The following is a 461,373-nucleotide window of genomic DNA, read 5'->3' as shown; positions in this document are numbered from 1 at the left end:
TGACGATCTGCTGGACCTGGGCCGGGGTGCGCTCGAAGGTCATCGCCGGGAGCAGGGACTTCGCCCGGCGTACCGTGATCGCCTTGGCCCGGGCGAACTCACGCAGGCCGTCCTCGCCGTGGATCCGGCCGAACCCGGACTCGCCGACGCCGCCGAACGGCAGGTTGCCCATCCCGACGAAGGTGAGCGTGCCGTTCACCGCGACCATGCCGGAGCGCAGCCGCCGGGCGATCCGGACCGCGTTCTTCTTCCCGAACACCGAACCGCCCAGCCCGTACGCGGTGTCGTTCGCCTTCGCCACGGCCTCGTCGGCGTCCCGCACCTTGGTGATGGTCAGCGTCGGCCCGAACGTCTCCTCGCGGATCTCCGACGAGTCCGCCGGCACGTCCACCAGGACGGTCGGCGCGACGTAGGGCGGGTTCACCGCGTCGGCGCCGCCGAGCACCGCCCGGCCGCCCTTGGCCAGCGCGTCGTCGATGTGCTCGCGGATGATCTCCAGCTGTTTCGGCATGGTGATCGGGCCGATCTCCTCGCCGGTCCGCAGCTTCCCGGCCTTCTCCACCACGGCCGCGACGAACCTGTCGTAGACCGGGGCGACCGCGTAGACCCGCTCGATGCCGATGCAGGTCTGCCCGGCGTTGGTCATGGCGCCCCAGACGGCGGCCTCGGCGGCCGCCTTGACGTCCGCGTCGGCGTCCACGATCAGCGCGTCCTTGCCACCCGCCTCGATCACCACCGGCACCAGGTTCTCCGCGCAGGCGGCCATCACCTTCTTGCCGGTGGCGGTGGAGCCGGTGAAGCTGACCTTGCCGACGCCGGAGCGGCACAGCGCGCCGCCGACGTCGCCGAGGCCGTGCACCGCCTGCAGCACCGGGTGCTCCGGGACGACCTCGGCGAACGAGTCGACCAGCCACTGGCCGACCACCGGGGTGTACTCACTCGGCTTGAAGACCACCGCGTTGCCGGCCGCCAGGGCGCCGGAGATCGGGCCGATCGGGGTGACGATCGGATAGTTCCACGGGCCGATCACGCCGACCACGCCGTACGGCTGGTACTCCAGGTGGCCGACGTGCTCGGCGAGCAGCAGGCGGGTGCGCATCCGGCGCGGGCCGAGGACCCGCTTGGCGTGCCGGGCCGCCCAGTCCAGGTGCTCGACGGCGGCGGTGACCTCGATGATGCCGTCGTTGACCGGTTTGCCGCTCTCCAGCCGGGTGAGCTCGGCCAGCTCCTGGATGCGCTCGACCAGCAGGCTGCGCCAGCGCAGCAGCCGGACCTTGCGGCCCTCCCAGCCGAGCCCGTGCCACCAGGCGGCGGCCGCGTGCGCCCGCTCGACGGCGGCGGCCACCGCTTTGTCGTCGGCGGCGGGCACCCGGCCCGCTTCCGCGCCGGTGGCCGGGTTCGTGGAGATCAGCTGGCCGTCCGCGATCACGGGCAGGCCGGGAACGTGAGTCGCCGTCATGTCGGGAGTCTAGGCCGAATGTTACCGATGAGTCACTACGTACTCTTAACCTTGTGAGCCCCCGCCGTAACCGCCCCCACCGTCCCCCGGCCGACGAGGAGTCCCCCCGGGACCGTCCGGGCATCACCGAGCAACGCGTCCAGCAGTGGCAGGACGGCGACTGGATGGTGCGCAACATCTTCGGCGCGGCGGCGGCGAAAACCTATCGCTGCCCGGGCTGCATGCAGGACATCCGGCCCGGCGTGGCGCACGTGGTGGCCTGGCCGGCCGACGACTTCGGCGACGGCGCCGACCGGCGGCACTGGCACACCGGTTGCTGGCGCGCCCGTGACCGGCGCGGCCCCGCGGTCGAGCGCTCGCGCAACGCTCCCCGCTATGGGTGAACCCTTCCACCGCCCCGTCCGCCACCCTGAAACGGAATGAGAGCACCTTCCTCATGACCCACCCGATCCGTGCCAACTCGATCCTCCCCGCGAAACGGGAGGACATCGAGCTGCACACCGCCGACGGCGTCACCCTGGTCGGTGAGCTGGCCGTGCCGCTGGACCGCGAGCCGGTGGCCACCCTCGTCTGCCTGCACCCGCTGCCCACCCACGGCGGGATGATGGACAGCCACGTCTACCGCAAGGCGGCGTGGCGGCTGCCCGCCCTGGCCGGCCTCGCCGTGCTGCGCTTCAACACCCGCGGCACCAGCAGCGTCCGCGGCACCAGCGGCGGCAGCTTCTCGGCCGGCGTCGACGAGCGCTACGACGTGGCCGCCGCCATCGAGTACGCCGAGTTCGCCGACCTGCCGGACATCTGGCTGCTCGGCTGGTCCTTCGGCACCGACCTCACCCTGATGTACGGGCTGGACCCGGCGGTGACCGGCGCGATCCTGCTCTCCCCGCCGCTGCGCTTCTCCCGGCCGGAGCACCTGGCCGCCTGGGCCACCGACGGCAAGCCGGTGACCGCCCTGATCCCGGAGTTCGACGACTACCTGCGCCCGGCCGAGGCCGCCGAGCGGTTCGCCGCGATCCCGCAGGCCGAGGTGGTCCCGGTGCCGGGCGCCAAGCACCTCTGGGTCGGCGACGCGGAGAAGGTGCTCGACGAGGTGGTCCGCCGGGTGGCCCCGGGCGTGCCGACCCCGCTGCCGCGCACCTGGGACGGTCCGATGGAGACCGGCGACATGAACGCCTACGCCGACCGCACGGTAGCCGCCTTCGCCGACGTGGAAGTCCCCAAGCCCCTCAAGGAATGACCCCTCCCCGCCCACTTCCCACTCCCCGCCCACCCAGGGGGAGCCGCCCGAGAACAGTGTGGCGCGAAAGTGCGAGTTCACGGGCGGGGGCTGTGGACAACGCCCCGGTGTGGATTCCGCGGCACCCGCCGTTGCGTGCGGCAGCGGCCGTGCCCTGCAGCCCGGCCGGCACACCGGGGTGTCTCGGCTGCTCGGAACATTTCTGAGCCCCAGCCGGCACCCCGGGCCGCGGGCCTGGCGGTTTCCCCCAGCGGGCCCGCACGACACGCGCAGCGGCCGTGCGCGGGCCGCAGCCTCGCGGGCCGGCTCGCACAGAGCTCCCCGTCGTACCGGAAAAAGATCCGCAAGAATGCCGGCGGCATCGCGGCAGCGGGGATGGTCCTCGACGAGAGTCCCGGACCGAGGCTGCGGGCGTGTCGACGGGTCTAACGCTGATCCATGCTGGGGGCCAGGACCTCTCGCATGATCAGCTGGACGGCGGCCACCATCGGGATGGCGACCAGCGCGCCCACCACGCCGAACAGGGCGACGCCGAGCAGGGCGGCGACGACTGCGGCCACGTCGCTGACCTTGACCGAGCGGCGCATCACGTTCGGATAGATCAGGTAGTTCTCGATCTGCTGGTAGACGATGAAGAAGATGATGCAGACGATGCCGTCGGGGACCGAGGAGGCCAGGCCGACCAGGCTGACGATGACCGCGCCGATGGTGGCGCCGATCTGCGGGATCAGGTCGCAGACCGCGACCACCACGGCCAGGGCGAACGGGTACGGCAGGCCCAGCAGCACGGCCAGCACGAAGGTGCTCAGGCCGGCCAGGATGGCGATCGAGATGGCGCCCACCATGTACGCGCCGACCTTGGTCAGGATCTCGTCGGTGAGCAGTCGCACCCGGTCGCGGCGGGTGCCCGGGACCAGCGAGTAACCCGCCTCCTTGATCTTGTCGAAGGAGGCCATGAAGTAGATCGTCAGCACCAGCACGGTGAGGACGTTGAAGATCGTCCCGAAGATCAGCTTGGCGCCGCCGACCACCCCGCCCACCGCGCCGCCGATGGTGCCCGCGTTCACCGCGCTCTGCACCTTGTTCACGATGTCGTAGCGCTGGACCAGGTCGTTGACCGTCTCGCTGCGGCGCAGGGTCTCGATCGTCTCGGGCGCGTTGTTGATCAGCTCGGTGGTCTGGGTGACCAGCGGCGGGATCAGCGCGATGATCCCGCCGGCCAGCAGACCCACGACGGTCAGCGCGACGATCGTCACGGCCAGCCCGCGCGGCAGGCCCCAGCTGCGCAGCCGGACCACCGCCGGGTTCAGCCCGATCGCCAGGAACAGCGCGATGAAGATCAGGACCAGGATCGAGGTCGCGTTGCGGACGCCGAGGAACAGCGCGTACGCCACGATCACGCCCAGCCCGAACAGGAAGCCGAACAGGAACGGACTCCGCCGGTTCAGCGGGCGGCCGGGTGCCCCGAAGCGGCTGCCCTCATCCGGGCTGTCGTCCTCGGGAGCGGGTGCGTCCACCGGCTCCTCGACGGGTTCCGATGACATGCGTGACCTCCACAACGGACCGGGAGAGTCCGGAGGTTACCAACCGGCCGCCAGCCGGGTCACTACTCCGCGTCGGCCGGAACCCGGCTCGCCTGCGGGACGGTCACCTTGGCCGAGGCGGTCACCTTGGCGGGCGGCTCGGTCGTCACCGGCGGTGGGGGAACCACGGCAGTGGCGCTCGCCTTGCCGTCCGGCTCGGGCTCCTGGTCGTCCGGTGAGGCGGCGGCCGCCAGCACCGCGGCGGCGGCCAGCTCGGCCACCCGTTTCGCCTCCTGCTGCACCTGACGGCGGACGTCGGCGGCGTGCCGCTCGGCGGCCTCCCCGGCCCGCTGCGCCTCGCTCACCCGCTGCAACTCGGCCTCCAGCTGCTGGGTGGCCTCGGCCAGCCGCTGCTTGACCCGCTCGGTCTCCTGCTCGCCCGCTTTCGCCTCGTCCAGCGCGACGGCCAGGCGCCGCTCGGCCTCGCTCACCTTGGCCTGAGCGGCCTCCAGCTCCCGGCCGGCCTGGGCGATCTTCTCCTGCTGGGCGGCCATCTCCTTGCGGGTGGCGGTGGCCTGCTCGTCGGAGCGGCGGAGCACCTCCTCCGCATACTTGTCGGCCTCGCTGCGCAGGTCGGCGCACTGTTTCTCGACACCGGCCCGCATCTGCCCGAGCTCCTCGATCACCGCGTGCCGGCGCAGCGCCAGCTCGTGCTCGACGGCGGCCTTGAGGTCGGCGTGCTCGCGGTCGGCCTCGGTGCGCCGGGTGGTGATCTCCTGGTTGACCTTCTCCCGCAGCGCTTTCAGCTCCTGCTCGGCCTGCATCCGGGTGGACTGCACGTAACCGTCCACCTCGGCGCGGGCCCGCTGGGCGTCCTGCGCGGCGGTGTCGGCCAGGTGCTGCGCCTCGGCGCGGGTCCGGGCCAGCAGGGCCTCGCTCTCCCCGCGGATCTGCTCGGCGGTCTGCCGGGCGGCGGCCACGGCCTTCTCCCCGGCGGCCCGCTTGGCGGCGTCGGCCTTCTCCTCCTCGGCCCGGCGGGCGGCCAGCGCCACCTCGAAGTCCCGGACGGCGTCGTGAGCGTGCGCCTCGGCCTCGGCCCGGATCCGCTCCGCCTCGGCGAGCCGGCCGGCGATGTCGTCGGTGGCCGACGCCTTGATCGCCTCGGCCTGCTCCTCGGCGAGCGCCAGGATCTGCTCGACCCGTGGGCCGAGGTGCCGGAACGAGACCTCGCCGACGACGCCGGAGTTGCGCCGGGTCTGGGTGATCTCCTGCTGGAGCCGCTCGATCTGCGCCGCCATCGCCTGGATCTGCGAATACGCCTGCTCCCGCTCGGCGGCCAGCGCGGCGATCTCGTTCTCCGCGCGGGCGACGTATCGCTCGACCTGCTTGCGCTCATACCCCCGCAGGGCGGTCTCGAAGCTGGGCTCGGTGGCCGAGTCTCCGCCAAGGCCGAAGATTTCACCGCCGTGCGACATGCTTTCCATCCTCACATACGCACAGTCCCGCGGCGTGTCGATACACACCGGACTAGGCGGGACTGTGTGGGTAGTAGCGAATTGTCCGACCGGGCTCGTGTGGAACCCAGGCTACGCGCCCAAACGAGTCAGGCCGCGCCGGAGAAACTCCGGTACGGCCTGAGTCACAAAGCCAAACCGGCCCGATCCACGGTGGCGTACTCCTGCGGAGTGCGCAACCGGAGGGACCGGGCGGCGCGGTAACTACGAGTTGGTCTTGGCGGCCACCGGCTCCTCGCCGGCCTCGGCCTCCTCCGGCTCAGCCGGCTTCTCCGCCTGGGCCGGGGCGGCCGGCGCCTGGGCGGCCGCCGCCTGCGCCACGGCGGCCGGAGCGGCCCCGCCGACGCCGGGCACCAGACCGGACAGGCCGGACAGCATCTGCCCGAGCTGGTTGGTGACCGCGTCCTTCTGCCGGGTGAGGTCCTCGACCTCGCGGCGGGCCGCCTGGGTGGTCAGCTCGGCCTCGGTGCGCGCCTCGCTGAGCAGCCGGTTGGACTCGGAGCGGGCCTCCGAGACGGTCTTCTCGGCGAGAGCGCGGGCCTTCTCCACGGTCTCGGCGGAGGTGCGCTCGGACTCGACGCGGCGGCTCTCGGCGCGCTGCTCGATCTCCTTGGCGCGGTCCTCGGCGGCGCGGGCCCGCTCCTCGGCCTCGGCCACCATCTTCTGCGTGGCGGCGACCTGAGCGGCGTGCCGCTGCGACTCCTCGGCCTCCGCCTTCTCCCGGCGCTCGGCGATCTCCAGGGCCAGCGCCTGGAGGTCCTTGTCCCGCTTGTCCCGGGCGTCGGCGAGCATCTTGGTCGCCTCGGCGCGCTTCTCCTCGGCCTCCCGGCCGGCTTTCGCCCGGGCCTGGGTGATCTCCCGCTCGGCGGTGGCGCGCAGCGAGGAGACCTCGCGCTCGACCGTCGACTTGAGCTCGGCCACCTCGTGCGCGGTGACCGTGCGCAGCTGCTTGGTCTCGCGGTCGGCGTCCGACCGCAGTGTGTCGGCCTCGCGCCGGGCCTGCACCCGGGTCTCCGCGGCCTCCCGCTCGGCGTGCGTGCGCACCTGGCCGGCCTCACGCTCGGCGGTCGCCTTCATCGCGGCGGCCTCGGCGCGGGCCTTGTCGGTGATCTCGCGGGCCTCGAGGCGCGCGGCGGAGAGGATGCCCTCACTCTCCCGCTTGGCCTCGCTGCGGTGATCGTTGGCCTGTTCCTCGGCGAGCCGGAGGATCTGCTCGACCCGGGTGCCCAGCCCGGAGAGCGTCGGCCGGTTGTTCTCCTCCAGCAGCTTGTTGCTGTCGGCGAGTTTCTGCTCCAGCACGTTCAGCCGCTGCTCCGACTGGCGGAGCCGGCGCTGGGCGTCATTCATCCGCTGCTCGGCCTCACCGCGGGCCTGAACGGCCTGATTGAGGGCGGCGAGCAGGCGGCCGATGTGTCCGTCGACCTGCTGACGATCGTAACCACGAAGCACGACGGTGAAATCGTGCTGCGAATTCGCGGTGTCGAAGAAGTCCATGGACTGATCCTGCTGCTGGGGCATTGCGCCATCCTGGCGAGAAGGGGGCGGGGATGCAAGGGCCGTGTGGCTGTGGCACCCCAATGTAGATCAGCTTTGACCTGGAGCGGAGGCGGGTGCCGACCCGTTCGGGCGATGGCGGTCACTCACCGGCGGGCCGGGTGTCGTCCCGTCGCCACCTGCTGAGTCGGGGCTTCAGGTGATCGGCGCCCCGCCGATGGGGCGGTCGGCCCTGCTCAATGGCACTGATCCTGCCAGCCGCCCGGCCGTGCGTCAGGCTGATTCACCCGACCGGTGTACCGGTTCGGCGGGCTCCACCAACTCGACGAGCACCCCGCCGGCGTCCTTCGGATGAACGAAATTGATCCGGGAGCCCGCGGTGCCGCGTTTCGGGGTGTCGTAGAGCAGTCGCATGCCGCGCGCCCGCAACGCGTCGGCCGCCGCCTCGACGTCGGCCACCGTGTAGGCGAGTTGCTGAAGGCCGGGACCGCTGCGATCGAGGAACTTCGCGATCGCCGAGTCGGGCCGTGCCGGGGCGAGCAACTGGACCCGGGGACCGGCGCCGTCGCCCACGGCGAGCATCGCTTCCCGGACGCCCTGTTCGTCATTGGTCTCTTGGTGCACACAGCGCAAACCCAGATTCTCCTGGTAGAACCGGATTGCCTCGTCCAAGTCGGGCACCGCGATACCGACATGGTCGATCCGGAGCAATTCGACCCCGGAGAATGTGACATTCTCGGGATGGGTGGCACTCGATGTGTGGTCCGTCATGCCGTTAGTCTCTGACCTGACCCATCGTTAAGGCTGCCCGGGTACCCGCTCCGTACCCAGCCGTCGCAGATCGGACATACCGTGACCACCTCCGTGATCGTCAGTGGCGCCCGTACCCCGATGGGGCGCCTGCTGGGCAACCTCAAACATCTGCCCGCCACCGCCCTCGGCGGGCACGCCATCGCCGCCGCCCTGGCCCGCGGCGGTGTCGCCCCCGACCAGGTGCAGTACGTCATCATGGGCCAGGTGCTCCAGGCCGGCTGCGGGCAGATCCCGGCCCGCCAGGCGGCCGTGGCGGCCGGCATCCCGATGACCACCCCGGCGCTCACCATCAACAAGGTGTGCCTCTCCGGCCTCGACGCGATCGCGCTGGCGGACCAGCTGATCCGGGCCGGCGAGTGCGAGATCGTGGTGGCCGGCGGCATGGAGTCGATGACCAACTCCCCGCACCTGATCAACCAGCGGCAGGGCACCAAGTTCGGCGACGTCACCGTCCGCGACCACATGTCCCTCGACGGGCTGACCGACCCGTGGGCCGGCGTCTCGATGGGCGAGTCCACCGAGAACAGCGGCGTCCGGCTGAACATCACCCGTGCCGAGCAGGACAACTGGGCCGCGCTCAGCCACCGGCGGGCCGCCGCGGCGCAGGCCGAGGGCCGGTTCGCCGAGGAGATCGTCCCGCTGCCCTCCGGCGACAAGAAGGCCGAGGGGCCGATCGAGACCGACGAGGGCGTACGCCCCGGCACCACCGGCGCGTCGCTGGCCAAGCTGCGCCCCGCCTTCACCCCGGACGGCACGATCACCGCGGCCACCGCCTCGCCGATCTCCGACGGCGCCGCCGCGGTCGTGGTGATGAGCAAGGCCAAGGCCGAGGAGTTGGGGCTCAGCTGGCTCGCCGAGATCACCGCCCACGGCAACGTGGCCGGCCCGGACAGCTCGCTCCAGTCCCAGCCGGCCAACGCGATCAAGCACGCGCTGGAGAAGGCCCGGATGAGCGTCGAGGAGCTCGACCTGATCGAGATCAACGAGGCGTTCGCCCAGGTCGTCATCCAGTCGATGCGTGAGCTGAAGGTCGACGAGGACAAGGTCAACGTGAACGGTGGGGCGATCGCTCTCGGTCACCCGATCGGGATGTCCGGCGCCCGGCTGGTGCTGACCCTGGCGCTGGAGCTGAAACGGCGTGGCGGCGGGACCGGCGCGGCGGGTCTCTGCGGTGGTGGCGGTCAGGGCGACGCTCTGATCATTAAAGTACCGTCGTGAGCCGACTCCGCGATGTGCCCTCCCTGGTCAGCAAGGCCCGGGAGGGCGACCCGCGGTCGGTGGCCCGGCTGATCAGCCTGGTGGAGAACGGTGACCCGGCGCTGCCCGAGGTCGCCGCGGCGATGGCGCCCTACGCCGGCCGGGCCCAGGTGGTCGGGCTCACCGGCGCCCCCGGTGTCGGCAAGTCCACCACGACGAACGAGCTGGTCCGGGCGCTGCGTGCGGCCGGCCACCGGGTCGGGGTGTTGGCCGTGGACCCGTCCAGCCCGTTCACCGGCGGCGCGATCCTCGGTGACCGGGTGCGCATGCAGGAGCACACCGCCGACCCGGGCGTGTACATCCGCTCGATGTCCAGTCGCGGACAGCTCGGCGGGCTGTCCGCCGCCACCCCGCAGGCCGTCCGGGTGCTCGAGGGCGCCGGGTGCGACGTGGTGCTGGTCGAGACGGTCGGCGTCGGGCAGGCCGAGGTGGAGATCGCCTCGCTGGCCGACACCACGCTGGTGCTGCTCGCCCCCGGGATGGGTGACGCGATCCAGGCGGTCAAGGCCGGCGTGCTGGAGATCGCGGACGTCTTCGTGATCAACAAGGCGGACCGCCCCGGCGCGGACAACACCTACCGCGACATCCAGGGCATGCTGGCGCTCGGCGAGCGCGGCGCCGGCGAGTGGCGGCCGCAGGTGGTCCGCGCGGTCGCGGTCAAGGGCGAGGGCGTCGACGAGGTGGTCGCCGCGATCGAGAAACACCGCGCCTGGATGACCGAGAGCGGCGAGCTGCGCGTCCGCCGCGAACGCCGCGCCGAGGCGGAGATCTCCGCGCTGGCGCTGGGCACGCTGCGCGCCCGGATGGGCGACCTGCGCGGCGGCACGGCCCTGGCCGATCTGGCGGCGAAGGTCGCGGACGGCGCGCTCGACCCTTACGCCGCCGCCGACGAACTGCTCGCCGGCCTGTAACCGCGCCGGGACCTCCGGCGCTGGTCACGGTCGCCGCCCACGGCGGTCGCCACGCCCACCCGCTGCCGCCCCCCCGCCCGGCCCGGCCGCGCAAGCCAAGACCCCGGCTGGTGCCCATGGCCCTATTCCGAGTGGGTATCGGGCCATCAGGGCCAGCCGGGGTCGTGGGGCTGGTGTTCGTGGCCCTATTCGGGGTTGGGGCAGGGCCGTGGGGGCCAGCCGGGGGCGTCGGGCTGGTGTTCATGGCCCTATTCGGGGCTGGGGCAGGGCCGTGGGGGCCAGCCGGGGGCGTCGGGCTGGTGTTCATGGCCCTATCCGGGGCTGGGATAGGGCCATGGGGGCCAGCTGGACTGCATGCGGCCGGGCAGAGGCTCCTGGGTGACGGGAGCGTTCAGTCGGCGAACTGGGCCATGGTGGCCTGGATCATGGCCCAGTCCCAGGTCAGGGTGCCGTTGTCCAGGTCGGTGAGCACCCCCCGCAGCCAGGCCAACTCGGCCCGGAGCATCGCCGCGCGATATTCGTCCTCCAGCAGGAACAGCCTGGGCAGCCCGGGTGGGGCCTGGGCGTCGATCGCGGCGACCCGCTCCGCGACCGCCTCGGCGCGCCGGTGCAGCAGCTCGCGGGTCTCCGTGGGGCTGATCAGAGCCAGGAACGCCAGCGCGACCGGGAACTCGGGGAACTCGCGGGCCGGGGTCGGCAGCATCTCCAGCAGCCAGCGCCGGAGCGTCGCGCTGCCCTCCTCGGTGACCTCGTAGATCGTGCGCTCGGGGCGGCCGGCCTCCCGGGTGGTCTCGCCGGGGCGGGCCAGTCCCTCCCGGACCAGGCGGTCGAGTGCCTGGTAGACGCTGTTGCGCTGGGCCACGTTGACCAGTTGGTCCTGGCCGCGCTCCTTGATCACCTGCTGCATCCGGTACGGGTGCATCGGCGTCTCCACCAGCAGCGCCAGCAGCAGCATCGCAAGTGGGGAGCGCTTCATGCCAAGCAGCCTACGATCCCTTGACGGGCCATAGTCATTTTATGGATAGTCATTATATGACTAAGGAAGCTGCCGTGATCGGGGGTGGCATCGCCGGCACCGCGGCGGCCATCGCCCTGTGTCACGCCGGGTTCGACCCGGTGATCTACGAGCGTCACGAGCGCGGCGTCGCCGACGAGCGCGGCGCGTTCCTCACCGTCGCGGAGAACGGGCTGGCCGCGCTCCGCTCGCTCGGCCTGACGCCGGAGAAGGTGCTGGCCCGGGGCTTCGCGACGCCCGCCATGGCGCTGCGCGGCGCGTCCGGGCGGGTGCTCGCCGAGCTGTCGCTGGGGCGGGACACGCTGACCATCCGCCGCGCCGACCTCTACGCGGCGATGCGTGCGGAGGCTGAGGCCTGGGGCATCCCGGTCGTGCACGGCGCCGCGCTGACCCGGGCGGTGTCCGGGCCGGACGGGGTCGAGGCGGCGTTCGCCGACGGCGGGCGGGTGCGTGCCGAGTTGCTCGTCGGGGCGGACGGTCTGCGGTCGCGTACCCGGCAGTCGTTGAATGCGGCCGCGACCGCGCCGCACTACCTCGGCCTGCTCAATGCCGGCGGTTTCACCGCCGGGCCGGTGGAGCCGCGCCTGGCGCCGCCACCCGGGGTGATGCAGATGTCCTTCGGGCGGCGGGCCTTCTTCGGCTGGGCGACCGCGCCGGACGGCTCGGTCTGGTGGTTCGCGAACCCGCCGAGCAAGCGGCCGGTCGAGTCCGGCTCCTTCACCCCCGAGGCGTGGAAGGCGCACCTGATCGAGCTGTTCGAGGGGGATCCGTCGTCGCCGGCGGCGGAGCTGATCCGGCTCAGCGGCGAGGTGGTCGGGCCGTGGAACACCGAGGACATGGGCCCGGTCCGGGTCTGGCACGACGACCGGATCGTGCTGGTCGGCGACGCCGCGCACGCCCTGGCGCCGACCTCCGGGCAGGGCGCCTCGCAGGCCCTGGAGGACGCCGTCGTGCTCGGGCACAGCCTGCGCGGGCACGCGTCGATCGGCGACGCTCTGGCGGCGTACGAAAAAGTCCGTCGTCCGCGGGTGGAGAAGGTCGGCGCGCACGGGCGGCGCGGCAACAGCAACAAGGTGAAGGGGCCGGTCGGCGCGGTGATCCGGGACGCGATGCTGCCGGTGATCTTCCGGCTGCTGACCCGCAACGGCGACCCGCAGGCCTGGATCTTCGAATACCGGCTGCCGCCGCTGCCGGCGGCCTGAGACCGGCAACCCCGGCAGCGTGGCGGGCGCTGCCGGGGTCGGTGGGGTGGAAAGGGTTCCGTCCCGCACTCTTCCCGCTGCGGTTACCGCGCGGTAGTGGGGAAAACCCTTGTCCTGATGTCCATCGTGACCTTAGTAATCGTTCAGTTCTGCCTCTAGTATGGGGCGCATGGACGCAGCCGACATCGAGGCCGGGCGCGAGCGCTGGCAGCGCCGCTACGACGCCGCCCGCAAGCGGGACGCCGACTTCACCACGCTCTCCGGCAACCAGGTGGAGCCGGTCTACGGCCCACCCGCCGGGGCCACCCATCCCGGTTTCGAGCGGATCGGCTGGCCCGGCGAGTTTCCGTACACGCGCGGGCTGTACCCGACCGGTTACCGGGGGCGGACCTGGACGATCCGGCAGTTCGCCGGCTTCGGCAACGCCCGGCAGACCAACGAGCGGTACAAGATGATCCTGGCCGCCGGCGGTGGCGGGCTGAGCGTGGCGTTCGACATGCCGACGCTGATGGGCCGCGACTCCGACGACGCGCAGGCGCTCGGCGAGGTCGGCCACTGCGGCGTGGCGATCGACTCGGCGGCCGACATGGACGTGCTGTTCGAGGGCATCCCGCTGCAGGACGTCACCACCAGCATGACCATCTCCGGCCCGGCCGTCCCGATCTTCGTGATGTACCTGGTGGCCGCCGAGCGGCAGGGCGCCGATCTGAGCAAGCTGGACGGCACCCTGCAGACCGACATCTTCAAGGAGTACATCGCGCAGAAGGAGTGGCTCTTCGCACCGGAGCCGCACCTGCGCCTGATCGGCGACCTGATGGAGTACTGCGCCCGCGAGATCCCGAAGTACAAGCCGCTGTCGGTCAGCGGTTACCACATCCGGGAGGCCGGCGCGACCGCCGCGCAGGAGCTGGCGTACACCCTGGCCGACGGTTTCGGGTACGTCGAGCTCGGCCTCTCCCGCGGCCTGGACGTCAACCAGTTCGCCCCCGGCCTGAGCTTCTTCTTCGACTCGCACATCGACTTCTTCGAGGAGATCGCCAAGTTCCGCGCCGCCCGCCGGATCTGGGCCCGGCACCTGCGCGAGGAGTACGGCGCCACCAGCGAGAAAGCACTGTGGCTGAAGTTCCACACGCAGACCGCCGGTGTCTCGCTCACCGCCCAGCAGCCGGTGAACAACGTGGTGCGCACCGCTGTCGAGGCGCTCGCCGCGGTCCTCGGCGGGACGAACTCGCTGCACACCAACGCCCTGGACGAGACGCTCGCGCTGCCCACCGACGAGTCGGCCGAGATCGCCCTGCGCACCCAGCAGGTGCTGATGGAGGAGACCGGGGTGGTCAATGTGGCCGACCCGCTCGGCGGCTCGTGGTACGTGGAGGCGCTCACCGACCGGATCGAGGCCGAGGCCGAGGAGATCTTCGAGCGGATCCGCGGGCTCGGGCACGACGGCAGCATCACCGCCGGCATCCTGCGCGGCATCGAGGACGGCTGGTTCACCGCGCACATCGCCGAGGCCGCGTTCGCGTACCAGCAGGCGCTGGAGAAGAACGAGAAGCGGATCGTCGGGGTCAACGCGCACACCGGCACGGTCGCCAAGGAGCTGGAGATCCTCCGGGTCTCCCACGAGGTCGAGGTGGAGCAGCGGCGGGTGCTGGCCGCGCGCCGGGCGGAGCGTGACGAGGGCCGGGTGAAGAACGCCCTCGATGAGCTCGTCGCGGTCTCCCGGACCTCGGCGAACATGATCCCCGCGATGCTGGAGGCGGCTCGCGCCGAGGCGACTCTCGGCGAGATCTGTGACGCCCTGCGGGGCGAGTGGGGCGTCTATCGGGAGCCGGCCCGCTTCTAGGGGCGCAGGCCCCGCATCAGGATCTCCAGGTAGCGGTCGAGGGCGGCGGTCGCGTCCTCACCGCTGCCGCTGCTCACCGCGTACCGGATGCCGCAGGTCAGCCGGCGCAGATCGTCCGGCGCGAGATCGGCCCGGATCGCGCCCTGCGCGCGAGCCCGGGTGAGCACCTCCTGCGACGCCGTCATCAGGTGGCCCAGGAGCCCTCGGGTGTCCGCGCACTCCACGTCGCCGGAGGCCAGCACGAGGGCCAGGGCCGGATCGGTCAGCTGGCGGCGCAGCGTCTCCCGGATCAGAGCCGACAGCCCGGCGCCGGCATCCGGACTCGCCGCGGCGGCGTGTGCCTCCAGGACGAGCTCCTGGAGGCTCGGCGCGGCCAGCGCCTCGAGCAGCGCCTGCCGGGTCGCGAAATGCCGGTACATCGTGCCGACCCCGACGCCCGCCTCCTTGGCGACGGCGTTCATCGGCAGCTCCAGGTCGCCGGTGTCGACGCGGGCCCGGGCGGCGGCGAGCATCCGGGCGCGTACCCGGGCCGAGTCGGCGCGAAGAGTCACACGCAGAGGATAACTCATCCGTTCTCGTGCTACGGTCGGCGTCAGATCAGCGGATAAAAAATCCGCTAAGGCCGGAGGTGGCGGAAGTCATGGCTGTGACCTGGGGATTCGACGACATGCCCGACCAGAGCGGGCGGACCGTGGTGGTGACCGGCGCCAGCAGCGGGCTGGGCCTGATCCTGACCGAGCAGCTCGCCCGGCGCGGCGCCTCGGTGATCATGGCGGTGCGCGACGCCGCCAAGGCCGACCGGGTGCGGGCCGGGCTGACCGGGGCGATCGAGGTGCGTCAGGTGGACCTCGGCGACCTCGACTCGGTGCGGCGCTTCGCCGACCGGATGCACGCCGACGGCCGCGCGCTGGACGTGCTGGTCAACAGCGCGGGCATCGGTGCGCAGCGGCGGGAGATCGGGCCGCAGGGATACGAGCGGGTCTTCGCCACCAACCACCTCGGAGCGTTCGCGCTCACCGGGCTGCTGCTCGACCTGTTCCGGCCGGACCGCGATCCGCGGATCGTGGCGGTCACGTCCAACTTCTACAAGCGCATCAAGGTACGCGATCCGTTCACCGACCTGACCGCCTCGCGCCGCTTCTCGCCGGGCCGGGTGTACACCGAGAGCAAGCTGGCCAACATCCTCTTCGGAACCGAACTGGACCGTCGCCTGCGCGCGGCCGGCAGCCCGGTGCGTGCCTACGTCGCCCACCCGGGGATGGCGACCACGCCGATGCACGACACCGCGCGGGGATTCGCCCAGCGGGCGTTCCTGATGATCGCCACCGGCCTGCTGGCGCGCACCGCCGAGCAGGGCACCCTGCCGCTGGCGTTCGCCGCGACCGCGGCGCAGGCGCGGACCGGCGTCGCCCTCGGCCCGGGCGTCCGGAAAACGGATCTCCGGGTGCATTTCGACCCGGTGGCGGCGCCCGCCGACGACCCGGCGCTCGCCGCCGAGCTCTGGCGGATCTCCGAGGAGGCGACCGGCGTCCGCTATCTCAGCGAGCCGGTCCCGGCCGGCGGTCGGTGACCTCCGATATCGGCCGCCTGGTGGCGGCGCGAACAGGCGCGACTGCGTGCGAGACTAGGTAACCATGAGCGACCCACGGACCACTCCGTCGATCTTCACCCGCGGCGCGGTCGATCTCAGCGCGCTGCGTGCCCCGGCGCCGGCCAAGCCGGCCGCGCCGAGCCGTCCCGCCGCTTCCGACAGCGCCCCGGCCGGTGCCGTTCCCGGCACCCTGCCGGGCCTCGCGCCGGAGACGATCATCGACGTCACCGAGAGCAATTTCCAGAGCGAGGTGCTGGAGCGCTCGCTCTCCACCCCGGTGATCCTCGACTTCTGGGCCGACTGGTGCGGGCCGTGCAAGCAGCTCTCCCCGGTGCTGGAGAAACTGGCCGTCGAGGGCCAGGGCGCCTGGGTGCTCGGCAAGGTCGATGTGGACGCCAACCCCCGGCTCGCCCAGGCGTTCCGGGTGCAGGGCATCCCGATGGTGCTCGCGGTGATCGGCGGGCAGCCGGTCGAGGGCTTCACCGGCGTGCTGTCCGAGGCGCAGGTCAAGCAGTACATCGACGCGGTGCTCAAGGCCGCCGGGGTGAGCTCCGGCGCGGCCGCGCCGGAGGACCCGCGGCTGGACGCGGCCGACGACGCCCTGATGGTGGGCGACCTGGACGCGGCCGAGGCGGCGTACAAGAAGATTCTGGCCGAGTCGCCCGCCGACGCGGCCGCCGAGGCCGGCCTCGCGCAGGTCGGGCTGTATCGGCGGATCAACGGGCAGGACCCGGCGTCGATCCTGTCCCGGGCCGCCGCCGACCCGGACGACCTGGAGGCCCAGCGGCTGGCCGCCGACGTCGAGGTGCTCAGCGGGCAGGCGGAGGACGCGTACGCGCGGCTGGTCGCTCTGGTCAAGCGGACCTCCGGCGAGGATCGTGACGCCGTACGCAAGCACCTGCTGTCGCTGTTCGCCGTGGCCGGGCCGGACGACCCGGCGGTGGCGGGCGCGCGGCGCGCACTGGCCAGCGCACTCTTCTAGATCCCACAGTTCTCGAGGAAGCGGGAGGGCGTCGTGCGACGCATCGCCGTTCTGGACGCGCCGTCCAATCTCGGCCTGCGCCCGCCGACCGCGACGTCGGTGCCGGGCTGTGCCAAGGCGCCCGGCGCCCTCCGCGACCACGGCCTGCTGACCCGGCTCGCGGCCCGGGACGCCGGCTGCCTCACCCCGCCGCGGTACGACCCGGGTGACTGGCGCCCCGGCGACGGCGTCGCGCACGCCCCGGAGATCGCGGCGTACTCGCGGGCGCTCGCCGACCGGATCGGCGCGATCATCGACAACGGCGAGTTCCCGGTGATCCTCGGCGGGGACTGCTCGATCCTGATCGGCTCCGGGCTGGCCATGCACCGGCTCGGCGAGGCGGTCGGCGGCCGGATCGGGCTGGTCTTCGTGGACGGTCACTCCGATTTCCGGCACCCCGGCAACGCGTCCTATGTCGGCGCGGCCGCGGGGGAGGACCTGGCCCTGGTCACCGGCCGGGGGCAGGCCGACCTGGCGGCGATCGAGAGCCGCCGGCCCTATTTCCGGGACGTCGACGTGGTGGTGCTCGGCATCCGGGCCCAGGACGAGTACCGGCTGGACCTCCAGGCCGCCGGGATCGTCACCCGCCCGGTGCCGATGCTGCGGGCCGAGGGGGCGGCGCGCAGCGCGCAGTGGGCCCGCGATCAGCTGGTGGACTGCGCCGGTTACTGGGTGCATGTGGACGTCGACGTGCTCGACCCCGCGGTGATGCCGGCGGTGGACGCGCCGGATCCCGGTGGCATCGCCTTTCCGGAGCTGGAGCTGCTGCTCACCGGGCTGGTGGATTCGCCGCACTGCCTCGGGGTGGAGATCACCGTCTTCGACCCGGACTACGACCCGGACGGGCGGTATGCCGAGGAGATCACGTCGGCGGTGGTGAGTGGGCTGGCGCCGGTGCGGACGGTGACGCCGCGACCGGATCTGATCGCGGCTCGGCGGGATCTGGCGAACCAGCCGGCCGCCCGGTCCGTCCCGATCGCACCTGATATCGACCCGGTGGTGGACGAGCCGGTCGAGGTCGTGTCCTCGCCGAACGGCGTCGTCACGGAGCCGGACCCTGAGCCGGAGCCGGATCTCGACCCGGATCCGGAGCCGCATCTCGAACCCGAACCCGAGTCGCACCTCGACCCTGAGGCGCAACCGGAGCCTCAGCCCGAGGACGACCCGGTCGGCGAGTCATCGGTCGAGGAGGTCGTCGCGGTCGCCGATGAGCAGTTCGCGGAGGAGACCGGGGAGACCGGGGAGACCGAGGAGAGGACCGGGGAGACCGCGGAGGACGGACCGGAGCCGCCCGGGATACGGCTGCTCACCCGCCCGCTCGGCTCCGCTCCGCTGCTCGACTCGGAGCCGCTGCCGGCCACCCGGCCCGGGATGCTGCGCCCGCGGCCCCCGGCCGACCCGCCGGCCGCCGGGGCGCTCACGCTGCACACCCCGGGTCTGGGCCCGGCGGGCCCGGCGGGCGTCGTCTGACTACTTCGCCAGCGTGGTGAGGAAGTCCTTGACGATCGGGACGGCCGCCTCCGAGCCGGCCCCGCCCTTCTGCACCATCACGGCGAAGGCCACGTCACCCTGGTATCCGATGAACCACGAGTGCGTCTCGTCCGACCCGTTCGCGAACTCGGCGGTGCCGGTCTTGCCGTAGACCTCGCCGCCCGGGACGCCCTTCAGCGCGGTGCCGGTGCCGCCGGTGACCACCTCGCGCATCATCGACCGCAGCGCGGTCACCGCCTTCGCGTCGAGCGTGCCGGTGGCGCCGGCGGCGGCCGGCGCCGGGTCGAGCACCAGTTTGGGTGGCTGGAAGGCGCCCTTGGCCACCGCCGCGGTGGCGGCCGCCATCGCGATCGGGCTGACCGCGGTGCTGCCCTGCCCGAAGGTGGCGGCGGCCAGCTCGGTCGCGCTCGCGCCGTCGGAGACCTTTCCGGTGAAGACGTCGACCCCGATGTTCCACGTGCCGCCGATGCCGAGCGCCGTGGACGCCTGCTTCAGGCCGTCCGCGCCCAGCTGCGGCGCCAGGCCGACGAACGCGGTGTTGCAGGACTTGGCGAAGTCGACGTGGAACGGTGTCTTGCCGAGTTCCTCGTCGTGCGAGTTCTTGAAGGTACGCCCGTCCACCGTCCGCGTCTTCGGGCACTCCACCACGGTGTCCGCGGTGACCTTCCCGGACGACAGCAGCCCGTATGCGGACACCATCTTGTACGTCGAACCGGGCGGCACCTGCCCGGTCAGCGCGGTGTTCACCCCGCCCGGGTCCGGCCCGTTCGCCACCGCCAGCACCGCGCCGTCGCTGATCCGCAGCGCCACCAGCGAACTCGGCTGCTTCTGCTTGGCCAGCGCCTGGTCGGCGGCGTTCTGCGTGGCGGTGTCGATGGTGACCTTGACGTTCTTGCCGTCCACCGGCTTGGACGTGAAGATCGGCTTCTCCTCGGTCGACGCGTCGGCCGCCTCGGCGGAGACCACCACGGACACCCCGGCCGCGCCGCGCAGCTGCTGGTCGTACTTCTCCTGGAGGCCACCGTGCCCGACCACGTCGCCGACGGCCAGCTCGGCGGGACGTTTCTCCAGGTCGTCCTTGGTGGCGGCGTCCGCCGTGCCGAGCAGGGCGCGGGCGAACGCGCGGGTCGGGGCGAGCTGACGGGTCTCCTCCCGGAACACGGTGCCGGGCAGGGGGCGTACCGAAGATCTGATCTTGTCGTAGTCGGCCCGGCGCAGGCTGACCAGGTCGATGAAGTCCTCCGGGTCGGCCTTGGCGACCCGGTCCTTGAGATTCTTGAGATCGACGTCGACGCCGATCTTCGTGAAGGCGGCGGTCAGCGACTTCGTCAGCGACGGCAGGTCCTTGATCTTCTCGGGGTAGAGCCCGATGACGACCACCTCCTGCGGGCCGACCAGCGCCTTGCCGTTCGCGTCCACGATCGTGCCGCGCTGCGCGGCCACCCGGCGCAGCCGGAACTTCTCACCGGCCTCCAGCTCGGGCTGGAGCACGGCCGGCTCCCAGATCACCTGCCAGCCGTCGCTGTTCTGCTTGGTCATCCGGACGGTGGACTTGTAGTCCCAGGTCACGTTGCCGGGCAGGGTCCACTTCACGTCGATCGGGGTGGTCGCGAGGTCGCCGGAGACCGCCGGGTCACCGGCCACCGAGACGGCGAGCGGCTGGTCCTTGAGGTCGCCGTAGAACCCCTGGATGCCGGTCAGCACGTCGGCCGCGGCGATCTTCGCGCCGGCGGACGTGACGAAGCCCACTTTGCTCAGGTCGCCGCTCTTCCAGCCGTTGAGAAAGGCCACGACGGTGTCCTGGGGGTCGTCGTCCCCGGAGCACCCGGCCAGCCCCGCTGTGGTCAGCAGGAGCAGCGTGGTCATTCCGGCGGTGGCGCGGCGCATGAGGTTTCCCCCTGTGGGTACGTCTTGCTGGGCTGATCGCACGGTAGTCGCCGGAGGCCATTCGTGCCGCCCCGCACCGGTCGAAAGCTCGCATATCAGCCCACCTGTCGGGCTGGCACACCCTGGGTGTGAAGGTGCCGCGCCCGGGCGTTCTAGGCTGTGCCCGACACGTTCGAACCCACAGTGTCGTGGGTGAGGGGAGCGCCGGACCATGCCTGTCGCCGACGAGGCAGCGACCGATTCTGATCAGACCGTGCCCGACTCACCGGGGCCCGGACCCGGGCTTGCCCTCACCGGGCGGCTCGGTGCGTCCACCGACTCCGGAGAGCTCGACGAGCCGCTGCCGAATGCCGAGCGCCTGGTCGCTCAGGCGGTGGAGCGAGCCGGCGAGGACCACACCACCGCGTCGCTGGTCGACCGCTTCTGGCGGTTCGCCCCCGACGAGGAGCTGGTCGGGTACACCCCGGAGGAGATGTTCACGGCCGCGGTCGAGCACCGCGAGCTGGCCCGGAACAGGTTGCCGGGCGAGCTGAAACTGGACCTCACCGAGCCGCGCGGCCCGCAGGCGCACACCGTGCTCCAGATCGTCACCGACGACATGCCGTTCCTGGTCGACTCGGTGATCGCCCTGCTCACCGCGCACAACCTCCAGGTCTACCTGATGGTGCACCCGCTGATCGTGGTGCGCCGGGAGCCGCTGGGCGCGCTCAGCGAGCTGGAGGCGGACGTCGAGCCGGACGACGCCATCGAGGGTGACCTGGTGGAGAGCTGGATCCGGATCGAGATCGACCCGGTCCGCCGCAGCGACGCCCGCGACCAGCTGCTCAACGAGGTCCGCCGGGTGCTGACCGACGTGCGCGAGGCGGTCGAGGACTGGCCGCGGATGCGCCAGCGGGCCCTGGTCATCGCCGACGAGCTGGCCACCGCCCGCGGGTCGGACCGGCGGCTGCCGGTGCCGGAGAAGGACGTCACCGACTCGATCGAGCTGCTCAAGTGGCTCGCGCACGACCACTTCACCTTCCTGGGCTACCGCGAGTACCGGCTGGACGACGGGGTCCTGACCGCGGTGCACGGCACCGGCCTGGGCATCCTGCGGGGCGAGAGCCGGCCGCGGCGGCTGGACACCATGGCGCCCGAGGCGTACGAGCGGGCCATGGAGAAGCGGCTCCTGGTGATCACCAAGGCGAACTCGCGGGCCACCGTGCACCGCTCCGCCTACCTCGACTACATCAGCGTCAAGGTCTTCGACTCCGACGGCAACGTCACCGGCGAGCGGCGCTTCCTGGGCCTGTTCTCCAGCTCGGCGTACCGGACCAGCGTCCGGGAACTGCCGGTGGTCAAGCGCAAGGTCACCGAGGTGATGGACCGTTCCGGCCTGTCGCCGCGCGGCCACTCGGGCAAGGACCTGCTCCAGATCCTGGAGACGTACCCGCGCGACGAGCTCTTCCAGATCAAGACCGATGACCTGTACGAGGCGGTCATCGGCGTGCTGCGGATGGCCGGCCGCCGGCAGCTGCGCCTGTTCCTGCGCCGGGACGGGTACGGCCGGTTCATCTCGTGCCTGATCTACCTGCCCCGGGACCGGTTCACCACCGGCAACCGGCTGCGGATGCAGGAGATCCTGCTGCGCGAGCTGAACGGCGTCGGGGTGGACTACACCACCCGGGTGACCGAGCGGATGCTGGCCCGGGTGCACTTCATCGTGCGCACCGACCCGGCCGACCCGCCCGGGCAGCTCGACCCGAACACGCTGGCCGAGCTGCTGGCCGACGCCACCCGGATGTGGGACGACGACTTCTCCCTGGTCCTGGAGCGCAAGCTGGGCGACGAGCCGGCCAAGGACCTGTTCGCCCGGTATGCCCACGCGTACCCGGAGAGCTACAAGAACGGGCACACGCCGTACGAGGGCATGCAGGACCTGGCCAAGCTGGAGCTGCTGGAGGAGCCCGGCCAGCTGGAGATGCACCTGTACCGGCGGCGCAAGCTCGGCCCGGACGGGGCGCCGCAGCCGGACGACCACGACATCCGGTTCAAGGTGTACCGGTTCGGCGAGCCGATGATGCTCTCCGCCGTGCTGCCGGTGCTGCACTCGCTGGGCGTGCAGGTCAGCGACGAGCGGCCGTACGAGATCCGGCGCGAGGACGGGCTCATCTATCTGTACGACTTCGGGTTGCGCCCGCCGAAGGCGCACCGGGAGCTGGCCGAGGTGCGGCCGCAGGTGGAGAACGCGTTCGCGTCCACCTGGCGGGGCGAGGCCGAGGTGGACGGGTTCAACGAGCTGGTGCTGCGGGCCGGGCTGACCTGGCGGCAGGTGGTGGTGCTCCGGGCGTACGCGAAATATCTGCGGCAGGCCGGGAACGTCTTCTCGCAGCGGTACGTGGAGTCGACCTTCATCGCCTACCCGGAGATCGCGCGGCTGCTGCTGGAGCTCTTCGAGGTCCGCTTCTCACCGGCGCTGCAGATCGGCGAGTCGGAGCGGGACCGGCGCTCGGGCGAGGTGGCCGGGCGCATCACCGAGCTGCTCGACCAGGTGGACAGCCTCGACCAGGACCGGATCCTGCGGTCGTACCTGACGCTGATCGAGGCGACGCTGCGGACCAGCTTCTTCCAGCGTGGCGCGGACGGGCGGCCGAAGTCCTACGTCGCGTTCAAGCTGAACCCGGAGGCCATCCCGGACCTCCCGCAGCCCCGCCCGAAGTACGAGATCTTCGTCTACTCGCCGCGTTTCGAGGGCGTGCACCTGCGCTTCGGCGCGGTCGCCCGCGGTGGCCTGCGCTGGTCGGACCGGCGTGAGGACTTCCGCACCGAGGTGCTCGGCCTGGTCAAGGCACAGATGGTGAAGAACTCGGTGATCGTGCCGGTCGGCGCCAAGGGCGGCTTCGTGCTCAAGCAGAAGCCGGGCGACCGGGACGAGGCGGTGGAGTGCTACAAGCGCTTCGTCACCGCGCTGATGGACGTCACCGACAACATCCTGAGCGGCAAGATCGTGCCGCCGAAGGACGTGGTGCGGCACGACGGCGACGATCCCTACCTGGTGGTGGCCGCGGACAAGGGCACCGCGACGTTCAGCGACATCGCCAACGAGATCTCGGTCGGCAAGGAGTTCTGGCTCGGCGACGCGTTCGCCAGCGGCGGCTCGGCCGGCTACGACCACAAGAAGATGGGCATCACCGCGCGGGGCGCCTGGGAGTCGGTCAAGAAGCACTTCCGCGACCTGGGCACCGACTGCCAGACCGAGGACTTCACCGTGGTCGGCGTCGGTGACATGTCCGGCGACGTCTTCGGCAACGGCATGCTGCTGTCCGAGCACATCAAGCTGGTCGCCGCCTTCGACCACCGGCACATCTTCCTCGATCCGGATCCGGACCCCGCCCTTTCGTACGCCGAGCGCAGGCGCCTCTTCGATCTGCCGCGCTCGTCCTGGGCGGACTACGACGCGAAGCTGATCAGCGAGGGCGGCGGGGTGTACCCGCGTAGCGCCAAGTCGATCCCGGTCACCCCGCAGGTGCGCGCCGCCCTGGACCTGCCCGAGTCGGTCTCCGCGGTCAGCCCCGGCGAGCTGATGCGGGCGATCCTCAAGGCGCCGGTCGACCTGCTCTTCAACGGCGGCATCGGCACCTATGTGAAAGCGGCCTCCGAGTCGCACGCCGACGTCGGGGACAAGGGCAACGACGCGATCCGGGTGAACGGCGCCGAGTTGCGGGTCAAGGTGGTCGGCGAGGGCGGGAACCTGGGGCTCACCCAGCGCGGGCGGATCGAGTTCGCCCGCGCGGGCGGCCGGGTGTTCACCGACTTCATCGACAACTCGGCCGGGGTGGACTGCTCCGACCACGAGGTCAACATCAAGATCCTGCTCGGCGGGGCGGTCACCGACGGCGAGCTCGGGCTGCCCGAGCGGGACGAGCTGCTGGCGGCGATGACCGACGAGGTCGGCGCGCTGGTGCTGCGGGACAACTACGAGCAGGCGATGGCGCTGGGCAACGCGCGGGCGCAGGCCCACTCGCTGCTCCCGGTGCACCGGCGGATGCTCAAGGCGCTGGAGGAGCGCGGCGAGCTGAACCGGGAGCTGGAGGCCCTGCCGACGGACAAGGAGCTGGCTCTCCGGTACGAGAACGGGGAGGGGCTGAGCGCACCGGAGTTCGCGGTGCTGCTCGCGTACGTGAAGATCAGCCTGGAGCGGGAGGTGCTCGCCGACGAACTGGTCGACGAGGCATGGACCAACCAGGTGCTGCACCGGTACTTCCCGACCCCGCTGCGCGAGCGGTACGCCGCCCGGATGGCCGGGCACCGGCTGCGCCGGGAGATCATCTCGACCGCGCTGGTCAACGAGGTGGTCAACCGGGGTGGCACGTCGTTCGTCTTCCGGGCCATGGAGGAGAGCGGCGCGTCCGCGGCCGACGTGATCCGGGCGTTCGTCGTGGTCCGGGACGTGTACGGGCTCGGCGAGATCTGGAAGGCCGCCGAGTCGCTGGACAACAAGGTGCCCACGTCCGCGCAGACGCTGGCGCTGCTGGAGACCCGGCGGTTGCTCGACCGGGCGGTTCGCTGGCTGGTCAGCACCCGGCGCTCGCCGATCGACGTGGTCGGCGAGATCGCCAAGCTCCGTCCCGGCGTGGCCACCCTGCTGCCGCAGCTCTCCGAGGTGCTCGTCGGCGCCGAGCGGCGCTCGTTCGAGGAGCGGGTGGCGATGCTGGCCGGCAAGGGCGTCCCGGCCGAACTGGCCGACGCGGTGAGCCGGGTGTTCTACGGCTTCGGTCTGCTGGACATCCTGGAGACGGCGGCCGCCATCGACCGGGACGTGACCGAGGTGGCGCAGGTGTACTTCGTGCTGTCCGAGCGGTTCGGCGTGGACACGCTGCTGTCGCACATCTCCCGCCTCCCGCGCGGGGATCGGTGGCAGACGCTGGCCCGGATGGCGCTCCGCTACGACCTGTACGCGGCGCTGGCGGCGCTCACGGCGGAGGTGTTGCAGTCGACGCCGGAGTCGGCGGCCCCGGAGGACCGGGTCTCGCAGTGGGAGCAGGTCAACGCGGCGTCGATCGCCCGCGCGTCGAACGCGATGGGCGACGTCGACGAGTCGCCGGCTGATCTGGCGGCGTTGTCGGTGCTGCTGCGGCAGATCAGGACGCTGGTGAAGACCTCGTCGGCGGCCTGATCGCGATGGTCTTCCCGTGACGTGAAGGGTCGGCCGGGGCGTCATTGCCCCGGCCGACCGTGCCCGGGACTTGTCCCTGTCCCGGGCGGCCCGGCGCACGGAATACCGGGCCCGCCGGTTGCCGCCGGCAGTCCTTCTCGCTCCTTTCCCGAGACTTCCGGAACGGCCGCGGTACTTGTTGGGGGCGTATCAGCACCGCGGCGGCTTGCGCCTGCCGGTCACCGGCCGCTCCGACCGGAGCGGCCTCGCGCCGCCTTACGTCGACAGGCCGGTCACCGGGTCGGCGGCCATGACGGCAGCGGTGCGACGTGGCCATCGGCGGCGAGCCTGATCAGCGAACCAACCGCCTTGCGGCGGGGCAGGCGCGGGCGGGCCGCCAACGCCCGGGCCAGCCGCTCCGGGGTGGTCAGTTGGCGGGTGCAGGCGGTGGTGACCCAGCGCAGGGCGTCGGCCGGAACGCGGGCCGTCGCGGCGAGGTCCAGCACGGTCTCCTCGACGCGGGTCTGCGGAGGGAGCCGGAGCGGATCACGGCGGGCGGCGGCGTGCCGGGAGCGGTGCGTGACGATGCCGAGGATCGGGCTGATCCGCCGGAACTCCGGGATCAGCACGTGGATCGCGCCGCGGCCGGGTGCCGCCAGCCCGGCCTCCTCGGCGGCGGAGTGGCAGCACAGCATCGCCCCGGATCCGGCGTGCAGGACCGCGGCCCAGCGCCTCGCGCCTGGTGGCGGGCGGCCGGGGAAGGTCGCATAGATGCCGGGGATCATCCGCTGCCAGTGGCCGGACCGCAGGTGGCGGCGCACGGTCTCCGGACCGAGGCCGGCCTGGAGAGCCTGATCGCGGCTCACCACCCCGCGCTGGAGGTCGCTGATGTCGTCGAGCTGTGCCATGCCCGGAACTCTGCCGCCGCGAGGGGCCGGATGCCTCGGCCCCTGTGGACAGACGCGCAATGTGGATAACTCGTCCGCGGAAATTCGCGGGCGGAGACTCGGGGGTGTGCAGGAGATCGGTGCGCGAGCCGAGCGGCGCAAGAACGCGGACGGCCGGAGATGGTGGGGCGGAAGGCTGGTGGGCCGGGCTGCGGCGGACTGCTCCCGAAGTCCGCCGCGCCCGGCTCACCGTCTGCGTCGCGGGTCGCACACTTCCCTACGGCGAATCCCGCGACATCCCCAGATCCACCTGCGGACATGACGCTACGTGACTCACCCGGGGGCTGAGAAGTGCCGAGCGTGCGCTCTGCCCGTTCGTATGAGCCGATTTATCCACCGACTGCCCGATTTTTCCGGCATCGACTACACGGCGTGACTATGCCTCTGCGTTACGTTCGGTTACCAGGCCCAGGGCTTCGGCGGCGACCCGGCCGCTGGCCAGGCTCGCGCCGTGGGTGACCAGGAAGGCCTGGGCGCCCTCCGGCCGCCAGGACGAGGGCCAGCCCATCTCGACGACGGCGGCCGGCCAGGCGGCGGCCAGCTTCTCGGCGAGCTCGCGACTGGCGGCAGCCTGGTGGACCCGTCGCCCGACCAGCACGACGGGACGACCGGCGGCCCGCTCGATCAGCTCGTCGGCGGTGGTCTCGGCGGCCGGCACGTCGATCTGCTCGGCGCCGCCGAGGAACGGCCGCAGGCCCCACGGGACCTTGCCCTCGGCGATCGAGTACCCGCTGGAGAGTTGCACGACCAGCGGGCCGGCGACCGCGGCCGGGTCACCCTCGACGAGCAGCGCGCGCCGCGCCGCATGGATCCCGAGCTCGCCGGAGGCGACGGCGCCGTTCGCCGGGGCGGTGATCCGGGTGAGGGCGGCCCAGGAGGCGAGCTCGGCGTTGCGGGTGGCGGCCTGTTCCAGGCGGGTGGCGGCGAGGCGGCCGTCGTGGACCGCGGCGGCGATCTCGTCGGCGATGGCGAGGACCAGGTCCCGGTCCACGATCGCGCCGATGCACAGCAGGTCCGCGCCGGCGGCCAGGGCCAGGACGGCGGCCTGGGGGATGCCACCGGCCGCTCCCGCGGCGCCGCGCATCTCCAGGGCGTCGGTGACGATCACACCGGTGAATCCGTATTCGGCGCGGAGCAGGCCTTCGAGCGCGGCGCGGCTGAAGGTGGCCGGGCCGTCACCGGTCAGTTCGGGGACCCGGATGTGGGCGCTCATCACGGCCTTCGCGCCGGCCGCGACGGCGGCAGCGAACGGGGGCAGGTCGCGGGAGCGCAGCACCTCGACGGGGGCGTCGACGGTGGGCAGCTCCAGGTGGGAGTCGGTGACCGTGGCGCCGTGGCCGGGGAAGTGCTTGGCGCAGGCCGCCACGCCGGCCGACTGGAGGCCCTCGATCGCGGCGCCGGTGTGCCGGGCGACCAGGGCCGGGTCCGCGCCGAACGAGCGGGTGCCGATGATCGGGTTCTCGGCGGCGGTGTTCACGTCGACGGTCGGCGCCAGGTCCAGGTTGATGCCGGCGGCGGCCAGGTCGTGGCCCATCGCGGTGTACACCTGGCGGGTGAGATCCGGGTCGTCTACCGCCCCGAGAGCGGAATTTCCGGGGTACGGGCTGCCGGTGCGGTGACCCAGCCGGGTGACGTCGCCGCCCTCCTCGTCGATCGCGATCAGGGCGTCCGGGCGCGCGGATCGCAATTTCGCGGTCAAACGGGCCAGTTGCGCGGGATCCTCGACATTGGTGCCGAACAGGGTGTGCCCGGCCAGCCCGTCGGCGAGCAGGTCGAGTGCCCAGCCCGGCGCGGAGGCGCCGGGGAAGGCGGCGAGGAGGGTGCGCAGGGCGAGCCGGCGAAGCCCGGGGTCGATGGCCATGGTGTCCTCTCGATGACGCGGCTCTGGCCACCGGTGGCGGCGAGCTGCCATGATCGCTCGGAGTCGATAGCCACCGTACGGACGAGCAACATTGCCGACCGTTACGCTGCGGCTGCGTGTCGAGCGCCGACACTGTAACAGGAAAGAATCTTTAGTATTAGGGGAACGAGCCATGGCCGCCACTCGCCTTCCGGGCACACCCCGGTTGCTGCGTGCACTCAACGACCGCGCGGCGCTGGACCTGCTGCTCACCCGAGGTCCCCTGACCCGGGCCCAGCTCGGCGAGCTGACCGGCCTCAGCAAGGTCACCGCCTCCCAGCTGGTGGAGCGGCTGGAGGAGCGCGGCCTGGTCCGCCGGGTCGGTGAGCAGGCCGGCGGCCGTGGGCCGAACGCGCAGCTGTACGCGGTGACCCCGAGCAGCGCGCACGTGATCGGCGTCGAGGTCGGCCCGGACACCGTGGCCGCCGCCTGCGCGGACATCACCGGCGCCGTGATCGGCCGCGCCGAGCTGAGCACCAAGGACACCGACGACCCGGTCGGCGTGGTGCACCAGGCGGTGGTCCAGGCGGCGAGTGACGCCGGGACCGACATCACGTCGGTACGCCGGGTGGTGCTCGGTACCCCGGGTCTGGTCGACCCGCAGTCCGGTGAGATCTCGTTCGCCTGGGACCTGCCGCGCTGGCATCGTGGCCTGCTCGCCGACCTGCGCCGTGACCTGAGCACCCCGGTCGTCTTCGGCAACGACGTGAACCTGGCCGCCGTCGCCGAGCAGAGCACCGGTGCGGCCACCGGCGTGTCCGATTTCGCCCTGGTCTGGATCGGTCGTGGTGTCGGTCTGGCCAGCGTGATCAACGGCCGGCTGCACCAGGGCGCGACCGGCGCGGCCGGTGAGATCGGTTACCTCCCGGTGGGTGGCGCCGACGTGCCGCACAACGCCTCGAAACGGGGGGTGAAGGGCGCCTTCCAGACCCTGGCCGCGGCCGAGGCCGTCAAGGCGATCGGGAAGCAGTACGGGTTCCGGGGCGCCGAGGCCGCCGACGTGGTGCGCGCCGCAGTCGCCGCCGGTTCGGCCGGGGAGCCGGTCCTCGACGAACTGGCCCGCCGCCTCGCCCTCGGTGTCGCGGCCACCTGCCTGGTGCTCGACCCGCCGCTGGTGGTGCTGGCCGGCGAGGTGGGCCGGGCCGGTGGGCCGGCGCTGGCCGAGCGGGTGGAGCGCGAGGTCGCCGAGATCACCCTGGTCTCGCCGCGGGTCGTGGTGACCGGCGTGAACACCGATCCGGTGCTGTTCGGCGCCCTGCACACCGCCCTGGACGCGGTCCGCGACGAGGTCTTCGGGTCCACCACGGACTGACGGCGGCGCGCGCGGCGGGGTCGCCGGAGGCGCGGCGTGGACACGCCGGGTGAGCGGCGGCACGCCGACGGATCGGTGGAGTGGGTACATGGTTGGATGGACGGCGTGGTTGAGGCTGCCGTAACCGTTCCGCCCGACGAGGACACCGTCATCGCGTTCGACCGCGTCAGCGTCGTCCGTGGTGGGAATCACCTGATCAACAGTTTGTCCTGGCAGGTCGAGCTGGACGAGCGATGGGTGGTGCTGGGGCCGAACGGCGCCGGCAAGACCACCCTGCTCAACATCGCGTCCGGCCGGCTGCACCCGACCCGCGGTCAGGCGTGGGTGCTGGGTGAGCGGCTGGGCCGGGTCGACGTCAACGAGTTGCGGACCCGGGTCGGGATCACCACCGGACGGCTGGCCGACCGGATCCCGCCGGACGAGAAGGTGCTCGACGTCGTGGTCACCGCCGCCTGGTCGGTGGTCGGCCGGTGGCGCGAGGAGTACGACCCGCAGGACGTGGCCCGGGCCCGGCAGCTGCTCGCCCAACTGGGGATGAGCAACTTCCTGGACCGGGAGTTCGGCACGCTCTCCGAGGGTGAGCGCAAGCGCACCCAGATCGCCCGCGCGCTGATGACCGACCCGGAGCTGATGCTGCTCGACGAGCCGACGGCCGGACTCGACCTGGGCGGCCGGGAGGTGCTGATCGGGCACCTGACCGAGCTGGCCCTGGACCCGGACGCGCCGGCCATGGTGCTCGTCACGCACCACGTCGAGGAGATCCCGCCGGGCTTCACGCACGGGCTGCTGCTGCGTGAGGGCAGTGTGGTCGCGGCCGGTCTGCTCGGCGAGGTGATGACCGCGGAGAACCTGACGAAAACGTTCGGCCTGCCGCTGGTCGTGGACCGGTTCGGCGACCGGTACACGGCGCGGGCCGCCTGAGATGTCCGCTTCGGGACGCGCGAAGATCGCTGTCGTCGGCAGCGCCAACATGGACCTGGTCGGGCTGGCGGAGAAGCTGCCCCGGCCCGGGGAGACCGTGCTCGGCGACGACTTCGTGATGACCCCGGGCGGTAAGGGCGCCAATCAGGCGATCGCGGCGGCGCGGGCCGGTGGCGACACGACGTTCCTGGGCGCGATCGGGTCTGACGCGTTCGGGGTGACGCTCGGTTCCCGCCTGGCCGCCACCGGGGTGGACACCACCCACCTGCGGACCAGTTACGGGTCCTCGGGCGTTGCGGTGATCATGGTGGACCGGGCGGGGGAGAACTCGATCCTGGTCAGCCCGGGGGCCAACCGGAGTTTCCTCGACCTCACCGACGAGGAGCGGGCCTGCGTCGCCGGCGCCGACGTGCTGCTCTGCCAGCAGGAGATCCCGCTGGCCACGGTGGCGGCGGCGCTGACCGCGGGCCGGGCCGCGGGCACCCGTACGGTGCTGAACGCCGCGCCCGCCATGGACCTGCCGCCCGGCCTGCTCGACCAGGTCGACCTGCTGGTGGTGAACGAGACCGAGGCGCGGGCCATCACCGGAGGATCAGCTTCGGACATGGCGGCGCTGCTGGCCCTGGTGCCCCGGGTGGTGCTGACACTCAGCGGCGCGGGTTCCCGATACGCCGACCGCGAGGGCCGCGACGAGCAGGTCCCCGCCTATCGGGTCGAGGTCGCCGACACCACCGCCGCCGGCGACGCCTTCACCGGTGCGCTCGCCGTCGCCTGGGCCGAGGGCCGCGACCTCATCGAGGCCGTGCGCTGGGCAAACGCCGCCGGAGCTGCCTGCGTCCGCAAGGTCGGCGCCAGCAACGCCCTCCCGTCCCGCGACGAGATCGACGCGATCTTCCGGGGTTGATCCTCAGGATTGGCGGGCGGTCGTCAGGAAACGCGTCACCTCGGCGCGCAACACCTCGGCCAGCTGGGACAATCCGGTGGTGCCGGCGGCGCCGCCGCCGTCCACCGCGACCGCGATCCCGTCGATCAGGTTGTTGATCTCACGGAAGCTGCGGCTCACCGCCTCCAGCACGCCGACCGCGTCGGCCGCGGCCTGCTGCACCGTGTTGACCTGGCCCATGATCTCCTCACTGGACGCGCTGGTCTCGTTCGCGAGGGTCTTCACCTCGTTCGCCACCACGGTGAAGCCGCGGCCCGCCTCGCCGGCCCGCGCCGCCTCGATGGTCGCGTTGAGCGCCAGCAGCCGGGTCTGCGAGGCCACCTGGTTGATCAGGTCGACCGCGTGCCGGATCTCCTCGGACGCGGTGCGCAGCGAGGTGACCGTGCCGAGCCCGCGCTCGGCGTCGGCGACCGCGCCGCGGGCGAAGGTGGCCAGGCCGTTCGCCGACGCGCCCATCTCGGTGGCCGCGGTCGCCACCTGTTCGGAAACGGTCAGCACGGCGGACTCCAGCTCGTCGGCCAGCGCGTGCCGGGCCCGGGTCGCCTCGGCGATCTGGTCGGCGTTGCGGCGCATCGCGCTGACCGACTCGTTGATCTGCTCGGCGGCCAGCCGGAACGTGCCCTGCAACCCGGTGGTCAGGAAGCGCCGGTAGAAGCGGCCGTCGGCGGCCGCGGCGGAGGCGGCGCCGGCCTCCCGGGCGAACGCGTCCAGCCGGTCCAGCAGGCCGTTCAGCGCGGTCCGGGCGGCCTGCGCGGACTCGCTCTCGCCGATCGGGGCGAGCCGGGCCTCGAAGTCGCCGGCGGTCATCCGCCGGCAGGTCTCCGTGATCACGGCCAGCGGGTCGTCGGCCGCCCTCATCGACCACCGCCGTTGGTCAGCGACCAGACCAACTCGTCGTACTCCATGCCGCGCTCGGCGAGGATGTCCTGGAGCGCCTGGTGACCGGCCGCGACGGCGTCCGGGGTGTGATCGTGGCGAGACTCGGCGGCGCGGACCTTCGCGTACAGATCGCTGATCGCGGCGACCGCGGCCGGGGCCGGGCGACGCCGGTTGGAGTGGTAACCGACCACCCGGCCGCCGGCGTCGTAACTGGGCGTGACGTGCGCCAGGACCCAGTAGTGCGCGCCGTCGGCGGCCAGGTTCAGCACGTAGGCGAAGATCTCCCGCTGCTCCCCGAGCGCGTCCCAGAGCAGCTTGAACACGCCGCGGGGCATGTCCGGATGCCGGATCAGGTTGTGCGGCTGCCCGACCGCCTCGGCCTCGGTGAGCGCCGAGACGCGCAGGAAGACGTCGTTGGCGTAGGTGATCACGCCACGCGGATCGGTCTTGGTGACGATCATCTCGTGGTCACCGAAGGTGCGCTCGATCCCGGTGGGCCGTATCCGCGTCGCTCTCATGGTGATTCGATCGTGCCGAATGCGGACGGCCTTTTCGGTGGAATCAGCGAGATACCCGCAGGGCCCAGGCGATCAGCGGGGCCTGCAACGGGAGGCGGCCGAACGCGATCGCGCGCTTGGCGGGCGAGGCGTGCCGCCAGTCCCAGGCCATCTTGACGTTCGCCGGGAAGACGCCGGCGAACAGCGCGGCGGCGGCAAGACCGCCGATCCGCCGGGTGCGGGGATGCGCGACGGCCGCGGCCACTGCCAATTCGGCGACACCACTGAGGTACGTCCATTGCCGCGCCGACCCGGGCAACGACTTCGGCACGATCGCGTCGAACGGCTTCGGCGCCACGAAATGCAGTACGCCCGTGGTGGCGAGCAACCCGGCCAATGCCGCGGCATCCTTGTTCGAACGGGCACTGTTCATCCGGGCACTCTAACCAGTCAGCGGCGCACCGCCGGCTCCATGGCCCGTTGCAGCGCGCGGTAGATCCGGCCGAACCGCTGCGCGTTCGTGGTCCGCAGCAGCAGCACCTCGCCGCCGCGCACCCGGCCCCAGATCTCGATGGTCCGGCTGCCCTGGTCGTATGACCGGTCGACCCGCTCCAGCATCAGGTCGGCGACCGGCACCACGGCCAGCCCGATCAGCACCCCGCCGATCACCATCGCGATCGTGTGCGAGAGATCGATGCGTAGCGCCAGCGCCAGCCCGACGGCGAGCGCGCCGACCAGCAGCGGCAGCAGAATGGTGAGCCCGAAGGCACCCCGCTTGGCGATCACCGACCAGGACCGGGCGCCCTTGGTGTGCCACACCTGGATCAGCTCGGGCAGGCGGAAGTCGCGGCCGTTCATATGGATCCCGGACGAAGTGATCAGCACGTCCGGGTCCCGGTAGTACGTGGTCATCTGTCCTCCCCAGGGGACCCAATCTAGTCGGTACCCGTCGTAGGCTGGCTGCGAAACGGCAACCAACGGAGGTTCGGCGTGGGCGAGTTCGTACGGCTGGAGATCGCGGACGGGATCGGGACGATCCGGCTCGAACGACCCCCGATGAACGCGCTGAACACCCAGGTGCAGGAGGAGTTGCGGGCGGCGGCGACGGCCGCGGCCGGCGATCCCGCGGTGCGTGCCGTGGTGGTCTGGGGCGGGGCGAAGGTGTTCGCCGCCGGCGCCGACATCACCGAGTTCACGACAGTCAGCTATCAGCACATGGTGGGCCGGGCCGCGGCGCTCTCCGGGGCGTTCGACGCGGTCGCCCGGATCCCCAAGCCGGTGGTGGCCGCGATCACCGGGTTCGCCCTGGGCGGCGGCTGCGAGCTGGCCCTGGCCTGCGACTGGCGGGTGGTGGCCGAGGACGCCAAGCTCGGCCAGCCGGAGATCAAGCTGGGCATCATCCCGGGCGCCGGCGGCACCCAGCGGCTGGCCCGCCTGGTCGGCCCGGCCCGGGCCAAGGAGCTGATCTTCTCCGGCCGGATGGTGACCGCGGCCGAGGCGGAGCGGATCGGGCTCGCCGACCGGGTGGTCCCGGCCGACCGGGTGTACGAGACGGCTGTCGAGCTGGTCCAGCCCTACGTGACCGGGCCCGCCCTCGCGCTGCGCGCCGCCAAGCAGGCCATCGACGCCGGGCTCAGCATGGACCTGGCGGCCGGCCTGGCGCTGGAGTCGCACCTGTTCGCCGGACTGTTCGCCACCGACGATCGGGTGGAGGGCACCACCGCTTTCGTCGAGAAGCGGAAGCCGAAGTTCACCGGACAGTGACGGTGGCCCTACCTGTCACAGGCACCGCCTAGACTTCGCTCATGTCCATCGACCAGGGTGGTCCGAAGTACGCCCTCGGCATCGACTTCGGCACCTCCAACACCGTCGCCGTCGCGCGGTGGCCGGATGGGCGCGCGCGGCCGATCCTGGTCGACGGCTCGCCCCTGCTGCCGTCCGCCGTCTTCGCGGACGCCGCGGGCAGCCTGCTGGTCGGGCGGGACGCGGTGCACAGTGCCCGCCTGGAGCCCGCCCGTTTCGAGCCGAACCCGAAACGCCGGGTCGACGACGGCCTGGTCCTGCTCGGCGAGCGGGAGTTCGACGTCGTGGACCTGATCACCGCGGTGCTCGCCCGGGTGGTCGAGGAGTGGCATCGCGCCGTCGGGCCGTATCGGCCGGAGACCACGCTCACCTGCCCCGCGACCTGGGGCGCCACCCGGCGCACCCTGCTGGCCGAGGCGGCCGCCCGGGCCGGGCTGTCCGGCGCCCGGCTGGTCGCCGAGCCGGTCGCGGCGGCCACCTACTTCGCCGAGGTGCTCGGGCGGGACGTGCCGATCGGCTCGGTGCTGATGGTGCACGACTTCGGAGCCGGCACCTTCGACGCCAGCCTGGTCTCGCGGACCGCCACCGGCTTCGAGGTGCTCGCCGTCGACGGGCGGGACGACCTGGGCGGCCTGGACGTGGACGCGGCGCTGGTCGAGCACATGCAGTCGGACGCCTGGCAGCGGCTGCTGGAGCCGTCCACGGTCGAGGAGCGCCGCGCCCGCCGGCAGCTCTGGGACGACGTGCGGATCGCCAAGGAGCGGCTGTCCCGGGCGCAGTCCGCCGACTTCGTGGTGCCGCTGCTGGACACCGAGGTGCACCTGACCCGGGACGAGCTGGAGCAGGTCGCCCGGCCGGTGCTGGAGCAGACCGTCCGGATCACGCGGAACCTGCTGACGTTCGCGGACCTGCCGGCCGGGCGGCTGGCCGGGGTGTTCCTGGTCGGCGGGGCCAGCCGGATCCCGTTGGTGGCGACGCTGCTGCACCGGGAGCTGGGGGAGCCGCCGGTGGTGATCGAGCAGCCGGAGCTGGTGGTGGCCGAGGGGAGCATCCTGGCCGGGGCGGCGTTGCTGGCGTCGGAGCCGGCGGCGCCCGGACCGACGGCCGAGTTGCGGCTGCCGTCGCGGTCGTTGCCGGAGTTCGGTGGGCCGGCGATGCCGGTGGCGTCCGAGTTCAGCGAGCTCACGACGCCTGCGGTGCGGGACTTCAGCGGGCCGGCGCCGGTGGTGCGGGACTTCAGTGAGCCGACGACGCCGCCGCCGGTCGGCGCATCCGGCAGGTCCGATAAATCGGACCTTCCGATCATGACCCAGCCGGTTGAGGCGCAATCGATCCCGGAGGCGGCCGGCTCGGCGCTGACGGCCGGAGGCCAGGGGGCTGCTGCCGGCCCGCCGCCCGCACGGCTCCCGGGCACGTCTGCCCAGGCGTCCGGCGGGTCTGCCGGATCGCCGGCCGCGCAGGCGCCGGGTGCTGCTGCCGGGTCGCTGGCCGCACAGGCGCCGGGCGCTACTGCCGGGTTGCCGGCCGCGCAGGCGCCGGGTGCTGCTGCCGGGTCGTTGCCCGCCCAGGCGCCGAGGGCTGCTGGGGGGTCGTCGGCCGCGCAGGTATCAGGGGCTGCTGCCGGGGCGTCGGGCGCTATTGCCGGGTCACTGCCCGCCCAGGCGCCGGGTGGTGCCGGTTCGCTGCCTGCGCGGGTGCCGGGTGCCGCAGCCGGTTCGTTGCCGCCCCGCGTGCCGGGTGCGGCCGCCGGACCGCTGCCGGAGTCCGGGGACGAGCCGTCCGGCCGCCGCCCGCTCGATCGGGCCGCCGCCCCGGCGACATCGCAGGGCAAGACCGCCCGTGAGCCCGACGTGGACAACCGGGAGACCGAGATCCGTCCGGAGCTCGTGGTCCCCCCGCACATGCGCCCACCGGTCGACCCGTGGCCGGACGCCGAGCCCCCGCACTGGCGGCACGACCCGGACGCCACGATGCCGACCAGTCCGCCGCAGCACGAGGTGCGCACTCCCGGCGTACGCAAAAATCAACCCGCACCGAAAGCGGCCCCGTCGCGGCCGGCGAACCCGGTGGTGGCGCATGCCCGGCCGGTCTCTCCGGTGACCGGGCAGGCGCGCCCGGTGTCCGGGCGGGCCGTGGTCGCCGCGCCGCGCCCGCCGAGCGTGCCCCAGCAGCAGCCGAGGAAGGCTCCCAAGCCGGCCCGGCCGAAGCAAGCCGAGCAGAAGCGGCAGCCGGCGCCGAAGCCGAAGCGGCGCAAGAGCCGGCTGCTCCGCTTCTTCCAGGTGCTGCTCAGCCTGCTGACGATGATCTGTGTACCGATCGCCGCGCTGATCGTGGCCTACGGGTACGGGGATCCGGGCAAGAGCTGGAAACAGGACGCCGTCGAGGTGTTCAAGCAGATCGTGAGCCTGGTGCATCCGTAGACGGAGGGCGAGATGCCGATCGAGGGGCACGGCGGGGAGCTGGCGCTGGCGGCGCTCCGGGCGTTCGGGGTGACCGAGATGTTCACCCTCTCCGGCGGTCACGTCTTCCCGCTCTACGCGGCCGCCCACGAGTCCGGGTTCGGCCTCTACGACGTGCGGCACGAGCAGTCCGCGGTCTTCGCCGCCGAGGCGGTGGCCAAGCTGCGACGCCGGCCGGGCCTGGCCGTGCTCACCGCCGGTCCCGGGGTGACCAACGGCATCTCCGGCCTGACCAGCGCCCACTTCAACGGCTCGCCGGTGCTGGTGCTGGGCGGGCGGGCACCCGCCTTCCGCTGGGGCGCGGGCAGCCTCCAGGAGCTCGACCACGTCCCGCTGGTCGCCCCGGTCACCAAGTACGCCGCCACGGTCACCGACTGCGCCGAGATCCCCGGTCAGATCGGCGCGGCCCTGACCGCCGCGCTCACCCCGCACCGCGGCCCGGCCTTCCTGGATCTGCCGCTCGACGTGATCTTCTCCACCTCGGCGGCGGCCGACCCGGGCGTCCCGGCCGTGCCGGTCCTGGAGCCCGATCCGGACGAGGTGACCCGCGCGGCCGTGTTGCTGCGGGACGCGGATCGCCCGGTGATCGTGGCCGGCTCGGACGTCTGGACCGGTGACGCGATCGCCGAGCTGCGGGCCGCCGCGGAGGCGTTGCGGGTCCCGGTCTTCACCAACGGGATGGGTCGCGGCGCGCTCCCGCCCGGGCATCCGCTCGCCTTCGCCCGGGCCCGCCGGGTCGCCCTCGGCCAGGCCGACGTGGTCGCCGTGGTGGGCACCCCGCTGGACTTCCGGCTGGGCTTCGGCGACTTCGGGGCGGCCCGGGTGGTGCACGTCGTCGACTCGGCCGAGCAGCGTGCGACACATGTCACTCCGGCGGTCTCGCCGGTCGGCGACCTCCGGGTGATTCTGCGCGGGCTGGCCGCGACGACCGGTGATCACGAGGAGTGGATCGCCGGGTTGCGGGTGGCCGAGGACGCCGCCCGGTTCCGCGACGTCGAGCTGATGGCCGCCGAGAGCGACCCGATCAAGCCGGCCCGGATCTACGGCGAGCTGCGCAAGGTTCTCGCGCCGGACGCGGTGACGATCGGGGACGGCGGGGACTTCGTCTCGTACGCCGGGCGGTTCCTGGAGCCGGCCCAGCCCGGGACCTGGCTCGACCCGGGTCCGTACGGCTGCCTGGGCACCGGCCTGGGCTACGCGATGGGGGCCCGGGTCACCTACCCCGGCAGGCAGATCTGCGTGCTGCTGGGCGACGGCGCCGCCGGGTTCTCCCTGATGGACGTGGAGTCACTGGTCCGGCAGGGGCTGCCGGTGGTGCTGGTGGTCGGCAACAACGGGATGTGGGGGCTGGAGAAGCACCCGATGCGGGCCATGTACGGCTTCGACGTGGCGGCCGATCTCCAGCCGGGGATCCGGTACGACGAGGTGGTCCGGGCGCTGGGCGGCGCGGGGGAGACGGTGGCGAAGGCGTCCGAGGTCGGGCCGGCGCTGCGGCGGGCCTTCGACGCCGGGGTCCCCTATCTGGTCAACGTGCTGACCGATCCGGCCGACGCCTACCCGCGCAGCTCCGTGCTGGCCTGATCGCGCGATCTGCACAAAGTTACTGCTGTTGCTCGTCGTCGTGACGCAGCTCGCGCTCCCACTGGGCGAGCAGCTCCCGCTCCCGCCGGGACTGCTCGGTGTCCATCGAGCGTAGGAAGTCCGGGTCGTCGTCCGGCGAGGACGGCCGGGTGGCCGGGCGCCGGGCGGCCGGGCTCGCCGGGCGGCCCCACAGGAAATACGCGATCGGCCCGGCCAGCGGGATCAGCACGACGACCAGGACCCAGAGCAGCCGCGGCATGCCACGCACGCGATCCGCCGACAGGCAGGCGATGAGCGCCAGGATCAGCAGGACGAGCGCGACCGCGGCCAAGAAGATGAACAACCGGACCATGGGGCAATGATGCCCCGCCCGACGCCCTCCGGCGACGATCAGAGCATGACAACCAGCCCGCCGAGGACCGCGAGAGCCGCGGTGATCAGCGCGTAGGCCCTGATCGAGCGGGGCGCGGGCCGGGGTGGACGGGCTCGCAGGCCGGGTGCGCGGTGCAGGGCGAGGGCCGCCAGGGCCGCCCAGCCGCCCAGCGCGGCGCCGGCGATCAGCCACTCGGCCGGGCCGGCGCCGGGATGGACGGCCGGGCGGGCGGCGAGCAGGGCGACCGCGGCGGCGGACAGGCCGGTGCGCCGCCAGGCCAGGCGGGTGCGCTCCGGCGAGGCCCCGGGGTCGCGGGTGGTCACGCGACGACCCGGTACAGCACCGCGGCGACCAGCAGCACCGCTCCGATCGCCACGGTGATCGCCAGGACCGCCGGGAACCGGGAGCGGGGCAGGTCGATGCCGAGCCGCATGGCCCGCTCGGCCCGGGCCCAGTGATCCACCGCACGTAGCGCGACCACGCCGCCGAGCACCAGCAGCGCGATCGCGATGATCTCTCGTAACCGGGCGATCGGCAGCGGCGGCAGGAACTGGGCACAGGCCAGTCCGCCGGCGATCAGCGCGAGCCCGGTGCGGATCCAGGCCAGGAAGGTCCGTTCGTTGGCCAGCGAGAACCGATAGTCCGGTGTGGTGCCCTCGGTATGGGCGCTCTCCGGGTCGAACCACTGTCGCAGGCCACCGAACACTCGCCGATTATTGACCGGACGGGTCAAGAAGGTGGTGCCAGAGATTGCGTACTTCGTCACTCACGCAGGTCTCCCGTAGCTGGCCACAGCGGCACCACGGAGAGTCGGGATCGGATCGGCCGTGGGCGTGCGGCTCCGCTTCCCCTCGGTTTGCGAGAGGATGGGTGCCGGTCAGGTTAACCGTGCCGGACATGTCATGAAACCTCCTGCGGCAGATGCTAGTGAGGTGTGTCACTCTGGGTGGCCGGCAACAGCAAAGCTACTGGCGGGTAACCTTTCTGACATGTCCGCGGCCAGGCAAGGCCGGCCGACGGACCGGCTCGATCGCAACGGTGCGTTCAATACAGGAGGGTCAATAGCGCGATGAACATCGTCGTACTGGTGAAGCAGGTGCCCGACTCCGGTGCCGAGCGCACCCTGAGCGCGAGCGACAACACCGTCGAGCGTGGCTCGGCGAGCAACGTCATCAACGAGATGGACGAGTACGCCATCGAGGAGGCGTTGAAGATCAAGGAGGCGCACGGCGGCGAGGTGACCGTGCTGACGGTCGGCCCGTCCGGCGCGACCGAGTCGATCCGCAAGGCGCTCTCCATGGGCCCCGACAAGGCCGTCCACGTGCAGGACGACGCCCTGCACGGCTCCTGCGCGGTGGCCACCTCCAAGGTGCTCGCCGCCGCCCTCGGCCGGCTGAACGCCGACCTGATCCTGTGTGGCGCCGAGTCCACCGACGGCCGCGTGCAGGTCGTCCCGCACATGCTGGCCGAGCGCCTCGGCGTGGCCGCGCTGACCGGCGCGCGCAAGCTCACCGTGGACGGCGCGCAGCTGACCATCGAGCGGCAGACCGACGAGGGCTACGAGGTGGTCACCGCCGCGACCCCGGCGATCGTCAGCGTCTGGGACACCATCAACGAGCCGCGGTACCCGTCCTTCAAGGGCATCATGGCCGCCAAGAAGAAGCCGCTGGAGAGCCTGTCCCTGGCCGACCTCGGCGTCTCCGCCGACGAGGTCGGCTCGGCCGGCGCCACCAGCGCCGTGCTCGAGTGGTCGAAGCGTCCGGCCCGCTCCGGCGGCGCGAAGGTCACCGACGAGGGCACCGGCGGCGAGCAGCTCGTCGCGTACCTCGCCACCGAGAAGTTCGTCTGAGAAGGGGTCTCGTCATGGCTGAAGTACTCGTTGTCGTCGAGGCCGGCGTCAAGAAGGTCACGCTCGAGATGCTGACCATCGCTCGCGGGCTCGGCGAGGTGTCCGCCGTCGTGTTCGGCGAGGCCGACCAGGCCAAGCTCGCCGAGTTCGGTGCGGCGAAGATCTACACCGCGTCCGGCGCGGACGTGGAGGACCACGGGGCCGCCCCCAAGGCCACCGCGATCGCCGAGCTGGTCAAGAACGTGCAGCCCGCCGCCGTGCTGCTCGCCTCCACCCAGGAGGGCAAGGAGATCGCCGGTCGTCTGGCGGTCAAGCTGGACAACGGCCTGCTGACCGACGCGGTCGACCTGGCCGCCGACGGCACCGCCACCCAGGTCGTCTTCGCCGGCTCCACGATCGTCAAGTCCAAGGTCACCAAGGGCCTGCCGATCGTCACCATCCGGCCGAACTCGACCACCCCGGTCGCCGCGCCGGCCACTCCGGCCGTCGAGGCGCTCACCGTCGCGGTCAGCGACTCGGACAAGCTGGCCACCGTCACGCAGCGGGTCGCCGAGCAGAAGGGCTCGCGTCCCGAGCTCACCGAGGCCGGCATCGTCGTCTCCGGTGGCCGCGGCGTCGGCAACGCCGACAACTTCAAGCTGGTCGAGGAGCTCGCCGACCTGCTCGGCGGCGCGGTCGGCGCGTCCCGCGCGGCGGTCGACTCGGGCTACTACCCGCACCAGTTCCAGGTCGGCCAGACCGGCAAGACCGTCTCCCCGCAGCTCTACGTCGCGCTCGGCATCTCCGGCGCGATCCAGCACCGGGCCGGCATGCAGACCTCGAAGACGATCGTCGCGGTCAACAAGGACCCCGAGGCCCCGATCTTCGAGCTCGCCGACTTCGGCGTGGTCGGCGACCTGTTCAAGGTCGTCCCGCAGGCCGCGGACGAGATCCGCAAGCGCAAGTAAGGCAGTCCCTGGTCACGGCCCGGCGGTTCTCCGCCGGGCCGTTCGGCGTTTTTCGGTACGCCCGGGGCCGCGCGCGGGTTTCGGTGACCACCCGCGGAGAATGAAGGGTGCGGCGATCGTTATGGACGCGCCAGCGGCCAGATCGCCGTGCCCGGCCCGCGCGGGAGCGTGCGATCCGTACCCGAGCGGACGCGCGTAAATGAAGATCTTGATGGTGCTCGCGGGGTGGGCGTGGATGCTTGTTTCGAGCAGCACATTCTAGAGTGGGAAAAATGGCCTACCTCGATCACGCGGCGACCACGCCGATGCTCTCCGCCGCGCTGGACGCCTACGCGGCCGCGGCCCGGGAGATCGGCAACCCGTCCTCCCTGCACGCGGCCGGTCGTGGCGCCCGCCGGATGGTCGAGGAGTCCCGCGAGCGGATCGCCGCGGTGATCGGCGCCCGGCCCTCCGAGGTGGTCTTCACCGGCGGCGGGACCGAGGCGGACAACCTGGCCACCAAGGGCGTCTTCTGGGCCCGCCGGGACGCCGACCCGGCGCTGCGCCGGGTGGTGGCCTCGGCGGTGGAGCATCACGCGGTGCTGGACGCGGTCGACTGGCTGGGGCGGCACGAGGGCGCCGAGGTGGCGTATCTGCCGGTGGACGGCGCCGGCCGGGTCGATGCGGCCGGGTTCGCCGAGCTGGTGCGCGCGCACGGCGAGGAGATCGCCGTGGTCAGTGTGCAGTGGGCGAACAACGAGGTGGGCACGGTGCAGCCGGTCGCCGAGCTGGCCGCGATCGCGGCGGGCGCGGGCATCCCGTTCCACACCGACGCGGTGCAGGCGGTCGGGCAGGTGCCGGTCGACTTCGCGGACAGCGGCGTGGCCGCGCTCACCCTGACCGGGCACAAGCTGGGCGGCCCGGTCGGTGTCGGCGCGCTGGTGCTGGGCCGCGACGTGGCCTGCACCCCCCTGCTGCACGGCGGCGGGCAGGAGCGCGACGTGCGGTCCGGGACGCTGGACACCCCGGGCGTGGTGGCGTTCGCGGTCGCGGTCGAGACGACCGTGCGGGCCCGGCTGGAGTACGCGGACCGGGTCGCGGCGCTGCGCGACGAGCTGGTCCGGCGGGTGCTCGCGGCGATCCCGGACGCGATCTACAACGGTGATCCGGACCACCGGCTGCCCGGCAACGCGCACTTCTCCTTCCCCGGCTGCGAGGGTGACGCCCTGCTGCTGCTCCTGGACGCGCAGGGGATCTACTGCTCGACCGGCTCGGCCTGCTCGGCCGGGGTGGCGCAGCCCAGCCACGTGCTGCTGGCGATGGGCGCGGACGACGCCCGGGCGCGCTCGTCGCTGCGCTTCTCGCTCGGCCACGACAGCACCGAGGCGGACCTGGACGCGCTGCTCGGCGCGCTGCCCGGCGCGGTCGAGCGCGCCCGCCGGGCCGGTGCCTGGAAGACCCCCAGATAGGCTGGGGGCATGCGAGTTCTTGCGGCCATGTCCGGTGGTGTCGACTCCGCGGTCGCCGCCGCCCGGGCCAAGGAGGCCGGGCACGACGTCACCGGTGTGCACCTGGCGCTGGCCCGTAATCCACAGACCTACCGCACCGGCGCCCGCGGGTGCTGCACGCTGGAGGACTCGCGGGACGCGCGGCGCGCCGCCGACGTGATCGGCATCCCGTTCTACGTGTGGGACATGGCCGACGAGTTCCACGAGAGTGTGGTCGACGACTTCGTCGAGGAGTACGCGGCCGGCCGCACGCCGAACCCGTGCCTGCGCTGCAACGAGAAGATCAAGTTCGCCGCGGTGCTGGACCGGGCGGTGGCTCTCGGGTTCGACGCGGTGGTCACCGGGCACCACGCCCGGCTCGGCGCCGACGGGTTGCTGCGCCGCAGCGTCGACCTGGCCAAGGACCAGTCCTATGTGCTGGCCGTGCTGACCCGCGAGCAGCTGGACCGGGCGATGTTCCCGCTCGGCGACTGGACGAAGGAGCGGGTGCGCGCCGAGGCCGCCGCCCGGGGCCTGGCCGTCGCGGACAAGCCCGACTCGCACGACATCTGCTTCATCGCCGACGGTGACACCCGGGGGTTCCTCCAGGGGCGGCTCGGGTCGGCGCCCGGTGACATCGTGGACGGGCGGACCGGGGCGAAACTGGGGACCCACAACGGGGCCTACGGGTTCACCATCGGTCAGCGGAAGGGGCTTGACCTGCGAGTTCCGGCCGCCGACGGCCGTCCGCGCTACGTGCTTTCCATCACTCCCGTGACGAATACGGTGACGGTGGGCCCGCGCGAGGACCTCGAGGTGGACACGGTGGAGGCGGCTCGGCCGATCTGGCACGAGGATGCGGCAGATGTCCGTTGCGAGGTTCAGCTCCGGGCGCACGGCGAGGTGGTGCCGGCGTCCGTGACGGTGTCGTCCTCGGGCTTGACCGCGATCCTGGAGACTCCGGCCCGCGGCGTCGCTCCGGGGCAGGCCATCGTCGCCTACAAGCCGGATCCGGACGGCGACATCGTGCTCGGCTCGGCCACCATCACCGCCGGCACCCGGGCGTCGGCCCATGCCTGACTTCCCCTGGCCGGCCGGGGCGGCCAGCGGTATCGGCTCGCTGCCCGGCACCGACATCGCCGAGGCCCAGCGGATCGTCTTCGGCGAGCTGCCCGATCTGCCCCACCTCCCGGAGCTGCCGGAGCGCGGCCCGGGGGCGGACATCATCGGCCGCGGCGCCGGGTTCCTGGTCGAGCTGCCGGTTCAGCTCTACGCCGGCCGCTGGCAGGTGGCCGGTCGGCCGGGCAAGGACCTGCGGCGTACGGCCGACCTGCTGGAACGTGACCTCGACCAGCTCACCGAGCAGGGCGACGGCTTCACCGGCACCGTCAAGATCCAGGCGGCCGGGCCGTGGACCCTGGCGGCCTCGATCGACCTGCCGATCGGCGGGCGGCTGCTGCGCGACCCGGGCGCGGTCCGGGACCTCACCGACTCGCTCGCCGAGGGGCTGCACCGGCACGTCGCCGACGTGCGCAAACGGCTGCCCGGCGCGACCGTGCTGTTGCAGCTGGACGAGCCGTCGCTGCCGGCCGTGCTGGCCGGGCAGGTGCCGACCGAGAGCGGGCTGAGCGCGTACAAGGCGGTGGACGGGCCGGACGCCGCGGCCCGGCTGCGGACCGTGACCGAGGCGGTCGGCGCCCCGGTCGTGGTGCACTGCTGCGCGCCGGACCTGCCGCTCCAGGTGATCCGGGACGCCAAAGCCGCCGCCGCGGCCTTCGACCTCTCGCTGATCAAGGACCTGGACCCGATCGGCGAGGCGATCGAGGCGGACCTGGGCCTGTTCGTCGGCGCCGCGCCGACCCGGCCGGTGGGCGGCAAGCGGCCCGAGTCCAAGCAGATCGCGGAGCGGGTGCAGAAGCTCTGGCAGCGCCTCGGTTTCCCGGCCGCGCGGCTGCCCCGGCAGGTCGTCGTCACGCCGGCCTGTGGGCTCGCCGGGGCGACTCCGGGTTACGTGCGAGCGCTGCTGAAGGCGTGTCACGAGGCGGGTCGCCGGATCTCCGAGGTGTGAGCCCGAAATTGTCGGGGGTGGCGACTACCGTGCCTCGTAGGTTGTCGAGACACGGAGGTTGTGGTGACGTCACCGAGCGCCGAGGCCAGCGCCCGACACGCGGAGCTCGCCGAGGAGATCCGCGATCATCAGTATCACTACTACGTGCTCGACGCGCCGACCATCTCCGACGGTGAGTTCGACCGGCTCCTGCGCGAGTTGGAGGCGCTGGAGACCGAGTTCCCCGAGCTGCGGACGCCGGACTCCCCGACGCAGAACGTGGGCGGCACGTTCTCCACGGATTTCACCACGGTCCCGCACCTCGAGCGGATGATGTCGCTGGACAACGTCTTCAGCCTCGACGAGCTCGACGCGTGGGCCGAGCGGACGGTCCGGGACGCCGGCGGGCCGGTCCCGTTCCTGTGCGAGCTGAAGGTCGACGGCCTGGCGATCAACCTGCTCTATGAGAAAGGCAAGCTGGTCCGCGGCCTGACCCGCGGTGACGGGCGCAGCGGTGAGGACGTGACGCCCAACGTGCGGACGATCCGTGAGATCCCGGAGCGGCTGGCCGGCGACGACGTGCCCGACCTGATCGAGGTCCGCGGCGAGATCTACTTCCCGGCCGAGGCGTTCGCCGATCTCAACGCGACGCTCGTCGAGCAGGGCAAGGCCCCGTTCGCGAATCCGCGGAACGCCGCCGCCGGCAGCCTCCGGCAGAAGGATCCCCGGGTCACCGCGTCCCGGGGCCTGCGCATGGTGGTGCACGGCATCGGCGCCCGCGAGGGCTTCAGCCCGGCCTCGCAGTCGCACGCGTACGAGGCCCTGCGGTCCTGGGGCCTGCCCACCAGCACCCGGTGGAAACTGTTCGACGACATGGCCGGCGTCCGCGAGTTCATCGACTATTACGGCGAGCACCGGCACGACGTCGAGCACGAGATCGACGGCGTGGTGGTCAAGGTGGACGCCGTGGCGATCCAGGGCCGGCTCGGCTCGACCAGCCGGGCGCCGCGCTGGGCCATCGCGTTCAAGTATCCGCCCGAGGAGGTCACCACCAAGCTCCTCGACATCGCGGTGAACGTGGGGCGCACCGGCCGCGTCACGCCGTACGCGATCGTGGAGAAGGTGAAGGTCGCCGGTTCCGAGGTGTCGCAGGCGACCCTGCACAACGCGCAGGAGGTGGCCCGCAAAGGCGTGCTGATCGGCGACACCGTGGTGCTGCGCAAGGCCGGTGACGTGATCCCGGAGATCCTCGGGCCGGTGATCGACCTGCGGCCGGCCGACGCCCGGGCGTTCGTGATGCCGACCGAGTGCCCGTCCTGCGGCACGCCGCTGGCGCCGGCCAAGGAGGGCGACGTCGACATCCGCTGCCCGAACAGCGAGTCCTGCCCGGGTCAACTGCTCGAGCGCCTGGCCACGCTGGCCGGCCGGAGCGTGCTGGACATCGAGGTGCTGGGTTACAAGGCGGCGAAAGCGCTGCTCGACTCCGGGGTGCTGCACAACGAGGGCGACCTGTTCACGCTGACCGAGGAGGACCTGCAGCGGGTTCCGTTCTTCGTCAACAAGAGCGGGAAACTCAGCACCAACGCCGGCAAGATGCTCGCCTCGCTGGAGGAGGCGAAGACGCGCCCGTTCGCGCGGGTGCTGGTGGCGCTGTCGATCCGGCACGTGGGACCGACGGCGGCCGAGGCGCTGGCGCTGGAGTACGGGTCGATGGAGGCGCTGGAGGCGGAGCTGGCGCGCACGGCCGCTGACCCGGAGGCGGTGGCCGCCTCGGCGGAGGCCGCCCAGCTGGCGGAGGCGGCGGGGGACGACGAGGCGTCGGATGCGGAGGCCTTGGGGGACGGCGGCGAGGCGGCGGGTGCCGGGGACGGCGGCGAGGCGGCGGGTGCCGGGGACGGCGGGCCGGCTTCGGAGGCCGTGGTGGCGGCGAAGCGGAAGGCCAAGGCGGTCGATCCGATCGCGGCGGTGGACGGGGTCGGGCCGATCATCGCGGACAGCCTGCGGGAGTGGTTCACCGTGCCGTGGCACCGGGAGATCGTTCGCAAGTGGCGTGCGGCCGGCGTGCGGATGGCCGACGAGCGGGCGGAGAGCGGCCCGCGCCCGCTGGAGGGCCTGACCGTGGTGGTCACCGGCACCCTGGCCGGCTTCACCCGGGACCAGGCGGCCGAGGCGGTCACCTCCCGTGGTGGCAAGGTGAGCGGCTCGGTCTCGAAGAAGACCGGTTTCGTGGTGGTCGGCGACAACCCGGGCAGCAAGTACGACAAGGCGATCAGCCTCAAGGTGCCGGTCCTCGACGAGGCCGGCTTCACCGTCCTGCTCACCGAGGGCCCGGACGCGGCCCGGGCGGTCGCGGAGGTGGCGCCGGAAGGGTGACCTCCCCCGAATGGGTGAAATGGGGGGTTGGTATCTTATGCCGTTTCAATAACGGGTAAGCGGTTTCACGGCATTCGCACCATGTGGATCTATGGTGTAGGCGATCGGTGATCGAGGCCAGTCGTGGAGGTCGCATGGATGCCGTTCGCCCGCTTACGGCTGCCTCCGGGCCCCGGCGACGGCGTGCGCTGATCGTCACCACGGGTCTGACCGTGGCCGCCGACCTGGCGCTCTGGGCGGCCGCACCGGGGACGTTCCGTGCGCTGCCCCCGGCGTACTGGATCATGGCGGTCCTCGCCGTGGTCGCCGACGCCCGGCCGCAGCCGCTGCCCGGGCGGCGGGCCAGCCGGGTGATCCTGCCGTCCATCTGCTTCACCTTCGCGATCGCCCTCGCCTGGGGTTTCGTGCCGGCGCTGGCGGTGCAGCTGGTGGCCGTGACGGTCGCCGGGGTGCGGATGCGCCACCCGGTGCCCCGCACGATCCACCTGGCCGTGCAGCACGCCGCCGGGCTGGGCGCCGCGTCGATCGTGGCCGGGCTGATCGCCTGGCGGATGGATCCCCGCCCCGATCTCCGGGACGCGGCGCTGACCTGCGCCGCGGCGGCCGCCTGGATCGCGGCGCGCTACACGGTGGCGGCGGTGGTGGGGCGGTGGGCCTCGGAACGGCGTACCCGTCATCGGCGCCGCGCCCGCGCGGACCTGATGGCGACCGCGGCCCTGCTGCTGCTCGCCCCGGTCCTGCTGGTCGCCGCGCGGGTCAGCCCGGCCCTGCTGCCGATGGCCCTGCTGGCCCTGCACGCCGTGCACCGGATGGTCCGCTGGGCCGGCGAGTCCGAGCGGGCCACCCGGGTCGACCCGCTCACCGGCCTGCCCAACCGGCGCGCCCTGCAGTCCACCATGTCCGAACGCGGCCCGGACCGGCAGCGCGCCCTGCTCCTGCTCGACCTGGACCGGTTCCGCACGGTCAACGACGCGCTCGGCCACGGCGCCGGCGACCGCCTGCTGGCCCGGGTCGCCGACCGGCTGACCGCCGCGGTGCCCCGGCACGACCTGGTGGTCCGGCTCGGCGGCGACGAGTTCGCGGTGCTCGCCACCCGGGTCGAGGGCGCCGCCTCGGCCCGCCGGATCGCCGAGCACCTGTCCGAGGCGCTGAGCCGCCCGTTCCCGCTGGACGGCACCCCGGTCGAGCTGACCGCCTCGATCGGGATCGCGCTCCAGTCCGGCCGGCGCGACGGCGCCACCCTGCTGCGCGAGGCCGAGTCCGCGATGTACGAGGCGAAGCAGCGCGGCGACCAGGTCGCGGTGCACGGCCCGGATGCGCCGCACACCTCCCCGGACCGTCTCGCCCTGCTCGCCGACCTGCGCGCGGCGCTCCGGCGCGACCCGCCCGACGACGGGATAGTGCTCTACTACCAGCCGCAGATCGCCATCGCGACCGGCGAGGTGGTCGGGGTGGAGGCGCTGCTGCGCTGGCGGCACCCGAAACGCGGCCTGGTCGGGCCGGAGGAACTGCTCCGGGTGGCCGAGCCGACGCCGGTGATGCGGCTGCTCACGGCCCGGGTGCTGGACGAGGTGGTGGCCCAGCTGGCGGCTTGGCGTACCGGAGGAAGGCCGTTGCGGGCAGCGGTCAACGTGTCGGCCCGCGATCTGCACGCCGGAGACATCGCCGACCGGGTCGGCGAGTTGTTGCGGGAGTACGAGGTGCCCGCGGACCTGCTCCAGCTGGAGATCACCGAGAGCGCGCTGATGGCCGACCCGCACCGGGTGCTGGACACGATCACCCGGCTGGACCGGATGGGCGTGGCGATCTCGCTGGACGACTTCGGCACCGGGTACTCGTCGTTGCAGCACCTGCGCCGGCTGCCGCTCGCCGAGGTGAAGATCGACCGCTCGTTCGTGCTGGGCATGGCCGACGACCCGGGCGACGCCGCGATCGTCCGGTCGGTGATCGGGCTGGCCGAGTCGCTCGGCCTGCGCGCGGTCGCCGAGGGGGTGGAGGACGAGCTGACCTGGCGGCTGCTCGCGGCGGCCGGCTGCCACGCCGCGCAGGGCTGGTTCCACGCCCGGCCGATGCCCGCTCCGGAGCTCGCCGAGTGGCTTTCCCGGTACCGGCCGATCCGGCCCGGGGTTCTTCGCGGCCCGTGGATCCCGGCGAAATAGACTCTGGGTTTGCAGGCAGACGCACAAACAGAACGAGGGGGCAGGATGGCCGCCATCTCCCGCGAAGAGGTAGCGCACCTGGCGCGCCTGTCGCGGCTCGCCGTGACCGAAGAGGAGCTCGATCGATTCGCGGGGCAGCTCGACGTGATCCTGCAATCGGTCGCCCGGGTCGGTGAGGTGGCCGCGGAGGACATTCCGCCGACCTCGCACTCGGTGCCGCTGACCAACGTGTACCGCGACGACGTTCCCCAGCCGAGCCTCACGCAGGACGCCGCCCTCTCCGGGGCGCCGGATGCGTACGAGGGCCGGTTCCGGGTGCCGCGCATCCTGGACGAGGAGGACTGACCGTGAGCGACCTGACCAAGTTGAGCGCGGCCGCCCTGAGCGGGATGATCGCGAAGCGTGAGGTGTCGGCCGTCGAGGTCGCCACCGCCCACCTCGACCGGATCACGGCCGTCGAGGAGCGGGTGCACGCGTTCCTGCACGTGGACCGCGAGGGTGCGCTCGCCGCGGCGAAAAAGGTCGACGACGGTGAGATCACCGGCCCGCTGGCCGGGGTGCCGATCGCGGTGAAGGACGTGGTGACCACCAAGGGCATCCCGACCACCGCCGCGTCGAAGATCCTCGAGGGCTGGAAACCGCCGTACGACGCGACCATCGTCGAGCGGCTCAAGGCCGCCGGCATGCCGATCCTCGGCAAGACCAACATGGACGAGTTCGCGATGGGCTCGTCCACCGAGTACTCGGCGTACGGCCCGACGAACAACCCGTGGGACCTGGGCCGGATCCCGGGCGGATCCGGTGGCGGCTCGGCCGCGGCGCTCGCGGCCTACGAGGCCCCGCTCGCGATCGGCACCGACACCGGTGGCTCGATCCGCCAGCCCGGCGCGGTCACCGGCACGGTCGGCGCCAAGCCGACGTACGGCGGCACCTCCCGGTACGGCCTGATCGCCTTCTCGTCGTCCCTCGACACCCCGGGCCCGTGCGCCCGCACCGTCGAGGACACCGCCCTGCTGCACGCGGTGATCGCCGGCCACGACCCGCGCGACTCCACCTCGATCGCGCAGCCGGTGCCGGACGTGGTCGCCGCCGCCCGCCGCGGCCTGCAGGGCGACCTGACCGGCGTGAAGCTCGGCATCGTCAAGGAGTTCGCCGGTGACGGCTCCGAGCCGGGCGTCGTGGCCGCGTTCAAGGAGTCCCTGGAGGCGCTGGTCAAGCTGGGTGCCGAGGTCGTCGAGGTGTCCTGCCCGCACTTCCAGTACGCCCTCCCGGCCTACTACCTGATCGCCCCCAGCGAGTGCTCGTCCAACCTGGCCCGCTTCGACGGCGTGCGCTACGGCCTGCGCGCCGGCGACGACGGCCAGCACTCGCTCGAGGAGGTCATGTCGCTGACCCGCGAGGCCGGCTTCGGCCCGGAGGTCAAGCGCCGGATCATCATCGGCACGTACGCGCTGTCCAGCGGCTACTACGACGCCTACTACGGTCAGGCGCAGAAGGTCCGGACGCTGATCACCCGCGACTTCGAGGCCGCCTTCGAGAAGGTGGACGTGCTGGTCTCGCCGACCACGCCGTTCGTCGCGTTCCCGTTCGGCTCGCGGACCAGCGACCCGTACCAGATGTACCTGGCCGACCTGTTCACCATCCCGACGAACCTGTACGGCGGCCCGGCCATCTCGGTCCCGTGCGGTCTCTCCGAGGGGCTGCCGGTCGGCTTCCAGATCATGGCCCCGACCTTGGCCGACGACCGGATGTACCGGGTCGCCGGCGCCCTGGAGTCCGCGGTCGGCACGTTCACCCCGCCGGCGCTCTGAGTCCGGAGACCCCGGCGGCTCACGCCGGGGTCTTCGGGGAGTCCAGCCAGGCGTTGATGAGCTTGCTGAAGTCCTTGCCGGTGTTCGTCCTGACGAAGGCGATGAAGGCCGCCCGGTCCTGGTTGGTGCCCCGGTGCTCGGCCACCCAGGCCTGCATCAGCGCGAAGAACTTCTTGTCTCCGAGCGCGTCGTTCAGTTCCTTCAGCATCGCCGCCCCGCAGAGGTAGACGTTGCTCTCGGCGAAGTTGGCGGCCTTCGGCTTGCCGGGCGGGCCGACCTTCTTGCGCAGCTCGGCGTCCCGCTGGCGGAGGAAGACCTCCAGCTGGGCGTCGCTGAACTTCTGCACCTTCTGCTCGTACAGGAACTGGATGTACTGCGCGAAGCCCTCGTTGAGCCACAGGTCGGTCCAGGTGGCCGGGGTGACCGCGTCGCCGAACCACTGGTGGGCGTACTCGTGGGCCAGGGTCTCCTCGAAGAAGGCCGGATCCCACTTCAGCGACCGGCCCATGCTCAGCATCTGCTGGGTCTCCATCGCCGAGATCGAGCCGTTCATCAGGGCGCCGGCCGTCTCGAACGGGTACTTGCCGAGCTTCTGCTCCAGCCAGGTGAGGATCTCCGGCGACTTCTTCAGCGACGTCAGCAGCTTGTCGTCGGTCTTCGGCAGCACCCAGTAGGTCAGCGGCAGCCCGTGCGGGCCGGTCTGCGTCACCTTCTTGTACTTGTCCACGGCCAGCGTGGTCAGGTACGCGGCCACCGGCACCTTCGAGGTGTAGTGGTACGTGTTCCCCTCGACCGGCCCGGGCGTGCCGCTCGCCGCCGCGGCCCAGCCGGCCGGGACGGTCACCGCGATGTCGTACAGCGCCTTGTCGGAGACCAGTTCGTTGGCGGGGTACCAGGTCATCGCGCCCCACGGCTCCTGCATGGTCCAGATGCCGCCGTTCTTGGCCGGGCGCAGGCCCACGCCCTCCTTGGCGTCGTCGCGGTGCGACGGGAAGCTGACCTCCTTGGGCGTGCCGTGGTAGTCGACCACCAGGGTGACGGGCTGATCGGCGACGAGCGTGGCCGGCACGGTGAGCTTCTGCTCGGCAATGGTGAAAGACGCCGAGGAGTCGTCCACGGTCACCTTGTCGACGGTCAGGTTCGCGAAGTCGAGGCTGATCTCGGTGGCTGCGGCGACCGGGCGCAGGCGGATCGTCGCGGTGCCGGTGAGCAGCTTCTTCGGGGGCTGCCAGTCGAGCTTCAGGTCGTACCCGAGAATGTCGATCTTCGGGTTGCCGTGCTCGGGATAGAGCGTGTCGGCGACCGGGGTGGAGCGACCGGCCGCCCAGGCCGCGTAGTCGGCGGCGGGAGCGGCGGGCGGCGCGGACGACGGCTCGGTCGCCGGCGCGGGTTTCTCCGGGTCATCCGTGCACGCCGCGCACAGGACCGTCGCGGCGAGGGCCACTACGGCGAGAAATCGATGCATGACCAGACGCTATCGCGAAGATCCTTCGCCGTGGGGGGGGCGTGCGTAAACCCCCCGACGGAGCGTCATACCGGGCGACTAGGCTAGTCCGGTAGTCCGACAACCCGATGCCATGTCCGATGTTGCAGTGAGCCGGAGCCGAAGCACATGACCACGATCGCGCTGCCGTCCTACGACGACGCCCTGAGCCGTTACGAGCCGGTCATCGGCCTGGAGACGCACGTCGAGCTGGGCACCCAGACCAAGATGTTCTGTGGCTGCAAGACCGACTTCGGCGCCGAGCCGAACACTCAGGTCTGCCCGGTCTGCCTGGCCCTGCCCGGCGCGCTCCCGGTGATGAACCGGGCCGCCATCGAGGCCACGATCCGGATCGGCCTCGCGCTGAACTGTGACATCGCGCAGTGGTGCCGGATGGCCCGGAAGAACTACTTCTACCCGGACATGCCGAAGAACTTCCAGACGTCGCAGTACGACGAGCCGCTCTGCGTGGACGGTTACGTCGACGTCACCGTGGACGGCAAGGAGTACCGGATCGGCATCGAGCGGGTGCACATCGAGGAGGACACCGGCAAGACGCTGCACGTCGGCGGCGCCACCGGTCGCATCCACGGCGCCACCGAGTCGCTCGTCGACTACAACCGGGCCGGCATCCCGCTCGTCGAGATCGTCACCAAGCCGGTCCCCGGGCTCGGCGCGCTCGCTCCCGAGGTCGCCAAGGCCTACGTCGCCGAGCTGCGCGACATCATCCGCGCGCTGGGCGTCTCCGACGTCCGGATGGAGCAGGGCTCGATGCGCTGCGACGTCAACACCTCGCTGAACAGGCCGGGCGAGGAGTGGGGCACCCGCACCGAGACCAAGAACGTGAACTCGCTGCGCTCCGTCGAGCGCGCGGTCCGCTCCGAGGTCATCCGCCAGGCCGGGATCCTCGACGAGGGCGGCCGGATCTTCCAGGAGACCCGGCACTTCCACGAGGACCGGGGCGACACCAGCCCGGGCCGCTCCAAGGAGACCGCGACCGACTACCGCTACTTCCCCGAGCCCGACCTGGTCCCGATCGCGCCGGACCCGGCGTGGGTCGCCCAGCTCAAGGCCGAGCTGCCGGAGAAGCCGAGCGTCAAGCGGGCCCGTCTGCGCGAGGACTGGGGCATCTCCGAGGTCGAGATGCAGTCGGCGGTCAACGCCGGCGCCATCGAGCTGATCGAGGAGACCATCGCGGCCGGCGCCTCCCCGGCCGGCGCCCGCAAGTGGTGGCTGGGCGAGCTGGCCCGCCGCTCCAACGAGCTGGGCATCGAGCTGTCGTCCGTGGGCGCGACCCCGGCCCAGGTCGCCGAGCTGCAGAAACTGGTCGACGACGGCAAGCTCAACGACAAGCTCGCCCGGCAGGTGCTGGAGGGCGTGGTGGCCGGCGAGGGCTCGCCGACCGAGGTGATGGCCGCCCGCGGCCTCGAGGTGGTCTCCGACACCGGCGCGCTGCAGACCGCGGTCGACGAGGCCATCGCCGCGAACCCGGACATCGCCGCCAAGATCCGTGACGGCAAGGTCGCCGCGGCGGGTGCGCTGGTGGGCGCGGTCATGAAGACCACGCGAGGCCAGGCCGACGCCAAGACCGTCCGCGACTTGATCCTGTCCCGGCTCGGCGCTTCCTGATTTTTTTCGTACGTTCACCGCCCGGTCCCGTGGCTCCACGGGGCCGGGCGGTGCCGTTCCGGACAATCGTGGCGGTCGATTAGAGTCGGCGGTCGTTCGCCCATCTCGATGACCGGGAACCCGCCATGACCGACGTCCCACCGTCCAGCCCCGGCGCCACACCCGTTCCCGAGTCCTCCGCGCCACCCGCGGCGACCACACCTGTCCCGGTCACGCCTGTCTCGCCCTCGGCTGTCCCGCGGGCGCCTGGTTCGACGGCTTTGCCCGGGCCGATGGCAGGGCCGGCCCCGGAGGTCCCCGCGTGGCCCGCGCCCTCCGGCCTGCCCGCCGCACCGCCGGCCCCTTACGTCGCCGAGACGCCGGTCCTGCCGATGCCCTACGCGCCGCCGGAGCCGCACGCCGCGACCGTGCCCGACGCGGCCCACTGGCGGGCCGAAGGGGAGCAGCCGCTGGTCGCCGCCGCCCACGTCGCCGTGCACGAGGAACGATTCGCGGACGCGGTCCGCCTGCTGGAGGAGTTCCTGCGGGAGTACCCGGCGGATGCCCGGGCCTGGCACCGGCTCGCCGGGGCGCGGATCGGGCTCGGCCACCATGTGGCGGCGCTGGCAGCCGCCGACCAGTCCCTGGAACGGGAGCCCGACAGCGCCGCGGGGCACCGGATGCGTGCGCTCGCCCTCTACTACCTGCGCCGTATCGCCGAGGCGGAACAGTCCGCGACCCGATCGGCCGAGCTGGACCCGAGCAGCGCGGACGGTCACGCACTGCTCGCCGAGTTGCTGAACCAGCAGGGCCGTACCGAAGCCGCCGTGGCCGCCGCCCGGATCGCCTTGACCATTGCCCCCGGCCATCCGGCGGCCCTGCGCGTGATCGCCGCGGATACGTCGTCGCTCGTTCGCGTACTGCCGCTCGTCACGGCCGGCGCGTTCCCGGCCGCGCTGGTGCTCGGCGTCCTGGCGCTGGCGCTGGCCGGCTCGCCCCCGGCCGCGATCTACGGCGCCTTCGCCGCGGTGGCCGTCCTGCCCCTGTTCGCCGCGATCCTCCGCTGGGCGGTCGGCAGCCGCGGCCTGGTGCTCCGGCCCCTCCCGGGCGGCGCCTTCGTGGCCACACCCATCCTCGCGTCGGCCTTCGCCACCGTCCCCGTCCTCCTGGCCGGCACCCACCTGCCCGGCGCGATCTTCGTGCCGCTCCTGACCGCCGTCCTGTCCGCCGCCTTCACCGCCGGCCTCTACCAACGGCGCCCAAACCGCTGATCGTCCGCGCGCCCGGGTCGCTGACCGCCCCACGCCCGGACCATCCTGTGCCCGGACCATCCTGTGCCCGGACCGGTGACCGCTGGCGCGCCGGGGTCGCTGACCGCCCCACGCCTGGACCGTCCTGTGCCCGGACCATCCTGTGCCTGGACCGCTGACCGCCGGCCCGCCGGGGTCGCTGACCGCCGGCCCGCCGGGTCGCTGCCCGCCCGGCGCCCGGATCGTCGTGTGCCCGGATCATCCTGTGCCCGGACTGCTGACCGCTGGTGCGCCGGGGTCGCTGCCCGCCCCGCGCCCGGATCGTCCTGTGCCCGGACCATTCTGTGCCTGGACCGCTGACCGCTGGTGCGCCGGGGTCGCTGACCGCCCCACGCCTGGACCGTCCTGTGCCCGGACCGCTGACCGCCAGCGCGCCGGATCGCTGAGCGGCCACGCCGGGATTGCTGAGCGCCCTCACCCCGAGCTGCTGACCGCCCCACCCTGACCTGCTGACCGACCACCCACCGGCCGCGGTCAGCGGCTCGGCTGGCTCACCGGCGTCGAGGAAGCCCCGGAAGCCGGCGTAGGCGTAGGCGCCTCGTCCCCCAGCCCGATCACCTTCCGCTGCATCTCGACGTTGGACTGCCCGGTACCACCCAGCTGGATGTCGTCGTAGGCCTTCAACGTGTGGTTCTCGTCGAAGTACAGCACCGACAGCGACAGCGGCGTCGGCTCCTCGTGCTCCAGCCCGCGCAACCCGGCCCCGCCGGTGGAACCCTCGACCATCAACCGGGTCGGCATCGGCCCCTCCACCGCCCCGCTGGACGGCGACGGCGAGGGCGACGGCGAGGCCGACGCGTCCGGTGTCGGCGCCGCCGGGGCCGGCAGCATCGCGACCGAGCGGGCGTGTCTGTGCCCGGCCAGGACCAGCGGCACCACGCCGGACAGCGGTGGCGCCATCTCCGGGTCGTGGACCAGGGCGATGTCCACCTTCTTGCCGGAGTCGCGGATCGTGGTGGCCAGCCGCTCGCCGGTGGCGGTGAGCAGCTCGGTGCCGGAGTTGTCGCCGGCCTTGTTGGTCTCGCTCTTGTCCGGGGTGAACTGCGGGTCGCCGATCCCGGCGATGGTCACCCCGTCCACCGTGGTGATCTTGTCGTCCAGCACGATCGCGTTGCGCTGGCGGGCCACCGCGGACTGGATGCTGATCGAGTCGTGGTTGCCGCGCACATAGATGTACGGCACCTTGATCGACGGGATCGACGCGGCGAAGCCCGTCTCGGCGCTGCTGCCCCAGTCGACCATGTCGCCGGTGTCGATCACCGCGTCGATGTCGAAGGTCTCCACCACGGTGCGGATCAGGCCCCACGAGGCCGGGTTCAGATGCAGGTCGGACACGTGCAGGATGCGGGTGGTGTTGCCGGCCGGCTCGTAGACCGGCAGCGCCGACACGGTGGTGTAGATCCGGCTCACGTTGCTGACGATCTGCTGGAGCTGCTCGGCGTACCGCCCGTAGTTGTCCGCGATCCGCCGGGCGTCACCGACCACGGCCGGCGCGTTGACCAGCAAGCCCTCGTAACGTGGCTCGCTGATCGCGTCCGGCCGGACGGTGGCCGCGGCCAGGGCGATGCTGCCGGTGCTGGCGACCAGCGCGGTCAGCCCGGCCGCGGCGGTGCGCCGCACGTTGCGGAAGATCAGGGCGGCGGCCAGGATCGCGCTCAGCACGGCCAGCCCGACCATCCGCAGCGCCAGGCGGGTCACCCCGGCGGTGACCTCGTCGACCGCGCGGTCGCCGGCCGAGCTGATCGCCGTCGGGTTGTCGATCAGCTCCTCGGTGCGGCTCTGGTCGAGCGAGCCGAGCGCCACCTTCAGGTGCAGGGTGCCCCGATGGCTGTCCAGGTGCAGCGAGCCGAGCGGCGGGATGTCCACCTCGGTGCCGCCGGCCAGGCTGGGGCTGATCGACATCTCGGCGCGGAACGGTCCCACGTTGATCCCGGCGTGCGCGAACAGCATCACCCCGATCATCGCGGCGGTGAGGCTGACGACCCCGACCGCGGCGGCAACCCGGACGCGCCGGAACCAGCGGTGCCGCCACACCCGGGCGGACCGGGCGGCCAGGGCGTGCAGGCGTCCGGAGAGATCACTCATCGCGGCTCACCTGCCCCGCCCCGGCTCGCGTGAAACAGTCATGACCGTCTCAGCTCCGGCCGGCGCCGCCGTCCGAGAAGACGAGCCTGATCAGGCGGTCGTCCTCCGGATCCGGCTCGCCGGCGTCCTCCTGGTTGGAGGTGCTCACCCAGAGCGAGCCGTCCGGTGCGGCGACCAGCGCGCGCAGCCGGCCGTACTTGTCGGTGAGCAGCTCCTGCGCCTTGCCCAGGACGGTGCCGTTGCCGGTGACGTCGATCATGTAGATGCGTTTGCCGAGCAGGCAGGCGGTGGCCACCAGGGTGTCCAGGGTTGCCACCCCGCCGCACGAGGACTGGTCGGTCGGCCAGCTCATCAGCGGGTTGACGAATTTCTTGCCGGTGGCGGCGCCGTCGGCCTTCGGCCAGCCGTAGTTCTTACCCTTCTGCACCACGTTCAGCTCGCTGAACTTGGGCTGGGTGTTCTCGGTGGCGAACATCCGCTTGGTCTTGTCCCAGGTCAGGCCCTGCACGTTGCGGTGGCCGGAGGACCAGACCAGCGACGTCGGCACCGGGTTGCCCGGTGCGGGCTTGCCGGCCGTGGTCATCCGCAGGATCTTGCCGCCGAGGCTTTTCGGATCCTGCGCCTGGGCGCCGGCCGGGGTGCCGTCGCCGGTGCCGGCGTACAGAAAGCCGTCCGGGCCGAAGGCCAGGGCCCCGCCGTTCTGCTGGACGGAGCGGGGGATGCCGGTGACGATCGGCTGCACCGGCTTGCCCAGCACCAGCTTGCCGACGCGGTTGTCGGTGGCGGTGGAGTAGTAGACGAAGACGGTCTTGTCGGACGCGTATTTCGGCGAGACGGCGATGCCGAGCAGGCCGCCGTCGCCGGAGGCGCGCACCTCGGCGAGCCGGGCCGCCTCGCCGACCTGGAGGCCGTCGGCGTCCGACCCGGGGCCCACCTTCAGGATCCGGGCCGTGTCCCGCTCGGTGACCAGGGCCGACCCGTCCGGCAGGAAGGCGATGCCCCAGGGCACGTCGAGACCCTTGGCCAGCACGGTGACGGCGACCTCCTGCTCGCCACCGGGACTGGCGCTCGCGGTGGCGGCGATCGACGGCCCCGGCAGGTTCGGCGCGGTGCCGGCCTGGTCGGGCCCGGGTGGGCCGAAGCTGCACCCCGAGGTCAGCGCCAGCACGACGGCGCATGTCGCGACCGCGGCACGGCCCCGGCGGGAACGCACGGCTGAACCACCCCCTAGCTTGTCTGCCGACCAGGGTAACCGTGGCCCCTGACAGTTCCCGGGGAGCCGGTTACGACTCCGCGTCGGCGGCGTCGGCGGCGTCCTCGTCGGCCGGGGCCTTGCCCGCCGCGGCCAGCACCAGCGACAGGTTCTCCCGGGTGACGGCGGTCAGCCGGATCACATTGCCGTTGTCCAGCAGGGCGGACACCCGGCCGCGCTGGTCCGGGGCGAGCTCGACGATCCGGCTCCAGGGCACCACGTTGCCGCCGAACAGGGCGCGGACCCGCAGCCGGTCGGGGTAGACGTCGGTGCCGGCCCGCCAGGCCCAGGCGAACACGACGATCGGGATCAGCAGCACCGGAGCGAACGTCCAGGAAACGCCGGCCAGGGGCACGGCGCCGACGAACGCGATCACGGCGGCCACCAGAGCGGTGCCGGACTTGCGGACGCGGACTACGGGACGCTGGCTCACGTTCCCATCCTCCCACCCGACCGGTGCGGGTTTTCCACAGGCCCGAGTTGACCGGCGTCCGTCCATGGTCGACGATCCGGGAAGAGGCCGATTTCCTACCGACCCGTAACCTACCCCGCCCGCCGTCGTTGGGCGGGTGCAACGACCTCTTGTTCCGCCCCCGCCCGCCGGGAGCCGCCTTCCCCGGGCACGAACGCAGAGGACTTGTCGTGGCTGTGCCCCGGGACACCGGCCGGCTGGTGCTTCTCACCGTCGCACCGCTGGCAGCGCTGGTGCTGTTCGCCGGCGCCGCCGGCCTGCTGCCCGGCCCGGTCGCGCTGGCCCTCGCGGTCGGCGTCACCGGTCTCTGCGCCACGGCCTATCTGGTCGACACGGCGCTCGCCATCCACCACACCGAGCGGGCCTTCGCCGCCTGCCGGGGCGCCGGTTTCGTCGGGATGGGCGCGCTGGCCACCGCACTTACCGTGCTGGTCCCGTGGTGGTCCCCGGCCGGCACGGTCACCTGGGTGAGCGTGGGCCTGGGGGTCGCCGCCGGGTGCTACGTGGTGGGCGCCGCGCTGCTGCCCGGCGCCGCGCGGACCTGGCCGGTCCGGCTGCGCCGCGGGTTCGACGGCCTGGGGCTCGGCGTCAGCCTCGGCTTCGCGGCCTACCTGATTCCGCCCGACGGGCAGCCCCGCCCGGCCGCGCTGCCGGCCCTGCTGATCACCGCGGCCGGTGTCTCGATCGTGACCGTGGTGGTGCTGCGGGCCCGGCCCCGCCCCGTGCCCGCGGTCTGGTGCGGCCTCGGGGCGGCGGTGGTGCTGATCGCGCTCGCTGCGCTGGCCGAGGTGCTGGCGCTGGGCGTGACCGGACCGGCCGTGCCGTTGCTGGGTCTGCCGATGGTGGCCGGCCTGGCCGCGGCCGCCGCCGGTGGCTCCCGCCGCGACCTGCCGCCACCGCCCGCGACGCCGCGCAACCCGGATCAGTACCTGGCGAGTTATCCGCTGCTCGGCATCCCGGCCGCGGTCGGCGTGATCGCCGCGGCCTGGCACCTGCTGACCGGGCCGGGCTTCGACACCGAGGCGATCGTCTTCGGCCTGGTGATGGTCACCGTGCTGGTCCTGCGCGAGCTACTGGTGGTCCACGACATCCGGCGGTACGCGGGCCGGTTGCGGGTGGCCGAGGCGCACTTCCGTTCGCTGGTCGCCGGCGCCACCGACCTCACCCTGGTGCTCGACGAGCGGCTCACCGTGCAGTGGCAGTCGCCCGCCGCGGCCCGGTTGTTCGGGCTGCGCGACGCCGAGGTGGTCGGCCGGCCGTTCCCGGAGCTGATCCACCCGGAGGACACCGAGGACGCGCTCGCGGTGATCGGCTCGGTCCTCGCCGGTGAGCACGACGGCGGTCCGCCGGTGCTGGTCAACGCCCGGATGCGGGACGGCACCCGGCTCTGGCGGGACACCGAGTCGACCATCTCCGACCAGCGCGCGGTGCCCGAGGTGGCCGCGCTGGTGGTGCACGTGCGGGACGTCGGCGAGCGCCGGCACCTGGAGCGCACGCTGCACAAACTGGCGTTCCTGGACCAGCTCACCGGCCTGGCCAACCGGCGGGCGCTGATGCGGGACCTGCACACCTTCCACGAGCGGCCCGGCCGGCGCGGCACCCTGCTGGTGGTCGACCTGCACGGGCTGGCCGAGGTGAACGACACCCGCGGCCGCGAGGTCGGCGACGCGGTGCTGACCGAGGTGGCCCGCCGGCTGCGCGGGCTGACCGGCGGCGAGGACGTGCCGGCCCGGCTCGGCGGCGACGAGTTCGCGGTGCTCACCCCGGACTCGGCGGTGCAGGCTTACGCGCTGGCCACCCGGATCGTGGCCGTCCTCGGCGAGCCCTGCCGGCTGCCCGGTGCCGACGTCATCCTGCACACCACGGTGGGCCTGGCCGAGCTGGCCGACTCGGCCGACCCGGACGAGGTGCTGCGGCACGCCGACCTGGCCCGGCAGCGGGCCCGCCAGCTCGGCCGGGACCGGGTGGAGTGGTACGACCCGGACGTCGAGCTCCAGCTGCACCGCCGGATGGAGCTGGAACGGCAGCTGCTCGGCGCGGCCGGCCGGGGCGAGCTGGACCTGGTCTTCCAGCCGGTGACCGGGTTGCGGGACGGCCATCCGGCCGGGGTCGAGGCGCTGCTGCGCTGGCGGCACCCGGAGCTCGGCACGATCATGCCGGGCGAGTTCCTGCCGATCGCCGCGGCGCTGGGCGTCACCGCCGAGCTGGACGAGTGGGCGCTGGACGCGGCCTGCCGGCAACTGAGCGGCTGGGCCGGCGGCGACGAGGACTTCTGGCTGGCGGTCAACATTCGACCCAAGGAGTTGCTCACCGCCCGTTTCCCCGAGCAGGTGAGCACTACGCTGCGCCGGCACGGCATCGCCCCGGAGCGGCTGGTCGTCGAGGTCGCCGAGACCTGGATCGCCGAGGACGTGCCGGCCGTGGTGGCGGCGCTGACCGGGCTGCGGCGCCTCGGCGTGCGGGCCGCGCTGGACGACTTCGGCTCCGGCCAGACGTCGCTGGCACACCTGCGGCGGTTGCCGGTGGACATGCTGAAGCTGAACGCGTCGCTGGCCGGCGAGGCGTCCGAGGCGGGCGTGTTGCAGGTGGTGGTCGGGCTGGCCCGGCGGCTCGGGCTGGAGATCGTGGCGAAGGGACTGGAGACGCCGGAGCAGATCGAGCGGGCGCTCGCGGCGGGGTGCCGGCTCGGGCAGGGTTTCGCGCTGGCCAACCCGGCGCCGGCCGAGCGCATCGAGGCGTACCTGGAAAGCCATCGCGCGGACCGCGGCCGATGAGCGCGCCGCGCGCCCAAAAGATCAAAGACGCCGGATCAAATGCTTACGGTACGGCGGGGAGCCCCGTGAAACCCCGGCTCAGGAGCGCGGTGGGGCGGTGCTCCCGCGCGGCGTCAGGTGCGCCGTCTGCGCCTTGACGTTCCCCACCTTCTTGCCGTCGATCGCGTTCAGCAGCTCCCGCGCGGCCTGCGCGCCGTAACCCGAGACGTCCCGGCTGAGCGCGGTCAGCGACGGGTGCACCAGGCTGCACAGCGGCGAGTCGTCCCAGGCCACGATCGACAGGTCGCCCGGCACGGACAGCCCCATCTCCTGCGCCACGGCCAGCCCGGCCACCGCCATCACGTCGTTGTCATAGATGATCGCGGTCGGCCGGTCGCCGCCGATCAGCAGCCGCCGGGTGGCCCGGCTGCCCTCCTCGCCGGTGTAATCGGCCGGCACGGTCACCGCGTCGCCCAGCCCCAGCGACGCGCAGACGTCGTTGAACGCGCTCGTGCGGACCTGGGTATGCAGCAGGTCGGGCATGCCGCTGACCCGGGCGATCCGGGAGTGGCCGAGCGCCACCAGGTAGCGCACCGCCTCGGTGATCGCGCCGCCGTCGTCGGACCAGATCTGGGTCACCCCGCCGGCGTCGCCGGAGCCGCCGAGCACGACGGCGGGCAGCTGGAGCTGCTGGAGCACCGGCATGCGGATGTCGTGCTCGCGGAGGTCGGTGACGATCACGCCGTCGATCCGGCGCTCGCCCCACCAGCGGCGGTAGACCTCCACCTCCTGCTCCGGGGTGGCCACCACCTGGAGCGTCAGGGCGTAGGACTGTGCGCCGAGCTCGGCCTCGAAACCGCTGATCAGGCCCATGAACCAGGGCTCGATGCCGAGGATCCGGGCGGGCCGGCAGAGGGTCAGGCCGACGGCGCGGGCCCGTGCCCCGGAGAGCGCGCGGGCGGCGCTGTTGGCGTTGAAGCCGATCTCCTGCGCGATGGCGAGGATCCGTTTGCGGGTGGCCTCGGAGACACCGGGCTGCCCGTTCAAGGCGTAGGACACGGCGCCTTTGGACACGCCCGCTCGCCGGGCGATGTCGGCGATCGTGGGCCGTTTCAAACTCAGTCTCCTCAGGTCCCGCCGAGTTTAGCCAGCCGACGTGTGTAGTGAGTGTACTTGACCGGTTAAGTCGGCGGGAGATCAATCGAGAACCCTCTCGGGGGCGTCGTCGGGTAAGCCTTACGGATTTCCGGCCCCAAGGGATTTGCCAGAGAGGACTCAGGAATCACTCAGTTTTCCGAGAGCCGGTCCTCGGTCCGGCCCGTCAAGGTGGCGCACCTTGACAAAACCGAGGAGTCCGATGAAAAACCATCTGCTGCGATGGTCGATCACCGCCGGGGTGACGCTGGCGGTTGTCGCGCCGCTCGCGGGGAGCGCCAACGCCACCGTGGTCACTCCGCCGACCGCCCGCGACGGCCGGCTCACCCAGGTCGGCCCGATCGCCGAGCACGGCTTCCCCTCCTGGTACCGGGACAGCACCGGCGCCCGCCTGGAGGCCTGCACGACCCTGGACGACCCGCTCTGCGCCACCCTGCCGGACGAGGTGCCCAACCCCGACCTGCCGGTCTCCTACCCGGACAACTTCCCGGGCGAGTTCTTCTACCAGCTGGTCGACGCCACGCTGACCCTCAACGACGGTTCCAAGGCCGTGATCGGCCTGAACGTCGAGGGTGCCTGGGCCAACGACGCGGTCGTGCCGGGTGACCAGATGGTCTTCGGCCGGGTCCGCATCCGGTTCCCGGCCGCCGCCGGCAAGCGGTTCCGGATCACCCATCCGTACGGCATCGACGACCTCACCGCCGACGACAAGGGCGTCCGGATGACCGAGGACGCCGGCACCACGCCCGGCGCGTTCGGCCAGGTGCTGAACGGCCGGGTCGGCCCGTTCCTGAAGTGGGACCCGTCGGTCGGCCCGGCCGCCCCGGCCGGCTACACCGGCGACCCGGGCGTCGAGCACAAGGTGGTCGGCAGCCCGTACGGCACCAACTTCGTGCGGATCGAGGAGCTCGACCCGCGGACCGGCGCGACGCTCTCCCAGGTCGGCTTCACCGACACCTTCAGCGTCCAGGGCCGGTACGCCACCAACGCCGGCGTCGACGTCGACCAGGCCACCTACACCACCGGCTCGGACGGCAAGGGCGTGGTCGAGGTGTACGCCACCAGCGAGCCCGACCAGGTCATCGAGGTCGCCAACAACCCGGCGCTCGGCATTCGCGGCACCCGGCTGCGCGGCTCGGGCGACGGTCACTACTACGGCCGGTTCCCGCTGACCGGGTCGCTGCCGGCGAACCCCACCATCGAGGTGGTCAACGCCCAGGACCGCCCGATGGCCAAGAAGACCCGCAAGCTGGTCGACGTCGTGCAGGTCACCAAGGCCGAGTACGACGCCGACGCGGAGACCCTGACCGTGGCCGCGAGCAGCAGCGACCGGGACGACACCCCGGGCGTGCTGAGCGTGACCGGGTACGGCCCGATCACCGGTCAGCCGTTCACCGGCGTGAAGGCGCCCCCGGCCGCGATCACCGTGACCTCGTCGAGCGGCGGCGTCGCCACCGCGTCCCTGACCGGCTCGGGTGCCGTGTTCGGCCCGGGTGTTCCGGTCGCCGGGGCCACCGCGGACCGGACCTCGGTGGTCAACCAGGTCGTCAAGCTGGACGGCACCGGGTCGACCGGCGAGATCGACTCGTACCGGTGGACCCAGACCGCCGGCCCGGCGGTGACCCTGACCGGCGGCACCACGGCGTCGGCGTCGTTCGTGCCGACCGAGCCCGGTGACTACGCGTTCCAGCTGATCGTGACCGGTCCGGGCGGCGAGGGCCTGCCGGCCACGGTGTCCGTGACGGTGACCGCGGCCGCCACGCCGACCGCGGAGGCCGGAGCGGACCAGACCGTGGTCCGCGGCAAGGCGGTCACCCTGGACGGGTCCGCGTCGACCGGAGTCGAGACGTACGCCTGGAAGCAGGTGTCCGGCCCGGCCGTGACCCTCGTGGGCGCCGCCTCGGCGAAGCCGGGCTTCACCTTCCCGGTGCAGGCGCTGCCCGCGTCGCCCGGCCCGAACGCCACCTTCGTCTACAACAACGACCCGGTGGTGCTCGAGCTGACCGTGACCAACCCGAGCGGCGCCACCACCGACCGGGTCACCGTCCGGCCGGCGGCGGAGAGCTTCCCCGGTGGGATCACGACCCGTTACCGGACCGGGAACAACGAATGGCGGATCAGCGGCACCAGCAGCCTGATCGCCGGGCAGCGGATCACCGCGGTGCTGGGTGACACCCTCACCGGCCGGGTGATCGGGACCGGCCCGGTGGACGCCACCGGCGCGTTCAGCATCCGGGTCACCGGCCCGCAGCCGGGCGCGGTCCGGACGATCAGCCTGGTCACCTCGACCGGCGGGGTGGCGCTCGCCCAGGCGGTCACCGTCACCAACTAGGCACCCGGCACGGCAATACTGGCGGCGGTCTCCCTCAGGAGGCCGCCGCCAACTGTTTGCGCAGGTAGATCCCGGTCGCGGCGGAGACCTGAGCGGCCACGGCCTCGCGCACCAGCGTGCTCGCGTGCCCGACCTGCCCGTTCGGGCCCTCGCTCAGCAGGCACGCGTGCACGAGGGCGTCGACGGCGGCCAGCACGTCGGTGACCGGCTGCCCGGTGAGCGTCGCCAGCTCGGCGGCGCCCAGGTCGCCGAGCACCGCGGTGACCCGCAGCACCTCCCAGGCCAGCGACGGCATCCACTCGGTACGCCGGCGGGCGATCTGCATGGCCACCGCGCTCGCCACCTCGTGCGACCGCCGGGCCACCGCGACCAGGGCCGGGATCCCGCCGGTCAGCTCACGCAGGCCGGGGTCGCCGAGCGGCGCCAGTTCCTCGGCGGTGAGCGGGCTGAGCCGCAGCACCACCGGGGTGCCCAGCCCGGCGACCGGCCGCCCGGCGATCTGCGACGGGTACTCGTAGGCCAGCACCAGCCGCAGCGCCGGGCAGTGCCGGCTCAGCCAGGCCAGCTCCGCGACGCTGGCCGCGTCCAGGTCCCGGGCGTCGTCGACGGCCAGGTAGACCTGCTCGGCTCGGTCGAAGGTGGTCGCGATCAGTTCCAGGGCGGCCTGGTCCAGCGGCTGGTCGGGCTGCGCCCGCTCGACCGCCTCGATCGCCTCGGGCTTCGCGTCCAGGTCGGTCAGCGCGCTGCGCAGCCAGGCCAGGCGCAGCACGCCGACGGCCGGCCCGGCGTCCCCGATCCCGACCCGGCCCGGCGCGTGCCGGCCCAGCTCGGTCAGGAACGCCGACTTGCCGGTGCCGCTCGGCCCGACGATGTGCACCACCGGAGGCGTCTCCGGCTCCAGCATCAGACGGATCTCGGCGACCCGGCCCAGGAAACGCTCGCTGGGCACGACCGGGACGTGCGGCGCGGGGGCGGCGACCGGCGGCGGGGCCGGCGGTGGCGCCTCGGTCGACCGGCTGGCCAGCACCTCCCGCTTGATCTGGGCCAGCTCGGCCGAGGGCGCCACGCCCAGCTCGCTGTCCAGCACCTGCCGGCAGCGCTCGAAGATGCGCAGCGCGTCGTCCGGGCGGCCCATCGCCACCGCCGCGGTCATCGCGGCCTGATAGCTGGACTCCAGGAACGGGTTGAGCTCGATCGCCTCCTGGGCCAGCCGCAGCGAGCGCGGGGCGTCCTGGGCGAGGGCCGCGTCGGCCAGCTTGAGCAGGGCGTTCACCGCGGCGACGGAGACCTCGGCGCGGACCGGGTCGGCCCAGTCGGCGTACGGGTCCTCCGGGAACGGCAGCTCCCGGGCCAGCTCCAGGATCTGCTCGTGCACCGGCAGCCGCTGCTCGCCGGGCGGCAGCGAGTCCAGCTTGCGCAGCAGCTGCCGCAGGTCGGCCAGGTCGAGACAGGCGCGGCCGGTGTCGAACAGGTAGCCGCCGCTGCGGGTCACGATGAACCAGTTCGCCGGGGAGCCCTGCGGCTGAAGCCGGCGGCGGATCACCGAGACGTAGTGCTCCAGCGCGCCCGCGTGGTTGCCCGGCAGGTCCTCGCCCCACACCGCGTCGGCCAGCGCGTCCTTCGACTGGATCCGGTCGTGCCGGGCGGCCAGCACGGCCAGCACCTGACGGGCACGGCGCGGCAGCTCACCGGCGGGCAGCACAGCGCCCGCACCGTCGGTGACGGTGAGTTGTCCAAGAACGCTGACGCGCAGTCCCACGTTCTGGAGATCGCCCGATCCGCGCCGGACTTGAGAAGACGACCTCAGCATCGCCAACGGAACCCCTCAGTGCGTGTTTCTACGGTGCTGATCCCTGTGCAAGCCATGCGAAGAAGAGGTGACCGATGGCACGTGGGAGTCTGAGCCGGCGCGACCTGTTGAAGGGCGCGCTGGCGGTCGGTGGCGGTGGCTTGATCGTGATGACCGCCGGCGGCGAGGCGCTGGGGCTGTCCAGCAAGCTCTCGTCCAAGAACATGCCCACGCCGTACACGAACCTGTTCCGCCGGCCGCCGGTGCTGATGCCGGCCGAGGAGGGCGTGGACGAGAAGGGCCCGTTCCAGAAGTACCGGCTCACCCAGAAGCTCGGACGCGCGAGCATCCTCCCCGGCCTGACCACCACGATCGCCGGTTACAACGGCATCTTCCCGGGCCCGACCATCCGGGTGCAGCAGGGCACCCGGACCGAGGTCCGGATCTGCAACGCCCTGCCGAGCACGAACACGCTCAACGGCCGTCCGTTCAGCACCGTCACCCACCTGCACGGCTCCGCCTCTCTGCCGCAGTACGACGGGTACGCCAATGATCAGACAAAACCCGGTCAGGTGAAGCGATACAAGTACCCGAACTGGCAGCAGGGACGGACCCTTTGGTACCACGATCACAACCATGGGGACACCGCGCAGAACGTGTACGCCGGCCTGGCCGCCCAGTACCACCTGAAAGATCCCTACGAGACGGCGCAATTGCCGCAGGGTGAGTTCGACGTGCCGCTGATCGTCAGCGACATCTCGTTCAACGCCGACGGCTCGGCGTCCTTCGAGCCGGACGGCAACGCCGGCTACATGGGCGACGTCATTCTGGTCAACGGCGTGCCGTGGCCGAAGATGAAGGTCAAGCCGCGGGTGTACCGGTTCCGGGTGCTGGCGGCCACCATCTCCCGGTCCTTCCGGTTCGCGCTGAGCACCGGCGAGCCGTTCTACGTGGTGGGCAACGACGCCGGCATGACGCCGAAGGTGAACGCCGTGCAGTCCTGGCGGCAGGGCGGCGCCGAGCGCTACGAGGTGCTGATCGACTTCCGGAAGTACAAGGTCGGCCAGAAGATCGAGTTGCAGAACCTGAGCAACAAGAACAACGTCGACTTCGCCAACACCGGCAAGATCATGCAGTTCGAGGTGGTCGCCGACTCCGGTCCGGCCGACACCTACCAGATCCCCACGGCGCTGGACCTGGGCCCGCAGCCGTTCGCCAACCGGGGCGCGATCGAGGTCAACAAGCTGACCCCGGACATGGCCACCGCCCGGCGCCGGCTGCGCGTGCAGCGCAAGAACAGCGAGTGGACCGTCAACGGGGAGACCTGGGCGGACGTCGAGCGCTCCGAGTTCACCCGGGTCCTGGGCAACCCCAAGCCGTACGACGTGGAGATCTGGGACCTGGTCAACGAGTCCGGCGGCTGGTTCCACTCGTTCCACATCCACCTGATCGACGCGCAGATCATCGCGCGCAACACCACCTCCAACGGCAAGGCGCATCCGTGGGAGGGCGGCGGCAAGGACGTCTTCTACCTGGGCGAGAACGAGACGGTCACGGCGCTCATGCAGTTCACCACCGGCGACGGCAACGCCGGCGGCCGGTACATGACGCACTGTCACAACCTGGTCCACGAGGACAGCGACATGATGATCCAGTTCGCGGTCGGTGACCTGGAGACCAACAATCCGATCACCGCGGACCCGGCCTGGGACGAGACCGAGGTCGAGGTTCCGGTGACCTACGCGCCCAGCTACCCGCTGGGCACCTGATGCCGGGCAAGCTGCGCGGGATCGCGCTGACGCTGGCCATGGTGCTGGTCGCGGTCGGCGTGGCGGCCTGGTCGGGTGGGTGGTTCGCCACGCCCCCGGCCGGGACGCCGGCGCAGGCCGCCACGATCAGTGACGACGCCGGGGACGACTGGGCCACCACCACGTTCGACGGGCCGATGGTGCGCAAACGGGCGGCGATCGCCGTGCACCCGGCCCGGGACGCCGACCGCGAGCACGTCCGCGCCGAGCTGCGCGCCGCGGCGAAGGCGGACGGCATCGGCGAGCTGACCGACGTGTCGTTCGCGGTCTTCAGCAAGGAGATGCTCACCTACCTGGTGCCGGAGGTCGCGGTCGTGCTGCCGGAGGGCGTCCCGGTGCAGCGCGCCGAGGCCTTCATGCGCGACCGTCAGCCGGGTGACGTGGCCTTCTACATCACCCAGAACGTGCTGGTGCACGACGTCACGTTCGCGGTGATGACCACCGGCGTGACGCCGGAGCAGGCCAAGCAGCGCGAGGACGCCGAGGGCATCCTGAGCGACTCGCTCAACCACTACGTGACCACCGTGCAGCCGGCCGGGCTGACCGTCGGCTACTTCGGGCCACTGCTCAGCGACGGGGAGATCGGCAAGGTCCGGGAGGCGATGGCGCGGGCGGCCGGGACCTCGGCCGATCGGGTGACCGTCTCGGCCACGTCGCCGGGGGAGGGTGTCGACCTCTCCAACGGCGTCCCCGAGCTCAATGCCACCGGAGAACATCAAGGACATTGACCGCGTTTTTGCGTACGGAAGCAGCAAGCGGACCGTGCGTGAAGCGGACAGCAAGTGAAGAACGCACCGGAAACAGGCCATCTCGCGAAGCGGGGTGGCCTGCTTCAGTTCGGCTAAAGCTGGACCTCAGCCGCCCATCCCAACATGTACGAAATTCCCGTGCTAAACGGGCATCTCGCGTCGTCCTGGGAGGGCGTCCGTTGCCGAAGCTCCGTTCCGTCGTCGTCATGGTGGCCATGCTGGTCACCGCGGTCCTGGTGGCGCCCGCCGCGCAGGCCGCACCGATCGGTCAGGGATTCACCGTCACCGAGGCCGATCTGGCCTACATCCTCAAGCAGATCAAGATCGCTGAGGCGCATGTCGCCAATACGACCAGCGCCACCGGCCCGTGTGGCGCGCTGCTCGGCACCGGACCCCACCAGCTGGCCAGCCCGCTGCTCTCGATGGGCCTGCGGACCGTGGACGGCAGCTGCAACCACCTGACGGCCGGCCAGGAGAAGTACGGCTCGTCGGACCAGACCTTCCCGCGCCTGGTCAAGGCCCAGTACCGCGGCGGCTACACCGGCGCGAACGCGGCCGACCCGCAGCCCCGCGTGATCAGCAACCTGATCGCCGACCAGAGCGCGGCCAACCCGGCCGCGGTCGCGGCGGCGCACGGCGGCGACCCGGCCGGCGGCATCCCGAACGTCACCCCGGACGCCGGGCTCTCCGCGCCCTACAACTCCTGGTTCACGCTGTTCGGGCAGTTCTTCGACCACGGCGTCGACCAGACGGTCAAGGGCAGCACCGCGGTGATCATCCCGCTCGCCGCCGACGACCCGCTGGTGATCAGCGAGCACCTGCCGCCCTCGCTGCGGTTCATGGTGCTCAGCCGGGCGGCCGGCGGCAGCGACGCGAAGAACACCGACACCCCCTACGTCGACAACTCGCAGACCTACACCTCGCACGCCGCCCACCAGGTCTTCCTGCGCGAGTACGACACCACCGCGCACGCCACCGGCCGGCTGCTCGGCGGCGCCGCGGGCGGCCTGCCCACCTGGGCCGACGTCAAGAACCAGGCTCTTTCCACCCTGGGCCTGCGTCTCACCGACGCGGACGCCCTGAACGTGCCGACGGTGTTGGCCGACGCGTACGGAAACTTCGTCCCCGGCCCGGCCCGCGGCCTCCCGCAGTACGTCACCAGCACCGGCCTGGTCGAGGGCGACACCGCCGCGCCGGTCGCGGTCCCGGCGAACGTGCTGCACTTCGACACGCCGTTCCTGACCGACATCGCGCACGCCGCCGACCCGTCCAAGCCGGGATACGACGCCGCGCTGCTCGACCAGCACTACATCGCCGGCGACGGCCGGGTCAACGAGAACATCGGCCTCACCGCGGTGCATCAGATCTTCCACTCCGAGCACAACCGCCTGGTCGGCGACATCGAGCGCATCGTCGGTTCTTCTGCTGAGTGGACCGGCACCCGCGTTTTCCAGGCCGCCAAGTTCATCAACGAGATGGAATACCAGCACCTGGTCTTCGAGGAGTTCGCCCGCAAGATCCAGCCGGCGATCAACCCGTTCCAGCCGTTCGCGTTCACCCAGGCCGAGCTCAACCCGGCGATCTACGCGGAGTTCGCGCACGCCGTCTACCGGTTCGGGCACTCGATGCTGACCGAGACGATCTCCCGGACCGCCGCCGACGGGAGCGACGACTCGCTGCCGTTGCTGGACGGCTTCCTCAACCCGGCCGCGTTCACCGACAACGGCACGCTCAGCCCGGAACAGGCCGCCGGCGAGGTGGTCACCGGGATGTCCCAGCAGGTCGGCAACGACATCGACGAGTTCGTCACCGACACGCTGCGCAACAAGCTGCTCGGGCTGCCCACCGACCTGGCCGCGATCAACATCGCCCGGGGCCGGTCGGAGGGGGTGCCGCCGCTCAACGTGTTCCGGCGGGCGCTGCACGACCGGACCAACGACGGGCGGCTCGCGCCGTACGTCAGCTGGGTCGACTTCGGGGAGAACCTGAAGCACCCGGCGTCGCTGGTGAACTTCATCGCGGCCTACGGAACAGACCCGTCGATCCGCGCGGCCTCCACCGTCGCCGCCAAGCGTGCGGCGGCGCAGCAGCTGATCGACTCGCCCGCCGGCGCCGACTTCATGAACGCACCCGCCTCGGCCTCCGGCGTCGACGACATCGACCTGTGGATCGGCGGGCTCGCCGAGACCAACCAGCCGTTCGGCGGCCTGCTCGGCAGCACCTTCGACTACGTCTTCGAGACCCAGCTGACCGCGCTGCAGAACGGCGACCGGCTCTACTACCTGGCCCGCACGCCCGGGATGAACCTGCGCGCCCAGCTCGAAGGCAACACCTTCGCCGAGATGATCATGCGGAACACCGGCGTGCAGGGGCTGCGGGCCGACTCGTTCGCCACCGCCGACTGCACGTACGACCTGTCCCGCCTCACCTTCTCCGGCAACCGCGTCCTCGACGACCCGCTCTCCGAGTGCGACGAGTCGGCGCAGCTGATCCGTCTCGCCGACGGCACCGTCAAGCAGCGCAACCGCTCCGCCGTCAACCCGCAGACGGTCTGGCTCGGCACCGAGGGCACCGACCGGGTCAGCGCCGGCAACGACAACGACACCGTCTGGGGCGCCGAGGGCGACGACGTGCTGGAGGGCGGCCCCGGCAACGACGCGGTGGTCGGCGGCGAGGGCGACGACATCATGACCGACGCCGGCGGTGACGACCTGCCCCGCGGCGGTCCCGGCAACGACGCCATCGACGCCGGTCCGGGCCTGGACATCGTGCTGGCCGGCGACGGCAAGGACTTCACCGACGGCGGCGCGAACGCGAACGAGACGTTCGCCGGCGAGGGCGACGACTTCGTGATCGCCGGGGACGGCGAGGACAGCGTCTGGGGCGACGCCGGCGACGACTGGGAGGAGGGCGGCAACTCGCCCGACCTGCTCCAGGGCGACAGCGGCAACCTGTTCTTCCTCGACGACTCCAACAAGCCCGGCAACGACGTGCTGATCGGGCAGGGCGGCGACGACGACTACGACATGGAGGGCGGCGACGACATCGGCGTCCAGGGCCCCGGTATCGAGAAGAACGCCGGCGGCTCGGGCTACGACTGGTCGATCGCCGGTTCGGAAAAGATCGACTCGGACCTGGCGTTGCCGCTCGCGCCGCTGGACGGCCTGACCATCGGCCTTCGGGACCGCTACAACGAGGTGGAAGCCCTCTCCGGCGGCACCCAGGACGACACCCTGCGCGGCGACGACCTCACCCCGTCCTCCGTCGGTGGCGGCGGCTTCCTCGGCTGCGACGCCCTGGACGCGGCCGGCGTCGCCCGGATCCACGGCCTCGACCAGGTCGTCACGTCGCTGACCACGCCGGTCTCGGCGGTCGGCAACCAGACCGGCCGGCCCTGTGACCTGCACGGCAACGTCTGGGGCGCGGGCAACATCCTGCTCGGCGGGCCGGGCAACGACATCCTCCAGGGCCGCGGCGGCGACGACATCCTGGACGGCGACCGATACCTCACGGTCCGCCTCAGCGTCCGCGACGCGGACGGCACCGAGATCCGCTCGGCGCGGAGCATGTCCGAGCTCGAGGCCGACGTCTTCGCCGGCAAGATCAACCCCAAGGACATCTTTACGGTACGCGAGATCGCCACGTCCCCGGCCCGCGACGTCGACACCGCGGTCTTCGCCGGGAACCGGTCGGCCTACGCGATCACGCCGATCGCCGGCGGCGTCCAGGTCTCCGGGCCGGACGGCACCGACACGGTGCGCAACGTCGAGCTGCTCAAGTTCGACGACCAGACCGTGGACGTGACGGGGCTGTCCGCCTTCCTCGGTGTGTCGGCGTTCGCCGGCGACGGGTCGGCCACCCTGCTGATCACCGTGCCGGACGGCGCCGGACTGACCGGTCTGACCCTGCGGCGGACCAGCACGGCCGGGACCGTGGAGACGGCGCTGCCGGCCGGCACGCGGAACCTGGTGGTGGACGGGCTGAGCAACGGGGTGGCTTACACCTTCGCGGTGCGGGCCGAGACCGGGGCCGGGGCCGGGGCTTACAGCACGCCGTCGGCGGCGGTGACGCCGGTCGCCGGCACCGAGGGCGCCGACCCGGCGGAGCCCGCCGATCCCGCCGCCCCGGCGGAGCCCGCCGATCCCGCCGATCCCGCCGATCCCGCCGAGCCTGCCGGCCCGGCCGATCCCGCCGACCCGGCCGACCCGGCTGGCCCCGGCGGCGGCACCGAGCCTGGCGAAGGCACCGGGGTCGGCGAGGGGACCGAGACCGGTGACGGTGGTCCGGCCGTGACCGCAGACCCGACGACCGCGTCTCCCGTTATCACCACGCCCGCGCCGATCACTCCGCTTCCGACGATCCCCCTTCCGACGATCCCGCTTCCGACGATCCCGCTTCCGACGATCCCGCTTCCGACGATCCCGCTTCCGACCATTCCGGTTCCGGCCATCCCGGTTCCCACGATTCCGGTTCCGGCCATCCCCGTTCCGACGAATCCGGCTCCGAGGCGGCCCGTCACGCCGGTGGCTCCGGATGCTCCGGCCATCGGGGCGGCCACCGGTGGAGACGAGAGCGCCGTGGTGCGCTGGACCGCTCCGGCCAACGACGGCGGAACCCCGATCTACGGCTACGAGATCCAGGTCCTCGACGACGAGACCGGCATCGTGGTGGGCGTCGACGCGACCGGCCCGGACGCGACCGAACTGACCTTCACCGGCCTCACCAACGGCCTGCCCTACGCCTTCTGGGTCCGCGCGGTGAATGCCGCCGGCGCCAGCGAGTTCTCCGCCATCTCCAACCGCGTCATCCCGGCCCCGTCCACCACCAACCCCACCCCGTCCACCTCCTCCGGCACCGGCACCGGCACCGGCACCGGCACCGGCACCGGCTCCGGCACCGGCTCCGGTTCCGGCACTGGCTCCGGTTCCGGCACTGGCTCCGGTTCCGGCACTGGCTCCGGTTCCGGCACTGGCTCCGGCACCGGCTCCGGTAGCGGCACTGGCTCGGGCACTGGCTCCGGCACTGGCTCCGGCTCCGGTAGCGGCACTGGCTCCGGTAGCGGCACTGGCTCCGGCTCCGGTAGCGGCACCGGCTCCGGTAGCGGCACTGGGTCCGGCAGCGGCTCCGGCAATGGCGGCGGCACCGGCAACCCCGGCACGGGGCCCGGCCACCCGACCACGTCACCGACCCCGACCCCGACCGGTGGTCCAGTGACCACGCCCACCACCCCGACCACCCCGCCGACCACCGTCCGCACCGTCCCCGGCGCTGCCCGGATCGGCGTCCCGACCGCCGGCAAGTCCCTGACCGTGGTCCGCTGGACCGCCCCGGTCAGCAACGGCGGCTCCCCGATCCTGCGCTACGAGATCCGCGTCCTGGATGCCAAGAACCACCAGGTCGGCGCCCTCCGCACCGCCGCGGGCTCGGCATCCGCCCAGACCGTCACCCGCCTCACCAACGGCACCGCCTACCACTTCCAGGTCCGCGCCGTGAACCGCCTCGGCGCCGGCCCCTGGTCCGCCGTGACCAAGCCGGTCACCCCGCACACCACCCCGTCCGCCCCGCGCTCCCTGAAGGCCACCCCCGGCCGGCTCGGCGGCGCCGTCACGGCCACCCTCCGCTGGACCACCCCGTCCACCACCGGCGGCCTCTCGATCACCGGCTACCGCCTGACCGCCCAGCGCCTCACCGCCAAGGGCAAGCCCACCGGCGCCCCCGTGGTGATCACCTTCGCGGCCGCCACCCGGTCCACGACGTTCGTAGCCCCACCCGGCGTCCGCGCCACCACCCGCTACCGCTTCACCCTCCAGGCCGTCAACGCCGACGGCCCCAGCCCTTCCCGCTCCACCACCGCCCTGACCCGCTGACCGCTCTGGTCCGCTGACGACCGGCCCGAGCGCCGGTCACCCCGAACAGCGATGCCCGGCCTTCTCTCCGAAGGCCGGGCATCATCTGTTCCCACCACGAAGCCGCGTGCCAGGGCCACGGCCGCTGGTTGCAGTAAGCCGATGACCAGCCCAAACCCGTCCCTAACCTGATATTCCCAGTACCCCTCCGAACCCCTCGACCCACCCAGATCCGCCTCGCAGTTCCCAGCTGGCCCTCAAGGCCCTATCCGAACCAGGGATAGGGCCATGAGCGCCAGCCCGACAGTTACGGGCTGGTCCTGGTGGCCCTGTCGTGCGTCCGGGTAGGGCCGTGAGCGCCAGCCCGACAGTTACGGGCTGGTCCTGGTGGCCCCGTTATGCGTCCGGGTAGGGCCGTGAGCACCAGCCCGACAGTTACGGGCTGGTCCTGGTGGTCCTATCCGAACCGGGGATAGGGCTATGAGCGCCAGCCGGACAGTTGCGGGCTGGTCCTGGTGGCCCTATCCGAACCAGTGATAGGGCGGTGAGCGCCAGCCCGACGGTTGCGGGCTGGTCCTGGTGGCCCTATCCGGATCAGGGGTAGGGCCGTGAGCGCCAGCCCGACGGTTGCGGGCTGGTCCTGGTGGCCCTATCCGAACCAGGGGTAGGGCCGTGAGCGCCAGCCCGACAGTTGCGGGCTGGTCCTGGTGGCCCTGTCGTGCGTCCGGGTAGGGCCGTGAGCGCCAGCCGGACAGTTGCGGGCTGGTCCTGGTGGCCCTATCCGAACCCGGGGATAGGGCCGTGAGCGCCAGCCGGACAGTTACGGGCTGGTCCTGGTGGCCCTATCCGAACCAGGGATAGGGCCGTGAGCGCCAGCCCGACGGTTGCGGGCTGGTCCTGGTGGCCCTGTTATGCGGCCGGATAGGGCCACCAGGGCCAGCCCGGAGTTTCGGCTGGTGCGCGCCGCTTGGAAGGGGGAGCCGCGGCGGACGCCGAGATGGGCGCGAGCGCACTGCCGGAGGTGGGGCGGGCATCAGGCGGTCCGCGCGTACGTGACCTTCAGGTCGTACCGAAAGCAAAGAAGCGGCCGGTGACCGGGCAGCGGCGCGGGACCGGAATCCCGCCCCTGCCCGGCCGCCGGCCGCGACAGAAGAGCGAACCCTACTCAGGAACCCGCCGGTAAGCCCCGTCACTCGCGCTGGTCGCCATCGACGCGTAGGCGCGCAGCGCCGCCGACACCGGGCGCTCCCGGTCGACCGGCGTGTACGGCTTGGCCCGCCGCTCCTGCTCGTGCCGGCGCTGGGCCAGCACGTCGTCGTGCACGTTCAGCGTGATGCTGCGGCCCGGGATGTCGATGGTGATCTCGTCACCGGTCTCGACCAGGGCGATCAGGCCACCGCCGGCCGCCTCGGGGGAGACGTGGCCGATGGAGAGGCCGGACGTGCCGCCGGAGAACCGGCCGTCGGTGATCAGCGCGCACGCTTTGCCCAGGCCACGGCCCTTGAGGAAGGACGTCGGGTAGAGCATCTCCTGCATGCCGGGCCCGCCCCTGGGGCCCTCGTAGCGGATGATCACGACGTCGCCCTCGACGACCTCCTTGCCGAGGATGCCGGTGACCGCGTCGTCCTGGGACTCGTAGACCCGGGCCGGGCCGGTGAATTTCCAGATCGATTCGTCGACGCCGGCGGTCTTGACCACGCAGCCGTCGGGTGCGAGGTTCCCGAACAGGATGGCCAGGCCGCCGTCGACGGTGTACGCGTGCTCGACCGACCGGATGCAGCCCGCGGCCGCGTCGGTGTCGAGGGAGGCCCACCGGTTGGTGGTGCTGAACGGCTCGGTGGTGCGCACCCCGCCAGGCGCGGCGTGGAAGAGTTCCAGCGCCTCCTCAGCGGGCGAATCACCCCGGATGTCCCACTTGGAAAGCCAGGCGTCGAGCGAGGGGGAGTGCACGGCGCGGACATCCGTCTTCAGCGCTCCGCCCCGGTGCAGCTCACCGAGGAGAGCCGGAATGCCACCCGCCCGGTGCACGTCCTCCATGTGGTACTTCGGGCTGTTCGGAGCAACCTTGGACAAGCAGGGCACCCGGCGCGAGATTGCGTCGATGTCGGCCACGCTGAAGTCCAGGCCAGCCTCGCGAGCCGCGGCCAGCAGGTGCAGCACCGTGTTGGTGGAGCCGCCCATCGCCACGTCGAGAGCGACCGCGTTCTCGAACGCGTCGCGGCTGGCGATCGAGCGGGGGAGCACCGACTCGTCGTTCTTCTCGTAGTACTCCTTGGCGATCTCCACGATCAGCCGGCCGGCCTCGGTGAACAGCGCCTTGCGGGAGGCGTGCGTGGCCAGCGTCGACCCGTTGCCGGGCAGCGACAGGCCGATCGCCTCGGTCAGGCAGTTCATCGAGTTGGCGGTGAACATGCCGGAGCAGGAGCCGCAGGTCGGGCAGGCGGAGCGCTCGATGGTGTCCAGCTGGGCGTCGGTGACGTTGTCGTTCGCCGCGGCGCTCATCGCGTCGACCAGGTCCAGCTTCTCGTGGACGATGCCCTCGATGGCGACCGTCTTGCCGGCCTCCATCGGGCCGCCGGAGACGAAGACCGTCGGGATGTTCAGCCGCAGCGCGGCGATCAGCATGCCCGGAGTGATCTTGTCGCAGTTCGAGATGCAGACCAGGGCGTCGGCGCAGTGCGCGTTCACCATGTACTCCACCGCGTCGGCGATCAGCTCGCGGCTGGGCAGCGAGTAGAGCATGCCGCCGTGGCCCATCGCGATGCCGTCGTCGACCGCGATCGTGTTGAACTCGCGGCCGACGCCGCCGGCCGCGGCGATCGACTCGGCGACCAGGCCGCCGAGGTCCTTGAGGTGCACATGCCCGGGTACGAACTGGGTGTAGCTGTTGGCGATGGCGACGATCGGCTTGCCGAAGTCGTCGTCTGTCATGCCGGTGGCGCGCCACAGGGCGCGGGCACCGGCCATCGTTCGACCGTGGGTCGAGGTCCGGGAGCGCAGCTCAGGCATTTCCCCATAGTGCCACCGACCAGGACCGGGATCGCCAGGGACGTCCACAGCGCGGGACGCAAAGGGTTTCGCGATCGAGAGAGATCCGGCAAAGTGTGTCCGTGCACTCACCGTCCGGTATGGAGCTGGCGGGCCTCGCCGGCCTGCTCGCCGCCGTCCCGGCGGTCGCCCTGCTCGGGCAGTCGGGCCGCCGGCACACCGGTGACGCCCGGCGGGCCCACCTGCTGCTGGCCGTCGGCGGCGCGCTGGTCACCGCGGCGGCGCTGGCCGGCCTGGCCACCGCCCTGCTCACGGTGCATCACCACCACGACGGCGGGCCACCCGGCACCCGGACGCTGGCCACCGCGATGGCGATCGGTATGGCGATCGGCACACTCACCCTGCTGGCCGGGACGGTGGCGCTGCCCGGCGCGGCCCGCGGGCCGGCCGCCGCGCTCCGGCACGTGCTGGACGGGCTGGTGATCGCCGCGGCGATCTGGTTCGTCGGCTGGGTGCTGCTGGCCCGCCCGACCCGGATCCTCGGCTCGGCCACGCCCTATCAGTGCGTGGCGGTGATCCTGCCGGCCCTGCTGGCGGTGCTCGGGCTGGGCCTGACCGGGGTGCTGGCGCTGCACGCGCACCGGCCGCGGCGGCACACCGTGCGGATCGGCGCCGGGGTGAGCCTCACCGCGATCGCCTCGGCCGGGGTGTCCAGCGGCATCTGCCGCAAGGGCGACGAGCTGGTGCTCACCTCGGTGCTGCTGCTCAGCGCCGGGCTGATCCTGGTGGCCTGGGCGGTGCGGGCCGCCGACAAGCCGGTCCAGGTGACCGGCGACGTGCTGGAGCGCGGCGGGGCGTACGCGGTGATCCCGATGCTCGGCGTGGTGGCGGCGCTCGGCTGGCACCTGGGCCAGGGCGGCACGGTCGACGCGTACGGATATTTCGGGATCAGTGTCGTCGGTCTGGCCCTGGTCGCCCGCCAGTTCCTCGCCCTGGACGACGTCCGCCGTTACACGGTCCAGCTGCGCCAGCGCGAGAAGCATTTCCGCGACCTGGCCCACACCGACCCGCTGACCGGTCTGGCGAATCGGCGTGGCCTGCGGCTGGCTCTCCTCGGAGACGCCGAGAAAAAGGCCCTGATCGGCATCGACATGGACGGCTTCAAGACCGTCAACGACCTGCGCGGCCACGACGTCGGCGACGCGGTCCTGGCCGAGGTCGGCGCCCGGCTCAAGCGCAACCTGCTGGACGGCGACGTGGCGGCCCGGCTGGGCGGCGACGAGTTCGCGGTGCTGATGCACGGCGACGCCGACGAGGCGATGCTGGCCGCGCACCGGCTGCTCGCCGTGCTCGGCGAGCCTTACGAGGTGGACGGCGGCCAGATCTTCCTCTCCGCCAGCGTCGGCGTGGCCTCCACCGGCGAGCTGCTGCACGACGCCGACCTGGCGCTGCGTTACGCGAAACAGCGCGGCAAGAATCGGGTCGAGCAGTACCAGGCCGGATACGACGAGCTGCTGCGCCGCCGCGGCACGCTGACCGGCGAGCTGCGCCACGCGATCGACCGTGGCGAGCTGCGCCTGGTCTTCCAGCCGGTGGTGGCGCTGCCGTCGATGCGCCCGGTCGGCTGCGAGGCGCTGCTCCGCTGGACGCACCCGGAGCTGGGCCCGGTCCGCCCCGACGAGTTCATCCCGGTGGCCGAGGAGTCCGGCCTGATCAACCGGATCGGCGCCTGGGTGCTGGAGAACGCGTGCCGCCAGCTGGCCGACTGGCTGGCGGCCGGCCACGACATCTGGATGTCGGTGAACCTGTCGCCCAAGGAGCTGCACAACGCCGACTACGCCGCGCAGGTCGCCGACATTCTGACCGAGCTGGGCGTCCCGCCGCAGCGGCTGGTGCTGGAGGTGACCGAGCACGCGGTCGCCACCGACATGGAGGAGCTGGTCCGCCGGCTGGCCGAGCTGCGCGAGACCGGGGTGCGGATCGCCCTCGACGACTTCGGCGCGGGCTACTCGTCGCTCACCCAGCTGCGCACCCTGCCGGTCGACATCCTGAAGATCGACCACGCGCTGGTGGCCGAGCCGGAGTCGCGGACCGGCACCGCCGCCCCGCTGGTCGACGTGGTGGTCCGGCTCGGGCACCGGCTCGGGCTGGAGGTGCTGGCCGAGGGGATCGGCACGCCGGCCCAGCGCGAGGTGGTCGAGGAGGCGGGCTGCCGGCTCGGCCAGGGCTCGCTGTTCGGCTGGGGCGTCCCGGCCGAGCACCTCGAGTCCCGCCTGCAGACGCTGCGCCCGAGCGGCCCGCGCCCGCTGCCGGCGCCGCGTCCGGCCCCGTCGGCGAATGCACCGGCCCGCAGCCAGATGGTCCGCCTCGGCCCCGGAATGCGGCAGCTCAGAGCGTTGCTGCCGACCGATCCGGAATTCTCCGCGTCGCTTGGTGATCAAAATGTGGGATCAGTTGACTCGGACCGTGAGATGAGGCAAGGTTAGCCGCATGTGCTTCGCGTCCCGAGTACTTATCTAAAGCGCACCGCTCCTGACCACCAGGAGGGTGCGCTAGGTCCCGTGCTTCTGCACGTGGGCCTTTTTTGTTGCTCAAGTGCTGGACGCCAAACCGAAAAGGTCTGAACTGCCATGACGAGACCCACGCCTGAAACCCTCGCCCACCGAGTCACTCCGGCCACCGTCGCGGCGGCCGTGAACACCGCTCCGGCCGTCACCTCGCCGGTAGCCACCACGGGCGCCGGCGCGCTCGTCCGGTCGCTCGAGGCGCTCGGCGTCGAGGTCGCGTTCGGCATTCCGGGCGGGGCGATCCTGCCGGCCTACGACCCGCTGTTCGACTCGAAGGTCCGGCACATCCTGGTCCGGCACGAGCAGGGCGCGGGACACGCCGCCACCGGTTACGCGCAGGCCACCGGCAAGGTCGGGGTCTGCATCGCGACCAGCGGCCCGGGCGCGACGAACCTGGTGACGCCGATCGCGGACGCGTACATGGACTCGGTCCCGATCGTCGCGATCACCGGCCAGGTGGCTCGCCCGGCGATCGGCACGGACGCCTTCCAGGAGGCGGACATCCAGGGCATCACGCTGCCGATCACCAAGCACAACTTCCTGGTCCAGACGGCCGAGGAGCTGCCCCGGATCGTCGCCGAGGCGTTCCACCTGGCGGCCACCGGCCGGCCCGGCCCGGTCCTGGTCGACATCCCCAAGGACGTGCTCCAGGCGCAGACCACGTTCACCTGGCCGCCGGCCCTGGACCTGCCCGGCTACCGGCCGACCCTGCACCCGCACGGCAAGCAGATCCGCGAGGCGGCCCGGCTGATCGCCCAGGCCAAGCGCCCGGTGCTGTACGTCGGCGGCGGCGTCCTCAAGGCCGGCGCCACCGACGGCCTGCGCAAACTGGCCGAGCTGACCGGCATGCCGGTGGTCACCACCCTGATGGCCCTCGGCGCGTTCCCCGACTCGCACCCGCAGCACCTGGGCATGCCCGGCATGCACGGCACCGTCCCCGCGGTCTACGCGCTCCAGAAGGCGGACCTGCTGGTCACCCTGGGCGCCCGCTTCGACGACCGGGTCACCGGCAAGCTCGATTCGTTCGCCCCGGACGCCAAGGTCGTGCACGCCGACATCGACCCCGCCGAGATCGGCAAGAACCGGCACGCCGACGTCCCGATCGTCGGTGACGCCCGGCACGTGATCGACGAGCTGATCGCCGCGGTCTCGGCCACCGCCGGCGGCGTCGAGCAGTACCCGAACTGGTGGAACACGCTCAACGACATCCGCGAGCGCTACCCGCTGGGCTACGACGAGCCCACCGACGGCACCCTGGCCCCGCAGTACGTGATCGAGCGGATCGGCGCGCTGGTCGGCCCGGACGCGATCTACTGCGCCGGCGTCGGGCAGCACCAGATGTGGGCGTCCCAGTTCATCAAGTACGAGAAGCCGGGCACCTGGCTCAACTCGGGCGGCGCCGGCACCATGGGCTACGCCGTCCCGGCCGCGATGGGCGCCAAGGTGGCCCAGCCCGACACCCAGGTCTGGGCGATCGACGGCGACGGCTGCTTCCAGATGACCAACCAGGAGCTGGCCACCTGCGCCCTGGAGGGCATCCCGATCAAGGTCGCTGTGATCAACAACGGCAACCTGGGCATGGTCCGGCAGTGGCAGACCCTGTTCTACGACGGCCGCTACTCCAACACCGAGCTCGGCACGCACAAGCACCGGATCCCGGACTTCGTGAAGCTGGCCGAGGCGCTCGGCTGCATCGGCCTGCGCTGCGAGTCGAAGGCGGACGTCGACAAGGTCATCAAGCAGGCCATGGAGATCAACGACGCGCCGGTGGTCATCGACTTCACGGTCGGCAAGGACGCCATGGTGTGGCCGATGGTCGCGGCCGGCACCAGCAACGACGAGATCATGTTCGCCCGGGACGTGCGTCCCACCTTCGATGAGGACGACCTCTGATGTCCAACAAGCACACGCTCAGCGTGCTGGTCGAGAACAAGCCCGGTGTGCTGGCCCGGGTCAGCGGGCTGTTCTCCCGGCGCAGCTTCAACATCGACTCCCTGGCGGTCGGCGAGACGGAGAACCCGGACGTCAGCCGCATCACGATCGTGGTCGACGCCGAGTCGTCCCCGCTGGAGCAGGTCACCAAACAGCTCAACAAGCTGGTGAACGTCCTGAAGATCGTGGAGCTGGACCCGGCGCAGTCGGTCCAGCGTGAGCTCCTGCTGGTCAAGGTGCGTGCCGACCGGGCGCAGCGTGGCCAGGTGCTGGAGACCGTCGAGCTGTTCCGCGCGCGAGTGATCGACGTCGCTCCGGACACCCTGACGATCGAGGCCACCGGCAACCCCGACAAACTGGATGCGCTGCTGCGCGACCTCGAGCCGTACGGCATCAAAGAGATGGTCCAGTCGGGCCTCGTGGCCATCGGCCGAGGTTCTCGTTCCATCACCACGGGCCCAGCCCTGCGTGCCGCCTGATTTTTCAAGACCAGAGAAGAAGGAAGTCATGACCGCCGAAGTTTTCTACGACGACGACGCCGACCTGTCGATCATCCAGGGCAAGAAGGTCGCCGTCATCGGCTACGGCAGCCAGGGCCACGCCCACTCGCTGTCGCTGCGTGACTCGGGTGTCGAGGTCGTGGTCGGTCTCCAGGAGGGCTCGAAGAGCCGCCCGAAGGCCGAGGAGCAGGGCCTGACCGTGAAGACCCCGGCCGAGGCGTCCGCCTGGGCCGACGTGATCATGGTGCTGGCGCCGGACACCGCGCAGCGCAAGATCTACGCCGAGTCGATCGCGCCGAACCTGTCCGCGGGCAAGGCGCTCTTCTTCGGCCACGGCCTGAACATCCGCTTCGAGCTGATCAAGCCGCCGGCCGACGTGACCGTCGCCATGGTCGCCCCGAAGGGCCCCGGCCACCTGGTCCGCCGCCAGTACGTGGACGGCAAGGGCGTCCCGGCGCTGATCGCGGTCGAGCAGGACCCGACCGGTGAGGGCCAGGCGCTCGCCCTGTCCTACGCGAAGGCGATCGGTGGCACCCGCGCCGGCGTCATCAAGACCACCTTCACCGAGGAGACCGAGACCGACCTGTTCGGCGAGCAGGCCGTGCTCTGCGGCGGCACCGCCGCCCTGGTCCAGACCGGTTTCGAGGTGCTCACCGAGGCGGGCTACGCCCCGGAGATCGCGTACTTCGAGTGCCTGCACGAGCTCAAGCTGATCGTCGACCTCATGTACGAGGGCGGCATCTCCCGGATGCGCTACAGCGTCTCGGACACCGCCGAGTTCGGCGACTACGTCTCCGGCCCCCGCGTGATCAACGCGGAGACCAAGAAGGAGATGAAGGCGATCCTGGCCGACATCCAGTCCGGCGAGTTCACCCGCCGCCTGATCGCCGACGACGAGAACGGCGGCGCCGAGCTCAAGAAGTACCGCGAGCAGGGCGAGGCGCACCCGATCGAGGTCACCGGCAAGAAGCTGCGCGGCATGATGAGCTGGGTCGACCGCCCGATCACCGAGACGGCGTAGTTTGCGGAACAGCGCCTGGTCGATGTCGGCCAGGCGCTTTTCTCTGCCCAAAATCAAGGTCAATTTCTTCATGTACGCGGGCCCGGCCGGGTGCGGATCGCATGCTCCCGCGCGGGCCGAGGCCGGCGATCTGGCCGCTGGCGCGTCCAGAGCGATCGCCGCCCTCTTCACTGTCCGCGGGTGGTTCCGGAAACCCTCGATCGCGTGAATGAACTGAACCGGCGTCCGGGAAGCTCCGTACCATTTGGGTCCGTCAATACCGACGCACCTGGATGGAGAGTCGATGACTGCCATCGTCCTGGTAACCGAGGAATTGGCGCCCGCCGCGATCGACGTGCTCACCACGGACTTCGAGGTCCGGACGGTGGACGGCACGGACCGGCCCGCGCTGCTGAACGCCCTGCACGAGGCCGAGGCGGTGATCGTCCGGAGCGCCACCCGGATCGACGCCGAGGCCCTGGCGGCCGCACCACACCTGCGCGTCGTGGCGCGGGCCGGGGTGGGGCTGGACAACGTCGACATCCCGGCCGCGACCGCCCGGGGCGTGCTGGTGGTGAACGCGCCGACCAGCAACATCATCTCCGCGGCCGAGCAGGCGGTGGCGCTGCTGCTGACCACGGCCCGGCACACCGCGAGCGCCAGCGCCGCCCTCAAGACCGGCACGTGGAAACGCTCCGCCTACACCGGCGTCGAGATCTACGGCAAGACCGTCGGCGTGGTCGGGCTGGGCCGGATCGGGGTACTGGTGGCCCAGCGGATGGCCGCGTTCGGCGCCCACCTGATCGCCTACGACCCGTACGTGCAGCCGGCCCGGGCCGCCCAGCTCGGCGTCCGCCTGGTGACCCTGGCCGAGCTGATCCGCGAGAGCGACTTCATCTCGGTGCACCTGCCACGCACCCCGGAGACCGTCGGCCTGATCGGCGAGAAGGAGCTGGCCGAGGTCAAGCCCGGGGTGCGGATCGTGAACGCGGCCCGCGGCGGCCTGGTCGACGAGCGCGCGCTGGCCGAGGCGATCGCCGACGGCCGGGTGGCCGGCGCCGGGCTGGACGTCTTCGAGACCGAGCCGCTCACCGAGTCCCCGCTGTTCGCCTTCGACAGCGTGACGGTCACCCCGCACCTGGGCGCGTCCACCGTCGAGGCGCAGGACAAGGCAGGGCTCGCGGTGGCCCGCAGCGTCCGGCTGGCGCTGCGCGGTGAGTTCGTCCCGGAGGCGGTGAACGTCCGGGCCGGCGGGGCGGTCGACGAGGAGGTCACGCCGCTGCTGCCGCTCGCCGAGAAGCTCGGCCGGGTGTTCACCGCGGTCGCCGGTGGCATCGCCGCCGGGGTGACCGTCGAGGTGGCCGGGGAGGTCACCGCGCACGACGTCACGGTGCTGCGGCTGGCCACCACGAAAGGGTTGTTCTCCTCGGTGGTGGAGGAGCGGGTGACGTACGTGAACGCGCCCCAGCTCGCCGCCGACCGGGGCGTCGAGGTGGCGCTGGCGACGTCGGAGGACGCCGGTGAGCACTCCAGCCTGATCACCGTACGCGGCGCCCTGCCGGACGGCCGCCCGGTCGCGGTGGCCGGCGCCGCCGGCAAACTGGTCGAGGTGGACGGGTTCGAGCTGGACCTGCCGGCCGACGGCGTACTGCTGCTGTTCCGCTACCGGGACCACCCGGGGGTGGTCGGCCGGATCGGCACCACGCTCGGCCGGGCCGGGGTCAACATCGCCGCGATGCAGGTGGCCCGGCGGGCGGCCGGCGGCGAGGCGCTGATGACGCTCACCGTCGACGGCTCGGTCGACCCGGACCTGCTCGCGACGGTGGCCGCCGAGATCGGCTCCTCGGCCTTCGCGGCCGCCGACCTCCGGGCCGACTGACCCGACTAACGAGCGCGGACCGGTGGGGGATACACCGTGCCGTCCTGGAGATCCAGCAGGTCGAGGTTCAGCTCGGCGGCCAGCCGCTCGATCGTCTCCAGCACCAGGTCCGGGCAGTTCTCGTCCAGCCGCATCTGGATGTGGTCCGCCGCGGCGTGCAGCGGCGCGCTCGCCCACGGCGAGCCGGGCGCCGTCGCGCGCGGACCGCGATCCGGATAGTTGCTGGTCAGGGCGTCATAGAAGGCGACGACGCGGGGGTCGGCCGGGCGCTGCGCGTGGATGCCCTCGGCACACCGCGCATTGGCGGCGCGCACCTGATCCGGCGCCGACGCGGGGTCCATCGCCCACACCACTAGGTCGAAACTCACCGGCGCATGGTGCCATCACCGCCGCCCCAGGGTGAGAACCCGTGGGCCGACACGCGGGGATGCGTCTTGCGCGTCTTTAGTCCGCATCGCTAGCGTTGTCCCCAGCCGCGCGTTCCGGGTGGGCACGTCTTCGGGTGACGGAGTCCGTCGCGGGACCGTGCGCTTCCGGCGGGACCGAGCCACGCGTACTCGTCGCATCAGCCCCCGTGACCGTTTGCCGCGGTCCGGGGGTTGTTCGCGTCCGGAGGAAGTCCGGGAAAGCCCCTGTCCGCCCGGAGATCATCCAGCGAAAACGCCGCGGGCGCTCAAAAGCTGGGACCGACGTTCCGGGCTTCGGGATCAAGGGTTACCGTGAGTGCTGATTATCCGGACGTGTGCAGGGGAGTCAGACGTGAGCGTGGCGCGGATCGCGGTGGTCGCCGGCGACGGCATCGGTACCGAGGTGACCGCGCAGGCCCGCAAGGTCATTGACGCCGTCCTCCCCGGCGTCGACTACAACGAGTACGACCTCGGCGCCCGCCTCTACAACCGCACCGGCGAGGTCCTGCCCGCCTCGATCCAGACCGAGCTGGCCGGCCACGACGCCATCCTGCTCGGCGCGATCGGCGACCCGAGCGTCCCGCCGGGCATCCTGGAGCGCGGCCTGCTGCTGAAGCTGCGCTTCGACTTCGATCAGTATGTGAACCTGCGCCCCTCCAAGCTCTGGCCCGGCACCACCAGCCCGCTCGCCGGCGTCAAGGCGGGCGAGATCGACATGGTCGTGGTCCGCGAGGGCACCGAGGGTCTCTACGTCGGTGCCGGCGGCGTCCTGCACAAGGACACCCACGCCGAGATCGCCACCGAGGAGAGCCTGAACACCCGGCACGGCGTCGAGCGGGTCATCCGGGACGCGTTCGAGCGCGCCCAGCGCCGCGACCGCCGTCACCTCACCTGGGTGCACAAGACCAACGTGCTCACCCACGCCGGCAACCTGTGGTCCCGCACCTTCGCCGCGGTCGCCGCGGAGTACCCCGAGGTCACCACGGAGTACCAGCACATCGACGCGGCCAGCATGTTCATGGTCAGCAACCCGCAGCGCTACGACGTGATCGTCACCGACAACCTGTTCGGCGACATCCTCACCGACATCGCCGCCGCCGTCACCGGTGGCATCGGCATGGCCGCCAGCGGCTCGGTCAACCCGGAGCGCAAGTACCCGTCGACCTTCGAGCCGGTGCACGGCTCCGCCCCGGACATCGCCGGCAAGGGCATCGCCGACCCGGCCGCCGCGATCCTCTCCGCCGCGCTGCTGCTGGAGCACCTGGGCAAGCACGCCGAGGCCGCGCGAGTAACCGAGGCGGTCGCGGCCGAGGTCGCGTCCCGCACGCCGGGCGCGCCGCTGCGGACCGCCGAGGTCGGCGACCGGGTCGCCGCCGCGCTCTGACGCCGTCTCTCCTGGAACGCCCGGGTCTCTGGTTACTCGGGCGTCAACCTCGCCGCCGTTGTGTTAACGACCGTTCGGGGTACATTCATGGGCGCACTACGGGTGCCCCTCTTTGGTCTTTCCGCAGAAAGCAGGTCGCGTTGTCATGAGCGGTGGTGACAGCCTCGAATTCGAGATCCGTCCGAACCCGGCGCCCGTATCGGACGCCGAGCGCGCCGCGATGCTGGCCAACCCGGGCTTCGGCCGGATCTTCACCGACCACATGGTCACCGTGCGCTACGCCGACGGCAAGGGGTGGTACGAGCCCCGCGTCGAGGCGCGCGCGCCGATCCCGATGGACCCGGCCAGCGCGGTCCTGCACTACGCCCAGGAGATCTTCGAGGGGCTGAAGGCGTACACGCTGCCCGACGGTGGCGTCGCCATGTTCCGCCCGGAGGCGAACGCGGCCCGCTTCGCCCTCTCCGCCCAGCGGATGGCCATGCCGGCGCTGCCCGAGGAGATCTTCCTCAAGTCGCTGCACGAGATCATCGCGATCGACCGCAAGTGGCTCCCGGAGGACGAGGACGGCAGCCTCTACCTGCGCCCGTTCGCCTACGCCAGCGAGGTCTTCCTCGGCGTGCGCCCCGCCCTCGAGTACCTCTTCTTGGTCATCGCCTCCCCGGTCGGGCCGTACTTCTCCGGCGGCGTCAAGCCGGTGTCGGTCTGGGTCACCCCGGACTACACCCGCGCGGCCCCCGGCGGCACCGGCGCGGCCAAGTGCGGCGGCAACTACGCGGCCGGCCTCTCCGCCCAGGCCGAGGCCATCGAGCACGGCTGCGACCAGGTCGTCTACTTGGACGCGGTGCAGCGCAAGTACATCGACGAGCTCGGCGGCATGAACGTGTTCCTGGTGCTCGACGACGGCACCCTGGTCACCCCGCCGCTGACCGGCACCATCCTCCCCGGCATCACCCGCGACTCGGTCATCAAGCTCGCCGAGCGAGCCGGCCGCCGCGTCGAGGAGCGAGCCATCAGCCTCGAGGAGTGGCGCGACGGCGCCGCCTCCGGCCGAGTCCGCGAAGCCTTCGCCTGCGGCACCGCCGCCGTCATCACCCCGATCGGCACCGTCAAGAGCCTCGACGGCGACTTCACCGTCGCCGACGGCGGCCCCGGCGCCGTCACCATGGGCCTCCGCAAGGAGCTCGTCGACATCCAGCGAGGCCGCGCCGAAGACACCTTCGGCTGGGTCCACCGCGTCGCCTGACCCTTTTCGCATTACCAAGATCAATTCACGATACTGACTCGGGCCGCGCTGATCACCGATCGTCGCTCCCGCCAGGGACCCTTCCGGGGTTCGCAAGGGCGCTGCGCGCCCAGAACACGAACCCCGAAAGGGCGACGTCCGCGGGTGGTTGCGAAAATCCAACTTCGGCCGACCCCCCACGGTGGTTCGAGTCTGTCTGCCCCCGGCCGCCGTGTGCGGTCTGCGACTGGGTGCGCTCACCGCCCTGGCTTGCCTTGAGAGCCCGAAAGCCGGACGAGTAACGGCTCCCACCGCAAGCTCAGATCCGGGCTGGTGCTCAGCGCCCTATCCCGGGTCGGGATAGGGCCTTGACGGCCAGCCGGGGACTGGTGGCTGGTCCTCAGGGCCCTGTTCGAGAGCGCGATAGGGCGCTCAGGACCAGCTGGGTTTTGATCTCCGGAACCACCCGCGGACAGTGAAGAGGCCGGCGATCGCTATGGACGCGTAGCGGCCAGATCGCCGGCCTCGGCCCGCGCGGGAGCATGCGGTCCGTACCCGCGCGGACCTGCGCAAATGAAGATCTTGAAGTTGATCTTCGGAGGTTGCTCAATCCAGCAGGTGGTGGCGCATCGAGGTGATCTCGGCGTCGGTGAGGCCGATCTCGCGGACGTATTCCTCGACGGAGCCGTGGAGGGCTCGGAGGTCGTCCAGGAACATCAGCATGGCGGCTGGGGGCGAGTCGAACATGTGCTCGTTGCCCTTGACGGACTCCGGGCTCGTCTTCATCAGATAGGCGGTGAGCGGGGCCATCGCGTCCGTGGTCAGGGCGTAATCGGCGGCGATGTCCTCGTCGGAGACGCCGAGCAGGGAGAGCGTCAGGGCGCAGATGGTGCCGGTGCGGTCCTTGCCGGCCATGCAGTGCACCACGACCGGCGCGGCAGCCGGGTCGGCGATGAGGCGGAGCGAGTCGAGGATGCCCTCGTGGCCGTCCTCGGCGAAGTTCAGGTAGCGGTCGGCCAGCCAGCGCTCGTGCACCATCCCCTCCGGGTGCTCGACCTCTTCCCAGTCGATGTGCTTGAGCACCAGGTTGCGATAGTCGAGGCCGTACCGCTCGTGGACGCGGCCGAAGCGTTCCACCTCGGTCGGGCGGCGCAGGTCGATCACGGTCCGGACGCCGAGGGCGGTGAACGCCGCCGCGTCGGCGTCCCCGATCCGGTGCAGCGAGTCGGCGCGGAACAGACGCCGCCAGCGCACGGTGCGGCCGTCCATCCCTCGATATCCGCCGACGTCGCGGAAGTTGTAGGTGGCGGAGAACCCCAGGTTTCGCGAGTACGATTCGGCAACCACGGCAATGAACCTAGTCTCGATACGTGGAACACCGCCTCCCTCACGCCGGGATAGTGGCATGCTTCATCTCGTGACCCACCTCGTGCTGATTATTCGCACCTAGCGCGCCGGCTGACTCTCGCCGACGCGCAGACCTCCCGCATCCGCGGGGGGTCTTTTTGTTGTTGTGTGGGTGACCGACTGAAAGGACCTCCCCGATGGACTACCAGGTGTTCGACACGACGCTGCGCGACGGTGGGCAGCGCGAGGGAATCAGCTACACGGTCGCCGACAAGCTCGCGGTCGCCCGGCTGCTGGACGAGTTCGGCGTGGGCTTCATCGAGGGTGGCTGGCCGGGCGCCATGCCCAAGGACACCGAGTTCTTCGAACGCGCGAAGACCGAGCTGAACCTGAAGCACGCGGTCCTGGTCGCGTTCGGCGCGACCCGCAAGGCCGGTGTGGACGTGGCCGCCGACCCGCAGGTCCAGGCCCTGCTGGACGCCGGCACCCCGGTGGTCTGCGTGGTGGCCAAGTCGGACATCCGGCACGTGGAGCGGGCACTGCGCACCACCGGCGAGGAGAACCTGGCGATGGTCCGGGACACCGTCCGGCACCTGGTCGCGAGCGGCCGCCGGGCGTTCGTGGACTGCGAGCACTTCTTCGACGGCTTCCGCCACGACCCGGAGTACACCGCGAGCGTGGTGAAGACCGCGATCGACGCCGGCGCCGAGCGCGTGGTCATGTGCGACACCAACGGCGGCATGCTCCCCTCGATGGTCACCAAGGCGGTCACCGAGGTCGTCGAGCGCACCGGGGTGAGCGCCGACCGGCTCGGCATCCACTGTCAGAACGACACCGCCTGCGCCGTCGCGAACACGGTCGCCGCGGTCGAGGCCGGGGTGCGCCACTTCCAGTGCACCGCGAACGGGTACGGCGAGCGCCCCGGCAACGCCGACCTGTTCGCCACGGTCAGCAACCTGCAACTCAAGCTCGGGCTGAAGGTCCTACCGGACGGATGCCTGGAGAAGGCGACGCGGGTGTCCACCGCGCTCGCCGAGATCGCCAACATCGCCCCCGACACCCACCAGGCCTATGTCGGGGCCGCGGCGTTCGCCCACAAGGCGGGCCTGCACGCGAGCGCGATCAAGGTGGATCCGCTGCTGTACAACCACGTCGACCCGGCGGTTGTCGGCAACGACATGCGGATCCTGGTGACCGAGATGGCCGGCCGGGCCAGCATCGAGCTCAAGAGTCGCGAGCTCGGCATCGACCTGGCCGGCCATCCGGACACCCTCTCCACCGTCACCCAGAAGGTGAAGGACCTGGAGGCCGGCGGCTGGTCCTTCGAGGCCGCCGACGCCTCGTTCGAGCTGCTGGTCCGCGGCGAGCTGCCGGGCGCCGACGTCAGCCGCCCGTTCACCCTGGAGTCGTACCGGGTGCTGGTCGAGCACCGGGAGGACGGCAAGGTGATCTCCGAGGCCACCGTGAAGGTGCGGGTCAAGGGCGAGCGGGTGATCGCCACCGCCGAGGGCAACGGCCCGGTCAACGCCCTCGACGAGGCGCTGCGGGTGGCGCTCTCCAACCACTACCCGGCGCTGAAGTCGTTCGAGCTGACCGACTTCAAGGTACGGATCCTGGAGGGCACCCACGGCACCAACGCGATCACCCGCGTCCTGCTGGGGACCGGCGACCACCAGCGCGAGTGGACCACGGTCGGCGTGCACGAGAACATCGTCGAGGCCAGCTGGACCGCCCTCGTCGACGCCTTGACCTACGGTCTCGCCAAGAGCTGAGGTGACCGGGCGGCGGCGGCCGCGCTGATCAGTGCGATCGCCTCCGCCCCCGGCATCGGGTCGAGCTGCCGCCCACCCCGCAGCCGGAGCGAGACCAGTCCCGCCGCAGCCTCTCGCTCACCGATCACCGCGATGTACGGCACCTTCGACGCCGCCCGGATCCGCGCCCCGAGCGATCCGTCGTGGTGGACCGAGGCTCGCAGCCCGGCGGCGACGGCATCCTGAGCGAACGACGAGACGACGCCGTCCAGCGGCAGCACGGCCACCTGGACGGGGGCGTACCAGACCGGGAACGCCCCCTCGTGCTCCTCGATCAGCTGCCCGAACAACCGCTCCATCGACCCGGCCAGGCTCCGGTGCACCATCACCGGCCGGGACCTGCCGCCGGAGGCGTCGACGTAGGAGAGGCCGAACCGCTCCGGCTGGTGGTGATCGATCTGGATGGTGGCGATGGTCCACTCCCGGCCGGCCGCGTCGCTCACCTGCACATCGATCTTCGGACCGTAGAACGCGGCTTCACCGTGCTTCACCGCGTACGCGAATCCCTCGTCGGCAAGCGCGCCCCGCAGCAACCGTTCCGATTCCGCCCACCCCTGTTCCGAACCGCCGTATCTCTTTCCCGGCCCGCGCAGCGACAGCTGGAAGGAGGCCGGCCGCAGGCCGAGCGCCGCGTGCGACTCCCGCATCAGCCGCAGCACCCCGGCGACCTCCGCCGCGGCCTGCTCCGGCGCGCAGAAGATGTGCGAGTCGTTGAGCGCGATCGAGCGCACCCGGGACAGGCCGCCGAGCACGCCGGAGCGCTCCTGCCGGTACATCTGGCCCAGCTCGGCGATCCGCAGCGGCAGCTCCCGGTACGACCGCTGCCGCGCCTTGAAGATCAGCGCGTGATGCGGGCACAGGCTCGGCCGCAGCACCAGCTCGTCCTCGCCGACCGGCATCGGCGGGAACATGTCGTCGGCGAAGTTCGCCCAGTGGCCGGACAACTCGTACATCTGCCGTTTGCCCATGACGGGGGAGTACACGTGCTGGTATCCGTTGCGGCGTTCCAGCTCGTACAGATAGGACTCCACCTCGTGGCGCGCGGCCGCGCCGGCCGGCAGCCAGAACGGCAACCCGGCGCCGATCAGCGGATCGGAGTCGAACAGGTCCAGCTCGCGGCCGAGTTTGCGATGGTCGATCATCAGGGTCTCCTAGGGTGGCCCCCACGCGATCGACCCAGAAAAAAACCCCGAGCGGATCGCCCGGGGTCGTGAAGTCAGCGCGACTCGACGCCGGGATGTCCCGGCGTGGTCGTGATCGCGCTGACAAACATGCCGCAGAGCCTAGGAGGCCGGGGAGGCGGCGGCCAACCAGTTTTCCGCGACGATCTGGAACAGGTGGTGGTCCTGCCACTCGCCGGCGATCTTGAGGTAGCGCGGGGCCGTCCCGAACCGCTGGAACCCGTTCTTCAGCAGCACCCGCTGCGACCGCACGTTGTGCAGCAGCGTGCCGGCCTCGACCCGGTGCAGCTCGTAGTCGGTGAACGCCAGCCGCAGCACCTCGGCCACCGCGAACGAGGCCAGCCCGCGCCCGGCGTGCCGCTCGGCCACCCAGTAGCCCAGGCTGGCCGACTGGAACGGGCCGCGGACGACGCTGTTCAGGTTCACCCGGCCGGCCAGCCTGCCGTCGTCGAGGATGACGTGCGGCAGCGCGTTGCCGGAGCGCAGCAGCTCGGCGACCACCTGCCGCTGACCCTGCAGGGTGTAGAAGCTCTCGTCCCGGATCGGGTCCCAGGGCGCCAGGTAGTCCCGGGTGCCGATCAGCACCTCGGTCAGCTCCGGCACGTCCTCCATGGTCAGCGGGCGGATCGCGGCGGTCATGACGCCGCCGGCAGGATCAGCTCGGCGACCACCGCGCGGTGGTCGGAGTCCTTCACGTCGTGCACGGACACGTCTCGTACCCCGATCTCCTCGTCGGCCAGCACATGGTCGATGGTGACCGGCGGGATCGGGTCCCCGTCGTAGGGGCCCCAGGTGCCGATCAGGCCTTTGCCCACCGCGTCGGCGGCGTCGCGGTAACCGTGCGAGATCAGGTCGCGCAACGGGCCGTGGTCGAGCGTCGAGTTGAAGTCGCCGAGCAGGACGCGGCGCGGGTTGTCGCCGTCCGACCTCGGCTCGTCCGCGAGATCCTTGCGCCAGCCGTCGTAGGCGCCACGGGTGGCCGGGGCCAGCGGATGCACCGACTCGACGAAGACCGGGACCGCGCCGGGCAGCTGGATCGTCCCCCAGGTCTGCTGGAACCCGCCGCGGTTGCGCTTCGCGCCCGGCTCGACGAGCGGGAATCGCGAATAGAGGGCGGTGCCGCTCGCCCAGTCCTCCGGGGCCAGCTCGTGGAAGGGGAGCAGCTCATCGATCCCGGCCGCGGTCAGCGAATCCTGCGCGCGCAGGGCGAACTCCTGCACGGCCAGCACGGCCACGTCGTTCTCCCGGACCAGGCGGACGACGTCCGCCGCGTCGGCGCCGCCGAGCAGCATGTTCGTCGTCATCATGCGCAGCGTCACGCCCTCGGTGGCGCCCCGGTCCAGGTCCGGCAGGGCGCGCGGCAGGACGCACGCCGCCAGCGCGACGGCGACCAGGGCCGCGACCGCGCCCGCGGCCCAGCGCCGCACGGACAGGATCAAAACCGCGAGGATCAAGGACCAGAGAGCGACGTACGGCGTGAAGGCGAGCAATGGGATCAGCGGCCCGCGATCCCACCCGGCCACCCGCACGACGGTCCAGCAGAGGCCGGGGACCAGCAGCAACCAGAGCAGAACGGTGCCGACTTTGCGGCGAGCCGGCCGCGTCTCGACCGGCACGTCGGTGATCGTCATGGCGCGACGTTATCGGGGCGTCGCTACTCACCGTACGTGAAGCGGCCCAGGTCACAGTTCTGACCGGCACCATGCCTGGTGACCGGTGAGGAGGCAGGCGATCTTCCGCCGGCCTCCTCACCGGGTCTCTAGACCGCGGCCTCGGTCACCTCGCCGAACTCGGCCAGTTCCTCGCGGATCGTCGCGCCGTCACCCTCGACCACCAGCGACAGCCCGTCCACCGACAGGTGCCGCCCGGCCGCCGCGGACACCTGCTCGACGGTCGCCTCCAGGTACTCCCGGCGCAGCGTCACGTAGTAGTCGTCCGGCAGCCCGTGCACCACCAGCGAGGCCAGTGCCCCGGCGATCGCGCCCGGCGTCTGCATCTCCACCGACAGCTGCCCGGCCCGCCAGGACCGCGCCACCGCCAGCTCCGCCTCGGTCACGCCCTCCTGCTGGGTACGCCGGATCTCGCCGAGCGTGTCCCGGATCGCCGGGGCGGTCACCGCGGTCTGCACCCCGGCGGCCACCTCGAACCGCCCGGCGCGGCGGGTCATCGCGTACGACCCGCGGATGCCGTACGTGTACCCCTTCACCTCGCGGATCAGATGGTTCAGCCGGGAGGTGAACGCCCCGCCGAGCACCGTGGCCGCCAGCGTCATCGGCACGTAGTCCGGGGTGGCCCGCTCCGGCGCCCGGTGCCCGATCCGCAGCGTGGACTGCACCGAGCCGGGCCGGTCGACCAGGATCACGTGCGGGCGCTCCGGGACGGCCAGCCCGAGCGGCGGATCCAGGGCGAGGGCCTGCCCGGTGGTGTCGGCGAACGCCGCCTCGGCCAGCTCGGCCAGGTCCAGCCCGTCCAGGTCGCCGGCGACCAGCAGCACACCCGGCCGGAGCATCCACTGCTGGTGGAAGGCGAGCACGTCGTCGACCGTCACGGCGGCCACCGAGGTGGGGTCACCGTGCAGCGGCCGGCTGTACCGCCCGTCGGCGGCGAACAGGTCGGCGCGCAGGGCGGCGTCCGCCCGCGGGCCGGGCTGCGCCCAGTCCATCCGCAGCGCGGTCACCTCGTCGTCGCGGACCCGGGACACGTCGGCCGGGTCCAGTTTCGGGGTGCGGGCGGCCTCGGCGGCCAGCCGGACCGCGGCGGCCAGCCGGGGAGCCGGGGCGGAGACGCTGACCCGGAACGCGTCCCAGTCCACCGACGGGCCGAGCTCGGCGCCGAGACCCTCCAGCGCCAGCGCGTACGCCGCCGAGTCGCGTTTCTCGGTGCCCTCCTCCAGGCACTTGGCCAGCACGGTGGCGGTGCCCTCGCGGCCCTCGGTCTCCCGGGCGGCGCTGGCGTCCAGCAGCAGGATCGCGGTGGCCAGCACCTGGCCGGGCAGGTGCGCGGCGATCACCGTGCCGCCGTGCGCGGTGACCCGGCGGACAGCGGGAAAGGTGTAGGGCCGCGCGGTGCCGGGCTCCGGGCGGGTGGTGACGAGGCTCATTTCTCTTCCCCTGGCAGGTAGGTCAGCGTGACGCGGGACGAGGGCTGCAACGTGCGGGTGGCCGCCTCGGCGATGTCGTCGGCGGTCACCGCCTGCCAGGCCGGCAACCGGTACCCGGCGGTGGCCGGGTCACCGAACTGGGTGGTGTACCGCCCCAGCGTGTCGGCCCGCCCGCCGACCGTGGACACCTGCCGCCACCAGCTGGTGGTCAGCAGCGCCTTGGCCCGGTTCAGCTCCTCGTCGGTGACCGGCTCGTCGATCAGGCTCTGCAGCACCTCGGTGAGCCCGTCCTCCAGGGTCTCCACCGGGATCCCGTCCTTCACCGTGGCGGTGACGATCAGCGGGGCCGGGGCGTGCGCCAGGTCGACACCGTAGGCGCCGATGTAGTCCGGCTGGGCGATCCGCTTGCCGTCGGCCAGGCGCTGGTAGAGCCGGCTGCCCCGGCCGCTGCCCAGCACGGTGGCGAGCACGGTGACCGCGTCGTACCCGGCCGTGCCGAACGGGTACGTCCGGTGGGAGAGGTAGATCCGCGCGGCCGGGACCGCGGCGGTGACCGTCTCGCGGACCGGCGTGGTGGCCGGGCCGGCCAGGTGCCCGGCGGGCGCCGCGGGGATGTCCGGCACCGGGGAGATCGCCCCGAAGTACTTCTCGGCCAGCGCGAACACCTCGGCTGGCGAGGCGTCCCCGGTGACCGTGAGGACGCAGTTGTTCGGCGCGTAGTACTGCTGGTGGAAGGCCTTGAAGGTGTCCAGGCTCGCCGCGTTCAGATCCTCCATCGACCCGATCGTGGCGTGATGGTACGGATGCCCGGCCGGGTAGAGCAGCGGCAGCAGGCGCAACCAGGCGTCACCGTACGGCACGTTGTCGTACCGCTGGCGGCGCTCGTTCTTCACCACCTCGCGCTGGTTGTCCAGGGTCTCCTGGGTGAGCGCCGGGACCAGGCCGCCCATCCGGTCGGCCTCCAGCCAGAGCGCCAGCTCCAGGTGCTCGGCCGGCATGCTCTCGAAGTAGTTCGTCCGGTCCGGGTTGGTGGTGGCGTTCAGCGAGCCGCCGTTGCCCTGCACGAGCTTCATGTGCTCGGTCTTCTTCACGTGCTGCGAGCCCTCGAACATCAGGTGCTCGAAGAGGTGGGCGAAACCGGTCTGGCCGGGCGGTTCGTGCCGGGAGCCGACGTCGTACCAGAGATTGACGCAGACGACCGGGGCGGTCCGGTCCTCGCTGACGACGACGCGGAGGCCGTTCGCCAGCCGCGTGGTTTCGATGGGCCACGGATACCCGGTCGTGGCGACCGGTGCGGATGGGGACGTCACCCGAACCATCATGCCCCTTCCCGTTTCGAAAACAGCCCTGGTGTCCACGTCGGGATCGATTGACAACCCCGTGGCGCGGTTTCCGTCCGGGTGCGATGCTTGGCCGCGTGCTTGAGGACGTACGGGTGAACGATCGCCTGACCATCCCGGCGGCGGAGCTCTCCTGGCGGTTCTCCCGTTCCGGTGGCCCTGGTGGCCAGGGCGTCAATACGACCGACTCGCGGGTCGAGCTGTCCTGGGACCTGCTCGGCTCCGACCTGCTGCCGGCCACGCTCAAGGAGCGCGCGGTCGAGCGCCTCGGCGCCCGCCTGGTGTCCGGTGTGCTCACGATCACCGCCTCCGAGCACCGCTCCCAGCTGCGCAACCGGGAGGCCGCCGCGGCCCGCCTCGGCAACCTGGTCGCCTCGGCGATCGCCGCCCCGCCCCGGGCCCGTCGCGCGACCCGCCCGACGAAGGGCTCGGTGGAACGCCGCATCACCGCCAAGAAGCAGCGCGCCGAGACCAAACGCAACCGCCGTAACTACCCCACCGACTGACTCCTGGTCTGCTCCGGTCGGGGTTCCGCCGCTAGCGGTCCGCTCCACTCCCGCTCCGCCATTTCCGGTACGCCCGTCTGACGTCCAGCCCGCGCCCGCTTCCGGTCCGCAGCCCCCGTTTCTGCCCGTGGTCCGATTTTCAGTACGCCGTGTAGCCCGCGACCCTCGAGTAACGCCGTCTGCCCCGCCCGGTGCCGTCGGCCGGCTGGCGCTGGTGGCCCTATCCGGATCCGGGATAGGGCCGTGGACGCCAGCTCGATGGGTTCTGGCTGGTCCTGGTGGCCCTATCGCGGGCGGGGATAGGGCCATGGGTGCCAGCCCGGGTGTCGGCTTGTGCCGGGAGCTGGGGATTGGGCCGTGGGCGCCAGTTCGATGGGTTCTGGCTGGTCCCCATGGCCCTATCGTGGCCGGGGATAGGGCGATGGGCGCCAGCTTGATGGGTTCCGGCTGGTCCTGGTGGCCCTATCGCGGCCGGGGATAGGGCCGTGGGTGCCAGCCCGGGTGTCGGCTTGTGCCGGGAGCTGGGGATTGGGCCGTGGGCGCCAGTTCGATGGGTTCTGGCTGGTCCCCATGGCCCTATCGTGGCCGGGGATAGGGCGATGGGCGCCAGCTTGATGGGTTCCGGCTGGTCCTGGTGGCCCTATCGCGGCCGGGGATAGGGCCGTGGGTGCCAGCCCGGGTGTCGGCTTGTGCCGGGAGCTGGGGATTGGGCCGTGGGCGCCAGCTCGATGGGTTCCGGCTGGTCCTGGTGGCCCTATCGCGGGCGGGGATAGGGCGATGGGCGCCAGCCCGGGTCTCGGCTTGGGCCGAGAGCCCTTAACCGCGCCGGTCAACGGCTCCCGGCGCCGGCCCGGATGCCCCGGCTCACGCTCAGGGTCCTTATCCGGAAAAGGGCGGTGGGGGCCAGCTGGGTGGTCCGGGCTGGGCTTGGTGGTCCTGTCCGTGTTCGGGGAAGGGCGGTGGGGGCCAGCTGGGTGGTCCGGGCTGGGCTTGGTGGTCCTGTCCGTGTTCGGGGAAGGGCGATGGGGGCCAGCTGGGTGGTCCGGGCTGGGCTTGGTGGTCCTGTCCGTGTTCGGGGAAGGGCGATGGGGGCCAGCCGGGTGGTCTCGGCTGGGCGTGGTGGTCCTGTCGGCGTCCGGGAGAGGGCGATGGGACCCGGTGGGGGTTCGGGCGGCGGCGGGATCGGGGCAGGCGACTCGGCAGCCAAGTGCGGGTGGCGCGGTGGGGACGGTGGGTGAGCGGGAGCACGAGCGGACCGCGAGTGGCGGGAATGCGAAACGGCCCGCACCCGAAGGATGCGAGCCGTTGCTATGTGTAGTCCCGAAGGGATTCGAACCCTCGCTACCGCCTTGAGAGGGCGGCGTCCTAGGCCGCTAGACGACGGGACCAGAACTGCTGCTGCGCCGAAGCGCTCCAGCGGCACCAACCCGAAGGTTGGTAACGCTGGGGTACCAGGACTCGAACCTAGACTAACTGAACCAGAATCAGTCGGGCTGCCAATTACCCCATACCCCATTTGGCCCGGCTTGCCGCGCCGGAGAGAACTTTACCCGAGCCCTCCCCGGCCGCCAAATCGGGTTACCCAAACTGCTCCCGAGGCGCGATCGCGCAGGTCAGTCGAGGGCGACCACGGTGTTGCGCAGCTCGCCGATGCCCTGGACGCTCACCGACACGGTGTCGCCGGGCACGATCTGGCTCACGCCGGCCGGGGTGCCGGTCAGGATCACGTCGCCGGGGAGCAGCGTCATCACGTGCGAGACGTAGGAGACGAGGCCCGGGATGTCGAAGACCATGTCCTTGGTCCGGCCGATCTGGCGGACCTCCATGCTCTCCGGCGTGCGGCCGACCTCGCAGCGCACCTCCAGGTCGCTGACGTCGAGCTCGGTCTCGATCCACGGGCCGAGCGGGCAGAACGAGTCGAAGCCCTTGGCCCGGGTCCACTGCGGGTCCTTGCGCTGGAGGTCACGGGCGGTGACGTCGTTGGCGCAGGTGTAGCCGAAGATCGCTTTCTCGGCGCCGGCGCGGTCGACGCGGCGGGCGCCGGTGGCGCCGATCACCACGGCGAGCTCGGCCTCCTCCTCGACCTGGGTGGTGACCGAGGGGATCCGGATCGCGTCGCCCGGCCCGATCACCGAGGTGGACGGCTTGATGAAGATCAGCGGCTCCTTGGGCACCTCGTTGCCCATCTCGGCGGCGTGCTCGGCGTAGTTGCGGCCGACCCCGATCACCTTGCTGGAGAAGATCGGCGCGAGCAGCCGGACGTCCGGGAGCGCCCAGCGCTGCCCGGTGCGGACGACCTTCTCGAAGGGCAGGCTGCTGATCTCGGCCACCGTCAGGCCGGAGGCGCCGTCACCCTCGACGACGCCGAACGACACTCCAGCGGCATGAACAAAACGGGCGAAGCGCACGGGTAATCCCCATCTTCGTAATGGACGGACCCCTGAAATCTACGCCGACTGCGAGGTGGCACCGAGTCGCGGGAACGGCTCCAGGGCGAACACCACCTCGACCGGAACCTCGAAGTACTGACAGATCCGCATGGCCAGGTGAAGGCTCGGGCTGAACTCGCCGCGCTCCAGGTAACCCACGGTCTGGTAGTGCACGCCGAGGGCGTCGGCGAGCTGCCGCCGCGAGATGCCCCGCTCGGCGCGCAGCATCGCGATCCGGTTGTACGTGACCTCGGTTGCCATCGCTCCCTCAACGCCCGACCCGGGTCATGGCCCGCTCCCGCCGCGCCGCCACGGCCGAGCCGGACTCGCGGCCGGCCATCCGGCGCAGCAGCACCGGGGCCAGCACCAGCCCGATGACCGCCCAGACGGCGAGCACCCCGAACGTCTCGAGATGCCGCCAGGAATGCGCGAGCTCCACCGCCGCCAGGGAATCGGGCAGGAAGACCGAGCGCATGCCCAACCCTAGCCAGTACAGCGGGAATGCCTGCGCCAGACCCTGGAGCCAGCCGGGCATGGCGGTGATCGGATAGAAGATGCCGGAGATCGCGATCAACCCGAAGATCGGCATCACCACCAGGGCCATGTTGCGCGGGTCGTCGAAGAGCGAGCCGATCGCGGCGCCCAGCGGGAGGGTGGCGACGAAGCCGACCGGGATCAGCCAGAGCAGGGTGAGCCAGCCGTCCGCGTCCACCGACAGGCCGTCCACCAGGAACAGTCCCGGGATCAACTGGAGCAGGAAACCGACCAGCGTCATCCCGCCGACCAGCGCCACCTTGCCGCTCAGGTAGCTGGTCATGCCGTGCGGGACGGCCTTGGCCCGCAGCAGCGTGCCGTCCTCCCGGTCCATGATCAGCTGCTGCGCGGTGGTCATCAGGCCGCCGAGCACCAGGCCCATCCCGAAGATGCTGGGCAGGGTGCGGGCGCCGAGCGAGAACGAGGTGCCGGGCACCGTCGCGTTCCGCATGAAGAAGACCGTGCCGAGCAGCAGGGCCGCCGGGAAGAGGTAGGCCCACAGGTCGGCCGGGTTGGTGAAGGTGTGCTTGATCTCGGTCCACCCCCGGCGCAGACCCAGCACGACGGGCGTCATCGGGTCACCTCCGCCTCGTGCACCAGCTTCATGTAGGTGTCCTCCAGACTGGACCGGCGCACCTCGAGGTCGTCGATCGCCGTGCCGTGCTGCCGGAAGAGCTCGTGCACGTACGCCGTGGCGTCGGCGGTGGAGTGCACGAACCGCTGCCCGTCCCGGGTCCAGCGGATCTCGGTCTCCCCGGCCACCTGCCGGGACAGCTCGTCGGCCGAGCCGCTGGCGATGATCCGCCCGCTGGACAGGATCAGGATCCGATCGGCGAGTTTCTCCGCCTCGTCCAGGTCGTGGGTGGTGAGCAGCACCGTGGTGTCGGCCATGTCGGTCAGCTCGTGGATCAGGTCGTGGAACTCGCGCCGGGCGGCCGGGTCGAACCCGACCGTCGGCTCGTCGAGGAAGAGCAGCTCGGGCCGGCCCACGATGCCCATCGCCACGTCAAGCCGGCGGCGCTGGCCACCGGAGAGCCGGGTCACCCGGGTCCGCGCTGCGGCGGTCAGGCCGACCGCCGCCAGCAGCTCGTCGACCGGCCAGGGCCGCGGGATCCGGTCGGTGCTGAACGGCGCGTAGTGCCCGCCGATGTGCTCGAGCAGCTCGCGGACCCGCCACTTGCCGTGGTCGCGCCAGGACTGCAGGACCACGCCGAGCCGGGCCCGCCAGCGCTCGTCGCCGCGCTCCGGGTCGGCACCGAGCACCCGGACGTGCCCGGCCGAGCGGCGCCGGAAGCCCTCCAGGATCTCGATGGTGGTGGTCTTGCCCGCTCCGTTCGGCCCGAGCAGGGCGATCACCTCACCGGGGCGGGCGGAGAAGCCGATGCCGACGAGGACCTCTTTCGCCCCGTAACGCATCCGCAGATCACGGACCTCGATGACCGGCTCGGCCACCAGCGGGTCCTCGCCGGCGCTCTGCAATACCACCTCCGTCATGTCCACCACGCTATCAAGTCTGTAGTAGATGTACTACATTACTTCGCATGGCTTCTGTCGTTTGCCTGACGCTGGGGCTCGGACCCCGGCTGGGATTCGCGCTGCCCGGCGCGCCCGGGCTCGGCTGGCCCCCGGCGGTCCACAAACCACCCAATCACCAAGAAGACGGAAATCGCGCCCTGCCCGAGCCCGAGGAACACACCGTGGCGGACCTCATTCGCGCCTAACGGTGATCGTGTTGATCGCTTCGGCTAGATACATTGGTGCGATGGGGATCAAGCAGGTGAGGGCACTCACCACCACGCTGCCCTCGGTCACCTGGATTCCCCTCGCCCGGGCGCACGCCGAGCGTGCCGACCAGATGACCGCGGGCCACCGTGCCCGTCGGGCCACGGGTGAGAAACACGCCATCGAGGACTTCCTCTACGACTACTACGGCACCCGCCCGGCGATGCTGCGCCGCTGGCACCCGGGGGTCGGCGCCGGCCTGGCCGCGGCGCCCGACGGGCTGGCCGAGCACGCCGGCTGGAAGTTCTACGCCACTCACGAGGACGGCATCGTCGCCCTCGACGAGGACGCGTTCCTGCACGCCCGCGGCGAGAGCGTGCGATACATCCACGGCCTGCTCACCGCCACCGCGTCCCGCCCGGTCTTCTCCGGTTGCTTCGGCCTGCACGAGTGGGCGATGGTCTACCGCGACCCGGAGCACCGCCACCCGCTGCCGCTGCGCCTCGGCCAGTCCGAGACCGACAAGGTGGTCGAGCAGCACACCATCCGCTGCACGCACTACGACGCGTTCCGCTTCTTCACCCCGGAGGCCGTCGGCCTCAACCGGCTCCAGCCCACCCGGGCCACCCAGGTCGACCTCGACCAGCCCGGCTGCCTGCACGCCGCGATGGACGTGCACAAGTGGGCGCAGAAACTCGGCCCGGCCGTCCCCGGCGCGCTGGCCCTGGACTGCTTCGCCCTGGCCGGCGAGATCCGCCTGCTGGACATGCAGGCCAGCCCCTACGACCTGACCTCCTACGGGCACCCCCCGGTCAAGATCGAGACCCCGGAGGGCAAGGCGGAGTACGTGGGACGTCAGCGCGAGCTCGCCCGCCGCGCCGCCGGCCTGCGCAGCCGCCTGATCCGGGTGTGCGAGGCGCTGCTCGGCCCGGAGGACGCGGCGCGCAACCGCGAGGCCGTCGCCCCGTTCAACCATCGCTGACCGCTTTTCCGGGAAACGCCGGATTCGCTCGCGGCGCGGTCGCTGCCGCGCCCCCTTCGCCGCCTTTTCCGCTTTCGGTACGCCGGGAAGCGAGCCCTCCGTCCGGGTTCGCCGCGGCCCGGATCGGCGGTCGCTGTGGGGCCGGTCACGAGGCGGCCCGCACCGGGGTATCCGATTCGAACATTCGTCAAAGGTGCTGATAGAGTTCACCGCGCCGCCGCAGGAGCGGGCGGTGCAAGACAGGTTCTGGTCCCGTCGTCTAGCGGCCTAGGACGCCGCCCTCTCAAGGCGGTAGCGAGGGTTCGAATCCCTTCGGGACTACCAGAGACAGTGGCCCGCACCGATCACGGTGCGGGCCACTGCCGTTTCGGCCGGACCTCTCTGCCCTCGGCAGAGAAGCCGGGCGATGCGGTGCCGGGCTGGGGATACTGCGGCGATGACCGACATCGCCGTCCGCCGAGTCGACTTCGGGTATTTCGTCCGGCCTGCCGAGGAGACCGGCACCGGGGCGCCGCGCGCCGAACCCTGCCTCGGCTACCTGATCGATCATCCCGAGGGCGCGATCCTGGTCGACACCGGCATGGGCCATGCCCCGGGCGTCGACGCCCATTACCGGCCCCGCCGGGTTCCGCTCGGCTCGGCGCTGCGGGCCGCCGGTGCCACGGCCGGCGATCTGCGGTACGTCATCAACTCCCACCTGCACTTCGACCACTGCGGCGGCAACGCGGAACTGGCCGGTCTCCCGGTCTTCGCCCAGCGCGCCGAGCTCATCCTGGCCCGCGAGTCCGACGAATACCTGGCCGATCTGGTCGATCACCCCGGCGCGGTTCTGGAAGAACTGGACGGCGAAGCCGAGATCCTCCCCGGCGTGCTGATCGTGCCCACCCCCGGGCACACCGCCGGCCACCAGTCCGTGATCGTCGCCACCCCCGACGGCACCGTGATCGTCGCTGGTCAGAGCCATGACCACGCCACCGCCTTCACCGGGGACGTCCTCGCCCGGCGTGCCGCCATCGGCCGGCCCGCGCCCTGGCTGGACCGTTTGCTCGCCCTCGACCCTCGGCAGGTCCTCTTCGCCCACGACAACGCCGTCTGGGTCCCGTGACGTCAGCCGGATCACGGGAGGGGTGCGGACTTCGCGGCGGTGGGTGGTGCTTCGGGCGTACCGAAAGCGGGTGAGCGAAGCGGGAGCCGGCAGCGGCCCGGGGTGGAGCGGGTCTCGCGGAACGAGGCGCGCCCGATGGCGCGGAAGGGCCATCGGGCGCGAGGGATTTCGGGAGGAACCGGGGAAACCGTGAGGGGTCAGAGGCCGGACAGGCGCTGGCCGGCGCGGACGACGGCCATGGCGTGGCGTTCGCCGGGGCGGCGGCCGAGGCGTTCGATCGGACCGCTTATCGAGATGGCGGCGATCACCCTCCCGGTGCGGTCGCGGATCGGGGCGGAGACGCTGGCCACGCCCGGCTCGCGCTCGGCGACGCTCTGGGCCCAGCCGCGGCGGCGCACCTCGGCCAGGGTGCGGCCGGTGAACTTGCAGCGGGGCAGGAGCGGCATGACCGCTTCCGGTGGCTCCCAGGCGAGCAGGATCTGGGCGGCCGAGCCGGCCACCATCGGCAGCACCGAGCCGACCGGCACGGTGTCGCGAAGACCACTCGCGCGCTCGGCGGCGGCGACGCAGATGCGCTCGTCCGCGCGGCGCAGGTAGAGCTGCGCGCTCTCACCCGTCGCATCCCGCAATGCGGAAAGCAGGGGCTCGGCGGCGGTCAGCAGAACGTCGGGCGCGGCGTTCGCCAACTCGCCCAGACGAGGTCCGGGGCGCCATCTTCCTTGAGTGTCCCGGACCAGCATCCGATGAATCTCCAGAGCCTGGGCCAGGCGATGTGCGGTCGCCCGCGGAAGCTTCGTGCGTTCGACCAACTCGGCCAGGCTGGCGCCGTCGACACATGCGGCGAGGATGACAACCGCCTTGTCGAGAACGCCTACACCGCTCATACTGTGTCCCACAAGCCGAAACATACATTCCAGAATTTAGGATGTCCAGATGGTGGGAGTCACTCCCGACAGCGGGAAACCCAGGACCCTGGCCGAGAAGGTCTGGGATGACCACGTGGTGCGCACGGCCGAGGGCGAGCCGGACCTGCTCTTCATCGACCTGCACCTGCTGCACGAGGTCACCAGCCCGCAGGCGTTCGACGGGCTGCGGATGGCCGGCCGGTCGGTGCGCCGGACCGACCTCACGCTCGCGACGGAGGACCACAACACCCCGACCGGGTACTCGGATCCCTCGTTCAACACCCGCCGCGGCGAGCTGCTGACCATCGCGGACACGGTTTCCCGCACCCAGATCGAGACCCTGCGGAAGAACTGCGCCGAGTTCGGCGTGGAGATCCGCCCGCTCGGTGACGTGAACCAGGGCATCGTGCACGTGATCGGCCCGCAGCTGGGCCTGACCCAGCCCGGCACGACGATCGTCTGCGGCGACTCGCACACCGCGACCCACGGCGCGTTCGGCGCGCTGGCCTTCGGCATCGGCACCAGCGAGGTCGAGCACGTGCTCGCCACCCAGACGCTGCCGCAGGCGAAACCGAAGACGATGGCCGTCACGGTCGTCGGCGACCTGCCCGCCGGGACGAGTGCGAAAGACCTGATCCTTGCGCTGATCACGCAGACCGGCACCGGCGGCGGCAACGGCCACATCGTGGAGTACCGCGGCGAGGCGATCCGCAAGCTCTCCATGGAGGGCCGGATGACGATCTGCAACATGTCGATCGAGTGGGGCGCCAAGGCCGGCATGATCGCGCCGGACGAGACCACGTTCGAGTACCTGAAGGGCCGCAAGCACGCCCCGCAGGGCGCCGACTGGGACGCCGCGGTCGCGTACTGGAAGACCCTCGCCACCGACGAGGACGCGGAGTACGACACCGAGATCATCCTGGACGCCGCCACGATCAGCCCGTTCATCACCTGGGGCACCAACCCGGGGCAGGGCGCGGCGCTCGACGGCGTGGTGCCGAACCCGGAGGACTTCCTGGACGAGGTCGAGCGCGGGGCCGCCGAGCGCGCCCTGGCGTACATGGACCTGACGCCGGGCACCCCGTTCCGTGAGGTCCCGGTCGACGTGGTCTTCGTCGGCTCGTGCACCAACGGCCGGCTGGAGGACCTGCGGGCCGCCGCCGACGTGATCCGTGGGCGCAAGGTCGCCGACGGCGTCCGGATGATGATCGTCCCGGGCTCCTACCTGGTGCGCGAGCAGGCCGAGGCCGAGGGCCTGGACAAGATCTTCACGGACGCGGGCGCCGAGTGGCGGTTCGCCGGCTGTTCGATGTGCCTCGGCATGAACCCGGACACGCTCAGCCCCGGGCAGCGCGCGGCGTCCACCTCCAACCGCAACTTCGAGGGCCGGCAGGGCAAGGGTGGGCGTACCCACCTGGTCTCGCCGCAGGTCGCCGCCGCCACCGCCGTGGTCGGCAAGCTGGCCGCCCCCGCCGACCTCTGAGTAGGGGATCAACGACATGGACAAGTTCGTCACCCACAGCGGCAAGGTCATGCCGCTCCGCCGCTCCGATGTGGATACCGACCAGATCATCCCGGCGGTCTACCTGAAGCGGGTCACCCGCACCGGCTTCGAGGACGGTCTGTTCAGCGCCTGGCGCGAGGACCCGCATTTCGTGCTGCACAACCCGGCCCACAACGGCGCCACCATCCTGGTCGCCGGGCCGAACTTCGGCACCGGCTCGTCCCGCCAGCACGCCGTCTGGGCGCTGCGCGACTGGGGCTTCAAGGTGGTGATCGCGGCCCGGTTCGGCGACATCTTCCGGGGCAACGCGCTCAAGGAGGGCCTGCTGCCGGTCCAGCTCGACCAGAAGATCGTGGAGAGCCTCTGGGATCTCGCCGAGAGCGAGCCGGAGAAGCAGATCACGATCGACCTGGCCGAGCGGGTGGTCCGGGTGGACGACGCGGCGTACTCGTTCCCGATCGACGATTTCAGCCGCTGGCGTCTGATGGAGGGGCTCGACGACATCGGACTGACGTTGCGCCACGAGGACGCGATTAGTGCGTACGAGAAGGGCCGCCCGGCTTTCAAGCCGGTCGTCACTCTTTAACCACGGGCAAGAATTCGCCCCCGCCGGGGTAACCGGCGGGGGCGAATTTCGTTGGGACACAACGGATTTTTGCCACGAATGTTTGTGTCTCCAGGTCAGAGGGCATACGGTGCGCGCAGAATGGCCTGCGACGGGCCAGTTCTCACGTCCGGGAGGAAACCGTGAACAAGGCCGAGCTCATTGAGGCGCTCGCCGTCAAGCTGGGCGACAGGAAGACGGCGACGACTGCGCTTGACGCGTTCATCAGTGAGGTGCAGAACGCCGTCGCCAAGGGTGACAAGGTCTCCCTTACCGGCTTCGGTTCCTGGGAGAAGCGGACGCGTAATGCGCGTACCGCCCGGAATCCGCGAACCGGCGAGCCGGTGAAGGTGAAGAAGACGTCCGTCGCCGCATTCCGGCCGGGCAACACCTTCCGGGAACTGGTCGCCGCCGGGAAACCGGCCAAGGCGGCCGGCGCCAAGAAGACGGCGGTGACCAAGGCCGCGCCGGCGAAGAAGGCCGCGACCACCACCACGGCCGCGGCGAAGAAGACGACGGCGACGGCGGCGGCGAAGACGGCCGCGACGAAGAAGTCGGCGACGCCGGCCGTGGCCAAGAAGACGGCGACGAAGACGACGGCGACGAAGGCGACAGCGACGAAGACGGCGGCGAAGTCGGCGGCCAAGACGGCCCCGGCGAAGAAGGCGGCGACGAAGACCGCGCCGGCCAAGAAGACGACGGTGGCCAAGACCGCACCGGCGAAGAAGGCGACGACCAAGGCGACCGCGGCGAAGAAGACCACGGCGCGCAAGACCGCGACTCCGGCCGCGGCTCCGGCCCGGGCGAAGAGCGCATCGACGGCTCGGGCGGCCTCGAACCGCAAGGCCCGCTGAGGTCGAGGCACCACAAAAGGCGTCCACCGTACGGTGGACGCCTTTTTGTTTGCCGCGGGCGAACCGCCGCCCGGGCCTACGGTCCGGGCATGGAACGCAGACCGAGAGGGTTGACGGCCCGCGCGGGACTGGCCGCCGGCCTGTTCGCGCTGGCCGTCGTGCCGGGGTGGACGCTCGGCGACCTGGCCGAGCACGCCACCGGCTGGCCGGCGCTGGACTGGCTGATCACCTGCGGCTGGTGCGGCCTGGCCGTGGCCGGGTACGCCCCCGGCACGTCCTACCGAGCCAGAGACGGCCTGGCGGGCGCTATCCCGCTGTACGGCTGGTACCTGGCCGGGGTGCTGAGCTGGCGGCTCGCGTTGCTGCCCTATCGCGACTGGGAGCCCCGCCGCGACGAGCTGTGGCGGGCCCGCTGGCTCACCGGCGACCTGGTCGGCCACTGGCGGATCGAGCAGCTCACCAGTGCGAGACCCCTAGCAGCGTCGCGCCGGACCAGGTGAGCAGCCAGCCGTCACCCTTGCGGGTCCGGTACGGCTCGGCGTCGCCCGCCCCGGTGAGCTCGGCGAGCAGCGGCGGCATGACCTTGCCCTGGCTGCACACCACCACCCGGCCGGCGGCCCGCAGCTCGGCCAGCCGTGCCCGGGCGGCCCGCAGCCGGGCCGGCAGCCCGGACGGGTCGTCCGGCTCGGCGAACGCGGGGTCCACCACCAGCGGCAGCCCGGTCGCCGCGGCCAGCGGGTGCAGGGTCTGCGAGCAGCGCAACGGGGTGGCCGCGACCAGCCGCCGGGGCCGGAACGTGGCCAGCCGCTCGGCGACCCGGCCGGCCTGCCGCTGCCCTTTCGGGCTGATCGGGCGCAGCGAGTCCGGCCCGCTCCAGTGCTTCCGCTCGCCGGCGTGCGCGTGCCGGACCAGCGCCACCACCGAGGTGACCGGGGGCAGGCCGGCGACCAGGTCGAGCAGCGGGCGCTCGTCCGGATAGGTCAGGCGGTCGACGGCCTCGGGGATCGGCAGCCAGGTGAGCTTGTCGACCTCGTCGGTGTCCTGCACCGGGCCGTCGTCGCCGGCGGCGCGCATCAGCCAGAACCGGACGGTTTTCGGCCGTCCGCCGGGCAGCACGTAGGACACCTCGGGCAGGCCGAACTCGGGTATGCCCTGGGCGCCGGTCTCCTCGGCCACCTCGCGGACCGCCGCGGCCAGCGCCGGCTCGCCGCGTTTGACGGTGCCCTTGGGCAGGCTCCAGTCGTCGTACCGCGGGCGGTGCACCAGGCACACCTCGGGCGTGCCGTCCGCGCCCGGGCGGTAGAGCACCCCGCCCGCGGCGTGTACCGGTGCGACCATCAGCTCGCCTTGATGACCCGCCGCAGCAGGGCCTCCTGGAGGTGCATCTGCTTCCCGGTCGGGTCGCTGGTGTTGCGCCGCCAGACGCCGTCGCCGCCCAGGTCCCAGCCCTCGGTGCCCTCGGCCATCGACAGCTCCAGCACGTTGCGCAGCTCCTCGCGGGCGGACGCCATGGTGACCTTGACCAGCGCCTCCACCCGGCGGTCCAGGTTGCGATGCATCAGGTCGGCGGAGCCGATCCAGTACTCCGCGTCGTCACCGGCGCCGAACCGGAACACCCGGGAGTGCTCCAGGAACCGTCCGACGATCGAGCGGACCCGGATGTTGTCGGACAGGCCGGGAACGCCCGGGCGCAGCGTGCACATGCCGCGGATGACCAGGTCGATCTTCACGCCGTCCTGCGAGGCGCGGTAGAGCGCGTCCGCGGTCTCCTCGTCCACCATCGAGTTGACCTTGATCTGGACGAGCGCCTCACCGCCCGCCCGGGCGATCTTGGCCTGCTCCTCCAGCCGGTCCAGCAGGCCGCGGCGCACCCCGTGCGGGGCCACCAGCAGCCGCCGGAACGTGGTCTGCCGGCTGTACCCGGTGAGTACGTTGAACAGGTCGGTGACATCCGCGCCCACCTCGGGGTCGGCGGTCAGCATGCCGAAGTCCTCGTAGAGCCGGGCGGTCTTCGGGTGGTAGTTGCCGGTGCCGATGTGGCAGTACCGCCGCAGCTGGTTGCCCTCCTGCCGGACCACCAGCGCGGTCTTGCAGTGCGTCTTGAGCCCGACCAGGCCGTAGACCACGTGGCAGCCGGCCCGCTCCAGGGTGCGCGCCCACGCGATGTTGGCCACCTCGTCGAACCGGGCTTTCACCTCGACCAGCACGACCACCTGCTTGCCGGCGGCGGCCGCGTCGACCAGCGCGTCGACGATCGGCGAGTCACCCGACGTGCGATAGAGCGTCTGCTTGATGGCCAGCACGTTCGGGTCGGCCGCCGCCTGCTCGATGAAGCGCTGCACGCTCGTCGAGAAGGAGTGATAGGGGTGGTGGACCAGGATGTCCGACTCCCGCAGCCGGTTGAACACGCTGCGCGGCACCTCGCCGTCGGCCAGCTGCGGGTGGGTCGCCGGGACGAAAGGGCGATCCTTCAGATCGTCGCGGTCGCACTCGCCGAACACCTGCCAGAGCGCCGAGAGGTCGAGCAGGCCGGGCACCCGCAGCACGTCGTGACTGTCCATGTCGAGCTCGCGGACCAGCAGGTCGAGCACGTGGTCGCTGATCGAGGCGGCCACCTCGAGCCGGACCGGCGGGCCGAACCGCCGCTGCGCCAGCTCCCGCTCCAGCGCCTGCAACAGGTCCTCGTCGCGGTCCTCGTCGACCTCCAGCTCGGCGTTGCGGGTCACCCGGAACGCGTGCACCTCCAGGATCTGCATGCCCGGGAAGAGCTGGTCCAGATGGTTCGCGATCAGGTCCTCGATCGGCAGGAAGCGCACGCCGCGACTGTCGTTCTGCACGGTGACGAAGCGGGGGACGTTGTTCGGCACCTTGATCCGGGCGAACAGCTCCGGGTTGTCGCCGTCCGGGTAGCGCAGCGCCACGGCCAGGTTGAGCGAGCGGCTGGAGATGTAGGGGAACGGGTGCGCCGGGTCCACCGCCAGCGGGGTGAGCACCGGGAACACCTGCTCCCGGAAGAAGGTGCGCAGCCGGCCCCGCTCGGGCTCGTCCAGCTCTTTCCAGCTGACCAGCTCGATGCTCTCGGCGGCCAGTTTCGGCCGGACCTCGTCGGAGAAGCAGGCGGCGTGCCGGGTGACCAGGTCGGCGGTGCGCTCGGTGATCAGCTCGATCTGCTGCCGCAGCGGGGAACGGTCACCGCCGCGGACCGGCAGACCGGCGCTCAACCGGCGTTTCAGCCCGGCGACCCGGACCATGTAGAACTCGTCCAGGTTGCTCGCGAAGATGGCGAGGAATTTCGCCCGCTCCAGCAGCGGGGTGCTCGGATCCTCGGCGAGCGCCAGCACCCGCGCGTTGAAATCGAGCCAGGACAACTCCCGGTTCGCGAAGCGGTCGTCGGGGAGGTAGTAACCCGCCTCTTCCTCCTCCGCCTCGAACTCCTCGAAGACCGGCTCGGGTTCGACCGGTTTCTCCACGGGTTTGGCTTTCGGCACCGCATCCTCCACCACAGGCTTGACCGGTTCAGTTACATCGACGGCGTCGGCGGGCGTACGCGGGAGAAAGCGGCCGTTCGGGCCACGCCGGCGGGTCTCGGGGGTCCGGGGCGGGGTGTGCATGGGTCCATCATTGCCGGTCCGGGCGGAACGTGAAACGAACTAACCAATGATCAACTTAAGCGATCCCAGGAATTAACACACGACGCACCGCGCCGCCCGGTTCGGCGTCGATCGAGACCCGTTGACCGAGTCGCAGCAGCCGCAGCCCGGAGCGGTCGAACGCGTCCGCGCCGAAGGCCAGCTCAGAGCCGTCATCGAGGAGCAGCGTGCCACTGCGGGTGCCGGGGTCGAAGGTGGCGATGGTGCCCTGCATGCCAGAGACGCTACCTGGCGCAGCCGGCCGGTGTGCACGCCTGGCTGAGTCCGACGTCACGCAGCAGCGCCCGGGTGCGGTCACCGGCGCCCAGCTCGAGCACGGTGTCCAGGTCGGCGGCGCTGTCCACGTCCTGCCGCAGACCCGGCCAGTCGCCGGTCAGCGGGATCGCGCCGGAGGCCCGATGGGCGGCCGCCGACCCCGGGCCGAACCGCGGGTCGAGCGGCGTCCGGGGCGGGACGGCCAGCAGCACGGTGCCGGTCCCGGCCGCGTCCGGCACGAAGGCCCGGCCGGTCACCCCGGCGAGCGCCGCGTCGAGCTGCTCGGGACGCAGGGCCGGCAGGTCACCGGTCAGCACCGCGCGATGCGCGGCACGCCCGGCGACCTCGTCGGCGCCGAACCGCAGGGCCGCGTTCAGCCCGGCGCCGGGATCCGCCGCCACCTCGGCGCCCATTTTCCGTACGACCGCGGCCACCACCGGGTCGTCGGTCACCACGATCAGCCCGGCCACCGTGGTGGCGTTCAGCACAGCGGCCGCGGTGTCGGCCACCATGGCCAGCACGAGCTCCGGATGCCTGTCCTCCGCCACCGCGCCGCGCAGCCGGCTTTTCGCCGCGTCCAGCCGCTTGACCGGGATCACCGTCATCCAATTCCGCACCGACACTCCGCCAGTGTGCCGCATCCATGGCTCCGCTTCGCTCCGCGTCCTGCGACGTAACCGGCAATACCCCTACCTGGTACGGCGGGCTGGGAGGGGGCATGATTTCGTCGCAGATGCACGGGCGACGTTGTCGCCGATCGAGGGACAGGGGATGCCGTGGCGCAGCACAGGCTCGGATTCTGGCAGCGTTTCGCGGTGATGCTGGTGCTTCCCGTCATGACCGTCTGGACGAAACGGACCTGGCTCGGGATGGAGAAGCTCCCGAAAACGGGCGGTGTGATCCTGGTCCCCAACCACGTGTCGCACTTCGACCCGCTGGTCGTGGCGCACTACATCTACAAGGCCGGCCGCTGGCCCCGGTTCCTCGGCAAGGCGAGCATCTGGCGGGTCCCGGTGATCGGGCCACTCTTGGTCAGAACCAAGCAGGTCCCGGTCGAACGGGGCAGTGTGGAGGCGGTGAAATCGCTGGAGACCCTGGTCGAGGCCCTGAACGAGGGCGGCGCCGTGGTGATCTACCCGGAGGGCACCACCACCCGCAGCCCCGACCTGTGGCCGATGCGCGGCAAGACCGGCGCCGCCCGGCTGGCCCTGCTCACCGGCGCCCCGGTGATCCCGATCGCGAACTGGGGCTCCCAGACGGTCTTCGACCCCCGGACCAACAAGTTCAAGGCGACCCGGGCCGCCGTCACGGTCACCACCGGCGATCCGGTCGACCTGAGCCGCTGGGACGGCGCCGAGCCGTCCCGCCAGGTGCTCGACGAGATGACCGAAAAGATCATGCTGGCCATCCGCGACCTGCTCGGCACGATCCGCGACGGCGAACCGCCGGCGCTCTACGACCGGCCCGCCCGGCGGGCCTCGACCTCGGAGGACGCGTCATGAGGGCGGCCGTCATCGGATCCGGAGCCTGGGGCACCGCGTTCGCGAAAGTGCTGGGCGACGCCGGCTCGGAGGTGACCATGTGGGCGCGGCGGGAGTCGGTCGCCGCGGAGATCCGCGACCAGCACGGCAACGAGGGCTCGCTCCCCGGCATCCGGCTGTCGAAACTGATCACCGCCACCACCGACCTGGCCGAGGCGGTCGACGAGGCGGAGATGATCGCCATCGCGGTGCCGTCGCAGACCTTGCGCGGCAACCTGGCCGACTGGGCCGGCTTCTTCCCCGCGGACGCCACCGTGATCTCCCTGATGAAGGGCATCGAGCTCGGCACGCTGAAGCGGATGAGCGAGGTGATCGTCGAGACCGCCCGGGTCGCGGCCGAGCGGGTCGTGGTCGTCTCCGGGCCCAACCTGGCCCCCGAGATCGCCGCCGACCAGCCCACCGCGACCGTGGTGGCGTGCACCGACGAGGACCGCGCCCGGCAGGTGCAGCACGCCCTCGCCACCCCCTACTTCCGTCCCTACACCAGCGACGACGTGCTCGGCTGCGAACTCGGTGGCGCGGTGAAGAACGTGATCGCGCTCGCCTACGGGATGGCCTCGGCGATCGGCCTCGGCGACAACACCAAGGCCTCGCTGATCACCCGCGGACTGGCCGAGACGTCCCGGCTCGGGGTGGCGCTCGGCGCCGACCCGCTCACCTTCGCCGGCCTGGCCGGGCTCGGCGACCTGGTCGCCTCCTGCTCCTCCCGGCTCTCCCGGAACCGGACCTTCGGCGAGCACCTGGGCCGCGGCGAGAGCCTGGAGCAGGCCCAGGCCGCCACCCGGCAGACCGCCGAGGGCGTGAAGAGCTGCCTGTCCATCCGCGACCTGGCCCGCGCGCACAGCGTCGAGATGCCGATCGTCGAGCAGGTGGAGAAGGTGTGCCACGAGGGCGCCGACCCGCGGGTCGCGGTGAAACTGCTGATGACACGAGAGATGAAACCCGAGTGACTTTTCTGGATGGGACCCGTTCGGTTCATGCGGGTCTGCCCGCGCCCGCGGTCGGCGAGCCGTTCCTGCCGGGGCCGGTGTTCGCCGCTCCCTACCACCTGGACCCGGTGACCGGTCCGGGCGAGCGCGGGTACGCGCGCACCGAGCAGCCCACCCGGGAGGCCCTGGAGGCGGCGATCGGCGAGCTGGAGGGTGGGCCGGCGCTGGCTTTCGCCAGCGGGCAGGCGGCCATCACCGCGATGCTGCTGGCGCTGGTCAAGGCCGGGGACACGGTCGCGCTGCCCGGTGACGGTTATTTCGCGGTACGCGCGTTCGCCCGCGGCGCCCTGGCCGACCTCGGGGTGGCGAGCGTGCTCGTACCGACCGCCGGGCCGTACCCGGACTTCACCGGCCTGCGGCTGGTGCTGCTGGAGACCCCGGCGAACCCGGGCCTGGACGTCGCCGACATCGCCGCCCTGGCCGACGCCGCGCACGCCGCCGGGGCGCTGCTCGCGGTCGACAACACCGCCGCCACCCCGCTCGGGCAGAACCCGCTCGCGCTCGGCGCCGACCTCGTGGTGGCGTCCGGGACCAAGGGCCTGACCGGGCACTCCGACCTGCTGCTCGGTTACGTCGCGACCCGCGACGCCGAGCTGCTCGGCAAGATCGAGAGCTGGCGGAAGCTGACCGGCGGCGTGCCCGGCGCGTTCGACTGCTGGCTGGCGCACCGCTCGATGGCCACCATGGACCTGCGGCTGGCCCGGCAGACCCAGAACGCGGCGGCGATCGCCGAGCTGCTGACCGGGCGCTCCGACGTGACCGGGGTGCGCTGGCCGGGCCTGCCGTCCGACCCGTCGTATCCGGTGGCGAGCAAGCAGATGCGCCGGATCCCCGGGATCGTCGCGTTCGACCTGGGCAGCGCCGAGCGGGTGGGCCGGTTCCTGGAGACGGCGGAACTCGTCTTCGCGGCCACGTCGTTCGGCGGCGTGCACACCACGGCCGACCGGCGGGCCCAGTTCGGCGACGACACCAGCCCGGGCTTCGTCCGCTTCTCCTGCGGCATCGAGGACACCGCCGACCTGATCGCCGACGTCACCCGGGCCCTGGACGCCTCGCGATGACGGCCGGCGTCGCCCGCGCGCGGGTCGTGACCCGGTGACGGCCTGGGCCACGTTCAGCGGCGAGGAGGTCGCGGCGCTGACCCGGGGTGACAGCTTCTTCGCGGCGCCGGGCGAGCGCGACTGCCCGGCCTGCGGCGAACGGCGCCTGCGGGCGTATTTCACCGCGCCCGCCAACGCCCGGCGCCCCACCCTGGTCAGCTACGTCTGGTGCACCGGCTGCGGCAAGTTCGTCGGCACCCGCGCGAAACACCCCGAGGGCCTGATCTTCGCCGACCCGCTCGCGGCCCTGCCCGCCACCGAACGCCGGGACCTGGAACGCAGCCTGACCGGCTTCCTCGCCCACCTCGACCACCTGTGGGACACCGGCGTCCTGCCACAGACCTTCGCCGCCTGACACCGTCCGAAGTGCCCCGCCCACCGACCGGCCGCGCGCTCTGACCCGCCCGCCTCCAGGCCCATGCGGGTCCGCGTCCGGTCACGGTGCGCTCGCCACCCCGGCCGCAATCCGACATTTCCGATACGCCAGCACCCCCGAGCCGCCGTTCACCCGTCACCTTCAGCCTGCCCACCCCGGCGCCCCCACGCTTCAAACCACCCCTGACAGCCACCCGTTGATCCCTGGCTGGCTCCTGGAGCCGCTCGGCGGTCCCGACGCACCGCAGACGTCCAGCCGAGCCCCGCCTGGTCACAGTGGCCCTTCCCGAGCTCCCGATAGGGCCCTGGGTGCCAGCCGGACAGACACGGGCTGGTCGCAGTGGCCCTTCCCGGGCTCCGGATAGGGCGCTGGGTGCCAGCCCGACGGGTACGGGCTGGTCGCAGTGGCCCTTTCCGGGGTCGGGATAGGGCCCTGGGTGCCAGCCGGACTGGTACAGGCTGGTGGTGGTGGCCCTTCCCGGGCTTCCGATAGGGCGCTGGGTGCCAGCTGGACGGGTACGGGCTGCTGGTGGTCCTTTCCGGGCTTCCGATAGGGCGCTGGGTGCCAGCCGGACTGGTACGGGCCGGTGGTGGTGGCCCTTCCCAGCGTCGGGATGGGGCGCTGGGTGCCAGCTGGACGGGTACGGGCTGGTGGTGGTGGCCCTTCCCGGGCTTCCGATAGGGCCCTGGGTGCCAGCCGGACATGCACGGGCTGGTGGTGGTGGCCCTTCCCGGGCTCCGGATAGGGCCCTGGGTGCCAGCCGGACAGACACGGGCTGGTCGCAGTGGCCCTTCCCGGGCTCCGGATAGGGCGCTGAGTGCCAGCCGGACTGGTACGGGCTGGTGGTGGTGGCCCTTCCCGGGCTTCCGATAGGGCGCTGGGTGCCAGCTGGACGGGTACGGGCTGGTGGTGGCCCTTTCCGGGGTCCCGATGGGGCCCTGGGTGCCAGCCGGCTGGTACGGGCTGGTCACAGTGGCCCTTTCGGGGTTCGGGATGGGGCGCTGGGTGCCAGCTGGACGGGTACGGGCTGGTGGTGGTGGCCCTTTCCGGGGGCCCGATAGGGCGCTGGGTGCCAGCCCGATGTTTTGGGCGGGGGACCGTGGCGGGTGGCGGGTGGACTGTGGCTGGGGTGCGTTGGCGTGAGGGCTGCGGTGGGGGTGGGGTGGCCGTGCGGGACAGCCGGGCCCGCACGACGCGCGTGGCGGTCGTGCGGGGGCCGGGCCTGGCGGGCCGATCGCCACGGGGCTCCGAGTCGTACAAGAAAAGCGACCGGAAACGGATCGGCGGTGTCGCGGCAGCGAGGGCGGTTTTTCGGCGGCCGGGGTCAGCGGGCGACGAAGTCGTGCAGCCAGTCCTGGGGGACCGGTTGGCCGGGGGCGGCGCCGATGCGGCGGAGGGCTTCGCCCGGGCGGATGCCGAGCAGGGCCAGGGTCATGGTGGCGAGCAGGGTCGTGCGGCCGAGCTCGGCGGTCGACTGGGTGACCACGAAACGGCCGGAACGGACCTCCCGGGCCAGCCGGGTGGCCAGCGCGACCATCTCGGTGGCCTCCTTGCGCGGGGCCGTCTCGTCCGGATCGGGGTAGGCGACCAGCTCGATCCCGGCGACCTGCGGCGCGGGCGGCCGGTGCCGCGCGCTGTGCACCAGGACCTGGACGCCGGCCCGGGCCAGCGCGCCCAGTTCCTGCGGCGACCAGGGCTCGTCACGCGGGTGGGACATCGTGGCCAACTGGCCCGGTCCCGGACCCGCGATCACGTGGAGTGCTGGACCCATTGACTGTTCGTCTCCCCGTGCCGTGGCAGCGGCCGCCGCGATCCCATATCTGGCTTACGCAGAGTAGGGTCACCCCCGGCAAGCCCGCTAGCGAGAGGCGCAGAGAAGAGTGACGACCCCCCGGAAGACCCGTGTCGCGATCGTGTTCGGCGGCCGCAGCACTGAGCACGCCATTTCCTGCGTGAGCGCGGGGGCCATCCTGGGTGCGCTGGACCCCGACCAGTACGAGACGGTTCCGGTCGGAATCACCCGGGAGGGTCGCTGGGTGCTTGCCGCGGGCGACCCGTCCCAGCTCGCCATCGCCGACTCCCGGCTGCCCGAGATCACCGCCAGCTCCGGTAACTCGGTGGTGCTGGCGGCCGACCCGACCGCCACCGAGCTGATCGTGCGCGACCCGGCCGAGGGCGTCTCGGAGCTGGCCGGCGTGGACGTGGTCTTCCCGGTGCTGCACGGCGCGTACGGGGAGGACGGCACCATCCAGGGGATGCTGGAGATGGCCGGGATTCCGTACGTCGGGGCGAACGTCTTCGCGTCGGCGGCCGCGATGGACAAGGAGTTCACCAAGAAGCTGGCCGCCGCCGAGGGCATCCCGGTCGGGCCGTACGCGGTGCTGCGCGCCGGTGCCGAGCTCGCCGACGAGGACAAGGAGCGGCTCGGGCTGCCCGTGTTCGTGAAGCCGTCGCGGGCCGGCTCGTCCACCGGCATCACCAAGGTCACCGACTGGGCGGACCTGGACGCGGCGATCGCCACGGCCCGGGAGATCGACCCGAAGGTGCTGGTCGAGGCCGCGATCGTGGGCCGCGAGATCGAGTGCGGCGTGCTGGAGGGTGAGTACGGCGGCGCGCCCCAGGCGTCCCTGCTCGCCGAGATCCACATGGACGACGCGGACTGGTACGACTTCGAGACGAAGTACCTCGTCGGCAGCCGCTACACGATCCCGGCGGCGCTCGGGCACGACCTGACCAAGCAGGTCCAGGAGTACGCGCTGCGGACCTTCGTGGCGCTGGACTGCGCCGGCCTGGCCCGCGTCGACTTCTTCGTCACGGCCGACGGGCAGGTCTTCCTCAACGAGATCAACACTATGCCGGGGATGACGCCGACCTCGATGTTCCCCCAGATGTGGGCGGCCACCGGGCTGGAATACCCGAAGGTGGTGGACCGGCTGATCCGCACCGCCCTGCGGCGCGGGACCGGCCTGCACTAGGGCTTGCAGCCGCTCGGCACACCCGCGGTGATCGACTTGTCGGTCTCGACCAGGATGTCGGAGAACTCGTTCGCCCACTGGGCGCGGTTGTCGTAGGAGGTCGGCACGACCACCTGCACCGGGACCTCACGGTCCAGCGTGGTGAAGGTGGTCTGCCCGGCGCTCTCCGCCGAGTACCAGCACACCCTGTTCATCAGCAGGACGTCGGTGACCAGGGGCACGCACGTCCCGGACGTGTCGTCCACGGTGGCGCACATCGTGGGCTGCGCGACGCCGCAGGACAGGGTGATCGGCGGCTCGCCGAACGCCGCGTTCTGCTCCGGGCCGGCGCTGACCTTGCGGGCCGGCAGGTTGCGCACCTGGGTCGGCAGCTGCGAGGTGACCGCCAGGCACACCCGTTTCGACCGCTCGGTGAGCGTGGGGGCGGCGACCTCGACCGCCGTGCCGGGCACGGCGATCGGGCCGCTCGCGACCGGCGCCGGGTCGGCCTCCGGATCCGGTGAGACCACGAGGAACGCGACGAGCCCCACGATCAGCATCACCGGCACGGCCACCGCGGTCGCCCAGACGGCGGCGATCCGGGTGGTGTTGTCCGGCTTCTTCTCCCCGGTCTCGGGGCTGCCCTGCGGGGTGTCGACGTCGACCATGGTTCAGAGGTTTACCACGGAGCACGTGAGGGTCCGGGTGATACCCGGCACGTACTGGACCTTGCTCACAATCAGGCTGCCCAGCTCGTCCACGGTGTGCGCCTCGGTCAGCACGACGACGTCGTACGGCCCGGTCACCGCGTCGACCCGGACCACTCCCGGTATTTTCTCGATCGCGGCGGCCACGTCACGGGCCCTCCCGACCTCCGTTTGAATGAGGATGTATGCCTGGACCACGATCGACTCCAATCCGCCACCGTCGGTGATCCCCGGTCGTGAAACTACCGTACGAAGCGGCCCGGCAGCGGGACGCCACCATCGAAGGACGTGGACGTGAGTATCGCAGAGTCCGGTGAATTCGGACTGATAGGTCGAATCGTGTCACGACTGGATACGGGATCGGCCACCCTGCTCGGCCCGGGTGACGACGCCGCCGTGGTACGCGCGGCCGACGGCCGGGTGGTGGCCTCCACCGACGTGCTCGTGGAGGGCCGCCACTTCCGCCGGGACTGGTGCGGGCCGGCCGACGTCGGGCACCGGGCCGCCGCGGCGAACCTGGCCGACATCGCGGCGATGGGCGCCACCCCGACCGCGTTGCTGGTCGCCTTCTGCCTCCCGGCGAACCTGGACATCGCCTGGGCCGAGGGGCTGGCGGACGGGCTGACCGCGGAGGCCGCGCTCTGCGGGGCGGCGGTGGTCGGCGGGGACATGTCGTCCAGCCCGACGCTGACCGTCTCGGTGACCGCGCTGGGCGACCTGGGCGGCCGGGAGCCGGTGCGCCGGGGCGGCGCCCAGCCGGGCGACCTGCTCGCGCTCAGCGGGCGGGTCGGGTACGCCGCGGCCGGCTACACCATCCTGTCGCGGGGCTTCCGGACGCCGAAGATACTGGTCGAGGCGTATCGGCGGCCGGTCGTGCGGTACGCGGCCGGCCCGGAGGCGGCCCGGCTCGGCGCCACCTCGATGATCGACGTGTCGGACGGCCTGCTCCAGGACGTCGGGCACCTGGCGACCGCCAGCCTGGTCGGCATCGACATCCGGTCGGACGCCTTCGAGGTGCCCGACCAGATGCGGGACGCGGCCACCGCGCTCGGGGTGGATCCGTACCAGTGGCTGCTCGCCGGTGGCGAGGATCACCCGCTGGCGGCCACCTTCCCGGCCGGGACGCCGCTGCCGGAGGGCTGGACCGTGATCGGCTCGGTGCACGACGGTGCCGGGGTGACGGTCGACCGCAAGCCCTGGACCGGGGCGGTGGGGTGGGACCACTTCCGCTGATTACGCTGGCCGCGTGGTTGAGTTCAAGATCAGATCGGCTCGGTACGACGAGCCGGAGGTGACGGAGCTGGTCGCGCACAACATGCGTGACCTCTCCGAGCGGTACGGCGGCACCAGCGACGCCACCCCGATCGACGTGGCCGATTTCCTCCCGCCGGACGGCGACTTCCTGGTGGCCGTCCGGGTGGCCGACGGCCGCCTGGTGGCCAGCGCGGGATGGCGGCGGCACGGCTCGGACGCCGAGCTGAAGCGGATGTTCACGCTGGCCGAGGCGCGGGGCCGGGGACTGGCCCGGCGGATGCTGGCCGCGATCGAGGAGTCCGCGCGGGCGGCCGGCTGCGGGCGGGTCATCCTGGAGACCGGGGACAAGCAGCCCGAGGCGATCGCGCTCTACGAGTCCGCCGGATACGAGCGGATCGAGGACTTCGGGTATTACAAGGGTTATGCGGGCGTGCTGTCGTACGCCAAGAAGATCTGACGCCGAAAAGCCGCCGGGTCAATGACCCGGCGGCTTTTCGCAACGCTCGATCAGGCGCGGGAAACCTTGCCCGCCTTGATGCACGAGGTGCAGACCTTCAGCTTCTTGGTGGTCCCGCCACCGGCCGGGGTGCGCACCGACTGGATGTTCGGGTTCCAGCGGCGGTTGGTCCGCCGGTGCGAGAAGGACACGTTGTGGCCGAAGCCCGGTCCCTTGCCACAGACGTCGCACACGCTAGCCACGGGATACTCCTGGGTTTGAAGAAAAACTTGATGGCGCCCAGGGAAGAACCGCCCAGGCAACCCGGCGAGCTTACCCGATCAGAAGCCGGGACAGCCAATCGCCCCCGGTCAGGGTGCGTACCCCGCGTTTGTCAGGGGTGGTTAGTACGATTTTCGCGTGCTGGAGACCCTCGATGCCGCCGCTGTGCACCGCTGGTGCGACGGTGGGCTGGAGGCGCTCCGTGCCCACCAGCGTGAGATCGACGACCTGAACGTCTACCCCGTCCCCGACGGCGACACCGGCACCAACCTGGTGCTCACCCTGACCGCGGCCCAGGAGGCGGTGGCGTCGGCCCTGCACGAGGAGCCGCGCACCCCGCTCGGCCGGCTGATGGCCCGGATGGCCCGCGGCGCCCTGCTCGGCGCCCGGGGCAACTCGGGGGTCATCGTCTCGCAGATCCTGCGCGGCATGGCCGACTCGTTCGCCAGCGCGGTCGCGGTCCGCGGCGCCGAGCTGGCCCGCGCGCTGCGCGAGGCCACCGACGCGGCCTATGCCGCGGTGGCCCGGCCGGTCGAGGGCACGGTGCTCTCCGTGGTCGCGGCCGCGGCCGAGGGCGCCGGCAAGACCAGATCCGACAATCTGGTCACGGTTGCCAGGGCGGCGGCCAGGGCCGCCGCGGAGGCCCTCGACCGTACGCCGCAGCAGCTCCCCGTCCTGGCCCGGGCCGGGGTGGTGGATGCCGGCGGTCGCGGGCTCTGCGTGCTTCTCGACGCACTGGTCGACACCGTGGAGGAGGCCGAGTTCGAGCCGTCCGCGCCGCCCGCCGTCGCGTCCGTGCCCGCGCTCGCTCCGGAGCCGGCCGAGAGCGACTGCGCGGGGCAGGGCTACGAGGTGCAGTTCCTGGTCGACGCGGAGGCCACCGCGGTCGACCGGCTCCGGGAGACGCTGGCCGGCCTGGGCGAGTCGCTCGTGATCGTCGGCACCGGCGACGACGGCGGCGACGGCCTCCCGACGTGGAACGTGCACGTCCACGTTCCCGTCGCGGCGATCGGCCCGGCTGTCGAGGCGGGCGTCACAGCCGGCCGGCCGTACAAGATAAGCGTCACCCACCTCGCGGAGAAGCGGCCCGGCACCGAGGCGCGCGGCGCCGTCGTGGTCGCCGCCGGCGACGGGCTGACCGCGCTCTTCGAGGCCGAGGGCGCCGTGGTGGTCGGCCGCAACCCGTCCACCGCCGAGATGCTGGCCGCCGTGCACGCCTGCGGCGCCGCCTCGGTGGTCCTGTTGCCCAACGACGCGAACACGCACGCCGTGGCGATCGCCGCGGCCCGCGAGGCGGAGGCGGCCGGGGTGCACGTCAGCGTGGTGCCGACCCGCTCCCCGGTGCAGGCCCTGGCCGCGCTCGCGGTGCGCGACCACGGCCGCCCGTTCGCCGACGACGTGATCGCGATGGCCGAGGCGGCCGGCGCCTGTCGATACGGCGAGGTCTGCACCGCCCAGCGCGACGCGCTGACGGTCGCCGGCCCGTGCCGGGCCGGCGACCTGCTCGGCCTGGTCGACGGCGAGGTGCACGTGATCGGCACCGACCTCGGCGACGTCAGCCACCGCCTGCTGGACCGGATGCTCGGCGGCGGCGGCGAGCTGGTCACCCTGGTCCTCGGCGCCGACGCGTCCCCCGAGCTGGAGGGCGACCTGCGCGGTCACGTGCACCGCACCTGGCCGTTCATCGAGTTGCAGTGCTACGCGGGCGGACAACCCCGTTACCACCTGTTGGCAGGAGTCGAATGACCACGACCGACACCCCGCTGGACAAGGTGCTCGGCGCCAAGACGGCCAAGGCTCTCGCGGAGTACCTGGAGCTGCACACGGCGGGCGACCTGATCTATCACTTCCCCCGGCGCTACGACGAGCGTGGCGAGCACACCGACCTGCGTCAGCTGGAGGTCGGCGAGCAGGTCACCGTGCTGGCCCAGGTGCAGGGGATCGCCGTCAAGCCGATGCGGGCGCGCAAGGGCAACATGCTGGAGGTGACCATCGGCGACGGCTCCGGGGCCACCCTCACCTGCACGTTCTTCAACCAGGCGTGGCGCGAGCGGGAGCTGCTGCGCGGCCGGTGGGGCCTGTTCGCCGGCAAGGTCACCGAGTTCCGCGGCAAGCGGCAGCTCAACGGCCCGGCCTATCAGCTGCTCAAGGCGGACGCCACGCAGGACGAGGCGGCCGAGGAGATCGAGGAGTTCGCCGGCGCGCTGATCCCGGTCTACCCGGCCGCGGAGAAGGTGCCGACCTGGGTGATCGCCAAGTGTGTGCGGACCCTGCTGGACACCTTCCAGCCGCCGGACGATCCGATGCCCGGCTCGGTGCGGGCGAAACGCAACCTGGTCGGGATCGGCACCGCGCTGCGGGAGATCCACCGGCCCAGCTCCGAGGCCGCGCTCTACGCGGCGAAACACCGGCTGAAGTGGGACGAGGCGTTCGCCGTCCAGCTCACCCTGGCCCAGCGCCGGGCGCGTGCCGCGGCCGCTCCGGGGACCGCCCGGCCGCGGCGTGACGGTGGCCTGCTGGACAAGTTCGACGCGGCCCTGCCGTACGAGCTGACCGAGGGGCAGGCGTCGGTCGGGGAGGAGATCGCCGCCGACCTGTCCCGGGCGCACCCGATGCACCGGCTGCTCCAGGGCGAGGTGGGCTCCGGCAAGACGCTGGTCTCGGTGCGCGCCATGCTCCAGGTGGTCGACGCCGGCGGCCAGGCCGCCCTGCTCGCGCCCACCGAGGTCCTGGCCACCCAGCACTTCCGGGGGATCAGCGCCCAGCTCGGCGCGCTGGGCCGGGCCGGTGAGCTGGACGGTGACCTCGACGGCACCCAGCTGACGCTGGTCACCGGCTCACTGGGCGCGGCCGCCCGGCGTGCGGCCCTGGCCAAGGTCGCCGACGGGACCGCCGGGATCGTGGTGGGCACGCACGCTCTGCTCTACGAGGGGGTCGACTTCAAGGATCTCGGCCTGATCGTGGTCGACGAGCAGCACCGCTTCGGTGTGGAGCAGCGGGACGCGCTGCGCGCCAAGGCCGCCCGCCCGCCACACGTGCTGGTGATGACCGCGACACCGATCCCGCGGACGGTGGCGATGACCGTGTACGGCGACCTGGAGACGTCGGTGCTCTCCCAGTTGCCGCGCGGCCGGTCGCCGATCGCCTCGCACGTGGTCCCAGCCCTGGAGAAACCGGCCTACCTCGATCGCGCCTGGAAACGGGTGAAGGAGGAGGTGGCGGCCGGCCACCAGGCCTACGTGGTGTGCCCGCGGATCGGCGAGGACGAGGAGTCGCCACTCTCGGACACGGACGGCGAGTCCGCCCGCCGCCCGCCGCTGGCCGTCACCGAGGTGCTTCCCGCGCTCCAGCAGGAGTATCTGAAGGGCCTGCGGATCGAGATGCTGCACGGCAAGATGCCGCCGGACGAGAAGGACGCGGTGATGCGCCGGTTCGCCGCCGGCGAGGTGGACGTGCTGGTGGCCACCACGGTGATCGAGGTCGGCGTCGACGTGCCGAACTCCACCGTCATGATCATCATGGATGCCGACCGGTTCGGCGTGTCCCAGCTGCACCAGCTGCGCGGCCGGGTGGGCCGGGGCTCGGCGCCCGGCATCTGCCTGCTGCACACCGAGGCCGTGGAGGGCTCGGCGGCCCGCGAGCGGCTGGACGCGGTCGCCTCCACCACGGACGGCTTCAAGCTCTCCGAGATCGACCTGGAACAGCGGCGGGAGGGTGACGTGCTGGGCGCCTCGCAGTCCGGCAAGCACTCGCACCTGCGGCTGCTCTCGCTGCTCCGCGACGAGAAACTGATCAAGGAGGCCCGGGTCGAGGCGGCCGAGCTGGTCGGCGACGACCCCGACCTGGCCGGGCATCCGGCGCTGGCCGCCTCGGTGGCGGCGCTGGTCGACGAGGACCGCGCGGAGTACCTGGAGAAGGGCTGACACGGAAAAGGGGCGCCGACCGTGAGGTCGGCGCCCCTTCTCAGGGCTCAGCCGCTATCAGGCGGTGAACTTGGTCTTGCGACGACGGGCGATGAAGAACATCGCCACACCGCCACCGAGCAGCAGGACCGCGATACCCGCGATGCTGCCGGCCGCCGCACCGGTCACCGGCAGGGACGGCTCGTCGCTCGCCACCGGGGTGGTGGAGACGGACGCGCTCGGGGTGGCGCTCGGGGTGCCACACTCGATGTCCTTGACCGCGACCTTCAGCGGCTCCAGCTTGAGGCCCTCGAAGGCGACCGTGGCGAACTTGGCCTCGGTCAGCTTGAAGGTCGCCTTCTCCTCGGAGTCGGCCTTGACCGTGACGGTCTTGGTCTCGTCGCCGTAGGTCACCTTGGCGGTCACCGGGGTGACGTCCTTCGGGTTGTCGATGACGACGGTGACGTTGGTGCAGTCGTTCTGGATGGTGACGGCCGGCGGGGCGCAGTCCTCGGGACGCGTCCAGCTGTACTTCTTCTCCTCCAGGCCCGGGGCGCTGACGGTGACGTCACCGGAGCCGGCCGGGATGGTGAGGGTGTCGGCCTTGCCGGCGGCGACGGTCACGGTCTTGGTCTCGTTGCCGTACTTGACGGTGAAGGTGACGTCGTACTTGCCGAACTTGCCGTTGTTGCTCAGGTTCAGCGTCAGGTCGCCGGTGCAGGACGAGACGGGCGCGACGGCCGGCGTGGTGCAGGCCTTGCCGCCGCCGTTGTACCAGCCCTGCGGGCCCGTGGAGCGGCCGCCGAGGCCGGACTTGCTGCCCAGCTTGGTGTCGCCGTAGCGGGCGCCATCCTTGGTCATCGGCGTGATGACCTTGTCACCGAAGAACAGGTCGACCTGGGTGTTGCAGTCGGGCGCCTCGACCTCGAGGTCGACCGAGCTCTCCTTGTCGGAGATGGTCTTGGTCTGGCTCTGGTACTCGTACTGCGGCCAGTTGTCGCCGTTCTTGTCGTTCGGCTGCGGCGTGAAGTACGAGACCAGGGTGACCGGCTCGTCGTGGCAGAGCCGCGTCGTCGCGTCCAGCTTCACCGTGGACTTCCACTTGCCGTCGACCAGCGCGAAGGTGTGAGTGAACTTCGGCGGGTTGGTCTCGCAGGTGGGCGCCGGCGGGGTGCAGCCCTGCTTCAGCTGAACCTTGGCCTTGTTGTTCGGCGTGGACTCGGTGTAGCCGTCCTGCGGCCACGACGCGGTGAAGGAGAGCTCGACCTCGGTGCCGCTGTCGAACGTCTGGGTGAAGACGGCCTCGCCGAAGTGGTTGTGCTGGGCGGCCGGCAGCACGAAGCCGCTGGTGAGCTCGTGACCGTTGGCGTCGACGGGGGCGGTGCCACCGGCGGTGATCTGCAGGTTGCTGATCGTCGCGTCGGTCTTGTAGTCGTTGGTGAGGGTCCACTTGACGACGTTCTTGCCGTCCGTGCCGCACTGGGCGGCACCGGTGACCCAAGCGTCGTGAGCGCTGGCGGGGGCGGCGATGGCCACGACACCCGTCAGGCCGACCACCGCACCCGCGAGGAGGGTCGCGGTGCGGCGAAGCGTTGACTTGATTTTCACGCCTTCTCCTGCGGAGGGGAACAGGGGGACTCACAGGAAGAGAAACGGAGACCGCTGTGGATGGGCAGTCGGTCTACGACGACACCTCCCCGCGTCGTCGTGTCGGCGGCGTACCGACGACACAGCGGCGTTGACCTTAGCCACGTCCCGGCGCTAACGAAACAATTAAGCGCCCTCCAAGGGTGTTGATGCGCATCTGAGATCTTCGTTAGACGGTATGGAATCTTGGGAATGCGCTACGTGTCCGAACAAGCCTGCAATTGCGGTGAAATCGCACGCCGGTGAGTTATGCCCGAGCACCCCATGGGACGGTTCATAGTGGGCGGCGCCGGTGGCCGTCCCGGCTCTGACGTAGCGTCGTGTTGTGCTAGTGAGGAACTACGGCGGACGCCGATGACCAGGATCATCGCGGGCGCCCACGGCGGCCGGCGGCTGCAGACCCTGTTCGGGGCGAACACCCGGCCCACATCGGACCGGGTGCGGGAGGCGTTCTTCAGCGCCCTCGACTCGATGACCGATCTGTCCGGTGCGCGGTTCGCTGACCTGTACGCCGGATCCGGCGCGATCGGTCTGGAGGCGTTGTCCCGCGGGGCGGATCACGCTCTTCTGGTCGAATCGGACGCCAAGGCGGCCCGGGTGATCCGGGAGAACGTCGCGATGCTCAAAGTGGCCGGCTCGGCACGCTTGGTCACCTCGAAGGTGTTGCCGGTGCTCGCCGATCCCCCGGCCGGGGGGCCGTACGACGTGGTCTTCGCCGACCCGCCCTACGCGCTGGGTGGCGACGAGGTCGACGCTGTGCAACAGGCGCTGCTGGCCGGCGGCTGGCTGGCGCCGGACGCCGTCGTGGTGTTCGAGAGGTCCCGCCGGACAGGACCGCTGACCTGGGTGGACGGGCTCACCGAGGATCGCTCCCGCCGCTACGGGGACACCACTCTTTGGTACGGTCGCCGATCATGAGACGAGCGGTGTGCCCCGGCTCCTTCGACCCGGTCACGAACGGTCACCTCGACATCGTCGGGCGGGCCAGCCGGCTGTTCGACGAGGTGATCGTCGGAGTTCTGATCAACCAGTCGAAGTCCGGGCTGTTCGCCATCGAGGAACGGCTCGAGATGCTCAGCGAGGTGACCGCGCCGTACAAGAATGTGCGCGTGATGGCCTTTCACGGGCTGCTGGTCGACTTCTGCCGGGACCAGGGCGCCGCTGTCGTGGTCAAAGGAATACGCGCGGTGAGCGACTTCGACTACGAGTTGCAGATGGCGCAGATGAATATCGGGCTCTCCGGTGTGGAGACGTTGTTCATGCCGACCAACCCGCTCTATTCGTTCCTGTCTTCCAGTCTGGTCAAAGACGTGGTCAAGTGGGGTGGCGACGCTTCGGCGTACCTTCCGGACCCGGTGCTGGCCCGGCTGGTGAACAGGCTGAAGCAGAATTAGGAGCCTCCGGCGCGCCGAGATCCGGCGGGGCGGCGGCACAGTAACGTGATCGCACCACGCTGGGTGGCGGTTCGACGACGGGAGTGACACCGGTGGATCCGCTCGACCGTATCGACGAGCTCATCGAGCTCGTCCAGGACGCGCGCTCCGTGCCGATGTCGCGGACGAACTTCATGTTCGACCGCGGCGAGATGATCGAGCGGCTGGAGGAGCTCCGTGCCGAGCTCCCCTCCGAGCTGCGCAAGGCGGCCGCGGTCCTGGACGAGCGGGACCGGATCGTCGACGCCGGCCGCCGTGAGGCCGACCGGATCATCAGTGAGGGTGAGGCCGAGCACGCCCGCCTGGTCTCGGTGAACGAGATCACCGTCTCCGCCGAGCACGAGGGTGCCCGGATCATCGCCGAGGCGCGGGGCGAGGCCCAGCGGCTGCGTGAGGAGGTCGACGACTACGTCGACACCGCCCTGGCCAACTTCGAGCAGTTCCTGACCCGGGCGCTGGCATCGATCGAGCGGGGCCGTGACAAGATGCACGCGCTCCGGGAGATCGGCACCTTCCAGGGTGAGGACGCCGAGAGGCCCCTCCCGTTCTAGAGCCCGATTCGACGACGTCCCGCAAGCTCAGGTAATGTTTTCGGTCGGCCTACCCATGGCTGAGGATCATGATGCCCAAGTCACCGCAGAGACACCTGGACCCCAGGCAGCCGCTGGTCGTCGACACGACGAAACTACCCCGGCAGCCTGGTGCGACGCGTGCCCTGAAACGGGTGGCGGCGGCGCCGGCGGACCTCGGCCTGGAGTTGATCTCGGTCCCCGAGGGATCCGACCTCGAGCTCGATCTGACGCTCACGTCGGTTTCCGAAGGGGTCTATGTCAGCGGCACCGTGCGCGGCTCGCTCAGCGGCGAGTGCGGCCGGTGCCTCAACGAGATCGACGAGTCGTTCGAGGTGTCCCTCGGGGAGATGTTCGCCTACGAGGACAGCACCACGGAGGAGACCACCGACGAGGACGAGGTGGGCCGGATGCAGGGCGACCTGATCGACCTGGAGCCGGTGGTGCGGGACGCGGTGGTGCTGACCCTGCCGACCAACCCGCTCTGCCGGACGGACTGCCCAGGGTTGTGCCCCGAGTGCGGGGTGCACTTCGACGACCTTCCGGCTGATCACAGCCATGAGGAAGTCGACCCCCGCTGGGCCGCTTTGCGCAATCTTCCGAGTAATGAGGAGTAGGAACCGTGGCCGTCCCCAAGCGCAAGATGTCGCGCAGCAACACCCGCTCGCGCCGGGCGAACTGGAAGGCGACCGCGGTCTCGACCGTGGCCTGCCCCCAGTGCAAGTCGCCGAAGCTGCCGCACGCCGCCTGCTCGGTCTGCGGCACCTACAACGGCCGTCAGGTCCTCGAGGTCTGACGACGCCGAGTGACGCGCCCGATCACCGGGCGGGTCGTACCTGAGCAGTGGCGTCCCACCGGTGCTCCGGCTCCCCGCAGGGAGCCGGGCACCGCGCGGATCGCCGTCGACCTCCTCGGCGGGGACCAAGCTCCCGCCGTCGTGGTTGACGGCGCTCTGCGTGCCTTCGCAGACGACCCGACCCTGCATCTGACTCTCGTCGGCCCGGCCGAAGCCGCCGACGCGGTGGTCGCTGCCGTCCATCCGGCCCGGCGCCACCGCCTCACCACCGTGCTCGGCGGCACCGCCGCCGATGCCGTCGCCGCCGGCCAGGCCGACGCCCTGGTCTCCGCGGGCGACACCGCCGTGACGGTGCTCTCCGCCGCACGCGCCCTGGGCCGCTGGCCCGGCATCCGCCGCCCCCCGCTCGCCGCCGTGCTGCCCACCGCCGCCGGCCGCCTCGTGCTGCTCGACGTCGGCTCGACCGTCGACCCCGACGAGGAGACGCTCGCCACGCACGCCCGGCTCGGCGCCGCCTACGCCACCGCGGTCCACGGCCTGGCCGAGCCCCGGGTCGGCCTGCTCACCATCGGCACCGAGCACGGCAAGGGCGACCGCCTGCGACGGGCCGCCGCGCGGCTCCTCCAAGATCTCCCGCTGAACTACGCCGGCCTGGTCGAGGGCAGCGACGTGGTGCTCGGCCGAGCCGCTGACGTCGTGGTCACCGACGGCTTCACCGGAAACGTGCTCCTCAAAGCCCTCGAAGCGGCCACCAGGCCGAAAGAAACGGACGAAACGCCCGCCGCCGTGCTGCTCGGTGTCCACGGCGTCGTGGTGGTCTGCCACGGCGCCGCCACCGGCACCGATCTCGCCAAGGGCATCGCCTTCGCCGCCGATCTGCACCGCCATCGCAGGATTGATGTCGTACAACGAGGTATCGCATGAATGACAAGCGCCGCCGTCCCCCCACCCTCCCCCTGGAAGAGGCCTTCGGCATCCCGTTCGAGGCAGACCTGCTGGAACGAGCGCTGACCCACCGCTCGTACGCGTACGAGAACGGCGGCCTGCCCACCAACGAACGCCTGGAGTTCCTCGGCGACTCGGTCCTCGGCGTGGTGATCACCTCCGCGCTCTTCCACAACCACCCGGACCTGCCCGAGGGCCAGCTCGCCAAGCTGCGGGCCAGCGTGGTCAACATGCACGCGCTCGCCGACGTGGCCCGCGGCCTGGGCGAGGACGGCCTCGGCCCGCACCTGCTGCTCGGCAAGGGCGAGGAGACCACCGGCGGCCGGGACAAGGCCAGCATCCTGGCCGACACCCTGGAGGCGCTGCTCGGCGCGATCTACCTGGAGCACGGCCTGGAGACCGCCAGCGAGGTGATCCACCGCCTGTTCGACCCGCTGATGGCCGAGTCGGCCGGCCGGGGCGCCGCGCTGGACTGGAAGACCAGCCTCCAGGAGCTGACCGCCGCACTCGGGCTGGGCGTGCCGGACTACGTGATCGAGGACTCCGGCCCGGACCACGCCAAGACGTTCACCGCCTGGGTGGTGGTCGCCGGCGTCCGCTACGGCGGCTCCGACGGGCGCAGCAAGAAGCAGGCCGAACAGCGTGCCGCCGCGGCTGCCTGGCGGACCCTATCGGAGCGGAATGAAGCCGATGGCGACGACAAGCCCGAGTGAGGCGGCGCCGGTGGCTCCGGACGAGACGGAGAACCACCGGGAGACCCTCTGGGAGAAGGCCGGTGGCGGCACGGGGGTGGCCGTCGCGGTCGGCCTGCTGGCGCTGACCCGGGTCGCCCAGCTGCTGATGATCTGGTGGCTGGGCGGCGCGTCGACGCAGACCGGTGGCGGCGTGTTCCAGCGGCTGCTGGTCTGGGACGGCGGCTGGTTCCTGCGGGTCGCGATGGACGGGTACCCGCACGGTTACACGTACGACGCCAGCCACGTGCTGCAAGCCAACGAGCTGGCGTTCTTCCCGCTGTACCCGATGCTGATCCGCGGCGTCACGCTGCTCGGGGTGCCGGCCAGCAACGCCGCGCTCGGGGTGGCCTGGATCGCCTCCATCGGGGCGGCGGTCGCGCTGCACCTGCTCGGGACCACCCTGTACGGCAAGCGGGCCGGCTGGGCGCTGGTGGCGATCTGCTGCACGGCTCCGGTCTCCGTGGTGCTCTCCATGGCGTACTCGGAAAGCCTTTTCATCGCGATGGTGGCGGGCATGCTCGCCGCGGCGCACCGCAAGGCGTGGCTGCCGGCCGGTCTCCTCGGCCTCGGCGCCGCGCTGACCCGCCCGACCGGCGCCGCCGCGGCGATCGCGCTGGCGGTCGCCGCGCTGATGACGGTCCGCGAGATCCGGGCGGCCAAGAGCACCGAGAGCATCTGGAGCCCGCTCGCCGCGGCGGCCACCGCCCTGGCCGGCGTCCCGCTCTTCCTCGGCTGGGTCGGCTGGCGGGTCGGCGACTGGTCGGCCTGGTTCAAGATCCAGACGGCCGGGTGGGGCACCTCGTTCGACTACGGCCGCAGCACGGTCACCTTCGTCCGGGACGCGCTGACCACCGGCGACAACTGGGTGCAGGTCAGTGTCGCGTTCCTGCTGCTGGCCGCGCTCGCCGCCGCCGGCGTGGCACTGGCCCGCAAACCCTGGCTGCCGCTCGCCGTCTACGGCGTGATCGCCATGGTCCTGGTCTACGGTCAGGCCGGCTTCTACCATTCCAAGCCACGGCTGCTGCTGCCCGTACTGTTGACGCTCCTGCCCGGTGTCGTCGCCGCCGCCCGCGCCCGCCCCCGGGTCGCGATCCTGGCGATCGGCGGCTGGGCGTTCTTCGGTCTCTGGTACGGCGCCTACCTGATCACCGTCTGGCCCTACACGATGTGAGGACCCCCCGTTGCCTGAGCTTCCCGAGGTCGAGACCGTCCGGATGGGACTGGCCAAGTGGGTGACCGGCCGCACGATCGCCACCGCCGAGGTGCGCCACCCGCGGGCGATCCGCCGCCACCTGCCCGGTGACGCGCACTTCAGCGACGTGCTCGCCGGCCGCACCGTGCTCGACGTGTCCCGCCGCGGCAAATACCTGTGGCTGCCGCTCGACTCCGGCGACGCGATCATCGCCCACCTCGGCATGAGCGGCCAGCTGCTGATGCAGCCGGCCGACGCCGAGGACGAGAAGCACCTGCGGGTCCGCTTCACGTTCACCGACGGCGGCCCGCAGCTGCGCTTCGTCGACCAGCGCACGTTCGGTGGCCTGTCGGTGTCCGAGGGCGGCGCCGAACTGCCCGGCGAGATCTCGCACATCGCCCGCGACCCGATGGACTCGCTCTTCGACGACGAGGCGTTCTCGGCCCGGCTGCGCGGCCGGCACACCGAGATCAAGCGGGCCCTGCTCGACCAGAGCCTGATCTCCGGCGTCGGCAACATCTACGCCGACGAGGCGCTCTGGCGCGCGAAACTGCACGGCACCCGCCCGACCGACAAACTGACCCGGCCCGCGGTGACGCGGCTGCTGGGGCACGTGCGGGACGTGCTCGCCGAGGCGATCGTGGCCGGCGGGACGAGCTTCGACGAGCTCTACGTGAACGTGAACGGGGAGAGCGGGTATTTCGACCGGTCGCTGAACGCCTACGGCCGCGAGGGCGAGCCGTGCCGTCGCTGCGGCGCGCCGATCCGCCGCGAGAGCTTCATGAACCGCTCCAGCTTCAGCTGCCCCCGCTGCCAGCCCCGGCCGCGCCTCCCGCACGCCTGAGCCGATCCCCGAGCGGCGGCCGACGTCGCCAGACTTTCAAGATCTTCATTTACGCGGGCCCGGCGGGGTGCGGATCGCATGCTCCCGCGCGGGCCGGGCGGGCTGATCTGGCCGCTGGCGCGTCCAGGACGATCAGCCCACCCTTCACTGTCCGCGGTCGGTTCCGGAGATCAAACCCCGGCTGGTCCCCAGCGCCCTATCCCACTCCCGGATAGGGCCACCAGGTCCAGCCCGACACTCCCCGGCTGGCCCCCAGCGCCCTATCCCACTCACGGATAGGGCCACCAGGTCCAGCCCGACACTCCCCGGCTGGCCCTCAACGCCCAATCCCACACCCGGATAGGGCCACCAGGTCCAGCCCGACACTCCTCGGCTGGTCCTCAACGCCCAATCCCACTCACGGATAGGGCCACCAGGTCCAGCCCGACACTCCCCGGCTGGCCCTCAACGCCCAATCCCACACCCGGATAGGGCCACTAGGACCAGCCCGACACCCCTCGGCTGGCCCTCAGCGCCCTGGGCAGATGTGGATCGGGTCAAGCCGCTTGACACCCCTGGCACATGGGATGTCTTCCCTGTCCGCGGTCGGTTCCGGAGATCAAAACCAACCCCGTCACCTCGTCTCCGCCCACCACCACGGTCGGCGTCCGTCCCGGTCGCCGCCGCACGCCTGCCTCCCGGCCGCCTGACGCACGGCCTGCCTCGCAGCCGTCTGACGCCTGCCTCAGGGCCGCCTTGCCTTTCTTGCGCGTGCCTCGCCTGCCTCGCGGCCGCCTCGCGCCTGCCTGCCTCGCGCCTGCCTGCCTCCGCCCGCCCCTCGTCGACCCGCCCACCCTGGGGGACCGCCGCCAGAACAGTGTGACGGCGGTCGGCGAGTGCTGTCGGATGGCCTGTGGAAGAAGCGTGACTGTGGACAAGCGTTGCTGGGCTGGCGGAGCCCGACTTTTGAGGCGTTGAGGCCAGCGCAGGCGTTGAGGTGGACCGAGGCGTTGAGGCGGGCCGAGGCGTTGAGGCGGGCCGAGGCGTTGAGGCTGGCCGAGGCGTTGAGGCCGGCCGAGGCGTTCAGGCGGGCGCGTGCCTCGGACGTACCGGGAACTGGTTTCAATCGGCGCTGTGGGCGCCGCCTCCCGGAGCTCCGGCCGGGGCCAGGTCCGGGCCCGCGTCGGTGGCCAGGCCGAAGCCGGCGCCGCGGCGGCCCATCAGGCGCCGCGCGGCCGTGAGCAGTGCGGCCGGGACGCCGTGCACGATGTGGCCGTCGCCCGGCCGGGTGCCGTCGCCGTCCCAGGTCTGGTACGCCGACCAGGGTCCCTCGAAGGTGCAGATCCGCACCCCGAGATCGCGGTAGAGCGGATGCGTCGGCACGCCCGGGTTCAGCACGACCCGGTGCAGGCCGCGGCGGGCGGCGAGCCGGACGGTCAGCGCGACCGGCCCGACACCGCCGGAACCGGCCGGCGCCCGGTCCAGGAACAGGCCCTCCACCCCGTCGGCCCGCCAGGCGTCCACGTCGGAGAGGACGTCGGCGAGGGAGCGGCTGCCCCAGTCCAGGTCGATCCGGCCCAGCGACTGGTGCAGAGTACGCCGGTCGCCCGGGTGCTCGCGGACGATCCAGGTGTCGGCGTCCAGCTCGAGTTCGGGGCCGGGGTGGGCGTACGCGGGAAACAGGGTCTTCACGAGGTCCTCCGAAGATCGGCGGCGGTCAGGGCGACGATGAGCAGGCCGGCCACGTGCGTCGCGGCGAGCACGGCGACGGCGACCGGCAGCGGCCCGGCGGCCGGTTGGGGAAGCAGGGGCAGGGCCAGGGTGGCCAGCGGCGGCGCGGTGGCCAGCGTGGCGGCGAACCCGATCCGGGCCCGCGCGGCCAGCAGGAAGGTGATCGCGAAGACCCCGCCGAGCAGCGTCCCGGCGGCCAGCGCCAGCACCGCGCCCTGCGCGCCGTGCAGGCTGGACAGCCCACCGGGCAGCCGGTACGCGGCCAGCGCCAGCGCCCCACCGGCGGCCAGCGGCGGCATCAGGCCGGCCAGCGTGATCACCGTGACGTTGCGGACGTGCCGGTCCAGATCGGCGGCGCTCTCCGCGGAGTCCAGCCCGGCGTCGATCCGGTCGGTGTGCCAGCCGATCAGCGCCTCCAGCATCGGCACCGCGAGCAGCAGCGGCAGCGCGGCGGGCGAGGGGGTGACCGCGGGACCGGCCTGCCAGAGCAGCGCCACGGAGATCGCCTGGGAGGCGCCGACGACCGAGTACGCCAGCCCGCGCCGGCGTTCCACCGGGCTGAGCCGGGGGATCCGGCACTCCCGCCCGAGCAGCACGGCCGGCCGGAACGCCCGCACCAGCACCGCCACGATCGCCGCCGGCAGCAGCGTCTCCACCGGCACCCAGCCGGCCCAGCCGACCCCACCGGCCGCTGCCAGCGCCAGGCCGGCCAGCAGCCAGCAGGGCAGGTACCAGCGGATCACCGCGAACTCCGAACGGGTCACCAGCGCCGCGGTCACCGTGGCCAGGGTGGCCAGCCCACCCGCCCCGACCGAGGCGGCCAGCAGCCGGTCCGGCCCGAGCAGCGCGGCCGGCGCGATCCAGACGAGCGCGCACCACACCCCGGTCACCGCCAGGAACCCGGCCCCGACCAGACGAACCGCGGCCTCCGCACCGGCCCGCCGCGCCACCGTGACGCCGACGCTGGTCAGCGCCTGCGCCGCGGCCCAGCCGAGCAGCAGCGTGACGGCCGGCACCGGCCAGGCGACCCGGCCGAGCGCGCCGACCCCGGCGACGGCCACGCTGAGCGGCCCGAGGTAGAGCAAGCAGCGAAGGAGCACCGGCCAGAGGAAGAAGGGCCGTTTCAGCGCGTCGTGGTCACCGCTGGTGCGGGTGCCGGTGAGGGTGCTCAGCCACCGGCTCTTGGCTCGGCGGCCGGTGCGGATCTCGGTCTCCCGCTCGCCCTCGGCGAAGGCCCGCCAGGCGGCGTCGGCGGCCGCGGCCTTGGCCAGGCGCGCCGGGCTCAGCTCGCCGGAGCCGTCGGTCCCGAGCCCGGCGCCCAGCTCCTCCGGTCCGTCGAAGTCTTCCGGCTCGCCGAACGGCCCCGGTCCCGCGAAGTCCTCCGGCTCCCCGAATTCCTCCGGTCCCGCAAACTCCTCCGGTCCTGCGAAATTTTCTGGTTCGCCGAATGCCGCCGGTTCGCTGAAAGCGGCCGGCCCGCCGAACTCCTCCGGTCCGGCGTATTCCGTCGGCCCGCCGAACTCTTCCGGTTCGGTGCACTCCCTCGACCCGGTGAAGTCGAGCGAGGCGTGCGCGGCCAGGTCGCGCACGTCCTCCCCGGTCGGCCGCGGCTCCGCCGCCTTCCGATCCAGCTCGGCCCAGGACCGCCGCCGACGTCTCGGTCCGCGCGGCGCGATGCCCGCGCTGTTTTGGTACGCCGGAGCACTCGCGTGGTTCTGTTCCCAGCCCGCCGACGCGCCCGAAGCCGGCTGCGCCGCGTCCCAGTCACGCGATGCCGCCGCAGCGTCGTCCTGCTCCCAGTCTTCCGGCGCCGCCGTGGCGGCGTGGTCCTGGTCCCAGTCCAGTGCCGCAGCCGCACCCGGATGATCCGCGTCCCAGTCCGGGGCTGCCGCCGGAGCGGCGGCGTGTTCCCAGTCCAGTGCCGCAGCCGCACCCGGATGATCCGCGTCCCAGTCCGGGGCTGCCGCCGGAGCAGCGTCCTGGTCCCACCCGGGCGAAGCGGCCACCGCCGCGTGCACCGGATCCCCGTTCACCGGCGCGACCGCGTCCGCCCAGTCCGGCTGCGCCACCGCGGCCTCGGCGTCCGCCAGGGGCAGGGACGCCGGTTCCACACCGGTGCCCGTTTCCACCGCGCCCGGTTCCTCGCCCAGCTGGACGGCCAGCGCCCGGGACAGCCCCGCGAACAGCAGCGTCTCCGCCGTCCCGTCGATCGGCGACCGAGGCTCCTGCGCGTGCCGCACCGGCGCCCCGAACAGGAACGTCTCGGTCATCGGGCTGACCTCACGCCGCACCGCACCGGAGCCGGTCCGGGCCGGTGGGGTCATGTCCGCCCCGGTCCCGACCGCCCGGTCGCGCACCGCCGCTGTCTCCCAGTCCGCGGGCCGGGTGAAGAGGATGGTCTCGCCGACGGGTGCCAGGTCGGCCGGTCGCTCGAACGTCACCGTCTCCGTGCCGAACCCCGGCTCGGCGATCGGACCGGTGCCGGGCAGGTCCGCGCTCGCCAGTTCCGCCTCGGTCAGCGAGATCCGCGGAAAGAGATGTGTCTCGGCCGCGGCGTGCGCCGGCGCGGCGATGTCGTGGGCCGCGTGCGCCGGCGCGGCCATCTCAAACGCCGCGTGCGCCGGTGTGGCCATCTCGAACGCCGCGTGGGCCGGCGCGGCCGTTTCGGGTGCTGCGTGGGCCGGTGCGGCGGTGTCGAGCGCCGCGTGCGCCGGTGCGGCCATCTCAAACGCCGCGTGGGCCGGCCCGGCCGTCTCGAGCGCGGCATGGGCCGGCCCGGCCGGCTCCGGGGCCGCGTGGGCGGGTGCTGCCTCGTGACCGGCGGCCGGCTCGTCCCCGAAGTCGGGCCGCACGAACAGCAGCGTCTCGGCCACCGCCGTCTCCCGCTCGGAGTCCGACATGACCTCGTACAGTCGAGCGCCCAACCCGGCCCCACCCGGATCCGGGGCGGGCCGCCGCCGCGGCGCCGGGGCCTCGTCGAAACCCGGCCCGCTGTTCGCCGCGTGCCGCGGCTCGCCCGGTGTCTGCGGGCGGCGCCGCCGGTTGCGCGCCGCCGTGCGCGAGGTCCCGGAGGTCCCGCGCGGGGGAGTGATCGTCATTTCAGTCCTCCCTGGTCAGCCAGCGCAGCGTGGCCGGCGTCGGAGTACGCGGCGCCGGCACGGCGAGCGCCAGTTCGAAGGCCGGCGCCGGCGGCGGCGCGGCCAGGTCGGTGTAGAGGGCGCCGTAGACCCGCACCACCCGGTCGACGGTGAAGTGGCTGAGCGCACGCTGCCGGGCCGCGTCGCCCAGCGCCCGCCGGCGCGGGGTGTCCCGGAGCAGGCCGACGATCGCGATGGCCAGCTCGGAGGGGTCGTCGGCGGGCACCACGACGCCGGTGTCGCCGAGCGTCTCGCCGGCCGGGCCGATGTCCACGGCCACCACCGGGCGGCCCGACATCATCGCCTCGACCAGCCGGTACGGCGGGTCGGCCGGCCCCGGCACGTGCGCCACCACCTGCCCGACGGTGAACCGTTCCCGCGGGTCGGCGGGCAGCGGGTGCAGGCGTACCGCGCGTCCCAGCCCGGTCCGCTCGATCTGGTCGGCGCAGTGCTCCTCGTGTTTCGCGGTGACCCCGACCAGGTGCAGCACCGCCCCCGGCAGCGCCGCCGCGACCTCGGTGAACGCGTCCAGCACCAGAGTCAGCCCGCTGTCCGGTCCACCGCTGCCGGCCCACACCACGGTCGGCGGCGCGTCCAGCTCGGCGGCGCCCGGGTACTCCTTCGGGTCCACCCCGGCCGGCACCCGGACCAGCCGGGTCGGCTCCGCGCCGTGGTCCAGCGCCCAGTCGTGGTGGTAGGCGCTCAGCGGCGCGATCAGCTCCGCCTCGGCGTACCCGGTCCGCGCCACCGCGCCCCGGAACCGCCGCAGGATCAGCCGGACCGCGGGCGAGAGCCGCTCCTCGGCCGGCCGCTGCCGGGTGACCGGCGTGCGCGCCTCGGTGAGCAGCAGCGGGGTGCCGCTGCGCCACCGCCCGGCGAGCGCGGCCAGCAGCGGGGTGGTGCCGCCCACGCAGTGCACCAGGTCCGCGTCCGGGACCGGCACGGCGAGGGCACGCATGGCGTGCCGCAACAGGGTGGCCGCGGTCCGCGCGTCACGCACGCTGAGCTTGGGCAGCGGTGGATTCTCCGGTACGCCCTCCGCCCGCCCCCGCCAGGCGTCGAGCAGCCGGTCGGCGAGCGGCAGCCGGGTCAGCGGGCTGGGCCGGTTCCCGGCCAGCTCGGCGATCCACCGCAGCCCGTCGGTGAACTCCTCGGTGGCGGTCTCGTCGAGCAGCCCCCGGCAGAACCGGCCGACCGCGTCGGCGGCCCCGTCCGGGAGCTGGGCGCGGCGCCGCTCGGAGCGGGCCGGTTCGCGGCCGAGCGCGACGACGCGCGCCGAGCCGACATTGAACGGAAGCGGGTACGCGGGCGCGGACGGCAGTTCCCGGTCCGTGACGGTGAGCAGCTCGAAGCGGAACCGGTGCAAGCCCTCGACGAGCGACCGGCACCAACCTCCGAGGGCGTCCCGGCGGTACGGGTACCCGCCGCCGGTGAGCAGACAGATGCGCTCGCGCGACGGGGTCGGATTCACGCTGGAGGCAACGACAGAAGGACCCCGGGCTAGCAAGTCATGTCAGCTAGGCGACAGAAATAAGCACCCTTTGCCCTAATTTGTCGCACAGGTTTGCCCGAATTTGCCCGAAAGGAGATGGTGTTCGGCAAGTGTTCGTGACGGACGTTCTGGTTTGCCGGACCCCCGGCGGTGGGCATTGCCTGCTGTCCTTCGCCACGCGGAGCCGATGATCTTCTTGATCAAATCAGTGGCCCCCGGGCGGTGTCCGTGCGTAGGGTGTTGATCGAACTTCGTCCAGTGAATTGATCGAGTGGCGTCGAGGAGATCGCCAAACCGCCGGGAGCGTGCATAATCGCAGTTCAGCACTCCTTGGTGGCGTGATTCACTGACGTCGGCCGTGCCGCTGCGTGCGCTCGGCTTGACGGAGCATGGGTATCGGCGGACTATGGAGATGTCGCCAGTCGCGCCCACTCATGCCCCGGCTCCCTTCGTGGCTTGAGCATCTGCACCTAAGTGAGTTCCGTTGCTCCAGTGGCGGAATTCTGTGTTCACGCGTGCCCGTGAGCCTTTGGTGCGTCAGTTCGCGCGCGCTGGGCGCACGTTGGCCGGCCGTTTCCGGCGAAGAAAACACATACGAGACGCACCGCGTCACAAGGAGTCACGATGGCGAAGGCCCTCTACGGCCACGTAGGTGCGGCGCCCGATCGGCGCCTGCTCGACGAGGTCACCCGACTGCGTTCCCGGGTGCAGAGCTTGGAGTTCGAGGTCACCCGCCTCCGGGCGGAGAATGATCGTCTGGCGGCAGCCGCCGCGGAAGCGGACGACATTCTGCGGCTGAGCGAGCCGGCCCTGACCTGAGCCCGATCGACGCCGGGATGTCGCTGCGGGGTGGCTGACCGGCGTTATCCCCCCTCGCACCACAACGCACCAAAGAAAAGCGCGCCTCCACATCCGTGGCGGCGCGCAGTTTTTTGTCCGGCTTCGGCATGGCTGGCAGGTTTACCGCCCCGCAGGACGGGGATGCGCCGGGCACACGAAGGGCATGGTCCCGGGCGGCGGCCGACGCACCCGGTGACCGGGCGAGTGGGCGACGGCAGGAACGCGGCGCGGATCCAACTGGCGACGGATCCCGATCGGCGCGGTGTTGTCGCCTGGAGAAGGCGGATATTCCGGCTGTGGAGGGCGGCCCGGGCGCGGCGTAACGCTGCCCTGGCTGACCCATGCGGGTAGCCTGCCACCCAGCAGACCACCGCCGATCAGACCTTCCGGAGATCCGTGCACCTCAAGAGCCTGACGGTCAAGGGCTTCAAGTCCTTCGCCTCCGCCACCACGCTGCGGCTGGAACCGGGCATCACCTGTGTGGTGGGGCCGAACGGTTCCGGCAAGTCGAACGTCGTCGACGCCATCGCCTGGGTGCTCGGCGAGCAGGGTGCGAAGGCACTGCGTGGCGGCAAGATGGAGGACGTCATCTTCGCCGGCACCTCGGGCCGCGCGCCGCTGGGCCGGGCCGAGGTCACGCTGACCATCGACAACAACGACGGTGCCCTGCCGATCGACTACACCGAGGTGTCCATCACGCGGCGGATGTTCCGCGACGGCGCCAGTGAGTACGAGATCAACGGCAACTCCTGCCGCCTGCTCGACATCCAGGAGCTGCTCAGCGACTCCGGCATCGGCCGGGAGATGCACATCATCGTCGGCCAGGGCCGGCTGGACGCGATGCTGCACGCCAAGCCGGAGGACCGCCGCTCGTTCATCGAGGAGGCGGCCGGTGTCCTGAAGCACCGCAAGCGTAAAGAGAAGGCCGTCCGCAAGCTCGACGCGATGCAGGTCAACCTGAACCGGTTGAACGACCTGACCGCCGAGCTGCGCCGCCAGCTCAAACCACTGGGCCGGCAGGCCGAGGTGGCCCGGCGCGCCGCCGGCATCCAGGCCGACCTGCGCGACGCCCGGCTCCGGCTGCTCGCCGACGACCTGTTCACGCTGCGCACCACCCTGGACAAGGAGATCGCCGACGAGGCCGCGATGCGCGACCGGCGCGGCGAGGTCGAGGAGGAGAACCGCGAGGTCCAGCGGATGCTGGCGGACCTGGAGTTCGCGCACGCCGAGGACGCGCCGCTGCTCCAGGCCGCCCAGGACACCTGGTACAAGCTCTCCACCCTGCAGGAACGCTTCCGCTCCACCGAGCAGCTGGCCACCGAGCGGCTGCGGCACCTGGCCGCCACCCCGGACGACGAGCGCCCGGGCCGCGACCCGGAGATGCTCGAGGCCGAGGCCGAGCGGGTCCGGGAGCAGGAGGAGGAGCTGCGCGAGGCGCTCACCGAGGACCAGATGCGGCTGGCCGAGGCGGTCGAGCACCGCCAAGACCAGGAACGCCAGCTGGCCGCCGCGGAGAGTGAGCTGCGGGCGGCCGCCAAGGCGATCGCCGACCGCCGCGAGGGCCTGGCCAAGCTGACCGGCAACGTGAACGCCGCGCGAGCCCGGACCAGCAGTGCCGCCGAGGAGATCGAGCGCCTGGCGGCCGCGCACGAGGACGCGCTGATGCGGGCCGAGGCGGCGCAGGCCGAGGTGGACGTGGTCTCCGCCGAGTCGTCGGACGCCGACCGGGACAACGCCGAGCTGGACGCCCGGCACGACGAGGCGGTCGCCGCGCACGACAAGGCCGCCGCCGTGGTCCGCGAGCTCTCCGACGCGGAACGCGCCGCGGAGAAGGACGCGGCCAGCCTCAAGGCGCGCGAGGAGGCGCTGGCGCTGGGCCTCAAGCGCAAGGACGGCGCGGGCGCGCTGCTGGCCCGGACCGGCCAGGTGCCGGGCATGCTGGGCAGCCTCGCCTCGATGCTGACGGTCCGCGCGGGGCACGAGGCGGCGCTCTCCGCGGCGCTGGACACGCTGGCCGACTCGGTGGCGATCGCGAGCCTGGACGAGGCGGTGGAGGCCGTCCGTACGCTGAAGATCGCCGACGCGGGCCGGGCCTCGCTGGTGATCGCGGCCCCGGCCGGGCCCGGCATGCGGGGGTCGCTGGACGCCCTGCGGCCGAGCCTGCCGGAGGGCGCGCTCTGGGCGCCCGACCTGGTCGACTGCCCGGAGCAGATCCGGCCGGCGCTGAACCGCGCGTTGCGGGACGTGGTGCTGGTGCCTGACCTGGCCGCGGCGGTGGCGCTGGTCGGGTCGAACGCCGAGCTGCGCGCGGTGACGCCGGAGGGCGACGTCCTCGGGACGTACGCGGCGGCCGGCGGCTCGGCGAAAGCCACCAGCTACATCGAGGTGCAGGCGGCGGTCGACGAGGCGAAGGCCGGCCGGGCCGCCGCCGAGGAGCGGATCGCCGAGATCAAGGAGCAGCTCGCCGAGGCGCGCGCCCAGGTCGCCGAGCTGAAGCAGGCGGTGACCGTCGCCGCGCAGGCGAAACGGGCCGCCGAGGGCGAGCGCAACGCGGCCGCCCGCCGGCTGGCCGAGCTGGGCGCCGCGGCCCGCTCGGCGAAAGCGGAGAGCGAGCGGCTCGGCGCCTCCCGGCAGAAGGCCGAGGCGGCCCGCGAGGCCGACCTGATCCGCGTGGCGGAGCTGGAGGAGCGGCTGCGGCTGGCCGAGGACACCCCGATCGACGAGGAGCCGTCGACCGAGGAGCGCGACCGGCTGGCCGCGCTGGTCCCGCAGGCCCGGCAGAACGAGATGGAGGTGCGGCTGGCCGTGCGCACCGCGGAGGAGCGGGTCTCCTCCATCGCGGGCCGCGCCGACTCGCTGATGCGCCAGGCCAACCAGGAGCGGCAGGCCCGGGAGCGGGCCGCGGCCCGCCGGGCCGCGCGGGCCCGGGGCGCCGAGATCGCCCGCGCGGTCGCGGCCGGCGCGAGCACCGCGCTCGCCCGGGTGCAGATCTCGGTGGCCGCCGCGGCCGAGGAACGCGACCGGATCGCGCAGGAGCGGACCAGCCGGGAGGCCGAGCTCCAGGAGGTGCGGGCCACCGCGAAACGCCTGGTCACCGAGCTGGAGCGGCTGACCAGCGAGGTGCACCGGGACGAGATGGCCCGGGCCGAGCAGCGGATGCGCATCGAGCAGCTGGAGGCCAAGGCCGCCGAGGACTTCTCGCTCGACGTCGAGACGCTGATCAGCGAGTACGGCCCGGAGCAGCTGGTGCCGCCGACCCAGGCGGAGGTCGCGGCGGCCGAGAAGGACGGCAAGCCGGTTCCGGAGCCGGTGCCGTTCCACCGGCCCACCCAGGAGAAGCGGTCGGCCAAGGCGGAGCGGGACCTGACCCTGCTCGGCAAGGTCAACCCGCTGGCGCTGGAGGAGTTCGCCGCGCTGGAGGAGCGCTACAAGTTCCTCTCCGACCAGCTGGAGGACCTCAAGGCCACCCGCAAGGACCTGCTCACCGTGGTCAAGGACGTGGACGACCGGATCCTCGAGGTGTTCACCTCGGCGTTCGAGGACACCGCCCGCGAGTTCCAGCAGGTCTTCCAGGTGCTGTTCCCGGGCGGCGAGGGCCGGCTGGTGCTGACCGACCCGGAGGACATGCTGACCACCGGCGTCGAGGTGGAGGCGCGCCCGCCGGGCAAGAAGATCAAGCGGCTGTCGCTGCTCTCCGGCGGCGAGCGCTCGCTGACCGCGGTGGCCATGCTCTGCGCCATCTTCCGGGCCCGCCCCTCGCCCTTCTACATCATGGACGAGGTCGAGGCGGCCCTCGACGACGTCAACCTGGGCCGGTTGATTACGCTCTTCCAGCAACTTCGGGAGAAGAGCCAGCTGCTGATCATCACGCACCAGAAGCGGACGATGGAGGTCGCGGACGCGCTGTACGGCGTGACCATGCGGGCCGGCGTCACGCAGGTGATCAGCCAGCGGCTGAACCGCGACACGGAGGACTAGACAAGACATGCGCGACCGCGCCCGGGCCCTGCTCATCGACCTGGACGGCGTGCTGCGCCGCTTCGACCCGGCCCCGATGATCGCCGTCGAGGTGAAATACGGCCTGAAACCGGCCGCCCTGCTGGAGACCGCGATGTCGTGGGACCTCTACCGCCCCGCGATGGCCGGCGAGATCACCGACGCCGAGTGGATGAAGCTGGTCGCCGACCGGCTGCCGCTGGACGCGGCGGAGGCGGCCGCGGCGGTGGCCGAGTGGCAGCCGGCCCGGCTCGGCGAGGTGGAGCCGGAGGCTCTGGAGTTCGTCCGGAGCGTGCGGGCGGCCGGTCGCAAGGTCGGACTGGCCACCAACGCCACCGACCGGCTCCGCGGCGACCTGGACGCGCTGGGCCTGACCGGCGAGGTGGACGTCGTCCTCAGCTCCTGGGAGTTGGAGGTGCACAAGCCGGCCCCGGAGTTTTTCGAGCGGGCCTGCCAGGAGATCGGTGAGCAGCCCAAGCACGTGCTCTTCGTGGACGACGACGACCGGGTGATCCGGGGCGCGCGCTCGTCCGGCCTCTCCGGTTACCGCTGGACCGGCGCCGAGCACGTGCCCTACCTGCGCAAGGTCCTCGATCTCCCGGATTGATGCCGGATGGACGACCCCGGAACCGCGGGCCGGGTGCTCCCGTCCAAGATGGGAGCACCTCTGCCGGAAGGATCGTCGATGTCTGCTGTGGCCAAGATCGGCCTGTTCGCCCTGACCCTGAGCCTCGCCGCTTGCTCGTCCGGGTCACCCGACTCGTCCGCGCAGCCGGCGAGCAGTGCCCCGGCGAGCAGTGTTCCGGCGAGCAGCGCCGCCGGCAGCGCTCCGGCGAGCAGCGCGCCGGCCGGCGCTCCGGCCACGAGCAGCACGCCGGCCGGGATCGCCCCGGTCGGCCCGGGCACCGCGATCCGGCCGGACCGCCAGCTGGTCTTCGCCACCGTCCCGTCCGGCGGACGCAAGATGCTGACCGTCGGCTCGGACGGCGTCGTCGCACTGACCGACCACCTCGACGACCGGTCCGTGTTCGTGCTCACCCCGATCAAGCCCGGCGCCTCGGAGTACCTGATGAAGACCGCCAAGCTCGTCAAGGGCGGCGAGCCGTGGTGCCTCCAGGTGTCCTCGCCGGGTGGCAGCAAGTCGCTGGACCTGAAGATCGCCGCCTGCGACGCCGGCCGGCGGGACCAGATCTTCACGTACCCGAAGACGCAGGACGGCAAGGGCCGGTGGATCGAGGTGAACGGCCTTTACGTGTACGCCGAGGGGGACGACGACAAGGTGATCGTCCAGGAGAGCGGCGAAGGCGACGCGATGACCGCCTTCACCGTCCGGGACGAGGGCAAGTCCACCCTGCCGCGCCTGGGTGACTAGTCGCCGGTGACGCCGTCGATCCGCTCGCGGAGCAGGTCGGCGTGCCCGTTGTGCCGGGCGTACTCCTCGATCATGTGGGTGTAGACCCAGCGCAGGCTGATCGGGCCGCGCCGGCCCGGGAACTCGTGGTCCAGCGGCAGCGCGGCCACGGCCGCGTCGGCCAGCCGGACCTCCTCGTGGAAGGTGGCGAAGTCGGCCTCGGCGTCCGCGCCGGCCACGTCGTCGAAGTCGCCGTTGTCGTTGCCCTCCGGGCAGTAGAGGTCGCCCAGCGTGGTGTCCTGGGCGGCCTTGGTCCGGAACCACCAGCGCTCCACCTCGGCCATGTGCCGGACCAGGCCGAGCAGGGTCAGCGCCGACGGCTCGACGCTGGCCGTCTTGAGCTGCTCGGCGGTCAGGCCGGCGCACTTGAGCAGCAGCGTCTGCCGGTGATAGTCCAGCCAGCCCTGCAGCATGGGGCGCTCGGCGCCGGTGAGTGGTTCGGATACGCGATGCGCCTCGGGCGCGGTCCAGGTAGTCATCGCCGGTCATCCTGGCGCAGGTCGCGACCGCTCGCCACGGAATTCACGGCTGGTACCGCGTCGCCACCACCTCGTGCAGCCGGCCGTCCTTGGTGGTGCCCTCGATGCACGCCGTCGCGGACCGGCCGTCCAGGGTCAGCGTGCCGATCGCGTTGCCGAAATACGGCCCGGACAGCCGCCTCCAGCGGATCAGCGGTTTGACCACCCCGGCCGACCGGGCCAGACCCCGGGCCACCCGGGCGACCGGCGGCAACCAGGCGACCCGCATCAGCGGCCGCAGCGGCAACGGCACCTCGTTGTGGATCGGCGAGCAGGTCAGCTGCATCACCGGGGTGGCCACCGGGTGCCCGAAGTCGGCGCGGGCGACGTACGAATGGTGCACGTCCCCGGAGAGCACGCTGATCGACGCCGGAGCGGCATAGGCCCCGCCCGCGCCGACCCGGTGCCCGGGCGCGCCCACCCCGCCCTCGCCGAGCCGCCGGAACAGCTCGCCCAGCGCGGTGAACGACTTGCCGAACGCGGCCCAGTGCTCCAGGTCGAAGGCGCGCCGCACCTTCTCGGCGAACCCCGACCAGCGGGGCCGGCGGGACTCGGCGGCCGCCTCGTTCCACGCCTCCAGGTGGTGGATGGCCGGCGGCATCAGCCACGGCAGCGACGAGCCGACGACCAGGTGGTCGTATTCACCGTGGGCCTGGTCGAGGAACCAGTCCCACTCGGCGGCCGGCAGCATCGCCCGGGCGCCCGGGGTGAGCACCCGGTTGCACCGGTTGTCCAGCACCACCAGGCGGGTGCGGCCCAGGTCGAGGGCGAAACTCCACTGGTAGGGCACGTCGGTGTTCTCGGCCGAGCCCGGGTCGTCGACCCGCAGGCCGAACTCGCGCAGCAGGTCGGTGGCGTCCCCGGCGGCCGACACCTTCTGGAACAGCGGGTCGGCGTCCAGCTGGTCCGGGCTGAGGTTGCCCAGGTGCTGATAGACCCAGTACGACCCGAGCCCGCCGGAGATCCGGTCGCGCCACCACGACTGGGCGGCCATGTCGGCGCGCCAGGACGCGGACGTGTTCCAGTCGTCGATCAGCTCGTGGTCGTCGAAGATCATCACGCTCGGCACGGTGGCGAACAGCCAGCGCACCTCCGGGTCCCGCCACGACTCCAGGTAGAGCTTCGTGTACTCCTCGAACGTCACCACCTGATCGACCGGCCCGTCGTGCCCGGCCGCCCGGCGCCGGCGCAGGAACCGGCGCACCTTGTGCGACGTCTCGTCCGCGTAGACCTGGTCGCCGAGCAGGACCAGCAGGTCGGGGCGGTGCTCCGGCTCGGCCATCAGCCGCCGGGCGTACGCGTCGAGCGCGTCCGGGGGCAGCTGCCGCCCGGTGGCCTGCGGGGTGGCCTGCCGGCACGACCCGAACAGCAGCGAGACCGGCTGGTCCGCGTCGTCGGCGGCCCGGGTGCGGATCACCGACGGGGGATAGGGCGAGCCGGCCGCCGGCCACACCTGCTGATCGTCCAGCAGCACCCGGTACGCGTGTGCCGAGTCCGGGGCCAGACCACTGACCACCACCAGGGCGTAATGATGGCCGTACGCCGAAAAGGTCGAAGCGGACCCGGCGGCCTCGCCGCCCGCCTCGACCCGGACGAGCGCGGGCTCGCTGGTCTCCACCCACACGGTGGCGCGATCACCGACGACCCGGCGTAATACGGGCCCGATGAGAAGTTGCGCGGTCACTGCACGCCACCGGCCTTCCAAGCTGGTTCTCGAGGGTGCCCACATCCTTCCCAATGAGTGCCCGGAATCGCCAGTACGTGGCCCACGCCACGGCCGGACGACTCATCTGTCAGGATTTCGGCATGGAATACGTGGTCGCCGCAGTGATCCTGCTCGTCGTCCTGGTCGTGGGCGCGGTCGGGCTGGTCGTGCCCCGGATGCGCCGCAAGGAGCTTCCGCCGCCGCCGGTTCCCCAGGTGCCCGCGGCTCCCGTCGAGGAGGAGCTGCCTCCGCTCATCGAGAAGGTCGAGGAGCCCGCCCCCGCGGTTGAAGAGCCGGTCGTCGAGGAGCAGCCGGTCCTCGAGAAACCCGAGCCGACCGCCGGCCGCCTGGTCCGGCTGCGCGCCCGGCTGGCCCGCTCGCAGACCGCGCTCGGCCGGGGCCTGCTCGCCGTCCTCTCCCGGGACCACCTGGAGGACGACGACTGGGAGGAGATCGAGGACAGCCTGATCACCGCGGACGTCGGCGTCGAGGCCACCCAGGTGATCGTCGAGCGGCTCAAGGAGCGGGTCCGGATCCTCGGCACCCGGACCGTGTCCGAGGTGCGCGAGCAGCTCGCCGAGGAGCTGGTCGCGGCGCTGGAGCCGGACCTGGACCGGAGCCTGCGGACCACTCCGCACGACGGGCGCCCGGCGGTGCTGATGGTGGTCGGCGTCAACGGCGCCGGCAAGACCACCACCTGCGGCAAGATCGGCCGGGTGCTGATCGCGGACGGCCGGAGCGTGCTGTTCGGCGCGGCCGACACGTTCCGCGCGGCGGCGGCCGAGCAGCTGGCCACCTGGGGCGAGCGGGTCGGCGCGGAGACCGTCCGCGGGCCGGAGGGCGGTGACCCGGCGAGCGTGGCGTTCGACGCGGTCAAGCGCGGCATCGACACCGGCGTGGACACCGTCGTGGTGGACACCGCCGGCCGGCTGCAGAACAAGGTCGGCCTGATGGACGAGCTGGGCAAGGTCAAGCGGGTGGTGGAGAAGCACGGCCCGGTCGACGAGACGCTGCTGGTGCTGGACGCCACCACCGGACAGAACGGACTCGAGCAGGCCCGGGTGTTCACCGAGGTGGTGGATGTCACGGGTGTGGTGCTCACCAAGCTGGACGGCACCGCGAAGGGCGGGATCGTCATCGCGGTGCAGCGCAAGCTGGGAATTCCGGTCAAGTTGGTGGGGCTCGGCGAGGGGCCGGACGACCTGGCGCCGTTCGAGCCGGCCGCCTTCGTCGAAGCCCTTCTTGGGGAGACCGCGTAGGCTCAACCTGTTTCGCGGATATGTCAGGGAGGCTGTGGGTGACGCAGGAGCCGCTGCGCGAGATACCGCTGCACGGTGGCAACGTCAGCACGGTGTCCCGGATCGGCGACACGGTCCGGCGTAATGCCGGCCCGTGGACGCCGGCTGTCCACGCGCTGCTCAACCATCTGGAGCGGGTCGGGTTCACCGGCTCGCCCAGCGCGCTGGGCATGGACGAGAAAGGCCGCGAGGTGCTCACCTACCTCGACGGCGAGTGCGGGGAGTATCCGCTGGCCCCGCACTGGGTGACCGAGGAGGCGCTGGTCACGGTCGCCACCATGCTGCGGATGTTCCACGACGCGCAGTACGGTTTCGTGCCGCCGCCCGGCGCGGTCTGGCGCTCGTTCGGGCCGCCGCCGCCGGACACCGAGGTGATCTGCCACCACGACGCCGCCCCGCACAACGTGGTCTGGCGGCCGGACGGCACCCTCGCCCTGATCGACTTCGACCTGGCCTCGCCCGGCTCGCGGATCTACGACGTGGCGTACGCGGCGTGGACCTGGGTGCCGCTGTTCAGCGACCGGGACTCGTACACGCTGGGCTGGAAACGGCCGAACCGGCCGCGGCGGCTGCGGCTGTTCGCCGACGCGTACGGGCTGATCCCGCGCGACCGGCACCGCCTGGTGCGGACCATCCGGAAACGGATCGTCGACCACGTCGAGGGGATCCGGCGGATGGCGGCGGCCGGTGACCCGGCGTTCGTCCGCATCGTGCACAAGGGGCATCTACGCCGGCCGATGCGCGATCTGCGGCTGCTCGACTACGAGCGGCACACCCTGGAGTACGCCCTCCGCTGACGTCCCGACTGTGAGAGTTTCTTCACACGTCGGAAACAACCCGTGACGCGCCGGAAATCGCGCGTAGACCGTTGCCGAAACAGCCAGCCGGAAACCTCTGCGTCGAACCGGCCGACACGGCGACGCTGCCCCCTCGGTCGGGTGTGAGGACACCTAATCCGAGAGGAGGCAGCGTGGAGATCAACACCGGCAATACCGCCTGGTTGCTCCTGTCGTCTGCGCTCGTTTTGCTCATGACACCCGGTCTGGCGCTGTTCTACGGTGGCCTCAACCGGTCCAAGGGCGTTTTGAACATGATGATGATGAGCTTCTCGTGCATCGGGCTCGTCAGCATTCTGTGGATCATCTACGGCTTCACCCTGGCGTTCGGCGTCAACAGCAGCGCCGGGCTGAACAACTTCCTGGGCAACTTCGACTACCTCGGCACGCCGGTCGGCAAGATCACTGAGGAGTGGCTGTTCTTCGGGGCCAACACCGGCATCCCGACGTACGCGTTCCTGGTCTTCCAGATGATGTTCGCGATCATCACGGTCGCCCTGATCAGCGGCTCGGTCTCGGACCGGATGAAGTTCGGCGGCTGGGTGCTCTTCGCCATCGCCTGGTTCACCATCGTCTACGTCCCGGTCGCGCACTGGGTCTGGGGCGGCGGCTTCATCGGCGCCAAGATCCGCGCGCTGGACTTCGCCGGTGGTACCGCGGTGCACATCAACGCCGGTGCCGCGGCCCTGGCGCTCGCCCTGGTCCTCGGCAAGCGGGTGGGCTGGCCCAAGGAGAACATGCGGCCGCACAACGTGCCGTTCGTCGCCCTCGGCGCCGGCCTGCTCTGGTTCGGCTGGTTCGGCTTCAACGCCGGCTCCGAGCTGACCGTCGACGGCACCACCGTCTTCGCCTTCATCAACACCCAGGTCGCCACGGCCGCCGCGCTGGTCGGCTGGGTCATCGTGGAGTGGCTGCGGGACGGCAAGCCGACCCTGGTCGGCGCCTCCTCCGGCGCGATCGCCGGTCTGGTCGCGATCACCCCGGCGTGTGGCTTCATCGCCCCGCTGCCGGCCGCGATCCTCGGCATCGTCGCCGGCGCCGTCTGCGCCCTGGCCGTCGGCCTGAAGTACAAGCTGGGCTACGACGACTCGCTCGACGTGGTCGGCGTGCACTTCGTCGGCGGGTGGCTCGGCTCGCTGGCCATCGGTTTCTTCGCCACCGACGCCGTGAACTCCGGCATCACCGACCCGAAGATCCTGAACGCCAGCAACGGCCTCTTCTACGGCGGCGGCGCCACCCAGCTCGGCCGCCAGTTCCTCGGCAGCCTCTCGGTCACCGTCTACTCCTTCGCGATCGCCGCGATCCTCGCCCTGATCCTCAAGGCGATCAAGCTGCACCGGATCAGCGCCGAGGCCGAGGTCGGCGGCATCGACATCGCGGACCACGGCGAGACCGCGTACGAGAACACCCCGGCCGCCGGCTCCGGTGGCGGTGGCGCGTTCGCGATGGCCGGCCTCAAGCCGGGCGCCGCGATCGACGCTGACGGCAAGGCTGACACCAGCCAGAAGGTCGCCGGTTAATCTCTCTCATGGCTGCTGAAGTGGAAGGACTGAGCATGAAGCTGGTGACCGCGGTCATCAAGCCGTACCAGCTCGACGCGGTGAAGGAGGCTCTGCACGCCCTGGGCGTCGCCGGGCTCACCGTGAGCGAGGTGCAGGGTTACGGCCGGCAGAAGGGTCACACCGAGGTGTACCGGGGCGCCGAGTACACGGTGGAGTTCCTGCCCAAGATCAAGGTCGAGGTGATCACCGACGAGATCGACGTGGAGAAGATCGTCGACGCCGTGGTGACCGCCTCGCGGACCGGCAAGATCGGTGACGGCAAGGTCTGGGTGACGACGGTCGACGACGTCATCCGGGTCCGCACCGGCGAGCGCGGCCTCGACGCCCTCTGATCACATGACGAACCCGTTGAGTGAGCCGCCGGCCCCGCCCGCACGTCCGGCTGCCGGCGACTCGCTCGACAAACTCAAGGAACACATCGGGGCCGCGGCGCGCGAGAGGCGTGCCGCGGCACTCGACGTCTGGCTGAACGAGCTCTTCCCGAGCCACCTGCCCGGCGTCAGCCTGCTCGCGGTCGGCGGGCTCGGCCGGCGCGACTGCGCCCCCTACAGCGACCTGGACCTGGTGCTGCTGCACCGCGGAGTGGCCGGGATCGACCGGATCGCCTCCGCGCTGTGGTACCCGATCTGGGACGCCCGGCTCGGCCTCGACCACTCGGTGCGCACCCTGCCCGAGGCGCTCTCGGTGGCCCACGACGACGTGAAGGTCTCCCTCGGCCTGCTCGACGCCCGGCACGTGGCCGGCGACGCCACGCTCTCGGCGGAGTTGATCGCGGCCACCGGCGACCAGTGGCGGCGCACCGCCGTACGCCTCATGCCGCAGCTCAAGGAGCTCACCGAGACCCGCTGGGCCAGCCACGGCGAGCTCGCCTTCCTGCTGGAGGGCGACCTCAAGGAGGCGGCCGGCGGCCTGCGCGACGTCACCCTGCTGCGCGGCATCGGCCGCGCCGGGATCGCCGACACCATGCGCCCCGCGGTGCGCGCCGCCACCCTGCGGCTGCTGGACACCCGGGACGCCCTGCACCTCGCGGTCGGCCGCCGGGTCGACCGGCTGGTCGCCCAGGAACGCGCCGCGGTCGCCGGCCTGCTGGAGATCGAGGACTCGGACACCCTGCTGCGCCGCGTCTCCGGCGACGCGCGGACCGTCGCGCACGCCGTCGACGACGCCTGGCGGGCCGTCGACCGGCTCCGCGGCACCCGCCGCCGGCCCGGCGCCCCGGCCGTGCCGCCCCGTCGCCCGGTCGCCCGGGACGTGGTCGAGCAGGACGGCGAGCTGGTCCTGGCGCGGACCGCGATCGGCCCGGTCCCCGACCCCAGCCTGTCCCTGCGGGTGGCCGCCGCGGCCGCCACCGTGCAGCTGCCGATCGCCCGGGCCACCTGCGAGTGGCTCGCCGCGTTCTGCCCGCCGCTGCCGCACCCGTGGCCGGCCGCCGCCCGGGCCGCCCTGGTCTCGCTGCTCGGCGCCGGCCCCGGCCTGCTGCCGGCCTGGGAGACCTGCGACCGGTACGGCCTGATCGACGCCTGGCTCCCCGAGTGGGCCCGGATGCGCAGTCTCCCGCAACACCACCCGATCCACCGGTTCACCCTGGACCGGCACCTGGTCCAGGCCGCGTACGAGGCCACCAAGTACGCCCGTGAGGTGGACCGCCCCGACCTGCTGCTGATCGGCGCGTTCCTGCACGACGTCGGCAAGGGCCTGCCCGGCGACCACAGCCTGGTCGGCGCCCCGATCGCCGTCGACATCGCCACCCGGATCGGCCTGCCACCGGCCGACGTGACCACCGTCGAGAAGATGGTCCGGCTGCACCTGCTGCTGCCGGACGTGGCCACCCGCCGCGACCTGGACGACCCGAAAACCATCTCCACGGTGGCCGATCAGTTCGGCGACCCGGCCACCCTGGATCTGCTGCACGCCCTGGCCCGGGCCGACTCGCACGCCACCGGCCCGGCCGCCTGGTCCGACTGGAAGGCCCGGCTGATGGCCGAGCTGGTCCGCCGGGTGCGCGCCCGGCTGGACACCGGCGCCCTCCCGGAGCCCCCGGAACCCGACGCCGAGCTGCTCAGCGGCACCCTCCCGGTGGTGCACCTGGACGGCGACCAGGTCTCGGTGGCCGCCGCCGACCGCCGGGGACTGCTCGCCGGGGTGGCCGCCTGCCTGGCCATGCACCGGCTGGACGTGGTCGCCGCGAACACCAGCACGGTGGACGGGCGGGCGATCGTCGAGTTCTTCACGCAGCCGCGGTACGGGACGCCGTACGATCCGGTCGCCCTCGCCGCGGACCTGCGCCGCGTCGCGGCCGGCGACGTCTCGGTGACCCAGCGGGTCCGTGCCCGCGCGATGAGCGCGCGCGGCGGCACCGCCTCGCCGAAAGTGATCTGGCAGCGGGCCGCCGCGACCGACGCGGTGGTCCTGGAGTTGCGCGCGGCGGACTCCCCGGGCCTGCTCTACCGGGTCACGCACGCGCTCGACGAGGCCGGCGCGGAGATCCGGGCCGCCCGCATCTCCACCCTCGGCGGTGACGTGGTCGACGCGTTCTACCTGGTCGGCACGTGGGCCGACCAGGCCGAGCGGGACCGGGTGCAGCAGGCGGTGCTGGCCGCGGTGTAACCCGCGGCGGGCCGTCGCGTTGAACGCCCCGATGGTGGGTGACGAGAATCCGGCGGCGCTGGTCGCCTCCGCTGTGCGCAACCGCGCGGTCGGCCTCCGGGAGGACCTGGCGTCCGGCGACCTGGCCGGCCTGCTGCACGCCGCCCGGACCGGCCGGCGGCCCGCTCTGGCGAGACCGGACCGGGTGGCGGTCCTGGCCCAGGTGATCGCGTTGCAGGACGTGCTGCCCGGCGACCGGGCCGACGCGCTGGCGCTGTTCGAGATGCTCGGCGTGCGGCGGGTCCCGGCCCGGCAGCGGGACGTCTACGCCCAGCTGGCCCGCGCGCCGCGGATCGCCGCGAGCCGGCAGGTGCGCCACGAGATCGCCACCGACCTGGCCAACCCGTTCCGCGAGCCGGGCCGTCCGCTGCGGCCGTGGTTGCGGCGGTTCGGCGCCGGGCTGCCGGCCCCGGCGATCCGGCTGGACGAGCGGGAGCACCTGCCGCCCTTCGACCGGCTGTGCACCGACGATCCGTCCCCGGTGCGGCGGCCGGAACTGATCACCGTGGTGGTCACCGCGTTCCGGCCCGGGGAGGGGCTGCTCACCGCGGTCCGCTCGATCCTCCGGCAGTCCTGGCGGAACCTGGAAGTGCTGGTCGTCGACGACGCGTCGCCGCCGGAGCACGACGCGGTCCTGGACCGGGCGGTGGCGCTCGACCCGCGGGTCCGGCTGCTCCGCCAGCCGGTGAACGGCGGCACCTACGTGGCCCGCAACGCCGGTCTGGACGCCGCCGCGGGTGACTTCGTGACCTTTCAGGACTCCGATGACTGGTCGCACCCGCGCCGCCTGGAAATCCAGGTCGCGCCGCTGCTCGACGATCCGCGGCTGGTCGCCTCCACGTCGGACGGCCGCCGGGTCACCGAGGACCTGGCGCTGACCCGGCTGGGCCGGCGCGGGGGCAAGCTCAACCCGTCCGCCCTGCTGATCCGCAAGCGGGCGGTCCTCGACCGGGCCGGGTACTTCGACGTGGTCCGCAAGGGGGGCGACTCCGAGTACATCGACCGGATCGTCGCGGCCTTCGGCGACCGGGCGCTGCGCCACCTGCCGCTGCACCTGGCGCTGATCCGGCTCTCCACCGGCTCGCTGTCGCGCGCCGAGATCCTCCCGTACTGGCTGCACCCGGCCCGCGCCGCGTACCGCTCCGCCTACGTGGCCTGGCACGCCCGGATCGCCGCCGGGACCACGCCGGCCTTCCGGCCGCGCGACGGCGGGGATCGGCCCTTCCCGGCGCCCGCGCATCTGTCCCGGTCCGTCTCTGAGCAGGCCGCGACGGTGGCGTACGACGTGATCGTCGCCGCCGACTGGCGGGTGCTGGGCGAGTCGCAACGATCCGGGCTGGCCGAGATCGAGGCGCTGCTCGGGCGCGGGCTGCGGGTGGCGATCCTGCACCTGGAGGACTGGCGGCGGCCGGCGGTGCGGCGGCAACCGGTGCATCCGGCGGTGCAGGGGCTGGTCAACGCGGGCCGGCTGGGGGCGGTCGTGCTCACCGACCGGGTGGACTGCGGGCTGGTGCTGGTCCGGCAGGCGGAGGTGCTGCGGCATCACTTTGTCGAGGAGACCAGGCTCTCCCCGCGTACCGTAATGTTTTTGATCGATGAGGAACCGCGCGTCGCGCTGCGGCCGTGCGGCGCGGTGGCCGAGCGGATCTTCCGGGTCCCGGTGCTCTGGTGCCCGCAGTCGGCGGCGATCCGGGCGGCCCTCGCGGACCTGCCGCTGACCGCGTTCGATCTGCCGACCGTGGCCGTTGCCGGCGCGCCTCGCCGCACGCCGATCGCGCGGCAGCCGGTGGTCGGGGCCGAGGTGCACGATCTGCGGGAGCTGGCCGTGTTCGACGGGCTGACCGGTTGTGACGTGCGGATCCGGGTCGCGGACGGGCTGCGGCTGCCGCGGCAACCGGCGGGGCGGCTGGTCTATCGGGCGGCCGAGGTGGAGGCGCGGGAGTTCTACGGGCAGCTCGACTTCGCGCTGCCGGGCGGGTCGCAGCGGGCGGCGCTGGAGGCGGCCGCGGCGGGCTGCATCGCCCTGGCGCCGGGCACGGCCGGTCCCGGAGCGGCGCAGGAGTTGCGGCGGTATCGGACGGATCCCGCGCTGGTGGCGGAGCGGCGGCGGCGGGATCGGCGGGCGTTGTGGGACGGGCATCACCCGGATCGGTTCGTGGACCGGGTGGCGGCGATCGCGCGTAACGCCACTCAGGCTGCGCCGTTAGGGCTTGGTGTGGTCGCCCCCGCGGCCACGGCAGGCACCGGAGGTGGCAGTACATGAGGCTTCGCACACTGGCCGGCCGGGCGCGCGAGCTCGGCCCGCGCACCGTCGCCGCCGCCGGGCTCACCGCGCTGCTCGTGGCCGGCGTCGCGACCGCGGCCGCGCTCGACGCGACCCGGGTGGCGGTCAGCCTGCTCGCCCTGCTGCTCGCCCTGGTCCTGGCCGGGGTCCTGCTGCTGAACCGGCGGCTGCTCGCGCTCCGCGGCGACCGCCGGGAACTGCGCGACCTGCGGGTGGTGCTGGACGCGACGCAGCGCCGGGTGGTGTCCGCGGTGGAACGTCAGCGGCTCGCCGCCGACGACCGGCACCGCGAGCTGACCGACGCGCTGGCCCGGGTCCAGCGGATCGCCGACCGTGGCCTGCGGACCGTGCAGCACACCGTGCCCCGCGAGGTCGAGGCGACCGTCCAGCTCTTCCAGGGGTTCACGCCGCGCGCCCCGATGCCGTCCTCCGGCGACTACGCGCTGAACCCGACCGACCTGCTGGAGCTGCTCTTCCTGGTCCGGTCCCGGCGCCCGGAACTGGTCCTGGAGCTGGGCAGCGGCACCTCGACGATCTGGCTCGGTTACGTGCTGGAGCAGACCGGCGGCCGGCTGATCTCCCTCGATCATGAGCCGGAGTACGCGAACCGCACCCGCGCCGCCCTGGCCGCGCACGGCCTGACCGGGGTGGCCGAGGTCCGCGACGCGCCGCTGGCCCCGGTGGAGGTCGGCGAGCGCACCTTCTCCTGGTACGACCCGGCCGTCCTGGAGGACCTGGACGGCGTCGACTTCCTGCTGGTCGACGGGCCGCCGGCGGCGGTCGGTCCGGACAGTCGATACCCGGCGCTGCCGGTGGTCGGCCCGCGCCTCGCGGACCGCGCGACGATCGTCTTCGACGACGCGAACCGGCCCGACGAGCAGGCCGCCATCGAGGGCTGGCTGGCGTCCGACCCCGCGCTCGGCCGCGAGGGCGAACTCCTCGGCCGGCACGCCGTGCTCACCTACGCCCGGACAAAGAAAACGCCCCCGCCGCAGGGGGATCGGCGGGGGCGTAGCCAAGAGCCTGCGGTGCAGGCTTAATACCCGAAGTCCTGGGTGTAGTAGGGGGCGCCGCCCTTGCTGTAGACCGCGCCCACACCGACCGTCTTGGACTTGCAGTTCAGGATGTTGGCGCGGTGACCCGGGCTCTTCATCCAGGCGGTCACCACGTCCTTGCCGGAGCGGTAACCCCAGGCGATGTTCTCGGCGGACGGCTTCGGGTAACCCGCGGCCTTCTCCCGGACGACGAAGTTCGAGCCGCCCTTGCCGGTGTGGCTGAACGCCCCGGACTGCGCCATGTAGGCGCTGTGCCCGCGGGCCGCCGTGGTCAGCCGCGCGTCCAGCTTGAGCGCGCCACAGCCGTGGGCGGCCCGCTGCACGTTGGTCAGCCGCACGATGTCGGCCTGCAGCGTCGCCTCGGCGACCGGCGCGGCGTCGGCCGGGGTCGCGGCGAGCGCCACGCCGAAGGCGGCGGCCGGAACGAAGGCGGCGACGACGGCGAGGCGACGGAACAGCGAGCGCAAATCAGACCCTTTCGGAGTACGGCGCCTGGCTGATCGCCGGGCTCACCGTTCCCTTCGGCCCGCTCACCCGCCGGCATGACTGCCGTAAGGGTGTCGATGCGTCGCTGTTCGGTTGCCGCCCCGGCTCCATCGTCCGTTCGGCCGATCCAGGGTCGGACTAGTTGACGGGGTGAGTCCTTTCCGGTCGGCAGGCGCACCGATTCCGCCGTGGCAGCCATATGCCATTAAACGGACTATTGCCGTGTATCTCTCCGCTCACAAAGGTGCGTATGAGTATTCACGGGGTAAGAACGGCTTCGCAGCCGTGGGCGCGGCGTCGCACGACGACGTACGTGATGGTCTGTCTGACGACGTTGCTGGCCGGATTCATCGACGTTCCGGCGGCCGAGGCGGCCACCTCGCCGGTGGTCACCAATCCCGGCACGCAGTACAGCGGCATCAGTGTCGCCACCAGCCTGACGGTGGCCGGCACGGGCGGTACGAGCCCGTACACCTGGACCGCCACCGGGCTGCCCGCCGGCCTGACGATCAACGCCGCCACCGGCGTCATCTCCGGCACGCCGACAACCGCCGCGACGTACGCGGCGAAGGTGACCGCCACCGACTCGGCGAAGCTGGCCGGTAGTGCCGCGTTCAGCTGGACCACCGGGACCGCCGCGACGGTGACCAATCCCGGCACCCGGGCCTCGGTCGTCAACGTCGCCGTCAATCAGGCGATGACCGCCACCGGAGCCAAGACTCCGTACGTCTGGTCCGCGACCGGGCTGCCGACCGGCCTGGCGATCAACTCGTCGACCGGCGCGATCACCGGCACACCGACCGCCGCCGGCACCTTCACCACGAAGGTGACCGCGACCGACGCCGCCAAGATTCCCGGCTTCACCACGTTCACCTGGAGCGTCGCGGCCGCCGCGCTCGCCGTGACCAATCCCGGCACCCGGCAGGCCACCACCGGCCAGCCGGCCACGCTCACCCTGGCCGCGACCGGCGGCACCAGCCCGTACACGTGGGCGGCCACCGGGTTGCCGGCCGGGCTGACGCTCAACGCCACCAGCGGTGTGGTCTCCGGAACCCCCACCACGGCCGGCACCAGCAGCGTCACGGTGACCGCGACCGACTCCGCCGGCCGCACCGCGACCGCCACGTTCAGCTGGGTCACCGCCGTACCGCCCGCGGTGACCAACCCCGGCGCCCAGAACGCCACCGTCGGCACCGCGTTCTCCAAGACGCTGGCGGCGACCGGCGGGACCAGCCCGTACACGTGGACGGCGACCGGCCTTCCGGCCGGGCTGGCGATCAGCAGCGCGGGCGTCGTCTCCGGCACGCCGACCACGGCCGGGACCTCCACCGTGACGGCCACCGCCACCGACGCCGCGAAGCGCACCGGCACCGCCACGTTCACCGTCACCGTCGCCGCCCAACCGGCCGTCACCAACCCCGGCACGCAGCAGGCCACCGTCGGCAAGGCCGGCACGCTCACGCTGGCCGGCACCGGTGGCACGACGCCTTACACGTGGACGGCGACCGGCCTTCCCGCCGGGCTGACGATCAGCAGCGCCGGCGTCGTCTCCGGCACCGCGACCACGGCGGGGACCTCCACCGTGACGGTCACCCTCACCGACGCCGGTGGCCGTACGGCCACGGCGAGCTTCAGCTGGGTCACCGCGAACGCGCCGGCGATCACCAACCCCGGCACGCAGAACGGCACCACCGGCGTCGCCGTCTCCAAGACGCTGGCGGCCACCGGCGGGACCAGCCCGTACACGTGGACGGCGACCGGCCTTCCCGCCGGGCTGACCATCAGCAGCGCCGGCGTGGTCTCCGGCACCCCCACGACCGCGGGCAGCTCCACCGTCGCGGTCACCGTCACCGACGCCACCGGGCGCGCCTCCAGCCTGAGCTTCACCTGGGCCGTCGCGACCCCGCTGGTCGCGACGAAGCCGAGTGCGCAGAACGGGACGACCGGCGTCGCCGGCACCCTCACCCTGGCCGGTACCGGTGGCACGTCGCCGTACACCTGGACCGCGACCGGTCTGCCCGCCGGGCTCAGCGTCAGCACCGCCGGTGTCGTCTCCGGCACCCCCACCACGGCCGGCACCGCCACGGTGACCGCGACCGTCACCGACGCGGCCGGACGCACCAGCGCCGTCAGCTTCACCTGGACCGTCGCCACGCCGCTGGTGGCCACCAACCCCGGCAACCAGAGCGCCACCACCGGCGTCGCCGGCACCCTCACCCTGACCGGTACCGGCGGCACCGCGCCGTACGCCTGGACCGCGACCGGCCTGCCCACCGGCATGACCGTCAGCAGTGCCGGCGTCGTCTCCGGCACCCCGGCCGTGGCCGGTGACTACCCGGTCACCGCCACCGTGACCGACGCCGCGCAGCGCAGCAGCACCGTCACGTTCGCCCTGACCGTCAAGGGCCCGGTCGTCGTGACCAGCCCGGGCGCCCAGAACAGCGTCACCGGTGCCGCCGTCGACCTCACCCTGGCCGCCACCGGCGGCAGCGGGGTTTACACCTGGTCCGCGCTCGGCCTCCCCGACGGGCTGAGCATCAGCGCCGCCGGCGTCGTCTCGGGCACCCTCACCGCCCCGGCCACCTGGACGGTCACCCTGACCGCCACCGACAACGGTGGCCGCAGCGACAAGGTGACCTTCGACTGGAACGTCAGCGCGCCGATCGTCGTGACCGGTCCGCGCACCCAGACCGGCATCGAGAAGCAGGCCGCGAGCGCGACCTTCGCCGCGACCGGTGGCGGCGGGACCTACACCTGGAGCGCGACCGGCCTGCCCGGTGGCCTGACCATCGACGCGGCCAGCGGCGCGATCAGCGGCACCGTGACCGGATCCGGCGTCTACCAGCCGGTGATCAGGGCGACCGACGCCGCCGGCCGCACCGGCACCCTGCCGGTGCGCTGGGACGTCCTCGCCGCGGTCGCCTCGGCTCCGATCATGGACGCCGGTTCGGTCGGCACCGTCAACTCCGCACTGGACGCCGGCACCAACGGCGTCGCGGTGATCGGCTCGTACGCCTATGTCACCAAGGGCCTGCAACTGCTCCAGCTCGACAAGAGCACCGGGGCGAGCACGGTCGTGGCGGGCGCGGCCGAGTACGGCTGCGTCGACGGGACCGCGGGCAGCCAGGCGCGATTCAACGCGAACAGCATCCCGGTCCAGGTGGTCGGGTCCGACGGCCGGTTCGTCTATCTGCTCGACTCCTGCGGTCTTCGCCGCGTGGACCCCGCGAGCGGCGCCACCACCACCCTGGTCAGCCAGGGCACCTTCACCGGCTACGCGCGGTTCGGCGCGATCGCCGGCAAGTGGCTCTACCTGTATGACAACGCCTACCTGTGGCGCTACGACCTGATCACCGGCGGTACGCCGACCCAGGTGAACATCACGATGGGCAACCGGACGACCGCGGCGATCGCGGCCGACGACAGCTACGCCTACCTGTGGACGGGTGAGGGCAGCCTGTGGAAGGTCAACGTTTCCACCGGTGCCGGTTCCGTGCTCACCTCCGGTTTGACGGTGACGGGTGCGCCGACGGCGATGCTGTCGGTCGGCGACTACGTGTACGCGTCGTTCGCCAACGTGCTGAGCCCGGCTCGTGGCACCACGGTGTTGCGGATCAGCAAGAGCACCGGCGCGACCCTGCTGGTGTCGCCGTCGGCTACTGACACCACCGGCCTGTCCGGCGTCACGGGTATGGCCAGCGACGGGACCAAGCTCTACCTGGCCGACCGTGGCAGTGATGGTTCGTGGCTCAAGACGCTGACGTCAGCCACCCCGAAGGCTCCCGCTGCCGTCGCCACCGCTCCGGTGATGGACGCCGGCTCGATCGGCACGGTTACCGGCGCTCTGGACAGTGGGAGCAACGGCGTCGCGGTGATCGGTTCGTACGCGTACGTCAACAAGGGTCTGCAGCTTCTGCAGATCAGCAAGGCGACCGGGGCGAGCACGGTCCTGGCCGGCACGGCCGAGTACGGCTGTGTCGACGGGTCGACCGGTGCGCAGGTGCGGTTCAACGCGAACAGCATCCCGCTCCAGGTGATCGGTTCCGACGGCCGGTTCGTGTACCTGCTCGACTCCTGTGGCGTGCGGCGGATCGATCCGGCCAACGGCGCGACCACGACCGTGATCAGCCAGGGCACCTTCACCGGTTACGCGCGGTTCGGTGCGATCGCGGGCAAGTGGTTGTACCTGTACGACAACGCCTACCTGTGGCGTTACGACCTGACCGGTGGCACGAAGCCGACCCAGGTGAACATCACGATGGGCAACCGGACGACCGCGGCGATCGCGGCCGACGACACCTACGCCTACCTGTGGACCGGCGAGGGCACCCTGTGGAAGGTCGCCGCGGACAACACCACGGGCACCGGCACGGCCGTCGTCACCGGACTGACGGTGACGGGTGCGCCGACAGCGATGCTGTCGGTCGGCGACTACCTGTACGCGTCGTTCGCCAACGTGCTGAGCCCGGCCCGTGGCACCACGGTGCTGCGGATCAGCAAGAGCACGGGCGCGACCCTGCTCGTGTCGCCGTCGGCCACTGACACCACCGGCCTGTCCGGTATCACCGGTATGGCCAGCGATGGCACCAAGCTCTACCTGGCCGACCGTGGCAGTGATGGTTCGTGGCTCAAGACGCTGACGTCGGCAACCGCGAAAGCTCCGGCCGCCGTCGCCACCGCACCGGTGATGGACGCCGGCTCGATCGGCACCGTCACGTCCGCTCTGGACAGTGGCAGCAACGGCGTCGCGGTGATCGGTTCGTACGCGTATGTCAACAAGGGTCTGCAACTGTTGCAGGTCAACAAGAGCACCGGCGCCTCCTCGGTGCTCGCCGGTGCGGCCGAGTACGGCTGCGTGGACGGGTCGACCGGTGGGCAGGTGCGGTTCAACGCGAACAGCATCCCGCTCCAGGTGATCGGGTCCGACGGCCGGTTCGTCTACCTGCTCGACTCGTGTGGTGTGCGGCGGATCGACCCGGCCAACGGCGCCACGACGACCGTGATCAGCCAGGGCACCTTCACCGGTTACGCGCGGTTCGGCGCGATCGCCGGCAAGTGGCTCTACCTCTATGACAACGCCTACCTGTGGCGCTACGACCTGACCGGTGGCACCAAGCCGACCCAGGTGAACATCACGATGGGCAACCGGACGACCGCGGCGATCGCGGCCGACGACAGCTACGCCTATCTGTGGACGGGTGAGGGCAGCCTGTGGAAGGTCAACGCTTCCACCGGTGCCGGTTCGGTCCTGACGTCCGGTTTGACCGTGACGGGTGCGCCGACGGCGATGCTGTCGGTCGGCGACTACGTGTACGCGTCGTTCGCCAACGTGCTGAGCCCGGCTCGTGGCACCACGGTGCTGCGGATCAGCAAGAGCACCGGCGCGACCCTGCTGGTCTCGCCGTCGGCTACTGACACCACCGGCCTGTCCGGCGTCACCGGCATGGCCAGCGACGGCACCAGGCTCTACCTGGCCGACCGTGGCAGTGACGGTTCCTGGCTCAAGACGCTGACGTCAGCCACCCCGAAGGCTCCCGCTGCCGTAGCGACCGCGCCGGTGATGGACGCCGGCTCGATCGGCACGGTGCCCGGGGCGCTGGACGCCGCCACCAACGGCGTCGCGGTGATCGGTTCATACGCGTACGTCAACAAGGGCCTGCAACTGCTGCAGGTCAACAAGAGCACCGGCGCCTCCTCGGTGCTCGCCGGTGCGGCCGAGTACGGCTGTGTCGACGGGTCGACCGGCGGGCAGGTGCGGTTCAACGCGAACAGCATCCCGCTCCAGGTGATCGGGTCGGACGGCCGGTTCGTCTACCTGCTCGACTCGTGTGGCGTGCGCCGGATCGACCCGGCCAACGGCGCCACGACGACCGTGATCAGCCAGGGCACCTTCACCGGCTACGCCCGGTTCGGCGCGATCGCGGGCAAGTGGTTGTACCTGTATGACAACGCCTACCTGTGGCGCTACGACCTGACCGGTGGCACCAAGCCGACTCAGGTGAACATCACGATGGGCAATCGGACGACCGCGGCGATCGCGGCCGACGACAGCTACGCCTATCTGTGGACGGGTGAGGGCAGCCTGTGGAAGGTCAATGCTTCCACCGGTGCTGGTTCGGTTCTGACGTCCGGTTTGACGGTGACGGGTGCGCCGACGGCGATGCTGTCGGTCGGTGATTACGTGTACGCGTCGTTCGCCAACGTGCTGAGCCCGGCTCGTGGCACGACGGTGCTGCGGATCAGCAAGAGCACCGGTACCACGCTGCTCGTGTCGCCGTCGGCCACTGACACCACCGGCCTGTCCGGCGTCACGGGTATGGCCAGCGATGGCACCAGGCTCTTCCTCGCCGACCGTGGCAGTGATGGTTCGTGGCTCAAGACGCTGACGTCAGCCACCCCGAAGGCTCCCGCCGCCGTCGCCACCGCGCCGATCATGAACGCGGGCGTGGTGACCACCGTCGCGGGCGGGTTCAACTACGGCAGCAACGGTGTCGCGCTTCTCGGCTCCTTCGCCTACATGACCAAGGGCTTGCAGCTCATGCAGGTCAACAAGGGCACCGGCACCGGAACCGCGATCGCCGGCGCGGCCGAGTACGGCTGCGTGGACGGGTCGACCGGCGCGCAGGTGCGGTTCAACGCGAACAGCATCCCGCTCCAGGTGATCGGGTCGGACGGCCGGTTCGTCTACCTGCTCGACTCGTGTGGCGTGCGCCGGATCGATCCGGCCAACGGCGCCACGACGACCGTGATCAGCCAGGGCACCTTCACCGGCTACGCCCGGTTCGGCGCGATCGCCGGCAAATGGCTCTACCTCTATGACAACGCCTACCTGTGGCGCTACGACCTGACCGGTGGCACCAAGCCGACCCAGGTGAACATCACGATGGGCAACCGGACGACCGCGGCGATCGCGGCCGACGACACCTACGCCTACCTGTGGACCGGGGACGGCTACCTGTGGAAGGTCAACGCCGACACCGGGGCGGGGACCGTCATGGCCACCGGCACCGGCAGCGCGCCGTCCGCCATGCTCTCCGTCGGTGACTACGTCTACGCGGCGTTCACCAGCTACCCGTCCTACCGCGGCGTCACGCTGCAGCGGGCCGGCAAGTCGAGCGGCGTCGTCGAACTCGTCGCCGGCAACATGTCGTCCGCACCGGCGGACGGCCTCTACTACGACGCGGGTTTCGCCGGCATCACCGGCCTGGCCAGCGACGGCACCCGGCTCTACGTCGCCGACAGCAACAGCTCCGGCGGCTGGCTCCGCGTGATCAAGAAGGGCAAGCGTCCGGTCGACCCGGGCGGCCCGACCCTGCCCGGTGAGACGACGGGTGGCGGCAACCCGGCCGAGTGCATCCCCTGCTCCCAGCAGCACGGCGACCCGGTGAACACGGACACGGGCGCGCTGACCGAGCCGGCCACCGACCTCACGGTGGCCGACCGCGCCGGCTCGCTGGAGATGTCCCGGACGTACAGCTCGGCCGGGGCGGGCGTCAACTCCGTCGTCGGCTACGGCTGGGCCTGGCCGTACGGCGTCACCGCCCAGCAGAACACCGGCTCGTCCGGCACCGGCACGTCCGGCACCGGCACGGACGTCATCGGCACCCTGGTCGTGCGGCAGGAGAACGGCAGCACGGCCACCTTCTCCGCCAAGTCCACCGGTAGCTTCGCGGGCGCGCCCCGGCTGCAGGCGACCGCGGTCAAGAACGCCGACGGCACGCTCACCTTCGCCCGGCAGAACCTCACCACCATGGTGTTCAGCGCCGCCGGCCAGCTGCTGCGGCAGGTGGACGTCAACGGCCAGACGGTGAGCAACACGTACGACAGTGCCGGCCGGCCCACCGAGATCACCGGTGACTCCGGGCGCAAGCTCAGGTTCACCTACGACGCGGCCGGTTACCTCGCGTCGGTGACCAGCCCGGCGGGCGCCACCGTCACCTACACGCACGACGCCGACGGCAACCTGACGTCAGTGACCGACCCGACCGGCGCGGTCACCAGCTACGGCTACGGCGCCAAGCACCTGCTCACGAAGATCACCAACCCGGCGGGCGGGGTGACGACCAACGTCTACGACGAGTCGGGCCGCGTCATCAAGCAGACGGACCCGCTCGGCCGGGTGATCACGTTCGGTTATGTCGACGGCGACGAGATCGGCACCTCCACGGTCACCATCACCGCCGGGAACGGCGCCAAGATCGTCGAGCAGTACCTCGACGGGCAGCTGCGGTCGCAGACCAAGGCCGCCGGGACCGCCGACGCCGCCACCACCACCTGGGACTACGACCCGAACACCGGACAGCCGGTGATGGTCACCGCCCCGGACGGCTCGACCGAGACCTACGCCTACGACAGCGCCGGGCACCGTACGTCGCGGACCGACGCGCTGGGCCGGACCACGACGTGGACCTACGACGCCCAGGGCAACGAGCTCACCGCCACCGACCCGGCCGGACACACCAGCAGCGCCACCTACGACACGCACGGTAACCAGCTCACCGCGACCGACGCGGCCGGCGGCGTGCGGCGGTGGACGTACAACGCGGACAGCACGCTGGACTCGGAGACGGCTGCTGACGGCACGGTCATCCGGTACACGTACGACGCGGCCGGCAACCGGACCGGTGTCACCGGCCCGAGCCGGCACACCACGACGTACGGCTACAACGCGGACGGCAAGGTCACCAGTGTGACCGGCCCGACCGGCGGGGTCACCACGACGGCCCTGGACGGCGCGAGCCGGATCACCAAGGTGGTCGACCCGGCGGGCGGGGTCAGCCGGTTCGCCTACGACGGGTCCGGCCGCCGCACCTCGGAGACCGACGCCGAGGGCGACGTCACCACCCGCGGCTACGACCTGGCCGGCCAGCCGGTCAAGGTCACCGACGCCAACGGCAACAGCACCACTTCGGCGTACGACGAGGCGGGCCAGTTGACGGCCGCCACCGACCAGGCCGGGCACACCACCCGGTACGAGTACGACCTGCGCGGCAACCGGGTCGCCGAGGTCGACCCGCTCGGCCGGCGCACCACCTACCGCTACGACCTCGCGGACCGGCTGCTCTCGACCACTCTGCCGTCCGGTGCCACGACGAGCACCACGTACGACGCCGCCGGGGAACCGGTCAAGTCCGTGGACGCGAAGGGCAAGGCGACCACCTACACCTACGACGCCCTCGGGCAGATGACGGCGACCACCGACGCCGACGGCCGGACCAGCGTGCGGACCTACACCGCCACCGGCCAGCCGGAGACCGCCACCAACCCGGACGGCAGCACCCAGCGGTACACCTACGACGCCGCCGGGCACGTGCTCACCTTCACCGACGCCGACGGCAACAAGACGGCGTACACCTACGACTCGGCCGGGCGGGAAGCCACCCGGACGGCCCCGGGCAACCTGGTGACCCGGTACACGTACGCCACCGACGGCTCCCCGGACTGGGTCACCACCCAGCCGGACGGGACGACGGTCACCCGCACCTACAACTCCGCCGGGCGTCTGGCCCGCGTCGACTACAGCGACCCGGCCACGGCGGACATCACCTTCACCTACGACGCGGCGGGCCGGCGGCGCACGATGACCGACGGGACCGGGACCACCACGTACGCGTACGACGCGTTCGGGCGACTGACCGCGACCACCGACGGCGCGGGCAACCGGGTCGGCCTGACGTACGACGCGGCGGGGCAGCTCACCGGTGTGACGTACCCGGGCGGCAAGACGGTCACCTACACCCGCGACGACGCGGGTCAGCTGACCGCCGCCACCGACTGGACCGGGGCCACCACGCGCTTCGGCTGGACCGCCGACGGCCAGGTGGCGACCCAGACCACGCCGAACGGCGTCGTCAGCACCACTACGTACGACCCGAACGAGCAGGCGACCGACATCACCGTGCGCAAGGACGGCGCGGTCCTCGGCTCGTACGGCTACCTCTACGACGACGCGGGCCAGATCATCGGTGATCGGGCCGGCACGGAGCAGCACGACTACACCTACTCGGGAACGGCTCAGCTGGCCTCGACGAGTACCACCGCCGGCACCGGTTCCTGGGCCGACGGCGCGTACACCACCACGCCGGGCGGTGCGCTCACCGGGCTGCCGGACGGGACGAAGCTGGCGTACAACGCGGCCCAGCAGCTGACCCAGGGCACCGGCCCGGGCGGGGCCGAGACGGCGTACACGTACGACGGGAACGGCAACCGGCTCACCGGCGGCGCCGCGTCCTACCGGTACACCAGCGCGAGCAGCCTGGCCCAGGTCACCACCGCGGCGGGCACCCAGGTCGGCTACACCACCAACGGCAGCGGCCTGCGGCAGACCCGGACGGTGGGCGGCACCACGGAACGCTTCGTCTGGGCGGCGCTCGACGACCTTCCGGTGCTGCTCGACGACGGCACCCACCTGTACCTGTACGGCCCGGGCAGTACGCCGTACGCCCAGGTCAGCCGCGACGGCACGGTGGAGTACCTGCACCAGGACCGGCTCGGCTCGGTCCGGCTGATCACCGGCAGCACCGGCGCTGTCGTCGGCACCACCACGTTCGACCCGTACGGCAACCGGACCGTGCACACCGGCACGGCGGACAGCCGGATCGGCTACACCGGCAACTGGACCGACCCGGTCACCGGGCTGGTCTACCTCCGGGCCCGCGACTACGACCCGGCCACCGGCCAGTTCGTCAGCGTGGATCCGCTGGTGGACGTCACCCGGCAGCCGTACTCCTACGTCGAGAACAACCCGCTGCTGATGGCGGACCCGACCGGTCTGTGCGGATTCTGGTGCCACGTCGGCACCGGCACCGGCATCGCCGTGGTGGTCGTGGCGGCGGCCGCGGTGGCCTGCGCCATCGCCGAGCCGTGCGGCGCGATCGCGCTGGGTGGCCTGGCGGTCGGCGAGGGGCTGGCTCTGGCCGGCGGTGTCGCGGTGTCCGGTGCGGCGATCGAGGCGGGCGCGGGAGCGATCGCGCTCGGTGCGGGAGCCGGTGCGATCAGCGGCCTCTGGGAGTCCCGGGGCTCGCAGTGGCGGGACCACGACGGAGACGCCAACGACTGCCCGCAGCGCCGCGGCACCAAGGGCAAGTCACACCGTGGTGGCAAGAAGAGCGACCGGGACAACTGGTTCGGTTATGACAAGGACCGGGAGTTCGTCAAATGGGTTCATCGCGTCGGTAAGAAGGCTGAGAATGGCGGCGACGACATCGACACCATCGAGGACATGAAGCGGATCTTCGACCGCTGGGTCCAGCTGGGGAAGCCGAAGGTGAAATGAGCGCTCTCGAAGAGGTGCCGGTGACCGCACTGGTCGATCGGCTGGACGGCTCGGACCGGGACACCGTCGTCGACGCGGTCGATGAGCTCGGCCGGCGGCGGGCCACCGAGGCGGCGCCCCGCCTGCTGGAGCTGCTGCGCCTGACCCCGGATGCGGCGGTGCGCAACGCCACCGCACTGGCACTGTCCGACATGGTGGTGCCGGAGGCGTTCGACGCGATCGTCGAACTCCTGCGGGACCCGCGCACGGAAGGGCGCCGCGGCACCTTGCTCTACGCGCTCGACCCGTACGACTGCGCACCGATCCTGGAACTGCTCGTCGACCTGGCCCTGACCGGCGGTTACGAGGTGAGAATGTCCGCGCTCGGCCTGCTCAGCGGCGTCGAGACGGACATCGACGAGCCGACCTGGGAACGGCTGAGCAGCCGGCTGGAGGCCGCGGCCGCGACCGCGGACGACGAGCGGCGGGCCGAGGTGATCGACCCGCTGTACGAGTTGTTCGACTGAGCACGCCGGCCGGCCGGGTCCGGGTGGTGGCAACCGCCACCGCCCGGGCCCGGCCGCTGTCGTTCACGGCCCGGTGCGGGGATGGGGCAGGCCGGGCGGGTGCAGCAGGGACCGGACAACGTCGGCGTAGCGGCCGGCGTGGTGCCGCCGGGCGAACGCCTCGGACCGGGCCGACTGGGCGGCGTAGCGCTGCGGGCTGCGGTGCAGGCGGCGCAGGGTCCGCGGCAGCTCGGACGGGGCACAGTAGACGGCGGCGGGGCCGTATTCCGGTTCGCGGTCCGGGGGCAGGAGCACGACGCAACCGGCGGCCAGCGGGGCCAGCAGGGTCGCCGGGGGGTCGGTGAAACCCAGGTAGAAGTCGAGCTGGTGGAGGAAGGCTCGGGGGGTGACGTCGCCGGGCTGGTAGATCAGCCAGTGCGGGGCGGGGGAGGGGAGGGGCTCGGCGGTGCGGTGCAGGAGGCGTACGTCAAAATCGGCGGACGCGGGCAGGGACCGCACCGGGTCGTGGTCGTCGGTGAGGTAGCGGCCGAGAATCGGCCGATCCGGGGACGGGCGGCGAGGCGCGGTCCGCCACCGGCGGACGTCCACCGTGCACGGCAGCGACCTGAGCTCGGGCTGGACGCCGAACAAGCGGCGCGCCGCGCCCGCACACGCCTCGGCCGCCGTCGACCAGGCGGGATCCTCCTCGATCACCACCCGGCCGGCGCGGACGGCGCTCGGCAGGCCGGTGGCGAAGGCCAGCGTCGCGGGGTCGCGGACCAGCAGGAGCGCGGTGTGCACCGGGTCGGTGAGCTGGATCTGGGTGACCGACCCGGTGTTGATCAGACGCTGGACGTCCGGGGCCAGGTTGTCGGTGGCGGCGCCGAGGACGGGCAGGTGCAGCAGGCCCAGCGAGGCGTGCGGGAGCAACGACCGGACCGCGGTGACGTGCTCCGGGTCGGTGAAGTCGGCGGCCAGGACCAGGTCGAAGGTGGCGGCCGACGGGGTGACCTCGGCGAGGCGGCGAGGGGCGGCGAAGGCGCGCTGCCGCGGGGTGCGCGGGCGGACGGCCGGTTCGCGACCGGTGGCGACCCGGGTGTGCCAGGCCTGGAACGCGGAGAGGTACGCCCGCCGCGCCGGGTGCATCCAGCCCGCAGCCATGTCCGCACTGGACAGTGAGCTGCCGGAGAGCCGGATCAGGGCCAGCGTCTCGGCGCCCAGGTGCGGCACCGCGGGCCGGCCGAACACGGCGCGGGCCCGCTCGACGTATTCGGCGTCGGCACCCTTGCGGACGGTGTCCAGGTAGCCGAGCTTCCCCAGGGCGAGCGTCCGGCGCAGCATCAGCGAGGACAGGTTGTAGGAGCGGTGGTGCGGATGTCCCGGCCGGGTGATCACCAGGTCGCCGGTGACCCGCATCCCGGCCGAGGTCGTCGCGAAGACCGCGGGATCACCCAGGAGCGGGGCCACCTGACGTTCCAGCCGCAACGGATGCGACCAGTCATCCGAATCCTGAAACGTCACGAAGTCACCGGTTGCGGCGTCCAGACCGGCGTTGCGGGCCAGATAGGTCCCCCCATTGGTGCCGAGCCGCAGCACCCGGACCCGCGGGTCCAGCGCCGCCGCCTCGTCCAGGATCGCCGTCTCCGGCGACCCGTCGTCGACGATCAGGATCTCCTGGTTCGCCCAGCTCTGCGCGATCAGCGACCGGATGGTCACCAGCAGCGCCGCCCCCGGCCGGTAGGTGGTCACGATCGTGGTGATCCGGTGTTCGTCGTCGACCCGGTCCACCGTCCCCGGCGCGATGCGGTCGAACCGCGGCCCGTCACCGTCCGTCAGGCGGATCCCCGGCGCCGGCAGCAGGCTGTTGAACCGGGCCAGCCACTCGTCCGGCTCGGCCAGGTCCACGGCCAGCGCCTGCCGGATCGGCTTCGCCACCTTCGGATATCGAGCCAGCAGGTCGGCGGCCCGCCCGGCCGGGAAGGCCAGCTGCGCGTGCAGCCCCTGGTGCTCGGGTGCGATCGCGGCCGGTCCGTGCGCCCGCAGCAGCCCGTCGAACAGCGCCAGAGCGTCCGCGCGGTCCTCCGGCTCCAGGTCCTGGGTGGCGATCGCCCGGGCCAGCTCGCCGACCGCGTACGGGTTCAGCTCGGCGAGCACCGGGCGGCCGGCGCGGACCGCGGTGAGCAGGCCGTCCAGGTCGGTGATGCCCGCGGCGTACGCGAGAAGCACCCGGGCGTCGGCGGACCGTGCCTGGATCGCGGCCGTCGCGGGACCGGCCGGCCCGGTTCGGCGCAGCGCCCGTAGATGCCGTTCGAGCAGGGCGGATCCGTACGAGGCCGGGGTGATGTGCGTGCGCATGGTCTGCCCAACGCCCCGCCCCGCACCGGCGTGACGTGATCGCCTCGCGGGTCGTTGTGCCCGGCGGAGAACCCGGTCGTCGAGCAACGGAGTACACGATCATGACCGCGACCGTCCATGACGTGGCGATCCTCTCGGACTTCCGGTACCCGGGCGGGAACTCGGCGGCCATCGCGGCCGAGGTGCGCGCCCAGGCCGAGGCCGGGTTGCGCACGATCCTGGTGCACGTGCCGTCCCCACACAACCGGGACGGGCTGCCGTTCAGCCCGCGGATCGCCGATCTGCTCCGCGACGGGCTGGCCGAGCTGGCCACCCCGGACGCCGCGGTGAACGCCCGGCTGCTGGTGATCCGCCAGCCGCGGATCTTCACGGCCGACCTGGCCGTGGTGCCGCGGGTGCACGCCGAGCACACCGTGATGGTGCTCAACCAGGCGCCGGGGGACGCGGCGGATCCGGCCCGGTACTACGACTTCGCCGAGGTGCGGGACCGGATCGAGCTGTATTTCGGGCCGGCGGTGGAGTGGGCGCCGATCAGTCCGCAAATCCGTGGGATGCTGCCCGATTTGTCGGATGAAGACTGGCATGAGATCATCGATGTGTCCGAGTGGGCGAGGCCTCCTCTGCCCCAATCGGATTTTCCGGTTATCGGGCGTCATGGGCGTGCAGATGCGGTGAAGTGGCCCCGCACTCCTGAGGATATTCTCCAGGCTTATCCCGAAAAATCGGATATTAAGGTACGCGTAATGGGCGGTGGTGAGATCGCCACCCGTCTCCTCGGCCGGCACCCCGCCAACTGGGAAGTCATCCCCTTCGGCGGCGAACAGCCGGTGGACTTCCTCCGCACCATCGACTTCTTCGTCTACTTCCACGACCCGGACCTGGTCGAGGCATTCGGCCGGACCATCCTTGAGGCGATGGCCGCGGGCGTCCCGGCGATCGTCGGCGAGCACTTCCGGCCGATCTTCGGCGACGCGGCGCTCTACACCACGCCGGCCGGGGTGGAGCCGCTGGTCCGCGAGCTCTGGGCGGATCGGGAACGCTACCGCGAGGTGGCCGCGCGGGCCCGGGAGTTCGTCGAGACCCGGTACGGCGTCGCCTCCCACCTGGCCCGGCTGGCCGCCCGCGGCGCCGGCGCCAAGCCGGCCGCGCACCGCGCCCCGGCACACGTCCGCCGTGACCCCGCGCCCCGGCCCCGACCGGTGCTGATGCTCAGCGACAACGGCGCCGGCCTGGGGCACCTGTCCCGGCTGATGGCGATCGGCCGGCGGCTGCCGGAGAGTCATCCCGCGGTGATCGCGACCCAGTCGTACGGCGCCTCGGTCGCCCACCGGGAGGGCTTCCTCACCGAGTACCTGCCGTCCCGGGCCGTGCTCGGCCTGCCCAAGCAGCGCTGGGCCGGTTTCCTCCAGTCGCGCCTGGAGCACCTGGTCGACCTGCACCGCCCGGCCGTGGTCGCGGTGGACAGCGTCCCGCACGAGGGCATCGTCGCGGCCGCCGCGGCCCGCCCGGACGTCACCTGGGTCTGGGTGCGCCGGCCGATGTGGCGCCGGGAGACCGGCGCCGAGTGGATCGCGAGGCGCGGGGCGTTCGACGGCATCCTGGAGCCCGGCGAGTTCGCCGCCCCGGCCGACGAGGGGCCGACCGTGGCCGACCGGGCCGGCGTGCACCCGGTCGACCCGATCATGCTGCTGGACCGCTCCGACCTGGTCGGGCCGGACGAGGCGCGGGCCGTGCTGGGGGTCGAGGAGGGCCGTCCGGCCGCGCTGCTCCAGCTCGGCGCCGGGAACATCAACGACATCGCGTCGCCGGTCGGCCGGATCGCGAAGCACCTGCGCGAGGCCGGTTTCCAGGTGCTGCTCGCCGAGTCGATGATCGCCACCGAGCCGATGCCGCCGGTGCCCGGCGCGCGCGTGGTCAAGGTGTACCCGATCAGCCGATATCTGCGCGGTGTGGACCTGGTGGTCGCCGCGTCCGGATACAACTCGTTCCACGAGCTGCTCGCCTTCCAGGTGCCCACCGTGTTCGTGCCGAACCGGCAGACGTCGCTGGACGACCAGGTGGCCCGGGCCCGGTTCGCCGCGACGACGGGGGCGGCGCTCTGCGTCGAGGACCCGGAGAGCGACGAGCTGGACCGGGTGCTGGCCGAGGCGGTGCGGCCGGAGGTACGTGCCCAGCTCGCCCGGCGGTGCGCCGAGGTCGGGTTCGGCAACGGGGCGGAGGCAGCGGCGCGCTGGCTGGCGGGGCTGGCTGCGGAGAACGTACGAAGCGGAGCGTGAACATGTCCGACTTATCAGTTAAGCCGGAGTTTGAGAAGTTGCAGTGGGAGGTCGCGGCGCTGACCGGGCGGATGCGCTCGGTGGAGCTGGAACGGGACTCCTGGCGGGCCCGGTGCGAGCGGCTGACCGAGCAGCGGGACCGGGAACGGGAGAAGAGCAAGCGGTTGCGCAGCAGCGGGTCGTACCGGCTGGGGCGGGCGCTGGTGTCGTTCGTGAAGGATCCGGTGCGTACCTCGCCGCGGCTGGTGAAGGGTCTGGCGCGACGGCTGCGGCCCCGGCCCGGCGGGGGGTCGGTGGTACCGGAGCAGGTCACCCGGCAGCAGCCGGCCGCGAAGCGGCGGCCCGCCCACCTGTACGTCGCGATCGGCCTCGACCACGACGCGCTGCGCGACTTCCTGGTCACCGTGAACCAGCGCCTGCTGGTCACGCCGGACCACCGGCCGGTGGTGCTCACCGACGACCCGGCGTTCTCGCTGCTGCGCAAGCTCGGCGTGCTGCTGGAGTACCTGCCGGACCGGGCCACCTGGGAGCGGCACCGGCCCGACCGGGCCTGGGACGACCTGCTCGCCGAGCGGCTGGCCCAGCTGTGCCGGGATCACGCCACCGAGCGGACCGTGGTGGTGGACCGGCAGCACCCGCCGGCCCTCGCCGACCTACTCGAGCTTCGGTAGCGCCGCGTCCAGCAGGGGCGCGACCGTCTGGGCATATGTCGTGGTCAGGTGGTTGGAGTCCCGGTAGGCCAGCACGTTGCCGATGATCGGCGGGCAGAAGTCCGTGCAGAGCCACGGGACCGGGTCGATCACGGTGACGCCGGTCAGGCCGTGGACGGCGATCCGCTGCGCGGGCCCGCGCAGGGCCGCCGAAGCGTTCTTCCCGCAACGGTTGACGCGCTTCAGGCGGGCCTGCCGGGCCACGCACACCGGGACCCGCTCGGCGAAATAGGGCGTGTCGACGATCAGCGCGACCTTGCCGCCGACCGCGGCCGCGGTCCGCTGCCAGGCCGCCCGCCACTGGGTGGCCTCATCGGTACGCGTGTCCACCGGCCGATAGTTGAAGCTCGACCCGATCACCACGAGCGCCGGGCGCAACGCCCGGATCCGGGCCACCGCCGACGCGTGGAACGCGGCGCACTCGGTGTACTCCCGCTTCAGTCCGTCGTGCCAGAGCCGCAGGTCGGCCGCCGAGCAGGACGACTTGCTCAGCGACACCAGCCGCCAGTGCCGCCGCTTCGCGATCCGGTCCAGGGCCGGGAACCACTGCGCCGCGTGCGAGTCGCCGTAGAGCACCACGGTGGTCGCCGCGGTGGGGTCGCCGTAGAAGCAGCCGGCCGGCGCGACCGTCACCGGCGCCTCGACGTGGCACCCGTCCGCCCACACCCGCGCCTTGTCGGCGTTCACCCGGGCCAGCGCCGGCGCCAGGTTGCCGGGCAGCTCCCGGATCTGGCGACTGGCCCGGACCGCGTGGGTGATCACCGCGTACGGGTCGGCGGCGCGCGCGGTCGCCGTCCGCAGATCCCGGATCGTCGCGCCGGCCGGCACCGGGTGCGGCAGCAGCGCGATGGTGACCGCGGTGGCGGCCACCGCCCCGGACAGCCCGGCGCCCAGGCCGAGGGCCCGGGCGGGACGCAGCCTTAGCCGCGGGTGGTGCCGCAGCGGGTTCTCCACCAGGTGATACGTCACCCAGGCCAGGCCCAGCGCGGCGACCGACAGCAGCAGCCCGAGCGGCACCGACGGGTCGAGGCCGAGCGCGGCCGGGGCGATCAGCAGCACCGGCCAGTGCCAGAGGTACCAGCCGTAGGAGAGCCGCCCGACGGCCTGCAACGGCCGGGCCGCGAGCGGCCGGAAACCGCCGATCAGCACGGCCGCGGCGCCGGCGACGGGCAGCAGGGCGAAGAAGCCGGGGTACGCCGTGCCGTCGTCGAACCACAGCGCCGCCCCGAGGATCGCGGCCAGCCCGGCCCCGCCGAGCCAGGCGCTCCGCAGACGCGGGGCGAAGATCGCGATCAGCGCACCGGCACCCAGCTCCCACGCCCGGGTGTGCGGGCCGAAATACGCCCACGGAGCCGACCGCCCGGTCTCCACCACCGCGGCCGCGAACGAGGCGGCCACCAGCCCGGCGAGCACCGGCTTGCGTCGCGGCAGCATCAGCAGCAGCGGCCAGAACAGGTAGAACTGCTCCTCCACCGCGAGCGACCAGAAGTGCTGGAACGGCGACGGCGGCGCGTCCGCGTTCAGGTAGTCCGTGCCGGTGACCGCGAACCGCAGGTTCGCCACGTACCCAGCGGCCGACAGCGCGTCCTTGGCCAGCTCGCCCAGCCGGATCGCGGGCAGCCACAGCCGGGCCGCGAGCAGCGTGGTGACCAGCACCAGCGCGGCGGCCGGCAGCAGCCGCAGGGCCCGCCGGGCGTAGAACCGGCGGATCGACACCCGGCCCGACTCGGCCGCCTCGCGGCTCAGCAACGAGGTGATCAGGAAGCCGGAGATCACGAAGAAGACGTCCACGCCGACGTAGCCGCCCGCGGCGAACGGCACCCCGGCGTGGCCCAGCACGACCAGGAGCACCGCGACCGCGCGCAGGCCCTCGAGATCGGGACGGAAGTTCGGCGAGAGGCTCATCGCCCTCTAACGCGCGGCCCCGCGATCGGGTGTCGGCCTGTCCGGTGCGTCGCAACCCGACACCGGTGGGGTCGTTGCCCTTGATGTGACAGCCCCGACGCTGAGTGCCAGCCCGCCGCGACCGGTGACCCACCGGGATCCGGCGGAGCCTCGGCCCTGGCGGACCGTCTGGCGCGGCATCGCGCTGCGCTGCGTGCTGGTGCCGCTGGTCGTGCTGTCCCCGCTGGTCGCCCTCCAGCCCAGCGCCGACCACCGGTTCAACGTGTACGCCAACGGCGCCCGCTACCTGTACCGCCCGTGGGAGCTGGCCGGCGAGGCGATCCGCTCGGTCCCGCAGTACCTGGCGCTGGGCAACTTCCGCCCGCTCGGCCGGATGGTGGAGTGGCTGCTGGACGCCGTCACGTTCGCGCTGACCGACCTGTTCGGACTGCCCGCCAACATCTCGCTGCGGCTGGTCTCGTTCGCCGCCGCGATCGTGCTGACCCTGGCCACGGTGGTGCTGGCCGAGTGCGTGGTGAGCCGGGGCCGCCCGTTCGCCGGGCCGCCCTCGGCGGCCGCCGCGGTGCTGCCGTTCGCGGTCGGCGGGAGTTTCGTGGCGGCCGGCCGGACCAGCACCACGGTCCTCTTCGGCGGGCTCTACTTCGTCACCGCCGCTCTGGTGCTGCTGGTCGCCGCGGCCGCCGCCCGGACCGCGGGCCGGAACCGGCTGGGCGCCCGGCTCGGCGTGGCCACGGTGCTGCTCGGCGCGGCGCTGGCCGCCTTCAACGAGATGACCTGCCTGGCCGTGCCACTGGCCACCGTGGTGGTGCTGATCCGCGCCCGGTTGCTCGGCCTGTCCGGGCGGGAGACCGTGCGCGGCGCCGGGGCCCGGTTCGCCGCGCTGCTCTGGGCCGGCTTCCTGCCGGTGGCCGTGCCGGTGCGGGCGATCATCGCGGCGCAGTGCGCGGACGGCTCCTGCTACTCCGGCTCCGACGTGGCCCCGGCCGGCGCCTTGGGCGCGCTGCCCAACCGGCTGACCTCCTGGCTGCCGCCGATGACCTGGCAGCGTGCCACCGAGGGCCCGTACGGCCACACCGTCACCGCCGCGCTGCTGGTCGCGCTGGTGGTGCTGCTCCCGCTGGTCCGTCGATTCTGGAGGGACCTGCCGCACTGCGACACCCCGGACCGGCGGCAGGCCGGTGCGCTCGCCGCCACCGGGTTCGCCACGCTGCTGCTGACCGCCACGATGGGCGCGCTCAACCTCCAGGTGCAGCGGCTCGCCGCGGCCGGCTGGTGGGGCCTGGGCTGGCGGGACAGCGCGCTGGCCGGCGCCGCCGGTGGGCTGCTCACCGTGGCGCTGCTGACCGGACTGTTCGCCCGTAGCCACCGGACCGCCCGCACGCACCGCCTCGGCACGCTCGCCGGCGTGCTGCTGCTGGTGATCGTGGCCGCCGTCGCGACCAGCGCGAACCGCGACTACCGGGCGTCCGCGGCTGCGGAGAAGCCGCCGTTCGTGCACGACCGGGTGGCCCAGGAGATCGTCGACTTCGACCGGTCCGCGGCCGGTGACGCCCGCCGCTGCGCGCTGCGCGACCAGTTCCGCTCCGCTCTGCCCCGAGACCGCCGGACCGGGTATCCGCCCGAGATGCGCCGCTTCGACCAGGCCGTCGACACCGCCACCCGCCGGTTGGCCGGCCGCCCGTTCTGCACGGAGGCGCCATGACCGAACTGATCTCGGTGATCGCCCCGGTCTACGACGAGAGCCCGGCGTGGACCGGTGGCCCGGTCGCCGAGGGGGGTGCCCGGGACGACGGCCGGCCCGGACCGGATACGGTCGCTCGATGTCCCGGAACAGTGGGTGGAGCAGCGTTCAGCCGATCCTGCGTGATCCCCGGTTGCTGCGTCTGGTCCGATATGGAGTGAGTGGCGGAGCCAGCGCACTCACCCATTTCGGCGTCGGCCTGCTCGGCGTCCACCTGCTGCACCTGCGACCGGTGCTCGCCTCGACCGCCGGCTTCGTCGCCAGCATCGTGGTCTCCTACGTGCTCCAGCGCTGGTGGGTCTTCCGCTCCACGGCCGGCCACGCGATCGCCGGCACCAAGTTCCTGATCGTCACCGCGGTCGCCTTCACCATCAACACGGTGGTGCTGTGGCTCGGCACCGAGGTCTTCGCGGTGCCCTACCCGATCGTCCAGCCGATCGCCCTGACCCTGATCCCGCTGGTCAACTACTTCCTCAACTCCCGCTGGACCTTCGCCACCCGCTGACCACCGCCCGCCGCTCCCGAGCCACGGCGTCCCCGCTCACCGTCGCAGCCGCCGCTCGCAGCCCCGGCTTGCGCCGAGGGCCCGAAAGCACGACGCACAACGGCCGGGCTGGCCCTGGTGGCCCTGTCCCGTGCCTGGACAGGGCCCTGAGTGCCAGCCCGTGACTGTCCGGCTGGTCCTGGTGGCCCTATCCCGTGGCGGGACGGGGCTCTGAGTGCCAGCCCGTGACTGTCGAGCTGGTGCTGGTGGCCCTATCAACACGCGGGATAGGCCTCTGAGCGCCAGCCCGTGACCGTCCGGCTGGTCCTGGCGGCCCTTTCAAGAGGCGGGATAGGGCCACCAGGGCCAGCCCGGGGTTTGATCTCCGGAACCACCCACGGACAGTGAAGGAGGCAGCGATCGCCCTGGACGCGCCAGCGGCCAGATCGCTGCCTCCGGCCCGCGCGGGAGCATGCGATCCGCACCCCGCCGGGCCCGCGTACATGAAGAATGTGATCGTCAGAGCCGGTGTGCTTCGCGGATCGTGGTGACGCCGCGGGTGTCGAAGAAGCGCTTGGCGATCCTCGCGAGGTGGTCGGCGTCGTACTCGCGGTGGTTCTGGACCAGGATGACCAGGTCGGCCGAGGCGACCGCGGACTCCAGGTCGTCGACGCGGGAGACCGGCACCCCGGCGACGTCCCAGGTGCGCACGTGCGGGTCGTGATAGGCGACGGTCGCGCCGAGCGCGGCCAGCTGCCGGGCCAGCGGGGTGGCCGGCGACTCGCGCTGGTCGGCGATGTTCGCCTTGTAGGTGATGCCCAGCAGCAGCACGGTCGCCCCGCGGACCGCCTCGCCGTCGGCGTTGAGCAGGTTCTGCGCGCGCCGGGCCACATACGCCGGCATGGTCGCGTTGATCTCCTGGGCCAGCTCGACGAAGCGGAACGGGTAGCCGAGCTTGCTGCGCACGTTGTGGCTGAGGTAGTTCGGGTCGATCGGGATGCAGTGCCCGCCGACGCCCGGCCCGGGGTAGAACGCCTGGAAGCCGAACGGCTTGGTGGACGCCGCGTTGATCACGTCCCAGAGGTCGATGTCCAGCTCGTGGCAGAACCGGGCCATCTCGTTGACCAGCGCGATGTTGACGTGCCGGTACGTGTTCTCCAGCAGCTTCGCGGTCTCCGCCTCCCGGGTGCCGTGGGTGCGCACCACCTGCTCGATGAACCGCCCGTAGAACCCGGCCGCCGCGTCCGTGCAGGCCGCGGTGTACCCGCCGACCACCTTCGGCGTGTTGTGCGCGCCGTAGGACGCGTTGCCCGGGTCGATCCGCTCCGGGGAGAACGCCAGGTGGAAGTCGATCCCCGCGGTCAGTCCGGAGAGCTGTTCGAGCAGCGGCCGGACCACGTCGTCGGTGGTGCCCGGATACGTCGTCGACTCCAGCACCACCAGCATGCCGGGGCGCAGGTTGCGGCCGATCGAGCCGGTCGCGCCGGTGACCGCCCGCAGGTCCGGCCCGTCGCCCTCGGAGAGCGGGGTGGGCACGCAGATCACCGCGGTCCGTGCGTGCGCGATCTCGGTCTCGTCGCTGGTCGGCCGGAACCCGCCGGCCAGCATCTCGGCGATGTCGGCGTCGCTCAGGTCGTCGACGTGCGACCAGCCGTTGCCGAGCGCCTTGACCACGGCCTCGTCGACGTCGAAGCCGAGCACCGACAGCCCGGCCCGGATGGCCTGCTGTGCCAGCGGCAGCCCGACATATCCCAGGCCGAGGATGACCACGTCGTAGCTCACGGGAATCTCCTAGTGATGTTGGTGGATCAAGCAGCCGGCGGGAGGGCCAGCGCTCCGGCGGGGTGCTGCCGGGGCGAGATGAGGTGCGGCACCCGCGTCTCGAACGGCGAGGCGAACGGCAGGTACGCCGGCAGGAAGTCGGCCAGCAGCGCCTCCTGCTCGGCCACCGCGGCGCCCGCGGTGTCCACGTCGTTCAGGCAGAACGCGTCCACGTTGCGCGAGCGCAGCAGCCGGGCCAGCCGGTACGGCGTGACCGGGTCGGCCAGATCGGTGTACTTGTAGCGGAGCGCCCCGGGGGTGGCCAGCCCGGTCAGGTAGGCGTAGTACTGCTGGAGCGAGGAGAGCAGCGACACGTCGTCCGGGTGGCGGAACTGGTGCTCGGCGGTCGCGCGCAGCGGCTCGGCGAACCGCTCCTCGATCTCCTCCAGCACGCTGCGCCGGGACGGGTGCGGCGCGTGCATCATCTTGCGGGTCAGCACCCGGCCGAAGGTCTTCTCGATCAGCCGCCGGTTGTTCTTCGCCGCCGAGTCGGCCGGCCGGTCGCCGGGCCCGCGCGGGGCCAGGTCGACGTGCGCCGCGGACGGGAAGAACTTGGTCAGCCCGCCGGCGGTGAAGAACAGGTCCGGGGTGACCGGCCGGCCCAGGATCACGTCGTCGTTCAGGTAGAGGAAGTGCTCGGCCAGCCCCGGGATCCGGTGCAGCTTCGACTCGATCGCCTGCGAGTTGAAGGTGGGCAGCCGGCCCGAGTCGCCGAAGATCTCCCGGTGGCTGACCACGGTCAGCCGCGGATGGTTGCGGTCCAGCCAGGACGGCGTCTGATCGTCGGTGACCAGGAAGACGTGCCGGACCCAGGGCGCGAAGTAGTGCAGCGCGCGCATCGAGTAGCGCAGCTCGTCCCGGCTGATCCAGCGCGAGTCGTTGGCCGCCTGCCCGTTGATCTCGCGCACCCACGGGTTCTCCGCCAGCGCCCGCGCCTTGCGCCGCTGCCAGGCCGGGTCGCCGCCGTCCACCCAGGTGTAGACCACGTCGATCGGGAAACCGATCCGGTCCGGGCCGACCGCCGTGAAGGTCCGCCGGGTGCGGTACCCGGTGACGTCGTCCGGCGCGCAGAACGCGCCGAAGGCCGGCTCCGGGGCGGTCACCACCGGATCGTCGGCCGGGATGACGTCGGCGACCGGGTTGCGGCGCGGAGCCACCAGTCCCCGGCTCTCGGCCCGCCAGAACTCGACCTCGCAGGCGTGTTCCGGGCCGAGCACCAGGCTGCCACCGGGGTCGGCGACCGGCCAGCAGGCGGCCACCACCCGGTCCTCGCGCCCCTTCGGGCCGCTGCGGCGGACCATTCCGCGGTCGCGGTTCGCCGCGCCGGCCAGGATGCTCATCACCAGGTCGCGATCGGTTTCCGGTACGCCCACAGCGGTCCGCCCCGGCTCGGCGGCGGGCACCCGGAACCAGTCGACCCCGGCCAGGTCCAGCGCCTCGGTGACCCGGTCCAGGTTGGCCCGGCGCACCTCGGCCGGGCTGCTGACGGTCACCACCCGGGCCCCGAACCGTCCGTGCGGGGTGCGCACCCGGATCACCCGCCCGGCCGCCGCGGGCCGGTCCCGCCGCGCCGGGCCCAGCGGCATCAGGGCCCGGGTCAGCCGGAGCCGTCGTTCCGGCGCGATGCGGGGCAGGACCCTGCTCTCGGCCGTCTGGAAGATCCGTCGCCGGACCGGCCAGGGCGCCCGCCGGAGAAGCCGCCGCAGGGTCACGCCCTCGTCCTTTCGCCGCACGTCCACCCGAGCCTTAACGGCACGGTTGAGAGGGAAGTTGCGGTCTATGCCCTTAAGCGGCGTTATACCCCGGTTACGCCCTCTCGGGGGTTATCCGGAAAATCCCACCCCTAGGGGAACGTCTCAGGGGCTCGGCCGATGCGGGGCGTTGCGCGGGCGGGGCATGGTGGAAGGCAGTCGAAGAGCGGGAGGCTCGGGATGGGCAAGGCAGTGATGTACGTGCTGGCGCTGATCGGCGGCGTGGTCGTGGTGAGCTGGGTGGCCCACGCGCTGTTCGGAGCGTTCTTCTACCTGATCGCGGCCGCGCTCGTGGTCGGCGGCGGGCTCTGGCTGTACGGAAAGGTGAAGAAGGAGATCGCCCCGGGGACCCGTACCCAGCGGCGGATCGAGGCGGCGACGAAGACGTACCGGATGCGGAACCGGTGAGCCTTCACCGCTACAGCTAGGCTTGCGGTCTACGCCTCCACCACCGACCAACGGGAAGTCGCACCGTGTTTGACACCCTGAGTGACCGCCTGTCCGGGATCTTCACCAAGCTCCGCGGCAAGGGCCGGCTCACCGATGCCGACATCGACGCCACCGCGCGCGAGATCCGCCTCGCGCTGCTCGAGGCGGACGTCGCGTTGCCGGTGGTCAAGGCATTCATCGCCAACCTCAAGGAACGGGCTCGGGGCGCCGAGGTCTCCCAGGCGCTCAACCCCGCACAGCAGATCATCAAGATCGTTCACGAAGAGCTGATCAACACGCTCGGTGGCGAGGGGCGGCGGCTGGTCTTCGCCAAGCAGCCGCCCACCGTGATCATGCTGGCCGGTCTCCAGGGCGCGGGTAAGACCACGCTCGCCGGCAAGCTCTCCCGCTGGCTCAAGGGTCAGGGCCACCAGCCGCTGCTGGTCGCCGCCGACCTCCAGCGGCCGAACGCGGTCAATCAGCTCCAGGTGGTCGGCGGCCGGGCCGGCGTCGACGTCTACGCGCCGGAGCCCGGCAGCGGCGTCGGCGACCCGGTCAAGGTCGCCAAGGACTCGATCGAGGTCGCCAAGCGGACCGCCAAGGACATCGTCATCGTCGACACCGCCGGACGTCTCGGCATCGACGAGGAGATGATGCAGCAGGCTCGCGACATCCGGGACGCGGTCGGCCCGGACGAGGTGCTGTTCGTCATCGACGCCATGGTCGGCCAGGACGCGGTGCAGACCGCGGAGGCCTTCCGGGACGGCGTCGGCGTCACCGGCGTGGTGCTCTCCAAGCTCGACGGCGACGCCCGCGGTGGCGCCGCGCTCTCCGTCCGGCACGTCACCGGCCAGCCCATCCTGTTCGCCTCCACCGGTGAGAAACTGGAGGACTTCGACGTCTTCCACCCGGACCGGATGGCCAGCCGGATCCTCGGCATGGGTGACGTGCTGACCCTCATCGAGCAGGCCGAGCAGGCCTTCGACGAGGATCAGAAGGAGAAGATGACCAGCAAGCTGCTCGGTGGCGAGCAGTTCACGCTGGAGGACTTCCTGGACCAGCTGATCGCGGTCCGGCGGATGGGCCCGATCGCCAACATCCTCGGCATGATGCCCGGCATGGGCCAGATGAAGGACCAGCTGGCCGAGCTGGACGACAGCCACTTCGACCGGGTCACCGCGATCATCCGCTCGATGACGCCGAAAGAGCGCACCGAGCCGAAAATCATCAACGCGTCCCGCCGGCTGCGCATCGCCAACGGCTCCGGCGTCACCGTGATGGAGGTGAACCAGCTGCTCAACCGCTTCGCCGACGCGCAGAAGATGATGAAGCAGATGAGCGGCATGATGGGCCTGCCGGGCGGCCGCCGGTCGGCGACCAAGAGCTCGAAGAACAAGCGCAAGGGCAAGAACAACCGCCCGCGGACGGGTGGCGGGATGCCGGGCGGGATGCCTGCCGGATTCCCGGGCGGGATGCCGCAGCTGCCGCCGGGGATGGACCCGGGCGCGCTGGCCGGTGGTGGCATGCCGCCGGGCTTCAAGCTGCCGAAACTCGACTTCAACAAGCTGAACAAGCCGAAGGACGATAAGCGGTAACTAGGCATGGCGCATCTTGTCGCGGCGCTAGTATGGTTGGAGGCGATCCCATCAAGGAGGAGCCGATGACCGCTGCGCCGCACTTGAGCGAGCTTGCTGTGTTCGATCACCTGCTCGGACGAGACGACCTGACCGTCGACGACATCGCAGACCTTCCTGAGGATCTCCGATACGAGTTGATCGACGGAAGGCTCGCTTTGTCTCCTCATGTCCTGCCCATTCACAAGCAGATCGCACTAGAGATCGGCTACGCGCTCGACAAGCGTTGTCCGGACGGCATCCTGATCAATATGGAGCAGGCCGTCCTGCTTGACGAGTACAACGAACTGCGGCCTGACGTGGTGCTTGTCCGTGTGGAAGCGGCGCTTGGGCCCGTTAAATCAAGCGACGTTCCTCTGGTGGTCGAGATCATCCCGGAGATTTTGAAGAGGTCGATGGATGTCGACACCTTGAAGAAGTATGCGGATGCCGGGATCCCTTCCTGCTGGGTCGTTGATCTGCTGGCTCCGCGGGTGACGTTCACTCAGTTTCTGCTTGGTCCTGAGGGCGGATATCGGCAGGTGATGCAGACGGATCGAGAGGTGACCGTCGATCTTCCGTGGCAGGCCACACTTGACGTACCCGCATGGACGCGGCGGCGTGATCGTATCCGTGCGGTGGCCCGGCCGGACGTCTGAGGCGCTGATCCGGTAGGACTGTTCCCATGGCGTTGCATGTGCGTGGGGTGGTTCTGCCGGACGGTGAGGTTCGGGACCTCTGGCTTGTTGGGGACCGGGTCACTTTTGAACCGGTTGCTGACGCCGAGACGATCAGTGACGGCGGGTGGATCGTGCCGGGGCTGGTCGACGCGCACTGCCACCTCGGGATCGCCTACGGGGCGAAGCCGATCAGCGGGCTCGACCAGGCTCGTGAGCTGTCGCACATCGACCGGGACGCCGGGGTGCTGGCGCTGCGGGACGCCGGTTCGCCGTACCCGTACCCCGAATTGGACGACGAACCCGGAGTGCCCCGCCTCGCCCGCGCCGGGCGGCACGTCGCGGCCCCTCGCCGCTACCTGCGGGACATCGGCGTGGAAGTGGCCGCCGACGAGGTCGCGGCGGCGGTGACCGCGCAGGCCAAGGCCGGGACCGGCTGGGTCAAGCTGGTCGGCGACTGGATCGATCGGGAGGTCGGCGACCTGGCCCCGAGCTGGGACGCGGCGACCATGACGGCGGCGGTCGAGGCCGCCCACGCGGCGGGTGCGCGGGCCGCGGTGCACACGTTCTCCGAGGAGGGCGTGGAGATCATGGTGCGGGCGGGCGTGGACTCGGTGGAGCACGGCACCGGCCTGTCCCTGGACCTGATCGACGAGATGGCCCGGCGCGGGACCGCCCTGGTGCCCACGATGATCAACATCCGGACGTTCGGGAAGATCGCCGACCAGGCCCGGGAGAAGTTCGCCGGGTACGCCGACCACATGATCGCCCTGCGCGACAGGTTCCCCGAGGTGGTGCTGGCCGCGCACGAGGCCGGCGTCCCGATCTACGTGGGCACCGACGCGGGCGGCGGGATCCGGCACGGGCTGGCCGCCGAGGAGATGCTCTACCTGCACGAGGCCGGCATCCCGGCGGTGGACGTGCTGGCCGCCGCGTCCTGGCGGGCCCGGGACTGGCTCGGGTTCCCCGGGCTGGTCGAGGGCGGCCTGGCCGACCTGGTCGTCTACGACGCCGACCCGCGCGCCGACCTGCGCGTGGTGAAGGCGCCCCGCCGGATCGTGCTGCGGGGCGCCGTCATCCGCTGAGCCGCCGGGCGGTCAGCCGGGCAGGCTCCAGATCCGCAGCCCCTCGGCGACCGGGCAGGCCAGCCGGTCCGGGGTGCTGTCACACGGCCCGAGCTGCAACGGGATCTGGCCGAGCGGCTCGACGTGCCCGTCGGCGACCCGGATCCGTTCCACCGTTCCGGCCATCGTGACCCTCAGCAGCGTGTCCGTGGTGAGCCAGGTGACGTAGGTGTCCGGCGTGCGATACACGAACCGCCCGTTCTGGTCGTAGAGCTCAGTGATCCCCTCGCCGCTGGTCAGCACGTGCCCGGCGCGCGCGGAGATCCCGGCCATCGGGCGCGTGGTGAGGATTTCCCAGAGTCGCCGGCGGTCCTTCAGGTCGATCGCGACCACCCTGGTCCCGGTGCGGCTCCGGTCCAGCACGAAGAGTCGATCGAGATACATGTCGACCGCGTTCAGGGCGTGGCCGGGCGACCCGGTGTACACCACGGCCGAGTCGCCGGTCCGGAGATCGGTGGCGCGCACCTGGTAGGTCGTGCCGGTCGTCTCATGGGTGATCAGCCACCCGTTGTAGGCGAGCATCATCCCGTCGTCGGCCGGGGCGGGGACGGTCAGGCTCCGGGCCACCGTGCCGGTGCCGATGTCCACCACCCGGACCTGCCCCTTGCCGGTGACCTGGACCAGCCGGTCGTCGGTGCCGCCGTCCTCGCTCATCTGGTCCACCGAGTGGACGGCGATCGACCACACCGGCCCGCCGCCGAGCCCAGGCAGCGACCACCGCTGCGCGCCGCTGCGCCAGTCGAACGCCGCGAGCCCTCCGGTGTCCTTGGACCAGCGGACCAGGGCGCGGTGGTGCACCAGCAGCTCGTCCGGCTTCGCGACCGGCAGGTCCCAGAGCCGGTGGCCGTCGGCGGGGTCGTAGCCGGTGGCCGCCTGCCCGGTGCGCAGCACCACCGCCTCATCGGCCACTCGGAGGCGGGGGGTCTCGCCGGCCTCGCCCCGGTGCTGCACCGTCCACGCCTCGGCGCCCGTCGCCAGGTCGGCCGCGAGCACGTGCAACCCGCCACCGGGTCCCTGCCACAGGGTGAAGACCCGGCCGTCGTGCGCCATCGACGTCCAGGTGGTGAGCGTGCCGTCGAGCCCGATCGGCCGGCCGATCTCGGACAGCGTCCGGGTCGACGGGGTGACGGCCGGGGCCGTCGAGTGCCCGGACCGGTGCAGCAGCCCGCCGACTCCGGCCAGAACCAGGCACACCGCGACGGCAGCGATCGTGGCCTGGTTCCGGCTGCGCCGCTGCCCCCGCCGGCGCGCCTGCTCGGCGGGCGCGATCGGGATCGCGTCGGCCTGACAGCCGAGCGCCGTGAACAGGTCGTCGAGGTCAGTGGGCATCGGTCGTTTCCTCCGGGAGCAGGGTTGGTTCCAGCGAGCCGAGCGCCGTGGCGAGGCCGGCCCGGCCCCGGGACAGCCAGGACTTGACCGTGCCGACCGACGCGCCGGTCTCCACGGCGATCTCGGCGACCGAGCGGTCCAGCAGGTAGTGCAGGGCGAGCGCGTTGCGGTGCGTCACCGGCAGCGTCCGCAGCGCCCGGACCAGCAGGACGGTGTCCTCCGTGGGCGGGGCGACCGGTGGCCGCGGTCGCTCGGCCGCGGCGTGACTGCGGCGCACGAACAACCTGCGCCACCGGTCGGTGGAGAGCCGGTTCACCACCAGCCGCAGCCAGGCCTCCGGATCCTCGTACCCGGACACGTGCCGCCAGCGCTGCCAGGCCCGGGCGTAGGCCTCCTGCACCAGGTCCTGGGCTTCGCCGGGATCCCCGGTGAGCCCGTAGGCATATCGCATCAGCCGCCGGGACGTGTCCCGGTAGAACCCGTCGAAGTCCATTCATCACCCCGTTCGTCTCGTTGAGGGACACGGGAAGCCCACCCGGCGGGTTGCGGTCCGGTCACGACTAGGATGCGTGGTCATGGCTCGCGTGCTCACTCCCCGTGCGGAGGACTTCCCCCGCTGGTATCAGGACCTCATCGCCAAGGCGCAGCTCGCCGACAACGGCCCGGTGCGCGGCACGATGGTGATCCGGCCGGTCGGCTACGCCATCTGGGAGCGCATGCAGGCCGACATGGACGCCCGGATCAAAGAGCAGGGCGTGCAGAACGCGTACTTCCCGCTCTTCATCCCGGAGAACTACCTGCGCCGCGAGGCCGACCACGTCGAGGGCTTCTCGCCGGAGCTGGCCGTGGTCACCCACGCCGGCGGCAAGGAGCTCGCCGAGCCGCTGGTGGTCCGGCCCACCAGCGAGACCGTGATCGGCGAGTTCATGGCCAAGTGGGTCGACTCGTACCGTGATCTCCCCCTGCTGCTGAACCAGTGGGCCAACGTGGTGCGCTGGGAGCTGCGGCCGCGGACCTTCCTGCGGACCACCGAGTTCCTCTGGCAGGAGGGGCACACCGCGCACGCCACCGAGCAGGACGCGCGGGAGCACGCCCGGGAGATCCACAAGCACGTCTACCAGGCGTTCATGGAGGAGCTGCTGGCCATCCCGGTGGTGCCCGGCCGTAAGACCAAGGGCGAGCGGTTCGCCGGCGCGACCAACACGATGACCGTCGAGGCCATGATGGGCGACGGCAAGGCGCTCCAGATGGGCACCTCGCACGAGCTCGGGCAGAACTTCGCGAAGGCGTTCGACATCACGTACTCGTCGGCCGAGCGCACCGTCGAGCACGCCTGGACCACGTCGTGGGGCACGTCGACCCGCATGGTCGGCGGCCTGATCATGGTGCACGGCGACGACAACGGCCTGCGGCTGCCGCCGCGGCTGGCGCCGATCCAGGTGCAGATCATGGTGGTCAAGGCAGGCGAGGGCGTCGCGGAGGCCGCGGCACAGCTCCGCGAGGACCTCAAGACAGCCGGCGTACGCGTGAAGCTGGACGACCGTGCCGACATCCCGTTCGGCCGGCGCGCGGTCGACGCCGAGTTGCAGGGCATCCCGGTCCGCGTCGAGGTCGGCCCCCGTGACCTGGCCAACGGCAACGCGGTGATCGCCCGCCGGATCGACGGCTCGAAGTCGCCGGTCGCCCTGGCCGAGGTGGCCAACGCCGTGGTCGCCGCGCTCAAGGCGGACCAGCAGCGGCTCTACGACGACGCGCTGGCGTTCCGGGTGGAGCGCACCGTCGACGTGAAGACGCTGGGCGAGGCGATCGAGGCGTCGCAGACCGGCTGGGCCCGGGTGCCGTGGGCCGCCATCGGCGAGGCCGGGGAGAAGGAGGCGAACGGCAAGGCCGTCACGGTCCGCTGCCTCACCCGCGAGGACGGCAGCATGCCGGAGTCGGACGAGGAGCCGGGCCTGATCGCCTACCTGGGTCGTTCGTACTGAGCGTGAGCTTCGAACCGGGACGTCTGGTCCTGCACCGTGACACCCACCGTGGCCGGATCGCCTTCGTGCATCCCGGCCGGGTGGTCTCGGACGACGAGCGCGGGCTGCTCCTCTGGGTGGCCCGCGGCTCCACCATCGCGGTCGAGACGACGCTGGACGGGCGGTTCGCCCGGGACCTGCCGTCGTTCCTCGACTGGGCGACCGTCGCGAAGGCGCCACGGATCGCGACCTGGCGCGGGCCGGGCGTGTTGCGCCTGTTTCCGCCCGGGGCGAACCATTCGGTCTGGTGGTTCCGCGACGATCAGGGCGACTTCACCAACTGGTACGTCAACCTGGAGGAGTCGGCGATCCGCTGGGACGACGGCGAGGTCGCCGGGATCGACGTGATCGACCAGGACCTGGACGTCGTGGCCTACCCCGACCGGACCTGGCGGTGGAAGGACGAGGACGAGTTCGCCGAGCGGCTCGCCGCGCCCGAGCACTACTGGGTGCGTGACGAGGCCGAGGTCTGGGCGGAGGGCCGCCGAGTGATCAAGAAGATCGAGGCGGGGGAGTTCCCGTTCGACGGCACCTGGACCGATTTCCGCCCGGATCCGGCCTGGACGGCGCCGGCCGAGCTGCCGGCCGGCTGGGACCGCCCGGTGGAAGCAAGGACATAGCGGGGCCGGTTGGGCTTCCGGCCCTCCGGTCTGGCAGAATGGCTTGTTGGTATCCGGCATGTCGTGTGGCGCCCTCTAACCCCGCACGCACCGCCAATCCACGAGGCATCGGCCCCGCATCCCCACGCGGGTTCCGGTCGGCTCACCCACGCAGTCACCAGGAGCGAATACACCGTGGCCGTTAAGATCCGGCTCCTGCGGATGGGCAAGATCCGCAACCCGCAGTACCGCATCGTCGTCGCCGACTCGCGCACCAAGCGCGACGGCCGCGCCATCGAGTACATCGGCATCTACCAGCCGAAGGAACACCCCTCGGTGATCGAGGTCAAGTCCGAGCGCGTGCAGTACTGGCTCTCCGTCGGCGCCCAGCCGTCCGAGCCGGTGCAGCGCATCCTCGAGAAGACCGGCGACTGGCAGAAGTTCAAGGGCCTGCCGGCTCCGGCGCCGCTGCTCGTCGCGCCGAGCAAGCAGAGCCGCACCGAGGTCTACGAGGCCGAGGCGAAGGCCGCTGCCGGGCTCGCCGACACCAAGCCGGCCGCCACCCCGAAGAAGGCGAAGTCCGAGTCGAAGCCGGCCGCCGCTCCGGAGGCCGCCGAGGCCAAGCCGGCGGAGACCAAGGCCGCCGACCCGGCCGAGCCGAACCGTGAGGCTGTCGCCGAGACGGCTGAGGACCCGGCCGGTGCCGGCGCCGACGCGAACTGACGGGGCGCTCCGGCCCGCGCTGGAGCACCTCGTCAAGGGCATCGTCGACAACCCGGACGACGTCCGGGTCCGCCTGGTCGACTCGCGCCGCGGCAAGCGGCTCGAGGTCCGTGTGCACCCCGAGGACCTGGGAACGGTCATCGGGCGCAACGGGCGCACGGCCAAGGCGCTGCGTCAGGTGATCGGGTCGATCGGTGGGCGCGGTATCCGCGTCGACATCGTCGACGCGTACTGACTGAGCTTCCCGAAACGGCTTCGCCGTACTGCAAAAAGGGAGTTCTGATGGAGCTTCCCGAAACGGCTTCGCCGTCCCGCAAAAAGGGAGTTCAGGTGCTTCTCGTCGTCGGCCAGATCGGTAAACCGCACGGCATCCGGGGCGAGGTCTCGGTGGTCGTGCGGACCGACGAGCCGGAGGAACGCTTCACCGTCGGGTCGGTGTTCACCACGGAGGTCCCCCGGGACCGCCGGGTGAGCACCGGCCCGGCGGGCGCGTCCGCTCCGGGCGTCCGGTTCGAAGTTCCCAAGCAGCTCAAGCTCGAGTCGATCCGCTGGCATCAGGGCCGCGGCATCGCCGTGTTCGAGGGCATCCACGACCGCAACGTCGCCGAGGCGATGCGCGGCGTGTTCCTCCAGGTGGACAGCGCCGATCTGGCGCCCCCGGAGGACCCGGACGAGTTCCACGACCACCAGCTGATCGGGCTGCGCGTGGAGTCGCTCGACGGGTCCGCGCTCGGCACCGTGCAGCGCATCGAGCACGCCCCGGCCTCCGACCTGATCGTGCTGGCCAAGTCCGGTGGCGGGACCGCGCTGATCCCCTTCGTCACCGCGATCGTGCCGACCGTCGACATCGCCGGCGGCCGGGTGATCGTGGACCTCCCGGAAGGCCTCCTCGATCTGTGAAGGTCGACATCATCTCGATCTTCCCGGATTACTTCGCCCCGCTCGACCTCTCGCTGATCGGCAAGGCGCGGACCACCGGGACGCTCGATCTGTCCGTGCACGATCTGCGCACCTGGACCTATGACGTGCACCGGACGGTGGACGACAGCCCGTACGGCGGCGGCCCCGGCATGGTGATGCGCCCCGAGCCGTGGGGCGAGGCGCTCGACGCGGTCGTCACACCCGGGTCGACGCTGGTCATCCCGTCCCCGGTGGGCAAGCCGTTCACCCAGGCCGACGCGTACGAGCTGGCCGCCCTGCCGCACCTGGTCTTCGCCTGCGGGCGATATGAGGGCATCGACCAGCGGGTGATCGACGACGCCGCGGCGCGGATGCCGGTGCGCGAGGTCTCGCTCGGCGACTACGTGCTGTTCGGCGGCGAGGTCGCGGTCATCGTGATCATGGAGGCGATCACCCGCCTGCTGCCCGGGGTGCTCGGCAACGCCGACTCGCTGACCGAGGAGTCGCACGCGGCCGGCCTGCTGGAGGCCCCGGTGTACACCAAGCCGGCGTCCTGGCGGGACCGGGACGTTCCGGAGGTGCTGCGCTCGGGCGACCACGGGCGGATCGCTCGCTGGCGGCGTACCGAAAGTTTGTTGCGGACCGCGGCCCGGCGGCCGGACCTGTTCGCGGCCTACCCGCCGGAGAACCTCGACAAGAAGGACCGCAAGGCCCTCGACGAGGCCGGATTGGAGCTCCCGCCACCCGGTGTGGCAAAGTAGGGAGGTTGCCGTTTTCGCCCCGCGCCGTGGGGCGGAAGCGAGGACTCTCTGGAGTGATGGGGAGTCAGCAGTACCCGTCTGCGTCACCGAACTCACGGTGCGCACTAGTTATACGAGGATGCAGCGATGAACACGCTGGACGAGCTCGACGCCCAGTCGCGGCGCACCGACATCCCGGACTTCCGGGCCGGTGACACGCTCAAGGTGTACGCCCGGGTCGTCGAAGGTAACCGTTCCCGTGTCCAGGTCTTCCAGGGCGTCGTGATCGGTCGTCAGGGCTCCGGCCTGCGCGAGACCTTCAAGGTCCGGAAGATCAGCTTCGGCGTCGGTGTCGAGCGGACCTACCCGTTCAACAGCCCGGTGATCGACAAGATCGAGGTCGTCACCCGTGGTGACGTCCGCCGCGCCAAGCTCTACTACCTGCGTGAGCTCCGTGGCAAGAAGGCCAAGATCAAGGAGCTGCGGGAGAAGCAGTCCGTCTGAGCCTCTCAGATCCGGCACAGCCGCGAGGGCCTAGGCTGACGGCTGTGCCGGATGATGAACCATTTCAGTCCTACCGCTCGTAACTTTCCCTAGCCGGGAAACTCGGGCGGTAGTGCTGTATCCGGGGGCGGTTCGGCCGGAAGCGTCAGGAGATGCGAAGCGTGGATCCGATGGAAGGCTATCGTCCGACGGCCCGGCGGCGGTCGGTGCTGCGGCGCAAGGAGATGCCCCTCTGGCAGGAGCTCCCGCTGCTGCTCGTGGTCGCGTTCTGCCTGGCCGTGCTCATCCGCACCTTCCTGGTCCAGGCGTTCTACATCCCCTCCGGGTCGATGCAGAAGACGCTGGAACTCAAGGATCGGGTGCTGGTCAACAAGGTCGTCTACGACATGCGCGACCCGCTGCGCGGGGAGATCGTGGTGTTCCGCGGCACCGACAACTGGGCGCCGGAGACGACCGAGCCGGCCAGCAACACGTTCGGGGCGAAACTCGGCCGGACCATCGGTGACCTGGTCGGGGTCAGCCGCCCCGGGGAGCGCGATTTCATCAAACGGGTGATCGGCCTTCCGGGTGACAAGGTCGCCTGCTGTGACGACCAGGGCCGGATCACGGTGAACGGGGTGGCCATCGATGAGGCGTACATCGCCGACGGCTTCAACTCCGACCTGAGCCAGCCGCCGATCGCCGGTCAGTGCACCAGCCGGAAATTCGCCGAGATCACCGTGCCGGCCGGGCAGATGTTCGTGATGGGTGACCACCGCAAGGTCTCCCAGGACGCGCGATGCCAGGGTCCGGTGCCGATCCAGAACGTGATCGGTCGCGCGTTCGTGATCGTCTGGCCGAGCGATCGATTCAAGAGTCTCGATGTCCCGCCGGTCTGGAAACAGTTCGCCGAGGACCATCCGACCGCGGCCGCCGGGCCTCCCGTGCCCCAGCCGCGACAGGATCCCGAGGTGGCCGGCAGCATCGTCCCGCTGCTGCTGAGTGCGGCGTTATCCGCGCGTTCCGGCATGTCGTTCGTGACTCGACGACGTAGGCTCCGAGCGTGATTGACGAGCAGACCGAAAAACGTCGCGGGTCCTTCTGGCGCGAGCTCCCCATCCTGCTGGGCGTGGCGATTCTGGTCGCCGTCCTGGTGCGCGCCTTCGTGCTCCAGACGTTCTACATCCCGTCGCCGTCGATGGAGCACACCCTCAACGTGTGGGACCGGGTGCTGGTCAACAAGCTCGTCTATGACTTCCGGGATCCGAAACGCGGCGAGATCATCGTCTTCAAGGCGCCCGGCGAGTGGCAGTCCGGCGCCGAGGGTGAGGACTTCATCAAGCGGGTCATCGGCACCCCGGGCGATCACGTGATCTGCTGCGACGCGCAGAACCGGCTCGTCATCAACGGGCACTCGCTGGACGAGCCGTACATCTACACCGACGCCGACGGCACCCGCAACCAGGTGGCCGACGAGAAATTCGACATCACCGTCCCGGCCGGGCGGCTGTGGGTGATGGGGGACCACCGCGAGGCCTCCGGGGACTCGCTGGAGCACTACGAGCAGAGCACCGCCGCCGACGAGGCCGGCAAGATGGCGGACTCGACGATCACCATCGATTCGGTGGTCGGCCGGGCGTTCACGATCTTCTGGCCGGCCGGTCGCGCCACCTGGCTGACCGTGCCGGACACGTACAAAGACATCCCGGACGCCGCCGGTCAGTGAGAGGGCGGTTCGGAAGATCGACCTCGGGCGCTTAGGCTTGACCCGTGACCGACTCGAACCAGCACGTGATCACCCGCCGCGCCGGCCGGGTTCTCCTGGTCGACCTGGCGGGCCGCGCACTGCTGCTGCACGGCGGTGACCCGGCCCGGCCGGGCATGCGCTGGTGGTTCACGCCGGGCGGCGGGCTGGAGCCGGGGGAGAGCACGGCCGAGGCGGCCGCGCGGGAGCTGTTCGAGGAGACCGGGCTGCGGGCCGACCCGGCCGAGCTGGCCGGTCCGATCCGGCACGAGCGGGCCGAGTTCTCCTACAACGGCCGGGACTACGTGCAGGCTCAGGACTTCTTCGTGCTGCGGGTCGCCGACTGGCAGGTCGACACCGCCGGGATGGACGCCGAGGAGCGGCTCACCATCACCGAGCATCGCTGGTGGTCGGCGGCCGAGATCGAGGCGAGCGACGAGCTGATCTACCCGGCGGATCTGGCGGCGCTGCTGCGCTCGCAGGTCGAGGCGGCTCAGGGCGTACCGGAAATGGGTCTTTGATGTTGGCGCCGCCTCGCACCGTGGTGCGCCGGGAGGCCGGGCTCTACGCCCTGGAGCAGGCGCTCCAGCGGCGCGGCTTCGCCCACGTGGCCGGCGCCGACGAGGCGGGCCGGGGCGCCTGCGCCGGTCCGCTGGTGGCCGCCGCGGCGATCCTGCCGGCCGGCAAGCGCGGCGAGGTGCCCGGCCTGGCCGACTCCAAGCTGCTCACCGCCGCGGCCCGGGAGCGGGTGTATGAGCAGGTGATCGCCCGCGCGCTGGCCTGGTCCGTCATGATCATCCCGCCGACTGAGGTGGACGCCCGCGGCCTGCACGTGTGCAACCTGGCGGCGATGCGGCGCGCGCTCGCCTCGCTCACCGTCCGCCCGGAGTATGTGTTGACCGACGGTTTCCCGGTGGACGGGCTGGGCGTGCCCGGGCTGGCGGTGTGGAAGGGTGACCGGGTGGCGGCCTGTGTCGCGGCGGCCAGCGTGCTGGCCAAGGTCACCCGGGACCGGCTCATGGTGGAACTCGACGAGAAGTTCCCGGATTACGGTTTTGCCGTGCACAAAGGTTATATAACGGACGAACACAGCGCTGCGCTCTCGAAGCACGGGCCCTGCGCCGAGCACCGGTTCTCGTATGTGAACGTTGCCGCCGTCTCCGGCCGGGGCAACGTGCCGCCGCGAGCACGCCGGCCGGCGTCCCGCCCGGCGGACCCGGTGCCGTCGTTGTTCGACGTATCCGTTACCGAGCCGCTGCTGCTTCCAGGGGCGGCTGAGGGTACCGTCGGCGTGGCGTCGGGCGAGCAGCCTCAGCCGTCGCCGTCGGTGGGGGAAGATGAGGCCATGGAGGGCGAAACACGATGAGCGCAGAGGATCTCGAGAAGTACGAGACCGAGATGGAGCTCCAGCTCTACCGGGAGTATCGCGACATCGTCCGCCAGTTCTCCTACGTGGTGGAGACGGAGCGCCGGTTCTACCTGGCCAACCAGGTGGACCTGCACGTGCGCAACTCCGACGGCGAGGTGTATTTCGAGGTCGAGATGCACGACGCGTGGGTCTGGGACATGTACCGTCCGGCGCGGTTCGTCAAGAACGTCCGGGTGATGACGTTCAAGGACGTGAACGTCGAGGAGCTCGAGAAACCGGACATCTCGCTGCCGGACGACGCCGGCTTCGGCGGCTGAGCTTTTCCACAGCGGGCGGTCGTCCACAGGGCGGGTCGCCGGCCGGCTGACGTCCGGCCAGACTCGCCCGCATGTTCCTGTTCCTCGCCTTCGTCCTGGCCGCGCTCCCGGTCCCGGGTCCCTACGGCTGGCCGGTCACGCCGCCTCGGGTGACCCGGCGCTTCGAGCTGCCACCACAGCCCTGGCTGGCCGGGCATCGCGGCGTCGACCTGGCGGCGCCGCCCGGGACGACGGTCCGCTCGGCCGGGCCGGGCATCGTCGTCTATGCCCAGGTGCTCGCCGGGCGCGGGGTGGTCAGCGTCGCGCACGCGGGCGGGCTGCGCAGCACCTATGAGCCGGTGACCGCGGCCGTCACGGTCGGCGACCGTGTGGCAGCCGGCGATCCGCTGGGCACGCTCGACACCGGGCACCCGGGCTGTCCGGTCGCCGCCTGCCTGCACTGGGGTGTCCGGCAGGCCGGGGGTTATCTCGACCCGCTCACCCTGCTGGGTCTGGGCCGGGTCCGGTTGTTACCACTGCCAGGTGCTCAGCAGGGTGGGTAGGCGCTCGGCGAGCAGGTCATACTCCTCCGGCCGGTTGTAGATCTGCGCGCTCAGCCGCATCAGGCCCCGGCCGCCCCAGGCGTTCACCGCGACCTCCACGCCCAGCTTGTCGGCGATGTGCTGGCGCAGCGCGTGCGCCTCCGGGTAGGTCGTGGCCAGCCCGGCCGGCAGCGGCACGATCCGCATCGAGACCCCGGGTCCGCCCGGGTCCGGGAGGTCCGCCGGCGACAGGCCGAGAGCGCGACCGACAACCCGCTGACCGTACGCCGCGAGCGCCGCGTTGTGCTCCCGGATCGCGTCCAGCCCGAGCGTGTGCATGGCGTAGAGACCGGCCGGCGCCGCCAGCCACGGGGTGTAGTCGAGCGTCCCCTGCGACTCCACCGATGTGGGGAAGCCCTGATCGTGCTCCCAGGAGACGACCAGCGGGTCGATCCGCCGGCGCCACTCCGGGGCCACCGTCAGCAGCGAGGTGCCGCGCGGCGCCCACGCCCACTTGTGCAGGTTGCCCACCCAGAAGTCCGCGCCGATCGCGGTGACGTCCACCGGCAGCATGCCCGGCACGTGCGCCGCGTCGACGAACACCGGGATGCCCAGCGCGCGGGCCGAGGCCACGATCTCCTGGACCGGCAGCAGGGTGACGGTGGCCGAGGTCACCTGGTCGACGATGAGCAGACGGGTGCGGCCGGGGCGGAGCGCGGACCGCACCCGCGAGATGATCTCCGGCCCGTCGGCACCGAGCGGCACCGCGATCGTCCGGGCGGTCGCGCCGGTGCGCCGGCACTCCCGCCGCACCGCCATCGCGACCGCGCCGTAGGCGTGGTCGGTGAGCAGCACCTCGTCCGACCGCCCCAGACCCGCCGACTGAAGCACCAGGCTGACCGCGGCGGTGGTGTTCGTGACCAGCGCGCTGCCGTCCGGGTCGGCGCCCAGGAAGCCGGCCAGATGCCGTCGGGTGTGGACCACCCGGTCGAGCAGCCCGTCGCCGAAGAACCGCATCGGGTTCAGCTCCATCTCGTCGCGCAGGCGCTGCTGGGCGCGCTGCACGCTGAACGGGATCGCGCCGAAGGAGCCGTGGTTGAGATAGGACACCGCGGGGTCGATCGAGAACAGGAGCCGGGCGCCGGGAATGGGGCGGGGCGGATCTTCGGCGCTCATGTTCAGGATCGTACGTGGTGGGCACGGTTTCAGGCTCGTGGATGGGCCTGGTTGAAGGCGGCTCGCAGGCGCTCGGTGGAGACATGGGTGTAGATCTGGGTGCTGGACAGGGAACTGTGGCCGAGCAGTTCCTGGACGGCGCGGAGGTCGGCGCCGCCGTCGAGCAGGTGGGTGGCTGCCGAGTGGCGGAGGTCGTGCGGTTTGGTGTGGGGGAGGCCGGCGGTGCGGGCGGCGCGGGCGACTATGCGCCGGACGACGGTGGGTTGGAGGCGGCCACCCTTGAGGCCCAGGAACAGCGGGTCGCCGGTCTGCCTGCCTCTTCCTCGCTCGACGGCTGGCGTCGTGGCGGCCTTTGTCGCGAAGGCGGGGCGGCCGTGGCGTAGCCAGGCGGCGAGGGCGTCGCGGGCCGGGTGACCGTAGGGGACGGCGCGCTCCTTGCCGCCCTTGCCGAAGACCCGGACCACCTGCCGCCCGTGGTCGACGTCGGCCTGATCGAGATCGCAGAGCTCACTGACCCGGATTCCGGTCGCATACAGCAGCTCCAGAACCGCCCGATCCCGCATCGCGACGAAAACCTCGTCCCCACTCGCCCCGCCGTCCGAACCGTCCCCGCCGTTCCGATGGTCCTGCTCGGTCCCGGTTTCTCGGCGCTCGTCACCGTCCCCGGCTTCCGGGCGGCCTGCACCTTCCCCGACCCCTCGGCGGTCCTCGCCGTTCTCGGCGTCCCGGGAGTCCTGGCCGTCTCCGCCGTTCCGGCGGTCTGCACCCTTCCCGGCGTCCCGGCGGTCCTGGCCGTCCCCGGCGGTGCGTGGCGGTGTCGGATCATCGCCCGATGCCGTGCTCGCCGCGCCGGGTTGTGCCGGACGGTTGCCCGGGGCGGTGACGAGGGCCGCGGCCTGATCGGCGCGGAGCACGTGGGGCAGGTCCCGGTGGGCGCGCGGGCTGGCCAACCCGGCGCCCGGATCGCCGGTGGAGAGGCCGATGCGATGCGCCCACCCGGTGAAGGTCCGGGCCGCTGCGGCGCGGCGTGCCTGCGAGGTACGTGCGGCACCCTCGCTCAACCGCGCGGCGAGCCACCCGCGAAGCACCGCGACGTCCAGCTCGCCGACCGTGGAACACCCTTGATCGGCGGCGTGTGTGAGCAGCGAGACAACGTCGCCGAGATAGGCCCGCACGGTGTGCGCCGACCGCCCCTCGACAACCGCCAGGTGATGCCCGAACCGGTCCACGGCCTCGCGCAACTCCCACGGCAATGCCTCGTGCAGCCCGCGCACGCTCTGCCGAGCCGGCCGTCGTCGATAGGCGTCCATGCCGCCATTCTTGTCACACCCCACCCATAGATTCCCACCATGGCGCGCCGCCGAGATCCCTCAGCCACCACCCGCGACCCGCACGTCATCGGCGCGGGGCGGTGCGGAATGCGTGGTCTTCAAGCCCACGGTCGGCGCGGAGTGCGCGCGCACATATCTGGGGGCGTGCGGCCCGCGGAAATGCGTTCAATGTCCTGCTGCGCTCCGCAGGCCGGAGGGTGGCGTCGGGTTGGGGCGCACAGGAATGGGGACGGTGTCCTGCCTGCGGCCCGGAGGAACGATGCGGTCAGCGGCTGGAGCCCCGCGGGTTTCGCGGGTGAGGGTGTGACCTGCGTGATCTCGGGATCAGGGGCGGGAAAGGTGCACGCGGTCTGCGGGGTGGACCGTCTCGGTGCCGTCCGGGGCGGTGACGACCAGGACCGGGACGCCCTCGCCGAGGCGGTGTTTGCGGCGCTCGGCGTCGGTTGGCATGCGGGCGCCGACGCGCTCGCCCCGGGCGAGCGGGATGACCTGGACCGGCTCCGGCACCCGGACGAAGGTCCCGCGGGGCCGGTCCACCGTGACCAGCCCCTCGGTCCGCAGCTGGCCGATCGCCTGGCGCACCGTGGTCCGGCTGATCCCGTAATCCTGAGCCAGCCGCAGCTCACTGGGCAGCGGCTCCCCGGGACCGAGCGCGCCCGACTTGATCTGATCGCGCAGCAGATCAGCGAGCTGCCGAAAGACCGCGCGGTCCGCCGAGTGATCGATCATGGCGATTATTTTACGTGACCACGATGTTCCGTCACGTTGTACCTACAGACCGATGTAACTATGATGGCAGTGTCGCCCCGGAGAGGCCCGGCCGATCCGGGCGGCGGGCGGGCGGCGGTTTTGCCAGGCTGGTCGAGAGACTGCTGGGCGCGACCGTCGTCCGTTCCCTGCGCTCGGCCTCCGCGCGCCGCGTGGTGCCGGGTGCGACGCCGTCGTCACGACAAGGCCCAGGCGAGAAAGCGTTCGTGCAGGTTCAGCGGCGTCACCTCGCCGGTGACGGCCATGTCCTCGAGCGCGTCGTACATCTGCGTGGACAGATAGATCCGCAGCAGCGACGGAAAAGCGCGGTATTCATGCAGCAACCCCGCCCGGGCGGTGGCGCAGGGCCACGGCAGGCCGCAGACCCGGCAGTCCCAGTCCGGCCGGCGGTACAGGTGCTCGACGTCTTGCGCGGTGGTCAATGTTCTTCCCCCGGATCCGTCCGGAGCCGTCACGTGACGGCTCCCTGTGGGTGCCACTCGCACGCCAGCGGCTCCATGACGGGGCCGGATCGTCGCCGTGAGTGCGGATCGCTCGCCCTGATCGCACCGCGCCGGTCGGAGCGCCGGTCACGCAGCCTGCTGGCGTGCGGAGTGGTCGTGCGGTCAGGCGGACGCTTGGTTGTGGCCGCGTCCTCGGCCCCTTCGCGGCGCTGGTGCCCAGCACGCCACGGTCTTCGGTTGTGCCGACCGTCCAGCCTCGGTCGCGCCGGTCTGCCGTATGCATCGCTGGTTGCGTTGCTCGGCTCGATATCCGGCGATGGGTGTGCGACTGGATGTGATGGTTGCCCGCTGTCGGCGGCAACAGCGCCGACGACGATGCGGAATGGATGCGGTGCCTGCCATGTCAGGCGGCGGTCGTGCCGTCGCGTCTGGTCAGGCGGCGGTCGTGCCGTCGCGTCTGGTCAGGCGGCGGTCGTGCCGTCGCGTCTGGTCAGGCGGCGGTCGTGCCGTCGCGTCCGGTCAGGCGGCGGTCGTGCCGACGTGTGTGTGCGGCCGGCTTGGGTGCTTGTCCGTGTTCAGCGGTGATCGCGTTGACGACGGACGCGGTGCTCGCCCTGTTCAGCGCGACCGTGCCGACGGTGGGCGCTCGACCGGATGCGCTGCCCGCCGCCCTCAGCGATGATCGCGCCGCCGATGCGCGTGATATAGGAACGGGTCGTTGCCGAGCGTGCGATGCCGTTGCCCCGGTGTCAGGTTCCCGGCCCGGCCCACATTCGCCTCCGGATGCCGCTGCCGTGAGCCAGGTGCGGCGACCCACCCGGTCGGCCCCGGCTGCCCGGCGAGCGGCGCCCCCTGAGCGCCGGAGTCAACCGGTCCCCGCTGCCGCGGAATTCCGGCGCCGGGCGTCGCCATGCGCGGCTTCTGGTCATGCCGCGCGGCCGACGTCCGCCCGGGCGGCGTGGAGTCCCGTGCCGGATACGGCATACGGGTCGGCGGCACCCGCCGATCGACGCACGGAGCCGGCAATCCGCACCGGCACCGGCGCCACAGGGTCCGCCAGTCGCGGCGATGACCAGGGGAGTAGGGGACTTCTCCGGTAGTCTTACGACATCTAGTCATGGTGAGGGAGCCTACGTGATGCAGGACTAGATGTCGTTCGAAAAGTTGCCCACTGCCTAATAGTCTCGCGCCTACGGTCGATCACGTGGGAGTGAAGCCGATCCGCCTCATGGGCGCACACGAGATCCGCATCCGCCTGGGTGGCGTGAGCCGCCAGCGGGCGTACCAGATCACCAGTCGCGCGGACTTTCCGAAGCCGATCGCCGACCTTGCGCAGGGCAAGGTGTGGCTGACCGAGGACGTCGAGGCGTGGATGAAGGTCCATCGCCGTGACCTGGATGAATCCGAGGACTGATCTTCTCTGCCCGGTCCGGGGCGGCGTTCGGTCGCCGGCCCCGGACCGGGCCTTCCCGCCGGCCTGCGGGAAACCGGTGCCGGCCAGGCGGGCGTGACAGTGAATTTCCGCAGTCGCGCGGTGGATTCCGTGGTGTGAGCAGGTGCCCGCCACGATGCGCCTCCACAGGGGACGATCAGGATCTGTGATCGGCGACACAGGCTGAGTGCCGATCTCCGTCACTCGTTCGAGTGACGGAACTAGCTTCGCCACCGGACCAGCCGGATCCCGGACTCGGTGCGGATCACCAGGCCGGCCGCCTCGAGCAGGGACAGCCGGCGCAGGACCGTACGCAAATCCAGCCTTGCCTCCGCCGCCAGGTCCTCCGGGGTCGCCGTCCCGCCCCGGGGAAACGCCTCCAGGATCAGCGCCGACTCCTCGTCCAGCCGGTCCCGGACCCGTTCCCGCCCGCGTGGCGGCGGCTCCAGGTACTCCCCGATCCGCCCCACCTCCTCCAGCACGTCGGCCGCCGAGGTGACCAGCCGGGCGGCCGGGTGATTCCGCAGCAACCCGTGACAACCGACCGACATCGCCGAGGTCACCGGCCCGGGCACGACCATCGCCGGCCGGTTCAGGGCGAGCACCCGGCTCATCGTCTGGGTCGCCCCGCTGCGCGCGGCCGCCTCCACCACGACGGTCCCGGCGGTGGCCGCCGCGATCACCCGGTTCCGGATCAGGAAGCGGTGCCGCAGCGGCTCCGCGCCCGGCGGCCACTCGCTGATCAGCAGGCCTCGCTCGACGATCCGGTCGAACATCGCCGCGTTGCCGAGCGGGTACGGCCGCTCCACCCCACAGGCCAGCACCGCCACGGTCACGCCGTCCGCGGCGAGCGTCCCGCGATGGGCCGCCGCGTCGATCCCGAACGCACCGCCGGACACCACCGTCCAGCCTCGCTCGGCCAGCCCGGAAGCGAGACCCATGGTCACGTGCTCGCCGTACTCGGTCGCCGCCCGCGCCCCGACCATCGCCACCGACCGGTCCAGCGTCGCGCCGAGCGGCAGGTCCCCGCGGACCCAGAAGCAGAGCGGTGGCCGGGTGTCCTGGTTGATCCGGCCGCCGGAGTCCAGCTCCAGCGTGGCCAGGGTCTCCACCCGGACCGGCCACTCCGGGTCGGCCGGCACCACCAGGCGGGCGCCGATCCGGGCGGCCTGCCGCAACCCGAGCTCCGCGACCTGCCGGGCGTCACCGGCCCTGGACCGGGCCGCGACCGCACTGCGCAGGGAGCCGTCCGGGATGTCGCCGGCGAGCAGGCGATCCAGCACGGCCGGCGCCCCGGCCTGCTGCACCAGTGTCCAGACCACCCGATGTCCGGGCTCGACCAGCCAGGTGAGGGCGGCCCGGGCGACCCGGTCGGCGTGACTCCCCGGCCCGCTCACCGCCGCCTCCCGAGACCCGGCGACGCGGAGAGGAGCGTGGGCGCCGCAGGAGGGTGCTTCACCGCGGCCTCCCCGTCACTGACGTGGTGCGGACGGCGGCCGACGGGCCCAGCATCCCGGTCCGGAGCTGCAACGCCTCCGCCACGTCCGCCTCACCCGGCCGGTCCCGGCCGTCGAGGTCCGCGATCGTCCAGGCCAGCCGCAACACCCGGTCGAATCCCCGTGCCGACACCGTCCCCAGGTCCAGCGCGTCCCGCAACACCGCGGTGTCCCGGCCCGGCAACATCCACGGCGGCCGCCGCAACTGCGGCCCCGGCACCTCGGCGTTCACCTGCCACCCACCGGTCGCCCACCGCCCGGCCGCCGCGGCCCGGGCCCGGACCACCCGTTTCGCCACCACCGACGACGGCTCGGCCGGTGTCCCGGTGGCGACGAGTTGCGCGGCCCGCATCGGCAGCAGGTCGACCCGGATGTCGATCCGGTCCAGCAGCGGCCCGGACAGCCGGCCCAGGTAACGCCGTCGCGTCAGCGGGCTGCACGTGCAGCTCTGGTCGCCCGCGGTGGACGCGCACGGGCACGGATTCGCCGCCAGCACCAGCTGGACCCGCGCCGGATACTCCGTGGTGCCCCGGGTCCGGGCGATCACCACCCGCCCGCTCTCCAGCGGCTGCCGCAACGCTTGCAGCGTCACCCGCGGGATCTCCGGCGCCTCGTCCAGGAACAGCACGCCCCGGTGCGCCAGGCTGAGCGCGCCGGGCCGGGCCAGCCCGCTCCCGCCGCCGATCAGCGCGGCGGTGCTGGACGTGTGGTGCGGCGCCTGGAACGGCGGCCGCCGGATCAGCCCGCTGTCCGGCGGGAGCAGGCCGGCGATCGACTGCAACGCGGTCACCTCCAGCGCCGCCTCGTCGCCGAGCTCGGGCAGGATCGACGGGAGGCGCTCGGCGAGCATCGTCTTGCCGGCCCCGGGCGGGCCGAGCAGGGCCAGGTGGTGCCCGCCCGCGGCGGCGATCTCCAGGGCGTACCGGCCGAACTGCTGGCCGGCGACGTCGGCCAGATCCGGGCCGGAACGGACCGCGGGCGGCGCCTCGGGCAGCGGGTCGAGCAGGTGGCCGGCGCCCCGGACGAAGTCGACCAGGCGGCGCAGCGAGTCGACGGCGCGCACCGTGACGCCGGGCACCACGCTCGCCTCCCGGGCGTTGGCCAGCGGGACGATCACCCGGCTGACCCCGGCCCGGGCGGCGGCGGCCACCATCGGGAGCACGCCGCGCACCGGCCGGACCGCGCCGTCCAGGCCCAGCTCGCCGAGCAGCACCACGCCCTCCAGCGGGGCGGCGGGCAGCTCACCGGCCCCGGTGAGCAGCGACGCCGCGATCGCCAGGTCAAAACTGCTGCCGTGTTTCGGCAGGGCGGCGGGCAGCAGGTTCACCGTGATCCGCCGGTTCGGCCAGTCGCAGCCGCTGTTCACCACGGCGGCCCGGACCCGATCCCGGGCCTCGTGCAGCGCGGTGTCGGGCAGGCCGGTCAGCACCACGGCCGGCAGGCCGGCGGAGAGGTCGGTCTCGACCTCGACGAGGCGGCCGGCCACCCCGACCAGGCCGACGCAGAGCACACGGGCGTAGCTCATCAGAACGCCGCCCGGAGGTGCACGACCTTGCTGGCCCCGCGCTGCTGCGGCAGGACCTCCACCACGTCGAACCGGATCTGTGTGGCGTGCGTCCCGGACTCGGCCAGCCAGCGAGCGGCGAGCTGCCGCAGCTTGCGCACCTTGCGCCCGTCGACCGCGCCGGCCGGTGGCCCGAAGGTCGCCGTCCGCCGCGTCTTCACCTCACAGAACACGACGGTGTCGCCGTCCCGCAGGATCAGGTCGACCTCGCCGTCGGCGCATCGCCAGTTGCGGGCCAGGACCTCCAGCCCGCGTTCCTCCAGATGCCGGGCGGCGATCCGCTCGCCGTACGCCCCGACCGCCCGTCGCTGAGTCGTCATGCCGCCGGACCGTGGCAGGGTCCGCCGCTCACCGCGGCGCGCCCTGTGGACGGCGTGTGTTTGTGGATATCCGAAGCGTGGCCGGCGCGGCGTGATATGTGCCCGCCATGGTGGAAAAGGCCGGATCCCACAGCCCGGTCAAAGGCCCGTCAGCCGGGGAAAACCGATTGGCGTATGCTGGTCCCTGGCGACCGCCCAGCGCGGTCGACCTCGCGTGCCCTCCATCGGTTCGTCCGCGTCAGCGACGACCGGCGGCGACAGCCCTCCCTGGTCCCGATGATCTTTCGGGTCACCACTGCGGCCGTCGACCGGGCGCCAGGACGCTCACCGCCGGTGGGCGTGTCAACCAGGGAAGATCAGGGAGCACCACCATGGCCGTCGTGACCATGCGTCAGCTGCTGGAGAGCGGTGTCCACTTCGGGCACCAGACCCGTCGCTGGAACCCGAAGATGAAGCGCTTCATCTTCACCGAGCGCAACGGCATCTACATCATCGACCTGCGCCAGACCCTCGACTACATCGAGAAGGCGTACAGCTTCGTGCGGGACACCGTCGCCGAGGGTGGCCACATCCTCTTCGTCGGCACCAAGAAGCAGGCCCAGGAGGCCATCGCCGAGCAGGCGACGCGGGTCGGCCAGCCGTATGTGAACCACCGTTGGCTCGGCGGCATGCTGACCAACTTCCAGACCGTGTACAAGCGCCTTCAGCGGATGAAGGAGCTCGAGGCCCTGGGTGACCTGAGCGGCACCGCCGCCGGTTACACCAAGAAGGAGACCCTCCAGCTCTCCCGCGAGAAGGAGAAGCTCACCAAGACCCTCGGTGGTCTGCGTGACATGACCAAGGTCCCCTCGGCGATCTGGGTCGTGGACACCAAGAAGGAGCACATCGCGGTCGACGAGGCGCGGAAGCTCAACATCCCGGTCATCGCGGTGCTGGACACCAACTGTGACCCGGACGAGGTCGACTTCCCGATCCCGGGCAACGACGACGCGATCCGCTCCGCCGAGCTGCTCACCAAGGTGGTCGCCAGCGCCGTCGCCGAGGGCCTGATCGCCCGCTCCGGCCGTGGCCGCGGTGGCGCCGACGAGAAGCCCGAGGCCGGCACCGTCGCCGCCGGCGAGCCGCTGCCCGAGTGGGAGCGGGACCTGTACGAGGGCGCCGAGAAGAAGACCGACGAGGCCGCCCCGGCCGCCGCCGCTGCCCCGGCCGCTGCTGCCCCGGCCGCCGCCGAGCCGGCCGCCGTCCCCGCCGAGTAAGTCAACCGACACGCTTCCGGCCGCCGTCACGAAAAGGGCGGCGGCCGCTTTCCCGACTGACATCGAGAGAAGAGTCATGGCTAACTACACCGCCGCGGACGTCAAGAAGCTCCGCGACCTCACCGGTGCCGGCATGATGGACTGCAAGAAGGCGCTCGAGGAGTCCGAGGGCGACTTCGACAAGGCCGTCGAGTTCCTGCGCATCAAGGGCGCGAAGGACGTCGGCAAGCGGGCGAGCCGCACCGCCGCCAACGGCATCGTCAGCCACTCCGGCAAGGCTCTGCTCGAGCTGAACTGTGAGACCGACTTCGTCGCGAAGACCCCGGACTTCGTCGAGCTGGGCCAGCGCCTGGTCTCGTTCGGCGAGCAGAACGGCCTGGCCGACGCCGCCGCGCTGCTGGCCGCGACGATCGAGGACGGCAAGACCGTCGCCGACCTGGTGCAGGACTACGCCGCCAAGATCGGTGAGAAGATCGTCCTGAACCGCTTCACGATCCTCGACGGCACCGTCGCGGTCTACCTGCACCGCAAGGCGCAGGACCTGCCGCCGCAGGTCGGCGTCCTGGTGCAGTACACCGGCAAGGACGACGAGGCGGCCGACTCGGACGCCCGGGGCATCGGCATGCAGATCACCGCGATGCGGCCGAAGTACCTGACCCGCGAGGAGGTTCCGGCCGAGGTCGTCGAGTCCGAGCGCCGGATCGCCGAGCAGACCGCTCGCGAGGAGGGCAAGCCGGAGCAGGCGATCTCCAAGATCGTCGAGGGCCGGGTCAACTCCTTCTTCAAGGACTTCGTCCTGCTGGAGCAGGCGTCGGTCATCGACAACAAGAAGACCGTCAAGCAGATCGCCACCGAGGCCGGCATCGAGCTCACCAAGTTCGTCCGGTACGAGGTCGGCCAGGAGTAAGGCTCCACACAGCAATGGCACGGGAGGTCGGGTACGCGATTGAGCGTCCGGCCTCCCGGTCGCATAAGGTCTCTTGCAGATAGCGAAGGAAAGGCGGGTCTCATGACGATGGTGACCGAGCAGTCCGCCACGGTCGACGAGAACCCGCCGGCCATGCGGCCGCGCCGGGTCGTGCTGAAGTTGTCCGGTGAGGTGTTCGGCGGCGGCGCGGTCGGCGTCGACCCGGACGTGGTGCAGGCGCTGGCCAAGCAGATCGCCACGGTGAACCGGCGGGGCATCCAGGTCGCCGTCGTGGTCGGTGGCGGCAACTTCTTCCGCGGCGCCGAGCTCCAGAAACGCGGCATGGACCGGAACCGCGCGGACTACATGGGCATGCTCGGCACGGTGATGAACTGCCTGGCCCTCCAGGACTTCCTGGAGAAGGAGGGCATCGAGACCCGGGTGCAGACGGCCATCCACATGGCCCAGGTCGCCGAGCCGTACATTCCGTTGCGGGCGATCCGGCACCTGGAGAAAGGCCGCGTCGTGATCTTCGGCGCCGGCGCCGGCATGCCGTACTTCTCCACCGACACGGTGACCGCCCAGCGCGCGCTGGAGATCCACGCCGACATGGTGCTGATGAGCAAGAACGGCGTCGACGGCGTCTACACCGCCGACCCGCGGGTCGACCCGCAGGCGCGCAAGCTGGAGAACATCACCTTCCAGGAGATCCTCCAGCGCGGGCTGCGGGTGGCCGACCAGGCCGCGTTCAGCCTCTGCGAGGAGAACAAGCTGCCGATGCTGGTCTTCGGCGCGGACGGCGACGACACCATCGTGCGCGCGTGCGCGGGCGAGAAGATCGGCACGTTGATCACCGCCTGAGCTCGCGCTCGCAGGACAAGCCACATTCCGCACCACTGAAGAGAGCGAGGAGAGCCGGTGATCGAGGAAATCCTTTTCGAGGCCGAAGAGAAGATGGACAGCGCGGTCGAGCACGCCAAGGAGGAGTTCGCCGCGATCCGGACCGGGCGGGCCACCCCGGCGATGTTCTCCAAGATCGTGGTGGACTACTACGGTGCGCCCACCCCGGTGACCCAGATGGCCTCCGTCGGCATCCCGGAGCCGCGCATGGTCATCGTCAAGCCGTACGACAACACCCAGCTCGGCCCGATCGAGCGCGCCATCCGTGACTCGGACCTCGGGGTCAACCCGAACAACGAGGGCACCCAGCTGCGCATCCACCTTCCGCAGATGACCGAGGAACGCCGCCGCGAGATGATCAAGGTGGCGCGGGGCAAGGCGGAGGAGAGCCGGGTGGCGATGCGCAACGTGCGCCGCAAGGCCAAGGAGCAGATCGACAAGCTGGTCAAGGACGGCGAGACCGGCGAAGATGAGGGCCGTCGCGCGGAGAAGGAGCTCGACGACACCACGCACCGCTACGTCTCGATCATCGACGAGCTGGTGAAACACAAGGAAGCCGAGTTGCTCGAAGTCTGATGTCCTACCTCGATCCGCGTGCCGGGCAGAGCCCCGGCCACGACACCGCAGCCGCCCCGGCGTACCAGAATCCCGCCTGGCACGCGGACGAGCAGGAACCCGACAAGATGACCGAGGAACCGCAGGCCAAGCGCGGCCCGGGCAAGCGCCGCGCCGGTCGCGGGGACAACAAGGGCAAGAGCCGGGCCGGCCGTAACCTGCCCGCCGCCATCGCGGTCGGGCTGAGCCTGGGCCTGGTCGTGCTGGCCTCGCTGCTGATCTGGCCGCCCGCCCTGCTGGGCGTGGTGGTGGTCGCGGCCGCGGTCGGGGTCTGGGAGACCGCCCGCGCGGTCGCGGTGACCGGCGCCAAGCCGCCGCTGATCCCGCTGATCGCCGGCACCGCGCTGATGACCGGCCTCGCGTGGTACGAGGGGACCGACGCGCTCACCGTCGGCCTGGCCGTCACGATCGGCGCCGCGGCCCTGTGGCGGCTCGCCGACGGGTTCCAGGCGTTGCGCCGCGACTTCACCGCGATCACCCTGATCGCGATCTACGTGCCGTTCCTGCTGAGCTTCGCCGCCATGCTGGTGGCGCCGGAGGACGACGGCACCTGGCGGGTGCTGGCCACCGTGGTCGCCGTGGTGCTCTCCGACACCGGTGGTTACGCGGCCGGCGTCTTCCTCGGCAAGCACCCGATGGCGCCGAGGATCAGTCCGAAGAAGTCCTGGGAGGGCTTCGCCGGTTCGATCACCGCGTCGGCGATCGGCAGCGGCGCCCTGCTGTACTTCCTGATGGACGTGCCGGTCCACTACGGCTTGATGTTCGGCGCGGTGATCTCGATCGTCGCGGTCCTCGGCGACCTGGCCGAGTCGATGCTCAAGCGCGACCTCGGCATCAAGGACATGAGCAACCTGCTACCCGGCCATGGCGGACTGATGGATCGGCTGGACTCCATCCTCTTCGCGGTCCCCACCGCCTACCTGCTTTTCGCGATCATCGCGCCGAACTAGCCATGGGTGACCTAGCCGAAGCGCGTGGGAGACTGGATATGCCATGACGATTCTTCCGGTCATCCCGATCAGTCCCGACCAGCCAGATGCGCTCGAGTCCGGCCCGGTGGTCACCCGCCGCCGTCCCAGCATGCCGCCCCGCCACCTCGCCGACCTCGACCTCGCCGCCCGCAAGGCCGCGGTGACCGGGCTCGGTGAGCCGGCCTTCCGGGCCAAGCAGCTCTCCACCCACTACTTCGGCCGGCTCGTGCGCGACGCCGCGGAGATGACCGACCTGCCGTCGGGCACTCGCGACAAGCTGACCACCGAGCTGCTGCCCACGCTGCTGACCCCGGTCCGCGAGCAGGCCTGCGACGACGGCGCCACCCGCAAGACGCTGTGGCGGCTGCACGACGGCGCGCTGGTCGAGAGCGTCCTGATGGGCTACCCCGATCGGGTGACGGCGTGCGTGTCCAGCCAGGCCGGCTGTGGCATGGCGTGCCCGTTCTGCGCGACCGGCCAGCAGGGCCTGACCCGCAACCTGTCGGTCGCCGAGATCGTCGACCAGGTGGTCTATCTGGCCGGGGTGGCCGCCTCGGGCGCGGTCACCGGTTCGCCGCCCCGGTTGTCCCGGGTGGTCTTCATGGGGATGGGCGAGCCGCTGGCCAACTATCCCCGGGTGATCGAGGCCGTCCGGCGCCTGACCACCCCCGCTCCGGAGGGCCTGGGCCTTTCACAACGGCACATCACGGTGTCCACGGTGGGTTTGGTGCCCGCAATGCGCCGGTTGATAGCCGAACAGCTCTCGGTGACTCTTGCGTTGTCACTGCATGCCCCCGATGATGATCTGCGCGACGAGCTTGTGCCCGTCAACCAGCGTTGGAAGGTGGCCGAGGTGCTCGATGCCGCGTTCGACTACGCGGCGCAGACCGGTCGTCGGGTCTCCATCGAATACGCCCTGATCAGGGACGTAAACGATCAGCCCTGGCGTGCCGACCTGCTTGGCCGCCTACTGCACGGCAAGCTGGCCCATGTGAATCTCATCCCGCTCAACCCGACACCGGGCAGCAAGTGGGATGCCAGCCCGAAACCGGTCGAGCGGGAGTTCGTCCGGCGTTTGCGGGAGTCCGGCGTGTCGACCACGGTGCGCGACACCCGGGGCCGGGAGATCGACGGCGCCTGCGGGCAGCTGGCCGCGGGGGAGTTGACGCAGACAAGCGCAGGCGTCGCAGCCGACGCGGAGGTGGCACAGTGACTGGGCGCAGGTCCCAGCGAGCGGAGTGGGAGACGTTGTGACGAGTCAGGGACAGCGTTTCCGGCGGCGCGCACTGCGCCGGGGCTACAAGGTCGACGAGGTCGACGCCTTCCTGGACCGGGTCGAGGCGACCCTGGCCGGTGAGCAGGTCGGCCCGCCGGTCGGTGCGCAGGAGGTGCACGACGTCGTCTTCCGCGTGCGGTTCGGCGGTTACGACGAGTGGCAGGTGGACCTGCACCTCGACCGGGTCGAGCGGCAGCTCGCCGAGTTCGAGGAGCGCGGCGGCCGCCCGGTCGACCCGATGCGTGACTCGATGCGGGGTGGCCTGACCGCCGATCGCTCCGGCGCCATCGACCGTGGCTCGATCGAGCGCTCCGGCCCGCCGGCGCTCTCCGGCGGCCCGGGTGGCCCCGGCATGTCCCGCAACGGGATGGCCGGCGCCGGCATGGGCGGCGGCCAGCAGTTCGGCGGTCCGCAGCAGCCCCAGCAGTACGGCCAGGGTCAGCAGCAGTTCGGCGGCCCGCAGCAACAGCAGCAGTTCGGCGGCCCGCCGATGAGCAACCCGGGCATGGCGCAGACCGAGCGGATCCCCGCCCCGATCCGCGACGACCGCATGTTGCCGCCGCAGGCCCCGCAGATGCCGCAGCGCCCGCAGCAGCCGGACCCGTATTCCGGCCGTTACGACGAGCCCACCTACGGCGGCCAGCAGCCGCAGCAGCCGCAGCTCCCGCAGCGCAACGCGCCGCAGGGTTACGACCAGGGCGGCTACGACGAGCCCACCTCGTTCGGCGGCTTCGAGCCGGGCCGGCACGGCCGGTCGGACATGACCGCCGAGATCCGGATGCCCGAGCGGGACCCGTACGGTGGGCCGCCGATGCCCAGCCCGATGCAGCAGCCGCCGGCCGGCATGCCGGGTTCGCCGATGGGCCCGCCCGGAGGCGGGTACGGCCAGCCCCAGCCGCCCCAGCAGTCCCACCTCGGCCCGCCGCTGGGCGAGCCGGGCGGCGAGCTGTACCGGGTGGACCAGTTGCGCCGCACGTTCCAGCCGCGCCGGTTCGGCAGTGGTTACGACCCGATGCAGGTGGACCGGCTCTTCGAGGGCATCCTCCAGGCGATGACCGGCCGCGGCCCGATGCCGGTGAACGAGAACGACCTCGACATGCTCCAGTTCGGCCTGGTGCCGAACGGCTACTTCGAGGCCGAGGTCGACGCCGCCCTGCGCGAGGTCAAGGACATCCTGCTGCGCGGCGGACGCCGCTAGAAGCGCACAAAGAAGGAGGGCCCGCGCCAGGCGGGCCCTCCTTCGTCATGTCAGGAGATCACTCGTTCGGCCGCAGGCCGGCCTTGCGCAGGACGGCGTCGCCGATCACGGCGGCGATCAGCAGGACCGCGATCACGACGAGCCACACCTTCTCGGTGTTGCCCTCCTGGTTGCCCCAGAAAAACATCAGCAGGACCACGGCCGAGATGATCGCCCCACGCTGGGCCCGACGACGGTTGGTCGGCTTCAGCTGGTCGGGGGCGTAGACCTCGTCATGTTCTTCCGCGGACACGTCGGTCCTCCTCGTCGATGCTCTGTGATTCGGTCCTCAGTGTGTCACGGGGTCGACGGGCGGAACCCGGCAACCCGGCTGTACTTTCGATGCGGTCACCAAGCAGTCGCCAGCAGAGGAGCGTTCAAGTGCGGATCACGGGCACCGGCCATGCGAGCATGCGGATCGACACGGCCGCGGGCAGCATTCTGTGCGATCCGTGGGTGAATCCGGCCTACTTCGCCTCATGGTTCCCGTTCCCGGACAACTCGCAGCTGGACTGGGAGACCCTCGGCGACGTCGACTACCTGTACGTCTCGCATCTGCACCGGGACCACTTCGACGCGGCGCACCTGAAGCGCTTCATCAGCAAGAAGGCCACCGTCCTGCTGCCGGAGTACCCGACCAGCCAGCTCGAGGACGAGCTGCGCGACCTGGGCTTCACCAGCTTCCTGCGGACGAAGTCGGACGAGGTGCACGAGCTCGACGGCGGCCTCAAGATCATGATCCAGGCGCTGATCAGCCCGACCGACGGCCCGATCGGCGACTCGTCGCTCTGGGTGGAGTACGACGGCATCCGGGTGCTGAACCAGAACGACGCCCGCCCGTCCGACCTGACCCGGTTCAACGAGCTGGGCCACGTGCACGCGCACATGCTCCAGTTCTCCGGCGCGATCTGGTACCCGATGGTCTACGAGCTGCCCGACTCGGCGAAAACCGCGTTCGGCAAGCAGAAGCGCGAGCGGCAGTTCGACCGCACCTGGCGCTACATCGACGACCTGAAGGCGGACTTCGTCTTCCCGATCGCCGGCCCGCCGTGCTTTCTCGACGACACCCTGTGGCAGTTCAACGACATCCACGGTGACGAGGGGAACATCTTCCCCGACCAGTCGGTCTTCCTGACGGAGTATGCGAAGGTCGGCGGCACCAACGCGGTCGTCCAGCTGCCGGGCAGCGTGACGACCCTCACCGACGGCGGCACGAGGCAGACCACCGAGCACCCGATGCCGGTCGACGAGTTCTTCGCCAACAAGGCCGCCCACCTGGAGGAGATGCGGGTCCGCAAGGCCCCGATCATCGCCGCGGAGAAGGCGTCCTGGCGGCACCCGGAGATCGACGTGCTCGGCGAGCTGAAGAAGCGGATCGAGCCGCTGCTCGAAGAGTCGCTCTACATGGCGAACGGCGTCGGCGGCCCGGTCCGCTTCGACCTGACCGACTCGTTCGGCCCGGACGGCGAGGTCGTCGAGTCGATCGTGGTCGACTTCCCCGGCAAGCAGGTCCGCCCCTACGCCGACGAGAAGGTGCGGTACCGGTTCAAGACCGGCCGCGCGCTGATCGAGCACCTGATCCACATCGACGAGGGCGACTGGGTCAACTCGCTCTTCCTCTCCTGCCGCTTCTCCGCGGCCCGGATCGGGCAGTACAACGAGTTCGTCTACGCCTTCTTCAAGTGCCTCTCCGAGGAGCGCCTGCAATATGCGGAGGGTTGGTACGACGAGCACGAGAAGGCGGTCGACGCCGAGGACACGCAGTTCGGCGACTGGACCGTGCAGCGCCGCTGCCCGCACCTCAAGGCCGACCTGTCCCGCTTCGGCATCGTCGAGGGCAACGTCCTGACCTGCCAGCTGCACGGCTGGAAGTTCGACCTGCCCAGCGGCCGCTGCCTGACCGGCGTCGGCCACAAGATCAGGGCACACAAGACCGAAAAACCATAAATCCGCTTTGGGTACGCCCTGAGCACGCTCGCCGCTGTGACCGGCCGGGCGGCGACCGGCCAACCCGTGACGCGCGCAGCGGCCCGGCGCCGGAGACGACCTCGCGGGGTCGTCACGGTGCCGGGCCGCTGCGGTTGTCGGGTGCCCAGGTCGTACCGGAAAAGGGTTTAGGTGTTGAGGTCCTTGAGGATGCGGACCGCGACGTTGTGGCCCGCCGCACCGATGACGCTGCCCGCCGGATGGGTGCCCGCGGAGCCGGCGTAAAGGCCGTCGACGCCGGTGAAATACGGCATCCGCTGGTCGAAGGCGACCGTGTTGTCGACGTGGTGGATGTGGCCGCCGGTGATCCCGAAGTGCTCCTCGATCCCCGGCGGGGTCAGCGGGAAGACGTCGGCGACCAGGCCGGACGTGCCCGGCGCGTAGCGGTCGCAGATCGCCAGCAGACGCTCGACATAACCCGGGAGCTCCGCCTCCCAGGACGAGCCGGCCGGCTGGAACGGCACCGACTGCACGAACAGCGCGGACGAGTGGTGCCCGGCCGCGTCCCGCAGCGACGGGTCGACCGTGGTGTGCAGGTACCACTCGATGGTCGGCTCGTCGGGCAGCACCCCGGCCTGCACGTCCGCCCACATGCTGCGCAGCGCGGCCATCGGCGACTCGCCGGCGCCGGGCAGCAGGTGGATCGTCGAGCCGAACGGCGACGGCGCGCCGGCCGGCAGACAGCTGAACCGGGGCAGGTCACGCAGCGCGAGGTTGACCTTGAGGGTGGTGCCCTGACGCTTCACCCTCGCCATCCGGGTGGTCAGCTCGCTGGGCAGCGCGCCGGCCGGGACCAGCGACATCAGCCGGTAGGGATCGCAGCTGCCGAGCACCACCCGGGCGCCGATCGACCGGCCGTCGGCCAGCACCACGCCGCTCGCCGCGCCACCGTCGAGCGTCACCGAGGTGACCTCGGCATCGGTGTAGAACCGGGCGCCGGCGGCCCGCGCCGCGTCCGCGAAGGTGCGCGAGACGGTGCCCATCCCGCCCTCGGCGATCATCCAGGTGCCGTCCGCGCCGGGCAGCCGGCACATGTTGTGCACCAGGAAGTTGTGGCCGGTGCCCGGGTCGTCGGGCCCGGCGGTCAGCCCGGACAGGCCGTCGGTCACCGCATACATGCTGGTCAGCAGCTCGCTCTTGAAGCCGAACCGGGCCAGGTAGTCGACCACCGAGCCGCGCACCAGGTCGAGGAAGGTGCTCTGCAACTGCGGGCGGATGTGCCGGTCGGCGATCGCCTCGACCGAGGCGGGCTCCTCCAGCCAGGCCGGGGCCAGATCGGCGCGGATGGCGCCGATCTCCACCGCGAGCGCCTCGTCGGCGGCCGCGTCGCGCGCCGAGAAGAACGTCTCCAGCTGCTGCCGGGTGGCCTCGCGGTCACGGCCGAACAGCAGGTAGGGCGAGCCGGCCGGGCCGGGGGTCGGCAGGAAGTAGTGCGGGTCGCGGCGCAGCACCGGGATGTCCACGTCGAGCGTGCGCAGCAGCTCCGGTGGCATCAGGCCGAGCAGGTAGGAGCCGGTGGACTGGCCGAGGCCGGGAACCTTGGGGAAGGGGCGCTCGGTGCGGGTCGCGCCACCGAGCTGCCCGGCCGCCTCGAGCACGACGACGTCGAGCCCGGCGCGGGCCAGCAGGATCGCGGAGACCAGGCCGTTGTGACCGGCTCCGATGATCACCACGTCGGCGCGGTCGGGAAGGGGGGTCATGTGGACCGACGGTACCTCGCGTTTCCGCCGATCGACCTCGCCGATTCGTCCGTTAAATGCGGCTTGACGGCGTGTGTTGCCGCGAACCCGACGAGCACGATGGTGTGGAACAGGTAGAGCCACAGGCCGATCGCGACCACCCCGCCGATCGCGTCGAATCCGCCGAACGGTGCGCCCAGGTCCAGCGGCAGGGAACAGAACAGCACGAAACCGTGCAGAAAGCCGGAGAGGTTGGCCGCGGTGAACGAGCCGATCAGGACCGTGGGCAGCCACGGCGGGCGACCCGGCGCGACGTAGCGGAAGACCCAGATCACCACCGGTGTGAGCACCAGCCAGGCGGCCAGGAACGACAGGACCACCCCGAGCACCGACCACCAGCCGCCGCGGAGCCACAGGGCGCTGGTCGTCGGCAGAGCCAGGAGCAGCGCGAGCAGCAGCGCCGGGGTGGCGGCCAGCAGCGGCAGCCAGAGCAGCCGGCCGCGCCAGCCGACCAGCGACTCACCGGAGGTCTGGTAGATCGAGACGAACGCCCGGCGCAGCCCCTCGCCGTACAGCGTGGCCGGGAGCAGGCTGGCCAGCGCCAGCAGCGGGGTGAGGTGCAGGCCGGCGTCGATCAGCGCGGCCAGCGCGCGGGGTGCGCCGATCTCGTCCGGGAGCGCGTCGATGGTCCGGCCGGTCAGCCGGCGGACCCGGTCGGTGCCGGCCAGCAGGCCGGTCAGCCAGATTCCCAGCAGCGCGATCGGCACCACCGCGATGCCGCTGTAGAACGTCACCGCTGCGGCGTGCAGCGCGAGATCGCGCCCCCGCAACGGTCGCGACACTGCCGCGGCCACCCGCCGCACCCAGATCAGCACCGCTCCCAGATACCCCGTCGCGTCCCCGGGCTCACTAAGATCACGCGTCCATGAGCACCGATACGTCGTTCGCCTTCTCGGCCGGGCCGGACCAGCAGGCGCTGCGCACCGCGTTCCAGCACTTCCTCCGGCCGACGTTCACGCTCCTGAGGGGCGGTGGCCTGGCGATGCTGCTGGTCGGACTGGCTCTGGTGCTGCTCTGGGACCAGTACGTGGCGGGGCTGCTGGTCCTGATGCTCGGTCTGGGATTCGCGGTCGTCGTGCCGTCCCGCACGCTGCGGCGAGTGATGCAGCGGTCCGCCGCGCTGTCCGGCCGCGGGGCGTCCTATCGGGTTGACGAGCAGGGCATCTTCGCCGCGAACGACCTGGTCGAGGCGTTGTACCGGTGGCCGGCGCTGACCCGGGTCGACGAGTTGCCCGGGATGCTGCTGGTCGCGATCGGCGAGAGCGGCTTCGTCTCGATGCGGACCGGTGACCTCGATCCGCAGACCCGGGCGGCGCTGACCGAGTTCGTCCGGGCCCGGGTCGGCCGGGCCTGACTGCCGTCCCGCCGGGGCGGTCCGGGAAGATGGGCGGCATGCGAGACCTCGTCCTGCTCGGCTCCACCGGATCCATCGGCACCCAGGCCATCGACATCGTGCGGCGCAACCCGGACCGCTTCCGGGTGGTCGCCATCGGCGCCGGCGGGGGCAACGTGGCGCTGCTCGCCGCCCAGGCGCTGGAGCTCGGCGTCGAGGCGGTCGGGGTCGCGGCGGCCTCCGTCGTCCAGGATCTGCAACTGGCTTTCTACGCCGAGGCGCAGAAGCGGGGCTGGTCGTCCGGCGACTTCAAGCTGCCCAAGATCGTGGCCGGGCCGGACGCGATGACCGAGCTGGCCCGCTGGCCCTGTGACGTGGTCCTCAACGGCGTGGTCGGCAGCCTCGGCCTGGCGCCCACCCTGGCCGCGCTGGAGTCCGGCCGGACCCTCGCCCTGGCCAACAAGGAGTCGCTGGTCGCCGGCGGCCCGCTGGTCCGGCGGATCGCCGAACGGGGGCAGATCGTCCCGGTCGACTCGGAGCACTCCGCGCTGGCCCAGTGCCTGCGCGGCGGGCGGGCCGGCGAGGTGCGCCGGCTGGTGCTGACCGCCAGCGGCGGCGCGTTCCGGGACCGCCGCCGGGCCGAGTTGACGAACGTCACTCCGGAGGAGGCGCTCAAGCACCCGACCTGGGACATGGGTCCGGTCGTCACGATCAACTCGGCGACCATGGTGAACAAGGCGCTCGAGGTGATCGAGGCGCACGAGCTGTTCGCGGTGCCGTACGACGACATCGAGGTGATGGTGCACCCGCAGTCGGTGCTGCACTCACTGGTCGAGTTCACCGACGGCTCCACGCTGGCCCAGGCCAGCCCGCCGGACATGCGGCTGCCGATCGCCCTGGCCCTGGCCTGGCCGGACCGGGTGCCGGCGGCGGCCGCCGCGGTCGACTGGACGCTGGCGCATAACTGGGAGCTGCGCCCGCTGGACACCGAGGCGTTCCCGGCCGTCGAGCTGGCCAAGGAGGCGGGCCGGACGGGCCGCTGCCGCCCGGCGATCTTCAACGCCGCGAACGAGGAGTGTGTGGCCGCGTTCGTCGCCGGTCGGCTACCGTTTCTGGGCATCGTCGACACCCTCGAGCGCGTGCTCGCGGCCGCCCCCGATTTCGCCGAGCCGGGTACCGTCGATGACGTGCTGGCCGCGGAGACCTGGGCGCGCGCCCAAGCGCAGCAAACGATCGCGACTGTGGCTGAAGGAGCCTGATGGCGTTCTGGCTTGGTACGGCGGCTTTCGCGCTGACCATCCTGATCTCGGTGAGCCTGCACGAGCTGGGTCACATGATCACTGGCAAGTGCTTCGGCATGAAGGTGACGAAGTACTTCGTCGGCTTCGGCCCGACGATCTTCTCGTTCCGCAGGGGCGAGACGGAGTACGGGTTGAAGGCCATCCCGCTCGGCGGCTTCTGCAAGATCGTCGGGATGACGCCGCAGGACGACGACGTGGCGCCGGAGGACCAGCACCGCGCGATGTGGCGGTTCCCGGTCTGGAAGCGGACGATCGTGATGTCGGCCGGCTCGATCACCCACTTCATGCTGGCCCTGGCCGGCGCCTGGGTGATGGCCGTCTCGGTCGGCCTGCCGAACACGGACATCCCGGCCGACGACGCGGCGAGGGCGAAAGCGCCGGCGTTCATCTCGGTCGGCGACTGCCTGCCGATGCAGTCGGTGATCAAGACGCTGGACGAGGCGGGGCAGAAGGCCGCGAGCGAGAAGTGCGAGCCCGGTGTCAACGGCGCCGTCGTGCCGCCCGCCAAGCAGGCCGGCCTCCAGGACCTGGACCGGATCACCAAGGTCGGCGACACCCCGGTCGCGACGTACGGTGACCTCACCCGGGCGATCCGGGCGGCCAAGGGCGAGACGGTCTTCGAGTTCCAGCGGGACGGCCAGACCAAGACCGCGAAGGTCACCCTGATCACCGACGAGCGTGCCCCGCTGGACAACCCGGACGGCACCCCGGCGCCAGTCTCGGTCGCCGGCCTCGGCTGGAACACCGACCAGCCCTACGTGAAGCACTACACCGCGATCACCGCGTTCCAGGGCGCCGGCGACTTCTCCTGGTACATGGTGGAGAACTCGTTCAAGGCGATGGCCCGCATCCCGCAGAAGATCCCGGCGCTGTGGAACTCGATCACCGGTGACGAGCGCGACCCGGACACCCCGATCAGCGTGATCGGCGCGAGCCGGCTCGGCGGCGAGGCGATCGAGAAGGGCGTGCCGGAGATCTTCTGGCAGATCTTCATCTCGCTGAACATCTTCATCGGATTGTTCAACCTGCTGCCGCTGCTGCCGTTGGATGGTGGGCACATCGCGATCGCCTGGTTCGAGCGCGCCCGTTCCTGGCTCTACCAGCGGTTCCGCCGTCCCGACCCGGGGCGTGTCGACTACTACAAGTTGATGCCGCTCACCTACGCGGTCATCCTGATCGGTGGTGCGTTCACCCTGCTGACCGCCACGGCCGACATCATCAACCCGATTACGATCTTCAAGTGAGTGAGTCGATGACCGCGATCAGTCTCGGAATGCCGGCTGTCCCCCCGCCGCCGCTGGCCCCGCGCCGCCAGAGCCGGCAGATCAACGTCGGCGGGGTGCTGGTCGGTGGCGGCGCCCCGGTCAGCGTCCAGTCGATGACCACCACGCTCACCTCGGACGTCAACGCGACGCTGCAGCAGATCGCCGAGCTGACCGCGTCCGGCTGCCAGATCGTCCGGGTCGCCGTGCCGTCGCAGGACGACGTCGAGGCGCTCCCGGCGATCGCCAAGAAGTCGCAGATCCCGGTGATCGCCGACATCCACTTCCAGCCGAAATACGTGTTCGCCGCGATCGACGCCGGCTGCGCGGCGGTCCGGGTCAACCCGGGCAACATCCGGCAGTTCGACGACAAGGTCAAGGAGATCGCCCGGGCGGCCTCCGACGCCGGCGTCCCGATCCGGATCGGCGTCAACGCGGGCTCGCTCGACAAGCGGCTGCTGGAGAAATACGGCAAGGCCACCGCCGAGGCGCTGGTCGAGTCGGCGCTCTGGGAGTGCTCGCTCTTCGAGGAGCACGGCTTCCGGGACATCAAGATCTCGGTCAAGCACAACGACCCGGTCGTCATGATCCGGGCGTACCGGCAGCTCGCCGAGCAGTGCGACTACCCGCTGCACCTGGGTGTCACCGAGGCCGGGCCGGCGTTCCAGGGCACCATCAAGTCGGCCGTGGCGTTCGGCGCGCTGCTCGCCGAGGGCATCGGCGACACCATCCGGGTCTCGCTCTCCGCCCCGCCGGTCGAGGAGATCAAGGTCGGTCAGCAGATCCTGGAGTCGCTCGGCCTGCGCGAGCGTGGCCTGGAGATCGTCTCCTGCCCGTCCTGCGGCCGTGCCCAGGTGGACGTCTACACGCTGGCCGAGCAGGTGACCGCGGCGCTCGACGGGTTCCCGGTGCCGCTGCGGGTGGCCGTGATGGGCTGCGTGGTGAACGGGCCCGGCGAGGCGCGCGAGGCGGACCTCGGGGTGGCGTCCGGCAACGGCAAGGGCCAGATCTTCGTGAAGGGCAAGGTCATCAAGACGGTGCCTGAGTCGATCATCGTGGAGACGCTGGTCGAGGAGGCGCTGCGTCTTGCCGACGAGATGGGGGCGGAGCTTCCGGACGAGCTGCGCGAGCTGCTCCCCGGCCCGACGGTGACCGTGCATTAGTCGTACCGAAACTGGTTTCGATGGACCGGAGGCCCGGGCCCGCGCTGCGGACCCGGGCCTCCGGCATGATCGCGGCCCGCCGCGGACTCACAGCGAACAGCGGTCCGCGACCGAGAGCGGTGCGCCGGAAATGCGGCAAGGAGCGGCCCCCGTCGCAACGCGGCGACGAGCGGCCGGCCGCAAACTCGCGGATCAGAACAGGACGGTGGCGAAGGAGCCCGCGGAGACGAAGCCGCATCGCTGGTAGACGCGCCGGGCCGGGGTGTTGTAGTCGTTCACATACAGGCTCACGGTCGGTGCGACCCGCCGCAGGGCGTCGCTCACCACGGCCGCCATCGCGCCGGTCCCGAGGCCGCGCCCGCGCCACTCCGGATGCACCCAGACGCCCTGCACCTGCGTGGTCCGGCGGGTGATGATCGCCAGCTCGGCCTTGAAGATCACCTGACCGCCGGCGAACCGCGCATACGTCCGCTTGCCCTTCACCAGCTCGGCGACCCGCCGGCGGTAGCCCCGCCCGCCGTCGTCCTGGAGCGGTGAGACCCCGACCTCCTCGGTGTACATCGCCACCGCGGCCGGGAACAGCTGATCCACCTCGCTCGGCCGGACCAGGCGCACCTCGGGGTCGGCCGGCACCAGCGGCGCCTGGTCGGTGACCAGCAACGGCTGGTTCGGCCGCACGTCACGGGCGGCGCCCCAGTGCGGCCCCAGCCGGTCCCACAGATCGAGCACCGCCTCGGCCCGCCCGATGATCGACGAGCAGATCCGCGGCTCGGCGCCGAGCAGGTCGGCGAAGGCCGCGACGGCCGGCGGGGTGGCGCCGACCGGCACCAGATGCGCGCCGGACCAGATGATCGACTCGATGCGGCGGCCCGGCTCATAGCCGTAGATCCGCCCGTCGGAACGCCACCAGTTCAACCCGTGGGCGGCGACCCGCTCGGCGATCTGAGCGCCCGCGTAGGGGTCGGCGTCCAGGATCCGCTCGACCGCCGCGCGCTCCGGCTCACCGAGCTGGCGAATGGGCACCGTCAACACAGCTACCACATTGCCAGATCCGGAGCCGCCGACACGCATGGCAACCCCACGAGTTCAGAAACCCTTGCGACCGACACGTTGCCGATATATCGTCTAGCTATCGACGACAGAACGGAGAAGATCATGAGGTTCCAACACGAGGGACACCACGGACGTCGCATGCGCGGTTTCGGCTTCCCGCCGGGATTCCCCTTCGGTGGCCCCGGCGGCCCGGGTGCCGGCGGCTTCGGCCCCGGCGGCCCGTTCGGCCCCGGTGAGTTCGGCGGTCGCGGCGGAGGCCGGCGCGGTGGCCGCGGCCGGCTCAACGTCCGGCCCGCCGTCCTGGCGCTGCTCCTGGAGCGCCCGATGCACGGCTACGAGATGATCCAGGAGCTCGACGCCCGGACCAACGGGATCTGGCGCCCGAGCCCCGGCTCGATCTACCCCACCCTCCAGCTGCTGGAGGACGAGGGCCTGATCGAGGCCACCGCCGGCGGCGGCCGCAAGAGCTACCAGCTCACCGCCGACGGCCGCCCCGAGGCCGAGGCCGCCGCGCAGAACCCGCCGTGGGCCCAGTTCGGCGACGACACCCTCAACCAGGTGCAGGACTTCCGCGACGCCGCGGTCGGCATCTTCAGCGCGCTCAAGCAGGTCGGTTTCAACGGCACGCCCGAGCAGCGGGAGAAGGCGCTCCAGGTCCTCAACGACACGAAGCGCAAGCTTTACGCGATCCTCGCCGACGCCGAGTGATCCGGTGGTCGAGGTCCGCCCGAGAGAACCGCAACCCTGGTGGTTGCGGTTCTTTCTTTTTCGGTACGACTGGCGGTCCCGTGGCAACCGGCTCGCGATGCCCGGCCCCCACCGGACCGCCACGCGGCTCGTGCGGACCCGCCGCCCCTCACGGCCCGGCCCCAGGCCAGCCGCACCCCGCCTGATAGCCCTCCATCCGCCTGTCGTCGGGTCCGTGCGGCCCAGCCGTGTGGTGCCGGCTGGCTCTGGTGGCCCTGTCCCGACTCCTGATAGGGCCGTGTGGTCCAGCCGTGTGGTGTCGGCTGGCTCTGGTGGCCCTGTCCCGGTTCCTGATAGGGCCGTGTGGTCCAGCCGTGTGGTGTCGGCTGGCTCTGGTGGCCCTGTCCCGGCTCCTGATAGGGCCGTGTGGTCCAGCCGTGTGGTGTCGGCTGGCTCTCGTGGTCCTGTCGGAGCTTCTGATAGGGCCGTGTGGTCCAGCCGTGTGGTGTCGGCTGGCTCTCGTGGTCCTATCGCGGCTCCCGATGGGGCCGTGTGGGCCAGCCGTGTGACGTCGGCTGGCTCTGGTGGTCCTATCGAGGCTCCTGATGGGGCCGTGTGGGCCAGCCGGGTGGTGTCGGCTGGCTCTGGTGGTCCTATCGGGGCCCTTGATAGGGCCGTGTGGGCCAGCCGGGTGGGGTCGGCTGGTGCTGACGCGCCCACGGCTGAGCGGTGTGGCACGGCTGAGCGGTTGGCGGTGGGTCAGTCGAGGCTGGTGAGGTTGAGGAGATCTCGCAGGGCGGCGCGGCCGGCCGGGGTCAGGCGGACCGCTCGGCCGGAGCCGATGCGGGTGATCCACTGCCGGGTGAGGAACGTCTCGCAGACCCGTGCGCCGGCCAGCCCGCCGAGGTGCGGGCGGCGTTCGGTCCAGTCGAGGCAGGCGCGGGCCAGCGGGCGCCGGCCGGCCCGGAGCTGATCGGCCGGGACGCCGAGCGGGCCGGTCAGCCAGTTCAGCCCCGAGTCGGTGACCGCGAAGCCGCTCGTCCCGTCGAGCAGGCCGGCTTCGGTCAGGGCGTCGGTGACCGCGACGCCGAGCCGGCCGGCGAGATGGTCGTAGCAGGTCCGGCCGCGGCGCAGGGCGGCGTCCGCGGTGGCCGCCCGGAGCCCGCGGGCCGGTGGCAGGCCTGGTTCCAGGCGGGCGGTGATGTCCTCCAGCAGGCCGGCGATGCCCGGGTCGGCGAGACGGACGTACCGATGCCGGCCCTGCCGCGCCTCGGTCAGCAACCCGCCGCCGATCAGCCGGTCCAGGTGCTCGGTCGCGGTCGAGCGCGCCACGCCGGCGTGCGCGGCCAGCTCACCGGCGGTCCAGGCCCGCCCGTCGAGCAGGGCCAGACACATCGCCGCCCGGGTCCGATCGGCCAGCAACGCCGCGAACGCCGCCAGCCCCGCCGCATCAGTCATGCCCCCATTGTTCGACCCGCACCGTTCGGCCCGCACCGAACCGTCCGCCGCCGGGGGTTGCCGTGCGGTGGGGCGAGGGGAGCTGCGTTGGACCGCTGGCTTGGCGATTGGTGGGGGTGACGAGGGTCGGGCGGTGCGGGATTCGCCTGCGGTTGCGATCAACGGTGGCGCCGGGCTGGCCTGCCGTTGGGGCGATGGGCGAGGGGTCGGCTCGCAGTGCACGGTGGCGGGCGGGTGGCGCTGGATCGGCCTGCCGTTGGGGCGATGGGCGAGGGGTCGGCTCGCAGTGCACGGTGGCGGGCGGGTGGCGCTGGATCGGCCTGCCGTTGGGGCGATGGGCGAGGGGTCGGCTCGCAGTGCACGGTGGCGGGCGGGTGGCGCTGGATCGGCCTGCCGTTGGGGCGATGGGCGAGGGGTCGGCCCGCAGTGCACGGTGGCGGGCGGGTGGCGCGGGGCCGGCCTGCCGTTGGGCGACGGGCGAGGGGTCGGCCCGCAGTGCACGGTGGCGGGCGGGTGGCGCCGGGCCGGCCTGCCGTTGGGCGACGGGCGAGGCGTCGGCCCCGCAGCGCACGGTGGCGGGCGGGTGGCGCCGCTGGGTGTGGGGGTGGGGCTAGCGGGAGGGGTGGCCCAGGGCGCTGATCAGGGCGGTCAGGGCCGGGAAGCCACCGCGCTCCAGCTCCGGGGTGGGTAGCAGGGCCATCACCGGGATGGTCACGCCGGCGTCCGCGTAGGCCTGGACACGCGCCCGCACCACGTCCGGCGTGCCGTGCACCACCAGGTCGTCCACCAGGGCGTCCGGGATCGCGGCCAGCGCGGCCTTGCGGTCGCCCCGCTCCCAGGCGTCCCACATCGGGGTCAGGATCTCCTCGCGGCCCAGCCAGCGGTGGAAGGCCGCGTAGGCCGGGACCGTGAGGTACGACGTGATCAGCCGGCGGCCCAGCGTCCGCGCGTAACCGGCGTCGTCGGTCGGGACCACGAAGATCCGGGTGGCGACCGCGAAGTCCGGGCCGGCCTCCTTGGTCTCGGCCAGCGCGGTGGGCACGTCCGTGGCGGCCAGCCAGTTCAGGATCACGCCGTCCGCCTCGGCGGCGGCCAGGTGCAGCATCTGCGGGCGCAGCGCGGCCAGCATCAGCTGCGGCGGGACGGCCGGCGGACGCTCCAGCCGGAACCGCTTGACCGTGAACGTGGCGAACTCCCGGTCGACCATCTCGCCGGCCAGCGCGGCGCGCAGGAACCGCAGCATGTCGCGGCTGCGGGCGAACGGTTTGACGAAGTCGGCGGCATTCCAGTCGCCGGCCACCACCGGGGAGGACGCCCCGATGCCGAACTGGAACCGGCCGGGCGCGGTCTCGGCGAGCGCGGCCGCGGTCATCGCCAGCAGGCCCGGCCCGCGCGTGTAGACCGGGGCGATCGCGGTGCCCAGCCGCAGCCGGGGCTCCCACGCGGCGGCCAGGGTGAGCGGCGTGAACGCGTCGGTCCCGGCCACCTCGGCGGTCCACGCGTCGGTGAATCCGGCATCGGCCAGCGCCGTGAAGACGGCGGCGTGCTCGGCGAGCGGAACGCCGCCGAGCGGCACGGTCATGCCCCAGCGCATCGACATGCCCCTGATCCTGCCGCCCGGACCGACGTGATGTCCACCACCTGTGGATTTGTCACAGGCGAAACGCGGGTATGTTTTTGAACTGACCGGTCAGTTTAAATGGGGAGACGTCATGGCGGTGCTGAGCGCGACGGGCGCCGGGGTCCGGCACCACAAGCGCTGGCTGGTGCGCGATCTCGACCTCACGGTCGAGGCGGGCGAGACGGTCGCGGTGGTCGGTCCGCCCGGCAGCGGCCGGACGAGCACGTTGCTGATGCTGGCGCGCCGCTTGCGGTCGTCCGCCGGCACGGTCGCCGTTTCCGGTACGGCGGTGCTCGCGCACGTGGCGGGCGTGACCGATCCGGAGCCGGTGTTCACCGTGCTCGAGCACGTCGAGGAGCGGCTGGCGCTGCTCGGCCGGCCACGGCGGGAAGCCGGTGCGGTGCCGCTGCACGGGCTCGAGCCGGGGTTGCGCGGGCGGGAGCTCACGCCGTACCAAAAGCAGGTTTTGGGTCTGGTCCTGGCGGGTCTCGCGAAGCCTGCGGTGATCGCGCTGGACGGGGTGGACGCGGGCTTGGACGCGCGGGAGCGGGGCGAGCTGTGGGGGCTGCTCGGCGAGCTGACCGCGGGCGGCCTGGCGGTCCTGGTCACCGCGCGGGAGGTGGATCCGGCGCGGGTCAGCCGGGTGGTGCACCTGAGTGATCCGCAGGCCGCGGAGCCGGGGCGGGTCGTGGTTCAGAGCGCGGAGGAGTATGCGGCGACGCTGAACGGCTGGCCGTTCGGCGCGAGCGCCGCGGCGCTCCGAGAAGCGGCCCCGCAGGAAGCGGCCCCGCAGGAAGCGGCCCCGCAGGAAGCGGCCCCGCAGGAAGCGGCCCCACACGAAGCGGCTCCCCAGGAAGCGGCCCCGCAAGAAGCGGCTTCCGATGTAGCGGCGCCGGAAGAAGCGGCTTCCGATGTAGCGGCGCCGGAAGAAGCGCAGCCCGAGAGCGCCGAGCCGGCAGCCACGGAGCCCGAGAGCACAGAGCCGGACGACGCGGAGCCCAAGAGCGCCGAGCCGAACGACGCGGAGCCGAACGACGCCGAGCCGGACGACGCGGAGCCGGAAGAGGAGCTCACGGAAGAGCTCGCCGAGAAGACGGAAAAGGAGCGGAGCGGACAGTGAAAGCCTTCTCACTGGCGGGACTCGAGATCCGCCGCTTCATGCGCAGCCGCCTCACCGCCGCCGCGCTGGCCACCCTCGCGGTCGTCCCGCTGCTCTACGGAGCGCTCTACCTCTATGCCTTCTGGGACCCCTACGGCCACCTCAACCACATCCCGGCCGCCCTGGTGATCGAGGACAAGCCGGCCACCGGCCCGGACGGCAAGACCGTGCACGCCGGGCAGGACCTGGCCGACGAGCTGATCAAGCGGGAGGTCTTCGACTGGCACGTGGTCGACGCGGCCACCGCCCAGGACGGCCTGGAGGGCGGCAAGTACCAGATCGCCCTCGCCATCCCGGCCGACTTCTCCAGCAACCTGGCCGCCGCACCGGACCCCGACGCCACCGCGAAGAACGCGCAGCTGAGCGCGGTCAGCGACGACGCCACCAACTACCTCTCCGGGATCTTCGCCCGGACCGCCTTCGACGAGGTCCGGGCGGCCGCCTCGGTCAGCGCCTCGGGGAAGTACTACGACCAGATGCTGATCGGCTTCACCGACCTGAAGTCGCAGACCGAGAAGGCCGCCGACGGCGCCGGGCAGATCACCGACGGCGCCGGCACCCTGCACGCCGCGATGGCGAAGGAGAGCGCCGGGATCGACACCGCCCACGACGCCACCGGCAAGCTGGCCGCCAAGCTCGGCACCGCCGGGCGCGGCGCCGACCAGCTCGCCGACGGCCTGCACCAGCTGGAGGGCGGCGCCGCCCAGCTCGCGGCCGGCACCTCGGAGGCCGCCGCCGGTGGCCGCCGGCTGGCCACCGCCGTCGACGGCGCGGCCGACAAGGTCGAGCCGCTGCTCAGGGAGAACACGCAGACCATCGAGGACGCGGCGAATCGGGTGGCCCGCGGCGCCGACCTGCTCGCCGCCAACGTCGGCGCCATCGACACCGCCGCCGACCAGGCGGTGCGGGACGCCCGGGAGCTGCGCGCCGCGCTGAACCGGATGCCGGCCGACACCCCGCACCTGGCCGAGGCGAAGCGGCTGGCCAACCGGCTGGTCCGGGACGCCGAGCGGATCCAGCACCGGGTGCGGGCGGCCGATCTGGACGGGCTGCGCGACCGGCTGCGCGAGGTGGCCACCACCGCCCGGGCGGTCGCCGACGCCGCACCGCACCTGGCCGACGACGTCGCCACCGCCCGTACCCAGGTGGACAAGCTCGCCGACGGCCTGAACCAGCTGGCCACCGGCGCGAAGCAGCTGAAGACCGGCACCGCGAAGGCCGCGGACGGCGCCGTCGACCTGCGCGACGGCGTCTTCCAGCTCGCCTCCGGCGCCCGCCGGATCGACTCCGGCCTGGGCAAGCTGTCCACCGGCGGGCACCGGATCGCGAACGGGCTGGCCGACCTCCAGGACGGCGCCGGCGAGCTGGCCGGCAAGCTGAGCGACGGCGCCGAGCAGATCCCCGGTTACGACGACGCGTCGCAGCGCTCCGGCGTGCTGGCCGACCCGGTCAGCCTGGACCGGGTGGTGCACAACCCGGCCGGCACCTACGGCGTCGGCTTCGCGCCGTACTTCCTGGCCCTGGCCCTCTGGGTGGGCGCGATGATCAACTACATGCTGCTGCGCCCGCTGAACCGGCGCTACCTGATGTCCGGCGCGCCACCGCACCGGGTCGCCCTGGCCGGCCTGCTGCCCGGGGTGCTGATCGGCCTGGTCCAGGCGGCCCTGCTGTACGCCGTGGTCCGCTTCGGCCTGGGACTGTCCCCGGTCCACCCGTGGGTGAGCCTGGGCCTGCTGGCCGGCACCGCCACCGTGTTCGCCGCGGTCATGCAGCTGATCGGCGCGGCGCTCGGCGCCCCCGGCCGGATCATCGCGCTGGTCCTGCTGATGCTCCAGCTCACCTCGTCCGGCGGCACCTACCCGGTGCAGACCACGCCGGGCTTCTTCCAGGCGATCCACCCGCTGCTGCCGATGACGTACGTGGTCGACGCGATGCGGCACGCGATCGACGGCGGCGGCGCCGGCCCGGTCGTGCACGGCGCCCTGGTGCTGGCCGGTTTCGGCCTGGTCGCGCTGCTGCTCACCACGGCGATCGCCGGCAGCAAGCGCCGGTTGCGCGCCGGGGACCTGCACCCGGAGCTGGTCATCTAACCTATGGCCGTGGCGATGGACGGGCGGAGCCGCCGGCGCGAGGACACCCGGCAGAGGCTGTACGAGGCTGCCGTGGAGCTGATCGCCGAGCAGGGCTTCTCGGCGACCACGGTGGACGACATCGCACTGCGGGCGAAGGTCGCCAAGGGCACGGTCTACTACAACTTCAAGTCCAAGACGGATCTGTTCGAGGAGCTGCTCCGGCACGGCGTGGGCCTGCTCACCGCCGAGTTCCGGAGCGCCGTCGCCGGCCTGCCGCCACGGGACGCGGTGCGTGCCCTGGTCCGTGCCCAGCTGGGCTACATCAAGCGCTATCAGGCCTTCGCCCAGCTGCTGCTCTCCGAGATGTGGCGGACCAACCGGGAGTGGCAGCAGACCCTGGTCCTGCTGCGCGCCGAGGCGATCGGCGTGATCGCCGAGACGGTCCAGGCCGGCGTCGACTCCGGCGAGCTCCCGGCCGACCTGGACGTCCGGGTGGCCGCGTCGGCGCTGTTCGGCATCGGGCTGGTGGTGGCCGTCGACTGGCTGGTGTTCCAGCCGGACCGGCCGATCGAGGACGTCGAGGAGTCCCTGCTGGCCATCGTCCGCCGGGTGGCCTGACGTGAAGACGGTGATGATCGCCCTGCTCCTGGCGGTGCCGGTCGCCGGCGTGATCGCCCGCTACCTGCTGCGCAGCAAGCCGCAGCCCGGCATCTTCTTGAAGTGAAGATCATCTAAGCTTCGCGCCGTGTCGCACGCTCACGACGTGGTCCTCAACCTCGCCGCCGCCTACCCCGACCTCGGGACGCTGCGCTCCGCCCTGGGCCGCCGCGACTGGCCGGCCTGCCGGGCCGTGCTGGACGCCGCCGAGCCGGCCGCGCGGACCGGCCTGATCCGGGCCGGCGCCGCCCGCGACGGCCTGGAGGAGTTCCTCCGCGACGTGCTGCGCGAGGACCCGGGTGACGGCGCCGCGGCCGCCCTGCTGGGCAGCCATCTCCTCCACCTCGGCTGGGAGGTCCGCACCGAGGCGCCCGCCGAGCACCTCACCCCGGACCAGCGCACGGCGTTCCGGCACTGGCTGACCCGGGCCGAGGAGGTCCTGCTCGCCGGCGTCGCGCACGCCCCGGCCGACCCGGCCATCCGCACCGCCCTGCTGACCTCCGCCCGCGGACTCGCCGCCGGCCACGACGAGGCCCGCCGCCGCTACGCCGACCTCGCCGCGATCGACCCGCACCACCTGCCCGGCCAGCGCGCCCGCCTCCAGCAGTTGTGCCCCAAGTGGGGCGGCTCGTCCTGGACCGAGCCGCACGCCTTCGCCCGCGCGGCCATGCTCGCCGTACCACCCGGCCACCCGCACGCCCTCCTGGTCGCCGAGGCCCACGTCGAACACCACCTGGCCCTCGACTACGACAGCGGCCTCGCCTACCTGCGCTCCCCGGCCGTCCGCACCGACCTGTTCGAAGCCGCCCGCCGCTCCCTCGGCGCCCCGGACTTCCGCCGTCACTACGGCTGGCTGGAAGCGGTCAACACGTTCGCCTTCCTCTTCACCGAGATGCGCGAACAGGCAGCCGCCGCCGAGGCCCTCCGCCTGCTCGGCAACCTGGGCGCCGAAGACCCCTGGCGCTACCGCTACCGCAACGCCGCCTCCGCCATCTGGAACGCCCGAGCCTGGGCCCTCGGCCTGGCCTGACGGCCGTCTCCCGAAACCTTCCCGGCCGCTCGTCCCTCGCGGTCCGCTTTCCACCCCGCCGTCTCCCGGCCGCTGGTCCCTTCCGGTCCGCGGTCAACAGGCCGCTGAACCCCATTTTGTACGGCTACGCAGACTCCCCGTGGCTACACGCGAGGCAGCGCCGACCCTCCCGGCCGCGAGGCACCACCGGGCTGATGCGGCCCCTCACGGCTTATCGTCCCCGCGCACCGAACGTCCCCTGTCGCGAGCCGGTCCCTGACAGCCGTGAGAGCGGTCAGGTTTCGGTCAACCGGCTCGTGACGCGGGGACCAGGGCGGCCGCGCGTCGTCGCAGACACGTGATCGCGGGCGCTGCGCGGCGTACCGAAAGCGGGTGGGGAAACCGTGCGCGGGGAGCGGCGAAGGGGCCGGGCAAGGTTTGCCGGGGAGCGGCAGTGCGATTGGCGATCTTCTTGCAGACATTGACGGGTTCTTGCGTTGTCGCAGGTCAGTTGACGGGTGGCGGAAAAAATCTACAGCGGCGACTCTAGAAATTGTCGCGGAAGAGGCATATGTTCGTGGGGTCGGCCTCGGCCGGCAACGCAACTGGCACAGACGCTGAGTTGGAGAAGGAGGACGAGATACCGCAGCAACGCGTAGTTACGACGTCCCCGACCCGACAAGAGGTGATCGCAGCCGATGCCCATCACTCCGGTCGACTGCTAGCGGCACGCAGCCGGTCGACCACCTGCGCCGACAAGTAGAGTCGGCACCAGAATTGAAAAGCCAGGGCCCCGGTTACCCGCCGGGGCCCTGGACTGTGTGCCGCACGAGGGGACCATGCCCAGGAATTCGGACGACGCCGACCTTCCGGCGTACACGATGGGCCGGGCCGCCGAGCTGATCGGTGTCACCCCGGCATTCCTCCGCAGTCTCGACGACACCGGCCTGATCGAACCGGATCGCTCGGCCGGCGGCCACCGCCGTTACTCCCGGCACCAGCTCGACCTGGCCGCCCGGGTGCGGGTGCTGCTCGACGAGGGTTTCCTGCTCGCCGCCGCGGTCCGGATCGTCACCCTGGAGGACCGGCTGGCCGCCGCGCACCGGCGGATCCGGGAGCTGGGCGGCAAGCTCGGCCCCGGCGAGGACGCCGGCATCCCGGTGCAGACCCGGCGAGATGTCACCGCGCGACAGAACATGTAATCGTCTCTGCATGCCATCGTGGACCGTCGAGGAGTGGCGACGCCCGGGACCCACCCCCGAGCAGCGCCGGAACGATCTGTGGACCGGGGTCGGGGTCACCGCCCTCGCCGTGCTCAGCCTGTACCTGCTGCGCAGCACCGGTTACGTGCACAGCGACAGCAGCCCGGGATTCCCCGAGCAGGTCTTCTGGGCGGTGGTGACCACCCTGCCGCTGGCCTGGCGCCGCCGGTTCCCCGAGGCGGTGGCGGTGGTGATCTCGGTGTTCTTCATCGCCGGGCAGGCCCGCGGCGCCGAGGAACAGCTGCTCGCCAACTACGCGCTGTTCTCCGCGATCTACACGCTCGGCGCGTGGGGGCAGGACCGGCAGCGCTCCCGGCTGCTGCGGCTGGGCATCGTGACGGTGATGTTCGGCTGGCTGACGCTCTCCTTCGCGCTCTATCACGACCTGGTCGTGGCGGCGATGTTCGCCGATGTCACCGAGGCCACCGGCTGGCTGCCCCGGCTGTGGGCCGCGGTCTTCATCGGCTACCTGCAGAACATCGTCTATTTCGGCTTCACCTACCTGATGGGCGACGCGGCCTGGCGTGGCGTGTGGCGTCAGCACCAGCTGGCCGAGCAGGCCGAGCAGTTGCGGGCGGCCCAGGAGGCGGCCGCCGAGCGGGCGGTGCTGAGCGAGCGCGTCCGGATCGCCCGGGAGCTGCACGACGTGGTCGCCCACCACGTCTCGGTGATGGGCATCCAGGCTTCCGCCTGCCGCCGCGCGCTGGACAGGGACCCGTCGAAAGCGGTGCCCGCGCTGACCGCGATCGAGGACGGCGCCCGGACCGCGGTGGACGAGCTGCGCCGGATGCTGGGTGCGCTGCGGGCCGGTGACCCGTCGGCCGCCGAGCTGCCGGGCGCCGGCATCGACAAGATCGAGGAGATCGCCGATCGGGCCCGGGAGGCGGGTCTCCAGGTCCATTTCGGTACGTACGGGGAGCCGGCCCCGTTGCCCGACTCGGTCTCCCAGGCGGCCTACCGGATCGTCCAGGAGTCGGTGACCAATACGCTCAAGCACGCGCGGGCCGGCACGCTCGACATCCGGATCCGGTATCTCGCCGACGAGCTGGAACTCGACGTGGCCGACGACGGGCACGGCGGCGCCGGAGCGGGGGGCAGCGGGATGGGACTGATCGGGATGCGGGAGCGGGTGGCGGTGCACGACGGGACCCTGGAGGCCGGGCGGCGCAGCGGAGGTGGGTACCGGGTCCGGGCCCGGCTGCCGTACGGCTCGATGACGATCGGGAGCGCCGCGTGACGATCCAGGTCCTCCTCGCGGATGATCACCTGCTGGTCCGGTCCGGGTTCCGGGTCATCCTCGAGATGGAGGACGACCTCACGGTGGTCGGCGAGGCCGCGGACGGCGCCCAGGCGGTCGAGCTGGCGCTGCGGCTGCGGCCCGACGTCGTGCTGATGGACGTCGAGATGCCGGTGATGGACGGCCTGGAGGCGACCCGCCGGATCGCGGCCGAGGGCGGCCCGTCGGTGCTGATCCTGACCACCTTCGACCGAGACGACTACCTGTTCGCCGCGTTGCAGGCCGGGGCCAGCGGCTTCCTGCTGAAGAACGGCACCCCGGAGGCGCTGACCGAGGCGGTCCGGGTGATCGCGGCCGGTGACGCGCTGCTCGCCCCGGCGGTGACCCGGCGGGTGATCGCCGAGTTCAGCGCGCCCCGGCAGCGGGCGCCGGAGCCGGGTGTGCGGCTCGGCGAGCTCACCCCGCGCGAGCACGAGGTGCTGGTCGAGCTGGCCGGCGGGGCCACCAACGCGGAGATCGCCGCCGCGCTGCACCTCGGCGAGACGACGGTGAAGACGCACGTGAGCCGGGTGCTGATGAAACTCGGCGCGCGCGACCGCACCCAGGCCGTGGTCCTCGCGTACGAGCTGGGGGTCGTCCGTCCTTCGCGGGAATGACCCGCCGCTGTCCGTCGCGCGCCGGACGCCTCACGTCGTCGCGATCTCTAGCGTTTACCCCATGAACACCGTCCTCACCGTCGACGCGGTCAACCGGTCGTTCGGGGAGCGGCAGGTCCTCAAGGACGTGTCGTTCACCGTCGCGGCCGGTCGGCTGACCGGATTCGTCGGCGCCAACGGCGCCGGCAAGACCACCACCATGCGGATCATCCTCGGAGTCCTGGCCGCCGACGCGGGCACGGTGACCTGGCGGGGCGAGCCGCTGACCCGGGAGATCCGGCAGCGGTTCGGCTACATGCCCGAGGAGCGCGGGCTCTACCCGAAGATGAGCGTGCTGGAGCAGATCGTCTATCTGGGCCGGCTGCACGGGTTGGGCGCCGCCGAGGCCCGCCGCCGGACGATGACCCTGCTCGAGCGCCTGGAGCTGGGCGAGCGCGCGAACGACCACGTGCAGAAGCTGTCGCTGGGCAACCAGCAGCGGGCGCAGATCGCAGCCGCGCTGGTGCACGACCCGGAGCTGCTGGTGCTGGACGAGCCGTTCTCCGGCCTCGACCCGCTCGCCGTGGAGAACGTGCTCGGGGTGCTGCGTGAGCGGGCCGCCGCCGGCGCCGCGGTGCTCTTCTCCAGTCACCAGCTCGACCTGGTGGAACGCCTCTGCGACGACCTGGTGATCATCGCCGACGGCACCATCCGGGCGGCCGGCGACCGGGCCGGGCTGCGCGACCAGTACACGCTGCCGCGGTACCGGATCGAGGTCGGCGGCGACGCCGGCTGGCTGCGCGACGAACCCGGCGTCACCCTGATCGACCTGGACGGCCGGCACGCGACCTTCGACCTGGACGCCGGGACCGGTGACCAGGCTGTGCTCCAGGCCGCGCTGGCCCGGGGCCCGGTGCACGCGTTCGGCCCGGTCCGCCCGTCCCTCGCCGAGATCTTCCGAGAGGTCATCCAGTGAGCACCCTCGACGCCGTCAAACTGGTCGCCGCCCGGGAGATCCGGGTCAAGCTGCGCGACAAGGCCTTCCTCTACGGCACCCTGATCTTCCTGCTCATCGTGATCGCGTCGATCGTCCTGCCGGCCCTGATCAACGGCGGCCCGACCAAGGTCGCGGTCGCCGACCCCGCCTCGGTCAGCGTGCTCCAGCAACACGGCATGGAGGTGCGCACGGTCCCGGACACCGCCACCGCGGAGCAGCTGGTCCGCGACGGCGAGGTGGACGCCGCGGTGCTGCCCGGCCCGGTGGTGATCGGCCTGGACGAGGAGCCGGACCAGGTGGTCCGCGCCCTCAGCGTCGAACCGCAGGTCAAACTCCTCGAACCCAGCGAGGTGGAGGAGGTCGCCCGGGTCCTGGTGCCGCTGGCGTTCGCGATGCTGTTCTTCTTCACCTCGTTCAGCTTCGGCATGCAGATCGCGCAGAGCGTCGTCGAGGAGAAACAGACCCGGATCGTGGAGATCCTGGTCTCCAGTGTGCCGATCCGGGCCCTGCTGGCCGGCAAGGTGGCAGCCCTGACCCTGCTGGCGTTCGCCCAGGTGGCGCTGCTCGCGGTGGTCGCCGTGGTCGGCATGTCGGTCACCGAGGCGGCGCCCGGCCTGCTCAACGCGGTCGTTCCGGCGATCGGCTGGTTCGTCCCGTTCTTCGTCCTCGGCTTCGTGATGCTGGCCTCGCTGTGGGCCGGGGTCGGCGCTCTCGCCTCCCGCCAGGAGGAACTGGCCAGCACCACGATGCCCGCCCAGATGCTGGTCCTGATCCCGTTCTTCCTGGCCGTCAGCGTCCCGAAGGACGGCGTGGCGATGACGGTGCTGTCCTATGTGCCCTTCTCGTCCCCGCTGGCCATGCCGATCCGCCTGTTCCACGGCGACGTGGCCCTCTGGGAGCCGGTGGTGGCCCTGCTGATCCTCGCGGTCACGGCGGTGGCGCTGCTCGCGGTGGGTGCCCGGATCTACTCCGGTTCCCTGCTGCGCACCCAGGTCAAGACGTCGTTCCTGGCCGCTCTCCGCAAGGCCTGATTGCTTCGGTACGCCCGAACGCCCGCCCCGGTCGCGCACCGGGGCGGGCGCTTCGCCGTCACCGCGCCCGGCTCACGGCACGGTGATCGGGATGATCGCCTCCGGTTCGTTGATCAGAACCTGCCCGTCGTACGGCGGTGGCTGCGAGATCGACACGTAGTGGTTGCCGAGGTTCACCGGATCGTCGGCCACCACCGGCTTGCCGGCCGCGACGAAGGCGAACGGGACCGCGACACTCGACCGCGCCCGCGGGCCGGCGACGGTGCAGACCAGCGCCGTGTCGTCGCCGCCGGGCCGGGTGACGCAGCCCGCCCAGCCCGCACCCGTCGGCCGGACCTGGACCGGCAGCACGAGCAGGATTTCGAGCCGGTCCACGTCGACGGCGCCGGCGTTGCGCACCGTCACCGTCAGCCGGCCGGTGTACCCGTCGCCGGCCGTCTGGAAGGCGAGTGGGGAGGCGGCGACGGTCAGCCGGGCCGCGGGCGGCGCCGGCGGGAACGTCCGCGGCCCGTCCACCTGCCGGAACCGGCCGTCCCGCCAGGCATAGGTGCGCCACTGGTTCGGCACGCTGTTCTGCCCGCCGTCGGTGTACTCCGCCGAGACCAGCACCGCGATCCGGCCGCCGTCACGAGCCTCGACGTAATCCATCATGGCGATGCCGTCCTGGGTCCCGACCACCCGGCCGATCGGCTTCAGCTCCCGGCCGTCGCGCCGGAACGCGACGATCTGGCTGCCGCCCGCTTCCGGCCCCTCACCGCACATCAGGTGTGCCACGTAGTCCTTGACGCCGTCCCGGTCGACGTCGACCGCGACCGAGGACAGCACGTTCACCGTCCGGCCCGCCCCGTTCCGCTGGTACTGGCCGCCGGTCAGCGTGATCCGGCCGGTGGGGCAGGTGGGGTCGGCGGCGGAGCCCCAGGACGGCACCGTGACGGTGGCCGTGTCGAACGGGCCGAGGTCCGGTTGGGCGTCTCCCGGCTCGGCCGGCAGCGCGGTCGGCGCCGGTGCGGTGGGCGCCGGGGTGTCGGCCGGCGCGGGTGGCCGGTCGGTGCGGACCGCGACCGCGGCGCTCAGCGCGACGACCACGGCGGCGATCCCGGCCGCGGCGGTCGCGGCGGTGCGGCGGACCCGGATGCGCCGGGAGGTGGCCAGGGCCCGGTCCCGCAGGTCGACGGGTTCCGCCTGCTCGGCCATCGCGCTCAGTCCCCGGCGCAGGTTGTCGATCTCGATCATCGTGCGTCTCCCGTCACCACATCGCTGAGTTCCGGCGCGAGGACCCGCAGCCGCTCGAGCGCCTTCGCGGTCTGACTCTTGACGGTGCCGACGCTGACCCCCAGGACGTCCGCCGCCTGGGCCTCGGTCAGGTCGTCGAAGAACCGCAGGACGATCACCGCGCGCTGCTTGCGGGTGAGCCGGTCCAGCGCGCTGCGCAACGACAGTCGCAGCACCGTCTGGTCGGCGTGGTCGGGTTGTCCGCCGGGCAGGTCCGGCAGGTCACCGGCCGGCGTTTCGGCCACCCGCCGGCGTCGCCAGCGAGAGACCTGCAGGTGATACATGGTCTTGCGGGTGTACGCCTCGGCGTTGCCGCTGGCGTACAGCCGGCGCCAGGCGCGGTGGGTCTGGCCCAGCGCGCTCTGCACGAGATCCTCGGCCAGGTGCTGGTCACCGGTCAGCAGGTACGCCGACCGCAGCAACGCCGGTGTTCTGGCCCGGATGAATGCGTCGAAGTCAGGTGCGAGAGCGTCCACATCCGCCCCTTCCCGACCGAACTGGAGGTGACATACCAGCCAAGACGATAAGTCGCGGGAAAAGGTTGGGGGTCGGGACGAGAAAGGTGGGCGGTGGTGCGGGGCGGGCGCTCGCGGCACAGGCCGCGTGCGGGAAGAGAGAGTGACCGCGCCCCGCACCACCGCGGGAAGGTTGTCGACAACCGGGACGTGAGGAGCTTGCCGAGGGCTTCCCGAACGTCCGGTGAGAGCAAGGTTCGCACCGGGCAGGACAACCGGCAACGCAATTAACGCTGATCATTGACGGCCGTAACACAGCGGAGCGATCATCACCGAAACCCGTGGCTCAGGTCACACCTTCGGCAAGGGAGCTCGCGCATGAGCAGTGAACCAGCCGTCACCGGAACCGATGAAGAACGACTAGCGCAACTCGGGTACAAACAGGAACTTCACCGCCGGTTGTCCGGCTTCTCCAACTTCGCCGTCTCCTTCTCGATCATTTCGATTCTGGCCGGTGCGATCACCTCCTACGGGATCGCGATGAACGCCGGCGGCCCCATGGCGATCACGCTCGGCTGGCTCTTCGTGGGTGGCATGGTCACCCTGGTGGCGCTGGCCATGGCCGAGGTCTGCTCGGCCTATCCGACGGCCGGCGCGCTGTACTGGTGGGCCGCGGCGCTGGCCAAACGGAACAAGGCCGCCTGGGCCTGGTTCATCGGCTGGTTCAACTTCCTCGGCGAGGTCGCGGTGACCGCGGCGATCGACTTCGGGGCGGCGATCACCACGGCGGCGTTCCTGAGCCTGACCTTCGACATGGAGGTCACCACGCCGCGGACCTTCCTGATCTTCCTGGTCATCATCGTGGTGCACGGCTTGCTGAACACGTTCGGCGTGAACCTGGTGCGGGTGCTCTCCGACGTCAGCGCGTGGTGGCACCTGATCGGCGTCGGCGTGATCGTGGTGCTGCTGGCCGTGCTGCCGGACCAGCACAAGCCGATCTCCGAGGTGTTCTTCGAGGTGAAGAACGCGACCGGGTTCGACTTCACCGGGGCGACCGTGTACGCCGTCCTGATCGGACTGCTGATGGCGCAGTACACCTACACCGGGTACGACGCCTCCGCGCACGTCGCCGAGGAGACGCACGACGCGGCGAACGCGGCGCCGCGGGGCATCGTGATGTCGGTGGTGGTGTCGGTGATCGCCGGGTTCGTGCTGCTGTTCGCGATCACCTGGTCCATCCAGGACTACGACGGGTCGGCGACCACCTCGCTGGGGCTGCCACCGGCGCAGATCTTCATCGACGCGGCCGGGCACGACGTGGGCACGTTCCTGCTGTTCATCTGCATGGTCGCGCAGTGGTTCTGCGGGATGGCCTCGGTCACCGCGAACTCGCGGATGTCCTACGCGTTCGCCCGGGACGGCGCGCTGCCCGGCTCCCGGCTGTGGAAGCAGGTCAACCCGCGGACCGGCACCCCGACCAACTCGATCTGGCTGTGCGTGACCATCTCCACGATCCTGGTGCTGCCGTCGCTCTGGAACACCACGGCGTACCTGGCGGCCACCTCGATCGCGGTGATCGGGTTGTACATCGCGTACGTCGGCCCGGTCTTCCTGCGCCGCCGCAACGCGGAGTTCGAGCCCGGCCCGTGGCAGCTCGGCCGGTGGAGCGCGGTGATCGGTTGGACCGCGATCGTCTGGGTAGGTGTCATCTGCGTGCTGTTCGTGCTGCCGACGGCCGGTCCGATCACCGCGAAGAACTTCAACTACACGATCTTCGCGGTGGCCGTGGTGCTCGGTGGGGCGACGATCTGGTGGTTCGCGGGCGCCCGGAAGTGGTTCACCGGACCCCGATCGAACCTGCTGGAGAAGGCGGCACACGGCGAGCAGACCATGCCGACGGCCAACGACTGATAGGACTGGACCCATGGATCTCGAGGACCTCGACGTCGCGGTCGGCAACGGCAGCATCGACACGGTGCTGCTGGCGCTCACCGACATGCAGGGCCGTTTGCAGGGCAAGCGGCTGCACGGCCGGTATTTCATGGACGAGGTGGCGAGCGGCGGCAGCGAGGGGTGCAACTACCTGCTCGCGGTCGACGTCGACATGAACACCGTGGACGGGTACGAGATGTCCTCCTGGTCCACCGGGTACGGCGACTTCGTGATGCGGCCGGACTTCCGCACGTTGCGCCCGGTGCCGTGGCAGCCGGGCACCGCGCTGGTGCTGGCCGACCTGTTCGACACCGCGGGAGAGCCGGTGCCGGCGTCACCGCGGCAGATCCTGCGCCGCCAGCTGGACCGGCTGGCGGCGCACGGCCTGACGGCGTTCGCCGGGACCGAGCTGGAGTTCGTCCTGTACCGGGACAGCTATGAGCACGCGCACGCGCTCGGCTACCGCGGCTTGACCCCGGCGAACCAGTACAACGTGGACTACTCGCTGCTCGGCACCGCGCGGGTCGAGCCGCTGCTGCGCCGGATCAGGAACGACATGTACGGCGCCGGCCTGCTCCCGGAGAGCGCCAAGGGCGAGTGCAATTTCGGTCAGCACGAGATCGCGTTCCGGTACGCCGACGCGCTCACCTGCGCCGACAACCACGTCATCTACAAGAACGGGGCCAAGGAGATCGCCGCCCAGGAGGGGATGGCGCTCACCTTCATGGCCAAGCCGAACGAGCGCGAGGGCAACTCCTGCCACATCCACTTCTCGCTGCGCGGCGCGGACGACCGGTCGGCGATGCTCGGCGACGGGCCGGCGCATCTGAGCGAGATCGGGCAGCGGGCGATCGCCGGGCTGCTCGCCACGATGCGCGAGTTCAGCCTGCTGTTCGCGCCGAACATCAACTCGTACAAGCGGTACCAGCCCGGGTCGTTCGCGCCGACGGCGCTGCGCTGGGGGGTGGACAACCGGACCTGCGCGCTGCGGATCGCCGGGCACGGGCAGGGGATGCGGGTGGAGAACCGGGTGCCCGGCGGGGACGTGAACCCGTACCTGGCGATCGCCGCCCTGGTGGCCGGGGCGGTGCACGGCATCGAGGCGGAGCTGCCGCTCGAGGACGAGTTCGCCGGGAACGCCTACCTGGACGCGACCGCCGGGCGGGTGCCGGGGACGCTGCGCGAGGCGACCGACCTGTGGGCCTCCTCGGAGGTTGCGGAAGCGGCGTTCGGGGCCGATGTGGTCGCGCACTACGCCAACATGGGCCGGGTGGAACTGGCGGCTTTCGACGCCGCGGTGACCGACTGGGAACTGCGTCGTGGATTCGAACGCCTCTGAGTGTGAGGATCTTGGCGTGGGGACTACTGATGTGATCAACCCGGCGACGGGCGCGGTCTTCACGACCGTGCCGTCGCTGGACCTGGCCGCCACCGACGCGGCCATCGACCGTGCCCAGAAGGCTTTCGACCGATGGCGCGCGGTCGCGCCCGGTGACCGGGCGCGGCTGCTGCGCCGCTTCGCCACGGTGGTCGAGGACCACCTGGAGGAGCTGGCGCAGGTGGAGGTGCGCAACGCGGGGCACACCATCGGCAACGCCCGCTGGGAGGCCGGCAACGTCCGTGACGTGCTGAACTACTACGCCGGCGCGCCGGAGCGGCTGTCCGGCCGGCAGATCCCGGTGCCCGGCGGTCTCGACGTGACCTTCCACGAGCCGCTCGGCGTGGTCGGGATCATCGTGCCGTGGAACTTCCCGATGCCGATCGCCGGCTGGGGGTTCGCCCCGGCGCTGGCGGCCGGCAACACGGTCGTGCTCAAGCCGGCCGAGCTCACCCCGCTGACCGCGATCCGGCTCGGCGAGCTGGCCCTGGAGGCGGGGCTGCCGGAGGACGTCTTCCAGGTGCTGCCGGGCAAGGGGAGCGTGGTCGGGCAGCGGTTCGTCACGCATCCGGCGGTCCGCAAGGTCTGCTTCACCGGCTCCACCGCGGTCGGAAAATCGATCATGGCGGGCTGTGCCGAGCAGGTCAAAAGGGTCACTCTGGAACTCGGCGGGAAGAGCGCCAACGTCGTCTTCGCGGATGCCGATCTCGAGGCCGCGGCGGCGGCCGCGCCGGGCGCGGTCTTCGACAACGCGGGTCAGGACTGTTGCGCGAGGTCACGGTTGCTGGTCGAGGCTTCGGTGTACGACAAGTTCCTCGCCCTCCTCGAACCAGCCGTCACGAAATTTCGGGTAGCAGACCCGTCCAGTGAGATGTCGGAAATGGGCCCACTGATCTCTTCCGGTCAACGGGACACCGTGGCGTCGTACGTGGACGGTGCCGACGTCGCGTTCCGTGGTTCCGCCCCGGACAGTGACGGCTGGTGGTTCCCGCCGACCGTGCTGCTCGCTTCCGGCGCGGCGGACCGGCACTGGCGCGAGGAGATCTTCGGCCCGGTCGTCAGCGTGCTCCCGTTCCGCGACGAGGCCGAGGCGATCCGTCTCGCCAACGACACCGAGTACGGCCTCTCCGGCTCGATCTGGACCCGTGACGTCGGCCGCGCCCTGCGGGTCTCCCGTGCGGTGGAGACCGGCGCGCTGAGCGTCAACAGCAACTCGTCGGTGCGGTACTGGACCCCGTTCGGCGGGATGAAGCAGTCCGGCCTCGGCCGCGAACTGGGTCCGGACGCGCTGCTGTCGTTCACCGACGTGAAGAACGTCTTTATCTCGATGGGGGCTTGAGTGGAGCGCTTGCAGGACCGGGTGGCCGTGATCACCGGCGCCGGGAGCGGGATCGGGCTGGCCACCGCCCGGCGGTTCGCCGCCGAGGGCGCCAAGGTGGTGGCCGTCGACATCTCCGAGGACGCCGGCAAGGCGGTCGCCGCCGAGGTCGGCGGGGAGTTCGTGGCCTGCGACGTCAGCGACGAGGAGCAGGTCAAGGCGCTCTTCGACGGGGTCGCCGAGCGGCACGGGCGGGTCGACATCGCGTTCAACAACGCCGGCATCTCCCCGCCCGACGACGACTCGATCCTGGTCACCGGGCTGGACGCGTGGGAGCGGGTGCTCAAGGTCAACACGACCAGCGTCTTCTTCTGCTGCAAGTACGCGATCCCGCACATGCAACGGCAGGGCAAGGGCTCGATCATCAACACCGCGTCGTTCGTGGCGCTGCTCGGCGCGGCCACCTCGCAGATCGCTTACACCGCCAGCAAGGGCGGGGTGCTGGCGATGACCCGGGAGCTGGGCGTGCAGTTCGCCCGGGAGGGCATCCGGATCAACGCGCTCTGCCCCGGCCCGGTGGCCACCCCGCTGCTGATGGAGCTGTTCGCCAAGGACCCGGAGCGGGCCGCCCGCCGCCTGGTGCACGTGCCGATGGGCCGGTTCGCCGAACCGGAGGAGATCGCCGCCGCGGTGGCGTTCCTGGCCAGTGACGACGCCTCGTTCATGACCGCCTCGCAGTTCGTCGTCGACGGCGGGATCACCGGTGCGTATGTAACTCCGCTGTAAACGTTTAGTCACCCGCCGGCCGGGGAACGGGATCTTTACTACAGGGGTCGAATCCCTGTTCAGTCGGGTCTTGGTCCCCGTCTGAAGCAGGTCTGAAGGGGCCCGTCGCGCGGCGCCGGATCACCGGCGCCGCGCGCCTGTGTGAGGAGCGTGGGCGGGCGGTGGCTACGGTGGTGCGATGCGTCCGATCATCGGGATAACGACGTACGAGTTGCCCGCGTCCTGGGGCGTGTGGCGTGATCTTCCCACCACCCTCGTTCCGAGCGACTACGCCGCCGCGGTCACCCTGGCCGGCGGCCGGGCGGTGCTGCTGCCGCCCGACGACCGGGACACCGATGTGCTCCGGATGCTGGACGGCCTGCTGTTCTCCGGCGGTCCGGACATCTCCCCGGGTTTGTACGGCGCGGAACCGGGGATCCACACCGTGACCCACCCGGAACGGGACGAAGCCGAACTTCTGCTGCTCCGGGCGGCCCTCGACCGGGACCTGCCGGTCCTCGGCGTCTGCCGGGGCATGCAGCTGCTGGTCGCCGCCGCCGGTGGGGCACTGCACCAGCATCTGCCCGATGTGCTCGGCCACGAGCGGCACCGCCCCGCCCCGGCGGTGTACGGGCGGCACGACGCCGTCTTCACCCCCGGCAGCCGGATCGCCGGCCTGATGGGCGAGGACGTCACCATCAACTGCTTCCACCATCAGGGCGTCGCCGATCCCGGGAAACTGGTCGTCACCGGCCGGGCCGAGGACGGCCTGCCGGAGGCGGTCGAGGACCTGGACCGGAGCTTCGTGCTCGGCGTGCAGTGGCATCCCGAGGTCGGCCGGGACAAACGGATCTTCGGCGCCCTGGTGGCGGCGGCAGCCGAACGGAGCTAGGAGGACCACACCCCCATGCGCAGACCGCTGATCGGCCTTACCGCGTACGCGGAGCAGGTGCGGTACGGCCGCAACGACCTCTACGCCGGCATGCTGCCGATGACCTATGTCAAAGCGGTGCACGCCAGCGGAGGGCGAGCGGTGCTGATCACCCCGGACGACCCCGGCACCGACGTGCTCGAGTCGCTGGACGGCATCGTGTTCACCGGAGGCGGCGACGTGGATCCGGCGCACTGGGGGGAGAGACCGCACCCGGAGACCGAGGCGGACGCCGGGCGCGACGCCGCCGAGCTGATGCTGATGCGCGCCGCCCTCGACGCCGACCTGCCGGTGCTCGGGGTCTGCCGGGGACACCAGGTGATGGCGGTGGCCACCGGTGGCTCGCTGCACCAGCACCTGCCGGACCTGATCGGGCACGACCGGCACCGGGGCGCGACCGGCACCGATCCGCTCGCGGCCGGGGCCGGCGACTACGGCCGGCACGACGTGGTGACCGCCGCCGGGTCCCTGGCGCACGACCTGTTCGGCCGGCAGACCACGGTGAACTCGTTCCACCATCAGGCGGTCGCCGATCCGGGTGAGTTCGTGGCGACCGGCTGGTGCCCGGACGACCGGGTGGTGGAGATCATCGAACATCCCGGGCACACCTTCGCGCTGGGCGTGCAGTGGCATCCGGAGCGGACCACGGACCTGCGGGCGTTCGCCGCTCTGACCGAGGCCGCCGCCCTGAACCGGGAAATCGCCGCGGCGGTGTAGCGCGGCGGCCCGGCCGGGCCGGTGTTAACGTGCCTCCGGGCCGGGCTTCCCGGCCACCGACCCCCCACGGGAGGCTTCGATGGGCGCCCTGCCGGCCCGCCTGCGCACCGCTTTCGAGCGCGGCGGCGAGATGGGCCGCCGGATGGCCGAAGTGGACTGGTCCGCCTCGCCGGCCGGTGATCCGGCGCGGTGGCCGCCGGAGCTGGTCGACGCGGTGGTCACGGCGCTCGCCTCGAAGACGCAGATCTGCATCTTCTGGGGCCCCGAGCACGTGGTGCTCTACAACGACGCGTACATCCCGGTGGCCGGCGCCAAGCATCCGGCGTACCTGGGCCGGCCCGGCCGCGAGATGTGGGCCGAGACGTGGGACCTGGTCGGCGAGCTGTTGCGCCGGGTGGCCGAGAGCGACGAGGCGTTCTACGCCGACGACCTGCTGTTCACCCTGGACCGGCACGGCTTCCTGGAGGAGACGTACTTCGACATCTCGTACGACCCGTTGCGTGCCGGGGACGGGACGGTCTCCGGGGCGATGTGCATCGTCACCGAGACCACCGGGCGGGTGCTCGGCGAGCGGCGGGTGCGCACCCTCGCCGCGCTCGGCCGGCGGCTGGCCGATCTGTCCGACCCGGCCGCGCTGGCCGCCGAGGCGGTCGCGGTGCTCGCGGAGAACCCGGGGGACGTGCCGTTCGCCCGGTTGGTGCTGGGCGAGGCGCCGGAGCGGGACCGGATCCCGCTGCGGGAGCTTGCCGACCCGCCGGCGGGCGCCCGGGAGGAGGCGCTGGTGCTGCCGATCGGGGACGGCACCGGCACGGTCGGCGCGCTGGTCCTCGGGGTCAGCAAGCTGCTCCGGCTGGAGGGCGATTACCGGGACTTCCTGGAGGTGGCCGCGGCCCAGATCTCCCGGGCGGTGGCCAACGCGCGGGCCTACGAGCTGGAACGCCGCCGGGCCGCCGAACTGGCCGCCCTAGACGAGGCCAAGACCGCGTTCTTCTCGAACGTGAGCCACGAGTTCCGTACCCCGCTGACGCTGATCCTGGGTCCGCTGGAGGACCTGCTCGTGGACTCGGCGGTGGACGGCGCCGTGCGCGACCGGCTGCTCCCGGTGCACCGCAACGGCCTGCGCCTGCTCAAGCTGGTCAACACGGTGCTGGACTTCTCCCGGCTGGAGTCCGGCCGGATCCGTGCCGTCTACCGCCCCACCGACCTGGCCGCGCACACCGCGCGGCTGGCCACCTCGTTCCGGCCGGCCACCGAGCGGGCCGGGCTGGACCTGGTGATCACGACGCCGTCGTCGCCGGTGCGGGTGTACGTCGACCCCGAACTGTGGGAGAAGATCGTCCTCAACCTGCTCTCCAACGCGGTGAAGTTCACCCGTGAGGGGACCATCGAGGTGCACGTCCGGGTGACCGGCGGCCACGCCGAGCTGGTCGTGCGGGACACCGGCGTGGGCATCCCGGCCCGCGAGCAGCCCCGGCTGTTCGACCGTTTCCACCGGGTCACCGGCGCCTGGTCGCGCAGCCACGAGGGCACCGGCATCGGGCTGGCCCTGGTCCGCGAGCTGGCCGAACTGCACGGCGGCACGGTCGCGGTGCGCAGCGAGCCGGAGGCCGGCAGCGAGTTCCAGGTCCGGATCCCGTTCGGCGCCGGGCACCTGCCGCCCGACCGGGTCAGCGACGACCCGGTCCCGTCCGGCGCCGCCGACCCGCGGCTCTGGGTGGACGAGGCGGTCTGGTGGACCGGGGAGGGCGGCCGCGCCGATGCGGTCCCGCCGAGCGCCGGCGGCCGGATCCTGCTCGCCGACGACAACGCCGACCTGCGGGAACACGTCACCCGGCTGCTCAGTCCGTACTGGGAGGTGGTCGGCGCGGTGGACGGGGCGTCGGCCCTGGAGCTGGCCCGGGACCGGCCGTTCGACCTGGTGCTGACCGACATCATGATGCCCCGGCTGGACGGCTTCGGGCTGATCGCCGCGCTGCGCGCCGACCCGCGGACCCGGGACGTGCCGATCGTGGTGCTCTCCGCCCGGGCCGGCGAGGAGTCCGCGGTCGAGGGGCTGGCCGCCGGCGCCGACGACTACCTGGTGAAACCGTTCTCGACCCGGGAGCTGACCGCCCGGGTGCGGGCCAACCTGGAGCTCGGCCAGCTGCGCCAGCAGACGGTCAGCCGGCTCGGCGGGCTGGTCGACGCCGCGGTCGCGTTGAACGCGGTGGCCGGCACCGCCGAGGTGCTCGACGTCGCCGCCCGGCACGTGCTGGCGATGACCTCGGCCGGCCGGGTGGTGGTGACCGCCCCGGACGCCCGGGCCGAGCGGGACGGCGGCGCCGAGGCGGCCGCCGAGCCGGACCTGGTGCTGCCGCTGCCGGACACGGCCGGCGCCTCGCTCGGCGAGCTGCGGGTCTGGTCCGGGCCGGGCGGACCGGTCGAGCCGGAGCTGCTCACCCAGCTGGCCCGGCTGGTCGGCTTGCGGCTGGCCAACGCGCGGCTCTACGAGAGCGAGCACCGGATCGCCCGGACGTTGCAGCACAGCCTGCTCCCGCAGTCCCTGCCCCGGGTCCCCGGCGCCGTGGTGGCCAGCCGGTACGTGGCCGGCAGCAGCGAGGCCCGGGTGGGCGGCGACTGGTACGACGTCATCGCCGGCCCGGACGGCCGCCTCTACCTGGTGATCGGGGACGTGGTGGGCAAGGGCGTGCAGGCCGCCGCCACCATGGGGCAGCTGCGCAACGCGCTCCGGGCGTACGTCTTGGAGGGTTTCGATTGCGGTCCGGCCCTGAGCCGCCTCAACCGCCTGGTCGACACGCTGGGCCGGCGGCAGTTCGCCACGGTGCTGGTGGTGCGCTTCGATCCGGACACCCGGGTGCTGCGCTACTCCTCGGCCGGCCACCCGTCACCGATCCGGGTCACCCCGGGGGAGCCGGGCTCGTTCCTGTACCGCGCGGCGCTCGGGCCGCCGATCGGGGCGCTGGGCGAGGTGCCCTATCCGACCCGGGAGGCCCGGCTGGAGCCCGGCGACCGGCTGCTGCTGTACACCGACGGGCTGGTCGAGGACCGCAAGCAGGGCATCGACGCCGGCCTGGCCGAGCTGACCACCGAGGTGGCCAAGCCCACCGAGCACGTCGAGGATCTGCTGGACGCGCTGCTGGCCAAGGCCACCCGGCAGGCCCACCGGGACGACATCGCGCTGATCGCGCTCGAGGTGACCGAGCCGCGCGAGTTCGTCATGCGGCTGCCCGCCGACCCGAACCGGCTCAGCGTGCTGCGCAAACGGCTGGAGGACTTCCTGGCCGCGCACGGCGTGCCGGAGCCGGACGTGTTCGACCTCACGGTGGCGGTCTCCGAGGCGGCGGCGAACGCGATCGAGCACCCGATCGACCCGGTCGAGCCGGTGATCACGGTGGAGACCTCGGTCGAGGCGGACACGATCGTGGTCACCGTGCGGGACACCGGGCGCTGGCGGCCGGCCACCGACGCCGGGTTCCGCGGGCGCGGGCTGGCGCTGATCGGGGCGCTGACCGAGCTGGCCGTGCACCGGTCGCCGACCGGGACGGCGGTCACCCTGCGGCGGCCGATCAGCCCCGGTCCTGCTTGAGCCAGGGCTGGTCGCTGAGCCCGGAGATGTCCAGCACCCGGCGGACCCGGCCGGACGGCAGGACCTCCAGGGTGCCCGGGAACCGCTCGGCCAGCCGGATCAGCGCGTGGATCGCGGCCGAGTCGAAGAAGGTGACCGCGCGCAGGTCGAGCGTCGCGCCGGTGACACCGGCCGGGGTGGCGGCCGCGAAGAGCGCGTCGGCCGTAGCCATGTCCACCTCGCCGGTCACCGTGACGGTGACTCGGTCGCCGGAGACAGCGCCGTTCGCCGAGAATGTCGGGTCCTGGCCATCTTGATCCACCAGAACACGATTTCACAGAGCCACAGGAGCGGCAAGGACGGGGCCGATCGCCGGTTCACCCGGCGGATAGGCTGTTGCCATGACCGTTCGTGCGCCCCTAGTGCCGGGAAAGCAGTCACCCTGGCGATCGGTCCCGGCCGACATCGTCCGCCCCGAATATGTCGGAAAGAAGCGCCCCAAACAGTGGCAGGGCTCGCACGTGCAGACCGCGGAGACCATCGAGAAGATGCGGGTCGCCGGTCGGATCGCCGCCCAGGCCACCCAGCTCGCCGGCGAGCACTGCAAGCCGGGCGTGACCACCGACGAGATCGACCGGGTGGTGCACGAGTTCATCCTGGACCACGGGGCCTACCCGTCCACCCTGGGTTACAAGGGCTTTCCCAAGTCCTGCTGCACCTCGCTGAACGAGGTGATCTGTCACGGCATCCCGGACTCCACCGTGCTGGAGGACGGCGACATCATCAACGTCGACGTCACGGCGTACCTGAACGGGGTACACGGTGACACCGACGCCACGTTCTGCGTGGGCGAGGTCAGCGAACAGGCCCGGCTACTGGTCGAGCGGACCCACGAGGCGATGATGCGGGGCATCCGCGCGGTCGCCCCGGGCCGCCCGATCAACGCGATCGGCCGGGTGATCGAGGCCTATGCCCGCCGGTTCGGTTACGGCGTGGTCCGCGACTTCACCGGGCACGGCATCGGCGAGACGTTCCACTCCGGCCTCTACGTGCCGCACTACGACAACCCCCGGCTGGACACCGTGATGGAGCCGGGGATGACGTTCACCATCGAGCCGATGATCACCCTCGGCACCCATGAGTACGAGATCTGGAAGGACGGCTGGACGGTCGTCACCAAGGACCGCAAGTGGACCGCCCAGTTCGAGCACACCCTGGTGGTGACCGACGACGGCGTCGAGATCCTGACGCTGCCGTGACCACGATCGTCGAGCACCACCACGCCGACGTCTCCGGCGGCTGGCTGCGGGCCGCGACGTTCGGCGCGATGGACGGCCTGGTGACCAACATCGCGCTGATCGCCGGCGTGGGCGGCGCCAGCACCGACCGGCACCTGCTGGTGCTGACCGGGATGGCCGGCCTGGTGGCCGGCGCGATCTCGATGGGCATCGGCGAGTGGACCAGCGTCCGCACGCAGAACGAGCAGATCGCCGCGGAGCTCGACAAGGAGCTGTACGAGCTGCGGGTCAACCCGGACGGCGAGGCCGACGAGCTGGTCGAGACGTGGACCGCCCGCGGCCTGCCGCCGGACCTGGCCCGGCAGGTCGCCGAGGTGCTCAAGGCACATCCGGAGCAGGCGCTGCGGGTGCACGCCCAGGAGGAGCTCGGCGTGGTGCCGGACGAGCTGGCCAGCCCGTGGACCGCGGCGGCGTCCTCGTTCGTCTGTTTCGCGGTGGGCGCGGTGATCCCGCTGCTCACGCTCCTTCTGGGGTACGACGATCTGTGGGCCGCCCTGGCCGTCGGGGGACTGGGCCTGTTCGCCGCGGGGGCGATCGTCTCCCGGCTGACGGCCCGGCCGTGGTGGCTCGGCGGGCTGCGGCAGTTGCTGCTCGGGCTGCTCGCGGCGGTGCTCACCTACGGCGTGGGCGCGGTGATCGGGGTCAACGTCGCCTGAGCGGGGCTCCGGGCGTACCGAAATCGGGTGTTGATCGTCAGTCGAAGAGCGCGCCCAGCGTGCCGTCCACCGGACGGCCGCGGGCGGCCAGCTCGTCCGCCTGGTATTTCAGGATCGCGCCCAGCTCCAGCATGTCGGCGGCGGCCACCCCGGTCCGTTTCACCGCGTCGGCCTGGTTGCGGAACCAGGTGCGGGTGAGGAAGCCGGCGACCAGCGCGGCGTGCACCCGGGCCTCGGCGATCGTCACCAGCGCGGCGTCCGTGTCGTACCACTGGGTGAGCCGGACGGCCCGCTGCCGGGCGCTGTTCGCGATCGCCCAGTTGTGCCGGGCCAGCTGGCTGAACTCGGCCGGCCGGGCCTCGGTCAGCAGGTTCTGGTGCGCCTCGCGCAGCTCCTTGAAGAAGTCCTTGGGATCGTGCAGCGGGAACGTGTGCATGTACCGGTCGGCGTGCAGCGGCCAGCGCGCGGTCAGCAGCCGGGCCTCGGCCAGCGCCTCCTCGGCGGCCAGCACACGCAGATCGACCGGGACGCCGTCGACCTTGCGCAGGGTCGATCGCGGCCCGGTCCGCGGGCGGTAGGTGACCACCACCAGGTTGACGTCGCTGCTGTCGGTGTCGTCGCCGTGCGCGATCGAACCGGCCACGCCGATCGCCTGCACCTCGGCCGCCCACCGGTGCTGGATCGCGTCGGCGAGCCGGTCGGCCAGGGCGCCTCGCAGGGAAGTGGTGTCGATCTCGTCGATCACCACCTCATTCTGTCCCGATCAGGGGGTCGGGCGGCCCGGAAAGATCAGGGTGAGCGGCGTGACCTGGGCGATTTTGCGCCACTTCGTCGCACGAACTGCGGAGTCGGTCAAAGCCGACAGTGCGTCGACCCGCTCGGTGCTCTCGGTGACCGGCAGCACCACGCGCCAGGCCTGTGCCACCCCGTCCTCGATCCGCACGGCCAGTTTCAGCGCCGAGCCGCGGTCCTCGACCGGGAACGGCAGCTGGTAGCCGGCCGGGGTGGGCGCGGCGCTCGCTCGCAGCGCGGCCAGCCGGCCGACCAGGTAGTCCCGGCGCAGCCGGTGCACGTCCTCGGCGGCCCGTGCCTGGTCCTGCTCGGCGCCGTCCCGCAGGTGCACGCCGATCAGCCCGTACGCCCAGATGGCCGCCTCCTCGGCGGTCAGGGCCCCGGCCAGTTGCTCTTTCATGGTCGGGAAACCTAGCGCAGGGCTTCCGCGTGCGTCGCCCGAGCGGCGGCGATCGATCCGATCAGCGCGGCCCGCTCGGCCGGCGCCGCCTTGCACGCGGCCACCGCGGTCTTCTGCGCGGCGAGCTCGGCCTGGCGCAGCGCGGCCACGGTGTCCCCGGCCCCGGTGGCGGCCGAGGGCGCGGCCGAGCCGGACGGGAGCGTGGTGCCGATCACCTTGGCCAGCTCGGCGGCGTGCGCGCGGTGCGCCGTGGCGAACGCCGCGAGTGCCGGCTGGGTCACCGCGAGCCGCTGATACGACCCGGCGAGCGCCACCGCCTCGTCCAGCACCGGCTGCAACGGGTCCGGCGCCGGGGCCGGCTCCGGCTCGTCGTCGAAGAGCCCGCAACCGCCCAGCGTGACCAGGCCGGCCAGCCCACCGGCCGTGCCCAGCACCCGGCGGCGGGTGTGTCCGCCATCGCTCATCCGCACCGCGCCAGTCAACACCATCCCCTCTACCGGATGATGTCCGGGAGCGCTGACCTGCGGATCAGGTGGTTTTGGTGCGGCGCCGCGCCGTCCGGGGAGTCCGCGCGTTACGCTCTGCGTCAGCCGCGGGGCCGAGGACTGCCCGGCGGCATATAGTCGTTGCAGCACAAAAACTAGCGAGAGGTCGAGCCCGATGACGCAGCGTGGTCGCGCCGGGGCCCGGCCCGGTGGTCGCCCCGGTGGCCGGCGGACCCAGCCGGAGACCCGGAGCACTCCCGTCGCCCCGCGGATCGATCTGACCGCGGCCCGCGCCCGGCTCCGCGAGGTGGTCGAGCCGGTGATCACCAAGGCCGGATACGACCTGGAGGACCTCACCCTGACCCGGGCCGGCCGCCGGTTCGTGGTCCGGGTGCTGATCGACACCGACGGCGGGATCAGCCTGGACGATGTGGCGACCGTCTCCCGGGAGGTCTCCGAGGCGCTGGACAGCGCCGAGGAGCAGGGCGGCGAGCTGCTGGCGGGGGAGTATCAGCTGGAGGTCGGCTCGCCCGGGGTGGACCGGCCGCTGACCGAGCCACGGCACTGGCGCCGCAACACCGGCCGCCTGGTCGCGGTGAACGGACTGACCGGCCGGGTGCTGAGCACCGCCGACAGCGGCGTGACGCTGGAGGTGGACGGCGCCCCGCGCGAGGTGCCGTGGGCCGATCTCGGACCCGGCCGGGTCCAGATCGAGTTCAAGCGCATGGACGAGGCCGATTTCGGCGACGAAGACGAAGATGACGACGACGAAGGGGAGGGCGAGGAGTGAACATCGACCTCGCGGCGCTGCGCGCCCTGGAGCGCGAGCGGGAGATCCCGTTCGAGACGATTCTCGCGGCCATCGAGACCGCGCTGCTGACCGCGTACCGGCACACCGACGGCGCGGAGAGCCACGCCCGGGTGGAGATCGACCGCAAGACCGGCGTCGCCTCGGTGCTGGCGCAGGAGCTGGACGCGGACGGCACGGTGGTCCGGGAGTGGGACGACACTCCGCACGACTTCGGCCGGATCGCCGCCATGACCGCCAAGCAGGTGATCCTCCAGCGGCTCCGGGAGGCCACCGACGAGCAGCACTTCGGTGAGTACGCGGGCCGCGACGGCGACCTGGTCACCGGCGTGGTGCAGGCCGACGCCGCGCGTGCCGAGAAAGGCATCGTGATCGTCGACCTGGGCAAGCTGGAGGCGGTGCTGCCGCAGTCCGAGCAGGTCCCCGGGGAGTCCTACGAGCACGGGTCCCGGATCCGCTGCATCGTGGTACACGTCGCCAAGGGGTTCCGCGGGCCGCAGATCACCCTGTCCCGCTCGCACCCGGCCCTGGTCAAGAAGCTGTTCGCGCTGGAGGTTCCGGAGATCGCCGACGGCACCGTCGAGATCGCCGCGATCGCACGTGAGGCAGGTCACCGTACGAAGATCGCGGTCCGCTCCACGGTCCAGGGTGTGAACGCCAAGGGCGCCTGCATCGGCCCGATGGGCCAGCGGGTCCGCGCGGTGATGAGCGAGCTGCACGGCGAGAAAATCGACATCATCGACTGGTCGGACGACCCGGCTCACTTCGTCGGCAACGCGCTCTCCCCGGCGAAAGCCCTGCGTGTGGAGGTTGTCGACGCGGCCACCCGGACGGCCAGGGTGACCGTGCCCGATTTCCAGTTGTCCCTGGCCATCGGCCGGGAGGGGCAGAACGCTCGGCTCGCCGCCCGGCTCACCGGCTGGCGCATCGACATCCGCCCGGACAACGAACCCGCTCCAGTCGCGGACCGTGATGCGGCCGAGGCGGGGAACTGACCGGATACGCGGTCGCCGCGATCGAGGGGTAGACTTGCCCTTGGTCGGCCCGACGCGAACCTGCGTCGGCTGCCGCAACCGCGCGCCGGCCGCTTCATTGCTGCGGTTCGTCGCGGCCGGATCCGGGGATGACCTCCGGCTTCTGCCCGATCCGCGCCGCCGACTGCCGGGCCGGGGAGCGCACCTGCATCCCGATCCGGCCTGCTTCGCGCAGGCGGAGCGACGTCGCGCCTTCGGGCGTGCGTTGCGTCTCACCGGTGTTGCTGACGCCGGACTGCTTGCCGAGCACATCCGCACGGTCTCCGTGCCGTGCGGAACCACCGATGACGAGGCGTTGCCGCCCCGTCACGACCCAGCAAGGTAGGACGACCCAGATGAGCACTCGATGAAGTCCCTGAAATGACCAGGCTTCTAGTGCACGAGTGAGGTCGCTGCGGGTACTGCTCGCACGACCTCGAGATGAGGAGTGCAGTGCCAGGCAAGGCCCGCGTACACGAGCTCGCGAAAGAGCTCGGGGTCGACAGCAAGACCGTGCTCGCCACATTGAAGGACATGGGCGAGTTCGTTAAGTCCGCATCCAGCACCGTCGAGGCCCCGGTGGCCCGGCGGCTGCGTGGCGCCCTCGAGGCGAGCGGCAGCGTCCCGGCGGCTCCGTCCGCTTCGGCCGCGCCCGCTTCCGCCCCGACCGGCGGTGCCCCTACTCCGACTTCGGCGCCGCGTCCCGGCCCGCCGTCGGTCCGTCCGCAGCCCCCGCGCCGTCCCGGGCCCACGCCCGGCCCCGGCCCGTCGGCTGCCCCGACTTCGCCGGCTCCCTCGCCCGGGCCCACCGCCCGGCCGAACCCGGTGCCCGGTCGTCCGGGCCCGCGGCCCGGCCCGGTCGCCAAGCCGGCCAGCGCGCACGACATCGAGGTGGCGGCCGCCGAGGCACGCGCCCAGGCGCTGAAGGCCGAGCAGGAGGCCGCCGTCAAGGCTGCGCAGGCCGCTCAGGCAGCCCGCGCGCGGGACGCCGAACGCCGGCCCAGCCCGCAGAACCCGACCGAGGGTGGCCCCCGTGGTCCTCGTCCGGGTCCGGGTGGCATGCCGCCGCGTCCGGGTTCCCCGGCCGCGGGTCGCACCGGTGGCAACCAGGGTGGTCAGGGTCACGGCGGTCCCCGTCCGGGTCCGGCCGGCGGCTCGCCGCGGCCGCCCGCGCGTGGTCCCGGCAACAACCCGTTCGGTGTCTCCGGTAACGCCGCGGCCGGTCCGCGTCCGTCGCCGGCCTCGATGCCGCGTCCCAACCAGCCCGGCATGCCGCCGCGGCCGAGCCCGGCGTCGATGCCGCCGCGGCCCAGCCCCGCGTCCATGCCCTCGCAGCGTCCCGCCGGTCCCGGCGGCGGCCGTGGCGGCCCCGGCGGTGGCGCCGGTCGTCCCGGCGGTCCCGGTGGCGGCCGTGGCGGCCCCGGTGGCGGCGGCGGTGGCTTCCGTCCCGGTGGCGGCGGCGGTGGCGGCGGCTTCCGTGGCGGTCCCGGTGGGGGCGGCGGCGGTGGCGGCTTCCGTCCCGGTGGTGGCGGCGGTGGCGGTTTCCGTCCCGGTGGCGGTGGCCCCGGTGCCGGTGGCGGCGGTCCCGTCGGCGCTGGTGCTCCGGGTCGTCCCGGCGGTGCCGGTGGTCGCGGTCGTGGCGGTGGCGCGGCGGGTGCCTTCGGGCGTCCCGGCGGCCGGCCGACCCGTGGCCGCAAGTCGAAGAAGCAGCGGCGTCAAGAGTTCGACAACCTGTCGGCTCCGCAGATGAGCTCGGGTGCTCCGCGCGGTCAGGGTCAGGAGATCCGGCTGTCGCGTGGCGCCTCGCTGTCCGACTTCGCCGACAAGATCAACGCGAACCCGGGCTCGCTCGTCCAGGAGATGTTCAACCTGGGTGAGATGGTCACGGCGACGCAGTCGGTCTCCGACGACACGCTGCTGCTGCTCGGTGAGCACCTCGGCTTCGACGTCAAGATCGTCAGCCCCGAGGACGAGGACCGTGAGCTGCTCGCGCAGTTCAACATCAACCTCGACGCCGAGGTGGCGGAGGACCGTCTGGTCACCCGTCCCCCGGTGGTGACGGTGATGGGTCACGTCGACCACGGTAAGACGAAGCTGCTCGACGCGATCCGCAAGACCAACGTGGTCGCCGGCGAGGCGGGTGGCATCACCCAGCACATCGGCGCCTACCAGGTCGTCGTCCCCCACCAGGGGGAGGAGCGGGCGATCACCTTCATCGACACCCCGGGTCACGAGGCGTTCACCGCCATGCGTGCCCGTGGTGCCCAGGTCACCGACATCGTCATCCTCGTGGTGGCGGCGGACGACGGCGTGATGCCGCAGACGGTCGAGGCGCTCAACCACGCCAAGGCCGCCGAGGTGCCGATCGTGGTCGCGGTGAACAAGGTCGACAAGCCGGACGCCAACCCGGACAAGGTCCGGCAGCAGCTGACGGACTACGGCCTGCTCGCCGAGGAGTACGGCGGCGACACGATGTTCGTCAACGTCGCGGCGAAGCCCGGCATCGGCATCGACGACCTCCTCGAGGCCATCCTGCTGACCGCCGACGCGTCGCTGGAGCTGACCGCCCCGATCGACGGCCCCGCTCAGGGTGTCGCGGTCGAGGCTCACCTCGACAAGGGCCGCGGCGCCGTCGCGACCGTCCTGGTGCAGAAGGGCACGCTGCGGGCCGGCGACTCGATCGTGGCGGGTGGCGCGCACGGCCGCGTCCGCGCCATGCTCGACGAGAACGGCAAGCAGGTCGCCGAGGCCGGTCCGGCCCGTCCGGTGCTGGTCCTGGGTCTGACGTCGGTGCCCAGCGCCGGCGACACGTTCCTGGCCGCCGAGGACGACCGCACGGTCCGCCAGATCGCCGAGCAGCGTCAGGCGCGCCGTCGTGCGGCCGCCTTCGCCAACTCCGGCGCCAAGGCCACGCTCGAGACGCTCATGGCCCAGCTCAAGGAGGGCGAGAAGACCTCGCTCACGCTGGTCATCAAGGGCGACAGCTCGGGTTCGGTCGAGGCTCTCGAGGACGCGCTGTTCAAGATCGAGATTCCGGACGAGATCCAGCTCAAGGTCATCCACCGCGGCGTCGGTGCGATCACCGAGAGCGACGTCAACCTGGCGTCGGCCTCGTCGGAGCAGACCGCGACGATCATCGGCTTCAATGTCCGGGCCTCGAACAAGGTCAAGGAGATGGCCGACCGCGCCGGCGTGGAGATCCGCTACTACAGCGTGATCTACCAGGCCATCGAGGAGATCGAGGCGGCGCTCAAGGGCCTGCTCAAGCCGGAGTACGAAGAGGTCGAGCTGGGCACGGCGGAGATCCGCGAGGTCTTCCGCTCGTCCAAGATCGGTCTGATCGCCGGCTGTATCGTCCGGACCGGTCTCATCCGCCGCAACACCAAGGCGCGGATCATCCGCGAGGGCACGGTCGTGGCGGAGAACGTCACGATCAGCTCGCTCAAGCGGTTCAAGGACGACGCGACCGAGGTGCGCGAGGGCTTCGAGTGTGGTCTGACCTTCGGTGGCTTCGGCACGCCGCAGATCGGCGACATCATCGAGACCTTCGAGATGCGCGAGAAGCCGCGGGCGTGATCCCCGGCTGATGGTCAGCGGCCCCGGCGGGTTACCCGCCGGGGCCGCTGCTTTTCCGCGCTGGGAGGATTGGGGGCATGTCCCGCTACGCCATGCTGCTCGCCCCGTCCGCCAACCGCGTCTACGCCGACCAGGCGTCCCGCATGTCCCAGGCGGAGCTGGCCGCGTTCGCCCCGGTGCTCTCCGGCCCGCCGGCGGAGATCGGGACGGCCGCGATCGGCGGTGTGGAATACCTGACGTTCACCGCCGACCTGAGTGCGCGGGACATCGCCTACCTCTCCAACCTGTCCGCCGCCTACGCCCTGTTCGAACTGGTCGAGGGTGACCTGCTGCGGCCGGTGGGCCTGAGCCCGCTGGCGCGTTACGACAGCGACCTGATCACCATCCCGAAGTACGCGGGCAAGACCAACGAGCAGTTCACCAAGCTGGTGCTGAACCTCACGCTGCTCGCGTCGGCCTCCGCGGACCGGATGCTGGACGGCCAGCTCACCGTGCTCGACCCGCTGTGCGGGCGGGGCACCACGCTCAACCAGGCGCTGATGTACGGCTACGACGCGCTCGGCGTGGAGATCGACGGGAAGGACGTGGAGGCGTACAAGCTGTTCCTGCAGACCTGGCTCAAGCGCAAGCGGCTCAAGCACACCGCCGAGCTGGTGCCGATGCGCCGGCAGGGCCGCCGGGCCGCCCGCCGCCTGGAGGTGACCCTGGCCGCCAGCAAGGACGACCACAAGGCCGGCGCGGTGCAGAGGGTGACCGTGCTGCACGCCGACACCACGGCGCTGGACGGGCTGATCCGGGGCAACGTGGCGGACGTGCTGGTGGCCGACCTGCCGTACGGGGTGGCCCACGGCTCCTACGACGACGCCGGTGGGATCTCCCGCCGCCCGCTGGACCTGCTGGAGCGGGCCGTGCCGGAGTGGCTGCCGCTGCTGCGTCCCGGCGGCGCGATCGGCCTGTCCTGGAACACCAAGGTGGCCCGGCGCGAGCTGGCCGAGGACATCCTGCTCGCCGCCGGTCTGGAGATCGTCGAGCACGCGGACCTGTCGCACCGGGTCGACCAGGGCATCGAGCGCGACGTCGTGGTCGCGCGGAAAAGGGGCTGACCAGCGGCGGAACGGGGCGTAGCCTTGCTCGCTGATGTATACCGAGACCGCAGTCTTCGACCTGCTTCTGCCCGGTGACTCCCGCTCGCTGAAGCAGAAGCGTTCGTACGTTCGCCCGATCATCGCGATGCTCAAGAAGTTCGAGGTCAGCGTCGCCGAGGTGGGCTTCCACGACCTGCACGGCCGGGCACAGATCGGGGTGGCCGTGGTGGCACCCGATCCGGCACAGGCGCGCGCCGTGATCGACACCTGTGAGAATCAGGTGGCCGGGCGCCCGGAGACCGAGTTGTTGTCGGTCAAGCGCCGTCTCTACGGCGACGACGACTGACGCATGGTGGTTCTGTCATAGCGCCTGGGTACGCTTCACCAAGTTGGGCGGGGGCAACGTTGACCCGCGGGTTACACAGTCGGAGGTGGGCGAGATGTCAGATCCGGCCAAGACGCGTCGGCACGCTGAGCGTGTCCGTGAGCTGGTGGCCTCGCTGGTGCGGGAGATCAAGGATCCCCGTTTGGGCATGGTGACGGTCACGGACGCCCGGATCACCGGTGACCTCCGGGAGGCGACCGTCTTCTACACCGTGCTGGGCGACGCGACCGAGCAGTCCTCCACGGCGGCGGCGCTGGAGAGCGCCAAGGGCATGCTGCGCAGCCGGGTCGGGCACGCGCTGGGGCTGCGGCACTCGCCGAGCCTGGCGTTCAAGCTCGACAGCGTGCAGGACAACGTGAAGGAGATCGACGACCTGCTGGCCGCCGCGCGGCACCGGGACGAGGAGGTCCAGCGGCTCGCGGCGGGCAAGAAATACGCCGGTGACCCGGATCCGTACAAGTCCGAGGAGCCGGACGACGAGGACGACGACGAGGCCGAGCGGGTGGGTGCCCGCGAGGACCTCGGGTGACGCTGCCGTCTATCGGGCCCGCCGCCGAGCAGTGGGACGCCGCCGTCGCGGCGGTCCGCGCGCTCGGCGGTGCGGCCGAGATCCAGCTGATCTGTCATGTCAGCCCGGACGGGGACGCGCTGGGCAGCATGCTCGGGTTCGGTCTCGGGCTGCGCCGCCTCGGGCACACCCGGGTGCGGGCCACCTTCCCCGGCGAGTTCCGGGTCCCGACGCCCTATGCGGACCTGCCCGGCATGGATCTGCTGGTGCCGGAGCACGAGGCGTTCGACGAGCCGGATCTGGTCCTGGTCTTCGACGTGGCCAGTGAGTCACGGCTGGGCGGCCTGGCCGCCCGGGTCGCGGCCGCGCCGGTCAGCGTGGTCCTCGACCACCACGCGTCGAACACCGGGTTCGGCACGATCCGCCTGGTCGACCCGCGCGCGGCGGCCACCTCGGTGCTCGCCGAGCAGCTGATCGCCCGGCTCGGGGTGCCGCTGGACGCGGAGATCGCCGAGTGCTTCTACGTGGCGCTGGCCACCGACACCGGGTCGTTCAAGTTCGACGCGACCACGGTGGCGGTGCACGAGTTGGCCGCCCGGCTGATCGCCACCGGGCTGCGGCCGGGTGACATCTCCCGCCGGATCTTCGACACCCGGCCGTTCGGCGCGATGAAACTGGCCGGCGAGGTGCTCGGCCGGGCGGTGCTGGAGCCGGCCGCGGCCGGCGGGCTCGGCCTCGTCTGGACCTACGCCACGCTGGCCGACCTGGACCGGCACGAGCAGCCGCCCTACGTGCTGGACACCCTGATCGACCCGGTCCGCTCGGTCGCCGAGGCCGACGTGACGGTGCTGGTGAAACAGGTCGCCGAGGGGGAGTGGGCGGTGTCGCTGCGCAGCAAGGGCGCGGTCGACGTGAGCCGTCTGGCCATCTCTCAGGGTGGCGGGGGTCACCGTCTGGCGGCCGGTTTCACCGGATTTGGGGAGCCGAGCGACGTGGTGGACACCGTGCGTCGGCTTCTTGACGATTATCGGAATTGACGCTGTTTCAACAGCTCACCGGGGGTCATCCGAAAGGGTGGCCCCCTTCTTTTCGTCTCGGATCCCGGGATCCCCCGGTGCGGGGCACTGACTGAACGTTAGTTTGAGTGCTGAACGGTGATTTGGTTTTGCGCGGCTGACACCTCCGCCTCCCGTGAGACCGCGAGCCGCCCGGGTCCACCGCCCCGGGTCGCGTCACCTCTGCCATGTGTTCGGCGATCCCGGACCGGCCAGTGACGCCCCGCTCGACCGCTTCCGGGCGCTCCGCAGGCGCGAGCGCCCAAACCACACCGTGGAAGGAACCTCTCATGGCTGCCAAGCCGAAGCCCCAGCCCTCCGAAGACGCCCGCGAGCAGGCGCGCCGCGCGCTGCAGACCTCGCTGGACACGCGTCAGTGAGAGCTCGGTCGGTGTAAGGCACCGACCGGTGTTGTAACCCTTACCTCTGGGCGGGCATCATGGGAGACCATGAGCCAGTCCGCCCAGATCGCCAAGCTCGCCCTGCCCGCCCTCGTGGTGCTCGCCGCCGAGCCGCTCTACGTTCTGGTGGACACCGCGGTGGTCGGCCATCTCGGGCCGGTCCCGCTGGCCGCGGTCGCCGTCGGTGGCACCGTGATGTCGGTCGCGGTCTGGTTCGGGACGCTGATGGCGTACGGGACGACCGGACGCGCCGCCCGCCGCTTCGGCGCGGGTGACCGCCCGGCCGCCGTCGCCGAGGGCGTCCAGGCGTCCTGGCTGGCCCTCGGGGTCGGCCTGACGCTCGGCCTGCTCGGCGTTCTCCTGGCCGGCCCGCTGGCGCACGCGCTGGCCGGCAACCCGGAGACCGCGGACGCGGCCGCCGGCTGGTTGCGGATCGCCGCGCTCGGCGTGCCCGGGCTGCTGCTCGCCGCCGCCGGCAACGGCTGGATGCGCGGCGTGCAGGACACCCGCCGGCCGCTGTTCATCGTGCTCGGCGCCAACGTGCTCTCGGCGATCCTCTGCCCGCTGCTGGTCTATCCGCTCGGGCTCGGCCTGACCGGGTCGGCCATCGCCAACGTGACCGCGCAGTCGGCCGGCGGCGGGCTGTTCCTGCTGGCACTGGTCCGGGAGACCCGGCGGCTGCGCCCGGCGCCGTCGGTGATCGTCCGGCAGGTGGTGCTCGGCCGGGACCTGCTGATCCGCGGCGCGGCGTTCCAGGCGTGCTTCCTGTCGGCCACCGCGGTGGCGTCCCGCTTCGGGGTGGCCGCGGTCGGTGCGCACCAGATCGCGCTGCAACTCTGGTTCTTCGCCGCGCTCGCCCTGGACGCGGTCGCCATCGCCGCGCAGTCGCTGGTCGGCGCGGCGCTCGGGGCCGGCGACGCGGACCAGGCCCGGGACGTGGCCCGCCGGGTGACCATCGCCGGCGGGGTGGCCGCGGTCGTCTTCGCGGCGCTGGTCGGCGCGGGCGCCTCGGTGATCCCCGCGCTGTTCACCGACGACCCCTCGGTCCTCGACCAGGCCGCGATCGTCTGGCCGTGGTTCGTCGCGCTCCTCCCGTTCGCCGGCGTGGTCTACGCCCTGGACGGCGTCCTGATCGGCGCAGGCGACGTGGCGTATCTGCGCACCACCACGATCCTGGCCGCCCTCCTGGGTTTCCTCCCGATGATCTGGCTGGCCTACGCCCTCGATCTCGGCCTCGGCGGGGTCTGGGCGGGTCTGGCGCTGTTCACCTTCGCCCGCCTGGCGGCCACTGTCTCCCGGTGGCGCTCGCCACGCTGGGCGGTTGTCGGCGCGACCCGCTGACCCGCTCGGGCCGCCGCGCGGTCTCGATCCGCTCAGGACTTCAAGATCTTCATATACGCGGGTCCGCTGGGGTGCGGATCGCATGCTCCCGCGCGGGCCGGAGGCAGCGATCTGGCCGCTGGCGCGTCCAAACCGATCGCTGCCTCCTTCACTGTCCGCGGGTGGTTCCGGAGATCAACCCCCAGCTGGCGCCCAGCGCCCTATCCCATCCCCGGATAGGGCCACCAGCGCCAGCCCGACAGTCTCCGGCTGGTGCTCAGCGCCCTATCCGATTCGCGGGTAGGGCCACCAGCACCAGCCGGACACTCTCGGGCTGGTGCTCAGCGCCCTATCCGATTGCCGGATGGGGCCACCAGCACCAGCCGGGCGGTCTCGGGCTGGTGCTCAGCGCCCTATGCCATTCCCGGTCAGGGCCACCAGGGCCAGCCGGACAGTCCGGCTGGTGCTCAGCGCCCTATCCGATTCGCGGGTAGGGCCACCAGTGCCAGCTGGACGGTCTCGGGCTGGTGCTCAGGGCCCTATCGGGTCACGGGATAGGGCTACCAGCGCCAGCCGGACGATCACCGGCTGGTGCTCAGGGCCCTATCCGATTCGCGAATAGGGCTGCCAGGGCCAGCTGGACGGTCTCGGGCTGGTGCTCAGCGCCCTATGCCATTCCCGGTTAGGGCTACCAGTGCCAGCCGGACGGTCTCCGGCTGGTGCTCAGCGCCCTATCCGATTCGCGGTTAGGGCTACCAGGGCCAGCCGGACAGTGCGGCTGGTGCTCAGCGCCCTATCCGATTCGCGGTTAGGGCTACCAGGGCCAGCTGGGCGGTCTCGGGCTGGTGCTCAGGGCCCTATCGGGCTACGGGATAGGGCGGTGAGGGCCAGCTCGGGTTTGGGCGTGGGCCGGGGCGGTGAGTTTGAGGGGCTTGGCGGGCGGGTTTGGACGGTGCGGGGGTGTGGATGAGGCGGGGTCGGGGGACACGCCTGCGAACGTTGGGCTGTCGCCTGCGGCTGGGGACTGGGGGCGACTTCGTGGGGGCTGGGCGGTGGCTGGGGGTCACGTCCACCGAAGTGGTGTATGACCTGGTCTTTCCCGGTGTATGAAGGCGGCCATCGCAGATCCTTCGGATTGTCTGAAGATCACGAAGGAGAGACCTGCGATGGCCGCAGAACCGAGTCTGAACGTCGCGAACCTGTTGCGCGAGCATCTTCAATCGGCGAGCCCTGATCTGCTGCGGGCGATGGTGAAAACCTTCGCTGACGTGCTGATGTCCGCCGAAGTCGACGCGCTGTGTGGCGCCGAGTACGGCGAACGCAGCGATGAGCGCACCAACTCCCGTAACGGCTACCGCCACCGCGACTGGGACACCCGCGCCGGCACCGTCGAACTGGCCATCCCCAAACTGCGGCAAGGCTCCTACTTCCCGGACTGGCTACTGCAACACCGCCGCCGCGCCGAACAAGCCCTCGTCAGCGTCGTCGCGACCAGCTACCTGCTCGGCGTCTCCACCCGCCGGGTCGAGAAACTGGTCGAGCAACTCGGCATCAAGCAGCTGTCCAAAAGCCAGGTCAGCGAGATGGCCCGCCATCTCGACGCCCAGGTCGAAGCGTTCCGCCAACGCCCGCTCGACGCCGGCCCCTACACGTTCGTCTGGGTCGACGCCCTGGTCATCAAGGTCCGCGAGCACGGCCGCACGATCAACGTGCACGCGCTGATCGCGGTCGGGGTCAACGCCGACGGCGGCCGCGAAGTCCTCGGCCTGGAGATCAGCTCCGACGAAGACGGCGCCGGCTGGCTGGCCTTCCTCCGATCGCTGACGGCCCGCGGTCTGGCCGGGGTCCGGCTGGTCGTCTCCGACGCCCACCGCGGCCTGGTCTCCGCGATCGGGGCTGCCCTGCCGGGCGCGTCCTGGCAACGCTGCCGCACCCACTACCTGCGCAACCTGCTCGCCAAAGTCCCCAAAACAGCGCAGCCCTGGGTCGCCACCCTGGTCCGCACCGTCTTCGACCAACCCGACACCGACGAAGTCCACGCCCAGTTCGCCCGCGTGCTCGACACCATCGCCGAGAAATTCCCTGACGCCGCCGAACACCTCGACGACGCCCAAGCCGACCTGCTCGCCTTCACCGGATTCCCGCGCGAACTGTGGCGCCAGATCTGGTCGAACAACCCGCAAGAACGCCTGAACAAGGAAATCCGCCGCCGCACCGACGTCGTCGGGATCTTCCCGAACCGGGCCGCGATCATCCGCCTCGTCGGCGCCGTACTCGCCGAACAAACCGACGAATGGGTCGAAGGACGCCGCTACATGGGCCTGGACCTACTCCGCAAAGCCCGCCTCACACCCATCACCACCAGCCAAGACACCGAAGCACCCGAACCAGCCGAGATCGCCGCATAGCATCAACCCACACGGATCAGCGATGGCCGACTCTTACACCACGCCAGCGGACGTGACCTGGCTGGGATGGTGCGGCTGAGGGCTGAGGGCTGAGGGCTGAGGGCTGAGGGCTGGGGGAGTTCGGGGTGCTGAGACGTGTCGGGTGACGGGGGACGGGGGTTCGGTGACCAGGCGCGGGCATTGAAGGGGGCGGAGATTGGTTTGGACGCGTCAGCGGCCAGATCTCCGCGCCCGGCCCGCGCGGGAGCATGCGGTCCGTACTCCAGCGGACGCGCGTATAGGAAGCCCTTGAATTTGATCTTGAGATGCGGCGACCGGCCTGCGGTGATCGTGGGGTGGGTGGCGTCTAGGCTCGCCTGGTGGATGGGTTGATTGTGGTGGACAAGCCGGCGGGGATGACGTCGCACGACGTGGTGGCGCGGATTCGGCGGCTGGCCGGGACTCGGCGGGTCGGGCATGGGGGGACGCTGGATCCGATGGCGACCGGGGTGCTGATCATCGGGGTGAATCGGGCCACCCGCCTGCTGACCTACGTGATCGGTGCGGCGAAAAGTTACACCGCGACCATCCGGCTGGGTGAGTCGACCGTGACCGACGACGCCGAGGGCGAGGTCACCGCGACCGCCTCGGTCGCCGCGGTGCGTGACGAGGCGATCCGGGCCCAGCTGGGGACGCAGGTCGGGGAGATCGACCAGGTGCCGAGCGCGGTCAGCGCTATCAAGATCAACGGGCAGCGGGCCTACAAGCGGGTGCGCGACGGTGAGGCGGTGGAGATCCCGGCTCGGCGGGTGACCGTGCACCGGCTCGACGTGCTGGACATCCGGCGGCCGGAGGGTCGTGACGTGATCGACGTGGACGTCGACGTGAGCTGCTCGTCGGGGACCTACATCCGGGCCATCGCCCGGGATCTGGGCGCGGCCCTCCAGGTCGGCGGGCACCTCACCGCGCTGCGGCGGACCGCGGTCGGTGAGATGACGCTGGACGTGGCGTCCACCCTGGAGCAGCTGGAGGAGCGCGCCCCGGAGGTGGTCGACCTGCCGATGGCGGAGGCGGCCCGGCGGGCGTTCCCGCAGCGGGTGGCGACCGAGGAGGAGACCCGGGTGCTGCGGCACGGCGGCCCGCTGGCGACGGTCGGGATCGACGGGCCCTACGCGGTGTTCGACCAGGCGGGTGAGGTCCTGGCGATCGTGAGCGAGCGGGGCGGCCGGGCCCGGGCGGAGATCGTGCTGTCGCCGGCGTGACCTATTTGAGGTGCCGCGCGACGGTGGCGATCAGGTCCGCGGCGGCGTAGGGCTTGTCCAGGAAGTCGTCGCAGCCGGCGTCCAGCGCGGCCTTCTGATCCTGCGGCAGCACCGAGGCGGTCACCGCGACCACCACGGGTTTCGGGCGGTCCGCCGGCGGCTCGCCGGTCTTCAGCTCGCGGGCCAGGCTGAGCCCGTTGCCGTCGGGCAGGTTGAGGTCGAGCAGGATCAGGTCGTAGCCGCCGGCGCGCAGGCTGTCCCGGGCCTCGGCCAGCGTGGTGGCGTCGACCAGTTCGGCGTCGCGGACCGTGTCCACGCCGGCCCGGGAGAGCACGGCCTTGACCAGCATCCGGTTCAGTTCCTCGTCCTCCACCAGAAGGATGCGGTGTGTCACTGGTCCTCCAAGGACGGGACGGCGCTGCGGAGCTGGACGGTGCCGGCCGGCGGGTGGGCGCCGCCGGCGGTCCGCCGGGCCGCCGGATGCGCCGGGTGATGCGGGAGCCCCAGGTGTGCCGCCGGGTGGTGACCGAGCAGCGGGGCCAGGCTGTCCCATCCGGCGCCGCCGGCCATCGCCTCGGCGACCACCCCGCCGGCCATCGCGGTGGCGATCAGCGGCGCGGCGTCGCCGGGCGCGCGTTCGGCCAGGGCCGCCGCGCTCAGCCCGAGCACCGGGGTGTGGCGTCCGGACGGGTCCTGTTCGAGTTCGGCGAGCAGGCTGAAGCCGTCCGCGGACGGGGACTGCATGTCGCAGACGATCAGGTCGAAGTTCTCCGCCCGGCTGCGGGCCAGGCCGTCCCGGCCGTCGGCGCAGGCCACCACGTCGGCGCCGCCGGCCCGCAGGCCGTCCTCGATCGCCTGGCGGATCGCGTCGTCGTGGTCGACCACCAGCACGCGCGGGGCGGGCCGGGCGGCGATCGCGTTGGACAGGGCGCTGAGCAGGGCCGGCTGGTCGACCGGCTTGACGAAGTAGTCGTGCGCGCCGAGCGCCAGGCCGGCCGGCGCCTCGTCCAGGATGCTGGCGAAGAAGACCGGTACGGTGGCCAGCGCGGCGTCCGCCTTGAGCCGGCGGATCACCTCCCAGCCGGAGATGCCGGGCAGCTCCACGTCCAGGACGATGGCGTCCGGCTTGTGCGTGCGGGCCACGGCCAGGCCGCTCTCCCCGGTGCCGGCCACCTCCACCCGGTAACCGGCGTTGCTCAGCTGGGTCTGCATCAGCTCGGCCGAGTGCGGGTCGTCCTCGACGAGCAGGACGTACGGGGCGTTCGCGGCGCCGGCGGCACTGGACCGGGCGACCGGGGCGGCGGGCAGGCGTACCGAAAAGGTGCTGCCCTGGCCCGGAGCGGAGCGCAGGGTGATCTCGCCGCGCTGGGCCTCGACCAGCCGGCGGGTCAGTGCCAGGCCCAGGCCGGTGCCGGCCCGGTGCCGGTCCGGATCGCCGACCTGCTGAAACTCCTCGAAGACGCGTTCCGCGTCGGCGTCGGCGATGCCCACCCCGGTGTCCGCGACGGTCACCGTCACGTCGGTGTCCGACCCGGTCACGGTGATCGAGATGGTGCCCTCGGACGGGGTGAACTTGATCGCGTTGGACAGCAGGTTCTCCACGATCTGCCGCAGCCGGAGCCGGTCGGCGAGCGCGGTCACCGGGGCCAGCTCGGTCATCACGGTCAGCCGCTTGTCGGCGAAGAGCGGGGCCAGCCCGGTGAGCAGCTCCTCGATCGCGGTGTCCACCCGGACCGGGGTGACCCGCAGGTCCATCCGGCCGGCCTCGACCTTGGCCAGGTCCAGGATGTCGTTGATCAGCCCGAGCAGGTGCCGGCCGCTGCCGTGGATGTGGTCGACCCAGTCGGCCGGCACCCGGCGGCGGTCGCCCTCCGGCTCCTCCAGGCGCATCAGGTCGCTGAACCCGATGATCGCGTTGAGCGGGGTACGCAACTCGTGGCTCATGTTCGCCAGGAAGTTGCTCTTCGCCTCGTTCGCCCGGGTCAGCGCGTCGACCGAGTTGCTCAGCTCGGTGGCCAGCCGGCGCTCGCGGACCATCGCGGCCTGCCGTTCGGCGAGCAGCCCGGCCTGCCCGCCGAGTTCGGCCAGCAGGCTCAGGTCGTCGTCGCTGAACAGGTTGCGGTACCGGTTGAGCAGCAGCACCCAGCCCTCGACGTCGGGCGGCACCGGCATCCGCAGCACGGTGACGAAGTCGTCGCGCAGGTCGTCACCGAAGTGCCGGAGCAGCGCCGGGTCGCCCTCGCGCAGCCGGGCCGGGCGGCCGCGGCGGATCAGCCCGGCCGGGTCGGCGGCGATCGGCTCGTCCGGCAGGTCGAGCGGCGGACCGGCGTACGCGGCCTGCTCCAGCGAACCGTCCGCGCGGGGCAGCAGCACCGCGACCGCGTCGGCGCCGGTCTGCACCCGCATGATGTCGGTGTACGCCTGCCAGATCTGCTCCGGCGACTCGGCCGGCGCCCGCAGCATCCGCTCGGTGATCGACTGCGCGGCGGCGGCCGAGGAGAGCCGGCGCAGCCAGCGCGGCGGCGCGAACGCGATCAGGTAACCGAGACCGCTGAGCAGGGCCAGCACCCGGCTGGCGGCGCGCAGGCCCTGGTGCCCGCCGGTCGCCGCGCCGATCGTCATGATCATCACGCCGAAGGTGAGGGTGGCCGCGGCCGCGGTCATCAGCCGGAGCCGGTTCGCGCCGGTGCGGGTGCGGGCCTTGTCGAACAGCAGCGCGGCGGCGGCCATCTCGGCGGCCAGGAAGTAGGTCACCGCGGCGGTGATCAGCGGAAGCGGCAGCGGGCGGGGCAGCACCGCGAGCGGGACGGCCAGCAGCACGAAGCCGCCCAGCGTGGCGAGCCTCACCAGCGGCGTGACCCGCCGGAGCCGGGCGGCCAGGCGCATCGTCAGGTAGGGCTGGGCCATCAGCGGCACGGCGGTCACCGCCCCGGTCCAGGCCGGTCGGTCGCCGATGGTCTGCCACAGCACGTCGAGCCCGAAGACCAGCGCACACGGCGCGAACACCAGGGTCACGTCGCGTTGCAGCGGGTCCCGGGAGCGGAGGTGGCCGAGCAGCGCGCGCAGGAAGAGCACCGCGAAGGTGATCTCCGCGGCGAGCAGGACGAGGCGGGTCCACTCGACGCTCATATCGGTGTCAATCGTACCGATCCGGGCGCGTCACAGGTGGGATACGCGATCGATACGCTAGGCCCTGACGACGAGGCTGAGGAGCTTTTCGATGCAGCGGTGGCGGGGATTGGAATCGGTTCCCGGTGGCTGGGGCCGGTCCGTTGTGACCATCGGCGTCTTCGACGGCGTGCACCGCGGGCACCAGGCGATCATCGGGCACGCGGTGAAGCGCGCCCGGGACATGGGCTTGCAGTCGGTGGTGCTGACCTTCGATCCGCATCCGGCCGAGGTGGTGCGCCCGGGCTCGCACCCGGCGGTGCTCACCGAGCCGGTGCGCAAGGCCGAGCTGATCGAGCAGCTCGGGGTGGACGCGCTCTGCGTGGTCCCGTTCACCCCGGCGTTCTCCCAGCTCGACCCGAACGAGTTCGTGCACGACGTGCTGGTGGAGAAACTGCACGCCGCCGACGTGGTGGTCGGTGACAACTTCCGGTTCGGGCACAAGGCGGCCGGGGACGTGCCGCTGCTGGAGAGCCTCGGGCGGACGTTCGGCTTCACCGTCGAGGAGGCGCCGCTGGTGTCGGCGGACGGGGTGGTCTTCAGCTCGACGTACATCCGCAGTTGCGTCGACGCCGGGGACGTGCACGCCGCGGCCGCGGCGCTGGGCCGCCCGCACCGGCTCGACGGCGTGGTGGTCCGCGGTGACCAGCGCGGGCGGGAGCTGGGCTTCCCGACCGCCAATCTGATGACCCATCGATACGCGGCGGTGCCGGCCGACGGCGTCTATGCCGCGTGGCTCACCCGCAGCGGTGAGAACGCCGGTCGCTGGGCGGCCAGCGTGTCGATCGGCACCAATCCCACGTTCTCCGGGCGGGAGCGCCGGGTGGAGGCGTACGCTCTCGACTTCTCGGGTGACCTGTACGGCGAGCGGGTCAGCCTCGACTTCGTGGCGCACCTCCGTGAGCAGCGCACATACGACGGCATCGAGCCGCTCGTCGCGCAGATCCGGGCCGACGTCGAAGAGACCCGCGTGTTGCTGCGATAACCCCCTGGTAGGGTTTCTGTGTCGTCTGAATCGGGCGACACCGGTCCTGCCACGCCTGCCCGACGCCGCGGGTCGCAGGAAATCCGTTGAATCGGCAACACAGAAGTTCGGAGAATATGGCGCTCGACCAAGACACCAAGAACAAGATCATGGCGGAGTACGCGACGAAGGAGGGCGACACCGGTTCGCCCGAGGTTCAGGTCGCGATGCTCACCAAGCGGATCGCCGACCTGACCGAGCACCTGAAGCAGCACAAGCACGACCACCACAGCCGTCGTGGTCTGCTGCTGCTCGTCGGCCAGCGCCGCCGCCTGCTGAACTACGTTCAGAAGAAGGACATCGCCCGCTACCGGACGCTCATCGAGCGTCTCGGCCTGCGCCGATAGTTTGACCGGGGAGCGGCTTCGGTCGCTCCCCGCGTAACACCACCCCACGGACCCGCGCGGCTCACACCGTCAGCACCGGTCTCCGGTAGTGGTTCCCAGGCTCTCTCCTGGGTACTTCGATCGAAGACCGGCCTTCTGAACCGCGCTTGTAGACCGCCGGGTCCTCGACGAAGAGGAGTACCTCACTTGACAGAGCAGACCGCTCTCGGCACCGAATCTCGCACCGCCGTCATCGACAACGGGTCGTTCGGCACCCGCGAGATCGTCTTCTCCACCGGCCGGCTGGCCAAGCAGGCCGCCGGTTCCGTGATCGTCCAGCTGGGCGACACGACTGTTCTCTCCGCGACCACGGCCAGCAAGGCGCCGAAGGAGCACTTCGACTTCTTCCCGCTGACCGTCGACGTCGAGGAGCGGATGTACGCCGCGGGTCGCATCCCCGGCTCGTTCTTCCGGCGCGAGGGCCGTCCCAGCGAGGACGCCATCCTCACCTGCCGCCTGATCGACCGGCCGCTGCGCCCGTCGTTCACCAAGGGCCTGCGCAACGAGGTCCAGGTCGTCGAGACCGTGCTGGCGCTCGACCCGGCCCACCCGTACGACGTGGTCGCGATGAACGCCGCGTCGATGTCCACCAAGCTCTCCGGCCTGCCGTTCAGCGGCCCGGTCGGCTCGACCCGGGTCGCGCACATCGACGGCCAGTGGGTCGCCTTCCCGACCATCGAGGAGCTCGAGCGGGCCACCTTCGACATGGTCGTGGCCGGTCGCGTCACCGCCGAGGGCGACGTCGCGATCATGATGGTCGAGGCCGAGGCCACCCCGCAGGCGGTCAAGCTGATCGCCGCCGGTGCCACCGCGCCGACCGAGGAGGTCGTGGCCAGCGGTCTGGAGGCCGCGAAGCCGGCGATCCGCGAGCTGTGCCGCGCGCAGAGCGAGCTGGCCGACGTCGCCGCCAAGCCGGTCGCCGAGTTCCCGGTCTTCCTGGACTACCAGGACGACGTCCTCTCCGCGGTCAGCGAGGCCGTCCGGGGCGAGGTCGCCGAGGCGCTGAAGATCGCCGGCAAGCAGGAGCGCGAGGAAGCCCTCGACCTGGTCAAGGCGAAGGCACACGAGCTGCTCGACGAGCGGTTCGAGGGCCGGGAGAAGGAGATCAGCGCGGCGTTCCGCTCGATCACCAAGTCCGAGGTCCGGCAGCGGGTGCTGCGCGAGCAGATCCGCATCGACGGCCGCGGCCCGCGCGACATCCGCCCGCTGACCGCGCAGATCGGCGTGCTCCCGCGGGTGCACGGCTCGGCGCTGTTCGAGCGCGGCGAGACCCAGATCCTGGGCGTCACCACGCTGAACATGCTGCGCATGGAGCAGGCGCTGGACACTCTCTCCCCGGAGAAGACCAAGCGCTACATGCACAACTACAACTTCCCGCCGTACTCGACCGGTGAGACCGGCCGGGTCGGCTCGCCGAAGCGGCGCGAGATCGGCCACGGTGCGCTGGCCGAGCGGGCGCTGGTGCCGGTGCTGCCGTCGCGCGAGGAGTTCCCGTACGCGATCCGCCAGGTCTCCGAGGCCCTCGGCTCCAACGGCTCCACCTCGATGGGCTCGGTCTGCGCCTCGACGCTGGCCCTGCTCGCCGCCGGTGTGCCGCTGAAGGCCCCGGTCGCCGGTATCGCGATGGGCCTGATCTCGGACGAGGTCGACGGCAAGACGCAGTACATCGCGCTGACCGACATCCTGGGCGCCGAGGACGCGTTCGGCGACATGGACTTCAAGGTCGCCGGCACCAGCGAGTTCGTCACCGCCCTCCAGCTGGACACCAAGCTCGACGGCATCCCGTCGGACGTGCTGGCCGGCGCGCTCCAGCAGGCGCACGAGGCCCGGGCGACCATCCTCTCGGTGATGAACGCGGCGATCGAGGCCCCGGCCGCGATGAGCGAGCACGCTCCGCGGGTCACCACCGTGAAGATCCCGGTCGACAAGATCGGCATGGTGATCGGCCCCAAGGGTCAGACCATCAACGCGATCCAGGACGAGACCGGCGCCGACATCTCCATCGAGGACGACGGCACGATCTACGTCGGTGCGACCAACGGCCCGGCCGCCGAGGCCGCGGTCGAGCGGATCAACGCGATCGCCAACCCGACCCTGCCGAAGATGGGCGACAAGTTCCTCGGCACCGTGGTGAAGACGGCCGCCTTCGGCGCCTTCATCTCGCTGCTCCCCGGCCGCGACGGCCTGCTGCACATCTCCAAGGTGGGCGACGGCAAGCGGGTGGAGAAGGTCGAGGACTTCCTCAACGTCGGCGACAAGGTCGAGGTCCAGATCGCGGACATCGACGCGCGCGGCAAGATCTACCTGGACAAGGTCCGCCCGGAGGGCGAGGAGGCCCCGGCCGCGCCGGCCGCCTCCGAGGGCAAGCCGCGTGAGGAGCGCGCCCCCCGGGAGAACCGGGAGGGTGGCGAGCCCCGTCGCCGCCGGTCCCGTCCGTCCGGTGACCGTGGCGAGCGCCGCGACTAAGTGACAGCTCGTGTGGTGAACGGGCCGGCCGGTCGGCCGGCCCGTTCCCTTACCCAGACCTTGCCGGACGGTGTGCGTCGCACCACGCTGCCGTCCGGTTTGCGCGTGATCACCGAGGCGATCCCGACCACCCGCAGCGCCGCCCTCGGCGTCTGGGTGGGGATCGGCTCCCGGGACGAGGCCCCGGCCATGTCCGGCGCCTCGCACTTCCTGGAGCACCTGCTCTTCAAGGGCACCCACAAGCGCACCGCCCTGCAGATCTCCGCGGAGATCGAGGCGGTGGGCGGCGAGACCAACGCCTTCACCACCAAGGAATACACCTGCTACTACGCGCGGGTGCTGGACAGCGACCTGCCGCTGGCGGTGGACGTGCTGGTGGACGCGGTGGCCGACTCGATCCTCGACCCGGCGGACGTGGAGACCGAGCGTGGCGTGATCCTCGAGGAGATCGCCATGCACGAGGACGAGCCGGGCGACGAGGTGCACGACGTCTTCGCCGAGGCGATCTACGGCAACCACCCGCTGGGCCGGTTGATCTCCGGCACCCCGGAGTCGGTCACCCCGATGACCCGGACCCAGATCAACAACTTCTACCGGAAGCGGTACAAGGCGCCGGAGATCGTGATCGCGGCGGCCGGCAACCTGGACCACGCGACCGTGGTCCGGCTGGTGCGCAAGGCGCTGGCCGGCACCCCGCTGGACACCGGCGCGGCCGGCCCGGCGCAGCCGCGGGCCGGGGACAAGCGGGTCCGGGTGCAGAAACCGCACACCGTGGTCCTGCACCGGGACACCGAGCAGGCGCACATCGTGCTCGGCGGCGTCGGCCTGAGCAGGTACGACGACCGCCGTTTCGCTCTGGGCGTGCTCAACAACATCCTCGGCGGCGGCATGTCCAGCCGCCTCTTCCAGGAGATCCGGGAGAAGCGGGGCCTGGCCTACTCGGTGTACTCGTACGCCGCCCAGTACGCCGACTCCGGCCTGTTCGGCGTCTACGCCGGCTGCGCCCCGGGCAAGGCCGGCGAGGTCCTCGACCTGATCCGCCAGGAACTCGAACGAGTGGCGTCGAGCGGCATCACCGCCGAGGAACTCGTCCGTGGCAAGGGAATGGTCAAGGGGTCGTACGTGCTGGGCCTGGAGGACACCGGCTCCCGGATGAGCCGGCTGGCCAAGTCCGAGCTGCTGCACGGCCACCTGATGAGCGTGGACGAGTTGCTCGGCCGGGTCGACGCGGTGACGATCGCCGATGTCGAGAAGGTGGCCGGCGACCTCCTTGCACATAGACACTCGCTGGCAGTCGTCGGGCCGTTCGACGAGGGCGCGTTTCCCCCTGGTTAACCTTGGGATCCGTGACAGCGCTGGACCACCCCCCTTCCTCTTCGCTCCGACGGCGACGGACCGTCGGCATGCTGGTCTGGGGGGTGGTCTTCGCCGTCGGGGTCTACTTCGTCGGCGTGCCGACCAGTGACCCGCTGATCGCGTTCGGCTGGCTGTGGCTGGCCACCATCGCCTGGCGCAACCACGAGCCGTGGCGGACCCACCTGCTCTTCCTGCGCGACTGGTTGCCGATCGCGCTGCTGCTGGTGGTCTACAACGTCTCGCGCAGCTGGGCCGACGACTTCTTCGCCCCGCACGTGACCCCGCTGATCGACGCCGACAAGGCGATGTTCGGCCGGCTGACCGGCGGCCAGGTGCCGACCACCTGGCTCCAGCAGCACCTCTACCACCCCGGTGAGACCCCGTGGTGGCTGGCGATCGTCACGCTGGTCTACGTCTCGCACTTCCTGACCGTGCCGACCATCGCGGTGATCCTGTGGGTGCGGGCCCGGGCGCCGTGGGCCCGGTTCATGCGCCGGTGGTTCACCCTCTGCGTGTTCGGCCTGGTCACCTACTTCCTCTACCCGGCCGCCCCGCCGTGGTGGGCCTACGAGCACGGTGCGCTGGCCGAGCCGGTGACCCGGATCTCCACCAACGGCTGGGACGTGCTCGGCCTGCACGGCGCCGGCAACACGCTGAACGCCCTCCAGGTCGAGCAGTCCAACCCGGTCGCCGCGATGCCCTCGCTGCACACCGCCTGGGCGATGATGGCGGTCGCGTTCTTCCTGCCGATGGTGCGCCGCCGGTGGTGGCCGCTGCTGCTGGCGTACCCGCTGGCGATGACGTTCACGCTCGTCTACACCGGCGAGCACTACGTGATCGACGTCCTGGTCGGCTGGCTCTACGTCGCGGCGGTGTTCCTCGTCGTGGGCCGAGCCGAGCGCTGGTGGGCGGCTAGGTTAGGTTCAGCGGGTGACGACTGAACCCATCCGTGTCGGTGTTCTCGGTGCTCGGGGCCGCATGGGCCTCGAGGTGTGCAAGGCGGTCGACGCCGCCCCCGATCTCGACCTGGTCGCGCTGCTCGACCACGACGACACCCGCGCCTCCGCGGTCGAGGCCGGCGCCCGCGTGCTGGTCGACTTCACCAACCCCGGCGTGGTGATGGAGAACCTGCGCTGGGCCATCGACCAGGGCATCAACGTGGTGGTCGGCACCTCCGGGTTCACCACCGAGCGCCTGGACCAGGTCCGCGGCTGGCTGGCGGACAAGCCCGAGGTCGGCGTCGTGATCGCGCCGAACTTCGGGATCGGCGCCGTCCTGATGATGCAGTTCGCCGCCCGCGCCGCCCGTTACTTCGAGTCGGTCGAGATCATCGAGCAGCACCACCCGCGCAAGCTGGACGCGCCCAGCGGCACCGCGATGCACACGGCCCGCCTGATCGCCGACGCCCGCAAGGCGGCGAAGTGCCCGCCGATGCCGGACGCCACCGAGGAGGAGTTCGCCGGCGCGCGCGGCACCGACATCGACGGCGTCCGGGTCCACGCGGTCCGCGCGTCCGGCCTCGTGGCCCACCAGGAGGTCCTGTTCGGCACGGCCGGCGAGACGCTGACCATCCGGCACGACTCGCTGGACCGCTCGTCGTTCATGCCGGGCGTGCTGCTCGCGGTCCGCGAGGTCGTGAAGCGCCCGGGCCTCACCCTCGGCCTCGACGAACTGCTCGACTGACTTTCACGATCTTTATTTACGCAGGTCCGCTCGGGTGCGGATCGCATGCTCCCGCGCGGGCCGGGCGGGCTGATCTGGCCGCTGGCGCGTCCAGAACGATCAGCCCGCCCTTCATTGTCCGCGGGTGGTTCCGGAGATCAAACCCCGGCTGGCCTTCAGCGCCCTGTCCGGCTCTCGGGTAGGGCCGTCAGGGCCAGCCCGGCACTCCCGGCTGGCCTTCAGCGCCCTGTCCGGCTCTCGGGTAGGGCCGTCAGGGCCAGCCCGGCACTCCCGGCTGGCCTTCAGCGCCCTGTCCGGCTCTCGGGTAGGGCCGTCAGGGCCAGCCCGGCACTCCCGGCTGGCCTTCAGCGCCCTGTCCGGCTCTCGGGTAGGGCCGTCAGGGCCAGCCCGGCACTCCCGGCTGGCCTTCAGCGCCCTATCCGGCTCTCGGGTAGGGCCATCAGGACCAGCCCGACACTCCCGGCTGGCCTTCAGCGCCCTATCCGGCTCTCGGGTAGGGCCATCAGGACCAGCCCGACACTCGCCGGCTGATCCTCAGCGCCCTAAGCAGACGCGAGATCGGGCCGAGCCGCTTGACGCCCCTGGCACATGGGATGTCTTCACGGTCCGCTGTCGGTCACCGAAACCCCGCTGTCCCGCTCCGCGTCAATCGGGCCTCGCGTTGTCCACAGCGACGCGTTGTCCACAGCCCGCCCGTCAGCGTCCTTCGAAATCCGCCACACTGTCGGAGGAAGGTCCCCCTTGGGAGGGCGGGCCGTGAGCGCGGGGTGGCGCGTTTCCGGCACGGGTGCGGTCGGTTACTGAGCCAGGTCGACGTGCAGGCGGAGCTGGGGGACCAGGAGGTCCTCGACGTCCAGGGCGCGGCCCGCGCCGTCCGGTTCCCAGCCCGCCGACTCCAGGAACTTGCGCATCACCGTGTCCGTGTCGTAGGCCCAGGCCACCGCCGACGTGAAGCCGTCCTCGCGCCACAGGTCGACGGCCGCCGCGAGCAGCCGGCTGCCGTGCCCGCGACGTCCCCAGCGCGGCTCCACCAGCAGGTCGGTGACGGCCGCGACCGAGGGCGGCAGCGGCGGCTCCTCCGGCGCCAGCGCCTGCTCGTCGGCCGGACCGGCGGCCGCGAACCCGACCACGTGCTCGGCCGTCTCACCCTGCTCCACGGCGATCAGCACGCGGTGCCGGGCGGACGGCGGCGCGGTGATGGCCTCGGTCCAGCCGGCGGCGAGCATCGCCTCGTCGAGCTGGGCCAGCACGTGCGCCGGGAACATGCGCCGATAGGCGCTGCGCCAGGTGGTCAGCTGGATGCGAGCGATCTCCGGGGCGTCTCCGGGACGCGCGGGACGGACGAAGCCGAGAGCCATGGCGGCAGCCTACAGAGGACGCCGGTAGCGCAGCTTCGGCAGCTCGATCCCGGCTCCCGCCCGGTGCGTCGCCGGCACCCCGTCGGTGGTCATCCCGGAACGCTCGTAGAACCGCCGGGCACGCTCGTTCCCGGCCAGCACCCACAATCGCATTTCCGGATATTTCCGGTCATGAAGAGACTGTCGCACCGCCGTGAACAGCAGCCGCCCCGCATCGCCTCCCCACTCGTCCGGGTCGACGTAGATGGCGTAGAGCTCGCCGAGCGCCGGCTCCTCCCGATCCGGGCCGAAGCTGGCGAAACCCACGATCCGGCCGTCCCGCTCGGCCACCAGGGTCTGCCGTTCCGGGTCGGCCCGCACGCTCCGGCGCCGCGCCGCGAAGACCGCCGGGTCCAGGGCCGCCAGGTGCTCGTCCGGCATGATCCCGGCGTAGCTCGCCCGGGTGGCGCGCACGTGCACCGCGGCGACGGCGTCGACGTCGGTGGCCGTTTCTGCCCGGATCACCGTCCCCATCCCACCGACTTTGTCATACCCCTGTCCTACTCTGCTGATCGATGACCAGTCTCGAGACGCTCTCCGTCGCTCAGGCCCGCCGGATCACCCTGGCCGCGCAGGGTTTCACCGACCCCAAGCCGGGCGGCGCCACCGACCTGCGCCACCTGCGCCGGGTGCTGCGCCGCCTGCACCTGATCCAGATGGACTCGGTGAATGTGTTGCAGCGCGCCCACTTCATGCCGCTCTACAGCCGCCTCGGCCCCTATCCGCCCGCTCTGCTGGAGCGCGCGGCCTATCGCCGGCCGCGGGAGCTGTTCGAGTTCTGGGGCCACGAGGCCTCGCTGATCCGGGTCGACCTCCAGCCGCTGTTCCGCTGGCGGATGGCCCGCGCGGAGCAGTATGCGTGGGGCGGCATGCGCCGGGTCGCCGCCGAGCAGCCCGACCTGGTCTCCTGGGTGCTCGACGAGGTCCGCGGCCGGGGGCCGATCACGGCCGCCGAGATCGAGCACGACGTCCCCCGGCGCAAGGACCACTGGGGGTGGAACTGGTCGGTCGTCAAGCAGGCGCTGGAGTGGTTGTTCTACACCGGCCAGGTCACCGCCGCCGAGCGGACCACCTCGTTCGCCCGGCGTTACGACCTGACCGAGCGGGTCCTGCCGGCCGCGGTGCTCGAGGCGCCCACCCCGGCCCCCGAGGAGGCGTTCCGCACGCTGGTCGACCTGTCCGCCCGGGCGCTCGGCGTCGCCGCCGAGCCCGAGCTGCGCGACTATTTCCGGCTGCCCACCAAGGAGTGCCGGGTGGCGATCGCCGAGCTGGTCGAGGCCGGCGTGCTGCGCCCGGTGGCCGTCCCCGGGTGGAAACCGGTGGCCTACCTGCACCACGAGGCCAAACTCCCGCGCCGCGTCGACGTGGCGACCCTGATCAGCCCGTTCGACCCGCTGATCTGGCAGCGCGAGCGCACCGAGCGGCTCTTCGACATGGCGTATCGGATCGAGATCTACGTGCCGAAGCCGCAGCGGCTCTACGGCTACTACGTGCTGCCGTTCCTGCTCGGCGATCGGTTCGCCGCCCGGCTCGACCTCAAGGCCAACCGGCAGACCGGCGTGCTGGAGGTGCCGGCCGCCTGGCTGGAGCCGGCCGCCGACCAGGACGAGACCGCCGAGGCGCTGGCCGCGGAGCTGCGCCGGCTGGCCGGCTGGCTCGGCCTGGACACCATCGCCACCCCGGTCGCGGGGGACTTCGCCGGCCCGCTCACCACGGCTCTCAAAAGCCTCTGAGGTGTACCGTGGCGCCCATGAGCACCGCAGTCGGCGACACCCTCCCGCCGTGGCTGGCGGACCAGCCGTTGCAGGGTCCGCCGGTGCCCCCCGACTGGCCGGCCTACCGGCATTATCCGGCCACCCACCCGGACCGGCTGACTCGCTTCTTCGACCGGCTGGCCACCCGCTCGCCGGTCTGGCTCGCCCCGCTCGCGGTGCTCGCCTGCATGGGCGGCGCGGTGGGCTACACGCTGGTCACCGACCCGGCCACCGCCGAGGCCGGCGCCGAGCCCACCTGCCTGCTGAAATATGTCACCGGTTTCGTCTGCCCGGGCTGCGGTGGCACCCGCGCCGCGTGGTACCTGTTGCACGGCGACCTGCCGGCGGCCGCCCGGCACCACGCCGTCTTCGTCTTCGCGGTGCCCTTCCTGCTGTACATGTATGTCGCCTGGGCCGGCCGCAAGATGTTCCGGTGGCGGATTCGGCAACTCACGATCAGTCCGGCCGTCATGATCACATTCATGGCGGTCTGGGCCGTCTGGAGCATCCTGCGTAACCTGCCCTGGGCCCCGTTCACCGCTTTCTACGTGTGACCGAGGCGTCCGATAGGTTGTCAGGTATGACGCACGACCCGCGGCCCTTCGGCCGGCTGCTGACCGCCATGGTGACCCCGTTCACCCGGGACGGCGCCCTGGACATCGAGGGCGCGGCCCGCCTGGCCGTTCACCTCGTCGACGAGCAGCGCAACGACGCTCTGGTGATCAGCGGCACCACCGGCGAGTCCCCGACCACGACCGACGCGGAGAAGGAGACGCTCCTGCGCGCCGTGGTGGAGGCGGTCGGCGACCGGGCCAAGGTGGTCGCCGGGGTCGGCACCAACAACACCGCGCACACCATCGAGCTCGCTCACACCGCGGAGAAAGCCGGGGCACACGGCCTGCTCGTCGTGACGCCGTATTACAACAAGCCCCCGCAGGCCGGCGTGCTGCGGCACTTCCTGGCCGTGGCCGACGCGTCCGGCCTGCCGATCATGGCGTATGACATCCCCCACCGGGCCGGCACCGCGATCGCCACCGAGACCCTGGTCCGGCTGGCCGAGCACGACCGGATCGTCGCGGTCAAGGACGCCAAGGGCGACCTGATCGCCAGCTCCTGGGTGCTGAGCCGGACCGGCTTGGCCTATTACTCCGGCGACGACGCGGCCACCCTGCCGCTGCTGTCGATCGGCGGCGTCGGCCTGGTCGGCACCTCCTCGCACTTCACCGGCGTGCTGGCGAAAAGCATGATCGAGGCCTATGCGGGCGGCGACACGGCCGAGGCGCTGCGCCTGCACCGCCAGGCTCTGCCGCTGTTCACCGGCATCTTCCGGTCGCCCGGGACGATCCTGGTGAAAGCCGGGTTGAACGCGTCCGGCCTGCCCGCGGGCCCGGTCCGGTCCCCGCTGGTCGACGCGAGTGACGACGAACTGAACCAATTGCGCCAGGACGCCGCAGCGGCCGGCATCGTGCTCTGACAGGAAGAGGCGAATGACTAACGCTCACGTGGAGCTGGGTCCGCCGCCCCCGCTGCCGGAGGGCGCCCTGCGCGTCGTTCCGCTCGGCGGGCTCGGCGCCATCGGCCGCAACATGACAGTGCTGGAGTTCGACGGCAAGCTGCTGGTGATCGACTGCGGGGTGCTCTTCCCCGACGTCGAGCAGCCCGGCGTCGACCTGATCCTGCCCGACTTCGCGCCCATCCTGGACCGGCTCGACGACATCCAGGCGATCGTGCTGACCCACGGGCACGAGGACCACATCGGCGCGGTGCCCTACCTGCTCGCGCACAAGGCGGACATCCCGCTGGTCGGCTCGGAGTTCACCCTGGCGCTGGTCGAGGCGAAACTGGCCGAGCGCCGGCTGGACCCGTACACGCTGACCGTCCGGGAGGGCGGCATCGAGCGGCTCGGCCCGTTCGAGTGCGAGTTCTTCGCGGTGAACCACTCGATCCCGGACGCGCTGGCCGTCGCCGTGCGCACCCCGGCCGGGTTGCTCCTGCACACCGGCGACTTCAAGATGGACCAGGTCCCGCTGGACGGCCGGATCACCGACCTGGCCGGGTTCGCCCGGCTCGGCGCGGAGGGCATCGACCTGCTGCTCTCCGACTCGACGAACGCCGAGGTGCCCGGGTTCGTGGCGCCGGAGCGGGACATCGGCCCGGTGCTCAGCTCGATCTTCGGCAAGGCCAAGGGCCGGATCATCGTGGCCAGCTTCGCCTCCCACGTGCACCGCGTCCAGCAGGTCATGGACGCCGCCTGGGAGTACGAGCGCAAGGTCGCCCTGATCGGCCGTTCCATGGTCCGCAACATGGGCATCGCCCGGGACCTGGGACTGCTGCGCATCCCGGACGGCCTGCTGGTCGGCCTGGACGAGGCCACCCACCTGCCGCCCGACGAGATCGTCTTCATGTCCACCGGGTCGCAGGGCGAGCCGATGAGCGCCCTGGGCCGGATGTCCACCGGTGACCACCGGCACATCACCATCGCGCCGGGCGACACCGTCGTGCTGGCCAGCTCGCTGGTGCCGGGCAACGAGACCTCGGTCTACCGGGTGATCAACCAGCTGTCCCGGGCCGGCGCCACGGTGATCCACAAGGAGACGGCGAAGGTGCACGTCTCCGGCCACGCCCCGGCCGGCGAGCTGCGCTACCTGCTGAACGTCACCCGGCCCAGCAACCTGATGCCGGTGCACGGCGAGTGGCGGCACCTGCGCGCCCACGCCCAGCTCGGCATCGAGACCGGCGTCGCCCCGGACCGCGTGGTGCTCTGCGAGGACGGCGACGTGGTCGACCTGGTCGAGGGCCACGCCCGGGTGGTCGGCAAGGTCCGCAGCCGGTACGTGTACGTCGACGGCCTGGCGGTCGGCGACGTCAGCGAGTCGCTGCTGACCGAACGCCGGATCCTCGGCGACGGCGGGTTCATCGCGGCCACCGTGGTGATCGACTCGGTGACCGGCAAGGTGGTCGGCGAGCCCAGCATCTCGGCCAAGGGCTTCTCCGAGGACCCGGACGCGTTCAACCCGGTGATCCCGCTGCTCACTGCGGCTCTGCACCGCTCCGCCGAGGACGGCATCACCGACACCCACCAGCTGCAACAGGTGGTCCGCCGCACGGTCGGCCGCTGGGTGAACGACGCGTACCGGCGCCGTCCGATGATCGTTCCCACCGTGGTCGAGGTTTAAGGCAACCCTAAAAACCTGTGAAAACGGCATAGAACTCAACCATTTTCGGACTCGCCCCGTACTCCCAGGCACGGTGCCGCCCCCACGGCACCCGTGGCGGAGGGAGTACTCCAGATGCAGCGCAGATCGATCGCCGTAGCTGCGGCGGTAGTGGCGGCGACCGCGGCGGCGGTCGCCTTCACTCTGCCGTCACTGGCCGGCACCACGCCGGAGAGTGACAGCGGCACGACGAAGGCGGGCGTGGCCGGGGGCGTGTCCCCGCAGCTGCTCGCGGCGATGAAGCGTGACCTGGGCCTCGACGCGGACCAGGCGACCACCCGGCTGAACCGGTCGAAGTGGGCCGGCGGGGTCACCGCGACCCTGGCCGCGGCCACCGGTGACAGCTACGCCGGCGCGTGGCTCGCCAAGGACGGCACCACGCTGAAGGTCGCGGTGACCGATGCCGACGCGGCTGCCGAGGTGAAGGCCGCCGGCGCCGTACCGGTGCTGGTCAAGCGCAGCGAGTCCGAGCTGGACGCGGCCAAGAGCAAGCTGGACGCGAAGGTGAAGTCGGCCAGCGGCCTGACCGGCTGGTACGTCGACGCCCCGACCAACAAGCTGGTCATCGTCGCGACGCCGGACGCCGCGACCGACCCGGCGACGTTCGCCCGCAGGGCCGGTGTCGCCGCCGACGCGGTCACCGTGAAGATCAGCAAGCAGCAGCCGAAGCCGCTCTTCGACGTCCGCGGCGCCGACCCGTACTTCATCTCGGTGGACGGTGGCACCGCCCGCTGCTCGATCGGCTTCTCGGTGGAGGGCGGCTTCGTCACCGCCGGCCACTGCGGCACCCCGGGCACCACCACCACCGGCTTCAACAACGAGGCCCAGGGCGTGGTGAAGGCCTCGGTCTTCCCGGGCAACGCCGACATGGGCTTCGTCGAGGTGAACGGCGACTGGACGCCGCGCCCGGTGGTCAACGACTTCAAGGGCAACGAGCTGCCGGTGGCCGGCAACACCGAGGCCCCGGTCGGCGCCGCGGTCTGCCGCTCCGGCTCCACCACCGGCACCTTCTGCGGCACCATCCTGGCCAAGAACCAGACCGTCCGGTACCCGGAGGGCGCGGTGACCGGCCTGACCCGCACCGACGTCTGCGCCGAGGGCGGCGACTCGGGCGGCCCGTGGCTCTCCGGCGACCAGGCCCAGGGCGTCACCTCGGGTGGCTCCGGCGACTGCACGGCCGGTGGCGAGACGTTCTTCCAGCCGGTCAACGAGATCCTGGCGGCGAACAACCTGACGCTGGTGACCAGCGGCGGGGCGGACCAGGGTGACGCGACCGCGGCCCCGACCGAGTCGGCGAGCGCTCCGCCGGCCGACGAGACGGCACCGCCCGCCGACGGTGCGGCCGCCTGCGGTGACCTGGCGGTGCAGCGGGACGGCACGATCAACCGGACCGGCAAGGCCCAGGCCCAGCCGAACGGCGGCACCTTCCGGGCCCGCGCCGGCACGCACACCGCCTGCCTCCAGGCGCCGGACGGCGCCGACTTCGACCTGGTCCTCCAGCGGCTGACCAACCGTGGCTTCCGGACGGTGGCCCAGGCCACCGGGGACGGCGTCAAGACGCTCAGCGTCGAGCAGCGCTCCGGCACCTTCCGGTACGTGGTGGTCGCGACCTCCGGCAGCGGCGCCTACTCGCTCGGCTTCAACGTGCAGTAGTCGGCACGGCGTACGCGAGAAGGACCGGGACCGGAAAGCGGCCCGGTCCTTCTCGCGTCTCAGCTCTTGAGCTCGCCCAGCGTCTCGCCGAGCCGGCAGGCGGTGGCGATCCCGCAGATCATCACCTGGTCGAGCTGTTCCGGCGTCACGCCGCGCTCCCAGTCGGTCGACACCTCGCCGATCACGATCGCCGCCCCGTCGTCGGTGACCTGCACATACGCTTTCGGCCAGAGCTGATCCCGGTTCCACGTGTTGCAGAACTCGTAGAGCCTCGGCACGTCCTCGATCGTGAAGACGTGCTGCATCATGGCCCGGATCTGCAACATCTCCCGGTTCGCTCCGTGCTGGAGGAAATAGATCAGGTTCCCCTGAAAGTTCCCGGCGATGTCACCGTCCTCGTCGACGAAGTACGCGAACTCACGGGCGTCCAGCGCCGCTTTGATCATCTCGGTGTCGAGTGGTTGCACTCGGTGAGCTTAAGCGCCGGGCGAGGCGGAAAAGCGAGGATGGGTCACGGTGCGCCTTCTCGATGCGCTGGGCGCGGACAGATACGGTGTCATCCATGGCGGGCCGAACTCCTCCGGCGAGCCGGGGCCGTGCCGCGTCCACGTCGCGCGGCGCCGCGACCTCGCGTGCCCGGCAACCGGCCCGGCCGGTCAAGAAGGCGGCCGCCAAACCGGCCGCCCGTAAGCGTCCAGCGGCGCGCAAGCCGCCGCCCGCGATCGGGCCCGGTGTCGCCCGGGGCGTCGGCGCGCTCTGGATGGGCCTGGCGCACAGCGTCGGCTGGGTGGCCCGGGGCGCCGGGCGCAACGCCCGCAACATCGGCCCGGAGCACCGCCGCGACGGCGCCGGGCTGCTCATGCTCGGCTTCTCGATCCTGACCGCGGTCGCCGTCTGGGCGCACAGCGCCGGCCCGCTCGGGCAGCGGCTGGCCGACGCGATCCACCTGTTCTTCGGTGGGCTCGGCGTGTTCCTGCCGCTGCTGTTCTTCTACGGCGCGGTGCGGCTGATGCGCGAGCCGGTCGACCCGGAGCACCGCGGGCGCAACCCGGTCGGCTGGTCGGCGGTCATCATCGCCACCGCCAGCCTGCTCTACCTCTCCGACGACCGGACCCCGGACGTCGCGCTGACCGGCAACGGTGGCCTGCTCGGCTACGGCGTCGGCTCGGTGCTGGAGCGCGCGGTGAGCGCCTGGGTGGCCGTACCGTTGCTGATCCTGCTCTTCGTCTTCGGTCTTCTGGTGATCACGGCGACCCCGATCGCGAAGATCCCGGAGCGGTTCGCGCTCCTCGGCGACCTGGTCCTCGGCCGGACCGCCCAGCGCGCCCCGGTCGACCTGCCGCAGGACAGCCTGGACGACGAGGAGGAGACGGCGGCCGCGCCGGTCAAGCCGCGCCGGCGCCGGCCGTCCCCGATCCCGCCGCCGCCGGACCCGGAGGCCGAGCCGGAGGAGTTCGAAGAGGACCTGGTCCTGCACGACACCATCGCGCTGCCGAAGGTGCCGGCCACCCGCAAGAAGCAACCGCCGGAGCATTCCGAGCCGCCGATGCGCGCCGAGCAGCTGGACATCTCCTCGGTGGAGAGCGGCGACTACAAACCGGCGCCGTTCAAGCTCCTCGCCACCGGCGCCCCGGCCAAGGCCCGCAGTCGCGCCAACGACGAGATCATGGCGGCGCTCACCGGCGTGTTCGAACAGTTCAACGTGGACGCGCTGGTCACCGGCTTCACCCGCGGCCCGACCGTGACGCGTTACGAGGTGGAGATCGGCCCGGGCACCAAGGTCGAGCGGATCACCCAGTTGTCGCGGAACATCGCGTACGCGGTGAAGTCCCCCGATGTCCGGATCCTCTCGCCGATCCCGGGCAAGTCGGCGGTCGGCGTGGAGATCCCGAACACCGACCCGGAGAACGTGTCGCTCGGCGACGTGCTGCGGTCGCCGGTCGCCGCCCACGATCACCACCCGATGGTCGTCGCGCTCGGCAAGGACATCGAGGGCGGGTTCGTCGTGGCGAACCTCGCGAAGATGCCGCACATCCTGATCGCCGGCGCGACCGGCGCCGGTAAGTCCAGCTGCCTGAACTCCCTGCTGGTGAGTCTGCTCACCCGGGCGACGCCGGAGCAGGTGCGGCTGATGCTGGTCGACCCGAAACGGGTGGAGATGACGGCGTACGAGGGGATTCCGCACCTCGTCACCCCGATCATCACCAACCCGAAGAAGGCCGCGGACGCCCTGGAGTGGGTGGTCCGCGAGATGGACATGCGGTACGACGACCTGGCCGCCAATGGGGTCCGGCACATCGACGACTTCAACCGCAAGGTCCGCAACGGCGAGATCGTGGCCCCGCCGGGCAGCGAGCGCGTGATGAAGCCGTACCCGTACCTCCTGGTGATCATCGACGAGCTCGCCGACCTGATGATGGTGGCGCCGCGCGACGTCGAGGACTCGGTCGTCCGGATCACCCAGCTGGCCCGTGCCGCCGGCATCCACCTGGTCCTGGCCACCCAGCGCCCGTCGGTCGACGTGGTCACCGGCCTGATCAAGGCGAACGTGCCGTCCCGCCTGGCCTTCGCCACGTCGTCGCTGGCCGACTCCCGGGTCATCCTGGATCAGCCCGGCGCCGAGAAACTGCTCGGCCGCGGCGACGGCCTCTTCCTCCCGATGGGCGCCTCGAAACCGACGCGTATCCAGGGCGCCTGGGTGGACGAGAAGGAGATCGCGGCGGTCGTCAAGTACTGCAAGGACCAGCGCGAGCCGGAGTTCCAGGAGGGCGTCACCGACGCGCCGCCGAGCAAGAAGAAGGAGATCGACGAGGAGATCGGCGACGACCTCCAGCTGTTGATCCAGGCCATCGAGCTGGTGGTGACCAGCCAGTTCGGCTCGACCTCGATGCTCCAGCGCAAGCTGCGGGTCGGGTTCGCCAAGGCCGGCCGCCTGATGGACCTGATGGAGACCCGCGGCATCGTCGGGCCGTCCGAGGGCAGCAAGGCGCGGGACGTCCTGATCAAACCGGACGAGCTGGAGGAGTCGCTCGCGGCCCTGCGCGTCGACTGACGGTCCTCAGGCGGCGACCGACGCCGGCGCCGGGAACGGATCACGGAAGGTGAAGCCCTCCGGGCCGGGGCCGTCGGCGCGCAGGCGGTCCAGCCGGGTGATGCCCTCGCTCAGGGTCGGGATCCGGCCGGCCGGGAGCCACCAGAGGACCAGGGCGGCCGCCGGCCCGTTCGGGTGGAACCACTCGCGGCGGCGGCGCAGGTAGTCGAGGTGCCCGCTCTGGTAGGCGTAGGCGCGCAGGTGCTCGAGCGACTCCCAGACCGACAGCGTGTAGATCCGGCTGGGGTCGGCGGCGTCCTCGGTGACGGCGCCGTCCCCGTCCTCGGGCAACCGCCAGACGAAGCCGGGCGAGCGGTCGGCCAGCTCGTTCATCAGGGTGAGGCCGGCCACGAACTCGGCCATCGACGGGTCGTCCAGCGGCGCTTTCAGGCGGGCGGTGTTGATCTGGGCGAGATGGAAGGCGCTCATGAGACCAGCACACCAACTCCCGGCTCTAATGTCAATCGTCGTTTGTTTTAGAGAGGCTGACGCAGCAGCGGCCCGGGGCGGCGTCCATCCGCGCGGTCCAGGCCGTGTCCTGGCCGGCGCCGGTCAGCAGGCCGCTGACCAGCGCCAGGTTCATCCCGCAGATCACCGGCGGGAACTGCTCGGCGAGCCGGTGGAACGGGCAGTTGCGCAGCTCGATCCGGTCCGGCCCGTCCGCCACCGGCGCGTACCCGTGCCCGGCCAGCAGCTCGTGCACGTCCTCCCCGGCGCCGGCCCGCTGCCCGTGCCGCCGGGCCACGTCGTTCAGCACGTTCTCCGCGCCGGTCTCGTCGAGCGCCTCGGCGAGCAGCTCGGCCGCGGTGCGGTAGGCCCGCGGCGGCACGCTGACCGCGTGCTCCGCCGCGGCGAGCTGGTACAGCTTCGCCGGACGCCCGGCGCCCGGCCCGCTCCGGCCGGACCGTCTCGCGTACGACGTGGCGAGCAGCCCGGCGGCGACCAGCTTGTCCAGGTGGAACGCGGCGAGCGTGCGGCCGATGCCGAGCACCTCGGCCACCTCGTCCCGCCCGACCGGCCCGTTGCCGTCCGCCACCACCCGGTACGCCCGCCGCCGCACCCCGTCGGCGAGGGCGGTGAGGGCGTCCAGGTCGTCCAGGTCCTCCGAAGTCGTCACCCGGCAATCGTATTGCCAATCCTGCTTGTCGCTAGAGACGCGTCGAGGTCAGCGGCTCCTCCACGGTCCCGGGCAGGCCGGCCGTCCCGGGCGCGGTGCGCGGCCGGGGAGTCACCGGCGCCGCCGAACCGGCCGGCATCCGCTCCGGTTCGGCTCGCTCGGCCGTTGCCGGCTCGGTGAACGTTCCGGTCTCGTCGCATGCCTCGCGGAGCAGGGTGTACGCCGTCGCGATCAGCGCGACCAGCATCAGCGTGGCCGGGATCATCTTGTCGATCTGCCGAGCCGACGGGCCGAACAGGAACGGCTCGTACGCCAGCAGCGACCCGGCCTGGACCAGAATCGGCACGTACCAGAGCCGGGGCCGGTAGATCGCCAGGAGCACGGTCAGCACGTCGGCCAGGAAGAAGTAGCGCTCGTGCATGCCGGGCAGGAAGAACGGGACCAGGATCGCGAACAATGCGCCGACCGTGACGATCTGGGTGGCCGTCATCCGCACCCGCCGGACCAGCAACACGTAGGTCAGGCCGAGCACCAGCGCGGCGGTGAACACGTAGCCGAGCGGCCGCACCGAGTCGATCCGGGTGCTGATCGGGAAGAAGACGAAGACCGACGGCGCGTTCTGGGTCAGGGCCGGCACGTTCACCGACTGGCGGCCGAGGGAGTAGATGGTGAACAGCTCCCACGGGTCCCGGCCCAGCAGCAGCGCCGGCAGGTCCAGCAGCACCCACACCGCCGGGGCGATCAGCAGGTGCCGCAGCCGCAGCACGCCGAGGACGACCAGCACGCCGAGCAGCGGGAAGATGAAGATGCCCTGCGGCTTGAAAGCCAGCGCGACGGTGCAGAAGGCGACGCCGAGCCAGGGCCGCCGCCGGATGAGGAAATACACCCCGCCGACCGCGAACGAGGCCCACATGGCGTCCATCTGGCCGTAGAACGAGGCGTTGATCACCACGGTGGGCAGCAGCACCATGAGCAGCGCGCCGGCGATGCCGGCCCGCCGGCCCCAGCGCAGATCCACCAGCTTGTAGGTGAAGAACCCGAGCAGGACGTCGAACGCCGTGTACACCATCTTGATCTTGAAGATCACCGCGCCCGGCAGTACCGACGAGAACTGCAGCAGATAGAGGAACGGCGCGTTGTAATTGCCGATCTCCTCGCCCAGCCCGCTCCAGCCCCCGGACGCCTGCAACTTCTGGTACCAGACCACGAAGATCCGCATGTCGGCGGTCCACTCGCGGCGGCCGGCATAGCGGGCCAGCCCGGCGACGGCGAGCAGGGCGACTATCAGGAGCGCCTCGAACACCAGCCGTTTATCGATCTTGAAGCGCGTCAGCACTGACGAAAGATATGCGTCCGTCCCAAACTCCATGTGAACTTTCGGCCCCGTCGCGAAGTACTGTCGAGCCATGCGGAGGAACGCCCTTCCGGCGGAGGCCGCTAACCTTGCATGGTGTCTGTAACTCCCTCTTCTCGCCGTGTCGCTCTCCTCACCCTGGGCTGCGCCCGTAACGAGGTCGACTCGGAGGAGCTCGCCGCCCGCCTCGACGCCGACGGCTGGGAGGTGGGCACCGACGCGGCCCAGGCCGACGTGGTCCTCGTCAACACCTGCGGCTTCGTGGAGAAGGCGAAACAGGACTCGATCGACACCCTGCTCGCCGCGGCCGACACCGGCGCCAAGGTGGTCGCCGCCGGCTGCATGGCCGAGCGGTACGGCAAGGAGCTCGCGGAGAACCTGCCCGAGGCCGACGCCGTCCTGGGCTTCGACGACTACACCGACATCGGCGACCGGCTGAACGGCGTGCTGCGGGGCGAGAAATTCGACGCGCACACCCCGCGGGACCGCCGCGAGCTGCTCCCGATCACCCCGGTGCAGCGGCACACCAGCAAGGTGGTCGTCCCCGGCCACGCCACCGTCGACGAGCACACCCCCGCCCACCTGCGGAAGGTGCTGCGCCGCCGGCTCGACTCCGGCCCGGTGGCCTCGCTGAAACTGGCCAGCGGGTGCGACCGGCGCTGCGCGTTCTGCGCGATCCCGGCGTTCCGCGGCGCGTTCGTCTCCCGCGACCCGCAGGAGCTGCTCGCCGAGGCCGAGTGGCTGGCCAAGACCGGCGTGCGTGAGCTCGTGCTGGTCAGTGAGAACTCGACGTCGTACGGAAAGGATCTGGGCGATCCGCGCCTGCTGGAGAAACTGCTCCCGCAGCTGGCCGCGGTCGACGGCATCGTGCGGGTGCGCGCGAGCTACCTCCAGCCCGCCGAGACCCGGCCCGGCCTGGTCGAGGCGATCGCCACCACGCCCGGCGTCGCGGCCTACTACGACCTGAGCTTCCAGCACTCCAGCGAGCCGGTGCTGCGCCGGATGCGCCGCTTCGGCTCCACCGAGCGCTTCCTGGAGCTGCTCGAGTCGGCCCGCAAGCTGGCGCCGGAGGCCGGCGCCCGGAGCAACTTCATCGTCGGCTTCCCCGGCGAGACCCGGCAGGACGTGGACGAGCTGATCCGCTTCCTGAGCGAGGCCCGGCTGGACGCGATCGGCATCTTCGACTACTCCGACGAGGACGGCACCGAGGCCGCCGGCCTGACCGGCAAGGTCCGCCCGGAGACCATCAAGCGACGGTACGACAAGGTGGTCGCGCTCGCCGAGGAACTCTGCGCCCAGCGCGCCGAGGACCGTCTGGGCAGCACCGTCGAGGTGCTGGTCGACACGATCGAGGACGGCGAGATCGAGGGACGCGCCGAGCACCAGGCCCCCGAGGTCGACGGCTCCACCACGCTCGTCGCCGGCGAGCAGGGGGTCGACCTGGCCGCCCTGCGCCCCGGCGACCTCGTCCGTGCCCGCGTGACCGGCACGGAGGGCGTCGACCTGATCGCCGTGCCGATCGAGATGATTTCCGCAGCGCGGGTCGACCGGTGACGGACGAGCCGGTTCCGGTGGCCGCACCCCGCGTGGTGTCGCTCTACAACGCGGCAAACGCGCTGACCGTGCTCCGGCTCGTTCTCGTCCCGGTCTTCCTGGCCATGGTGGTCGCCTCCGGGATGACCGATCACGACTGGCGGATCGGCGCCTGCGTGGCGTTCTGCGTGGCCTCCGCGACCGACTTCGTGGACGGCTGGATCGCCCGCCGGTGGCACCTGGTCACGTCGTTCGGCAAGATCGCCGACCCGATCGCGGACAAGGCGCTGACCGGCACCGCGCTGATCCTGCTCTCCGCGTACGACCAGCTGCCCTGGTGGGTCACGCTGGTGATCCTGGTCCGCGAGTGGGGCGTCACCGCGCTCCGGTTCTGGGTGATCCGATACGGCGTGATTCCGGCCTCCCGGGGTGGCAAGCTCAAGACGGGGCTGCAGACCGCCGCGATCGCGTGGTACCTGTGGCCCTTCCCGGAGCCGCTGGACGCGGTCGGCCCATGGCTGATGGGCGCCGCTCTGGTGGTGACCGTGGTCACCGGGTTCGACTATCTGTTCCAGGCGCTGAGGCTGCGGCGCGGCGCCCGCTCCTGAGGAGATTCCGTGGAGATGGCGGTGGCCGCCGCGGCGGCGGTGCATGCCCTGGTGGACCGGCGGCAGACGCTGGCGACCGCGGAGTCGCTCACCGGGGGACTGGTGGCCGCCACGATCGTCGAGATCCCCGGCGTGAGCGCGGTCTACCGGGGTGGCCTGGTGGTGTACGCGACCGAGCTCAAGGCGGTGCTGGCCGGCGTACCGGAAGATCTGCTCGCCCGGCGTGGCCCGGTGGACCGGGAGGTCGCCGCGCGCCTCGCCGAGGGCGCCCGGGACCGCTGCCAGGCGGACTGGGGCCTGGCCACCACCGGCGTCGCGGGCCCGGAGCCGCAGGACGACAAACCCGTCGGCCTGGTCTATGTGGCGGTCGCAGGGCCGGACGGGACGCAGGTGCGGGAACTGACACTGACCGGTAACCGGGCGGCAATCCGTATCGAAAGTGTGACCGCCGTCCTGCGATTGCTGACCGATGTTCTCCGTGCCGCACCGGCTCCGGTGTGAGCTGGGAATATCGGTGAGGCTGGGACACTTGTCGACATGTGCCGCGAGCCGGCCGGCCGAGGAATTCGGCGGGGCGGGATGTCGCTCTCGCTCGCGGCAGGTACGGTTGCGGGAAGCCTCCGGCGTGTGCCGGCGGCCCCGCCCGCAGGAGGAGGTGCCATGGTCCTGCTACGCCGGGTTATCGGCGACGCACTTCGCGCGCGCCGGCAGGGACAGCACCGCACGCTGCGCGAGGTGTCGACCGCCGCGAACGTCAGCCTGGGTTATCTGTCCGAGATCGAGCGTGGTCAGAAAGAGGCCTCCAGCGAGCTGCTCGCGGCCATCTGCGACGCGCTCGGCGCCCGTCTCTCCGAGCTGCTCGGTGAGGTGAGCAACACCCTCTCCCTGGCGGAGAACATGGCGGGCGTGCTCGTCCCGGTCGACGACCAGCCGGCCGAGGCCGCCCGGCAGGTCGCCACCGACGGCAGCGTCTCGGTGTCGGTGCGCCAGGACTCGCCGCTCAAGGCGACCCTGCACGCCACCCGCAACAAGAAACGTGACGTGGTCTACGCGGCATGACCAGCCGCAGTTCCGTTATCACGTGACGATCTGACGGCCGATGGCCCGGATTCGACCGCAGTGTGCCGGTCGGTTCCGGGCTTTTCCGTCATCGGTGCCGTCATGGGTGCCGCCGACGGGCCGTGTGCCCTCGCGGCTGTACCCCTCCGGGGCGTAGCCTCGTTCTCAGGCTCGATGCCAGGGGAGACCCTGAGATCCCCCGTAGGTCACGTGACGCCGCTGGCGTCGGGCTGACACGATGGTTTCGCGTCGGCGCCTCGGCAACGACGCGTCCGACCGAGCGACATTGAGGGGATACCGCGAGATGGCGAACCCGTTCGTCAAGGGCTGGCATTACATGATGGCGCTCTTCGGCGCGAAAATCGACGAGTACGCCGACCCGAAGGTGCAGATTCAGCAGGCCATCGAGGACGCCCAGCGACAGCACCAGGCGCTCGTGCAGCAGGCTGCCGCCGTCATCGGCAACCAGCGGCAGCTCGAGATGAAGCTGTCCCGGCAGATGTCCGAGGTCGAGAAACTCCAGGGCATGGCGCGGCAGGCGCTGGTGCTGGCCGACCGGGCCCGCGCCGCCGGCGACGAGGCCGAGGCCCAGAAGTACGAGCAGACCGCGACCACGCTCGCCACCCAGCTGGTCTCCGGCGAGCAGTCGATGGAGGACCTGAAGACCCTGCACGACCAGGCCCTCGCCGCCGCCGGCCAGGCCCGCAAGGCGGTGGAGAACAACGCGATGGTGCTCCAGCAGCGCATCGCCGAGCGGTCCCGCCTGCTCAGCCAGCTCGAGCAGGCCAAGATGCAGGAGACCGTGGCCAAGTCGCTGGAGTCCATGTCGGAGCTCGCGGCGCCCGGCAACACGCCGTCGCTGGACCAGGTCCGCGACAAGATCGAGCAGCGGTATGCGAACGCGATGGGTCGCGCCGAGCTGGCCTCCAACTCGGTCGAGGGCCGCATGCTCGAGGTGCAGAAGTCCAGTCTGGACCTGGCGGGCGCGTCCCGGCTGGAGCAGATCCGGGCCAGCATGGCGGGGGAGAAACTGGGCGGCAGCCCGGCGCAGCCCGCCGTCGGCCAGGGTTCCGCGACGCCGGCCGCCGACCCGGCCAGCGTGGCCCGGCTCGACGAGATCCGCGCCAGCATGAACCAGAAGCGCGGCGACACCACGGCCGCCGGCTGATCCCCTTCGACCAGCGGCGGGAGACGCGACGTGGACGAACGCGGTAGGTACCTGCGCCGGCTGAACCGGCTGCGCGGGTCAGCGCGCCGGTGGAGCGTTCTGGGCGGCGGACTGGCCGCGGCCACGGTCGTGCTCGTGCCGTATTCGGGTCTCGGCATCGCGGACGCGGTCTGGGCCGCCGGGGCGGGCGCCTCGGTGGTCCTGGCCCGCTGGCGCTGGCGGGACTACCGGGAGCTGGACGCGCAGCCCACCCCGGCGCCGGCCCTGCCCGTCCCGCGGTTCGCCAAGGCGCTGGAGCGCTCCGAGGTGGGTCGCACGGTGCTCCACGAGGTCCGCCGGCAGAAGAATCGCTACGCCCTGCGCGGCTCGGTGATCGTGACCGCGTGGGACCGGCTGGAGCGGGCCTCGGCCACGATGACCGGGCTGGCTGGCCGGCTCAGCGGCGCCGGGGAGACCGCGGCGCTGGAGGCGGCCACCGCCGAGCAGTGGCTGCGCGACCTCGGCCAGCGGGTGGCCAGTGTGGAGCGTGCCATCCCGCTCGGTCAGCCCGACCGGCGGGCCGCCCTGGAGCAGTCGCACGCCGCGCTGGTCGAGCAGTTCACCGAGGGCGTCACCGCCTTCGAGGAACTGGTCGCGGCCGCCGCGGGCTATGTGGCCGAGGACGGCCAGCCGATGACCGATACCCGGCACCCGGCCTATTTCAGCCTGGTCGAGGCGACCGAGCGGTTGCGCGGGATCGCCGAGGGGCTGGCCGAGCTGCGCGACCAGACGGCCCGCTTCACCTCCGTCCCACCACGCCAGGCCACCGACCCGGCTGCTTGATCGGCGTCGGCTCGCTTGACCTTCGGCCGACCCCTGGTGGGCGGCTGACTCGGCTGCCTGATCGGTGTCGGCTCGCTTGTCCTCCGGCCGACCCCTGGTGGGCGGCTGACTCGGCTGCCTGATCGGTGTCGGCTCGCTTGTCCTCCGGCCGACCCGGCGGGCCGCTGACCCGGCTGCCTGATCGGCGTCGACTCGCTCGACCTCTGGCTCACCCCCGGCGGCGTCGCTCTGCCTGTTTCCGTTTCCTGCCGGGCGTTGTTCTCCGGGCGGCGGCCGCCACGCTTGCGGTCTCCTGGCGGTGCGGGGTGCCCTCAGGCGGCCGGTTCGGGCTGGCAGCGGGGACACCAGTAGGTGATCCGGTCCTCCACTTCGGCGCGGGCACGGGTCGGGTCGCGTTCGACCTTTCGGACCGGGGTCCCGCAGCGGCGGCAGGGCTGGGCGCGCCGGCCGTAGACGTAATTCGTCTCGCCGCGCCGTAACGAGCCGGTGGTGGTCTGGGTCCAGCGGCCCCGGTTGGAGGCGACCAGGCGCTGCGCCAGCTCCACGGTCGCGGTGAGGTCGGGGACGTCGGCCACCCGGGTCCACGGCCAGAGCCCGCGGAGGAAGAGCGTCTCCGCCTTGTAGAGGTTGCCGACCCCGGCCAGGTTCCGCTGGTCGAGCAGCGCGTCGGCGATGGTGACGTCCGGGTGGGCGGCGATCCGGCGTGTGGCCTCGCCCGGATCCCAGTCGGCGCCGAGCAGGTCCGGTCCCAGATGCCCGACCAACTGCTCCTCCTGCTCGGTGGGGACCAGTGTCAGGTCGTGCAGGTGATACCCGACGGCGACCGACCGCGCGGTCCGCAGCACCACCCGGATCAGGTGCGCGGGCCGGCCGCTCCATCGCTCGCCGGGCGCGTAGGTCCGCCATGCCCCGTCCATCCGCAGGTGCGAATGCAGGGTGAGCGGCTTCTCCCCGTCGCGGGTGAGGCGGAGCAGGAGGTGCTTGCCGCGGCTCGCGGACTCGGCGACGGTCCAGCCGGTCAGGTCGGTCGTGGCCAGCCGGGGCACCCGGAAGTCGGAGCCGGTCAGCACCTCGCCGGTGAGCGCACGCTCCACCACCCGCGCGGTGTTCCAGACGGTGTCCCCTTCCGGCATGGTTCCATCGTGCCCCGCCGGCCCTGATCTCTAACAGCTCATCCCCGCCGGGCCTGATCTCCAACAGCCCAGGACGCCCGGCCTCAGCCCAACCTCGACGGCCCTGATCTGTATCAGCCATACGCGGCAGGTGCGGAGCACCGGATTTTGATCTCCGGAACCACCCACGGACCGTGAAGGGCGCGGAGATCGTCCTGGACGCGCCAGCGGCCAGATCTCCGTGCCCGGCCCGCGCGGGAGCATGCGATCCGAACCCCCGCCTACCTGCGTAAATGATGATCTTGATCGGTGTCGAGGATCGCGATCATCGCCTCCTCGTCGAGTGCCGGCCCCGCCGCGTCCAGATCCACCCCGGCGAACACCTCCCGCAGGCCCGCGGCGACGGCCGGGTTGGCCTGGTCCAGGTCCAGCCCCCGGCGCTGGGCGTGCCGGCGGACCGCGGCGAGCAGCGTGGCGCCGTCCCGCGGCCGACCGGCCAGAGCGAGCGCCTGGCTGGCCGTGTGCAGCGCGGTGAGCACGTTGTTGATGTCGTCCTGGGTGCGGAACTCCCGGATCGCCCGGCGGACCGCGGCCAGCGCGGTGTGCGGGTCCGTGGGCAGCGTCGCCCGGGCGAGACCGAGTTCGCCCAGTGCGGCGGCCCAGCCCTGGCCGAGCGCGGTGGTCGCGGCGATCGCCTCGGTCAGCACCCGGCGGCCCTCGTCGAGCCGGCCGAGCCCGGCGAGCGCGTTGCCCAGGCAGCCCAGCCCGGTCGGGACCATCCACTCCTCGCCGTAGTCCCGGGCCGCGGCCATCGACTCCCGGGCCCGGTCGGCCGCGGTGGCGAAGTCGCCGGTCGCGCCGTGGAACAGCGAGTCGTAGTAGAGCGCCTGGGCGTGCAGGATGCGGCTCTCCCGGTCGGCGGGCGGCAGCAGCACCCGGTAGACCGTCTCCAGCGCCTGGTGCGCTCCGTGCAGATCACCGGCGATGAAACGCAGCGTCCCCACCCCGGCCCAGGCACGGGCCCGGTCCGCCGCCGGCGCGTCCGGGGCGCCGGCCAGCGCCGCGCCGAGGAGCCGGAGGCCCTCGGCGACGTGACCGCCGCGATACCAGAACCACTCCAGCAGCCCGGCGATGCGCAACGCGTCGGCGGGCGCGGCGGTCAGCTGGTGCTCGATGGCGGCCCGCAGGTTCGGCAGTTCCCGGTTCAGGATCCGGATGGCGTGCGCCGAGCGGGGCCCGCTCAGCGCCGGCGTCCAGTGCTCGACCAGGTCCCGCACCCAGCGCGCGTGCGCGTCCCGGCTGCCCGCCGGATCCGGGTCACGGCCCCGGCAGTACGCCCGGATGATCTCCAGCAGCCGGTACCGGGTCGGCGTCACTCCGGTCTCGGCGACCACCACCGAGCGGGCCACCAGCCCGGACAGCGCGTCCAGATCGGCGCCCGCCGCGGTCAGCGGGAAACCGCCCTCGAACGGCCAGAGCCGCAGCAGCAGCGCCCGGTCGGCGGGCGGGAGCAGGTCGACGCTCCAGGCGATCGCCGCCTCCAGCGTCTGATGCGGGGCGAGCGCGCCGCGGGCCACCTCGCCGAGCGCGAGCTTCTCCCGGACCAGCAGCTCGGCCAGCTCGGTCAGGCTGAGCACCCGGGCCCGGGCGGCGGCGAGCTCCAGGGCGAGCGGGATGCCGTCCAGCGCGGTCGCGATCCGGTGCAGGTCGGTGGCCTCGGCAGCGGTCGGCCGCCAGCCCGGGCGGATCGCCGTGACCCGGTCGGTGAGCAGGGCGACCGCGTCGCCGGGCGGGAGCGGGGCGACCGGAACCAGGCGCTCGCCGTCCACCCCGAGCGGCTCCCGGCTGGTGGCCAGCACCCGCAGCCGGGGACACCGGGTGAGCAGGTGCAGCACCAGATCGGCGACCGGCGCGGTGAGGTGCTCGCAGTTGTCCAGCAGGAGCAGGCCGGGGCGGTCGGCCAGGGCGGTCGCGATCGCGTCCGGCGTGGAGCCGCGCACCCCGACCACGACGGCCACGGCGGGCGCCACCGACGCGGCGGCACGGACGTCGGCCAGCCGCACGAACCACGGGGCCTCGGCGTGCTCGATCGCCAGCCGGGTCTTGCCGGCGCCGCCCGGGCCGACCAGAGTGACCAGTCGTGCGGTGCCGTCCAGCTCGCGGAGCGCGGCCAGCTCGGCGGTCCGGCCGAGGAACGCGGAGAGCGGACGGACCGCGGGCGCCGGCGGCGTGGGCAGCAGCAACCTCGGGTCCTGGGCGAGCAGGCGGCTCTCCAGCTGCTGGAGGGCCGGACCCGGGTCGATGCCGAGGTCGTCGGCGAGCAGGGCGCGGACCCGGCGGAGTGTGGCGAGCGCGTCCGCCTGGCGGCCGGTACGGTACAGCGCCAGCCCGAGCAGTTCCCAGCGGCGTTCCCGGTAGGGCTCGGCGTGGACCGCGAGCTCCAGCTCGCCCACCGCGCCGGGGGAGTCGCCGGCCGCGATCCGGGCCGCCAGCCGCTCCTCGACCGTGACCGCGCGCAGCTCGGCGAGCCGGGCGCGGGCCGGAGCCGCGAACTCCGGCAGGTCGGCGAAGGCCTCGCCGCGCCACCGGGCCAGGGCCGCGTCGAAGGCGCGCAGTGCCTCGGCCGGCCGCTCCTCGGCGAGCAACGCCCGGCCCCGCTCGGCCGCCGCCGCGAACTGATCCGCATCGGTCCCGTCGACCACGAGCCGGTATCCGCCGCCGGCCCGTTGCAAGGCCTCCCGGGCCGGGCCGAGCGACCGGCGCAGCCGGGAGACGTAGGCCTGGAGCGAGACCGCCGGGCTGGCCGGCGGCGCGCCCGACCAGAGCGCCTCGGCCAGCGTGTCGTCGCTGAGTGCCCGCCCGTCGGCGGCGACCAGCGCGGTCACCAGGCGGCGCGGCAGCGGTCCGCCGAGATCGATCGGCGCGCCGTCCGCCTCGACCTCGGTCGGGCCGAGCACGCGGGCGATCAACACCGGTCGAGCATAGGGGTGCAGGGCGCTTGCAGGCAGTCTGCAAGCCGACCCGGGCACGGTGTGAGCCATGACTACCGTGACGACGACCGAACCGGTCGACACCTGGGAGATGGTGCTGGTGCACCGGGTCTTCCGCCGCGAGTTCCGGCTGCTGCCCGGCCTGGTCCGGGCGGTGCCGGCCGGCGACACCGTCCGCGCCGAGATCGTCGGCGACCACCTGGCCAACGTGGCCACCGCCCTGCACCACCATCACACCGGCGAGGACGAGCTGCTCTGGCCGCTGCTGCTGGAGCGGGCCGGGATGCACGCCGGCCTCATCCACCGGATGGAGGCGCAGCACGAGCGCCTGCACGAGCCGCTGGCCCGGATCGAGGAGCTCAACCCCCGCTGGCGGGCCCGGGCCGCGGTGGCCGACCGGGAGGAACTGGCCGCGGTGATCGCGCAGGCGTCGGTGGCGCTCGACGAGCACCTCGCCGACGAGGAGCAGCAGTTGCTGCCACTGGTGCCCCGGTTCCTCACGCACGCCGAGTGGGACGCGCTGGGGCGGCGCGGGCAGGAGGCGCTCCCCAAGGGGAAACTGGCGCTGGTCTTCCTCGGGGCGATCTTCGAGGAGGCCACGCCCGCCGAGAAGGAGCGATTTCTCGCCGTGATGCCGGCGCCTGTGCGGGTGATCTGGCGGTTGTTCGGCGACCGGACGTACCGCAACGCGTGCGAGCGGATCCGCGGGGTCTAGCGGCGTTCGGCGATCCGGACCACGTCGCCGGGGACGACGGACAGGACGACCACGGCGCGGCCGTTGTTGACGGCGATCGCCACCCGGTCCGCGGAGTCCGCGTACACCAGCAGCTCACCGGCGTTCACGTCGGCGAACGTGCCGCCCCGGCGGGCCCGGACCGTGCCGTTGACCATCAGCTCCGGCCCGAGACCGGTGAGCATCGTGCCGTCGGCGGCCAGCTGCACGTTGCCGAAACGGTCCACGGTCAGCACCTCGGCCTCGAGCCAGCCGTCGCCGACCGCGGCCACCGGGTCGGGCAGGCGGACCAGCGAGGCCGGGTCGACCGCCGGGCCGGCCTCGGCCGGATCCGCTCCGGCCGCCAGCCGGGCCGCGGCCGGGGCGAACACGTCCCGCCCGTGGAAGGTGCGCGACACGTCGCCCAGCAGCCAGTCCTTGTTGCTCAGCTCGTGAGCCGCGGTGATCCCGCCCAGCGCCTCGGCCGCCCAGATCAGCAGGCCGTTGTCCGGGCCGACGAGCAGCCCGTTCGGCGTGCTCAGGACGACGCCGCGGCGGGCCGTGCCGACGCCCGGGTCGACCACCGCCAGATGCACCGCGGGTGGCAGGTACGGCGCGGTCTGGGCCAGCACGGCCGCGCCCCGGGTCACGTCGGCAGGCGGCACGTGGTGCGTGACGTCGATCACCCGGAGGTCCGGCGCGATCCGGGCGATCGAGCCGTGGCAGGCCGCGACGAAGCCGTCGAAGGTGCCGTAATCGGTGGTGAAGCTGACCCATCCATAGCCGCCCATGGTGGCCAACGTTACTGCCAGTCGTCTCCGGATGCGGACCGGGCGCGCCGCGCCGATCTGGCAGGGTTGATCGCATGCGTCTCGTGATCTTCACCGAACCCCAGCAGGGTGCCAGCCACGATGACCTGCTGCGGGTCGCCAAGGCCGCCGAGGACGGCGGTTTCGACGGGTTCTTCCGTTCCGACCATTACCTCAAGATGGGCGACGTGTCCGGCCTGCCCGGCCCCACGGACGCCTGGATCACCCTGGCCGCGCTGGCCGTGCAGACCTCCCGGATCCGGCTCGGCACGCTGGTCAGCTCGGCGACGTTCCGGCTGCCCGGGCCGCTGGCCGTCGCGGTCGCGCAGGTGGACGCGATGAGCGGCGGGCGGATCGAGTTCGGCCTCGGCGGCGGCTGGTTCGACGCCGAGCACAAGGCTTACGGCATCCCGTTCCCGGCGGTCGGTGAGCGCTTCGACCGGCTGGAGGAGCAGCTCGAGATCATCACCGGGCTGTGGCAGACCCCGGTCGGCTCGACCTTCGACTTCGACGGGAAGTTCTACCAGGTCAGCGACTCGCCGGCGCTGCCGAAACCGGTGCAGTCGCCGATCCCGGTGATCGTCGGCGGCAAGGGCAAGAAGCGCACGCCGGACCTGGCGGCCCGGTTCGCCGCCGAGTTCAACGTCCCGTTCTCCAAGATCGAGGACATCTCGGCCCAGTTCGCGCGGGTCCGCGCCGCCAGCGAGGCCGTCGGTCGCGCCGAGCCGCCGGCGTTCTCCGCGGCGGCGGTGCTCTGCGTGGGTCGCGACGATGCCGAGGTGCGCCGCCGGGCCGCGGCGATCGGGCGCGAGGTCGAGGAGATGCGGGAGAACGGCGGCATCGTCGGAACGCCCGCGGAGGTGGTCGAGACGATCGGCCGGTATGCCGAGACGGGCGCGTCGCGGCTCTTCCTCCAGGCCCTCGACCTGTCCGACATCGATCACGTGAATCTGGTCGCCTCGGACGTCCTGCCCCAGCTCTGACCGCCCGGCCAGCGGCCGCCCCCCAGCGGCGGCCGCTGCCGGCCCACCTCGCCCCGGGACCCGTTTCACCCCCGCAGTCGCAGACCCCGCGGTGTGGCCCGGAACCCCGCCGCCGTCAGCGCCTCCCGCAACGGCGAAGCGTGCACCGACTCACCGTCCGCCCGCTCCACCGACATCGCCCCCAGCGCACCGGACCGCACCGAGCCCGCCAGCGCCTGCCCGGCCGCGGTCAGCGCCTCCGCATCGTCCGCGAACGACAGCAGCGTCCGCCCGCCCCGCTCCACGTAGAGCACCAGCTCCCCGCCGACCAGCACGACCAGTGCCCCGGCCTTGCGCCCGGCCCGGTGCCCGGCCTTGGCGACCGGCTCCCCGTCCCCGCTGTCCACGATCCGTTCCGGCCACGGCAGCGCCGCCCCGTACGGATTGGCGGGATCCGCCGCGGCCAGCACCAGCGCACCCGCCCCGGTTCGTTTGGCCAGCTCAGCCGGCTCGGCCAGAGCCCGCAACCGATCCACCGCCCCGGGCACCGCGAACTGCGCCGCGCCGAGCCCCTCCACGAAATAGCCACGCCGCGCCGCCCCGCGCTCCTCCAGCGCGCTGAGCACCGGATAGACCGCGGCGAAGCCCCCGGTCACGCCTTCCGCCAGCACCGCCCCGCGGGTCACCACCCCGTGCCGCTCCAGCAGCAGGTCGGCGAGCGCCGCGGCCCGCCGGGTCGGGTCCAGGTCCCGCTCCGGCAGCCGGGACCAGCGGCCGGCCATGTGCAGCGGACCGGTCCGGGACGGCATGGTCGGGCGTCCCGGTCGCCGGTACCGCGTGCGCGCCGGTGCGGCTTTCGCCCGGTGCGCGCCGGCCCCGCCGAGCAGCGCCCGCAGCGGGGCGAACGTGTCGTTGGTCAGATGCCCGGCCCAGACCAGGTCCCACACGACCGCGGCCAGCTCGGTGTCGTCGGTCGCACCGATCCGGTCGGAGAGCGACCGGAAGAACAGCGCCTGGCCGCCGTCGAGCGCGTCCAGCACCGCCTGATGTGCCGGGGTCAGCGCGAACTCCTCGTCCGGCGGGGGCAGCAGCAGGGGAGCGCTGTCCGCGTACGCCAGCGTCACCCACCCGTCGCCGCCCGCGATCGAACCGGACCCGGCCCACAGCACCTCACCACTGGCACACAACTCGTCGAGCTGCGGCGGCGTGAAGTCGGCCACCCGGGCCGGCAGCACCAGCCGCTCCCACGCCGAGGCCGGCACCGCCACGCCCTGGACCTGCTCGATCGTGGCGGCCAGGGCGTCCACCCCGCGGGCGTTGCCGCCCACCTGGTGCCACCGGGGCAGGAACGCGGCCAGCACCCGCGGCGGGACCGGCTCGATCTCCCGGCGCAGCGCGGCCAGCGACCGCCGGCGCAGCATGCGCAGCACCTCGGCGTCGCACCACTCGGTGCCGGCGCCGTCCGGGGAGAACTCGCCCGAGCTGACCCGTCCGGTCGCGCTCAGCCGCTTGAGCGCCTGCTCCACCACGAAGACGCCCAGCCCGAACCGGGCGGCGCAGGTCGCCGCCAGGAACGGCCCGTGCGTGCGCGCGTAGCGGGCGACCAGGTCACCGAGCGGATCGGTGACCGGCTCCAGGTACGCCTCCGGCACGCCGACCGGCAACGCCACGCCGAGCGCGTCGCGATAGCGCCCCGCGTCGTCGATGCCGATCCAGCGCTCCTCGCCGGCCACCCGCACCCGGATCGCCCGGCGGGCCGACTCCAGTGTCCGCGCCCAGTCCTCCGGCACGCCGCGCTCGGCCAGCTCGGCGGCGGAGAGGTCACCGAGCAGCCGGAGCAGCTCGGCGGCGTCCTCGGCGTCGCGCGGGGTGCGCTGCGTGGTACGCCATTGCAGCTGCGCCTCGGTCTCGGTCACCACCGCCGGGTCGAGCAGCTCCCGCAGGTCGACCCGGCCGAGCAGCTCGCCGAGCAGGGTGGCGTCCAGGGCCAGCGCGGCGGCGCGGCGCTCGGCCAGGGGAGCGTCCCCTTCGTACAGAAAAGCGCCCACGTAGCCGAAGAGCAGCGAACGGGCGAACGGGGAGGGGCGCTGGGTCTCCGCCTCGACCAGGCGAACCTTGCGCCCGGAGATCTCCCGCATCAGGCCGGCCAGGCCGGGGACGTCGAAGACGTCCTGGAGGCACTCGCGCGCCGCCTCCAGGGTGACCGGGAAGTCGGCGAACTCGCGGGCCACGTCGAGCAGCTGCGCCGAGCGCTGCCGCTGCTGCCAGAGCGGCTGCCGGCGGCGCGGGTCGCGGCGGGGCAGCAGCAGCGACCGGGCCGCGCACTCCCGGAACCGGGAGGCGAACAGCGCCGACGTGCCCACCGACTCCTCGACCAGCTGGGCGATCTCCTCCGGGTCGAAGGCGACCAGGTCGGCGCCGGGCGGCTCGTCCGCGGTGTCCGGCAGGCGCACCACGATGCCGTCGTCGGAGGGCATCACCTGCCCGTCCACGCCGTAGCGCTCGCTGAGCCGGCGGGCGATCGCCAGCGCCCACGGCGCGTTCACCCGGGCGCCGAGCACGCAGTGCACGGTCATCCGCCAGTCGCCGAGCTCGTCGCGGAACTTCTCCACCACGATCGTCCGGTCGTCGGGCAGGTGCCGGGTCGACTCGCGCTGCTCGCGCAGGTAACTCACCAGGTTGCCGGCGGCCCACTCGTCCAGGCCGGAGGCGCGCAACGCGGCGACGGCCTGCTCGTCACCGGCCTTGGCCAGCGCGCGCAGCCGGGCACCGATCGCCCGGCCCAGCTCGATCGGCCGGCCGGGGGAGTCGCCTTTCCAGAACGGCATCCGGGCCGGCGCGCCCGGCGCGGGGGAGACCAGCACCCGGTCCGGAGTGATGTCCTCGATCCGCCACGAGGTCGAGCCGAGCAGGAAGACGTCACCGACCCGCGACTCGTAGACCATCTCCTCGTCCAGCTCACCGACCCGGGAGGCACGCTCGGCGCCGGCCAGGAACACGCCGAACATGCCCCGGTCCGGGATGGTGCCGCCGCTGGTCACGGCCAGCCGCTGCGCACCCGGCCGGCCGGTCAGCAGGTCGGTGCCACGGTCCCAGACGAGCCGGGGCCGCAGCTCGGCGAAGGCGGTCGACGGGTAGCGCCCGGACAACATGTCCAGCACCGCGTGCAGCGCCGACTCCGGCAACTCGCCGAACGGCGCGGCCCGCCGGACCAGCGCGGCCAGCTCGTCGACCGGCCAGGGATCCAGCGCCACCATCGCCACCACGTGCTGGGCCAGCACGTCGAGCGGATTCCGCGGGTAGCGCAGCTCCTCGATCGCGCCGTCGGCCATCCGCTCCGCGACCACCGCGCAGGAGAGCAGGTCACCGCGATGCTTGGGGAAGACCACCCCGCGCGAGACCGCGCCGACCTGGTGCCCGGCCCGGCCGATCCGCTGGAGCCCGGCCGCGACCGTGGGCGGCGCCTCGATCTGCACCACCAGATCGACCGCGCCCATGTCGATGCCCAGCTCCAGGCTGGAGGTGGCGACCACGGCCGGCAGCCGCCCGGACTTCAGCGCCTCCTCGATCTGCTTGCGCTCCTCCCGCGAGACGCTGCCGTGGTGCGCCCGCGCGATCACCGCCGGCGCCCCCGAAGCCGCCCCGGACTGCGCCATGATCGCGGCCGGCATGCCGCCGTCGCCGTTCGCCCGTGTCCCGGCCGCTCGCCGGGCGAACCCCGGCGGTCCGCCGGCCAGCAGATCGCCGATCGCCGCCGGGTCTCCGCCTTTTTGGGTACGCCGGAAGCCCGAGTCGCCGGGCTCCTCCTGTCCCGCGCCCGCCGCATCGCCGCGCCAGACCGGCTGCCCCAGCTCCGCGGCCTGCTCGTTGACCCGGGCCAGCTCGGCCCGCTCCGCCGCCAACTCGTTGAGCCGGGCGCACAGCCGCTCCGCCCCCCGCCGCGAGTTGGTGAAGACGATCGTCGACCGATGCCCCTCGATCAGGTCGAGCACCCGCTCCTCGACCGCCGGCCAGATCGACGGCGTGTGCCGCCCGCCCTCCAGATCGTCGTCGGCCGGCGCCTCGTCGAGCCGGGTCATGTCCTCCACCGGCACCTCGACCGACACCTCGATCGTCTTGGCGCTCGGCGGCCGGACGATCTCGACGGGCTGTGCCCCGCCGAGGAACCGCGCCGTCTCCTCGATCGGCCGCACCGTCGCGGACAGCCCGATCCGCTGCGCCGGCCGCTCCAGCAGCGCGTCCAGCCGCTCCAGGGAGAGCGCCAGGTGCGCCCCCCGCTTGGTGGCCGCGACCGCGTGCACCTCGTCGATGATCACCGTCTCGACACCCCGCAGCGACTCCCGCGCCGCCGAGGTGAGCAGCAGGAACAGCGACTCCGGCGTGGTGATCAGGATGTCCGGCGGGGTGCGGGCGAACCCGCGCCGCTCGTCGGCGGGAGTGTCCCCGGTCCGCATGCCCACGGTGATCTCCGGCGGTGGCAGGCCGAGCCGGCCCGCCGCCTGCCGGATGCCGGTCAGCGGCGCCCGCAGGTTGCGCTCGACGTCGACGGCCAGCGCCTTCAGCGGGCTCACGTAAAGCACCCGGCAGCGCCGCCGGACCTCCTCGGGCGCCGGCTCGCGGGCCAGCCGGTCGAGCGACCAGAGGAAGGCGGCCAGCGTCTTGCCGGAACCGGTGGGCGCGACCACGAGCGCGTGCCGGCCGGCGCCGATCGCCCGCCACGCCCCGTCCTGGGCGGCGGTGGGCACGGCGAACGCGGCCGTGAACCACGCCCTGGTGGCCGGACCGAAACTCTCGAGCACCTCTCGCACGCCATCCATCCTTCCCCGGGGGTACGACAAAAACCCGCGCGCGGGGCCCGGGTGATCGTCGTTCCCTGGGCGCTCTGTCCATGATTATCCTGATAGCCGACGTGATGGGTGGGTGCCGATGGCGGTCAGGCAGATGCTCGTCGCCGGCCGGTACCGTCTTCTGGAACCGGTCGGCGCAGGTGGGATGGGACGGGTCTGGCTGGCCCGGGATCAGATGCTGGACCGGGACGTCGCGATCAAGGAGATCGTCCCGCCGGACTGGATGACCGACGCGGAGAAGGACCGGCTGCACAACCGGACCCTGCGCGAGGCCCGCAGCGCGGCCCGGCTGACGCATCCGCACGTGGTCCGGGTCTACGACGTGATCCACGCCGAGGGCCTGTCCTGGATCGTCATGGAGTACGTCGCCTCCCGCTCGCTCTACCAGGTGCTCCTGACCAAGGGGCCGTACCCGCCGGTCGAGGCCGCCCGGATCGGCCTGGCCGTGCTGGACGCGCTGACCGCCGCGCACCGAGCCGGCGTGCTGCACCGCGACGTGAAGCCGCACAACGTGCTGATCGGCTCCGACGGCCGCGTGCTGCTGACCGATTTCGGCCTGGCCACCTTCGTCGACGACGGCCTGGTCACCACGCCCGGCCTGATCGTCGGCTCACCGCAGTACGTGTCGCCGGAACGCGCCCGCGACGGCGCCTCCACCGTGGAGTCGGACCTGTGGTCGTTCGGCGCGACCCTGTACGCGACGGTCGAGGGCCAGTCGCCTTATGCCCGGGACAGCGCGATGGCGACGCTCGCCGCGCTGGCCACCGAGCCTCCGGACGCGCCGGCCCGCGCCGGTCCGCTCGGCCCGGTCCTGGAGGGCCTTCTCCGGTACGAACCGCGGGCGCGCCTGACCGCGGAGGAGGCGGAGCGGCAACTCCGGCTGATCATCGAGGACGCCGAGCCGGTCGTACCCGCGCAGCGACGCGGCCCCGCGGCCACCGGCACCGTCCCACCGCCGCCACCGATGGCGGAGGAGGAGGACACCCCGAACCTGGCCGAGCTGATCAACACCGCGCCGGTCCCGGCCGTCGTGGGCGAGGACAAGGGCGGCGACGAGGACGGGGACACCGAGGACTCCGGCGGGTGGTGGCACCCGTCCGGGCATTGGCCGTCCGGCGGCGGCGCGGACCCGGACCCGGACGCGACGCCCTGGCCGCAGGCCGGATCGGCCACGAACCCCGGCTACATCGAGGGCACCTTCACCACCGACGACGAACCGGTCCCCGCGGGCCGCGGCCATGTCGCCACCCCGCGCGGCGGCTTCGACGACAACCGTCCCCCGGCCGATCCGGACTCCTCCCGGCCCCGCCCGAACCGCTCACCGGCCGCCGCCGGCGCCCCCGCGGCCAGCCGGTCGCTGCGGCGCGGCAACCAGGCGCCGGCCCGGCCGATCCCGGCCCAGCGACGGCCGCTCTCCGGCCGCCTGATCGCCGACCACGGGCCGTCCCCCCGATGGGTCGTGCGGCCGCCGGGGCCGGGCCGTGCCCGGACCCGTCTGGCGATCGCGGTCCTGCTGCTGGCCGCGGTGCTCGGCGGGACCCTGCTCGGCGTCCACCTGGTCCGGCGCAGCGCCTCGGTGCCGGAGGTGGTCCGCCCGCCGGCGGTGGCCCCGTCCTCGTCCCGGGCCTCGCCGGTGATGCCGGCGGTGTCCCGGCCCGGTGGTTTCTCGCCGATCGTCTGTGACGCGCCGCCGCCCGCCGGCGTGCCGGTCGCCCCGCAGAAGGGGGCGGCTCGTGGCGTCAACGGCTGGACCCTCCAGGCCGGGTGGTCCTACTTCACCGACGGGACCGGTTTCCACCTGCCGGTCCCGGACGGCTGGACGTACCAGCGGATGGGCAGCACCTACTGTTTCCGCGACCCGCGCACGGCCCGGGTGCTGAGCCTGGACGTGGGTCGTACGACCCGGACCGACCCGGTCAAGGGCTGCCGGGCCGAGGACCGGCGGCTGCGGCTGAGCGGCCGGGTCCGGGATTATGCCCTGATCGCGATCACCCCGGTCACGCTGCTGCACAAGGCCGCCGACTGGGATTACCGATACCGCGGCGAGGCGGGCGTGCTCCGCCGGGCCACCACCCGCTGGTTCGCGGCCGGCGGGCACGCCTACGCCCTCGGCTGGTCCACCCCGGACGTCGACTGGGCCACCGAGTTCAGCAGGATCCAGATGGTGCGGGGCACCTTTTACGCCGACACCGCCGCCGGCTCCACCGCGGCTCGCCGCGGCTGATCAACTGATGCCGGCCGTGGCGAGCTTGATGCTGAAGCCGACGAACAGCGCGCCCACCCCGGTCGCCGCGCCGGCGGCCAGCCGGCGCCGCCGCTGGAACTGCCCGGCCAGGAACCGGCCTCCGAAGATCAGCGCCGTCAGGTACAGCGCGCTGAAGAACTGCACCACCGCCCCGAGCACCACGAACGACAGCGCGGGATGCGGATACCCCGGCTGGACGAACTGGATGAAGAACGAGACGAAGAACAGGATCGCCTTCGGGTTCAGCAGGCTGATCACCGCGGCCCGGCGGAACGGCCGCCGCATCTCGGCCGGCGTCTCCTCGACCGTCGCGGCGAGCTCGCCCCGGCTGCGCCAGCGTCCCCAGGCGCCGCGGAGGATGTTCACCCCGACCCAGGCGAGGTAGCCGGCGCCCGCGTACTTCAGCACCAGGAACAGTGGTGGGTACGTCCCCAGCAGCGAGGACACCCCGGTCGCCGACAGCACCATGAGCACCGCGTCGCCCAGGAAGACGCCGAACGCCGCCTGGTAACCGGCGCGCACGCCCCGCCGGGCGCCGACCGAGAGCACGAAGATCGAATTCGGCCCGGGGAGCAGGATGATGGCCACCACGCCGAGCACGTAGGTCCAGAAGTCAGTGATCCCCAGCATGGTCGACCCTTTCCACGATCATCCGGCGGCCAGGCGGTCCCGCAGGCGTTGCGCCGCGGCCGGCCACTCGTCCGCCGTCAGCGCGAACAGTACGGTGTCGCGCCAGGTGCCGTCGGGCCGCAACCGCTGCCGCCGGATCACCCCGTCCCGGCTGGCCCCGAGCCGGGCGATCGCGGCCTGGGAACGCTCGTTGCGAATGTCCGTGTACCAGAACACCTTGGCCGCGCCGAGCACGTCGAACGCCCGCTCCAGCAGCAGCAGCTTCGCCTCGGTGTTCACCCCGGTCCGCCACCACTTGCGGCCCAGCATGGTGTGCCCGATCCCGACCGAGCGCCGGTCGGGATCGACGTCGTGATACGTCGTCATCCCCATCACGGCGCCGGAGATCGGGTCCACCTGGGCCCACCCGGACCGGTCGCCGCGCCACTGCCCGCGGATCACCTCGGCGATGTCCGCGGCCATGTCCGCCACGGTGCGCGGACGCGGCAGCGGGATGTGCCGCCAGACCTCCTCGTCGTCCAGCGCCTCGAACATGCCCTCGGCGTGCGACGGGGCGAGCGGCTCCAGCCGGACGTGCCGGCCCTCGAGCAGGACCGGGGTCTGCCACTCGGCCGACGTGCGGCCCGGCAGGTAGGCCGGCGGCGGGACCGGGACGCCGGCGTCGGTCTCCGGCGGGCCGGCGACCCGGCGCAGCGGCAGCACCCCGGCCCAGTGCGGCAGGCCGAGATCCTCCGGAGCGTCCAGCACCCCGCCCTCCCGGATCCGGACCGACACCTCGACCAGCGGCAGCGCCAGCACGCTGGTCTGCGCCATCTCCTGTCGGGTCGGTGGCCGGCTGTCTGCGGCCCGGCTGACGCCCACCTTCTCCACCAGGGCGTGCATGGCCTCCGCCTTCTCCGCGGGGTCGGTGACCGGCCGGGCGACGCCGTGGGCGACCACCGAGCGGTAGTTGGCGCTGTGGTGGAACTGGGAGCGTCCGAAGACCAGACCGTCGAGCAGGGTCACGCTCACGCAGACCGGGACGCCGTCGGCCCGGGCCGCCAGCGCCATCCGGCCGCCGGTGGAACCGTGCAGGTAGAGCGTCTCGCCGACCCGGACGTGCAGGGTGGGCAGCAGGCGGGGCTCGCCGTCCACCACGAACGCCACCGCGCAGTCGAACGCCTCGTCGAGGACGGCGTGCGCCTTGTCCCGGTCGTAGTGCATGCGGTGGCGGGTGCGGGTCGCGGTGGTGCGGTCGGTCGTGGTGTAGACGTCGGTCATCAGGGCCTCCCCGGTGGCGCCTTTCGGGTTGCGCATGATCCTGTACTAGTACAGAATCGACGCTGTGGCAGAACAATATCAGGTCACCGGTGAGACCGCCGCCGCGATTTCCGCGAGCATCGAGGCCGGCGTGATGCGGGGCGACTGGGACTTCGGCGCGGCGCTGCCGCCGGTGCGGATCCTCGCCGGGGCGCTGCACGTCAGCCCCGCCACGGTGGCGAAGGCATATCAGGAGCTGCGGCAGCGGGGCGTGGTCGAGACCGAGGGCCGGCGCGGCACCCGGATCCGGTCCCGTCCCCCGGTGGCCCTCTCCCGATCCGCGCTGCGGCTCCCGGTGCCGGCCGGTCTCCGGGATCTCTCCACCGGCGAGCCCGACCTCGAGTTCCTGCCGCCGCTCGGCCCGGCGTTGCGGGCGGTCGCCGAGCGGGTCGGCCCGCCGCAGGGCTACACCTCGGCGGTGACCATGCCGGAGCTGATCGAGGCGGCACGCCCGCGCCTGCTCGCCCAGGGCGTCCCGGTCGAGGACGCGGCGATCGCCGTCACCGCCGGCACGCTCGACTCGATCGAGCGCCTGCTGGTCGCCCACCTCAGGCCGGGCGACGCGGTCGCCGTCGAGGACCCGGGCTGGGCCAACCTGCTGGATCTGATCGCCGCCCTCGGCATGCGGCCACTTCCGGTCGCGATGGACGAGGAGGGCCCCGACCCGGAGTCGCTCGCCACCGCCCTGCGGGCCGGGGCGCGCGCCGTTGTGATCACCGTGCGCGCGCAGAATCCGACCGGCGCCGCGGTCAGCGCCGCTCGCGCCGGCACCCTGCGCGAGCTGCTCGCCGCCCACCCCGAGGTGCTGCTGATGGAGGACGACCACGCCGCCGAGCTGGCCGAGCAGCCACCGCACTGCGTCGGCCCGGTGACCCGGTGGTGGGCGTTCATCCGCTCCGCCTCCAAGCCCTTCGGGCCGGATCTGCGCATCGCCGTGCTGGCCGGCGACGAGATCTCGGTCGCCCGGGTCACCGGCCGGATGCGGATCGGCATGGGCTGGGTCTCCACCCTGGCGCAGCGACTGCTGCTCCACCTCTGGCGCGATCCCGAGGTCACCGCGCTGGTCACGGCCGCCGCCCGGTCCTACGGGGTGCGCCGCACGGCGCTGCGTGACGCGCTCCGGGCGTATGGGATCCCGGCCGTCGGTGACACCGGCATCAATGTCTGGGTCCCGGTCCCCGACGAGACCCACGCGGTCGCCGTGCTCCGCGACGCGGGTTATGCGGTGGCGCCCGGCACGCTGTTCCGGGTCGCCTCGCCGCCCGGCATCCGGATCACCGTCAGCACACTCGACGAGCCGGACCTGCCGGTGCTCGCCGCGGCGGTGGTGTCCGCGACCCGTCCCCGTGCCGCCGGGGTGGCGAGGTGAGGGCGTGTCCCCCGGGAGAGTGGCCCCGGTCCGCGTGACGGCCGTGCCCACGGGTACAACGTAGGCATGCCAGGGACTGAGGTGCCGCCGGGCGCGCAGCAGTGGGTGCCGGCGCAGCCGCACAGCATCGACGAGCTCAAGCAGGCCGCTGCCGGGTGCCAGGGCTGCGATCTCCACGAGAACGCCACCCAGACGGTCTTCGGCCGGGGCGCCCCGCACGCCCGAGTCGTCTTCGTCGGCGAGCAGCCCGGCGACGTCGAGGACCAGAAAGGCCTGCCGTTCGTCGGTCCAGCCGGCCGGCTGCTGCGCGACGCCGTGGACGACGCCGGCATCGATCCGGCCGACCTCTACATCACGAACTCGGTGAAGCACTTCCGTTTCGAGATGCGCGGGTCCCGCCGGATCCACCAGACGCCCGGCCCGGCGCACATCACCGCCTGCCGGCCCTGGCTGGTCGCCGAGTTCGCGCTGCTGCAACCGGAGCTGGTGGTGCTGCTCGGGGCGACCGCGGGCAAGGCGCTGCTGGGCCCGTCGTTCCGGGTCACCCGGTCCCGCGGGCAGTTGATGCCCTGGCCGGCCTCGGCCGAGCACCCGGAGGACTTCCCGGTCGCCGAGATCCGCGCGCTGGCCACCATCCACCCCTCGGCCGTGCTGCGCGCGGACAACCGTGAGGTCGCCTATCAGGGCCTGGTGGACGACCTGAAGGTTGCGGCCGCGGCGATCGCGGCCTGACAGTTCTCTTCGGTACGCCCACCGCCCGTGCCGCACGTCACAAAGCGATTTCCGTCCGCCGTCGCCGCTTCGCGGAGGGATCGTTCCGATGCCGCGTGGGTACCCTCGTGACGTGCGATTGACGGACTTCTGGGGACGCTTGGAGCAGGCGTTCGGGGCGGCGTACGCCCGCAGCATCGCGGCCGACCACGCCTTCGCGGCCCTGGGCGGCCGGACCATCGACCAGGCGATCGCGCAGGGTGTCGACACGGCTACCATCTGGCGCGCCGTGGTGGCCACGTACCCCGATCGGGTGCCCTCTCAGCTGCACTGAGCCATTTTTCGTACGCTTGTTCTGGCGTGTCGCTCGATGTCGTACAAGTGTTCGGCTATTGTCCACAGCGGCTCGGCTATCCACAGCCCTTGGTAGGGCGGAGGATTTTTGTCATACCCACCGCATACCGTGTCGGCCGTGGCGAAGAACGCGAAGTCCAATACAGGGGTGACAGCAATGGTGGCAGCACCGGACCGGGAAAAGGCGCTCGAACTGGCGCTGGCACAGATCGACAAGCAGTTCGGCAAGGGCTCCGTGATGCGGCTCGGGGAGCGGCCGGTCGTGCAGACCGCTGTCATCCCGACCAGCTCCATCGCGCTGGACGTGGCCCTCGGCGTCGGCGGCCTGCCGCGCGGCCGGGTCATCGAGGTCTACGGCCCCGAGTCCAGCGGTAAGACCACCGTCGCACTGCACGCGGTGGCCAACGCGCAGAAAGCCGGCGGCGTCGCCGCCTTCATCGACGCCGAGCACGCCCTCGACCCGGAGTACGCCCGGGCGCTGGGCGTCGACACCGACGCGCTGCTGGTGTCCCAGCCGGACACCGGCGAGCAGGCGCTGGAGATCGCGGACATGCTGATCCGCTCCGGCGCGCTGGACATCATCGTCATCGACTCGGTGGCCGCCCTGGTGCCGCGCGCCGAGATCGAGGGCGAGATGGGCGACAGCCACGTCGGCCTCCAGGCCCGCCTGATGAGCCAGGCCCTCCGCAAGATCACCGGTGTCCTCAACAACACCGGCACCACCGCGATCTTCATCAACCAGCTCCGCGAGAAGATCGGCGTCATGTTCGGCTCGCCGGAGACCACGACCGGTGGTCGCGCGCTGAAGTTCTACGCGTCGGTCCGGCTCGACGTGCGCCGCATCGAGAGCCTGAAGGACGGCACCGACGTCGTCGGTAACCGCACCCGGGTCAAGGTGGTGAAGAACAAGGTCGCGGCCCCGTTCAAGCAGGCCGAGTTCGACATCATGTACGGCAAGGGCATCTCCCGCGAGGGCTCGCTGATCGACGTCGGTGTCGAGCAGAGCATCATCCGCAAGTCCGGCGCCTGGTACACGTATGACGGCGACCAGCTCGGCCAGGGCAAGGAGAAGGCGCGCGAGTTCCTCAAGGAGAACCCGGACGTCGCCGCCGAGATCGAGAAGAAGATCCTGGAGAAACTCGGCGTCGGTCAGACCACCGGGGACGCCGCCGGTGGCCCCGAGCTGCCGCCGGTCGACTTCTGATCCGGTAAGCCGCCATGGCCGGACGACGTGGTGCCCGGTCCGGGCGCGGATGGGATGCCATCCCGCCCCGGACCGGCACCGACGGACCGGACGACGACACCCCGGGCAGCCGCCCCGCTCGCCGCGGCAGCCGCCGGGCCGGTTACGCACGCCGTCACCCCGAGTCCGACGAGGGCCTCTGGCAGACCTTCGGCTCCTCCAGCGAAGCCCCGTCGGACGCTCCTGATCCCGACGGCCCGACCGACCCACCCGACGAACGGCATCCGGGCGCCACCGGCGCCCGGGGATCCACGGCCCGCCCCGCCGGCCGAGGCAACTCCGCCGACTGGGGAGCCTCGGACCGTCCGGGTGGCCGGGCTGGTCGCGAAAGCGGGGACCGGCTGGGCTGGGAAGCCTCGGACCCTCCGGCTGGCCGGGCCGGTCGCGAAAGCGGGGACCGGTCGGGTGGCCGGGCCGGCTGGGAAGCCTCGGACCGCCCGGGTGGCCGGGCCGGTCGGCAAGGCGGGGACGATTCGGGGGGCCGGGCCGGTCGGGGTGGCTCGAGCGGTGGGTTCGGCGACGACGACGGTGCCGGTGGACGGCGGTCGGCGGCGGCTCAGCAGAGTGAGTCCGAGCGGGCGCGGGAGATCTGTCTGCGGCAGCTCGCGGTTCGGCCGCGGACCCGGGCCGAGCTGGCCAAGGTCCTGGCCCGGAAAGAGATCTCCGAGGAGGTCATCGCCGAGGTCCTGGACCGGTATGACGAGGTCGGCATCATCGACGACGCGGCGTTCGCCCGGGCGTGGGTGTCCAGCCGGCATCACGGTCGTGGCCTGGCTCGCCGTGCCCTGGCCAACGAGCTGCGGCAGCGCGGGGTGGACGCCGAGGTGGCGAGCGAGGCCCTGGAGGCCGTCGACGAGGAGGCCGAGGCGGAGGCCGCCCGTTCCCTGGTCGACCGCAAGCTGCGCACGGCCAACGGCACGCCGGAGGCCGTCTTCCGGCGGCTGGTCGCGATGCTCGCCCGCAAGGGCTACCCCGCCGGCGTGGCCATCCGCGCCGTCAAGGATGCCTTGGCCGCCCGCGACGCGGAAGCCGCCGAGTTCGCCGACGGCGTGGACGCGGACGCCTTGGCCGACCAGGCAAACGACACCTCGACCTGAGCCGCCGAGTTCGCCGACGGCGTGGACGCGGACGCCTTGGCCGACCAGGCAAACGACACCTCGACCTGAGCCGCAGTCACGCCTCGGCGAGGGGAGCCCCGACCCCGGGTTGCCGCGCTGGAAAGCCCGCGGGGCCCCGAGGGGCCACCCGGCTACAGCCCGTTCCGGAGCGGCCCGCGCACCTCGCTCACGGTTGCGCTTTGTAACAAGTGCCAAAGAACGGACCGAAGCCGCCTCCGATTCGCCCAGCCCCGGCGAGCCGTCCCGGTCGACCGCCTCCGGCCTCCGGCGTGGGCGCGCCGAGAACCAGGAACGCCTGGTGGCATTGGCCCCGATCGCAGGCACTGGCCCCGATATAGTCCTGATGTGGCGAACTTCACCCATTCGACGGGAACCTCCGGATCAGCCCACCCCGAACCGGTCATCATCACGCTCAGTGCCCCAGCTGTCCGGTTGTCGACGCACGGAATAATGGGCGAGCGCCTCCGGGCGACGGACGATGGGCGGGGACGAAAGCTCTCGATGGTCCGGCACGTCGGAAATATCCGGGCGATATCGTGAGCTGGGCGTAAGCACGTCTGTGCCCTACGTCCCATCCGCTGCCGAATCATGAGTCCTTGACCGAAGCGGCACTCGCGACCTAGCCTCGCGTTACACAAGGTTTGCTCGACCATCGCAAGCAACACACACAACATAGATCGCATTACATTACGGCATCACTTGACGGGATCCACCCGTCACAGCTTCGCCGACCGCTGACCGCGCGGTGGGCGACGTGACATAGCTGCGGTCGACCCCACAACTCCACACACTCTGATCCGAGCCACCGGCAGCTGACCCGGACGCGGAAGCCGCCCGCACCGCCGGCGGGGTCCGACAGAGCCTTGCGGACGAGAAATCGTTCAAGGCGTTGTCACACTCCGTCGACATTCGCGAGCCGACTTCGGCACCCGGAGCGGCCATGGCGAAAGGCATGTGGCGCGACCACGCGGACCAGGGCCCGACCGGCGATGCGAAGTTCCGCGGGGAGCCGGCCGAATCCCAGGTCACCCAGCCGCCGCAGACCCGAGCCCGGCCGAGACCGCCGACCCGAGGCGAGGTGAGACGCCAATCCGAGGCGAGGCGAGACCGCCGACCTGAGGCGAGGCGAGACCGCCGACCTGAGGCGAGGCGAGACCGCCGACCCGAGGCACGGCGAGACCGCCGACCCGAGAGGCGAGCCCACCGGACCCGACCCGCCAGGGCCGGGCCCGAGCCGAACCCACGGCCCTCAGCCGCCCGGCCCGGAGCAGAGAACCGACGAACCGGACCGGGAGGCCGAAAGCCACCCCGATTCCCGGCTAGGAAAGGTCAGGAAGCCGGAACAAGCGGCGTCCAGCCTTCCCGAAAGGCGAAGCTGGTAGCCGTACGGCGGAGCGTGTGAGCCGGGGCCCGGTGCCGCCTGTGGTCATCTGCCTTGGTCGGGCATCCCGCAGAGAGCCCGCGCGCGTGCACACCGCGCCGGCGGCGAAGGGAGACGCGGCGAGATGGCCCCCCAGTACTGGGTGCTCGTAGTAGCGATCGTCGTGCTCGCCGTGTCGGTGATCGTCGGACTGACGCTGGGCGCCCGTGCGCTCCGTCAGCTGCGGACCGAACGGCAGGATGCCCACGATCGGCACGAGCAGGAGGTCGGCGACGCCCAGGCGAAGGTGGCCGACGCGAACGCCAAGGCCGCCTCGGTGCGTGCCGAGGCCGCCGCCGCGAAGGCCGAGGCCGCGGCCGCCCGCGCCGAGGCCCGCCGGGTGCTGGAGAACGCGCACAGCGAGGCCGACACCATCCTGGAGCACGCCCACCGCCAGGCCGAGGCGGACGTCGAGCAGCTGCGCACCGCCGCCCGCCGCTCCGGCGAGCGGGAGATCGCCCTGCTCAACGCCACGGTGAAGGAGCAGTCGGCGGAGGTGGAGCGGCGCGCCGCCCGGATCGACGAGCGGGAGCGCCTGCACTCCGAGGAGGTCGAGCGCCTGGTCGAGCGGGAGCGCCGGCTCGTCGCACTGGAGGCCGAGCTGACCAAGAGGGAGACGAGCCTGCGCAGCCGCGAGTCCGAGGTCAAGGCAGCCGAGGAGACGAAGCGCCGCGAGCTGGAGCGGATCGCCGGCCTCTCCGCCGACACCGCGAAGAGTGAACTGATCGACGCGATCGAGGGCCAGGCGAAACGCGAGGCCGCGATCCTGATCCGGGACATCGAGCAGGACGCGCGGAGCACCGCGGACACCCGGGCCCGGCACATCGTGGTCGACGCCATCCAGCGGATCGCCTCCGAGCAGACCGCGGAGAGCGTGGTCAGCGTGCTGCACCTGCCCAGCGACGAGATGAAGGGGCGGATCATCGGCCGGGAGGGCCGCAACATCCGGGCCTTCGAGTCGACCACCGGGGTCAACCTGATCATCGACGACACCCCGGAGGCGGTGCTGCTCTCCTGCTTCGACCCGGTGCGCCGCGAGGTGGGCCGGTTGACGCTGGAGAAGCTGGTGCTGGACGGCCGGATCCACCCGCACCGGATCGAGGAGGTGTTCGACTCGGCGAAGAACGAGGTGGAGCGCCTCTGCGACCGTGCCGCCGAGGAGGCGCTGGTCGACGTCGGGATCACCAGCATCCACCCGGAGCTGGTGAAGTTGCTGGGCCGGCTGCGCTACCGCACCAGCTACGGCCAGAACGTGCTCAAGCACCTGGTCGAGACTGCGCACATCGCCGGGATCATGGCCGCCGAGCTGGGTCTGGACGTGCCGACCATGAAGCGCGCGGCGTTCCTGCACGACATCGGCAAGGCGCTGACCCACGAGGTGGAGGGCAGCCACGCGCTGATCGGCGCCGACGTGGCACGCAAGTACGGCGAGCACGAGGACATCGTCCACGCGATCGAGGCGCATCACAACGAGGTGCCGCCGCAGACCATCGAGGCGGTCCTCACCCAGGCCTCGGACGCCTGCTCGGGCGGCCGGCCGGGTGCCCGGCGGGAGAGCCTGGAGGCGTACGTCAAGCGGCTGGAGCGGATCGAGGAGATCGCCGGCGGCAAGCTCGGCGTCGAGAAGGTCTTCGCCATGCAGGCCGGCCGCGAGATCCGCGTGATGGTCCGCCCCGATGACATCGACGACATCGGCGCCGCCGTCCTGGCCCGCGACGTCGCCAAGCAGATCGAGGAGGAGCTCACCTACCCCGGTCAGATCCGCGTCACCGTCGTCCGCGAGTCCCGCGTCACCGAATTGGCCCGCTGAAAGATCAAGATCAAGACCGCTTTGCGTACGCCCGGAGCACCCGTGCCGAGCCGACGGCACGGGGGAGCTGCCCCCCGTACCGTAAAGCGGCGGTCGTGACCAGCGTCAGACCTGTCGGTTCACATCGGTCAGCGGCAGCGGCTTGGCGGCCGTGGTCCGCACCCGGGACATCCGCCGCTGCAGCCACCAGGCGAACAGCGACAGCAGCCCGCAGATGCTGATGTAGATCGCGCCGATCACCAGGTAGGCCGGGACGTAGGGGAACCCGAACGCGAGGCGCCCGCCGATCGTCTTGCCGACCGTCAGCAGCTCCGGGTAGGTGATGATGAACCCGAGCGCGGTGTCCTTGAGCAGCACCACGAGCTGGCTCACGATCGCCGGCAGCATCGAGCGCACCGCCTGCGGCAACAGGATCAGCCGGAGCACCTGGTTCTTGCGCAGGCCGATCGCGTAGGCGGCCTCGGACTGCCCGCGTGGCACCGCGTTGACCCCGGCCCGGAAGATCTCGGCCAGCACCGACCCGTTGTACAGGGTCAGGCCGATCACCAGCGCCCACAGGTTGCTGATCGACCAGCCGTACTGGAGGGGGACGTAGTAGCCGAAGAAGATCAGGATGAGCAGCGGGATGGCCCGGAACAGCTCGACCACCCAGCTGGACGGCGCCCGCAGGATCCGGTGCTCACTGAGCCGGCCGGCCGCGAAGATCGCCCCGAACAGCAGCGCCAGCACCGCCGCGATCCCGGCCGCCTTCAGCGTGGCGAGCAGGCCCCGGACGATCTCCATCTGGACGGCCTTGAACTTGAACTGGTCCCAGCGCCGCGCCTCGAACTGACCGGTCTTGTAGAACCGGTAGATCACCCAGGCGACCAGCCCGAGGATCGCCAGCGTGGCCAGGATGCCGATGATCAGGTTGCGCCGGCGGCCGCGCGGCCCCGGCAGGTCATAGAGCACCGAGGTCATCGGGCCACCGTCACCTTCCGCTCGAGGAACCGCTGGAGCACCACCAGGGGCGTGATCAGGATCAGGAAGCCGATGACGATCCAGATGAGCACGTAGAACTGCGGCTCGCCGAACTCGGCCATGTAAGACGGGATCGCCCCGGCCTCCAGCACCGAGAAGCCCGCCGCGACCGTGGTGTTCTTCAGCATCGCGATCAGCACGCTCATCATCGGCGGCACCATCGAGCGCAGCGCCTGCGGCAGCACGATCTGCAGCAGCACCTGGTCGAAGGTGAGACCGAGCGCCCGCGCCGCCTCGGCCTGCCCGGGAGCGACCGTGTTGACGCCGGCCCGGACCACCTCACAGATGAACGCCGCGGTGTAGACGGTCAGCGCGGTGAAGGCGGCGGTCTGGTACTCCAGGTTGATGTCCAGTTTCGGGACGGCGAAGACCAGGAACGCGAAGACCAGCGTCAGCGGCGTGTTGCGCACGATGTTGACGTAGACAGCGCCGAACCAGCGCAGCGCCGGGATCGGCGACACCCGGAACGCGCCGAGCAGCGTGCCCAGCAGCAGGCTCCCGACCGCGGCGACCAGGAACAGCTTCACCGTGTTCCCGAAGCCCTTGAGGAACAGGTCCCAGTGGTCGGTCAGTACGTGCAGGAACTCCGTCATTCCCCGTCCTCGGCCGTACCGGCCGAGGCCGGGCGGATGGTCCGCCCGGCCTCGGATTCAGCAGATGTGGATCAGTAGCGCTCGAGCGCCGGCGGGGTGGCCGGCGAGCCCGACTTGCCCAGCGTGCCGTCGTAGATCTTCTGCCAGGTGCCGTCCTTGAAGGCGGCGTCCAGCTGGTTGTTGACGTAGTCGCGCAGGGCCTTGTCGTCGTGCGGCAGGCCGATGCCGTACTTCTCGGTGCTGAACGGCTTGCCGACGACCTTGAGGTCGGTCGGGTTCTGCGCGGCGTAGCCCTTGAGGATCGCGTCGTCGGTCGTGACGGCGTCGACCTTCTTGTCCAGCAGCTGCGACACGCACTCCGAGTAGGTCTTGAACTCGACGATGTTCTCCGGCTCGGTCAGGCCCTCGTCACGGACCCGCTGGATCGGCGTGGAGCCGGTGGCCGAGCAGACCTTCTTGCCCTTCAGGGTGTCCTTGCCGGTGATCGTCGACTCGTCCTTGCGGACCAGCAGGTCCTGGCCGGCGATGAAGTACGGCCCGGCGAACGAGACGTCCGCCTTGCGCTTGTCGGTGATCGAGTAGGTGCCGACGTAGTAGTCGATCTCCCCACCCTTGATCGCGGTCTCCCGGTTGGCCGACGGGATCTCCTTGTACTCGATCTTCGCCGGGTCGACGCCCAGCTTGGAGGCGATGTACTGAGCGGTCTCGATGTCGAAGCCGCACCGGGTGCCGGAGGTGTCCTTGTAGCCCAGGTTCGGCTGGTCGTACTTGACCCCGACGACGACCTTGCCGGCCGACTTGATCTTGTCGAAGGTCGGGCTGCCCTTCACCGCGGCAGCGGTGTCCGCGGTGAACGTGGTGCCCGACGACTTGCAGGTGTCCGAGGCCGGAGCCGCGCCGCTGCCGTTGCCGGCGCCACTCGGGGTCGGCGTGCCCTCCTCGCCACATGCGGTCAGCGTGAAGGCGAACGCCGCCGTGGCGGCGAACACCGCTACCCGCTTCATACCCATGATCAACTCTCTCCTCTGCTCCAGTTCAGACCCTGGAATTGGCTTGGGGGCCGGTCATTGGGGTGTGTTCGGTCCGTCAAAATCTTTGTTCAGTGCGTCAAGATCTTGGAAAGGAAGTCCTTGGCCCGATCGCTCTTCGGATTCGCGAAGAACTCGGCGGGCGGGGCCTGCTCGACGAGCTGGCCGTCGGCCATGAAGACCACCCGGTTCGCCGCGTGCCGGGCGAAGCCCATCTCGTGAGTGACGACCACCATGGTCATGCCCTCTTTGGCCAGCGAGGTCATCACGTCCAGCACCTCACCGACCATCTCCGGGTCGAGCGCGCTGGTCGGCTCGTCGAACAGCAGCGCCTTGGGCTGCATCGCGAGCGCCCGGGCGATCGCCACCCGCTGCTGCTGACCGCCGGAGAGCTGGGCCGGGAGCTTGTCCGCCTGGCTGGCGATGCCGACCCGCTCCAGCAGCGCCATGGCGCGGTCCCTGGCGACGGCCGCCTTCTCCTTGCGCACCTTCACCGGGCCGAGCATCACGTTCTGCAGGATGGTCTTGTGCGCGAACAGGTTGAACGACTGGAAGACCATGCCGACCTCGCTGCGCAGCCGGGCGAGCGGGCGCCCCTCGGCCGGCAACGGCTGACCGTCGAAAGTGATCGTCCCGGAGTCGATCGGCTCCAGCCGGTTGATCGCCCGGCACAGCGTGGACTTGCCCGACCCGGATGGTCCGATCACGACGACCACCTCGCCGCGCGCGACCGACAGATCCACGTCTTGCAGCACGTGCAGCGGGCCGAACCACTTGTTCACGTTCTCCAGAACGATGAGATCCTCGCCTGCCACCCCGTGTCCATCCGCTCGTCCGGTCACTCGATGGGAGACACCCTAGGGGGACATAGGTATCGGATAGTGACGAGAATGGTCACGGAGCGGTAACGCAGCCGCGCCGGGTCGAAAGGGACGGACACCATGGTGGGTATGACTGGCCTCTGGAACTGGTCCGTCGGCGCCCGGATCGACCCCGGTCACGTGCAGAAAGCGCTGGCCGGAGCCCTGGAACGGCCGGTGGCCGGGATCGGGGTGGCCGACCCCGGCGCGCTGCTGTGCGACGTCTATCACGTCGGTGGCGACTTTCCGACACTCGTCGACGTCTACCTGGCCCCGGACGAGCTGGACGAGGAGACCATCGCGAGCGCCGTCGCGGTCCGGCTGGCGGCCGCGGTCCTGGTCCCCGACGACACCCTCAACCCTTCCCGGTACGTCTGTGCCGAACCCGACGGCACCCTGCGCCCCGTGCACGTGGACGAGGTGGAGACCGACGACGGCGCCGAGCGGCGGCACCTGCGCCCGTGCACCGGCGACGACCCGGCCTGCGCGGCACACCCCGGATGCCACCGGTCGCGCTGGAAACCTGACCCGACGCCCGAGCGACCCGCCGCCGCGTAAGCAGTACCCTGGTCAATTGCCATGACTGTTGAAATCCCGGGCGCCTCCCGCACCTACGACGTGCGCACCTACGGCTGCCAGATGAACGTGCACGACAGCGAGCGGATCTCCGGCCTGATGGAGGACGCGGGCTATGTGCGCGCCGCCGATCCCGAGGCGGCCGACGTCGTGGTCTTCAACACCTGCGCCGTCCGGGAGAACGCGGACAACCGCCTCTACGGCAACCTCGGCCACCTGCGCCCGACCAAGCTGAAGAACCCGGGCATGCAGATCGCCGTCGGCGGCTGCCTGGCGCAGAAGGACAAGGGCGACATCGTCAAGAAGGCGCCCTGGGTCGACGTGGTCTTCGGCACGCACAACATCGGCTCGCTGCCGGCGCTGCTGGAGCGCGCCCGGCACAACGAGGCCGCCGAGGTCGAGATCCTCGAGTCGCTCGAGGTCTTCCCGTCGACGCTGCCGACCAAGCGCGAGTCGACCTACGCCGGCTGGGTCTCCATCTCGGTGGGGTGCAACAACACCTGCACGTTCTGCATCGTCCCGTCGCTGCGCGGCAAGGAGAAGGACCGCCGTCCCGGCGACGTCCTGGCCGAGGTCCGCGCCCTGGTCGCCGAGGGCGTCCTGGAGGTCACCCTGCTCGGGCAGAACGTGAACTCGTACGGCGTCGAGTTCGGCGACAAGCTCGCCTTCGGCAAGCTGCTGCGCGCCTGCGGCGAGGTGGAGGGCCTGGAGCGGGTCCGGTTCACCAGCCCGCACCCCAAGGACTTCACCGACGACGTGATCGCCGCGATGGCCGAGACGCCGAATGTCTGCCACTCGCTGCACATGCCGCTGCAGAGCGGTTCCGACCGGGTGCTCAAGGCGATGCGCCGCAGCTACCGCCAGGAGAAATACCTCGGCATCATCGAGAAGGTACGGGCCGCCATGCCGGACGCCGCGATCACCACCGACATCATCGTCGGCTTCCCCGGCGAGACCGACGAGGACTTCGAGCAGACCCTCGAGGTGGTCCGCCAGGCCCGCTTCTCCAGCGCCTTCACGTTCCAGTACTCGAAGCGTCCCGGCACCCCGGCCGCCACCATGGACGAGCAGGTGCCGAAAAAGGTCGTCCAGGAGCGCTACGACCGCCTGATCAGCACCCTCGAAGAGATCACCTGGGACGAGAACAAGAAGCTCGTCGGGGAGAAGGTCGAGGTCCTGGTGGCGGTCGGCGAGGGCCGCAAGGACGAGCGCACCGGCCGGATGAGCGGCCGCGCCCGCGACGGCCGCCTGGTCCACTTCGCCACCGGTGAGCTGACCGGCGACCGGGCCCCGCGCCCCGGCGACATCGTCGAGACGGTGATCACCTACGCCGCCCCGCACCACCTGAACGCCGACGGCGCCCCGCTGTCGCACCGCCGGACCCGGGCCGGGGACGCGTTCGAGGCGGGGCGGACCCCGAAGCTGAAAGGCGTCTCGCTCGGCCTGCCCACGATCGGCGTCCCGGCTCCGCTGCCGCCGGCCGCCGACGGATGCGCCCTCTGACCTGCCGTCCCGCAACCACTCCTCGCTGCTGGACACCGCGCGCTCGCAAACCACACTCGCTGCCGCGACACCGCCGACCCGTTTCCGGTCCCTTTTCCGGTACGACTCGCCGTCCCGTGCCGATCGGCTCGCGAGGCCCGGCCCCCGCACGACCGCCACGCGCGTCGTGCGGGGCTGGCTGTCCCGCACGGTCACCCCAATCCGCGCCGCGCCTCCGTCACCCGCTCGCAGTCCCGCTCGCAGTCCCGCTCGGAGTCCCGCTCGCAGTCCCGCCCTCCCAGGGGGACCCCCGCTGATCAGTGTGGGGGAGTGGGGCGGGGGTCGGGGTGCGGGTTGTGGACAGCTTGCCGCTGTGGACAACGGGCGGGTGGGCGGTGGATCTGCTAAGCGGGACGGCTGGCCGTTCGCAGGTGGGCCAGCAAGGCCGTCGTCGCGGGTGGGTCCGGTGGGTCGCCGTAAACGGCCACGTACACGTTGCGGCGACTGTCCAGCGCGACCGTGCGTACGTCAGGGTTCTGGTGTGCGAGAAGCGCCAGCCCGGGCAGGACCGTGACTCCCAAGCCCGCCGCGACCAGCGCCTGCACGGCGACGAAGTCGTCCGTGGTGAATCGGATGTCCGGCGCGAAGCCGGCCTCCGCGCAGACCCGCACCAGCTCCGCGCGGCAGCGTTCGCAGCCGCTGATCCACGGCCGGTCCCGGTGCTCGGCGAGCGCATCGCCGGCCCGGCCGACCGGCGTCACCAGGTGGATCGGCTCCTGGAGCAGCAGTTCGTGGCGCAGGCCGTCCAGGTCGGGCGCGGCCTCGCCCGGATAGGTGAACAGCACGGCCGCCTCCACCTCGCCGCTGCGCAGCAGGCGCACCGCGGCGGGCGGACCGGCCTCGGTGAACAGCAGGTCGATCCCGGGATGGTCGGCCGTGAAGGCGGCCGCGGCGGCCGGCACGAAGGTGCCCAGCGCGGACGGGAACGCCGCCAGCCGGACCCGGCCCGAGCGCAGCCCGGTGTGCGCGGCCAGCTCCGCCTCCGCGGCGTCGAGCCGGCCCAGGATCTCCTCGGCCCGCTCGGCCAGCATCCGGCCGGCGTCGGTGAGCCGGATGCCGCGACCGGCCCGCTGCACGAGCCGGCTGCCGGTCTCCGCCTCCAGCCGGGCCAGGTGGTGGCTGACCGAGGGCTGTGCGTAGTGCAGGGCCTGCGCGGCGGCGGTCACCGAGCCGTGCCGGGCCACCGCGACCAGCACCCGCAACCGGGAAACGTCCAGCATGCGGGCAACCTATCAATCCGGCCTATCGGTGTCCCCGGGATTCGGCATTGGACCGATGGGTGCGGCCCGGCCGACGATCGGCGGCATGGAGCTGACCTTCGCGGACATCCGGGCCGCACACGACGTCGTCCGCCGACACCTGCCGCCGACGCCGCTCTGGAGCTATCCGCTGCTGGACCGGGCGGCCGGCACGCCGGTGCTGGTCAAGCACGAGAACACCCAGCCGGTCGGCGCGTTCAAGGTACGCGGCGGGCTGACCCTGCTGGCCGCCATGACCGAGGCGGAGCGGGCCCGCGGCACGGTCACCTGGTCGACCGGGAACCACGCGCAGTCGCTGGCGTACGCCAGCCACCGGTACGACGCGCCGTGCACCGTGGTGATGCCCGGCGGCACCGACCAGGGCCGGGTGGACGCGGTCGAGGCGTGGGGCGCCCGGGCGGTGCCGGCCGGGAGCACCCTGGAGGACGCCCAGCGGCGGGCCGAGGAGCTGGCCGGCACGTCCGGGGCGCGGCTGGTCAGCCCGGGGGACACGCCGGAGCTGCTGGCCGGGGTGGGCACGCTGTACCTGGAGATCCTGACGGATCGGCCGGGGCTGGACGTGATCGTCGTACCGGTGGGCAGCGGCACCGGGGCGGCCGCGGCCTGTCTGGTGGCCGCGGCCCTGGCGCCGGGCTGCGCGGTGATCGGCGTGCAGTCGGCCGCCTCGCCGGCCGCGCACGACTCGTGGCGGGCCGGCGACCTGCTGTCCCGGCCCAACCGGACCACGGTGGCCGGACTGGCCACCGGCCGCGGCTTCGCCCTGCCGCAACGGGTGATGCGGGCCGGGCTGGCCGACTTCCTGCTGGTCACCGACGAGGAGATCGGCGCGGCCCGGCGGCTGCTGGCGACCGCAGCGCACACCCTGGCCGAGGGCGCCGGCGCGGCCGGGCTGGCCGCCGTGCTGAGCCGCCCCGACCTGTTCGCCGGGCGCTCGGTGGCGGTGGTCTGCACCGGCGGCAACGCCGTCCCGGCTGAGCTGGAGACGCTGGTCGTTTAGCCGGCGTGCCACACTGGGGCCGTCGGACTCGTCGAGAGGCGTCGATGGTCACCATGTCCCGCGCGTCGCAGCCCGCGGTCACCGCCACCCGGCTGCTGTTCGCCCTGGCCGGCCTGGCCGCGCTGGTGCTGGGTTACCTGGGTTTCGATCAGTACCTCGCCGCCGCCCCGGACCCGCACACCCGGGATCCGCTCAACCTGACCTACCACACGCTCCAGCTGTTCGTGCTCGGCGCCGACCCGCTCCAGGAGGCGGTGCGGCTGCCGCCGTCGCTGCAGATCGCCCGGTTCGTCGCGCCCGCGGTCACCCTCTACGCCCTCTTCGAGGCGGGCCGCCTGCTGCTGGCCACCGAGTGGCGGCGGTGGCGCGCCCGCCGTTCCCGGGGGCACGTGGTGATCTGCGGCGACACCTCGGCGGCCCGGACCCTCGCCGACCGGCTGTATCAGGACGGACAGCGGGTGGTCTGGGTGCGCAGCCGGCCGATCGGCCCGCTGGAGCTGCGCCGCCGGGCCCTGCTCGGGGTGCAGGGCGACCCGCGCGACCCGGACGTGCTGCGCGGCGCCGCCGCCGGTCACGCCGCCGTGGTCTACGCCTGCACCGGCGAGAGCGCGGCCAACCTGACCATCGCCGCCGCGGTCGCCCGCCTGGCCCCGCCGGGCCGGCAGGGGCTGGCCGTCTACGCCCAGATCCACGAGCCGGACTGGGCGCTGACCCTCCAGGCGCGCCGGCTCAGCGTGCCGGAGGCGACCGTGCACCGGCTCGATTTCTTCCACCTCGACGACCTCGCCGTCCGGGTGCTGCTCGCCCAGCAGCCGCTGGTGGCCGGGCCGGACGGCGCGGCACCCCGGGTGCTGCTGGCCGGCGACTCGACGCTGGCCCGGGCGCTGCTGGGTGAGCTGGCCCGGCACTGGCGGCTGCACCGGCCGCACCCGGAGGCCCGGGTCGAGGTGGACCTGGTTGCCCCGAACGCCACCCGGCTGCTGGAGCGGCTCGCCCGGCGCCGCCCGGTGCTGCTCGACGCGTGCCGGATCACGCCGTACGACGGCACGGTCGGTGACCTGTTCACCGCCGCCGAGCCCCGGTACGACCACGCCTTCCTCTGCTTCACCGACGAGAAGTACGGCCTCCAGCTCGCCCTCTCCGAGCACCGCCTCTGGCACGCGGTCGACGGTGACCTGGTGGTCGCCGTGGACGGGCTGGCGGAGCTGGCCGACGCGTTCCGGCCGGAGCAGTCGCCGCCGCTGCTCGACCCGCTCAACGGGCGGCTCCGGCTGTTCTCCCCGGTGGTGGCCGGCTGCGACCCGGCGCTGATCACCGAGGACCTGTCCGAGCGCCTCGCCCGCCTGATCCATGAGCGGTACCTGGTGGCCCGGCTGGCCGGCGGCGACGCGATGGGCTCCGGCGACGCCATGGCTCCCTGGTCCGAACTGGACGAGTCGCTGCGCCGGGCCAACCTGCTCCAGGCCGCCGACATCGGGCCGAAACTGCACCAGGCGCACTGCGCGATCGTGCCGCGCGACGCCGGTGGCGGGGATTTCCGGTTCACCGAGGACGAGATCGAGGAGCTGGCGCGACGGGAGTCGCGGCGGTGGGTCGCCGCCACGCTCGCCGAGTCCCGGGCGACGGGGGTGCCACCGGCCTCGCGATACCAGCCCTACCTGGGGGAATGGGACGAGATTCCGCCGGATGGCAAGGAACGCTGCCGGGCGGCAATTCGCGACATTCCGGAAATTCTGGGCGAGGCGGGCTTCCAAGTCGTCCGTTTGTCGGACACTGGAGCAAACCGGGCACTCTTCCCGGCATGATCGGACAGCGCAGGGGCGAGGGGGACACGATGAAGCGCATCGGGGTGACGGGCCACATCCGGCTCGAGCCATCCGCTCGCCGGTTGATCTACCGCGAACTCGTCAAGGAGTTGCGCGAGCACAAGGGCGTGCACGGCGTCACCTGCCTGGCCGAGGGCGCCGACCGGATCTTCGCGGAGGCGGTCCGGGCCTGCCGCGGCACGTTCGAGGCGGTGCTCCCGGTGCCGGAGCACTCCGCCGCCCCGGAGAACGATCGCGACCTGTGCGGCCTGCTCCGGCACGCCACCGACGTGACCCGGCTGACCGTGCCCGGGCCGCCGGAGGGGTCTTACGAGGCGGCCAGCCGCGAGGTGGTCGAGCGCTGCGACCTGCTGATCGCGGTCTGGGACGGCAGCGGCGTCGGCCTGCGCGGCGGCACCGCCGAGACGGTCGCCTGGGCGGTCGCCCACGGCAAACAGGTCCGCCGGGTCTGGCCGGCCGGCGCCCGCCGCAGCGCCCTCAGCCCCGTCCCGCTCCCGGTCGGCTGAGCAGCTCCCGCACCAGGCCGGCCACGTCCTCGGCCGATCCCCAGGAGAGGGTGACCCCGGCCCCTCCGTGCCCGTAGTTGTGGATCACGTGTCCGCCGCCCAGCTCCTCGTGCTCCACCCGGATCGGCGTCCGGTACGGCCGGAACCCGACCCGCTGCCCGAGCACCTGAGCCCCGGCGAGCTCCGGAAACATGGCGACCGCCCGGGCCAGGATCTCCCGGCCGAGCCGCTCGTCCGGTTCCGGCCGGTCGGCGCCCTTCTCCGCACTGCCCCCGACCAGCAGCCGGTCGCCGTGCGGCAGCAGGTAGGTCATCGTGCCCGAGTCGCCGGTGCCGGTGAAGAACTCGGTGATCCCCGGATTGCGCACCACGACGATCTGCCCGCGGACCGGCTGCACCACGTCGTCGCCGGTCAGCGTGCCGGCCCGGTGCCCGGTGCAGTTGACCACCACCGGGGCCGTACCGGCCGCCTCGGCCAGGTCGTCGACGTGCGCGTGCTCGACCGGCACCCCGAGGGCGGCCAGCCGGTCGGTCAGGAAACCGAGGTAGACCGGCATGTCGATGAGGGCGGTGCTGAACCGCCAGCCACCCACGAAGCCGTCCGGCAGCCCGGCCGGATCGATCTCCGCGAAATCGGGCATCGCCCGGGCCCAGTCCGGGACCGGGCGCGGGTCCCGGATCGCGTCCACCCCGCTCACGATCCGCACCCCGGTGGCCGGATCGGTCGCCTCCGCCACGAACCGCCGGTACGCCACCCGGCCCCACCGGTCCTGGTCCGGATGCTCCACCAGGTACGGCTCCCACAACGCGCCGGCCACCGCGGAGGTGGTGCGGGCCGGCGGCAGGTCGGCCACGATCCGCACCGGAACGCCCTGCTCGGCCAGGCGCACCGCGCTGGTCAACCCGATGATCCCGGCCCCGACCACCAGGACGGGCGTCTGCTCAGCGGCCATGCCGGCGAGCATATCGGCGCGAGACGCCACTCAGCGCCGGCCGATGATCTCCCACGCCATGGCGACGACGTCCCCGGCCGATCCCCAGGACAGGGTCACCCCGGCCCCGCCGTGCCCGTAGTTGTGGATCACCCGGCCCTCGGCCTCCACCCGGACCGGCGCCCGGTACGGCCGGAACCCGACCCGCTCGCCGAGCACCTCCGCCCCGGCGAGCGCGGGGAAAAGCGCGACCGCCCGCTGCAGGATCTCCCGGGTGATCCGCGGGTCCGGCTCGGGACGCTCGTACCCCTTCTCGGCACTGCCGCCCAGGATCAGCGTGTCGCCGTGCGGCAGCAGATAGATCACCGCGGTCGGGTCGTCGGTGTGCTCGCAGAAGAACTCGGTGATCCCCGGGTTGCGGACCGCCACCAGCTGCCCCCGGATCGGCTCCACGGCCTCGTCCCCGAGCAGCTGGGCTGCCCGGTGGCCGGTGCAGTTGACCACCACCGGCGCCGTGCCGGTCAGCGAGGTCACGTCGGTCACGTGCGCCCGTTCGATCCGCACCCCGTGCCGCTCCAGCCGCTCGGCCAGCCGGGCGAGGTAGACCGGCATGTCGATCAGAGCGGTGGTGAACCCCCAGCCGGTCGCGAAGCCCGGGGGCAGGGTGCCCGGGTCGACCTCGGTGTGCTCCGGTAGCTCCCGCGCCCAGTCCGGCACGTCGATCCGGTCGCGGGTCGCCTCCACCCCGCGCACCACCCGTACGCCGGTCCGGGGATCGTCCGCCTCGGCCAGCAGCCGCTCATAGGTCACCCGGCTCCAGCGGTCCATGTCCGGATGCTCGGTGAGGTAGGGCTCCCACATCGCGCCGGCGGCGGCCGAGGTGGTCCGGGCGGGTGGCTCGTCGGCCAGCACGCGAACGGGCAGGCCCGCCTCGGCCAGTCGCAGCGCCGTGGTCAGCCCGATGACACCCGCGCCGATCACCAGGAGAGGTTGCTGATTAGCGGCCATCACCTGAGCGTATCGGCGCAGGTCGAATCTGTGGCGGTGATGGGGTCCAATGAAGACATGGCCGCAGCGGGCACCAAGACCGATGTCCTTCGTCTGACCCTTGCCACCATCGCCTCGGGTGGCGTGACGTTTCTGCTGACCAATGCGCTGAATCAGCCGTTGGAGATCAGCCTCCTGCTCTCCGTGCTGATCGGTGGCATCGTGCTCATCGTTCGCTTTCTGATCATGTTCGAGGAGCGGCTGACCGTGGTGGAGAGCCGCCAGCTGGAGTCGCTGCGCGAGATCAACGTGCTGGTCGACCGCAAGTTCTCCGAGATCAACAAGGCCACCGAGCTGTTCCACCTGATCGAGAGTTCGGCCATGCAGCACGACGTGCTGGCGCAGCTGGTCCGCCAGTCCACCGGGATCCTGCCGAGCTCGCCGCCGATCATCCACAACCTCGCCGAGTCCCGCCTCCGGGAACTCGGCGAGTTCATGGGTGAGCTGTCCGAGGGCGGCGAGACGACCTATTACGGCGAGGACCGCGACTGGCTGCTCGGCCTGGCCCAGCACACCACCACCAGCCTCGACGCGATCAGCACCGACGGCGTGGACCGCGGTTTCTGGAACAGCGACATCGGCCGGCACTATCTGGAGTACCAGCGGCAGGCCGTGGAGCGCGGGGTGCGGATTCGCCGGATCTTCCTGTTGCCCCACCCGGAGATGGCCAGCCAGCAGGACTTCGTCGACGCCTGCCGGTACCAGGGCAAGATGGGCATCGACGTGCGAGTCCTGGACCACGACGACATCCCGCATGCGATGAAGCCGTCCATCGTCGACTTCATCATCTTCGACGCCGCGGTCGGCTACGAGACGATGTCCGCCTCGACCACCGAGCCGGACGCCCGCCCGGTCCTGGCCCAGACTCGCCTGATCATGCGCGAACGCCGGGTCAAGGAGCTGGCGAACATCTTCGAGCACCTGTGGCGGATCAGTCGTCCCCTGGAGGCCGCGACACCCGGTCCCGAGCCGCGGTCAGCGTCAGAAGATCGCGAACCCGGGTGACAGTGGCGGTCCACTGCCGGTCGAACCCGGGCCGCCGGTTCAGGGCGGTCCAGACCGGCATCAGCTCCTCGTCCACCTGTGCTCCCGGCATCCACAGATGCGCCAGATGCTCGATCGCCGGCCGCAGCCGCCGGACCCGTTCGGCCTGATCGTGGTCGCCGGTCAGCGCTGCCTCGACGATCGCCGTCAGCGCGGTGAGCAGCCAGTCGTGCAGCGCCAGGTCCTCGCAGAGCCGGACGACCGCGGGCAACTCCTGGCCGGGCACGGTCAGGCGCAGCGTCCGGAGCCGCTCGGACTCGATCGTGTAGGCGCCGGTGAGCGTCTCCGCGCCCAGGTACGCCACCCAGCGGAACGCTGTTCGTGGCGCGCGCAGCGGGGGCAGGTGGTCGAGCCGGGCGTCTCGCTGAACGATGTCGAGACCCCGGTCGGCGATCGCGCCGACGTCGAGAACGCCCGGATCCGTGCCGTCCCGGAGGAGACCGCCGGCGATCTCGTCGGGCCGGTACTTGCCGATGATCTCGAGCCGCCCCGGCGTGGCCAGGTAGTGCGACCACGGCTGCCGCCGGGTGGAGGGCGCGGCGATCAGGTCAGCGTGGGTGGAGCCCTGCGCGACGTGGCCGCCGGTGACGATCGCGTGCGAGGCCAGGGTGCCGACCCCGCGCGTGTGCGCCCCGCGGGACGACGGCAACCGGCAGTCGACGCCCTCCCACCGGTCCGCGGAGATCGCCCGGTCGATCGGCCGGTGGATCCGGCGGACCCGCTCGCCGGCAACCAGGTCGAGGATCTCGGCGGCCCGGTCCGCGGACAGCGGCCGGGAGTTCTGCAGCAGAGCGGTGCGCACCTCGCCGAACGCCAGCCCGAGTCCTGCGTGCGTCATCGCAGGTCCGTGGTGAGAAAGGCGCGGTCGACGCGGTCCTGCGGTGCGGCCGGCAGCCTGATGCCTTCCCGCCGAGCCCGCATGATCACCTGATCGTCGATCCCCGGAGTGAGCCGGACCATCGACAAGACCAGACCCGCGGCCACCTCCACCTCCAGGAAGCGGGTGGGCAGGACCGAGAAGTTTTGGTACGCGCAGAGCGGCGCCGGGCGTTCCGTCAGCCGGACCACCGGCGGCAACTCGGCCCAGCTCTCCGGAAGCGTGCCGGCCGGTTCCGGCGCGGTCAGGCGGGCATCCTCCGGACGGAGCAGGCCGAGCCGGAGCAGCTGCCACACCGCCCGGAGCAGCGTGACCGACCATCCTCCGCCGTCGCTGTCCCGGAGCTCGACGTCGACAAAGATCGATTGGCGGGCGCCGGTCTGCGCCGGCGGCTGCCACGCCGATCCGGTCATCGCCGGTGCGGCGCCGGCCGTGGGCGACCGCTGCCCGTTGCACAGCCAGCCGCTCCGGTCGAGCGGCGGCCGGGTGCCGGTGGTGCCGGGGTGCGGCTCCGGCACGATGCGGTCGAACACCTCGCGGGCCGGGCCGTCGGTCAGGGCCGACTCCCGGGCGACGTAGTCGACGGCGAGACCGCTGTGCTTCGCGGCCGCCTGGATCCGCGGGATGACGTCCCGCGGGCTGCCGGATCCGTCGGCGTGGTCCACGATCAGGAGGCAGGTGCTGATCCGGGCTTTGGTGGCTCGGCGGCGAGCGAGCGCGGCGGTGGCCTGCACCCACGGTGCCACCACGGCGAAATGGCCGGTCAGGGTGCCCTCGGCCAGGTCCTCCGGGAAGAGGTGGCCCAGCTCGACGGAGAGATGCGACAGGGCCACCGACGACGTCGCCGCCTCCGGACCGGCTTCCCGATAGTCGAACCCGCCGGACACCGCACCGCCCGTCACAGCGTCTCCCAGGCGGCGTCGTCGACAAGCCGCCGAGCCAGGTCGTCGAAGGCGTTGCGGGTCGCCACGTTCGCGACGCCCCGCACCACGTCCTCGTCGGTGACCAGCTGTTCCTGCCATTGCAGCATCGGGTCCAGGGGCACCGATCCCAGGAGGCGGCTCCGTCCGACCTGATACTCGCCGGCGAGCTGGTTCAGGCGCTGGTTACGGTCGTTGATCCACGAACCCTGCTCGGCGCTCAGGCCCCGGTGCGTCAGCGAGCTCGGGTCGATCACCGCCGTCCGGACGTATCGCAGGTTGCCCGTGAAGTGTTCGGGATCGTGTTTGTACCGTCGTGCCGTCTCCAGCAGTCCTCGGGGTCCGTGGACCAGCCCGCCCGCGGCGATCACATGCTGCACCGTCCAGCGGTGGAAGACCAGCCAGCGGCAGGTGATGGTCCGCATCTGGGGCAACGCGGTCACCCGCAGCATCAGTTCCACGGCGAGGCTGCGCCCGGCGCTGAGATCGACGAAACAGATGCCGAACTGCTCGTTGAGCCGCAGGAAGAGGTCCAGGCACGGGTCGATGAGATTCGTGTTGGTCAGGAACTCACCTCCGCCCACGTCGCCGGGGAACAAGGTCAGGCGTCCGGTCCCCGGTGGCCGGTGCCGGATGGCCTGCCGGGCCGCCTGCTGCCAGACCTCGATCGGATCGGGTGCCGCCACCTGGCGCATCAGGTACCTGTGCAGCCCTGCTCCGCCGGTCGTGCCGGTCTCCGCCCGATCGATGCCGAAGATCGCGCCCGCCGTCGGCGAACCGAGGTCGAAATCCAGGTAGGCGACGTCATCCCCGCGCAATGCGGCGCGGTAGGCGACGTTGCTGCTGGTCACCGAGCGGCCGGCGCCACCCTTGTCGGACGCGGCGAAGACGAGCATCAGAACACCGTGCTGTCGTTCGCCCGGACGGCGTCGAGCTGGTCGAGCAGGACCAGGACCGTGGAGGCGAGCGCCACGGCGGTACCGGGCCGGGTCCGGGCGCAGCGCCGCGCCCGCTCCAATGAGGCCCGGGCCCGGACCAGCACGTCGTGCACCCCGGGACTGACGCGGTCGTTACCGTGCATCAACTCCATGTCGTAGCGGTGTTCGGCCTCGTGGAGCAGATCGCGCGCCTGGACCACGAGGCGATCGTTGACCGGCGGCTCCGCGCTGACCAGGTGCGCCGCGCCGACCATGCACCGGATCGCCCGCTCGGTGAGGCGCCACGACACGCCGGCATGCTCGGGTAGCTCCTCGAACACCCGGTCCGGCCGGTCCCACAGGCCACGGTCCTGCCGACGGCGCACCAGGTGGTCCCAGATGCGGTCGGCCAGGTGCACCAGGCGGGCGCGCTCGTCGACGTCGCGCAGCAGCCCGGCGATCACCAGGCAGCGCTCCATCAGCTGCGGGGCGAAATCCTGCACCACCCAGACCGCTCGCACCTCGTCGCCGCCGGCCCGGCTCTCCAACGCTATCGGCAGGCCGGGTGCGTGCAGCCGGATCCCGGAGTCGCCGGGGCGATGCCGGCGAGTCACCCGGGCCTCGTTCGCCAGGTCGGCGAGCAACGTGCCGATCCGGGCCAGCTCGGCGTCCGAGCCGCGTCGCCGGACCAGGTCCTTCACCGTGATCGAGGTCAGCAGCAGCGTGTGGTACTCACTGCTCAGTCCGTCGGTGGTCGTCCAGGGTGGATCCTCCAGCGGCCACACCGGTCCGCCGCCGAACGTCGCCACCGTCGCCCAGTAGCCGACGGTCAGATCCCAGCGCAGCTGGAGCGCCCGGGTGAGCCGCTGCTGCTCCTCGTTCAGCAGGCCCAGCACCCGGGTCCGTTCGGTGAGCAGTTCCTCGATCGCGTCGACCGCGACGACGGTGAAGTACAGGTTCGGCCGGTTGTCGGCGACACCGTCCGGCTGCTCACCGATGTCCTCGGCGGTCGCCGTCTCGACCCGGGGTGCGTCCGCGACGATCCCCCAGGACCAGCCACACTCGAAGAGGCGGTTGTCGTACGACAGTTCCCTGGTCTGGCCCGAGCCGATGAGCACCTCTTCGAACGAGGCGATCGTCTCCTGGAGAGCGTCCCGGAACTGCCCGACCACCTGCTTGGCGGGCAGGCCGGACTTGTTGATCGTCCCGATCAGGATCCGCCCCGGGTCGTCATCGGCATCGAAGACGTATAGGGCGAAGCTACGCAGCAGGCCGATGAGGGCGGCGGTGAGCCGGGCGCTCGCCAGCTGCTCCAGGACACGCAGCCGCTCGAGGATCTCCCTCCGAGTGACCGCCTGCCGAAAGACACGGACGAAGCCGATCGTCGCCAGGCAGAGCGTCACCGAGACGGCGAACGACTCCACGATGTCGCGATCCCGCTGGACGTCGGGCAGCCGGTCATCGTCACGGGCGCTGAGGTAGCCGCCGCCGGAGAAAATCGGCCGCCCCGTTCCATCAACATGTCGGGTGAAGAACTCTGTGGCGATGTCCACCAACCGCAGGGGAATCGTCTTTTCGTTGCCGAGCGGTGCCAGCACTTCCAAGATGTGTTCGGCAGTGAGGTTTGGACGGTCCAGTGCGAACGGCGGGAGCTGCGTCGCCGGCCTCAGCAGGCACAGCAGCTGCTCGGCGTCACTGATCGAATGGGATCCGTCGCGGCCGTCCCAGTCCCAGGCGCCGTCGCGCCAACAGGTATTGACGGTGACTTTCCAGGTTTCCAGCAGGTGCTGCCGTGGTTCCATCCGCACCGGTGCCACCACCATCTCCGTGGATCGGCCAATAGGTCCATGGTGGCGCACGGGTCAGGAAACGCCGAAGGGCGGCGGTCCACCCGGACCACCGCCCCCGATCGAGTGAAACTCAGCTGGCCTGCTCGGCCAGGGCCAGGAACTGCTTCTTCGAGGCGAGGGCCTGCTCGGCCTCCTTGATCCGGCGGCTGTCGCCGGCCGCCTTGGCCCGCTCCAGCCGCTGCTCGGCCTCGGCGACCTGGTCGCGCATCTGGCGCAGCAGCGGGTTGTCCTGCGGGCTGGTCTTGCGCCACGCCGAGTCCATGGCGACCCGGATGCGCTCCTCGGCGGCCCGCCAGCGGCGGTCCAGGCCGGCGGCGGCCTCGCGGGGCACCCGGCCGGCGTCGTGCCAGGCGGCCTGCGCGTCGCGGAGCTTGTTCTGGGCGCCGCGGGCGTCGGCGTCGACGTCGATGGCCTCGAGCTCGGCCAGGATCGCCTGCTTGCGCTCCAGGTTGCCCTGGTACTCCGCGTCGCGGGCGGAGAAGACCGCGCTGCGGCGGGTGAAGAACGCGTCCTGAGCGGCCCGGAAGCGTTCCCACAGACGCTGCTCGGCCTCCTTGGCGGCGCGCGGCGCCGCCTTCCACTCGGCCATCAGCTCCTTGAGCCGGTTCGCCGTGGTGTTCCACTCGTCCGAGCCCGAGATCGCCTCGGCCTCCTTGACCAGCTCCTCCTTGGCGGTCTGCGCCTGCTTGCGCTGCCCGTCCAGGGTGGCGAAGTGAGCGCCCCGGCGCCGGGTGAAGCCGTCCCGGGCGGCGGCGAACCGCTTCCACAGCTCACCGTCGGTCTTCTTGTCGACGCCGCGGATGGTCTTCCACTCGTCGAGGATCTCCTTGAGCCGGTCGCCGGCCGACTTCCAGCCGGTGGCCTCGGCGGCGATCGTCTCCGCCTCCTCGACCAGCGCGGTCTTGCGCGCGAGGGCCTCGGTCCGGGCGACCTCGCGGGCCGCGCGGGCCTCGCCGGCCTTCTCCTCGGCGAGGGCGGCCAGCTTCTCGAGCCGGGCGGCGAGACCGTCGATGTCGCCCACCACGTGCGCCTCGTCCAGCTGCGTGCGAAGCCGCTTGACGCTGCTCAGCGAGTGGGACGCGTCCGCCGCGCCCGACTTGAGGCGAGCCTCGACGAGGTCGACCTCGGTCACCAGGTCCTCGAATCGCCGGGCGAAGTGGGCCAAGCCCTCCTCCGGGGTCCCGGCCTGCCACGAGCCGACCACCCGGTCGCCCTCGGCGGTCTTCACGTACACGGTGCCGTCGGCATCCACGCGCCCGAAGGCCGTCCAGTCGTTCATGAGCTCATCCTCGTTCTCCCGGCGCCGAAGGACCAGCCCGGTCCCCGGCCACCGCCACAGCGCAGTGGAATGCCACCCTTCTCAGGGGCATTCTTTCTCGCGCATTGTCACAGGTCCAACCCGGTTAGGGGAAAGCTCCCGCCGACGACCGTGACACAACCTTGTCCTACGGTTGCTCCGTGTCGTTGAGTCCGGGTCCTCGCGTGGTCACCGTCGTCGGGCCGACAGCGGCCGGTAAGTCCGCCTTGAGCATCGCACTCGCCCACGCTCTGGGTGGCGAGGTGGTCAACGCCGACTCGATGCAGCTGTATCGCGGGATGGACATCGGGACCGCGAAACTCGGCGTGCCGGAGCGCGAGGGCGTGCCGCACCATCTGCTCGACATCTGGGACGTCACGGTCACCGCGGCCGTCGCCGAGTACCAAGCGCTGGCCCGGGCCGCGATCGACGACATCCTGGCCCGCGGCCGGGTGCCGCTGCTGGTCGGCGGCTCCGGGCTCTACGTGCGCGCGGTGCTGGAGGAGTTCGAGTTCCCCGGCACCGACCCGGTGATCCGGGCCCGGCTGGAGGCGGAGCTGGCCGAGACCGGCCCGGCGCCGCTGTTCGCCCGGCTGGCCGAGCGCGACCCGGTCGCGGCCGGCCGGATCCTGCCCTCCAACGGCCGGCGGATCGTCCGCGCCCTGGAGGTCATCGAGCTGACCGGCCGGCCGTTCACCGCGGCTCTGCCGGATCCGAAACCGCATTACCCGTCGGTGCAGATCGGCGTGGACCGGGACGTCGCCGAGCTGGACGAGCGGATCGCGCTGCGGGTCGACCAGATGTGGGCGGCCGGGCTGCTCGACGAGGTGCGCGCGCTGGACGCGGCCGGGATCCGGGACGGACGGACCGCTTCCCGGGCGCTCGGTTACCAGCAGGCCATCGCCCAGTTGGACGGCACGATGACCGAGTCGGCGGCGAAGGACGACACGGTTCGCGGCACCCGGCGATTCGTCCGGCGGCAGCGCTCCTGGTTCCGCCGGGACCCGGCCATCACCTGGCTGGACGGGGCCGCCCCGACGCTCCTGGCCGACGCGCTCGCCGTTGCGCGATGATGGACGGCGTGTTTTTCACCAAGGGCCACGGCACCGCGAACGACTTCGTCATCCTTCCCGACCCCGACGGCGAGCTGGAGCTGACGCCGGCGCTGGTCGCCGCGCTCTGCGACCGGCGGCGCGGGATCGGCGGTGACGGCGTGCTGCGGGTGGTGCGCGCCGCGAAACACCCGGAGGGTGCCGCGCACGCCGCCGAGGCCGAGTGGTTCATGGACTACTGGAACAGTGACGGCTCGATCGCCGAGATGTGCGGCAACGGCGTCCGTGTCTTCGCCCGCTACCTGGTCGAGAACGGTCTCGCCACGGCAGACCCCGCGGGCCTGCCGGTCGCGACCCGGGCCGGCGTCATGCTCGCCGTGGTGCGGACCGACACGATTTCGGTACGCATGAGCACCCCCCGTGTCTACGCGGCGAGCACCGCCACCGTGGGGGCGCTCACCGTCCCCGGCCTCGCCGTCGACTGCGGCAACCCGCACCTGGTCTGCGGCCTGCACGACGGGGTCGAGCTGGGCGGCCTGGACCTCACCGTCGCCCCGCTGGTCGACACCGCGCTGTTCACCGCCGGGGTGAACGTGGAGTTCGTCGAGCCCGCCGCGGCCGTCACCGGGGTGGACCGGCACGTCCGGATGCGGGTGCACGAGCGCGGCTCGGGCGAGACCCAGTCCTGTGGCACCGGCGCGCTCGCGGTCGGCGCCGTGGCGCTGCGCGAGGCCGGGCTGGAGCGCGGCTCGGTCGCCGTCGACGTGCTCGGCGGCCGGCTCGTGATCACCTGCGACGAGCGGGGCGCGTGGTGGCTGGCCGGCCCGGCCGTGCTGGTCGCGTCGGGCGAGGTCGACCCGGCGGTGTTCGCCGCGGCCGCCGCTCCGGCGGTGTCCGGCTGATGCTGCATCGTGTCGCCCATCGCGGCTACTCCGCGGTGGCCCCGGAGAACACCCTGCCCGCCCTGGCCGCCGCCGCGCGGGCCGGCGCCACGTTCGTCGAGTTCGACGTGCGGTGCACCGCCGACGGCGTCCCGGTGGTGATCCACGACCGGACCGTGGATCGCACCACCTCCGGCTCCGGCCGGGTCTGGGACCTGCGCGCCGACGAGATCGCTGCGCTGGACGCCGGCTCCTGGTTCGGCCCCGGGCACGCCGGTCTGCGGGTGCCGGCGCTGACCGAGGCCCTCGCCGTGCTCCAGCCGACCGGCGCCGAGATCCTGCTGGAGATCAAGCCCCCGGCCACCCTGGACGAGGTCAAGGCGGTGATCGCCGCCCTCGCCGAGTACGACCTGCTGGACCGCACCGTGGTGCAGAGCTTCGAGGCCGACGTGGTCCGCAAGGCCCGCCAGCTCGCCCCGGAGGTCCGCCGCGGCCTGCTGCTGTTCCGCTTCGACGCGGAAACCGTCGAACTCTGCCGCGAACTCGGCGTCACCTACTGCAACCCGTCGGTCGCGGACGTCCTGAACGGCCCGGCGACGATGGCCGACCTCACCGGGATCGGCGTCGGCGTCATGCCCTGGACCGCCAACGACATGGCCCAGTGGCGCCCGCTGGCCGACGCCGGCGTCGCCGGCCTGATCACCGATTACGTCGGCGAACTGGCCGGCTGGTCCGCCGCCTGACCCCCAGCCACCCGCTCCACCAGACCTGCACCCGGTCACTGCCCAGCCTCCGGTCGTGGTCGGCGGCGGGTTACTGTCCGCGTGCCAGGCTACGCAGTTGCTGGTCCCTGCTGCGGCCGCCACTTGCGGTCCACCGATGCCCCGGTCAGACCGAGGCACGCAGCCAGTTCCGGTCCGCCGACCCCTTTCGGCCGCGTCCGCTGGCGTGGTGTAAGAGTCGGCCATCGCTGATCCGTGTGGGTTGATGCTATGCGGCGATCTCGGCGGGTTGGTCGGGTTCGGTGTCTTGGCTGGTGGTGATGGGTGTGAGGCGGGCTTTGCGGAGTAGGTCCAGGCCCATGTAGCGGCGTCCTTCGACCCATTCGTCGGTTTGTTCGGCGAGTACGGCGCCGACGAGGCGGATGATCGCGGCCCGGTTCGGGAAGATCCCGACGACGTCGGTGCGCCGCCGGATCTCCTTGTTGAGGCGTTCTTGGGGGTTGTTGGACCAGATTTGGCGCCAGAGCTCGCGTGGGAACGCGGTGAAGGCCAGCAGGTCAGCTTGGGCGTCGTCGAGGTGTTCGGCGGCGTCGGGGAACTTCTCGGCGATGGTGTCGAGCACGCGGGCGAACTGGGCGTGGACTTCGTCGGTGTCGGGTTGGTCGAAGACGGTGCGGACCAGGGTGGCGACCCAGGGCTGCGCTGTTTTGGGGACTTTGGCGAGCAGGTTGCGCAGGTAGTGGGTGCGGCAGCGTTGCCAGGACGCGCCCGGCAGGGCAGCCCCGATCGCGGAGACCAGGCCGCGGTGGGCGTCGGAGACGACCAGCCGGACCCCGGCCAGACCGCGGGCCGTCAGCGATCGGAGGAAGGCCAGCCAGCCGGCGCCGTCTTCATCTGAGGTGACTTCCAGGCCGAGGACTTCTCGGCCGCCGTCAGCGTTGACCCCGACGGCGATCAAGGCGTGAACATTGATGGTGCGGCCTGCTTCGCGGACCTTGATGGCCAGGGCGTCGACCCAGACGAAGGTGTAGGGGCCGGCGTCGAGCGGGCGTTGGCGGAACGCTTCGACCTGGGCGTCCAGGTGGCGGGCCATCTCGCTGACCTGGCTTTTGGACAGCTGCTTGATGCCGAGTTGCTCGACCAGTTTCTCGACCCGGCGGGTGGAGACGCCGAGCAGGTAGCTGGTCGCGACGACGCTGACGAGGGCTTGTTCGGCGCGGCGGCGGTGTTGCAGTAGCCAGTCCGGGAAGTAGGAGCCTTGCCGCAGTTTGGGGATGGCCAGTTCGACGGTGCCGGCGCGGGTGTCCCAGTCGCGGTGGCGGTAGCCGTTACGGGAGTTGGTGCGCTCATCGCTGCGTTCGCCGTACTCGGCGCCACACAGCGCGTCGACTTCGGCGGACATCAGCACGTCAGCGAAGGTTTTCACCATCGCCCGCAGCAGATCAGGGCTCGCCGATTGAAGATGCTCGCGCAACAGGTTCGCGACGTTCAGACTCGGTTCTGCGGCCATCGCAGGTCTCTCCTTCGTGATCTTCAGACAATCCGAAGGATCTGCGATGGCCGCCTTCATACACCGGGAAAGACCAGGTCATACACCACTTCGGTGGACGTGACCCCCCTTTCCGACAAACCCCCAAATTTCCGGTACGCCAACAGCCCGAACCCGTCGACGCCCCTCCACCCCACCGCGTGCCGTCCAGCTGCTCCCCATGGCCCTCTCCCGACCCGGCACAGGGCCACGAGTCCCACCCATCAGTCGCGGCTGGTCCCCATGGCCCTGCCGCAGCCCGGCATAGGGCCGTGGGTGCCAGCCCGTCAGTCTCGGCTGGTCGCCATGGCCCTGCCGCAGCCCGGCATAGGGCTGTGAGTGCCAGCCCGGTGGTCTCGGCTGGTCGCCATGGCCCTGCCGCAGCCCGGCATAGGGCTGTGAGTGCCAGCCCGGTGGTCTCGGCTGGTCGCCATGGCCCTGCCGCAGCCCGGCATAGGGCTGTGAGTGCCAGCCCGTCAGTCTCGGCTGGTCCTCATGGCCCTGTCTCGGCCCGGCATAGGGCCGTGGGTGCCAGCCCGGTGGTCTCGGCTGGTCCTTATGGCCCTGTCTCGGCCCGGCATAGGGCCGTGGGTGCCAGCCCGGTGGTCTCGGCTGGTCCTCATGGCCCTGCCAGAGCCCGGCATAGGGCCGTGGGTGCCAGCCCGTCAGTCTCGGCTGGTCTCCATGGCCCTGTCTCGGCCCGGCATAGGGCCGTGAGTGCCAGCCCGTCAGTCTCGGCTGGTCTCCATGGCCCTGTCCCGAGGCGAAATAGGGCCATGAGTGCCAGCCCGGGTTTTGACTTGCGCTGCGGGCCCTTATCCAGCCGGGCTAGAGGCGCTGAGGGGTCTTGGCTTGGCATAGGGCCGTGAGTGCCAGCCCGGCGGCAGTCTCGGCTGGTCCCCCATGGCCCTGTCCCGGCCCGGCATAGGGCTGTGAGTGCCAGCCCGGTGGTCTCGGCTGGTCCCTATGGCCCTATCCCGAGGCGAAATAGGGCCGTGAGTGCCAGCCCGGGGTTTGACTTGCGCTGTGGGCCCTTATCCAGCGGTTAGAGGCGCTGAGGGCTTGGCTTGCGGCTCGGGGATTTCGGCCGGGGTGGGGGCGCTGGGCACTGGGTGGGGGTTTGACTTGTGCTGAGGGGCTTGGCTCCGGTGGGGGTTCGGTGACCACCCACGGGCCGTGAAGGGTGGGGTGATCGTTTTGGACGCGTCAGCGGCCAGATCAGCCCGCCCGGCCCGCGCGGGAGCATGCGATCTGAACCCGCGCGGACCTGCGTGAATGATGAATTTGATCTTGATTGCGGGGTTAGAAGATGCCTTCGGGAGCCTGATCCAGCTCGGACTCCGGGGCGGCGGCCGGATTGGCGGGCGCGGGGCCGCCGCGGACGACCGCGCGGATCGCGGCCGCGACCGCCGGCGTCACCCGGGGGTCGAAGACGCTGGGGATGATCACTGTGGGGTTGAGCTTGTCCTCGCCGACCACGTCGGCGATGGCGCGGGCCGCCGCGAGGGCCATCTCCTCGGTGAACTCCTCGGCGCTGGCGTCCAGCATGCCGCGGAAGACGCCGGGGAAGGCCAGCACGTTGTTGATCTGGTTGGGCTGGTCGGAGCGGCCGGTGGCGACGACCGCGGCGTGCTTGCGGGCCTCGCGCGGGTCGACCTCCGGGTCCGGGTTGGCCATCGCGAAGACGATCGACTTGTCGGCCATCTTGGCGATGTCGTCGCCGGTCAGCAGGTTCGGCGCGGAGACGCCGATGAAGACGTCGGCGCCGACGATCGCGCCGGGCAGGTCGCCGGAGTAGTTGGTCTTGTTGGTGTGGTCGGCCAGCCACTGCATCGACTCGTTCAGGCCGGGCATGCCGCGGTGCAGCGCGCCCTTCCGGTCGTAGGCGATGATGTCGCCGACGCCCTGGCGCATCAGCAGTTTCATGATCGCGGTGCCGGCCGCGCCGGCGCCGGAGACGACGACCTTCACGTCCTCCATCCGCTTGCCGACCACCCGCAGCGCGTTGGTGAGCGCGGCCAGCACGCAGATCGCGGTGCCGTGCTGGTCGTCGTGGAAGACCGGGATGTCCAGCTGCTCGCGCAGCCGGGCCTCGATCTCGAAGCAGCGCGGGGCGGCGATGTCCTCCAGGTTGATGCCGCCGTAGGCCGGGGCGATGGCCTTGACGATCTTGACGATCTCGTCGGTGTCCTGGGTGTCCAGGACCACCGGCCAGGCGTCGACGCCGCCGAACCGCTTGAACAGCGCGGCCTTGCCCTCCATCACCGGCATCGCCGCGGCCGGGCCGATGTTGCCCAGGCCGAGCACCGCGGAGCCGTCGCTGACCACGGCCACGGTGTTGCGCTTGATGGTGAGCCGGCGGGCGTCCGCCGGGTTCTCCGCGATGGCCATGCAGACCCGGGCCACACCCGGCGTGTACGCCCGGGACAGCTCGTCCCGGTTGCGCAGCGCGACCTTGGAGCTGACCTCGATCTTGCCGCCCAAGTGCAGCAGGAAGGTGCGGTCGGAGACCTTCCGGACGTCCACGCCGTCCTGGTCCTCGAGCTGCTTGACGACCTGGTCGGCGTGCGCGGAGTCGGCGGTGTCACAGGTCAGGTCGACGACCACCTGGGTGGGGTCGGAGTCCACCACGTCCAGCGCGGTCACGACCGCCCCGGCCTCACCCACGCAGGTGGTGAGCCGGCCGATGGACGAGGCGTCCGCGGTAACAGCGATGCGGATCGTGATCGAGAATCCTGCACTGGGCAGGCGGGTGGTCACCACGGTTGTCCCTCCGACGTTGGTGGGGTGAGCACTCGAATTGTCGCTCGCTCGGAATGTTCGATACCTCTGCGGTAGTTACTGGTGAGTCAGCCCCGGTTATGTGGATGCGCTCGCTCCCGTGACGTGCCACGATCGGGTCGAGGAGGTCACTTTTGCGAAACACGTACCAGACACCCGTCCTTGACGAGCCGGACTTCACGACCGGTGAGCTCGAGCTGGAGGAGCGGCACTCGCTCAGGCGGGTGGCCGGACTCTCCACCGAGCTGACCGACATCACCGAGGTTGAGTACCGCCAGTTGCGACTCGAGCGAGTCGTGCTGGTCGGCGTCTGGACCGAGGGCAGCGTCGACGACGCGGAGAACTCGCTGACCGAGCTCGCCCAGCTGGCCGAGACCGCCGGTTCCCAGGTCCTGGAGGGCCTGATCCAGCGGCGCAAGCAGCCGGACGCCGCGACGTTCATCGGCCGGGGCAAGGTCGACGAGCTGCGGGACGCGGTCGTCGCCTCGGGCGCCGACACCGTCATCTGCGACGGCGAGCTGTCCCCGTCCCAACTGCGTAACCTGGAGCAGCAGGTCAAGGTGAAGGTGGTCGACCGGACCGCGCTGATCCTGGACATCTTCGCCCAGCACGCGAAAAGCAAAGAGGGTAAGGCTCAGGTCGAGCTGGCCCAGCTGCAGTACCTCTTGCCGCGACTGCGCGGCTGGGGTGAGTCGCTCTCCCGGCAGGGCGGTGGCGCCGGTGGCGGCGGCTCCGGCGGCGGTGGCGTGGGCACGCGTGGTCCCGGTGAGACCAAGCTGGAGACCGACCGCCGGCGGATCAACCAGCGGATCGCCAAGCTGCGCCGCGAGATCAAGGCGATGCGGACCGCCCGGGACACCAAGCGGTCCCGCCGGCAGGCCAGCGGCACGCCCGCGGTGGCCATCGCCGGTTACACCAACGCCGGCAAGTCCAGCCTGCTGAACCGGATCACCGAGGCCGGCGTCCTGGTGGAGAACGCGCTGTTCGCCACCCTGGACCCGACCACCCGGCGGACCTCCGCGGAGGACGGCCGGGTCTACACGCTCTCCGACACCGTCGGGTTCGTCCGGCACCTGCCGCACCAGATCGTCGAGGCGTTCCGCTCGACGCTGGAGGAGGTGGCCGACGCCGACCTGCTGGTGCACGTCGTCGACGGCTCGCACCCGGACCCGGAGGGTCAGGTCAGCGCGGTCCGCGAGGTGCTCGGCGAGGTCGAGGCCGACCGGGTCCCCGAGCTGCTGGTGATCAACAAGATGGACGCGGCCGACGAGGAGACCGTGCTCCGGCTCAAGCGGACCTGGCCGGAGGCGGTGTTCGTCTCGGCGCGCTCCGGCTCGGGCATCCAGGAGCTGAAGGAGGCCATCGCGGCGCGGCTGCCCCGGCCGGCGGTGGATCTGCGGATCCTGCTGCCGTACGACCGGGGTGATCTCGTCGCCCGGGTGCACCGGACCGGGCAGGTGCTCCAGTCCCGGCACCTGGACGACGGCACCGAGCTGCGGGTCCTGGTGGACGAGCGGCTGGCGGCCGACCTGGAACAGTTCCGTTGCTGAGAGTTACATGTGAGCGGGTGGGAAACAGACACCTGGTGAGCTTTGACCAGGGTTGATCCACGCGTTACACCGATGGGGGACGCCGCATGCGACACTGTGCGGATGCGGCGTCTCGTGTTCTCGATCGTGCTGGGTCTCGGCCTGGTGACGGTCGGTGGCACCGGCGCGTCTGCCGCTGACCCGACCCCCACGGCGACGGTCAGCGCCAAGGCGACGCCCGGTAAGAAGGTTTGCAAGGTCAAGGACCCTCTGCTCGACGAGGTCTCCGGTCTGGTGGCGACGAAGAGCGGAGGCTTCATCGCCGTCGACGACAGCACGACCGACGAGTCCAAGAAGAAGGTCTTCTTCCTGGGCTCCGACTGTGCCATCAAGGGCGACCCGCGCTCCTTCCCGAGCAACCCCCTCGACACCGAGGACATGATCGTCTCGCCGAAGGACGGCACCGTCTGGATCGCCGACACCGGCGACAACGCCATCCTCAAGGGCGACGACCCGCGCCCGCACGTCGCGCTCTGGAGCATGGCGGCCAACGGGAAGAAGGCGCCGGTGATCCACCGGGTCAGCTACCCGGACGGGGACAAGCACGACGCCGAGGCGCTGCTGATGGCGCCGGACGGCACGCCCTACCTCGTGACCAAAGAGGTGTCCGGGCCGGCGTTCATCTACAAGCCGTCCGGACCGCTGAAGGCGGACAACAAGACTCCGGTCCCGCTGACCAGGGTCGGCGAGGTCGCCGTTCCGGCCACCGAGACCAAGAGCAACGCGTTCGCCAAGACGTTCAACCGGGTGATCACCGGTGGCGCGGTCAACGCGGACGGGTCGAAGGTGGTGCTGCGCACCTATACCGACGCGTTCGAGTGGGACGTCAAGGGCGGCGACATCGTCGGCGCCCTCAAGGGCAAGCCGCGCACCACCGGGCTGCCGGACGAGCCGTTCGGTGAGGCGATCGCGTACAGCGCCGACGGCAAGAGCTTCTTCACCGTCTCGGACATGAACGGAAACAAGGACGACCCGAACTACATCCGGTCGTACGAGCCGGCCACCACGGTCGCGGCGGTCTCCAAGAAGCAGTCCGGCGGGGCCGCGTCCAAGTCGTGGTATTCGGACCTGGACGTGAGTGACATCACGAACGCGGTCGCCGGGGTCGGCCTGCTCGGCCTGATCCTGGTCGGGGCGGGCGTGTTCGGCATCGTCCGGTTCCGCAAACAGCACCCGCGGGGCGCGACCGTCGACGACGCGCCGAGCGGCGGGATCGAGAAGGGCGAGCCGGCGACCGAGCTGATCGGCGTGGGCAGCGGCGGCATGCCGCCGCGGGCCGCCGGCGGGCTCGGCGGTGGCGTCGGGAACGGGCCGGTGTACGGCGCGAAGTCCGGTGCGCCGCAGCGCCCGCAGGGTGGCGGCCCGCAGTACGCCCGGCCGGCCGCGCAGCCGCCGCAGGGGCCGCGCGGTCCGCAGGGACCGCAGCAGCGTCCGCAGGGCGGTGGGCAGCAGCCTCGGCCGCCGCAGCAGCAGCCGGGCCGCGGTCCGCAGCAGCCGCAGCGGGGTCCGCAGCAGCCGGGCCGCGGTGGCGCCGGGGGTGGCGCCGGGGTCTACGGCGGGCAGCAGGGTGGCGGTCAGCCGCGGCCGCCGCAGGGTGGTCAGCGTCCGCAGGGTGGCGGCCAGCAGCGTCCGCAGGGCGGTGGGCAGCCGCGTCCGCAGGGCCAGGGCCAGCCGCGCCCGCAGGGGCAGGGCCAGCCGCGCCCGCAGGGGCAGGGTCAGCAGCGCCCGCAGGGCCAGGGGCAGCCACGGCCGCCGCAGGGTGGTGGACAGCCGCAGCGCCAGCCCGGGGTGTACGGCGGTGGCCGTCCGCCGCAGGGGCGCGACGAGGGCGGCTACGACCGCCGCTGAGTGATCGTGAGGAGGGCCGGCACCCCGTGGGGGTGCCGGCCCTTTGCTCATGGTGTACCGAAAAGGATCGGTCAGACGCGGCGCAGGACCGCGACCACGCGGCCCATGATGGTGGCGTCGTCGCCGGGGATCGGGTCGAAGGCCGGGTTGGCCGGCATCAGCCAGACGTGGCCGTCGCGCTGGCGGTAGCTCTTGACCGTGGCCTCGCCGTCGATCATGGCGGCCACGATGTCGCCGACCTCGGCGGTCGGCTGCTGGCGGACCACCACCCAGTCGCCGTTGCAGATCGCGGCGTCGATCATCGAGTCGCCCTTGACCTCCAGCATGAAGACCTCGCCCTCGCCGACCAGCTCGCGCGGCAGCGGGAAGAAGTCCTCCACCGCCTGCTCGGCGAGGATCGGGCCACCGGCGGCGATCCGGCCGACCAGCGGCACGTAGGCCGGCTGCGGGCGGGCGGCGCGCAGCGCCTCGTCGTCGACCAGCTCGCCGGGGGAGCGGACGTCGACGGCGCGTGGCCGGTTCGGGTCGCGGCGCAGGTAGCCCTTGGTCTCCAGGGCCTTCAACTGGTAGGCCACGCTGGACGGGGAGACCAGGCCGACGGCCTCGCCGATCTCCCGGACGCTGGGCGGGTAACCGTATTTCTCGCCCCACTCGCGGATGAACTCGAGGATGCGCCGCTGGCGGGCGGTGAGGTCGGTGGCGACCGGCTCGCTCAGGTTGCCCACCGCGGTCACCGAACGCAGCTGCGGGGCGTCCGCGGACCGGGCCCGGCTCGGTGTGCGGCGCCGCATGGCGGCCGCGGCGCCGCCGGCATCCGGCTTCCTCATCGGTTGCTGCTGGCTCGTGCGGTCGTCGGTCGACACGTCCGCCCTCCCTGTCGGCCAGTGCCTGTCGGCACGTGGTGCGTCGCGGAGCCGGACCTGCCGTGGGGATGGCGTTTGTCCGGCTGACCCCTCTTGACAGGAAACCGTAGTGGGCGGGTGCGAAGTATTCAAACATCTGTACGAGATTCTCTCGGCGTGTCGCCCGTCAGGACTGGATTTTCGTACTCCCGTTCTGATAGACCGTCGTACGGGCGTTCTATCGAACGGGTGTCCGAGAGGGGTCATGTCATGGTCGTCACCGGTGGCACGCGACACGTAGCGCCGCCCCTGCGGCTGACTCGGCGCGGCCGGGTGGTGCTGTTCGGTCTCTTCCTCGTCATGGCGGCGTTGTCAAGCGTTGTCCTGTTCATGACTGCCTCGCAGGGCTGACGGGCGGGCAACCGGTTTCCCGACGCGCCGCGTGATCATGCCGTCACTCCCGCGTGTTGAGGCGCAAAATACGGCGCGTCGGCACGTCGTCAAACTTGCGTCGGCGTCCGCCGCGGCATAGCGTCTTCCCCAACATCTAGTGGTTACAAAGATCTAAGCCATCCACAGGTTGGGTTTCTCCTCCCCGGTTTTCCACAGGTTCGTTCACAGTCGCGCCGATGTCTCTCACCAGGCGAGGCTGTGCTTCGGCGTGCCCGGGCGAGGGGCGAGAGGGGAGATCGCGGTGCGGTGCCCGTACTGCCGGCACGCTGATTCGCGTGTCGTGGACTCGCGCGAGGCCGACGACGGTCAGTTGATCCGTCGGCGCCGCTCGTGCCCCGAGTGCGGCAAACGCTTCACCACGGTCGAGGAGGCGGTGCTCGCGGTGGTCAAGCGCAGTGGCGTCACCGAGCCCTTCAGCCGGACCAAGATCATGAGCGGGGTCCGCAAGGCCTGCCAGGGCCGGCCCGTCGACGAGGACTCGATCGCGTTGCTCGCGCAGCGGGTCGAGGAGACCGTCCGGGCGCGGGGCGCTGCCGAGATCCCGAGCCACGAGGTCGGACTGGCGATCCTCACGCCGTTGCGTGAACTCGACCAGGTGGCCTACCTGCGGTTCGCCAGCGTCTACAAGTCCTTCGACTCGCTCGACGAGTTCGAGAAGGAGATCGCCTCGCTCCGGGAGGCGCCGGCTGTCCGGGACGCCGGGACGCGACATGCCGTCGCGCCGCGGTCCGGAACGGCACGCGTGCCCAAGATCAACGGCTGAGACCAGCCACACCTTTTCCGCGGTATCTACGAGGGGGAGCACATCAGTATGGCCGGAGACGGCATCACCGCAGGTCGCCAGCGCAGCCGGACCAACACCAGCGGCGGCGGCGGCGCGGCGGCCGGGGGGCTGCGCGTGGAGCGGGTGTGGACGACGGCGGGCGTCCACCCGTACGACGAGGTCGAGTGGGAACGCCGCGACGTCGTCATGACGAACTGGCGAGACGGCTCGATCAACTTCGAGCAGCGTGGCGTGGAGTTCCCGGGTTTCTGGAGCGTCAACGCCGCGAACATCGTGACGACCAAGTACTTCCGGGGCGCGGTCGGGACGCCCGAGCGGGAGACGTCGCTGCGGCAGTTGATCGACCGGGTCGTCCAGACGTACCGCAAGGCCGGCGAGGAGCACGGGTACTTCGCCACCCCGGCGGACGCCGAGGTGTTCGACCACGAGCTCACCTGGATGCTGCTGCACCAGGTGTTCAGCTTCAACTCGCCGGTCTGGTTCAACGTCGGCACCAAGTCGCCGCAGCAGGTCAGCGCCTGCTTCATCCTCTCCGTGGACGACTCGATGGACTCGATCCTCGAGTGGTACAAGGAGGAGGGCCTGATCTTCAAGGGCGGCTCCGGCTCGGGCGTCAACCTGTCCCGCATCCGCTCGTCCAAGGAGCTGCTGTCGTCGGGGGGGACGGCAAGCGGCCCGGTCAGCTTCATGCGGGGCGCGGACGCCAGCGCGGGCACCATCAAGTCCGGCGGCGCCACCCGGCGCGCGGCCAAGATGGTCATCCTCGACGTGGACCACCCGGACATCGAGGAGTTCGTCTCCACCAAGGCGCGCGAAGAGGACAAGATCCGCGCGCTGCGGGACGCCGGCTTCGACATGGACCTGGGCGGCGCCGACATCGTCTCGGTGCAGTACCAGAACGCCAACAACTCGGTGCGGGTCTCCGACGAGTTCATGACGGCGTACGAGAACGGCACCGAGTTCGGTCTCCGCGGCCGGCTCAACGGCGAGGTCATCGAGACCATCGACGCCAAGAAGCTGTTCCGTGACATCGCCCAGGCCGCCTGGGAGTGCGCCGACCCCGGCCTGCAGTACGACGACACCATCAACGACTGGCACACCAACCCCGAGACCGGCCGGATCACCGCGTCCAACCCGTGCTCGGAGTACATGTCGCTGGACGACTCGTCCTGCAACCTGGCCTCGCTGAACCTGATGAAGTTCCTCACGGCCGACGGTGGCTTCGAGGTGGAGAAGTTCGTCAAGAGCGTCGAGTTCATCATCACCGCGATGGACATCTCGATCTGCTTCGCCGACTTCCCGACCGAGAAGATCGGGATCACCACCCGGGCGTACCGGCAGCTCGGCATCGGGTACGCGAACCTGGGCGCGCTGCTGATGGCCTCCGGCCTGCCGTACGACTCGGACGGCGGGCGCAGCGTGGCCGCGGCGATCACCTCGCTGATGACCGGTACGGCGTACCGGCGCTCGGCCGAGCTGGCCGGCGTGGTCGGCGCGTACGACGGGTACGCCCGCAACGCCGACGCCCACCAGCGGGTGATGCGCAAGCACGCCGCCGCCAACGACGAGGTCCGCGCCCAGGGCCCGGTCGCCACCGAGATCCTCCGTGAGGCCACCCGCCAGTGGAAGAACGGCAACAAGATCGGTGAGAAGAACGGCTGGCGCAACGCCCAGGCGTCGGTGCTCGCCCCGACCGGCACCATCGGCCTGATGATGGACTGCGACACCACCGGCATCGAGCCCGACCTGGCCCTGGTCAAGTTCAAGAAGCTGGTCGGCGGCGGCTCCATGCAGATCGTCAACCAGACCGTGCCGCGCGCGCTGCGCAGCCTCGGCTACCCCGAGGAGCAGGTCGAGGCGATCGTCGAGCACATCGGCGAGCACGGCAACGTGGTGGACGCCCCCGGCCTCAAGCCGGAGCACTACGCGGTCTTCGACTGCGCCATGGGCGACCGGTCGATCGCCCCGATCGGCCACGTCCGGATGATGGCCGCGGTGCAGCCGTTCATCTCCGGCGCCATCTCCAAGACGGTCAACATGCCCGAGTCGGCGACCGTCGAGGAGATCGAGGAGATCCACTACCAGGGCTGGAAGCTCGGCCTGAAGGCGCTCGCGATCTACCGCGACAACTGCAAGGTCGGCCAGCCGCTGTCGGCGGGCAAGACCGCCAAGGCCGCCGCCCCGGCCGCCGTCGAGGAAAAAGCGGTCGAGAAGGTCGTGGAGAAGGTGGTCGAGTACCGCCCGATCCGCAAGCGCCTGCCGAAGAAGCGTCCCTCCGAGACGGTCTCCTTCTCGGTCGGCGGCGCCGAGGGCTACCTCACCGCGTCGTCCTACCCGGACGACGGCCTCGGCGAGGTCTTCCTGAAGATGTCGAAGCAGGGCTCCACCCTGGCCGGTGTGATGGACGCCTTCTCGGTGGCCATCTCGATAGGCCTTCAGTACGGCGTCCCGCTGGAGACGTACGTCAGCAAGTTCACCAACATGCGCTTCGAGCCGGCCGGCATGACCGACGACCCGGACGTGCGCATGGCGTCCTCGGTGATGGACTACATCTTCCGTCGCCTGGCGCTGGACTTCCTGCCCTACGACACCCGCGCCGAGCTGGGCATCTTCACCGCCAAGGAGCGCACCGCGCAGGCACAGGCGGAGGCCGCCGCCGAGGCTGCCGCCGCCGACCTGGCGGTCACCAACATGGCGGAGTCGGCCCCGGCCGCCACGCCGGTCACGCCGACCGTCACGGTCGCCGAGGTGAAGGCCTCGGCCGTCCCGGAGAAGCCGGCGGGCTCGTCGACCGAGCTCCTCGAGCTGGTCACCGGGCACGCAGCGGACGCGCCGCTCTGCTTCACCTGCGGCACGAAGATGCGCCGCGCCGGCAGCTGCTACGTCTGTGAGGGCTGCGGCTCCACGTCGGGTTGCAGCTGAAACCGGGAAGTTTATGCATGTCTCCTGTGAGTAACTCCTAAGAGGAATCACTGGTTGACATAGATCCTGGTGAAGGCCTACAACAGATGCCTCCCACCCGATTGCGGGTGGGAGGCATCTGCTTTTGGACGTACGAGGGGAGCGGTGACCGTGTCAGTGAGCGTCGTGCCTCCGCGTTCCGTCGATTACGACCTGCTCGGGCAGATGCTCGGCGAGCCGGCGCTGCGGGTCGAGCACGTGGACAGCCCGTCCATCCTTGTCGACGGTCGCTATCACACGGCAGCGTCGCACTGGCTGCGTCGCAAGCACCAGCGGCGGCCGGTGATGGACACGACCGTCGCCCATGCACGCCGGCTTGCAGCCTGGATCGAGTACCTCCGCGTGGTGCGGCACCGCATCGACCCTGCCGAGCACCGCAGCGACGTGTTCGTCGCCGATGAGGAAGACCTGCTCGCCTACTACCGCGCCCGCCAGTACGACCAGGACACCCAGGTCTCCTCATCGACCTGGCAAGCGCAGCGCTCCACCCTCAAGCAGTTCCACGAGTTCCTGCACCGCTCTTACAACGTGCCGTTGCCCTTCGACCTCGAACGCATCAACCTGCCCGACGGCCGCAGCGTCCAGGCCATCGCCGGTTTACGACCGCGTCGCCGTACCGGCAGCCGTGGCACCCCGATCACCCCAGGCTTCGCCGACCTGCTCATCCAAGGTGCGATGCGAATCGACCGGAACGGCCGCCAGCACGACGTGCGAACCGTCGACCGCGACGCCGCTCTGGTCAGCCTCGGGCTCGCCGCAGGACTGCGCCGCGAGACGCTTACTTACATATCCCGGTACGAGATACCGCCTCTGAGCAGCAACGACTTTACCACCATCCGGGTGCCTGACTTCATCACGAAGAACGATGCCGGCGGCGATGCTTTCGTCTTCTCCCACCGCCTCGTGCCCGTGCACCACTACCTCACCGGGCACCGCGCGGAACTCGTCGAAGATGGCCGTCCCTATCGCCCCGCCGAGCCGCTGCACCTGACCAGCGCTGATGACGACATCTGGACCGCTGTTGTCGATGGCAAGACGGTCCGTCGGCGCTGGGTGGAGACGGACGCTGCGACCCGGCTACGCCTTGTTGACCTCGACGGCCGGTCCAGCCCACTCGCGTGGCTCGACCCGCGCACCGGCGCCCCGGTCGGCTACGACACCTGTGGACGAATCACCGCGCGAGCCCGCGACTGGACTCGTGAGCACTTGAACCCGAAGTTCCCGGCGTCCTTCCGGACTCACGACCTGCGACACTCGTACGCCACGCACCTGACCGTCTGCATCTTCAAACAGGCGCTCGCGGAGTTCGTCGCCCCGTCGATGGTCGACGCCTACACGCCGCATCGCGTCGGCGACGCGGTTGAGGTAGCCAAGATGAGCCTCGGACACGCCAGCGACGACTCGACCCGGCTCTACACCCGCAACGCCCACAAGTTCCTCAACATCCCGCTCGACGAGTTCCTGGGGCGACGCTGATGGCCCACCGCACCCGCGGCTTCACCAGCCATACCTTCGACATCAAGAAGGTCCTCAGCGTCGACTACGACGCCCTGGCCATCGTCTACACCGACGCTGCGCATGCAGCTCCGCAGACCGCAAGACTCGATCCCGGTCCTGTCACGCAGGCGGGGCGGCAATTACTCGATGGCATGGTCAACAGCCTGCGCGTCTACGGCGACGGCGATTGGGAGTCGTCGAAGGTGCTCTACGGCTGTTCCCGGAGTTGCACTCGCCTCCTTGCAGCGCTGTCGCAGCGAGGGATCACCGACTTTGCCGCCGAGGTTCTCACCCTCGAAGTCCTCCGGGAGACGCTCGCCGACTTCGACGACAGCACGAAGCGGACGCTGAACAAGCTGCTCGGCAGGGTGCTTCGTAAGCACCACCCCAAGGGCGGACCGCTGGCCTACGCCCTTGCCAACACCGCCTACATGGTGAAGGACTCCGCGACCGAACCCTACGATGACGACGTCGCCGACGCGATCGAACAGGCGGCACGTGGCCGGTTCGCCGAGGCATACATTGCACAGCGCCAAGTGCTGGCCGACTTTGGGCTCGACATCGCCGGGCGGGGATGGATGACCGTTCCCGCCGCAGAGATCATCGATGACGCCCTTCATCGGTTCCCGGACGCACGCACCGAAAGGCCGCCTGGCTACGGTGCGTCCCGTGCCGAACTTATCGCCTGGTGCCTGCTGCATCCAGAAGTCTTCGGCCACACTGACGGACGTCGGCAGCTCAATCCGCTCAGCGCCGCCATTACCGACATCGGGATCGCCTTACACCCACGCAACGATGTCCTGGTTGCTGGGCTGATCCTCCAGTGCCTCGCGGACGACACCGGGCTCAACCAGGCCACCATGCTGCGCACCGAACCCACCGACCTGATCTACACCGGCGAAGAGCACGGCCTGCTCCTGACTGCCAAGGCCCGCAACCACAGCGAAGAAAACCTGCCCGTCACCACCGAGTCCATGTTCTCGGCGGGAGGTATGGTCGCCACGCTCACCGCCCTCACCCGGTTCAACCGGCACTACAGGGCAGTCCGCCTCACCGACGTTGACGCGGGCGACGTTCCTGACGTGGCCAACAAGATCTATGTCGAGCACTGGCGCGATTGCCGGCGCGCCGAGATCCTTACCAACAACCGGATCCACCACGGGTGGCGCTACGCCGCCTTCGACCAGCACTGGAAGAACCCCGACATCACCCGTCTGAACCACGGACTGCGCTTCCGGGCGTTACGCAACAAGTCGCTGGAACGTGGCATCAAGAAGAACCCCGATGCCGACGTGCACGGCCACGGCCGCCGCACCCGCCTGCACTACCTCGCCCACGTACTCCCAGAGCACACGCTCGTCGCGCACGCCACCGCGGCCCAGGACGATATCGTCGAGCAGGCGCTCGCTCGCTTCGCGACACCTGTCAGCGCCGCGACGGACGGCACCGCCAAAGAGTTGGCCGACGTCGACGAGCAGGAGATGCTCGACGTGGTCGTCGGCGTCTGCACCACCGGCGGCAACGACCCCGACGACACCGACACGCCGTGCTCTCTGGGTCTTGCGGCATGCTTCGTCTGTCCAAGGGGCTACCGCACCGCCGACCACGTCCCTGGGCTGCTCGCCACCGTCGCGTTCACCGAGATCATCCGCGATAACGATCCCGACGAATGGGAGAACGGCGACGCGAGCCTGCTGCACTTCTACGCCGGCGAGTCCCTCGCCCAGTTCCCCGCCGCACTCGTGGAAACCGTCAGGTCGGCTACCGACCTGACCCCGCACATCCTCAACGTCAACGGCCTCTACACGGAGCTACGTCGATGACCTCAGCCGCCGGCTACGCCAACGTCCTACGACTACGCCCGCCATCCGAAGACGAGAACAGCAAGGTCGTCGCCGATGACACCGACGTGCGCGCCCTGATCCCGCTCGGCTACGACATCGACCGGCCCGTTTACTTCATGCACGACCGCTGGGACACCGCCGGCCACCCCAGTTGGACCAGCAAACACGGCTCGCAGACCGCGTTGGACTTTAGCGGCGTCCCGGTGCATTGGCGTACTGCAGCCAAGGAATGGATCTTGTTGCAACTGGATCCCGACCTCGCCCCTCGTTGGTCGCCCCAGGACCCGATCGCCGTGTCTTGGCCGACCATCCAAGAGCCCACCAAACTGGTGACAGCCCAAGGCAATCTTAAGCAGCTGCGTCTCGTGCTCGCCGTGCTCGATGCCCACCACATCATCACGCCGACGTCCGAAGACTGGGCCCGCGTCCGCGTCCTGATGCAGCAGCCGCAGAACCGGGCAGAAAAACTCAGTGGAGCTCAACTCGCCGCCGGCACGCTGCGCGGTCGCGCCCAGCAGATGCAGTCGCTCTGGTCCATCCGCAGCATCGTTGGCCGGCCGAACCTGCTCGGCTCCGAACCTTTCGACGGCGAGGAGACCACCAGCCTGTTTGGCAGCGGCCACCGCCCGAAGCGCAACCTGCGACGCCCGCACGAGGACGTCGGACGCTGTCTTGGCTTCGTGGCCTGGGCGTTCGACCACATTGCCGACGACATCCTCGCGCACTCCCGCTGGTGGGCCGAGCATACGGTTGCCCCGGAAGATGGCCCGACCACCCAGCAAGAGGGCTATGACGCGATGTTCGACGTGGCCCGAGAGGTACATAGCCGCGTCGGGAAGCTGCCCGGCCGTCGCAACAGCACTGGCGGTCTCACTCTGGCCCACATCGCGCTCGGCCTGCTCTGCGGCGCTCCCGACGCTGACGAGGCGTTCCTGTGGGGTCGCTACGCCATGCGCCGCTTCCGAGACGAGGATCTCGACGAAGGTGGCGGCAATCCCTGTAACCTGCCGGTTACTGAGTTTCTACAGCGCGGCGGCACCGGCAACTCGGCCTGGACCCATCGGCTTCTGCCCGTCCGCGACGAACTTCGTTTCTGGCAAAGCGCGCTGGTCTACTACGCGATGTACTACCTCGCGGCAACCTGCGGATTGCGAGACAAGGACCTCGCCTGCCTCACCCCAGGCTGCGTCAAGCGCGAGACCAAGACTCGGCCCAACGGCGAGACCTACGAAGTGGTCACCATGCGTGGCTACAAGACCAAGAACCGGATGGCGCCTCAGCGCACCACTTGGAAGGTCAACCATCGGATCGCGCGCATCATCGAGGTGATCGAGGAACTGCACCGAATCCACGGGATCACGCCGGCGACCAGCACCATCACCGGCGAGCCGCTGCTGTTCGACGCCCAACTCATCACTGCGAGCGCCCGCACCGTGAGAGACACGATCCATCTAGACCTCAGCTTCATGGACTGGCTGATCAAGGGTGCCAAGCGTCTCCACCACCGCGGCGTCTCACCCGCCGACCTTGCTGACGTCACCAGGGTGAACATCTCGCAGATCCGGATTACCGCGATCCAGGCGTACGCCTCCCGAGATCTTGGCAACGCCCTCGCCGCGCAGTTCGGACAGTGGAACCACCAGTCGGTCGCCATGGGCTACCACGCCGACGTCTACAAGATCATCCATCTGGCGGATCCCCTGGACGCCTTGGAACTGCAGCACGAGCACATCGGGCGAGTCATGCGCCGAGCCGCTCAAAATCCCGACGCCCTCCGCGGCAAGGGCGTTACCCGCATGCGGCAGGCGGTCGAAAGGCAAGGTCCTGCCCTGTCCAACCCTGCACCGCTCAGCTCTGCCCGGCTCAAGGTGGTCGGCAAGCGCAATCCCAACATCGCGGTTGGGCCGTACACGATTTGCGTTCACGCTGCTGAAGGTGCACTTTGCGGTGGCGAGGGGGCCGCCGACTTCCGGCTATGCAGACCTTTCGAGTGCCGCAACTCGGCCATGACGCCCGGTCAACGCGCCCGCGTCGAGCTTCGCCGCCGCCTAGAACTCCGGATGCACCCCGCGTTGCATCGCAGCGCCCGCAAGATCGGCGAGGCGATGCCCGAGATTGTGGCCGAGTTCGCAGAGGTCAGCGACGACGAACTCGCCCGGATCATCGCCACGGAACTCGACGAATACGTTGCTGAGGCGCTGGGGCTGGCGGAATGAGCGACGTCGACAGCCTGGAGACTTTGCACCTGGCTGCGGCCGCCTACGCAGAGGCGCTGCGCGACGGTGCTGGTCCTGCCGCCTTGGGTGAGCATCTCGGCGATATCCCGGTTCCGATGCGGCTCGTGCTCGCTGCGGCGATCCTCGCGGCTGCCGACAAACCCGTCTCCATCGTCAGCCTCTGCCAGGTAGCCGGCGTATCCCGCGGATCCGCCTACAACCACCACAAGGTCGCGATGGCGAGCATCCGAGAGAACATCCCGGTCCTCGTCCGCGCACAACTCGCCATCCTCGGCGAGACGCCGAACGCCGCCGAACTGTTCGACCAGGTCCGCGAGCGCGACGAGACCATCCGGGAACTCCGCGCCGAACTCAAGACTGCCCGCCGTGAACGCAACACCGCCCTCGCCTATGCCCGCGACCTGCACGAACGGCTCCGCCCAGAGTTCGAGGAGATTGCTCGCGAAAGGCAAGAGAAGGTCCGCCACCTCAGGCCAGTCTCGGCGCTCCGGCAAGACGAAGAGTAGCGGCTGCGATCGCACCCAAAATTCAGTGAATCTCAGCCCTTGCCGAGTATAGGATGACTTGGCTTTGTATTGAGGGGATCCGCAATGTATTTGAGCAGGGCGCATATCCGAGACTATCGATCGGTGCGCGATAGCGGTGAGATCGATATCGATCAAGAGAGGACCCTTCTTGTCGGTGTAAACGAGGCGGGCAAGACAGCGCTGCTCAAGGCTCTTCAGCAAATCAACGCGCCGAAGGGTGCCGACGGATTCAGTCCGCTCCGGGATTACCCTCGGGCCAATTACACCGAGGTGCAGCGCGGCGACCGCGACCCCAGCGATGTGCTGGTCGCTGAGGCGACGTTCGTTCTGACGGACGTCGAGAAGAAGATCGTCCTTGAGGAGTCGCCAGAATCCACGGGCGTGACGGAAATCGTTATCAAGCGCTACCTTGATAACACACTGCGTTGGAACTTCGGCGGAGCTGAACTTTGGCGAACCTTTGGTGATATCGAGAAAGACCTCACGCGGCTCCGCGCATACTTGGTGAAGCGGGAGGGCAGTGCCGAAGTTCTCGCCGGCTTGGACGCTCTTACTGCTGGCCGCAAACCCCATATCGCGCTGCGAGGTGAGTTTGCCAGGAAGTTCCTGGCTTGGTTGGAAACGGCGCTGCCCTTAATTGACGAAGATGACGAGCGCGAAGAGAATCGTCACGACAGGATTAAAGTTGCTCTCGAGCTTGACGCCTGTGTCACGGAAGCGGGAGCGAGGATCCGTGCTCGACTCCCGCTCTTCGTCTACTACTCGACGTACTTCACCGTCAGGCCGAGTATCAATCTCGCATCGCTTGCTGCCCGGGAAGCGTCTGGAGACATCGACCCTGATTATGACTTCGGCAACCTCTGCCTGCTTCAGCTTCTTGGACTGACCGCGAAGGAATTGTCTGAGCTGGCATCCGGTGAACCGCAGCCCCAGCACTATGGCGGTGGAGCAGCAAGCGACGATTTCTTGAACGCGGTCAAGGCTTATCAGGCCAAACTCGACGACCGTCAGTACCGGCTCAACTCGGCTAGCGTTGACTTGACTAGGTCTATCCGCGAAGTTTGGGGCGACGACAACGTACAGCTACGGCTGGTGTGCGATGGGCAATACCTCAAGGTTGTGGTAGTCGATGACATCGGTGTTGAAGTGGAGCTCGATCAGCGCAGCGAAGGTTTTCGCTGGTTGGTTTCCTTCTTCGTCGTGTTCAAGGCGCAGGCCCAGGGAGAGTTGAAAAACGCAATCCTGCTCCTTGATGAGCCTGGGCTGAGTCTCCATGCACTCAAGCAGCAGGAGTTCCGCAAGACGGTCGCTCGTCTCGCCGAGAAGAACCAGGTCATCTACACCACGCACTCGCCGTTCATGGTCGGCACCGACGAACTCGACCTGGTCCGGATCGTTGAGATGACGAGTCGCGAGGCAGGCACCAAGGTTCATACACGGCTGGTCGTCGACGATCCCCGATCGATTTACCCGCTGCAGGCCGCCCTTGGGTACGAGTTGGCTCAAAGCCTCTTCGGCCAATCGCGGAACCTCGTTTGCGAAGGGCTGACCGACATGATGTACGTGGAGGCCCTGAACACCGCCTTCACCGATGTCGGGAAAGGCCTGAAAGCCAGCATCAGCCTCGTCCCGGCTTCCAGCGCGAGCAAGGTGATCTACTACGTAACGCTGCTGACCAGTCAGAACCTCAAGGTGGCAGCGCTTCTGGACTCTGATCAAGCCGGCGACAACGCCGCTAAGCAGGATGAACTCGTGCAGCTCCTTGGCAGCCGGAAAATCCTGCGCACCAAGGACTACTGCGATCCTGGAGCGAGCCGCCCCGAGATCGAAGACCTCCTTCGAGAAACCCTCGTTCATGTCGCCAAGGATGACCTCGGCTGGGATGTTACGGCCACGGCAGCTGCCCAACCCGCTCGGCCGATCATCGAGATTTTCAAGAAGGAAATCAGCGGCTTCTCGAAGTACAAGCTTGTCCGGGCGTTCATCCGCTGGTTGGCCGCAAATGAGATCTCAGACCTGTCCGGAGCTGAGCAGGCCGGCGTTACGAAGCTTCTCGCCGACATCAACAAGGCGCTCGTGTAGGGAAACTGCCGCCGCTTCGGGCGGTGACTGACATACCCGATGGTTCTCAGAATATGAGAAGCTGGGTAGGGTCGTCGGGGGCGGGTGGGAGGCAGCGCGATGCTGGAGACACTCCCAAACTTCCCAGGAACAGCTGACGATCGCACCACGGACCGCCCGATTCCGGATGGGGTCGGGCGGTTCGGCGTCGCAGGGGCGGGCGATGCGTGGGATCGGGATCCCGCGACCACGCCGGGCGGCGAGCTGAGCGTGGCGGCCGGCATGCCGGTCCGGCCGCGGTGGCACTGGGGGAGCGCGTCGAACCGGGGGCATGCCCGGGGCTGGTATCCGCCTGGTCGCCTACCGGGCCGCCTCGTGGCCGGCCTAACCGCCTGAGCGGAGCCAGACGCCGAACTCCACTGCGGTCCGGACGCCGTGCTCCAGGACGGCGGTGTAGACCTCGAAGGCGCCGGGATACTCCGGGCGCTCGTGCCACACGTTCTTGATCGCGAGGATGGCCTGCCGCTCCTCGTCGGTGAGCCGGGTGACCAGCTCCCGGTGCCACTCGCTGACGTTCGCGTGGTCGTCGTGCAGCCAGACGGAGAGGTCGGCCTGCCACTCGCCCACGGTCAGCAGCACGTGAAAGCGTTCGTCGCGCTTCTCGCCGGTGGGTGAACGGTCGCCGCGCTCGTCGGTGCAGGAGAAACCGGTGAGTCCGGGGATCTCGACCGCCTTGCCGAGCAGCGCGAGCACGTCGGCCGGGCCGAAATCCGGGCCGCCGAGCAGCATCACGTCGACCTCGCGCCGGACCATCAGCCCGGACACGAAGCTGCCGGTCGGGGTGAGCGGTCCCAGCGGTTCCAGCAGCGCGAGCACGGAGCGTGCCTCCGCTTGCAGTTCCTCGGGCCGTCCCATGTCGCTTTCCCTCCGTTTCTCGGTAGACGCCCATTGTGGGACGTGCTCCGATCCGGTCCGAGGCCGACCTCGGTGACCGCGCCAGCTTTAACGTGTAAGTTGAGGTCGTGACCAGCATCGACGTCCTGCCCGCGCGGGTGAACACGGCCAAGATCGCGGTTGGCGTCACCTTCGGGATGAACGGGCTGGCGCTCGCCGGCTGGCTGGCCCGGGCACCCGCGGTGCGGGACGGGCTGGACCTCTCGGTCGCCGGGTTCGGGTTGCTGCTGCTCTGCATGTCCGGCACCTCGGTCGCGTCCATCCCGCTCGCCGGTCCGCTGGTGCAGCGCTTCGGGCCGGCCCGGGCGGTGCTCGGGGCCAGCATGTCGATGGCTCTCGGCCTGGCGGTGCTGGGCACGGCGACGCTGCTCGGCTCGGTCGTGCTGGCCGGCCTGGCGCTGCTCTTCTGCGGGTTCGGCACCAGCACCTGGGACGTCGCGATGAACGTCGAGGCGGCCGACGTGGAGCGCCGGCTGGGGCGGACGATCATGCCTCGCTTTCATGCCGGCTTCAGCCTCGGCACGGTCGCCGGCGCCGGCGTCGGCGCGATCACCGCGGCGACCGGCCTGCCGGTCTGGGCGCAGCTGTACCTGACCACCGCGGTCGTCGTCGCGGTCCAGATCGCGGTGGTCCGCCGCTTCCTGCCGCACGCCGGCCCGGAGCCCGGCGCGAAACCGGCGATGACCGCGGGCCAGGCCTGGCGGGAGCCGCGGACCATCCTGATCGGCCTGATCCTGCTCGGTTTCGGCTTCACCGAGGGCTCCGCCAACGACTGGCTGGCGATCAGCCTGGTCGACGGTTACGACGCCGGGGACACGGTCGGCGCGATCGGGTTCGGGGTCTTCGTCACCGCGATGACCGTGGGCCGGATGTACGGCGGCCCCGCCACCGACCGCTGGGGCCGCGTCGCGGTCCTGCGCCTCACCGCCGTCTCGGCCGCGGCCGGTCTGCTCCTGGTCGTTTTCGGCGGCACGATCCCGCTCGCCCTGGCCGGCGCCATGCTCTGGGGCGTCGGAGCCTCCCTCGGCTTCCCGATCGGCATGAGCGCCGCCGCCGACGACCCGATCCGAGCCGCCATGCGCGTCTCGGTGGCCGGCTCCATCGGATATGCCGCCTTCCTGGCCGGGCCGCCGCTGATCGGATTCCTGGCCGCGCACCTGGGCGTCCGCCACGCCCTGCTCTGCGCTTTCGCCGCTCTGCTCGTCGGCCTGGCCGCCGCGCACGCCGCCAAGCCGCTCCCCGCCGGGTGACCGAGGTGGTCAGCGAGGCCCGGTGAGGAAGTCGGTGATCACCGAGGCGAGCAGGGCGGGCTGCTCGATCACCATGGCGTGGGAGGCGTCGGCGAGCTGGAGGTGACTCAGGTGCGGGGCGGCCTGGGCCTGGGCCAGCAGGTAGCGGCGGTGCGCCGCGTACAGATCGGCGAACGGCTCCTGCTCCGGCAGGTCCCGGGTCGCCAGCACCAGGAGCGCGGGGCAGGTGGTGGCGGCGTAGACCGGGGCCAGGTCCAGCTCGGTCATCAGGGTGCGCAGCTGGGAGACGGTCTCGAAGGACGGGCGGAAGGTGGTCTGGCCCTCGCGGGCGTGGACCAGGTTGCGGCGGAAGCCCTCGATCCACACCTTCTCGTTGGCGCCCATGTCACGGGCGGCCATCCGCTGCCGCTCCACCAGGTCGGCCAGCTCGGCGGCCTCGACGGTCTGGCCGGCCGCGGCCTGCGTCATGTCGAAGATCGCGGTCAGCCGCTCCAGCTCGGCCTCGGCCTTGGCCGGATCCAGGCCGGGGAGCTGCTCGGGGCGGGTGGGCGGCGGGTTGCCGTCGAGGCTGACCACACCGGGTGACTCCGGGTGCCGGGCACCCCAGAGCGCGGCCAGCATGCCACCCAGCGAGTGACCGACCACCGCCGGGCGCTCCAGCTCGAGCTGCACGCAGACGGCCGCCAGGTCGCCCAGCGCGGCGTCCCAGCTCCACGGGCCGTCCGCGGACCGGCCGTGCCCGCGCAGGTCGAGCGTGACCACCCGGAAGTGCGGGCGGAGCGCGCGAGCCAGCGTGGTCAGCTGTGCCAGGTTGCCGCCGGCGCCGTGCAGCAGGAGCAGCGGCGGCGCGTCACCGCCGAAGTCGCGGACGGCGATCTGCACGTTCCCCGCGTCGACCAGGCTGTCGTGGATCATGGTTGCTCCTCGTCATCACGTGTCTGCGGGTCCGGACCGGAGTCATCACGTGTCTGCGGGTCCGGACCGGAGTCGCTTGCCCCGGGGCCGGCGGCGAGCAGGCGGTCGCGCACCGCCCGCACCGGCACCCCGCCGTCCGGATGCCGCGGCAACCTGCCCCGCCGCACCAGGTCGTGCACCCCCTGCCGGGTGATCCCCAGCATGGCGCCGGCCATCGCATAGGACACCGACGTGACGAACGGATGCCCCATCCGCCGCGCCACCGCCTGCCCGAGCGGCGTGCGCCACCACTGCACCGGCGGCGCGAACGCGTGATCGTCCGGATAGAGCGTCGCGATCAGCCGGGCGAGCATGCCCACCGCCTCCGGCTCGGAGCCGTGCTCGATGACGAACGCCCAGTCCAGCGCCCGCCGGTGCAGCCGTGCGCGCACCACGTCCACGCTGCCGTCGCCGTCGAGAAGGATCTCCAGCGGATCGGTGAGCCGCGCGTCGAGCAGCCGGATGAGCTGCTCGGCCAACGCGTCGGATCCGGTCATGTCCCTCATCGTGCCGCTACTTGACAGGCGATGTCAAGCATCCGAAAGGCTACTCCGCGTATATGGCCGCCCCGCCACTTCCGCTCCCGGCCACGGCGCAATAGGGTGTGGCGCGACCCCGGGAGGATCACTGGTGCGTACGGTTTCCGCCGCGCTCGGCGTCGTCGCGTTGCTCGCCGTCGCCGGCTGCAACGAGCGCGACGACGCACCCGCCTCGCTGCCCCCGGTCAAGGTCGCCGAGGTGCCGGCCGCCTCCGCGGGTGGCGCCTGCATCCTGTGGGACTGGAAGTTCATCCAGGAGAAGATCGGCGTCAGGTTCACCGTGGCCGCCTCGGACCAGGTCGACGACACGTCCACCTGCGTGGTGCAGACCGAGAGCGCTGCGTGGCCCGACCTGTCACTGTCCGTGGTCGAGCAGACCAAGGCGGACGGCAAGATCTTCCTGGCCGAGCGGATGCCGAAGAAGGCGGTCAAGCTCAAGGGCCTCGGCAAGGCGGCGTACCGGTTGAACGCCGCGGCGAGTGGCGGCCACGGCCCGTCCGTGGAGATCGGCTGGCTGAGCGAGGCCGCGCAGCTGCAGACGCTGAAGTTCACCTTCGCCAAGGGCGCGCCGGCCGACTCGGTGACCAGGATGAACGCCGGGCTGCTCGAGCTGGCCAAGGCGATGGACACCACGGACAGCTGACAACGGGGCCCCGCGGACCGCGGGACCCCCTGGCGACGATCCTCAGCGGGCGGCGACGAACACCCGGGACGCCACCTCACGCGGCAGCCGGATCTTGTCACCCGACTTGTCGATGGTGACCCCGTCCCGCTCCTGCGCGACCGTCACGGTCGTCCCCGGATCGATGCCGGCGGCGTGCAGCTGACGCAGCACGTCCGCGTTGGTCTGGACGCTCTCGCAGATCCGCCGGACCACGACACTGCCGGTCAGGCCGGGGAACGCCAGGTTGCGCTCGCCCTGGCCGACCTGCTCGGTGACGTCGTCCTCCGGCATGCCGAGCTGTTCCAGACCCGGGATCGGATTTCCGTACGGCGAGCGCGTCGGCTTGTTCAGCAGCTCGTAGACCCGGCGCTCGACCGAGTCGCTCATCACGTGCTCCCACCGGCAGGCCTCCTCGTGGGCTTCCTCCCACGGCATGCCGATGACGTTGACCAGCAGCAGCTCCGCGAGCCGGTGCTTACGCATGACGGAGACGGCGGTGGTGCGCCCCTCCTCGGTGAGCACCAGGTGACGGTCACCCTCGACGGTGAGCAGACCGTCCCGCTCCATGCGGGCCACCGTCTGACTGACCGTGGGGCCGCTCTGATGCAGGCGCTCGGCGATGCGAGCCCGAAGCGGAGGCACGCCTTCTTCTTCGAGTTCGAGAATGGTCCGGAGATACATCTCGGTGGTGTCGACAAGGTCGTTCACGATGCGGTCCTCCCAGCAGCGATGTTACCGCGCGGCGGGGGGTTGACATCCGCCCCGAGCAAGTGCCAGGAGACCCTACCGGAGGTGGCGGGACGAGTGCCCCATCCGCCACCCCGTGGGAGCATGTCCGGATGGCGGACGAGACGACGGCGGTGGTCTGGGACAGGGCCCTGCTCGACTACGACATGGGCGATCACCCGCTCAACCCGGTGCGCGTCGAGCTGACCATGGCGCTCGCCCGGGAGCTGGGCGTCCTCGATCGTCCGGGTGTGCAGTTGATCACGCCGCGACCGGCCGGCGACGCGGAGCTGACCCGGGTGCACCGGCCGGATTACCTGGACGCCGTGCGCCAGGCGCCGATCGACCCGTTCTTCCTGGGCTGGGGGCTGAACACGCCGGACAACCCGGTCTTCGACGGCATGCACGACTCCTCGGCGCGGATCTGCGGCGCCAGCATCGCGGCCGCCGAGGCGGTCTGGCACGGCGTCGCCCGGCGCGCGGTGAATGTGGCCGGTGGCCTGCACCACGCCATGCCGGCCCGGGCGGCCGGCTTCTGTGTCTACAACGACCCGGCGGTCGCGATCGCCTGGCTGCTCGACCACGGCGCCCAGCGGGTGGCGTACATCGACGTCGACGTGCACCACGGCGACGGGGTGCAGGCGATGTTCTACGACGATCCGCGGGTGCTGACGGTCAGCCTGCACGAGACGCCGCTGGCGCTCTTCCCGGGCACCGGGTTCTGCGACGAGACCGGTGGCCCGGGCGCCGAGGGCACCGCGGTGAACGTGCCGCTGCCCCCGGGCACCGGCGACGCCGGCTGGCTGCGGGCCTATCACGCGGTGGTCCCGTCGGTGGTCCGGGCGTTCGCCCCGGAGATCATCGTGAGCCAGTGCGGCGCCGACGCGCACCGGCTCGACCCGCTCGCCGACCTCAAGCTCTCGGTCGACGGCCAGCGCGCGGCCTACCTGGCGATGCGCTCGCTCGCCGACGAGCTGTGCGAGGGTCGCTGGGTGGCCCTGGGTGGCGGTGGATACGCACTGGTCGAGGTGGTGCCCCGGGCCTGGACCCACCTGCTCGCGGTGGCCACCGGCCGGCCCCTGGACCCGGGCACCCCGACGCCGAAGAGCTGGCGCCGGCTGGCCGCCGAGCGCCGCCCGGGCGTCACCGTCCCGGAGACGATGACCGACGGCGCCGAGCCGCCGGTCGAGCCCTGGTCCCCGGGGACCGAGAACGACCCGGTCGACCGGGCCGTCCTGGCCGCCCGGCTCGCGGTCTTCCCGCTGCACGGCCTCGACCCGCACGACCCACGCGACTGACATGGAGCGCAGCGCAGACGTCCTGCTCGCCGACGGCACCGCCGTGCACCTGCGGCAGATCCACCCGGAGGACGCGCCGGCCATCGTGGAGTTCCACTCCCGGATGAGCGACCGCACCCGCTACCTGCGGTACTTCTCGCCCTACCCGCGGATCCCGGAGCGCGACCTGCACCGGTTCGTCAACGTCGACCACCGGGACCGGGAGGCGTTCGTCACGGTCGCGGCCGACGGCCGGATCACCTCGGTCGGCCGGTACGAGCGGCTCGGCCTGGACTCGCCCGAGGCCGAGGTCGCCTTCGTGGTGGAGGACGCGCAGCAGGGCCGGGGGATCGGCTCGGTGCTGCTGGAGCACCTGGCCGACGCGGCCCGCGATCACGGCATCTCCCGGTTCGTCGCCGAGGTGCTCCCGGAGAACGGCGGGATGCTGCGGGTCTTCGGCGACTCGGGCTACCAGGTGCAGCGCCGCTACGCGGACGGCGTGGTGCACCTGAGCTTCCCGATCGCGCCCACCGAGCGGTCCCGTGAGGTGCAGGAGTCCCGGGAGCACCTGACCGAGGCCCGGTCGATCGCCCGGCTGATCGCCCCGCGGGGCATCGCCATCTACGGCGCGAGCGCCAGCGGCCACGGCATCGGCGCGGCGATGCTCGGCAATCTGCGCGACGGCGGGTACACCGGCGCGGTGGTTCCGGTGCATCCCACCGCCGAGCGGATCGCCGGCCTGCGGGCGTACCGGAAGGCGTCCGATGCCGGCACCCCCATCGACCTGGCCGTGATCGCGGTCCCGGCGGAGAACGTCGCGGAGGCCCTGGCCGACGCGGCGGCGGCGGGCGCCGGCGGCGTGGTGATCGGCTCGGCCGGGTTCGCCGAGGCGGGCGCCGAGGGCGCGAGCCGGCAGCGCGCCCTGATCGAGACGGCGCACGCGGCCGGCCTGCGGGTGATCGGCCCGAGCAGCTTCGGGATCGCCAACACCGACCCGGAGATCCGGCTGAACGCGACCATGGCGCCGCGGCTGCCGGCCGCCGGCCGGGTCGGCTTCTTCGCGCAGAGCGGCGCGCTCGGGGTGGCGCTGCTGGCCGAGGCGGACCGGCGCGGCCTGGGGCTGTCCAGCTTCGTCTCGGCCGGCAACCGGGCCGACGTCTCCGGCAACGACCTGTTGCAGTACTGGCGGGACGATCCCGGCACCGACGTGGTGCTGCTCTATCTGGAGACGTTCGGCAACCCGCGCAAGTTCGCCCGGCTGGCCCGCCGGATGAGCCGGGTCAAGCCGGTGGTCGCGGTGGCCTCGGCGACCCGCCCGAAAGGATTGGCCGGCGACCTGCCCGGTCCGGACGCGCACGCGGTGACCGCCCTGTTCGCCCGGTCCGGGGTGATCCGGGTGGACACCGTGCAGGAGCTCTTCGACGTCGGCATGCTGCTGGCCCACCAGCCGCTGCCGGCCGGCCGGCGGGTCGCCGTGGTCGGCAACTCGTCGGCGCTGGCCGCGCTCGCCGAGGTGGCCTGCCGGGCGGCCGGCCTGGTGGTGGCCGAGGGCTACCCGCACGACCTGAGCCCGATGGCGTCCGCGCACGACCTGGCCGACGCGCTCGCCGACGCCGCGGTCGACGACCGGGTGGACGCGCTGGTGGTGGTCTTCGCGCCGGTGGTGCCCGGCCAGCAGCTGTCCGGGGAGGACGCGGACTTCGCGGCGGCGCTGGCCAGCGTGGCGCTCGCCGGGGAGAAACCGACCGTGGCGACGCTGGTGTTCGGCCGGGTGCCGCCGCGCGTCCCGGTCTACCCCTCGGTCGAGGAGGCGGTCCGCGCGCTGGCGCGGGTGGTCACCTACGCGGAGTGGCTGCGGCGGCCGCCGGGGATCATGCCGGAGCTGTCCGGGGTGGATCCGGCCGCCGCCGAGGCCGCCGAGTCGGCGACCGGCCTGCTGACCGCCTACGGGATCTCGGTGGTGCCGTCGACGGCCGCCCGCTCCGCGGACGAGGCGGTCGCGGCCGCGGCGGCGCTCGGCTATCCGGTCGCGCTCAAGGCCGCGGGCGGTGGCTTGCGCCACCGGATCGATCTCGGCGCGGTGCGGCTCGCTCTGGCCGACGAGGATTCCTTGCGTACGGCCTATCGCGAGCTGGACACCGCGTTCGGTCCGGAGGTGCTCGTGCAATCCATGGTCCCGCCGGGCGTGGCGTGCGTGGTCGAGGTGGTGGAGGACCCGGCGTTCGGGCCGGTGGTCGGGTTCGGCCTCGGCGGGGTGGCCAGTGAGCTGCTCGGCGACCTGGCGTGGCGGGCCGCCCCGCTGACCGACCGGGCGGCCGAGGCGCTGGTCGACGAGCCGCGGGCGGCGCCGCTGCTGCACGGTTACCGGGGCTCCACCCCGGTCGACCGGCAAGCGCTGATCGACCTGCTGCTGCGGGTGGGCCGGCTCGCCGACGAGCATCCGCGGGTGCGGTCGCTGCTGCTCAACCCGGTGCTGGCGCGGCCGGACGGATTCTCGGTGCTGCACGCCGCGATCGAGGTCGGCGATCCGGGTGTGCGCCCGGACACCGGTCCCCGCCGCCTGCGCTGAGAAAGAAACGGCCCCGGCGGGAAGCCGGGGCCGTCGCAGACGGATCAGACCGCGTAGGCCTCGAGGCGGGAGGCCCGCTCCGGGTCGCGCAGCTTGAGCATCGTCACCTTCTCGATCTGGCGGATCCGCTCGCGGCTGAGGCCGAACTCGCGGCCCACCTCGTCGAGGGTGCGCTGACGGCCGTCGTCCAGGCCGAAGCGCAGCCGGATCACCGCGGACTCGCGCTCGGAGAGGGTGGCCAGCACGATCTCGACCTGGCCGCGCAGCTCGCCCTGGGCGACGCCCTCGCCCGGCTGGTTCGGGTCGACCGCGGCGACGAAGTCACCGAGGGCGCTCTCGCCGTCCTCGCCGACCGCCTGGTCCAGGCTGACCGGCTCCCGGTCGTACGAGATGAGCTCGATGACCTGGAACTCCGGCACCGCCATCGCGACCGCGATCTCCGCGACGCTGGGCTCGCGGCCGAGCTGGGTGGCCAGGTCGCGGCGGGCGCGGACCATGCGGTTGACCTGCTCGACCATGTGCACCGGGATCCGGATGGTGCGGGCCTGGTCGGCCATGGCGCGGGTGATCGCCTGGCGGATCCACCAGGTGGCGTACGTGGAGAACTTGTAGCCCTTGGTGTAGTCGAACTTCTCGACCGCGCGGATCAGGCCGAGGTTGCCCTCCTGGATCAGGTCCAGGAACGCCATGCCGCGACCGGTGTACCGCTTCGCGATGCTGACCACGAGCCGCAGGTTGGCCTCGAGCAGGTGGTTCTTGGCGGCCCGGCCCTCGGCGATGACGACCCGCAGCAGCGGGGCCAGCTCGGCGCCGGCCGCCGGGAGCTTCTCCTCGGCGTACAGGCCCGCCTCGATCCGCTTCGAGAGAGTGACCTCCTCGACGGCGGTGAGCAGGCGCGTCCGGCCGATGCCGTTCAGGTAGGCCCGGACCAGGTCGGCGGAGACGCCCCGCTCGTCCGTCGCGTCGAGGTCCGCCAGCGGCTCGACCTCGTCGGTCATGATGTCCTCAACCGTCGCCTTAGTCTGCAGGACCACTTGAGTCCCCTCCCCGTTCTCGTGCCTACCAGCCGCATCCGTGCCGGTGACGAGAAGCTTCGTCGCATGCGCGTTAAGCGGAGGTGAGGCCAGCGTCCAGGTGGCATGAATCGGGGAGAACCCTGACGTCGGCAAGCCGACAAGCTCGGGTGAAACGGACGATCAGCCTTGCCACGCGGCGATAATGTGCTGGACCGGAGAAGGGTGGAACCGTGGTCTTCAAGAAGATGCTCCAGGCGCTCGGCGTGGGCGGACCGTCCGTCGACACCGTGCTGACCAACCCGAACTGCCGTCCCGGCGGTTTCCTGGAAGGCCAGGTGCACATCGTCGGCGGCGACCACGCGGTCGACGTCGAATATGTCGCGGTCGGCCTGATGACCCGGGTCGAGGTGGAGAGCGGCGACAACGAGTACCAGACGAACCAGGAGTTCCACCGTCAGCGGCTGACCGGCTCGTTCCGGCTGGAGGCCGGCGCCCGGCACGACGTGCCGTTCCGCTTCGAGGTGCCGTGGCAGACGCCGATCACCGAGGTGTACGGCCAGCACCTGCACGGCATGACGATGGGCCTGGCCACCGAGCTGGAGGTGGCCCGCGCGGTGGACAAGTCCGACCTGGACGCGGTGCAGGTGCACCCGCTGCCCGCCCAGGAGCGGATCCTGGAGGCGCTGCTGCGGCTCGGCTTCCGGTTCCACAAGGCGGACGTGGAGCGCGGCCGGGTGTACGGCGTCGAGCAGGAGCTGCCGTTCTACCAGGAGATCGAGTTCTACCCGCCGGCGCAGTTCGCGCACGGGATCAACCAGCTGGAGCTGACCTTCCTGCCCACGCCGCGCAAGCTTCAGGTGGTGCTGGAGCTGGACAAGCGCGGCGGGTTGTTCACCGAGGGGCACGACGCGTTCGGCAGTTTCGACGTGGACTACGCGACGGTGGATCAGGTGGACTGGACCGCCCAGCTGAACAACTGGCTTCAGCAGTCGGCCCGCCGCCGCGGCATCTTCTGATCATTTAGCATTCCTCCCCTGCTCTATTCACGAGGGAAAATGCGTCAATGCGGAGGGTCCTGACCGCGTTCGTGTCGCTGGCGGTCGCCGGGGTGATCGCCGTGGCGCCGTCCCCGGCGACGGCCGGCGAGCTCGACCCGGTGATCGGCGGCGCCGTCTTCAACAACCCGGCCGGCGCGCAGGCCGAGCAGTATGCGATCTATCGGCAGATCGCCGAGCTGGTCGACCGGGTGCCGTCCAGCGAGACGATCCGGATGTCCTGGCTGGACTTCACGCGGCGGCGTCGTCGTTCCTGATGTTCTGCCGGGACGGGGCGGGGTGCATCGCGAAGCGGTCGGTCTACGACGTGAAGGCGTACAACCACAACAAGTTCCTGCTCGCGTCGCGGGTGGTGCTCGACGACGGCACGTCGCGGAGCAACGTGGTGTTCCAGTCGTCCGGCAACCTGACGCCCTGGGACGCACCGACACGATGATCTCCGTGCTGAACTCGGTGTCGTGTTCGTACGTCGGGGAGACGGACCACCGGACCCACCAGACCGACATCCGGGTCGTGGTCTGGGGCTTCACCCGGGTCGAGCTGGCCAAGAAGCTGAACGCGCTGGTCAAGGCGGGCTGCTGGGTGGACGTGGTGTACGCGTACGGGATCGCCTCGGACCCGTATCGCTACACCAGCAAAGCCGTGGTCGACGCGCTCAAGAACGGCGGGGTGACCATCGGCGTGACGTCCTGCGGCGTGCCGATGCCCGACGGGCGCGTCCTCAAGCCGCACAGCAAGTACATGCTGATCGACGGCAAGTACAGCACCGACCAGACCCCGCGCGTCTTCACCGGCAGCGCCAATTACGCGTACTCGTCGCTGCGCAACGCGGACGAGACGATCGTCCGGGTGCGCGACGCGGCCATCCACCGGCAGTACCTGACCAATTTCTACAAGGCCGGGACACCTGCAGCGGCAAGATCGCGCCGAGCTAGAGCTCCAGCAGGACCGAGCGCGGTCCCACGTTCACGCTCTCCACCAGCATGTGCGCCCGGAAGCGGCCGGTCTCCACGGTCGCTCCCCGGGCGCGCAGCGCTTCCACGTACGCGATGATCAGCGGCTCGGCGACCTCGGCGGGCGCGGCCGCGTTCCAGGTCGGCCGGCGCCCCTTGCGCGCGTCGCCGTACAGGGTGAACTGGCTGACCACCAGCAGCGGCGCGGCGACGTCCGACGCGGACCGGTCCTCGTCCAGGATGCGCAGCTCGTAGGTCTTGCGGGCGAGCTCGGCCGCCTTCGCCAGGGTGTCGTCGTGGGTGACCCCGACCAGCACCAGCAGGCCATCGACGATCTTGCCGACGATCTCGTCGTCGACCGTGACGCTCGCCCGGCTGACCGTCTGCACCAGTGCCCGCATGCCGCTCCCACCATCCGGCCGCCGCGCGGCTCGCGGCGATCCGGGTACGGACGGTATCGAACCGCTCAGCCGGCCGCGTCGCTGGTGTACTCGTCGGCCGGGGTCCGCAGCGCGCCGGTGGTGGCGTCGCCGGTGGTGGTGTTCGCCACGCCGGGGCCGGTCCGCGGCCGGTCCGGGAAGCTGGCGGGTCCGGCGGTGCCGCCCGTCGTGGTCATCACTCCCTCGGTCGCCGGTCCGCCGTTGCGCAGCTCCTCCGCATCGGTGCCGGCCGGGATGGTGCTGGACAGCTCGGGGTTCGGGTCGCTCATCGTCCACCTCCGTGTCGGGTGGTCCCGGAATGCCCACGGGGCCCCGGGTCAAACGCCGGTTCGATTCCACTGAAGTCCATCAATAGCGCACCGGTGGTCGACCGATCGATGCCAGGATTTGGCAGGTCGGAGGCGGTGTGGAGCCCGGCACCCGGCTGGGTGCGCGCCCCCGCGACCGAGGTGGACCCGGAACCGTGCGCTGTCGTGCGCCGGACCGACCGTACCCAGACGGGAGAAGTACCCATGCCCCTCACCAGCACCACCGGCGGGCGTACCACCGAAGCGCGGCCTGCCCGGCCGGTGGCCACGACCACCGCCGCGCGGCCCGCCCGGTCCGGCGCGGACGGCGACGCCAACCGGCGGCAGGCCCGCTCGGTGGCCAAGCAGCAACAGGCGGCCGAGCGGATCGCCACCGCCACCGCGGAGATCTCCGCGCAGAACGCCGAGGCCGCCGAGGCGTCGCGCCAGCTCACCGAGTCGATGCAGCAGATCGCCGCGGGCGCTGAGCAGGCGTCCGGCGCGACCCAGCAGAGCCTTGCCGCGATGAACCAGATCGAGGACCGGGTCAACCGCCAGCAGCAGACCACCACCCAGGTCGCCGAGCTCAGCCAGGCCCTGCAGGGCCTGCTGAACGAGACCCGGACCGGGATCAGCAACCTGCTGGCGAACGTGGACAGCGCGTCCACCCGGCAGACCGCGTCGGTGGCCACGATCACCGAGCTGGAGAAGCAGGCCGACGAGATCGGCGAGATCGTCAAGACGGTGGCGCACATCGCCGACCAGACCAACCTGCTGGCGCTCAACGCCGCGATCGAGGCGGCCCGGGCCCGGCAGCACGGCAAGGGCTTCGCGGTGGTCGCCGACGAGGTGCGCACGCTGGCCGAGACCAGCGAGCGCAGCGCCCGGCAGATCCGCGACCTGATCGACGAGGTCCGCAGCTCGGTGACCGAGATCGCCGGAGCGGTGCAGACCTCCGCGGAGACGGCGCGCAGCGAGGTCGAGAAGGGCAAGACGATCACCTCGCAGCTGGAGACGATCCGGGCCGACATGAGCACGATCATGGCCGGTGCGGTGGAGATGGCCACCGCGGCCGAGCGTGCCAAGCAGTCGGCGGGCAACGCCAAGCAGCGGTCCGAGGAGATCGCCGCGGCCGCCGAGCAGCAGTCCGCGGCGTGCGAGGAGTCGCTCCAGACGGTCAGCCAGCAGTCCCAGGCGCTGCGGCAGAGCGAGCAGGCGGCCGAGGCGCTGGCCGAGGTGGCCGAGACGCTGCGCAGCAGCACCGACATCGCGAAGAGCGCCGAGGACGTGGCCTCGACCGCCGAGCAGTTGTCCGCGGCGGTCGAGGAGATCAACCGGGCGGCCACGCAGATCAACGTGGCGATCAACGAGATCAACACCGGGGCACGGACCGCTGCCGAGAAGGGTGAGCAGACCGCCGCGGCGGTGTCCGAGATCGAGCGGGGCGCCCAGCTCTCGTCGGAGCGCGGCGGCGCCGCGGTGGAGCGCTCGGACGCGATCCTGGAGCTGCTGGCCACCAACAAGGAGGCGGTCGACTCGATGATCAACGCGATCGGCCAGGCGGCCCGCGAGGGCATCGAGAACGTCCGCAAGGTGACCGAGCTGGAGCAGATCTCCCGCCGGATCGACAAGATCGTCGACGCCATCGCGAACGTCTCGATCCAGACCAACATGCTCGCCGTGAACGGTTCGGTCGAGTCGGCCCGGGCCGGCGAGTTCGGCAAGGGCTTCGCCGTGGTCTCCACCGACATCCGTAACCTGGCGCGCGACTCGGCGGAGAACGCCGACCGGATCAAGGACCTGGTCAAGTCGGTGCAGGACCGGATCGTCGAGGTCCGCGGCGACCTGGAGGAGACCAGCCGGCTGTCGCTGGCCGAGGTGGAGTCGGCGAAGGCCACCACCGCCCGGCTCGAGGAGATCGAGCGGGACATGCAGCAGGTCCGGGGCGGCAACAGCGAGGTCCAGGAGGGCGCCGACCAGATCGCCAAGGTGCTCGGCGAGGTCAAGATCGGCCTGGAGCAGATCTCCTCGTCCGCGAACCAGGCCGAGCAGCTCGCCGGGCAGGCCTCGACCGCGGCCCGCGAGCAGGCGCAGGGCGCCGAGGAACTGGCCGCCGCGGTGGAGGAGATCGCCGCGCTCGCCGACGAACTGCAGAACGCCGGCTGAGCCGGCCGGGGAGGAACGTCGATGAGCGTGGACATGGACGAGGCCGCCACGGCGGACCTCGACGAGGACAACGCGGACTATGTCACCTTCGACATGCTGGGAGAGCGCTACGCCTTCCCGATGCGCCGGGTGCAGGAGATCATCCGGATGCCGGCCGTGGTGAAGGTGCCGCTCGGGCCGCCGTCCCTGGAGGGGCTGGCCAACCTGCGCGGCCGGGTCCTGCCGGTGGTCAACCTGCGGCAGTGCTGCTCGATGGCGGCGGCCGAGCACGACGAGACCACCCGGGTGATCGTGGTCGACGGCGGCGTGCCGCTCGGCTTCGTAGTGGACCGGGTGGCCAGCGTGATCAGCATCGACCCGCAGGCGCTGGAGCCGGCCGACGCGGTGCAGGCCACGGTCCGCTCCGACGTGCTGGTCGGGGTGATCAAGTCGGGTGACGGCGAGATGACCACGGTGCTCGACGTGGACCGGCTGATCGGCAGCCAGTTCACCCGGCTGGCGCAGCAGCGGGCCGGCGGCGGCCGGGACGCGGCGGCCGCCCGGATGCCCGGTGGCGAGGACCACGAGGGCGAGTCGGACGACACCCTGGAGCTGGTCAGCTTCGCGGTCGAGGGCCAGGAGTACGCCCTGCCGATCGATCAGGTGCAGGAGATCGTCCAGGCGCCCGAGTCGGTCAGCCACGTGCCGAACGCGGGCAGCCGGGTGCTCGGCGTGATCGACCTGCGCGGCCGGCTGCTGCCGGTGGTCAGCATGCGCCAGGTCTTCGGGCTTCCGGTGACCCCGCTGGAGCCGCAGAACCGGATCGTCGTGGTCTCGCTGGACGACAGCGTGGTCGGCGTGGTGATGGACACCGTGCGCGAGGTGCTGCGGGTGCCGCACCAGCTGGTCGCCCCGCTGCCCAGCGTGGTGACCGGCGACGGGCGGGCCACCGAGGTGGAGTCGGTGGTCCGGCTGGAGGACGGAAAGCGGCTGGTCTCGGTGCTGAGCGTGAACCGGATGTTCGACTCGCCCGAGGTGCGCGACGAGATCGCCGACTACCGGGAGGACGACACGGAGATGACCACGGACCGAGCGGTGCAGTCGGACGACAGCCGGGGCGACGAGGAACTGTTCGTGGTGTTCCGGCTGGACGACGAGGAGTACGCGGTCGACGTCGACACGGTCCAGGAGATCATCCGGGTGCCCGAGGCGCTGATCCGCGTACCGAAATCCTTTGATTTCGTCGAAGGTCTGGTGAATCTGCGCGGGACCGTGCTGCCGGTGGTCGACCTGCGCACCCGCCTCGGTCTGGGCCGGGTGGAGCGGGACGAACGGCAGCGGATCGTGGTGCTGATCATCGGCGGGGCCCGGACCGGGTTCATCGTCGACTCGGTCGCCGAGGTCGCCCGGGTCGGCCGCAACGTGCTGGAGCCGGCTCCGGAGCTCTCCGCCGAGCAGGCCCGGGTGGTCTCCCGGGTCGCCAACCTGCCCGACCAGCAGCGCATGCTGCTGCTGGTCCAGGTGGACCAGCTGCTGGAGGCCAGTCAGGCCGAGGTGGCGGCCGAGCTGTGCGAGGCCGTCGTCGACGAGGCTCTCGCCGGGGTTTGAGGACGTGCCAACCTCGGTCCTGGTGGTCGACGACTCGGCGCTGATGCGCCGGGCGCTCAAGGGCATGCTCACCGATGCCGGCGACTTCGACGTGCACACCGCCCGCAACGGGGTGGACGCGCTGGAACAACTGGACCGCGTCCGCCCGGACGTGGTGACGCTGGACATCAACATGCCGGAGATGGACGGGCTCACCTGCCTCGCCAAGATCATGGAGGAGCGGCCCACCCCGGTGGTGATGGTCTCCTCGCTGACCGAGCACAACGCGCTGGTCACCCTGGAGGCACTGGAGCTGGGCGCGATCGACTACGTGCCGAAGCCGGGCGGCACCGTGTCGCTCAACATCGACGAGGTCTCCGGCGAGCTGGTCCGCAAGGTGCGCGGCGCGGCGAAGGCGAAGGTGAAGAAGGCCGGCGGCCTGAGCGCCCGGATCCGGGCGCAGAGCGAGAAGGCCGCCGCGGCGCCACCGCGCCGGAAGCCGGGCGCGGTGGGCACCGTCGACCTGGTGCTGATCGGGTCGTCCACCGGCGGCCCGGCGCTGCTCTCCGAGGTGCTCCCGCAACTGCCCGCCACGCTGGGCGCCCCGGTGGTGCTGGCCCAGCACATCCCGGCGTCGTTCACCGGTCCGCTGGCCCGCCGGCTGGACGACGAGTGCCGGCTGCGGGTGCACGAGGTGGACCGGATCATGACGGTCCGGCCCGGCAACATCTACATCGGCCGGGGTGGCGCCGACGTCGTGGTGGCCCGGCGCAGCGACGGGCTGATCGTCAAGAGTGTGCCGGCCGCCGAGGAGTACCGCTGGCATCCCAGCGTGGATCGGATGGTGGCGTCGGCCAGTCGTTACCTGGACCCGGCGCGGCTGGTCTGCGTGCTGCTGACCGGGATGGGCGACGACGGCGCCAAGGAGATGGCCGCGGTCAAGGCGGCCGGTGGGCGGACCATCGCCGAGGCCGAGGAGACCGCGGTGGTCTGGGGCATGCCGGGCGAGCTCGCCCGCCGGGGCGGGGCCACCGAGGTGCTGCCGGCGTACGAGATCGCCGACCGGCTTGCCGACTGGGTGCGCTGAGAAGGGTTGATCATTATGGGACTGGTCCGGAAACAGACCCCTGAACCTGAGGTGCCACAGCTTCTCGACACCGACGAGCTGATCCGCCGGCTCGACGACCCGGATCCGGAGCGCCGCCGGGAGGCCGCGCTGGAGCTGGCCGGTACGCCCGAGGCGGTGCCCGAGCTGCTGGCCCGGGTCGGGCTGGAGACCGAGCCCCGGGTCCGGGACGCGGTGCTCACCACGCTGGCCGGGCACGACTCGGAGGCGGTGGCGGCCGGCCTGGCCGTGCACCTGGCCAGCGACGAGGCCGGGCTGCGGACCGCGGTGGCGGAGGCGCTGGCGACCATGCCGGGCTCGGTGCCGTCGCTGCTGCCCAACCTGCTGGCGGCGCCGGACCACGACGTCCGGGTGATGACCGCGATGGTCCTGGCCGACCTCCCGCACCCGGAGGCGAAGTCGTGGCTGGTCCGGATGATCACCGACGACCCGCACCCGAACGTGGTGACCGCCGCGATCGACGCCCTGCTGCCGGCCGCCTCGGCCGAGCACATCGGAGTCCTGGAGGCGGCCGTGCTGCGGTTCCCCGACGACCCGTTCCTGACCTTCACGGTCCGCGCGGCCCTGCCCCGGCTCTCCGGTACGGCGTGATGGCGGGCGCGACCACGAGCGGCTCGGTCCTGTCCGACGCCGACTTCGAACGATTCACCGAGTACTTCTACAAGCGGACCGGCATCCACTTCAGCCCGGGCAAGCGGTACTTCGTCGACAAGCGGATCGACGCCTGCATCCGCAACTCCCGGTACGAGACGTTCGCGAGCTGGTTCGCCGCGCTCCGGATGAACGACCAGGAGATGCTCCAGGAGCTGATCAACCAGCTCACCGTCAACGAGACGTACTTCCTGCGCGAGGACTACCAGTTCGACGCGATGCTCAGCACGGTGCTGCCGAACGTGCTGGCCGCCCGTGGTGGCCCGAACCGGATCGTCGGCCCCGTCAAGATCCTCTCGCTGCCCTGCTCGACCGGCGAGGAGCCGTACTCGATCGCGCTGCGCCTGCTGGAGGAGTGGGAGCACATCGACCACGTGGACGTGGAGATCCATGGCGCCGACATCGACAGTGAGGTGCTGGCCAAGGCGGCACACGCCAGTTACGGCGAGCGGTCCCTGGCCCGGGTGCCCAAGGCCTGGGTGAACAAGTACTTCGCCCCGGTCGGCGGCGGCCGCTACCAGATCGACGAGGGCATCCGCAGCGCGGTCACCCTGCACAAGATGAACGTCTGCGACACCGCGGCGATGCGCGCCTTCCGCGACTTCGACGTGATCTTCTGCCGCAACGTGCTGATCTACTTCGACGAGCTGTCCAGCCGCCGGGCCGCCGAGAACCTGTACGGCGCGCTGCGCCCGGGCGGCTACCTCTTCCTCGGGCACTCCGAGTCGATGAGCCGGATCTCGCCGATCTTCACCCCGGCCCGCCTGCCGGAGGGCATCGTCTACCAGCGACCGACCGGAGCGAAGTGATGACCCGGGTTTTAGTAGTCGACGACGCCGCGACCGTGCGGCTCTACCACACCAGCCTGCTCCAGGAGGCCGGGTTCGAGGTCGCCGAGGCGGCGAACGGCCTGGAGGCCGTGGAGGCCGCGATGACCACGCCCTTCGACCTGTTCGTGGTGGACGTGAACATGCCGAAGATGAACGGTTATGCCTGCGTGGAGACGCTGCGCTCGGAGACGGTCGGGACGGCCGCCCCGGTGCTGATGATCAGCACCGAGGACCGCCCCGGCGACGCGGACCGGGCCTATCAGGCCGGGGCGAACCTGTACCTGGTCAAACCGGTCGCCGCCGAGCGCCTGGTCCGGGTCGCCACCATGCTGACCGCGGGGAAGGACCCCGAAGCATGAACCCGTTGCTGGCTCAGTTCCTCGCCGAGGCCAACGACCTGCTCGCGTCGGTCGACGACGGCCTGCTCCAGCTGGAGCGCAACCCCGGCGACCCGGAGCTGGTCAACGAGGTCTTCCGGGCCGCGCACACCTTCAAGGGCTCGTCCGGCCTCTTCGACTTCCCGGAACTGACCCGGCTCACCCACGCCGCCGAGGACCTGCTCGACGCGGTCCGCGGCGGCCGGCTGGCGCTCGACTCGGGGATGACCGACGACCTGCTGGCCGCGTTCGACCTGATCCGCGGCTGGCTCGCGCACGTCACCGCGCACGAGCGCCTGCCGGCCACGGCCGGCCAGGACGCCGCCGGGTTGATCACCAAGTTGCGGGCCCCGCTCGGCGGCGGCGAGGCGGCGGCCGCCGATCAGGAGACCCCGCTTTCGGTACGCCCGATCGACCCGCCCCCGCAGTGGCTGGCCCATCTCGGCACCGAGTGGCTGATCGACACCGCCACCTGGCTCGGCACCACCTCCTCCACCCTGCGTTTCGTCCGCTACCTGCCGGACCAGGACTGCTTCTTCCGCGCCGAGGACCCGCTGCACCTGGTCCGCCAGGTGCCCGGCCTGGACCGGCTCGCGGTGATCCCGCCGGAGAGCTGGCCGGCGGCGGAGGAGTACGACGAGTACGCCTGCCTGCTCTCCTTCGTGGTCGCCACCCGGGCCGCCGTCGGCGAGCTGGACTACCTGTTCCGCTACGTCCCGGACCAGGTCACCGTCGTCGAGCTGGACGCCGCCGCGATCCACCGGCACCTGGAGGGCGAGGACGAGGCGGAGTTCGCCGTACCGGCTCCGCCGCCCCGCCCGGACGCCCTGCACGTGGACCCCGAGCTGGCCGCCGACGCGCGGGCCGTGCTCACCGCCGCGCACCGCACCCTGGCGGTCGGCGAGCCGGCCGGCACCCAGCTCGCCGCCCTGTCCGCCTCGGTCACCGCGGCCGCGCACGCCCTGGGCGTGCCGCTGGACCTGACCGGCGCCGACCAGGAAGCGGTGAACGCCGCGATCGAGGGCCTGCTCGGCCGCGCGCCGGTGGAGCCCGCCGCCGAGCCGCCGGCCGTCGACCACCCGGTGATCCCGGCGCTGGTCGCGCCACCGGCCCCGGTCCCGGCCGAGCCGACCGGCCGGGCCGACGACCCGGGCGGGCAGGTCGGCACCCGGGTGCTCAAGGTCGACCAGGAGAAGGTGGACCGGCTGATGGAGCTGGTCGGCGAGCTGAACGTGGCCAAGAACGGCCTCACCTTTCTGGCCGCGGCGGCCGAGGAGGAGTTCGGCAGCCGCGCGCTCAGCCGCCGGATCAAGGACCAGTACGCCGGCCTGCACCGGATCGCCGAGGAGCTCCAGGCGGCCGTGATGGACGTCCGGATGCTGCCGCTCTCGGTCGCCTTCGGCCGGTTCCCGCGGCTGGTCCGGGACCTGAGCCGGCGACTCGGCAAGACCATCGAGCTGGTCACCGAGGGCGAGGACACGATGGCCGACAAGGACGTCATCGAGGCGCTCGGCGACCCGCTGGTGCACCTGGTGCGCAACAGCCTGGACCACGGGATCGAGACCTCCGACGAGCGGGTGGCCGCGGGCAAGGCGCCGGCCGCCCGGCTCACCCTCGCGGCGGTGGCCGACGGCGACGCGGTACTGGTCGAGGTGTCGGACGACGGGCGGGGCGTTGACCCGGTGCGGGTCAAGCGGAAGGCGTACGAAAAGGGTCTGATCACCGAGGAGGAGCTGGAGTCGCTCAGCGACAGCGAGGCGGTCGATCTGGTCTTCCGCCCCGGCTTCTCGACCGCCGACCAGATCTCCGACCTGTCCGGCCGCGGTGTCGGGATGGACGCGGTCCGGGCCAGCGTGGAGAAGCTCGGCGGCTCGGTGACCATGCGCTCCGAGTGGGGCAGCGGCACCACCACCCGGCTGCGGCTGCCGCTCTCCATGGCGGTCACCCAGGTGATGGTGGTGAGCGTGGCCGGGCAGCGCTTCGGCGTGCCGGTCGACCTGGTGGTGGAGACGGTCCGGGTGCCGGCCGCCGAGATGGGCCGGGTGCTGCACCAGGACGTGGTGGTGATGCGGGGCGAGGTGGTCCCGGTGATCGACCTGGCCCGGGCGCTGGAGATGCCCTGGGAACCCGACTCGGCCCGGGACCTCGCGGTGCTCGTGGTGTCGGTGAACGGGCAGCGGATCGGCCTGCTGGTCGAGCAGTTCCACCGCGAGGTGGACGTGATCCTGAAACCGATGGAGGGGCTGCTCGCGTACGCCGCGGAGTTCTCCGGCACCGCGCTGCTCGGCGACGGCCTGGTGCTGCTGGTGCTGAACCTGAAGGAGGTGCTCGGCCTTGCCGCTCGAGTTGCGTGACGAGAGCATCTCGCTGGTCGGGGTGGTCACCGTCGATGAGGTGGAACAGCTGGTCGGCTGGTTGCGGACCTGCCAGCGGCCCAAGGTCAGCCTGCGCAGATGCAACCATCTGCACACCGGCGCACTCCAGGCCATGCTGCTTTTCCGTCCGAAGATTACCTCGGCACCGAAAGACGCCTTCCTGGCGGAACAGGTGCTGCCGTTGCTCACCGGGAGCTACGGGGACACCGGCCGACAGGGGACCGAAACACCATGACCACCGTGATGCTCGTCGACGACTCCGCCACCATGCTGATGAGCCTGAAGTCGATCCTGACCAAGGCCGGGTATGCGGTGGAGACCGCCGCCCACGGCAAGGAGGCCCTGGACAAGCTCGGCAAGGGAGTCAAGCCGAACCTGATCATCAGCGACGTGAACATGCCGCAGATGGACGGGATCACCTTCGCCAAGGAGGCCCGCAAGGCCCCCGGCATGCGTTTCACCCCGATCCTCATGCTGACCACCGAGTCGGACCAGGCCAAGCGGGCCGAGGCGAAGAACGCCGGCGCCACCGGCTGGCTGGTCAAGCCGGTCGGACCGGACCAGCTGCTCGGCGTGATCAAGCAGGTGCTGCCCGGGGCCTGAGGGCCCAGTTCGTTTCGCATCGGAGGTATCGGATGGCCAGCCTTCTCCGCAGGCTCTCGTCCTCTTCGGAACAACCGGAGCAGCAGGGCGTACGGGGGGACGTCGTGGCCGAGGCGCTGGAGCCGATCCCGGCGTACTGCGACGTGGTCGACGGACATGTCAACGACGTCATCGAGCAGACCGGGGAGGCCGCGCACGCGATCATCCAGCAGCTGGTGAAGGTGGATTCGCTCGCGGAGGTGATGGCCGGCGACGTGTCGCAGCTCGCCGGCACCCTCAGCCGCACCGAACAGGAGCTGAGCCAGGTCGGCGCGTCCAACGACCAGCTGGTCGGGCGCCTGATCGCGTACTTCCTGTACCGGGACCACCAGATCCGGGCGCTGGTCGATCAGATGCGTGACCTCAACGAGCACGTCAAGCAGATCGAAGAGGTGAGCCGGGCGACCAACATCCTGGCTCTGAACGCGATGATCGAGGCGGTCCGGGCCGGCGACGCCGGCGAGGGCTTCTCGGTCGTCGCCGACGAGGTGCGCAAGCTGGCGCACCGGTCGTCGGAGGCGGCGCACGGCATCGGCAGCAACATCGCCGACCTGACCGCCAGGCTGGACGCGGTGCTCTCCGACGACACGCAGTTCGACCGGGCCCAGGACTTCCCGGCGGCGACGGAGGACACCGCGATGACCCGCCGGTTGAGCGGCATCGCGAACGCCCAGCGGGAGATGTCGGAGATGGTCAGCGGCATCCTGCGGGACACCATCGACGCGGCCCGGCAGGTCCAGCGCAGCTCCGACGAACTGGTCGGAGAGACCACCGGGGCGGTCGGACATGTGCAGTTCCAGGACATCAGCCGCCAGATGTTGGAACATGTGGCTGAAGCCGTCGCTGACGTGAGCCGGCAGGCCACGGCGGTGGCCGGGTATGCCCGGGGTGAGCTCAGCGCCGACGAGATCAGGGAACAGGGCATCAACGTCGAAGACCTGCGGGCCAAGCACGTGATGGCCCGCCAGCGGTTCACGCACGCCGCGCAGACCGGCTCCGAGGCCGAGGCCGCGAACGAACCGTTGATCGAGTTGTTCTGAGCAGGGAAGAGGTCAGCGCCATGCCTCGCATGGAGGACTACGGCCACGAGCGGCCGACCGAGCACGACGCGGTGAAGGCCTTCGCGGACCTCCTCGGCCCGAAGATGGCGGAGGGACTGTGGGGCCTTGCGGTCCAGTCCCTCGGCCTGCAACGACCCGTCACCAACCCGGCCGACATGCGACGGGTGGCCGAGCACGTGATGGAGATCGGGGAGCTGAGCCGGGTGGCCGGCCGGTCGCTGAAGGTTCGGCTGATCACCTACGAGGCGCTGGCCCGGACGGTTCCGTCGTGAGGTTGCCGCAATACCCGCAGTTGCACGACACGGCCCGGCTGCGTGAGGTGGCCCGGCTCGGGCTCGACCGGGAGGCGCCCCGGGAGTACCTGGCCGGCATGGTCGAGGAGGTGTCCGGCCGGATCGGCACTCCGTTCGCGGTGCTGGACGCGCTGCTCGACGATTCCCAGGTGTTCCTGGCCGGCTGCGGGCCGATCCCGGCATGGGCCGGCGAGGTGGGTGGCACCCCGGTCGAGTGGGCGTTCTGCACCCGGTTGCTGACCGGCGGCAAGCCGCTGTTCATCCCCGACACCGCGCAGGACCCGGAGCATCGGGACAACCCACTGGTGCGGGTGGAGGGGGTGCGGTCCTACATCGGCGCGCCGCTGATCTCCACCAACGGGCACGTGGTGGGCGGCCTGTGCGCGCTGGACGTGCAGCCCCGGCAGTTCGCCGAGGCCGACCTCGCCTACCTGGCCGGGATGGCCGACGAGACGGTCCGGCGCATCGAGGAGCACGCCGACCGGGCATCATGACCCCATGAGTTTCTCCCTGCCCATTCCCGCCGAGGCGAACGCGCTGCTCGACCGCGACCCGCTCGCGGTCCTGCTCGGCCTGGTCCTGGACCAGCAGATCACCATGGAGAAGGCGTTCACCTCGCCGCTCGTGCTGGCCCAGCGGCTGGGGCACGAGCCGACCGCGACCGAGCTCGCCGACTTCGACCCGGAGGCGTTGCTGGAGATCTTCGCGACCCCGCCCGCGCTGCACCGCTTCCCGAAAGCGATGGCGGCCCGGGTGCAGGAGGTCTGCCGGGTGATCGCCGATCAGTACGACGGCGACGTCGCGGCGCTCTGGCGGGACGTGCCGACCGGCGCCGAGCTCTACCGGCGGATCTTCGCGCTGCCCGGGTTCGGCAAGCAGAAGGCGCAGATCTTCGTGGCGCTGCTCGGCAAGCAGATCGGGGTCGAGCCGGCCGGGTGGCGGGAGGCCGCCGGTGGTTACGGCGAGGCCGGGGCGTACCGGTCGGTCGCCGACATCGTCGACGACGAGTCGCTGGCCAAGGTCCGCGAGTACAAGAAGGCCGCCAAGGCGGAGGCGAAGGCCGCTAAAAGTTAGTCTGGTTGGCCATGGCGGGGCGGCCGGTGCGAGGATGGCGGGGTCGGACGGAGACCCCTGTGAAGAAGCAGCCCTCGGTACTGATCACCGATGCCGCGCGCAGTCCTGGCGACCAGCTCCGCAGCCGGGAGATCCGCTATGTCGCGATGATGAGCGCCCGGGTCGGCTGCCTCATCCTCGGCGCCGTGCTGATCAGCGCACGGGTGCCGTTGCTGCCGCTCTGGCTGGTGCTGTGCGCGGCCGGCATGGTGTTCCTGCCCTGGGCCGCGGTGCTGATCGCCAACGACCGGGCGCCGAAGACGAAGGCGGAGCGGGCGGCGGACGCGGCGGCGCGGGAGCGGCAGCAGATGGCGCTCAGCGAGGCGGCGCCGATCCAGGACGAGCCGGTCACGATCGACGCCGAGATCGTCGATCCGCGGGACACCGACAAAACCCCTTAAGATCTTCATTGACGCAGGTCCGCTCGGGTGCGGATCGCATGCTCCCGCGCGGGCCGAGGCCGGCGATCTGGCCGCTGGCGCGTCCAAACCAATCGCCGCCCTCTTCACTGTCCGCGGCTGGTTCCGGAGATCAAACCCAGCTGGCCTCCAGCGCCCTATCCGGTTCCCGGGTAGGGCCACCAGGACCAGCCGGCCGCTCCGGGCTGGCCTCCAGGGCCCTATCTGGTTCTCGGGTAGGGCCAGCTGGGCCAGCTGGGTATTCCGGGCTGGCCTTCAGCGCCCTATCTCGTTGCCGGATAGGGCCGTCAGGGCCAGCCGGACACTCCTTGGCTGGTCGTCAGCGCCCTGGCGGACGCGAGATCGGGTCAAGCCGCTTGACGCACCTGGCATATGGGATGTCTTCACGGTCCGCGGGTGGTTCCGGAGGCCTGGCGTGGCGACCGCTGCACGGCTGCCGCGCTGAACCGCCGTGGGCGGTTGTCCTCGCACGGCTGCCACGGGACGACACCCGTCGGGCGTCGCTACGGCATCCGGCTGGGCGTTGCTACGGATGCCGCGTGCGCGGTTGCTACGGATGCCGCCTGCGCGGTTGCTACGGATGCCGCCTGCGCGGTGCTACGGACGCTGCCTGCGCGGTGCTACGGACGCTGCCTGCGCGGTGCTATGACGCCGGGCGGGCTCCGAGGAGCTGGACCGCTGTCGCGCCGAGCGCGGCGCCGGCCGCCAGCGCCGTGTCCGGCGGGTCGCCGGCCAGCCAGGACTTGAGCAGGCCGGCCGCGAAGGCGTCACCCGCGCCGGTCGGGTCCTTCACCGGCACCGGGACGGCCGGGGCGGACCACGACCCGCCGTCCCGGGTCGCCCAGACGGCTCCGCCGGCGCCCCGCTTCACCACGGCGTGCTGAACGAAATCGGTCAGACGGGCCGCCTGCGCCGCCGGACTTCCGGGCCCGGCCAGCACGTCGGCCTCATCGGCGTTGCACAGCAACAGGTCGGCACCGCGTACCCAAGCAAGGAAGGCCTCGGGCCCGGCGGCGCGCAACGGGGCGGCGGACGCCGCGTCGACGCTCACCGTGAGTCCGTGGTCCCGCGCCGCGGCCAGGGCCGCCAGGCCCGCCGGACGCGACCCGGCGTGCAGCAGCGGGTAGCCGGAGAGGTGCAGGTGGGCGCCCGGGACGCCGGCGATCGCCGCGGTCACGTGCGCCGGGTCGAGCAGCAGGCAGGCGCCCCGATCGGTGATCATCGTGCGCTCGCCGGCGCCGGTCAGCACCACCACGCTGCCGGTGGCCGCGCCCGCGCGCACCTGGATCGCGTCGCGCACCCCGGCCGTCGCCAGCTCGGCCACCCGGTCCCGGCCGGCCCGGTCGTCGCCGACCGCCGCGACCAGGGTGACCGGCTGCCCGGCCGAGGCCAGCCAGGCAGCCGTGTTGGCCGCCTGGCCGCCGCCGGCGACGCGGATGGCCGCCGCGGTGTCCGAACCCGGCTGGATCGGCCCGTCGTGTTCCACCAGCACGTCGGTCACCAGATCCCCGACGACGATCACCCGGGTCATCTCAGGCCGGCGCCGCGAACCCGACCGGCGCGGCCGTCCCGCTGTTCTCCGCCACCGCGATCCGGGCGGCCAGGGCGGCGTTGCGCAGGATGATCCGGACGTTGGTGGCCAGGCTCTGCCCCTGCGTGCTGGCGTGGAAGTGCGCCAGCAGGAACGGGGTGACCGCCTTGCCGGTGACGCCCTCCTCGGCGAGCAGCGCCAGCCCCGAGGCCAGCGTGCGGTCGTGCAGCTCCGGGTCCAGCTGCTCGTCGGCCGGCAGCGGGTTGGCCAGCACCAGCGCGCCCTCGCTGACCTCCTGGTCGCGCCGGGCCCGGATGAAGTCGGCCACCTGCTCCGGCGAGTCGAGCTGCCAGTCCACGTCGAAGCCGCCGTCGGTGATGAAGAACCCCGGGAAGCGCCGGGTGCCGTAACCGGCCACCGAGACGCCGAGCGTCTCCAGCCGCTCCAGGGTGGCGCCCACGTCGAGGATCGACTTGACCCCGGCGCAGACCACCACGATCGGGGTGCGGGCCAGCGCGGTCAGGTCGGCCGACTCGTCGAACGTTAGGTTCGCCTCCCGGTGCACCCCGCCCAGGCCGCCAGTGGCGAACACGCCGATCCCGGCCGCGGCGGCGACCGCGCTGGTCGCGGCGACCGTGGTGGCGCCGTCCGCCCGCTTGGCCGCGGCGATGGCCAGGTCGCGGACCGAGAGCTTGGCCACGTCCCCGGCGAGCGCCAGGTGCTCGATCTGGGCGTCGTCGAGGCCGGCGATCAGTTCCCCGCCGATCATGCCGATCGTGGCGGGCACGGCGCCGTTGTCCCGGACGGTCTGCTCGATCTCCCGGGCCACCCGCAGGTTGTCCGGGTGCGGCAGCCCGTGCGAGATGATGGTGCTCTCCAGGGCCACCACCGGCCGGCCGTCACGGCGCGCACGGGTCACGTGGTCACCGAAGCGAATAGCGAAGTCAGTCACGCCCGCTACCGTACGGGGCTGGGCTGCTGGTCGGTCGTTGGACCGACCAGGCGTGAGGTGCAAGACTTGTCGGCTGGAGCTTTCCCTCCATCGACTTAGTGATCTTCGAAGGGCAGATACCTGTGAGCACCCAGATCCTCGAGCGTCCGGAGACCAAGGACGCCGACACCGGTCCGGAGATGTTCCACTACGTGCGCAAGGAGAAGATCGCGGAGAGTGCCGTGATGGGCACCCACGTGATCGCGCTGTGCGGGGAGACGTTCCCGGTCACCAAGTCGCCGAAGCCGGGTTCTCCGGTGTGTCCGGCGTGCAAGGAGATCTACGAGGCCATGAAGGCCTGACCGGCCGCCCTCGGGCATCCCGCGTGACCCGGCGCCCTCATCGGCCGCCGGGGTGCTGCCGGTCGGCCCGGCCCCGGCATCGCCGCGGTGAGGCGATTCTTGTCACCTTTCGGCGGCGGCCGCGCGCCGCCGGTCTGCTTCCGCTGGTCACGGCCGCGTCGCCGCGGATCGCCGGTGTGCCCGGCGCCGTGCCGTAACCCCCGGATCGACCGGGGCCGCGGCTATGCTGATACCTCGCCTCCGCGACCTACGCCGCGGGGGTTTTTCCGTGGATGAAGGGATCACCGGAGCTTGAGCCCGTCTGCGCCGAACCTGGAGATCTTCCCGCCCCTGCGGGCATGGCAGCGCAAGGCGATGGTGGAGTACCTTCGCCGCCGTTCCGAGGACTTCATGGCCGTGGCGACGCCCGGCGCCGGCAAGACCACGTTCGCGCTGCGGCTCGCCGCCGAGATGCTGAACGACGGCACGGTGGACGCGGTGACCGTGGTCTGCCCGACCGAGCACCTCAAGACCCAGTGGGCACAGGCGGCGGCCCGGGTCGGCATCCAGCTCGACCACAGGTTCCGCAACTCGGAGATCCACTCGTCGCGGGACTTCCACGGGGCGGTCGTGACGTACGCCCAGGTCGGCATGGCCCCCCAGGTGCACAAGCGGCGCACCATCACCAGGCGCACCATGGTCATCCTGGATGAGATCCACCACGCCGGCGACTCGCGGAGCTGGGGCGACGGGGTCAAGGACGCGTTCGAGCCGGCCGAGCGGCGGCTGCTGCTGACCGGGACCCCGTTCCGCTCCGACGAGAACCCGATCCCCTTCGTGCAGTACGAGCGGGGCATGGACGGCATCCAGCGCTCCAAGGCCGACTCGGTCTACGGGTACGCGGACGCGCTGCGGGACCGGGTCGTGCGGCCGGTCATGTTCATGGCGTACTCGGGCGAGACCCGGTGGCGGACGAACGCCGGTGACGAGCTGGCCGCCCGGCTCGGCGAGCCGATGACCAAGGACCTGATCGCGCAGGCGTGGCGTACCGCCCTGGACCACCGGGGCGAGTGGATGCCGCAGGTGATGACGGCCGCCCACAACCGGCTGCTGCGGGTGCGGGAGGGGATGCCGGACGCCGGTGGGCTGGTCATCGCGAGTGACCAGACGGCGGCTCGGGCGTACGCGAAACTGCTGCACGACCTCACCGGCGAGGCGCCCACCGTGGTCCTCTCCGACGACGACGGCGCCTCCGGCCGGATCGCCGAGTTCGCCGCCTCGGACAAGCACTGGATGGTCGCCGTCCGGATGGTGTCCGAGGGCGTCGACATCCCCCGCCTGGCCGTCGGCGTCTACGCCACCAGCGCGTCCACCCCGCTCTACTTCGCCCAGGCGATCGGGCGCTTCGTGCGGTCCCGGCAGCCCGGCGAGACCGCCACCGTCTTCCTGCCCAGCGTGCCGCACCTGCTCGGGCTGGCCAGCGAGATGGAGGCGGAGCGCAACCACGTCCTCGGCGCGCCCAAGGAGAAGGACGGCCTCGACGACGAGCTGCTGGAGCGGGCGCAGAAGTCCGAGGACGCGATCGGCGACCTGGAGAAACAGTTCGAGGCGCTGTCCGCGACCGCCGAGCTGCAAGAGGTCATCTACGACGGTGCGTCGTTCGGCATGCCGGCCCGGACCGGCACCGCCGAGGAGGCCGATTACCTCGGCCTGCCCGGCCTGCTCACCCCGGACGAGGTCACCATGCTGCTGAACAAGCGGCAGACCGAGCAGCTCGCCGTGCAGAAGAAGCTGGAGCAGGAGGCGGCCCGGAACGCGCCGGAGCCGCCGCCGCGCGAGCCGGTCGTGCAGATGAGCGCGGGGGAGCGGCGGGCCACCCTGCGCCGCCAGCTGAACACCCTGGTCGCGGCGCATCACCACCGGACCAACCTGCCGCATGGAAAGATTCACGCCGAGTTGCGCCGGCTGTGTGGCGGGCCGCCCAGCGCGCAGGCCACCATCGAACAGCTCGAGGAGCGGATCGCCACCATCCAGACGTTCTGAGTCCGCTGGTTTCCTCTGCTCGTCGCGCCGGCGGCCGATCAGTGCCACCGGAGGGGTGGTTATGCGGGAGAACACACTGCACGCCGTGCGCCTGCTGGAGCGGGCGCAGACCGGCGACGCGGTCGCCGTGCTGGCCGAGGCGGAAGCGGTTCTCCGGGCGGCCACCGGCGAACTCGCCGACGGGCCGGCCTGCATGCACTTCGTCCGGATGGTGGCGTACATCGCCCAGGCCGACCCGCGGGCCGCGATCGAGGCGGCCGGGCCGATGCTGTGCGCCGCCGAGCGGGAGGGCAGCCGGGGCTGGCAGGCCGCCGCCCTGGCCAGCCGGGCCTGGCAGCGGCTCCGGCTGACCGCTCCGGGCGGGAGCGCCGGCGAGCCGGCCGCCGACTACGACGCCGACGAGGTGCTGCGCGACCTGGTCGCCGCCGAGATGCTGGCCGAGGGTGAGCCGGACCCGGTGGCCGCGGTCAACTCCCGGGTCGCGGTCGCCATCGGCTGGTACGAGCTGCGCCTGTACGAGCTGGTCGAGCCACAGTTCCAGAGCGCGTACGAGATGAGCAGCGCGGACGGCGAGCAGAACGGCAACCGTGCCATGTGGCTGCTCAACCTCGCCGAGATGCACCTGCGCTGGGCCCTGGAGCTCTACCAGATCCACCGGGTCACCGAGGCGGAGGGCCACAGCGCCGAGGCCGAGCGGTACGCCACCCGGGCCGCCGCCGAGGTCTCCGGCGACGACGCGGCCAGCTGGCGGGAGAACGCGCTGCTGTACGCCGCCTGCTCGCGCGCCGACCGGCACGACCCGGCCGGCGCCGCGGCGGACATCGCGCGTTACCTCCAGCGGCTGCGTGACCGTGGCTTCCCCTCCGACACGCTGGCCATCAGCCGGCCGTTCCAGGCGGTGGCGCTGCTCCGTTCCGGCCGTCCCGCCGAGGCCCTGGAGGTGATGGCCGAGGCGGCCGCCGAGCTCCAGCCGGACGCGGACTGGCTGGTGGTGGCGAGCACCCACCGCACCCGGGCGGTCCTGATGGCCCACCTCGGTTCCGCGGACGCCGAGGCCACCCTGGCCTACGGCGACAGCCTGGCCGCCGCCCTGTGGCGCCAGCGGCTGAGCACCCTGCACGCCGCCCGCACCCGGTACGACCTGGAGCAGTTGCGGGCCAGGCACGAGCAGGTGGCCCGGGCGGCCGAGGTCGACCCGCTGACCGGGATCCCCAACCGGCGGGCCTTCGACAGCGCGGTGCAGTCGGCCCAGAGCCGGCCGGGGAACGTCGCGGTGCTGCTGGTGGACACCGACAAATTCAAGGTGATCAACGACACTCGGGGACATGCGGCCGGGGACGAGGCGCTGCGGGCGATCGCGGCGGCGCTGGCGGCCCAGGTGGGCGCCGGTGATCTGGTGGCGCGGCTCGGCGGGGACGAGTTCGCCGCCCTGCTGACCGGGCCGGCGGCGGCGCCGTCCGAGGCCGCCGCGGTGGCGGCCCGGATGGTCCTCGCGGTCCGCGAGATCCCGGACTGCATCGCCACGGTCAGCATCGGCGTCGCGGTGGGCCCGGCAGCGGCCCTGAGCGACTCCGTGTGCCGCGCGGACGCGGCGATGTACCGCGCCAAGCGCCAGGGCGGCGACGCCGTCGAGACAGCCGCTGAGGCGGGTTTCCGGGCTGCCGCCTGACTCGCTGGTCCTGCCGTGACCGGCCATGGGGCTGCCGATCACGGCGCTGCCGCCGGTTGCAGTAGGTGGTTGGCCGGGGTTCGCGTGCCAGGCCATGGGGTTGCCGGTCGCGGTGGGTGCCGGCTCGGTGGTTCGGGCCGGTCATCGGTACCGGCAGGGGTTTTCGGTGACCACCCGCGGACAGTGAAGACATCCCACGTGCCGGGGGTGTCGAGTGGCTTGGCCCGATCCCGCGTCTGCCCAGGGCGCTGAGGCCCAGCCGAAAAGTGTCCAGCTGGCCCTGATGGCCCTATCCAGGACCGGGATAGGGCGCTGAGGCCCAGCCGGGAGAGTCCGGCTGACCCTGATGGCCCTATCCAGGACCGGGATAGGGCGCTGAGGACCAGCTGGGAGAGTTCGGCTGGCCCTGGTGGCCCTATCCAGGACCGGGATAGGGCGCTGAGGACCAGCTGGGAGAGTTCGGCTGGCCCTGGTGGCCCTATCCAGGACCGGGATAGGGCGCTGAGGACCAGCCGGGTTTTGATCTCCGGAACCACCCGCGGACAGTGAAGACATCTCTTGTGCCATGAGTGTCAAGCGGCTTGGCCCGATCCCACGTCTGCCCAGGGCGCTGAGGCCCAGCCGAAAAGTGTCCGGCTGGCCCTGATGGCCCTATCCAGGACCGGGATAGGGCGCTGAGGACCAGCCGGGAGAGTTCGGCTGGCCCCGGTGGCCCTATTCAAGAACGGGATAGGGCGCTGAGGACCAGCTGGGGTTTGATCTCCGGAACCAGCCGCGGACAGTGAAGGGGCCGGCGATCGTTCTGGACGCGCCAGCGGCCAGATCGCCGGGCCCGGCCCGCGCGGGAGCATGCGGTCCGTACCCGAGCGGACCTGCGTCAAGGAAGGTCTTGAACGCCGAATTTGATCTTGCGGGCCAGGCGTGGGCCGAACGGTCCTCGGGCCGGAGACGCCTGCCGTCGTCCGTGAGGCCCGGAAAATCAGCACGCGGAAGGGGCGCCCCGCAGGAGGCGCCCCTTTGTCACGCGTCTGTAGTTGGGGGACCGCTGTTCGCTGTTAGTTGCTGGAGTTCGACATCATGTTCGCGCCTCGCCAGGTGAACTCCGGATCGGCGGAGAACTGCACCGCGATCTTCACCAGGTCCTCGGCGTAACGGTTGGCGTGGTGGCCGCAGAAGACCAGATCGCCACCGCCCGCCAGTGTCAAACGGAGCTTCCCGGCTGCATTGCAGCGGTCGCACCGTTCATCGGCTGCTAGGCCGGCCAGGTTTCCCGCCGGCGGCGTGAGGGTCGGGGTCATCGCCTTCCTCCTCTGTTCGTCACCGATGAACATGTTCCTCGGCTACTGCTCACACATCGTGCAACACCCTGCGCCGTTGCAGCCTTCCCAGAGTGCCCCGGGGGGACCGAGGTCACACCGGTTCCGACTAGTGTGCCGTGATCCCAGGGTGCCACGTCAACGATCACTTCTGCACAACGGTCTGATCACCACCCGTTGATGTACGGGTGGTGACCAAACGGACACGCAATGTTGACTGAAAGTCTTAGTCCAGGTAGTCGCGCAGAACCTGGGACCGCGACGGGTGCCGCAGCTTCGACATCGTCTTGGACTCGATCTGGCGGATCCGCTCGCGGGTGACGCCGTAGACCTGCCCGATCTCGTCCAGCGTGCGCGGCTGGCCGTCGGTCAGGCCGAACCGGAGCCGGACCACGCCCGCCTCCCGCTCGGAGAGCGTCTGGAGGACCTGCTGGAGCTGGTCCTGGAGCAGCGAGAAGGAGACCGCGTCGACCGCGACGACCGCCTCGGAGTCCTCGATGAAGTCACCGAGCTGGCTGTCGCCCTCGTCGCCGATCGTCTGGTCCAGCGAGATGGGCTCACGCGCGTACTGCTGGATCTCCAGCACCTTCTCCGGCGTGATGTCCATTTCCTTGGCCAGCTCCTCCGGGGTGGGCTCGCGGCCCAGGTCCTGGAGCAGCTCGCGCTGGATGCGGCCGAGCTTGTTGATGACCTCGACCATGTGCACCGGGATGCGGATGGTGCGGGCCTGGTCGGCCATGGCGCGGGTGATCGCCTGGCGGATCCACCACGTCGCGTAGGTCGAGAACTTGTAGCCCTTGGTGTAGTCGAACTTCTCGACCGCGCGGATCAGGCCGAGGTTGCCCTCCTGGATCAGGTCCAGGAACGCCATGCCGCGACCGGTGTAGCGCTTGGCCAGCGAGACCACGAGCCGCAGGTTCGCCTCGAGCAGGTGGTTCTTAGCCCGCTCGCCGTCCCGGTTGATCCACTTGAGGTCACGCTCGAAGTTGCGCTCGAGCGTCTCCTCGCCCTCCTCGGCGGCCCGCAGGCGCTCCGCGGCGTAGAGGCCGGCCTCGATCCGCTTGGCGAGCTCGACCTCCTGCTCCGCGTTGAGCAGCGGGACCTTGCCGATCTGCTTGAGGTAGGCCCGGACGGAGTCGGCCGAAGCGGTCAGCTCGGCGTCACGACGCGCCTGCTTGAGAGCCTCGGACTCCTCGTCGTCCCACTCGAAGTCGCCGTCGGTGGCGGAGCTGGCGGCGTCGGTCGCGGCGGCCGCGACCATCGCCGCGGGCTCCTCGACCACCACGTCCTCGATCTCGGCGGCGAGCTCCTCGGGGTCGATCTCCTCGCCCTCGGGACCCTCCTCACCGGGCTTCGCGGCCTTGGCGGGCGCGGCCTTGGCGGTGACCGCCTTCTTGGCCGGAGCGACCTTCTTGACGGCCGGGGCCGCCTTTTTCGCGACGGCGGCGGGGTCGGCGGCGGGCGCAGCCTGTTTCGGGGCGGGCGCGGCCTTCTTCACCGGAGCCGTCTTGGCGGTGGTCGCCTTCGACGCGGGGGTGGCGGAGCGGGCGGCGGCCACCTTGCGGCGGGTGCTGGCCGACCCGTCGACCACGACGGTGATGTTGGCGTCCACCAGGCCGCGCAGGATCTTCTTCGCCTGCGCCGGGTTGACGCCGGCGGACTCGAGCGTGTGCGCGACCTGGGCCGAAGTGAGCTGCCCGCCCGCACCCTGAGCATGGGTGACCAAGGCCTCGGTGATAGAGCGAACGTCGGCACCGTTCTGGTGGGCTTCTGTCACGAATGACCTTCCGGAGGCGATGAGTTTGGGCACGGCCGTGGTCCAGCGCAGCACGCGGGGGCGAGTCTCGCCGGAGTCGATTTTGGGAGCCCCCGGTTCACGGATGGTCCCGGTGTGAGCGTCCGTGAAGCGTGGGCAGGGGTGAATTGTAGCGCCGTCTCACGAGATCCTCCCCCCGCAGCACGCCGCCGGGGGCCGACGACCTCGTCGGAGACGCTCCGGGCGAGAATCGTATCGGCGGAAAGGACCCATACGTGAGCGAGATTTCTTCGGGCACGTCGCCCGGTGAGTTGCTGGCGATCGCCGTCCGGGTGGCCCGGGAGGCGGCGGCCACCGCGCGCCGGATGCGCGACGAGGCGATCGGTGACGTGCAGACCAAGAGCACCGACACGGACGTCGTCACCGCGGCGGACAAGGCGGTCGAGCGTCAGGTGGTGGAGGCGCTGCGGGCCGGGCGGCCGGGCGACGGGGTGCTCGGCGAGGAGTACGGCGACGCCGGCACCACCGAGCCGGGCGCGGTCCGCTGGATCCTCGACCCGATCGACGGCACCGTGAACTACCTGTACGGCCTGCCGCAGTACGCGGTCTCGCTGGCCGCCGAGGTGGACGGCGAGGTGCTGGCCGGCGTGGTGGTGAACGCGGCCACCGGCGACGAGTGGACCGCGACCCGCGGCGGCGGCGCGTGGCGGGCCGGCCGGCGGCTGGCCTGCTCCACCGAGACCGTGCTGGGCCAGGCGCTGATCGGCACCGGGTTCGGTTACGACCCGCGCCGCCGGGCGCACCAGGGCCGGGTGTTCGCCGAGTTGATCACCCGGGTGCGTGACGTCCGGCGCTTCGGCGCGGCGTCCCTCGACCTGTGCCTGGCCGCCGAGGGCAAGCTGGACGCGTTCTTCGAGAAAGGTCTCAACCCGTGGGATCACGCGGCCGGCGGCCTGATCGCCGCCGAGGCCGGGATGGTGGTCGCCGGGCTGAACGGCGCGCCGGCGGGATCGGAGATGGTGCTCCTGGCCCCGCCCGCGCTCTTCCCGGTGCTGCACGACCTGCTGGTCGAGCTGGACGCCGCGGGCGGTGCCTAGGCGGGTGGTCAGCTGTCGGCGTCGGGCTTCTTGGTGACCGGCTTGACGCAGGCGCCCGGGGGCAGCTCCGGCTCGCCGATCTCGACCAGCGACTGGTTCACCTCGGTGGTGGTGGCGAGCTGCTGGAAGTTGTCCCCGATGACGATCTCGATGACCGCGCCCTTGCGCTTCTCGTTGTAGACCATCTTCGACTGGGCGAGGAAGTACGCCCGGACCAGCTGCGCCCGGCCCACGGCGTCCGGGCCGAACCGGATCTCGGCGACCCCGTCGAACTTGGTCTTGCTCTTCCCGGAGGGCTGTACGGTGAACCGGCGGTTCTTGAACTCCGTGGTCACCTGGTCCGCCAGGCCGGCTCGCTTGGTGCCGTTGAGCACCTTGAGGGTGACCTCGGCGGGATCGTCCGGCAACTGCACGTCGGCGAGCGGGGCGCCTTTGGGGCAGTTGGCACCGTTCGCGATGTCCGTCTGCTTGTCGCGGACCAGCGCGACGATGACGAACACGATCGCGGCCACGGCGAGCACGCCGACGACGACGAGCGCTCGGACGCGCGCAAAGCTCATGGGGTTGGCTCCAGGATCGAACGACCGGCCCCGGTGAGGTCGCCGGGCCTGTCGAGAGGTTAGCGTCTGTCCGCCAGGCGCGCGGAAACAGGGAATGCTTCCGGCGCGCCGACGATGATCCAGAGGTCGGGACCCCTACTTTGATGTCGCCTCAGTCACATCGGGAACAATGTGCCGCCAGTGGGCGTACAACTCTGCCGCGACAGCGGTAAGGTTCCGCGCTCGCCGGGCCCTTACTCGGTGTCCGAACGAGTGTCAGAAATCGTCTGGCGGAACCGGGAACCGAAACCACGTCATCGGCGTTACTAACGCCAAGTGACACATCGATACAGGAGAGTGAAAACCGATGGCCACCGACTACGACGCCCCGCGTCGCGATGAGGTCGACCTCGGCGAGGACAGCCTCGAGGAGCTCAAGTCCCGTCGTACCGACTCGCAGTCGGGATCTGTGGACGTCGACGAGGTCGAGGTGGCGGAGAGCTTCGAGCTGCCCGGCGCCGACCTCGCCGACGAGGAGCTGACCGTCAAGGTGCTGCCGATGCAGACCGACGAGTTCCGCTGCTCCCGCTGCTTCCTCGTGCACCACCGCAGCCAGCTGGCCGCGGAGCGGAACGGGGAGCTGATCTGCCGCGAGTGCGCCTGAGAGGGCGTGCTCGCGCGCAGCGCGTTTCACACATTCACGGGGTTTGACCCAGGGACGGAACCGGGCACTTGAGCCGGTGACGACGACGGGGAGGACGACGATGAGTCAACCGGACCGCGTACCCGACTCCGCGGTCTCCGGCGCCGACCCGCTGGAGACCCCGGCGCAGGCGCAGGCCGACGAGGAGCTGGGCCGCACCGTCGCGGCCCTCACCGGCGACGACCTGGAGCCGGCCGGCCGGCGACGGCTGCTCGGCCGCCTGGTCGGCGACGTGCGCCGCCGTGGGCTGAGCCAGGCCTTCAAACCGCGCGCCGCCCTGCGTTGGATGGCCGACGTGGTCGCCGACGTGGCTCCGCACGTCCCGGTGCGCAGCCGGGAGACGCTGCGCCGGCATTTCCCCGGCATGGACGACGACGCCCTCGCCGAGCGCCTGATCCGCAACGCCGCCCGGGCGACGGCCGGCGTGGGCGCGGCCGGCGGCGGCATCGCGTCGATCGAGTGGGCCGCGGCGCCCACCCTGCTCTCCGCGCCGGTGCTGCTCTCCGCCGAGACGATCACCGTGGTGGCGATCGAGTTGAAGCTGATCGGCGAGCTGCACGAGCTGTACGGCGACACGATCGCCGGCAACGGCACCGAGCGCGCGTTCACCCTGATCCAGTCCTGGGCCGGCCAGCGCGGGGTCAACCCGATGCTGCCCGGGGTCGCCGCGGCCAGCGTGCTGAGCACGGCCACCCGGCGCGACCTCCAGAAGCGGCTGCTGCACCGGTTCGGGCGCAACCTCACCTCGTTCGGCCCGATGCTGACCGGCGCCGCGGTCGCCAGTTATCTGAACCGGCGGGCCACCATCGCGGTCGGCGAGCGCGTGCGGGACGACCTCAAGAAGCAGATGCTGAAGAGTCCGAAGCGGCGCGAGCTCGACGACTGACCGCCAGCAGGGTGGTGGCCAGCTCGACCGGCCGCCGGGTGCTGACCACCCAGTACGGCGTCGGGTCGGCCGGGTCGTCGAGCAGCACCTGCACGGCGCCGCCGATCCACGGGCGCTGCACCACGAAGGCCGTGGGGTGCGCGCCGACGCCGAGCGCCTCCCGCTTGCCCGCCGCGTCCAGGGCCACCACGTCGGCGATGAACTCGACCGGCAGCCGGGCGTCGTCGACCAGGAACTCGCCGTCGCGCACCGCGACCCGCAGCCGGCCCAGCGGGAGCAGCAGCAGGATCGAGAGCGGGAGCAGCACCGAATAGGGCAACCAGGCGGGGAGCTCGGGGAATCCCAGGGTCAGCTCGGTGGCCACGATCGCGCCGACCAGCAGTGTGGTGGGCCAGGCCCACCAGGGCAGGCCGAGACGCTCCTGATGGGCCTCGGTGGTGCGGGCCGGGGGCTGGGGTGTCACCCTCGAAGGGTACGGCGCGCCTCCGATGCGGGGCACGGCAGGATGGCAGGGTAGGCACCGCCCGGGGCCGTACTCCAGTGAAGGAATCTTCCGTTGAGCGACGTAGTCATCCAGGTTCGCCTGATCGACCCGGACCTGCCGCTGCCGGCCTACGCGCACCCCGGTGACGCCGGCGCCGACCTGGTCGCGGCCGAGGAGGCGGAGATCGCCCCGGGTGCGCGGGTCAAGGTCCGGACCGGCATCGCGGTCGCCATCCCGGACGGCTTCGTGGGGCTGGTCCACCCGCGTTCCGGGCTGGCCGCTCGCCTCGGGGTGACGGTGCTCAACGCGCCCGGTACGGTCGACGCCGGTTACCGCGGTGAGATTCTCGTCAATCTGATCAATCATGACCCGGCGCAGACCGTGAAGATCTCGCGCGGCGACCGCATCGCCCAGCTCGTCGTCCAGCGGGTGGAGCGAGCGGTGTTCCACCTGGTGGACACCCTCGACGACACCTCGCGGGGCGCCGGCGGGCACGGTTCGACCGGTGGCTTTGGTGAAGGAAAGGCTGGCAGTGATGTTCTCCCGTAAGCGCGAGGGCGCCAAGCACGTACGCGCGGCCGACGCGCCGCCCTCGAAGGCGCTCGCCAAGAGCCTGGCGGCCGACGGTGAGGCCCCGGCGCCCGAGTTCGGCCCCTGGGACCTCCGGCACGCCCCGTCCGACGTGCAGCGGCTCGACCTGGGCAGCCTCCAGATCCCGGCGATCGAGGGCGTCGAGGTGCGGGTGCAGGCCAACCCGGACGGTGGCGTCGAGCAGGTCGTCCTGGTGGACGGCGAGAGCGCGCTCCAGCTCGGGGTGTTCGCGGCGCCGAAGACCGAGGGCATCTGGGACGAGGTGCGCGAGGAGATCGCCACCGCGATGACCGCCGACGGCGTCCAGGCCCGTGAGCTCACCGGCCGGTACGGCACCGAGCTGCTGGCCCGGGTGAACACCCCGGAGGGCCCGGCCGACGTGCGCTTCGTCGGCGTGGACGGCCCGCGCTGGATGGTCCGGGCGCTGTTCCAGGGCGCCGCGGCCGCCGACGCGGCCCGCGAGGGCGTGCTGGGCGTTGCCCTGGAGGGTCTGGTCGTGGTCCGGGACAACGAGCCGCGGCCGGTCCGCGAGCCGCTCCCGCTGCGGTTGCCGCGCGAGATGGCCGAGCAGGGCCCCGGGCAGGAAGTTTGAGACCGGATAGGGTTACCGTGAAATCATGACCACGGAGGAGCGGACCGGCCTGCGCCGGTTCCTGGACCGGCTGACCGCGACCGACTCCGAGCTCGATGCTCGGGAGTTGCAGCGGGACTCGGCGAAATGTGGCGCGATGCCCGCCGGCCAGTGCCGGCGGGGTCAGGTCGTTTCGGTGTCCGGACGACTGCGGACCGTGGCGTACACTCCACGGACCAACCTGCCCACCCTGGAGGCCGACCTCTGGGACGGCAGCGACGTGGTGACGCTGGTCTTCCTGGGCCGCCGGTCGATCGCCGGCATCGAGCCCGGGCGCCAGCTGACCGCGCGCGGCCGGATCGCGATCCGGGACGACCGCAAGGTCATCTACAACCCGTTCTACGAGCTGGAGGCGCCCCGGTGACACCCGGCAACGAGCCGCGCCACGTGGCGCACGAAAGCGTGGAGGAGCGGCTCGCCGAGGACATCGTCGAGGAGCTCGACCTGCACCCGGTGCCGCCGGAGCAGGACGAGGAGGAGCCGCTCCCACCGCTCAGCGAGCAGATCGCCGAGCAGCTCGGCGGGGTGCGGGGCCTGATCGAGTCGAGCATCCCGGTGCTCGCCTTCGTGCTGTTCAACGTGCTGCTGGGCGAGTCGGTGGCCGGCTTCGACAAGGAGACCGCCCTGCTCTGGGCGATCATCGGGTCGGTCGGCTCGGCGCTCGCCATCGGCGGCGTCCGGCTGGCTCGCAAGCAGCCGGTCCGGCACGCGGTCAACGGACTCTTCGGCATCGCCCTCGGGGCGTACTTCGCCTGGCGCAGCGGCGACGCGAAAAACTTCTACCTGCCCGGCATCCTGCTCACCTTCGGGCAGGCGGCGGTGCTGCTGCTCTCGGTGGTGTTCCGGAAACCGTTGATCGGTTACGCCTGGGGCATCATGGCCAACAAGGGCCGGCAGGACTGGTTCGGCAACGCGCGGCTGTTCCGCGCCTTCCAGTGGCTCACCCTGCTCTGGGTGGCCTCGCTGGCGGTGCGGGCCGGGATCCAGTTCTACCTGTGGCAGCTCGGCGAGGCGAACGCTCTGGGCATCGTCCGGATCCTGATCAGCTGGCCGATCTACGCCGCGACGTTCGCCTTCACCGCCTGGGCCATCCACCGGATCACCGCCGCCCAGCGGACCGATCCGGCGGACGCCTAAGCGGGGCCGAGCACCACCGCGCGGATCTGCTCCTCCACCTCGGCGGTGCACACGAAGATCAGCTCGTCGCCGGCCTCCAGCGGGTCGTCCGGGGTCGGCACCACCACGCGCTTGCCGCGCAGGATGGCGACCAGCGCGGCGTCCCGCGGCATCGGCACCGCCCGCAGCGGCTGACCCTCGTACGGCGCGTTCTTCGGCAGGGTGATCTCCACGAGGTTGGCCTCGCCCTGCCGGAACGTCATCAGCCGGACCAGGTCGCCGACCGTCACCGCCTCCTCGACCAGGGCGGCCATCAGGCGCGGCTTGCTGACCGAGACGTCGACGCCCCACTGCTCGGTGAACAGCCACTCGTTCTCCGCCCGGTTCACCCGGGCCACCACCCGGCCGACCGCGAACTCGGTCTTGGCCAGCAGCGAGACCACCAGGTTGGCCTTGTCGTCGCCGGTCGCCGCGACCACCACGTCGCAGGACGCGACGTCGGCCTCCTCCAGGCTGCTCAGCTCGCAGGCGTCGGCCAGGATCCACTGCGCCTCGGGCACCCGCTCCGGGCAGAGCTGGCGCGGCTGCCGCTCGATCAGCATGACCTCGTGCCCGTTGCCGATCAGTTCCTGAGCGATCGACCGGCCCACGTTGCCGGCTCCCGCGATGGCGATGCGCATGTCAGTGCCCTTCGTTTCCGGCGCGCCCGGCGATGTCCAGTACCTTGCCCACAGTCTCGTCGGTGACGAGCATGAACACCTGGTCGCCGTCCTGGAGCACGGTGGACGGCTGGGCCAGCGAGCCCATCCCGAAACGCATCAGGTACGCCACCCGGGCGCCGGTGCCCTCCTCCAGGCTCTTGACCGTGCGGCCCACCCAGTCCCGGTGCAGCGGCGCCTCGACGATGCTGACCACGCTGGTCGGGTCGCGGAAGACCTCGAAGCGCTCCTCGGGCGCCAGGTACCGGAACATCCGGTCGGCGGCCCAGCGGATGGTCGCCACGGTGGGGATGCCGAGCCGCTCGTACACCTGGGCGCGCTTGGCGTCGTAGATCCGGGCCACCACCCGGGAGACGCCGAAGGTCTCGCGGGCCAGCCGGGCCGAGATGATGTTCGAGTTGTCGCCGCTGGAGACCGCGGCGAACGCGTCGGCCCGCTCGATGCCGGCGGCCCGCAGCACGTCCCGGTCGAAGCCGATGCCGTTGACCGTGATCCCGCCGAAGTCCGAGCCCAGCCGACGGAACGCGTCGGCGTTCTGATCGATCACGGCGACCTGATGGCCCCGCGCGTCGAGGTTCTGTGCCAGCGTGGAACCGAGCCGGCCACACCCCATGATCACCACGTGCACGGCTACGTGCCCTCCCGAATCGCTACCGTCCTTGATGAGCCTGCCATGCCCCTCTGCCGCACTGTGTCCGGGGCGGGCAACGCTCGATCACGTCCGGTCGTACTCTTGGCACTCGTGGCAAGTACCACCTCCCTAGCCAAGCGGCTGCTTCTCGGCCGGCCGTTCCGTTCGGACAAGCTGCAACACACGCTGCTGCCGAAACGGATCGCCCTGCCGGTGTTCGCCAGCGACGCCCTGTCCAGCGTGGCTTACGCGCCGGACGAGATCCTGCTGACCCTCTCGATCGCCGGGGCCAGCGCCTTCGCGATCTCGCCCTGGGTGACGCTCGCGGTCGCGGTGGTGATGGTGACCGTGGTCGCCAGCTACCGGCAGAACGTGCACGCCTACCCGTCCGGCGGCGGTGACTACGAAGTGGCCACCGTCAACATCGGCCCCCGGGCCGGCCTCGGAGTGGCCAGCGCGCTGCTGGTCGACTACATCCTGACCGTCGCGGTGTCGATCTCCTCGGGGGTCAGCAACCTCGCCTCGGTGCTGCCCTGGGACTCGATCGGCGAGTACAAGGTCGAGATCGCGGTCGGGGCGGTGCTGCTGCTGACCGCGCTCAACCTGCGCGGGCTGCGGGAGTCCGGCACGGCGTTCGCGGTCCCGACGTACCTGTTCATCTTCGTCATGGTCGGGATGATCTTGACGGGTCTGTTCCGGGTCTTCGTCCTCGGCCAGGACCTGCTGGCGCCCAGCGCCGGGCTGACCATCACCGCCGAGGAGAGTCACCTCACCAGCTTCGCCTTCGTCTTCCTGCTGTTACGGACGTTCTCGTCCGGCTGTGCGGCGCTGACCGGCGTCGAGGCGATCTCCAACGGCGTGCCCGCGTTCAAGCCGCCGAAAAGCAAGAACGCCGCGACCACGCTGCTGCTGCTCGGCGCCATCGCGATCGTGATGCTGTTCGGCATCATCTCGCTGGCCCGGCTGACCCACCTCCAGTACGTCGAGGACCCGACCACCCAGATCCTCGCCGGCCCGCCGAACTACGAGCAGAAGACGGTGACGGCGCAGCTCGCCGAGACCGTCTTCGGCCACGGCTCCTGGCTGGTCGTGCTGGTCGGCGCGATCACCGCGCTGATCCTGTTCCTGGCCGCGAACACCGCGTTCAACGGGTTCCCGGTGCTCGGCTCGATCCTGGCCCAGGACCGGTATCTGCCCCGCCAGTTCCACACCCGGGGCGACCGGCTGGCGTTCAGCAACGGCATCGTCTTCCTGGCCGCCGCCGCGATCGTGCTGATCGTCGCGTTCCAGGCGGAGACCACCCGGCTGATCCAGCTCTACATCGTCGGCGTGTTCGTCTCGTTCACGCTCTCCCAGGGCGGCATGATCCGGCACTGGAACAGGCTGCTGAAGGTCCAGCGAGATCCGGAACGCCGGCGCCGGATGATCCGCTCCCGGGCGATCAACGCGTTCGGCATGGGCCTGACCGGCGCCGTGCTGATCGTCGTGCTGATCACCAAGTTCCTGCTCGGCGCGTGGATCGCCATCGCCGCGATGATCGTGATCTACGGGTTGATGCTGGCCATCCACAAGCACTACACCCGGGTCGCCGAGGAGTTGCTGCCCACCGAGGAGCGCCCGGTGCTGCCGTCGCGCAACCACGCGGTGGTGCTGGTCAGCAAGGTGCACATGCCGACGCTGCGGGCGGTCGCCTACGCGCAGGCGACCCGGCCGGACACGATCACGGCGGTGACGGTCAACGTCGACGACAAGGACACCCGCAACATCCAGGCCGAGTGGGAGCGCCGGGAGCTGCCGGTCCCGCTGACCGTGGTGGACTCGCCGTACCGGGAGATCACCAAGCCGATCATCGACTTCGTCAAGAGCGTGCGCCGCGCCTCGCCCCGCGACGTGGTCACCGTCTTCGTCCCGGAGTACGTCGTCGGCCGCTGGTGGGAGAACCTGCTGCACAACCAGAGCGCGCTGCGGATCAAGGGGCGGCTGCTCTTCGAACCCGGGGTGATGGTGACCAGCGTGCCCTGGCAGCTGCGCTCCAGCCAGGACCGCGACCTGGAGCGGCTGGACCGTGGCCTGAGCCGGGCGCCGGCGCGTGGCCCGCGCTTCCACCCCACGGAGCCGACGTCCGATGCTGATCAGCCGGTGGAGGAGAAGTCTTGACCGCCCCCGAGGATGACCTCGTCGAAGGGGACCGGATCGAGCTCACCGTCGGCGCGCCGGCGCACGGCGGGCACTGCGTGGCCCGGTTCGGCGGCCCGCACGGCCGGGTGGTCTTCGTCCGGCACGCCCTGCCCGGCGAACGCGTCACCGCGGAGATCACCGAGCGGCACCGGGGATACCTGCGGGCCGACGCCGTGGAGATCCACGAGGCGTCGCCCGACCGGGTCACGGCGCCCTGCCGCTTCGCCCACCCGGGCGGCTGCGGCGGCTGCGACCTGCAACATGTCGCGGCCGACGCGCAACTGCGGTGGAAGACGGAGGTGGTCCGGGAACAGCTCGGCCGCCTGGCCGGACTGACCCCCGAAGATCAAGACCGGCTTTCGGTACGCGTGGAGCCGCTCGCCGAGGGCGACGCCGGCCTGCTCGGCTGGCGCACCCGGGTCCGGTACGCGATCGACGCGGCCGGCCGCCCGGGCCTGCTCCAGCACCGCTCGCACCAGGTCGTCCCGATCGACCGCTGCCTGATCGCCCACCCGGCGATCCAGGAGCTCGACCTGCTCCGGCACCCCTGGCCGGAGAGCAACGCCGTGCAGGCGGTCGCCTCCACCGGCGGCGACGTCGCCGTCCTGGACCGTCCCGCCGGAACGTCCGGAACGGCCACCGACGACCCCACCGAGGACCTGGGCGGCGCCGGCCTGATCCGCCGCTCCGGTCCGGAAAAGATCACTGAGGCCGTCGGTGGGCGATCCTGGGAGATCGCGCCGGAGGGCTTCTGGCAGGTGCACCCGGCGGCCGCCGCGACGCTGACCGAGGCGGTGCTGGCGATGCTGCGCCCCGAGCCGGGTGAGGTCGCCTGGGACCTGTACGGCGGCGCGGGCCTGTTCGCCGCCGCCGTCGCCGAGCGCACCGGCGCCCGGACGACGATCGTCGAGTCGTCCCCGCTCGGCGTCGCCGCGGCCCGCGCCGACCTGGCCGGCCTGCCGCAGGTCGAGGTGGTCGCGGCGAAGGTCGAGACGGCGCTGAGCCGCCGCCGGATCACCGGGCCGGTGGACCTGGTGGTGCTGGACCCGCCCCGCGCCGGCGCCGGCGCCAGGGTGGTCCGGGACATCGTGGCGGCCGGCCCGCGCGCGGTCGCCTACGTGGCCTGCGATCCGGCGGCCCTGGCCCGGGACGTGAAGACGTTCCGCTCGCTGGGGTGGGAGCTGGCCGAGCTGCGAGCCTTCGACTGCTTCCCGATGACCCAGCACGTGGAGTGCGTAGCCCTGCTCCTGCCCGCCTGACCACCCACGCCCCGCTCCCTAGTCGCCCGGACCTGCGGCCCCACCGGATCAAGGATCGACGGCTTCACCGGCCGCGAATACGACGGCGGCCTCATCCGTGGCCAACGCCCGCCGCACCGTGTTCCGCCCGACCCCGAGCCTGCGGACGATCGCCTTGATCGGCATCCCCTCAGCCCGATGCAAACCGGCGCATCTTCGCCCAGCTCCTCCGCGCTCAACACCCTCCCGATCTTGGAAGGGGTCCAGATCCACCCGCCGCCTGGGGGGATCGGTTTAGCGCGTCGCCCGAAATGGGTGCTGGCCAGGACGGTGTTCCTTTCCGGCGGGCCGTAGTGCGCCCTAGTTGCCCCGGTTGGTGCGCGGAGCAGTCATTCCGGGGCAGGATCAGGGGCTGCCGAGGTGCCGGACCGATCGAGCTGGTGCTCACGGCCCTATCCCGAGCCCCGTTAGGGCCACCATGGCCAGCTGGGGTTGTTCGGCTGGTGCTTATGGCCCTATCCCGAGCCTGGATAGGGCCACCACGGCCAGCTGGGGGTGTTCGGCTGGTGCTCGGGGCAGGGGCATGAGCATCAGCTTGGGTGGGGCGGTTGCCTGGGTACGGGAGCGGCGGGCGTACGAATGGGTTGGACGGGCCGTAGCCGAGCGGGCACGGGCGGGCTCCGGGCGTACCGGAAATGGGGCTCGGGGATGGGCGGCCCGGCGCCGGCAGGATGGTTTTCCTGCCGGTGGCGCCGGGCGTGGCCGTTACGGGTTGGCGCGCTCGGCGGCGGCGACGGCGTTGCGGAAGAGCATGGCCACCGTGGTGGGGCCGACGCCGCCGACGCGCGGGGTGATGGCGCCGGCGACCTCGGCGCAGGACTCGTCGACGTCTGGGAGGAGGCGGCGGCCCTCGTAGCGGACGCCGGCGCCGATGACGGTGGCGCCGGGCTTGACGTGTTCCGGCTGGATGATGTGCGGGACGCCGACGGCGGCGATCAGGATCTCGGCGCGCTTGGTGTAGCGCGGCCAGTCCTTGACGCCGGTGTGCACCACGGTGACGGCGGCGTTCGCGGTCGGGCGCTTCTGCGCGAGCAGCATCGCGAGCGGGCGGCCCAGGGTGGCGCCGCGACCGAGAATGACCACCTCGCGGCCGGCCACCTCGATGCCGTGGTGGGCCAGCAGCGCCTCGATGCCGGCCGGGGTGCAGGGCAGCGGGCCGGGCAGGCCGACCGCGAGCCGGCCCATGTTGAGCGGGTGCATCCCGTCGACGTCCTTGTCCGGGTCGAGGGTCTGCAGGGCGGCGTCGTAGTCCAGGTGGGCCGGGATCGGGTACTGGATCAGGACGCCGTGCACCGACTTGTCGTCGTTGAACTCGGCGATCACCTTGAGCAGGTCGGCCTGGCCGACGTCGCCGGACAGGTGCCGGTGCGGGGACTCGAAGCCGAGCTCGGCGGCCTGCTTCTGCTTGATCCGGATGTAGCCGGCGCTGGCGTCGTCGTCGCCGACCAGGATGGTGGCCAGGCTCGGCTGGATGCCGCGCTCCTTGAGCTTGCCGACCCGGTCGCGGACGTCGGCCAGGACGGCCTCGGCGACGGGCGCTCCGGGCAGGAGGCGGGCGCCGGTGGTTTCGGTGGTCATGCTGTCTGCTCCTCGGCCGGGGAGCCCAGGCGGACGACTCCCGTGACGAGCTCCCCGATGGTTTCGACCATCCTCGTGCCGCCAGTCGCTGCTTGCCCTCCAGAATGCCTGACGGATGAGGCGTGCCCGTCGGCGGGGGCGGTTTCGGACGAAGAGCCGGATCAAGTTCAAGATCTTCATTGACGCGCGTCCGCCGGGGTGCGGACCGCATGCTCCCGCGCGGGCCGAGGGCGGCGATCTGGCCGCTGGCGCGTCCAGGGCGATCGCCGCCCTCTTCACTGTCCGCGGGTGGTTCCGGAGATCAAGACCCGATGAGGCGCATCGCATCGTGGTCTCGGTTGTCCACAGCCGCGGGTTTTCCACAGCCGGGGGAGCGGGGTGCGCGGATTTTCGGCAGTCTGGTTCGTGGGTGGTCTGCCCCCGGATGGGGCGGGGAATGCCTCGGGGCTCATGCGGAATCCGGGCGGGGTGCCGGGTGGGCTTCGGCGGGTTCGGGGGAGTGGGCGTCGTGGGGGTCGTCGTCGAAGCTGGACTCGTCGAACGGTGCCGCGCCGGAGAGGACCAGGCCGGCCTGTTCGCGGTCGATCTCGTGGGTCCACGTGCCGATCAGGACCGTGGCGACGGCGTTGCCGGCAAAGTTGGTCAGGGCGCGGGCCTCGGACATCAGGCGGTCGATGCCGACGATCATGCCGACGCCGGGCACCAGGTCGGGGCGGTGGCTCTGCAGCCCGCCGGCCAGCGTGGCCAGCCCGGCGCCGGTGACCCCGGCCGCGCCCTTGGACGCGATGATCATGAAGAGCAGCAGGCCGATCTGCTGGCCGACGGAGAGCGGCTGGTCCATGGCGTCCGCGATGAACAGCGACGCCATGGTCAGGTAGATCGCCGTGCCGTCGAGGTTGAACGAGTAACCGGTGGGCACCACGATGCCGACGACCGGTTTTCTCACGCCCAGGTGACCCATCTTGGCGATCAGCCGGGGGAGGGCCGACTCGGACGACGAGGTGGAGAGGATCAGCAGGAACTCCCGGGCCAGATACCGGAAGAGCCGGAAGATCGACATCCCGGCGGCCAGCCGGAGCAGCAGGCCGAGCACCACGAAGATGAAGAGCACGCAGGTGGTGTAGAAGCCGAGCATGATGCCGGCCAGGCTCTTCAGCGCGTCGAATCCGGTGGCGCCGACCAGCGCCGCCATCGCACCGAACGCGCCGATCGGGGCCAGCCACATGATCATCATGAGGATCTTGAAGACGATCCGCTGGAGCAGGCCGATCGCCCGGATCACCGGTTCGCCCCGATCGCCCAGCGACTGGACGGCGAACCCGACCAGCAGCGCCACCAGCAGGGTCTGCAACACCTGGGTGCTGGTCAGCGCGGAGAACAGGGTGTCCGGGATGATCCCGAGCACGAAGTCGACGCCGCCCTCGGCCTGCTTGCTGACCTGGGCCGCGCCGGTCTTCGCGAGTTCGTCGCTCAGGTGCAGTCCGGAGCCGGGGTGCAGCAGGTTGCCGACGACCAGGCCGATCGCCAGCGCCACCGTCGACATGATCAGGAAGTAGACGAGGGCGAGCCCGCCGACCCGGCCGACCTGGGCGGCGCGCCGGACCGAGCCGACGCCGAGCACCAGAGTGCAGAAGATCACCGGGGCGATCATCATCTTGATCAGGTCGACGAATCCGGTGCCCAGGGGCTTCAGCTTGACCGCGAAGTCCGGGAAGACGAAGCCCACGGTGATCCCGAGGATCATCGCGAGCAGCACGGCGAGGTAGAGGAAGTGGCTGCGGTCGCGGCGTCGCGGCGCCTCGGCATCGACGGACATGCGCCGTTCTTACCCAAACCTGTGAAGCGAATCACATGGTTTCACCGGAAGGGCGGAATGTGGAGGAGCTGTGGAGGAATCCGGGTTGACCGTTCGCTCCAGGTCGCCTACACGCGGTGTCCCGATAGACTCGTCGCCTATGAGCGACTCCCCCTCGACCCCGGCCGGCCTGCTGGCGAGCGTCACCGACCCCGGTGCCCTCAAGCGACTGACCGCGGAGCAGCTGACCCTGCTCGCGGCCGAGATCCGTGACTTCCTGGTGGCCAAGGTGTCGCGGACCGGGGGTCACCTCGGTCCGAACCTCGGTGTGGTCGAGATGACCCTCGCCATGCACCGGGTCTTCGACTCCCCACGCGACAAGATCCTCTTCGACACCGGCCATCAGGCGTACGTGCACAAGATCGTGACCGGCCGGCAGGAGGGCTTCGACCAGCTCCGCCAGCGCGGTGGCCTCACCGGTTACCCGAGCCAGGCGGAGAGCGAGCACGACCTGATCGAGAACTCGCACGCCTCCACCGCGCTGTCCTATGCCGACGGCCTGGCCAAGGCGTTCGCGCTGCGCGGCGAGGACCGGCACGTGGTGGCCGTGGTCGGCGACGGCGCGCTCACCGGCGGCATGTGCTGGGAGGCGCTCAACAACATCGCGGCCACGAAGAACAAGCTGGTCATCGTGGTCAACGACAACGGCCGGTCGTACGCGCCGACGATCGGCGGCCTGGCCGACCACCTCTCCACCCTGCGGCTCAACCCGGGCTACGAGAAGGTGCTGGACCTGGTCAAGGACGCGCTCGGCTCGACCCCGGTGGTCGGCAAGCCGGTCTTCGAGGTGCTGCACGCGGTCAAGCGCGGGATCAAGGACGCGATCAGCCCGCAGCCGATGTTCGAGGACCTCGGCCTGAAATACATCGGCCCGGTCGACGGGCACGACCAGCAGGCGATGGAGTCCGCGCTGCGCCGGGCCAAGGGCTTCAATGCCCCGGTCATCGTGCACGCGGTGACCCGCAAGGGCTACGGCTACCGCCCCGCCGAGCAGGACGAGGCGGACTGCCTGCACGGCCCGGGCAGCGCCTTCGACGTGGAGACCGGCAAGCTGCTGGCCGCGCCGACGCTGAAGTGGACCAAGGTCTTCGCCGAGGAGCTGGTGAAGGTCGCCGACGAGCGCCCGGACGTGGTCGGCATCACCGCCGCGATGGCGGAGCCGACCGGCATCGCCGCGCTGGCCAAGAAGTACCCCGAGCGGACGTACGACGTCGGCATCGCCGAGCAGCACGCCGCCACCAGCGCCGCCGGCCTGGCGATGGGTGGCCTGCACCCGGTTGTCGCGGTGTACGCCACGTTCCTCAACCGCGCCTTCGACCAGGTCCTGCTCGACGTCGCGATGCACAAGCTGGGCGTCACCTTCGTGCTGGACCGGGCCGGCATCACCGGCCCGGACGGCCCGAGCCACTACGGCATCTGGGACATGAGCGTCTTCGGCGTGGTCCCCGGCCTGCGGGTCGCCGCGCCGCGGGACGCCGCCACCCTGCGCGAGGAGCTGCGCGAGGCGATCGCGGTCGGCGACGCCCCGACCATCGTCCGGTTCCCGACCGGCGCGGTCGCCCCGGACACCCCGGCGCTGCGCCGGGTCGGCCCGGTCGACGTGCTGCGCGAGGCCGGCAAGAAGGACATCCTGCTGGTCGCGGTCGGCTCGTTCGCCGGGCTCGGCCTGGACGCCGCCGAGCGGCTCGCCGAGCAGGGGTACGGCGTGACCGTCGTCGACCCGCGCTGGATCCGCCCGGTGCCCGCCGAGCTGACCGGGCTGGCCGCCGAGCACCGCCTGGTGGTGACCCTGGAGGACGGCATCCGGGCCGGTGGCGTGGGTGACGCGGTGGCCGCCGCGCTGCGCGACGCCGGGCTGATCAAGCCGCTGCGTGACTTCGGCGTGCCGGCCGGCTTCCACCCGCACGGCTCCCGGGCCGAGATCCTCGCGTCGCTCGGCCTGACCGCGCAGGACATCGCCCGGGACGTGACCGAGTGGGTGTCCCGCCTGGACGCCGGTGACGCGGTGCGGGAGCCCGCGCTCTGAGTGACGAGCGTCTCCGTTATCCAACCGTTACCTTTGACGGATGGGTGCGGAGACGGTCGTCATCGACCTCGGCCTCGACCGGGGAGAGCCGGAGTCCTACGAGCGGCCACGCCGGTCGACCGTTCCGGCGTGGTTCGCCCCGGTCGTCCTGGCGGTCGTCCTGCTGATCAGCTCGGCCGCCTCGGCGGCGCCGCCGAGGCCGCCCTTCACCGAGCTGCTCCGGGTCCGGATGAGCCCGGCCGACCCCTACCTGCTCACCGGTGGCGAGCTGCTCGCCCAGTCCTACGGGCGGCTGACCGCGTACGACCTGGGCAGCGGGGCGCTGCGCTGGCGGGCCGCCGAGTCGATCCCGGTGTTCCGGCTGCGCACCTCCCGCGGGCTGGTGCTGATGCGCCCGTGGACCACCGGTTTCGCCGAGCCGGGCACCACGGCGTTCGCGGTCGGCACCGGCACCCGGGAGTGGCGGAACCCGCGCAGCGTGATCACCATCGCCGGCGGCGACGCGCTTCTCGCGGTGAGCGGCACCCGCAGCCCGTCCGGCGCCGACCGCCGGGTGCGCGGCACCGTCGAGGTGCTCGACCCGGTCACCGGCCTGGCCCGCTGGCAGGTCCGGGTGCCGTCCACCGCGGTGGTGCTGGGCGTGCCCGGCCCGGCCGACACCGGCGCCCGGATGCTGCTGATCCGCGACGACCGCACCGCCGTCCTGTACGACCTGGCCGACGGCCGGCAACTGGCCACCCGGACGCTGCCCGGGGCGAACTACGCGCCGGACAACCCGGTGGTCGCCGGGGGCGCGCTGGTGCTGCGGCATCCCGGCGCGGACGGCATGGAGGTCTCCGCGTACGACCCGGCGACGCTCCGCCCGCTCTGGACCGAGCCCGCCGAGGGGACCCTTCAGGTGTACGCCTGCGGCCTGCTCGCCTGCTTCGTCGGCTCGGGCTGGGTGCGCGCCGTCGACCCGGCGACCGGCGACGACCGCTGGGCGCGCACCGGCTGGCAGGCGGTCGAGGAGCGCGGCGACGCCCTGCTGACCTTCCCGGACGCCACCGACACCGGCAAGCCGTCCGCGCTGGTGGACCCGGCGAGCGGCCGGGTGCTGGTCGGCCTGACCGGGTGGCGGCCACTCGCCGGGATGAACGGGTCCGGCCGGATGCTGGTCTCCCGGGTGGTGCGCGACGGCGCGCGTACCATGGTCGCGGTCGCCGACCCGGGCACCGGCCGGCTCCGCCCGATCGCCGAGCTGCCCGCCGGCGTCACCGAGTGCGAGGCGGCACCGAGCCGGCTGGTCTGCCGCTCGGTCTCCGGCGACCTGGTGGTGTGGGCGTACGACGAGGCGGCGGGCGGGAGCTGACCGCCGTACCGAAAAAGGCGGAGCCGACCGCCGTACCGAAAAGGCGGAGCTGACCGCCGTACCGAAAAGGGTGTGGCTTTGACGGTGATCGAGCTGGACCGCGACGCGCCGCTCGACCCGCACCCTGCCTCGCGCCCGCCGCTCGCGGCCTATCGCCGCGCCGGCCTCCTGATCACCCTGGTCCTGCTCGCGGTCCTGGGCGGCGCGGCGCCGGCCGCCGGACTCGGCTGGCGATACCTCGGCGCGGTGCCCGCCGCGGCCGCCCCGGACGGGCCGATCGCGCTGGCCGGCGGCCGGCTCTACACGGTGGACACCACCGGCACGCGGCCCGCGGTCACCGCCTGGAGCCCGGACCGCCCGCCGGCCCGGCTGTGGACCACCCGGGTGCCGGTCGGCGACGACCCGGGCGTGGTCCCGGCCGGCTCGGTCACCATCCGGCAGGCCGGCGAGGTGGTGCTGCTGACCGCCGGGGTGGCCACCACCGCCGTGGACGCCGCCACCGGCCGGATCCGCTGGTCGTCGCCGATCGCGGTGAGCGTGCTGCCGGGCAGCGGCGCCGGGGTCACGGTGGACCGGGTGTTCCGGGCCGGCACCGAGTACGACCAGGAGTCCGGCGATCCCGGCCCGCTCTACTTCTCGGCCACCGGCGAGCCGCACACCGAGCCGCCGCTGCGCACCGAGGTGCGCGGCCTGGACCTGGCCGACGGGCGGACGCTGTGGACCGTCACGCCGGGCGGCTCGGTCACCGTCGACGTGCCGGCCGGCGACGAGCCGGCCGTGCTGATCACCTCGTCGCGGCTGCTCACCCTGGTCTCCGGGCGCACCGGGGAGGTGCTGCGGGAGACCGCGCTGCCGCAGCTCGGCGGGCACGGCCCGGCCAGTTCGTCGCTGCTCGGCGACGTCGCCCTGGTCAGTTACCGGGAGCCGAGCCGGCAGGTGGCGTTCCAGGCGCACACCCTGCGGCAGCTGTGGAGCCGGGCCACCCGGGACGCCGAACTGCTCGCCGACCCGGCCGACTGCCAGGGCGTGCTCTGCGACGGCGGGCACGGCGACCTGCGGGTGCTCGACCCGGGCACCGGCGCGGCCCGCTGGCGGGTGCGGGAGGACGTCGACCTCGCGCTGCGCGCCGGGTACGTGCTGGAGACCGACGCGGCGTCCGGCGAGCCGGTGCGGCTGACCGACCCGCACACCGGGGCGTCCCGGGTGGACCTGACCGGCTGGACCGCGGAGGTGGCCGGGGCCGCCGACCAGCCGCTGCTGCTGCGCCGGGAGGAGGGCCGGGGCGGGCAGGCGTTCGCCGTGGTGGTGCCCGGGCACGCCGAGGTCCGGCGGCTCGGGGTGGCCGGCGCCGGGCTGGGCGACTGCGACGCGGACGGGCACTACCTGGTCTGCCGGTCCGCCGGCGGCGGCGATCTGCGGATCTGGGCATACCGCATCTGAGTCACCGCGCGCACACTGAGGGTGTCCCACAAGGGGGCGCGGCGTGCGGGATGTCCTGATCGACCTGGGCGACGTGCGGACCGGTGACCGGGTGACCGACCCGGCGCCGCCGGCCCGTGACCGGGTCCTGCTCGCGCTGCTCACCGGGGTGCTCACGGTGCTGCTCGGCGGGGCGGCCCATGCCCGTCCGCCGGCGCCGCCGGTGATCGTCCCGGCCGGGCTGGGCTATCTCATGGCGGTGGCCGGCGACCGGCTGTACGTGGTGAGCGCCGGCCAGCCGATCGGCGCCCCGGTCCGGGAGCAGACCATCCGGACCTACGCGCTGCCCGCGGCCACCCTGCTGGCCAGCAACACCGTCCGGGTGCACGGCGAGGTTCGCGCGGTGCTGGCCGCCGGGGCGGACCGGCTGCTGGTGAACTACCAGGACGAGCGGACCGCCACGTTCACCACGATCGCGCTGCGCGCCGGGGTGCCGGAGCCGCTCTGGGAGCGCCCGGCGCAGATCTTCGGCGTCGACCCGGTGGCCGGGCTGGCCCTGGTCCGGGAGGAGTCCGCGACGTTCCGGGACGCCGACTGGCACGGCATCGACCTGGTGACCGGGCGGCCGCGGTGGACGCTGCACCAGCCGGCCGGGGACGACGTGGCGGTCGGCGACAGCGGCAACGCCTTCCCGGAACGCCTGTACGCGCTGACCTCGGGCGGGGTGCTGGCGGCGTACCTGACCCGGACCGGGCAGCAGACCGCGCGAGCCCTGGTGCCGGAGCGGCGCGCGGGGGTGACCACCAGCCTCTGGCCGGCCGGCGACCTGGTGCTGATCAGCGCCGGGCCGTCCGGGACCACCGGTTACGACACGGTGGCCGGGCTGGCCCCGATCTGGCACAGCGGGCTGAACCTGAGCTGGTACCGCGGGCCGGCCGCGTGCGGGGACCTGATCTGCGCCTACCTGCCGCAGCGGGGGATCCTGGTGATCGACCCGCGGACCGGGCGGGAGCGCTGGTCCTCGGACCGCTGGGAGTACGCCACCCGGCTCGGCGACTACCTGCTGGTCGGCCGCCCGGACGCGGCCCAGCCGGAGCTGATGGTGGTGCGGGCCGAGACCGGGGACGTGCTGGGCTCGGCGGGGCTGTGGCGGTCGGCCGGGGCCGGGGCCTACGTGACCCGCAGCGTGCCGGGGGAGGACCGGATCTGGTACGGCGTCCTCGACCCGGGCCGCCGCCGGGTCGGCCTGCTCGGGGCCGCCGACCGGGTCACCGGTGACTGCGTGTTCGCGACGGGGGCGCTGGTCTGCCGCCGGATCGACGCCGACGTCGGGGTGTGGCGGCTGAAGTAGCCTGCACCTACCGGCTGCTTGACGGAGGAACTGCGGTGCGCGTGTTGGTGGTGGAGGACGAGCGGACGATGGCCGACGCGATCGCTCGCGGGCTGCGGCGGCACGGGATGGCGGTCGACGTGGCGTACGACGGCTTGCAGGGCCACGAGATGGCGTACGTGACCCGCTACGACGTGGTGGTGCTGGACCGGGACCTGCCCGGCATGCACGGTGACGAGATCTGCGCGGCGCTGGTCGAGTCCGGCGCGCTGACCCGGGTGCTGATGCTGACCGCCAGCGGCTCGGTCGCCGAGCGGGTCGAGGGCCTCCAGCTGGGCGCCGACGACTACCTGCCCAAGCCGTTCGCCTTCGACGAGCTGGTGGCCCGGGTGCAGGCGCTGGGCCGGCGGGCCACCCCGCCCGCCCCGCCGGTGTTCAGCGTGGGCAACCTGGTGCTGGACCCGGCCAAGCGCGCGGTGACCCGCGGCGGCCTGCCGGTCGACCTGACCAACAAGGAGTTCGGCGTGCTGGAGGTGCTGCTCAAGGCGAGCGGCGCGGTGGTCTCCAGCGAGGAGCTGCTGGAGCGGGTCTGGGACGCGAACACCGATCCGTTCACCACCACGGTCCGGGTGACCGTGATGACCCTGCGGAAGAAGCTCGGTGATCCGCCGCTGATCGACACCGTGGTCGGGGCCGGTTACCGGGTCGTGACCACGTGACGATCTATCAGGGACAGCAGCCGGGTGTGCAGCACACCGGTCTGCTCCGCCGGCTGACGCGGCCCACCCTGCGGCTGCGGCTCACCCTGCTGAACGGGATCCTGCTGGTCGCCGCGGGCGCGGTGCTGGTGGTGCTGGCCTGGCTGCTGGTCGACGAGTCGCTGCACCCGGCCGACGAGCTGCGGGCCGGCTCGACGGTCACGCTGAACGACGGCACCGTCGAGGAGGCGCGGGTCTGGCAGACCAAGATGGTCGACCAGGCCTCCGACCAGTTGCTGATCAAGGGGCTGAGCGCGCTGGTCGCGATCGGCATCATCGGGACCGCCGGGGGATACCTGGTGACCCGGCGGGCGCTGCGCCCGCTGCACACCGTCACCCAGACCGCGCAGCGGCTCGGCGAGGAGACCCTGGACCAGCGGATCCGGTACGCCGGCGCGGACGACGAGGTGGCCGAGCTGGCCCGGACGTTCGACGCGATGCTGGACCGGCTGGCCGGCGCGTTCGAGTCGCAGAAACGGTTCGTCGCGAACGCGTCGCACGAGCTGCGCACCCCGCTCGCCGTGATGCGTACCGAGATCGACGTGACGCTCAGCGACCCGGAGGCCGACGTCGCCGAGTACCGGCGGATGGCCCGGGTCGTCCGGGACGCCTCGACCCGGGCGAACGGCCTGGTCGACGCGCTGCTGGTGCTGGCCCGCTCGGAGGCGCAGTCCGGCCGGCGGCTGGTCCGCAAGGTGCCGGCCGACCTGGCCACCAGCGTCTACAACGCGCTGTCCGCGGTGCGGACCGAGGCCGAGCGGATGAAGCTGGAGGTGACCACCGACCTGGTCGCGGCGCCGGTGGTCGGCGACCCGAGCCTGCTGGACCGGCTGGCCGGCAACCTGATCGAGAACGCGATCCGGTACAACCACCTGCTCGGCCGGCTCTGGCTGCGGACCTCGTCGGTGGACGGGCAGGTCCGGCTGATCGTCGGCAACACCGGGCACGAGGTCGAGCAGACCGAGGTGCCGGGGCTGTTCGAACCGTTCCGCCGGGGTGGCTGGGAGCGGACCGGGTCCCGCGGGTCCGGGCTGGGGCTCTCCATCGTCCGGGCGGTGTGCGACGCGCACGGCGGCACGGTCTCGGCGATCGCGCTGGCCGACGGCGGCCTGGAGGTCACCGTCTCGCTGCCGGCCGCCGACACCACACCGGTGGTGGCGGCGACCGCGAGCGTGCCCCGTCTGATCGGCCGGACGGGCCCTAACTGACCTGCTCGATCTGCTTGCGGAGCGCGGGCAGTTCGGTTTTCGCCTTGCTGACCGACGTGTAATACCACACCAGCATGCCGACGCTGCCCTTGTCGCTCCAGATGCAGACGGCCAGGTCGACGCCGGCGGTCTCGCCGCTGCCGCACTTGGCCGCGCCGCCGTAGGAGCCGGTGTCGACCGCGACGATGTCGTCGACCGAGATGCCGGTCAGGCTCATGCTGGTGATGTTCTTGCTGAGCTCGAGCTCCGGGTTCGGGATCGGGGCGGCGACGCCGATCGCCATCACCATGTTCTTCTTCGCCGGGGTGCCGTAGAACGCGCCGAACGAGGTGGTGGCCCCCGGGTAACCGGTGAGCAGGCCGTCCTCCATCGTCTTGGTGATGTCGCCGAACTCCGAGGTGGTCAGTTTCGGCCGGCCGCCCAAGGTTTCCGGCTCGACCACGGTGATGTCCGCGGCGGTCGGCGTCTTGCCGTCCTTGTCGTCGCCGGTGTCGTCCTTCTCGGCCAGCAGGCCGATCGTCACCAGGCCGCCGACGCAGAGCACCAGCACGATCGCGATGGAGAGCAGCACGATCGGGACGACCCGCGACTTCTTCGGCGGCGGAGGCGGGTAGCCGGGCTGGCCGAAGGGCGGCTGCGGGTAACCGGCCGGCGGGTAGCCCGGCTGGGCGTAACCCGGCGTGAAGGGCTGGGTGGGCGGCTGGTCCGGGGCCGGGCCCCAGCCGGGCGGCGGCGCGCCGTAAGCCGGCGGCACCGAGCCCGGAACGTCCGGGTTCGGCACGCCGGGGAAGGGCTGGCCGGAGTAAGGGTCCTGCGACATCGACGGGCTCCACGATCAGAAGTAGTGCGGGGCAGCTTATCCGCGTGGTGTGACAAAAAGACGCCCCCGCCCGGCATCCGGGCGGGGGCGTCGGTGAACCGTTATCAGCCGCGGCGCACGTTCGCCAGGCCGGACGGCAGGAACCGCTTGCCGGTGACCTGCTCCGCGATGCCGCTGCGGTCCAGGTACGGCGTGATCCCGCCCAGGTGGAACGGGTATCCGGCGCCGAGGATCATGCACAGGTCGATGTCCTGCGCCTCCGCGACCACGCCCTCGTCCAGCATGATCCGGACCTCCTCGGCCAGCGCGGCGAGGGCCTTGGCCCGCACCTCGTCGCCGGTGAGCACGGTGTCGCCGACCTCGAGCAGCTTCACCACCTCGGCGTTGATCTCGTCGTCGACCAGCAGCGGGAGGCCGGCGTCGACGATGCGCTTGAGGTTGGGGCTGTCCACGTACCGCTCCGGGAAGGCGCGGTGCAGCGTCTCGCCGACGTGGTAGGCGACCGCCGGGCCGACCAGCTGGAGCAGCGCGATCGGCCGCATCGGCAGGCCCATCGGGTCGAACGCCTCGTTCACCACGTCCAGCGGGGTGCCGGCGTCGACGGCCTTGAAGACCTCGCTGGTGAACCGGGTCAGCACCCGGTTGACCACGAACGCCGGGGCGTCCTTGACCAGCACCGAGGACTTCTTCAGCTCCCGGCCCACGGCGAACGCGGTGGCCAGGGTGGCGTCGTCGGTCTTCTCGCCCTTGATGATCTCGAGGAGCGGGAGGACCGCGACCGGGTTGAAGAAGTGGAAGCCGACGACCCGCTCCGGGTGCGCCAGGTCGGCCGCCATGTCGGTGATCGACAGCGAGCTGGTGTTGGTGGCGAGGATCGCCTCCGGCTTGACGATCGTCTCGAACTCGGCCCAGATCTTCTTCTTGAGCTCGAGGTTCTCGAAGACCGCCTCGATCACGAAGTCGGCGTCGGCGAAGACCGACTTGTCGACCGAGCCGCTGATCAGGCCACGCAGCTTGGCCGCGGTGCCCTCGTCCAGGCGGCGCTTGCCGACCAGCTTGTCGATCTCGCCGGTGACGTAGGCGACGCCCTTGTCCACCCGCTCCTGGTCCAGGTCGGTGAGCACCACCGGGACCTGGAGGCGGCGCAGGAAGAGCAGGGCCAGCTGGGACGCCATCAGACCGGCGCCGACGATGCCGACCTTGGTGACCTTGCGGGCCAGCGACTTGTCCGGGACCCCGACCGGGCGCTTGGCGCGGCGCTGGACCAGGTCGAACGCGTACAGGCTGGCGCGCGCCTCGTCGCCCATGATCAGGTCGGCGAGGGCCTCGGTCTCGGCCGCGGTGCCGTCCTCGAAGCTCGCCTCCTTGGCCAGGGCGAGCAGCTCCAGGGCCTTGTTGGCGGACGGGACCGCGCCGTGCAGCTTCTCGTCGAGCTGCTGCTTGGCGAACCAGAGCACGCCGTCCCACATGTCCCGGTCGATCTCCGGGCGCTCCACCGTGACCTCACCCTTGACCACGCCGGCCGCCCAGGCCAGCGAGTCCTCGAGGAAGTCGGCGGCCTCGAAGAGCGCGTCGGCGACGCCCAGCTCCTTGGCCTGCTTTGGGCGCAGCACCTTCTGGGTGAGCGGGTTCTGCAGGATGACCTGCGCGGCGCCGGCGATGCCGATCAGGTTCGGCAGCAGCTGGGAGCCGCCCCAGCCGGGGATCAGGCCGATCGCGACCTCGGGCAGGCCGAGGGCGGCCGCGCCGGAGGAGACGGTGCGGTAGTGGCAGTGCAGGGCCACCTCGAGGCCACCGCCGAGGGCGGCGCCGTTGACGAACGCGAAGGTCGGGATCGCGCTGTTCTTCAGCCGGGCGAAGACCTTGTGGCCCAGCTCGCCCAGCTCGACGGCCTGGTCGCGGGACGCGATCAGCGGCATGCCGGTGATGTCCGCGCCGACGCAGAAGATGTACGGCTTACCGGTGATCGCGATGAACGCCGGGTCCGCCTCGGTGGCCGCGGTGATCGCGTCGTCCAGCGACTTCAGGCCGGCCGGGCCGAAGCTGTTCGGCTTCTTGTGGTCGAAACCGTTGTCCAGGGTGATCAGCGCGACCGGCTTGTCCAGGCCCGGGACCTTGACCGAGCGGAGCAGCGCCTTCGTTACTACCTCGTTCGGGTTCTCGATCACTTGTCGAAGCCTTCCCAGTTCGGGTTCTCCCAGATCACGGTGCCACCCATGCCGATACCGATGCACATCGCGTTCATGCCGTACCGGACCTCGGGGTGCTCCTCGAAGTGCCGGGCGAGCTGGGTCATCAGGCGCACGCCGGAGGAGGCCAGCGGGTGGCCGATGGCGATCGCGCCGCCCCACGGGTTGACCCGCGGGTCGTCGTCGGCGATGCCGTAGTGGTCGAGCAGGGCCAGCACCTGCACGGCGAAGGCCTCGTTCAGCTCGAACAGGCCGATGTCGTCGATGGTGAGGCCGGCCTTCTTCAGGGCCTTCTCGGTCGACGGGATGGGGCCGTAACCCATGATCTCCGGCTCGACGCCGGCGTAGGCGAACGACACCAGCCGCATGGCGACCGGCAGGCCCAGCTCACGGGCGGTCGCCTCGTCGGCCAGCAGGGCCGCGGTGGCGCCGTCGTTGAGGCCGGCCGCGTTGCCCGCGGTGATCCGGCCGTGCGGGCGGAACGGGGTCTTCAGGGTGGCGAGCTTCTCCAGCGAGGTCTCGCGCGGCGCCTCGTCCACGGTGGCCAGGCCCCAGCCCAGCTCGGAGCTGCGGATGGCGACCGGGACCATGTCCGGCTGGAGCTTGCCGTTGGCGTACGCCTTCGCGACCTTGATCTGCGAGTTGAGCGCGAAAAGGTCGGTCCGCTCCTTGGTGATGTGCGGCAGCCGGTCGTGCAGGTTCTCCGCGGTCGCGCCCATCACCAGCGCGGACGGGTCGACCAGCTTCTCGGTCAGGATCCGCGGGTTCGGGTCGGCGCCCTCGCCCATCGGGTGCCGGCCCATGTGCTCGACGCCACCGGCAACGGCGATGTCGTACGCACCCATGGCGATGCCGCCGGCGACGTTGGTCACCGCGGTCATCGCGCCGGCGCACATCCGGTCGACGGCATAACCCGGCACCGTCTTGGGCAGGCCGGCCAGCAGGGCGGCGGTCCGGCCGATGGTCAGGCCCTGGTCGCCGGTCTGAGTGGTGGCCGCGATCGCGACCTCGTCCACCCGGTCGGTGGGGAGCTGGGGATTCCGCTTGATCAGCTCTCGGATGCAGCGGATCACCAGGTCGTCGGCGCGGGTCTCGGCGTACATGCCGCCCGCCTTGCCGAACGGGGTGCGGACGCCGTCGACGAAGACGACCTCGCGTACTTCACGGGGCACAGCAAGCCTCCAATGCGGGCGTGAACCCAAATGTGTCGGCCATGCTACTCGCCAGTAACTAGCCGCTGCCAGACCCTCCGAAAAACCTCACAACCGGGCTGGCCGGAGGCTCTCGATCGACGGTCCGGGACTCGACCTGAGGCAAACCGCAGGACTAGCGTCGGTCCATGAGGAAACCGTTCGCGTGCCGGCTCGGCTGGCACAGATGGGTGCGCCGGTCCGCGCCGGACGGCGATCGGTACCGGGAGTGCGCCCGGTGCGGCAAGGATCAGGCCCCGCCGGGACCCGCGGTCCCGTTCTGAGCTCCGGGAGCGCCTGAGGCACCCCCGGAGCCGCGGACCTAAGCCGGATCAGGAGCCGGCAGCACCGCCGCCAGCTGGCCGGCGATCAGGCCGACCTGCCAGTTGCGCGCGCCGAAACCGCGCAGCGTGTCACTCACCGTCTGCGCGGTGATGTCGTCCGGCGGCGACCAGGCCAGCCGGCGGATGAAGTCCGGGCTGATCAGGTTCTCCGGGGGCAGCCGATGCGTCTCCGCGGTGCCCACCACCACCTGCCGGCAGCGGGCCAGCCGGGCCGCGGCCACCGGGTCCCGCTCGGCCCAGCGGTGCGGCGGGGGCGGGCCCTCCACCGGCTGGTTCACCGGCAGCGCGTCGTCCGGCAGCGCACGGGCCTGGTCCAGCGCGTCCAGCCAGATCTTGGCGAGCCGGCGCACCGAACGGCCGCCGAACCCGGGAATGCCGAGCAGGGTCCGCTCGTCCTTCGGATCGGCCTCGGCCGCGGCCACGATCGCCGAGTCGGGCAGCACCCGGCCGGGCGCCGAGTCGCGGCGGGCGGCCACGCCGTCCCGCGCATACCAGAGGGCGCGGACCCGGGACTGGGCCCGCGCGCCGCGCACCCGGTGGATGCCCGAGGTGCGGCGCCACGGGTCGGGCCGGACCCGGGGCGGCCGGTCCGCGCTGGCCACCAGGGAGGCGAACTCCTCCGCCGCCCAGGCCGCCTTGCCCTGCCGGTCCAGCTCGGCGGCGAGGATGTCCCGCAGGTCGGTGAGCAGCTCCACGTCGAGCGCGGCGTAGGTGAGCCAGGACTCCGGCAGCGGCCGGGTCGACCAGTCCGCCGCCGAGTGATGTTTCTCCAGCGAGTAGCCGAGCAGCTGCTCGGTGAGCGCGGCCAGGCCGACCCGCTCGAACCCGGCCAGCCGGGCGGCCAGCTCGGTGTCGAACAGCCGGCGCGGTTTCATCCCGAGCTCGGCCAGGCAGGGCAGGTCCTGGCTGGCGGCGTGCAGCACCCACTCGGTGTCGGCCAGCGCCGCGTCCAGGGTGCGCAGGTCGTCCAGCGGCAACGGGTCGATCAGCACGGTGCCGGCCCCGGCCCGGCGCAGTTGCACCAGGTAGGCCCGCTGGGTGTAGCGGTAGCCGGAAGCGCGCTCGGCGTCCACGGCCACCGGCCCGGTGCCCGCGGCCATCCGGGCGACGAGCTCCGCCAGGTCGGCAGCGCTCTCCACCGGAGCCGGCGTGCCATCGCGGGGCGCCGTCAGGGGAACAGCCTCGGGACCGCCAGAACTCGGGTCGGGCGGCACGGCGTGCGGTCCGTCCCCTGCTGGCTCTGGCGTGTCCCGACGGCGCAGGGGTGTTTCGTCGGTCACTCCGTAACCGTACGGGGGTCGCCCCCCTGCCGCGCGCAGCCGGGTCCCGGCGCGTCGATTCTCGATCGACTTCCGGGTTCAACCATTGCGCGGTTTGCTCCGTATACCCGGGTGCCACGCCGAAGCCACCCGGGAGGCCGTGCCGCATGACCGCCACCTACGAGCCCTTCACCCCAGCCGGTTCCCCCGAGCCGCGCCGGAGCCGCTACACCGATCGGTACGCGGACGACCGGTACGACGACGGGTACCGCCGGCCGGAGGACCCGTGGGCCGGCCAGCAGCAGCGGTCCTGGGAGTCGGGGCCGGTCTGGGCCGAGACGAGCTTCGCCGAGCCGCAGCAACCTCGATACGACCAGCCCGCCTATGACCAGCCCGCCTATGACCAGCCCCGCTATGACCAGCCTCGCTACGAGGAGCAGCCCGGGTCCGGACAGCACGCGCCGCCCGCGCCGGCCCTCGACGAGCGGCGTCCGGCGAGAGGCAAGGTCAAGCCGCTGGTCATCGCCCTGGTAGCGGTCCTGCTCGGGGTGACCGGCTGGCAGGCCTACCGGATCGAGTCGGTGATCAAGAGCAGCAACGACCTGGCCTCCGCCGTCTCCACCGCGCAGAACCGCAGCGCCGACCTGGAGAAGGCGCTCACCAACGTCTTCGACCCGGAGGGCATCTCGGCGGCGGCCCTGCCCAGCGTCTTCCGGGTGCGCGCCGGCGACTTCACCGGCACCGCGTTCTCGGTCGGCACCAAGGCCGCCGACGGCACCGCGAACCTGTTCACCAACTTCCACGTCGTCGAGTCCGTCTGGAAGGCCGGCGACCGCGCGGTCACCCTGGAGCAGGGAAAGACCCGGATCGACGCCAGGATCGTCAAAGTCAGCGAGGCCAAGGACCTGGCTCTGCTCGTGGCGAAGAAGGTCATCAAGCCGCTCGGCGTCTTCCTGGGCAAGGTCAAAGCCGGTCAGCCGGTGGTCGTGCTGGGCAACCCGCTGGGCCTCGACGACACCGTCACCACCGGCGTGATCAGCGCGTTCCGCGAGGACGACGCGGACGGCCCGACCATCCAGTTCGACGCACCGATCAACCCCGGCAACTCCGGCGGCCCGGTGGTCAACACCAGCCGGAAGGTGGTCGGCCTGGCCACCGCCAAGGCCCGCGACGCCGAAGGCATCGGCCTGGCCATCCCGATCGCCACCGCCTGCTCCACGTTCAACGTCTGCTGATCGGTTCCGGTCCGCTTCGGCTTTCGCTCCACCATTTCCGGTACGACTCGGAGCACCGTGGCATCGGCTCGCGAGGCCGCGGCCACTCCGGGCCGCGGCGCGTGTCGTGCGGGCCCGCTGTCCCTCACCGGCTGGCCCTCACGGCCCTATCCGGACGCCAGATAGGGCCATGAGCGCCAGCCCAGGTTCTCCGGCTGGTCGTCACGGCCCTATCCGCTGCCCGGTTAGGGCCATGAGCGCCAGCTCGGGTTCTGTGGCTGGTCGTGACGGCCCTCTCCGGGCGCTGGATAGGGCCGTGAGTGCCAGCTCGGGTTTTGGGGCTGGTCGTGACGGCCCTCTCCGGGCGCTGGATAGGGCCGTGAGTGCCAGCTCGGGTTTTGGGGCTGGTCGTGACGGCCCTATCCGGGCGCTGGATAGGGCCGTGAGTGCCAGCTCGGGTTTTGGGGCTGGTCGTTACGGCCCTATTCGGACGCTGGATAGGGCCGTGGGTGCCAGCTGGGGGCCGGGGCGCGGGGCGGTCGGGAGTGGGCCGGGGGGTCGCGGGCGGCGAGCGGACCCGCACGACACGCGTGGCGGTCTGGGGTGGGCCGCAGCGTCGCGGGCCGATGCCGCGGGACTACGAGTCGTACAGGAAAGGGATCCTGAAACGGGCGGGCGGCATCGCGGCAGCGGGGGTGGTGTGAGAAGGGGCCGCGGGTCAGGTAGCGGAAGCGCGGTGGCGGTCCAGAGAACTCACTCCGGGCGGGGGGAGGCCGGCCGTCGAGGCGAGCATGGCGCACCAGCCGTGCAGGTGGGCGGCGAAGTCGTCGGAGGTCGGGGTCCAGGAGGCGCGGACCTCCAGGTCGGCGGTGGGTTGCGGGCCGGACAACTCGCCGAAGCGGGTGGACGCGGTCTGGGTGACCGTGCCGCCGATCGCGGTGTAGGCGGCCGCGTGCTGGTCGAGGCCGTCGGTGAGCCAGGTCCAGGCGACCGCGGGCAGCAGCGGGTCGGTGGCCAGGTCCGGTTCGAGCTCGGCGGTGACGAGCGTCACCAGCCGCAGGTCGCCGCGCCAGGCGTCGTGACCGGCCGGATCGTGCAGCAGGATGAGCCGACCGCTGGCCACCTCGTCGCCGGAACGCAGGACGGTGGCGCTGAGCGCGAACGAGTACGGCGCGAGCTTCTGCGGCGCGGCGATCTCCTCGAGCAGGATCTCCGGCCGGGGCGAGTCCGCGCGCAACCCGGCCACCGCGTGGGTGAACGGCTCGGGAACAGCGGAGGGGGACGCCATGGGGGAAGCGTATGCCGATCTACGCCCCGGTAGCCGTCGCCGCGCCGCCGGGCGTCTTCACTCACGTGGCACCATGACCCGGTGACCGTTCTCGAGGATTCCCCGTTCGTTCGTGCGTGTCGCGGCCTGCCCGGTCCGCACACGCCGGTCTGGTTCATGCGGCAGGCCGGGCGCTCGCTGCCCGAGTACCGCAAGATCCGGGAGGGGATCGGCATGCTGGAGTCGTGCCGGCGGCCCGATCTGGTCACCGAGATCACCCTCCAGCCGGTGCGCCGGCACGGCGTCGACGCCGCGATCCTGTTCAGCGACATCGTGGTGCCGATCGCCGCGGCCGGCATCGACCTGGACATCGTGGCCGGCACCGGCCCGGTCGTCGCCGCGCCGGTGCGGACCGCGGCCGACCTGGAGCGGCTGCGGCCGATCACCGCGGACGACGTGGACTTCGTCGCCGAGTCGGTGCGGCTGCTGGTCGCCGAGCTCGGGCAGACGCCGCTGATCGGGTTCGCCGGCGCGCCGTTCACGCTGGCCAGCTACCTGATCGAGGGTGGCCCGTCGCGGACGTACCTGAAGACCAAGGCGATGATGTACGCCCAGCCCGAGCTGTGGCACGCGCTGCTGTCCCGGCTCGCCGAGATCACCCTCACGTTCCTGCGGACGCAGGTCGACGCCGGGGTCAGCGCGGTGCAGCTGTTCGACTCGTGGGCCGGCGCGCTCTCCGAGGCCGACTACCGCTCGTTCGTGATGCCGCACTCGGCGCGGGTGCTGCGCGGGCTCCAGGACGCCGGGGTGCCGCGGATCCACTTCGGCGTCGGCACCGGCGTGCTGCTGGAGGCCATGGGCGAGGCCGGCGCGGACGTGGTCGGCGTCGACTGGCGGACCCCGCTGGACGTGGCGGCCAAGCGGATCGGCCCGGACCGCGCGGTGCAGGGCAACCTGGACCCGGCCATCCTGTTCGCCGGGTGGGACGTGGTGGAGCGGGAGGCGCGGCGGGTGCTGGCGCAGGGACAGGCGGCGCCGGGGCACGTGTTCAACCTCGGGCACGGCGTCATGCCGGAGACCGATCCCGAGATCCTCACCCGGCTGACCGCGCTGGTGCACGAGGCCTCGGCCCGATAGCTCACACCGGCCGACCCCGCCGGGCGGCCGGGAGCGCGGCCTGGGAGGGTGGCACAGTGCGGAAGCGGATCGCGGTCATCGGCGGCGGCATCGCCGGCCTGGCGGCCGCCGTGCGCCTGCGGGACGTCTGCCCGCCGGACACCGAGATCATCGTGTACGAGCAGAGCGGCGCCCTGGGCGGCAAACTGCGCACCGGCGAGCTGGCCGGCATCCCGGTCGAGCGCGGCGCCGAGTCCTTCCTGCACGGATCGCCGGACGGCGGCGACTCCGCGGCGGTGACCTTCGCCCGCCGGGTCGGCCTCGGCGACGCCCTGGTGCACCCGGCCGCCCAGCCGGCCGCGCTGGCGATCGGCGGCCGGCTCGCCCGGATCCCGGCCGGCACCCTGGTCGGCGTGCCCGGTGACCTGTCGACGCTGGACGGTGTGGCCCTCCCGGACGCGGACTCCGACCGGGACACCGGCGCGCCGCTGCTCGCCCCGGGCCAGGACATCGCGGTCGGCGAGCTGGTCCGCTCGCGATACGGCGCCGAGGTCGTCGACCGGCTGGTCGACCCGATGCTCGGCGGGGTCTACGCGGGCCGCGCCGACCAGCTCTCGCTGCGCGCCACGATGCCGCAGCTGGCCCGCACCGCGGAGACCGAGCACACGCTGCGCGGGGCGGTCCGGGCCGCCCAGGCGCTGAGCAAGCGGACCCCCGGCCGGCCGATCTTCGCGGCCGTGGACGGCGGGATGACCCGGCTGATCGGGGCGGCCGCCACGGCGGCGCGGGCGCGGATCAGTCTCGGCCTGCCGGTGCGCGAGCTGGTCCGGGCCGGGCGCCGGTGGCACCTCGTGCTGGGCCCCGCCCCCGAGCCGCAGACCGACGACGTCGACGCCGTGATCCTGGCCGTGCCCGCGAGACCGGCCGCCCGCCTGCTCGCCGACGCCGCGCCGGAGGCCGCGCGGGAGATCGGCGGGCTCGACTACGCGAGCGTCGCCCTGGCCGGGCTGGCGCTGCCGCCCGGCACCCCGCTGCCCGAGCTGTCCGGCTTCCTGGTCCCGCCGGGCGAGGGCACCCTGGTCAAGGCGGCCACCTTCTTCACCCGGAAATGGCCGCACCTGGCCGGGCCGGAGGGTCCGGTCATCGTCCGGGCCTCGCTGGGCCGGGCCGGTGAACAGGAGCGCTTGCAGCACAGCGATCAGGCGCTGCTGGCGATCGCGCACCGGGAGCTGGGTGAGCTGACCGGTGGCGAGCTGCCGCCGCCGGCCGCGGTCTGGATCCAGCGCTGGGGCGGCGGCCTGCCGCAGTACTCGCCGGGGCATCCGGACCGGGTGGCGGCCGCCCGGGCGGCGCTGCCCCCGGGGATCGCGCTGGCCGGCGCGGCCCTGGACGGTGTCGGCATCCCGGTCTGTGTGGCCAGCGGCGAGCGCGCGGCGGACGATGTGAGTGATTACCTGGAGGCGAGTGCATGAGCGAGCAGACCAACGCGGCCCGGATCAACGAGCTGAACGCCACCATCCGGTACACGATGTGGTCGGTGTTCCGGGCGTCGCGCGAGCTGCCGGCGCTGCGGGACGGGGTGGCCGGTGAGGTCGACGCGCTGTTCGAGCAGCTGGCGGCGAAAGATGTGACGATCCGCGGCACCTACGACGTGTCCGGGCTGCGCGCCGACGCGGACCTGATGATCTGGTGGCACTCCGGCGACCCGGACGCGCTGCAGGAGGCGTATTCGCTGTTCCGGCGTACCGCGCTGGGCCGGCACCTGACCCCGGTCTGGTCGCAGATGGCGCTGCACCGGCCGGCCGAGTTCAACAAGAGCCACCTGCCGGCGTTCCTGGCCGGGGAGGAGGCACGGCCGTACATCTGCGTGTATCCGTTCGTCCGCTCCTACGAGTGGTACCTGCTGCCCGACGAGGAGCGCCGGGACATGCTGGCCGAGCACGGCCGCCAGGCCCGGGGCTACCCGGACGTGCGGGCCAACACGGTGGCGTCGTTCGCGCTCGGCGACTACGAGTGGATGCTGGCGTTCGAGGCCGACGAGCTGCACCGGATCGTCGACCTGATGCGGGACCTGCGGGCCTCGCGGGCGCGGCGGCACGTGCGCGAGGAGGTGCCGTTCTACACCGGGCGGCGTCGTTCGGTGAGCGAAATCGTCGCTACGCTGCCGTGATTTCGCGGGCCATGGGTACGTGGGGGATGCCGTCCTCCACGTACTCGGGTCCGGTCGGCTCGAACCCATATTTCCGATAAAAGCCGACAAGGTACGACTGAGCGTCCAGGACCGCGTGCCGGTGGCCGATGATCTCGAGCGCGTGCCCCATCAGCCGACCGGCCATTCCCTCGCCGCGCGCCTTGGGTGACGTCACCACCCGGCCGATCCGTTCTGCCCCATGGTCATCGAGAATCCGCAGATAGGCCCGAACTTCCCGATCACGGGAGAACCATAGGTGTCGGGTACCGGGCTCGGTGTCGCGACCGTCCAGGTCGAGATAGATGCTCTTCTGCTCCACCACGAACACCTCGCTGCGCAGGCGCAGGATGTCGTACAGCGTCGGGCTGGGGAGGTCGCGGAACGAGGCCACGCGGAACTCGTCGTGCGGTAGCGGGTGCATCGGCACAGCGTATGCGGCGCGTCGTCACCCCGCTTCCGGTCCCGCCGTTGTAGTGATGAGGCCACGGCCTGTGGAGGACGCCATGATCAAGCGCAGTAAGTTGTTCGGCACCAAGACCCGGGTGACCTTCAGCATCCCCGCCGACGAGCCGTCCGGCGTGGTCAGCGTGGTGGGCACCTTCAACGACTGGCAGCCCGGCACACACGAGATGCAGGTGCGCAAGAACGGCACCCGCACGGTCAGCGTGCCGCTGGAACCGGGCGACTACCAGTTCCGCTACCTCGCGACCGGCGGCGTCTGGTTCGACGATCCGGAAGGCAATGAATTGCGCCTATAAGCGTTTCACCGGGTCATCGCGGGGGATTTGCTGTGGTCGTGACAGACGTCAAACTTGCGATCATCTACTACTCGGCGACCGGCACCCTGCACAAGATGGCGCAGCGGCTGCGGGAGGCGGCCGAGAAGGTCGGCGCCGAGGTCCGGCTGCGGCAGGTCGCCGAGCTGGCCCCGCCCGAGGCGATCGCCTCGAACGCGGCGTGGAGCCAGCACTTCGACACCACCAAGGACGAGCCGCGGGCGACCGCGGACGACGTGGTCTGGGCGGACGCGGTGCTGCTCGGCACACCGACCCGGTACGGCAACGTGGCCAGCCAGCTCAAGCAGTTCATCGACACGCTCGGCCCGCAGTGGGCGCAGGGTCTGCTGGCGAACAAGGCGTACGCCGGGTTCACCGCGTCGATGACCGAGCACGGCGGGCAGGAGTCGACGCTGCTGGCGCTCTACAACACGATCTACCACTTCGGCGGGGTCGTGGTGGCGCCCGGGTACACCGACCCGCTGAAGTTCGCGGACGGCAACCCGTACGGGGTCTCGCACGTCACCGGCGGGTCGAACGACGCCCCGCTCACCGACGTGCAGTACGCCGCCCTGGATCACCTGGCGCGCCGGGTCGTCACCATCGGCGGCAAGCTGCGGGGCTAGTAGGTTCTCTGCATGGCCGTTGACACCCAATACGAAGAACTGCTCCGGCGGGTGCTGGAGACCGGTACCCCGAAAAGCGACCGGACCGGGACCGGCACCCGCAGCCTCTTCGGCGAGCGGCTGCGCTACGACCTGTCCCAGGGCTTCCCGCTGATCACCACGAAGCGGGTGCACTTCAAGTCGATCGCGGTCGAGCTGCTCTGGTTCCTGCGCGGGGACACCAACGTGCAGTGGCTGCGGGAGCAGGGTGTGACGATCTGGGACGAGTGGGCCGCCGCTGACGGCTCGCTGGGCCCGGTCTACGGGTACCAGTGGCGATCGTGGCCCACACCGGACGGCTCGATCGACCAGATTTCCGAAATTCTGGATACTCTCCGGAAAAATCCGGACTCGCGGCGCATGTTGGTTTCGGCCTGGAACGTCGGCCAGCTGGACGAGATGGCGCTCATGCCGTGCCACGCGATGTTCCAGTTCTACGTCGCCGACGGCAAGCTCTCCTGCCAGCTGTACCAGCGCAGCGCCGACCTCTTCCTCGGCGTCCCGTTCAACATCGCCTCCTACGCCCTGCTCACCCGGATGATCGCCGACCAGGTCGGGCTGATCCCGGGCGACTTCATCTGGGTCGGCGGCGACTGCCACATCTACGACAACCACGTCGACCAGGTGCGTGAGCAGCTCACCCGGGAGCCGTACCCGTTCCCGTCGCTGGAGATCGCCGCCGCGCCCGACCTGTTCTCCTACCGCTTCGAGGACTTCCAGGTCGTCGACTACCGGCACCACCCGGCGATCAAGGCCCCGGTCGCGGTATGACCGTGCACATGATCTGGGCCGAGGCGCACGGCCGGGTGATCGGCGCCGGCGGCGACATCCCCTGGCGGGTGCCCGGCGAGCAGTCGATCTTCAAGGAACGCACGATGGGCGCCACCGTGGTGATGGGGCGGGCCACCTGGGACTCGCTGCCGAGGCGCCCGCTGCCCGGCCGGCGCAACGTGGTGCTCACCCGCGATCCGTCCTGGCGCGCCGAGGGGGCGGAGGTCGTCCACGATCCGGACAAGGTCCTGGACGATGAATTCTGGGTGATGGGTGGTGCGGCGATCTATGCGGCATTCCTGCCGCGGGCCCGCCATATCGTACGCACCGTGATCGATCTGGACGTCGCCGGTGACGTCTTCGCTCCGGAACTCGGTCCGGAGTGGAAGGTGAGCACCTCCAGCGGCTGGCAGACCGCGACGAACGGTGTCCGATTCGAGGTTCAGGATCTCGTTTGTTCCCCGGGGGCACAGCGCCAGGACACGTGACCTTCACCAGCGGTGACTAGCGTCGTTTGCCGACACATTCGCGCTTATCGTTCTTGTGGGGGACGATGATGGTCACCCTTTCCGTCGTCACGCCGATGTACAACGAGCGTGCGGCGGTGGACCACTTCGTGGCCCGGCTCCGGCCGGTGCTGGACGATTTGAAGGTCACCTACGAGGTCGTCGCGGTCGACGACGGCAGCGCGGACGGCACCGTGTCGCGCCTGCTCGAACTGCGCGCCGCCTGGCCCCGGCTGCGGGTGGTGAAGCTGCGCCGCAACGTGGGACACCAGTCCGCCCTGGCGGCCGGTCTGCGCGCGGCCGCCGGCGACTACGTGGTCAGCATCGACGCCGACCTCCAGGATCCGCCCGAGGTCATCGGCGAGATGCTGGCCAAGGCCACCGCGGAGGATCTCGACGTGGTCTACGGCGTGCGCAGCGACCGCAGCACCGACACCGTGTTCAAGCGGCGGACCGCCGGCGCCTACTACTGGCTGATGCGCAAGCTGGTCGGCCCGTGGGTGAGCGGCCAGGCCGGCGATTTCCGGCTGATGAGCCGCTCGGTGGTGGACACGCTGAACCAGCTGCCCGAGCAGCGGCCGGTCTATCGCCTGGTGGTGCCGTCGCTGGGCTTCCCGGCCGGCGAGGTCACCTACGTCCGGGCCGAGCGGGTGGCCGGCGAGACGAAGTATCCGCTGCACAAGATGATCAAGCTGAGCCTGGACAGCGTGACGAGTTTCTCGGCCGCGCCGCTGAAGCTCGCCACCTGGCTCGGACTGATCACCTTCGTGGTCTGCCTGGGTCTCGTGGTCAGCGGTCTGGCGGCCTGGGCGTTCGGCGTGGTGGTGCCCGGCTGGACCTCGCTCTACATCGCGATGCTGCTGCTCGGCGCGGTCCAGCTGATCTGCCTCGGCATGCTCGGCGAGTACGTGGGCCGGATCTACGCCGCCACGCAGAACCGGCCCCAGTACCTGATCGCTTTCGACACGGGCGCCGAGGTCCCGGTCTTTACTTCGGGTCGAGCCTGATCGACAGGCTGTTCACGCAGTGCCGCGTGTTCTTCGGGGTGAAGCCCTCGCCCCGGAACACGTGGCCCAGGTGCCCGTCGCAGCGCGCGCACCGGATCTCCACCCGCACCATCCCGTGGCTGCGGTCCTCGATCTCGGTGACCGCCCCCGGGATGGCGTCGTCGAACGACGGCCAGCCGCAGTGCGAGTCGAATTTGGTGTCACTCGGGTAGAGCTCCGCGCCACACCCGCGGCACCGGTACATCCCCTCGGTCTTGGTGCTCACATACTCCCCGCTCCAGGGCGCCTCGGTGCCGGCCTGGCGGAGCACCCGGAACTCCTCCGGGTTCAGCCGGATCCGCCACTCGTCCTCGGTGGTGGGCAGCGTGGTCTCGTCGGTTGCCATGCCTATAAAAGTACGTCGCACCGAGGGTGCGGCGCGGCGCACGGCTGGGCCGTTGAGCCGTCTATGGAAGCTGCATCCCCGACGTTCCGGCCGACCTTCCAGCAAGCGCTCGGCCACGGCCTCTATCTCGGCGCGCTCAGCGCGGTGGCGAGTGTCACGACGGGGGTGATCGCGACCCTGCTCTGGCCCGGGCCGGTCGGGCCGCCGGGGTGGTCGTGGGCCCTGCTGGCGCTGGCGCCGCTGCTGCTCGGCATCGTGCTGGGGATCATGTCCGGGCGGCGTACCGGGGTCGAGGTGGGCGACCGGGGGATCCGCACGTCGTCGCTGCTCGGCGAGGGCGAGGCGCCCTGGGCGCGGGTGGTGGACCTGCGCGCCGAGCGGCGCGGGCGGCGCAACGTGGTCTCGGTCTACCTGGACTCGGGGGCCAGCGTGCAGCTGCACGCCCCGTACAGCGGGGGTCTTTTCGCGGCCGACCCGCAGTTCGAGCTCAAGGTGTTCGCTTTGTCGCATTTGTGGCGTAGTCACCGTTTCGGTGGACTTCCGAGTTGATGACGCGCCGAGCGTGCTTTTCGGGTAAAACGGGCAATTCCCGCTAAGCTCCCGTGCGACCATGCAACCGTACGCAACCGCAACAGAACGGATACTCCTCATGAGCTTTGTTCGCCGACTGGCCGTGGGACTGCCCGCGGCCGGCGTCACCGTTTTCGCCGCGCTCGCCATCTCGTCGCCGGTTCTCGCGACCGCCGGCGCCGCGCAGGCCGGGCACCCGGTCGTGATGGCCAGCCCGGACCGGGGCAACGCCGGCTACGGCGCCGAGCAGCCGGCCGCGACCACCGCACCGGCGACCGCCACCACGCCGCCGGTCGCCGTGACCACCGCCACCGCGAGCCCGGCCCCCACCGGCGGGACCCGCGGGCACGCCGGTTACGGCGGGGAGAGCCCGGCCACCAGCCCCAGCGTGCCGACCGGCGGTGCCAAGACGGTGCCCGGCGGCGTCAGCTCGGCGACCGCGCCGGCGCCGGTCACCACCAAGGGTGGCGGTGTCAGCTCCGGCAACCTGCCGCTGACCGGCGGGCCGGTCGGCGCGACCGTCGCGGTCGGCGCGGTGCTGGTCGCCGGTGGCGCGGGTGCGCTCTGGTACACCCGCCGGCGGAAGACCGCCTGATTCGCGCTGTGTCCGATTTGTGAGGGTCACCCGACTTTGTCGGGTGACCCTCGTGTTTTGGCATAACCTCAGGGCATGCCGAAAGCCGCCGCGGAAGAGCATCAGATCGCCGGTCACACCGTCCGCCTGAGCAGCCCCGACAAGGTCGTCTTCGCCGAGCGCGGCTTCACCAAACGCGACGTCTTCGAGTACTACCTGGCGGTCGGCGACGGCATCCTGCGCGCCCTCCGGGACCGGCCCACCACGCTCCAGCGCTTCCCGGACGGCCTGGCCGGCGAGGCGTTCTTCCAGAAACGCATCCCCACCCGCGGCGTGCCCGACTGGATCACGACCGCGACAATCAAGTTCCCGAGCATGCGTACGGCGGACGAGCTCTGCCCCGCCGACCTCGCGCACGTGGCCTGGGCCGCGCAGATGGGCACCGTGGTCTTCCACCCCTGGCCGGTGCGCGCCGCCGCCCCGGACCATCCCGACGAGCTGCGCATCGACCTGGACCCGCAGCCCGGCCTCGGCTTCGGCGACGTCACCGCGGCCGCCGGCGTGGTCCGTGAGGTGCTCGACGAGCTGGGCTGGGTCGGGTTCCCCAAGACGTCCGGCGGCCGCGGGGTGCACGTCTACGTCCGGATCGCCCCGCGCTGGGACTTCGTCCAGGTGCGCCGGGCCGCGATCGCGCTGGCCCGGGAGGTGGAGCGGCGCAACCCGGCGGCGATCACCACGGCCTGGTGGAAGGAGGAGCGCGGCGACCGGGTGTTCCTGGACTTCAACCAGATGGCCCGGGACCGGACCATCGCCTGCGCGTACTCGTTGCGGGCCAACCCGCGGGCCACCGTCTCCACGCCGGTCACCTGGGACGAGCTGACCCGGGTCGAACCGGACGACTTCGACCTGCGCACGGTGCCGGAACGGATCGCCGCGACCGGCGACGCGCACGCCGCGATCGACGACGTGGCGCACGATCTGACGCCGCTGCTGGAGTGGGTGGAGCGGGACGAGAAAGCCGGCCTCGGCGACATGCCCTACCCGCCGGACCACCCCAAGATGCCGGGCGAGCCGCCCCGGGTCCAGCCGAGCAAGATGAACCACGCCAACTGGGAGTCCTGACGGCTCACCAGGTGAAGGCGGGCCCGCGGACCGATCCGCCGGGCAGCAGCGGCCGGTCGGTGTACTCCCAGCTCTGCTCGACGACGTAGTGGCCGCCGTGCGGCGCCTGGAAGTCGACCGGCCCGCAGCTGTGCTTGATGGCCGCGTCGGTGAACATCAGCCCCGAGCAGGTGTGCGGCCCGGCCACGATCTCGTCGGTCGCGGCGTCGCGGACGGTCAGCGTGATGTCGGCCTGCACGCCCGGCACCGCCTCCATCTGGCCCAGCGCGCGGATCGCCGGGCCGAGCGCGTGGCACGGCTGGACCAGCATCGGATGCCCGAGGTCGAAGGCGTACTTGTCGCCGCAGACCCACGGCCGGAACGCCACCGCGCCGCCGACCCGGCCCGGTCCGGCCGACGCGCCGATCCCCGCCGGCCCGGCCGACGCGCCGATCCTGGCGGAGGTGTCGATCGGCGCGGTGGTGACTCGTAGCGCGGTGCTGCCGGAGCCGGTGTGCTCGACGGTGCCGGGCGTGGTGACGCCGGTGACCGCTGCGCCGGCGGCCGCGTCGGCCGGCGGAACCGGCGGGACGCCCGCCATGGAGGGCGCCGGACCGGCGGCGATCCCCTTCTCCGGCGCGGGCTGCGCCGCGGCCGGCTTCTGCCCGATCGCGTCCCGCAGTTGCCAGGCGCTGTAGCCGCCCCAGCCGGTGGCGGCCAGCATGCCGCCGATGGCGGCGACCACCAGGCCGTGCCGGCCCCACACCCAGCTCCGGGGCCGGTTGCGCGGCACCCGGCGGACCGGACGGGCCGGGGCGGGTGGTGGGGTCACCGGCGGGCCGTCGTCGCCGGGCGGCACCGGCGGGGCGGGCAGGGCGGGGATCCCCGCCGTGTCCCGGGCCAGGTCGCGCAGGGCCTCCTGGAGCCGGTCGGCGGACGGTCGCCGTTCCGGATCCTTGTCGAGGCAGTCCCGCACCACCGACCACACCGGGTCGGGCATCCCGGCCGGCCGCGGGGCGGCCTGCTCCAGGTGGCCGTGCAGCACCGCGAACGGCTCGCCGTCGTAGGGCGGATACCCGCAGACCAGCTCGTAGAGCATGATCCCGAGCGCGTAGACGTCGGCCGCCGGGGTGGCCTCGCCGCCACTGATCGTCTCGGGCGCCATGTACCGCGGCGTGCCGATGATCGCGTGCGGGGTGGTCAGCCCGGCCGCGTCCAGGACCCGGGCGATGCCGAAATCGGTCAGCCGGGTCCGCAGGTTCTCGTCGCCGCCACTGAGCAGGACGTTGTCCGGCTTCACGTCGCGGTGCACGACGCCGAGCGCGTGCGTCTCGGTGAGCGCCGCCGCGACCTGGGCGGACAGCCGCGCCGCCTCGGCGGGCGGCAGGGTGCCCCGCTCGCGCAGCCGGTCGCGCAGGCTGCCGCCGGCCACGAAGTCCATCACCAGGCCGATCGATTCGCCGACGCTGAACAGGTCACGCACCCCGACGATGTGCTCGTGCCGGACCATCATCAGGATGGTCCGCTCCTGGACGAAGCGGGTGACCAGCTTCGGCTGCCGCAGCAGGCCCTCGTGCAGCAGCTTGACGGCGACCTGTTCCCCGGTGGTCCGGTCGATGCCCCGCCACACCGTCCCGGTGGCGCCCTGGCCCACCGGACAGACCAGGACGTACGAATTACCGACGCACCGGCCGCTCAGGTCCACGGTGCGGGGCTCCTCGGGGAGGGAGCGGGGGCCGTTCATGGAGAGGGACGGCTGCACGGATGCCGTGTCCTTTCTGCGTCGGGACCGGGAAGGAGCGACGCCGATGGTCGTGGCAACCCGCTCCCGCGGCAACGTGTTCGCGCCCGAACTGCCAGCAATCGCCAGCCTTGTCGGGGCCTCGTCACCAGCGCGACCGGCGGCTCGTTACCTCTCCAGGTTCAGCTTCATGCCCTCGTGCGAGAGGGCGAAGCCGAGCTGGGCGTAGAAGCGGTGCGCGTCGACCCGCACCTTGTCGGAGGTGAGCTGGACCATCCGGCAGCCGCGCTCGCGGGCCCGCTCGATCGTCCAGCGCATCATCTGGGCGCCCAGCCCCTGCCCGCGCAGCGCGGCGTGGATCCGGACCGCCTCGACCTGCATCCGCCACGCGCCGCCCCGGCTCAGCCCGGGCAGGTAGGTGAGCTGGCAGGTGCCCACCACGGCGCCGTCCCGGACCGCGACGATCAGCTCGTTGTTCGGGTCGGCCTCGATCGCCGCGAAGGCGGCCCAGATCCCCGGGCCGATCTCGGCCGGCACCTCGCCGAACCCGCGCTCCCGGCTGAGGTCGTCGTCGGCGAGCAGAGCGAGAACGGCGGGGACGTCGTCACGGGTAGCGATCCGGAACTCCATGATCGCCAGTCTGGCAGCCCTTTTGAAAGCCACCGGTGCCGGGCACGATGACCAGATGAACGTGCTGCTCAGGGTGCCGCGGGCGGTTTACCGCGGAATGATCTGGTTGGCCAACTCGCCGAAGACGCTGGTCCTCGCGTACGCGATCCTGATCCTGGTCTGCGGTTTCCTCTACTCCCAGTTCGAGGAGGGCGCGTCGATCGGCGACTCGCTCTGGTGGGCCGTCGTCACCGCGTCCACGGTGGGTTACGGCGACATCTCCCCGGAGAGCTGGCCGGCCCGGATCATGGCGGTCCTGCTCATCTCGGTCATGGTGCTACTGGTGATCCCGCTGATCACCGCGCACTTCGCCAGCAAGCTGATCGTGGACCACGACGCGTTCCGGCACGAGGAGCAGGAGGAGCTGAAGACCAACCTGCGTCAGGTCCGCAAGCTGCTGGAGGAACTGGCCGCCCGGGAGGGCGTCATTTCGCCGGACAGCGCAGGCCCTCCTGCGGCACCTTCAGATCGATGAGGTAACCGTCCACGGCCTGGACGACGCAGGGGGTCGACGGGTACGCCGTGTGCCCCTCGCCCTCCCAGGTCAGCACGTGCCCGGTGCCCAGCATGGCGGCCAGGTCGGCGGTGTTCTCATAGGGCGTGGCCGGGTCGCCGGTGGTGCCGACCACCACGATCGGCGGAGCGCCGTTCGCCTTGCCGGCCGGGTACGGATCCCGCTTGCCCGGCCAGTACACGCACGGCAGCATGCCGATCGCCAGCGGCGCCCCGAAGATCGGGTACTTCTTCCGCCACTGCGACTGGAGCTGCCGCACCCGCTGGACGGTCGGCGCCGCGTCGGTGTCCGCGCAGTTCACCGCGAGGTTGGCGTCGAACAGGTTGGAGTAGGTGCCGTCCTGCTCACGCTCCGCGTACTGGTCGGCCAGGTCCATGATGCCCTTGGCGTCCCCGGCCTGGAGGTCGTCGATCGCCCGGGCCAGGCTGGTCCAGCCGCTCTCGGTGTACAGCGACGAGATCAGCCCGTAGAAGATCCAGCCCGAGGTGGCCTTGCGGCCGTCCGAGTACGCCACCGGGGAGACCTCGGCCTTGGCCATCGCGTCGGTGACCGCGCCCCGCGGGTCGGCCGAGATCGGGCAGGTGCCGGGGTGCGCCTTGCACCACTTGGTGAAGTTGCCGAACGCCCGCTCGAAGCCCTTGGCCTGCGTCTCCGAGCCCTTGACGTAGGTCTCGGTCGGGTCGATCGCCCCGTCCAGCACCAGGGCCCGCACGTTCTGCGGGAACAGCTGGGCGTAGGTCGCGCCGAGCAGGGTGCCGTAGGAGTAGCCGAGGTAGGTCAGTTTCTGATCGCCGACCGCGGCGCGCAGCGCGTCGATGTCCCGGGCCGCCTGCTCGGTGGAGAAGAACGGCAGCTGATCGCCGTACTTCTGCCCGCAGCCGTCGGCGATCTTCTTGTTCAGCGCGGCGACCTCGTCGAACTCGGCCTGGCTGACCGGGTCCGGGTCGGAGCCGAAGTTGGCGTCCTGGTCGCGGTCGCTGATGCACTTGAGCGGGCTGGACCGGCCCACCCCGCGCGGGTCGAAACCGATCAGGTCGAACTTGTCGGTGATCTCGGTGGGCAGGCCGCCCATCTGCGGGCCGAACGAGAGATAGACCGCGTAGTCGATGCCGGAGCCGCCGGGGCCGCCCGGGTTGATCAGCAGCGAGCCGATCCGGTTTTTCTGCGACTTCGAGTGCACGCGGATCATGGCGACGTCGTACGTCGCGCCGCTGTCCGGTTTCGCCCAGTCGCGGGGGACCGCGACCGTGGCGCAGTCATACGTCATCCCGGCGGCGCCGCGGCCGACCAGTTTCTCCGGCACGGCGGCGCAGGGCCGCCACTGGGCGGCCGCGCCGGGCGTCGAGGCGGTGTCCGGCGTGCCGGCCCCGGCGCCCGGATCGGCCGGCGAGTCGGCGCCGTCCGGCGCGAACGCGGGCAGGGTGCAGCCTCCGGTTGTCAGGACCAGCGCGGTCAGGACCAGCGCGGCCAGGAGGGCGATCACCGAACGCGGACGACGGGGCACGGCTCGGACCTTTCGACGGCAGGGGACCCAGGCTAGCCGGTCCCTCCGGCACCCGCGGTCAGCGGCTGGTGAGCACCTCGGCCAGATCGAACCGCACCGGCCGTTCCAACTGCTCGTACGTACAGGTGCGGGGGTCGCGGTCGGGCCGCCAGCGCTCGAACTGGGCGGTGTGCCGGAACCGGGCGCCCTCCATGTAGTCGTAGCGGACCTCGACCACGCGCTCCGGGCGCAGCGGGGTGAACGACAGGTCCTTGCCGTTGTTCCACCGGCTCACCTCGTTCTTGCGCGGGGTGCGCTCGCCCTGCATGTGCGCCGCCCAGTCCCACGGGTGCCCCTCGAACCCGGTCACCAGGGGCTGGAGCTCCTCGAACAGCTCCTCGCGCACCGCGATCGGGAATGCGCCGATCACCCCGACCGAGGCCAGCACGCCCCGCTCGTCGTAGAGGCCGAGCAGCAGCGAGCCGATCCGGTTCTCCGCGGACTTGTGCACGCGGTAGCCGGCCACCACGCAGTCCGCGGTGCGCTTGTGCTTGATCTTGAACATGACCCGTTTGTCGGGCTGGTAGGTGAGGTCGCGGGGCTTGGCGATCAGCCCGTCCAGCCCGGCGCCCTCGAACTCGGCGAACCAGCGCCGGGCGGTCTCCAGGTCGTCGGTGGCGGGAGTGACGTACACCGGCGCCTTGGCCCCGGCCAGCGCCTGCCGCAAGCGTTCCCGTCGCTGCTCGAAGGGCAGCTCGGTGAGATCCTCGTCACCCAGGGCCAGCAGGTCGAAGGCGACGAAGGCGGCCGGGGTCTGCTCGGCGAGCAGCTTGACCCGGCTGGCCGCGGGATGGATCCGCTGCTGGAGCGCCTCGAAGTCGAGGGTGTTGCGCTCCGTGTCGGCGACGATCACCTCGCCGTCGATCACCGCCCGCTCCGGGAAGTTGGCCAGCACCGCCTCGACGACCTCGGGGAAATACCGGGTCATCGGCTTCTCGTTGCGGCTGCCGATCTCCACCTCGTCCCCGTCCCGGAAGATGATCGACCGGAAACCGTCCCATTTCGGCTCATAGATCTGCCCCGGTGGGATCTCCGCGACGGGTTTGGCGAGCATCGGCTTGACCGGGTGCTGGATCGGCAACTGCATCCGCTCAGTGTGCCCCGGAAAAAGGCGCGGCGATGCCCTTTACCCTCCCCCTACTGGAGGCCGCACCATCGAACGCATGGACCACACTCGACAGACCCGCTTCTCCGATCCGGGCCGGCACCACGACCGTCTCGCGGCCCTGCCCGCCGACCCGGCCGCGATCGGTGCCGTCGTCCGCAACCTGCACGTGCACTATCGCGGTTCCGGCATCGACTTCCCGCCGGAGCGGCTGACCGACATCGACACCCGCTGGGTGAGCCGGATGCTCGACCTCGACGAGGAGCGGTTCGGCGGTGCGCCGCTGGACGCGCCGCGGCCGGTCGAGCAGCGTCTGGTCGGCTGTTGCCGGGACGCGGCCCTGCTCGCCGTCGCCGCGCTGCGTGCCCACCGGATCCCGGCCCGCACCCGGGTCGGCTTCGCCGGTTATCTGATCCCGGACTATCACGTCGACCATGTGGTCACCGAGTATCACGACGGCACCCGATGGATCGCCATGGACGTCCAGCCCGACCTGCCGGAGATCACGCTCGGCCCGGCCGGGTTGCGGACCGCGGCGCAGTCCTGGCGCGCTTTCCGGCGCGGCGAGATCGACCCTTCGACGTACGGTGTGGGCCCCGGTCAGCCGATCGGCGGCCCGTGGATGCTCCTTCAGTACCTGACCTTGGAGCTGGCCCACCGGATGGGCGACGAGCTGCTGCTCTGGGACCTGTTCGGCGAGGCGGCCATCCCGTTCGCCGACCGGGACTGGTCCGAGATGCCGGAGGAACTGCCCGGCGATCTCGGTTACCTGGACGAGGTCGCCGGCCTGCTGCTCGCCGCCGACGACGGCGACCGGGCGGCCGAGGGCAAACTGGCCGCCCGATACGCCGAGGATGCCCGGCTACATCCCGGTAGCAGTGTCTTCTGTGTCTCGCCGCGTGGCGCTCGCTACGAGGTCGGCCTCTGACCGCGGCAGCAGCCCGCGGCCGGCGCCCAGTAGGACCGGCCGGTCCGCCTTCTTCGCGGCATTTTCATCCATCTTGTCCATGGCAACCTCGCAACCTCGTCGGTCGGAGGTTTGTATCAGTGCACCAGCAGTTCGACAAGTCTTTCCAGCTCAGCCGCCGGATCCGCGGCCAGCCCCATGTGGACCGGGCCGGCCCGCAGGATGGTGCTGCGCGGGGCGACCAGCCAGCGGAAGCGCTCGCCCAGCTTCATCCCGGCCGAGGCGCCGCCGCCCAGGCAGGTCGCCTCCCAGGACTCCAGGGCGGCTCGGACGGCGGTCACGTCGGCCGCCGGGTCCAGGCAGAGCAGCCGGGTCTCGTCCAGGTGGGTGCGCGCTTTCAGGAAGTCGTGGCGCTGGGCGTACAGCAGCACCCCGACGTTGATCAGCTCGCCGCGCTCGATCCGGGGCACGGCCTGGATCACCGCGTACTCATAAGGGGTTCTGGTCATGGCAGCCACGCCTCCGGCCGCGCGGCCCGGCGCGCGAGATGGTCCTGATACGCGTCCCGGTCGCCGTCGTCCAGCCAGTCCGCCGGGACCAGTGCGACCACCTCGGCGAGCAGCTCCGGCGTGATCCGGGCGGCCAGTGCCGGGCCCTCGGTGGCGAGCGCGGAGGCGTACGGCTTGAGCACGTGGTCGTCCCCTTTGTACGGCCGGTGCACCACGTTCTCCGCCCGCGCCCAGTTGTGGTGGAAGTACAGCGTGGCGCCGTGGTCGATCAGCCACAGGGCGCCGTGCCAGATCAGCAGGTTCGGGTTGCGCCAGCTGCGGTCCACGTTCTCCACGAACGCGTCGAAGGCGAGCACCCGGCTGGCCAGGCCGGCCTCGACCGGGTGCGCGTTCGGGTCGTAGCCCAGGGCGCCGGGCAGGAAGTCCATCCCCAGGTTGCCGCCGGCGCTCGCCTTGATCAGCTCCTGGACCTCCTCGTCCGGCTCGGCGCGGGCTACCACCGGGTCCAGCTCGACCCGGGCCAGCTCCGGCACCGGCAGGTCCAGCCGGCGCGCCAGCTCACCGGCGATCACCTCGGCGACCAGCGCTTTCGGGCCCTGGCCGGCGCCGCGGAACTTCACCACGTACGTCCCGAGGTCGTCGGCCTCGACGACCCCGGGAAGTGAGCCACCCTCTCTCAGCGGGGTGACATAGCGGATCGCGGTGACATCACGGAGCACCTGATCACCCTAGGCCCTGTCCGGTGCTCACGTGAGCACCGGACAGGGCCTACAGCGGGCCCTGCTTCCGCAGCTCGTCCACCTTTGTCATGGCGGTGCGCAGGTCGGCCAGCCACTCCTCGGTGTGCTGCCCGACCAGCCGGACGCACCAGGCCAGCGCGTCCGACCGGGACCGGGCGACGCCCGCGTCCACCAGGGTGTCCAGCACCTGACGCTCGGGCTGGCGCAGCCGGGTCATCACCGGGGCGGCCAGGTGCGTCCAGAGCTCCGAGCTGTCGCCGCAGCGCGTGCCCCAGGCGACCTTGCGCTGATAACGGTGCTCGACCTGGCGGGCGACCCGGATCCGGTCGTCCCGCGTGTTCTCCCGGAACTGGGTGATCCGGCCGGACTGCGCGGCGGCCCGGTCCGCGTCGGTGGCCTCGGCCGGCAGGTCCGGCTCGGGCAGCCGGCCCCAGATGATGATCTCGTCGCGGTCCACCACGACCTCGGGCGGCTCGACGAACCACCCGTCCGGCACCGCCCCGGTCACCCAGGCGGCGGCGTCGTCAGCGGGTGGCGGCTCGGTGCGTGCCCCGGGTGGGGCGGGACGAAAACGCATGACGACCTCCTCGGTCATTGCAGTGATTACATTCTTACACCGCAATCCCGTAAGCCGCCAGTATCCCCACTTGAGCGACCGCTCAAATCCGTCTAGGCTGCGTTTTGAGCGGTCGCTCAAACGGGGGGCGGCCGCTTCATGACCTGGGAGGATGAGCGTGCACAGCAGAGTTGTCCGGACGCCGAACCTGTTTCTGGCCGGCCTGGTCGCGGTGATCGGCGTGGTGAGCTTCGTCGTCGCCGTGGCGACCGGGCGGGCCGACAGTGCGCTGTTCTTCGTCGCGCTCCCGGCCGCGCTGGCCGTCGGTCTGGCTCTCACTCCGGGCCGGACCACGCACGGCCGGGTGTTCCGGCTGACCACCATCGCCCTGCTGCTGGCCGCGGTCGTCCTGCACGAGGGCGCCATCTGCGTGCTGCTGGCCGCGCCGCTGGTCTACCTGGTGGCGCACGCGGTGACCGGGCTGGTCCGGCTGGCCCGGCGCGGTGGCCGCTCCGCCCTGGCGGTGCTGCCCCTGCCGCTGCTGCTGGTCGGCAGCGCCGAGGGGACCAGTGCCGACTGGCGCGTGCACCCCGACCAGTCGGTCGAGGTCACCCGCGTGGTCGCGCTCGGCCCGGAGCAGGTGCGGGCGACACTGGAGGCCGGCCCGCAGCCGACCGGCGTCCGCTCGCTGCCGCTGCGCCTGCTCGGCGTCCCGATGCCGGAGCACGTGCACGGCGCGGGGCTGGCACCCGGCGACCGCTGGACGTTCGCCTACCACGGCAGCTCGCACGGCCCGGGCGGCGACATCGTGACCGAGGTCCGCGACGCCGGCCCGGCCCGGGTGACCTGGGCGGTGGTCGAGGACACGTCGATCACCAACCGCTGGGTCGGCATGCGGGACGCCACGCTCAGCTGGCACACCGTCCCCGGCGGGACCGCGGTCACGCTGCACGTCGGCTACCGCCGCGGGCTCGACCCGTCGTGGTATTTCGGTCCGCTCCAGGACGGGCTCATGCACGCCGGCGCCGGCCACGTCCTCGACATGCTCGCGCTGCGATGACCCTCGTCCGCTACCTGTCGCTGCTGCTGCCCGCCGCGGCCCTGCTCGGCGCCGTCCGCGGCACCGATCGAGCCACTCGGGCCGGGGCCTTCCTGGCCTTCCTGGCCGCCGCCCTCGGCGTCGCGGCGCTGCACGAGCTGGCCGGGCTCGGCGCCTGGTGGGGGTTCGCCGCCGTGGACGGCGCCTACCGCGGCATGCCGATCGACCTCTGGCTGGGCTGGGCCGCCCTCTGGGGGCCGATCCCGGTCCTGCTGCACCGCCGCCTGCGGCTCCCGGTGACGCTCGGCGTGCTGCTCTGGATCGACCTGCTCGCGATGCCCCGGCTCGAGCCGCTGCTCACCCTCGGCCCGCACTGGCTGCGCGGCGAGTTCCTCGGCCTGCTCGCCGTCGCCCTGCCGGCCCAGTTGCTCGGCCGCTGGACCGCCGCCGACCGGCAGCTGTACGCCCGGGTCGTGCTCCAGATGATCCTGTTCACCGGCCTGATCCTGTGGCTGCTGCCGACGGCCGTCCTCACCCTCGCCGGGGGCGCCTGGCCACGGCTGCCCGGTCCCGCGTTGACCGTGGTCGCCCAGGTCGCGGCGGTGCTGGGGCTGCCGGCGGTGGCGGCGGTCCGGGAGTTCGCGGTGCGCGGCGGCGGCACCCCGTTCCCCTGGGACCCGCCGCGCCGGCTGGTTACCACCGGCCCGTACGCCTACGTCGCCAACCCGATGCAGCTCAGCATGGTCGCCGAGCTGACCCTGCTGGCCGTCGTCGCGCGCAGCCCGGCCCTGGCTGCCGCCGCCCTCGGCGCGGTCGCCTTCTCGGCCGCGGTCGCCGCCCCGCACGAGCGTGGTGACCTGGGCGACCGTCACGGCGACGGCTGGCTCGCGTACCGCCACCAGGTGCGCGACTGGCTGCCCCGGGCCCGGCCCTACCGGGCGATCGAGCCGGCCCGGATCTGGCTGGACGACGACTGCGGCCCGTGCGCCGCGACCCGGGACCTCATGGCGGCGCGCACGCCCGTACGGTTGGATCTCGTGCCCGCCGCGACTCACCCGACCACCCTGTGGCGCGCGAAGTACGCGACCGCCGACGGATACTCCGCTACGGGGGTGGTGGCCGTCGCGTCCGCGTTCGATCATCTGGGCATCGGCTGGGCGTACCTCGGCTGGTTCCTCCGCCTCCCGGCGGTGCACCAGCTCGCGCAACTGATCACCGACGCCCAGATCGCACCACCCCACCCCGCCGGAGGACAACGGTGAGCGACACGAAGCAACGCCTGCTGGACGGCGCCCTGGACGCCCTGCGCGACCACGGGGTGACCGGCACCTCGGCCCGCACCATCGCCGCCGCGGCCGGGGTCAACCAGGCGCTCGTCTTCTACCACTACGGCTCGGTCGACGAGCTGGTCGGCGCGGCCTGCCGACAGGCCACCGAGCAGCGGGTGGCGCACTACTCGGACCGGTTCGCCGCGGTCACCTCGCTGCGCGAGCTGCTCCAGGTGGGCCGCGAGCTGCACGCCAGCGAGCTGGCCCAGGGCAACGTGTCGGTGCTGGCGCAGACCCTGGCCGCGGCGCAGAGCAACGCGCGGCTGGCCGAGCCGATCCGGGCCACCTTCCAGCTCTGGACCACCGAGATCGAGGCGGTGCTGCGCCGGGTGCTGGCCGGCTCGCCGATCGCCGAGGTCGCCGACGTGCCCGGGCTGGCGCAGGCGATCTCGTCGGCGTTCGTCGGGCTGGAGCTGTTCGAGGGCATCGACCCGGACGGCGGCCGCCGGGCGATGGAGGCCATCGACCAGCTCGCCGTGCTGGTCGAGGTGATGGACGAGCTCGGCCCGCTGGCCACCCGGGTGCTGCGCTCCCGGATCAAGAAGGCCGGGAAGAGGTAGTCAGAGCACGAACGCGTCGGTCCAGAGCTGCCGCGAGCGCCCGGAGAGCGCCTCCATCAGGCCGACCGCCTGCCCGTCGGTCAGACCCGCCACGAAGTCGATCACCGCGCGCCCGCGGGCCCGGCCCAGCCGTTCCGGTGTGCCCTCGGGCAGCTCCGCCTCGGCCAGCTCGACCAGGTCCCGCAGCCGGCGCGGCAGGCGGTCCTCCTCGTCGGGGTCGGTCAGCCAGGCCAGCAGCGCCTCCACCAGGGTGGCCAGCAGCCGGCCCTGACCGCGCTGGTGCAGCGCCAGGTCCGGCCGGGCCAGCACGAACCTGTTCTGCACGAACTTGAGGATCTGCACCTCGTGCCACTGCGCCACGGACAGCTGCGCGTGCCCGCTGCGGATCGCCGCCTGCTCGGTCAGCTCCACCGAGTCGACCAGCCGCCGGGTCCAGGTCGCCGAGAACGCCGCGACCCGGGCCTCGGCCTGCACCGACCCGTCGAACGGCTGGGCCAGCAGCCCGTCCACCAGCTCGGCCCGGACCAGCTCGACCGCGTCGGCGAACGCGTCGTCGTCGGCGATCCAGTCCTCCTTGCGATGCAGGCTGCGGCGCAGCGACTCGATCGCGCCGCCGGCCCGCCGCAGGTCGGTCGCGGTGCCCCAGCGCTGCCAGGCCAGCAGCTCGGCGGCGACCGCGCCCTGCTGGAGCACGCCGACCCGGTGCACGTCCTCCAGGTCGTGAATGGCGTACGCGATGTCGTCGGCGGTGTCCATCACCGAGGCCTCGACGGTCTGCTGCCAGTCCGCCACCCGCCCGGCGAACGGCGCCCGTGCCGCCCGCACGTCGTTGACCTCGGTGGAATACGCCCCGAACTTGCCCGAGCCGCCCTCCGGATCGTCCGGGTGGGCGGCCGCCCCGCGCGGCGGCGGGTCCATGAACCGCGGGTGCGGCGCCGGATGCCCGTGCCGGGTCCACGGGTACTTCAGGATCGCGGCCCGCACCGCGTTCGTCAGGTTCAGCCCGATGGTGGCCTGCCCGCGGATCTCGGTGCTGGTGACGATCCGGTACGACTGGGCGTTCCCCTCGAACCCGTCGCGCAGCCCGAGCCGCTGCCGGGCCAGCCGGTCCAGCACCCGCTCGCCGAGGTGCCCGAACGGCGGGTGCCCCAGGTCGTGAGCGAGCGCGGCGGCCTCCACCACGTCCGGGTCGCAGCCGCCCAGTTTCTCCGCCAGGTCGGTGTCCCGGGCCTGGATCCGCTCGGCGATCGCCCGGGCCACCTGGGCGACCTTGAGGCTGTGGGTGAGCCGGTTGTGCACCAGCAGCCCGGCCCCGCCGGGGCTGATCACCTGGGTGACCCCGGCGAGGCGGGCGAAGAACGGCGAGCTGACGATCCGGTCCCGGTCGACGCGGAACGGGCTGAACGCGAGGTCGCCGGGGGCCACCGTGCTGTCGCCGAAGAGTCGCTGGGTACGCGGATCGTCCATGGGGAGCAAATTACCGGGACTGGAGCGCGTCCAGCGCGACGGCCATCGCGATCACCAGGCGACGGTCCAGGTTCGGGTCGTGGATGGTCACGTTGTAGGTGTCCCGGAAGCCCCACTTGCGCTCCACCGAGAACCCGACGTGCCCGTTGATCTCGAAGTCGAAGTGGTACGGCAGCCAGGACAGGTAGTCGATGAACCGGCGGCACAGCGCCACGAAGAAGTTCCGCTCCTGGCCGACCAACTCGGCGTAACCCGGCTGCTCCAGCACCCAGGTGGAGCGCAGCAGGGACGCGCCGAACTTCTTGCGGAACAGGCCGATCGGGGCGCCGGCCGCGTCCACCACGTCGTAGGTCGCGCCCAGGTCGATCACCTGACGGGCCTTGAAGCCCAGCACCGGCACCTGCTTGGTGTCGTCGGTGTAGAGGGTGACCTGCTCCTTGAACGCCAGCCGCTTCTGCTGGGCGAACGCCAGCATGCCGGCTTCCTGGCCGTCCGGGGTGGAGGCGTGCACCTCGTACTGATTGACCATCAAACGCACGCGCTGACGCACGATGAGCTGTTGCTGAGCCTGAAGAATGTCGATCGTCACCGCGGCAGTGTGTCATACGCCTCATAGGCCCGCTCGGAATGCCGGTGAGGGTCCGGAGCAGGCGCTTTCTCAGCGTCGCCTCAGGGAGGCGCTGGGCGTGGCGGGCTCGATCAGGTCAGACTGGAGCACATGGCGAAGCGTGTTCGTACCCGTACGGTAGTGGCTCTGGCACTCGGCGCCGCGGCGGTCTGGGCCGCCCGCGACCTCCCCGCCCAGATGGGCGCGAAAGCGCGCGGCGCACGCCGCGCCCGGATGGAGGCCTCCCCGCAGTTCTCCGGTGGAAAATTCCGCAACACGGTCCCGGCCACCGAGGTCGCCGCGGCGTCCATGCCGCGGCTGTTCGTCGCCGCGATGACCGACCGCGACGCCCGCCGGCCGCACCTGCCGGTCCCGGTGGTCACCCCGCCCTCGGCCCCCGCCGACGGCCTGCACGTCACCTGGTACGGGCACTCCTCCGCGCTGGTCGAGATCGAGGGTCACCGCGTCCTGCTGGACCCGGTCTGGAGCGACCGCTGCTCCCCGTCCCGGCTGACCGGCCCGCGCCGGCTCCACGAGCCGCCGGTCCCGCTGCGCGAGCTGCCCCCGCTGGACGCGATCGTGATCTCCCACGACCACTACGACCACCTCGACATGGTCAGCATCCAGACCCTGGTCGACCTCCAGGCCGCACCGTTCCTGGTCCCGCTCGGCGTGGGTGCCCACCTGGAGCGCTGGGGCGTCCCCGAGTCCCGCATCGTCGAGCTGGACTGGGACGAGTCGCACAAGGTCGGCACGCTGGAGCTGACCGCCACCGCGGCCCGGCACTTCTCCGGCCGCGGCTTCAACCGTGACGAGACCCTCTGGGCCAGCTGGGTGCTGAAGGGACCGACCCGCCGCGCGTTCTACTCCGGCGACACCGGTTACTTCCCCGGCTTCGCCGAGATCGGCGAGGAGCACGGCCCGTTCGACGTCACCCTGGTCCAGGTCGGTGCGTACGGCGACGCCTGGCCGGACATCCACATGGTCCCGGAGGACGGCGTCTCGGTGCACGTCGACGTCCGCGGCGGCCTGATGATCCCGGTCCACTGGGCCACCTTCAACCTGGCCCTGCACGACTGGTCCGAGCCGGCCGACCGCACCTGGCGCGAGGCCAAGGCCAGGGGCGTGCGGCTGTCGATCCCGCGCCCCGGCGAGCGCGTCGACGTCGACAACCCGCCCCCGGTCGACGGCTGGTGGCAGCAGATCGCCTGACCACGCTCAGCGGGCCAGGTCGTACGCGGCGGCGGTGAGGCCCAGCAGGACCAGGGCAGCGCCGGCGGCTAATCGGGCGGTGTGCGACCAGGCGGTGCGGCGGTCCTGGCGGAACGAGCGCTTCGACGAGCGGGCGTCCTGCCAGGCCGCGTGGGTGCGGCCGAGGCGGTAAGCGATCACCGGGACGGTGGCGACGGCCAGCAGGGTGCCCAGGAGCAGTGGCGACATGGCGGACCTCTCGTGTCGATGGGTGAACCGCCAGTCTGGGGGCCGCAAGCATGGTCAATCCAGAGGATTCCTGGGCCTATCCGGGCAATAACCGCGCGGGGCGGGACGGACGGCGACGAAGTCTTCTGTCGCCTATCGGTCACTCGAATCCTCGGACCGTTCCTCCGCCGCGGGGACGCAGATCTCCACGGCGCCCGGGACGATCGACGCCGTGAAGCTCTTCGTCCGGGCCCGGGCGCCGCCGTCGAGCTCGTACTCCAGCTTCGACTTCAGCCGGACCGAGACCTTGCGGGCCCGGGTGGTCCGGACGAACGGTGAGCTGTCGGAGCGCTTGACCGCCATGGTGCCGAGCGCCCGCGCCCACTGGAGCGCACCCTGCGCGGTCGCCACCCCGACGTCGAGCCACCCGTCGTCCGGCGCCGCGTCGTCGAAGGCCTGGATGCCGCCGGTGATCGTCCCGACGTTCCCGATCAGCACGCAGCTGGCCTCGTCGTCGAACCAGGGGACACCGTCCACCTTGATCTTCGTGCGCGGGGCCTCGCCGCTGACGTGCCGGATGCCGGTCCAGACATACGCGAGCTTGCCCAGCCGGTCCTTCAGGGCACCGTCGGCGTCCTTGATCATCGCGCCGTCGAAGCCGACCCCGGCCATCACGGCGAAGTGCTCGCCACCGAGTTTGCCGAGGTCGAGCCGCCGCCGGTCGCCGGTGAAGGCGATCTGGACGGCCTGCTCCAGGTCGGTCGGGATGCCCAGGTTGCCGGCCAGCAGGTTGCCGGTGCCGGCCGGCATGATCGCGACCGGCACGGGCGAGCCGTCGGCCGCGACCACGTCCAGGGTGCGCTGCACCATGCCGTCACCGCCCCAGACCACGAGCAGGTCCGGCTTCTCGGCGAGGGCTTCGCGGACTCGGGCCGGCGCCTTGCGGCTCTTCGGCACCTCGTACCAGAAAAGGTCTTTGATGTCGTGGTCGGTGAGCCGGCGGCGCAGCTCGTCCAGCCCGCCACCGAGGGTCTTCTTCTTGTGGGCAACGACGGCGACTCTGCGGGGGGTTCGCATGTCGCCGCCGTTACCCGAACCGGAGCTCTTCCAACCACCGGCGAGGGCCTATTGCCCCATCGTGAAGATCGATTAACTCAGAACCGGGCGAACGAGCGCACCGGCATCCGCGGGCCGTAGCGGGGGGCCATCAGGCCGCCCATGGCGAGCAGATCGCAGACCCGGCCCCGGTGCCCCCGGAACGGCTCGAGCAGCTCCAGCATCCGCTCGTCGGTGCCGCGGGGCTCGCCGGCCAGGGCGTACGCAACGGTGTTGGGAATGTGATAGTCGCCGACACTGACCGCGTCCGGGTCGCCGAAGGCGGTCCGGACCACCTCGGCCGCGGTCCACGGCCCGATCCCGGGCAGCGCGGTCATCCGCCGGGTGGCCTCGGCCGAGTCGGCGCACTCCTCCAGCCGTGCGGCCACCTGCGCGGCGCGCAACAGCGCCTGGGTGCGCCGCTGCTCGACGCCGAGCGGATGGAACTCCCAGTAGGGCCGGGCCGCCACGGCGGCCGGATCGGGCGGCAGCACCAGGGGGACCGGCCCGGGTGCGGGCTCGCCGAGATGACGACAGATCTTTCGGTACGACCGGTGCGCCTCGGTGCCGGTCACCTTCTGCTCCAGGATCGCCCTCAGCAGCCGCGGGAACACCTGCCCGGTGGCCGGCATCCGCACCCCGGCGAACGTCGTGGCCAGCCGGGCGACCAGCGGATGCCGGCGGGACAGGTCGGCGAAGCCGCTCACGTCGTCGCGCAGCCCGGCGATCGCGTCGGCCCGCTCGATCACCCAGCCCGCCCCGGGCCCGTGCCCGGTCGCGACCAGCTCGCCGGCCTCCCGGGCCAGCCGCAGGGTCGCCGGGCCGGCGGGGGAGCGGACCGCGAGCCACAGCTCACCGTCGCGCAGCACGCCGCACGGGTCGTGCTTGGGCACCAGCAGCGAGCGCACCGAGGCGGCGAACTGATACCGCTCCGGCGGTGTCAGGCGGCGGCTCACCTCGGCGGTCATCCGGAAACTGTGCCACGCCCGGCGCCGTTTGACGAGCAAGCCGATGGCCCTGTCCCCGGTGCTGGGGTCAGGGCCATCGGACGGTGATCGGATCGATCACCCGGTTGCGGAGCGGTGCCCCGGGTGGAGGCCGGGCAGTCGCGGTTCGCGTCCGGCAGGGGAAGGACGGCCGGCGGGCCCGAAGGGGGGTCCCGGCGAGACACCGTGGGAATGTGCCTCTCCGGTTCGGGCCCGCCGGGCGACTGTGCTCCGCGAGCGTGTTCGGGAAGGGCCGGCCGAGGGCCGGCCGGGATCAGCGCACCCGGATCCGGACCACGTCGAAGGCCGGGGTCTGGTTGGCGCGCTCCATCATCGGGATCCGGTGCGAGCCGTCACCGGCCCAGGACGCGCACTGCGCGAGTCCGGCCTGCGGCAGGCCCGGCACCTGGATGGTGACCGTGTCCGGCGTGCGGCCGCCCTTGCTGTCCTCGGTGGCGACGAAGAACGCCGGGACGCCTTCCGGGGTCGGCGCCTCGTTGGTGCTGGCGAGCATCCGGCAGGCGGTGTGGAAGTGGCCGCGGACCAGGCCGTTCTGGAGAACGCTGGACTCCACGTAGTAGCCGCCCTGACCGGCCGCGAGGAACCGGTCGCGGATCAGGTTGCGGGTGCTGACCTGGAGGGTGAACGCGGTGTTCCGGTTCACCTGTCGCGGCGCCTGGGTGATCAGCAGCGACGGGTTGTTGGCGGCCGAGCCGACCTCACCGAACTCGGTGGAGACGCACCGGTCGCCCTTCTGGAAACCGTCGTGCCGCGGCAGGTTGCTGGTGTCGCAGCTGTTGGTCAGGATGCCGAGGCCGGCGCCGGGCGGCGGGGTGCTGGGCGCCGCGGTCGCGCCGCCGCCGTTGTTGTTCCCGCCGTTGTCGCCGCCGCCGTTGTTGTTCCCACCGTTGTTGTTGCCGCCGGTGTTGTTGCCACCATTGTTGTTGCCGCCGGTGTTGTTGTTCCCACCGCCGTTGTTGTTGCCGCCGGTGTTGTTCTGGTTGTCGGTCGGCTCGGTGGTGGCGGGAGCGGAGGCACCGTCGGAGGCCTGGCCCGTCGCGGGGGCGCTGGTCGGCGCGCTGCTCGCGGCACCGCCGTTGTTGCCGCCGTTGTTGTTGCCGCCGGTGTTGTTGTTGCCGCCGTTGCCCCGGTTACGGCGCCGGTTGGTCTGGTTCTGCGTGTTGGCGACGTTGTTCATCACCCAGTCGCGGCAGCGGGCGCGCACCTGCTCGGTGGTCGCCACGTCCCCGGCCCCGTCGTCCGGGTGCTGGGTGACCGTGCCGTTGTTGGTGGTGTACGTGCCGCGCCGGGTCTGCGTGGACAGTTTCGTCTGACCGCCGGCCTTCAGGTTGTCGCAGGCCGCGAGCGCCGACTTGGTGTTGTCGTTGGTGCTGGCGCTGGAGATCTGCGTGACCGTCACGATGCCGCCGAACGCCGCGAGCGTGGCCGCCACGGCGATGATCCGGCGACGCCCGCTGAACCACGTCGGGTTAGTGGGGCGCCGGTACTTGGACCTTCGCATGGGTGACACCTTTCTTCGTCGCCGTCGGGGCGATGTCTCTCGGGGCTACCGCGATCGGAAGATGCGCATGGTGGTGATCACGCCGATCACCAGCGCGGCAGCAAGGACGAGCAGGATTACGGTGTTGCTGAGACCCGGCACTCCGCCGCCGTTGCTGGCGGCGACGATCATCTGGTTGTCGATCGGCACCGGGCCCTTCTGGCCGGCGGTGGGCGCGGCCACGGTGGGCAGCGCGCCGTAATCGACGATGCCGCTGCTCTCCAGCAGGGTCATGTGCGTCATGACGAACTGGTTGGCCTGCTGGGCCAGCTTCCGGACGGTGTCGTTGCGCGTCCCGGCCCGGATGCTGGCGATCGCCGGGAAGATCTTGCCGTGCGCGGCGCGGAGCCGGTCGACGAAGATCTGGTCGAACTGTGCCCCCGAGGCGTTCTTCATCTCGTTCAGCCAGCCCTGCTGATCGTCGTTGGGCTGGTTGGGCAGGTCGATGCCGAGTTTCTTGGCCGCCGCCCGGTCCAGGCTGTCGAGGGCCACGTGCTGCGCCGCGATCGACTTGCCGATCTTGACGACGTTCGGGTCGTTCGACTTCTCCTGGGCCATGTTTCCGGCCGGGATCTCCCAGAGGCCGGCGAGTCGTACCTTGATCACGAAGTCTTGATCAGCGGCGCTGAGCGAGCCTTTCGCGGTGTCGGTGAGCCCGGTGTTCGGGGGCACCGGCACCGCGTCGTCGGCCCGGGCCGCACTGGCCGGCGTCAGCATGAAAGCCAACGTCACGGCCGCGGCACCCACCAGCCAGGACTTCATCGTCGTCACCTGCCGTTTCCTCAGTAGCTGTAGTCGCTGCCGGAGCCACCGGCGCCGGAGTCACCGCCGGAGGCGTCCGCGGGTGGCGCCACCGGCTTCGAGATCTTCGGAAGGCAGGTGAGGTTCTTGGTACCGGTCGGCGTGATCACGAACCACTTGCCGTTGACGTTCTGGCCCTTCCACTGGTGCGGCTTCTTGTCGCCGACGTAGCGGTAGAGCGGCCAGCCCTTGAGGGTCAGCTGCTTGGTGCCGTCCGCCCGGGTGACCGTGCCGACCAGCTTCTGGTCCACGCCCTTGAGGGTCGGCTTGCCGTCGTTGGTCAGGGCCGGCGGCCAGACCTTCGCGCAGTCACCGTTGCAGTTCGACTTCGCCGGGTCGTCGCCGTCGTCGTCGAACCGGTACATGACGAACCCGTCCTGGTCCTCGACGACCTTGCCCATCCGCGGCACCGAGGTGCCGGTGAGCGACGTGGTGACCAGATCGTCCGCGACCTCGGACCCGGTGTCGCCCGGGGCCGGCTCGGCGGTGGAGGCCGGGTCGGCCGCGTTCGGGTCGACCGCGCCGCCGGTCGCCTCGGCGCCCGGGGTGGCCGCCACGTCGGCCGCGGCGGGCTCCGCCGCGTTGCCGTAGTCGGCCGTGTTGTCGAGTCCGGCCGGAGCGCAGCCGGGTAGTGCGACCATCGCAGCCAGCGCCACTCCGGCGACCATCAACTTGCGCTTCTCCGGTACCACTGGGTCCTCCAGCTGATCGATACCCACTGCCATTTCCGCGCAGTAGTACGGGACCTGCGCGGTGGCGGTTGAACATTTGGCTCGATCAAATTGGGGAATTTTTGTTTGAACCGCGGGCCGGGTGCGGTGCGTATAGAAAAGGCCCACACGGCGAAAAAGGGCCCAGCCGAGGCGGCTGAGCCCTATTCGTGTTCGAATGATTACGGAACGCTGATCAGCGTCTCCCCGGTCCCGGTCGCGGTGAGTTCCTGCACCTGCACGTGGGCGATGTCGTCGCGCGGGGTGCCGGTCACCGCCTGGAGCAGCAGCGGGGACGGGTTGGCCGGGGTGCCCCAGCCCTTCTCCCCGATCGTCCAGGTGGCCACCCGCTCCGAGGTGCCGTCGCGGTGCACCAGGACCAGGCCGCACGTCTTCGGCCCCTTGATGTTGGAGACCGCGAAGGAGATCTGGGTGCCCCAGTCCTTTTTCTCCAGGCCGACCGCGGTGGCCACACCGGTCCGGGTGTCCGTGCCGTTGTAGTTCTGCCCGGGCAGGGGCAGGCCGCCGATGCCGACGCCGTCGCTGTCCGGCAGCGGGTCGAGCTTGTCGCTGGCGGTGGTGCCCGGGTTCCGCGTCGTGGTGTCCGTGCCGAGCAGCTTGGGGCCCAGGAAGAGCGAGCCGATGGAGAGCATCGCGAAGACGACCACGGCGGCGGCGAGCGAGTAGAGCCGGCGGCTGTTGGCCCGCTGGCGTTCGACCTTCACCTCGCGGAACATCTTGTTCAGCAGGACGCCGTCCTGCTCGGACTTCTCCGCGGCGAGCAGCGCCTCCGCGTCGACGTCGGCCAGCGCGTCCGCGACCTGGACGAAGGACTCCAGCTCGAACGCACACTGCGGGCACTCGATCAGGTGGTCCTCGAACCGGGCGGCGTCGCGGTCGTCGAGCACGCCGAGGGCGTACGACGCGACGTCGTAGTGGTCTTCCTGAGTCATTCCGTCACCCCCCGCTGCTGCAGAGCGGTACGCAGCGCACGCAGAGCGTAGTACACCCGGGACTTGGCCGTACCCAACGGAAGGTTGAGAACCTCGGCCGCCTCGGGCACCGTGCGACCGCGGAAGTACGTCTCGATCAGGATCTCCCGGTGCGAGTGGCTCAACTGCCGGAGCGCGTCCGACACCGTCATGGACTGCAGGACCTTGTCGGTCTCGTCCGAGGTGGTCGGGAAGCTCTCCAGCTCCCGGTCGTACGTCTCGGCCGGCCGCGCGTTGGCGCTGCGGTGCTCGTCGATGGCGATCCGGCGGGCGACCGTGACCAGCCACGGGCGCAGCGACTGCTGTCCCTGCGCGCCGAGCCGGTGCGCGTTGCGCCAGGCCCGCAGCAGGGTCTCCTGCACGATGTCCTCGGCGCGCTGCCGGTCGCCGCCGGTCAGGCGCAGCACGAACATCAGCAACGGTCCGGCGTGCTCTTCGTAGAGCAGCTTGACCAGTGTGTCCTCGTGACTGGCGCTGGTGTTCGGCGCCTCGTGGCGGGCCGACTGGCGGGGGATCACCGAACCGTCATCCTGTGCACCACGGCCTCCGTCGAGTGCCTGCCACCTGCTTCCGGAGTGTCGCGCCATCACACGCACCCTCTCCGGCGAGAGCCGCTTCTCGGCCACCGCATGCATCGATACCTCCGCCCGGACCTTTCCCCGTCGCCTGAGATACGGCTGGGGGGCCCGGCCGGGATCAAAGCCGGCGCGAGATTTTCCGGGACACTCGGTCTCAAGGGTCCTCCGCTTGTGGTGACGATCGTGACGGCGTGCCGGTCGCGGATCATGGGGGGATTGATCTACGCCGATTCGGACGCCAGGTAAGGCGGAATGATACTCAGTCGCCCCGGTGCGAGACATGGCTCTGGAAATAATTTCGCCCGTCGCGGGAGAGCGTGATCCCGCTCCGTGAG

General features: G+C 71.6%; 389 protein-coding genes, 3 tRNA genes, 5 pseudogenes and 1 riboswitch (1 of these 398 cut by a window edge). Of the genes and pseudogenes, 248 read left to right on the top strand and 149 right to left on the bottom strand.

The window, feature by feature from the left end; translation table 11 throughout:
- Window positions 1-1,459, bottom strand: partial view of an aldehyde dehydrogenase family protein gene (locus tag Aiant_RS16125; protein WP_189328720.1) — the 5' portion only. Its footprint begins 35 nt before the window's first position; only the first 1,459 of its 1,494 coding nucleotides appear in the window; its start codon is at window positions 1,457-1,459; its stop codon lies beyond the left edge, outside the window.
- A gap of 53 nt (window positions 1,460-1,512) precedes the next feature.
- Between Aiant_RS16125 and Aiant_RS16120 the strand changes: the two genes are divergently transcribed.
- Entirely contained in the window at window positions 1,513-1,842 is a 330-nt protein-coding gene (locus Aiant_RS16120; protein WP_189328721.1) for a hypothetical protein, read from the top strand.
- Between the two features lie 53 nt (window positions 1,843-1,895).
- Window positions 1,896-2,696 (top strand): alpha/beta hydrolase, encoded by an 801-nt coding sequence (locus Aiant_RS16115; RefSeq protein ID WP_189328722.1) that lies wholly within the window; start codon window positions 1,896-1,898, stop codon window positions 2,694-2,696.
- A 425-nt stretch (window positions 2,697-3,121) separates the two neighbouring features.
- On the opposite strand, the gene Aiant_RS16110 is transcribed toward Aiant_RS16115, so the two are convergent.
- The 4 genes from Aiant_RS16110 to mce all read right to left on the bottom strand — a co-directional run bounded on the left by Aiant_RS16110 (window position 3,122) and on the right by mce (window position 7,998).
- Window positions 3,122-4,240, bottom strand: coding sequence for an AI-2E family transporter (locus Aiant_RS16110; protein WP_189328723.1), 1,119 nt, complete (start codon window positions 4,238-4,240; stop codon window positions 3,122-3,124).
- Between the two features lie 62 nt (window positions 4,241-4,302).
- Window positions 4,303-5,694, bottom strand: a complete 1,392-nt coding sequence (locus tag Aiant_RS16105; RefSeq protein WP_189328724.1) for a Laminin subunit beta-1 — start codon at window positions 5,692-5,694, stop codon at window positions 4,303-4,305.
- 243 nt (window positions 5,695-5,937) lie between these two features.
- Window positions 5,938-7,251: a coiled-coil domain-containing protein gene (locus tag Aiant_RS16100; protein ID WP_189328725.1), complete on the bottom strand. Its 1,314-nt coding sequence runs from the start codon at window positions 7,249-7,251 to the stop codon at window positions 5,938-5,940.
- 249 nt (window positions 7,252-7,500) lie between these two features.
- Window positions 7,501-7,998 (bottom strand): methylmalonyl-CoA epimerase, encoded by a 498-nt coding sequence (gene mce / locus Aiant_RS16095; RefSeq protein WP_189328726.1) that lies wholly within the window; start codon window positions 7,996-7,998, stop codon window positions 7,501-7,503.
- A 120-nt stretch (window positions 7,999-8,118) separates the two neighbouring features.
- Here mce and Aiant_RS16090 point away from each other — a divergent pair, with 120 nt between their 5' ends.
- Together Aiant_RS16090 and meaB are read left to right on the top strand one after the other, a co-directional pair.
- Window positions 8,119-9,258 carry an acetyl-CoA C-acetyltransferase gene (locus tag Aiant_RS16090; protein WP_229829862.1) on the top strand — a complete coding sequence of 380 codons (1,140 nt, stop codon included), beginning with the start codon at window positions 8,119-8,121 and terminating at the stop codon, window positions 9,256-9,258.
- Window positions 9,255-10,208, top strand: coding sequence for a methylmalonyl Co-A mutase-associated GTPase MeaB (gene meaB, locus Aiant_RS16085; protein ID WP_189328728.1), 954 nt, complete (start codon window positions 9,255-9,257; stop codon window positions 10,206-10,208). The genes Aiant_RS16090 and meaB overlap by 4 nt, the downstream gene beginning before the upstream one ends.
- Window positions 10,209-10,599: 391 nt before the next feature.
- Here meaB and Aiant_RS16080 read toward each other — a convergent pair whose 3' ends face one another.
- Window positions 10,600-11,184: a PadR family transcriptional regulator gene (locus Aiant_RS16080; protein WP_189328729.1), complete on the bottom strand. Its 585-nt coding sequence runs from the start codon at window positions 11,182-11,184 to the stop codon at window positions 10,600-10,602.
- Window positions 11,185-11,240: 56 nt separating this feature from the next.
- On the opposite strand from Aiant_RS16080, the gene Aiant_RS16075 reads away from it, so the two are divergent.
- Together Aiant_RS16075 and icmA are read left to right on the top strand one after the other, a co-directional pair.
- On the top strand, window positions 11,241-12,425 hold the full coding sequence (locus tag Aiant_RS16075) for an FAD-dependent oxidoreductase (protein WP_229829834.1): 1,185 nt from the start codon (window positions 11,241-11,243) through the stop codon (window positions 12,423-12,425).
- A 169-nt stretch (window positions 12,426-12,594) separates the two neighbouring features.
- Entirely contained in the window at window positions 12,595-14,268 is a 1,674-nt protein-coding gene (gene icmA, locus Aiant_RS16070) for a coenzyme B12-dependent isobutyryl-CoA mutase large subunit (RefSeq protein ID WP_189328731.1), read from the top strand.
- Here icmA and Aiant_RS16065 read toward each other — a convergent pair.
- The gene (locus Aiant_RS16065; protein ID WP_212847091.1) at window positions 14,265-14,819 is read right to left on the bottom strand and encodes a TetR/AcrR family transcriptional regulator; all 555 of its coding nucleotides are present in this window, start codon (window positions 14,817-14,819) and stop codon (window positions 14,265-14,267) included. The two genes, icmA and Aiant_RS16065, sit on opposite strands and share 4 nt — an antisense overlap.
- Window positions 14,820-14,908: 89 nt before the next feature.
- Here Aiant_RS16065 and Aiant_RS16060 point away from each other — a divergent pair, with 89 nt between their 5' ends.
- The 3 genes and pseudogenes from Aiant_RS16060 to Aiant_RS16050 form a co-directional block, all read left to right on the top strand.
- Window positions 14,909-15,838, top strand: a complete 930-nt coding sequence (locus Aiant_RS16060) for an SDR family NAD(P)-dependent oxidoreductase (RefSeq protein WP_189328732.1) — start codon at window positions 14,909-14,911, stop codon at window positions 15,836-15,838.
- A gap of 64 nt (window positions 15,839-15,902) precedes the next feature.
- A complete protein-coding gene (locus Aiant_RS16055) occupies window positions 15,903-16,841 on the top strand; it encodes a tetratricopeptide repeat protein (protein ID WP_189328733.1) in 939 nt (312 codons plus the stop codon).
- A gap of 33 nt (window positions 16,842-16,874) precedes the next feature.
- Window positions 16,875-18,029 (top strand): annotated as a pseudogene (locus Aiant_RS16050) (arginase family protein); the annotation flags it as partial.
- Window positions 18,030-18,350: 321 nt separating this feature from the next.
- Here Aiant_RS16050 and Aiant_RS16045 read toward each other — a convergent pair.
- The gene (locus Aiant_RS16045; protein ID WP_189328735.1) at window positions 18,351-20,258 is read right to left on the bottom strand and encodes a penicillin-binding transpeptidase domain-containing protein; all 1,908 of its coding nucleotides are present in this window, start codon (window positions 20,256-20,258) and stop codon (window positions 18,351-18,353) included.
- Between the two features lie 211 nt (window positions 20,259-20,469).
- Here Aiant_RS16045 and Aiant_RS16040 point away from each other — a divergent pair, with 211 nt between their 5' ends.
- Window positions 20,470-25,413 carry an NAD-glutamate dehydrogenase gene (locus tag Aiant_RS16040; RefSeq protein WP_189328736.1) on the top strand — a complete coding sequence of 1,648 codons (4,944 nt, stop codon included), beginning with the start codon at window positions 20,470-20,472 and terminating at the stop codon, window positions 25,411-25,413.
- A gap of 272 nt (window positions 25,414-25,685) precedes the next feature.
- On the opposite strand, the gene Aiant_RS16035 is transcribed toward Aiant_RS16040, so the two are convergent.
- Both Aiant_RS16035 and Aiant_RS16030 read right to left on the bottom strand, forming a co-directional pair.
- Window positions 25,686-26,300 carry a type IV toxin-antitoxin system AbiEi family antitoxin domain-containing protein gene (locus tag Aiant_RS16035; protein ID WP_189328737.1) on the bottom strand — a complete coding sequence of 205 codons (615 nt, stop codon included), beginning with the start codon at window positions 26,298-26,300 and terminating at the stop codon, window positions 25,686-25,688.
- A gap of 415 nt (window positions 26,301-26,715) precedes the next feature.
- A complete protein-coding gene (locus Aiant_RS16030) occupies window positions 26,716-28,200 on the bottom strand; it encodes a glycoside hydrolase family 3 N-terminal domain-containing protein (protein ID WP_189328738.1) in 1,485 nt (494 codons plus the stop codon).
- Window positions 28,201-28,372: 172 nt separating this feature from the next.
- On the opposite strand from Aiant_RS16030, the gene Aiant_RS16025 reads away from it, so the two are divergent.
- From Aiant_RS16025 to Aiant_RS16015, 3 genes are all read left to right on the top strand, one after another.
- On the top strand, window positions 28,373-29,551 hold the full coding sequence (locus tag Aiant_RS16025; RefSeq protein WP_189328739.1) for an ROK family transcriptional regulator: 1,179 nt from the start codon (window positions 28,373-28,375) through the stop codon (window positions 29,549-29,551).
- Window positions 29,552-29,647: 96 nt separating this feature from the next.
- Window positions 29,648-30,472 carry an ABC transporter ATP-binding protein gene (locus Aiant_RS16020; RefSeq protein WP_189328740.1) on the top strand — a complete coding sequence of 275 codons (825 nt, stop codon included), beginning with the start codon at window positions 29,648-29,650 and terminating at the stop codon, window positions 30,470-30,472.
- A 1-nt stretch (window position 30,473) separates the two neighbouring features.
- Window positions 30,474-31,376: a ribokinase gene (locus Aiant_RS16015; RefSeq protein WP_189328741.1), complete on the top strand. Its 903-nt coding sequence runs from the start codon at window positions 30,474-30,476 to the stop codon at window positions 31,374-31,376.
- Window positions 31,377-31,379: 3 nt separating this feature from the next.
- On the opposite strand, the gene Aiant_RS46515 is transcribed toward Aiant_RS16015, so the two are convergent.
- The 4 genes from Aiant_RS46515 to Aiant_RS15995 are packed head-to-tail and all read right to left on the bottom strand — an operon-like array spanning window position 31,380 to window position 33,703.
- Window positions 31,380-32,273, bottom strand: a complete 894-nt coding sequence (locus Aiant_RS46515; protein ID WP_189328742.1) for a methyl-accepting chemotaxis protein — start codon at window positions 32,271-32,273, stop codon at window positions 31,380-31,382.
- Window positions 32,270-32,812 (bottom strand): PAS domain-containing protein, encoded by a 543-nt coding sequence (locus Aiant_RS16005; RefSeq protein WP_189328743.1) that lies wholly within the window; start codon window positions 32,810-32,812, stop codon window positions 32,270-32,272. Before Aiant_RS16005 ends, Aiant_RS46515 begins: the two co-directional genes overlap by 4 nt.
- Before the next feature lie 43 nt (window positions 32,813-32,855).
- Complete coding sequence (locus Aiant_RS16000) at window positions 32,856-33,224, bottom strand: DoxX family protein (RefSeq protein ID WP_189328744.1); 369 nt, start codon at window positions 33,222-33,224, stop codon at window positions 32,856-32,858.
- Window positions 33,225-33,241: 17 nt separating this feature from the next.
- Window positions 33,242-33,703: a DUF6232 family protein gene (locus Aiant_RS15995; RefSeq protein ID WP_189328745.1), complete on the bottom strand. Its 462-nt coding sequence runs from the start codon at window positions 33,701-33,703 to the stop codon at window positions 33,242-33,244.
- 78 nt (window positions 33,704-33,781) lie between these two features.
- Between Aiant_RS15995 and Aiant_RS15990 the strand changes: the two genes are divergently transcribed.
- Genes Aiant_RS15990 through Aiant_RS15980 form a run of 3 tightly spaced genes read left to right on the top strand, consistent with a single transcriptional unit; the run spans window position 33,782 to window position 38,634 of the window.
- On the top strand, window positions 33,782-34,555 hold the full coding sequence (locus Aiant_RS15990; RefSeq protein WP_189328746.1) for an enoyl-CoA hydratase/isomerase family protein: 774 nt from the start codon (window positions 33,782-33,784) through the stop codon (window positions 34,553-34,555).
- 41 nt (window positions 34,556-34,596) lie between these two features.
- Complete coding sequence (locus Aiant_RS45715) at window positions 34,597-37,014, top strand: Hsp70 family protein (protein ID WP_229829835.1); 2,418 nt, start codon at window positions 34,597-34,599, stop codon at window positions 37,012-37,014.
- Window positions 37,015-37,026: 12 nt separating this feature from the next.
- A complete protein-coding gene (locus tag Aiant_RS15980; RefSeq protein WP_189328747.1) occupies window positions 37,027-38,634 on the top strand; it encodes an acetolactate synthase in 1,608 nt (535 codons plus the stop codon).
- Between the two features lie 19 nt (window positions 38,635-38,653).
- Here the strand turns inward: Aiant_RS15980 and Aiant_RS15975 are convergent, their stop codons facing one another.
- The 3 genes from Aiant_RS15975 to Aiant_RS15965 are packed head-to-tail and all read right to left on the bottom strand — an operon-like array spanning window position 38,654 to window position 39,713.
- Window positions 38,654-38,986, bottom strand: a complete 333-nt coding sequence (locus Aiant_RS15975; RefSeq protein ID WP_189328748.1) for a PLDc N-terminal domain-containing protein — start codon at window positions 38,984-38,986, stop codon at window positions 38,654-38,656.
- A 38-nt stretch (window positions 38,987-39,024) separates the two neighbouring features.
- Entirely contained in the window at window positions 39,025-39,330 is a 306-nt protein-coding gene (locus tag Aiant_RS15970) for a DUF202 domain-containing protein (protein ID WP_189328749.1), read from the bottom strand.
- A complete protein-coding gene (locus tag Aiant_RS15965; protein ID WP_189328750.1) occupies window positions 39,327-39,713 on the bottom strand; it encodes a YidH family protein in 387 nt (128 codons plus the stop codon). Before Aiant_RS15965 ends, Aiant_RS15970 begins: the two co-directional genes overlap by 4 nt.
- A gap of 363 nt (window positions 39,714-40,076) precedes the next feature.
- On the opposite strand from Aiant_RS15965, the gene Aiant_RS15960 reads away from it, so the two are divergent.
- The 9 genes from Aiant_RS15960 to gatA all read left to right on the top strand — a co-directional run bounded on the left by Aiant_RS15960 (window position 40,077) and on the right by gatA (window position 51,659).
- The gene (locus Aiant_RS15960; protein ID WP_189328751.1) at window positions 40,077-40,856 is read left to right on the top strand and encodes an electron transfer flavoprotein subunit beta/FixA family protein; all 780 of its coding nucleotides are present in this window, start codon (window positions 40,077-40,079) and stop codon (window positions 40,854-40,856) included.
- A 14-nt stretch (window positions 40,857-40,870) separates the two neighbouring features.
- On the top strand, window positions 40,871-41,803 hold the full coding sequence (locus tag Aiant_RS15955) for an electron transfer flavoprotein subunit alpha/FixB family protein (protein WP_189328752.1): 933 nt from the start codon (window positions 40,871-40,873) through the stop codon (window positions 41,801-41,803).
- Between the two features lie 272 nt (window positions 41,804-42,075).
- Complete coding sequence (locus Aiant_RS15950) at window positions 42,076-43,251, top strand: cysteine desulfurase family protein (RefSeq protein ID WP_189328753.1); 1,176 nt, start codon at window positions 42,076-42,078, stop codon at window positions 43,249-43,251.
- A 9-nt stretch (window positions 43,252-43,260) separates the two neighbouring features.
- Window positions 43,261-44,349 carry a tRNA 2-thiouridine(34) synthase MnmA gene (gene mnmA, locus Aiant_RS15945; RefSeq protein ID WP_189328754.1) on the top strand — a complete coding sequence of 363 codons (1,089 nt, stop codon included), beginning with the start codon at window positions 43,261-43,263 and terminating at the stop codon, window positions 44,347-44,349.
- Window positions 44,342-45,337, top strand: a complete 996-nt coding sequence (locus Aiant_RS15940) for a uroporphyrinogen decarboxylase/cobalamine-independent methonine synthase family protein (protein WP_189328755.1) — start codon at window positions 44,342-44,344, stop codon at window positions 45,335-45,337. Before mnmA ends, Aiant_RS15940 begins: the two co-directional genes overlap by 8 nt.
- 60 nt (window positions 45,338-45,397) lie before the next feature.
- Window positions 45,398-47,689 carry an NAD-dependent DNA ligase LigA gene (ligA, locus tag Aiant_RS15935; RefSeq protein WP_229829836.1) on the top strand — a complete coding sequence of 764 codons (2,292 nt, stop codon included), beginning with the start codon at window positions 45,398-45,400 and terminating at the stop codon, window positions 47,687-47,689.
- Between the two features lie 134 nt (window positions 47,690-47,823).
- A complete protein-coding gene (locus Aiant_RS15930; protein WP_189328757.1) occupies window positions 47,824-49,848 on the top strand; it encodes a putative bifunctional diguanylate cyclase/phosphodiesterase in 2,025 nt (674 codons plus the stop codon).
- 45 nt (window positions 49,849-49,893) lie between these two features.
- Window positions 49,894-50,193, top strand: coding sequence for an Asp-tRNA(Asn)/Glu-tRNA(Gln) amidotransferase subunit GatC (gene gatC, locus Aiant_RS15925; protein WP_185037567.1), 300 nt, complete (start codon window positions 49,894-49,896; stop codon window positions 50,191-50,193).
- A gap of 2 nt (window positions 50,194-50,195) precedes the next feature.
- Window positions 50,196-51,659, top strand: a complete 1,464-nt coding sequence (gene gatA, locus Aiant_RS15920; RefSeq protein ID WP_189328758.1) for an Asp-tRNA(Asn)/Glu-tRNA(Gln) amidotransferase subunit GatA — start codon at window positions 50,196-50,198, stop codon at window positions 51,657-51,659.
- Between the two features lie 19 nt (window positions 51,660-51,678).
- Here gatA and Aiant_RS15915 read toward each other — a convergent pair whose 3' ends face one another.
- Window positions 51,679-53,124 carry a M1 family metallopeptidase gene (locus tag Aiant_RS15915; protein ID WP_189328759.1) on the bottom strand — a complete coding sequence of 482 codons (1,446 nt, stop codon included), beginning with the start codon at window positions 53,122-53,124 and terminating at the stop codon, window positions 51,679-51,681.
- Window positions 53,125-53,271: 147 nt separating this feature from the next.
- Here Aiant_RS15915 and gatB point away from each other — a divergent pair, with 147 nt between their 5' ends.
- Both gatB and Aiant_RS15905 read left to right on the top strand, forming a co-directional pair.
- On the top strand, window positions 53,272-54,771 hold the full coding sequence (gene gatB, locus Aiant_RS15910) for an Asp-tRNA(Asn)/Glu-tRNA(Gln) amidotransferase subunit GatB (RefSeq protein WP_189328760.1): 1,500 nt from the start codon (window positions 53,272-53,274) through the stop codon (window positions 54,769-54,771).
- Window positions 54,772-55,043: 272 nt separating this feature from the next.
- Window positions 55,044-56,021, top strand: a complete 978-nt coding sequence (locus Aiant_RS15905) for a tetratricopeptide repeat protein (RefSeq protein ID WP_189328761.1) — start codon at window positions 55,044-55,046, stop codon at window positions 56,019-56,021.
- Window positions 56,022-56,534: 513 nt separating this feature from the next.
- Here the strand turns inward: Aiant_RS15905 and Aiant_RS15900 are convergent.
- The 3 genes from Aiant_RS15900 to Aiant_RS15890 all read right to left on the bottom strand — a co-directional run bounded on the left by Aiant_RS15900 (window position 56,535) and on the right by Aiant_RS15890 (window position 59,830).
- Window positions 56,535-58,145: a metallophosphoesterase family protein gene (locus Aiant_RS15900; RefSeq protein ID WP_189328762.1), complete on the bottom strand. Its 1,611-nt coding sequence runs from the start codon at window positions 58,143-58,145 to the stop codon at window positions 56,535-56,537.
- Between the two features lie 49 nt (window positions 58,146-58,194).
- The gene (locus Aiant_RS15895; protein WP_189328763.1) at window positions 58,195-59,358 is read right to left on the bottom strand and encodes a PQQ-dependent sugar dehydrogenase; all 1,164 of its coding nucleotides are present in this window, start codon (window positions 59,356-59,358) and stop codon (window positions 58,195-58,197) included.
- Between the two features lie 70 nt (window positions 59,359-59,428).
- Complete coding sequence (locus Aiant_RS15890; RefSeq protein WP_229829837.1) at window positions 59,429-59,830, bottom strand: PH domain-containing protein; 402 nt, start codon at window positions 59,828-59,830, stop codon at window positions 59,429-59,431.
- Window positions 59,831-60,039: 209 nt separating this feature from the next.
- On the opposite strand from Aiant_RS15890, the gene Aiant_RS15885 reads away from it, so the two are divergent.
- Entirely contained in the window at window positions 60,040-62,643 is a 2,604-nt protein-coding gene (locus Aiant_RS15885; RefSeq protein WP_229829838.1) for an EAL domain-containing protein, read from the top strand.
- Window positions 62,644-62,721: 78 nt separating this feature from the next.
- Here Aiant_RS15885 and Aiant_RS15880 read toward each other — a convergent pair whose 3' ends face one another.
- On the bottom strand, window positions 62,722-63,744 hold the full coding sequence (locus Aiant_RS15880; RefSeq protein ID WP_189328972.1) for a LacI family DNA-binding transcriptional regulator: 1,023 nt from the start codon (window positions 63,742-63,744) through the stop codon (window positions 62,722-62,724).
- A 235-nt stretch (window positions 63,745-63,979) separates the two neighbouring features.
- On the opposite strand from Aiant_RS15880, the gene Aiant_RS15875 reads away from it, so the two are divergent.
- The gene (locus Aiant_RS15875; protein ID WP_189328765.1) at window positions 63,980-66,109 is read left to right on the top strand and encodes a PKD domain-containing protein; all 2,130 of its coding nucleotides are present in this window, start codon (window positions 63,980-63,982) and stop codon (window positions 66,107-66,109) included.
- Between the two features lie 34 nt (window positions 66,110-66,143).
- Here Aiant_RS15875 and Aiant_RS15870 read toward each other — a convergent pair whose 3' ends face one another.
- Window positions 66,144-67,868, bottom strand: coding sequence for an AfsR/SARP family transcriptional regulator (locus tag Aiant_RS15870; RefSeq protein ID WP_189328766.1), 1,725 nt, complete (start codon window positions 67,866-67,868; stop codon window positions 66,144-66,146).
- A gap of 125 nt (window positions 67,869-67,993) precedes the next feature.
- Here Aiant_RS15870 and Aiant_RS15865 point away from each other — a divergent pair, with 125 nt between their 5' ends.
- The 3 genes from Aiant_RS15865 (at window position 67,994) to Aiant_RS15855 (ending at window position 76,322) form a co-directional block, all read left to right on the top strand.
- Window positions 67,994-69,667, top strand: a complete 1,674-nt coding sequence (locus tag Aiant_RS15865) for a multicopper oxidase family protein (RefSeq protein WP_189328767.1) — start codon at window positions 67,994-67,996, stop codon at window positions 69,665-69,667.
- A complete protein-coding gene (locus tag Aiant_RS15860; protein WP_189328768.1) occupies window positions 69,667-70,434 on the top strand; it encodes a hypothetical protein in 768 nt (255 codons plus the stop codon). Before Aiant_RS15865 ends, Aiant_RS15860 begins: the two co-directional genes overlap by 1 nt.
- Before the next feature lie 200 nt (window positions 70,435-70,634).
- Complete coding sequence (locus Aiant_RS15855) at window positions 70,635-76,322, top strand: peroxidase family protein (RefSeq protein ID WP_189328769.1); 5,688 nt, start codon at window positions 70,635-70,637, stop codon at window positions 76,320-76,322.
- A 1,140-nt stretch (window positions 76,323-77,462) separates the two neighbouring features.
- Here the strand turns inward: Aiant_RS15855 and ilvD are convergent.
- The gene (ilvD, locus tag Aiant_RS15850) at window positions 77,463-79,310 is read right to left on the bottom strand and encodes a dihydroxy-acid dehydratase (protein ID WP_189328770.1); all 1,848 of its coding nucleotides are present in this window, start codon (window positions 79,308-79,310) and stop codon (window positions 77,463-77,465) included.
- A gap of 119 nt (window positions 79,311-79,429) precedes the next feature.
- Between ilvD and Aiant_RS15845 the strand changes: the two genes are divergently transcribed.
- From Aiant_RS15845 to serA, 5 genes are all read left to right on the top strand, one after another.
- A complete protein-coding gene (locus Aiant_RS15845; RefSeq protein ID WP_189328973.1) occupies window positions 79,430-81,775 on the top strand; it encodes a putative bifunctional diguanylate cyclase/phosphodiesterase in 2,346 nt (781 codons plus the stop codon).
- 144 nt (window positions 81,776-81,919) lie between these two features.
- Window positions 81,920-83,749: an acetolactate synthase large subunit gene (locus Aiant_RS15840; protein WP_189328771.1), complete on the top strand. Its 1,830-nt coding sequence runs from the start codon at window positions 81,920-81,922 to the stop codon at window positions 83,747-83,749.
- Window positions 83,749-84,267: an acetolactate synthase small subunit gene (gene ilvN / locus Aiant_RS15835; protein ID WP_014694311.1), complete on the top strand. Its 519-nt coding sequence runs from the start codon at window positions 83,749-83,751 to the stop codon at window positions 84,265-84,267. The genes Aiant_RS15840 and ilvN overlap by 1 nt, the downstream gene beginning before the upstream one ends.
- Before the next feature lie 28 nt (window positions 84,268-84,295).
- Complete coding sequence (gene ilvC, locus Aiant_RS15830; RefSeq protein WP_189328772.1) at window positions 84,296-85,309, top strand: ketol-acid reductoisomerase; 1,014 nt, start codon at window positions 84,296-84,298, stop codon at window positions 85,307-85,309.
- Between the two features lie 283 nt (window positions 85,310-85,592).
- On the top strand, window positions 85,593-87,167 hold the full coding sequence (gene serA, locus Aiant_RS15825; RefSeq protein ID WP_189328773.1) for a phosphoglycerate dehydrogenase: 1,575 nt from the start codon (window positions 85,593-85,595) through the stop codon (window positions 87,165-87,167).
- A 5-nt stretch (window positions 87,168-87,172) separates the two neighbouring features.
- Here serA and Aiant_RS15820 read toward each other — a convergent pair whose 3' ends face one another.
- Window positions 87,173-87,508 (bottom strand): hypothetical protein, encoded by a 336-nt coding sequence (locus Aiant_RS15820; RefSeq protein WP_425322697.1) that lies wholly within the window; start codon window positions 87,506-87,508, stop codon window positions 87,173-87,175.
- 424 nt (window positions 87,509-87,932) lie between these two features.
- Between Aiant_RS15820 and Aiant_RS15815 the strand changes: the two genes are divergently transcribed.
- Both Aiant_RS15815 and Aiant_RS15810 read left to right on the top strand, forming a co-directional pair.
- The gene (locus Aiant_RS15815; protein WP_189328974.1) at window positions 87,933-88,958 is read left to right on the top strand and encodes a 3-isopropylmalate dehydrogenase; all 1,026 of its coding nucleotides are present in this window, start codon (window positions 87,933-87,935) and stop codon (window positions 88,956-88,958) included.
- Between the two features lie 145 nt (window positions 88,959-89,103).
- On the top strand, window positions 89,104-90,201 hold the full coding sequence (locus tag Aiant_RS15810) for a branched-chain amino acid aminotransferase (RefSeq protein ID WP_189328775.1): 1,098 nt from the start codon (window positions 89,104-89,106) through the stop codon (window positions 90,199-90,201).
- Between the two features lie 585 nt (window positions 90,202-90,786).
- Here the strand turns inward: Aiant_RS15810 and Aiant_RS15805 are convergent.
- A complete protein-coding gene (locus Aiant_RS15805; RefSeq protein WP_229829839.1) occupies window positions 90,787-91,527 on the bottom strand; it encodes a tyrosine-protein phosphatase in 741 nt (246 codons plus the stop codon).
- A gap of 197 nt (window positions 91,528-91,724) precedes the next feature.
- Between Aiant_RS15805 and cimA the strand changes: the two genes are divergently transcribed.
- Window positions 91,725-93,299 carry a citramalate synthase gene (cimA, locus tag Aiant_RS15800; protein WP_189328777.1) on the top strand — a complete coding sequence of 525 codons (1,575 nt, stop codon included), beginning with the start codon at window positions 91,725-91,727 and terminating at the stop codon, window positions 93,297-93,299.
- On the opposite strand, the gene thrS is transcribed toward cimA, so the two are convergent.
- From thrS to Aiant_RS15775, 5 genes are all read right to left on the bottom strand, one after another.
- Window positions 93,278-94,480, bottom strand: coding sequence for a threonine--tRNA ligase (thrS, locus tag Aiant_RS15795; RefSeq protein WP_189328778.1), 1,203 nt, complete (start codon window positions 94,478-94,480; stop codon window positions 93,278-93,280). The genes cimA and thrS overlap by 22 nt on opposite strands.
- 141 nt (window positions 94,481-94,621) lie before the next feature.
- A complete protein-coding gene (locus tag Aiant_RS15790; RefSeq protein WP_189328779.1) occupies window positions 94,622-95,158 on the bottom strand; it encodes a GNAT family N-acetyltransferase in 537 nt (178 codons plus the stop codon).
- Complete coding sequence (locus tag Aiant_RS15785; protein WP_189328780.1) at window positions 95,155-96,150, bottom strand: endonuclease/exonuclease/phosphatase family protein; 996 nt, start codon at window positions 96,148-96,150, stop codon at window positions 95,155-95,157. The genes Aiant_RS15790 and Aiant_RS15785 overlap by 4 nt, the downstream gene beginning before the upstream one ends.
- Before the next feature lie 128 nt (window positions 96,151-96,278).
- Window positions 96,279-97,619: a M16 family metallopeptidase gene (locus Aiant_RS15780; RefSeq protein ID WP_189328781.1), complete on the bottom strand. Its 1,341-nt coding sequence runs from the start codon at window positions 97,617-97,619 to the stop codon at window positions 96,279-96,281.
- Window positions 97,616-98,938, bottom strand: coding sequence for a M16 family metallopeptidase (locus Aiant_RS15775; RefSeq protein ID WP_229829864.1), 1,323 nt, complete (start codon window positions 98,936-98,938; stop codon window positions 97,616-97,618). The genes Aiant_RS15780 and Aiant_RS15775 overlap by 4 nt, the downstream gene beginning before the upstream one ends.
- Window positions 98,939-99,024: 86 nt before the next feature.
- Between Aiant_RS15775 and arfB the strand changes: the two genes are divergently transcribed.
- Window positions 99,025-99,465: an alternative ribosome rescue aminoacyl-tRNA hydrolase ArfB gene (gene arfB / locus Aiant_RS15770; protein WP_189328783.1), complete on the top strand. Its 441-nt coding sequence runs from the start codon at window positions 99,025-99,027 to the stop codon at window positions 99,463-99,465.
- Window positions 99,466-100,780: 1,315 nt separating this feature from the next.
- On the opposite strand, the gene Aiant_RS15765 is transcribed toward arfB, so the two are convergent.
- The 6 genes from Aiant_RS15765 to Aiant_RS15740 all read right to left on the bottom strand — a co-directional run bounded on the left by Aiant_RS15765 (window position 100,781) and on the right by Aiant_RS15740 (window position 103,922).
- Window positions 100,781-100,853, bottom strand: a tRNA-Glu gene (locus tag Aiant_RS15765).
- Between the two features lie 55 nt (window positions 100,854-100,908).
- Window positions 100,909-100,980 (bottom strand) — tRNA-Gln (locus Aiant_RS15760).
- A gap of 98 nt (window positions 100,981-101,078) precedes the next feature.
- Window positions 101,079-101,873, bottom strand: a complete 795-nt coding sequence (locus tag Aiant_RS15755) for a fumarylacetoacetate hydrolase family protein (RefSeq protein WP_189328784.1) — start codon at window positions 101,871-101,873, stop codon at window positions 101,079-101,081.
- Between the two features lie 39 nt (window positions 101,874-101,912).
- On the bottom strand, window positions 101,913-102,155 hold the full coding sequence (locus Aiant_RS15750; RefSeq protein WP_189328785.1) for a helix-turn-helix transcriptional regulator: 243 nt from the start codon (window positions 102,153-102,155) through the stop codon (window positions 101,913-101,915).
- 7 nt (window positions 102,156-102,162) lie between these two features.
- Entirely contained in the window at window positions 102,163-103,002 is an 840-nt protein-coding gene (locus tag Aiant_RS15745; RefSeq protein ID WP_189328786.1) for an ABC transporter permease, read from the bottom strand.
- The gene (locus tag Aiant_RS15740; protein WP_189328787.1) at window positions 102,999-103,922 is read right to left on the bottom strand and encodes an ABC transporter ATP-binding protein; all 924 of its coding nucleotides are present in this window, start codon (window positions 103,920-103,922) and stop codon (window positions 102,999-103,001) included. Before Aiant_RS15740 ends, Aiant_RS15745 begins: the two co-directional genes overlap by 4 nt.
- Window positions 103,923-103,969: 47 nt before the next feature.
- Here Aiant_RS15740 and Aiant_RS15735 point away from each other — a divergent pair, with 47 nt between their 5' ends.
- The 4 genes from Aiant_RS15735 (at window position 103,970) to Aiant_RS15720 (ending at window position 106,237) form a co-directional block, all read left to right on the top strand.
- Window positions 103,970-104,149 carry a hypothetical protein gene (locus tag Aiant_RS15735; RefSeq protein WP_189328788.1) on the top strand — a complete coding sequence of 60 codons (180 nt, stop codon included), beginning with the start codon at window positions 103,970-103,972 and terminating at the stop codon, window positions 104,147-104,149.
- A gap of 41 nt (window positions 104,150-104,190) precedes the next feature.
- Window positions 104,191-105,132 carry a 3-methyladenine DNA glycosylase gene (locus Aiant_RS15730; RefSeq protein ID WP_189328789.1) on the top strand — a complete coding sequence of 314 codons (942 nt, stop codon included), beginning with the start codon at window positions 104,191-104,193 and terminating at the stop codon, window positions 105,130-105,132.
- A gap of 248 nt (window positions 105,133-105,380) precedes the next feature.
- Window positions 105,381-105,456: transfer RNA gene (locus Aiant_RS15725), tRNA-Glu, on the top strand.
- A 112-nt stretch (window positions 105,457-105,568) separates the two neighbouring features.
- Complete coding sequence (locus tag Aiant_RS15720; protein ID WP_189328790.1) at window positions 105,569-106,237, top strand: N-acyl homoserine lactonase family protein; 669 nt, start codon at window positions 105,569-105,571, stop codon at window positions 106,235-106,237.
- Between the two features lie 197 nt (window positions 106,238-106,434).
- Here the strand turns inward: Aiant_RS15720 and Aiant_RS15715 are convergent, their stop codons facing one another.
- A complete protein-coding gene (locus Aiant_RS15715) occupies window positions 106,435-107,121 on the bottom strand; it encodes an IclR family transcriptional regulator (protein ID WP_071807642.1) in 687 nt (228 codons plus the stop codon).
- Window positions 107,122-107,170: 49 nt separating this feature from the next.
- Here Aiant_RS15715 and leuC point away from each other — a divergent pair, with 49 nt between their 5' ends.
- From leuC to Aiant_RS15695, 4 genes are all read left to right on the top strand, one after another.
- Entirely contained in the window at window positions 107,171-108,625 is a 1,455-nt protein-coding gene (gene leuC, locus Aiant_RS15710) for a 3-isopropylmalate dehydratase large subunit (RefSeq protein WP_189328791.1), read from the top strand.
- 16 nt (window positions 108,626-108,641) lie between these two features.
- Complete coding sequence (gene leuD / locus Aiant_RS15705) at window positions 108,642-109,232, top strand: 3-isopropylmalate dehydratase small subunit (protein ID WP_189328792.1); 591 nt, start codon at window positions 108,642-108,644, stop codon at window positions 109,230-109,232.
- A 161-nt stretch (window positions 109,233-109,393) separates the two neighbouring features.
- Window positions 109,394-110,104 carry an HU family DNA-binding protein gene (locus Aiant_RS15700; protein ID WP_189328793.1) on the top strand — a complete coding sequence of 237 codons (711 nt, stop codon included), beginning with the start codon at window positions 109,394-109,396 and terminating at the stop codon, window positions 110,102-110,104.
- Window positions 110,105-110,193: 89 nt separating this feature from the next.
- Window positions 110,194-110,604: a hypothetical protein gene (locus Aiant_RS15695; RefSeq protein WP_189328794.1), complete on the top strand. Its 411-nt coding sequence runs from the start codon at window positions 110,194-110,196 to the stop codon at window positions 110,602-110,604.
- Here the strand turns inward: Aiant_RS15695 and Aiant_RS15690 are convergent.
- The 4 genes from Aiant_RS15690 to cofC are packed head-to-tail and all read right to left on the bottom strand — an operon-like array spanning window position 110,561 to window position 114,614.
- Window positions 110,561-111,442 (bottom strand): NUDIX hydrolase, encoded by an 882-nt coding sequence (locus Aiant_RS15690; RefSeq protein WP_189328795.1) that lies wholly within the window; start codon window positions 111,440-111,442, stop codon window positions 110,561-110,563. The genes Aiant_RS15695 and Aiant_RS15690 overlap by 44 nt on opposite strands.
- On the bottom strand, window positions 111,442-113,715 hold the full coding sequence (locus Aiant_RS15685; protein ID WP_189328796.1) for an RNA degradosome polyphosphate kinase: 2,274 nt from the start codon (window positions 113,713-113,715) through the stop codon (window positions 111,442-111,444). Before Aiant_RS15685 ends, Aiant_RS15690 begins: the two co-directional genes overlap by 1 nt.
- 55 nt (window positions 113,716-113,770) lie before the next feature.
- A complete protein-coding gene (locus tag Aiant_RS15680; protein ID WP_189328797.1) occupies window positions 113,771-113,968 on the bottom strand; it encodes a cold-shock protein in 198 nt (65 codons plus the stop codon).
- Window positions 113,969-113,978: 10 nt separating this feature from the next.
- A complete protein-coding gene (gene cofC, locus Aiant_RS15675; protein ID WP_189328975.1) occupies window positions 113,979-114,614 on the bottom strand; it encodes a 2-phospho-L-lactate guanylyltransferase in 636 nt (211 codons plus the stop codon).
- Between the two features lie 171 nt (window positions 114,615-114,785).
- Between cofC and Aiant_RS15670 the strand changes: the two genes are divergently transcribed.
- Genes Aiant_RS15670 through Aiant_RS15655 form a run of 4 tightly spaced genes read left to right on the top strand, consistent with a single transcriptional unit; the run spans window position 114,786 to window position 117,994 of the window.
- Complete coding sequence (locus Aiant_RS15670) at window positions 114,786-115,511, top strand: lysophospholipid acyltransferase family protein (protein ID WP_189328798.1); 726 nt, start codon at window positions 114,786-114,788, stop codon at window positions 115,509-115,511.
- Window positions 115,508-116,500, top strand: coding sequence for an NAD(P)H-dependent glycerol-3-phosphate dehydrogenase (locus tag Aiant_RS15665; RefSeq protein WP_189328799.1), 993 nt, complete (start codon window positions 115,508-115,510; stop codon window positions 116,498-116,500). Before Aiant_RS15670 ends, Aiant_RS15665 begins: the two co-directional genes overlap by 4 nt.
- A complete protein-coding gene (locus Aiant_RS15660) occupies window positions 116,497-117,600 on the top strand; it encodes a cystathionine gamma-lyase (RefSeq protein ID WP_189328800.1) in 1,104 nt (367 codons plus the stop codon). The genes Aiant_RS15665 and Aiant_RS15660 overlap by 4 nt, the downstream gene beginning before the upstream one ends.
- Window positions 117,601-117,634: 34 nt before the next feature.
- Window positions 117,635-117,994, top strand: a complete 360-nt coding sequence (locus Aiant_RS15655; RefSeq protein ID WP_189328801.1) for a hypothetical protein — start codon at window positions 117,635-117,637, stop codon at window positions 117,992-117,994.
- A gap of 1,345 nt (window positions 117,995-119,339) precedes the next feature.
- On the opposite strand, the gene Aiant_RS15650 is transcribed toward Aiant_RS15655, so the two are convergent.
- Window positions 119,340-119,732 carry a hypothetical protein gene (locus tag Aiant_RS15650; protein WP_229829840.1) on the bottom strand — a complete coding sequence of 131 codons (393 nt, stop codon included), beginning with the start codon at window positions 119,730-119,732 and terminating at the stop codon, window positions 119,340-119,342.
- A gap of 163 nt (window positions 119,733-119,895) precedes the next feature.
- Here Aiant_RS15650 and Aiant_RS15645 point away from each other — a divergent pair, with 163 nt between their 5' ends.
- A complete protein-coding gene (locus Aiant_RS15645; RefSeq protein ID WP_189328803.1) occupies window positions 119,896-120,990 on the top strand; it encodes a D-alanine--D-alanine ligase family protein in 1,095 nt (364 codons plus the stop codon).
- Here the strand turns inward: Aiant_RS15645 and Aiant_RS15640 are convergent.
- Together Aiant_RS15640 and Aiant_RS15635 are read right to left on the bottom strand one after the other, a co-directional pair.
- The gene (locus Aiant_RS15640) at window positions 120,987-121,637 is read right to left on the bottom strand and encodes a DUF3515 family protein (RefSeq protein ID WP_189328804.1); all 651 of its coding nucleotides are present in this window, start codon (window positions 121,635-121,637) and stop codon (window positions 120,987-120,989) included. The two genes, Aiant_RS15645 and Aiant_RS15640, sit on opposite strands and share 4 nt — an antisense overlap.
- Window positions 121,638-121,640: 3 nt before the next feature.
- Complete coding sequence (locus tag Aiant_RS15635; RefSeq protein ID WP_189328976.1) at window positions 121,641-121,874, bottom strand: Lrp/AsnC family transcriptional regulator; 234 nt, start codon at window positions 121,872-121,874, stop codon at window positions 121,641-121,643.
- Window positions 121,875-121,970: 96 nt separating this feature from the next.
- Here Aiant_RS15635 and Aiant_RS15630 point away from each other — a divergent pair, with 96 nt between their 5' ends.
- Entirely contained in the window at window positions 121,971-122,909 is a 939-nt protein-coding gene (locus Aiant_RS15630; RefSeq protein WP_189328805.1) for a thiamine-phosphate kinase, read from the top strand.
- A 13-nt stretch (window positions 122,910-122,922) separates the two neighbouring features.
- Entirely contained in the window at window positions 122,923-123,387 is a 465-nt protein-coding gene (locus Aiant_RS15625) for a GNAT family N-acetyltransferase (protein WP_189328806.1), read from the top strand.
- A gap of 50 nt (window positions 123,388-123,437) precedes the next feature.
- Here Aiant_RS15625 and rpmB read toward each other — a convergent pair whose 3' ends face one another.
- Window positions 123,438-123,629 carry a 50S ribosomal protein L28 gene (gene rpmB, locus Aiant_RS15620; RefSeq protein WP_189328807.1) on the bottom strand — a complete coding sequence of 64 codons (192 nt, stop codon included), beginning with the start codon at window positions 123,627-123,629 and terminating at the stop codon, window positions 123,438-123,440.
- A 157-nt stretch (window positions 123,630-123,786) separates the two neighbouring features.
- Here rpmB and Aiant_RS15615 point away from each other — a divergent pair, with 157 nt between their 5' ends.
- Together Aiant_RS15615 and recG are read left to right on the top strand one after the other, a co-directional pair.
- On the top strand, window positions 123,787-125,394 hold the full coding sequence (locus Aiant_RS15615; protein ID WP_189328808.1) for a DAK2 domain-containing protein: 1,608 nt from the start codon (window positions 123,787-123,789) through the stop codon (window positions 125,392-125,394).
- Complete coding sequence (gene recG / locus Aiant_RS15610) at window positions 125,391-127,571, top strand: ATP-dependent DNA helicase RecG (RefSeq protein WP_189328809.1); 2,181 nt, start codon at window positions 125,391-125,393, stop codon at window positions 127,569-127,571. Before Aiant_RS15615 ends, recG begins: the two co-directional genes overlap by 4 nt.
- A gap of 57 nt (window positions 127,572-127,628) precedes the next feature.
- On the opposite strand, the gene Aiant_RS15605 is transcribed toward recG, so the two are convergent.
- Window positions 127,629-129,158: a cell wall anchor protein gene (locus Aiant_RS15605; protein ID WP_189328810.1), complete on the bottom strand. Its 1,530-nt coding sequence runs from the start codon at window positions 129,156-129,158 to the stop codon at window positions 127,629-127,631.
- A gap of 393 nt (window positions 129,159-129,551) precedes the next feature.
- Here Aiant_RS15605 and rsmD point away from each other — a divergent pair, with 393 nt between their 5' ends.
- The 9 genes from rsmD (at window position 129,552) to mutM (ending at window position 135,710) form a co-directional block, all read left to right on the top strand.
- Window positions 129,552-130,115 (top strand): 16S rRNA (guanine(966)-N(2))-methyltransferase RsmD, encoded by a 564-nt coding sequence (gene rsmD / locus Aiant_RS15600; protein WP_189328811.1) that lies wholly within the window; start codon window positions 129,552-129,554, stop codon window positions 130,113-130,115.
- On the top strand, window positions 130,112-130,591 hold the full coding sequence (gene coaD / locus Aiant_RS15595) for a pantetheine-phosphate adenylyltransferase (protein WP_189328812.1): 480 nt from the start codon (window positions 130,112-130,114) through the stop codon (window positions 130,589-130,591). Before rsmD ends, coaD begins: the two co-directional genes overlap by 4 nt.
- 92 nt (window positions 130,592-130,683) lie before the next feature.
- Window positions 130,684-131,181 (top strand): hypothetical protein, encoded by a 498-nt coding sequence (locus tag Aiant_RS15590; RefSeq protein WP_189328813.1) that lies wholly within the window; start codon window positions 130,684-130,686, stop codon window positions 131,179-131,181.
- A gap of 71 nt (window positions 131,182-131,252) precedes the next feature.
- Window positions 131,253-131,816 carry a YceD family protein gene (locus Aiant_RS15585; RefSeq protein ID WP_189328977.1) on the top strand — a complete coding sequence of 188 codons (564 nt, stop codon included), beginning with the start codon at window positions 131,253-131,255 and terminating at the stop codon, window positions 131,814-131,816.
- A gap of 5 nt (window positions 131,817-131,821) precedes the next feature.
- Entirely contained in the window at window positions 131,822-131,995 is a 174-nt protein-coding gene (gene rpmF / locus Aiant_RS15580; RefSeq protein ID WP_067685631.1) for a 50S ribosomal protein L32, read from the top strand.
- Between the two features lie 21 nt (window positions 131,996-132,016).
- On the top strand, window positions 132,017-132,919 hold the full coding sequence (locus Aiant_RS15575; protein ID WP_189328978.1) for a phosphate acyltransferase PlsX: 903 nt from the start codon (window positions 132,017-132,019) through the stop codon (window positions 132,917-132,919).
- Window positions 132,916-133,653 (top strand): ribonuclease III, encoded by a 738-nt coding sequence (rnc, locus tag Aiant_RS15570; protein ID WP_189328814.1) that lies wholly within the window; start codon window positions 132,916-132,918, stop codon window positions 133,651-133,653. The genes Aiant_RS15575 and rnc overlap by 4 nt, the downstream gene beginning before the upstream one ends.
- Window positions 133,631-134,845: a mannosyltransferase family protein gene (locus Aiant_RS15565; RefSeq protein WP_189328815.1), complete on the top strand. Its 1,215-nt coding sequence runs from the start codon at window positions 133,631-133,633 to the stop codon at window positions 134,843-134,845. The genes rnc and Aiant_RS15565 overlap by 23 nt, the downstream gene beginning before the upstream one ends.
- 10 nt (window positions 134,846-134,855) lie before the next feature.
- Complete coding sequence (gene mutM, locus Aiant_RS15560; protein ID WP_189328816.1) at window positions 134,856-135,710, top strand: bifunctional DNA-formamidopyrimidine glycosylase/DNA-(apurinic or apyrimidinic site) lyase; 855 nt, start codon at window positions 134,856-134,858, stop codon at window positions 135,708-135,710.
- A gap of 1,101 nt (window positions 135,711-136,811) precedes the next feature.
- Here the strand turns inward: mutM and Aiant_RS15555 are convergent.
- From Aiant_RS15555 to Aiant_RS15545, 3 genes are read right to left on the bottom strand one after another with little or no spacing between them, the layout of a single operon-like run.
- On the bottom strand, window positions 136,812-137,381 hold the full coding sequence (locus Aiant_RS15555) for a spherulation-specific family 4 protein (RefSeq protein WP_189328817.1): 570 nt from the start codon (window positions 137,379-137,381) through the stop codon (window positions 136,812-136,814).
- Complete coding sequence (locus Aiant_RS45710) at window positions 137,378-140,518, bottom strand: hypothetical protein (RefSeq protein ID WP_229829841.1); 3,141 nt, start codon at window positions 140,516-140,518, stop codon at window positions 137,378-137,380. Before Aiant_RS45710 ends, Aiant_RS15555 begins: the two co-directional genes overlap by 4 nt.
- A gap of 1 nt (window position 140,519) precedes the next feature.
- Complete coding sequence (locus tag Aiant_RS15545) at window positions 140,520-142,028, bottom strand: DUF3492 domain-containing protein (RefSeq protein WP_189328818.1); 1,509 nt, start codon at window positions 142,026-142,028, stop codon at window positions 140,520-140,522.
- A gap of 645 nt (window positions 142,029-142,673) precedes the next feature.
- On the opposite strand from Aiant_RS15545, the gene Aiant_RS15540 reads away from it, so the two are divergent.
- From Aiant_RS15540 to Aiant_RS15525, 4 genes are all read left to right on the top strand, one after another.
- Complete coding sequence (locus Aiant_RS15540; RefSeq protein ID WP_185037500.1) at window positions 142,674-142,868, top strand: hypothetical protein; 195 nt, start codon at window positions 142,674-142,676, stop codon at window positions 142,866-142,868.
- Between the two features lie 417 nt (window positions 142,869-143,285).
- Entirely contained in the window at window positions 143,286-146,867 is a 3,582-nt protein-coding gene (smc, locus tag Aiant_RS15535; protein WP_189328819.1) for a chromosome segregation protein SMC, read from the top strand.
- A 7-nt stretch (window positions 146,868-146,874) separates the two neighbouring features.
- A complete protein-coding gene (locus Aiant_RS15530) occupies window positions 146,875-147,492 on the top strand; it encodes an HAD family hydrolase (protein ID WP_189328820.1) in 618 nt (205 codons plus the stop codon).
- A 78-nt stretch (window positions 147,493-147,570) separates the two neighbouring features.
- Window positions 147,571-148,257, top strand: a complete 687-nt coding sequence (locus Aiant_RS15525) for a hypothetical protein (RefSeq protein ID WP_189328821.1) — start codon at window positions 147,571-147,573, stop codon at window positions 148,255-148,257.
- Here the strand turns inward: Aiant_RS15525 and Aiant_RS15520 are convergent.
- Entirely contained in the window at window positions 148,254-148,775 is a 522-nt protein-coding gene (locus Aiant_RS15520; RefSeq protein ID WP_189328822.1) for a DinB family protein, read from the bottom strand. The two genes, Aiant_RS15525 and Aiant_RS15520, sit on opposite strands and share 4 nt — an antisense overlap.
- Before the next feature lie 43 nt (window positions 148,776-148,818).
- Window positions 148,819-150,543: an alkaline phosphatase D family protein gene (locus Aiant_RS15515; RefSeq protein WP_425322672.1), complete on the bottom strand. Its 1,725-nt coding sequence runs from the start codon at window positions 150,541-150,543 to the stop codon at window positions 148,819-148,821.
- A gap of 77 nt (window positions 150,544-150,620) precedes the next feature.
- On the opposite strand from Aiant_RS15515, the gene ftsY reads away from it, so the two are divergent.
- The 7 genes from ftsY to Aiant_RS15480 all read left to right on the top strand — a co-directional run bounded on the left by ftsY (window position 150,621) and on the right by Aiant_RS15480 (window position 160,185).
- Window positions 150,621-151,778, top strand: coding sequence for a signal recognition particle-docking protein FtsY (ftsY, locus tag Aiant_RS15510; protein ID WP_189328824.1), 1,158 nt, complete (start codon window positions 150,621-150,623; stop codon window positions 151,776-151,778).
- Between the two features lie 20 nt (window positions 151,779-151,798).
- On the top strand, window positions 151,799-152,614 hold the full coding sequence (locus Aiant_RS15505) for an aminoglycoside phosphotransferase family protein (protein ID WP_221501865.1): 816 nt from the start codon (window positions 151,799-151,801) through the stop codon (window positions 152,612-152,614).
- Between the two features lie 233 nt (window positions 152,615-152,847).
- The gene (locus Aiant_RS15500; RefSeq protein WP_229829842.1) at window positions 152,848-154,173 is read left to right on the top strand and encodes an ammonium transporter; all 1,326 of its coding nucleotides are present in this window, start codon (window positions 152,848-152,850) and stop codon (window positions 154,171-154,173) included.
- A gap of 35 nt (window positions 154,174-154,208) precedes the next feature.
- Window positions 154,209-154,547 (top strand): P-II family nitrogen regulator, encoded by a 339-nt coding sequence (locus Aiant_RS15495; protein ID WP_014694245.1) that lies wholly within the window; start codon window positions 154,209-154,211, stop codon window positions 154,545-154,547.
- Window positions 154,548-154,551: 4 nt separating this feature from the next.
- Window positions 154,552-156,822 carry a [protein-PII] uridylyltransferase gene (locus tag Aiant_RS15490; protein WP_189328826.1) on the top strand — a complete coding sequence of 757 codons (2,271 nt, stop codon included), beginning with the start codon at window positions 154,552-154,554 and terminating at the stop codon, window positions 156,820-156,822.
- A 31-nt stretch (window positions 156,823-156,853) separates the two neighbouring features.
- On the top strand, window positions 156,854-159,124 hold the full coding sequence (locus tag Aiant_RS15485) for a glycosyltransferase family A protein (RefSeq protein ID WP_189328827.1): 2,271 nt from the start codon (window positions 156,854-156,856) through the stop codon (window positions 159,122-159,124).
- Window positions 159,121-160,185 (top strand): O-methyltransferase, encoded by a 1,065-nt coding sequence (locus Aiant_RS15480; RefSeq protein ID WP_189328828.1) that lies wholly within the window; start codon window positions 159,121-159,123, stop codon window positions 160,183-160,185. The genes Aiant_RS15485 and Aiant_RS15480 overlap by 4 nt, the downstream gene beginning before the upstream one ends.
- Here the strand turns inward: Aiant_RS15480 and Aiant_RS15475 are convergent.
- Window positions 160,182-160,667, bottom strand: coding sequence for a CAP domain-containing protein (locus Aiant_RS15475; protein WP_189328829.1), 486 nt, complete (start codon window positions 160,665-160,667; stop codon window positions 160,182-160,184). The two genes, Aiant_RS15480 and Aiant_RS15475, sit on opposite strands and share 4 nt — an antisense overlap.
- A gap of 335 nt (window positions 160,668-161,002) precedes the next feature.
- Here Aiant_RS15475 and Aiant_RS15470 point away from each other — a divergent pair, with 335 nt between their 5' ends.
- A complete protein-coding gene (locus Aiant_RS15470) occupies window positions 161,003-171,961 on the top strand; it encodes a putative Ig domain-containing protein (protein ID WP_189328830.1) in 10,959 nt (3,652 codons plus the stop codon).
- Window positions 171,958-172,467 (top strand): HEAT repeat domain-containing protein, encoded by a 510-nt coding sequence (locus tag Aiant_RS15465; protein ID WP_189328831.1) that lies wholly within the window; start codon window positions 171,958-171,960, stop codon window positions 172,465-172,467. The genes Aiant_RS15470 and Aiant_RS15465 overlap by 4 nt, the downstream gene beginning before the upstream one ends.
- 63 nt (window positions 172,468-172,530) lie before the next feature.
- Here Aiant_RS15465 and Aiant_RS15460 read toward each other — a convergent pair whose 3' ends face one another.
- Complete coding sequence (locus Aiant_RS15460; RefSeq protein WP_189328832.1) at window positions 172,531-174,801, bottom strand: glycosyltransferase family 2 protein; 2,271 nt, start codon at window positions 174,799-174,801, stop codon at window positions 172,531-172,533.
- Between the two features lie 101 nt (window positions 174,802-174,902).
- On the opposite strand from Aiant_RS15460, the gene Aiant_RS15455 reads away from it, so the two are divergent.
- Together Aiant_RS15455 and Aiant_RS15450 are read left to right on the top strand one after the other, a co-directional pair.
- A complete protein-coding gene (locus tag Aiant_RS15455) occupies window positions 174,903-177,077 on the top strand; it encodes a glycosyltransferase (protein ID WP_189328833.1) in 2,175 nt (724 codons plus the stop codon).
- 2 nt (window positions 177,078-177,079) lie between these two features.
- Entirely contained in the window at window positions 177,080-177,748 is a 669-nt protein-coding gene (locus tag Aiant_RS15450) for a hypothetical protein (protein ID WP_189328834.1), read from the top strand.
- Here Aiant_RS15450 and Aiant_RS15445 read toward each other — a convergent pair.
- Entirely contained in the window at window positions 177,731-179,692 is a 1,962-nt protein-coding gene (locus Aiant_RS15445) for an acyltransferase family protein (protein WP_189328835.1), read from the bottom strand. The genes Aiant_RS15450 and Aiant_RS15445 overlap by 18 nt on opposite strands.
- A 124-nt stretch (window positions 179,693-179,816) precedes the next feature.
- On the opposite strand from Aiant_RS15445, the gene Aiant_RS15440 reads away from it, so the two are divergent.
- Window positions 179,817-181,394, top strand: coding sequence for a hypothetical protein (locus Aiant_RS15440; protein ID WP_189328836.1), 1,578 nt, complete (start codon window positions 179,817-179,819; stop codon window positions 181,392-181,394).
- A 118-nt stretch (window positions 181,395-181,512) separates the two neighbouring features.
- Window positions 181,513-181,938 (top strand): GtrA family protein, encoded by a 426-nt coding sequence (locus tag Aiant_RS15435; RefSeq protein WP_189328837.1) that lies wholly within the window; start codon window positions 181,513-181,515, stop codon window positions 181,936-181,938.
- Window positions 181,939-182,436: 498 nt separating this feature from the next.
- Here the strand turns inward: Aiant_RS15435 and Aiant_RS15430 are convergent, their stop codons facing one another.
- Window positions 182,437-183,699, bottom strand: coding sequence for a nucleotide sugar dehydrogenase (locus Aiant_RS15430; protein ID WP_189328838.1), 1,263 nt, complete (start codon window positions 183,697-183,699; stop codon window positions 182,437-182,439).
- Window positions 183,700-183,725: 26 nt separating this feature from the next.
- On the bottom strand, window positions 183,726-185,450 hold the full coding sequence (locus Aiant_RS15425) for a stealth family protein (RefSeq protein WP_189328839.1): 1,725 nt from the start codon (window positions 185,448-185,450) through the stop codon (window positions 183,726-183,728).
- A 219-nt stretch (window positions 185,451-185,669) separates the two neighbouring features.
- Between Aiant_RS15425 and Aiant_RS15420 the strand changes: the two genes are divergently transcribed.
- The 4 genes from Aiant_RS15420 (at window position 185,670) to Aiant_RS15405 (ending at window position 189,293) form a co-directional block, all read left to right on the top strand.
- On the top strand, window positions 185,670-185,897 hold the full coding sequence (locus Aiant_RS15420) for a hypothetical protein (protein ID WP_185037480.1): 228 nt from the start codon (window positions 185,670-185,672) through the stop codon (window positions 185,895-185,897).
- 65 nt (window positions 185,898-185,962) lie between these two features.
- Window positions 185,963-187,513, top strand: coding sequence for a signal recognition particle protein (gene ffh / locus Aiant_RS15415; protein WP_189328840.1), 1,551 nt, complete (start codon window positions 185,963-185,965; stop codon window positions 187,511-187,513).
- A gap of 65 nt (window positions 187,514-187,578) precedes the next feature.
- The gene (locus Aiant_RS15410) at window positions 187,579-188,190 is read left to right on the top strand and encodes a Uma2 family endonuclease (RefSeq protein WP_189328841.1); all 612 of its coding nucleotides are present in this window, start codon (window positions 187,579-187,581) and stop codon (window positions 188,188-188,190) included.
- A 26-nt stretch (window positions 188,191-188,216) separates the two neighbouring features.
- Window positions 188,217-189,293: an amidohydrolase family protein gene (locus tag Aiant_RS15405; RefSeq protein ID WP_189328842.1), complete on the top strand. Its 1,077-nt coding sequence runs from the start codon at window positions 188,217-188,219 to the stop codon at window positions 189,291-189,293.
- A 12-nt stretch (window positions 189,294-189,305) separates the two neighbouring features.
- On the opposite strand, the gene Aiant_RS15400 is transcribed toward Aiant_RS15405, so the two are convergent.
- Both Aiant_RS15400 and Aiant_RS15395 read right to left on the bottom strand, forming a co-directional pair.
- On the bottom strand, window positions 189,306-190,661 hold the full coding sequence (locus Aiant_RS15400; RefSeq protein ID WP_189328843.1) for an outer membrane protein assembly factor BamB family protein: 1,356 nt from the start codon (window positions 190,659-190,661) through the stop codon (window positions 189,306-189,308).
- Complete coding sequence (locus tag Aiant_RS15395; protein WP_189328844.1) at window positions 190,651-191,154, bottom strand: SigE family RNA polymerase sigma factor; 504 nt, start codon at window positions 191,152-191,154, stop codon at window positions 190,651-190,653. Before Aiant_RS15395 ends, Aiant_RS15400 begins: the two co-directional genes overlap by 11 nt.
- A gap of 82 nt (window positions 191,155-191,236) precedes the next feature.
- On the opposite strand from Aiant_RS15395, the gene proS reads away from it, so the two are divergent.
- The 13 genes from proS to Aiant_RS15330 all read left to right on the top strand — a co-directional run bounded on the left by proS (window position 191,237) and on the right by Aiant_RS15330 (window position 200,099).
- Window positions 191,237-192,643, top strand: a complete 1,407-nt coding sequence (gene proS, locus Aiant_RS15390; RefSeq protein ID WP_189328845.1) for a proline--tRNA ligase — start codon at window positions 191,237-191,239, stop codon at window positions 192,641-192,643.
- Between the two features lie 2 nt (window positions 192,644-192,645).
- Window positions 192,646-193,302 carry a ribonuclease FAU-1 family protein gene (locus tag Aiant_RS15385; protein WP_189328846.1) on the top strand — a complete coding sequence of 219 codons (657 nt, stop codon included), beginning with the start codon at window positions 192,646-192,648 and terminating at the stop codon, window positions 193,300-193,302.
- Between the two features lie 174 nt (window positions 193,303-193,476).
- On the top strand, window positions 193,477-194,004 hold the full coding sequence (rpsP, locus tag Aiant_RS15380; RefSeq protein ID WP_189328847.1) for a 30S ribosomal protein S16: 528 nt from the start codon (window positions 193,477-193,479) through the stop codon (window positions 194,002-194,004).
- A complete protein-coding gene (locus tag Aiant_RS15375; RefSeq protein ID WP_189328848.1) occupies window positions 193,982-194,239 on the top strand; it encodes an RNA-binding protein in 258 nt (85 codons plus the stop codon). Before rpsP ends, Aiant_RS15375 begins: the two co-directional genes overlap by 23 nt.
- A 95-nt stretch (window positions 194,240-194,334) precedes the next feature.
- Window positions 194,335-194,904, top strand: coding sequence for a ribosome maturation factor RimM (gene rimM, locus Aiant_RS15370; protein WP_245006657.1), 570 nt, complete (start codon window positions 194,335-194,337; stop codon window positions 194,902-194,904).
- On the top strand, window positions 194,901-195,665 hold the full coding sequence (gene trmD / locus Aiant_RS15365; RefSeq protein WP_189328850.1) for a tRNA (guanosine(37)-N1)-methyltransferase TrmD: 765 nt from the start codon (window positions 194,901-194,903) through the stop codon (window positions 195,663-195,665). The genes rimM and trmD overlap by 4 nt, the downstream gene beginning before the upstream one ends.
- A 126-nt stretch (window positions 195,666-195,791) precedes the next feature.
- Window positions 195,792-196,148, top strand: coding sequence for a 50S ribosomal protein L19 (rplS, locus tag Aiant_RS15360; RefSeq protein ID WP_189328851.1), 357 nt, complete (start codon window positions 195,792-195,794; stop codon window positions 196,146-196,148).
- A gap of 170 nt (window positions 196,149-196,318) precedes the next feature.
- A complete protein-coding gene (gene lepB, locus Aiant_RS15355) occupies window positions 196,319-197,194 on the top strand; it encodes a signal peptidase I (protein ID WP_229829843.1) in 876 nt (291 codons plus the stop codon).
- Complete coding sequence (gene lepB / locus Aiant_RS15350) at window positions 197,191-197,853, top strand: signal peptidase I (RefSeq protein ID WP_189328853.1); 663 nt, start codon at window positions 197,191-197,193, stop codon at window positions 197,851-197,853. The genes lepB (Aiant_RS15355) and lepB (Aiant_RS15350) overlap by 4 nt, the downstream gene beginning before the upstream one ends.
- Window positions 197,854-197,897: 44 nt before the next feature.
- Window positions 197,898-198,392 carry an NUDIX hydrolase gene (locus tag Aiant_RS15345; protein ID WP_229829844.1) on the top strand — a complete coding sequence of 165 codons (495 nt, stop codon included), beginning with the start codon at window positions 197,898-197,900 and terminating at the stop codon, window positions 198,390-198,392.
- A complete protein-coding gene (locus tag Aiant_RS15340) occupies window positions 198,392-199,237 on the top strand; it encodes a ribonuclease HII (RefSeq protein ID WP_189328854.1) in 846 nt (281 codons plus the stop codon). The genes Aiant_RS15345 and Aiant_RS15340 overlap by 1 nt, the downstream gene beginning before the upstream one ends.
- The gene (locus tag Aiant_RS15335) at window positions 199,234-199,557 is read left to right on the top strand and encodes a DUF2469 domain-containing protein (RefSeq protein WP_014447123.1); all 324 of its coding nucleotides are present in this window, start codon (window positions 199,234-199,236) and stop codon (window positions 199,555-199,557) included. The genes Aiant_RS15340 and Aiant_RS15335 overlap by 4 nt, the downstream gene beginning before the upstream one ends.
- A gap of 71 nt (window positions 199,558-199,628) precedes the next feature.
- Window positions 199,629-200,099: a M23 family metallopeptidase gene (locus Aiant_RS15330; protein WP_189328855.1), complete on the top strand. Its 471-nt coding sequence runs from the start codon at window positions 199,629-199,631 to the stop codon at window positions 200,097-200,099.
- On the opposite strand, the gene Aiant_RS15325 is transcribed toward Aiant_RS15330, so the two are convergent.
- The 4 genes from Aiant_RS15325 to Aiant_RS15310 all read right to left on the bottom strand — a co-directional run bounded on the left by Aiant_RS15325 (window position 200,067) and on the right by Aiant_RS15310 (window position 203,775).
- Window positions 200,067-201,254: an aminotransferase class V-fold PLP-dependent enzyme gene (locus tag Aiant_RS15325; RefSeq protein WP_189328856.1), complete on the bottom strand. Its 1,188-nt coding sequence runs from the start codon at window positions 201,252-201,254 to the stop codon at window positions 200,067-200,069. The genes Aiant_RS15330 and Aiant_RS15325 overlap by 33 nt on opposite strands.
- 29 nt (window positions 201,255-201,283) lie before the next feature.
- Window positions 201,284-202,564: a tyrosine-type recombinase/integrase gene (locus Aiant_RS15320; RefSeq protein ID WP_189328857.1), complete on the bottom strand. Its 1,281-nt coding sequence runs from the start codon at window positions 202,562-202,564 to the stop codon at window positions 201,284-201,286.
- 345 nt (window positions 202,565-202,909) lie between these two features.
- Entirely contained in the window at window positions 202,910-203,314 is a 405-nt protein-coding gene (locus Aiant_RS15315; protein ID WP_189328858.1) for a winged helix-turn-helix domain-containing protein, read from the bottom strand.
- Window positions 203,315-203,529: 215 nt separating this feature from the next.
- On the bottom strand, window positions 203,530-203,775 hold the full coding sequence (locus Aiant_RS15310; protein WP_189328859.1) for a hypothetical protein: 246 nt from the start codon (window positions 203,773-203,775) through the stop codon (window positions 203,530-203,532).
- Between the two features lie 1,249 nt (window positions 203,776-205,024).
- Between Aiant_RS15310 and Aiant_RS15305 the strand changes: the two genes are divergently transcribed.
- Window positions 205,025-205,210: a DNA-binding protein gene (locus Aiant_RS15305; protein ID WP_185046227.1), complete on the top strand. Its 186-nt coding sequence runs from the start codon at window positions 205,025-205,027 to the stop codon at window positions 205,208-205,210.
- Window positions 205,211-205,449: 239 nt separating this feature from the next.
- Here Aiant_RS15305 and dprA read toward each other — a convergent pair whose 3' ends face one another.
- The 3 genes from dprA to Aiant_RS15290 are packed head-to-tail and all read right to left on the bottom strand — an operon-like array spanning window position 205,450 to window position 208,608.
- Entirely contained in the window at window positions 205,450-206,625 is a 1,176-nt protein-coding gene (gene dprA, locus Aiant_RS15300; RefSeq protein ID WP_189328860.1) for a DNA-processing protein DprA, read from the bottom strand.
- A 58-nt stretch (window positions 206,626-206,683) separates the two neighbouring features.
- Window positions 206,684-208,249: a YifB family Mg chelatase-like AAA ATPase gene (locus Aiant_RS15295; protein WP_189328861.1), complete on the bottom strand. Its 1,566-nt coding sequence runs from the start codon at window positions 208,247-208,249 to the stop codon at window positions 206,684-206,686.
- Entirely contained in the window at window positions 208,249-208,608 is a 360-nt protein-coding gene (locus Aiant_RS15290) for a YraN family protein (protein WP_189328862.1), read from the bottom strand. Before Aiant_RS15290 ends, Aiant_RS15295 begins: the two co-directional genes overlap by 1 nt.
- A 371-nt stretch (window positions 208,609-208,979) precedes the next feature.
- On the opposite strand from Aiant_RS15290, the gene rpsB reads away from it, so the two are divergent.
- The 7 genes from rpsB to Aiant_RS15255 all read left to right on the top strand — a co-directional run bounded on the left by rpsB (window position 208,980) and on the right by Aiant_RS15255 (window position 215,731).
- Window positions 208,980-209,864, top strand: coding sequence for a 30S ribosomal protein S2 (gene rpsB / locus Aiant_RS15285; RefSeq protein WP_189328863.1), 885 nt, complete (start codon window positions 208,980-208,982; stop codon window positions 209,862-209,864).
- A gap of 76 nt (window positions 209,865-209,940) precedes the next feature.
- Window positions 209,941-210,771, top strand: coding sequence for a translation elongation factor Ts (gene tsf, locus Aiant_RS15280; protein ID WP_189328864.1), 831 nt, complete (start codon window positions 209,941-209,943; stop codon window positions 210,769-210,771).
- 108 nt (window positions 210,772-210,879) lie between these two features.
- Window positions 210,880-211,632, top strand: a complete 753-nt coding sequence (pyrH, locus tag Aiant_RS15275; RefSeq protein ID WP_189328981.1) for a UMP kinase — start codon at window positions 210,880-210,882, stop codon at window positions 211,630-211,632.
- 57 nt (window positions 211,633-211,689) lie between these two features.
- Window positions 211,690-212,247, top strand: a complete 558-nt coding sequence (gene frr, locus Aiant_RS15270) for a ribosome recycling factor (RefSeq protein ID WP_189328865.1) — start codon at window positions 211,690-211,692, stop codon at window positions 212,245-212,247.
- Complete coding sequence (locus tag Aiant_RS15265) at window positions 212,247-213,236, top strand: phosphatidate cytidylyltransferase (protein WP_189328866.1); 990 nt, start codon at window positions 212,247-212,249, stop codon at window positions 213,234-213,236. Before frr ends, Aiant_RS15265 begins: the two co-directional genes overlap by 1 nt.
- Before the next feature lie 43 nt (window positions 213,237-213,279).
- Window positions 213,280-214,470, top strand: a complete 1,191-nt coding sequence (rlmN, locus tag Aiant_RS15260) for a dual-specificity RNA methyltransferase RlmN (protein WP_189328867.1) — start codon at window positions 213,280-213,282, stop codon at window positions 214,468-214,470.
- 37 nt (window positions 214,471-214,507) lie between these two features.
- Window positions 214,508-215,731 carry a DivIVA domain-containing protein gene (locus Aiant_RS15255; RefSeq protein WP_189328868.1) on the top strand — a complete coding sequence of 408 codons (1,224 nt, stop codon included), beginning with the start codon at window positions 214,508-214,510 and terminating at the stop codon, window positions 215,729-215,731.
- 58 nt (window positions 215,732-215,789) lie between these two features.
- Here the strand turns inward: Aiant_RS15255 and Aiant_RS15250 are convergent, their stop codons facing one another.
- Window positions 215,790-216,023, bottom strand: a complete 234-nt coding sequence (locus Aiant_RS15250) for a DUF2631 domain-containing protein (RefSeq protein WP_189328869.1) — start codon at window positions 216,021-216,023, stop codon at window positions 215,790-215,792.
- A gap of 128 nt (window positions 216,024-216,151) precedes the next feature.
- Between Aiant_RS15250 and Aiant_RS15245 the strand changes: the two genes are divergently transcribed.
- A complete protein-coding gene (locus Aiant_RS15245) occupies window positions 216,152-217,717 on the top strand; it encodes a Rieske 2Fe-2S domain-containing protein (RefSeq protein WP_189328870.1) in 1,566 nt (521 codons plus the stop codon).
- A 167-nt stretch (window positions 217,718-217,884) separates the two neighbouring features.
- On the opposite strand, the gene Aiant_RS15240 is transcribed toward Aiant_RS15245, so the two are convergent.
- Both Aiant_RS15240 and Aiant_RS15235 read right to left on the bottom strand, forming a co-directional pair.
- A complete protein-coding gene (locus Aiant_RS15240; protein ID WP_189328871.1) occupies window positions 217,885-219,456 on the bottom strand; it encodes a phytoene desaturase family protein in 1,572 nt (523 codons plus the stop codon).
- Window positions 219,453-220,202, bottom strand: a complete 750-nt coding sequence (locus Aiant_RS15235) for a YhjD/YihY/BrkB family envelope integrity protein (protein WP_425322696.1) — start codon at window positions 220,200-220,202, stop codon at window positions 219,453-219,455. The genes Aiant_RS15240 and Aiant_RS15235 overlap by 4 nt, the downstream gene beginning before the upstream one ends.
- Window positions 220,203-220,360: 158 nt before the next feature.
- Between Aiant_RS15235 and Aiant_RS15230 the strand changes: the two genes are divergently transcribed.
- From Aiant_RS15230 to ispG, 4 genes are read left to right on the top strand one after another with little or no spacing between them, the layout of a single operon-like run.
- Entirely contained in the window at window positions 220,361-220,849 is a 489-nt protein-coding gene (locus Aiant_RS15230; RefSeq protein WP_189328872.1) for a YcxB family protein, read from the top strand.
- 29 nt (window positions 220,850-220,878) lie between these two features.
- A complete protein-coding gene (gene dxr / locus Aiant_RS15225; RefSeq protein WP_189328873.1) occupies window positions 220,879-222,087 on the top strand; it encodes a 1-deoxy-D-xylulose-5-phosphate reductoisomerase in 1,209 nt (402 codons plus the stop codon).
- Complete coding sequence (locus Aiant_RS15220) at window positions 222,087-223,373, top strand: M50 family metallopeptidase (protein ID WP_189328874.1); 1,287 nt, start codon at window positions 222,087-222,089, stop codon at window positions 223,371-223,373. The genes dxr and Aiant_RS15220 overlap by 1 nt, the downstream gene beginning before the upstream one ends.
- Window positions 223,374-223,381: 8 nt before the next feature.
- Entirely contained in the window at window positions 223,382-224,554 is a 1,173-nt protein-coding gene (gene ispG, locus Aiant_RS15215; protein ID WP_189328983.1) for a flavodoxin-dependent (E)-4-hydroxy-3-methylbut-2-enyl-diphosphate synthase, read from the top strand.
- A 192-nt stretch (window positions 224,555-224,746) separates the two neighbouring features.
- Here ispG and Aiant_RS15210 read toward each other — a convergent pair whose 3' ends face one another.
- On the bottom strand, window positions 224,747-225,586 hold the full coding sequence (locus Aiant_RS15210) for a GNAT family N-acetyltransferase (RefSeq protein WP_189328875.1): 840 nt from the start codon (window positions 225,584-225,586) through the stop codon (window positions 224,747-224,749).
- A gap of 123 nt (window positions 225,587-225,709) precedes the next feature.
- Between Aiant_RS15210 and Aiant_RS15205 the strand changes: the two genes are divergently transcribed.
- Window positions 225,710-226,315 carry a PadR family transcriptional regulator gene (locus tag Aiant_RS15205; protein WP_189328876.1) on the top strand — a complete coding sequence of 202 codons (606 nt, stop codon included), beginning with the start codon at window positions 225,710-225,712 and terminating at the stop codon, window positions 226,313-226,315.
- Window positions 226,316-227,053: 738 nt separating this feature from the next.
- Here Aiant_RS15205 and Aiant_RS15200 read toward each other — a convergent pair.
- Both Aiant_RS15200 and Aiant_RS15195 read right to left on the bottom strand, forming a co-directional pair.
- On the bottom strand, window positions 227,054-227,752 hold the full coding sequence (locus Aiant_RS15200; protein ID WP_189328877.1) for an ArsR/SmtB family transcription factor: 699 nt from the start codon (window positions 227,750-227,752) through the stop codon (window positions 227,054-227,056).
- A 610-nt stretch (window positions 227,753-228,362) separates the two neighbouring features.
- Complete coding sequence (locus tag Aiant_RS15195) at window positions 228,363-229,352, bottom strand: LLM class F420-dependent oxidoreductase (RefSeq protein ID WP_229829846.1); 990 nt, start codon at window positions 229,350-229,352, stop codon at window positions 228,363-228,365.
- A 112-nt stretch (window positions 229,353-229,464) separates the two neighbouring features.
- Between Aiant_RS15195 and Aiant_RS15190 the strand changes: the two genes are divergently transcribed.
- From Aiant_RS15190 to Aiant_RS15150, 9 genes are all read left to right on the top strand, one after another.
- A complete protein-coding gene (locus Aiant_RS15190; RefSeq protein WP_189328878.1) occupies window positions 229,465-230,493 on the top strand; it encodes an ABC transporter ATP-binding protein in 1,029 nt (342 codons plus the stop codon).
- Window positions 230,490-232,622 (top strand): YhgE/Pip domain-containing protein, encoded by a 2,133-nt coding sequence (locus Aiant_RS15185; RefSeq protein WP_229829847.1) that lies wholly within the window; start codon window positions 230,490-230,492, stop codon window positions 232,620-232,622. Before Aiant_RS15190 ends, Aiant_RS15185 begins: the two co-directional genes overlap by 4 nt.
- A 15-nt stretch (window positions 232,623-232,637) precedes the next feature.
- Window positions 232,638-233,222 carry a TetR/AcrR family transcriptional regulator gene (locus Aiant_RS15180; RefSeq protein ID WP_189328986.1) on the top strand — a complete coding sequence of 195 codons (585 nt, stop codon included), beginning with the start codon at window positions 232,638-232,640 and terminating at the stop codon, window positions 233,220-233,222.
- A 127-nt stretch (window positions 233,223-233,349) separates the two neighbouring features.
- A complete protein-coding gene (locus tag Aiant_RS15175; RefSeq protein ID WP_189328879.1) occupies window positions 233,350-234,291 on the top strand; it encodes a hypothetical protein in 942 nt (313 codons plus the stop codon).
- 818 nt (window positions 234,292-235,109) lie between these two features.
- Window positions 235,110-235,472: a MerR family transcriptional regulator gene (locus Aiant_RS15170; RefSeq protein WP_189328880.1), complete on the top strand. Its 363-nt coding sequence runs from the start codon at window positions 235,110-235,112 to the stop codon at window positions 235,470-235,472.
- A 10-nt stretch (window positions 235,473-235,482) separates the two neighbouring features.
- Complete coding sequence (locus tag Aiant_RS15165; protein WP_189328881.1) at window positions 235,483-236,769, top strand: sensor histidine kinase; 1,287 nt, start codon at window positions 235,483-235,485, stop codon at window positions 236,767-236,769.
- Entirely contained in the window at window positions 236,766-237,425 is a 660-nt protein-coding gene (locus Aiant_RS15160) for a response regulator (protein ID WP_189328882.1), read from the top strand. The genes Aiant_RS15165 and Aiant_RS15160 overlap by 4 nt, the downstream gene beginning before the upstream one ends.
- A 61-nt stretch (window positions 237,426-237,486) precedes the next feature.
- Window positions 237,487-238,380 (top strand): ABC transporter ATP-binding protein, encoded by an 894-nt coding sequence (locus tag Aiant_RS15155; RefSeq protein ID WP_189328883.1) that lies wholly within the window; start codon window positions 237,487-237,489, stop codon window positions 238,378-238,380.
- A complete protein-coding gene (locus Aiant_RS15150) occupies window positions 238,377-239,432 on the top strand; it encodes an ABC transporter permease (protein WP_189328884.1) in 1,056 nt (351 codons plus the stop codon). Before Aiant_RS15155 ends, Aiant_RS15150 begins: the two co-directional genes overlap by 4 nt.
- Before the next feature lie 72 nt (window positions 239,433-239,504).
- Here Aiant_RS15150 and Aiant_RS15145 read toward each other — a convergent pair whose 3' ends face one another.
- Together Aiant_RS15145 and Aiant_RS15140 are read right to left on the bottom strand one after the other, a co-directional pair.
- On the bottom strand, window positions 239,505-240,665 hold the full coding sequence (locus Aiant_RS15145; protein WP_189328885.1) for a hypothetical protein: 1,161 nt from the start codon (window positions 240,663-240,665) through the stop codon (window positions 239,505-239,507).
- On the bottom strand, window positions 240,662-241,180 hold the full coding sequence (locus Aiant_RS15140) for a SigE family RNA polymerase sigma factor (protein ID WP_189328886.1): 519 nt from the start codon (window positions 241,178-241,180) through the stop codon (window positions 240,662-240,664). The genes Aiant_RS15145 and Aiant_RS15140 overlap by 4 nt, the downstream gene beginning before the upstream one ends.
- 357 nt (window positions 241,181-241,537) lie before the next feature.
- On the opposite strand from Aiant_RS15140, the gene Aiant_RS15135 reads away from it, so the two are divergent.
- From Aiant_RS15135 to Aiant_RS15105, 7 genes are all read left to right on the top strand, one after another.
- Window positions 241,538-243,070 (top strand): amino acid permease, encoded by a 1,533-nt coding sequence (locus Aiant_RS15135; RefSeq protein ID WP_189328887.1) that lies wholly within the window; start codon window positions 241,538-241,540, stop codon window positions 243,068-243,070.
- A gap of 13 nt (window positions 243,071-243,083) precedes the next feature.
- Window positions 243,084-244,430 carry a glutamine synthetase family protein gene (locus Aiant_RS15130; protein ID WP_189328888.1) on the top strand — a complete coding sequence of 449 codons (1,347 nt, stop codon included), beginning with the start codon at window positions 243,084-243,086 and terminating at the stop codon, window positions 244,428-244,430.
- A 16-nt stretch (window positions 244,431-244,446) separates the two neighbouring features.
- A complete protein-coding gene (locus tag Aiant_RS15125; RefSeq protein ID WP_189328889.1) occupies window positions 244,447-245,808 on the top strand; it encodes an aldehyde dehydrogenase family protein in 1,362 nt (453 codons plus the stop codon).
- Window positions 245,809-246,573: a 3-oxoacyl-ACP reductase gene (locus Aiant_RS15120; RefSeq protein WP_189328890.1), complete on the top strand. Its 765-nt coding sequence runs from the start codon at window positions 245,809-245,811 to the stop codon at window positions 246,571-246,573. It abuts the gene before it with no gap.
- A gap of 178 nt (window positions 246,574-246,751) precedes the next feature.
- On the top strand, window positions 246,752-247,444 hold the full coding sequence (locus Aiant_RS15115; RefSeq protein WP_189328891.1) for a gamma-glutamyl-gamma-aminobutyrate hydrolase family protein: 693 nt from the start codon (window positions 246,752-246,754) through the stop codon (window positions 247,442-247,444).
- 15 nt (window positions 247,445-247,459) lie between these two features.
- On the top strand, window positions 247,460-248,200 hold the full coding sequence (locus Aiant_RS15110; protein ID WP_189328892.1) for a gamma-glutamyl-gamma-aminobutyrate hydrolase family protein: 741 nt from the start codon (window positions 247,460-247,462) through the stop codon (window positions 248,198-248,200).
- Between the two features lie 79 nt (window positions 248,201-248,279).
- Window positions 248,280-251,786, top strand: a complete 3,507-nt coding sequence (locus Aiant_RS15105; protein ID WP_189328893.1) for a SpoIIE family protein phosphatase — start codon at window positions 248,280-248,282, stop codon at window positions 251,784-251,786.
- Here the strand turns inward: Aiant_RS15105 and Aiant_RS15100 are convergent.
- On the bottom strand, window positions 251,767-252,087 hold the full coding sequence (locus Aiant_RS15100) for an STAS domain-containing protein (RefSeq protein WP_189328894.1): 321 nt from the start codon (window positions 252,085-252,087) through the stop codon (window positions 251,767-251,769). The genes Aiant_RS15105 and Aiant_RS15100 overlap by 20 nt on opposite strands.
- 79 nt (window positions 252,088-252,166) lie before the next feature.
- Here Aiant_RS15100 and map point away from each other — a divergent pair, with 79 nt between their 5' ends.
- Window positions 252,167-253,024: a type I methionyl aminopeptidase gene (map, locus tag Aiant_RS15095; RefSeq protein WP_189328895.1), complete on the top strand. Its 858-nt coding sequence runs from the start codon at window positions 252,167-252,169 to the stop codon at window positions 253,022-253,024.
- A gap of 68 nt (window positions 253,025-253,092) precedes the next feature.
- Window positions 253,093-253,719 (top strand): VIT1/CCC1 transporter family protein, encoded by a 627-nt coding sequence (locus Aiant_RS15090; protein ID WP_425322695.1) that lies wholly within the window; start codon window positions 253,093-253,095, stop codon window positions 253,717-253,719.
- Between the two features lie 37 nt (window positions 253,720-253,756).
- On the opposite strand, the gene Aiant_RS15085 is transcribed toward Aiant_RS15090, so the two are convergent.
- The 3 genes from Aiant_RS15085 to Aiant_RS15075 are packed head-to-tail and all read right to left on the bottom strand — an operon-like array spanning window position 253,757 to window position 255,375.
- Window positions 253,757-254,467 carry a nucleotidyltransferase domain-containing protein gene (locus tag Aiant_RS15085; RefSeq protein WP_425322671.1) on the bottom strand — a complete coding sequence of 237 codons (711 nt, stop codon included), beginning with the start codon at window positions 254,465-254,467 and terminating at the stop codon, window positions 253,757-253,759.
- A gap of 15 nt (window positions 254,468-254,482) precedes the next feature.
- Window positions 254,483-254,911, bottom strand: a complete 429-nt coding sequence (locus Aiant_RS15080) for a ferritin-like domain-containing protein (protein WP_189328898.1) — start codon at window positions 254,909-254,911, stop codon at window positions 254,483-254,485.
- A gap of 11 nt (window positions 254,912-254,922) precedes the next feature.
- Window positions 254,923-255,375 (bottom strand): hypothetical protein, encoded by a 453-nt coding sequence (locus tag Aiant_RS15075; protein WP_229829865.1) that lies wholly within the window; start codon window positions 255,373-255,375, stop codon window positions 254,923-254,925.
- 196 nt (window positions 255,376-255,571) lie between these two features.
- On the opposite strand from Aiant_RS15075, the gene rimP reads away from it, so the two are divergent.
- From rimP to truB, 11 genes are all read left to right on the top strand, one after another.
- Entirely contained in the window at window positions 255,572-256,186 is a 615-nt protein-coding gene (gene rimP / locus Aiant_RS15070; RefSeq protein ID WP_189328900.1) for a ribosome maturation factor RimP, read from the top strand.
- A complete protein-coding gene (gene nusA, locus Aiant_RS15065) occupies window positions 256,183-257,199 on the top strand; it encodes a transcription termination factor NusA (protein WP_189328901.1) in 1,017 nt (338 codons plus the stop codon). Before rimP ends, nusA begins: the two co-directional genes overlap by 4 nt.
- Window positions 257,177-257,563 (top strand): YlxR family protein, encoded by a 387-nt coding sequence (locus Aiant_RS15060; RefSeq protein ID WP_189328987.1) that lies wholly within the window; start codon window positions 257,177-257,179, stop codon window positions 257,561-257,563. Before nusA ends, Aiant_RS15060 begins: the two co-directional genes overlap by 23 nt.
- Window positions 257,564-257,670: 107 nt before the next feature.
- A complete protein-coding gene (infB, locus tag Aiant_RS15055) occupies window positions 257,671-260,793 on the top strand; it encodes a translation initiation factor IF-2 (protein ID WP_189328902.1) in 3,123 nt (1,040 codons plus the stop codon).
- A gap of 77 nt (window positions 260,794-260,870) precedes the next feature.
- Window positions 260,871-261,896 carry a TRM11 family SAM-dependent methyltransferase gene (locus Aiant_RS15050; RefSeq protein ID WP_189328903.1) on the top strand — a complete coding sequence of 342 codons (1,026 nt, stop codon included), beginning with the start codon at window positions 260,871-260,873 and terminating at the stop codon, window positions 261,894-261,896.
- Between the two features lie 34 nt (window positions 261,897-261,930).
- Window positions 261,931-262,224: a DUF503 domain-containing protein gene (locus tag Aiant_RS15045; protein ID WP_189328904.1), complete on the top strand. Its 294-nt coding sequence runs from the start codon at window positions 261,931-261,933 to the stop codon at window positions 262,222-262,224.
- Window positions 262,225-262,318: 94 nt separating this feature from the next.
- A complete protein-coding gene (rbfA, locus tag Aiant_RS15040) occupies window positions 262,319-262,792 on the top strand; it encodes a 30S ribosome-binding factor RbfA (protein ID WP_189328905.1) in 474 nt (157 codons plus the stop codon).
- A complete protein-coding gene (locus tag Aiant_RS15035; protein ID WP_189328906.1) occupies window positions 262,789-263,808 on the top strand; it encodes a DHH family phosphoesterase in 1,020 nt (339 codons plus the stop codon). Before rbfA ends, Aiant_RS15035 begins: the two co-directional genes overlap by 4 nt.
- Before the next feature lie 467 nt (window positions 263,809-264,275).
- The gene (locus tag Aiant_RS15030; RefSeq protein ID WP_189328907.1) at window positions 264,276-265,568 is read left to right on the top strand and encodes an MATE family efflux transporter; all 1,293 of its coding nucleotides are present in this window, start codon (window positions 264,276-264,278) and stop codon (window positions 265,566-265,568) included.
- 1,145 nt (window positions 265,569-266,713) lie between these two features.
- A complete protein-coding gene (locus Aiant_RS15025) occupies window positions 266,714-267,955 on the top strand; it encodes an IS256 family transposase (RefSeq protein ID WP_212847090.1) in 1,242 nt (413 codons plus the stop codon).
- A 395-nt stretch (window positions 267,956-268,350) separates the two neighbouring features.
- On the top strand, window positions 268,351-269,196 hold the full coding sequence (gene truB / locus Aiant_RS15020) for a tRNA pseudouridine(55) synthase TruB (protein ID WP_229831478.1): 846 nt from the start codon (window positions 268,351-268,353) through the stop codon (window positions 269,194-269,196).
- Between the two features lies 1 nt (window position 269,197).
- Here the strand turns inward: truB and Aiant_RS15015 are convergent, their stop codons facing one another.
- Together Aiant_RS15015 and Aiant_RS15010 are read right to left on the bottom strand one after the other, a co-directional pair.
- Window positions 269,198-269,590 carry a response regulator gene (locus tag Aiant_RS15015; protein ID WP_189336805.1) on the bottom strand — a complete coding sequence of 131 codons (393 nt, stop codon included), beginning with the start codon at window positions 269,588-269,590 and terminating at the stop codon, window positions 269,198-269,200.
- Entirely contained in the window at window positions 269,587-272,325 is a 2,739-nt protein-coding gene (locus Aiant_RS15010) for an ATP-binding response regulator (RefSeq protein ID WP_189336804.1), read from the bottom strand. Before Aiant_RS15010 ends, Aiant_RS15015 begins: the two co-directional genes overlap by 4 nt.
- Before the next feature lie 91 nt (window positions 272,326-272,416).
- Here Aiant_RS15010 and Aiant_RS15005 point away from each other — a divergent pair, with 91 nt between their 5' ends.
- From Aiant_RS15005 to dapB, 6 genes are all read left to right on the top strand, one after another.
- Window positions 272,417-273,349 (top strand): bifunctional riboflavin kinase/FAD synthetase, encoded by a 933-nt coding sequence (locus tag Aiant_RS15005; protein ID WP_189336803.1) that lies wholly within the window; start codon window positions 272,417-272,419, stop codon window positions 273,347-273,349.
- A gap of 116 nt (window positions 273,350-273,465) precedes the next feature.
- Complete coding sequence (gene rpsO / locus Aiant_RS15000) at window positions 273,466-273,735, top strand: 30S ribosomal protein S15 (RefSeq protein ID WP_189336802.1); 270 nt, start codon at window positions 273,466-273,468, stop codon at window positions 273,733-273,735.
- Between the two features lie 186 nt (window positions 273,736-273,921).
- Window positions 273,922-276,240: a polyribonucleotide nucleotidyltransferase gene (locus Aiant_RS14995; protein WP_189336801.1), complete on the top strand. Its 2,319-nt coding sequence runs from the start codon at window positions 273,922-273,924 to the stop codon at window positions 276,238-276,240.
- A complete protein-coding gene (locus Aiant_RS14990) occupies window positions 276,241-277,575 on the top strand; it encodes a M16 family metallopeptidase (RefSeq protein WP_425322670.1) in 1,335 nt (444 codons plus the stop codon).
- 68 nt (window positions 277,576-277,643) lie between these two features.
- Window positions 277,644-278,537, top strand: a complete 894-nt coding sequence (locus Aiant_RS14985) for a phosphatase PAP2 family protein (protein WP_229831473.1) — start codon at window positions 277,644-277,646, stop codon at window positions 278,535-278,537.
- Between the two features lie 37 nt (window positions 278,538-278,574).
- Window positions 278,575-279,279, top strand: a complete 705-nt coding sequence (dapB, locus tag Aiant_RS14980) for a 4-hydroxy-tetrahydrodipicolinate reductase (RefSeq protein ID WP_189336814.1) — start codon at window positions 278,575-278,577, stop codon at window positions 279,277-279,279.
- A gap of 797 nt (window positions 279,280-280,076) precedes the next feature.
- Here dapB and Aiant_RS14975 read toward each other — a convergent pair.
- Entirely contained in the window at window positions 280,077-280,637 is a 561-nt protein-coding gene (locus Aiant_RS14975; RefSeq protein ID WP_189336798.1) for a GNAT family N-acetyltransferase, read from the bottom strand.
- Between the two features lie 9 nt (window positions 280,638-280,646).
- Window positions 280,647-281,150: a GNAT family N-acetyltransferase gene (locus Aiant_RS14970; RefSeq protein WP_189336797.1), complete on the bottom strand. Its 504-nt coding sequence runs from the start codon at window positions 281,148-281,150 to the stop codon at window positions 280,647-280,649.
- Between the two features lie 41 nt (window positions 281,151-281,191).
- On the opposite strand from Aiant_RS14970, the gene Aiant_RS14965 reads away from it, so the two are divergent.
- The 5 genes from Aiant_RS14965 to Aiant_RS14945 all read left to right on the top strand — a co-directional run bounded on the left by Aiant_RS14965 (window position 281,192) and on the right by Aiant_RS14945 (window position 287,298).
- Complete coding sequence (locus Aiant_RS14965) at window positions 281,192-282,409, top strand: winged helix-turn-helix domain-containing protein (protein WP_189336796.1); 1,218 nt, start codon at window positions 281,192-281,194, stop codon at window positions 282,407-282,409.
- 17 nt (window positions 282,410-282,426) lie between these two features.
- Window positions 282,427-282,984: a DUF2752 domain-containing protein gene (locus tag Aiant_RS14960; protein ID WP_189336795.1), complete on the top strand. Its 558-nt coding sequence runs from the start codon at window positions 282,427-282,429 to the stop codon at window positions 282,982-282,984.
- A 26-nt stretch (window positions 282,985-283,010) separates the two neighbouring features.
- Window positions 283,011-283,904 (top strand): 4-hydroxy-tetrahydrodipicolinate synthase, encoded by an 894-nt coding sequence (dapA, locus tag Aiant_RS14955; protein WP_189336794.1) that lies wholly within the window; start codon window positions 283,011-283,013, stop codon window positions 283,902-283,904.
- Between the two features lie 13 nt (window positions 283,905-283,917).
- Window positions 283,918-285,606: a ribonuclease J gene (locus tag Aiant_RS14950; RefSeq protein WP_189336793.1), complete on the top strand. Its 1,689-nt coding sequence runs from the start codon at window positions 283,918-283,920 to the stop codon at window positions 285,604-285,606.
- A 114-nt stretch (window positions 285,607-285,720) separates the two neighbouring features.
- Complete coding sequence (locus Aiant_RS14945) at window positions 285,721-287,298, top strand: S1 family peptidase (RefSeq protein WP_189336792.1); 1,578 nt, start codon at window positions 285,721-285,723, stop codon at window positions 287,296-287,298.
- A gap of 59 nt (window positions 287,299-287,357) precedes the next feature.
- Here Aiant_RS14945 and Aiant_RS14940 read toward each other — a convergent pair whose 3' ends face one another.
- Window positions 287,358-287,765 carry a YbjN domain-containing protein gene (locus tag Aiant_RS14940; protein ID WP_306415866.1) on the bottom strand — a complete coding sequence of 136 codons (408 nt, stop codon included), beginning with the start codon at window positions 287,763-287,765 and terminating at the stop codon, window positions 287,358-287,360.
- Window positions 287,766-287,860: 95 nt separating this feature from the next.
- Here Aiant_RS14940 and Aiant_RS14935 point away from each other — a divergent pair, with 95 nt between their 5' ends.
- Window positions 287,861-290,350 carry an FtsK/SpoIIIE family DNA translocase gene (locus tag Aiant_RS14935; RefSeq protein ID WP_189336791.1) on the top strand — a complete coding sequence of 830 codons (2,490 nt, stop codon included), beginning with the start codon at window positions 287,861-287,863 and terminating at the stop codon, window positions 290,348-290,350.
- Window positions 290,351-290,356: 6 nt separating this feature from the next.
- Here the strand turns inward: Aiant_RS14935 and Aiant_RS14930 are convergent, their stop codons facing one another.
- From Aiant_RS14930 to Aiant_RS14920, 3 genes are read right to left on the bottom strand one after another with little or no spacing between them, the layout of a single operon-like run.
- Window positions 290,357-290,818, bottom strand: coding sequence for a DUF3291 domain-containing protein (locus Aiant_RS14930; protein WP_189336790.1), 462 nt, complete (start codon window positions 290,816-290,818; stop codon window positions 290,357-290,359).
- Between the two features lie 31 nt (window positions 290,819-290,849).
- Window positions 290,850-291,506, bottom strand: a complete 657-nt coding sequence (locus Aiant_RS14925; RefSeq protein ID WP_189336789.1) for a helix-turn-helix transcriptional regulator — start codon at window positions 291,504-291,506, stop codon at window positions 290,850-290,852.
- A gap of 31 nt (window positions 291,507-291,537) precedes the next feature.
- The gene (locus Aiant_RS14920) at window positions 291,538-292,842 is read right to left on the bottom strand and encodes a hypothetical protein (RefSeq protein ID WP_189336788.1); all 1,305 of its coding nucleotides are present in this window, start codon (window positions 292,840-292,842) and stop codon (window positions 291,538-291,540) included.
- A gap of 111 nt (window positions 292,843-292,953) precedes the next feature.
- Between Aiant_RS14920 and rimO the strand changes: the two genes are divergently transcribed.
- The 6 genes from rimO to pspM all read left to right on the top strand — a co-directional run bounded on the left by rimO (window position 292,954) and on the right by pspM (window position 298,050).
- Window positions 292,954-294,414 carry a 30S ribosomal protein S12 methylthiotransferase RimO gene (gene rimO, locus Aiant_RS14915; RefSeq protein WP_189336787.1) on the top strand — a complete coding sequence of 487 codons (1,461 nt, stop codon included), beginning with the start codon at window positions 292,954-292,956 and terminating at the stop codon, window positions 294,412-294,414.
- Window positions 294,411-295,001, top strand: a complete 591-nt coding sequence (pgsA, locus tag Aiant_RS14910; RefSeq protein ID WP_189336786.1) for a CDP-diacylglycerol--glycerol-3-phosphate 3-phosphatidyltransferase — start codon at window positions 294,411-294,413, stop codon at window positions 294,999-295,001. The genes rimO and pgsA overlap by 4 nt, the downstream gene beginning before the upstream one ends.
- Before the next feature lie 15 nt (window positions 295,002-295,016).
- The gene (locus Aiant_RS14905) at window positions 295,017-295,502 is read left to right on the top strand and encodes a CinA family protein (protein WP_189336812.1); all 486 of its coding nucleotides are present in this window, start codon (window positions 295,017-295,019) and stop codon (window positions 295,500-295,502) included.
- 159 nt (window positions 295,503-295,661) lie between these two features.
- The gene (locus Aiant_RS14900; protein ID WP_189336785.1) at window positions 295,662-296,060 is read left to right on the top strand and encodes a helix-turn-helix domain-containing protein; all 399 of its coding nucleotides are present in this window, start codon (window positions 295,662-295,664) and stop codon (window positions 296,058-296,060) included.
- Window positions 296,061-296,364: 304 nt separating this feature from the next.
- Entirely contained in the window at window positions 296,365-297,228 is an 864-nt protein-coding gene (locus Aiant_RS14895) for a PspA/IM30 family protein (protein WP_189336811.1), read from the top strand.
- 30 nt (window positions 297,229-297,258) lie between these two features.
- Window positions 297,259-298,050, top strand: a complete 792-nt coding sequence (pspM, locus tag Aiant_RS14890) for a phage shock envelope stress response protein PspM (RefSeq protein ID WP_189336784.1) — start codon at window positions 297,259-297,261, stop codon at window positions 298,048-298,050.
- 311 nt (window positions 298,051-298,361) lie between these two features.
- On the opposite strand, the gene Aiant_RS14885 is transcribed toward pspM, so the two are convergent.
- A complete protein-coding gene (locus Aiant_RS14885) occupies window positions 298,362-299,183 on the bottom strand; it encodes a DNA-formamidopyrimidine glycosylase family protein (RefSeq protein WP_189336783.1) in 822 nt (273 codons plus the stop codon).
- A gap of 260 nt (window positions 299,184-299,443) precedes the next feature.
- Window positions 299,444-302,134 (bottom strand): AfsR/SARP family transcriptional regulator, encoded by a 2,691-nt coding sequence (locus tag Aiant_RS14880; RefSeq protein WP_189336782.1) that lies wholly within the window; start codon window positions 302,132-302,134, stop codon window positions 299,444-299,446.
- A gap of 67 nt (window positions 302,135-302,201) precedes the next feature.
- Here Aiant_RS14880 and Aiant_RS14875 point away from each other — a divergent pair, with 67 nt between their 5' ends.
- Complete coding sequence (locus Aiant_RS14875) at window positions 302,202-302,867, top strand: hemerythrin domain-containing protein (protein ID WP_189336781.1); 666 nt, start codon at window positions 302,202-302,204, stop codon at window positions 302,865-302,867.
- Here the strand turns inward: Aiant_RS14875 and Aiant_RS14870 are convergent.
- Entirely contained in the window at window positions 302,864-303,655 is a 792-nt protein-coding gene (locus tag Aiant_RS14870; RefSeq protein ID WP_189336780.1) for an SAM hydrolase/SAM-dependent halogenase family protein, read from the bottom strand. The two genes, Aiant_RS14875 and Aiant_RS14870, sit on opposite strands and share 4 nt — an antisense overlap.
- A 74-nt stretch (window positions 303,656-303,729) precedes the next feature.
- Between Aiant_RS14870 and Aiant_RS14865 the strand changes: the two genes are divergently transcribed.
- Complete coding sequence (locus Aiant_RS14865) at window positions 303,730-304,656, top strand: LLM class F420-dependent oxidoreductase (RefSeq protein ID WP_189336779.1); 927 nt, start codon at window positions 303,730-303,732, stop codon at window positions 304,654-304,656.
- A gap of 65 nt (window positions 304,657-304,721) precedes the next feature.
- Here Aiant_RS14865 and Aiant_RS14860 read toward each other — a convergent pair whose 3' ends face one another.
- A complete protein-coding gene (locus Aiant_RS14860) occupies window positions 304,722-309,452 on the bottom strand; it encodes an Lhr family helicase (protein ID WP_189336778.1) in 4,731 nt (1,576 codons plus the stop codon).
- A 175-nt stretch (window positions 309,453-309,627) separates the two neighbouring features.
- Between Aiant_RS14860 and Aiant_RS14855 the strand changes: the two genes are divergently transcribed.
- Window positions 309,628-311,706 carry a serine/threonine-protein kinase gene (locus Aiant_RS14855; protein WP_245006656.1) on the top strand — a complete coding sequence of 693 codons (2,079 nt, stop codon included), beginning with the start codon at window positions 309,628-309,630 and terminating at the stop codon, window positions 311,704-311,706.
- Here Aiant_RS14855 and leuE read toward each other — a convergent pair whose 3' ends face one another.
- Both leuE and Aiant_RS14845 read right to left on the bottom strand, forming a co-directional pair.
- Window positions 311,707-312,357, bottom strand: coding sequence for a leucine efflux protein LeuE (leuE, locus tag Aiant_RS14850; protein WP_189336776.1), 651 nt, complete (start codon window positions 312,355-312,357; stop codon window positions 311,707-311,709). It lies immediately after the preceding gene.
- 18 nt (window positions 312,358-312,375) lie between these two features.
- A complete protein-coding gene (locus Aiant_RS14845) occupies window positions 312,376-313,617 on the bottom strand; it encodes a bifunctional pyridoxamine 5'-phosphate oxidase family protein/GNAT family N-acetyltransferase (RefSeq protein WP_189336810.1) in 1,242 nt (413 codons plus the stop codon).
- Window positions 313,618-313,681: 64 nt separating this feature from the next.
- Here Aiant_RS14845 and Aiant_RS14840 point away from each other — a divergent pair, with 64 nt between their 5' ends.
- The 6 genes from Aiant_RS14840 to rny all read left to right on the top strand — a co-directional run bounded on the left by Aiant_RS14840 (window position 313,682) and on the right by rny (window position 321,681).
- Window positions 313,682-315,025: an aminotransferase class I/II-fold pyridoxal phosphate-dependent enzyme gene (locus Aiant_RS14840; RefSeq protein WP_189336775.1), complete on the top strand. Its 1,344-nt coding sequence runs from the start codon at window positions 313,682-313,684 to the stop codon at window positions 315,023-315,025.
- A gap of 66 nt (window positions 315,026-315,091) precedes the next feature.
- Window positions 315,092-315,757, top strand: a complete 666-nt coding sequence (locus tag Aiant_RS14835; RefSeq protein ID WP_189336774.1) for a UdgX family uracil-DNA binding protein — start codon at window positions 315,092-315,094, stop codon at window positions 315,755-315,757.
- A 112-nt stretch (window positions 315,758-315,869) separates the two neighbouring features.
- Window positions 315,870-316,070 (top strand): DUF3046 domain-containing protein, encoded by a 201-nt coding sequence (locus Aiant_RS14830; protein WP_189336773.1) that lies wholly within the window; start codon window positions 315,870-315,872, stop codon window positions 316,068-316,070.
- Window positions 316,071-316,247: 177 nt separating this feature from the next.
- The gene (gene recA, locus Aiant_RS14825) at window positions 316,248-317,294 is read left to right on the top strand and encodes a recombinase RecA (protein ID WP_185037384.1); all 1,047 of its coding nucleotides are present in this window, start codon (window positions 316,248-316,250) and stop codon (window positions 317,292-317,294) included.
- 380 nt (window positions 317,295-317,674) lie between these two features.
- A complete protein-coding gene (locus Aiant_RS14820; protein ID WP_229831476.1) occupies window positions 317,675-318,430 on the top strand; it encodes a regulatory protein RecX in 756 nt (251 codons plus the stop codon).
- Window positions 318,431-319,956: 1,526 nt separating this feature from the next.
- On the top strand, window positions 319,957-321,681 hold the full coding sequence (rny, locus tag Aiant_RS14815) for a ribonuclease Y (protein ID WP_189336772.1): 1,725 nt from the start codon (window positions 319,957-319,959) through the stop codon (window positions 321,679-321,681).
- Window positions 321,682-321,786: 105 nt separating this feature from the next.
- Here rny and Aiant_RS14810 read toward each other — a convergent pair whose 3' ends face one another.
- From Aiant_RS14810 to Aiant_RS14795, 4 genes are all read right to left on the bottom strand, one after another.
- The gene (locus Aiant_RS14810) at window positions 321,787-322,641 is read right to left on the bottom strand and encodes an amino acid ABC transporter permease (RefSeq protein ID WP_189336771.1); all 855 of its coding nucleotides are present in this window, start codon (window positions 322,639-322,641) and stop codon (window positions 321,787-321,789) included.
- The gene (locus Aiant_RS14805) at window positions 322,638-323,294 is read right to left on the bottom strand and encodes an amino acid ABC transporter permease (RefSeq protein WP_189336770.1); all 657 of its coding nucleotides are present in this window, start codon (window positions 323,292-323,294) and stop codon (window positions 322,638-322,640) included. Before Aiant_RS14805 ends, Aiant_RS14810 begins: the two co-directional genes overlap by 4 nt.
- A 71-nt stretch (window positions 323,295-323,365) precedes the next feature.
- Entirely contained in the window at window positions 323,366-324,304 is a 939-nt protein-coding gene (locus Aiant_RS14800; protein WP_189336769.1) for a glutamate ABC transporter substrate-binding protein, read from the bottom strand.
- 89 nt (window positions 324,305-324,393) lie between these two features.
- The gene (locus Aiant_RS14795) at window positions 324,394-325,137 is read right to left on the bottom strand and encodes an amino acid ABC transporter ATP-binding protein (protein ID WP_189336768.1); all 744 of its coding nucleotides are present in this window, start codon (window positions 325,135-325,137) and stop codon (window positions 324,394-324,396) included.
- Window positions 325,138-325,272: 135 nt separating this feature from the next.
- Here Aiant_RS14795 and Aiant_RS14790 point away from each other — a divergent pair, with 135 nt between their 5' ends.
- Both Aiant_RS14790 and miaB read left to right on the top strand, forming a co-directional pair.
- Window positions 325,273-325,740, top strand: coding sequence for a hypothetical protein (locus tag Aiant_RS14790; RefSeq protein WP_229831472.1), 468 nt, complete (start codon window positions 325,273-325,275; stop codon window positions 325,738-325,740).
- Between the two features lie 21 nt (window positions 325,741-325,761).
- Window positions 325,762-327,261 (top strand): tRNA (N6-isopentenyl adenosine(37)-C2)-methylthiotransferase MiaB, encoded by a 1,500-nt coding sequence (gene miaB, locus Aiant_RS14785; RefSeq protein ID WP_189336766.1) that lies wholly within the window; start codon window positions 325,762-325,764, stop codon window positions 327,259-327,261.
- Window positions 327,262-327,644: 383 nt separating this feature from the next.
- Here the strand turns inward: miaB and Aiant_RS14780 are convergent, their stop codons facing one another.
- Window positions 327,645-328,520 carry a LysR family transcriptional regulator gene (locus Aiant_RS14780; protein WP_189336765.1) on the bottom strand — a complete coding sequence of 292 codons (876 nt, stop codon included), beginning with the start codon at window positions 328,518-328,520 and terminating at the stop codon, window positions 327,645-327,647.
- A gap of 85 nt (window positions 328,521-328,605) precedes the next feature.
- Between Aiant_RS14780 and Aiant_RS14775 the strand changes: the two genes are divergently transcribed.
- The 3 genes from Aiant_RS14775 to Aiant_RS14765 are packed head-to-tail and all read left to right on the top strand — an operon-like array spanning window position 328,606 to window position 331,888.
- Window positions 328,606-329,556, top strand: coding sequence for a threonine ammonia-lyase (locus Aiant_RS14775; protein WP_189336764.1), 951 nt, complete (start codon window positions 328,606-328,608; stop codon window positions 329,554-329,556).
- Window positions 329,557-329,600: 44 nt separating this feature from the next.
- Window positions 329,601-331,361 carry an NAD-binding protein gene (locus Aiant_RS14770; protein ID WP_189336763.1) on the top strand — a complete coding sequence of 587 codons (1,761 nt, stop codon included), beginning with the start codon at window positions 329,601-329,603 and terminating at the stop codon, window positions 331,359-331,361.
- Window positions 331,358-331,888 carry a hypothetical protein gene (locus Aiant_RS14765; protein ID WP_189336762.1) on the top strand — a complete coding sequence of 177 codons (531 nt, stop codon included), beginning with the start codon at window positions 331,358-331,360 and terminating at the stop codon, window positions 331,886-331,888. Before Aiant_RS14770 ends, Aiant_RS14765 begins: the two co-directional genes overlap by 4 nt.
- Here Aiant_RS14765 and Aiant_RS14760 read toward each other — a convergent pair.
- Together Aiant_RS14760 and Aiant_RS14755 are read right to left on the bottom strand one after the other, a co-directional pair.
- Complete coding sequence (locus Aiant_RS14760; protein WP_189336761.1) at window positions 331,860-332,840, bottom strand: NAD(P)/FAD-dependent oxidoreductase; 981 nt, start codon at window positions 332,838-332,840, stop codon at window positions 331,860-331,862. The genes Aiant_RS14765 and Aiant_RS14760 overlap by 29 nt on opposite strands.
- 30 nt (window positions 332,841-332,870) lie before the next feature.
- Window positions 332,871-333,827: an FAD-dependent oxidoreductase gene (locus tag Aiant_RS14755; protein ID WP_189336760.1), complete on the bottom strand. Its 957-nt coding sequence runs from the start codon at window positions 333,825-333,827 to the stop codon at window positions 332,871-332,873.
- A 57-nt stretch (window positions 333,828-333,884) separates the two neighbouring features.
- Here Aiant_RS14755 and Aiant_RS14750 point away from each other — a divergent pair, with 57 nt between their 5' ends.
- Complete coding sequence (locus tag Aiant_RS14750) at window positions 333,885-334,871, top strand: DUF6879 family protein (RefSeq protein ID WP_189336759.1); 987 nt, start codon at window positions 333,885-333,887, stop codon at window positions 334,869-334,871.
- Here Aiant_RS14750 and Aiant_RS14745 read toward each other — a convergent pair.
- From Aiant_RS14745 to Aiant_RS14725, 5 genes are all read right to left on the bottom strand, one after another.
- Window positions 334,798-335,748, bottom strand: coding sequence for an SCO2521 family protein (locus Aiant_RS14745; RefSeq protein WP_189336758.1), 951 nt, complete (start codon window positions 335,746-335,748; stop codon window positions 334,798-334,800). The genes Aiant_RS14750 and Aiant_RS14745 overlap by 74 nt on opposite strands.
- Complete coding sequence (locus Aiant_RS14740; RefSeq protein WP_212847088.1) at window positions 335,745-336,689, bottom strand: SCO2522 family protein; 945 nt, start codon at window positions 336,687-336,689, stop codon at window positions 335,745-335,747. Before Aiant_RS14740 ends, Aiant_RS14745 begins: the two co-directional genes overlap by 4 nt.
- Window positions 336,686-337,603 carry an SCO2523 family variant P-loop protein gene (locus Aiant_RS14735; RefSeq protein ID WP_189336757.1) on the bottom strand — a complete coding sequence of 306 codons (918 nt, stop codon included), beginning with the start codon at window positions 337,601-337,603 and terminating at the stop codon, window positions 336,686-336,688. The genes Aiant_RS14740 and Aiant_RS14735 overlap by 4 nt, the downstream gene beginning before the upstream one ends.
- A complete protein-coding gene (locus Aiant_RS14730; RefSeq protein WP_229831475.1) occupies window positions 337,603-339,426 on the bottom strand; it encodes an SCO2524 family protein in 1,824 nt (607 codons plus the stop codon). The genes Aiant_RS14735 and Aiant_RS14730 overlap by 1 nt, the downstream gene beginning before the upstream one ends.
- A gap of 118 nt (window positions 339,427-339,544) precedes the next feature.
- A complete protein-coding gene (locus tag Aiant_RS14725; RefSeq protein WP_189336755.1) occupies window positions 339,545-340,753 on the bottom strand; it encodes a DUF349 domain-containing protein in 1,209 nt (402 codons plus the stop codon).
- A 185-nt stretch (window positions 340,754-340,938) separates the two neighbouring features.
- Here Aiant_RS14725 and miaA point away from each other — a divergent pair, with 185 nt between their 5' ends.
- From miaA to Aiant_RS14710, 3 genes are read left to right on the top strand one after another with little or no spacing between them, the layout of a single operon-like run.
- Entirely contained in the window at window positions 340,939-341,844 is a 906-nt protein-coding gene (miaA, locus tag Aiant_RS14720; RefSeq protein WP_229831474.1) for a tRNA (adenosine(37)-N6)-dimethylallyltransferase MiaA, read from the top strand.
- 8 nt (window positions 341,845-341,852) lie between these two features.
- Window positions 341,853-342,725 carry a diaminopimelate epimerase gene (dapF, locus tag Aiant_RS14715; protein WP_189336754.1) on the top strand — a complete coding sequence of 291 codons (873 nt, stop codon included), beginning with the start codon at window positions 341,853-341,855 and terminating at the stop codon, window positions 342,723-342,725.
- Window positions 342,725-343,447 carry a glycerophosphodiester phosphodiesterase gene (locus tag Aiant_RS14710; RefSeq protein WP_189336753.1) on the top strand — a complete coding sequence of 241 codons (723 nt, stop codon included), beginning with the start codon at window positions 342,725-342,727 and terminating at the stop codon, window positions 343,445-343,447. The genes dapF and Aiant_RS14710 overlap by 1 nt, the downstream gene beginning before the upstream one ends.
- Before the next feature lie 247 nt (window positions 343,448-343,694).
- On the opposite strand, the gene Aiant_RS14705 is transcribed toward Aiant_RS14710, so the two are convergent.
- Both Aiant_RS14705 and Aiant_RS14700 read right to left on the bottom strand, forming a co-directional pair.
- Window positions 343,695-344,936, bottom strand: a complete 1,242-nt coding sequence (locus Aiant_RS14705) for an IS256 family transposase (RefSeq protein ID WP_212847086.1) — start codon at window positions 344,934-344,936, stop codon at window positions 343,695-343,697.
- Between the two features lie 1,320 nt (window positions 344,937-346,256).
- Entirely contained in the window at window positions 346,257-347,717 is a 1,461-nt protein-coding gene (locus Aiant_RS14700; RefSeq protein ID WP_189336406.1) for an NAD-dependent malic enzyme, read from the bottom strand.
- 152 nt (window positions 347,718-347,869) lie between these two features.
- On the opposite strand from Aiant_RS14700, the gene hflX reads away from it, so the two are divergent.
- Together hflX and Aiant_RS14690 are read left to right on the top strand one after the other, a co-directional pair.
- On the top strand, window positions 347,870-349,285 hold the full coding sequence (gene hflX, locus Aiant_RS14695; RefSeq protein WP_189336407.1) for a GTPase HflX: 1,416 nt from the start codon (window positions 347,870-347,872) through the stop codon (window positions 349,283-349,285).
- A 102-nt stretch (window positions 349,286-349,387) separates the two neighbouring features.
- Window positions 349,388-351,172, top strand: a complete 1,785-nt coding sequence (locus Aiant_RS14690; RefSeq protein WP_189336408.1) for a hypothetical protein — start codon at window positions 349,388-349,390, stop codon at window positions 351,170-351,172.
- A gap of 71 nt (window positions 351,173-351,243) precedes the next feature.
- On the opposite strand, the gene lexA is transcribed toward Aiant_RS14690, so the two are convergent.
- Entirely contained in the window at window positions 351,244-351,999 is a 756-nt protein-coding gene (lexA, locus tag Aiant_RS14685; RefSeq protein WP_189336409.1) for a transcriptional repressor LexA, read from the bottom strand.
- Between the two features lie 709 nt (window positions 352,000-352,708).
- Between lexA and nrdR the strand changes: the two genes are divergently transcribed.
- The 7 genes from nrdR to Aiant_RS14650 all read left to right on the top strand — a co-directional run bounded on the left by nrdR (window position 352,709) and on the right by Aiant_RS14650 (window position 364,399).
- Window positions 352,709-353,230 carry a transcriptional regulator NrdR gene (gene nrdR / locus Aiant_RS14680; RefSeq protein ID WP_189336410.1) on the top strand — a complete coding sequence of 174 codons (522 nt, stop codon included), beginning with the start codon at window positions 352,709-352,711 and terminating at the stop codon, window positions 353,228-353,230.
- 48 nt (window positions 353,231-353,278) lie between these two features.
- A complete protein-coding gene (locus Aiant_RS14675; protein ID WP_189336411.1) occupies window positions 353,279-356,173 on the top strand; it encodes a vitamin B12-dependent ribonucleotide reductase in 2,895 nt (964 codons plus the stop codon).
- Window positions 356,174-356,317: 144 nt separating this feature from the next.
- The gene (locus Aiant_RS14670; RefSeq protein WP_189336412.1) at window positions 356,318-357,688 is read left to right on the top strand and encodes a site-specific integrase; all 1,371 of its coding nucleotides are present in this window, start codon (window positions 356,318-356,320) and stop codon (window positions 357,686-357,688) included.
- Complete coding sequence (locus tag Aiant_RS14665; RefSeq protein ID WP_189336413.1) at window positions 357,688-359,532, top strand: hypothetical protein; 1,845 nt, start codon at window positions 357,688-357,690, stop codon at window positions 359,530-359,532. Before Aiant_RS14670 ends, Aiant_RS14665 begins: the two co-directional genes overlap by 1 nt.
- On the top strand, window positions 359,529-361,769 hold the full coding sequence (locus Aiant_RS14660) for a hypothetical protein (protein ID WP_189336414.1): 2,241 nt from the start codon (window positions 359,529-359,531) through the stop codon (window positions 361,767-361,769). The genes Aiant_RS14665 and Aiant_RS14660 overlap by 4 nt, the downstream gene beginning before the upstream one ends.
- Entirely contained in the window at window positions 361,766-362,296 is a 531-nt protein-coding gene (locus Aiant_RS14655; RefSeq protein WP_189336415.1) for a hypothetical protein, read from the top strand. The genes Aiant_RS14660 and Aiant_RS14655 overlap by 4 nt, the downstream gene beginning before the upstream one ends.
- Before the next feature lie 123 nt (window positions 362,297-362,419).
- The gene (locus Aiant_RS14650; protein ID WP_212847183.1) at window positions 362,420-364,399 is read left to right on the top strand and encodes an ATP-dependent nuclease; all 1,980 of its coding nucleotides are present in this window, start codon (window positions 362,420-362,422) and stop codon (window positions 364,397-364,399) included.
- 363 nt (window positions 364,400-364,762) lie between these two features.
- On the opposite strand, the gene Aiant_RS14645 is transcribed toward Aiant_RS14650, so the two are convergent.
- Window positions 364,763-365,293 (bottom strand): hypothetical protein, encoded by a 531-nt coding sequence (locus tag Aiant_RS14645; RefSeq protein ID WP_189336417.1) that lies wholly within the window; start codon window positions 365,291-365,293, stop codon window positions 364,763-364,765.
- Between the two features lie 107 nt (window positions 365,294-365,400).
- On the opposite strand from Aiant_RS14645, the gene Aiant_RS14640 reads away from it, so the two are divergent.
- Window positions 365,401-366,582: an MFS transporter gene (locus Aiant_RS14640; protein ID WP_189336418.1), complete on the top strand. Its 1,182-nt coding sequence runs from the start codon at window positions 365,401-365,403 to the stop codon at window positions 366,580-366,582.
- Between the two features lie 9 nt (window positions 366,583-366,591).
- On the opposite strand, the gene Aiant_RS14635 is transcribed toward Aiant_RS14640, so the two are convergent.
- A complete protein-coding gene (locus tag Aiant_RS14635) occupies window positions 366,592-367,497 on the bottom strand; it encodes an alpha/beta fold hydrolase (protein ID WP_189336419.1) in 906 nt (301 codons plus the stop codon).
- On the bottom strand, window positions 367,494-368,033 hold the full coding sequence (locus Aiant_RS14630; RefSeq protein WP_189336420.1) for a hypothetical protein: 540 nt from the start codon (window positions 368,031-368,033) through the stop codon (window positions 367,494-367,496). The genes Aiant_RS14635 and Aiant_RS14630 overlap by 4 nt, the downstream gene beginning before the upstream one ends.
- A 133-nt stretch (window positions 368,034-368,166) precedes the next feature.
- Here Aiant_RS14630 and Aiant_RS14625 point away from each other — a divergent pair, with 133 nt between their 5' ends.
- Window positions 368,167-368,718, top strand: a complete 552-nt coding sequence (locus Aiant_RS14625; protein ID WP_189336421.1) for a hypothetical protein — start codon at window positions 368,167-368,169, stop codon at window positions 368,716-368,718.
- Between the two features lie 42 nt (window positions 368,719-368,760).
- Here Aiant_RS14625 and Aiant_RS14620 read toward each other — a convergent pair whose 3' ends face one another.
- A complete protein-coding gene (locus Aiant_RS14620) occupies window positions 368,761-369,420 on the bottom strand; it encodes an iron-dependent transcriptional repressor DtxR (protein ID WP_425322694.1) in 660 nt (219 codons plus the stop codon).
- Between the two features lie 158 nt (window positions 369,421-369,578).
- Between Aiant_RS14620 and Aiant_RS14615 the strand changes: the two genes are divergently transcribed.
- Both Aiant_RS14615 and Aiant_RS14610 read left to right on the top strand, forming a co-directional pair.
- The gene (locus tag Aiant_RS14615; protein ID WP_189336423.1) at window positions 369,579-370,763 is read left to right on the top strand and encodes an acetoin utilization protein AcuC; all 1,185 of its coding nucleotides are present in this window, start codon (window positions 369,579-369,581) and stop codon (window positions 370,761-370,763) included.
- 1 nt (window position 370,764) lies between these two features.
- Window positions 370,765-373,311, top strand: coding sequence for a bifunctional acetate--CoA ligase family protein/GNAT family N-acetyltransferase (locus Aiant_RS14610; RefSeq protein WP_189336424.1), 2,547 nt, complete (start codon window positions 370,765-370,767; stop codon window positions 373,309-373,311).
- Between the two features lie 44 nt (window positions 373,312-373,355).
- On the opposite strand, the gene sigB is transcribed toward Aiant_RS14610, so the two are convergent.
- Window positions 373,356-374,309, bottom strand: coding sequence for an RNA polymerase sigma factor SigB (sigB, locus tag Aiant_RS14605; protein ID WP_189336510.1), 954 nt, complete (start codon window positions 374,307-374,309; stop codon window positions 373,356-373,358).
- Between the two features lie 248 nt (window positions 374,310-374,557).
- On the opposite strand from sigB, the gene Aiant_RS14600 reads away from it, so the two are divergent.
- The 4 genes and pseudogenes from Aiant_RS14600 to Aiant_RS45705 all read left to right on the top strand — a co-directional run.
- Complete coding sequence (locus Aiant_RS14600) at window positions 374,558-375,343, top strand: sporulation protein (protein ID WP_189336425.1); 786 nt, start codon at window positions 374,558-374,560, stop codon at window positions 375,341-375,343.
- A gap of 47 nt (window positions 375,344-375,390) precedes the next feature.
- Entirely contained in the window at window positions 375,391-375,639 is a 249-nt protein-coding gene (locus tag Aiant_RS14595; protein ID WP_189336518.1) for a hypothetical protein, read from the top strand.
- Window positions 375,639-375,818 (top strand): hypothetical protein, encoded by a 180-nt coding sequence (locus tag Aiant_RS14590; protein ID WP_189336519.1) that lies wholly within the window; start codon window positions 375,639-375,641, stop codon window positions 375,816-375,818. Before Aiant_RS14595 ends, Aiant_RS14590 begins: the two co-directional genes overlap by 1 nt.
- Window positions 375,815-376,213: pseudogene (locus Aiant_RS45705) on the top strand (phospholipase D-like domain-containing protein); the annotation flags it as partial. The gene Aiant_RS14590 and the pseudogene Aiant_RS45705, both read left to right, overlap by 4 nt.
- A gap of 100 nt (window positions 376,214-376,313) precedes the next feature.
- Here Aiant_RS45705 and dtd read toward each other — a convergent pair.
- Window positions 376,314-376,736: a D-aminoacyl-tRNA deacylase gene (dtd, locus tag Aiant_RS14585; protein ID WP_189336426.1), complete on the bottom strand. Its 423-nt coding sequence runs from the start codon at window positions 376,734-376,736 to the stop codon at window positions 376,314-376,316.
- 65 nt (window positions 376,737-376,801) lie between these two features.
- Window positions 376,802-376,996: pseudogene (locus tag Aiant_RS14580) on the bottom strand (hypothetical protein); the annotation flags it as partial.
- 291 nt (window positions 376,997-377,287) lie between these two features.
- Here Aiant_RS14580 and Aiant_RS14575 point away from each other — a divergent pair.
- The 14 genes from Aiant_RS14575 to Aiant_RS14510 are packed head-to-tail and all read left to right on the top strand — an operon-like array spanning window position 377,288 to window position 389,663.
- Window positions 377,288-379,228, top strand: a complete 1,941-nt coding sequence (locus Aiant_RS14575) for a methyl-accepting chemotaxis protein (protein ID WP_189336428.1) — start codon at window positions 377,288-377,290, stop codon at window positions 379,226-379,228.
- Window positions 379,229-379,249: 21 nt separating this feature from the next.
- Window positions 379,250-380,815, top strand: a complete 1,566-nt coding sequence (locus Aiant_RS14570; RefSeq protein WP_189336429.1) for a chemotaxis protein CheW — start codon at window positions 379,250-379,252, stop codon at window positions 380,813-380,815.
- Between the two features lie 4 nt (window positions 380,816-380,819).
- A complete protein-coding gene (gene cheB, locus Aiant_RS14565; protein WP_189336430.1) occupies window positions 380,820-381,881 on the top strand; it encodes a chemotaxis-specific protein-glutamate methyltransferase CheB in 1,062 nt (353 codons plus the stop codon).
- A 51-nt stretch (window positions 381,882-381,932) separates the two neighbouring features.
- Window positions 381,933-382,511 carry a HEAT repeat domain-containing protein gene (locus Aiant_RS14560; RefSeq protein ID WP_229831418.1) on the top strand — a complete coding sequence of 193 codons (579 nt, stop codon included), beginning with the start codon at window positions 381,933-381,935 and terminating at the stop codon, window positions 382,509-382,511.
- Window positions 382,511-383,380 (top strand): CheR family methyltransferase, encoded by an 870-nt coding sequence (locus tag Aiant_RS14555; RefSeq protein ID WP_189336431.1) that lies wholly within the window; start codon window positions 382,511-382,513, stop codon window positions 383,378-383,380. The genes Aiant_RS14560 and Aiant_RS14555 overlap by 1 nt, the downstream gene beginning before the upstream one ends.
- Window positions 383,380-383,760 carry a response regulator gene (locus Aiant_RS14550; RefSeq protein ID WP_189336432.1) on the top strand — a complete coding sequence of 127 codons (381 nt, stop codon included), beginning with the start codon at window positions 383,380-383,382 and terminating at the stop codon, window positions 383,758-383,760. Before Aiant_RS14555 ends, Aiant_RS14550 begins: the two co-directional genes overlap by 1 nt.
- Window positions 383,757-386,132 carry a chemotaxis protein CheA gene (locus Aiant_RS14545; protein ID WP_189336433.1) on the top strand — a complete coding sequence of 792 codons (2,376 nt, stop codon included), beginning with the start codon at window positions 383,757-383,759 and terminating at the stop codon, window positions 386,130-386,132. The genes Aiant_RS14550 and Aiant_RS14545 overlap by 4 nt, the downstream gene beginning before the upstream one ends.
- The gene (locus Aiant_RS14540) at window positions 386,113-386,388 is read left to right on the top strand and encodes a hypothetical protein (RefSeq protein WP_189336434.1); all 276 of its coding nucleotides are present in this window, start codon (window positions 386,113-386,115) and stop codon (window positions 386,386-386,388) included. The genes Aiant_RS14545 and Aiant_RS14540 overlap by 20 nt, the downstream gene beginning before the upstream one ends.
- On the top strand, window positions 386,385-386,756 hold the full coding sequence (locus Aiant_RS14535) for a response regulator (RefSeq protein WP_189336435.1): 372 nt from the start codon (window positions 386,385-386,387) through the stop codon (window positions 386,754-386,756). The genes Aiant_RS14540 and Aiant_RS14535 overlap by 4 nt, the downstream gene beginning before the upstream one ends.
- Window positions 386,757-386,788: 32 nt before the next feature.
- Window positions 386,789-387,835: a methyl-accepting chemotaxis protein gene (locus tag Aiant_RS14530; RefSeq protein WP_189336436.1), complete on the top strand. Its 1,047-nt coding sequence runs from the start codon at window positions 386,789-386,791 to the stop codon at window positions 387,833-387,835.
- Window positions 387,836-387,855: 20 nt separating this feature from the next.
- Window positions 387,856-388,128, top strand: a complete 273-nt coding sequence (locus tag Aiant_RS14525; protein WP_189336437.1) for a hypothetical protein — start codon at window positions 387,856-387,858, stop codon at window positions 388,126-388,128.
- Window positions 388,125-388,643, top strand: coding sequence for a GAF domain-containing protein (locus Aiant_RS14520; RefSeq protein WP_189336438.1), 519 nt, complete (start codon window positions 388,125-388,127; stop codon window positions 388,641-388,643). The genes Aiant_RS14525 and Aiant_RS14520 overlap by 4 nt, the downstream gene beginning before the upstream one ends.
- A 4-nt stretch (window positions 388,644-388,647) precedes the next feature.
- On the top strand, window positions 388,648-389,223 hold the full coding sequence (locus Aiant_RS14515) for an HhH-GPD-type base excision DNA repair protein (protein ID WP_189336439.1): 576 nt from the start codon (window positions 388,648-388,650) through the stop codon (window positions 389,221-389,223).
- Between the two features lie 59 nt (window positions 389,224-389,282).
- On the top strand, window positions 389,283-389,663 hold the full coding sequence (locus tag Aiant_RS14510; RefSeq protein WP_189336440.1) for a DUF3099 domain-containing protein: 381 nt from the start codon (window positions 389,283-389,285) through the stop codon (window positions 389,661-389,663).
- A 661-nt stretch (window positions 389,664-390,324) separates the two neighbouring features.
- Here the strand turns inward: Aiant_RS14510 and Aiant_RS14505 are convergent.
- Window positions 390,325-391,212, bottom strand: a complete 888-nt coding sequence (locus tag Aiant_RS14505; RefSeq protein WP_189336441.1) for a carbohydrate kinase family protein — start codon at window positions 391,210-391,212, stop codon at window positions 390,325-390,327.
- A 1-nt stretch (window position 391,213) separates the two neighbouring features.
- Window positions 391,214-392,164, bottom strand: coding sequence for a pseudouridine-5'-phosphate glycosidase (locus Aiant_RS14500; RefSeq protein ID WP_189336442.1), 951 nt, complete (start codon window positions 392,162-392,164; stop codon window positions 391,214-391,216).
- 116 nt (window positions 392,165-392,280) lie between these two features.
- Between Aiant_RS14500 and Aiant_RS14495 the strand changes: the two genes are divergently transcribed.
- The 3 genes from Aiant_RS14495 (at window position 392,281) to Aiant_RS14485 (ending at window position 396,196) form a co-directional block, all read left to right on the top strand.
- Window positions 392,281-392,505 (top strand): DUF3039 domain-containing protein, encoded by a 225-nt coding sequence (locus tag Aiant_RS14495; RefSeq protein ID WP_189336512.1) that lies wholly within the window; start codon window positions 392,281-392,283, stop codon window positions 392,503-392,505.
- A 291-nt stretch (window positions 392,506-392,796) separates the two neighbouring features.
- Window positions 392,797-394,527: a DEAD/DEAH box helicase gene (locus Aiant_RS14490; protein WP_189336443.1), complete on the top strand. Its 1,731-nt coding sequence runs from the start codon at window positions 392,797-392,799 to the stop codon at window positions 394,525-394,527.
- A gap of 61 nt (window positions 394,528-394,588) precedes the next feature.
- A complete protein-coding gene (locus Aiant_RS14485; protein WP_189336444.1) occupies window positions 394,589-396,196 on the top strand; it encodes a GGDEF domain-containing protein in 1,608 nt (535 codons plus the stop codon).
- 1,055 nt (window positions 396,197-397,251) lie between these two features.
- Here Aiant_RS14485 and Aiant_RS14480 read toward each other — a convergent pair.
- Both Aiant_RS14480 and Aiant_RS14475 read right to left on the bottom strand, forming a co-directional pair.
- Window positions 397,252-397,494, bottom strand: a complete 243-nt coding sequence (locus tag Aiant_RS14480) for a DUF7455 domain-containing protein (RefSeq protein ID WP_189336513.1) — start codon at window positions 397,492-397,494, stop codon at window positions 397,252-397,254.
- 244 nt (window positions 397,495-397,738) lie between these two features.
- Entirely contained in the window at window positions 397,739-399,289 is a 1,551-nt protein-coding gene (locus Aiant_RS14475; protein ID WP_189336445.1) for an RNA polymerase sigma factor, read from the bottom strand.
- A 254-nt stretch (window positions 399,290-399,543) separates the two neighbouring features.
- Between Aiant_RS14475 and Aiant_RS14470 the strand changes: the two genes are divergently transcribed.
- Window positions 399,544-400,365: an inositol monophosphatase family protein gene (locus Aiant_RS14470; protein ID WP_189336446.1), complete on the top strand. Its 822-nt coding sequence runs from the start codon at window positions 399,544-399,546 to the stop codon at window positions 400,363-400,365.
- Window positions 400,366-400,373: 8 nt separating this feature from the next.
- Here Aiant_RS14470 and Aiant_RS14465 read toward each other — a convergent pair whose 3' ends face one another.
- Window positions 400,374-400,925, bottom strand: coding sequence for a LytR C-terminal domain-containing protein (locus Aiant_RS14465; protein WP_189336447.1), 552 nt, complete (start codon window positions 400,923-400,925; stop codon window positions 400,374-400,376).
- Between the two features lie 346 nt (window positions 400,926-401,271).
- Here Aiant_RS14465 and Aiant_RS14460 point away from each other — a divergent pair, with 346 nt between their 5' ends.
- Together Aiant_RS14460 and Aiant_RS14455 are read left to right on the top strand one after the other, a co-directional pair.
- A complete protein-coding gene (locus Aiant_RS14460; protein ID WP_189336448.1) occupies window positions 401,272-401,568 on the top strand; it encodes a DUF4193 domain-containing protein in 297 nt (98 codons plus the stop codon).
- Between the two features lie 100 nt (window positions 401,569-401,668).
- On the top strand, window positions 401,669-402,493 hold the full coding sequence (locus Aiant_RS14455; RefSeq protein ID WP_189336449.1) for a hypothetical protein: 825 nt from the start codon (window positions 401,669-401,671) through the stop codon (window positions 402,491-402,493).
- Here the strand turns inward: Aiant_RS14455 and Aiant_RS14450 are convergent.
- On the bottom strand, window positions 402,444-402,956 hold the full coding sequence (locus tag Aiant_RS14450) for a DUF3093 domain-containing protein (protein ID WP_189336450.1): 513 nt from the start codon (window positions 402,954-402,956) through the stop codon (window positions 402,444-402,446). The genes Aiant_RS14455 and Aiant_RS14450 overlap by 50 nt on opposite strands.
- A gap of 93 nt (window positions 402,957-403,049) precedes the next feature.
- On the opposite strand from Aiant_RS14450, the gene dut reads away from it, so the two are divergent.
- From dut to Aiant_RS14430, 4 genes are read left to right on the top strand one after another with little or no spacing between them, the layout of a single operon-like run.
- Window positions 403,050-403,526, top strand: coding sequence for a dUTP diphosphatase (dut, locus tag Aiant_RS14445; RefSeq protein ID WP_189336451.1), 477 nt, complete (start codon window positions 403,050-403,052; stop codon window positions 403,524-403,526).
- Window positions 403,513-404,160 (top strand): DUF3710 domain-containing protein, encoded by a 648-nt coding sequence (locus Aiant_RS14440; protein ID WP_189336452.1) that lies wholly within the window; start codon window positions 403,513-403,515, stop codon window positions 404,158-404,160. The genes dut and Aiant_RS14440 overlap by 14 nt, the downstream gene beginning before the upstream one ends.
- Before the next feature lie 25 nt (window positions 404,161-404,185).
- Window positions 404,186-404,563, top strand: coding sequence for an OB-fold nucleic acid binding domain-containing protein (locus Aiant_RS14435; RefSeq protein ID WP_189336453.1), 378 nt, complete (start codon window positions 404,186-404,188; stop codon window positions 404,561-404,563).
- 23 nt (window positions 404,564-404,586) lie between these two features.
- Complete coding sequence (locus Aiant_RS14430; RefSeq protein ID WP_306415861.1) at window positions 404,587-405,336, top strand: DUF3159 domain-containing protein; 750 nt, start codon at window positions 404,587-404,589, stop codon at window positions 405,334-405,336.
- Here the strand turns inward: Aiant_RS14430 and Aiant_RS14425 are convergent.
- Together Aiant_RS14425 and Aiant_RS14420 are read right to left on the bottom strand one after the other, a co-directional pair.
- Complete coding sequence (locus Aiant_RS14425; RefSeq protein WP_189336455.1) at window positions 405,333-405,995, bottom strand: potassium channel family protein; 663 nt, start codon at window positions 405,993-405,995, stop codon at window positions 405,333-405,335. The genes Aiant_RS14430 and Aiant_RS14425 overlap by 4 nt on opposite strands.
- 1 nt (window position 405,996) lies before the next feature.
- Window positions 405,997-406,662, bottom strand: coding sequence for a potassium channel family protein (locus tag Aiant_RS14420; protein WP_189336456.1), 666 nt, complete (start codon window positions 406,660-406,662; stop codon window positions 405,997-405,999).
- Between the two features lie 114 nt (window positions 406,663-406,776).
- Here Aiant_RS14420 and Aiant_RS14415 point away from each other — a divergent pair, with 114 nt between their 5' ends.
- Complete coding sequence (locus tag Aiant_RS14415) at window positions 406,777-408,822, top strand: APC family permease (RefSeq protein ID WP_229831420.1); 2,046 nt, start codon at window positions 406,777-406,779, stop codon at window positions 408,820-408,822.
- Window positions 408,819-410,102 carry a class I SAM-dependent RNA methyltransferase gene (locus Aiant_RS14410; protein WP_189336458.1) on the top strand — a complete coding sequence of 428 codons (1,284 nt, stop codon included), beginning with the start codon at window positions 408,819-408,821 and terminating at the stop codon, window positions 410,100-410,102. Before Aiant_RS14415 ends, Aiant_RS14410 begins: the two co-directional genes overlap by 4 nt.
- Window positions 410,103-410,125: 23 nt before the next feature.
- Here the strand turns inward: Aiant_RS14410 and Aiant_RS45700 are convergent.
- From Aiant_RS45700 to Aiant_RS14400, 3 genes and pseudogenes are all read right to left on the bottom strand, one after another.
- Window positions 410,126-410,295, bottom strand: a pseudogene (locus Aiant_RS45700) (helix-turn-helix domain-containing protein); the annotation flags it as partial.
- Between the two features lie 551 nt (window positions 410,296-410,846).
- The gene (locus Aiant_RS14405) at window positions 410,847-411,719 is read right to left on the bottom strand and encodes a bifunctional 5,10-methylenetetrahydrofolate dehydrogenase/5,10-methenyltetrahydrofolate cyclohydrolase (protein ID WP_189336459.1); all 873 of its coding nucleotides are present in this window, start codon (window positions 411,717-411,719) and stop codon (window positions 410,847-410,849) included.
- Between the two features lie 16 nt (window positions 411,720-411,735).
- Window positions 411,736-411,818, bottom strand: a riboswitch (ZMP/ZTP riboswitch).
- Between the two features lie 349 nt (window positions 411,819-412,167).
- Window positions 412,168-413,535 carry a cation:dicarboxylate symporter family transporter gene (locus tag Aiant_RS14400; protein ID WP_189336460.1) on the bottom strand — a complete coding sequence of 456 codons (1,368 nt, stop codon included), beginning with the start codon at window positions 413,533-413,535 and terminating at the stop codon, window positions 412,168-412,170.
- 139 nt (window positions 413,536-413,674) lie between these two features.
- Between Aiant_RS14400 and dxs the strand changes: the two genes are divergently transcribed.
- The 6 genes from dxs to Aiant_RS14370 all read left to right on the top strand — a co-directional run bounded on the left by dxs (window position 413,675) and on the right by Aiant_RS14370 (window position 421,666).
- The gene (gene dxs / locus Aiant_RS14395) at window positions 413,675-415,600 is read left to right on the top strand and encodes a 1-deoxy-D-xylulose-5-phosphate synthase (RefSeq protein ID WP_189336461.1); all 1,926 of its coding nucleotides are present in this window, start codon (window positions 413,675-413,677) and stop codon (window positions 415,598-415,600) included.
- 40 nt (window positions 415,601-415,640) lie between these two features.
- Window positions 415,641-416,951, top strand: coding sequence for an outer membrane protein assembly factor BamB family protein (locus tag Aiant_RS14390; protein WP_189336462.1), 1,311 nt, complete (start codon window positions 415,641-415,643; stop codon window positions 416,949-416,951).
- A gap of 84 nt (window positions 416,952-417,035) precedes the next feature.
- Window positions 417,036-418,391, top strand: a complete 1,356-nt coding sequence (locus tag Aiant_RS14385; RefSeq protein ID WP_229831428.1) for an outer membrane protein assembly factor BamB family protein — start codon at window positions 417,036-417,038, stop codon at window positions 418,389-418,391.
- A 43-nt stretch (window positions 418,392-418,434) separates the two neighbouring features.
- Complete coding sequence (locus Aiant_RS14380; RefSeq protein WP_189336464.1) at window positions 418,435-419,721, top strand: outer membrane protein assembly factor BamB family protein; 1,287 nt, start codon at window positions 418,435-418,437, stop codon at window positions 419,719-419,721.
- 35 nt (window positions 419,722-419,756) lie between these two features.
- The gene (locus Aiant_RS14375) at window positions 419,757-420,419 is read left to right on the top strand and encodes a response regulator transcription factor (protein WP_185037311.1); all 663 of its coding nucleotides are present in this window, start codon (window positions 419,757-419,759) and stop codon (window positions 420,417-420,419) included.
- 2 nt (window positions 420,420-420,421) lie between these two features.
- Window positions 420,422-421,666: a sensor histidine kinase gene (locus Aiant_RS14370; RefSeq protein WP_229831429.1), complete on the top strand. Its 1,245-nt coding sequence runs from the start codon at window positions 420,422-420,424 to the stop codon at window positions 421,664-421,666.
- On the opposite strand, the gene Aiant_RS14365 is transcribed toward Aiant_RS14370, so the two are convergent.
- The 3 genes from Aiant_RS14365 to Aiant_RS14355 all read right to left on the bottom strand — a co-directional run bounded on the left by Aiant_RS14365 (window position 421,659) and on the right by Aiant_RS14355 (window position 425,847).
- Window positions 421,659-422,486 (bottom strand): hypothetical protein, encoded by an 828-nt coding sequence (locus tag Aiant_RS14365; RefSeq protein WP_189336465.1) that lies wholly within the window; start codon window positions 422,484-422,486, stop codon window positions 421,659-421,661. The two genes, Aiant_RS14370 and Aiant_RS14365, sit on opposite strands and share 8 nt — an antisense overlap.
- Window positions 422,487-422,590: 104 nt before the next feature.
- Complete coding sequence (locus Aiant_RS14360; protein ID WP_189336466.1) at window positions 422,591-424,654, bottom strand: 3-hydroxyacyl-CoA dehydrogenase NAD-binding domain-containing protein; 2,064 nt, start codon at window positions 424,652-424,654, stop codon at window positions 422,591-422,593.
- Window positions 424,651-425,847, bottom strand: coding sequence for a thiolase family protein (locus Aiant_RS14355; protein ID WP_189336467.1), 1,197 nt, complete (start codon window positions 425,845-425,847; stop codon window positions 424,651-424,653). Before Aiant_RS14355 ends, Aiant_RS14360 begins: the two co-directional genes overlap by 4 nt.
- A gap of 167 nt (window positions 425,848-426,014) precedes the next feature.
- On the opposite strand from Aiant_RS14355, the gene Aiant_RS46510 reads away from it, so the two are divergent.
- Complete coding sequence (locus Aiant_RS46510; protein WP_268248867.1) at window positions 426,015-426,149, top strand: hypothetical protein; 135 nt, start codon at window positions 426,015-426,017, stop codon at window positions 426,147-426,149.
- A 38-nt stretch (window positions 426,150-426,187) separates the two neighbouring features.
- On the opposite strand, the gene Aiant_RS14350 is transcribed toward Aiant_RS46510, so the two are convergent.
- Complete coding sequence (locus Aiant_RS14350) at window positions 426,188-427,489, bottom strand: ribonuclease D (RefSeq protein ID WP_189336468.1); 1,302 nt, start codon at window positions 427,487-427,489, stop codon at window positions 426,188-426,190.
- A gap of 146 nt (window positions 427,490-427,635) precedes the next feature.
- Here Aiant_RS14350 and Aiant_RS14345 point away from each other — a divergent pair, with 146 nt between their 5' ends.
- Window positions 427,636-428,703 (top strand): S1C family serine protease, encoded by a 1,068-nt coding sequence (locus Aiant_RS14345; protein ID WP_189336469.1) that lies wholly within the window; start codon window positions 427,636-427,638, stop codon window positions 428,701-428,703.
- A gap of 697 nt (window positions 428,704-429,400) precedes the next feature.
- Here the strand turns inward: Aiant_RS14345 and Aiant_RS14340 are convergent.
- Window positions 429,401-429,970, bottom strand: a complete 570-nt coding sequence (locus Aiant_RS14340; protein ID WP_189336470.1) for a DUF3000 domain-containing protein — start codon at window positions 429,968-429,970, stop codon at window positions 429,401-429,403.
- Between the two features lie 81 nt (window positions 429,971-430,051).
- Between Aiant_RS14340 and hemE the strand changes: the two genes are divergently transcribed.
- The 3 genes from hemE to hemQ are packed head-to-tail and all read left to right on the top strand — an operon-like array spanning window position 430,052 to window position 433,235.
- The gene (gene hemE / locus Aiant_RS14335; protein ID WP_189336471.1) at window positions 430,052-431,086 is read left to right on the top strand and encodes a uroporphyrinogen decarboxylase; all 1,035 of its coding nucleotides are present in this window, start codon (window positions 430,052-430,054) and stop codon (window positions 431,084-431,086) included.
- A 56-nt stretch (window positions 431,087-431,142) separates the two neighbouring features.
- On the top strand, window positions 431,143-432,537 hold the full coding sequence (gene hemG / locus Aiant_RS14330) for a protoporphyrinogen oxidase (RefSeq protein WP_189336472.1): 1,395 nt from the start codon (window positions 431,143-431,145) through the stop codon (window positions 432,535-432,537).
- A complete protein-coding gene (gene hemQ, locus Aiant_RS14325) occupies window positions 432,534-433,235 on the top strand; it encodes a hydrogen peroxide-dependent heme synthase (RefSeq protein WP_189336473.1) in 702 nt (233 codons plus the stop codon). Before hemG ends, hemQ begins: the two co-directional genes overlap by 4 nt.
- On the opposite strand, the gene Aiant_RS14320 is transcribed toward hemQ, so the two are convergent.
- Window positions 433,222-433,677 (bottom strand): GNAT family N-acetyltransferase, encoded by a 456-nt coding sequence (locus Aiant_RS14320; RefSeq protein ID WP_189336474.1) that lies wholly within the window; start codon window positions 433,675-433,677, stop codon window positions 433,222-433,224. The genes hemQ and Aiant_RS14320 overlap by 14 nt on opposite strands.
- Before the next feature lie 82 nt (window positions 433,678-433,759).
- Here Aiant_RS14320 and Aiant_RS14315 point away from each other — a divergent pair, with 82 nt between their 5' ends.
- The 5 genes from Aiant_RS14315 (at window position 433,760) to Aiant_RS14295 (ending at window position 436,981) form a co-directional block, all read left to right on the top strand.
- Window positions 433,760-434,014: an isoamylase early set domain-containing protein gene (locus tag Aiant_RS14315; protein WP_189336475.1), complete on the top strand. Its 255-nt coding sequence runs from the start codon at window positions 433,760-433,762 to the stop codon at window positions 434,012-434,014.
- 38 nt (window positions 434,015-434,052) lie between these two features.
- Window positions 434,053-434,658 carry an NAD(P)H:quinone oxidoreductase gene (gene wrbA / locus Aiant_RS14310; protein ID WP_189336476.1) on the top strand — a complete coding sequence of 202 codons (606 nt, stop codon included), beginning with the start codon at window positions 434,053-434,055 and terminating at the stop codon, window positions 434,656-434,658.
- Between the two features lie 12 nt (window positions 434,659-434,670).
- Entirely contained in the window at window positions 434,671-435,468 is a 798-nt protein-coding gene (locus tag Aiant_RS14305) for a thymidylate synthase (protein WP_189336477.1), read from the top strand.
- Window positions 435,465-435,956 carry a dihydrofolate reductase gene (locus Aiant_RS14300; protein WP_189336478.1) on the top strand — a complete coding sequence of 164 codons (492 nt, stop codon included), beginning with the start codon at window positions 435,465-435,467 and terminating at the stop codon, window positions 435,954-435,956. The genes Aiant_RS14305 and Aiant_RS14300 overlap by 4 nt, the downstream gene beginning before the upstream one ends.
- Window positions 435,957-436,021: 65 nt before the next feature.
- Window positions 436,022-436,981, top strand: coding sequence for a glycosyltransferase family 2 protein (locus Aiant_RS14295; protein ID WP_189336479.1), 960 nt, complete (start codon window positions 436,022-436,024; stop codon window positions 436,979-436,981).
- Here the strand turns inward: Aiant_RS14295 and msrB are convergent.
- Window positions 436,962-437,366 (bottom strand): peptide-methionine (R)-S-oxide reductase MsrB, encoded by a 405-nt coding sequence (gene msrB, locus Aiant_RS14290; RefSeq protein WP_189336480.1) that lies wholly within the window; start codon window positions 437,364-437,366, stop codon window positions 436,962-436,964. The genes Aiant_RS14295 and msrB overlap by 20 nt on opposite strands.
- A gap of 63 nt (window positions 437,367-437,429) precedes the next feature.
- On the opposite strand from msrB, the gene Aiant_RS14285 reads away from it, so the two are divergent.
- From Aiant_RS14285 to ligD, 3 genes are all read left to right on the top strand, one after another.
- Window positions 437,430-437,915: a hypothetical protein gene (locus Aiant_RS14285; protein ID WP_189336481.1), complete on the top strand. Its 486-nt coding sequence runs from the start codon at window positions 437,430-437,432 to the stop codon at window positions 437,913-437,915.
- A gap of 100 nt (window positions 437,916-438,015) precedes the next feature.
- Complete coding sequence (locus tag Aiant_RS14280) at window positions 438,016-438,531, top strand: LPXTG cell wall anchor domain-containing protein (RefSeq protein WP_189336482.1); 516 nt, start codon at window positions 438,016-438,018, stop codon at window positions 438,529-438,531.
- Window positions 438,532-438,606: 75 nt separating this feature from the next.
- Entirely contained in the window at window positions 438,607-439,632 is a 1,026-nt protein-coding gene (gene ligD / locus Aiant_RS14275; protein ID WP_189336483.1) for a non-homologous end-joining DNA ligase, read from the top strand.
- A 4-nt stretch (window positions 439,633-439,636) separates the two neighbouring features.
- Here ligD and Aiant_RS45695 read toward each other — a convergent pair whose 3' ends face one another.
- Together Aiant_RS45695 and Aiant_RS14265 are read right to left on the bottom strand one after the other, a co-directional pair.
- On the bottom strand, window positions 439,637-441,373 hold the full coding sequence (locus Aiant_RS45695; protein ID WP_229831423.1) for a serine/threonine-protein kinase: 1,737 nt from the start codon (window positions 441,371-441,373) through the stop codon (window positions 439,637-439,639).
- A gap of 147 nt (window positions 441,374-441,520) precedes the next feature.
- On the bottom strand, window positions 441,521-441,982 hold the full coding sequence (locus tag Aiant_RS14265) for a GNAT family N-acetyltransferase (protein WP_189336484.1): 462 nt from the start codon (window positions 441,980-441,982) through the stop codon (window positions 441,521-441,523).
- 55 nt (window positions 441,983-442,037) lie between these two features.
- Here Aiant_RS14265 and Aiant_RS14260 point away from each other — a divergent pair, with 55 nt between their 5' ends.
- On the top strand, window positions 442,038-442,496 hold the full coding sequence (locus Aiant_RS14260; protein ID WP_189336485.1) for a potassium channel family protein: 459 nt from the start codon (window positions 442,038-442,040) through the stop codon (window positions 442,494-442,496).
- Here Aiant_RS14260 and Aiant_RS14255 read toward each other — a convergent pair.
- Both Aiant_RS14255 and Aiant_RS14250 read right to left on the bottom strand, forming a co-directional pair.
- Window positions 442,447-444,039: an alpha/beta hydrolase gene (locus Aiant_RS14255; protein WP_229831424.1), complete on the bottom strand. Its 1,593-nt coding sequence runs from the start codon at window positions 444,037-444,039 to the stop codon at window positions 442,447-442,449. The two genes, Aiant_RS14260 and Aiant_RS14255, sit on opposite strands and share 50 nt — an antisense overlap.
- A 58-nt stretch (window positions 444,040-444,097) precedes the next feature.
- Window positions 444,098-445,165, bottom strand: coding sequence for an ATP-dependent DNA ligase (locus Aiant_RS14250; protein WP_189336486.1), 1,068 nt, complete (start codon window positions 445,163-445,165; stop codon window positions 444,098-444,100).
- A 76-nt stretch (window positions 445,166-445,241) separates the two neighbouring features.
- On the opposite strand from Aiant_RS14250, the gene Aiant_RS14245 reads away from it, so the two are divergent.
- Complete coding sequence (locus Aiant_RS14245; protein ID WP_189336487.1) at window positions 445,242-446,111, top strand: transglutaminase domain-containing protein; 870 nt, start codon at window positions 445,242-445,244, stop codon at window positions 446,109-446,111.
- Window positions 446,112-446,227: 116 nt separating this feature from the next.
- On the opposite strand, the gene Aiant_RS14240 is transcribed toward Aiant_RS14245, so the two are convergent.
- The 3 genes from Aiant_RS14240 to Aiant_RS14230 are packed head-to-tail and all read right to left on the bottom strand — an operon-like array spanning window position 446,228 to window position 447,916.
- Window positions 446,228-446,599: a DUF3037 domain-containing protein gene (locus Aiant_RS14240; protein ID WP_189336488.1), complete on the bottom strand. Its 372-nt coding sequence runs from the start codon at window positions 446,597-446,599 to the stop codon at window positions 446,228-446,230.
- The gene (locus tag Aiant_RS14235) at window positions 446,596-447,318 is read right to left on the bottom strand and encodes a HipA family kinase (RefSeq protein WP_189336489.1); all 723 of its coding nucleotides are present in this window, start codon (window positions 447,316-447,318) and stop codon (window positions 446,596-446,598) included. Before Aiant_RS14235 ends, Aiant_RS14240 begins: the two co-directional genes overlap by 4 nt.
- A 49-nt stretch (window positions 447,319-447,367) precedes the next feature.
- Window positions 447,368-447,916 carry a hypothetical protein gene (locus tag Aiant_RS14230; RefSeq protein WP_189336490.1) on the bottom strand — a complete coding sequence of 183 codons (549 nt, stop codon included), beginning with the start codon at window positions 447,914-447,916 and terminating at the stop codon, window positions 447,368-447,370.
- A gap of 157 nt (window positions 447,917-448,073) precedes the next feature.
- Between Aiant_RS14230 and Aiant_RS14225 the strand changes: the two genes are divergently transcribed.
- From Aiant_RS14225 to Aiant_RS14215, 3 genes and pseudogenes are all read left to right on the top strand, one after another.
- Window positions 448,074-448,955, top strand: a complete 882-nt coding sequence (locus Aiant_RS14225; RefSeq protein WP_229831425.1) for a hypothetical protein — start codon at window positions 448,074-448,076, stop codon at window positions 448,953-448,955.
- Window positions 448,952-450,256, top strand: a pseudogene (locus Aiant_RS14220) (methyltransferase family protein). Before Aiant_RS14225 ends, Aiant_RS14220 begins: the two are co-directional and overlap by 4 nt.
- Entirely contained in the window at window positions 450,214-450,822 is a 609-nt protein-coding gene (locus tag Aiant_RS14215; protein WP_306415862.1) for a TetR/AcrR family transcriptional regulator, read from the top strand. Before Aiant_RS14220 ends, Aiant_RS14215 begins: the two are co-directional and overlap by 43 nt.
- On the opposite strand, the gene Aiant_RS14210 is transcribed toward Aiant_RS14215, so the two are convergent.
- Complete coding sequence (locus tag Aiant_RS14210; protein ID WP_189336494.1) at window positions 450,823-452,289, bottom strand: deoxyguanosinetriphosphate triphosphohydrolase family protein; 1,467 nt, start codon at window positions 452,287-452,289, stop codon at window positions 450,823-450,825.
- A gap of 10 nt (window positions 452,290-452,299) precedes the next feature.
- Entirely contained in the window at window positions 452,300-452,818 is a 519-nt protein-coding gene (locus Aiant_RS14205) for an LURP-one-related family protein (protein ID WP_425322693.1), read from the bottom strand.
- 189 nt (window positions 452,819-453,007) lie between these two features.
- Between Aiant_RS14205 and Aiant_RS14200 the strand changes: the two genes are divergently transcribed.
- Window positions 453,008-454,108, top strand: a complete 1,101-nt coding sequence (locus Aiant_RS14200) for an MBL fold metallo-hydrolase (RefSeq protein ID WP_189336496.1) — start codon at window positions 453,008-453,010, stop codon at window positions 454,106-454,108.
- Between the two features lie 6 nt (window positions 454,109-454,114).
- Here Aiant_RS14200 and Aiant_RS14195 read toward each other — a convergent pair whose 3' ends face one another.
- The 8 genes from Aiant_RS14195 to Aiant_RS14160 form a co-directional block, all read right to left on the bottom strand.
- Complete coding sequence (locus tag Aiant_RS14195; RefSeq protein WP_189336497.1) at window positions 454,115-454,336, bottom strand: hypothetical protein; 222 nt, start codon at window positions 454,334-454,336, stop codon at window positions 454,115-454,117.
- A gap of 132 nt (window positions 454,337-454,468) precedes the next feature.
- Window positions 454,469-455,392 (bottom strand): diacylglycerol/lipid kinase family protein, encoded by a 924-nt coding sequence (locus tag Aiant_RS14190; RefSeq protein WP_189336498.1) that lies wholly within the window; start codon window positions 455,390-455,392, stop codon window positions 454,469-454,471.
- Window positions 455,393-455,469: 77 nt separating this feature from the next.
- Complete coding sequence (locus tag Aiant_RS14185; protein WP_189336499.1) at window positions 455,470-456,378, bottom strand: DNA-3-methyladenine glycosylase family protein; 909 nt, start codon at window positions 456,376-456,378, stop codon at window positions 455,470-455,472.
- Between the two features lie 292 nt (window positions 456,379-456,670).
- A complete protein-coding gene (locus tag Aiant_RS14180; protein ID WP_189336500.1) occupies window positions 456,671-457,918 on the bottom strand; it encodes a Pecanex-like protein 1 in 1,248 nt (415 codons plus the stop codon).
- Window positions 457,919-457,963: 45 nt separating this feature from the next.
- Window positions 457,964-458,719, bottom strand: a complete 756-nt coding sequence (locus Aiant_RS14175) for a DUF4142 domain-containing protein (RefSeq protein ID WP_189336516.1) — start codon at window positions 458,717-458,719, stop codon at window positions 457,964-457,966.
- Between the two features lie 20 nt (window positions 458,720-458,739).
- Window positions 458,740-459,426, bottom strand: coding sequence for a hypothetical protein (locus tag Aiant_RS14170; protein WP_189336501.1), 687 nt, complete (start codon window positions 459,424-459,426; stop codon window positions 458,740-458,742).
- 224 nt (window positions 459,427-459,650) lie between these two features.
- Window positions 459,651-460,421, bottom strand: a complete 771-nt coding sequence (locus Aiant_RS14165) for a zf-HC2 domain-containing protein (protein WP_189336502.1) — start codon at window positions 460,419-460,421, stop codon at window positions 459,651-459,653.
- Window positions 460,418-461,095 carry a sigma-70 family RNA polymerase sigma factor gene (locus Aiant_RS14160; protein WP_189336503.1) on the bottom strand — a complete coding sequence of 226 codons (678 nt, stop codon included), beginning with the start codon at window positions 461,093-461,095 and terminating at the stop codon, window positions 460,418-460,420. The genes Aiant_RS14165 and Aiant_RS14160 overlap by 4 nt, the downstream gene beginning before the upstream one ends.
- Window positions 461,096-461,373 lie beyond the last annotated feature (278 nt).

It is taken from the genome of Actinoplanes ianthinogenes (assembly GCF_018324205.1).
Lineage (GTDB): Bacteria > Actinomycetota > Actinomycetes > Mycobacteriales > Micromonosporaceae > Actinoplanes > Actinoplanes ianthinogenes.
The sequence above is the reverse complement of the archived record's forward strand: the minus strand, read 5'-3'. Positions and strand labels throughout refer to the sequence as shown.

Coding starts and splice junctions, on each gene's coding strand:
- Aiant_RS14875 (WP_189336781.1), top strand. CDS start 302,202: ATGACTACCGTGACGACGACCGAACCGGTCGACACCTGGGAGATGGTG.
- rny (WP_189336772.1), top strand. CDS start 319,957: ATGGCCCCCCAGTACTGGGTGCTCGTAGTAGCGATCGTCGTGCTCGCC.
- Aiant_RS15520 (WP_189328822.1), bottom strand. CDS start 148,775: ATGACTACCTGGACCGCGCCCGAGGCGCATCGCGTATCCGAACCACTC.
- Aiant_RS15565 (WP_189328815.1), top strand. CDS start 133,631: ATGGCGACGACAAGCCCGAGTGAGGCGGCGCCGGTGGCTCCGGACGAG.
- Aiant_RS14320 (WP_189336474.1), bottom strand. CDS start 433,677: ATGCACCCGCTACCGCACGACGAGTTCCGCGTGGCCTCGTTCCGCGAC.
- Aiant_RS15585 (WP_189328977.1), top strand. CDS start 131,253: ATGCCCAAGTCACCGCAGAGACACCTGGACCCCAGGCAGCCGCTGGTC.
- truB (WP_229831478.1), top strand. CDS start 268,351: ATGACGTCGCACGACGTGGTGGCGCGGATTCGGCGGCTGGCCGGGACT.
- Aiant_RS15170 (WP_189328880.1), top strand. CDS start 235,110: ATGCCCAGGAATTCGGACGACGCCGACCTTCCGGCGTACACGATGGGC.
- Aiant_RS15050 (WP_189328903.1), top strand. CDS start 260,871: ATGTCCCGCTACGCCATGCTGCTCGCCCCGTCCGCCAACCGCGTCTAC.
- Aiant_RS14865 (WP_189336779.1), top strand. CDS start 303,730: ATGCGTCTCGTGATCTTCACCGAACCCCAGCAGGGTGCCAGCCACGAT.
- Aiant_RS15860 (WP_189328768.1), top strand. CDS start 69,667: ATGCCGGGCAAGCTGCGCGGGATCGCGCTGACGCTGGCCATGGTGCTG.
- ilvC (WP_189328772.1), top strand. CDS start 84,296: ATGACCGCCGAAGTTTTCTACGACGACGACGCCGACCTGTCGATCATC.
- Aiant_RS15395 (WP_189328844.1), bottom strand. CDS start 191,154: ATGGACTTCGACGGGTTCTACCGGGACACGTCCCGGCGGCTGATGCGA.
- cimA (WP_189328777.1), top strand. CDS start 91,725: ATGGACTACCAGGTGTTCGACACGACGCTGCGCGACGGTGGGCAGCGC.
- Aiant_RS14885 (WP_189336783.1), bottom strand. CDS start 299,183: ATGCCGGAAGGGGACACCGTCTGGAACACCGCGCGGGTGGTGGAGCGT.
- hemQ (WP_189336473.1), top strand. CDS start 432,534: ATGAGCGAGCAGACCAACGCGGCCCGGATCAACGAGCTGAACGCCACC.
- Aiant_RS14260 (WP_189336485.1), top strand. CDS start 442,038: ATGAACGTGCTGCTCAGGGTGCCGCGGGCGGTTTACCGCGGAATGATC.
- Aiant_RS14390 (WP_189336462.1), top strand. CDS start 415,641: ATGGGTGCGGAGACGGTCGTCATCGACCTCGGCCTCGACCGGGGAGAG.
- Aiant_RS15845 (WP_189328973.1), top strand. CDS start 79,430: ATGGAGCTGGCGGGCCTCGCCGGCCTGCTCGCCGCCGTCCCGGCGGTC.
- Aiant_RS14970 (WP_189336797.1), bottom strand. CDS start 281,150: ATGGGGACGGTGATCCGGGCAGAAACGGCCACCGACGTCGACGCCGTC.
- Aiant_RS14645 (WP_189336417.1), bottom strand. CDS start 365,293: ATGGGACGGCCCGAGGAACTGCAAGCGGAGGCACGCTCCGTGCTCGCG.
- Aiant_RS14250 (WP_189336486.1), bottom strand. CDS start 445,165: ATGCAGTTGCCGATCCAGCACCCGGTCAAGCCGATGCTCGCCAAACCC.
- Aiant_RS15650 (WP_229829840.1), bottom strand. CDS start 119,732: ATGTCCCACCCGCGTGACGAGCCCTGGTCGCCGCAGGAACTGGGCGCG.
- Aiant_RS14170 (WP_189336501.1), bottom strand. CDS start 459,426: ATGGTCGCCGGAGTGGCGCTGGCTGCGATGGTCGCACTACCCGGCTGC.
- Aiant_RS14690 (WP_189336408.1), top strand. CDS start 349,388: ATGCGGCGTCTCGTGTTCTCGATCGTGCTGGGTCTCGGCCTGGTGACG.
- Aiant_RS15195 (WP_229829846.1), bottom strand. CDS start 229,352: ATGTCGATGCGCTGGGGCATGACCGTGCCGCTCGGCGGCGTTCCGCTC.
- Aiant_RS14285 (WP_189336481.1), top strand. CDS start 437,430: ATGGAAGCTGCATCCCCGACGTTCCGGCCGACCTTCCAGCAAGCGCTC.
- mnmA (WP_189328754.1), top strand. CDS start 43,261: ATGCGAGTTCTTGCGGCCATGTCCGGTGGTGTCGACTCCGCGGTCGCC.
- Aiant_RS16040 (WP_189328736.1), top strand. CDS start 20,470: ATGCCTGTCGCCGACGAGGCAGCGACCGATTCTGATCAGACCGTGCCC.
- Aiant_RS14440 (WP_189336452.1), top strand. CDS start 403,513: ATGTTCTCCCGTAAGCGCGAGGGCGCCAAGCACGTACGCGCGGCCGAC.
- Aiant_RS14935 (WP_189336791.1), top strand. CDS start 287,861: ATGGCGGGCCGAACTCCTCCGGCGAGCCGGGGCCGTGCCGCGTCCACG.
- Aiant_RS15735 (WP_189328788.1), top strand. CDS start 103,970: ATGGCTTCTGTCGTTTGCCTGACGCTGGGGCTCGGACCCCGGCTGGGA.
- Aiant_RS14845 (WP_189336810.1), bottom strand. CDS start 313,617: ATGACCGACGTCTACACCACGACCGACCGCACCACCGCGACCCGCACC.
- Aiant_RS14280 (WP_189336482.1), top strand. CDS start 438,016: ATGAGCTTTGTTCGCCGACTGGCCGTGGGACTGCCCGCGGCCGGCGTC.
- Aiant_RS15790 (WP_189328779.1), bottom strand. CDS start 95,158: ATGACCGCCGCGATCCGCCCGCTGACCATGGAGGACGTGCCGGAGCTG.
- Aiant_RS15420 (WP_185037480.1), top strand. CDS start 185,670: ATGGGCAAGGCAGTGATGTACGTGCTGGCGCTGATCGGCGGCGTGGTC.
- ispG (WP_189328983.1), top strand. CDS start 223,382: ATGACCGCGATCAGTCTCGGAATGCCGGCTGTCCCCCCGCCGCCGCTG.
- Aiant_RS14905 (WP_189336812.1), top strand. CDS start 295,017: ATGGCGGTGGCCGCCGCGGCGGCGGTGCATGCCCTGGTGGACCGGCGG.
- Aiant_RS15720 (WP_189328790.1), top strand. CDS start 105,569: ATGACCGACATCGCCGTCCGCCGAGTCGACTTCGGGTATTTCGTCCGG.
- recA (WP_185037384.1), top strand. CDS start 316,248: ATGGTGGCAGCACCGGACCGGGAAAAGGCGCTCGAACTGGCGCTGGCA.
- Aiant_RS14575 (WP_189336428.1), top strand. CDS start 377,288: ATGCCCCTCACCAGCACCACCGGCGGGCGTACCACCGAAGCGCGGCCT.
- Aiant_RS14725 (WP_189336755.1), bottom strand. CDS start 340,753: ATGAACGACTGGACGGCCTTCGGGCGCGTGGATGCCGACGGCACCGTG.
- Aiant_RS15445 (WP_189328835.1), bottom strand. CDS start 179,692: ATGAGCCTCTCGCCGAACTTCCGTCCCGATCTCGAGGGCCTGCGCGCG.
- dapA (WP_189336794.1), top strand. CDS start 283,011: ATGACGCACGACCCGCGGCCCTTCGGCCGGCTGCTGACCGCCATGGTG.
- Aiant_RS15105 (WP_189328893.1), top strand. CDS start 248,280: ATGGGCGCCCTGCCGGCCCGCCTGCGCACCGCTTTCGAGCGCGGCGGC.
- Aiant_RS14895 (WP_189336811.1), top strand. CDS start 296,365: ATGGCGAACCCGTTCGTCAAGGGCTGGCATTACATGATGGCGCTCTTC.
- Aiant_RS16110 (WP_189328723.1), bottom strand. CDS start 4,240: ATGTCATCGGAACCCGTCGAGGAGCCGGTGGACGCACCCGCTCCCGAG.
- Aiant_RS15115 (WP_189328891.1), top strand. CDS start 246,752: ATGCGTCCGATCATCGGGATAACGACGTACGAGTTGCCCGCGTCCTGG.
- Aiant_RS45710 (WP_229829841.1), bottom strand. CDS start 140,518: ATGACGATCACTCCCCCGCGCGGGACCTCCGGGACCTCGCGCACGGCG.
- Aiant_RS14705 (WP_212847086.1), bottom strand. CDS start 344,936: ATGGCCGCAGAACCGAGTCTGAACGTCGCGAACCTGTTGCGCGAGCAT.
- Aiant_RS16030 (WP_189328738.1), bottom strand. CDS start 28,200: ATGGCCATCGACCCCGGGCTTCGCCGGCTCGCCCTGCGCACCCTCCTC.
- Aiant_RS15450 (WP_189328834.1), top strand. CDS start 177,080: ATGTCCGACTTATCAGTTAAGCCGGAGTTTGAGAAGTTGCAGTGGGAG.
- Aiant_RS14185 (WP_189336499.1), bottom strand. CDS start 456,378: ATGACCGCCGAGGTGAGCCGCCGCCTGACACCGCCGGAGCGGTATCAG.
- Aiant_RS14210 (WP_189336494.1), bottom strand. CDS start 452,289: ATGGACGATCCGCGTACCCAGCGACTCTTCGGCGACAGCACGGTGGCC.
- Aiant_RS16005 (WP_189328743.1), bottom strand. CDS start 32,812: ATGAGAGCGACGCGGATACGGCCCACCGGGATCGAGCGCACCTTCGGT.
- Aiant_RS14900 (WP_189336785.1), top strand. CDS start 295,662: ATGGTCCTGCTACGCCGGGTTATCGGCGACGCACTTCGCGCGCGCCGG.
- Aiant_RS15180 (WP_189328986.1), top strand. CDS start 232,638: ATGGACGGGCGGAGCCGCCGGCGCGAGGACACCCGGCAGAGGCTGTAC.
- Aiant_RS14165 (WP_189336502.1), bottom strand. CDS start 460,421: ATGACTCAGGAAGACCACTACGACGTCGCGTCGTACGCCCTCGGCGTG.
- Aiant_RS15960 (WP_189328751.1), top strand. CDS start 40,077: ATGAACATCGTCGTACTGGTGAAGCAGGTGCCCGACTCCGGTGCCGAG.
- Aiant_RS14460 (WP_189336448.1), top strand. CDS start 401,272: ATGGCCACCGACTACGACGCCCCGCGTCGCGATGAGGTCGACCTCGGC.
- Aiant_RS14860 (WP_189336778.1), bottom strand. CDS start 309,452: ATGGATGGCGTGCGAGAGGTGCTCGAGAGTTTCGGTCCGGCCACCAGG.
- Aiant_RS14760 (WP_189336761.1), bottom strand. CDS start 332,840: ATGGCCGCTGAGCAGACGCCCGTCCTGGTGGTCGGGGCCGGGATCATC.
- Aiant_RS15290 (WP_189328862.1), bottom strand. CDS start 208,608: ATGACGACTCAGCGACGGGCGGTCGGGGCGTACGGCGAGCGGATCGCC.
- Aiant_RS14525 (WP_189336437.1), top strand. CDS start 387,856: ATGCCTCGCATGGAGGACTACGGCCACGAGCGGCCGACCGAGCACGAC.
- Aiant_RS14400 (WP_189336460.1), bottom strand. CDS start 413,535: ATGTCCGTCGATGCCGAGGCGCCGCGACGCCGCGACCGCAGCCACTTC.
- Aiant_RS14515 (WP_189336439.1), top strand. CDS start 388,648: ATGAGTTTCTCCCTGCCCATTCCCGCCGAGGCGAACGCGCTGCTCGAC.
- Aiant_RS14655 (WP_189336415.1), top strand. CDS start 361,766: ATGAGCGACGTCGACAGCCTGGAGACTTTGCACCTGGCTGCGGCCGCC.
- Aiant_RS16090 (WP_229829862.1), top strand. CDS start 8,119: ATGGGGCGCCTGCTGGGCAACCTCAAACATCTGCCCGCCACCGCCCTC.
- Aiant_RS14505 (WP_189336441.1), bottom strand. CDS start 391,212: ATGACCCGGGTGATCGTCGTCGGGGATCTGGTGACCGACGTGCTGGTG.
- Aiant_RS15200 (WP_189328877.1), bottom strand. CDS start 227,752: ATGACTGATGCGGCGGGGCTGGCGGCGTTCGCGGCGTTGCTGGCCGAT.
- ilvD (WP_189328770.1), bottom strand. CDS start 79,310: ATGCCTGAGCTGCGCTCCCGGACCTCGACCCACGGTCGAACGATGGCC.
- rpsO (WP_189336802.1), top strand. CDS start 273,466: ATGGCGCTCGACCAAGACACCAAGAACAAGATCATGGCGGAGTACGCG.
- Aiant_RS15405 (WP_189328842.1), top strand. CDS start 188,217: ATGGCGTTGCATGTGCGTGGGGTGGTTCTGCCGGACGGTGAGGTTCGG.
- Aiant_RS16080 (WP_189328729.1), bottom strand. CDS start 11,184: ATGAAGCGCTCCCCACTTGCGATGCTGCTGCTGGCGCTGCTGGTGGAG.
- rnc (WP_189328814.1), top strand. CDS start 132,916: ATGAATGACAAGCGCCGCCGTCCCCCCACCCTCCCCCTGGAAGAGGCC.
- leuC (WP_189328791.1), top strand. CDS start 107,171: ATGGTGGGAGTCACTCCCGACAGCGGGAAACCCAGGACCCTGGCCGAG.
- Aiant_RS15110 (WP_189328892.1), top strand. CDS start 247,460: ATGCGCAGACCGCTGATCGGCCTTACCGCGTACGCGGAGCAGGTGCGG.
- Aiant_RS14665 (WP_189336413.1), top strand. CDS start 357,688: ATGGCCCACCGCACCCGCGGCTTCACCAGCCATACCTTCGACATCAAG.
- Aiant_RS15665 (WP_189328799.1), top strand. CDS start 115,508: ATGAGGGCGGCCGTCATCGGATCCGGAGCCTGGGGCACCGCGTTCGCG.
- Aiant_RS15265 (WP_189328866.1), top strand. CDS start 212,247: ATGTCCTACCTCGATCCGCGTGCCGGGCAGAGCCCCGGCCACGACACC.
- Aiant_RS14855 (WP_245006656.1), top strand. CDS start 309,628: ATGGGACGGGTCTGGCTGGCCCGGGATCAGATGCTGGACCGGGACGTC.
- ftsY (WP_189328824.1), top strand. CDS start 150,621: ATGGAATACGTGGTCGCCGCAGTGATCCTGCTCGTCGTCCTGGTCGTG.
- Aiant_RS14485 (WP_189336444.1), top strand. CDS start 394,589: ATGCGGGAGAACACACTGCACGCCGTGCGCCTGCTGGAGCGGGCGCAG.
- Aiant_RS14160 (WP_189336503.1), bottom strand. CDS start 461,095: ATGCATGCGGTGGCCGAGAAGCGGCTCTCGCCGGAGAGGGTGCGTGTG.
- Aiant_RS14945 (WP_189336792.1), top strand. CDS start 285,721: ATGCAGCGCAGATCGATCGCCGTAGCTGCGGCGGTAGTGGCGGCGACC.
- Aiant_RS15315 (WP_189328858.1), bottom strand. CDS start 203,314: ATGATCGATCACTCGGCGGACCGCGCGGTCTTTCGGCAGCTCGCTGAT.
- Aiant_RS14735 (WP_189336757.1), bottom strand. CDS start 337,603: ATGCTCGTCTTCGCCGCGTCCGACAAGGGTGGCGCCGGCCGCTCGGTG.
- Aiant_RS15010 (WP_189336804.1), bottom strand. CDS start 272,325: ATGAGCGTCGAGTGGACCCGCCTCGTCCTGCTCGCCGCGGAGATCACC.
- rimP (WP_189328900.1), top strand. CDS start 255,572: ATGACGCAGCGTGGTCGCGCCGGGGCCCGGCCCGGTGGTCGCCCCGGT.
- Aiant_RS14960 (WP_189336795.1), top strand. CDS start 282,427: ATGAGCACCGCAGTCGGCGACACCCTCCCGCCGTGGCTGGCGGACCAG.
- leuE (WP_189336776.1), bottom strand. CDS start 312,357: ATGCTGGGGATCACTGACTTCTGGACCTACGTGCTCGGCGTGGTGGCC.
- Aiant_RS14780 (WP_189336765.1), bottom strand. CDS start 328,520: ATGCTGGACGTTTCCCGGTTGCGGGTGCTGGTCGCGGTGGCCCGGCAC.
- Aiant_RS16015 (WP_189328741.1), top strand. CDS start 30,474: ATGTCCGCTTCGGGACGCGCGAAGATCGCTGTCGTCGGCAGCGCCAAC.
- Aiant_RS15950 (WP_189328753.1), top strand. CDS start 42,076: ATGGCCTACCTCGATCACGCGGCGACCACGCCGATGCTCTCCGCCGCG.
- Aiant_RS14570 (WP_189336429.1), top strand. CDS start 379,250: ATGAGCGTGGACATGGACGAGGCCGCCACGGCGGACCTCGACGAGGAC.
- Aiant_RS15400 (WP_189328843.1), bottom strand. CDS start 190,661: ATGCCCACTGACCTCGACGACCTGTTCACGGCGCTCGGCTGTCAGGCC.
- Aiant_RS14810 (WP_189336771.1), bottom strand. CDS start 322,641: ATGACCTCGGTGCTCTATGACCTGCCGGGGCCGCGCGGCCGCCGGCGC.
- Aiant_RS14455 (WP_189336449.1), top strand. CDS start 401,669: ATGAGTCAACCGGACCGCGTACCCGACTCCGCGGTCTCCGGCGCCGAC.
- dtd (WP_189336426.1), bottom strand. CDS start 376,736: ATGCGGGCACTGGTGCAGACGGTCAGCCGGGCGAGCGTCACGGTCGAC.
- Aiant_RS14800 (WP_189336769.1), bottom strand. CDS start 324,304: ATGGGTATGAAGCGGGTAGCGGTGTTCGCCGCCACGGCGGCGTTCGCC.
- Aiant_RS14835 (WP_189336774.1), top strand. CDS start 315,092: ATGCCAGGGACTGAGGTGCCGCCGGGCGCGCAGCAGTGGGTGCCGGCG.
- rpsB (WP_189328863.1), top strand. CDS start 208,980: ATGGCCGTCGTGACCATGCGTCAGCTGCTGGAGAGCGGTGTCCACTTC.
- Aiant_RS15865 (WP_189328767.1), top strand. CDS start 67,994: ATGGCACGTGGGAGTCTGAGCCGGCGCGACCTGTTGAAGGGCGCGCTG.
- Aiant_RS14755 (WP_189336760.1), bottom strand. CDS start 333,827: ATGGCCGCTAATCAGCAACCTCTCCTGGTGATCGGCGCGGGTGTCATC.
- Aiant_RS14595 (WP_189336518.1), top strand. CDS start 375,391: ATGCGGAGGGTCCTGACCGCGTTCGTGTCGCTGGCGGTCGCCGGGGTG.
- Aiant_RS14660 (WP_189336414.1), top strand. CDS start 359,529: ATGACCTCAGCCGCCGGCTACGCCAACGTCCTACGACTACGCCCGCCA.
- proS (WP_189328845.1), top strand. CDS start 191,237: ATGGCTCGCGTGCTCACTCCCCGTGCGGAGGACTTCCCCCGCTGGTAT.
- Aiant_RS14550 (WP_189336432.1), top strand. CDS start 383,380: ATGACCCGGGTTTTAGTAGTCGACGACGCCGCGACCGTGCGGCTCTAC.
- Aiant_RS14615 (WP_189336423.1), top strand. CDS start 369,579: ATGGCGGACGAGACGACGGCGGTGGTCTGGGACAGGGCCCTGCTCGAC.
- Aiant_RS15340 (WP_189328854.1), top strand. CDS start 198,392: ATGTTGGCGCCGCCTCGCACCGTGGTGCGCCGGGAGGCCGGGCTCTAC.
- Aiant_RS15470 (WP_189328830.1), top strand. CDS start 161,003: ATGGTCTGTCTGACGACGTTGCTGGCCGGATTCATCGACGTTCCGGCG.
- Aiant_RS15775 (WP_229829864.1), bottom strand. CDS start 98,938: ATGGTTCGGGTGACGTCCCCATCCGCACCGGTCGCCACGACCGGGTAT.
- Aiant_RS15505 (WP_221501865.1), top strand. CDS start 151,799: ATGTCAGGGAGGCTGTGGGTGACGCAGGAGCCGCTGCGCGAGATACCG.
- Aiant_RS14405 (WP_189336459.1), bottom strand. CDS start 411,719: ATGACCACCGAAACCACCGGCGCCCGCCTCCTGCCCGGAGCGCCCGTC.
- Aiant_RS14635 (WP_189336419.1), bottom strand. CDS start 367,497: ATGATCCACGACAGCCTGGTCGACGCGGGGAACGTGCAGATCGCCGTC.
- Aiant_RS14985 (WP_229831473.1), top strand. CDS start 277,644: ATGCTGGTCTGGGGGGTGGTCTTCGCCGTCGGGGTCTACTTCGTCGGC.
- Aiant_RS14975 (WP_189336798.1), bottom strand. CDS start 280,637: ATGGCTCTCGGCTTCGTCCGTCCCGCGCGTCCCGGAGACGCCCCGGAG.
- Aiant_RS14530 (WP_189336436.1), top strand. CDS start 386,789: ATGGCCAGCCTTCTCCGCAGGCTCTCGTCCTCTTCGGAACAACCGGAG.
- Aiant_RS14675 (WP_189336411.1), top strand. CDS start 353,279: ATGGCCGGAGACGGCATCACCGCAGGTCGCCAGCGCAGCCGGACCAAC.
- Aiant_RS15480 (WP_189328828.1), top strand. CDS start 159,121: ATGAGGCTTCGCACACTGGCCGGCCGGGCGCGCGAGCTCGGCCCGCGC.
- Aiant_RS15685 (WP_189328796.1), bottom strand. CDS start 113,715: ATGCACACCCCGCCCCGGACCCCCGAGACCCGCCGGCGTGGCCCGAAC.
- Aiant_RS16060 (WP_189328732.1), top strand. CDS start 14,909: ATGGCTGTGACCTGGGGATTCGACGACATGCCCGACCAGAGCGGGCGG.
- Aiant_RS14545 (WP_189336433.1), top strand. CDS start 383,757: ATGAACCCGTTGCTGGCTCAGTTCCTCGCCGAGGCCAACGACCTGCTC.
- Aiant_RS15045 (WP_189328904.1), top strand. CDS start 261,931: ATGTATACCGAGACCGCAGTCTTCGACCTGCTTCTGCCCGGTGACTCC.
- Aiant_RS15205 (WP_189328876.1), top strand. CDS start 225,710: ATGAGGTTCCAACACGAGGGACACCACGGACGTCGCATGCGCGGTTTC.
- recG (WP_189328809.1), top strand. CDS start 125,391: ATGACCACGACCGACACCCCGCTGGACAAGGTGCTCGGCGCCAAGACG.
- map (WP_189328895.1), top strand. CDS start 252,167: ATGACCGTTCGTGCGCCCCTAGTGCCGGGAAAGCAGTCACCCTGGCGA.
- Aiant_RS15750 (WP_189328785.1), bottom strand. CDS start 102,155: ATGGCAACCGAGGTCACGTACAACCGGATCGCGATGCTGCGCGCCGAG.
- Aiant_RS14205 (WP_425322693.1), bottom strand. CDS start 452,818: ATGGTCAATCAGTACGAGGTGCACGCCTCCACCCCGGACGGCCAGGAA.
- Aiant_RS14535 (WP_189336435.1), top strand. CDS start 386,385: ATGACCACCGTGATGCTCGTCGACGACTCCGCCACCATGCTGATGAGC.
- Aiant_RS15190 (WP_189328878.1), top strand. CDS start 229,465: ATGGCGGTGCTGAGCGCGACGGGCGCCGGGGTCCGGCACCACAAGCGC.
- Aiant_RS14295 (WP_189336479.1), top strand. CDS start 436,022: ATGATGGTCACCCTTTCCGTCGTCACGCCGATGTACAACGAGCGTGCG.
- Aiant_RS15495 (WP_014694245.1), top strand. CDS start 154,209: ATGAAGCTGGTGACCGCGGTCATCAAGCCGTACCAGCTCGACGCGGTG.
- Aiant_RS14465 (WP_189336447.1), bottom strand. CDS start 400,925: ATGAGCTTTGCGCGCGTCCGAGCGCTCGTCGTCGTCGGCGTGCTCGCC.
- Aiant_RS15740 (WP_189328787.1), bottom strand. CDS start 103,922: ATGACGGAGGTGGTATTGCAGAGCGCCGGCGAGGACCCGCTGGTGGCC.
- Aiant_RS16045 (WP_189328735.1), bottom strand. CDS start 20,258: ATGCGCCGCGCCACCGCCGGAATGACCACGCTGCTCCTGCTGACCACA.
- Aiant_RS15820 (WP_425322697.1), bottom strand. CDS start 87,508: ATGGACCCCGCGTCGGCGCCGGATCAGGTGCGCGCCGCCAATGCGCGG.
- Aiant_RS15130 (WP_189328888.1), top strand. CDS start 243,084: ATGGATCTCGAGGACCTCGACGTCGCGGTCGGCAACGGCAGCATCGAC.
- Aiant_RS15080 (WP_189328898.1), bottom strand. CDS start 254,911: ATGAAAGAGCAACTGGCCGGGGCCCTGACCGCCGAGGAGGCGGCCATC.
- Aiant_RS15695 (WP_189328794.1), top strand. CDS start 110,194: ATGGAACGCAGACCGAGAGGGTTGACGGCCCGCGCGGGACTGGCCGCC.
- Aiant_RS14245 (WP_189336487.1), top strand. CDS start 445,242: ATGGACCACACTCGACAGACCCGCTTCTCCGATCCGGGCCGGCACCAC.
- arfB (WP_189328783.1), top strand. CDS start 99,025: ATGCTTGGCCGCGTGCTTGAGGACGTACGGGTGAACGATCGCCTGACC.
- Aiant_RS15955 (WP_189328752.1), top strand. CDS start 40,871: ATGGCTGAAGTACTCGTTGTCGTCGAGGCCGGCGTCAAGAAGGTCACG.
- Aiant_RS14240 (WP_189336488.1), bottom strand. CDS start 446,599: ATGACCAGAACCCCTTATGAGTACGCGGTGATCCAGGCCGTGCCCCGG.
- Aiant_RS15330 (WP_189328855.1), top strand. CDS start 199,629: ATGTTCCTGTTCCTCGCCTTCGTCCTGGCCGCGCTCCCGGTCCCGGGT.
- mce (WP_189328726.1), bottom strand. CDS start 7,998: ATGACGGACCACACATCGAGTGCCACCCATCCCGAGAATGTCACATTC.
- Aiant_RS14175 (WP_189336516.1), bottom strand. CDS start 458,719: ATGAAGTCCTGGCTGGTGGGTGCCGCGGCCGTGACGTTGGCTTTCATG.
- Aiant_RS15435 (WP_189328837.1), top strand. CDS start 181,513: ATGTCCCGGAACAGTGGGTGGAGCAGCGTTCAGCCGATCCTGCGTGAT.
- Aiant_RS15305 (WP_185046227.1), top strand. CDS start 205,025: ATGGGCGCACACGAGATCCGCATCCGCCTGGGTGGCGTGAGCCGCCAG.
- Aiant_RS14315 (WP_189336475.1), top strand. CDS start 433,760: ATGATCAAGCGCAGTAAGTTGTTCGGCACCAAGACCCGGGTGACCTTC.
- Aiant_RS14765 (WP_189336762.1), top strand. CDS start 331,358: ATGATCGGACAGCGCAGGGGCGAGGGGGACACGATGAAGCGCATCGGG.
- Aiant_RS45715 (WP_229829835.1), top strand. CDS start 34,597: ATGTCCATCGACCAGGGTGGTCCGAAGTACGCCCTCGGCATCGACTTC.
- Aiant_RS14730 (WP_229831475.1), bottom strand. CDS start 339,426: ATGGAACCACGGCAGCACCTGCTGGAAACCTGGAAAGTCACCGTCAAT.
- Aiant_RS14195 (WP_189336497.1), bottom strand. CDS start 454,336: ATGTCGCCACTGCTCCTGGGCACCCTGCTGGCCGTCGCCACCGTCCCG.
- Aiant_RS14775 (WP_189336764.1), top strand. CDS start 328,606: ATGGAGCTGACCTTCGCGGACATCCGGGCCGCACACGACGTCGTCCGC.
- Aiant_RS14555 (WP_189336431.1), top strand. CDS start 382,511: ATGGCGGGCGCGACCACGAGCGGCTCGGTCCTGTCCGACGCCGACTTC.
- Aiant_RS15690 (WP_189328795.1), bottom strand. CDS start 111,442: ATGGTCGCACCGGTACACGCCGCGGGCGGGGTGCTCTACCGCCCGGGC.
- rsmD (WP_189328811.1), top strand. CDS start 129,552: ATGACCAGGATCATCGCGGGCGCCCACGGCGGCCGGCGGCTGCAGACC.
- Aiant_RS15995 (WP_189328745.1), bottom strand. CDS start 33,703: ATGACCACGTACTACCGGGACCCGGACGTGCTGATCACTTCGTCCGGG.
- Aiant_RS14265 (WP_189336484.1), bottom strand. CDS start 441,982: ATGGAGTTCCGGATCGCTACCCGTGACGACGTCCCCGCCGTTCTCGCT.
- Aiant_RS46510 (WP_268248867.1), top strand. CDS start 426,015: ATGAGGAAACCGTTCGCGTGCCGGCTCGGCTGGCACAGATGGGTGCGC.
- Aiant_RS15455 (WP_189328833.1), top strand. CDS start 174,903: ATGACCGCGACCGTCCATGACGTGGCGATCCTCTCGGACTTCCGGTAC.
- Aiant_RS15090 (WP_425322695.1), top strand. CDS start 253,093: ATGGACGGCCTGGTGACCAACATCGCGCTGATCGCCGGCGTGGGCGGC.
- leuD (WP_189328792.1), top strand. CDS start 108,642: ATGGACAAGTTCGTCACCCACAGCGGCAAGGTCATGCCGCTCCGCCGC.
- Aiant_RS14710 (WP_189336753.1), top strand. CDS start 342,725: ATGCTGCATCGTGTCGCCCATCGCGGCTACTCCGCGGTGGCCCCGGAG.
- Aiant_RS15540 (WP_185037500.1), top strand. CDS start 142,674: ATGGCGAAGGCCCTCTACGGCCACGTAGGTGCGGCGCCCGATCGGCGC.
- Aiant_RS15460 (WP_189328832.1), bottom strand. CDS start 174,801: ATGCGCACGCACATCACCCCGGCCTCGTACGGATCCGCCCTGCTCGAA.
- tsf (WP_189328864.1), top strand. CDS start 209,941: ATGGCTAACTACACCGCCGCGGACGTCAAGAAGCTCCGCGACCTCACC.
- Aiant_RS16100 (WP_189328725.1), bottom strand. CDS start 7,251: ATGCCCCAGCAGCAGGATCAGTCCATGGACTTCTTCGACACCGCGAAT.
- Aiant_RS15525 (WP_189328821.1), top strand. CDS start 147,571: ATGTCTGCTGTGGCCAAGATCGGCCTGTTCGCCCTGACCCTGAGCCTC.
- cofC (WP_189328975.1), bottom strand. CDS start 114,614: ATGACGGTGATCCCGGTCAAGCGGCTGGACGCGGCGAAAAGCCGGCTG.
- Aiant_RS15875 (WP_189328765.1), top strand. CDS start 63,980: ATGAAAAACCATCTGCTGCGATGGTCGATCACCGCCGGGGTGACGCTG.
- Aiant_RS15840 (WP_189328771.1), top strand. CDS start 81,920: ATGACGAGACCCACGCCTGAAACCCTCGCCCACCGAGTCACTCCGGCC.
- Aiant_RS15060 (WP_189328987.1), top strand. CDS start 257,177: ATGCGGCCGAGGCGGGGAACTGACCGGATACGCGGTCGCCGCGATCGA.
- miaB (WP_189336766.1), top strand. CDS start 325,762: ATGACTGTTGAAATCCCGGGCGCCTCCCGCACCTACGACGTGCGCACC.
- Aiant_RS14610 (WP_189336424.1), top strand. CDS start 370,765: ATGGAGCGCAGCGCAGACGTCCTGCTCGCCGACGGCACCGCCGTGCAC.
- serA (WP_189328773.1), top strand. CDS start 85,593: ATGACTGCCATCGTCCTGGTAACCGAGGAATTGGCGCCCGCCGCGATC.
- Aiant_RS15900 (WP_189328762.1), bottom strand. CDS start 58,145: ATGAGTGATCTCTCCGGACGCCTGCACGCCCTGGCCGCCCGGTCCGCC.
- Aiant_RS15485 (WP_189328827.1), top strand. CDS start 156,854: ATGGTGGGTGACGAGAATCCGGCGGCGCTGGTCGCCTCCGCTGTGCGC.
- Aiant_RS15940 (WP_189328755.1), top strand. CDS start 44,342: ATGCCTGACTTCCCCTGGCCGGCCGGGGCGGCCAGCGGTATCGGCTCG.
- Aiant_RS15135 (WP_189328887.1), top strand. CDS start 241,538: ATGAGCAGTGAACCAGCCGTCACCGGAACCGATGAAGAACGACTAGCG.
- Aiant_RS15145 (WP_189328885.1), bottom strand. CDS start 240,665: ATGATCGAGATCGACAACCTGCGCCGGGGACTGAGCGCGATGGCCGAG.
- Aiant_RS14435 (WP_189336453.1), top strand. CDS start 404,186: ATGACCACGGAGGAGCGGACCGGCCTGCGCCGGTTCCTGGACCGGCTG.
- Aiant_RS15785 (WP_189328780.1), bottom strand. CDS start 96,150: ATGACGATCACCGACGTGCCGGTCGAGACGCGGCCGGCTCGCCGCAAA.
- Aiant_RS16025 (WP_189328739.1), top strand. CDS start 28,373: ATGGCCGCCACTCGCCTTCCGGGCACACCCCGGTTGCTGCGTGCACTC.
- Aiant_RS14745 (WP_189336758.1), bottom strand. CDS start 335,748: ATGACGCACGCAGGACTCGGGCTGGCGTTCGGCGAGGTGCGCACCGCT.
- Aiant_RS15490 (WP_189328826.1), top strand. CDS start 154,552: ATGACGAACCCGTTGAGTGAGCCGCCGGCCCCGCCCGCACGTCCGGCT.
- Aiant_RS16105 (WP_189328724.1), bottom strand. CDS start 5,694: ATGTCGCACGGCGGTGAAATCTTCGGCCTTGGCGGAGACTCGGCCACC.
- Aiant_RS14365 (WP_189336465.1), bottom strand. CDS start 422,486: ATGTCGCAGGACCCTTACTCCGGCCAGCCCTTCCCCGGCGTGCCGAAC.
- Aiant_RS14630 (WP_189336420.1), bottom strand. CDS start 368,033: ATGACCGGATCCGACGCGTTGGCCGAGCAGCTCATCCGGCTGCTCGAC.
- Aiant_RS15335 (WP_014447123.1), top strand. CDS start 199,234: ATGAGCGCAGAGGATCTCGAGAAGTACGAGACCGAGATGGAGCTCCAG.
- Aiant_RS16020 (WP_189328740.1), top strand. CDS start 29,648: ATGGACGGCGTGGTTGAGGCTGCCGTAACCGTTCCGCCCGACGAGGAC.
- gatB (WP_189328760.1), top strand. CDS start 53,272: ATGACCACGATCGCGCTGCCGTCCTACGACGACGCCCTGAGCCGTTAC.
- Aiant_RS15005 (WP_189336803.1), top strand. CDS start 272,417: ATGCAGCGGTGGCGGGGATTGGAATCGGTTCCCGGTGGCTGGGGCCGG.
- Aiant_RS15030 (WP_189328907.1), top strand. CDS start 264,276: ATGAGCCAGTCCGCCCAGATCGCCAAGCTCGCCCTGCCCGCCCTCGTG.
- lepB (WP_229829843.1), top strand. CDS start 196,319: ATGGAAGGCTATCGTCCGACGGCCCGGCGGCGGTCGGTGCTGCGGCGC.
- Aiant_RS14805 (WP_189336770.1), bottom strand. CDS start 323,294: ATGACGGAGTTCCTGCACGTACTGACCGACCACTGGGACCTGTTCCTC.
- Aiant_RS16035 (WP_189328737.1), bottom strand. CDS start 26,300: ATGGCACAGCTCGACGACATCAGCGACCTCCAGCGCGGGGTGGTGAGC.
- Aiant_RS15220 (WP_189328874.1), top strand. CDS start 222,087: ATGGCGTTCTGGCTTGGTACGGCGGCTTTCGCGCTGACCATCCTGATC.
- Aiant_RS15500 (WP_229829842.1), top strand. CDS start 152,848: ATGACACCCGGTCTGGCGCTGTTCTACGGTGGCCTCAACCGGTCCAAG.
- Aiant_RS14590 (WP_189336519.1), top strand. CDS start 375,639: ATGTTCTGCCGGGACGGGGCGGGGTGCATCGCGAAGCGGTCGGTCTAC.
- Aiant_RS15640 (WP_189328804.1), bottom strand. CDS start 121,637: ATGGTCGACGTCGACACCCCGCAGGGCAGCCCCGAGACCGGGGAGAAG.
- Aiant_RS14770 (WP_189336763.1), top strand. CDS start 329,601: ATGGTCACCATGTCCCGCGCGTCGCAGCCCGCGGTCACCGCCACCCGG.
- ilvN (WP_014694311.1), top strand. CDS start 83,749: ATGTCCAACAAGCACACGCTCAGCGTGCTGGTCGAGAACAAGCCCGGT.
- Aiant_RS15810 (WP_189328775.1), top strand. CDS start 89,104: ATGAGCGGTGGTGACAGCCTCGAATTCGAGATCCGTCCGAACCCGGCG.
- ligD (WP_189336483.1), top strand. CDS start 438,607: ATGCCGAAAGCCGCCGCGGAAGAGCATCAGATCGCCGGTCACACCGTC.
- Aiant_RS15680 (WP_189328797.1), bottom strand. CDS start 113,968: ATGCAGGGCACCATCGCCACCTTCGACCCCGGCACCCGCAGTGGCACG.
- pyrH (WP_189328981.1), top strand. CDS start 210,880: ATGGTGACCGAGCAGTCCGCCACGGTCGACGAGAACCCGCCGGCCATG.
- Aiant_RS14230 (WP_189336490.1), bottom strand. CDS start 447,916: ATGCGTTTTCGTCCCGCCCCACCCGGGGCACGCACCGAGCCGCCACCC.
- Aiant_RS14340 (WP_189336470.1), bottom strand. CDS start 429,970: ATGGCGTCCCCCTCCGCTGTTCCCGAGCCGTTCACCCACGCGGTGGCC.
- Aiant_RS14300 (WP_189336478.1), top strand. CDS start 435,465: ATGACCGTGCACATGATCTGGGCCGAGGCGCACGGCCGGGTGATCGGC.
- Aiant_RS15715 (WP_071807642.1), bottom strand. CDS start 107,121: ATGAGCGGTGTAGGCGTTCTCGACAAGGCGGTTGTCATCCTCGCCGCA.
- Aiant_RS15515 (WP_425322672.1), bottom strand. CDS start 150,543: ATGTGGGCACCCTCGAGAACCAGCTTGGAAGGCCGGTGGCGTGCAGTG.
- dapB (WP_189336814.1), top strand. CDS start 278,575: ATGGGCCTCGAGGTGTGCAAGGCGGTCGACGCCGCCCCCGATCTCGAC.
- rbfA (WP_189328905.1), top strand. CDS start 262,319: ATGTCAGATCCGGCCAAGACGCGTCGGCACGCTGAGCGTGTCCGTGAG.
- Aiant_RS15320 (WP_189328857.1), bottom strand. CDS start 202,564: ATGGACGCCTATCGACGACGGCCGGCTCGGCAGAGCGTGCGCGGGCTG.
- coaD (WP_189328812.1), top strand. CDS start 130,112: ATGAGACGAGCGGTGTGCCCCGGCTCCTTCGACCCGGTCACGAACGGT.
- Aiant_RS46515 (WP_189328742.1), bottom strand. CDS start 32,273: ATGAGGGCGGCCGACGACCCGCTGGCCGTGATCACGGAGACCTGCCGG.
- Aiant_RS15325 (WP_189328856.1), bottom strand. CDS start 201,254: ATGAGCGCCGAAGATCCGCCCCGCCCCATTCCCGGCGCCCGGCTCCTG.
- Aiant_RS15240 (WP_189328871.1), bottom strand. CDS start 219,456: ATGACCCCCCTTCCCGACCGCGCCGACGTGGTGATCATCGGAGCCGGT.
- Aiant_RS15295 (WP_189328861.1), bottom strand. CDS start 208,249: ATGAGCTACGCCCGTGTGCTCTGCGTCGGCCTGGTCGGGGTGGCCGGC.
- Aiant_RS14480 (WP_189336513.1), bottom strand. CDS start 397,494: ATGACCCCGACCCTCACGCCGCCGGCGGGAAACCTGGCCGGCCTAGCA.
- Aiant_RS14750 (WP_189336759.1), top strand. CDS start 333,885: ATGGCCGCAGCGGGCACCAAGACCGATGTCCTTCGTCTGACCCTTGCC.
- Aiant_RS15780 (WP_189328781.1), bottom strand. CDS start 97,619: ATGAGCCTCGTCACCACCCGCCCGGAGCCCGGCACCGCGCGGCCCTAC.
- Aiant_RS14965 (WP_189336796.1), top strand. CDS start 281,192: ATGACCAGTCTCGAGACGCTCTCCGTCGCTCAGGCCCGCCGGATCACC.
- Aiant_RS16075 (WP_229829834.1), top strand. CDS start 11,241: ATGACTAAGGAAGCTGCCGTGATCGGGGGTGGCATCGCCGGCACCGCG.
- gatC (WP_185037567.1), top strand. CDS start 49,894: ATGGCCGCCATCTCCCGCGAAGAGGTAGCGCACCTGGCGCGCCTGTCG.
- Aiant_RS15025 (WP_212847090.1), top strand. CDS start 266,714: ATGGCCGCAGAACCGAGTCTGAACGTCGCGAACCTGTTGCGCGAGCAT.
- Aiant_RS14345 (WP_189336469.1), top strand. CDS start 427,636: ATGACCGCCACCTACGAGCCCTTCACCCCAGCCGGTTCCCCCGAGCCG.
- Aiant_RS15930 (WP_189328757.1), top strand. CDS start 47,824: ATGGATGCCGTTCGCCCGCTTACGGCTGCCTCCGGGCCCCGGCGACGG.
- Aiant_RS14180 (WP_189336500.1), bottom strand. CDS start 457,918: ATGCGAAGGTCCAAGTACCGGCGCCCCACTAACCCGACGTGGTTCAGC.
- Aiant_RS15975 (WP_189328748.1), bottom strand. CDS start 38,986: ATGGTCCGGTTGTTCATCTTCTTGGCCGCGGTCGCGCTCGTCCTGCTG.
- msrB (WP_189336480.1), bottom strand. CDS start 437,366: ATGGCAACCGACGAGACCACGCTGCCCACCACCGAGGACGAGTGGCGG.
- Aiant_RS16055 (WP_189328733.1), top strand. CDS start 15,903: ATGAGCGACCCACGGACCACTCCGTCGATCTTCACCCGCGGCGCGGTC.
- Aiant_RS14870 (WP_189336780.1), bottom strand. CDS start 303,655: ATGGGCGGCTATGGATGGGTCAGCTTCACCACCGATTACGGCACCTTC.
- Aiant_RS15075 (WP_229829865.1), bottom strand. CDS start 255,375: ATGAGCGATGGCGGACACACCCGCCGCCGGGTGCTGGGCACGGCCGGT.
- sigB (WP_189336510.1), bottom strand. CDS start 374,309: ATGACCGACGAGGTCGAGCCGCTGGCGGACCTCGACGCGACGGACGAG.
- lexA (WP_189336409.1), bottom strand. CDS start 351,999: ATGAGGAAGCCGGATGCCGGCGGCGCCGCGGCCGCCATGCGGCGCCGC.
- Aiant_RS15905 (WP_189328761.1), top strand. CDS start 55,044: ATGGCAGGGCCGGCCCCGGAGGTCCCCGCGTGGCCCGCGCCCTCCGGC.
- rlmN (WP_189328867.1), top strand. CDS start 213,280: ATGACGATTCTTCCGGTCATCCCGATCAGTCCCGACCAGCCAGATGCG.
- Aiant_RS14425 (WP_189336455.1), bottom strand. CDS start 405,995: ATGCGCATCGCCATCGCGGGAGCCGGCAACGTGGGCCGGTCGATCGCT.
- thrS (WP_189328778.1), bottom strand. CDS start 94,480: ATGATCGACCATCGCAAACTCGGCCGCGAGCTGGACCTGTTCGACTCC.
- Aiant_RS15410 (WP_189328841.1), top strand. CDS start 187,579: ATGACCGCTGCGCCGCACTTGAGCGAGCTTGCTGTGTTCGATCACCTG.
- Aiant_RS15745 (WP_189328786.1), bottom strand. CDS start 103,002: ATGACGCCCGTCGTGCTGGGTCTGCGCCGGGGGTGGACCGAGATCAAG.
- Aiant_RS14620 (WP_425322694.1), bottom strand. CDS start 369,420: ATGTATCTCCGGACCATTCTCGAACTCGAAGAAGAAGGCGTGCCTCCG.
- dxs (WP_189336461.1), top strand. CDS start 413,675: ATGAGCGACTCCCCCTCGACCCCGGCCGGCCTGCTGGCGAGCGTCACC.
- Aiant_RS14305 (WP_189336477.1), top strand. CDS start 434,671: ATGGCCGTTGACACCCAATACGAAGAACTGCTCCGGCGGGTGCTGGAG.
- Aiant_RS15230 (WP_189328872.1), top strand. CDS start 220,361: ATGAGCACCGATACGTCGTTCGCCTTCTCGGCCGGGCCGGACCAGCAG.
- Aiant_RS16115 (WP_189328722.1), top strand. CDS start 1,896: ATGACCCACCCGATCCGTGCCAACTCGATCCTCCCCGCGAAACGGGAG.
- Aiant_RS15980 (WP_189328747.1), top strand. CDS start 37,027: ATGCCGATCGAGGGGCACGGCGGGGAGCTGGCGCTGGCGGCGCTCCGG.
- dxr (WP_189328873.1), top strand. CDS start 220,879: ATGGGCGGCATGCGAGACCTCGTCCTGCTCGGCTCCACCGGATCCATC.
- Aiant_RS15915 (WP_189328759.1), bottom strand. CDS start 53,124: ATGCATCGATTTCTCGCCGTAGTGGCCCTCGCCGCGACGGTCCTGTGC.
- Aiant_RS15465 (WP_189328831.1), top strand. CDS start 171,958: ATGAGCGCTCTCGAAGAGGTGCCGGTGACCGCACTGGTCGATCGGCTG.
- Aiant_RS15530 (WP_189328820.1), top strand. CDS start 146,875: ATGCGCGACCGCGCCCGGGCCCTGCTCATCGACCTGGACGGCGTGCTG.
- Aiant_RS14790 (WP_229831472.1), top strand. CDS start 325,273: ATGACTGGCCTCTGGAACTGGTCCGTCGGCGCCCGGATCGACCCCGGT.
- Aiant_RS15165 (WP_189328881.1), top strand. CDS start 235,483: ATGCCATCGTGGACCGTCGAGGAGTGGCGACGCCCGGGACCCACCCCC.
- Aiant_RS15155 (WP_189328883.1), top strand. CDS start 237,487: ATGAACACCGTCCTCACCGTCGACGCGGTCAACCGGTCGTTCGGGGAG.
- rimO (WP_189336787.1), top strand. CDS start 292,954: ATGGTGTCTGTAACTCCCTCTTCTCGCCGTGTCGCTCTCCTCACCCTG.
- Aiant_RS14930 (WP_189336790.1), bottom strand. CDS start 290,818: ATGAGCGCCTTCCATCTCGCCCAGATCAACACCGCCCGCCTGAAAGCG.
- Aiant_RS15730 (WP_189328789.1), top strand. CDS start 104,191: ATGGGGATCAAGCAGGTGAGGGCACTCACCACCACGCTGCCCTCGGTC.
- Aiant_RS16000 (WP_189328744.1), bottom strand. CDS start 33,224: ATGAACAGTGCCCGTTCGAACAAGGATGCCGCGGCATTGGCCGGGTTG.
- Aiant_RS14950 (WP_189336793.1), top strand. CDS start 283,918: ATGACTAACGCTCACGTGGAGCTGGGTCCGCCGCCCCCGCTGCCGGAG.
- icmA (WP_189328731.1), top strand. CDS start 12,595: ATGGACGCAGCCGACATCGAGGCCGGGCGCGAGCGCTGGCAGCGCCGC.
- Aiant_RS14200 (WP_189336496.1), top strand. CDS start 453,008: ATGGCGAAGCGTGTTCGTACCCGTACGGTAGTGGCTCTGGCACTCGGC.
- rplS (WP_189328851.1), top strand. CDS start 195,792: ATGAACACGCTGGACGAGCTCGACGCCCAGTCGCGGCGCACCGACATC.
- Aiant_RS14190 (WP_189336498.1), bottom strand. CDS start 455,392: ATGCGAACCCCCCGCAGAGTCGCCGTCGTTGCCCACAAGAAGAAGACC.